Here is a 388,217-nt window from a genome sequence, read left to right as displayed (position 1 = left end):
CTTCAAATCCAGTTTTGAGTGAACAAGATTTACTCAAAGATAGATAACACCAAGTGTGGTGGCGATGGCGAGAAGGATACACCTGTAACCATGCCGAACACAGAAGTTAAGCTTCTTAGCGCCGATTGTAGTGAGGGGTTGCCCCTTGTGAGAGTAGGACGCCGCCACGCTTTGTTATCTTTGGAGGTTTAGCTCAGCTGGGAGAGCATCTGCCTTACAAGCAGAGGGTCAGCGGTTCGATCCCGTTAACCTCCATATGAGCCGTTAGCTCAGTTGGTAGAGCATCTGACTTTTAATCAGAGGGTCACAGGTTCGAGCCCTGTACGGCTCATATTTTTGCGGGTGTGGCGGAATTGGCAGACGCACTAGATTTAGGATCTAGCGCCTTACGGCGTGGGGGTTCAAGTCCCTTCACCCGCATCATATGATTTATTCTATTTTTTTACGCCGGCTTAGCTCAGTTGGTAGAGCATCTGATTTGTAATCAGAGGGTCGAGGGTTCAAGTCCTTTAGCCGGCATCGTAAATACGCGGAAATAGCTCAGTGGTAGAGCACCACCTTGCCAAGGTGGGGGTCGCGGGTTCGAACCCCGTTTTCCGCTTTGCCAATGTACTACGCGCCGGGGTGGCGGAACTGGCAGACGCACAGGACTTAAAATCCTGCGGTGAGTGATCACCGTACCGGTTCGATTCCGGTCCTCGGCATTACAAATATGCGCCCATAGCTCAATTGGATAGAGTGTTTGACTACGGATCAAAAGGTTAGGGGTTCGACTCCTCTTGGGCGCGTTAGTTTTACGGGAAGTAGCTCAGCTTGGTAGAGCACTTGGTTTGGGACCAAGGGGTCGCAGGTTCGAATCCTGTCTTCCCGATTAGTAAATAGTTTCAAGGGGCCTTAGCTCAGCTGGGAGAGCGCCTGCTTTGCACGCAGGAGGTCAGCGGTTCGATCCCGCTAGGCTCCATTTCATTTAAATAATGAATACTTTTTTTCGCGGTGTAGCTCAGCTGGCTAGAGCGTCCGGTTCATACCCGGGAGGTCGGGGGTTCGATCCCCTCCGCCGCGATTATTTAAGAGCCTGGACCTTTAGCTCAGTTGGTTAGAGCAGACGGCTCATAACCGTCCGGTCGTAGGTTCGAGTCCTACAAGGTCCATAGCGACGTTGTATTTCATATTGGAGGATTACCCAAGTCCGGCTGAAGGGAACGGTCTTGAAAACCGTCAGGCGGGTAAAACCGTGCAAGGGTTCGAATCCCTTATCCTCCTTTTTTATATTATCGCGGGATGGAGCAGTCTGGTAGCTCGTCGGGCTCATAACCCGAAGGTCGTAGGTTCAAATCCTGCTCCCGCAATTAAAAACTAAAAACATTGGTTCCGTGGTGTAGGGGTTAACATGCCTGCCTGTCACGCAGGAGATCGCGGGTTCGATTCCCGTCGGGACCGCCACGCGGGTGTAGTTTAGTGGTAAAACCACAGCCTTCCAAGCTGTTGTCGCGAGTTCGATTCTCGTCACCCGCTTTTAGTTTTTATGGGCCTATAGCTCAGCTGGTTAGAGCGCACGCCTGATAAGCGTGAGGTCGATGGTTCGAGTCCATTTAGGCCCATTTATTCAAAATCTTAATGGTTTTGGGGAAGTACTCAAGTGGCTGAAGAGGCGCCCCTGCTAAGGGTGTAGGTCGGGAAACCGGCGCGAGGGTTCAAATCCCTCCTTCTCCGTTTCATTTTTATCTGGCCCGTTGGTCAAGCGGTTAAGACACCGCCCTTTCACGGCGGTAACACGGGTTCGAATCCCGTACGGGTCATTAACTTTATATTGGAGGATTACCCAAGTCCGGCTGAAGGGAACGGTCTTGAAAACCGTCAGGCGGGTAAAACCGTGCAAGGGTTCGAATCCCTTATCCTCCTTTTTTATATTATCGCGGGATGGAGCAGTCTGGTAGCTCGTCGGGCTCATAACCCGAAGGTCGTAGGTTCAAATCCTGCTCCCGCAATTAAAAACTAAAAACATTGGTTCCGTGGTGTAGGGGTTAACATGCCTGCCTGTCACGCAGGAGATCGCGGGTTCGATTCCCGTCGGAACCGTTTGGCTCGGTAGCTCAGTTGGTAGAGCAATGGATTGAAGCTCCATGTGTCGGCAGTTCGATTCTGTCCCGCGCCATACTGCGGGTGTAGTTTAGTGGTAAAACCACAGCCTTCCAAGCTGTTGTCGCGAGTTCGATTCTCGTCACCCGCTTTAGTTTTTATGGGCCTATAGCTCAGCTGGTTAGAGCGCACGCCTGATAAGCGTGAGGTCGATGGTTCGAGTCCATTTAGGCCCATTATTTTCATATTTTTACCTGGCCCGTTGGTCAAGCGGTTAAGACACCGCCCTTTCACGGCGGTAACACGGGTTCGAATCCCGTACGGGTCATCGGAGATACTTCAAGTAAGTATCTTTTTTTTGCTCTTTGACAAGTAGTGTTGGCGAGTTCAAATTGATAGAATTTCATCGAGAATCAATCGAAGTAGAAATACGCTTCGATTGATTCTTTTTGTTTTGGATCGATCTGGGATAACCTAGCCTTAGATCAAGTAAATACGGTCACAAAAATGGCAGGAATGACGGTATCTATGAGTCATTGGTTTGTTGGCCTTAATATTATTGTGTGTTCCTTCCAATTTCCCGTAACTATAAGATGTTTGGAAGGAATTTATGATCCCATTTCTATATTTAGTCGCTTTCATTTTACATTTCATACAACCAACTGTTGGTTGATTATCTAACCCTAGATGAATCAATGAAGAAACAATCGAAAAAAGAACGAATGGAAATAAATGATTTTAAGAAAAGAATTGATATGCTTGCTATGAATCTGTCTTTGAAAGAAAATGATCGCTTTTATAGCGGACTAGAAATGATTTTTACACTGTATGAAAAAATGATCCAAAATGATCAAGATACCTTTTTCATTGATAAGGAACGAAAGGCACACATTATTGAATCATTAAAATACTCGAAACAGATTTTCGAGACCAAGAAACCCATGAAGATGCAAGAATTATTACTAAACTTGAGAAGTGATGACCCCACAGACTTTCTAATTTTTCCGGCTACTTTTTCTGTGTTTGAAGAGGAACTATCTTATCATCTATATAGCAAAAGAAATAATCGATTCTTCGATTGATTTTCTTCAGGAATAAACAATAGAAATTCAGAAAGAAATCAATCACCGCAACAGAATTGAAAAATTTAATTACTCTAATCGAATAAGTAAATAATGGATTCCCTTACCTTGGTATAATACCAGTAGGCAAGCTGCACACACACTGGGAACTGCTTCGGATGAAGTTGCTATTTGTTCCTCACGAGAAAATCAATTTTTTTCTATGCTTTCTCAAGTCAAACATCAGGCAAAAGTAACAAGTAAAGATCTAACCAGAAAGCCAGCAATAAATGAACTAAAAAGGCAATAGAAAAAGAGCCAATTAAATACGTTCAATAACTGATTTTACGAACTAAAACACACGAACTCCTTCTAGTGTATTTATTCTAAAAAAGTCGTTTCCTTATCATTTTTATAACTTTCTCTTTTTTCTAAAAAGTAACAAAAAAACGAGCGTAAAATCTGTTTATCTGCTATACTTGACTCGTTGCAAGTTCCCGAGAGGATCCGTACGAACGGAGATGCCTTGTAACCGAATTTAACTAGGGGGAATCATAATTATGGTAGAAAGACATTTATTTACATCAGAATCTGTTTCAGAAGGACATCCGGATAAGGTCGCTGATCAAATCAGTGATGCGATTTTAGATGCGATCCTAGAACAAGACCCAAATGCAAGAGTAGCTTGTGAGACGTCTGTAACGACGGGGCTAGTTTTAGTATTTGGCGAAATCTCTACAACAGCATATGTGGATATCCAAAAAGTGGTACGTGAGACAGTCAAAGAGATTGGTTATACTCGTGCAAAGTTCGGCTTTGATGGTGACACTGTAGCAGTATTGGCAGCAATTGACGAGCAGTCACCAGATATCGCTCAAGGGGTGGATGAAGCACTTGAGATCCGTGACGAAAAAGAAAGAGATTTATTAGATGAAATCGGCGCTGGTGACCAAGGATTGATGTTTGGTTTTGCAGTGGACGAAACACCAGAATTGATGCCATTACCAATTGCCTTAAGTCATCGCTTAGTACGACGTTTAGCTGAATTGCGTAAATCAAAAGAATTAACATATTTGCGCCCAGATGCAAAATCACAAGTCACTGTAGAATATAATGACCAAGGACAACCAGAAAGAGTTGATACGATCGTTATTTCGACACAACATGATGATGCAGTTGATAATGCAACAATCCGCCAAGATGTCATTGAAAAAGTGATCAAAGAAGTTATTCCAGCAGAACTACTGGACGAACAAACAAAATATTATATTAACCCTACTGGACGTTTTGTGATCGGCGGACCTCAAGGAGATGCTGGATTGACAGGACGAAAAATCATTGTTGATACGTATGGTGGATATGCCCGTCATGGCGGCGGTGCTTTCTCTGGGAAGGATGCAACGAAAGTTGACCGTTCAGCAAGTTATGCGGCACGTTACATTGCGAAAAATATCGTAGCAGCAGGACTTGCTCGTAAAGTAGAAGTCCAATTGGCTTATGCAATCGGTGTCGCTCAACCTGTTTCGATCTCAATCAATACCTTTGGAACGGCAGAAGTGCCAGAAGAAGCGTTGATTGCTGCGGTAAGAGAAAACTTTGACTTACGTCCTGCGGGAATCATCGAAATGCTTGATTTGCGTCGTCCAATCTATAAACAAACAGCTGCATATGGTCATTTTGGACGTACAGATGTTGACTTGCCATGGGAAAAAACAGATAAAGTAGATGTATTAAAAGCTAGTTTAGCTAAATAATTTATGTTTGAATTGAATGTGTTCGCTGCGTGTGACGCACATCAAATGTAGACCAGTAAGCCGGGATATTCGAAAGTAGCTTATGCTACTTTTAGAGTATTTTGGCTTTTTTAGCAGAGTCGAAGTTTATTAGGCAGATGGTGCCATTTAAATAACGGAAGTTACGATAAGGAGTGGGCTTGAGAATGGAAAGAAAAACAAACGTGAAAGTCGTAACGATCTGCGTGTTCATCGCTACATTTATGACGGCGATTGAGGGGACAATCGTTACGACTGCAATGCCAACGATCGTTGGATCACTGCACGGCATGGAAATGATGAACTGGGTGTTTTCGATTTATTTATTGACGAATGCCATGTTGACACCCATCTATGGAAAGCTTGCAGATAAAGTTGGAAGAAAACCAATTTTTATTTTTGGTACGCTATTATTTATTATCGGTTCACTTTTTTGTGGGCTTTCTCAATCTATGCTTGTCTTGATTATTTCGCGGGCAATTCAAGGGATGGGTGCAGGAGCAATGATGCCAGTCGCATTGACGATCATTGGCGATTTGTACACGATTGAAAAACGAGCAAAAGTGTTAGGGTTGAATAGTTCAGCTTGGGGAATCGCTAGTGTGTTTGGTCCATTAGCTGGTGGGTTTATTGTGGAAGCATTGAGTTGGCACTGGATATTCTTTATCAATGTGCCGATCGGGTTATTACTGATGTTACTGATTTGGCTCTATCTCAATGAACCAAAAACAACTCGTGAAGCGAAACCGATGGATCTTAAAGGTAGTTTTAGTTTGATGTTTACGTTGGTTTTACTGTTACTAGGTTTTCAATTACTAGGTGATCAAGGGCTGACACCATTTGTGTTGGCATTATTGATAGGGAGTGTTTTATTCTTTTTCTTATTCTTGTTCGTCGAAAAACGAGCAGAAGATCCTGTCATCATGCTTCACCTATTTAAAAACCCGCTTTTTGTCGTTGTGAATGCGGCAGCAGCTTTAGCAAGTGGCTTTTTAATGGGGATCGATGTCTATATCCCAATGTGGATGCAAGGAGTTTTAGGACTTAATGCGGCAATTGGTGGATTAGTTTTGGCACCACTTTCTCTTGTTTGGATGGTTGGTTCGTTCTTAGCAAGTAAGTGGATGACCCAGATGACCACCTATCGAGTGTTACGTATCGGGTTGTTCATTACCATTATCGGTGGTGCAGGACTTTGGTTGATGCCATTTCAAAGTAATTTTTTATGGTTCTTCCTGATTTCAACGATCATCGGTGTCGGCTTAGGGATTACAATGACAACATCGACTGTCAGCGCACAAAACAGTGTACCTTCAGAACAAATGGGTGTTGCCACTTCGTTTAATACGTTAGTTCGCACCATTGGGCAAACAGTGATGGTCGCAGTTTTTGGATTATTGATCAACCGGATCACGCAAGCCGAACTTGCTGCCAAACAATTGACAGACGATCCGGATATCATGAACAAATTAGTCAATCCACAAACAGCAAAAATGATTGATGCAGAAATATTAACACCATTACGAGAAATTTTGTATCATGGGTTACACCAAGTCTATCTGGTAGGCTTATTATTAGTCATCATTGCGCTAGGGCTAACATTTTTAATTCGTCAAAAAAATGCTACAATAAAAGAATACAAGTAAATTTACAGATTGTTATCAGAAAAATGATCTGAATAAAGTAAAGAAGGCGAAAAACATATGGCATTTATTCAAGCAAATGTTTATTCAAACGTATTAGAAATGGAAGTCAATCTAAATGTGATCTTACCTCAGACAACCAAAAAAGTGATTGGGACAAGTACGTCGGCAAATATGACGGATGTTCCAGTGCTTTACCTGTTACATGGTATGGGAGGTAATCATAGTGTTTGGCAACGACGGACTTCCATTGAAAGGTATGCGGCGGATTACGGGTTAGCCGTCATCATGCCATCAACGGATTTAGGTTGGTACACAGACACAACGTATGATATGAAGTACTGGACGTTTATCTCAGAAGAATTACCAGAAATCTGTCACGAATTATTCCCACAACTGACAACGAAACGAGAAAAAACGTATGCAGCCGGTCTTTCAATGGGTGGATATGGTGCGTTGAAATTAGGGTTAGCAAAGCCCGAACGTTTCTCAGCTATTATTTCTCTCTCAGGTGCGGTGTCGGTTGGTAATCGAATGGATGACTTATTGATGATCCGTCAAGCCAAGTTCTGGGAAGGGATTTTTGGTCCACTAGATAGCATTCAAGGTTCAGTAAATGATCCAGCTTACCTTGTTGAAACCTTAGCAAAAAGTGACAAAGAACCACCACGTATGTATCTTGCTTGTGGTGAATCCGATTTTCTCTATCAAGCCAACCAAGAAATGGCAGAAATTTTAAAAGAAAACAACATCGATGTGACATTTGAACATGGTCCTGGAGAACATGATTGGATTTTTTGGGATCAATGGATCCAACGAGCTCTCGCTTGGTTGTTCAATAAAAGGAGCTGACAACTTATGGAAGAAACAAAGTATTGCAAAGACTCGATGGTTATCCAAACACATCGGATCTTTCCCTTTGATTTGAATCCATTTGGGTATCTTTTTGGAGGGAAACTAATGACAATGATCGATGATGCAGCATCGATTTCGGTCACCCGTCATTGTCGCAGAGGAGCAGTCACTGCTTCTTTAGATAGTTTAAATTTTTTGAAGCCTCTGCATGAAAATCATTCCGTTTGCGTGGAATCTTATGTGTCAGGTGCCCATAAGAAATCAATGGAGGTTTTTGTGAAAATCATCGGTGAAAACTTAACGACAGGTGAACGCTATTTGGCTGCTACTTGCTTTACGACATTCGTTGCGGTTCCTTCACATATGAACCTTGAAAAAGAATTTACGGTGCCACATGTCATTCCTGAATCAGCAGAAGAACAATTAGTCTGCAAGGGATATGATGAAAGACGTACTACGAGACAGCAGGAGAGGACAGCCTATAAAGAATTTGCCGCTAATTTATCTTTAGATCTTCCTTGGACAAGAGAACGAGAATAAGTCTACTTATGAATGGTAGAAGAAATGTAGAAGTGATCGATCAAGATCACTTCTTTTTTATTGTGGCGAGCAAGATAAGTGCTAAACGGATTGGAAATAAGCATAATAAAGAAGAATTCTATAACGTACCTTTTATAGTGAGAGGAAGATAAACTCAAGAAGAAAGAAGGTGTATTTAAAAACAGATACTTTAAAGTTTCTTTCTATTATAAAAGTAGTTCCAGCGTTAAAAAATTACAGGTTGATTTCTTTTTTCAAACATGGTAAATTGTTAGTCGGTCTATTTTTACGAATTATAAAATAGGACGATTTATTATAAAAAAAGAGAGGTGTAAGTCACAAATATGAAGCTTATTTTAAAACATGCAAAAAACTATCGATTAGCTGTTTTTGTTTCTTTGCTTTCTGTCGCACTTATGGTGACAGCTACGCTTTGGCAACCTAAGTTGTTGCAACAAGTATTAGAAGCAATCATCACGGAAGACAGCGATGAAATGCGTACGATTGGCATTTCTTTGATTAGTTTAGCACTCCTAGGTTTAGCAGCTGGAGTCACGAACACGATATTTTCTGCTAAAGTCGCACAGGGTGTCAGTGCAGATATCCGGGAGGAAGCATTTCGCAAGATCCAGACCTTCTCATTTGGTAATATTGAACAGTTTTCTGCTGGAAATTTAGTGGTGCGCTTAACGAACGATATTACGCAGATCCAAAACTTAGTTATGATTTCTTTGCAATCTTTGTTCCGTATCCCGTTTCTGTTTATTGGTGCATTTATTCTTGCGATGGCAACAATGCCTCAGTTGTGGTGGATCATCGTTCTTTTGATCGTTACTGTATTCTTGATCACAGCGCTGTCCTTTACACGTATGGGCAAGCACTTTATGATCATCCAAAAACTGATCGATAAAGTTAATAGTATCGCAAAAGAAAATCTAATGGGGATTCGAGTAGTCAAATCGTTTGTCCAAGAAGAAAATCAGTTGAATGAATTTAGTAAAGTCAGTGAAGATTTAACGAAGCACAATATCATTGTTGGAACATTATTTTCAGTCATGATCCCTCATTTATGTTAGCTGCGAACTTAGCTGTGGTGGGAGCAATCTTCTTCGTCAGTGATCTTGCAAAAGATGATCCAACTCTGATTGGTGGTATTGCTTCATTTATGAACTATTTGATGCAGATCATGATGGCGATCATCATCGGCGGTATGATGATGATGATGACCTCAAGAGCCGCTGTTTCCTTGAAACGGATCAAAGAGATCTTAGATACTGAACCAGATTTAACTTATCTAGATGTACCTGAACAAGAATTGACTGGTTCTGTTCGTTTTGAAAACGTGTCTTTCCGTTATCCTGGTGATGATGCAGACACACTCAAAAATATCACTTTTTCGATCGAGCCTGGTGAAATGATTGGTATTGTTGGGGCAACCGGAGCAGGAAAGTCAACTTTAGCACAATTGATTCCACGCTTGTTCGATCCAACGGAAGGGAAAGTAGAAGTTGGTGGTGTTGATCTACAACAAGTGAATGAACACAGTTTAAGAAAAACCGTCTCGTTTGTGTTACAAAAAGCGATTCTTTTTTCAGGCACGATTGCCCAGAATCTACGTCAAGGGAACAAGAATGCAACAGAAAAGGATATGGAAAATGCTTCTTCTATCGCTCAAGCCAAAGAATTTATCGAGAAATTAGCTGATCGTTATGAAGCACCAGTCGAAGAACGTAGTAGTAACTTTTCTGGTGGACAAAAACAACGTTTATCTATCACACGTGGTGTGATCGGTCAGCCAAAAATCCTGATTCTAGATGACAGTACCAGTGCATTAGATGCTCGTTCAGAAAGACTGGTTCGCGAAGCCCTTGATCGTGAGTTAAAAGACACGACAACGATCGTTATCGCTCAAAAGATTGCTTCTGTTGTCAAAGCAGACCGCATCTTGGTACTAGATGAAGGGAAACTAGTGGGTGAAGGAACGCATGAAGAACTCGTTGCAAACAATCAGGTATATCAAGAGATTTTTGAAACTCAAAAAGGAACGGAGGAGTAGCCATGACTGATTTGATTAAAGCAAGTAAGTTTTTCTATCATTATTTAAAGCGGTACAAGGTTTCCTTCTTCTTTATCTTTATTACTGTGATTGCAGCAACTTACTTACAAGTAAAAGCACCTCAATATATCGGGGAAGCTTTCCAAGAATTAGCAAATTATATTACTGCTTTGATGCAAGGTGTCGATGATAAAAGCAATTTCCTTTCGATTATTTGGAAGCTTTTGATGTTTTATGTTTTAGCCAGTGCGGCAAATTTTATTTACAGTATTTTATTTACACAAGTGGTTGGAAAATCAACGAACCGGATGCGTATTGGATTATTCAATAAATTAGAAAAATTAACGATCCGCTTTTTTGATTCCCATCAAGATGGGGAGATTCTTAGTCGCTTCACTAGTGATTTGGATAATATCCAAAATAGTTTGAACCAGGCACTTCTTCAAGTGATCACGAATGCGGTTCTATTAGTTGGTATCTTGATCATGATGTTCCGCCAAAATGTCCAACTTGCTTGGGCGACGATTGCTTCTACACCGGTCGCGATTTTGATTGCTGTCCTAGTCATTCAAAAAGCCCGCAAATATGTCGACATCCAACAAGATGAAGTCGGTAAATTGAATGGTTATATGGATGAAAAGATCAGTGGTCAACGCGTGATCATCACGAATGGTCTGCAAGAAGAAACAATCGAAGGCTTCTTAGCTCATAATCAAACTGTTCGTGAAGCAACATTTAAAGGACAAGCATACTCAGGGTTGCTTTTCCCAATGATGCAAGGCATGTCTTTAGTTAATACCGCGATCGTGATTTTCTTTGGTGGATGGTTAGCGTTGAATGGTGATTTGGAACGTTCAGTAGCGCTAGGATTAGTAGTTACTTTCGTCCAATATTCTCAACAATATTATCAACCATTGATGCAAATTTCTTCTGGCTACAGTATGATCCAGTTAGCGATCACTGGAGCGCGAAGACTGAATGAAATGTTTGCTGAAAAAGATGAAGTGAAACCACAAAACGGCAAACCGTTTGCAGGGATCGAAAAGGGCTTATCGTTGACGAATGTTGATTTTGGCTATAGTCCAGAGAAATTAGTCTTAAATGATGTTTCTATTGATGTGAATAAAGGCGAGATGGTTGCTTTAGTAGGCCCAACTGGTTCAGGTAAGACAACGATCATGAACTTGTTGAATCGCTTCTATGATGTGAACGGTGGCTCTGTGAGCATTGACGGAACAGATATCCGCGAGTATGATTTAGACGAATTGCGTCGACATGTCGGCATTGTTCTACAAGAATCCGTTCTATTTTCTGGCACGATCCGAGACAATATTGTCTTTGGTAAACCAGATGCAACGGATGAAGAAGTAGTTAGCGCAGCGAAACAAGCAAATATCCATGACTTTATCCAGACGCTCGAACATGGCTATGATACCCACGTCTCTGAGGAAAATAATTTGTTCAGTACGGGGCAAAAGCAATTGATCAGTATCGCGCGAACAATCATCACGAATCCAGACCTATTGATTTTAGATGAAGCAACAAGTAACGTGGATACAGTAACTGAAGCAAGAATCCAAAAAGCAATGGATGAAGCGATCAAAGGTCGGACAAGTTTCGTGATCGCCCATCGCTTGAAGACGATCCTGAACGCTGATCGCATCGTTGTTTTACGTGATGGCAAAGTGATCGAAGAAGGAAACCATCATCAATTATTAGCAGAAGATGGTTTCTATGCAGAGTTGTATCATAATCAGTTTGTGTTTGAATAGGTGGTGGGAGAGAACGAATGTCTCACGCCCGTCATTGTGTAACGAATGTTCAAATGGAAGTCGAAAAGCACCAAATCAAGAAGCCCTTGGTTTGGTGTTTTTCATGTAATGCAGTCTGATTGGCGTTTTTGGATGAATCCAAACATGAACCTTGGAAAATTAGCAAGGCTAATATACTTATGTAACAAAAGTTATGGCAAATAGTTTTCAGTTATTGGAAAGTGAATCTGTGATTTCTTATTAAGCCAGGTTAATGATTTTAGGAACCATGACTATGTAAAATAAAAAGAACTTAATCAAGTATTCCTCTTGATAATCGTTTGATCAATAGAAGTGACGATGAATTTCTATTCTAAATACACAGACACACTGGAATATTAATTGTATTATAGTATAATGTATTCAACAAAGAACAGGTTCATATTAAGAGCAAAAACCACTAGCTGGCGGGCTAGTGGTTTTCTTTTACGTTTCAATAGGACCTAACAGGTAGGCTTACTGTCTTTTTTGGCAATTCTACAATCAAACCATTTGCAGATGTAATGAGCGGTTACTTCTGCCGTGATTACAAAGATAAAATCAAAGAATAGATTCATGAGTACATCTTACTTCCCTTGTCCGAAACAGACAGAAAAAATTTTATAGCGCATTTGAAATCTCCAATTTTAGATGAGGTGGCTATTCGTTTATTGAGGTGAGGTAGTTTTTTTATAAAAATAAATCAGAGAATATATAGTATGAAGTTTTTTTAAAAGAAAAAAGAAAAAATCCCGATATTCTAAAGTTGATATAATTAATTATAGCAGAATAACTATTAATACATCATTTAGTTGCATGCCCATGCATAATGAACTCATCCTAACTTCACTTGCATATAAATAGGAAGACTGCATGCCATACTTATATAAATATAAAAATGAGGAGGATAAAACTAAATCTAGTTTGAGCGTTAGTAGGAGTAGTTGGAATGTTCCATGCAGTAAAAATGAAAAATGTGTTAAAGAAAGAAGGGAACTTAAGATGTGGAGAGAAAAGCAATTTAGTAAAGTAATCGATTTGATTAGTGTTATAGCAATCACTCTGATATTGATATTTTTCATGCCAACTAAAATTGTAGAAGCGTAACCGCTAGTAGAAGCAGATGATTCTGCCGTTCTTGTAAAAGAAGAAGGAGGTAGTGGAGTAGAATTTGACTTATCAAAAAACATGGTACAGACTAAAGAGATACATTTGGCAAGTGGTACAACAGCGAAAATTGTTGCTGAACCAGTGTTTGATAACCATTTACGTTTAGGTAATGGAGTATGGAATATCTGTTATTATTCAGTAATCTTTAATTGCGGCTTTAATATTAGAGTAAGTAGTAATAGTATTAGTATTAGTAGTGCTTATGATCCTTGGTACTATCATGTGGGGGTTAGTGTGAAATCTAGTTCATTGAAAAGAGATAGCACAAAACAAGCAACTTATTATTTTGAGTTTGGAACTCCGATATGGGATTTTGGCGGATGGAGTGGCTGGTTAAGAGCATCAATTAATAGCTCAAATAATTTGGTCGTAACTGTTAAATAGGATGGGGGCTCTAGGAATAATAATAGCCATCATCAGTTTTATTTTGGCAGTAGGCGTAACAATATTGATCATTCGTATGCTAAAACAGTATTTCACCAAATCATAGCTCAAATGTGATCAAGTGAGGGTCATTAAGAAAATAGAATTCTAATTGGTCGTTAGGTTCTGCTAAAAAATGAAAAAACTCTTTATCTTCTCAGTTTTATCATACTAGAAGACAAGGAGTTTTTTATTAGTTGTGGCGTTTCTTTTTTTCGATACAATACAAGATCGGAGGATTATTTTTTTGATTGATAAATTGATAATTCAAAACATTGAATTGTTCTTGAGGCAACGCTTGGCAAAAGCTTTGGACCATATCTAGTTCTGCTTCGCCACCTTGATGGCCATAATAAACGACGATGATCATGCGACCTTGTGGAACTAAACGTTTCAAGATTTCTTCCATCGCTGTTTTTGTCGTTTCAGGTAGGGTGATGACGGATTTATCACTTTTTGGTAAATAGCCTAAGTTGAAAATACCGGCTTTGATCGGCTGTTGTTCAGCAATGACTTCACCAATGGTTTCATGCCCTTGTAAAAACAGGGTCGCCCGCTCCAATAAGCCATTCTCTGACAATTTCTGTTGTGTGGACGCCAATGCTTGCTGTTGAATATCAAAACTATATACTTGACCGGTTTTTCCGACTTTTTCTGCCAGAAATAAAGTGTCATGCCCATTGCCCATCGTGGCATCAATCACATGATCTCCTGGTTGGATGATTTCCTCCAATAGCGTATGACTATAATGAAGTGCCGTTTTCAACATCCGCTTTTGACTCCTTCTCGAATATTGTATTTTCCTTGATAGCTATTGCGACGAATCATTTCTTCATCGATCGCATTCAAGACTTCCCATTTTTTCAAACTCCACATCGGACCGACCAATGAATCCCAAGGCGCATCACCAGTTAAACGATGGATGATGATCTCTTGTGGGATCATTTCTAATTGGTCACAAATGACAGATACATAATCGGCTCGACTCATCAATTGCAGTCTGCCCTCGTGATAGTCACGTAACATCTTTGTTTTACGCATCAAGTGCATCAAATGTAGTTTGATTCCTTGGATATCAGAATCTAAGATCGTGCGACGAACATTTTCCCGCATCATTTCTAATGATTCTCCTGGCAATCCGTTGATCAGATGTGTACATACACGTATGTTGTGCTTCCGTAATTTAGCAACACCGTCTAGGTACGTTTGATAATCATGTGCCCGATTGATCAGGTCGGAGGTTTCTTCATAAGTCGTTTGTAAGCCCAATTCTACCCATAAGTATAAACGTTGATTCAATTCAGCTAAGTAATCCACGACTTCATCGGGTAAGCAATCTGGTCTGGTACCAATTGATAAACCCACGACACCTGGTAGGTTGATGACCTGTTCAAATCGTTCACGAATGACTTCGACTGGCGCATGGGTATTTGTGAAATTTTGAAAGTAAACGATGTATTGATTCACTTGTGGCCATTTTTTATGCATCATATCGATTTCTTTTTGAAACTGGATCGGTAGTGGCTCTTCTGGAGCAACGATCATATCACCAGATCCAGAAACACTACAAAAAGTACAACCACCGTGGGCAACTGTTCCGTCACGATTGGGACAATCAAAGCCACCATCGATCGGTACTTTAAAAATTTTTCCACCAAATTCATGACGTAACGCATAATTCCAAGAATGGTAACGTTTATTTCCTTCAGCATAAGGAAATTCCATTAAAATCCCTTCTTCCTATTTGATTGTGTAAATGGCAAGCGTTGTTGGACATACCAAGGATAAGTCAAGCATAACCAAAACAGGCTCAAGCTATATCCACCGAGGATATCACTAGGATAATGGACACCCAGATAGACACGACTAGCGCCAATACTCAGAATCAGTAAACCTAACAATACTTGGATCATCCATGCCCAATCTCTCGTCTTGATCAAAGATGGCATCAAAAAAATCAGTGTGCCATACAAGATCATACTCGTTGCAGCGTGTCCACTTGGAAAACTATACGTCGTTTCGACAACTAAATGTTGAAGACTTGGACGGTCACGCATCACTAGCAGCTTGATCAGTGGATTTAAGATCCCAGCAATTAGCACAAAATTGAGGGTAAACCAATAAAGTTCTTTTCTTTTTTTCTTGAACCATAACCAAAGAGCAACTAATCCAAATACTAAAATGACAGTTATTGCATTTCCAAATGTCGTGATCAACCGCTGAAATGGATTCCAATCAGGATAAGGAATACGAATCCAATGGGTCAGCGTTTGGTCAAAACTAGACAATAGATCCACACGAAATAAGACAAGTAGACTCAACGCTAGAAAAAGCAAGAAGCAACTTGCGGCTGAGATTTGGAAGATTCTTTTATTTTTCATTTAACTCCTCCTTCATGCCCAATCATTATAGCATTTATTATAAGAACGAAAAACAAGAGTTTTCTATTCCTGTTCACTTGGAGCAATGAATAAAAATATATTGTTATGCAAGTTGTAATGTAATAGCAACCCTCAAGTAATATACCCGACATATTTAATTAAAAAAATAGGTGGTCATATATAATTTAATAACTCGGAATCGTTTGATTAAAGGGTTAACAAAAGCGTCAAATCAAAAAATTACGAAAGATTACATAAAGATTACAAAACAACGTAATAGTCTTAAATAACTTTTAATAAATATTAAGAGAAGTTATAATTATTGATAAGGCTAGATAAAAGTAATTAAATATGGGGGATAGTATATGCAAAAGGAATTAGTAGGACGAAAAGAACGCAGACGTCTGGAACAAGCAAAGCGTTACCGTAAAGTAAAGCGAAGTGCGGCAATCGTCGGAACCGCAATGGTGGGCTGTTCAGCTGTAGCACCAGTATTACAATCAGTCGCTGTCAATGCGGATGAAACACCGATCCAAATGAACTCTCGGATCAATACCGCTGCATTTATCACAGAAATTGCCACATTTGCACAACCGATCGCAAACGCGAACGATTTGTATGCTTCAGTAATGATCGCTCAAGCAGTTGTCGAAAGTGGTTGGGGTGGCAGTACATTATCACGTGCACCTTATCATAACTTATTTGGGATCAAAGGAAGCTACCAAGGACAAACTGTTTATATGGACACGCTTGAATTCTTGAACAACCAATGGGTGACGAAAAAAGAACCTTTCCGTCAATATCCTTCTTTCGCAGAGTCTTTTAGTGACAATGCCTATGTACTTAGAAATACTTCATTTGGTAATGGCTACTACTATGCAGGTGCTTGGAAGAGTAATACTCGTTCTTATACGGATGCTACTGCCCATTTGACAGGACGCTATGCGACGGACCCAAGTTATGCGACAAAATTAAACAATCTTATCATGACGTATGGCTTGACTAAATATGACACACCAGCAACTGGAAATGCAGGCGGTGGTGCGACTACTGGCGGCAATACGATTAATACAGGTAACACAGGAAGTACAAATACAGGAAGCACGAATACAGGAAATACTGGTGGAAGTACGACTACTGGTTCAACGACGTACACAGTAAAATCTGGTGATTCTGTTTGGGGCATCTCAAATGCTCATGGCATCTCAATGGCACAATTGATTGAATGGAATAATATTAAAAATAATTTTGTTTATCCAGGACAAAAATTGACGATCAAAGGTGGTACAGCTGGCGGATCTTCAACAACAAATTCAGGAAACAATACAGCTTCTGCAGGTAGCAGTTCTGCTGGAACAACAACAAACAATTCGTCCGGTACGCGTTATACAGTCAAAGCAGGTGACTCTGTTTGGGGTATCTCGAATGCCCACGGCATCTCAATGGCACAATTGATCCAATGGAATAATATCAAGAATAATTTTGTTTATCCAGGACAAAGCTTGATCGTTTCTAATGGTGGGTCTGCTTCTGTAAATACACCATCGACACCAAGCACAACACCATCAACACCAAGTACAGGTGCTTCAGTTTCTGGTGCAAAATATACGGTCAAAGCAGGTGATTCTGTCTGGGGTGTGTCTCATGCCCACGGTATCTCAATGGCCCAGTTGATCCAATGGAACAACATCAAGAACAACTTTATTTACCCAGGACAACAGTTGGTTGTTTCAAATGGTGGCGCATCAAGCACTGCATCAACGAGTCCAGCACCTTCAACAACGACGAATAATCCAACGACTTCAAACACAGCAAGTCAAGGATCAGGCACCTACACGGTCAAAGCAGGTGAATCGGTGTGGAGCGTCGCAAATAAAAATGGGATCTCGATGAACCAATTGATTGAATGGAACAATATCAAAAATAACTTCATCTATCCAGGTCAAAAACTGATCGTAAAAGGTGGTAGTACAGCAGCACCAACATCTACACCGACAACAACGCCGGCAGCTGCGCCAAGCACACCGAATACGTCAGCAGCAACGAACACATCAACGTCTGGTGATACGATCTATACGGTCAAAGCAGGTGAATCTGTTTGGGGTGTAGCTGATAAACACGGCATCACGATGGATCAACTGATTGAATGGAACAATATCAAAAATAATTTCATTTATCCAGGCCAAAAAGTGGTCGTGAAAAAAGGAAATACAACAGCAGCACCTACGTCTAATGATGGCAAACGTTACACGGTCAAAGCAGGTGAATCCGTTTGGGGTGTAGCTGATAGCCATGGCATCTCAATGGCGCAATTGATCGAGTGGAACAACATCAAAAATAACTTTATCTACCCAGGGCAAAGTTTGATCGTTGCAAAATAATCGATCTGACTGAAATAATAGTTGATTGATTCAATAATATTTGTTACTATGAAGCTACTAAAAATTTAGTTGATCAACGTTTGAAAAGGAAGTAGTAAAAAGTCGAAAGTTTTAGAGAGCACATGGTTGGTGAAAATGTGTACGGACGCTTTTGAACTCGCCTTTGAGTTGCACCTGCTGAACAGTTCTCCCAGTAAGCAGAGGCGGTGACGACCGTTACAACGTTCAAGGCCTTGTTTAGTAAGGCAAAATTAGGTGGTACCACGTAGATTACGTCCTATAAAAAGAGCAATCTTTTTATAGGATTTTTTTGTTTTTCAAGGCCAGATGCTAAAAGAAAAACAGATCATTACATCAAAATAGGGGGTTCAAGATGAGCTATAATCACAAAGAAATTGAAAAAAAATGGCAAAAATATTGGGCAAAAAATAACACCTTCAATACGCATGATGAACCAGACAAACCAAAATTCTATGCGTTGGATATGTTTCCATATCCATCAGGACAAGGTCTACATGTTGGGCATCCAGAAGGCTATACTGCAACAGATATCTTAGCACGTTTCAAACGTAGTCAAGGTTTCAACGTGTTACATCCAATGGGGTGGGATGCATTTGGACTACCAGCAGAACAATACGCATTGGATACAGGGAATGACCCTGCAGAATTTACGCAAAAAAATATTGAAACCTTCCGTCGCCAAATCAATTCACTTGGTTTTAGTTACGATTGGAATCGTGAAGTCAACACAACAGACCCCGAGTACTACAAATGGACACAATGGATCTTTACTAAATTATATGAAAAAGGGTTAGCCTATGAAGCAGAAGTAGCAGTGAACTGGGTACCTGAACTAGGTACAGTGATCTCAAACGAAGAAGTGATCGACGGCAAAAGTGAACGTGGTGGCTATGATGTCATCCGCAAACCAATGCGTCAATGGATGCTGAAAATCACCGCTTATGCAGATCGTTTGATCGATGACCTCGAGCTTGTGGATTGGCCCGAAAGCATCAAAGAAATGCAACGTAACTGGATCGGTCGTTCAGTCGGAGCAAATATCACGTTTAAAGTGGCTGGCACAGACAAAGAATATACGGTCTTTACCACACGTCCAGATACGTTATTTGGGGCAACCTACTCTGTGCTAGCACCAGAGCTAGACTTAGTTCGTGAGATCACAACTCCAGAACAAAAAGAAGCAGTCGAAGCGTATATCGCAGAGACAGCGAAAAAATCAGATCTTAAACGAACAGATCTTGCTAAAGAAAAAACCGGCGTATTTACAGGGGCGTATGCGATCAACCCAGTAAATGGTAAGGAAATCCCTATCTGGATCGCTGATTATGTGTTAGCTTCTTATGGCACAGGTGCGATCATGGCAGTACCGGCACATGATGAACGTGATTACGAGTTTGCACAAGCGTTTGATCTAGAAATCTTACCAGTCATCGAAGGTGGCGATACTTCAACAGCTGCCTACACAGAAGATGGTGCGCATATCAATTCTGATTTCTTGAACGGATTGAATAAAAAAGAAGCCATCGATGCGATGAATCAATGGTTGGAAGAACATGGCGTTGGGAAAAAAGAAGTCAGCTATCGCTTGCGTGATTGGTTATTTTCTCGTCAACGTTATTGGGGAGAACCAATCCCAATCATCCATTGGGAAGACGGCACAGTGACAACAGTAGCAGAAGAAGAATTACCACTACGTTTACCAAAAACAAGCAATATCCAACCAAGTGGCACAGGGGAGTCACCATTAGCAAACATTGACGAGTGGGTCAATGTCGTTGATCCTAAAACAGGTAAAAAAGGCCGTCGTGAAACGAATACGATGCCACAATGGGCAGGAAGCTCATGGTATTACCTACGCTATATCGATCCACATAATAAAAAAGAATTAGCTAACTATGAAAAACTAGAACGATGGTTACCAGTAGATATTTATATCGGTGGGGCAGAACATGCGGTACTTCACCTATTGTATGCTCGCTTCTGGCATAAATTTCTTTACGATATTGGCGTGGTACCAACAAAAGAGCCTTTTGAAAAATTGTTCAATCAAGGAATGATCCTTGGAGAAAACAACGAAAAAATGTCTAAATCTCGTGGCAATGTCGTCAATCCTGACGATGTCGTAGAAGCATATGGTGCGGATACGTTACGTCTCTACGAAATGTTCATGGGCCCATTAGACGCATCGATTGCTTGGAGTGAAAATGGATTAGAAGGTAGCCGTAAATTCTTAGATCGTGTTTGGCGCTTGATCGTGGACGAAAACAATAAAATGCGTGATCGGATCACGACACTGAATGACGGTAAACTTGACAAAGTATATCACCAAACAGTTAAAAAAGTCACAGAAGATTACGAAAATCTACATTTCAATACAGCGATTTCTCAATTGATGGTCTTTGTCAATGAAGCATATAAAGTCGATGCCTTACCTTATGAATATATCGAAGGCTTCGTTCAATTGCTAGCACCAATCGCTCCTCATATTGGGGAAGAGCTATGGGCGATCTTAGGCAATGAACAAGATCTTTCTTATGCACCATGGCCAACTTATGATGAAGCTGCTTTGATTGAAGATGAAGTAGAAGTCGTCTTCCAAATCAATGGAAAAGTTCGTGCAAAAGCCAGTGTTGCACGTGACTTATCAAAAGAAGAACTAGAAAAAACAGCGATGGACGATGATAGTATCAAAGAACAATTAGAAGGAAAAACAATCAGAAAAGTGATCGTGGTTCCCAATAAATTAGTCAACATCGTCGCAAATTAATAAGTAAGCATTAATAAAAAAGTATAAAAATGAGATGCCACATTCGCATGAAAATCATTTAGATTTCATGAGAATGTGGTTTTTTATAAATTTCTTTTTGAGGGAAATATTATTGTCAGTGATGCTCGCTCATTTTTACTCTATCTAGTTAACTCCTTTTGTTCAAGAAATAGTAAGCAATCTAGTGAAAATAAGTAAAATATAAAGTCGGAAAACAATAGTTATCAATTAGAGTTAATGTGTGGAGTATTTTTTTACCTTGCTAATGGTAAAAAAAGATTTTATTAGTATTTGGAAATTATAGATAATATCTATAGGACATATATATTTTTTACTTTGTAGAGAGGAGTGGATGATCGATTTCATATACATGATCTTGCTTTTGTGAAGGGACCTGAGCTAACTACATATCTTTTATTTACAGGTGTACTTTGCAGAGAACTGACGATCAAGTAGATTGTTTTAGACGATTATTTATAACGCTCTTTTTATCCATAAAAGATCGATGACGAAATGTATTGTCAAAAAATAAGAGAGAGGAGAGAAGCTTTGAAAGCAAAAAAAATAAGAATTATCGCTGCGTCATTTCTATTGTTTCAACATGTGTTGCTGCCTTCAGTAGTAATGGCCATAGAAAATGAACCGACAACTAGTGCAGAGATTACACAAGAGCAACCAGAAAGCCACTTGTCTGAAGCGACCACCGAAGTGGTCGAAGAACAAGAACAAATGATTCACGAAGAGCAACCAGAAAGCTACTCGTCTGAAACGACCACTGAAGTGGTCGAAGAACAAGAACAAATGATTCACGAAGAACTACCAGAAGTACCGAACATTCCTGAATCACAAGAAGAAGTGGCAGAGGAGATATTGGAGACAGTAGAAACAGTAGCAACACAAGAAGTCCCACCACTTGATGAAAGTCTTTTATCTGCCTATTTGGGACGATTGAATTTATCTACAGAAAATGTCAGACAGTTAACTAATCACGGTAGAAGCTCATATCTAGAAAATATCTTACAAAATGCCATTAATCGAACAATCGATTTAAATACAGCTGCAGGTTCATCCACAACATTCGCAGTCACTGTACCGACACATTCTTTAGTTGAAAGAACGAATGGCAGTAATGGATGGATTTCGTCAATTGCGACAGACAGTCCTGCAGGAATGCCAGACGAATTTTACACGCAGATGTACTATGGCAATCATTCAACTCACCAAAATACTTATAATTTGGGCAATATAGTATCAAGTAATTCGGCTGTTGAGGTTTCTGCAACAGTGACAAAGAATTCTAACTATACCGCAAGCATCAATTTCACAGTTACACGAAAACAAACAGGAAATACAGCGATATCATTAGATATTCGTGGAAATGTCGTGCTAGGTTCAACGGTTGTCGCAACGCAGTATGAAAATATTGCTACACCTAGGAAAGTGAAGGAGCTCAATTATACAGGGGAAACAATTGGACGCTTGACCATCAATCCAGTTGCTTCAGCTGATGTTTATGAAAATGTGACAGTTCAGGCTACGAGAAATCAGAATCTCCCTGAAGCGATCATCAAAAGCTGGTTTCATACATTACCAAGTACAGGTAGTTGGGGTTATTCCACGATTAGTATTGGAAATGGCTGGTATCCTGGTTACAAGGATAAAATACCAGTGTATCTTCATGATAAAAATTCATCCGCAGACCCTCTGCAATTTTGGACAAACGTGACAGTTGTAGATACAGAAGCTCCTATTGGAACAGCAAAAACGGCGTGGACATCCATCCAAGCGAATCGACATCGTGATTTCACTCAAGAAGAGTTCCGATCTGCAATCAATACGCTTAGTGATAATTGGTCATATCCAGAAAATATAAAGGTGAGTTATAAACAGAACTTATCTGAGTTAAGACCTGGTACAGTTTTTGAAGATGGATTTACCATTACGGATGAATCATCAAATAATGGCTATGTTTCATCAATAAAAATCAATATTGTCGATACATTAGCCCCAACAGGAACGGTAAAAACAGAAACGATCGATCTTTCTGAAGTGACAACAGAGATTCCTTCACGAACAGAGCTCATGCAGTTTTTGAATGATGATCTTGATGATAACTGGACCTTACCAAAAAATATCATCATTCAACTCGTTGACGATAATGGCACAGTGATAAACCTACAAAATTTAAAACCATCAGATGCTATTCAGACAGGTTATATTCGTTTAGAAGATGAGCAAGGAAATCAATCAAATTTACAAGAAGTCAAATTTAAACTAGACAACGAAGGACCAACAGGAAATGTCGTTACGACACCTGTTGATTTTCAAGCACGAAGAAGTAATGAATTGACAAGGGAAGAGTTATTGCAGTTCTTTACTGAAGACCCACTAGATAATACGACGGCCACCGATCAAATCGATATTTCTTTACGAAATACGTTCGGAGATGTAGTGAGTGTCGTCAATGTGGCACCTTCGACGACCATCTATGACGCAAATGTTCGTTTGCAAGATATCCGAGGGAATCAAACGGAATATCCAGTCAACTATCGAGTGGTCGATACGCAAGCGCCGACAGGAAATGTCAAAGAAATTTGGACTGTGTTTGAAGCCAGTCGTCATCGAGATTTTACTCAAGAAGAATTGCGTTCCTTGATCACTAATTTAACGGATAATTGGACGGAATTAGAAAATATTCAGTTAGAAAATCAGCGACACTTGTTTAATTTATCTCCGAATTCACCGAGTGAATACCATCCGATGGACATCACAGCAACCGATGAAGCTGGGAATGAATATACCTTTAAAAATACCATGCCAAAGATAGTGGATACCACAGCTCCGGACGGAACATTAAAAGATCCGTTAGTGTTCACAAAAGGACAAACAGTACCAGATGCTCGTGAATTTCTAGATGGGGATCCAACTGATAATTGGTCATTGTTACCAGATATTCAAGTCGAAGTTGCGTATGAAAATAATGCCGCATTTGCAGATTTAGCGGTAGGCGATCATGGTGTAACAATTACCTTAACGGACCAAGTGGGCAATATTCGGACACTGAACAGTCAAGTCACGATTCTAGAAGATACGTCTGAGTACATTGATGTGACGATTCCTACAAATGTATCCTTTGCCCAAAATAAAGAAAGCAACGGTATCGTTTCTCCAACATACCAGATCCAAAACAATGCAGAACGAGCAGTTCAAGTTTCAGTGAGTTCTGTCGTTAGTCAATCAGATACAGAAAAACTAACAGAAATCGATCTGGGTGTGAAAAACAATCTGAATGACAAGCAAGTCATGTTGATTTCATCAGGTGAAAATCTGAATAACCGCAGAGAACTAGGGACGATTGAAGGCCATAGTACTTCTTTTTCGTTCTCATTATTTGGAACAGTTGGTGAAAACTTTGATTTTGAAAGCTTGACTGATCCATTGCATCCAATCTACAGTATGCGCTTGAACTTCTATGCGCCATAAGTTACTACTAAAGAAAAACTAGAATGAGATAAAGGAACTTCAAGCAAGTCTTTCGCAGGAGACAAGAGACAACGGTAACTTATTTAAAAATGTGGTAAAACTGACATTTGATGTTTAAATACGCTGAGTGAATAAAATGATAACCATTGTTAAGAAGTTGCACAATTGTGTGACTTCTTTTTATACGTAATTTTATAACTATTTTCCTAAGCGATACGGAAAAATCTATTTTGAAAAGAAAGCGATTTCATTTTATAGTAAAACTAAGAAATCCATTAAAAAATTAGAGGAGTGATCGTAATGAAAAAAGCATTGATTATTTGTGCCGCAGGGATGTCTTCTTCTATGATGGCATCAAAAACAACAGAATATTTTAAAGGAAAAGGGGAAGAAGTATTTGTTGATGCGGTTTCTGCAACCGAAGGGGACAACCAAATCAAGACAAGTGATTTCGATTTGTTCTTGATCAGTCCTCAAACCACAATGTACTTAGATAAATTTGTTAAACTAGGAAAAACAGTAGGGAAACCGGTCGTAAGTATACCATTCCAAGCGTATGTTCCTATCCCTACGGGTATCCAAAAATTAGCGGAGCTAATTGAGGAAAATATATAGACGAATAGGGGAAGATAATAATGAAACAAACAGAAAAAGAGTTATTGCGGCAATTGATTGATCATCAAGGAGAATACCTCACGAGCCAGTACCTCGCTTCTGAACTATTATTATCTGACCGTACGATTCGCAACTATTTAAAAAGATTGAATGAAGCGATCGAAAATAATGGCGGAAGACTTATCGCCAAGCAAGGGCAAGGGTATCAACTAGAGGTCGTTAACAAGCTTGCTTTTGCTCTGTTTTTAAAGCAACGAGAAGTAACTGTCGAATATGGTGATCAGGTGACTGAGTTTTATGGTTCAGAAGATCGAAAAAAGTATATTTTAAATAAACTACTTTTGGAAGATCGCGCAATCGTGATCGATGACTTGGCAGAAGAGTTATATATCAGTCGTTCGAGTTTAGTGAATGATATCCAAGAAATTAAAGAGAAGTTAGCCGAATATTCGTTGAAAATTGTGTCAAAACATAAACAGGGAATGTGGATCGAGGGTCAAGAACAGGACAAGCGACATGTGATCATGGATACTTTTTTTGGAAATAAGTATACTGATTCTTTAAAAGAGTACCTCGGTAACAGTCAATTCTTCAAGGAAATCAACTTTGAAGAATTAGTGATCGTCATCTTGGACGAGATTCGTGAATCGAAATTAAAGGTGTCCGATTTTGTGATCCAAAATTTAGCGTTACATTTAGCTTTGGCAATCAAGCGAATGCGTGCCGGGTTTGAGATACAAGTGCCTGAAATCACTGGAGAAGAAATCTATGAGACCGAATATCAAGCAGCCAAGAATATGACCAGACGGATCGAGTCTATAATGAATGTTCGTTTCCCAAAAGATGAAATTGCTTATTTAGCTTTACATTTAATGGCTAAATCGAATCAAAGTCATAAAAAGGAAGACCAGAAGTTAGTGACAGAACTAATGTCAGTTCTTAAAGAGCTAGCTCTGGTTCTTAGTCAGTCCATCGTCGAAGATTATCAATTCAGGAATGGTTTACTCAATCATTTAGAACCAATGTTGGTTCGTTTAAAGAGAGGAATTGCTTTGGAAAATCCTTTAACAAAAGAAATCAAAAAAGAAGATCCGAGAGCCTTTGAATTGACTAAATACTATTTTAGTCAGATGCCTTCTTTGAAAGATTATAAAATCAATGAGGATGAATGGGCTTATTTGGCCCTCCATTTAATGGCAGCGATTGAAAAAAATAAGGTCAATTGTAAACTACAGGCGTTGATCATTTGTGCAACTGGCTATGGAAGTGCACAATTGCTGAAAAATCGGGTGTTGAGTGAATTTGGGAAAAATATTGCAGTGAAACAAGTGAAAGGCTACTACGAAATCGATGAACAGGCGTTAGAAGATATCGATATGATCATCTCTTCTATTGATTTATCGACGATGTTTTTCAAAGTACCTGTTCTTCATGTCAGTGTTTTTTTAAATGATCAGGATGTTCAAAAAATCCGTAAGGTGATTGAAGAGCGTCATCCAAGCTGTTTTGCAAAATCACAAGAAACCTCATCTCTTATCAAAGAAAAAGTAAGCTTTTATGAAGAACAGATTTCCAGAAAATGGTTTAAAGTCTATCCTTCAGCGCCAACAAAAGTGCAGGTCATCAATGAGTTATTGGCGCTTTTACAAGAAGATGAAGCGGAGAATTATACGTCTGAAATGATTCACCAAATCGAACGTCGTGAGAAAATGGGGCAGATCATCTTTAGTGAACAAGTGGTTGTTCCCCATCCAGCAATCCCGATCGGAGTCACCGCTAAAATTGCAGTCGGTATCATTCCTGATGGGATGGAATGGGACGAACAAGAAGCAATCAATTTTGTCTTTCTGGTCTCTCCTTCTTGCATCGAAAATGAAGGGATCACTGTTGTAACCAAGGCAATCGTTAAATTTATTGATCGATTAGATTTACAGCAATTGATTACAGTTGAACCAACGTTTGAAAATTTTAATGAGCAATTTATAAAAATGATTTATTAAGGAGGAGTCTTGATGATGGAGAAAATCACTAGTGAAGAACTCCAAGTGACCGCTTTTGATATTATTTTTCACAGCGGCAATGCACGGACATTGATCCACGAGTCATTTGCTTTGTTACGAGCAGAAGACTTTACAGAGGCAGAAGAAAAACTAAATGAAGCAAATCAAGAAATTTTAGAAGCCCATAAATCACAAACTCATTTATTGAAGGAATACGCGAGTGGGCAAAAAATTGAAATGGAGATCATCATGGTCCATGCGCAAGATCATCTGATGACAACGATGACATTATTGGAAGTTGCAAAAGAAATGAGTTATCTCTATCAAAAATAAATAAGAACAGGGGGTGAAACAAATGAGTGAAGCTGAAAAAAAACCACGAGAATTAGAGAAAAAGGCATTTAGTTTGAAAGTCTTGTATTTTAATCGCTATTTGATCATTCGCTACTTAACGGCAGGGTTCTTTTTTACTAATCTTTATTGGCTGGTTTCCTTACTACTTGCGAGTAGCAAGCTGTTTTGGGTACCATCTGGGCTATTATTCTTTCTTTTACCAGTCGTCGCAGAACAAGTAGCACTCTATCGTACACATAAAAATAATGCAACGGTTACTCGAAATTATTTCTGGTTGCAAGCGTTAACCAATGTATTTCTCCTATTAGCAGTATTTTCACCAGGATATTCTCAGTTATTTCCTTTTATGGCGAATGGTTCAAATGGCCAAGCATTGATTCTGTGTGTGATTGCTTGTGGGCTACTAATCTGTCTGTTTTGTCAGCGACGCTTGAATAAAATCCATACAGATACGGATCGTCACTATCAACGAATCAAAGAGTATGAACGTGTAGTACAATTTGGAAAGGGGAGTAAATAGATGTTTGATTTTCTACAGAAATATTTGATGGGACCCATGGGGAAAGTAGCACAATTTAAGATCGTACGTGCAGTAATGGCTGCAGGGATGGCGTCGATTCCCTTTACAATCGTAGGCTCGATGTTTTTAGTTTTGAACATTCTACCATTACCATTTCCGTTTTTGGAAGGATTTTTCAATGCGACATTCTTCAAAGTCAGTGACTTGTACATGATCGTCAACACGATGACGATGGGGATATTATCTGTTTATTTTGCTATTGTATTTGCTTATGAATTAACGTCGATTGAAAGAGATGAACAAGGACTGAACGTCAATCCTTTAACAGGTGCACTGTTATCTGTTTTTGCATTCTTCATGTGTATTCCTGAGTTGATCATTTCAGATGGAAAAATCAGCTTGATTTCTAGCATGACCGATGCAGAAACCGTCATTAGTGGTGTACGCATGGGGGCATTTGTGGAACGGCTAGGCACGTCAGGTATTTTTACGGCAATCATCATGTCTTACATTGCGGTTGAATTGTATTGTATGTGTGTAAAACGTAACTGGGTCATCAAGATGCCAGATGTTGTACCACCTGGGGTTTCACGTTCCTTTACAGCATTAATCCCAACGTTTGTGATTGCCTTTGTGGTAATGCTTGTCAACGGCGTATTAGTTGCTTTAGGAACAGACATTTTCAAAATGATTGCCATCCCTTTTGGTTTTGTAACAGAATTGACGAATACGTGGATAGGGATCATGATTATTTATTTCTTGATCCATGCATTATGGATCGTTGGGATTCATGGAGCGAACATTATTACTTCATTCTTGACACCAATCGTCTTAGCGAACATGGCTGCAAATGCTCAAGGGGCAAATTATCCATTAGCAGGCGAATTTAATAACTCTTATGTGACAGTTGGTGGGTCAGGAGCGACACTAGGACTGATTATCTTTATTGCATTTATGGCAAAATCTGATCAGCTAAAAGTATTAGGAAAAGCTTCATTAGTACCAGGAATCTTTAATATCAATGAACCAATCATTTTCGGGATGCCGATCGTTTATAATCCTTACCTGGCAGTACCGTTTTTCTTAGCACCGATGGCATCCGCATCATTAGCATACTTTGCCATCAAACTAGAAATTGTTCGACCAATGTTAGCCCAAATGCCTTGGCCTTCACCGGTAGGGATCGGTGCTTTTGTTGGTAGTGGAGGAGACTGGAAAGCCGCTGTTTTGGCCATCTTATGTGCGATTGTCGGCTTTATCATCTGGTTACCATTTATCAAATTTTATGACAATAAATTATTGACCGAGGAGAAAGAAAAAGCCGCAGAATTAGCAAAAGAAGGGGTAGGGGCTTAATTTATCGTAAGCAAACTCAGTTGCCATTCGTTAGAAAAGGCAACTGAGTTTTTTGTTATGAAAAACGAGAGTATATATATTTTGAATAACGGAAAAAAATAGGGGTCCTTTGGAAAAAGAACTTGTATACTTAAGAATAGATAGCCACTTGTAGTAAATAATTAATAAGCCTTAAGTTGCTTGTTGAATTAGGAGTGAATGACAAATGACAGAAAAAAGAGTATTGCTGTATGGACTACAAAAGAAGCGAAGTGAATTTTTCGATGCAATTGTGAAAGGAGAGTTCAAATGGCTTATTGATGAAAAACCGCATAGTAGTAATTTCCGTATGTATAAAATCGATAGTTATAATGAGATGTTAAAATGGTTGATTATAGATTATCGCAAAAATTTGACTTCATTAGAAGCCTGGAAGCTCTTTTCTAAGACATGGCTGAACTACTTATCACCGGAAAACAAGAGATTGTTTTTATGGGAAGAATACTATCAAAGTATGGAACAGAATACTAAAAATCATTTGCTTACCATTTTTAAGGAAGCAATGAAATTTAAACTGAAAGTAGATGCGGGGGCAATAGGCTATAAAAATAAGGAGAATAAACTAGTTTATGTGAGTGGGATTATCAAAAGAGGATGTAAAAATGGTATCGATATGGCAAAAGATCATCCTCATGTGTACATTTATTTTGTCTTAGACGGCATTGATATGAAGGCTGTACTAAATAAAAGAAAAGCAAAAAAATATGATGGGAAATACACGAATAGGGAACTACGCTATATTTTTCGAAAGTGGGGAAAGCTAAAAGATAAAGTCATATTTATTGAGGATAACCAAGAAGTCGCAGCTCCTTGGATCAAAGGAAGCCATGTCAAGCTATGGCAAGCATACGACGAGCAAAGAAAACTTCGACTATTTGATAAGATAGTGAATGAAGAGAAACTCAAAACAGAAAGATTTTCGAGTGAAAAACAGACAAAAGAAAAGCTGAAATCATTTCGTTCTCTTTGTTCCTTACACAGCCAGCAAGCGAGAATAAGTAATCAAGGTGCAAAAAAAGTAAGTAGAGAACAAAGTCTATCTATTTAAGCAGAATGAAAGTAGGTAAAGGATTTTTTGATATCTAGTAAATCAATTAATCTTGAAAAAATCGTTAGTTTACCAAAACATTGATTTACATTTTTTATATGTTATGTGGAATGTCTAAAATAGAGTATAGTTCCGCTGTCATTTCTTATAATAATTGAACTATTTCCTATCAGATAATCTTCAGCGATTAAAAAAGTCGATTCTCGATTAATGAAGCTTAAAATTTTATTTCAAATAACAGAAAAAAGGACAAGAACGAAAATAATTATTCGCATACTAAAACAAGTAATCGACAAGATGAACGAAGAAATTGACGGAAAGTACAAGAATTGATTTGAGTATCATGATTGAAAATCGAGTGCCGAGTGATTCGTAAGAAATGATTCGATGATCAACTATTTAGCCCATGAGAAAAGTGTGCCGATATGTTACGTTTTTTGAAACGACAAAAAGGAAAATTTACCTAATGGTTTAGCTTGGATGATGAAAACTATCCAACCCATGACGCATACAGGAACTCTTATCATTATCATCCAACGATGGATAATAGATAGACAGCCGGCTGGAACCACTCACGAAATTCCACTTGATTGGTGTATGGAAATGGTGCCATGCTTGTTTTTTTAGATAAACTAAATGATTATTAGTTAAGTATCAGAGGCTGCCAATATGCCTTTAAAAACATCACTATACGCTCAAAGTAAAAGAAAATGTCGTATATCCAGACAGATATTGCGCTATTTTATGAGTACATAAAGCTATTTGATTAGCAGATGTAGCGTTGGATGAGAGTAATCGCCAGCATAGAAGAAACATAAGTATACTTATAAATAAAAAGACTATTTAGAGAACTTAATTTAGTCTTTGAAGGGCAACGAAATAACACAAAGTTAGTTAATGAGAAAAGTGGCAATAATTTGTAATAGGTCAAAATATCAACGGTTACAGAGTTGGGAGAAGTTATGAAGAAAAAGGATAAAGTACTTTGGATGAGAGCTGTTTTTTTCAAAAAAGTAACAAGGTTATATTGAATGTAAAGAAAAAACCGCATAAGAAAATATATTATATTTTTATCTATAAAAAAAGCCTCCCCACTACATACAGGTAACACTCGTGAGGGGAGGCTTTTTGGTTGGAGTTAGCTAAATCAGAAAGTTTTTTCCTTTGTAGAATCAATTATTGTTCAATCAAACGTTTTGCTATGTCATAGTCACCTTCATAAGGTTCATCTACGCCACCGACTTTTTGATAGGCATCCACGCCTTTACCAGCAATCACAACAGAGTCTTCTGGCTGGCTTTCTGCTAATGCTAGTTGGATCGCAGTCGGACGGTCCATTTCATAATGAACAGCAAGTGCTGTATTTGTGATCGCTGCATGGATTTCTTCTGCAATTTTTTGTGGATCTTCAAAAGCAGGATCATCTGCGGTCAAGAAAACGACATCGGCTGTTTCTGACAAGACTTCTCCAAAGTCTTGTCTGCGGGAAATCGCTTTGTTTCCTGGACTTCCTAGAACGACGATCACACGGCCATTAGGATGCTCACTCTTAGCAAATGCTAATAATGTTTTTAAACTTAAATAGTTATGGGCATAGTCAACATATATATGGGAGCCGTTCTTATGGGTCAACTGATCCATGCGTCCGGGAACCCTAGCTTCTCTTAGTCCTTGTTGGGCATCTGAAATCGAAGCACCCGCTAATGTCGCTGCAATGATTGCGCTAGCTGCATTTTCTTGATTAAAGCCACCAGCTAATTTGATCGTATATTCTGCTTCAACAGGTAATTCAGGGCCATTTGTGATCAATTCGAACGCTTGCGTTTGATTTTCTAAACTTTTCACTTGAACGTCTGTAGTATCTGCTCGTCCGTAAGTGATGGCAGGAATACCGTGGACTTGTCCTGTTTCCACTAATAAATCAAAGTAATCACTTTCACGATTTAAAATCACTTTTTTTGAATTTAAGATCAGTTGACGTTTGCAATAAAAGTAATCATCAAACGTAGGGTGTTCGATCGGACTGATATGATCTGGTGAGATATTTAAGAAAATCCCAACGTCTAAAGTAAGTCCATAAACACGTTGCGTTTTGTAGGCTTGAGAAGAAACTTCCATGACAAGATGTGTCATACCGTTTGCTACTGCTTCAGCCATCATGCGATACAAGTCGAGTGATTCCGGTGTTGTCAGATGAGATTTGAAAAAAGACTTGCCGTCTAATGTGGTATTCATAGTTGAAAAAAGGGCAGTTTTATAGTTAGTCGTATGGTCTAAAATGGCTTTGGTAAAGTATGCAGCGGTGGTTTTACCTTTAGTTCCAGTAAATCCGATGACTAGCATCTTGTTTTGTGGATAATCATAAAAAGCCATGGAAAGAATCGCCATTGCTTTGCGAATATCGGTCACGATTATGCCACATGCTTCATTCTCATAAGGTTCTTCAGCGACGTAGTAATTGAGTCCTTGAGTAATTGCGGCAATTAAATACTCTTCTTTAAAATTTAATCCTTTACAAAAAAATAATGTCTCAGCATCGACCTGACGTGAGTCATAACTTAATTTCTTGAATACTCTATTTTCTGGAGCATACAGATGCCACCCCTGTGGTGATACAAATTCTTTTAACAGATTTTCTTTTAACAATAAGTTGCGGATATCTTCTAAGGAGAAGCTCATTGAATCATCCCTCACTTTGTATTTATTTGGTTTATTATAGCATATTTTTTGTTACTTATTTTCATGAACAGGCGATTTAAGTAAAAATGAAAATTAGTTGAAAAGATCAAAAAAATAGGCCGGCCGAAAAATAGGAAAGTACCTAAAAATAGATGGAGATAATTCATTACAGAAATCCCAATATATTAAAAATAATAAAATAAATAGAAAGCAACTGAGAAATTAAGCGATGGGCGATCTTTTTCACATTTTAATTTCGTTCGTTGAATGAAGATGTTAAAACAGAAAATACTCCCTTGGTAAAAAAAATAAGCCAGTTTCCAAAGAATGAGGATAGAGAACAAGAGCATTCTGTAATCAAAATAAAACAGTTATTATGTAAAGACTTTAACTGATATAAAATAAAAAAAGTCGATAAAAAGATTGCTACTTTGTGGATTTACACTTAAAATATGAGTAATGTTTTGAAGAAAGTTGGAATCTGATCAATGACTAATCAACGAAAACCAGCAGTAGAAAGTTTGACAGTCCAAGAGAAAATGGCTAGAGGTTCTGCTTGGATGACTGCAAGTAATATGATCTCTCGATTACTTGGTGCAGTCTATATTATTCCTTGGTATGCTTGGATGGGCGAAAATGCAAAGGCTGCCAACGGTTTATTCAATATGGGGTACAATATTTATGCGTTATTCTTAATGATTTCAACTGCGGGGATTCCAGCTGCTATTGCGAAACAAACTGCACGTTATAATTCATTGAATGAATACGGGACCTCTCATCGGTTGTTTCTACGAGCAATGCAAATGATGGCTGTTTTAGGAGTGTTTTTTGCAGGATTTATGTACTTTGCTTCACCTTGGTTAGCTCGTGCCTCTGGTGGTGGGGAAGAATTGATTCCAATCATGCGCTCGTTAAGCGCGGCATTACTAGTGTTTCCTTGTATGAGTGTTATTCGAGGCTACTTCCAAGGAAATCAGGAAATGATGCCTTATGCACTTTCGCAAATCGTTGAGCAGATTGCACGCGTTTTTTATCTGTTGCTTTCTACATTCATCATCATGAAAGTCCTCTCTGGTGACTACGTGACTGCGGTCACCCAATCGACTTTTGCAGCATTTATTGGGATGATCGTCAGCTTGGCTGTCTTATTATATTTTTTGAAGAAACATCAAGCATATACAGCAGCTCGTGTGCAGTACAGTGAAAACCAAGTAACCATTGCCACAAAGGAATTATTGTTGGAAACGATCAAAGAAGCAATTCCTTTTATCATTGTAGGATCAGGGATCACGATTTTTAAATTAGTCGATCAATTTACATTTATTAAAATCATGTCGGATACCACTGAGTATTCCAATGCCCAATTATTGGATCTTTTTTCCATTTTCAGTGCGAATCCTGACAAGTTGACAATGGTCGTCATTGCTTTAGCGACGTCGATTGCTGCGACAGGCTTACCTTTGATCACAGAAGCGGTAACGATCAAGGATCGTCGTGGACTAGCAAAATTAACAAGCAGTAATTTACAGTTGTTTTCCTTCATTATGTTTCCAGCAACGTGTGGTGTGATGCTCTTGGCCTACCCTTTGAATACTTTATTTTATACACCAGATCAACTAGGAAGCCAAGTATTGATCCAAGCAAGTTTTGTCGGTCTTTTTCTAGGACTTTATATGCTTGTATCGAATATGCTTCAAGGGATGTTTGAAAATAAAGCGGCAATCCAATACTTACTGGTTGGGTTTCTCGTAAAATTAGTCTTGCAGTATCCAGCAATCCGAATTTTTGAAGTGTATGGACCATTGCTCGCAACGATGATTGGATTTATCGTTTCTTGTTCGTTGATACTAAAGAAAATCCATCAAGTGGCTCGCTTCAATCGGAAATTTGTATGGCGCCGCACCTTATTGATTTTTATTCTTACTCTGTTGATGCTCCTTGCAGCCGGGCTGACGAAAATGATTTTCGGGATGTTCTTGAGCCAAGACAGTAAGTTCCAATCACTAATATTAATTGTTTTAGTCGCCGGAGTGGGTGGTTTGGTTTATATGTATCTGGCACTGAAGCTTCGTCTTGCAGATAAGTTATTAGGTCGTCAAGGGATGATTCGCTTACGCCGACGTTTGCGCATCAAATAAGACAGGCATTGCTTGAAAAGGGGACAATCACATGCGTTTAGATAAATTTTTAGCTGACATCGGTCTTGGCAGCCGCAAAGAAGTCAAAGGGCTGATCAAAAAAGGCTTGATCACAGTCAATGGAAACTGTATTAAAAGTGATAAATATCAAGTGAAAGAAACCGAAGACACGGTGATGTATCTAAATGAATCCTTACATTATCAAAAAGATTTTTATTATATCTTGAATAAACCAGCTGGCGTAGTTTCAGCAACTCAAGATAATCACGATCAAACCGTCATTGATTTACTTTCTGATAAAGATTTTCGGGAAGATCTATTTCCAGTTGGTCGGTTAGACAAAGATACAGAAGGATTGTTGATCCTGACCAATGATGGACAGTTTTCACATCAATTACTCTCGCCTAAAAAACACGTAGAAAAAGAATACTTGGCAGAGGTCAAAGGTGTGATGACGAAAGCAGATGTGTCAGCATTTGCAGCTGGACTACTCATTGATGGAGAGGAACAGACATTGCCTGCAAAACTGTTCATTGACTCAGTCGATGAAGAAACAAACACTTCTCGTATCCGCTTGATCTTACATGAAGGGAAATTCCATCAAGTGAAACGGATGGTAAAAGCCGTTGGAAAAGAAGTCACTTATTTGAAACGGATACGTATGGGGAATTTTCTTCTGCCAGAAGATTTAACTTTAGGAGAGTATCGCCAAATGACACCAGATGAATTGGCACAAGTAAGAAGTAAATAGCGCCTGAAACCACAGCTTATAGGATTGGGGTATACTACTCAATCCTGTAAGTTTTTTGTTTGTTTATTGAAATCATGATAGATGGCTACCTAAAACAGCTAGTTTTTGTTTTTCTATCTCACACCTCAGATCAAAATGATTCTTTTACAATCTTCTCTATAATTTGTTTCATTTTCCCTATGATTTGTTCATTTATTATATCTTTTGAAAGCGCTATAATGACAGTCGAATGAGGTGAAAGGAGTTTTTATATGAGAAAAAGGAAGGGGTTAAAAGGTTTTTTTGGGAATTTATGGCGCTATAAGGCGCTTGTTTTGATGGCGATCCCTGGGATGATCTGGATGATTTTTTTCTTTTACATCCCGGTATTAGCGAATGTCGTTGCGTTTAAAAATTTCCATATTTCTGCGGATGGCTTTCTTGCCAGTTTAAGAGAGAGCCCATGGGTTGGATTAGAGAATTTCAAATTTTTATTTTCTTCTGATCAAGCCTTTCTGATTACCAAAAATACGATTTTATATAATGTGACATTTATTTTACTGAATCTTTTGATATCTGTCGTGTTTGCAATCATTATGAGTGAATTGCGAAATAAACGATTGGTAAAAGTATACCAGACCATGTCATTGCTTCCCTACTTCCTTTCTTGGGTCATCATTAGTTACTTTGTCTATGCGTTTTTAAGTCCAGATAAAGGGATCTTTAATCAATGGCTGGCAGCAAGTGGAAGAGAAACAATCAATTGGTATAATGATCCTAAATATTGGCCATTTATTTTAGTCTTTATTGGAACGTGGAAAGGGATCGGCTATAACAGTATCATCTATTTTGCCTCAGTTATGGGGATCGATCCGACGTATTACGAGGCAGCAATGGTGGATGGCGCAAGCAAATGGCAACAAATCAAACATGTGACGATTCCACAATTGATCCCTCTGATGACGATCTTGACGATATTAGCAGTTGGAAATATTTTCCGAGCGGACTTTGGTTTGTTCTATAATATTCCAAGAAACTCCGGAGCGCTTTATGAAGTGACACAAGTGTTAGATACTTATATCTATAATGGGCTGACATCCACTGGCGATTTTGGTATGACGGCCGCAGCTGGGCTGTATCAATCGGTCGTCGGCTTTGTTTTATTAATGATCACCAATACGATTGCTCGTCGTTTTGACAGCGAATCGGCATTGTTCTAAGGAGGAGAAAAATGAATAAAAAGAAAGTTCAACGAGTAGAGATTCGCTCGTTTAGTCAAACCACCAACTTTTTCTCCAATATTTTGATTGCACTTTTTGCTTTTTCTTGTGTGTTACCATTTATTTTTGTGATCGCGATCTCTTTTACAGATGAATCCATTTTGTCCACGCAAGGGTATAGTTTCTGGCCTAAAACATTTAGTACATTTGGGTATACTTTTTTGTTTGATCAGATGCAAGACAAAATTTTCCAAGCTCTTTTCGTTACTGTTCTTGTGACAGTATTAGGAACGTTGATCAATAGTACAGCAACTTCTTTATATGCTTATGCTATTTCTCGATCCAACTTTCCATTTCGTCGTTTCTTTACAGTCTTTTGTTTGATCACGATGTTGTTCTCACCAGGGATGGTTGCGAACTACTTAGTGATGACGAATTTATTACAACTGAAAGATACGATTTGGGCATTGATTTTACCGATGGCGGTCAGTCCGTTCAATATTATCGTGATGCGAACATTCTTTAAACGTTCGGTGTCTGATTCGATCATTGAATCTGCTAGGATAGATGGGGCGAGTGAACTTCGGATTTTTTTACAAATCGTCTTACCTTTAGCGATTCCAGGAATTGCGACAATCAGTTTATTTGCAGCTTTAGGTTATTGGAATGACTGGTTCAATGCATTACTATATATCCAAAACGATAATCTCGTTCCATTGCAATATTTATTGATGAAGATTCAAAGCAATATCCAATATCTTACTCAAAATGCTGGAGCAGGTAGTCAGTTAGCTGGCGGTCTTGCTTCTGTTCCTGGAGAGTCTGCTCGTATGGCAATCGTTGTTATCTCAACATTACCGATTGCGATCAGCTATCCATTTTTCCAAAAACATTTTGTTAAAGGGTTAACGATTGGTGGCGTCAAAGAATAAAACACTCAAATAGGAGGAAAAAGATATGAAGTTATGGAAAAAATTAGCTTTTACAGGATTCTCAGCACTAACAGCAATCAGTTTAGCAGCTTGTGGGGGCGGTTCAGATGACAAGGACGATGCAGCAGCCAGTGATACGACGACACTACAAATGTACCAGATTGGTGACAAACCAGATAACCTTGATCAGCTGATGGAAGTCGCGAATAAACGAATTGAAGAAAAAATTGGTGTAAAAGTCAATATCAATTATATTGGTTGGGGTGACTATGAGAAGAAGATGAATGTCATCATCTCATCTGGTGAAAATTACGATATTGCTTTTGCAAACAACTACGTATCAAATGCACAAAAAGGTGCATTTGCAGATTTGACTGAATTAGCACCTAAATATGGAAAAGAAGCATATGATTCTTTGGATGAAGCATATATCAAAGGAAATCTGGTCAACGGAAAATTATATGCGTTTCCAGTAAATGCCAATGTCTTTGCACAACAAGTGTTGACCTTCAATAAGCCATTATTAGATAAATACAATTTATCGATTGATGGTATTGAAACGTATGCGGATGCGGAAAAAGTTTTACAAGAATTCCATAAAAAAGAACCGAATACAGCAGCTTTTGCCATTGGTCAAGGGTTTAAAGTACAAGGTGATTTTGATTATCCATTAGGAAATACCTTACCATTTGCGGTTGATTTGAGTGGCGATAAAACAAAAATCATCAATCAATATGACAACGAAAATTACATCGAACTGTTACGGACGATGCATAGTTGGTATGATCAAGGATTGATCCCTAGTGACGCAGCGACAAGTAACAAAGACTATCCACTAGAAGGTAATACATGGTTGATGCGTGGAGAAACACAAGGACCATACGATTACGGCGATACGATTTTAACAAATGCTGCAAATCAAGAATTAGTGTCTAAACCGATCACGGTTCCGTTGAAATCAACAGGGCAAGCACAAATGGCAAATTTTGTTGTCTCTAATACGTCAAAAAACAAAGAGAAATCAGTAGAGTTCTTAGCGTTATTGAATAGCGATCCTGAATTACTTAACGGCTTGGTTTGGGGAATTGAAGGAGAAGCATGGGAAAAAGTTGGCGATGACAAAGTGAAATTATTAGACGGATATCAGCCAAAAACTCACATGTCTGCTTGGAATACCGGTAATAATAAAATTCTTTACACACAAGATACGATTACCGATGAAATGATTGCTAAAAGAGATCAATCGATTGCAGAAGCTGAAACTTCTCCAATCTTAGGCTTCAGTTTTAATACAGACAGCGTAAAAACTGAATTGAGTAATATCTCAAATGTCATGAATCAATACCTTGATGGATTGAACACTGGAACTGTCGATCCAGATGAAACCTTACCAAAACTAATGGATGCCTTAGATAAAGCTGGATACGACAAAGTACTGACAGAAATGCAAAAACAATATGATACATTCCGACAAGAGAACAATTAATCAATACTGAAGTTATGATGGAAGTATCTAGCTCCGAGAAATAAGGCGGAATCCACGGAAATTGCTCTTGCATTTTTGTGGATTCCGCCTTATTTACGAAGAAGCTACTTCTGGACTATCGGTTATCTAGCTGATAACCGAAGTATTGCTCCTCGAAGACCATTTATTTGGTTTTAAAGGTTCCAATATGCTCAATGTTACAGTATGTTTTTGTATAATAGGATATGATGAAGAATAAAGGGGGGAAGTCCTGTGTTAGGTAGAGCATTGGAAACAGTATTCATACGCGTATGGGTCATCATGAAATTGACATTGTATTTTTGGGGCTTAGCTGTATGTGGCGGAGTCGTTTTAGGAATCGGACCAGCTTGGAAAGCTGTCAATGAACAGTTTTATCTCCATGGTTTCGAATATAAAGACATCACGATCAGCGAAAGTTGGCAGATGTTCAAACAATCCTTCTTAAGAGGAAATCAATTATTTGGTCTTTTTTCGGCTTGTCTTTTTTTGCTTAGTTATAACTTGTATTTATCTGTACAGATCCAAGGGATTCTTTTCTTAGTGGTTGATTTTATTATACTGTTCAGCATGTTGTACGTTTATGCGACGTATCAATATAGCATGATCCTGGATAGTGGCTATCAAATGACCTTAAGAAATCTATTGAAGTTGAGTTTGATTTCCAGTTTCGCAAGTTTTTCAACTTTCTTAAAAATCATCCTTGGTAGTGGTTTGATTCTTTGGGTGACGTGGAATTATAAAGGGTTGATTTTATTTGGATTGATTGGGTTACTTACAGTTTGGAACGGAACGATCACCAAACAATGGCGGGAAAATCTGGACTTGCAGTTGGAAACATATGAATAGGTTAGATTTCATCTTTTCAAAAGGAACGTTGTTGAACCGCTTATTGCGTAAATATGCCATCATGATGATTGCTCTGACGATGATTGCAACGATCATCATCAGTGTGCATACATTCATCCAAAGACAAATTCAAGCACAACAAGTAGTAAATGAGGCAGTTCAAAGTACGTTGCGAACGCTTAGTGATAAAACAACGTTAAGTAAAGTGATCAAAGATCAATTTGTGGGGAATTCAGATAAAATCGAGAATACCACCACTTATTTAACTAAACCAATCGATCAATATTTAATGTATGCGTATGACCGACAACGACAATCTGCTGATTTTCTTTCATTCCCTAACGTAGTTCGTGATATGTATGTCAATTATGAAGAGGTAAGCAGTGTGTACCTTGTGTTCAACCAATTACCAGAATATTTTGAGTCCACTAGAGAGAACAAAGGCGGGATAGTCAAGCAGGGAACGCCACAATTAAAACAGGCTTTTTATATCAAAATGACGATTACACAAGGTGGCGCAGAAATTGGCAGTATGTTTGTAGGTTTTGATAAAGATGAACTTGATGCAGCGCTAACAAATTTAAATACGTTTGACGGATTATCTCTTTACATGATTTCCGGAACGAGTAATCGGTTGTATACATTTCATGATCGAGCACTGGGTAAAGAACGAATCTTTGAGCAGGAAAAGTTGATCAATCAGACCCTACAAGCGGATTCTACATTACCAGTGGAAAAATTAGGAAAATCGAATTTTATCCAATCTCAAGAGGTGTCCGATGATTATCGTATTTTAGCCACATTAGATAAGCGTACGGTTCGCCAAGTAACAGAAAAAAGTTTAGCACCGTTAATTATTGGGGTCATTTTATTGGATGGGTTATTGCTTTTATTTTTATACAAGACGTTCAAACGTTACTCTCAACAAATCGATCGTGTCATGGAAGCCATGGATGAAGTGGCTAGAGGGAATTTAGATACTCGTGTGGATACTAGTATCACTGAATACGAGCTAAAAGACCTATCAGTCGGAATCAATGAGATGCTAGGCAGTATCAATCAATATGTGGAAGATATCTACAAATTAGAAATCAAACAACAAGATGCACACATGCGCGCATTACAAGCGCAAATCAATCCGCATTTTCTATACAATACATTAGAATATATTCGAATGTATGCCATCAGTGAAGGTAGTGAAGAACTAGCAGATGTTGTCTATGCTTTCTCGGCATTATTACGTAATAACACCAATCAGGAAAAGACGATTCATTTAAAAGAAGAATTGGATTTTTGTGAGAAGTATGTGTACCTCTATCAAATGCGTTATCCTAGCCGAATCGCCTATCATTTCACGATCGAATCATCATTGGAAGAGATTGAAGTACCGAAATTTATCATCCAACCATTAGTAGAAAACTATTTTAAACATGGCGTTGATTTCACTCGTTTTGATAACGCATTGAGTGTAAAAGTATTTAAAGAAAATGAACTTGTTCATCTTTTGATTAGTGATAATGGCAAAGGAATCACAGAAGAGCGATTAGCTGAAATCAGCGCACAGTTGGCGCAAAGCAAAGTAGAACTCAGTGGATCGATCGGCTTACAAAATGTCAATGAACGGTTGCGTGCTAGTTTTGGCCCGAGTTATCAGATGATCCTAGCTAGAAATGCAACTGGTGGATTAACGATCCATATTACTTTTAAAATAAAAAGGGGAGCTGCTGATGACTTATAATGTACTACTAGTTGATGATGAATATATGATCTTAGCTGGCTTACAAAAAATCATCAATTGGCAAAATTTAGGATTTAACGTTGTTGCTACTGCAGAAAATGCTATGCAGGGACTATCGATTTTAGAGACGCAGCCAATTGATCTAGTTGTCACAGATGTAACGATGCCTGAGATGAATGGATTAGAATTTATTGAAGCTGCTCAAAAAGAACATCTTTTTGAATTTATGATCTTATCGGGCTATCAAGAATTTGATTATCTAAAAAGCGGGATGCAGTTAGGCGCCGTTAATTATTTGATGAAACCAGTCAATAAAGCAGAACTGATTACTAGTCTTGAAACCGTCAAGAAACGCTTGGATCATCGAAGACAACAAAAAAATCAACAAGAAGTGTACCAAGAAATTCTATTTAGCCAATGGTTGAATGATGAATTGGATGAACCTAGTGAAGAAGAACTTTTAGAAAAACTAGGCAAGCGTCAGCGACGTGTCTTACTTGCACAAGTACCTAGGCAGGCTGAAACGACAATCAGTCAGTGGCTGACAAAAAGAAAAGAACCTTTTTATTACCAACGGAATTATGGAGAACTTGTTTTATTTGTTTTGTTGCTTCAGAAGGAGGCAGTAGAACTGTTCAGCCATTTTGTTGAACAGTCGCTGATGTGTGAGAATTGGCTGATTAGTATTGGGGATGAATCTTGTGATCCGGAAACGATACCGCAAAGCTTCCAGCATGCTAAAGATAATTTACAACTACATCAATTCTATGGGGATCAAAATCAACGTATTTTTTATGCCGAACAAGCAGGAATCAAACAATCAATTGATTTTGTATCATTTAGTCGTGTGTTGAAAAGCGGTCAGCTAGCGCTTGCGCAACAAATGATCTCTGACTTTTTCGAGCAATTCCAACAGGCGGTCATGTCGCCTGAAGATATCCGTCATTTCAGTTTTTTATTATTTATGGATATCTATCGTGAGCTGATCCGTTTAGAAGATGATGAATACTTAACAGGCATCCAAAAAATTAATCAAGCAAAATCTGTCCAAGAGTTGCATCAACTCCTATTATCTTTATTGGAAAATCAGCATAATCAAAAATATAGTCAAAATGTCGAAAAAGTTCTTCAAATCTTACATGAGAAATACAAAGAACCTTTAACCTTGAAAGAAGTCGCAGAACATTTGCATCTGAACGTCATGTATCTAGGACAACTGTTTAAAAAAGAAACTAAAAAAAGCTTCTCTGCGTACTTGAATCACTTAAGAATGGAACAAGCAAAATGGTTGCTGATCCATAGTAATCAAAATATCAATGAGATCTCTAATGAAATCGGCTATAATAATACGACCTATTTTTCAAAATTATTCAAAAAAATCGTCGGACAGTCGCCTTCAGAATACCGAGAAAATCAAGGTCAAACAGAAGGAAGTTTCATCTGAATAAAAAACAGAGTTTTTGAGAATTAGCATCTCATGATCTCTGTTTTTATATGGTTTGATTAGTAAAAAATCATATAAAAAAACGAAAAAATATAAAATATGTGATGGGTTCTATGTTAAAATGGACAATGTAGATTGTTTAAGATGGTAGCTACTCAGGGATGATGCCTACGAGTATTTTCCTACTTCAACGAGGGGAGTAGCCTTTTGTCTGTTGCGGAAGCACAGGCATTGATGATCCAGTTTGGATCGTTGATGCTTGGGCTTGTTGGCATTATGCTGACAATAAGCAAAAAAGATAAAAAATAAACCCGTCATAAACTTTTAGCGAAGTTGACGGGTTTATTTTAGCTCAAAACATGCTACCGTCTTAAACGGCTACATTGAAGTGATGTTCACGCATCGCTTCTTTTCTTTAGTATAGCATCTCAACGAGTCATCTGTAAACAACGTGTCATGAGTGAAATCAATCATTCAATAAAGTCCTAATGAAGTCGCACATTCTCTAAAGTTAGTGCTGAAGAGGATGGCAAATGGACTTCACTACAGAGTAAGCGCTGAGATAGCACTTCCTTAACCACGGTTATTATTCTTGGCGACTTAAAGAATAAGGCAAGTTATCCTCTGAATAAGTTTTAGTATGAGGAACGATGCCTAAATGGTAGTTGATCGTGCCACCGTTTAGTAAATCTTTATGAGTAAAATATAGCTTCTCATAAGTGTAGCCATCTCGACTTACATGGTGAATAAACTGTTGTTGTGGCTGATTAGGCGTAGCATGGATAGTCAATTGATTGCCGTTTGAAAGTGTTAAGATCGCTTGATCAAACAGTGGGATACCAATGACATACTCACCGGTTCCAGGTGTAACTGGGTAAAAACCTAAACTGTTAAAGATATACCAAGCGGCCATACTGCCATTATCCTCGTCGCCAGGATAGCCAGTAGGTGATGCATCGAAAAGTTGCGTAAGTAACTGTTTGATCAAAGGTTGTGCCATTTCGGGTTTCCCAAGGTAATGGAAAAGATAAGGGTAGTGAAAACTTGGTTGATTAGAGATAGCTAATTGTCCAAATTCAGTTGCTGCCATCTCGCTCATTTCATGGATTTCAAACCCATAACCACCGACTTCAAACTTAGGCAGTTGATTACATAATTCAACTAATTTGTTCTCAAAAGCTTGTTTTCCACCATGCGCTTCGATCAGTCCTGCAAAGTCATGGAAAACAGCAAAACTACTTTGCCATGCGCTTCCTTCTGCATAATCTGTGCCCCAAGAAATAGAGGAGAAATCAGGACGGAATTGTCCTGAGCAGTCTTTTGAACGCATAAAACCAGTTGCTGTATCAAAAACATTAAGATAGTTCGTGGATTGTTGCTGATAGTGATGAGTTGTTTCAACATCAGCTAGTGTTTGAGCAACTTGGCTGATACAAAAATCACTGTAGGCGTAATCAAGTGTGTGATTGATCGATTCATGGTAATGGTTTGGCACGTAGCCATACTTCAAATAATCGATTGTCCCTTGGCGACCATAATTTTGTTGGTCACTTTGAACTGTCGCCCCTTTTTTCATGGCTTCTAAAAATTCCGGCATATTCTGACTGCCGATACCTTTGATAGCAGCATCAGCGATCACTGCATCAATCAATGTTCCAGGCATGAGACCTCGTTCATCTGGAGAAAGCCACTTAGGTAAGAAACCAGTTTCTCGATAACTGTTTAAGAAACCTTCCAACATCTCTTCATATTTTTCGACCGCAATCAATGAAAAGAGTGGATAAACCGTTTTGTACGTATCCCAAAAACCATTATTTGTATAAAGAATCCCATTTTTTACTGTACGACTAGTGGTATCATAATGGATTTTTTTTCCTTCTGGATCAATTTCGTAAAAAGTTTGTGGGAATAGGAATGTCCGATATAAATTGTGATAGAACGTTTGCGTTTGTTTTTGATCATGATGGTTGATTTTGATTCGATCAAAGTAGTTTTGCCATTGCTCCCGACTGTCTAAAAGATAGTCTTTTTCTTGTTTTTCTTGCTCTTGTTTCAAATTATGGTGAGCTTGTTCATTACTGATGAATGACGTCCCTAGCCGAATCTTCTGCTGCTTGATATGACCAAAATAAAGAGCTACAGTGTCTGCTTGTTCGCTAGAATACTGGAGTTCACTAGTTGTCAGAGGCTGTTCGAAGCCCAAAACAAAATAAAAAGTGAAATTCGGATCTTCTGCGCCCGCAAAATGAGTGACTTGGCCTTCTAGTGTGTAGGCATCTTTTGCAGTAAGACGGAAACGGCCAGGAAACGCTAGTAATAAACCGCTATCATTTTGTTGGTAAGTGATGGAAAGGATGCCGCCATACATACTAGGGATTAATGTCGATTGAATACCGTAACGTAATTGGTCAATGGAAAGGTGGGTGGGACAAAAAGTACATTCTTCGGGACGATACGAACTTTGGGCATGGAACACCGTGGGTTCTTGTAATACTCCACTGAACGGAGTCATCAAAAAGTGGCTGAAATCCCCCATCCAAGGACTAGGTTGATGAGTCAAACGATAGCCTTGGAAAATCCGGTCATCAGGGTGAAACCACCAACTACCTCTTTGTTCATTTGTCTGTGGGGCAAAATAGTTCATACCAAAAGGAACGCCTGTATAAGGCAGGCAATTCCCATTAGAAAAGTTGGCTTGATTCGCAGTGCCATGACGTGTATCAATTTGTTGAATGTTCATGTGTATACTCCTTTGTCGATAGTCGTTGGATCAAAGTAACAGGATGTTTGATGTCAGCCGGTTTTTCTTTTGCTTGTAACCACTGGATCATCGCTTTGCCCGCAAGTTCGCCTAATTGGAGAAAATCTTGGGCAATCGTTGTTAAAGGCGGATCAACCAAAGCAGCAGCTTGGATATCATCAAATCCAATGACAGAAAAATCATTGGGAATGGTGTAACCCAATTGTTTTAACGTAGTCATTGCTTGAATTGCAACTAAGTCATTCTCACAGACAAACGCTGTAACGCTATGTGTATGAATATAGTTAGCTAATTCATTAGTGGTCGCCATTGGATCATTTAATGCAGTATGGAACGATAACTTTGCTTTATTCAGTGCTTCAAGATAACCGAGATAGCGTTGTCTCACGGATTGTGGATGGGATAAATCACCAAAAAGATAAGCGATTTTTTTGTGATCTTGTTCAATCAGCTGATTGGTTGCTAAAGAACCACCTTGAAAGTTGTCCGATAAGACGGTTGGAAAAGGTAACTCATATATTTTTTTATCTAGCATGAGTACTGGAAATTCTTTTAAGGAAAGCTCAAAAAGCAAGTCAAGATGTTGGTCTGTTTCAAAAGCATAATAAATCAAGCCATCAAATTCTTGCATCAAATCATTGGCTGTCTTTGTTTCTAAAAAATCTAAAGTCGTCATCATGACCTCGAATTGATGTTCTTGCATGATTGGATTCAAGCCCTGAGTAAAGTCACCCACGGATAAATCAGACAAGTAAGGCAACAGAAATAAGATTCTTTTATGAGTAGAGAGACTACGTGAAAGAATACCTTTTTTGGGAGCTTTAACAAAACTTCCTTTTCCGCGTACACGATAAATCAATCCTAGTTGTTCTAATTCTGTCAATGCCCGTTTAGACGTGATCCGACTAACATTGTATTGTTGGGATAGTTCTTTTTCAGTGGGAACTTGACTGTCGACAGGTAAAGTTCCATCATGTATTGCTTTTTCTAGCGCTAAAAATATTGTTTTATATAATGGTTGCTCCATAATTACACCTCTTAATGATATATCATAAATAAATAATAGCATAATACTTGAAAAAGTAAATAGAAAAAAGTTTATTGAAAGCGTAGACATTTGTGGTGTGAGCAGGTATAATCCATAATGACATATCAAATAAAAGGGAGTTTATATAATATGGCTTATAAAGATATACCTAATTCAGTGAAGCGATTTATGGATGACATTATACAAAAATGTGGAGAAGAGCATGCAGATTGGGCTAAGAATTTTTCTTCGGCCTTTGCGAATACGTTGTTGACCACAGTCAAACGGCAAGAGGATGGTACAACTTTTCTACTCACAGGAGACATCCCTGCAATGTGGTTACGTGATTCCACCGCACAGGTTCGTCCTTATTTAGTGATTGCGAAAGAGGATGAAGATTTAGCCGACATGATCAGTGGGTTAGTCAAAAAGCAATTTTACTATATTACGATCGATCCATATGCAAATGCGTTCAATGAACAAGCAAATGGCGCAGGGCATCAAACCGATCACACTCAAATGAACGATTGGATCTGGGAAAGAAAATATGAAATCGATTCTTTATGCTACCCTGTTCAACTAGCTTATCTACTTTACAAAAATACTGGACGTACAGATCAATTTGACCACTCATTTATTGAGGGAATAAAAAAAATCTTAGAAGTTTTTCAAGTAGAACAAAACCATCGACAATCGCCTTACACCTTTACAAGAGATACCACAAGAAAAGAAGATACGTTAGTCAACGAGGGGCGTGGATCGGCGATTGCGCCCACGGGTATGACCTGGTCAGGATTTCGTCCGAGCGATGATGCCTGTCAATATGGCTATCTTGTCCCATCCAATATGTTTGCTGTAGTTATTCTAGGATATGTCGAAGAGATTTTCACCTCAATTCTTGAAGACCAAGAAATCGTTGTAAAAGCAAACGACTTAAAAACAGCCATCCAAGAGGGGATTGCCACCTATGGAAAAATCGAAAATCAACAAGGTGAAACGATTTATGCGTATGAAGTAGACGGCTTAGGGAATGCCTCATTAATGGACGATAGCAATGTGCCTAATTTGATTTCAGCACCTTATTTGGGGTATTGCTCCAGTACAGATGAACACTATATAAATACGCGAAACACTTTGTTAAGTAAAGAGAACCCTTACTTTTATGAAGGGAAGTATGCAAAAGGAATTGGTTCTTCGCATACGCCCGAGAATTATATTTGGCCAATCGCCCTAGCGATGGAAGGAATGACGACAGAAGACAAGCAAGAAAAAGAACGAATCCTTGATTTACTAGTAGCGACCGATGCAGGGACACACTTGATGCATGAAGGATTTGATGTGAACAATCCGCAAAATTACACAAGAGAATGGTTTTCTTGGGCAAACATGATGTTTTGTGAGTTAGTCATGGATTACTTTGATATCCGAGTGGAAAAATAAGGAGGAGAATAGATATGAAGAAAAAAGTGTATATCATTTCTCATAGCCATTGGGATCGTGAGTGGTACATGGCATATGAGCAACATCACATGCGATTAGTGGAGTTAATGGATGATTTGTTGGAGCTGTTTGAAATCGATCCAGACTTCAACAGCTTTCATTTAGATGGACAAACCATTATTTTAGATGACTATCTACAAGTACGTCCTGAAAAAAGAAAAGCAATCCAACAAGCCATCGATGCAGGAAAATTACGGATTGGACCATTTTATATTTTACAGGATGATTTTTTAATTAGCTCAGAGTCAAATGTTCGGAATATGTTGATCGGTATGGAAGAAAGTCGCAAATGGGGAACGCCGGTCATGCTAGGTTATTTCCCTGATACCTTTGGCAATATGGGACAAACGCCACAAATGATGAAGCAAGTAGGACTAGAAGCTGCTGCGTTTGGTCGTGGAGTGAAACCGATAGGCTTTGATAATCAAGTACTAGAAGCTGAGAACTATTCGTCACAATATTCTGAGATGTGGTGGAAAGGGCCTGATCAAACGGAAATCTTTGGGTTATTGTTTGCCAACTGGTACAGTAACGGGAATGAGATTCCAGCTGAGAAAGAAGCTGCGATTCGTTTTTGGGATCAAAAGTTAGCAGATGCCGAGCAATATGCGTCAACGAACCATTTATTGATGATGAATGGAGTGGATCATCAACCTGTACAAAAAGATATATCAACAGCAATTCGATTAGCCAATGAATTATATCCAGAATATGAATTTGTTCATTCCAACTTTACGGATTATATAGAAACGGTACAACAGGATCTTCCTCAGGATCTTGGCGCAGTTGCAGGAGAATTGACAAGTCAGGAAACTGATGGCTGGTATACGTTAGCCAATACAGCTTCTGCAAGAGTTTACCTCAAACAGTGGAACACAAAAGTACAGCGTCAACTTGAAAATGTCACAGAACCTTTAGCAACGATGGCGTATGAAGTGACAGGGAAGTATCCGCACGATCAATTAGATTATGCTTGGAAAACACTGATGCAAAACCATCCTCATGATAGCATTTGCGGATGCTCAGTTGACTCCGTTCATCGAGAAATGATTCCGCGTTTTGAAAAAGCCAATGAAGTGGGGAGATTTTTAGCACAAGAAGCGTTGGATCAACTGGCAACAGCTATTGATACCAGTGGATTTTCGAAGGAAAGTTATCCTTTTGTCGTTTTTAATACAGCTGGAATGCCCAAAACAGGGTCAGCCGTAATCACTTTAGAGTTGGAACGAAAACGATTTGCAGAAGGTATTCCAGAAGAGCTATATCAAGATTTGGCGGAACAACCTAAGAAATACTATCATGTTGAAACGTCCGACAAAAAACAGATTCCAACTTTGATTTCTGAAGAAGTTGTATCATTTGGCTATGATTTACCGAAAGATCGCTTTAGAGTGCCATATATGGCAAGATATGTCACGATTGAGCTACCAATTGATGAAATGCCTGCATTTTCATGGGAAACATTCGCTTTAGTTGAAGGAGTTGCGGATGAAAAGCAAGAGTCGATGATTACTCAAGCAGGATGCTGTATTGAAAATCAATTCGTGCATGTATCCATTGAGAAAAATGGGACATTGACCTTATTGGATAAAACGACCGGGCAAGAATTTGAAGAGTTATTGACATTTGAAGACGTCGGTGACATCGGTAACGAATATATCTTCAAGCAACCAGAGAATGAAAAAGCGATCCTTTCAAAAGACCAACCGACAAGTACTGTTGAGATCATCAAGGATACAACTAAAATCGCTCAAATCAAACTAACTCAAACCATTGACATCCCTATTTCTGCAGATGATCGGTTAGAAAAAGAGCAACAAATGGTACGAGAGTTCCGCTTTAGACAAGCCCAACGCTCAAAAGAAACAAAGCCACTGACAATCACAACACTGATTACGTTGCGTGCAGAGAGCAAAAAGATCGATTTTACAACAACCATCGACAATCAGATGAAAGATCATCGCTTACGTGTCTTATTCCCAACGAAGTTACATGTGGAACAACATGAAGCAGATAGTATTTTTGAAGTCGTAGCTCGTCCAAATCAAGTCTCTGCAACTTGGGAGAACCCGACCAATCCCCAGCATCAACATGCCTTCGTTCAATTAGGTGATGAAAGCCAAGGGATAACGATTGGAAATTTTGGTTTGAATGAATATGAAATCGTGGATGGAAAAACGATTGCGGTGACCTTACTGCGTTGCGTTGGTGAGATGGGCGACTGGGGTTATTTCCCAACACCGGAGGCACAATGTCTAGGTGTTCATCAATTCGATTACAGTTTAGAGGTCCATTCCGGGAAAGACAAATTCGCCACATACAAACATGCTTATGCCGCTCAAATTCCGTTTTCGACCAAGCAATTGCCAAATCAAGTAGGTAAATTCGCTCCGAAAAAACAATATTTATCAATCGAAGGGGAAACGTTTGCAATTACTGCTTTGAAACGAAGCAAACTTAATGATAAACTAGTAGCGAGAGGATTCAATATGTCTAGTCATTTAGAATCGTTGCATTTGACGAAAAATGGCAAAAAAGGCAAACGGTTGAATCTCCTTGAAGAAGAATGTCAAGAGACGATTGACGAAATGCTCCAGCCTTATGAGATTCGGACAGTCGGCTTTGAGGAGGAATAATTGAGATGTATGGCGGAATAGAAGCAGGCGGAACAAAATTTATTTGTGCGGTATCAGATAATGGAGAGATCATTGAAAAAATCAGTGTACCAACGACGATGCCGGAAGAAACCTTGGCACGTGTGTTTGACTTTTTTGATCGGTTTGAGTTAGAAGCAATTGGAATCGGTTCCTTCGGTCCAATCGGTATTGATCCAACGAATGATCGCTATGGCTATGTCTTAGCTACGCCTAAACAAGGATGGCGAGATTTTGATTTCTTAGGAAGCATCAAACAACGATACGACGTTCCTTTGGCATGGACAACCGACGTCAATGCTGCGGCATATGGTGAATTGTTGAAAGGGGCGGCGCAAGGGAAAAACAGTTGTATCTACTTGACTGTCGGCACAGGTATTGGTGGGGGAGTTGTGTTGAATAGCGATATTCTTTCTGGGAGTGCACATCCGGAAATGGGACACATCATGGTCAAGCGTCACCCAGAAGACGACTACGAAGGAACTTGTCCTTTCCATAAAGACTGTTTAGAAGGATTAGCTGCTGGACCATCGATCGAAGCACGTACAGGAATCAAAGGGCAAGATTTACCTGAGGATCATTCTGTCTGGGATATCCAAGCATATTACCTTGCACAAGCATTAGTCAATTATACATTGACATTAGCGCCAGAAAAAATCATTTTAGGTGGTGGTGTCATGAATCAAGCACACTTACTACAAAAAGTGAGAGAACAATTTATGACATTAATGGCTGGTTACATGGAAACACCGCCAGTAGATGAGTACATTGTTCAATGGGGCATGCCGAATGAAAGTGGGATCATTGGAAGCTTGCTTTTAGCGGAAAAAGCACATCGAGAAGGAATCAAATAAATTTAGTTTATTGTTAAAGTTCTGAAAAATAGAAAAACACATACTGTACTAATTCTTGATGTTGCATCGGCTAAGGCAACATCAAATAGTATGGTATGTGTTTTTCTATCCAGTGAGATCAAGGCTACATCGATTTTTTTCAAAGCTTAGTTGATTGGAAAAATGACTTGTGTCAATAACTCGTCTTCTGGTGTTTCAAGTGTGACGTAAGCACCTTGGTGTGGGGCGATAACTGCTTTTCCACTATACGTTTGGCTCATATAAACCTCATCACTTGCAGAAATTGCAGTATTGATAGGAATCCCTAACTCAATGTCCAAGATGGTAAAGTCATCATTACTATTCAGGTAAGTACAGTAGAGGGCATCAATCAGTTGGCCACCTTGTTCAGCAACAACTCCAGTATCTATTGTAGCGATCAAGTTCTTCATGGTAACAGCAGTCGCTTTGGTTGCTACAGCAATTTGTGACGAAAGGTTAGTTCTTTCAATATTCATATGAATAATCTCCTTGATGTTTTAGATACATATAATGTAAGAGCAACATATAGGCGCTTACTGTCGATTTATATTTTTTGATAGAAATAGGAAAAAAGCTGAGAATCGGGGACCGTATTAAGTTCCCAAATCTCAGTTTTTTGTTTATGACTATTTTCAAGTGTTTACCATAATCCCGGCAATGCTCTTGCAATGATTTTTTCTTGTGTAAATGGATGGGTCATATGGAGTTCCAACGCATGGAGCATCAAACGTTTCGCTGGCTTCGTTTGATAGAGCGGGTCACCAACAATGGGGTGGCCTTGATTTGCTAAATGTACACGGATTTGGTGGGTTCGTCCTGTATCCAAGACACAATAGATCTTTGTTTTATCTGCCGAAACTTCGGCAACTTGGACATGTGTGATGGCTGGTTGCCCATTTCTGGGATCAACCACTCGTTTGCGACGATCATGACGATCTCTGCCGATTTTGTCTGTGATTGTTACATCTTGAGAAAGTTTACCCCAAACAACGGCTTGATAACGGCGGTAGATTTTTTTCTGTTCCAACATTCTACCTAAAATAGGTAAAATAAAAGGATTTTTAGCAAATAGAACAGCCCCACTCGTTTCCTTGTCTAATCGATGAACGACATATGGACGTTGTTTTTTTTGATCTAAGTAAGCAGCCAGGTGATTCAATAACGTATTCGTTTCTGTCGGTTCATTCGGATGCGTTTTGATACCGACTGGTTTGTTGACGATGATCAAGTGTTCATCCTCGTACAACACGCTGACTTTTGCTGCTTCCCCCAATTGGATCTCTTGATAACTATAGTCGGTTTCTTCAAAGTGCAAAGTGATTTGATCTCCAGCTTTTGCTTCGTGATGGAATAAAACAGATTCGCGATTCAATAAGACGTTTTTACGTATACGTAAAAAGTGCCGAACTTTTCTTGGTACAAGCCACTCATTTTCTAATAATTCTCGAATCGTCATGGTTGGATGAGATTCAGGTAACGTGATTGTGATGTCCACATGCTCACACCTTTCATTGAAATTCAGATTCATTGTAACATTTTTAACAGATATTTAAGAAAAAAATGGAAAATTCTCGTCATTTCATATGCTAAACTATCCACATTGTGAATAAACAAAGCGTACACCTACATCTCAAGCAGGACGTCACGCATAATTAGTTATGTTAAAATGAGAAGAATTAGATCAATAGACAGGAGAAGAAGTGAATGGATTTTCAGAGCATGCTAAGAAGAATAAAAACTGCGCTCATCAGTTTTTGGCGATGGATTAAGCCTTACCTCGGACAATTCCATCGTTGGCGCAAGCGTATTTGGAAAAAATATCATATCAACAAGTTGATTTTACTGATCGGACTGATCTTCGTATTGATCACGAGTATTTATCTATTTGTATTAGCGAAACAAGCGAATGTTGAAACACTGAAATCTGGTTTGAGTCAGTCGACCGTGATTTATGATAAAAACAACGAAGAGGCGGGGACGTTGTATGCACAAAAAGGGTCTTATGTGGAGTTAGATGCGATTTCTCCACTGATCCAAGATGCTGTTATCTCGACCGAAGACCGGAATTTTTATCAACATCCTGGTTTTGATATCAAAGGGATTGCCAGAGCAGCAGTAAGGATGATCACATCTGGTGGTACAGGCGGGGGTGGCGGAAGTACCATTACCCAACAGTTAGCCAAAAATGCGTATCTTACACTAGATCAAACATTTGACCGAAAAGCGAAAGAACTTTTTCTAGCGATTGAAATCGAGAAGAAGTATAGCAAAGAAGAAATTTTAACGATGTATCTAAACAATGCCTATTTTGGTAATGGGGTTTGGGGTGTACAAGATGCATCAAGACGCTATTTTGGGGTGGATGCTAAAAATGTCACACTGTCTGAAGCTGCTACGTTAGCGGGGATGCTGAAGGGTCCTGGTATCTACAACCCAATCGATCATCCAGAAAATGCCAATAATCGGAAAAATACGGTATTAAGCGTGATGGCAGACAATGGTAAAATCAGTGAAGAACAAGCAACTGCTGAGTCTCAAACAGATATCACACACTATTTGAATGATACGTATACTGGTTCGGAGTCTGGTTATCGTTATCCTTATTATTTTGATGCAGTGATTGATGAAGCGGTTAGTGAATATGGTTTAGCTGAAGCTGATGTCATGAACAAAGGCTATAAAATCTATACGTCATTGAATCAGAATTATCAGCAACAACTAGAAGCGACTTATCAAAATGATGCGTTATTCCCTCCAAATGCGACAGATGGTGCCATGGTCCAATCAGGTTCGGTTGCACTAGATCCGAAAACAGGAGGGGTTGCAGCACTCGTTGGTCGACGTGGGGAACATGTCTTTAGAGGATTCAACTTTGCAACGCAGATGAAACGTTCACCTGGTTCATCAATCAAACCACTCAGTGTATTTGCACCTGCGTTAGAAGCTGGCTATACACCGTCAAGTATTCTTGAAGATAAACCACAATCTTATTATGATGCACACAACTTTGATGGGACCTATCAAGGGGAAGTACCGATGTATCAAGCAGTTGCTCAAAGCTTGAATTTACCTGCTGTGTGGTTACTTCATGAGATTGGTCTTCAAAAAGGCTTTGATAAGACAAAAGAATTTGGCTTGCCTTTAGCTGATTCAGACAAGTATTATGGGTTAGCGTTAGGTGGTTTGAAAAATGGGGTTTCTCCTATGACTATGGCGGGGGCTTATGGTTCATTTGCCAATAATGGGAAGATGTATACACCGCATTTGATCACCAAGATCGTTGACTCTACTGGAGCAGTCATCGTTGATAATACCAACAGTAAACCAAAGCAGGTCATTTCCGAAGAAACAGCGAACCAAATGACTAGCATGTTACTAGGTACGTTCTCTAATGGAACGGGTGTTGCAGCGAATCCATACGGCTATACGGTAGCTGGAAAAACAGGAACGACAGAAACGAATTTTGATGCAACAAAAGCGAATGACCAATGGATCGTTGGCTATACTCCAGATGTAGTCATATCTACTTGGTTGGGATTTGAAGAAACGAGTGAACTTCACTATTTAGAAGGTACAAGTGGCAATGTGGTGGGGAAAGTCTTCAAATCAGCAGCAGAAGGCATCTTGCCTTACACCGAGCAAACAAGATTTAATGTTGCGGATGCCTATGCTACCGGTGGTCAAGTCGTCCCAGCAGATCAAGTACCAGATAATTCCCAAAATAATGAAGAGAATCAGGGGAACTGGCAAGACAATTTAGATCGTTATGGCGAACAAGCAAAAGATGGCCTAAGGAATTTTGGCGATATGCTGAGAGAAGGCGTACAAGGCATCGGTGATGCAACACGAGATCTATGGCGTCGATTCCAAGGAGAGTAGGCACTTTGAAAACAAATCACCTCATGTTACAATAGAGTTTATTAAATAGAAGAAAAGAGGCCGTCGTATGTCAAATATTTATGATAGTGCAAATCAAATCGAACGTGAGATTCGTGAACTAAAAGAATTCAAAGAGCTAGAAGAAGCTTATGCAAAAGTAAAAGCGAATGAAGAAGCACATCAACTGTTCAAAGATTTCCAAGCGATGCAGATCGAATTACAAGAAAAACAAATGAGCGGACAAGAATTTAGCGATGAAGATGCTGCCAGAGCGCAAGAAATGGCAATGAAAATCCAAACAGAAGAAGTCATCAATGACTTGATGCAAAAAGAACAAGGGTTCAGCACGATCATCAACGATTTAAACCGTATCATCATGACACCAGTACGCGACTTGTACAGCGAATAGTCACCAACAAAATAACTCTCTGGCATGAAATCTCTAAAGGATTTCATGCCAGTTTTTTTATGAAAAATAATTTTTTCTTTCAGAAGAAAAAGTGATGGACAGGCAAGGATCATCCTTTGGTATCATTAAGTTGCAGAAAGACACGGATAAACAAACGAGAGGATGTGAACCTATGCGAAAAAAAATGACGATCGAAATTACCGCACCGATTAAAGGATTGAATGTTACGAAACCTTTTGACTTAGCCCTTTTCAATCAATTTATCCTACATAAACGAACAAAAGAGTTACTACAGACACTAAAAAAAATGAAATATCAGCTTGTCGAAGATTCATGGGCCTATGATAAAAATTTTCGTTGGGTATCCACAAAAACGCATTTCGAGCATTATCAAAACAGTTTGATCTGGGCAGAAAAACTGGATCGATTCATTTATCAGCGGTTAACAGAAAAACAAAAGAATCACACGCCTTTTGCTTTTCTTTCATTGATGATAACTCATCGCTATATTCACGAATATGCACGTTATACAGTGAAAGACCAACGAATGATCTTCCAAGAGATCCGCCAAAATCCCCAAGTAGAAAATAAAGATCTTTTTATGTTTGAAAAATTAAAAGAGGGCGTCAGCTTGGCAATTACGGCTAGAAGACCTTCATTAGCGGAAAAACAAAAGAATAACGAGCAAACACAAAGCCTTTGATCGTATCATTGAGTCCTAATTTAATAGACAAAGCAAAAACTTAAAGCATATTGCATGCTTTAAGTTTTTGCTTTGTCTGGGTACAATCGTAAATCCTTTGAATCAAGTTTTAGATATGAGGAGTATCAAGATAATTTACTAATGGAAGATCAGTTTCTTTTAGTAGTTCAACGACGAGTTGAGCGACTAAAGCAGCACCTTCTAGACTAAAATGGGTGTTGTCACAAAGACCTGAGTGATAATTTTCATAAGTATCAACTGGTAAATGCAAGTAGAATTTTTTTGTTTCTTCTTGCGTATACTGTTGAAGAGTTGCTTGTGAACGAGTGAAAACATCCAAAATAGGGTAGTTATTTTTTTAGAGGGGGGAGTGTAAAAGAAACCTTTGAGTCACTACGGAGCATGACGGGGTCGTTTAGTGTTAGCCTATTCCTCTCATTGGTTTGGCTATGTCTTGCTCTTTATTTATCGTTGAAGTTGAAGAGAAAAGCAAGTCCGATGGCGGTGCTCATTTATTGGTTTCAGAAGTCCTGCTGTTGTTCGGTACACAATTCATTGCTTACCCTTTTGTCTTTTTCTATCTATTAGCAGCGGGTTCAAGTACGTATCGCCAAAAAATAGAGCAAAGGTGGAGATCGGATGTTTCAAAGTAAAGTAGCTAATCTAATCATTCGAGAATTTAATCCGGACCCGAATATTTTGAAAGTGGGTAGCTCTTATTGTGTGATTGTTTCTTCTTTTGAGGGTTACCAGGTATTCGTGTATATGAATCAACAGATCTGATCAATTAGGAACATAAAACAGATAGTTTAACTGATCAAGTATGGTTAAAGGGTCATCCGATCAATGGAAGTATCTGAGCGCCACAAATCAGTTACTTAGCTGGGCGATTTTATCTTATCTTATTTATACAGATGTTAAAAGCGTAGCATGTCCTTTTAAAGACACCCACAATTACATGATGATCGCAGAGGATATCAATGGACCTTGGGAAAGTCCAATCTATCTAAATAGTAGGGGAGGTGATCCCTCTCTTTTTCTTGATCCACGTACAGGTAGGAAATGGCTTTTGAATGAAATCTGGGATTTTCGACTAACTACACCTAATAAATCAGCAGGGATCGTCATTCGAGAATATGATGCAAAACAAAAACAACTAGTCGGGCCGATTCACACGATCCTACAGGAACCGAACACGCAAAGACCGAAGCACCTCATCTTTACTATGTCAATGATTACTACTATTTGCTGACTGCTGAAGGTGGTACTGAAATTGATGTGCAGACACTATCGGGGGGGTTACAGGAAACTTTGTTGGTATTGGTGTGTATGATTTAAACGTAAGAGGTGGGAGCTATGCTGATTTTGATTATTTCAACTATTAGGAAATAGAAATGGAATGAAATAAATAAAAAAAGATTAGGTGTAGTGAAAGTTAAATTTTACCTTGACCAATCTTTTTTTTAATGATAGTATAGTCAACGTTGCTGAAACATGAAAACAATCATGAAATTTGTTTAAAAGTTTTATTGACAATCATAATTTTATATGATAATATAACGAAGTTGGTTATGAGAGATGAGTTTTTATATGTTGATTTCATTAAGAAATAAACAAAAAAACATGTTGACAAATAACAAACGATGAGTTATGATAAGTGAGTTGCTAAAACGACTTCGTGAAAAACGAGTCAAAAAAACTTTTAAAAAATAGTTGACAATCATCCGAGAGTTTACTAAGATATAAAAGTTGCTACGGCAATCACAAATGATGAATTGAGGCAGTTGTGTTTCATTTATCATGTAGACCTTTGAAAACTGAACAAAGTAAGACAAACCAAATGTGTAGGGCGTCTTGATTCAATTCAAGACAACAAACATTTTTAACAAGCAAGCAATATGCTAGCAAACAAATTGAGCTTAACAATCGCAAGATTGTTCTAACTTTTATTATGAGAGTTTGATCCTGGCTCAGGACGAACGCTGGCGGCGTGCCTAATACATGCAAGTCGAACGCTTCTTTTCCCACCGGAGCTTGCTCCACCGGGAAAAGAGGAGTGGCGAACGGGTGAGTAACACGTGGGTAACCTGCCCATCAGAAGGGGATAACACTTGGAAACAGGTGCTAATACCGTATAACAATCGAAACCGCATGGTTTCGTTTTGAAAGGCGCTTTACGGTGCCGCTGATGGATGGACCCGCGGTGCATTAGCTAGTTGGTGAGGTAACGGCTCACCAAGGCCACGATGCATAGCCGACCTGAGAGGGTGATCGGCCACATTGGGACTGAGACACGGCCCAAACTCCTACGGGAGGCAGCAGTAGGGAATCTTCGGCAATGGACGAAAGTCTGACCGAGCAACGCCGCGTGAGTGAAGAAGGTTTTCGGATCGTAAAACTCTGTTGTTAGAGAAGAACAAGGGTGAGAGTAACTGTTCACCCCTTGACGGTATCTAACCAGAAAGCCACGGCTAACTACGTGCCAGCAGCCGCGGTAATACGTAGGTGGCAAGCGTTGTCCGGATTTATTGGGCGTAAAGCGAGCGCAGGCGGTTTCTTAAGTCTGATGTGAAAGCCCCCGGCTCAACCGGGGAGGGTCATTGGAAACTGGGAGACTTGAGTGCAGAAGAGGAGAGTGGAATTCCATGTGTAGCGGTGAAATGCGTAGATATATGGAGGAACACCAGTGGCGAAGGCGGCTCTCTGGTCTGTAACTGACGCTGAGGCTCGAAAGCGTGGGGAGCAAACAGGATTAGATACCCTGGTAGTCCACGCCGTAAACGATGAGTGCTAAGTGTTGGAGGGTTTCCGCCCTTCAGTGCTGCAGCTAACGCATTAAGCACTCCGCCTGGGGAGTACGACCGCAAGGTTGAAACTCAAAGGAATTGACGGGGGCCCGCACAAGCGGTGGAGCATGTGGTTTAATTCGAAGCAACGCGAAGAACCTTACCAGGTCTTGACATCCTTTGACCACTCTAGAGATAGAGCTTCCCCTTCGGGGGCAAAGTGACAGGTGGTGCATGGTTGTCGTCAGCTCGTGTCGTGAGATGTTGGGTTAAGTCCCGCAACGAGCGCAACCCTTATTGTTAGTTGCCATCATTTAGTTGGGCACTCTAGCAAGACTGCCGGTGACAAACCGGAGGAAGGTGGGGATGACGTCAAATCATCATGCCCCTTATGACCTGGGCTACACACGTGCTACAATGGGAAGTACAACGAGTCGCGAAGTCGCGAGGCTAAGCTAATCTCTTAAAGCTTCTCTCAGTTCGGATTGTAGGCTGCAACTCGCCTACATGAAGCCGGAATCGCTAGTAATCGCGGATCAGCACGCCGCGGTGAATACGTTCCCGGGCCTTGTACACACCGCCCGTCACACCACGAGAGTTTGTAACACCCGAAGTCGGTGAGGTAACCTTTTTGGAGCCAGCCGCCTAAGGTGGGATAGATGATTGGGGTGAAGTCGTAACAAGGTAGCCGTATCGGAAGGTGCGGCTGGATCACCTCCTTTCTAAGGAATATTACGGAGACTACACACGTTTGTCGATACTTTGTTCAGTTTTGAGAGGTCTACTCTCAAAATTTTGTTCATTGAAAACTGGATATTGAAGTAAAAATGTAAGTAATACAAACCGAGAACACCGCGTTGAATGAGTTTTTTAATAAGTTCAATTGCTTATTTTTCTTGATTGGACTTCTATCGCTAGAAGAAAGATCAAAACCCAACCGTAAGGTTGATAAGGTTAAGTGAATAAGGGCGCACGGTGGATGCCTTGGCACTAGGAGCCGATGAAGGACGGGACTAACACCGATATGCTTTGGGGAGCTGTACGTAAGCTATGATCCAGAGATTTCCGAATGGGGGAACCCAGCATCTTTTATAGGATGTTACGTATACGTGAATACATAGCGTATATGAGGTAGACGCAGAGAACTGAAACATCTAAGTACCTGCAGGAAGAGAAAGAAAATTCGATTCCCTGAGTAGCGGCGAGCGAAACGGGAAAAGCCCAAACCAATGAGCTTGCTCATTGGGGTTGTAGGACTCCGATATGGTAGTTCTTTCAGATAGTCGAATGACTTGGAAAAGTCAGTCAGAGAGGGTGAAAGCCCCGTAGATGAAATTTGGAAGGCACCTAGGAGGATCCTGAGTACGGCGGAACACGAGGAATTCCGTCGGAATCCGGGAGGACCATCTCCCAAGGCTAAATACTCCCTAGTGACCGATAGTGAACCAGTACCGTGAGGGAAAGGTGAAAAGCACCCCGGAAGGGGAGTGAAATAGAACCTGAAACCGTGTGCCTACAACAAGTCAAAGCCCGTTAATGGGTGATGGCGTGCCTTTTGTAGAATGAACCGGCGAGTTACGATTGCATGCGAGGTTAAGTTGAAGAGACGGAGCCGCAGCGAAAGCGAGTCTGAATAGGGCGTTTGAGTATGTAGTCGTAGACCCGAAACCATGTGATCTACCCATGTCCAGGTTGAAGGTGCGGTAAAACGCACTGGAGGACCGAACCCACGTACGTTGAAAAGTGCGGGGATGAGGTGTGGGTAGCGGAGAAATTCCAAACGAACTTGGAGATAGCTGGTTCTCTCCGAAATAGCTTTAGGGCTAGCCTCGGAATTGAGAATGATGGAGGTAGAGCACTGTTTGGACTAGGGGCCCATCTCGGGTTACCGAATTCAGATAAACTCCGAATGCCATTCATTCATATCCGGGAGTCAGACTGTGAGTGATAAGATCCATAGTCGAAAGGGAAACAGCCCAGACCACCAGCTAAGGTCCCAAAATATATGTTAAGTGGAAAAGGATGTGGGGTTGCACAGACAACTAGGATGTTGGCTTAGAAGCAGCCACCATTTAAAGAGTGCGTAATAGCTCACTAGTCGAGTGACCCTGCGCCGAAAATGTACCGGGGCTAAACATATTACCGAAGCTGTGGAGTACACCTTTAGGTGTATTGGTAGGAGAGCGTTCTAAGGGCGTTGAAGGTAGATCGTGAGGACTGCTGGAGCGCTTAGAAGTGAGAATGCCGGTATGAGTAGCGAAAGACAGGTGAGAATCCTGTCCACCGAATGACTAAGGTTTCCTGGGGAAGGCTCGTCCGCCCAGGGTTAGTCGGGACCTAAGCCGAGGCCGACAGGCGTAGGCGATGGACAACAGGTTGATATTCCTGTACTCGTTGTTTTTGTTTGAGCAATGGAGGGACGCAGGAGGCTAAGGAATGCAGACGATTGGAAATGTCTGTCCAAGCAGTAAGTCTTGATAGGAGTCAAATGCTTCTAACTTTAAGGACAAGCTGTGATGGGGAGGGAAATAATAGTACCGAAGTTCCTGACGTCACACTGCCGAGAAAAGCTTCTAGTGAGAAAACAACGACCCGTACCGCAAACCGACACAGGTAGTCGAGGAGAGAATCCTAAGGTGAGCGAGAGAACTCTCGTTAAGGAACTCGGCAAAATGACCCCGTAACTTCGGGAGAAGGGGTGCTGATCGTCAGATCAGCCGCAGTGAATAGGCCCAAGCGACTGTTTATCAAAAACACAGGTCTCTGCAAAATCGTAAGATGAAGTATAGGGGCTGACGCCTGCCCGGTGCTGGAAGGTTAAGAGGAGTGCTTAGCGTAAGCGAAGGTACGAATTGAAGCCCCAGTAAACGGCGGCCGTAACTATAACGGTCCTAAGGTAGCGAAATTCCTTGTCGGGTAAGTTCCGACCCGCACGAAAGGCGTAACGATTTGGGCACTGTCTCAACGAGAGACTCGGTGAAATTTTAGTACCTGTGAAGATGCAGGTTACCCGCGACAGGACGGAAAGACCCCATGGAGCTTTACTGTAGTTTGATATTGAGTGTCTGTACCGCATGTACAGGATAGGTAGGAGCCGTAGAAGTCGGAACGCTAGTTTCGATGGAGGCGCTGGTGGGATACTACCCCTGCGTTATGGCCACTCTAACCCGCACCACTGATCGTGGTGGGAGACAGTGTCAGATGGGCAGTTTGACTGGGGCGGTCGCCTCCTAAAGAGTAACGGAGGCGCCCAAAGGTTCCCTCAGAATGGTTGGAAATCATTCGAAGAGTGTAAAGGCAGAAGGGAGCTTGACTGCGAGACCTACAAGTCGAGCAGGGACGAAAGTCGGGCTTAGTGATCCGGTGGTTCCGCATGGAAGGGCCATCGCTCAACGGATAAAAGCTACCCTGGGGATAACAGGCTTATCTCCCCCAAGAGTCCACATCGACGGGGAGGTTTGGCACCTCGATGTCGGCTCGTCGCATCCTGGGGCTGTAGTCGGTCCCAAGGGTTGGGCTGTTCGCCCATTAAAGCGGCACGCGAGCTGGGTTCAGAACGTCGTGAGACAGTTCGGTCCCTATCCGTCGCGGGCGTTGGAAATTTGAGAGGAGCTGTCCTTAGTACGAGAGGACCGGGATGGACTTACCGCTGGTGTACCAGTTGTTCTGCCAAGGGCATTGCTGGGTAGCTATGTAGGGAAGGGATAAACGCTGAAAGCATCTAAGTGTGAAGCCCACCTCAAGATGAGATTTCCCATTTCTTTAAGAAAGTAAGATCCCTGAGAGATGATCAGGTAGATAGGTCAGGAGTGGAAGTACAGTGATGTATGGAGCGGACTGATACTAATCGATCGAGGACTTAACCAAAATAAAATGAAAAACTCGGAGAGTTTCTTACTGATACTTCAAATCCAGTTTTGAGTGAACAAGATTTACTCAAAGATAGATAACACCAAGTGTGGTGGCGATGGCGAGAAGGATACACCTGTAACCATGCCGAACACAGAAGTTAAGCTTCTTAGCGCCGATTGTAGTGAGGGGTTGCCCCTTGTGAGAGTAGGACGCCGCCACGCAAATGAAAACAGTTGAACGAAAGTTCAGCTGTTTTTTTTGTCTGGATGCGAACAAATTTTCGGTTTTTTGCTGAAAAAAAGCAATGGAAATGTTATGATAAATCATATATAAACAAAAAAAGCCAACAGATATCGTTCTGTTTTAGTAAAGCGACACAGACAAACTCGTATTTTATTTATCTTATATATAGGGAGGCAGTAGCTTAATGGTCAAATTTATTCATGCGGCAGATTTGCATATGGATCGTTCATTTGAAGGATTAGTGGGAATCGATGGAAAAGTTCAAAAGAAATTATTACGGGCTAATTTGACCGTACTTGAAAATATTGTGGAACAGGCAATCAAACATCAGGTTGATTTTGTTTTACTGGTAGGGGATAGCTTCCACCAGAATCGTCCTTCGCTAAAGATCCAAAAACATTTTTCGGAACAAATCAAGCGCTTAGGAGAACACAATATCTCAGTTTTTTTAACATTTGGTAATCATGATTTTTATCAAAAAGAGAGATATTGGTTTGAATTTCCCGAGAATCTTTCTTTGTTTACTTCGGAAACTGTAGAGACACTGCAAATGACGACGGATGCTGGCGAAACGATTGCACTCAGTGGTTTTAGTTACATAAAACAATGGATCACTGAGGAAAAAGTGCCTGAATTTCCCCAACGTTTTGCTGTCGACTACCATATTGGACTCTATCATGGTGAAATTGGGTCAACTCATGGGAATTATGCACCATTTCAAGCAAATCAAATGGAAGCAAAAGGCTATGACTACTGGGCATTAGGCCATATCCATGTTCCAACTAAATTAAATGAAAAAGGAACCATTCTTTATCCTGGTGCACCACAAGGACATACAAAAAAAGAAGAGTCCGCGACTTCAATCGTTTTAGTTGAACTTCAAGGAGCATCTTGTCGAACAACACCTATAAAAGTTGCAGAAGTTTATTGGAAACGTCAGCAAATTTCTCTCAGAGAAGTGAAACAAACGACGGATGTATTGAAGAAAATTCAACAAGAATTAGTTGAACCCAATAAGATGACACTCGTTGAATTTGAGATCATTGATTATGAACACTTAGATCAGGAAGTATTGGATCGTATTTATTCTGGAGAATTATTAGATTATTTGAAGGAAGAAACAAACAGGGAATTTTCGAATTTAGTTATTTGGCGTATCTCTACTTTAGAAAGAGATAACAAGGTAAAAATTTCTTTGTCTGCTTCAACATTGATGTTTGAACAACTATTCGAAAATTACCAAACAAAAGAAGATTTTCAGCATATATTACAAGAAGCCTACACAAATCAAGAGGCAATCAAAGTGTTGGATCTGTTACCGGATTTTCAAGAATCTACGATAAAAAAGGCCCAAGAAATCATTCGGCAAGACTTTTTGTTTGAGGAGGGTACTGAATGAATATTTTAAAAATCGAAATAGCAGCTTTTGGAAAGTGGCGACAGGAAACCTTTGATTTTACCTCTGGGAATCAGTTGATTTACGGTGAAAATGAAGCGGGAAAGTCAACGATTTATCAATTTATTCAAGCAATCCTTTTTGGTTTTCCATCAAAAGGGAAGAAAAAGAAAGATTACACACCGAGAGACGGTTCTGCATACGGTGGAAAATTATGGCTGAATCATCCTGTACATGGAGAAATTTATGTTGAGAGATATAAACAACAAAATAGAGGCAAATCGAAGGTCACATGTAATGGCCAAAGTGGAAGTGATGAACTCTTAGAAAAACTACTTTCACCTTTGACGAAAGAGTTATTCCAGCAAGTTTTTACATTTCAACAAGAACAACTGAGTGAACTTGCTCATTTAACAGAAAAAGAATTACATGATGCGTTGATTTCATTAGGAATCACTGGAAGTTCTCATGTCTTTCAAAAAAGACAAGAATATTATCAATCAGCTGATAAGTTGTTTAAAAGAAAAGGTCAAAAATTAGTGATTAATCAGCGACTAAATGAATGGAAACAACTACAAGAAAAGATTCATCAAAAGCAAGAGCAAGAGGCGATCTATAGTGAATGGATCATGGAGGAACAACGACTAGCAGAACAACAACAGCTCTTATTGCATGATATCGAACAAATCAATCAAAAACTTACGCTGTATCATCAACAAGAATTGAATTTCTCTTTATATGAAGAGTGGCAATCACTGAAAAAAAATATGCTAGCTGAAGTACCGAATGAATCACTAATACAAGATTTAGAAGTATTTACCAAACGTTATCAACAAATGAACGAACGTCTGGAAGAACTTGAGGCTTCGTTAGAGCGACATAGTGGGATGGATCAGCACTCTGCACGTTATTATTTTTATTTAGAACAAGAACAAGAGTTGAAAGCACTACAGCAAAAGCAATTTTCAACGGAGCAATTAATGGATGAATGGCAAAGACTGCAAGTAGAGACAAGGGAAACAGTGTCTGAATTGAAAATCTTGGAACAACGTTGGCGCTGGGATCGATTGCAACGACCACAGGAATTTATTGATGATCCAGAGTGGCGTTCTTTGTATACGATGGCGCAACAATTGAATGATGAACACAGTCAGTTAGCGATTCGTTTTGATATTGTGAAGGAACAGCAACGAACACTAGAAGCAGAGATCAATGAATTAGAACTAGCTCACCCAACGCTGATCCAAACAAGACCGATCCAAGATGTTCCAGAAAAACAATCCTTTTTCAAATTTTACGTTAGTGCGTTAGTGTTAGCTGTGATTGGTTTAATCTTACCTATGCCTGGAAAAATATTGGGGCCATTGCTTGCTTTGGGAGTGGTTGGCTATACGTTTACTCGTAGAAAATCTAAGAACACAATAGACCAAAATTTGCCAGAAATCAAAGGAAAATGGCAAGAGAAACTAGGGCAACTGGATATTGTATTGGCACAATCAGAAGAGATTACTCAAACAATCAATGAGAATAAACGAAAGCAACAAAAATTGGAACAATCAGTAGCTGATTTTGCCTATCATCACTCATTAGGAATAATGAACACGCTTGAAACGATGAAAAATGAGGGCCAAGAAGTAACAGATTATCAAAAGCTTTATGCTGTTTTCCAAAAAAAGCAACAACGAGAACGAGAGATACAGGAACAACTCTTACAGATAGACGGGGAACTTGACCTAGCAAAAGAATGGCTACCGCTCCAACATAAATCTCTCTCGGAAAAAATGGCTCTATTAACCACGTTCATCCAAGAGATGGAACAAATGAAATATGCTAGAAGTTATCAACAGAATACTTTATTGAAACAAGAAATCAATGCATTGAAAAAGAAACAAAAAATGTGGTTAGAAGAATACAAGGAACAATTTGCTAGAGCAGAACTTTCTTACCCATCAGAAGTACCGATTTTTCTACAAAAGGCGAAGCAAACAAAGCAACAACAAGCGCGTTTTGAAGAATTGGCGAATATTCTTTCTCCAATTTTTAAAACTGTCATTACTTATAGTCAGTTGCAGACTCAGATTGCTCGTGAATCCGAACGATTGCAAGAACTAAAGAGGGAAGAAGGTAGGAAGAGTGAGCAACGTCAACGTTTGCAGTTGCAAATTGAGGGATTACAACAAGACGGGACATTAGATGAATTATATCAACAGGAAAGTCTACAAAAAGCACAACTACAAACTTTATTTGAAGAGTGGGGAGGCTTAGTGATTGCTGGGACATTTTTAGGTGATCTTTCGACAGAATTAAGTGAACGGCAATTACCACAGTTACTCAAATTAGCTGGAGACTATCTAAGTATCCTAACTGATCGACAGTACCAAGAAATACAATTGAAAAACGATACATTGACATTAACAAATGGTACAGATGAGTTTCCAATTTATGAACTATCGACAGGGACAAAGGATCAGATGATTATGGCGATGCGTTTTGCATATCTTGCTTTGGAAGCGAAACGGTCGATCTGTCCAGTGATCATTGATGATGGCTGGCTACACTACGACCATAAGAGAAAATACCGTTTAGCTAAACTACTAGCTGAATTTAGCAAAACCTATCAAGTAATCTGCTTGTCTTCTGATCAAGAAATGGTAAGCTATTATCATGAGCTAGAACAATCTGTGAGAAAGTTAGAAGGTGCGAATAGTGAAAAAAATACGTGAATTAGTCGTTGATGAACAATTCGAACAATTCGTTTTGATCAAAAATGCAGATGTAAGAATCGCTAAGAATGGTAAGAAATTTATCGCTTTTACATTTCAAGATACATCAGGAACAATTGATGGCAAATATTGGGATGCATCAGAGGACGAGATCAAAAAATTTACACCGGGAACAGTTGTTTTTTTAAATGGTAAACGCGAGGTCTATCAAGGAAATCCTCAAGTTAAAATTTTGCATATGCGTTTAACAAAAGTTGAGGAACCGAGTGATCCAAGTTTGTACATGGAAAGAGCACCATTGAGAAAAGAAGAAATGGAAGAAGAAATCAACCAACTGCTATTTGAGATCACAAATGCACATTGGAATCGCATCGTGCGTTATTTACTCAATAAATACCAAAAACAATTTTTTGAATATCCAGCAGCAAAACGAAATCATCACGCATTTGCTAGTGGATTGGCTTATCATACAGTGTCGATGTTACACTTAGGTAAAGCGATTGCTGATGAATACCCTGAATTGAATCGTCCGCTACTTTATGCGGGGATTATCTTACATGATTTAGGGAAAGTAATCGAGTTGTCCGGCTCAATGGCAACAGAATACACATTAGCAGGTAATTTAGTAGGGCATTTAGTTTTAATTGATGAAGAAATAACAAAAGCTTGTTTAGCGTTGAAAATCAGTGAGGAAGAAGAAGATGTGCTGATCTTACGCCATATGGTTCTATCACATCATGGATTGTTAGAATATGGTTCGCCTGTTCGTCCTCGAATCATGGAAGCTGAAGTATTACATCAAATTGACACGATCGATGCTTCAATGCAAATGATGACTACTGCGATTCGTCAAACAGAGCCAGGGAAATATACAGATCGAATATTTGGTTTAGATAATCGTAGTTTTTATGTACCAAAACAGAAATGATGGTAATTGTTGGGTAGGTATTGAAAGATACGTAATAATGTATTGATATCATCTCACTAGTTTTAAAGAGGTCAAGACGAAAGTATTTAGCCTCGATAAATAAGACAACATCCATGAAAGTTGTTTTTCAAACTTTTGTGGATGTTGTCTTATTTCCGAAGAGAACTATGTCCCTAAACATTTTTTTATGAAACCAAAGAATGTTTTACTTTCCGTTAGCAGAGATGGATAATGAGAAATTATCGTTTTCAAAAAAGTGGTTTAGGAAGAATTTTCTCTTCCTAAACCACTTTTTAAATACTTTTTCTAGTATTTATTTTTAATGTCTAGAAGCGTCTAGTGTTTATTCGTTTGTTGATTCAGTCGTGCTTTGCTCTGTTTCAGATGCTTCAGTAGAATCAGTTGATTTTGTTTCAGAACTCTTTGTTTCTGAGTCTTCAGTTGAAGATGTGCTTGTTGTAGCTGAAGTAAATGGTGTCAAGATGTTTTGGAATGCGTCATCTTTGATTTTTACATTCGCTTCTTTTAGTTCTTCACCGATTACTTTTGTTGTAAATTCGCTGTCATTTACTTTTGCTTGAGTCGCAATTTCTTCTAATTGATCTTTGAATTTATCCATGTCGTTTCCTTTATCTTGGTTTTTCACCATTTTAACGACATAGTATTCTGTTGCGTAAGTAGAAGGATTTGTTGCAGTGATCACATCTGAGATCTCACCGTCTTTAAGTTTGAAAGCAGCTTCTTTTACTTCAGATGGAACAGTTTGTGTTTCTGAGTCAAACTTGATATTACCACCATCGTCTTTAGTTGTATCTGTTGATTTTTCTTTTGCTAGTTCTTCGAAATCTTTACCGTCATCAGCTGATTTCTTAACTTCTTTTGCTTCGTCTTCACTAGCAACTTTGATGATTTGTGCTTCTACTTCTGGATGGAATGTTTCCCACGTTTTCTTCAAGTCTTCATCTGTCAATTTCACATGAGATTCGATCCCAGCTTTAAAGACAAGATTATTACGAAGGAATTCTTTATAGCTTTCTTCTGTAAATCCAGCAGATTCTAATTGTGTTTCGAAGCTGTCACCATAAGATTCTTTTGTTTTATTATATTCAGCATCTACTTCTTTATCTGAAACTTTATCATTGTATTTGCTATTGAATACATCATAGATCACCATTTGTTGAAGTAATTGTTGGTTAGCGGATTCAGATTTTGCTTTTTCATAAAAATCAGCGACGGTGATTGTGCCGCCTTTCATGGTTACGATATCCTTGTTTGTATCCCCGCCACCAGAACAAGCTGCTAGTGTTAGAATAGCTAACGCACTTGTCGCAGCTAAAATTATTTTTTTCTTTTTCATTTAAGTTTTGCACTCCTGTAATTTATTATTGGTTTTCACATATATTACTATACCATATCCATTAGCGAATAAAAACGTTCTGACTGATAGTTTCAAACAAAATTCAAATTTTTGTCACATTCCATACATCTAGGTACATGAAAAAGACATATAGTTATCAAAAGTGCTTAATTTTTGATCATTATTGCACGTCTGTCAAGCTTTCAGGAAAATGTGCCGAAAGTTTTTCTACTTGTTCTTGGATTTGTGTAACTCGTGGTTCTGCTTGAAATTTGAAATTTTCAAGGTCTTTTTCGATTGATTCTTGAAAAGATGGGATAACAGTTTCAGCTGTTCTTTTTGTTTCAGATAACGCTTGTTTAAAATTGTTTAAACTGTTATTTAATTCGTTGGTTAATTCAGTTGCTTCATCTAATTCTGCAATCAATTTCTCTCTGGTCTCATTTCCACTACGTGGTGCAAATAATAATCCTGCTGCTGCACCGGTAACAGCACCGAATACTAATCCTTTTAGAAAATTTTTAACCATGAATCGTCACCTGCTCTTTGATTTTTTCTTGGATAGCAGTCATTTCTTCCGTTGTATAATCTGCTTGATGGTTTCCAAAGTGAATGGAGAAGTCATCTTGTTTACTATAACGCGGAATTAAATGGATATGGGAATGAAATACGGTTTGATAGGCTAGTTCTCGATTATTATTGATTATATTTAAACCTTCCATTTCCGGGAATGCTTTTTCGATGGAACGAGCGATTTTTGGGATACGGGCAAAGACATCACTGGCTAATTCTTCGTTGTAATCAAAGATATCAGTTACGTGTTCTTTAGGAATGATCAATGTGTGTCCTTTAGTTGATTGAGAGATATCTAAGAACGCATAGATTTTCTCGTCTTCATAGATTTTATAGCTAGGGATCTCTTGATTGATGATTTTACAAAAAATACAATTGTCCATATAAAAACACCTTTCTTCTATTCAAGTTTCGTTACCTCAACTTTAACATAAGTTCATGAGAATGCACGTAAAAAATAATTGGACGTGATTTGCTTCGTGGTATAATGAAGACAATATAATAGCGGAGGAAGAAATATGAGTTTAAAAATCGAACATGTTACAGGTGGCTATGGTCATTTACCTGTTTTGAAAGATATCAGTTTTAACGTTCAGCCTGGAGAAATGGTTGGGTTGATTGGTTTGAATGGAGCAGGAAAAAGTACAACGATCAAACATATTATCGGATTGCTTGAACCAACGAAAGGCAAAATCGAGATCAATCAATTATCCCTTAAAAAGGATGTAGAAAATTATCGTAAACAAATTGGTTATATTCCAGAAACACCTTCATTGTATGAAGAACTTACTTTAAAAGAACACATTGAAGTAACGGCGATGGCTTATAACATTCCAATGGATATCGCGATGAAACGGGCAGAAAAGTTGTTACACACGTTTCGATTGTCCAATCGGTTAGAGTGGTTTCCAGCGAATTTTTCAAAAGGGATGAAACAAAAAGTCATGATTTTGTGTGCTTTTTTGATTGAACCATCTTTGTATATCATTGACGAACCTTTTCTAGGGCTAGATCCGTTGGCAATCAATGCCTTGTTGGAATTAATGGTCGAGATGAAAAATGAAGGATCGGGTATTTTGATGTCTACGCATATTTTAGCTACTGCTGAAAAATATTGTGACCGTTTTGTTGTTCTTCATGAAGGAGAAATCAGAGCAGATGGCACGTTAGAAGAGTTGCAAACTGCTTTTAGAATGCCGGATACATCCCTAGATGAAATCTACATCGCATTGACGAAGGAGCAAGGTTATGAATGATTTTTTTCAAAAAAGACTAGCAAAACATCATAAAAAAATGATGAAATATTTACGCTATGTATTCAACGACCATTTTGTATTAGTCTGTTTATTTCTGATTGGAGGTCTAGGCCTCTATTATTCTAACTGGCTAAAAACACTCGAGGCTCCTTTTTCGATGGGAGGTATTATCGTCTCATTGATTTGGATGGTTTGCTTGATTGTCGGGAAAATCGCGACTTTTGCGGAGCCGGCAGATTTAGTTTTTCTTTTACCGAAAGAAAAAGAAATGAAAGGCTATTTACAACGAGCTTTTCGTTATTCTTGTATTTTTCCTATGATTTTTCTAGGATTAGTGTGTGGATTTGCGATGCCGTTAGTTGTGGTTTCAACGCAACAACCATTTTCGCTGTTTTTTGTTTATCTACTTATACTATGGAGTTTGAAGTCTAGTCATTTACAAGTGAAGCGAGCAGATTTTTATCGTATGGAAGAAACACGTAAAAACCTGTTTAAATATGGTTGGTGGTTCTCGTCATTTGGTATCTTACTTCTTTCTTTTTATGGGAGTATTTGGTTGGGCTTGATTCTTTCATCTGTTCAAGCTGGAAGCTATTATTGGTTCTTATGGAGAAATCTATCTGTTCATTTAGAATGGGAAAAAATGATCCAATTAGAAAAACAACGGTTGCACCAAATCTATCAGTTCATTAATTTGTTTACAGATGTGCCAGAGATCACCGCAAAAGTCAGAAGGCGCCGTTATCTTGATCCGATGTTACAAGGAATCAAGAAAGAAACGAAAAATACGTATCTTTATTTATTTGTTCGTCGTTTTGCTAGAGGATCAGACTTTATTGGCTTGTACGTACGTTTGACAGTGATTGGCTCGATCATTATCGCCGGAATCAACGATTTATATTTTACTTTAGGTATTGGCTCATTATTTCTATATTTGATCGGCTTTCAGTTATTACCTTTATATAGTCAGTTTCGCTATATGATCTTGGTCCAATTGTATCCTATCCCAGAGAGTCAAAAAAGTGAAGCACTCCAACGTCTTTTAACATGGTTATTGACTTTTGTTGCTGTTTTATTTGGGGGAATCGCTGCTGTTGTTCTTGATGGAAATGAGAGATGGCTACCTATCTTGGTCTATCTTGTTGTCAACGGACTCTTGATCAAATGGTACGTGCCATCGCGGATCAAGAAGATTGCGGAGTAGCATTGAGAAATCAAGCAGAAAAATTTTATTATTTTACGAGAATAGATCACAAGAATTGTGGGGAAGTCCGAAATTACTTTATGTTTTTTCGAACTTTCCTATTCTTTTCCATGGTCGAAAAAGGATGTACTAAACCTTATGAATAGGAAGAAATCACTAGGGACTTTTTTTATTTTGATAAAAGTTGGTTTTTTAGAAGGCAAAACATAGAAAAAGAACGTATATGTGCTTGACGTTCAAGACTTGGGCGACTAGAATAATAGATACTGCAAACATATAGTAGAGGACGGGAGAATGCGCGATGGAGTTTCAGTTAGACCAAGAGTGGCGATTACGCCCCATCAAAGGTGACACAGGAAAAACATACATAGGCATGCGTGATAAAGACAAAGTTTTTATCAAGAGGAATACAACGCCAATGCTCGCTGCACTCTCTCGTGAAGGCATTACGCCTAAATTAGTGTGGACTAAGCGAACAGGAGATGGCGATACCTTGACCGCACAAGAATGGCTGGAAGGCCGCTTGTTGACGCCTAGTGAGATTGGTCAAAGAAATGATGTCATTGATGTACTCTATCATCTACATCATTCAACGTCTTTAAAAACCATGCTTTCTCGAATTGGTGGTAGGATATTGACACCCCATAAAATGCTGCAATATTATGAACAAGATTTGCCTGACAGCTTAAAAAACAACCAATTTTTACAACTCGTTTATCGCTATTTGTGCCAACAAATTCCTTCGGTGGAAAAGGAAAAACTAGCGGTCGTGCATGGCGATGTCAATCATCGGAATTGGTTAGTCTGTAAAAATTATTTATATTTAGTTGATTGGGATTCAATCATGTTCGCTGATCCAGCGGTAGATATTGCGACTATTTTAGGAAATTACGTACCATTGTCTAGTTGGAATCAGTGGTTGATCAGCTATGGTATCCGACCAACAGATGAAATTTTAGAAAAATTACATTGGTATGCGGTGATGAACCTATTACAAGAAATCACACGCTACTGCAAACGTGAAGATTATCGACGAATGAATGAAGAGATTTTACAACTCAAACGAATTTTTAGTGGTTAAGCTCGGATATTCAGTTGATTTTTTTATTTTTAGGGGTAATACCAATAGCGGTTTACAATAAATTCAGTGAAATACAAGGAACAATCTTTTGTAGGAACAGAGAGGAAGAAAAAGATGCGTGTTCGCAACCGACCAAATGCAGCAGAAATGCTAGCTGCTCATCCAGAGATCGTCATCAGTGAGCCAACAAAATGGCGTAGAAAATGGAAAGAATTATTTGGCAATGACCAACCAATCCATATTGAGATCGGCATGGGAAAAGGACAGTTTATTACTGGGATGGCCAAAGCTCATCCAGAAATCAATTATATCGGGATCGAAATGCAAGTAAGTGTCGTGTCTATTGCTTTAGATAAAGTATTGGAGGAACCGTTACCTAATTTAAGATTATTGCACGTGGACGGTTCCGCTTTGACTGAGTACTTTTCAGAGAATGAGATCGATCAGATTTATTTGAATTTTTCAGATCCATGGCCTAAAAAGAGACATGAAAAACGGCGCTTGACGTATCATACATTTTTAGCTGTCGATGAAGAGATCTTAAAACCAAATGGTGAAATTCATTTCAAAACAGATAATCAAGGATTATTTGAATATTCGTTGGCTAGTTTTTCACAATACGGCATGCGACTAAAAAAAGTCTGGCTTGATCTACATCAAAGTGACTTTGACGACAATATCATGACAGAATATGAAGAGAAGTTTTCTTCTCGAGGACAACGGATCTATCGTGTAGAAGCACAGTTTGTGGATAAAACCGAATAGAAAAAAGAAGAGAGTAGGAACTGTAAGTTCTTGTCTCTTCTTTTTTATTTTTTTAGTCTTGTTGACCACAGACGGGAATCAAGTCAAATTTTGAAAAAGAGAACAGCCCCATATCAGTGATTTTCAATTCAGGAATAACTGATAACGTTAAAAATGAAAGTGTCAAGAATGGATCGAATGCTTCACTTGCGCCTAAATGATGCGCTTGGTCAGTCAAGTTCAGTAATTGCTGATTAACTGTTTCATAAGGTTCGAGTGACATCAAACCGCCAATAGGTAATGGTAAACAAGCTAATTCAGTTTGTTGATCTACAACAATCATCCCGCCGCCTTTTTTGACTAATTGTTCAGCAGCGTAGCACATATCTTCATCATTGGTTCCTACAACGACGATATTATGTGAATCGTGAGCCACAGTAGTAGCTAAGGCTCCCTTTTTTAGTTGGAATCCTTTGACAATTCCTAGACCAATATTCCCTGTAGCATGATGTCGTTCGATGACAGCAATCTTTAGTTGATCATCTGCCACTGAAGGAGTGAAAGAACCATTATCGACTTGAACTTGCTCCAATAAATCGTTGGTCAACAAACTATTTGGAATGATCTCGATGACATGAGCGGTTGTTGAATCTAAAGCCAATTTCAATGAGTTTGGATCAAATGGTGCAACTGTCATTTTTGGTAATGCATCAATCGCTGGCTGAATTTTTAATTTTATAACTTCAGGGACCAACTGTCCATCTATCACAACCGTTTCTCCTTGATGGAACACGGTATTGATCGGCAACTTTTTTAAGTCATCAGTTAAGAAAAAGTCTGCCTGATAGCCTGGCGCAACTGCTCCTAAATGTTGTAAACCAAAACATTCTGCCGCATTCAATGAAGCCATTTGGATGGCTTGTAGTGGGTCCATGCCCGCCAAGATCGCTTCACGGACAATATGATCGATGGAACCTTCTGTTACAAGATCATTGATCAATTTGTCATCAGTCACGAATAAACAGCGACGTGAATTGTCTGGTGTGATAGCAGGTAAGAGTGCCTGTAGATCTTTTGCTACGGTTCCTTCTCGAACCATCAAATACATTCCTAGCGATAAACGCTCCTCCGCTTCTTGGGCGGTCGTTGCTTCGTGGTCTGTCCGAATGCCAGCAGTTAAATAAACGTTTAAGTCGTCCCCGTTGATTCCTGCGGCGTGGCCATCGATTTTTTTGTTCGTTTGATGCATCAGCTGTAATTTATCGACAATCGTTTGCTCATTTGAAGCGACTGCCTGATAGTTCATTACTTCAGCTAGACCAAGTACTTCAGGATACTCAAGAAAAGGAGCAAGTGCTTTTGCATCTAAGACAGCGCCACTTGTTTCAAATGGTGTGACAGGCACACAAGAAGGTAGCATGATGAATATATTCATTGGTGTCTCTCTTGCATCTGCCAGCATAAATTCAAGACCCAAATTTCCGGCGACATTACCGATTTCGTGAGGATCAGTTACTACTGTTGTCACACCATGTAATAGAGAGATTTTAGCAAACTCTTTAGGTGCTAACAGAGAACTTTCGATATGCACATGACCATCGATCAGACCAGGAACTAAATACTGTCCTTTTGCATCATAGATGGTCGTACCTTCGTATTTCCCAATACCTACGATCCTTCCATCGCAGACAGCGACATCACCCTCGATGATCGTTTTCGTAAAGACGTTGACAATTTTTGCATGTTTAATAACTAAGTCAGCGGGTTGTTTTTTTCCTGCAACTGCAATGTGTTTGTTTAAGTGCGAATCCACTCTGAAACCTCCCCAAATAAATTTTTACTAGTATAACATAAATTCGGATTTAACCTATGATTTTCATTAAATTTTGTAAAAATAAACGATTCATCTTAAAAAGACGTATATTTTCTTGGAGGGCGAAGAAATGAAGATAAAAGATTTAGCAAATGAGATCATTTATGGAGGAGCTAAAAATAAAGTGCAAGATATCTATATTTTGCCATATGTAGAAGATTTTAAGGTTTATTTTCGTACAGGTAAAAGACGAACATTCCAAAAATCGATCTCCCTTGAGATTGGACAACAATTGATCGCTAGTTTTAAGTACCTGGGACAAATGGATATCGGTGAAAGAAGAAAAACACAACTAGGCTCACTGACTTATTTAGTGGACCAACGAAAGATAAGACTAAGACTCTCGTCAGTAGGTGATTATTTACAAAGAGAGAGCTTGGTCATCCGGATACTCTATGCGTTGAGCGAAAAAAGTTTGCGCTGTTTTGTTCCCAAAGACTTGCAAATTATTGAGCGGAGTACGAACAACCGTGGATTATTTTTGTTTAGTGGACCGGTCGGTTCTGGTAAAACGTCATTGATGTATCATCTTGCTCGTAGGAATGAGGAACAAGTAATTACGATCGAGGACCCAGTAGAAATTGAAGAGCCATTGTTTTTACAGTTACAAGTCAATGAAAAAATCGATCAGACTTATGATCAGCTATTAAAACTAGCCTTACGTCATCGGCCTGATTTATTGATTGTCGGTGAAATCAGAGATAAAAAGACAGCAGATGCAGCGATTCGGGCAGCGTTGACGGGCCATCGTGTATTTGCTACAGTCCATGCACGAGATCTCAAGGGTACTGTGGCAAGGATGAAAGAACTAACGAGAAACGATGGATTTGACGAATGTTTGTCCGGCGTTATCTATCAAGAGTTGTTGCCTGATTTTAATGAACAACCGACGGCATTGTGGTCTTATTGTTTTTCTGACAATGAAATCGAAAGCAAAGAATGGAGAGCTAGCTATGAAGAGGCACAAAAAAATGTTTGGCAATCCTATCCATTTTAAAAAGATGGATCACAAACAACAAACTCTTTTTATCCAAACGATCGGTGAGTTACTCTTGAATGGCTTTAGTTTACAGCAAGCAATTGATTTATTGGAATTACTGCAACTGATACCACAAGTCCATGTCCATTTCGCTAAAAGAAATCTTCAAGCTGGCGAATCTTTTCATTTTGTCCTTCAGCAATTGGGATTTAAGCAAGAGCAACTCGTACAGGTGGAACTGGCCGAAGTCCATGGAAATTTAGTCGAAACTTTAAAGGGCATCGCTGAACAACTTCAATTGATTGAACAATTTCGAAAAGAATTAAAAAAGGTCATGAGCTATCCACTGGTATTGTTGGTCTTTTTAGTCGGCATTTTAGTTAGTCTACGTGAGTTCGTCTTGCCACAATTCCTTCAGAACGACATGGTCACCACGACACATTGGGGGATTCGATTGCTTCAATCAAGTCATTGGTTATTCTTAGGTACCGTTGGTAGTAGTATTTTTTGTGGTTCAGTGATTTTTTTTCGCTTGAAAAAGTGGGAAGTTGTCAAGAGAAGTGAGTGGATCAGTAAGCAATGGATGATAGGAAAGATCTATCGTTCCTATCAATCAGCTTATCTAGCACTAGAAATAGGCAAACTATTTTATGAAGGCCTCGACTTGAAACAAATTATTCGCTGTTTGAAAGAAACTAAAGAAGGAAGTTTGGTTCAGTCTTTAGCGTATCAATTAATGGAAGGACTCGAACTAGGTATTCCTTTAGCACAACAATTTGAGCAATACCATTTTTTGACGACCGAATTTAGTCAAATCGTACTACAAGGAGAAGCCAAAGGAAATTTAGGCAAAGAATTATTGTTTTACAGTGATTTGACACGTAAAGAATTTTTTCAAAAGATCCATCGTTGGTTGCATTGGGTCCAACCAGTCCTTTTCTTAGGGATTGCTGCATTGATTTTACTGATTTATGCGGCTATCTTGTTGCCGGTATATGGAAATATCGAGGAGGTTCTAATATGAAGAATAGAAAAAGAATGGCTCGTCTAAAAGGTTTTACACTGATTGAAATGTTGATCGTCTTACTCGTCATTAGTGCGTTAGTTTTACTATTTATCCCAAATATTTCTCGTTATCGTAATCATGTCAATAAGGAAGGTCGTGAAGCAGTTATGCAACTGATTGATGCCCAAAGTGAACTTTACGCATTACAAAATGAGGGAAAGATTCCAAGTATTGATGAGCTGTTACGAGAAGGATACATCAAACAGGAACATGCCGATGTGTATCGCAAGAACTAATAAATACCTCACCGAAGCTTACACTTTAGCAGAAACGATCATTGTCTTGATTGTCTCCCTTGCTTTCTTTATCTTTCCTGTCCTCTCATTCCATTCTTTAGAAAAAGAACAATCGATCCATCGTTTTTTTGGTCAGCTAGAAAAAAGGATCGATCTCGTACAACAAAGTGCTATTATCCATCAACAAGCTACTCGTTTTTATTATGATCCAAAGCGCCATAGTCTTTTATTTGAGGTGCCTCCTTACTCATCAATGGAGTGGCAAGTGTTGCCGATCCCTGAAGCTTTGACCATCCAACGTCATGCACCGATTACTTATGCTGCGAAGACAGGGAACGAAAGCTCGTTGAAGGCGTATGAATTTTATTGGACAGAGAAGAAACAAAGAATCATTTACCAATTCCAACTAGGAGGTGGTCGTTATATTAAAAGAATCCAATCTAGCTAGCTTTGTACTCCTGGAATCATTAACCGCGCTAATGATCACAGCCATGAGTATTTATATTATGAGTTCTGGTAATTTGTTCTTGGTCCAACAAGAACAAACCAAAGACCGAGAAATTCTTCTATTGAGGACATTGTATGAAGACGTGAGAAACTATCGTAGGTATGGAGAGTTGCCGACAAGACCAACAGAGTGGGAGCAGGGAACTACAGTAATCGATATGCAAAGCCAGAGAATAAGAAAAGTTTCAATCAGTGATGGAAATGAAGTGATCGCCATTGAACGGAAGAAATAAAGTATTTGCTTTTACAATGATTGAATGTCTGATTGCATTACTTATTCTAAATACGATTCTTTTATCATTTGGTCTCTTTATTCGACAAAGCGAAAAGTTGAATACATTTTTTCAAAAAGACGAACAAACAGAATGGTTGATTTTCTTAGCTCAATTCGAAAACGAACTTGCTTCAAGTAAACGTATTTCGATCATTGAGAATCGGTTATATTATGAAAACGAGAAAACGTTCGTCATAGAAGGTTATCAGCAAATGATCAGAAAACGTGGAACTGCTGGTGGCCATCAGCCTATGCTGACAGGTGTTAAGGGTGTCCAATTCAAAGAAGAAAATCAAGTGATTTTACTGCATGTTGAATTTATGAATGGAGACAACAATTATGGTATTTGGACAAAGAAAAAAACATAAGCGGGTAAAAGGAAATGTGTTGTTTTCGACCTTGGCTCTTTTTCTATTGAGTATATTCTTCATGCAAGGATTACTTGAAAGTTATCGTCTAAAAATAGACAGTTATTTACGCATCAAAAAATATTACCAAGCAAAGATCATCAAGCAAATGTTTATGATGGAATCCAATCAGTTGGAAGAGCAAGACAAAGGGGAGTATGATTACAATGTAGGCACGGTCCAGTATACAGTCAAACAGGACCTAGTGGAGCTAGTAATAACTGTTTCACCTTTCCGATTTGAATTTAAAGAGCGAGTCATTGATACAGATAATAATACAGATTAAGAGGTTCCAAAGCAATAACCGTTCTTTTCTGTAATACAGCTGTTTTGAAGGCGTTGAATGTTCGCTATTTCACAAAGAAAAAGGATGAAAACGATTGAAATTTCAGCGATTGTTCGTTAGAATTAAACAGGTAAAATAATTGTTATAATATATCTAGAAATGAGGCGCACGATGTTACCAGAAAAAATGGAACAAGGGTTTGAGCAAAACCTGGAAGCTATTCAGCTTTTACAAAACGCATTGGGAACTTCTTTTTTAGAAGCTTATGTTGAAAATGCCGAAAATTTAAGAGACAACTATCAAGTTCGTGTAGTAGATGGTGTACCAAATGTAAAGACAACCCAACAGATCTCAGAGCTTTATCAAAAACTGAGTGAATTATCATTTGAACCGGAAGAGTGGCGTCGTTTGTCGCAGTTGCTTTTGTTAAAGGGAAGTCAAACGGAGCACTTACAAGCAAACCATCAATTGACACCAGATAGCATTGGTTTCTTGTTTGTTTTCTTGATCGAACAACTCTTCCCTGATCATAAAGAAAAAATCGGTGTCTTGGATATTTCAGCAGGAATGGGCAATTTGCTATTAACAGTTCTTTTAAACCTAAACATTGCTGGATATCATACAGAAGGTTTTGGTGTGGATATCGATGATACACTACTGTCTGTCGCGGCTTCTACAAGTGAGTTGACGCAAGCGATTGTTCAATACTTTCACCAAGATGGATTACAAGACTTATTGATCGAACCAGTTGATGTCGCTATTAGTGACTTGCCAATCGGATTTTATCCGAATGATCAAAAAGCGCAAGACTTTTTGACACGCGCGACAGAAGGTCACAGTTATGCTCATCATCTTTTATTGGAACAGGCAATGAAATACGTCAAGCCAGATGGTTTCGGTTTGTTCTTGATGCCAAGCAATTTCTTGGAGACAGAGCAAAGCGAGTACATTAAAAAATGGTTTAAAGAAGAAGGCTATCTTCAAGGTATGATCCAATTGCCGGATGAGTTGTTCCGAAATAAGCAATCACAAAAAAGTATTTTGATTTTACAGAAAAAAGGCAAACAAGCAAAACAAACCAAAGAAGTACTGCTTGTTAAACTTGATTCACTAAAAGAACCAGAGAAGGTGACGAAGTTTTTTAACGAATTTAAAAACTGGAAATCAGCTTCCTTATAACTATTTACCAAAAAGGAGAGTAACATGTCAAAAACAATTGCAATCAATGCTGGAAGTTCAAGTTTAAAATGGCAGTTATACCAAATGCCAGAAGAAACTGTAGTCGCTAAAGGAATCGTTGAAAGAATTGGATTAAATGATTCAATTTTTACAATCAAGTATGGTGAAGGCCAAAAATTTGAACAAATCTTAGATATTGATGATCATGAAGTTGCTGTAAAAATGTTATTGGATCAATTGATCGAATTAAATATTTTAGGCGCATATGATGAAATCACAGGTGTCGGACATCGTGTCGTTCACGGTGGAGAAACTTATGATGACTCTGTAGTCATTGATGAAGAAGTAATGGCACGTATCCAAGAATTAGCAGAATTTGCGCCATTGCATAATCCTGCCAACTTAATGGGAATCAAAGCATTTAAGAAAATTTTGCCAGATATCCAAAGTGTAGCTGTCTTTGATACGTCTTTCCATGCGACTATGCCGAAACACAATTACTTGTACAGCTTACCAATCGCTTACTACGAAGATTTTAAAGTGAGAAAATATGGGTTCCACGGAACAAGTCACCGTTATGTTTCTGAACGTGCGGCAGACATGTTAGGTAAACCAATCGAAGACTTAAAAATCATTACTTGTCATTTAGGAAATGGTGCTTCAATTACTGCTGTTGACGGTGGTAAATCTGTTGATACATCAATGGGCTTCACGCCATTAGCAGGTGTAACGATGGGTACTCGTTCTGGTGATATCGATCCAGCGATCTTACCTTATCTAATGGAAAAATTATCAATCGATATCAATGAAATGGTTGATATCTTAAACAAAAAATCTGGTCTTTTAGGATTAACAAATCTATCTAGTGATATGCGTGACCTTGAAAACAATTACGATAAAGAAGAAATCCGTTTGGCTTATGATGTGTTTGTTGACCGTATCCGTAAATATATCGGTGGCTATGTAACAACAATGAACGGCGTTGACGCAATCGTATTTACTGCGGGTATCGGAGAAAACGATGGTCATGTGCGTAACGAAGTGATCAAAGGTATGACATGGTTTGGCTGTGAGATCGATCCAGAATTGAATAAATTACGTGGTGAAGAGTTAGACATCTCAACAAAAGACTCAAAAGTCAAAGTGTTAGTCATCCCAACAGATGAAGAATTAATGATTGCACGTGACGTAGAACGCTTGCGTTAAGTTGCTTCAAATAAAGAAGTAATGGATGTTTGTCTGCGTGATTTGGATGACGCTAAGAAATTAGCCGGTATAATATAAGGGTTCAAAAAAAGAGTTGGACATTGTCCAGCTCTTTTTGGTTTTTTGCCTGATTTAAATCAGAGGAATGAAGCTAGAAGCGACGCCTTCAAAAAAAGTATATCTTCTAATAATAGAAAATTAGAAGATACACTTTCATTCAAGTAGCTGGTCATCCTATGTCGTGCTTCCTTGAATCAATTTCACAGGTAACACATAGTTGGATTCAAGTGGTTTCTCTGGATCTTGGATCCGTTGGAGCATTAGGTCGACTAAGATGTCAGCAATATCTGTAATTGGTTGTGCGATGGTCGAGAGCTGTGGAAAATAATTTTGAATCAATTTTGTTCCATCATACCCGATGATTTTTATTTCTTCAGGAATTTTAATGTGCAATTCTTGACAGAGATTATAGGCTAAAATAGCAGTTAAATCGTCTGTACAAAATAAAGCATCAATTGTTTTCATTTCTAAAATCCGTTTGATCTCTAAATTTTTTAAAGCTGTTGATCGGGCAGTAGAATGAAAATGAAACACGTGCGGCTCTAATTGGAATTCTTCCATAAATGCCAAATAGCCATTCAATCGTTGATTGGTCGGTGAATTTGATTCTTGGGAGCCAGTTAAGATGGCAATGTTTCTGGCACCTTTTAAATAAAGGTTTTCGGTAGCTAAGTATCCACCACGTAAATTGTCACTACTGATAATTGGAATTCCTTCTGCTAAATAGCGGTCGAAGGAGACAATGGGTAGTTCAATATTTTCGTATTCTTGGATACCCAGATTATGCGCTCCAGCAAGGATACCATCTACTTTGTTTGCAGCTAACATATTGAGGTAGTTTCGTTCTTTTTCTTTATTGTTTGCACTATCGCATAATATTGAACGGTATCCTAAATCAAATAGCTTACTTTCTAATTGTTCGACTAATTCACCAAAGAAAGGGTTGGCAACTGTAGGAAAAATCAAGCCAATCAATTGGGTGTTTTTTCCTTGAAGAGAACGAGCCAATGAATTGGGGTGATAATTCAATTCTTTCATTGCTTGATTTACTTTATCGATTGTTTTTTGGCTCAATGAGCCGTAGTTATTGATGACACGTGATACAGTGGTTGGTGAGACTCCAGCTTTTTTGGCTACATCGGTTAATTTAACAACCATTTTACTTACCCTCTATTCATTCATTTTACGTAACTTCCAAAGCGTTCCTGAGAAGGCATGGTCACATTCAATCAAGAGTGTGGTCTGTTCGCTTGAAGGGAAAATTCGGGCAGTAGCCGTTTGTTTACCGTCATTGATAAAGATTTCGACTACAGAAATATCAACAAAGATTTGTAAAGACAAAGGCTCTTGTGAAATTGTAAATTCTCTTGTGACACCATAATCTTCTGCAAATACTTCTCCTGATAAGCTACGATCTATTTTCATTTTACCATGCCTGCGATCGAAAGAGAGGATCAATCCGTTATTTCCAAGGGGATCACTACATAAATAGATTTTTCCACTTTGATTTTCTTTAAACTCTAAGTTGATTTCGTAGCGATTTTGCTCGGTATTTATCTGTGAGACTGATTGATTCAAAGAACATGGCGGATTAATTCGTAATTGCCTCATTTCTTTTACAGGACGTTGATGGAGTGTCCCATTTTCGATCGTCAACTCTTTGACGATACTTAGACAATGGGCCCAGCCAAATGGATCAGTCGGATAACTGATTTCAGGTAACCCGATCCAACTAACTGCTAAGGCACGACCATCAGGAGTGTTGAATGCTTGAGTAGCATAAAGATCAAAGCCTTCATCAAGATTTTTAAGGTTTGAAGGTTGGGTAAGTTGATTCGTTTCGATGTCATAGGCTTCTCCGATGATGTAAGCATTCGGGTATATATTTTGATACTCCAAAATAGACTGTTCTAAGCCTTGTGGACAAAAGAGCAATAGCGCTTTTCCATCAATAAATACTAAGTTAGGACACTCGATCATGAATCCCATCGATTGTTGCGTAAATTTTAAAGGACCTGCGTAAGACCAAGTGTCTAGATCGGGACTACGGTAAACTAAAATTTCCCCTTGTTTATTTTGATTTTGTGCACCCAACAATAACAAATATTCGTCTTTATAAAAAATCACTTGAGGATCTCGAAATTCTTGTGTATAGCCGTAAGGTGGCTTAGAAATCAGTGGGGTGGTTAATTTTGATAGTTCGCCATTAGGTTGCATCCATGCACCCAACTGATACGAAGTACGTATCCAATTTTTATCACGGACATTGCCTGTATAGGCCAAAAATAATTTATCTTTAACCGGAAGTGCTGAACCGGAGTAGACGCCATGACTATCATATGACGTGCTGGGTACAAGTTTCAATCCTTCCTCTTGCCAATCGACTAAATTCTTAGAAGTCAAGTGGTACCAAGATTTTAACCCATGGACAGTGCCCATCGGATAAGCTTGGTAAAATAAGTGCCATTTGCCGTTGAAAAAAGAAAAACCATTTGGGTCGTTCAACAAACCAGAAGGTGGTTGAATGTGGTAATCCAAACGCCAAGGAGAATGAGCTACTTGTTCCTTTAACAGTGTTTGATACTTTTGAGGCCACGCCTGATAAGCTTGATAACGTAGTTGACGTGTCCATTTAAAATTATTATTCATAAGTACGACTCCTTGTAAACGTATTCTATTATAGAATAGCTCGAACTAACACTAATGTCAAACGTATATCATTATTTACGTTTTTTATCATTTTTTCTAGGTATTTATTTTAAAATATAAGCTTTATTTTTGATAAACGTTTGACAATTCTAGGGCGTCGTGGCATACTCAAGCTAGGATAACGGTTACAAATAATTGATTTTTAGATTATATAGGGGGGACAAAAAGTGGATTATAAAAAAGTGGCAAAAGAAATCAATGACGCACTAGGGGAAAATAATATCCAAGCTGCCGCACATTGTGCAACTCGTTTGCGTTTAGTATTAAAAGATCAAGCGAAAGTGAATCAAAAGGCACTAGATGCCATTGATGAAGTAAAAGGAACCTTTGAAGCAAACCATCAATTCCAAATCATTATAGGCGCAGGTGATGTGAATAACGTTTACGACGAACTTATACAGCTGACCGGTACAAAAGAAGCATCGACTGACGATTTGAAAGCGGTAGCACAATCAGGGAAGAAACAGAATCCTTTTATGTCCTTGATCAAAGTACTGTCTGATATATTCGTACCAATTGTTCCTGCTTTAGTCGCAGGCGGGTTGTTGATGGCAATCAATAATGTTTTGACCGCACAAGATTTATTCGGACCACAATCAGTGATTGAGATGTATCCTAATTTAAAAGATGTGACTAGCATTATTAATTTACTGGCTTCTGCCCCATTTGCATTTCTCCCGATCCTAGTAGGTTTTTCAGCAACGCGAAGATTTGGTGGCAATCCTTATCTAGGAGCAGCAATGGCAATGGCAATGGTGATGCCGGAGCTGGTCAATGGCTATAGCGTAGCAAATGCTGTGGCAGAAGGAACAATGCCTTATTGGAATATTTTTGGGTTAAACATTGCTCAAGCAGGTTACCAAGGATCGGTCTTACCAGTTTTAGCTGTTTCATGGATTTTGGCGAATTTAGAGAAATTTTTCCATAAACGTTTACTTAATGCATTTGATTATACATTTACACCGATGTTAGCAATTATCATTACAGGTTTTTTGACATTCGTTGTGGTTGGTCCAGTGATGCAAGCAGTCGGGGACAGCTTAACAGCAGGATTGAGTTGGTTGTATCAAACAACTGGAGCAATCGGTTTAGGGATTTTTGGTTTATTCTATTCACCAATCGTGATCACTGGTCTTCATCAAAGTTTTCCAGCAATTGAAACGTCTTTATTGGCTGATGTGGCTCGAACGGGAGGAACATTTATTTTCCCAGTTGCTTCAATGGCAAATGTTGGACAGGGTGCAGCAACACTTGCCATCATGTTATTGACTAAAAATACAAAGCAAAAAAGTTTAGCAACTTCTGCTAGTATCTCTGCTTTACTAGGAATTACAGAGCCAGCAATTTTCGGTGTCAATTTAAAATTAAAGTTTCCATTTATTTGTGGAATGATTGCTGCCGGGATCTCTTCCATGTTCATTGGCTTTTTCCATGTACTTGCTATTGCTTTAGGTCCTGCCAGCGTCATCGGCTTTATTTCAATTACGCCTAATCAGATTCCTTTTTTCATGATAGGTATCCTCATCAGTTTACTCGTTGGTTTCACTACAACATATCTTTATGGAAAAAAACACGCATACCTACTTGCTAGTGAGGAACCGGAAACAGCAGATGTACCTAGTGTTGCAAAAGAAGGGGAGGAACGTGTGATAGAAGAAGTAATCGTCGCTCCTGTTTCTGGTGAACTGATATCACTGCAAGTAGTAAATGACCCTGTGTTTTCTCAAGAAATGATGGGGAAAGGAATAGCAATCAGACCAACGGAAGGACTTTTATTTGCTCCAGCCGATGGTGAACTGACTGTTATTTATGAATCGAAACATGCCTATGGGTTGAAAACGGATGCTGGTGGAGAAATTTTGATCCATATCGGTATTGATACAGTTGAATTAAATGGCCAAGGGTTTTCGACAGAATTTCAGGTAGGAGATAAGGTAAAGAAAGGCCAGCTGTTGGGAAGATTTGATCAGCAAAAGCTCCAGCAAGCCGGTTATGATGATACGGTAATGATGATTATTACCAATTCTTTATTGTATGAATCAATTACTCCTGTTACAGAAGGCACAATAGATAGCAAAGAAAGATTGCTCATGCTACGTTCAAAGACAGAATCTAACTAATAAAAAGCATTGAGAAATAAAAATTTCTCAATGCTTTTTATGAATTAATTACTTATCTTCTTTTTTTGGTAATTGATTTTCTAAGTTTGTACGTACGACTAGAACATCACATGCTGCATTGCGAATAACGTATTCTGAAACAGAACCGATAAATAGACGTTCGACTGCGTTGAGTCCAGTTGCACCTAAAAGGATCAAGTCCACTTCATGGTCTTCAGGGATTTCTTTAGCAATGATATGCTTTGGAGAACCGTATTCTACTACAGTTGTCACTTGATGTAATCCAGCTTTTTTAGCTTTCATCTCATAATCGGCTAGTGTTTGCTTGGCCATTTCTGTTGCTTGTTCTGCCAACATGCCATCAAAGGATGAAACAGTTTGGAAAGATCGTGTGTCAATGACATGAGCTAATAAAAGCTCGCTGTTATTTCTTAAAGCAACGTTTACTGCTTTTTTAAACGCTAATTCGGCTTCTTCAGAACCGTCGACCGCAACCATGATTTTTCTATATTGTTGTAACATCAGCATTCACTCCTTCAAAAAAGATACTTGGTTTACAATTCTATTGTAAAGCAAATTCAAAGAAATGAGAATTATTTACTGTCAGGTTTCGTCATTTTTTTGGCAAAACCGATGCTGAAGACAGAGGCAACAGCAATTACGATGACTAAATAGAGTAATGCAAAAAACCGATGATTGATTGCTACGACAACGAGTCCTAGAAGTCCTAAAAACGCGTAGATCGAACCGAAAATACTTAGAAAATCTTGATTCTTTTTATTCTGTTCGATAAGAACGAAAAAAATCGCTTGTTTTTTAAATAAGTAATAACTGACAAATAATAGCAATAAGGCGGCAATCGCCATCAATAAACGAATCATTGTATCCACTCCTACTTTTTCTAAAACCAATCATACCATAAAAGAGGCAGCACCGATAAATCGGTACTGCCTCTTAATAGGTAAAGAAATGGTAATCTCCGTTAATGCCGTTGTTTGTCCTGTAGTATTGATCCCGCGAATTCAAGCAGGTGGGTCCCATGGTCGTCGCATCGAACTACCAAATGATAAGGCATGTTACCAGCTGTGACACAAGACAGGTCCCAAGATATCAATAAAAATGTTCGGTCAACACACAAAGAGGACAATTCGAACATCACAGATTTCCCACTTCTATAGTAGCATATGGATTTAAAAAGAGCAATGTGGGCGCTCAATAATTTTGAACGCTTTCAATGACGGTGGTTATTGTGTTTTATTCTGCCATTCTTTAATGCGCTGATATTGTTGTCCTAAGGCTTGTTCGTACTTCCCAGTATTTTTTGGTTGATAATACTGTGTATGTTTCAGTTTATCAGGTAGATATTGTTGATCGACCCAAGCATTTTCGTAGCTATGAGGATATTGATAGTCTACACCTCGATTCAATGACTTGGCACCTTGATAATGGCTATCTTTTAAGTGATCAGGAACTTCGCCTGCCTTTCCTGCTCTTATGTCTGCAATGGCTTTATCTAATGCGGTATAGGCAGAATTGGATTTTGGTGAAAGGCAAAGATCGACGACTGCATCAGCTAAAGGAATACGACCTTCTGGTAAACCTAAACGTTCAGCAGCAAGCACAGCGTTGACTGTTCGAGCCGCAGCAGCAGGGTTGCCTAAACCAATATCTTCATAGCCAATCACCATTAGGCGACGACAAATACTTGCTAAATCCCCAGCTTCGACTAAACGCGCCAAGTAATGTAATGCAGCATCCACGTCGCTCCCACGAATGGATTTTTGAAATGCGGAGATCACATCATAGTGAGCATCCCCATTTTTATCATGCGTCAATGCTTTTCGCTGGATACACTCTTCGATAATAGCGAGGGTGAGATGAATTGTACCGTCTTCTTGTTTTTTAGTGGAACGTACAGCAAGTTCCAAACCATTAAGTGCGCTTCTCAAATCACCGTTAGTAGCACGAGATAGATGAAGCAAGGCATTTTCATCTATTTTAATCGATGATTCTCCCAAGCCATTTTCTTTATCGGACAATGCACGATGAATGGCTAATTGGATATCTTCTTCGTCTAACGGTTTTACCTCAAAGATCTGTGTCCGACTACGAATTGCTGGATTAATAGTGATGTAAGGATTTTCCGTGGTTGCCCCAATCAAGATGATACGACCGTTTTCTAAATGCGGAAGTAAAAAATCTTGCTTTGTTTTATCTAATCGATGGACTTCATCAAGTAAAAGAATCACAGTACCGCTCATTCTAGCTTCTTCGGCGACAACTTGTAGATCTTTTTTAGAATCAGTCGCGGCATTCAACATCCGAAAGGCAAAATTAGTTGAGCCAGCAATGGCACTAGCGATACTTGTCTTTCCTGTGCCGGGAGGTCCATATAAAATCATGGAAGATAACATTTCTGCATCAACCATGCGGCGAATGATTTTACCTTCCCCAACTAAATGGCGTTGGCCAACGACTTCATCGATATTTTTCGGACGCATCCGATAGGCTAATGGTTGTTGCATCAGTCTGCCTCCTTTGGATTATTCGTTCGTTTATTATAACATATCTCATAGGATAAAGGGGCGCAAAAGGCGGAGGAATAGTCAGCATAGGGAGAGAAGCTCGAAATAGGTTTCTCTAGTTCAGCAATGGCAATCGCCAACTTTCTGACCCGCTTTTTTCATAGCTTCTTTGCCTAATATTGTGTATGATAAAGGTGGTGAAGCAAATGACAAATCAAAAACAATTAGATGAACTTTTATTAAATAAAACAACGGTAGAAGTGGCAAAAGATTTACTAGGAATGTATCTGGAATATGAAACATCCAAAGGGCGCTTAGGTGGCTATATCGTAGATGCAGAAGCTTATTTAGGTCCGGAAGATCTGGCTGCTCACAGCTATGGTATGCGGCGTACGCCTCGAGTGCGTGCCATGTATGAAGAACCAGGAACGATTTATCTCTACACGATGCACACCCACTTGATTTTAAATATCATCACGCAACCTGAAGGCGTGCCACAAGGAGTGATGATCCGTGCGATTGAGCCTGTTGAAGGGGTAGAGCAAATGAGCCTGAATCGCAAAGGGAAGGCAGGCCCTGATATTAGTAATGGTCCGGGGAAATTAGTGGCAGCCTTAGGTCTATCACCAACTTTATATGGAGAGTCGATTCGTGATAGCTCGTTGCGTTTAGTTTTTGAGAAAAAACGGCTACCAAAAAAAATATTGGCGTTGCCGAGAATCGGTATACCGAATAAAGGCGAATGGACGGAAAAACCATTGCGTTTTGTCGTTGCTGGAAATCCGTATCTTTCATTACAAAAAAAGAACCAAGTCGATGCAGACTGGGGTTGGAGGAAACAAAATGAAGAAAACAACAATATTAGACTATCTTGATGCGGCTATCGAAAAGAAAATCACAGACTATGATGTGGCGTTAGATTGGGATACAAAAAATCATACGATTGAGATCGTGGTACGCTTATTTGCAGAAAATCAGGCGCATTATGAACTAGATGATGCTCAAGGAGTTGTCTCGGAAGAAGATATCATTGAATTTGAAGATGGCGTCTTATTATTCAACCCAGAAAAATCAACATTTGATGAGCAAGATTATCTGGCAATGATCCCTTATGAAGGCAAGAAAGGTTTAACAACTTCCGTAGCTGATGCACTGATCGACTACCTGAATGATGTTTTAGCACAAGGTCAAAGCGACCTTTTAGATTTTTTAGATGCAGAAGACGAATCAGCTGTCTTTGAATTGAAATGGGACAACCACGTATTCGCACGTTTAGTCGAAGAAAAACAACTAAATGGTAAAGATGTCTATTTACCTTATCCTAGCTATTAAGGAGCAACGTATATGAAATGGAATGAAGTCAAAATCGAAACGGCGAGTGAAGCGGTTGAAGCAGTCGCAAATATTTTAATGGAAGCAGGAGCGAGTGGTGTCGCGATCGAAGATTCATTGGACGTCGAAAATTTTAAATCTGATCCTTACGGAGAAATCCTAACAAAAGAAGATTTTACAACAATTGAAGAGGGGGCCATCGTGATGGCTTATTTCCCTGAAACGATTTTTTTACCGGAAATTTTACCTTTTATCAAAGAACGCGTGACAAAATTACCCAAATTTGGATTAGCAATAGGTAAGAACATTGTGACGGTGAGTGAAGTCGAAGAAAGCAATTGGGCAACGGCTTGGAAAAAATATTATCATCCGGTTCGAATCACACGGCTACTAACGGTCGTACCAAGTTGGGAAAGTTATCAAACGAATGATCCATTAGAAAAAATCATTACATTAGATCCAGGGATGGCGTTTGGAACAGGGACACATCCAACGACTTCTTTGACATTACAAGCGCTGGAGTCGACCTTGCGAGGTGGAGAAACGCTTTTAGATGTCGGTACTGGTTCCGGAGTGTTGAGCATTGCGGCGAAGCATTTAGGAGCAAAAGAAGTCTATGCGTATGATCTCGATGAAGTGGCAGTGCGTTCAGCAAAAGAAAATATGGATCTAAATAAAGTAGCAAAAGATGTGCATGTGTCAGCCAATGACCTATTAAAAGGTATCGAGATTGAGAGCGATGTGATCGTAGCTAATATTTTGGCAGATATCATTTTGTTGATGATTCCTGATGCGTGGCGTTTACTAAAACAAACTGGGACGTTGATCGTTTCTGGAATTATTGAAGAGAAGAAAGAAATGGTTCTTACGGCGATGGAAGAACAAGGTTTTGTTGTTGACCAAGTGTTCCAACAAAAAGATTGGTATGCCATTATGCTAAAAAAACCTGAGGTGGATTAAATGCAACGATATTTTCTAGATGAATCCTATCGCCCACAAGAACATTATGTATTAGAAGGTGAAGCTTACCATCATATGGTAAGAGTCATGCGTATGGCAGTGAAAGATCAGGTCTATTTAGCATTTAACGACCAAATCGCAATCATTGCAGAAATCAATGAAATAAAGGAGAATGAAGTCTTCTTAGTCGAAGTGGCGAAAGAAAGTGTTCAAAAAGAATTACCCTGCAAGATCACGATTGCTAGCGGATATCCTAAAGGGGATAAGTTGGATTGGATCGTACAAAAAGGAACAGAGCTAGGCGCTCACGGGTTTGTGGGATTTCCTGCTGCGACTTCTGTCGTTAAATGGGATGCCAAAAAACGCAAAAAGCGGCAAGAACGGTTGGTCAAGATTGCACAGGAAGCTGCGGAACAGTCGCATCGCCAAGTCGTACCGCAAGTATCTTTAATGGAGACAGAAAAGGAATTTTATGAGACGCTCAGTTTGTATGATGTCCTTCTGATTGCATATGAAGAATCAGCAAAACAAGGGGAAGCCGCTAATTTGGCCAAAATACTTCAATCTGTTTTACCAGGCACTCGGATCCTTGCAGTGTTTGGCCCAGAAGGCGGATTATCACCACAAGAAGTCGCTCATTTTGAATCACAAGGTGGCATTCTTTGTGGTCTTGGTCCAAGAATCCTACGAACAGAAACTGCCCCCTTGTATTTGTTGAGTGCCGCAAGTTTTCAACTTGAATTACAAGCACTTAGCAAGTAATAGGCGAGTTAATCGTTAGGGATAACGATCTTCTACAAAGCAAATGAATGACTTTTTCTGTTTTCTTGATCCCTCAAAGCGAAGGGAGCATTTTTCCTTTTGTACGGAATTGAAAATCATTGACACAATCGGTATAATAAGAACAATTATTTAATCCTAAGCTATAAAAAATGCTTTCTTACGAAAAAAATATCTGTTTTGATTATGAATAGAAAGGGGGATGTTTCCCATGCCAAAAGAAGAAATATTAACAGGGCCTGACGTTATTAAGATGGTTAGCCAATACATGGGACCTGAACATGTCGCTTTTGTGCAAAAAGCATGTGATTACGCGACCACTGCACATGAGGGACAATTTCGTAAATCAGGAGAACCTTATATCATCCATCCGATCCAAGTTGCAGGGATTCTTGCAGATCTACGAATGGACCCCCATACGGTTGCCACTGGTTTTTTACATGATGTGGTAGAAGATACAGAAGTAACCTTAGAAGATTTAAGAGAAGCCTTCGGGAACGACGTGGCAATGTTGGTGGACGGAGTGACGAAGTTAGGGAAAATCAAATATAAATCCCACGAAGAACAACTAGCGGAAAATCACCGCAAAATGTTATTAGCTATGGCTCAAGATTTACGTGTAATCATGGTGAAGTTAGCCGATCGTTTACATAACATGCGTACGTTAAAGCATTTGCGGGAAGATAAACAACGACGCATTGCGCAAGAAACATTGGAAATCTACGCACCGCTTGCTCATCGTTTAGGGATCAGTCGAATCAAATGGGAATTAGAGGATACGGCATTACGTTATCTTAATCCAAAGCAATATTATCGAATCGTCCACCTGATGCAGACAAAAAGAGAAGAACGTGAAAACTACGTTAGTGGGGCTGTAGAGGATATTCGTTTAGCGACGGAAGAATTAGGTATTTTTGCGGAAATCTATGGTCGTCCGAAGCACATTTATTCCATTTACCGGAAGATGAAGGATCAAAAAAAGCAGTTCAATGAAATTTACGATCTACTTGCAATTAGGGTCATCGTGGATTCGATCAAAGATTGTTATGCAGTACTAGGAGCAATCCATACGAAATGGAAACCTATGCCAGGTAGATTCAAAGATTATATCGCGATGCCTAAAGCGAATATGTATCAATCGTTGCATACGACTGTTATCGGACCAGCTGGCAACCCTGTCGAGATCCAGATCCGTACCCAAGAAATGCACGAAATCGCTGAGTTTGGGGTAGCTGCTCATTGGGCGTATAAAGAAGGAAAAGGCGAAAAAGTTGAACCTGATGGGATGACCAAACAGTTAAGTTGGTTCCATGAGATCATCGAACTGCAAGATGAAAGTTACGATGCTTCTGAATTCATGGAGGGTGTGAAAGGCGATATCTTTAGTGATAAAGTCTATGTGTTCACTCCCAAAGGCGATGTGACTGAGCTTCCTAAAGGATCAGGACCGTTAGACTTTGCTTATAGCATCCATACAGATATCGGAAACAAAACAACCGGTGCCAAAATCAATGGGAAAATGGTCCAATTAGATTACAAATTGAAGAATGGTGATATCATTGAGATTCTGACTTCGCCAAATTCATTTGGGCCAAGTCGTGATTGGCTGAAATTAGTAGCCACAAGTAAAGCGAGAAATAAAATCAAACGTTTCTTCAAGGGTCAAGATCGAGACGAAAATGTGACGAAGGGCCATGAAGCTTTAGTGAAGTGTATTACGGATCTTGGCTTTTTACCAAAGGAGATTCTTTCAAAAAATAAATTACATGACGCATTAGAACGCTTGAATTTTCAAACAGAAGAAGATATGTATGCTGCGATTGGTTATGGCGAAGTAAGTCCATTGACGATGGCTAATCGCTTGACTGAAAAAGAGCGGAAAGAACAAAAAATCGAGCAACAAAAACAAGAAGCAGAAGAGTTGATGAATCAACCTAAAAAAGAGCCTGAAAAAGTGAAGGTTCGTCATGAAGGTGGCGTCGTCATCCAAGGTGTTGAAAACTTGTTGATCCGGATCAGCCGTTGTTGTAATCCTGTACCAGGTGATGACATCGTGGGCTATATCACCAAAGGACGTGGTATCTCGATCCATCGCAAAGACTGTCCAAATGTCCAACCAGACAAACCAAATGTGGAAGAACGGTTGATTGACGTTGAATGGGAAGACACTTCAAATACGAACAAAGAGTATGATGCTGATTTAGAGATCTATGGCTATAATCGTTCTGGCATGTTAAATGACGTCTTGCAGACAGTGAATGCGATGACTAAAAATCTGAACAGTGTCGAAGCACGAACGAATAAAGACAAAATGGCGACGATCCATTTGACAGTAGGAATACGTAACTTGTCACACTTGAAAAGTATTGTCGATAAAATCAAGACCGTACCGGATGTATATAGCGTCCGCCGGATGAATGGCTAGGAGGTAGTACCTTGCGCGCAGTGATCCAACGAGTGAGTCAAGCAGCTGTGTCGATCAACGAACGAGAAGTGGGTCGTATCGATCATGGCTTGTTGATTTTGCTAGGTGTTCATGATACAGATACGCAAACAGACGTAGATTATTTGATAAAAAAAATTGCCCAGATGCGTATCTTTGAAGATGAACAAGGAAAAATGAATTTAAGTATTGAAGATGTCAAAGGAACGCTGTTGAGTATTTCTCAGTTCACTCTTTTTGCAGACACAAAAAAAGGCAATCGACCAAGTTTTATCGCAGCAGCACGTCCGGAAACAGCGATTCCTTTATACGAAGCATTTAACGAAGGGCTAAGACAACGAGGTATCACAGTTGAAACAGGAGAATTTGGTGCAGATATGGCGGTTTCTCTTGTGAATGATGGCCCAGTGACGATCATTATTGATTCTCAAAATAAATGATAAATGAATAAAAAAAGATCAGTCTGATTTTGATGGAGTTTCTCAAAATCAGTCTTTTTTTGCCTTTATCCGAGAATCCGTTTTCATTTTCTATTCATCAGGAGTATTGATATACGATAAAATGGAACATAGGAGTTGCTTGCTAATGACTAATAAAAAGCAGACAACGATAGACGAGATACTTTCCCACCGCTATGATAATGGCTTTGATTACTGGACAACGCCAGATAAAAAATTGTTCAAAGGAGCCCCTTTCACTATTTTAGAATGCCATTATATCTTTTAGATGTAAGTAGAATATCCCTTTAGAAGCTATAATTTATTTTATGATGTCTATGTTTTGTCTTTTTACAAACATGGTAGAAAAGACGTGCGGTTTAAAGGGGCATTTCACGAGTTGACTACAAAGCTAGACGAAGGAATGAGGTGAGTGACAGAGTCACAGAACGTTATAATGAAATCTTATTAGTGATGAGGAAGGCTTTTATTCAAGGTTAGGCAACGCAAGAGAAATAAATGGTATCACTTGGTTTCAAACACTTCTTTTGTCAGTTTTATTGTACAAGGAGTATCCTAATAATATCTAAAGTTATTTATTAGGAGGCAAAAAACTATGCAAGAAATCCCAGTGGTCGATATCAAAATGACCGAAATCAAAAAATACTATAATGAGGGCTACAAAATGCTCGGGAAGTTAAGAGAAGAAGCTCAATCACCTGTTGTGAAAGCAAAGATATTCAATAAGGAAGCTGTGATCATCTATGGGGAAGAGGCAGCGAAACGTTTTTATGATCCAAGAAATTTCAAACGAGAAGGTGCGATGCCTAAAATGGTCCAAAAAACATTATTTGGAAAGGACGGTGTGCAGTCTTTAGATGGCGCGGAGCATCATCACCGTAAAGCAATTTTTATGGATTTGATGACACCAGAGCGAATGGAAGACTATCATCAAATATTGGATCGAGTATTGGCACATGAATTGGAACAACAACATGGTACCTTTGAGTTATTTGACCTGAGTAAAAAAGTACTTTTTACCACCATCTGTGAATGGTCAGGAATCAACTTAGCAGATTATTCAGAAGAAGAGATCAACCAACTGGCAGATTATCAGATCTCTATGATCAGTGGGACAGTCACTTCGCCAATCGATCATTTTAAAGGTGTAGAAAATCGGAAAAAATCAGAGAAATGGGCGCAAGAGTTGTTGGAAGAAGCACGAGCAAATCCAGTAGCCGGAAAAGAAAATGTCCCCCTGTATGCTTTTGCACATGCGACTGATCTTAAGGGCAATCGCTTACCATTGGATATTGCTGCGGTAGAGTTGTTGAATATCATTCGGCCGACCGTGGCATTGACCGTCTGGGCGGTTTTGATGGGGCATGCTCTTTTCAGCCGACCAGATATCTATCAACAACTAAAAAATGATTTTAAGGAACTACAGGATCCTTTTATTCAGGAGATGCGTCGGTATTATCCATTTTTCCCAATGTTACCCGCCTTTGCTTTGCAAGATGTAGAAGTAGATGGTTATCGCATTCTTAAAGATAGTTGGGTGATTTTAGATTTGTATGGAACAAATCATGATGAACGGACAGTAGATTCACCAGAGGCATTTTTGATCAAACGGTATATTGGTAAAGCGAAAAAAATCTCTTATGAAGAAGAATACGAAATGATTGCGCAAGGTGGCGGTGATTTCCGAAGAATGCACCGATGCGCAGGCGAATGGATCACGTTGCATAGTTTACGTGTCTTTTCCGATCAATTAGTGAATCGTTTTGCCTTTTCTGTGCCAGAACAAGATTGGACGATTCCATTCAATCAATTTCCGACTTATCCGAATAGTCGAGGATTGTTATATAAAGAGTAATATGGATTTTGAGCCTGGCTTGCTTAGTGAGGGAGAGACAAAAGTAACAGTCGCTTTTATCTCTTACGTAAGAATGGATTAGGTAGTGGGAAGAGAAGTAGCCTGTTAGGCAATAGAGTCCTTCTCTCCCGATCTCGTTCTATAAAAATATACAAGAAGTGTGATGGAATGAGTGAGATTACAATTCGTGTATCAGAGGAAGAAAAATCATTTATTTTGGCAATGGCTGATTTGAAAGGACTGACAATAACGGAATTAGCCAGAACGATGATAGTAGGTAGGCTAGAAAAAAATTGACTTGGCTATCTATAATGAAGTGATGAAGGATCATCAGAAAATTGATGAAAATCTTTTGCATGATGAAATGAAAAAAGAGCTAAGGTTATGCTGAAACATCTTGTACATAATAAAAAAAACAACCACCGCATTTTCTCGCGATGGTTGTTTTTGAGTATTATTTAAACTCTCGGAATAACTGATCGATTGTTTGGACATCTTCTAAGGATAAATGGATATCCAAGGCTTTGGCATTGTCTGCGACTTGTTCGGGTTTCTTTGCACCAGGAATGACAAATGAAATCCGCGGGTGTGCGATATACCAAGCTAAAACCAATTGAGCAGTGGTTGCTTGGTACTTTTCAGCAAGCGGTTTGAGTTGATCAACCGCTGTGATGATTCGTTCATAACGTTCACCTTGAAAGTTTGGTTTGTTTTTTCTAGGATCGTCTTCAGAAAAGTGTTTTGGACTTTCTAGATCATACTTGCCAGTCAATAAACCTGAAGCAAGTGGGAAATAAGGTACAAAACCAATCTCGTTAGCATCGAGGTAAGGAAATAATTCTTTTTCCGCTGTGCGATGGATCAAACTGAATTGATCCTGTACGATATCGATATAGCCTTCTTGGTTGGCTTCTTTCAATTGCTCTAAATTGAAATTAGACACACCGATAGCACGGATTTTCCCAGTTTCTTTCAGTTCGTGTAAAGCGGCAACTGCTTCATTTTTAGGTGTTGCTTCATCTGGAAAATGGATATAAAAAATATCGATATAATCTGTTTGCAGACGCTCTAACGCTTCATCGACTGATTTCTTCAAAAATTCAGGAGAGTTATCAAATTTTTCCGGTTGATCTGGAAGATGTGCTGCTTTGGTGGCAATAATCATACGGGAACGATCATAAGCCGGTTCTTGCAAGACTTCTCCAATCAATTGTTCCGAACGACCTTCACCATAAATATAAGCAGTATCAATAAGGTTCAAGCCATTATCTAAGGCAGCTCTGACGACTTTTTTTCCAGTTTCATCCGCTAATCCTGAAAAAAGATTGTGCCCTCCGACGGCATTTGCACCTAAGCCGATTGCTTCGGCATATACTTGAGAATGACCGATTTTTACTTCTGACATTGTTCTACCTCCTTTTTTATTTAGTCTAAATCAAAAAGAAAAAAAGCTGAATCAAAAAGACTTTGAAAAGAAATCAATAAGAATCTACTTGACTTTGCGCTGTGTTTTTAGTAGGTTATAATTAATATCTAAATATCGATGAAAGAGCGAGTAAGTAACTAAATGCTTTATAAGAGAGGATCGTCGTGGCTGAGAGCGATCTAAAACAAGTAGTTTCTGAAAGACACTCTGGAGATGGACGCGTGCAAAGCCGTCCCGTAAACGAGCGTTAATCGTGAGAGGAAAGAGCAATCTTTCAAATATAGGTGGTACCGTGTATGAAATAATCATTCACCCTTGTTCATGGCGAACAAGGGTGTTTTTTGTTGGCATTGATTACATAGTGTGAAGAAAAGGAGAGAAAAAGATGAGCTTCCAAAGACCTAAAGGAACAAATGATATTTTACCTGGAGAATCTGAAAAATGGCAATTTGTTGAAGAAACTGCGCGTTTATTATTCAAAGATTATCAATATAATGAGATCCGCACGCCGATTTTTGAGCATTATGAAGTGATTGCTCGTAGCGTAGGGGATACGACTGATATCGTTTCAAAAGAAATGTATGATTTTTACGACAAGGGCGAGCGTCATGTGACGCTTCGTCCAGAAGGAACTGCACCAATCGTCCGTTCATTTGTTGAGAATAAATTATTTGGACCAGAATATACAAAACCTTACAAAACATTTTATATGGGACCAATGTTTCGTTATGAGCGTCCTCAAAAAGGTCGTTTACGTCAATTCCATCAAATCGGTGTCGAAGCATTTGGCTCAGACAATCCTGCGACGGATGTTGAAAGCATGGTGATGGCCTTAGACTTCTTCAAACAATTAGGAATCAGTCAAATCCGTTTAGTGATCAACTCTTTAGGCGATCAAGAAACGCGACAAGCGTATCGTCAAGCGTTGATCGATTACCTTGTACCGTTCGAAGCAGAATTAAGCGAAGATTCACAACGTCGTTTACATGAAAATCCATTACGTGTATTGGATAGTAAAGACAAACGTGATCAAAAATTCGTAGCAGAAGCGCCTTCGATCTTAGATTATTTAAGTGAAACAGCAAAAGCACATTTTGAAACAGTGATTGCCATGTTGGATGCGTTAGATGTACCGTATGAAATCGACAGCAATATGGTTCGTGGGTTAGATTATTATACGCATACGATTTTTGAAGTGATGAGTGACGCACCTAAAATGGGCGCACAAGCAACGATTTGTGCGGGAGGCCGTTATGACAACTTGGTCGAAGAACTAGGAGGACCAGCGACACCAGGATTTGGTTTTGCGATGGGGATCGAACGTATTTTATTAACGATGGAGGCAGAAGAAGTAGCTGTCCCTGTAATGAATACATTAGATGCCTATGTGGTGGCACTAGGCGAAGAAACAAATATCGAAGCGTTGAAAATCGTTCAAGCGATCCGTGATTTTGGTTTTTCCGCAGATCGTGATTTTATGGGACGTAAAGCCAAAGCACAATTTAAGACAGCAGACAAAGCCGATGCGAAGTTGGTCTTAGTGATTGGTGCGGATGAACTAGCAAATCAAACGATCAACGTCAAATCAATGGCTAATCGTACAGAGAAAAGCTTTGCACTAGAAGATATTTATGACCACTTTGATAAAGTCTATGATGAAATGACATTATCTACTGAACAGGAGGAAAAATGATGGCACAACGAACAGTTTACTGTGGACTGGTTTCAGAAAAGCAGTTAGGACAAACAGTTACATTAAAAGGTTGGGTACAAAAAAGACGGGACTTAGGTGGCGTGATCTTTATCGATTTACGTGATCGTGAAGGGATCGTTCAACTTGTTTTTAATCCAGAAATCAATAAAGAAGCATGGGAAATCGCAGATAAATGCCGTAGTGAATACGTCATCGAAGTGACAGGTACAGTAAAAAATCGGGATGAATTGGCAATCAATCCTAAAATGGCAACGGGTGAATTTGAGATCATCGCGGATGAAATCATTATCTTGAATCAGGCCAAAACACCACCTTTCTTGATTGAGGATGAACAAACGATTAGTGATGAGATTCGTTTGAAGTATCGCTATCTTGATTTACGTCGTCCAAAAATGACGAAAAATATCAAATTGCGCAACGACACAACGAAAGCGATCCGTCATTACTTGGATGACCATGATTTCTTGGATATTGAAACACCTTATTTGGGCAAATCAACACCAGAAGGTGCGAGAGATTACTTAGTACCTTCTCGTATCCATGCGGGGCATTTCTATGCTTTACCACAGTCACCACAGTTGTTCAAACAATTATTGATGAATGCTGGATTTGATCGTTACTATCAAATCGTTCGTTGTTTCCGTGATGAAGATTTACGTGGCGACCGTCAACCGGAATTTACACAGGTCGATATCGAAACGACGTTCTTGTCTGCTGAAGAAATCCAAACCTATACAGAAGGATTGATTGCTAAAGTGATGAAAGAGGTACGTGGTATCGAAGTCACTTTGCCATTCCCACGTATGACGTATGATGAAGCGATGAGCCGTTATGGAAGTGACAAGCCAGATACACGTTTCGACATGGAATTGATCGATTTGAGCACGGTTGTGAAAGACGTTGAATTTAAAGTTTTCCAAATGGCGCTTGAAAATGGTGGAGTGGTCAAAGCGCTGAATGCGAAAAATGCAGCAAGCAAGTATTCACGTAAAGATTTAGATAATCTTGGACAATATGCCACTCAGTTTGGCGCAAAAGGACTAGCTTGGTTAAAAGTAGAAGAAGATGGCTTGAAAGGTCCGATTGCGAAATTTATGGGCGAGGCATCTGAAGAACTGATCCATGCAACAAACGCTGAAGTTGGGGATATTTTATTATTTGGTGCAGATAAAGAAGAAATCGTTGCAGCCACTCTTGGAGCAATTCGTTCTCGCTTAGGAAAAGAATTAGACTTGATCGACGAATCAAAATTCAATTTCTTATGGGTGACAGAATGGCCACAATTTGAATATTCAGCAGAAGAAGGCCGCTATGTCTCCGCGCACCATCCGTTTACAATGCCTAAAGCATCCGATGTCGAGTTATTGGCAACTGATCCGGCAAAAGTCTACGCAGAAGCGTATGACATCGTCTTGAACGGCTATGAATTAGGCGGGGGATCGTTACGTATCCATACAAGAGAATTACAAGAAAAAGTATTAAAAACACTAGGCTTTTCTGAAGAAGAAATGGAAGAGCAATTTGGTTTCCTATTAAGTGCATTAGACTATGGCTTCCCACCACATGGAGGAATTGCCTTGGGACTTGATCGCTTTGTGATGTTGCTTGCAGGTGAGGAAAACATTCGTGAAGTGATTGCTTTCCCTAAAAATGGTAAAGCAGCTGATGTCATGAGTGATGCACCAAGCACTGTTTCTGATCTTCAATTATTTGAATTGAACATCGACGTTACAGATGTTGAATAACAAATAAGAAAGAGAAGTTATTTTCATAGGAATGCCAAGGTTGTGAAAGAGTCACTAATAAGTCGCGATTGATTCGCGCTAGTGACACTGGAGCAACCTTTTTTCTCTTATATTGGAATTTCCAATCTATTTTTCAAAGAAGTCTCTTGATTATATTCTAAAAGATCATATAATAAGGGCATACCAGATAAAGCGAGGCTTTTTTCATGAAAAAAACTTTCGAAAATTGGGCGTATCATGATTATACGACCAAACTTTCGGTGTCGATCGTCTATGCACTGATTGCTTCAGTTGCATTGAACTTTTTTTATCAACCAGGAAACATCTATTCAAGTGGGATAACCGGTCTTGCACAAATCTTAACGACGCTTTCTAAATCAGTAATTGGTTTTGAAATCCCTGTTTCAACCACATTATATTTATTGAATATCCCGTTATTTTTTTTAGCTTGGTTTAAACTTGGAAAGAAATTTACGATTTTTACATTTATCACTGTGACATTAACTTCGCTTAGTATCCATCTTTTGCCACAAACGATTCTTTCCACCGATCCGATCATTTGTGCGATATTCGGTGGTGCCGTCAATGGGGTTGGTATTGGTTTAGCATTAAAAAATGGCTTATCTTCTGGCGGATTAGATATCGTGAGTATTACGATCCGTAAAAAAACAGGTCGATCCATCGGTTCTATTTCCATTTATTTCAATGCACTGATTGTTTTCGTAGCGGGCTTGCTCTTCGGTTGGCAGTATATGTTTTATAGTGCTTTGTCGATTTTTGTGAGTGGTAAAGTGACGGATGTCGTCTATACGAAACAAAAAAAGATGCAAGTCATGATCGTGACTAAACATCCTGAAGCAGTGATTGAAGCCATCCAAAAATGTATGCGTCGTGGGATCACGATCATCAATGAAGCAGAAGGTGCGTATAAGCATGATAAACAAACAGTCTTAATGACGATCGTTACTCGCTATGAGCTTCCTTTGTTACGTGAAGCAATGAAATCTTCTGACCCGCAAGCATTTGTCAGTATTGCGGAAAATGTTCAAATTCTCGGACGTTTTTATGAAGATGGGATTTAGATTTTAGTAAAATAGTTAGATAAAACACAGTGGATAACTGATCGGTTGTCGCTGTGTTTTTTTGATCTTCTTGGCGCTAGCATACCAGAAATGATTGCTGCGATTAAGGAACTGAAAATAATCATTTATGCTAACGATATTTCAACAGGTAAAAGGCGTCTTCCTTCATAAGATTTATGAAGTATGATCATATGAACCACTTATCTGAACTTGGATAGCCACCATGCAATTCAAATTGGATTAGTAGAATTGGCTAGTGATGATGTAGTCCTAACGACGATTGGTAATTACCTTGACTATGTACCCGATCAAGAGTGGTTAGAAAAAATTCCTCCTAACTTGATTGCTAGACATATGCAAGAAGATATCTTAAAACAAGTGACAATAATTGATGATACAAAAATGATAAATGAGTGCAATAACATAACCAAAGAACTATAAAAAGATAAGATATTGGACGAAACCGAAGTTTACGATTTTACAATTAGAAAATCAAAAAGACCTTTTAGAGGCGCTCAAGAAGTTCTGAACATCATAAAAAAGCAAACTTCCTTTATTGAAGTCTTTAAATGTTATGATCAACCATTTGACTACCTACAAGCTTTAAAAAACAAAGATATTTTAGAGCATGCTGACTTTGTAAAATACTTTGTTAAAATGCAAATTGACAGATTAAACAAAGAGCTGAATCCCGTTTCTGGGAGTGACGAGCAGAATATAATTTTCTCAGAAAAATAGAAGATTCACTCAAATAGAATCTACTTCTTATTGATGAACCTGAGTCTTCTTTTGATAATATGATTTTAAACAACAGAATAAATACTGTCCTACAAGATATTTCTAAACATATTCCTGTTTTTGTCTCTACACATAATAATAGAATCGGTGCATCTAACGACAGTTCCGTTAGCAATCTGTCTGTGCAATTGAATTGTCTGGAAGTCGGCAAACGAACCTACAAAACAAGGAGAGATAATTATGAAATACTTGAAAATTGATGATAATAAAGGTTGCTTTGCAAGAGAAGAAACTTGGATTCAAATTGATCAAATCACTAAAGAGGAGATCTTCGAATTAATGTCTCTAGCCGTTTTACCCAAAGACGGTACTACATTTGAAAGGGATGGATTTTCAGAGGAAATGCTACAACCTGGAGTTCATAAAATTGAAATGGCAACACTTATTTTGAAAAAAATTAAATATATGATATGAAAGAGAACGATCATCTGTCTGCTAAAGAACAGGTGATGTTTTTTCGTAATAAGTAGGAATGAGTGATTAAAGTGATCATAGAAAAGGAGTGACAGAGTACTTGCAACTAAGGAGCATAGATGTTTGGAGTATTTACAATGTTCCGATAAGAATCAAGTAAAGTAGAATAGCTTTTATTGATTCTTTTTTGGGAGGGCCAAATTTTTAAATGGCTATTCCAGATGTTTATCCATGCTAAGAGTAGAATTCATTCCATTATTTCTCGCCCATCAACGAAAAATAATGAAACCATATCCAAGCAACAATTAGCCAACTTGTTATATTTGAAATTTTGTTAAAGTTACTTAAAAATGTGTTCTTTTTTGATGAACTATGGGATTATAGTATAAAGTGGCAACTTTTATGAAGTTTTTACTTGCTATTTTTTGGTAATGCACGTATATTACGAATGAAAAAAGTTTATGAAAAGTTGGAAGAATGAATGGAAAAACAAAAAAGATTAAAAAGTAGCCGGTATATCACGGGCTTCGATGGAATTCGTTCATTAGCGGTCATCGGAGTTATTCTATACCACCTGTTGCCAACAAGTATGAAGGGTGGTTACCTAGGTGTTCCGATATTTTTTGTCGTTTCAGGTTATCTTATCACTGATCTCTTACGACAAGAGTGGGAACAAAATGGAAAAATCAATATTTGGCAATTTTATGTTCGGCGAATGAAACGACTGTATCCTGGGCTCGTTTTTTTGCTTATTACTGCATCAGCATATATTACGCTATTCCAGCGAGGATTGTTGAATAATCTTCGGGGCGTTGTACTTAGCAGTTTATTCTATGTCAATAACTGGTGGCAGATCAATAATGGATTATCCTATTTTGATCGTTTTGCAAATGAGTCGCCATTTACCCATATTTGGTCCTTAGCAGTAGAGGCGCAGAACTATCTGATCTGGCCGATCATCTTTGTATTACTCATGGTATTTGTCCGTAAGAAAAAAAATATTTTTTATGTCATTATGGGCACAGCCATTGCTTCGGCGATTTTGATGATGGTGTTGTACTCGCCAAATGGCGATCCTACTCGTGTGTATTATGGGACAGATACTCGCTTGTTCTCGATTTGGATGGGGAGTGCATTGGCTTTTGTTTGGCCAAGTACGCGATTGAAGAAAAATATCCCTAAACAAGCAAAGAAAGTATTGAATTTAGCGGGTTTTAGTTCGTTGCTCATCTTGATCCTCTTTTTCTTTTTCTTAGATGACCATTTGAGCTTTATCTATTATGGCGGGTTCTTTTTAGTCAGTCTTTTATGTATGGTTCTTGTGGCAGTCACAGCGCATCCCGGTGCGAGCTTGAATCGCTGGTTGACGAATCCGGTCTTTAGTTGGATCGGTAAACGAAGTTATGGAATCTATTTATACCAATTTCCGGTAATGATTTTTTACGAAGCGAAAGTATCAGGTATCGCTGATCATGTGTTGCTACACACGGTCATTGAAATCACATTGATTTTATTGATCAGTGAACTGTCGTACCGCTTTATCGAACGTCCATTGGCACGCTTTGATTATAGCCAAACATTTCGCATCGTCAAAGGCTGGTTCACCAAACCTATTTTCAGTTGGAAAAAGCCATGGGTAGTCCCTGGAACCTTAGTCGTAGCGATTGCCTTAGTCGGGTTCGTCACTGCACCTAAAAATGCTGTGACAGCGGACCAAGAGCAATTACAAAAGAATATTGCTGAAAGTAAAAAACTAGCTGAAAAAAGTCAGAATAATCAAGGCAATAATGTAGCACCTATTGACCAAGCGATTTTGGATAAATATGATTTGACCAAAGCGCAAGGGGAAAAAGCCCAACAACTAGAGCTAACTGCATTTGGTGATTCAGTCATGTTAGATGCTGCGGCAGATTTAAAAGAACTATATCCGCAAGTAGTCGTAGATGGTGATGTTGGTCGTCAACTCTATACAAGCGTTCCTTATATCGAAGAATTGAAAAATCGGGATCTATTGAAAGATACGGTATTAATTGGGTTAGGAACAAATGGCTCTTTTTCTGAGGCGCAATTTGATAGCTTGATGAACGCGATCGGGGATCGTAAAGTTTACTGGGTCAATGTTCGCGTACCAACGAAGCGCTGGCAAAATGAAGTCAACACCATGCTCACAGAAATGGAAAAGAAATATGACAACATGACAGTGATTGATTGGTACGGTTATAGTAACGATCACAGTGAATGGTTCTATGATGATCAAGTCCATCCAAATCCAGATGGTATGTTGAATTATATCCATCTAGTCAGTGAAGCACTATTAGGTGGAACAAAAGAATCAGAGACAAGCAAAACGAGTGAGACTGCTTCGACTAGTACGAGTGACACTCTATCTGATAGTACTCAAGTAAGTGAATAAAAACTGAGGTTGTGACAGCAATGTTTTGACCAGATCAGTAGGATAACTCTTACAAAAAAGAATGCCTCAACGAAAATCGTTCTCCGATCTTTCGTTGAGGCATTCTTTTTCTCTAAAATTTTTTTTACTCCGTTTGATCAGGTAAAGAAAGAGAAGGATGTGTCTTCAAATAGTTTTCTTTTTGCCGGCGTGTTTGTTTTTTGAACGCGGCTTCGGCTTTTGTGGCTTCACTTCTTGTAGAGTATCCTTCTGCATGGATCATTTTTACAGGACGTCTCTTTTGCAAACGAGTGTATTTAGCGCCTGTACCATTGTTATGTTCCTGTAAACGACGAGCCAAATCGGTGGTATATCCTCCATAGAACGTATTATCTTGGCAGTGCAATACATAAAAGTAATGGTTATTCTCCATAAAGCATCTCACGGAGTTCAGGGGTATACTCACCTTGCGTATCATAGGTGAATAAAGGTGGAGAAACTTTGAAACCATCGGCTTTTCCTTGCTTGATTCCTTCAATCAATAAAATATTTGCTTCTTTGCCTACTTTAGGATAAACAAACTGAACACGTTTCGGTGCAATCTGATAGGTTTGCATAAGGGTCAAAATCTCTAAGAAACGTTCTGGGCGATGTACAAGAGCTAAGCGACCATTTGTTTTTAATAACTTGCCGGAGATTTGGATCACTTCTTCCAACGTTGTATGGATCTCATGTCGGGCAATTGCTAGATGTTCATTTGGATTTTTTTTGTTTGTAGGTAAGCCTTTAAAGTAAGGGGGGTTGCAGACGACTAAGTCACAAGAGTTGTGTCTGACAACCGATAAGCTTTCTTTTAAGTCAATCGTATGCACGGTCATTTGTTGTTCTAAATGATTCAAGGAAATGCTCCGTCGAGCCATGTCAGCTAAGCGTGGCTGTAGTTCGATTGCATCGATCTTTGCCTGTGTTTGTTTGCTTAAAAATAGCCCGACAGCACCATTCCCCGAACAAAGGTCAACGATTTGACCATTTTTTGGCGCACGAGCAAAATGAGCAAGCAATACGGCATCTAAAGAAAAGGAAAAAACTTGGGAACTTTGGATAATCTTAATATCTTTTGCATATAATTGGTCAATACGTTCATGTTCGTGAAGCATCTAATTCCCTCCAAATGAAAAAACTAATCGTATGTAGTATACTATTTTTATTCAAAAGAACCAAGAGAACTTGTCAAATCGGTCTTTTTTAGGCATACTATAGGAACGAGAAGCAAAGAAAGGAAGAGAATATGTTCTATCGATTTATGCGCGGGCTCGTGAAAGTGATCTTAGCTGTTATCAATGGCAATGCCCGCTATGAGAATAAAGAAGTCTTACCCAAAGACGAGAATTACATACTTGTTGCACCGCACCGCACTTGGTGGGACCCGTTGTATCTCGCTGTTGCTGCATCCCCTAAATCGTTTAGCTTTATGGCGAAAGAAGAATTGTTCAAAAACCCTGTTTTGCGATTCATTTTAACCCGTTCGAATGCTTTTCCAGTCAAAAGGGATAATCCGGGACCAAGTGTGATCAAGACACCTGTCAAGATTCTAAAATCAACCGATCTAGGATTGATCATGTTTCCTAGTGGGACAAGACATGCGACTGAGTTGAAAGGCGGAATGGCATTGATTGCCAAAATGGCCAAAGTAAAAATCGTTCCAGCTGTGTACCAAGGCCCGCTCACGTTAGGTGATTTATTCAAACGAAAACGTGTGATTGTTCGCTTTGGTGAACCGATCGACTTGTCAGATATCAAAAAAACTGACAAGGAAGGAATGGCAGAAATCGAGCGACGTACACAAGCTGCATTTGATAAATTAGACAAGGAAGTAAATCCTGATTTTAAATATGAGATCATAAAAAAGAATGAAACAGAATAATTGTTCTTTATTCGATGAGTGATAAAAGAAACGGATTGTCTAAGACGCCGCTTCTTTATCGCTTTTTTTGTTATAAAACCCCCTTTTTGTAAGTGATTCTAGCTGTCATGTCCTTGATGGAAGTGTTATAATAGTAAGAAGGATATTTTTTTGAGGTGATGAGATGCGTTTTTTACATACAGCAGATTGGCATATAGGAAAAAAATTGCAGGGCTACGATTTACTTAAAGAGCAAGAACATGTACTATCTGAGATTTTAACGATTGCGAAAAAGGAAAAAGTGGATGCGATCGTCATTGCAGGTGATCTCTATGATCGAAGCATCCCAGCCGTAGAAGCCGTAGAGATATTCAATCGGCTGATGATCAACTGGAACCTGAACGAAAAATTCCCGATTTTCGCTATCTCTGGAAACCATGATAGTAGTGTTCGATTATCTGCTGGCACGGAATGGTTCAGCCAAACAAAATTTTTTTTACACACCCGATTTGCTGAAGCTTTCCAACCTATCGACTATCAAAATACTCAATTTTTCTTATTGCCTTATTTTGAACCAATCTCTGCTAGAAGTTATTTTGAAGATGATACGATCCGCACGGTCCAACAAGCAATGGAAAAAGTGGTTGACCAGATGCAACTCGCTTTTGATCCTGAAAAAAAACAGGTGCTAGTCAGTCACTTTTTTGTGACTGGTAGTAAGAAATCAGATTCAGAAACAAAAATCGAAGTGGGCGGACTAGATGCGATTCCAGGTAGTTTATTGGAGCCATTTGATTATGTCGCGTTAGGACATCTCCATAATCAAGCGGCCTTGCAGCAAGAAAATGCTAGATACAGTGGTTCGCCGCTTAAATTCTCGCTTTCAGAAATCAATCAGAAAAAAGGTGTTTGGATCGTTGATCTAACTGACACCTTGGTGTTGGATTTTCAAGAAATCACACCTTTGTATGATCTCGCTGAAGTAACTGCTAGTTTTAAAGAATTATTAGATCCAAGTTTTTACCATACGATCAACCGAGAAAATTATTTGCAGATTTATTTAAAAGATCGCGCAGTTATCCCTAACATGATGAATCAACTACGAGCAATCTATCCTCGAATACTTGGTGTCGAACGTGTCAATGGACGGCATCGTTCCACAAGCAAACGACAGACACTTGAAATCAAGCAACCAAAGAAACTCGCGGAAACATTCTTTACTGAAATGGTGGATGAACCGATGACAGAACAACAAATGAGCTGGTTAGAAGAAACGTTGCAAGAACTCACAGAAACGGAATGATCAAGTATGAAACCACAGACGTTACGATTGAAAAATTTTGGCCCATTTATCGATGAAACGATTGATTTCTCAAAATTGACCCAAGCGGCCTTGTTTTTGATTACAGGAAAAACAGGGTCTGGCAAAACAACGATTTTTGATGGTATGACCTATGCGCTTTTTGGAGAAACATCTGGAAGGTTGCGGTCTGGCAAAGAGATGCGGTCATTATTTGCGACACCAGAAGACGAAACGAGTGTCTTTTTTTCGTTTGAACATCAACAGTTGCGTTATGAAGTCGAACGTAAGCCTGAACAATTGTTAGCTAAACGCAAGGGTGAAGGCATGAGAAAACAGGCGGCAAAAGTCAGTTTAACGATCTTTGATGAAAAAGGAAAAGAAATTCGACAATTAACAAAACGTAGTGAAGTTGATCAAGAAATCAAAGAACTATTGAATTTAGATGCGAAACAATTTTCACAGATCGTTTTACTGCCACAAGGAGAATTTCGGAATTTCTTGATTTCCTCTAGTAGTGAAAAAGAAACAGTTTTACGTAACTTATTTGGTACACAATTCTTTCAACGATTCACCGAACAATTGAAAGAAAAAGCCAAGAACAAGCAAAAAGAACTGGATCATTTGGAGCAAGAATTAGTCTTATTGCAAAGGCAATTTAGTTCCTATGAGGAGAAGCAACCGGCTGGTCTACAATCTTTTGAGACAGTGATCAATGAGTGGCACGAGCATCAAAATCAAATTTCAACAAGACTCGCATCAGAGCAAGAAGTATTAGAGCAACTGAAAGAAGAACAAAAAATCAGCGAGACGGATTACTACCACGGGAAAAATCAAAAATCTGCTTATGAAGAAAAGCAACAATTATTAGCAGAACAACAAATGCTCAATGAGCAACAGCAAGTGATCGAGGAGCACCAAAGGTGGATTTCTCATTATGAAGTTGCTCAGCAATTGCGCACCCCGCTTGAACGTAGCAAAGAATACCAAGAATCACTTACCACACAGGAAAGTGAAAAACAGCAACTAATTATTGCTTTCAATAAGGTGGCAAGTGATTTACAGAAATGGCAAGAACAGGCGGACGTACGAGAAAATACCGAAAAAAAAATAGCAAAAATGAGTCAAATGCTCCAAGAAAAGCAACGATTGATCCCAGTGGCTGATACTTTCAGAAAAAAACAATCGGAATTTTCCGTAATAGAAAAAAAAGTCAGTGAATTACAGCAAAAAATCCAACAACTGGCAGATCAGCAATTGATCCTTCAAGAAAGACAACAAATGAGTCAAACCGTTTTAGCAACACAAGGGGAACTACAAGAAAAACAGTTGGTTTATGAACGTTTACGTTTAGAAGGGGAACGTTACTGTGAACAACAGCAACACCTTGATCACCTTGACAAAGAACTAGTAAAAAATCATCAGTACTTTGAACAAACAACAGAGCAATTGGTAGGAAAACAACGATTACTTGAACAACAAACACACGATTTCAATCAATGTAAAAGCGACTGGGCAAAGCAACAAATTACTTATTTACAAACCCTATTGATACCTGGTGAACCTTGTCCAGTGTGTGGTGCAACGGAGCATCCATTGACACCGGATAATCGTGAATCAGTGCAAGAAAACTTAGCTGTGCTTGAAGAAAAAATGGTCCAAGCAGAACAATCGATCGAAAAAACGCATCAAGAAATTGGTCGGAAAGAAGCAGAAATCGAAAAAATCAACCAACAGCTTGCTCGTTTAAGCCAGCAACAAATGGAAACGAGTCAACAGTTGGATCAACAAGCAATTTATTTGAACACAGAGTTAAAAGACACCTTCCAAATAGATGTGCAAGAAAATATTGTTCAAGGGTTGGCGGAAATAGAGAAAACCCTCAATGCTCGTTTAAAGGAAATCAAAAAAGCAGAAGAAGCACATGTAAGGGTCATGGAAGAACTAGCCAGCAACAAAGAACAAATTGAACAGATCAAAGCGCAACAAATGCTCCATAATGAAAAAATCCAACGACTCCAAGGTGAGATGGCAGGATTGAGTCAACAATTAGTAACAGAAGACATTGATACTTTAGTAAAAGAAGCTGATCAATTAGCCAAACAGTCGAGCAAGAGCAAGCAAGAATTGGAAGAGCAAATGGCCCAAGGTGAGAAACTCCAGCAAGAATCAGCTGTTTTGACGACTAAAATCGAAACGTTGACTGAACAAATCGAAAAGACAACTGCTCAATATGGGAAAGAACAATGTAAAATCTCTAGTTTCTTGGAGCAACACACTGATTTTTCTTCGCAAGAAGCAATAGCAGCGTTGTTAAAAGAAACAGTCACATACGAAAATAGAAAAACAACGATCAAGGAGTATCAAACGAAACAGTTGGTGCTTTCCACTCGCTTAGAACAATTGGAACATGTCACCTATGATGAAAAATCCCAAGATTTGACAGTGTTGAGTGAACGAATCGAAAAAATCAAACAACACATTGAAGAGCAGCAACAATTGATCTATCACTTACAACAAGAGTATAAAACCAATCAGAAAGTGGTCATGGAATTTACTACAAGTTATCAAAATAGTCAGGAACAACTAGATGAATTGATCCAGTTGCAACAATTATCACAGACGATGAATGGTGAAAATCCTAAAAAAACAAGCATTGAACGTTATGTCTTGCAAGTTTATTTACAAGAAGTCTTGCAAGTCGCTAATGAACATTTGATACGATTGACAAAAAGCCGCTATCAGTTTGAATTAGATGAAGAAGTCGGTAGTTACCGGGGAAAGACTGGTCTGGAGATCAACGTGTACGATGATGAAGCAGGAACGACCAGAGGATCGCATACTTTATCCGGAGGCGAAAGCTTTATTGCTGCATTATCATTAGCTTTAGCCTTGGCAGAAGTGATTCAAGCGCAAGCTGGTGGGATCACGATCGAAGCATTGTTTATTGATGAAGGGTTTGGTTCACTGGATGAAGAAGCCTTGGAAATGGCGATGGAAGCATTAGAAACAGTTGAAAGCGAAGGCAGGATGATCGGGATCATCAGCCATGTACGTGAGTTGAAAGAACGTGTCTTGCAACAAATACGAATTGATACAAAAGGTAGTGGACAGAGTGAAATACGCTACCATTTTGGTTAAGAAGGGAGATTGATAACAATGAAATGGAGTATTCCGGAAAAAGTCATTGCAAGAGGGCGTCAATATTTGCAAGAAGACCGTGTGTTATCGGTTGTCCCAGATCAAGAAGACAATGTGTGGCATGCAGAGGTTTTAGGTAGTGAGCTGTATTTAGTTGATTTAGATGGTACAGCAAAAGAAATCGACTACTGTCAATGCCCATACTGGGAAGAACATCATTATTGCAAGCACACTGTTGCAGTAGAACTTTATTTACGATCGAAACAACTTTCTCGTATCATGCAGAAAGATCAAAAAATGATTGAACCAACGAAAAAGTCCAGTGAAGGAGAACTGTTGACAAAAGGATTTGCCCGATTAAAAGGGAAGACTTCTACTAAATCCTTGCAACCCTTAGTGATCGATTATCATGTCGAACAGATCGAAACCAATCAATACCATCCAGAACTGTCTATTTTGGCGGTATATCTACGTGTGGGCTTTCTAGAAACACCTAAGAAGACATACATCGTAAAAAATATTTATGAATTTTTACAGGCGTATACAGAAGAAGAAAACTATACGGTCAATAAACAGTATCAATTCCGTTTAGAGCACCGAGTTTTCCAACAAGAAGATCAACAACTAATGGATCTATTCGCAGGTATTGCACAGACGCAAACATTATTAGGCGCAAACGGTGTCTTGGTAAAAGGGAAATTAGACAAGCGTTACTTACTTTTGCCAATCGATCAGTCGAAATCTTTGTTAGAGCGTATGAATCAATCGACACGTTTGAAACTACAGATCAATGATCAAACTTATCATGGCATCCAGTTTTCAGACGATACGAAACCGCTAAGTTTTCAAGTCAAGAAGAGAGAAATACAGTATCAATTGACTGCCGTAAGTGACTTTGATTTGTACTTGTCTCACTATCAGTGGGGGATCAGACAAGGTACTATCTATCATTTGACTAAACAGCAACAGACGATCTATTTGACTTGGAAACAACTGATGAAACGTTTTGAAGAGCCAGAAGTTGCCTTTCATAAAAAAGAATTGTCTTCTTTATTTAAAGAAATTTTACCGCTTTTAGATCAGATAGGAACCGTTGCTATTGATGATGAAGTGACAGCAGAAGTCGCAGATATTCCAGTAGAGTTTGTCTTTGTTTTTAAAAAAATGAAAGGGAAAATTCAAGCAAGGATCGATTTTGTATATGGAGATGTTGTGTTCTCCACAGATGAACGACATGAAACGCTTGCTGAGCAAACTACCGAAATATTGAGAGATACGGCGCAAGAACATCGGGTTCTTGATTTGTTTCGTATGTACCGTTACCGGAAAAATAAAACGGGCTACGAACGTCCATTACCTGAAGGTGAAGCATTGTATCAGTTTTTCCGGACAGAATTAGCTGTTTTTCGTCAATTTGGAGAAGTCCGTATAGGAAAAAAATTACGGGAATTATATCTAGATGCACAAAAACACCAACCACAGATTGAAGTAGAAGAAACAGGATCATGGCTAGATATCCGCTTTGATGTGACAGGAATCAACGAGCATGAAATCGACAATGTTTTGCAGAGTTTGTTAAGAAATGATTCATTTTATACCTTAGAAAGTGGACAGGTATTGTCTTTTGATTCAGAAGAATTCCAACAAACAAGCAAAATCCTACAACAATTCAGAGATACGATCCGTTCAGACGATGGCGTTATCCAAGTGCCAAAAAATCAAGGATTGATGATCAAAGAACAATTTACAGGAAGTAATGCTAGTTTTGGCGATTCTTTCCAACAAATGACTCAAGACTTGATCGATCCTACGAATTACGAAGCCGCTTTACCAAAGAATTTACAAGCAGAGCTTAGAGACTATCAGAAGCAAGGATTCCAATGGTTGAAAATGTTAGGTCATTATCAATTTGGTGGCATTTTAGCTGATGAAATGGGTCTAGGGAAAACGTTGCAGACTATTGCTTTTCTGCTTTCGGAGAAAGAAGAAAAAGGTTCATTGGACGCCTTGATTGTAGCACCGGCGAGTTTGATCTATAACTGGCAAGCCGAAGTGAAAAAGTTTGCGCCCTCATTGAGTGTCCAAGTGATCAATGGCAATAAGAAAGAGCGAGAAACTTTGTTAGTTGAAAAAGTAGATATTCGTGTTACTTCTTATGCGAGCTTACGTCAGGATCTTTCAGAATATCAATCATCGACAATTAATTATTTAGTCTTAGATGAAGCGCAAATGGTGAAAAATAGCAGCACAAAGACTGCTCAAGCTTTACGAGAGTTGCATATTCCGCAGCGGTTTGCTTTAAGTGGGACACCAATCGAAAATAGCCTTGAAGAACTATGGTCACTATTTGCTACGATCATGCCAGGGTTCTTTCCGAATCGGACACGTTTTAGAGAATTGACGACAGATGAAATCGCGCAAATGATCCGACCTTTTGTTTTAAGACGAGATAAGCAAACAGTTCTCAAAGATTTACCAGAAAAAACTGAAATGAACCTTTATTCTGCGTTGACGGAAGAACAAAAAACAGTGTATCTTGCCTATTTGAGACAAATGCGTGAAGAAGTATCAGCTATGGATTCAGAGTCGTTCAAAAAGAATCGGATCGGCATCTTGGCAGGACTGACACGTTTACGTCAAATTTGTTGTGATCCTCGCTTGTTTGTAGAAGACTATCAAGGTGGATCAGGTAAGTTAGAACAAGTAAAAGATTTATTACTAGCAGCAAAAGAAAATAACCGTCGTGTCTTGTTATTCTCCCAATTTACAGGTATGTTGACGATCCTTCAAGAGGAGTTAGCTGAATTAGGGTTAAGTACCTTTTATTTACGAGGAAGTACAAAGGCACAAGATCGTTTAACCATGGTCGATGCTTTCAACGCGGGTGAAAAAGATGTCTTTCTTATTTCACTTAAAGCAGGAGGGACTGGGTTAAATCTAACTGGCGCAGATACAGTCATCCTTTATGATTTATGGTGGAACCCAGCGATCGAAGAACAAGCTGCTGGAAGAGCCCATCGTATTGGACAAAAAAATGTTGTTGAAGTATGGCGAATGATTGCTGAAGGAACAATCGAAGAACGAATGGATTCCTTACAGCAAGAAAAACGAGAATTGTTCCAAAAAGTAATCCAAGGAAACGAAGAACAATTGACGAAACTAACAGAAGACGATATTCGTTTGATTCTAAGTATTGGTGAAAATGACGAATAAAACGTAAAGATCATTTATTGAGTAATTACTCTCTTATACAGGAAACAGTAAATAAGCCAAGGAAGATAGCCTCGCAAATCTGCGCAGTGATCTTCCTTGGCTTTGCTTGTTTATTTATTCGCAGATGCTTATTTGATCAGACAAGCTGAGCTTCTCCTACAGCAGTTTTTATAGCGGATAGCAGTTGATCGAACTCATTGATCTCTACATCACACACCGGATGCTCGTTGACGGAACGCTTGCGGTGATTAAACCATAACGTCTGCCAATTGGCACTCTTAGCACCTAACACATCGTTTTCGTAATTATCGCCAACGTATAGGGTTTCATTAGGTGACATATTGAAAGTTTTCTCGGCTAATTGGAAGATTTCCTTTTCTGGTTTTTGAAAGCCAGTTGCTTCAGAAACTAGCATACAATCAGCAGGAATCCAATTTGTTAATTGAAGTTGATTTAATTTTTTTGTTTGATGATCAGTTGGTCCATTGGTGATGATCCCTAATGGAATATTTTTTTCTTTAAGAAAATCAAGTGTTTTTTTTACTTCAGGATGAAGAGAGATATTTGCTAGTTCCTCTTCGTAGACTTCTTGGAAAACCAAGCATTTTTCATCAGAGATAGGTGAATAACCTAGATCGATTAAGGACTGACTAATGCGGTGTGCACGCATATAATCAAGTGTCCATTCTCCAGCCATGACTTTTGGGAAATTCTCGTCGCTGTGATGGCGGAAACGGATATATAATCCATGCATATCTTCTTTTGCTACTTGAGGTACCACGCTTTGAACTGAATTCTTAAATGGTTGTTGCTGATCATACATTGTATCGTCAACATCAAATACAACTGATTTAATCAAATTATTACACGCCTTTCAATATTCTATCTTTTCACAAATCCTCGCTTATTGTATCAAAAAAAAGGTGATAAAAACGTTGAGATTTAAAGGTTTTTATTACTATATTTCTGATTACTTGACAGAATAAGGTTTGTGTATTTTAGTTTTTTTAACTAAAAATAATTAATTTTATTATAAAGAAATCAACAAATCTATTTTCCACTTCGCCAAATGGATTATAATAGTAAAAAATAAATAAAACAAAAGACAACTTGTTTTTTTAATACAGAAAAAATAAAATTAGTAAAATATAAAATAACGTTAACTAGCAAGCTGGCTAGTAGGTTTTGACTTTTCCATTGAACGCATCCGTTACTTCAATTTTATAGTCGCGTTAAAATCAACATTTTTTTAGTTTTTTTTATTTTCTAAGTTTAAAAAATTTTTTGTTATTAAATAAATAAAAAACATTACACGTGAAAAAAACGCTATCATTCTTAAAGTTTTCAAAAAGACTAGTACAGATTTTTGTGCTGTGTTATGTGTTTTTTGTATTGTAAAAGTATTTGAAAACTCTAATTTTTTTACTTAGAATTAAGTAGAAACCTTGGTTTAACTGAATATCTGTCTTAGATAACTTTCATTTTTTTTTAAAATAATTTAAAAAAAAGCTAGCTATTTAAATGTTGATTGGGTATAATAGAAACAGATGGAAGATATTCAGGATCTTCTGTTACAAAAATGTGGCTATAATCACAAAAAGGAGTGATGCACGTTGTTAACACTATATACTTCCCCAAGTTGTACTTCCTGCAGAAAGGCTCGTGCGTGGTTGCAAGAGCATCAGATTCCATTTGTAGAGCGAAATATTTTTTCAGAACCTCTTAATAGCTCTGAATTAAAAGCAATTTTACAAATGACGGAAGACGGAACAGAAGAAATTATTTCTACCCGTTCAAAAGTTTTCCAAAAATTAAACATGGATCTTGATGAGTTACCATTACAAGAACTTTTAGAGCTTGTACAAAACAATCCTGGTTTGTTACGTAGACCAATTATGATCGATAACAAACGTCTACAAGTTGGCTTTAATGAAGATGAAATTCGTCGTTTCTTACCACGAGATGTTCGTCAATTAGAATTACGTCAAGCCCAGCTAATGGCTGGTTTATAGAAAACACAGAATGAAACTTAGGAGGATGTGATGTCTTTCTAAGTTTTTTTTATTAAAAATAAATTGTATTTTTTTAGGACTTAATGATTTTTTCTTTACATTTATTCTTATTTCGCTACAATTAATCTATATGGATAGTTGGGATAAAGTGAGGTGTAGCATATGGAAATGGAACATATCAATGAGAATACGATTCGTGTAATGATTGGTCATGATGACCTAGAAGAACGTGGGGTCTCATTTTTAGATTTATTAGGTAACCACAGAGAAATTGAAAACTTTTTTTATAGTATCTTAGAAGAAGTGGATATTGAAGAGGAGTTCCAAAGTAGCGAAGCTGTCACTTTCCAAGTTTTGCCAAAAGGGGATGGCCTAGAGCTGTTTATCAGTAAGAATATGCCAGACGAAGAGATCGGTCAAAACAATGAATCGACGTTGAATAGCGCAGATGTTAGTGAGTTTCTTCAAGATCAAATGCTTACAAATGAAGAGGAAAGCGACTTAACAGAATCAACTACTGCAAGTGAACAACGAGCAATCTTTGTATTCAATGACTTTGAGCAAGTGATCCAGCTTGCCAATGATGTTCAGTTAGAATCAGCTTGGACAGATCTATACCAATTAGAAGAACGTTATTATTTAGTTGTTCACTTTTGGATGGAAAATCTAAATCAAATCGATGTTGAAAATCAATATGCACGTATTTTAGAATTCGCTGAAAAAAGTACACGAACAGCTGAAGCATTGAATGAATACGGGCAGCAATTGATGGAACGTAATGCGCTGGAACGTATAAAATTTTATTTTGAATAAAGCATAGGATAAGCTAACATAGCGATAGTTGACATTGCTAGGTATGCTTTGTCGAGGGTCTCAACATTTGTTGAGACCTTTTTTGTTGGCGTATTTATCTAATGAAAGGAAGTGAGTCGATGCTACTCGCCAAAGACAAAGAAGGGTCTGTTTTTTTAGCAACTGATGCAACAAAAGAGTACGACTACTATTGTCCAAACTGTGGGAATCAGGTATTTTTAAAAAGAGGAATGAAGAGGATCCCCCATTTTTTCCATCATGATACTTTGGGCTGCCAAGTATTTAGTGAGGCGGAATCTGAAGAGCATCTTAATCTAAAAAGACAATGTTTCCGATGGTTGAAAAAAAGCTATCCAAGAGTAGAAATGGAAGGGTATCTATCACAACTGATGCAACGTCCGGATATCTTGGTTGGTCATCATGCGTTTGAGATCCAATGCTCTCCATTGTCTTATGAGCGAATGATCGAAAGAACGATCAATTACAAAGCAAATGGGTATGTTGTTTGGTGGCTATTAGGAATGAAATTTTTCAAAAGGAACGATCGCTTAAGATTAGAAAAAAAGTTTTGCTACTATGACGATTTACGACAGCTCCACTTTTGGCAAATCGACTGGTCTACGCAAAAGGTTTACTTATATAGTCAGATACTCACAGACTTATCGGGGGAAATCAGGTTTGAACAATCTTCTTGGTCCTTTTTCGAGAAAGAGCTATTAACAGTATTAGAAGTCGAAAGTGGCTCATTGCGAAAAATACCAAGTCCTTCTTCCGTGAAAGCAAAAGATTGGTTAGCAAAACAAATCATTCGAAAAAATAAAAAAGTATTGGGAGTACAAGAACAGTGCTATCTAAGAAAGAAGCATGTGCTTTATCTTGAATCGTGGTTCTATGAAGGAAGTGATTTCTTTTGCTTTTTTTCTGAACAAGTATTCTTTTATCGGTTGCTGTTTTCACAGATGAAATGCAAAGAGAATGATAAGAAAACAAGTTCTTTCGATAAGTGGTATCAGGAAATCAAGAAATATAAAAATGAGTGGTTATTTCCTTTGATTGATGAACAAAAAATTTATCGATTGTTTTATGAAGAGTGTAAACGTTTAGTACAAAAATAATAATCAGAGAAGAATTCCATATACAAAACATGAAAGAGTTATGATAAACTCAAAAGAGTAAGTAAAAAGTAACTATTATTTTTTATTCAGAAAAGCATAGTTGCAAAGATGAACAAAAGGAGTGGAACAGATGAGCGAAACAACGAAGTTACCAAATAGAGAAGATTTGCCTGACAAATTGACATGGGACCTAACACCAATCTTTTCAAGCGATCAAGAATTTGATAAAAAGTACGAAGAATTGACTGAAGAATTAAAAAATTCTGAGCATTATAAAGGAACATTAGGCAATGGAGCAACAGCATTTTTGGAGGCGCTTGAATTTGTCTTAACAATGTATCGTAAAGTTGAGCTTATTTATGTCTATTCCCATTTAAAAAATGATCAAGATACGACAAATACGACATATCAAGCATTGTATGCTCGTGCTGGAAGTTTACTTTCAAAAGTGAGTGAAGCAATTGCTTGGTATGAGCCAGAAGTATTGCAACTTTCTGATGAGCAAATTTGGCAATATTTTGAAGAAGAACCAAAATTAGAAGTTTATCGTCATTATGTCAAACAAATGGTTGATAACCGCGCACACATCTTGTCAGCAGATCAAGAAGCATTACTTGCTGGAGCCGGAGAAATCTTTGGTGCTTCAAGTGGTACCTTTGCAGTGTTGAATAATGCTGATTTAGAGTTCCCAACAATCACTGGTGAGAATGGTGAAAAGATCCAATTATCGCATGGTGTATATGGTCAATTATTAGAAAGTACAAATCGCGAAGTACGTGAAGCAGCGTTCAAAGGACTATACAGCGTATATGCACAATTTAGAAACACCTTTGCTTCCACACTTGGAACACATATCAAAGGACACAACTTCAAAGCCAAAGCACGTCGATACGCTTCTGCCAGAGAAGCTGCACTAAGCAATAACCATATTCCTGAAAGTGTTTATGATACTTTAGTTACTGTTGTGAACAAACATTTGCCGTTATTGCATCGATATATGGAACTACGTAAACGACTATTAAATTTAGATACGTTGCATATGTATGATCTGTATACGCCAGTATTAGGTGAAGCACCAATCAAATTTACGTATGAAGAAGCAGTAGAAAAAGCCATTGAATCACTTGCACCAATGGGAGAAGAATATCTAGCTGTCGTAAAAGAAGCATTTTCAAACCGTTGGATTGATGTAGTCGAGAATAAAGGGAAACGCAGTGGCGCTTATTCTTCTGGTAGTTATGATACCAACCCTTACATCCTGATGAACTGGCATGATACGTTGGATCAACTGTTCACCTTGGTCCATGAAATGGGACATAGTGTCCACAGCTATTTCACACGTTCGAATCAACCTTTCGTCTACGGCGACTATTCAATCTTTTTAGCCGAGATTGCGTCAACAACAAATGAAAATATTTTGACCGAACATTTATTAGCGACCGAAGAAGATCCTCGGGTTCGTGCTTATGTCTTGAATCATTATTTAGATGGTTTTAAAGGAACAATTTTCCGTCAAACACAATTTGCAGAGTTTGAACACTTCATGCATCAAGAAGATGCAAAAGGAACACCTTTGACGAGTGAGTACCTAAGTGAAAGCTATGGCGAATTAAATGCTAAGTATTATGGTCCGGCTGTTGAAAAAGATCCAGAAATCAAAGATGAATGGGCGCGTATCCCACATTTCTACTATAATTATTATGTCTATCAATACTCAACAGGATTTTCTGCTGCATCTGCTTTAGCGAAGAAAATCTGGGAGAAAGAACCAGGTGCATTAGATGCTTACCTAACGTATCTAAAAGCAGGAAACAGCGATTATCCAGTAGAAGTAATGAAGAAAGCTGGTGTGGACATGACCCAAGCAGCTTATATTGAAGATGCAATGGCCGTGTTTGAACAACGATTAAATGAATTAGAAGCATTAGTGGAAGAATTATAGAAATCATGTGTTGAGTGATCTATTGATTGGATCTTTCTAGGTCCGTTCTGATCCTGCCAAAAACCGGAAAAGTGTGTGAGTTTCTCACTCAACACTTTTCCGGTTCTTACTGTTAAAAATAACATGAGAATTCAAAAATTAAGGTTTGGATTTTCGGTTTATAGTATATTGACAGGGATAGTAAAGTTGATGCGGTGGCTAGCCTTAAGAAAAGAGGTGATACCTATGTTGATCTGTGGCTTTCTTCTAGAAAGGAATAAGCATGTCTGTGTTTGAGGCATGGATGTTTACATTATCGTTTGCAACATTGGTCTCGATCGTCAGCGACAAAGACAACAAAAAATAACCGCTCTTTAAACTTCGGAAGGTTTAACGGTTATTTTTTGTAACTGAATAAACTAGCCACTAGTCAAACAGTGCTATCTGAAGAGAGAGTTGTTGATGCAACGCTCTCTTTTCAAAGTTATGATACAATAGCGGGTATATAAACGCGAGTTCATTTTCTTCCGTCTTATTGGTAAAAAAATGGTTATAATTGTTTTTATTTGACTTGGAGTTGACTCAAGGGGATATACTAGAAGCAATTAATCTAAGGAGTGGAAGCTATGAAAGCAACAGTATTTTTAGAACCAGGGAAAATGATTATCAAAGAAATGCCTAAGCCAGAATTGAATCAAGAAAACGAAGCAATCATTCGTGTGGTACGTGCAAGTGTATGTGGTTCTGATTTATGGTGGTATCGTGGTATCTCTAAAAAAGAAGCAGGATCTGCTGCGGGACATGAAGCGATTGGTATTGTTGAAGAGGTAGCAGAAGATGTTACAAATGTTCAACCGGGTGATTTTGTTATTGTGCCTTTTACCCATGGTTGTGGGGAATGTGAGGCTTGTTTAGCTGGGTTTGATGGAGATTGTTTATCAGATACTTCAGGTTCAACAGGGTATCAGGCAGAGTATATTCGCTATCGCAATGCGAATTGGGGATTAGTAAAAATCCCTGGTAAACCAGAAGATTATTCTGATGATATGTTAAACTCTTTTGTTACGTTGGCGGATGTTATGGCAACGGGCTATCATGCAGCAGTGAGTGCTGAGGTGAAAGAAGGAGATACAGTTGTTGTGATCGGAGATGGAGCTGTAGGGTTATGCGGAGTCATTGGAGCAAAATTGTTAGGCGCATCAAAAATCATTGCGATGAGTCGACATGAAGACCGTCAACAGCTAGCTTTGACATTTGGAGCAACGGATATCATTGCGGCTCGTGGAGAAGAAGCAATCGCTGAGGTCATGAAATTAACAGGTGCCGGTGCGGATGCAGTGTTAGAATGCGTAGGAACACAACAAGCAGTTGAAACGGCTGTAAAAGTAGGTCGACCAGGTGCGGTTGTTGGACGTGTTGGCGTCCCTCACGTAGATGATTTGGATACGAACGCTTTGTTTTATCGTAATATTGGCTTACGTGGAGGGATTGCGGCTGTGACGACTCACGACCGAGCTTCACTATTAGAAGCAGTCTTATCAAATGAAATCGAACCAGGTAAAGTCTTTACGCAACAATTCGAGTTAGATCAAGTTCAAGCTGCTTATGAGGCAATGGATGAACGAAAAGCAATCAAATCACTGTTGGTCATCTCATAGTTCTTGAGTTTGAATAGATCAGAGGTCAAGAAGCAATGCTACCATCTAATTACTCAATGTAGTATCTTTTATTAACCTTGAAACCGTTCGTCAAACGGTTTCGCTCATGATAAAATAAATTTAATTAGAGAAAAGGAGCGATGGGCCATGTGGTTGTTTTATTTGGATCAAGTATTTTTAAACAATTAATTGAATCGTTTAAAAACAACTTGTAAATGACAGTTCACGGGAACTTTGCTTTTTTTCTATGCTTTTTTAGTATGGACAAAATTCCTGAAGAAGCAGTCTTTCGCAGGCTGCTTCTTTTTTGTGTTTCCGTTAGAAGGATGTTCATTTACACAAAAGGAGTGCAAATAATGGAAGCGTTAGTAATGCAATTAAAAGAGATCGAGATTACGTATGACGGAAAAGAAGTATTAACAATCAATGAGCAAGCGATTTATGAGAATGCGCAGATCGGTATCGTCGGAGATAATGGTAGCGGGAAATCGACGTTACTTAAATTATTAGCTGGAGAAATTCTACCAGAAAAAGGAAGAATAGATCGAAGGGTTGATTTTGAATATTTTGCACAGATCAATACCCTTGATCAGCATCCAGTCGAAGAAATCGATTTTGAGTTACTTAGCCGTTTCCGAGTCCCCAATCAAGTGGCTCACTTTAGTGGTGGTGAAGAAACGAAATATCGTTTGGCACAAGTATTATCTACGTACACACCAGGTTTGTTATTAGATGAACCAACCACCCATTTAGATCAACGAAGCGTGCAAATGTTGATTGAAGAACTTCGGTATTATTATGGAACCATAGTTTTTGTTAGCCATAATCGCTTATTTCTCAATGAATTAGCTGACAAGATATGGGAAGTATCGGAACATACGATAAATGAGTATCAAGGGAACTATGATGACTATCTAAAGCAAAAAGAGCAAGAAGTAATTGCTCAAGAAAGAGCGCATGATGACTATTTGAGAGAACGTAAAAAATTAGAAAATAGCATGATCAAAAAAGAGCAGCAAGCAAAAAAAATGGCGCAATCTTCCAATCAAAAAAGCAGAAGTAATAAAAATAGTCGGAAACCTGATCGTTTGTCAGGAACAAAACAAAAAGAAAGTGGTCAAAAAGGGATAATGAAAGCGGCGAAGTCAATGGAGAAACGTTTAGAAAAATTATCAGAAGTCGCAAGAGTACAAAAAAAGCATCCGATTGATTTCCCGCAGTCAGAAACAACTGTTTTACACAATAAGTTCCCAGTCGTAGGTGAATCAGTGACGATCCATTATAATGAAAAAGTCCTGCTTGGTGAAGTTAACTTTGCCTTCGCTCTAGGAAAAAATATCGCGATTATTGGATCGAATGGCAGTGGAAAATCTAGTTTATTACAACACATCTTACAGTAAAAAAATGGAGTGAAGCTTAGTCCCAAAGTTACTTTTGCTGTCTATGAGCAAATGGATTATCACTATGTTGAGGATATGACCGTCCTACAGTATTTGATGCGTCAGACCGAATATCCAGAAAGTTTGATCCGAAGTATACTTCACCATTTAAGCTTTTCACCGGAGATCATCCAACAATCAATTGGTTCGTTAAGTGGAGGTGAGGCTACACGGCTGTCACTAGCAACGTTGTTTGCTAAGCCTTCCAACGTATTACTTCTAGATGAACCGACTAATTTTATTGATCTGCGGACAATGGATGCGCTAGAGTATTTTTTGAAACAATATCATGGAACTGTTTTGTTTACCTCGCATGACCCTTATTTTGTTCAACAAGTGGCAGATCAAGTCTATGAAATAAAGGATCGAAAACTGATTCGACGAGATTGAATCAGCGTAAAACGAGCTTGCTATTGTTGCTAAGTGAGAGTCAAAGGGAGTGCCAAAAATAGGCAACTGAAATAAGCAGTGAAATCCGGAAATTGTTTTTCCTATTTTGGGATTTCGCTGTTTATTTTTGTAAGATTTATTTTTGGTGACTTCCTTTTTTATTTTAATTTTAATACACGGGTGCGTCGTCGACTCTGTTCGGTCCATCAAAATGGAAAAACACGAGTCAAATTGGGCCAAAGCGTGATAGCGTTTCCAACGGAAAGTCATTATAGTTGAAATGGGGGACGGGAATGATCAATTACCGCTTGAGTTATCTGTTTGAGGAAACGAACAGACAAAAATTGATAAAACTGACGAACTTGGAGGAAGAGACTCTAAAAATAGAATTAACAAAAATCAATCATTTTTGTGAAAAAAAGCTAGGGCAAAAAATAAATATCTTTGGAGAGGAGGTACTGATTCCAGAGGTGATTCGACGACGATGGTCTGAAGTCCTCTTTGAAGTATCAAAACAGGAACTATATTTTTCTGAAGAGGAAAGACAAGCCATGATCTATCTTCTTGCCTTTTCGATGGTTGATGATCTATCTGTTTATTATTTTCAAGAATTATTCAATGTAAGTAAGAATACAGTTTTAAAAGATGTCAGAAATTTAAGAATGAAACTCCAAGAAGAAGACATTCGCCTGTTTTATTCGAGAAAAAAAGGCTTCTACCTAGATGGCGCTGAACTTGATGTTCGCCGCGTAGCTTATTCAACTGTGGGAGTACTAACAGACACCAAGAACGGCCACTGGTTACTTTTTGAGGGGATCTATGGCATTTCTAGAACGAATTATGTTGTGGTGAGAGACCGCCTGCTTCGTATTTTAGAGGAATTTGATTTAATTATCGTTCCTAGTCGTTTTGAGGAAATGTTGTATTTTATTAGTTTTTTATTGTCACGGATCACAAAAAAAGCAGTTTTTCTAACTGAAAAAGACAAAGAGATGCTGACCTCTTTGAATGTCTATCAAGCAAGCAAAAAATTTTTAACAGATTTTGGTCAAATCAAAAATCAAGTAGAAGAAGAATGCTATTTGACTGTGCTTTTAAAGACTGTCTTACAAGGTGATATTGAGGATCATTCTGTAGAATTTTTATTGGAATGTGCAAGAGAGGTCATCCATGAGATGGAACGTTTATCCGCTGTCCGGTTTGTTGACTACCGGAAATTATTGATGAATTTCTTTTATCATCTTGTTCCCGCTTATTTTCGTATCCGCTATCGATTCACATTGAATAATGTGTTGATCGATGAAATCAAAACCCAATATAGAGAATTATTTGAATTGACTCGTTTAGCGCTTTATCCGCTCAAACAATTAGTTGGCGAGATTCCGGATACAGAATTTGGTTATTTTACGATTTTATTTGGTGGAGAGATCAGAAAGCAAAAGGAACGACACCATTACCAACGATTAAAGGCGATGATCGTCTGTCCTAGTGGCATCAGCTCTGGCTTGATCATGGAATCGGAATTACAAGAGCTATTTCCACAAATCGAATTTTTGCCGGCACGATCAACAGAAGAATATCAGATGCTTCGTTTTTCGGAAGACATTGATATGGTGTTTTCCAGTGTCCCACTAAAAACACCGGTGACCAGTTATGTTGTGAAACCCATCATGACTCCTTTAGAAAAAAATGAATTAGTTAAAAAGGTCCAACAAGCATTTTATGTTTCAGAAAGAGGTGTGCATTCGATCGAAGAAATTTTGGAAGTGATTTTTCCATATATTGATTTAAAAGAAGGAATGACAAAGAGGAAACTGCGACAGATCGTCGAGAGAAAAATAAACAAAGAATTGAATAGAAGGGAAGATCAACGGCCGATGTTATCAGAATTATTAACAAAAGAAACCATATACTTTACGGACAAACAACTGACATGGCAAGAAGCCATCACCGAGGCAGCTCAGCCTTTGTTAACGACTAATAAAATCGAAGAAAAGTATGTGGGGGCGATGATTGAAAAGGTCATTGAACATGGGCCTTTTATCCATATTGGAAAAGGAATTGCTTTGCCTCATGCACGACCAGAAGATGGAGTAAAAGAAATTGGGATGTCATTACTGAAGGTAACTGATCCAGTCTTATTGAGCGATGATGAAAAACATCCAATCCAATTATTTATCTGTTTAGCAGCAGTGGACAACGAGATGCACTTGAAAGCTTTAGCTAGCTTGACGAAAATTTTGTCGAATAAAGAACGTTTAGCGTCATTACTCGAAGCGAAAGATGTAGAAGAAATCATCCATGTGATCAAAGAAGGGGAAGATGAAAAATGAAATTTGCAGCAGTATGTGGTTCAGGATTAGGATCCAGTTTTATGGTGGAGATGAATATCAATTCCGTATTAAGTGATCTAGGGATAAGTGGAGTGGAAGTTGCTCATTACGATCTGGGAAGTGCAGCACCAGAATTAGCAGATGTCTTTTTTATCGGTAGAGATTTAGCAGATAGCGCACAACATTTAGGCGAAATCGTTGTGTTGGAGAGTATCATCGATCTAGATGAATTGAAAGAAAAAGTAGCTGAGACATGTAGAAAAAAAGGATTACTATAAAAAAATTTTTTGGAGGGAGGAAAAATAAATGAATAGTATTTTAGATCTATTGATCGATATTGCGAGTACACCAGCAATCTTAGTGGCATTGATTGCTGTATTGGGTAATATGTTGCAGAAAAAAGATGTGGCAACGACTGTTAAAGGCGGAATCAAGACCTTTGTAGGATTTCTGGTTGTGACAGCTGGTGCAGGAGTCATAGAAAGTTCGTTGGCGCCATTTGGAGAAATGTTTCAAGTCGCATTCAATATGCAAGGAGTTGTTCCTAATAATGAAGCGATCGTAGCGTTAGCTCTAACTACCTATGGAACATATACAGCACTTATTATGTTAGCGGGGATGGCATTCAATATTTTGATTGCGAGAATCACTCGGTACAAATACATTTATTTAACAGGACATGCAACGTTATACATGGCATGTATGATTGCAGTCATTTTAAGTGTAACAGGAATGAGTACGTTTAGTCTGGTTTTATTCGGTGGGTTAGCGCTAGGCATTTGTAATACAATTTTTCCAGCAATCGCACAACCGTTTACACGTCAAATCACAAAAAATGACTCTGTAGCTTTAGGTCATACAGGGAACTTTGGCTACGCATTGAGTGGCTTAATCGGTAAGTATGTTGGAAATAAAGAAGAATCAACAGAAGACATCAATTTTCCTAAAGGGTTATCTTTTTTACGGGACTCAACAGTAAGTATCACGATTACGATGGCAATCGTCTATGTGATCGTAGCGTTGTTTGCCGGAAGTGACTATATTACTACCACATTGAGCGATGGCACGAATTATATTATTTATGCTTTACAACAAGCGGGGTCATTTGCCGCAGGTGTTTTTGTGATCTTAGCCGGTGTACGTTTGATTTTAGCTGAAATCGTTCCTGCATTTAAAGGAATCTCTGAAAAATTAGTACCGAATTCGATTCCAGCGTTGGATTGTCCAATCGTGTTCCCTTATGCACCAAATGCTGTATTGATTGGCTTTTTAACAAGTTTTGTTGGTGGATTAGTTAGTTTAGTGATCATGGTCTTTGCTGGGACAACAGTGATTATTCCTGGCGTAGTTCCTCATTTCTTCTGTGGCGCGACAGCCGGTGTTTATGGAAATGCCACTGGGGGCGTACGTGGTGCGGTCATCGGTTCCTTTATCCATGGGATCATCATTAGCTTCATGCCGATCTTGTTGATGCCAGTAATGGGCGATCTTGGATTCCAAGGTTCAACTTTCTCAGATACAGATTATGGTGTTTCAGGGATCTTTTTAGGAAACTTAGCAAATATGGGCGGACAAATTGCAGTTATTTCTGGTGTGGTCGCTGTACTTGCTGTTTTGATCGGTTTGACACTTTTAAAGAAAAGTAAAAAATCAGATACAGTCGCAGAGTAAGGGGGGATTATTTTGACCATCAAGGAAGAGCAGCTAAAAGAACTGGAATTATTAGCAACTAAAATACGATTAGATACATTGATCAGTATCAAACATATGGGGCAAGGACATTTAGGTGGTTCATTTTCGATCGTTGAGTTGTTAGCCGTCTTATACGGTAAGCAGATGAAGATCGATCCTAAAAATCCCCAATGGGAAGAACGTGATCGGTTGGTCTTATCTAAAGGACACGCAGGAGCTGGGTTATACAGTGCTTTAGCAAATGTTGGTTATTTTGACAAAGAATGGTTACTGACGATCAATGAAGGTGGAACAAGACTGCCTTCTCATCCGGATTGCAAAAAAACACCTGGTGTTGATGCAACTACAGGTTCTTTAGGACAAGGGACTTCAATAGCTGCGGGGATCGCTACAGGTTTTAAGCACGCTAACAAAGACAACTATGTGTACTTGATTGTGGGAGATGGAGAGTTGAATGAAGGCCAATGTTGGGAAGCATTCCAATATATCGCTCATTTTAAATTAAACCATTGCATCGTGATCATCGATGATAATAAGAAGCAATTAGATGGAGAAACAAAGGACATCCTTGACCCGTTCGATTTACAGAAAAAAATGGAAGCATTCGGTTTCTATACTTTAAAAGTAAAGGGTTCCGATATACAAGCGATTGATGCTGCAATCAACGAATGTAAAGAAGTGACTGATCAAGCAGTTTGTCTGGTACTTGATAGCGTTAAGGGGCAAGGGGTTCCGTATTTTGAAACTTTAGCTGCCAATCATTCCGTGAAATTCAATACGGAACAAGTCAACCAAGCAGCAGATCAAGCAATCCGAACATTAGAAGAAAAAATCGAGAGGATGCGATAAGGGATGTTCCATTTAACTAAATTGACAGTAATCGAAAAAGAATTACGAATTTGTGTCGTAGAAACCATCAATGAATTGATGGAAAAAGATGAGAAAGTCATTGCGTTAGATGCTGATCTAGGTTCTGCAAGTGGTTGGACAGCGATTGGAAAGGAACATCCTGACCGCTTTATCAATATGGGAATTGCCGAAGCAAATATGGTTGGCGTTGCAGCAGGATTAAGTTTGACAGGGTACACGCCATTTATCCATACTTTTGGTCCATTTGCGACACGCCGGGTATTTGATCAACTGTTTATTTCAGGTGGCTACGGCGGGAATACCATCAATATTTATGGTTCAGATCCGGGATTTGCTGCAGGGCACAATGGGGGAACTCATACGACTTGGGAGGACGTGGCTTTAATGAAAGCCATCCCTTATTCCGTAGTATGTGATGCGGCAGATGACGTACAAATGGCATGGATCATCAAAGAATTTCATCAAATGTCAGGAATCCATTATGTACGAGGAAATCGTAAAGGCGTCACGCCTGTTTATGAGAAAGGTTCAACATTTGTATTAGGCAAAGGAAATGTTTTGCGTAAAGGGACGGATTATCTGCTGATTGCAGCAGGGCAACTCGTTTCTGAAACATTACAAGTCGCTGAACAATTGATGGAACAAGGAATCAGCTGTGAAGTGATCGATATGTTTACCATCAAACCGATTGATCGAGAGTTGATCCTCAGTGAAGCAATTGGCAAGAAAAAAATCGTAACCATTGAGAATCACTCGATTACTGGCGGCTTGGGTAGTTCAGTCGCTGAAGTTCTTGCAGAAGAAGGGATTGGCGTTCCTCTGAAACGAATCGGTGTCAATGAACGCTTTGGTCAAGTTGGCACACCAGATTTCTTGCAACAAGAATTTGGGTTGGATGTTGCTGGGATAAAAAAGCAAATGATGGAATAAGTCAGCGTGTTGACTACGATCATTTGATAGCGAAAAGGAGTAATGAAGGGGCAACCCTTTTTTACTCCTTTTTTGAGTTGATGATCCATTAGTAATACAATGGATTTGTATAAGGTGAATATTATTGTCTTATGTTATAAATGTGAGGAGATGAAGAATGTTGATCAACGAATAAGGAGATGATCTATGAATGTCTACAGCTTTTCTAATTAGAACGAAACATGTACATATATTCTTTAGGATTTATTATTTAGAGGTAAAGAGGATTTCTGGCTAGAGCATAAAAAAATTTTATTGACCGATTATGGAAACAAAAAGAGAAACTCGATCAATAAACACTAGGTGGAGGAACAGAAATTGTCGAAATCAACAAAAAATATCCTTATCGTAGGAGTAGGTGTTGCTATGTATTTATTTACTGCGTATGTTTATAAGTATGTGAGCGTGTTTGCAGAGCCATTGGATCAATTGTATCAATCGGATTCTGCCATTGTTCAAGGGTTTGCCAATTTGATGATCTTGCTATTATTTACTCCCGCACTAAGAGTCATTAGTCTTCTTATATGCTTGCTTTTGTTAGTTGTTGTCAATAAAAAAAGAAAGACGAATCATTCTGCTGTTTAAAGAAGTTAGTGTGGCAGTGTGTATCATTTATAACTTAATAGAAGTAATTAGAGAATTGTAGGTGTTTCAAATAGCCGACGATTCTCTTTTTTATATAGTTGGCACACAATATATTTTTATGTTTAATAATAAAAATAAAAAACATGAAAAAATTCATAGTAAATTTACTAAATAAAAAAAATGGCATACTGTGTTCAACAAATCGATTTGTATCAAAATAAAAAAAGGGGAACAAGAAAACGAAAGTGATCACAAAATTAATGGTAGGAGCATTTGTAGCAACGGCATTAGGAGTAGTCGGAGGAAGTCAAACAGTCTCGGCAGATTTGGATCAAAACATACCAGGTTCTAATGTCGCGGACGCCTTTAAAAATAAAGTGGTGAGAATTGAAAGTGCAATGGGTTTGGGAAGGCCGTTGGATTTGGGTCAATCTAATCTTGACCAAGTAATCATGTACAATAATATTGGCTCATGGAATCAAAAATGGCATATGTTTTATAATTTTGCTACTGAGAGGTACACTTTCTCAACTGATCCTCATCAGTTCAACGGATTTATCAAATCAGCATCCTTCTCTGTATCAGAAAGATCTTTTGATAGCAAAGGAAATCCAAGAATTGCAACGTCAAGGTCTCAATTCAAATGGGTGATTGTATAAAGTAGGTGTAGGTAATCTTTTAGGTGATGGACTTTTTGTATTACAAAATATTGAAACAGGTAAAATACTGGATATTGAAAATGGCACTCCTTCACAAGGTCAGAAATTAATTGCTACCGAAGGAGAGGGGCGTGGTACGTCAAGTCAAAGATCCGTATTCATGGGGTAGGAAATGTTTAACCATATACAATATATCTGATTTAAAAATAGTAAAAAAGACATAAAACAGTTTACCTTGTTTTGTGTCTTTTAATTTTGTGTGATACACACATCTATTATTTAATTTGAAAGCAAAGATAAATGGCTATTTCCGGAATGAAGTTGTGGATTCGTTGCGTGCAATGGATGGCTTTCAAACAGCTGATAGCTGTCTTCTTTGCCTTGACAGATCGCCATGATTTGGCGAACACTGTTCATGCCTTCAACTAATACTCCAAAATTTTGTTCACGATTATAATTATAAACAACAGCAGATGGATGTTTCTTTATTCCCATTTCACGGGCCATTTTTTGGTCTGAGAAAAATGCTTCTTTGACAAATTCAGATTGGCGATCTTCTTTGAACATGTCTAGATCTCCAATTTCTGAAAAAATCGATTCAGAAAGCTGTTGAGAATATGGAATTTTTTTACAACTGACTGCTTCTTGTAATCGGCTAAGAAATTGTCTTCCTTTTTTCTTTCCTTGAAAATGCGCAGCTTTGCAATCTAATGCGGCTGAATAAGTAATGGAAAATAGTTTGTTGCGCTCTTCAAGATTAGTTTGAGAAATCCCGTTAGTCTGCATGACATCCCCGATTGTCTGCAAGTTAACTAGTGGTAGAAAACGAAATTGTACTTTGTCTTTTGGCTTCTTTCCATATTCCTCATCAATAAACTGAACGAGCTGTTGCTCTAAATGAAAGCAGTTTTTCCCCAATGGATTAACAAAAAAATAGATTTCGATCATACGAATCTCCCCCAAATTAGATTCTATGCAAATCATGAATAATATTCACAACGTATAACTTACCAGAAAATCCCGAAAAAATGAACTCATGAGCCTTGTGAAAATGATAGAGTTCTAATTTTTGGCCTCAAACATTCGTTGGATTTTATTTTTTGAAGGATGATAAGGAATTCCTTGACGTTGAAGGAAGTGCTCAAATGCTACTTTTCCACTGGCAGCATCAGTGACTTCTAATTCTAATTCATAGTCGTGAAGTTGTTCCCCCCAACTTTCGTCAATGGCTAACAAACCTTCATCAATAGGAAATTCAACACGCTTAGTCGTCAGTTCTCCGATTTTAAACAATTGATTGGAATCGATCGATAGCTCATGAAGTTTTTTTAAAACACCGCCCGTTTGTGGTAGTGTCTGTTCCTCGATCATTTTAGTGGCTTCTTGGAGTGTGTAGGTGTCTGTTGTTTCCAATTTTCCTTCTGTAGCTGGCGTTTTTAATGTGTACTCCGCATAAGTATCTAATAAGCGGATACGTAACCCACAACCACGCTGTTTTAATTGGAAATCAGGCGTGTCATAATAAATATTGGTTTGGATATGGAAGGATTCCTTTGTAAGTTGATAGTGCGAAAGCAAACGCGTGTAATCTTCCTTAGCTAGCAATGTTTTAAATTCGATCTCTAACATTTCAGTCATTGGCTTCGCCCCTTTTCTTTTATTTTGCCTAATTTTTTGTTTTTGGTCAACTTCAAAGACAGAAGGTGCAAAAAAACTATGTTTATATGTTAGAATATCTATGAATGTTAACAAAGTAGAGGTATAGATTATGGAACGAGACTGGGAAGAGTTTTTAGCACCTTACGAACAAACAGTATCAGAATTAAAAGTAAAACTAAGAGGAATACGTAAACAATTTAGAGAACAAAATCGCCATGTCCCAATCGAGTTTGTGACGGGGCGGGTCAAACCGGTAGAAAGCATCGTTACCAAGTCTCAATTGCGTCATATCCCAATGGCGCGTTTAGAGGAAGAAATGTCAGACATTGCTGGGCTAAGAATCATGTGCCAATTTGTAGAAGATATCCATCAGGTGGTTGAGATCATCCGTAACCGAAAAGACATGAAAGTATTACAAGAGCGAGATTATATCACCAATAAAAAAGCGAGTGGATATCGCTCGTATCATTTAGTGATCGAATATCCAGTCCAATTGATCAGTGGCGAAAAGAAAATCTTAGCAGAAATTCAAATTCGAACGTTAGCGATGAACTTTTGGGCAACGATCGAACATTCGTTGAATTATAAATATCAAGGTGTATTTCCGGAAGAGATGAGTGAACGATTACAACGTGCAGCTGAAGCCGCGTATCAACTCGACGAAGAAATGTCGAATATCCGTGAAGAAATCCAAGAAGCACAACGGTTATTCTCACATGGCAGAGGCAAATCTGAAGATGCCTATTATCGCTCATTGATCAATCAAGAGAATAAACATAAGGAGGCAAAAGATGAAGGTAGCGATCGTTCATAACAAGGAACCAAAAACATTAGCAGTCACCGAACGATTGAAAAATCTTTTGGCTCAAGCAAATATCAAAATTGACGATCAGCAACCAGAGTTAGTGATTTCAGTTGGTGGGGATGGGACGCTATTAGCAGCGTTCCATCAATTTAGCCATGCTTTGAATGATGTGCGTTTTTTAGGCGTCCATACAGGACATCTAGGCTTTTATACGGACTGGCGGGACTATGAATTAGAAGAACTAGTCGATAGCCTGAAAACTAATCGTGAACAAAGTGTCAGCTACCCGTTGCTGGACGTTCGAATCAGCTATTTAGATGATAAGCCTGATCAACATTTTTTTGCTTTGAACGAGTCGACAATCAAGCGTTCTAACCGAACGATGGTAGCAGATGTGTATATCAAGAACGAACTATTTGAAAGCTTCCGTGGTGATGGTTTGGCATTATCTACGCCTACCGGATCGACTGCTTATAATAAGAGTGTTGGTGGGGCTGTGATCCATCCAAGTATCAATGCATTTCAATTAGCAGAGATTGCTTCATTGAATAACCGCGTTTTTCGTACGCTAGGTGCGCCGATGGTCATTGCTCAAGATGAATGGGTGGAAATTCGTTTAGAGAATACCGCAGATTATTTGGTGACGATTGATCAATTGGACGTTTCAAAAAATAATATACGAGCCATTTATTATCGGATTGCAGAAGAAAGAATCCACTTTGCTTCTTATCGACATATGCATTTTTGGCACCGTGTGAAAGATGCCTTTATTGGTGAGGTTTAGCAATGGAATTTACATGGATCTATGAAAAAGAGCAAGCGCAACAAGTAAAATATTTTTTAAAAGAAAAAGGGATCTCCAAAGGGCTACTAGCGAAAATCAAGTTTCAAGGCGGTACGATCATGGTCAATGATCAGGTTGAGAACGTCTTGTTTTCTTTGGCTCAAAATGATAAGGTAACCATTGTGATTCCAGCAGAAGGCGAGCATGAAACGGTTCTTTTAGACGAAACACCGATCGAGATCGTTTATGAAGATAAACATCTCTTAGTCGTCAATAAACCAGCTGGAGTATCCTCGATACCGGCACAATACCATCCTAACGGTACGATGGCGAATCGAGTGAAAGCTTATTATAAACAACAAGGCTATGAAAATCAGGTGATCCACGTAGTGACTAGACTAGATCGAGATACTTCAGGATTGATGCTTTTTGCAAAGCATGGTTTTGCTCATGCAAAATTGGACGTACAGCTTCGCGAAAAGAAGTTCGTCAAAAAATATCAAGCCTTGGTCAGTGGCGATGTGGCTACGTTGAAAGCGCATGGGCAGATCGATTTACCAATTGCTCGTGATATGACATCATTATTAAAACGCAAAGTTTCTTCTACGGGGAAAAGCGCGCAAACGGAATACTGGTTAGAAAACAGATCAGCAGAGATTGCACTCGTTGATATTCAATTGCATACGGGGCGTACGCATCAGATCAGAGTGCATTTTTCTGCGATCGGGTGTCCTCTTTTAGGCGATGACATGTATGGGGGAAGGATGGATCAAGACATAGCTAGACAGGCGTTGCATTGTTATGACTTACAGTTCTATCATCCGTTCACAGAAAAATTATTAGCATTCAAACAGCCTTTAGCAAAAGATATGGCAACAATAGTGAAACGATTTGAAGATTAAGGTGAGGTGAGATTGGTTTGGACGAAAATCAAGAATTAGAGGAAAGATTTGCCCAGTTAGCTCAAGCTCTAAGAGAAAACAATATTCAGGATTTTAGAAATAACTTCTTGGAGATGCATATCTACGAACAGGGGCAATTCTATCAATCCCTTAAGGAAGCAGATCGTCAACAGATTTATACCTATCTTTCGCCAAAGGAATTGGCGGATATGTTCGATGTCATTGAAGAAGATAACGAATATATGAAGGAATATTTAGCAGAAATGCGTCCTAGTTATGCTGCGGAAATGCTCTCAGAGATGTATACCGATAACGCGGTCGATTTGTTGAATACATTGGATAAGAAACAAGTGGCGAAATATCTTAGCTTGATGACAGCAGAAGATGCGAGTGAGATCAAAGACCTCTTGCATTATGAAGATGAAACGGCTGGGGCGATCATGACGACCGAATTTATTTCGATCGTTGCGAACCAAACCGTTCGTTCGGCGATGTATGTCTTGAAAAATGAAGCAGATGTGGCAGAAACAATCTATTACATTTATGTAGTCAATCAAGACAATCAACTCGTTGGAGTTATCTCGTTGCGTGATTTGATTGTCAATGATGATGATGCGATGATCTCTGATTTGATGAGTGAACGGGTATTATCTGTTCACGTAGGCGATGACCAAGAAGATGTGGCACAAACTTTCCGTGACTACGACTTTCTTGCGTTGCCTGTCACGGATTATGATGATCATTTATTAGGGATCGTGACTGTCGATGATATCATCGACGTTATCGATGATGAAGCAGCGAGTGACTATTCTGGATTGGCGGGGGTCAACGTCGAAGAAATCAATGAGAATCCAGTGAAATCAGCTTCTCGTCGCTTACCTTGGTTGATCACTTTATTATTTTTAGGTATGTCAACTGCCTCTTTGATCAGTCATTATGAAGAATTGGTCAGTGAAGCAAGTATTTTAGCTGTCTTTATTTCTTTGATCACAGGGACGGCTGGAAACGCCGGTACACAATCGTTAGCGGTCGCTGTACGTCGCCTGGCGATTTCAGATGAAAAAGATCAGGGCTTTGTTCGGTTGATCGTGGCGGAAGTGTTGACGGGTTTAGTGACCGGTGCTGTGACTGGCCTAACGATCTTCTTGATCGTAGGATTTTGGAAACAGAACTTTATTCTAGGTTTTGTTATCGGTATTGCGATGCTGTTTGCAATCACAGTGGCAAATCTTGCGGGAAGTTTGATCCCAATGTTGATGGATCGTTTAGGTTTTGATCCTGCCGTTGCAAGTGGGCCATTTATTACCACTTTGAGTGACTTGACCAGTGTATTGATCTATTTCAATATTGCTTCGTTGTTTATGGGGTATTTTATGTAAGGGATAGATGAAAAAAGGCGAAGCTTCTCTTGTCTGGGACAAGGAAGTTTCGCTTTTTTTACTCAGACAAAGGAACGATTTTTGTGCCGTGGACTTCGTGGACTTCTAAAGTATCAGCAACTACTTGTGCATTTTCTGAAGTGATACCACCACCAGGTAAAATGATGATTCGTCCGTCTGCATGAGCGATCAACTGTTTTAAGTGTACAAAATTATTTTCGATGTTTGTACCGGCAACACCGCCATGTGTCAAGATACGATGAACGCCATGTTCAACCAACCAATCGATGGCTTCGTATTGACGTTCTTGAGGAATTGCGTCAAACGCCATGTGGAAAGTGATCTGTAAGCCTTCTGCGGAGTCGATCAAGACTTCCAGTGCTTCTTCATCTAACCAACCAGAAGGAGTCAAGCAACCGATCACTACACCATCAGTTCCTAGTTTTTTTGCTTCAATCAAGTCAGTGTGCATGATTTTCAATTCGATATCATTATAAACAAAATCACCACCACGTGGTCGGATGATCGTCATGACAGGTACATTTTTTTCATTAGCGTAGCTCAATACTTCTTCAATGACACCAGTACTTGGTGTAGTGCCACCTACTGCTAGGTTGTCACATAATTCGATCCGATTTGCTCCATTTGCGATGGCTAACGGGATCGATGTATAATTCTCCGCACAAAATTCTTTGATCATATTTTTGCTCCTTTATTATGTCTACTTTTGTTGAAATTATACCATAGTTTTTACAGTTGCTAAAGCGCTCTTCAAACGGTAAGATGAAGGGGATAGCATGATAGACAATATCAGATGACGAATGTTTTTAAAGAAAGTTTTTTATCTTTATATGACTATCTCACTACGTATTTTAAAGGAATGAATAATCACTATGTTAAAGAAAATAGACCAGAGTCGACTATTTTTATCAGAGAATGCCCAAATGTTCCGTTGCCCGTTATGTCAAGAATCCTTTTTATCGACCACGAATGGGCTTATTTGCCAAAAGAATCATCGTTTTGATTTATCTAAAAAGGGAACGTTGTATTTTTTATCTCACGCAATCAAGACCGAATATGATCAAGGGATGTTTGCTCCAAGAAGACGAATGATCCAATCAGGTATGTATCAACCATTGATCGAACAGTTAGCTAAGCATCTACCAAGTGATGCGACCGTCCTAGATGTCGGTTGTGGAGAAGGGAGCTTTTTGGCGGCCATCGATCAATTACAACCATTAAAACAAGCAATTGGCTTTGATATCGCGAAAGAAGGTGTCTATGCAGCCACTGAACAGCCGATGCAAGCATTTTGGTGTGTCGCGGATTTAACGAATTTGCCTTTTGCGGATCAACAATTTTCGACGATATTGAATATTTTCTCGCCTTCTCACTATCAAGAGTTTCAGCGAGTACTTGCAGATGACGGCATGGTATTAAAAGTCGTTCCACAATCAGGCTATTTAAAAGAATTACGCCAAGCTTTTTATCCAGATCAGCCAGAAAAACACCACTATTCTAACGAACGTGTTGTTGACAAATTCATGGAATCAATGGTGTCAGTGGAACGTCAACGTGTGACGTATGAATTTACGATTCCTGAACAAAATCGCCGTGATCTCTTGGCAATGTCGCCACTGGAATGGCAAGTAGCAAAAGAAATAAAAGAGGCGCTGATGGAAGAACCCCTTAGAAAAATTACAATTGACGTAGAATTGTTAAAAGGAAATAAGAGAAAACGATTCCAATAAGAATATTATAGAGTTAAGGTTGCAAAAATCGTTTAATGGTGATATAGTAGCAACAAGTTGTTTTTTCATTGGTTTTTATCAGGTTCCTGTTCTGATAAAAGATAGTGAAAAGAGCTTCACTAACGTAACGACTCGCAGTGACTGACACCGAGTTGATACGTTTTTTTTTATGCAAAAATCAAGATTTAGTCTAAAATGGATTTCACATATACATGAGAGGATGAATAGTATGAACCACATCGTTTTATTTGAACCTTTGATTCCAGCAAACACAGGAAACATTGCACGAACATGTGCAGCGACCAACACACCGTTACACTTGATCGAACCTCTAGGATTTTCAACAGATGATAAACAGCTGAAACGAGCGGGGCTTGATTATTGGCATGATGTGGATATCACGTATCATGCAGATCTACCAGCATTTATGGCTTATTTAGGCGATAGAAAGTTACATTTGATTTCCAAATTTGCGAATAAAGTATACAGTGATGAAGACTTTGCAGATGGTGAAGAGCATTTCTTTTTGTTTGGGAAAGAAACAACTGGATTACCGGAATCCTTTATGCGCGAGCATGAAGAAAAATGCTTACGTATCCCTATGAATGATACACACGTCCGTTCATTGAATCTATCGAATACAGCGGCAATGATCGTGTATGAGGCATTGCGTCAACAAGGTTTCCCAAATTTAGAGTTAACACATCATTACGAAAATGATAAGCTAGACTAAAGGTTGTAAAGAGAGGTTTCGCTCCTAATAAGAAGATGAAGTTGAGAAAATAGTTTCTCTTGTTGCTCAACCTTCGTTTTGCTAGAGTAGGAGCTTCCTTTTGCATCCCCTTGATCGAGGGTGTGGCTGAAGTATATTTCGTGAACATCGCTGATCGAAAACAAGACTACATAAAGGATAGCACAGTTTTTTTACAATCGATTTTTAGCGATATTCAATTGGCGAAAGCCTCTATTTTTTAGAAACAAGCTTTTCTACAAGGTCCAACGGGAAAATCCTATATGATAGTCTATATACAAGTACGGAGTGAGGAGTCTAACATCTATGGAACTATACTTTACAAGACATGGTAAAACGGAATGGAATCTTGAAAGACGTTTTCAAGGAAGCCAGGGAGACTCACCGTTGTTACCTCAAAGTTATGAGGAAATCAAAGCATTCGGCCAAATGGTCAAGTCTGTTCCTTTTGAAGCTATTTATTGCAGTACGGCAAAACGTGCAAGAGATACAGCAAAAGGGATCAATCAAGAATTGGACCATCCGACAGAAATCATTTATACAGATAAATTAAGAGAATTAGGTTTAGGAAAACTAGAAGGACAGTCGATCGAAGAGATGTACAAAAAATTTCCAGAGAACTTACCTAATTTACGAAATCATTTAGATAAATATGATCCAACACCTTTTGAAGGAGAACCAATCACCGAAGCAATCACGCGGATCGAAGCAGTTGTTGCGGATGCAGTATGTCAACATCAAGGGCCTATTCTATTTGTAGGACATGGTGCCTCTTTAACTGCTGCGATCCAGTGGATGACTGGTAAAGAATTAAGTCAGTTACGAGAAATGGGCGGTTTATTCAATAGTAGCTTGACGATTTTAGAAACAGGAGAACCAAACAATCTGTTACCATATGACCTTAAAGTATGGAATCAGGTGGATTTTTTAGGTAATGGACAGCCAGAGCCTTTACTATAAATAAAGGAGGCGGCCTCGATGGAGCCAGAAGAAATGCCTTATTTTGTCGGCACAGTTGCCGCTATCTTTTTTCAAAATCCTAGTAATTTTTATAAAGTATTGCTCATCCAAGTCAGTGAAACAAGTGTTGATTATCGGGAAAAAGAAATTGTCGCAACCGGTAGTTTCGGCGATATCCAAGAGAACGAAGTGTATCGTTTTTATGGTGAGCTAGTTGATCATCCCAAATATGGCAGACAGTTGAAGGTAGAGCGTTACGAACAGGAAAAGCCGACGACAGCCAATGGGATCGTCAACTACCTATCAAGTGACAAGTTTCCCGGTATCGGAAAAAAAACCGCAGAGAAAATCGTGGAACTGCTTGGTGAAGACGCGATTGAAAAAATCATCGAAGATCCTGCGCAATTGCAACAGATTTCAGGTTTAACGAAGCCAAAAAGAGAAATGATTGCTGAAACGATCCGTTTGAATCATGGCATGGATCAAGTGATCATGGGGTTGAACCGTTACGGATTTGGGAGTCAATTAGCCTTTAGTATCTATCAAGCTTACAAAAATGAAGCGTTGGATATCATTCAAGAAAATCCTTACCAATTAGTCGAAGAGATTGAAGGAATCGGCTTTAAACGTGCAGATAATTTAGCTGAACAAATCGGCATTGCAGCTGACTCGCCACGACGTATCAGAGCAGCGATCTTGCACCAGATTTTCCAACAGGCGATCCAAACCGGTGATACCTATGTACCTGCTGAATCTTTATTGCAGCAGACGATCAAAATCTTGGAATCAAGTCGTCCAATCGAAATCGAACCGGATCAAGTAGCGACTGTCATTATTCAGTTAGTGGAAGAGGGAAAGATCCAACAAGAAGAAACGAATCTATATGAAAATAGTTTGTATTTTTCTGAATGGGGGATTGGCAATTCGATCCAACGCTTGTTGAGTCGAAAAAAGGAAATCAAGTACGAACCAAAAGAAATTAAAAAGAATATTCGGCGAATTGAGAAAATGTTTGGTATCCAGTATGGGGATTCACAAGAAGAAGCGATTTCTGAAGCGATTCGCTCACCACTATTTATCTTGACTGGTGGCCCAGGAACTGGAAAAACTACAGTGATCAATGGCATCGTTCATCTGTTTGCAGAGCTAAACGGCTTAGATCTTGATCCAACGAAATATACACAAGAGATTTTTCCAATCCTCTTAGCTGCACCTACAGGACGGGCAGCTAAACGGATGAATGAAACGACTGGCTTGCCAGCTAGTACGATACACCGGCTTTTAGGTTTGAATGGTCGTGAGAAAACCCCTTCAATCAGTACGAAAGAATTAGACGGTGGCTTATTGATCGTCGATGAAATGTCGATGGTTGATACGTGGTTGGCCAATACACTGTTCAAGGCGATCCCTACGAATATGCAAGTGATCTTAGTAGGGGATAAAGATCAGCTGCCATCAGTAGGTCCTGGGCAAGTCTTGCATGATCTATTAGAAATCGATCAAATCCCTAAAATCGAATTGAATCAGATCTATCGTCAAGGCGATGGTTCAAGTATCATTCCTTTGGCTCATGAGATCAAAGAAGGAAGATTGCCTGAAGATTTTACGAAAAATCAAAAGGATCGCTCTTTCTTTGCAAGTGATGCGTATCAAATCGAACCATTGATTTCTAAAATCGTGGAAAAGGCGAAAAACAAAGGATTTACTGCACAAGATATTCAGGTGTTGGCACCGATGTATCGCGGTGCCGCTGGTATCGATGCTTTGAATAAAATGATGCAAAATATTTTCAATCCAGGCGGTGGGAATCGGAAAGAAGTTCACTGGAATGATACAGTTTATCGAATCGGAGATAAAGTACTCCATTTGGTCAATACGCCAGAATTAAATGTGTTCAATGGTGACATGGGGGTAATCACGGGAATTGTTTTAGCAAAAGATTCGGAAGATAAGGTGGACGAACTCGTCATCCAATTTGATGCCAATGAAGTGAGTTACAAACGAAATGAATGGAATAAGATCACCCTGTCTTATTGTTGTTCGATCCATAAATCCCAAGGTAGCGAGTTTAAGATGGTGATTTTGCCAATGGTCCATCAATACCAACGAATGCTCCAACGGAATCTGTTGTATACAGCGGTTACTCGTAGTAAGGAATTGTTGATTTTGTTAGGGGAAGAGCAAGCATATTTGACATGTGCAAAAAACGAATCCGCAGTGCGATTGACGACACTGAAGAAGCGGATTGAAGACAATGAAATGACTCTTAATCTGCGTACGAAATTAGCCGCCTATGAAGATTCCTTGACAGGTGACGATCCATTTGAAGAAGGAACGTATTCGGCAGCCATTGAACAGGTGTCTGAGCCAACAAAACAAATAGAGGGCCGTAAAGAGGCGACCGACAAAGCGCAGGAGGTTTCGCTTTTTGCCATCGAAGAAGAAAAAAATGAAGTGAAAGAAGCTGAAACACCAAAATCACCTGATAATTACATTCTCACAACCGAAGCTGTGGAACAGCAATGGATTGATCCAATGATTGGTATGGAGAACATCCGACCATAAACAGCCAACATCAGTTGGAGGGGTGAAGTATCAGCAAAGAAAAGACACCCGAAACGCTAACGTTTCGGGTGTCTTTTCTTTGGAAAGGTAGCTGCTCCATCTGAAGGAGCTCCACAGATCAAGAGGTTGACTGTTCCTCCCTCATTACTATTTTTTCACACCACAATAACTGTGTTTTATTTGTTAGTTGTAAATCAAACGATTGTTTTTCTAAATCTTCCCCATCTTCTTGACCATATTGGGGAATAGTAGAAACAATTCTAAGTTTGCTTGTTGTATAGTGATGGAAATACTTCGAGTGCATTTGCTTCTTCTGTAATAATAAAAGAAGCAACCAAGCAATTTTAAATAGATTTACTCGTTCGACAACCACGAAGTCGATAGTTGGCTTGGTTACATCTGCAGTAGGAACAATCGATACTCCGCCACCGAAATAAGGATGATTGGTTGCCGTACATAGAAAGGCTTTTTTAAAATTCACACGTTTCCCACCAATATCTACAAGAATCGGAAAGCCTTTTTGTGAGAAAAGAACATATAATAAAGAAAAAATATAAGAAAGCGAGCCTAGATTATACTTATTCAATCGTTTTTTTGCATTGGAATGATTCGTAGTATGAACGATTGCTGCATCTAAACCAATCCCAAAATTATTGAGTGCCAGCCCTTCGCGATCGTTTACTTTTTCTTTATAATGCAATACATTTATTTTTTGTGGTTCTTTGGTTGCTAAAATCGTTTCTAAAGCTTTTTCTGGATCTCTGCTTAACCCAATTCCACGAGCAAAGTCGTTGCCTGAGCCGGCTGGTATGAAGCCGACAGGAAAAGATACACATAAATGATGAAACGTATTCAGGACTTGATGAAGCGTACCATCTCCTCCAATGACGATGAGAAGTGGGTACCATCCAATCGTATTAGCATCGATATCCTTTTCCCATTCAATGAGGGTATCTTCGGCTAAATGTTCCGCTATAAGAGCATCATGCCCTTTGTATTCACTATAGTGAACTGTATAGGAAAGTTTCTTTTGATCCAAAATTGGTAAAATCTTATCCGCTGTTTTCTTTCCGTTTCCGCTACCAGCAGCTTGGTTGATTAATAGGTGATAATGAAAATTCATTTTTTCCTCCTGGAATGCACCAAAGTATCGCATATTTGAGTTGAGAAAACAAGTCTTGTCGGGCTCCTTCCTGAGTTCTCATTAACATACGATAGCAAGGCGACATAGTCAAAAGGGGAGCAAGCAGTGTCAGATTTAATCAACAACTGTGAATACTTGTGGTTTTAGTCATGTAAATAGATCAACGATGCTTCACTAGATCGTCTCACCATAAGTAAGCAGTGGTTGAATAATAGAGTCAACCAGTGAAGGTTCAACAAAGCATCTCGTCATTATTGTCAAAAGAATGACAATCTTGGTTATTATAGCAGAGGTTTGGGGAAATGAAAAAGAAGTTAAGCTAGAAAATACAATAAAGAACAAACGAAAAAACGTAGGTAAAAGATAGAAACAAAGAATGGTCTAGGGAGTATTAGTCAACAACGACCCTCATTTTTTTGATAAGAAGAGTGCGATTCCTTTATCTATCAAGCCTCAATCTCTCAACGATGCTGTTCAATAAGGTCTTGTGCTAACTACTTGAGGTGTCTTGCTGGTTTTTATTTCTTTTATTTTTTATAACAATCTTTTCAGGTTAAGGTAAAAATGCTGAAATGGTGGGGTGGAGGGAAGGTTGTAATCTAGAATTGTTATGTTATAATACGCCTTGCGGTTCATCAACCATCCCGCATTAACAAAACTAGGAGAAATGAGGAATAGAATATGGAGAGAACAAAGAGTAGGCAACGACTGATGGTAGTCGTTATTAATGGACTGATCATGGCCTTATATCTAGCGTTAACGATTTTGGTAGCACCTGTGTCTTCGGGTCCAATCCAATTTCGTATTTCAGAAAGTTTGAATCATTTAGTTGTATTCAATCGAAAATTATTATGGGGTGTCTTAGGTGGCGTGATCGTTTATAATGCCATTTATGGTTTTGGTGTCATGGATGTGATTTTCGGTGGTGGTCAAACACTACTTGCATTAGGACTAACTGCACTTATCCAAAATAAAGTGAAAAATGTCAAAGTGCGCTTAGCATTAAATACAGCGTTCTTTACAATCAGTATGTTCATGATTGCGTATATGTTAGTACCAACTGGCGGTCAAGCGTTTTGGACAACGTATGGTACACTTGCGTTAAGTGAATTTATCGTCATGGCTGTTTCTGCGCCATTGATGTATTATCTAGACCAAGCAGTGAAATTCAACGATCGTGTATGATTGTTTGTAATAGAGTAAAAAAGCCAGAAATTCCAAAAGTCTTAAATGATTTTGGGATTTCTGGCTTTTTTGAAATATGATTTTTCGAAAAATAGTTAGTAAATATCAACCATTAAACAGGTTTTTATTTATCAGCATCTTGTAAATTTTCAATTTCGATCACTTTGTAATTTTTCTTTTCTAAGTGATTGACGATCGAATCACAGACACTTTTTTCTGTATGGGCGGGTAGAGTGATCAAGGTACGACGGATGTATTCATCTTTTTCGATGTCCAAAGTGATACAACTAGCAATGCTACTATATTTTGCGATAATCTTTGAAATCGCCGCTAAATCGCCTTGTTTACCTGTTGAAGCAATTGTCAAGACGTAGCTTCCTTGTTCTACACTCCAAGATTGAGACAACATACTCAATAACGTGCTGTGTGTCAAAATGCCATAGAAGTGGTTTTGATTGTCAAGTACAGCGATGTATGGAAGCTCCTTGATCGTAAAGAATACTTTAAAGAAAGAGGTATCCAAATAGATAAATTTCGTTGCGTTTTTCAATAGGTGAGTGACCGGTAAAGTCATATCGCCGCCGTTTGCTTTGTGGCGATAGATGTGCATTTTATAAATGTTCCCACGGAAAATATTTCCGGAAGTATCAAGGATTGGTACACAACGGTAACCGGATGTTTCTAAAATTTCTAGTGCTTCTTCTAAGTTGCTCGTCTCAGAGACAGTCGTCAAATCTTTTTTTTTGTAAACAAGTGTTTTTAATAGCATAGTCATACCTCCAGATTGTTCATTTTTAAAATCCTTTAAGTAATCATATCACAACTAAAATAAAAACAGTAGAGCGTACGACCACTAATTGACATAAAATAATTTACGTGATAATGTAGTATGGTATAAATTTGGTTTTCAGTGAGGAGGGGAAACGGATGGCAAAGAAAAAAGCGGCATTAGCATGTTCCGTTTGTGGTTCTCGAAACTATACGAAGTCGATTAGTGAAGGAAAAAGCGGCGAGCGTTTGGAAATCAACAAATTTTGTAAATATTGTAATCAATACACATTACATAAAGAGACAAAATAACAAGGAGGAGGCTTACGATGAAATTTCTTAAAAGTGTAAAAGATGAAATGAAACAAGTGACTTGGCCAAGTAAAAAACAATTACGTAAAGATACACTAGTCGTTATCGAGACATCGATCATCTTCGGACTAATGTTTTTCGTGATGGATACAGCGATCCAAAGTTTGTTTGCATGGATCTTGCAATAATTAATATTAATCAAATAAAAGGTGAGCTATCCATGGTTATTTATCGATTGGAAGCTCTATTTTTTTTGATAGTAACCGTGAAAATTCAACAAGTTTTTTGTGAATCATTGATCATTATTTTACTTTGCTAGTTGATAAGTAAGGAGGAACATATGGAAGTTCATGAATTATTAAAAAAAATGCGTATTGACAGAGGCATCTCTCAAAAAAAGCTAGCCGATGGAATTGTTTCGCGCGAATCGTTAGCCAGATATGAAAATGGCCAAAGTAATTTACCATTACTAGTGTTTTTAGAACTATTGGAACGACTCAATATGAATATTGATGAATTCATCTTTTATCTTGATGGTGACAGGGTCTCTAATAAAAATATGAGTTTAAAAAAAATGTTTCGTAATTTAGAACAACGTAACGGTGCAATTAGTTATCAATTAAAAAAACTAGCACAAGAATTAGAACACTCAGATGATTTAGTCGTCATGAGAAATTATCTTGTTGTTAAAACTTACAAGTGGTATGAGCAGATCAATGGGATAAAAAAATTAAATAAAAAAGATACGAGTTATCTCGAAAGATTATCCGATTATCTGGAAAAAATCGATGAGTGGGGAAGATTTGAAATGACTACCTTTGCCTCTCTCCTCTATTTATTTGAAACAAGTTACATCAAGCAGCGGTTGAAAGAAGTAGAAAAAAATGTAATGAAAAAAGGAGATTTTGAGGTTTTCCATTCTATATTATCAGGTATTTATAATAATGTGTTTTTACTGATGGTGGAAAGAGAAGAACTAAAATTAGCGAAGTATTATTTGGAAAAACTATTCGAGACTCGGCGCAGAATTATTTTTCAGCGAGAAACTGAAATATATCATCGATTTTATCAACTTTTACTTGCCCGTATTGAAGGAGAGGCTGTCAGTAAAAATTTAAAGGATTTTTTCAAAGGGTTAAAATTGATTGGTGCGACCAAGCTGAGGAATGAATTTTTAGCTGATTTACATAAATTTGAATCACAATACAAGATCGAACATACCCTTAACATAGAAGACTAAAAAAGATATTTCTTGGAAGTAAACAAAAAACCGAAAAGATAGCAAACTTTTCGGTTATTGTATGTTTATTTTGAATGTTTTTGAAAAACATCCTTTAATTCCTTGATTTCTTTTTCCAAAGATGAGACCTTTAAACTTAAAAAGAAAACAGTGATACAGCAAAGAATCAATGCGAAAGAATCTAACCAACCAAAAATCGATGCAATGAGTTGTCTTATTGTTTCCATGAGATTACCTATTATACATATAGTCATCAAATCCCATAGCAGCTGGAATCCCGAAAGCAGCGATGATTCCAGCCATGATCCAACCACCGTTGGGCTTATACTCTTTTTTTGTTAATATGCCTCTAGTATCTAATTGTCTGGCAGCATAATGGCCAGCATTGTATAATCCAGTAACGATTGTCATTGCAGCAGTAATGGTACCTAATATCACATTGATACCAACACGAGCTGTAGAGAGATAGTCAATATATTCTTGGATGATTTCTTCTTTTTCACTACTATTCAACTGCTTTGCTTCTTCAATTGTCAAACCTTTATTTGCTAAAAAAATTTTGAAATTCTCAAGAGTTGCATTAATTTTTTTGGGAGAAAACAAGTTTTCGTTTGTTGAAATTGATGATACTTCGGCAGCTTTTACAGATACGGTCGAAGGAATTAAAACATTTCCTATTGTCACCATTGCCATAAGGGAAACTATCGCTTTTTTCATATCCTATTCCTCGCTTTCTAATTTAGGGTTTCTTTACTTTAGCGATGTTTATCAATCAACGAAAATCATACTGCCAAGACAACTCAAGCCAACGAATAAATAGATACATCAGTCATCTCCTTTCATATAAATTATCTTTACAAATATGATTATAATTTTTAAGAATAAATAATCTGTTTTTTGGTCTATATTTTCACATATCTTTCTATTTAATAACGCGTAAAAATATGTATCCATTATTTCTCTTTATAAATTGAGGGTATATTAGAGAAAAAATATTTTTAATAACGAATAAAAAACAGATATTTTTTTAAAAAAAGAATAAATAACATCTTTGTTAAATAGTAATGTATAAAAAATAAGTCACTAGTAAAAACCAGCAAACGGTGCTATAATCAAAGAGAGGAAAAGCTTCGGGTAACTGAGGTTTTTTTATTTTACAAATGAAATGAGGAGCCTTCAATGGAATCTTTTGAAAAAAATTGGTATGTATTGCATACATACTCTGGATACGAAAACAAAGTAAAAGCAAATATCGAGTCACGTGCGCAAAGTATGAAAATGGCTGATTTTATTTTCCGTGTCGTTGTTCCTGAAGAAACAGAAACTGAAGTGAAAAATGGGAAAGAAAAAGAAATCGTTCATAAAACATTCCCTGGGTATGTCTTAGTAGAAATGATCATGTCAGATGCTTCATGGTATGTTGTCCGTAATACACCGGGCGTTACTGGATTTGTTGGTTCTCACGGTGCAGGAAGCAAGCCAGCACCTTTACTACCAGAAGAAGTAAATCATATCTTACGTTCGATCGGTATGAGTTTACGCCAAAACGAACTGGAAGTAGAAGTTGGTGAAGTCGTAAAAATCATCGAAGGTGCTTTTGCTGGTTTAGAAGGACAAGTGACAGAAGTCGATGAAGAAAAAGAAAAACTTAAAGTAAACATTGACATGTTCGGTCGTGAAACAAGTACAGAACTTGATTTTGATCAAGTAGATAAGATTGACTAAACAGTGATCAAGATAATGGAGGAGTTGGGATGACTAGTCATTCCAGCTCTTTTTTTGTCGTAAACGAAAGGAATGATCAAAATGTTACAACGAAATAAAATGAACTCTAACCGGCTATTAAGTGGCTTGGTGCTGCTTGTATTGCTGTTTTTAGCGGGATGTCAAACGCAAGAAAACAAATCCTCAAAAGAAACTACATCTACTGAAACTACAATGACAAGTCAAGTAGTTTCAGTAGAAAAGGGTACTGTGCCAACGTTGTTTGTTCATGGTTATAAAGGAACAGTCAATTCATTTAAAGGAATGATCACCCGTTTAGAGAAAGAGAACAAAGGGAAACAAGAATTGACTTTAACTGTTGATGTCAATGGAAATATACAATCGCAAGGTATATTATCTCAACAAGCAACGAATCCAATGATCCAAGTGCTTTTTGCCGATAATGAAAATAACGAGTGGAATCAAGCCGAATGGATACGTGCTTGCTTAGTTTATTTACAGACTACTTATCAAATCAATAAAGTAAATATTGTCGGGCATTCCATGGGTGGGGTCAGCGGACTCCGTTACCTAGTCACGTATGGCCAAGAAACGACTTTACCGCAAGTTGAAAAGTTTGTAGCGCTAGGCGCACCTTTCAATGATTTTGTGGATGATAGCGGTCAGAATTTAGCTGATTTACTCGAAAATGGGCCAACAGTGGTGTCTTCAAAGTATCAAGATTATCAAACCATGATAGGAAATCTCTCTACCGACACACAATTTTTATTGGTTGCAGGGCAGTTGAGTGAAGTAGAGCTAAGTGATGGAACTGTTCCGCTGAATAGTGCATTGGCAGTTTATGCCTTATTGAAACAGCATGGTAATCCTGTAATGGAAAAGGTCGAAGAAGGTGAAGGTGCTTCACATAGTATGCTTCATGAAAATGAAGAAGTGGATCGAGAAGTTAGTCAGTTTTTCTGGAATAGTTGAATCTAATAAAAAGAGTAATTAACGAACGTTTTTGGGCGAATGTTCGGTAATTGCTCTTTTTGGTTTTCCCAAAAAATGATTTTATCTTTCATTTGAGATGTATTCCTCAACACTTTTGATAATTAAATCGCATTAATTGCAAATAATCGATTGGCGGATAAATATAGATAACTAAAAAAATAAAATGAATACGAGTATTTTTTTTATAAAACGGATAAACGCAGGTTTTTTACGATGTTTTTCATATAACTCATGTTTTTTCTGAATATATGACAAAGTTTTCTTGAAAATGTTCGTATTTTTTCTTATAATGAGACAGAACACGAATGAGGGGGAGAATAATGAGGAAGAATGTTCCGTATTTGATCATTGCACCAGGAACGATCTTATTACTATTTTTTATGATTTTGCCATTGGTCAATATTATATGGCCAACTATTTTTACTGAAACAGGTGCTAGTCTAAGTGCTTACACCAGTTTTTTAACAGATGATTTCAATTTGAAGATTTTTCTTCGAACAATTCGCGTTTCTGTCATTGTGACATTGATTTCTGCCGTTTTAGGTATTCCAACTGCTTATTTTATTGCAGGTGTGGATAAAAAGTGGAAAAGTTTATTGATGGCAATGACGATGTTTCCATTATTGACCAATTCAGTCATCCGTAGTTTTGCCTGGATCAACATTTTAGGAAGGACAGGAGTAATCAATAATTTCTTGATTCGCATAGGACTGATCGAACAACCCATCGCCTTACTATATACGGAGTTTGCAATTATTATCGGGTCTGTCTATTTGTTCTTACCTACCATGGTCATGACACTTGTCGGCGTGATGGAAAATATTGAGAAAGAAACACTGGAAGCTGCCGAAACGTTAGGTGCGAGTCCGTTCAAAACGTTCTATAAAATTGTCATGCCACTTTGTATACCTGGAGTGATCGTTGGCAGTATTTTAGTATTTACAGGCACGTTGACGGCTTATACGACACCACAACTTTTAGGTGGGAACCAAAATATGATGATGGCGACTTTCTTATACCAGAAAGCATCGACTTTAGGTGATTGGACTTCAGCAAGTGTCATTGCATTGATCATGATCGTCACGACTCTGATCGTGAATAAAGGATTGAATATGATTGCTGCACGTTTAGATCGGAGGGAAATGAATCATGCGTAAGCAAAAAGGGATGACGATCATCGCAGTATTAGTTTTTGCGTTTTTGTTTTTACCATTAGTGATTATTGTTGTAACGTCTTTTGGACAATCATCGACGATACAATTTCCGATTGATGGATTCTCATTAGAGTGGTACACGAAAGCGCTAAGTTCTGAAACATTTATGAATAGCTTTAAATTGAGTTTAAGTATTGGTGTAGGGGCTACTCTGTTAGCTTTATTAGTGGGCGTGCCGACTTCTTACGCACTTTCTCGTTACCACATGAAGAGTAAACAGCTTTTTAAAAATTTCTTTTTGTCACCAACGATGATTCCGGGTATCGTTGTCGGCTATTCCTTGTTCCAATACATTGTGATCAAGTTTAACTTGCCGGTGATCCAAGCTTTATTGATTGGTCATTTTTTGATCAGCCTACCGTATATCATTCGCGTCGTAGGTTCAAGCATGGAGCAATTAGATTTTTCGATTGAAGAAGTTGCCTGGACGTTGGGTTGTACCAAAACCCGTGCTTTTATGCAAGTCATCTTACCAAATGTTTCTTCTGGTATATTTGCGGCGTTTATGTTGGCTTTTGTCAACTCATTCAATAATGTGCCAGTTTCAATGTTTTTATCTGGACCAGGAGTAACGATGTTGCCCACTTCATTGTTGAGCTACATTGAATATACGTATGACCCGACTGTGTCGGCGATTTCAGTAATGATCATGGTATTAACAGTTTTCTTGATGTTTATTATTGAGAAAACGTTAGGATTGGCTTCGATTGCTTAACTGTTGAGTGAAGAAATCGAACCGTACTTGAGAATGACTGGAAACTATGAGGGGGAGAACCGTGAGTTTTGTAAATTTGAACAATATCCGTGTGAGTTATGACGGAAAACAAAATATATTAGAAGATTTGTCTATTTCAATGGAAAAAGGAGAGCTAGTTTCTTTATTAGGACCCAGTGGTTGCGGTAAAACAACGACGCTACGTGTGATTGCTGGATTGATTTCGCCGAATGAGGGCTCTTTTGTTCTGGAAGATCAAGAATTAGTGAAAGTTCCTGTGCATAAACGTAATTTTGGTATGGTATTTCAGAGCTATGCGTTGTTTCCTCATTTAACGATTGCTGAGAATGTCGCTTTCGGTTTGAAATTGCGTAAAGAAAATAAAGCGGATATCACCAAAAAAGTAGCAGATATGTTAGCGATCTGTGGATTGGAACAATTGGGTAATCGTTACCCGAAACAACTGTCAGGGGGGCAACGTCAACGAGTGGCTTTGGCTCGAGCATTGGTTATTGAACCTAAGTTACTACTCCTAGACGAACCATTAAGTAATTTAGATGCGAAACTACGTGTCCAAATGCGGATCGAGATCAAACGTATCCAACAACAACTTGGTATCACAACAGTTTTTGTGACTCACGATCAAGAAGAATGCTTTTCGATCTCGGATAAAGTCGCGGTCATGAATAATGGTGTTATCGAGCAATATGATACACCGGAAACAATCTATCGACATCCTAAAACTCGTTTTGTTGCACATTTTATCGGTTTTGAAAATTTCTTTCCAGTTGAACAAATCGAAGGCATCCGCTATCAAGCTGCAGGGAATGTCATTGAGACACCTTATGAGCAACCGATAGCAGAGCGATTAGTAGCGACGATCCGTCCCGAAGATATCGAGATTGCCTCTGATGTGACACATAACGTTATAAAAGGTGAAGTAAAAGTCAGAACATTTTTAGGGAAAAGTTACCAGTATGAAGTGACAACGGCTTTAAGTAAGTTCTTAGTAAACGGTACGGATAAACAAATTTACCAAGCAGGGGATCAAATCAACCTGCATTTCCCAAAAGATAAAATCGTTCTTTTGGAAGATAAATAAGCAAAGAAAAGGGGAAAAATCAGTGAAAAAAGGCTTTCTAGTAAGTTCAGTAGTTTTAGCGAGTATGTTTGTATTGACAGCTTGCGGTGGAGGATCTGAATCTAATTCTTCCGAAGCGAAAGAGTCAAAAGATCTAGTTGTATCAACATTTGGTTTAAGCGAAGATATCGTGAAAAGCGATGTAATGGATCCTTTTGAAAAAGAATTCGATGCGAAGATCACAATGGATCTAGGGAACAGTGGCGATCGCTTCAACAAATTAATCAGTAATCCTAGAGGAATCGACGTTATTGAGTTAGCTCAAGCGAACTCAGCGGATGGCGCTTCTCAAGAATTATTTGAAAAACTAGATGAATCAAAAATCCCGAATTTAGCGGACTTAACTGAAGGAGCGAAGGAAGTCTTTGATAATGGTGCAGGTGTTCCAATTGCTGTAAACAGTGTAGGTATTGTTTACGACAGAGAAAAAGTTGGAAAAGAAATTACTAGCTGGTCAGATCTTTGGGATTCAGCGTTAGAAGGAAAAATCTCGATCCCGGAAATTACGACGACTGCCGGTCCTTTGATGATGTATATTGCAAGTGATCATGCGGGTGTAGCAATTGAAGATGACAATGGCGAGGCAGCATTTGAAGCCTTAGAAGAATTGAAACCAAATATCGTTAAGACCTATGCAAGATCTTCTGACCTAGCAAACATGTTCCAAGCAGGAGAAATCGAAGCAGCGATCGTGATGGATTTTGCTTATGATATCGTCAAAGGGGATTCTGACACGATCGAATACGTGGTCCCTGAGAGTGGCACATATGCGAACTACAATACGATCAATATTCCAAAAGAAGCAGCGAATAAAGAATTGGCTTACTCATTCATCAACTATAGAATTAGCGAAGAATCACAAAAAACAAAGGCACTTTCATTAAATGAAGCACCGACGAATGATAAAGTGGAGTTGAGTGAAGAAGAAGCTGGTAATATGACGTATGGGGCAATTGCTGACCGAGCAAAAAATATCGACTTTAATTTCGTTAATCGTCAAATGACTGACTGGATCGATCGTTGGAATCGTTTGATCAACCAATAAACATTTTCCTATAACGGGAAATCATTTAAAAAATAAACATTGGGGTGGTTGTGTCGGAAGTGCACAGCCCCTATTCGTGTCTAAGGATAATAAAAGTGAGGGAAAAATGTGAAGATTGACTTATTGATTAGAGATGCTCAAGTGTATAACACAGCCAAACAATGTTTTGAGAAGAAACATGTCACAGTCAGCGGTGAAAAATTTTATTACATCACAACAAAGGATTTGAGTCATTTGGAGATCCTTCAAGAAATTGATGGCCGAGGGAAATACATGATTCCTGGCTTGATTGACAGCCACATGCACATTGAGAGTTCAATGACCACGCCAAGTATTTTTTCAAAGGCCGTTTTACCATTTGGTGTGACTACAGTGATTGCGGATGCGCACGAGATGGCAAATGTTTTTGGGCTTAAAGGGTTGACTGAATTTATGGATGCAGAAACGGAGTTAGATATTTTCCATGCAATCCCATCGTCCGTTCCTTCCACTACACCTGAACTAGAAACTACCGGTGGCATCATCGGATTAGCTGAAACGGAAAAACTGTTAGACAATCCAAAAGTGCTTTGTTTAGGCGAAGCAATGAATTTTCACGGTATTGCCCATGAACCAACTTCGCTAATTCGCCAAATTATTGACCTATGTAAAGAAAAACGTCCGACGATGCCGTTAGAAGGACATTGTCCTAAAATTTACGAAGAAGAATTGGCATCATTTATGTATAGCGGGATTTCTTCTGATCATACACATCAGTTTCCGGAATCCTTAGCAGAAAAAATTGAGAACGGTATGTTCATCCAATTCCAAAATAAGTCGATCACACCGGAAAATATGGCGGTGATTACAGAAAATGAATATTATGACTATGCTTGTCTCATCACTGATGATGTGATGGCAGATGATTTACTCACTGGGCATTTAAATGAAAATTTGAAGAAGGCAGTAGAGGTGGGGTTACCGGTCGAACAAGCGATCTATATGACGACTTATACGCCTGCACGTAGAATGGGTTTGAATGATCGTGGATTGATTGGACCTGGACGAGTGGCTGATTTTATTTTGTTAGATGATTTATCCACATTCGCTATTTCTGCGGTCTTTAAATCAGGCAAAGAAGTCTACAGGCAAGGTGAGGCGATCACTTATCCAGAAAAAATCGAACAATTTCCTGATTCATACAGTCAAACGGTCCATTGTAAAAAGCTTTCTTTAGACGATCTAAGGTTGCCAGTCAAAACGGATTTGGCAAGTGTTCGTTGTAATGTTATTCGTAAACATGAGGTTGGTACGTTTACAGAACGGATCACGAAGGAAATTCCGGTGAAAGATGGGTACCTCGATTGGGAAAATTCAAATTGCGCCTTATTGCTCGTGATGGAACGTTATGGAAAGAATGGCAATGTGGCGTATGCTTTGATGGAAGAACCCATTTCAAAACCAGGAAGTATTGCGACGACTTGGGCGCATGATCATCATAACGTGATGGTGATGGGGAATAACTACCAAGACATTCTGCTGGCTCAGCAAAAATTGCTGAAATTACAAGGTGGCTATGTGGTAGTTAACGAGGGCAAATTAACAGCAACTTGCCCGCTACCGATTGGCGGGATCGTTTCACAAGCGCCAATTGAAGAGTTAGGCCAAGACTTAAAAAATGTGCGTAGAGAAATGCAAAATCTAGGCTACAAAAATATGAATGAGATCATGTCTTTTTCTACTTTATCATTACCAGTTTCACCTGCAATCAAAATGACAGATAAAGGAATGATGAATACGAAAACGCAGGAATTTTATCCGCTGGTTTTTCCAAGTGATGGTGTTTTATTATGAGTACATTGATAAAAAATGTCCACGTTCTAACAATGGATGATCAATTGACTGAATACAAAAACGGGTATGTACGGATTGAAGAAAATCGCATCATTGAGATAGGAGAATGGCAGGAAGGCATGGCTTCTGCGGAGGAAGTCATCGATGGAGCAGACGGCATCTTGTTGCCAGGTTTTGTGAATACACATACCCATGCTGGGATGATTCCTTTTCGATCTTTAGGAGATGATGTACCGGATCGGTTGCGCCGGTTCTTATTTCCATTAGAAGCGTTCATGACTCCAGAGTTAGTGGCAGCGAGTACAGCATATGCAATTAGTGAAATGTTGCTTAGTGGTGTGACAGGTTTTTGTGACATGTATTATTTCGAAGATCAAGTCGCGCAAGTATGTGATCAGTTTAAGATTCGTGCGATCCTTGGTGAAACGATCATTGATATGCCTGTGTGTGATAATGTAGAGCCTTCTGGCGGCTTGACTTATTGTGAGACATTCCTGCCAAAGTGGAAAGATCATCCATTGATTACACCTGCGTTGGCTCCTCATGCGCCAAATACCAATACCTATGAAGGGTTGAAGCGGACAGTTGAATTGAGTGAACGATTCGATGCGCCGATCACCTTGCATGTGGCAGAAATGGACTATGAAATGCAGGAATTAGCGAAGCAGTATCAACAAACCCCATTCGAGTTGTTGAAAGATTTAGGTTTTATGAACAGACCGTTGATCATGGCCCATTGTATCCATATGACGGAAGCAGATATTGCTTTAGTCGCTACAGAAGGAGAGCAAGTTGGAATAGCGCACTGTATCGGTGCCAACACAAAATCAGCGAAAGGTGTCGCGCCAGTTAAAGCTATGCTTTCTGCGGGTTTAACTGTCGGTTTAGGTACAGACGGTCCAAGTAGTGGCAACACTTTAGACCTTTTTGCACAAATGAAGCTATTTGCCAATTTTCATAAAACCTTTGAAAAAGATCGTGCGCTTTTCCCAGCGAAGGAAATTGTCCGTTTAGCCACTAGAGGTGGGGCGGAATTGTTAGATTTTAAAGAGACGGGGCAGCTTGTTGTAGGGAACAAGGCAGATTTTATTATCGTTGAGACGCAGTCTGTGAATATGTTTCCGATTTTTGATCCATATTCTGCCTTAGTTTATTCAGCGAATGCTTCCAATGTGGCCCATGTATGGGTGGATGGCAGACAACTCGTACGTGATCACCAGTTAGTCCATCATGATTTTAAACAAATCAAAGCTGATCTCTATGAACAAATGGGGCAATTTGTGTTTGAAGCAAGGCGGAGGATGTAAGAAAAAACCGAAGAACCATGGTAGCAAATTTGCTGCCTTGGTTCTTCGGCATATCTTTGGCGATAACGAATTTTTGTGCATTGTCTGATTCAGCTTTTGATATAAGAAGTAACTATGTTTGTTTTTCTAAGATTTCTTTCGTTAATCGTTTCGCGGTAGGTGTCACTGCAAGACCGCCTTCTGCGGTTTCTTTGAAAATCGAAGGCATTTGTCTGCCCACTTGGTACATGGCAGCGACTACTTCATCAGGTGGGATCACGCTTTCGATGCCAGCTAAAGCCATATCAGCTGAGATGAATGCTTGTGACGAACCTAAAGCATTTCTTTTAACGCAAGGGACTTCGACGAGACCAGCTACAGGATCGCAGATCAAACCCATCATATTTTTAAGCGTGATTGCCACAGCTTGGGCGGCTTGGTGAGCTGTGCCGTTTTTTGCACAAACCAAGGCAGCCGAAGCCATCGCACTCGCTGATCCGACTTCTGCTTGACAACCACCTTCAGCCCCGCTGATCGATGCGTTGTTTGCAATGACCAAGCCAAAAGCGCCAGCTGTAAATAAGAAGTCGAGTTGTTGTTCATGGGTTAATTGCAAACGATCACGTACGGCCATCAAGACACCAGGGACAACTCCTGCGCTGCCCGCAGTAGGTGTTGCGCAGATCAATCCCATTTTGGCATTGACTTCGTTCACAGCAATCGCATTACGTACCGCGGTTAAGATTGTTTCGCCACTAAGGAAATCAGCGTGAGAAAGATAGTTGTCCATCTTTTTGGCATCGCCGCCAGTAATTCCTGTGACAGAAGTTACGCCGGCTTTTCCTTCTGCGATAGATTGTTCCATCACGATTAGATTCTTTTCCATGATCTTGATGATCTGCTCACGAGAACGACCGCTCATCTCCATCTCAACTGCGATCATTAATTCGGCAACGCTAGGGTAGTCTTGTGCTTGTTGGACTAATTCTTCAATTGATAAAAACATACCTCGTCTGCTCCTTTACTCGAAATAATTGACACTGTCAATATTTGGTAACTGTTTTAGTTTTTTTACGGTATCTTCTACTTGAGGATCGTCCACTTCCATGATCATAATAGCATTTTCACCTTTTGACTCACGAGTCACTGTCATTGTACCGATATTGGTATTAGTTTCTGAAAGAATATTGGTGACTTTAGCAATCATGCCAGGAACGTCTTGGTGGACGATGATCAAGGTCGGTGTTCCCATGCTTAATGAGATCTTGAAGCCGTTCAATTCAGAAATCTGGATGTTGCCCCACCAATTGAGATGCCTGTAACCGAAAGCTTTCGACTGCCTTTTTTCAACAACATTTTGACGGAATTAGGATGGTCGGCTTTTTCACTTTTAGGTACGAATAATACTTCCATACCTGCTTCATGAGCCAACCTTAACGAATCTGCTAAACGAGAATCATCAGGTTCCATGCCTAATAATCCTCCAACTAAGGCAATATCAGTACCGTGTCCACGATAGGTTTTGGCAAAAGACTCATATAGGTAGATGTCAACAGAATCTGGTTGATCGCCAAAAATACTACGGACGATCTTTCCGATTCTTGCTGCTCCAGCGGTATGCGAACTGCTCGGTCCGATCATGACAGGACCAATAATATCAAATACACTTCTGTATTTTAGATCTTTCATTATTTCACCTCATTAGAATAGAAGAATTTATTTACTATATATATTATGTATTAGGTTCATACAGGCGTAAGTTTAGCATAAATAAGCGATCTATAAAGAGATTTCTTCACGTTTTAACCAGATATTTAGCTTTTTTTGGATAAAGGTGAAAATAATCAGAAAAAATTGTTGAAAAAAAAGAAAAATTTGCTATACTGTATCAGTGTGCATTCGTTATGTACATGATATGTCAATTGATTTTAAGATCAACTGACAATACGTGGGAGGAGAAATATGCATCTCCAATTAACCACATCACGGACTTAAGGAGGTATGTCTCGTGGCAAAGAAAGTAGAAAAAATCGTTAAATTGCAAATTCCTGCAGGTAAAGCAACTCCAGCTCCCCAGTAGGTCCTGCACTAGGTCAAGCGGGTATCAATATCATGGGATTCACAAAAGAATTCAATGCTCGTACAGCTGATCAAGCAGGTTTGATCATTCCAGTTGTGATTTCTGTATACGAAGACCGTTCATTCACATTCGTAACAAAAACACCACCAGCTGCAGTCTTATTGAAAAAAGCAGCGAAAATCGAAAAAGGTTCAGGCGAACCAAACAAAAATAAAGTTGCTAAAGTTTCTAGCGATCAAGTAAAAGAAATCGCTGAATTAAAAATGGAAGACCTAAACGCAGCAAACGTTGAAGCAGCAATGCGCATGGTTGAAGGAACTGCACGAAGCATGGGGATCACTGTAGAATAATCTGCACCCTAAGAAAGTAGCTTCTCAGTTGGCCCTGTATTGAAAGGTATAGGACACGTGGGAGGTACAACCGTTATAACCACAATCAAGGAGGAACCAAAATGGCTAAAAAGAGCAAAAAAATGCAAGAAGCATTGAAAAAAGTGGATTCAAGTAAAGTTTATTCTGTCGCTGAAGCAGTAGCATTAGCGAAAGAAACAAACATTGCAAAATTTGATGCAACAGTTGAAGTTGCATACCGTCTAAACGTAGACCCTAAAAAAGCAGACCAACAAATTCGTGGAGCTGTTGTATTACCAAACGGAACTGGTAAAACACAAACTGTTTTAGTATTTGCTAAAGGAGACAAAGCAAAAGAAGCTGAAGCAGCTGGTGCAGACTTCGTTGGTGACGACGACATGGTTCAAAAAATCCAAAACGGATGGTTTGACTTTGACGTAGTTGTTGCAACACCTGACATGATGGCTACTGTTGGACGTCTAGGACGTGTATTAGGACCTAAAGGCTTAATGCCAAACCCTAAAACTGGTACTGTAACAATGGACGTTACAAAAGCAATCAACGAAGTAAAAGCTGGTAAAGTAACTTACCGCGTTGACAAAGCTGGAAACATCCACGTACCAATCGGTAAAGTTTCTTTCGACAACGAAAAATTAGTTGAAAACTTTGCTGCGATCCATGATGTATTAGTGAAAGCTAAACCATCTGCAGCTAAAGGTCAATACATGAAAAACATTACTGTAACAACAACATTTGGACCTGGTATCCATGTAGACCAAGCTTCTTTCTAATCCAACGATTAGGACGTTGATTGATCCAACTGAAAAATAATTCTTGACTCAACTAGTTTAGCGTGCTAAGCTAGTTGAGGTTAATAATTAACTTGTACCGAAGACAGTAGGTGGCTTAGCCTTAATTTCCTACCGAGGACGTTTATTGAATATATTCAATAGTCCCTCTATGTCTACGGTGGCATAGAGTTTTTTGTTGTGAATCACTAAGAACGCAGTGATTAGATGATGAACAAACGATTCAGTCGTAAAAACTCTTCCATCAAAATTCAGGAGGTGAAACTCAAAAATGAGTGAAGCAATTATCGCAAAAAAAGCAGCAATCGTTGACGAAGTAAGTGCAAAATTTACTGAAGCAGCTTCTGTAGTCGTAGTTGACTACCGTGGATTAACTGTTGATGAAGTAACTCGCTTACGTAAACAACTTCGTGAAGCTAACGTTGAAATGAAAGTTATCAAAAACTCAATCCTTTCACGTGCAGCGAAAAAAGCCGGTCTAGAAGGCATGGACGAAGTTTTCACTGGCCCTACAGCCGTTGCATTCAGTAACGAAGATGTAGTAGCACCAGCGAAAATCATGGACGAATTTGCTAAAGATGCAAAAGCATTAGAAATCAAAGGCGGTATCATCGAAGGTAAAGTATCTACATTGGAAGAAATCACAGCATTGGCAAAATTGCCAAACCGCGAAGGACTTCTATCTATGTTGCTATCTGTACTACAAGCGCCAGTCCGCAACGTGGCTTACGCTGTCAAAGCAGTCGCAGACAAAGAAGATGGAGATGCAGCTTAATCGCCGCATAGCATAACAATAAATAAAAAAAGAACATTTAAAATGGAGGAAACAAAAATGGCATTGAACATTGAAAACATCGTTGCTGAGTTAAAAGAAGCAACTATCCTAGAACTTAACGACCTAGTTAAAGCTATTGAAGAAGAATTTGGCGTATCTGCTGCTGCTCCTGTAGCTGCAGTTGCTGCTGGTGGCGGTGCTGCTGCTGAAGAACAAACTGAATTCACTGTAGAATTAACTGCAGCTGGAGACCAAAAAGTTAAAGTTATCAAAGCAGTTCGTGAAGCAACTGGCTTAGGCTTGAAAGAAGCTAAAGCTGTAGTTGATGGCGCTCCTGCACCAGTTAAAGAAGGCGTTTCTAAAGAAGAAGCTGAAGAATTAAAAGCTAAACTTGAAGAAGTTGGCGCTTCTGTAACAGTTAAATAATTTTATTGATTTTCGATCGGCTAAAAACCTTATTTATTAAGGTTTTTAGCTTTTTTTGTTTATTGAAATACACTGTGTTTCTAGTTTAACTCGTGGTAATACAAGTAAAAATATAAACATCATTTAAACATGAGGAGTAGGAGAGAAGAAAGGTGTTTATCAAGTCAATTGCTAAAACTTATTCGTTATTAGATATAGTTGACGATAGATAACAGTAGCTAAAAGTAATTTAGGTACGTGTACAATCTTCTTGTAAGTCAACTATTATCCAGACGCATTCTGGTGTGTTTTTGTATAAAAAAAACGACTCAAAATGAGTCGTTTGAACAGATTATTGTAATAGATCATTAATTTCTTTAAATTCTTTATCAAGTTCTTTTTCATCATATTTTTCGTATTTATCAGCTTCATGAAGAATTTTTTTGATTTCATGAATCGCCTTACGTTCAACTAACCATTTTTTTAGATTGTGTTTTTTTTCTGGATTTTCAGATAACGTATCAAGTTCATTTAATTCTTTATCCAGTTTATTGACTGCAGCAACAATTTTGTCTAAAGCTTTTTCTTCTTTGTGTTCTAAATCTGACATTTATCTTCACGTCCTTTTTATTTGATAATTTAAGTATAGGACGTTGCCATTAATTTTTCAAAAATAAAACACTTATATATGTTTATTTGCATAAAGGACAAGAAGAACTCAACAATTGATAGTTCCTGCCCTCCATAGGATTATTTGATTGAAAAAGTGGTGGGTTTCTGAGCTATACTTTGGTGGAGTAACTAAAAATGATAGTAATTTTCATTAAAGCACAGAAACTATTAGTAATTTTTTTAATTATTAAAAGCTTGATATTAAAGTAGTTGAAGTGAATAGAAGCCATCAATAATTATAAAATTAAAATACAGGTAAAAGCTTATGCGCTATCCATCTTCGGATGGTATTTTTTATGGCAGATATAAATAAAACGAATAAAAATCCTTGTTTTTATAGATTATAATTATGTTGTGGTACATGATCGTCTATCCAACTTGTAGGACAAAAGGCTTGTCGTTGTAACCCCCAATTAATCTCGCCAGATCTTCTGTGTTTTCTGCCACTTTTTTCTAAGCTGCTTGAAAGAGTAGCCTTTACATAAATAATTTAACAAAGAAGGTATAGTTATGTATTATGTAGAAGTCCAAACGCGAGGAGTAAAAAATAAACAGTATGTTAAAACAGTACGCCATAATTATCCATTATTAGGATCATGGGAAGAAGCTGAACCATTTTCAAAAGAATGTGCATTGCAAATAAAGACAATATTAGAACAAGAATTAACTTGTGGAAAAGCAAATGTCACTATCATAGAAAAGTGAAAATGATTGAAACTTTAACCAGACAAAGCAATAGAAGGACAACACGTGCTTAATTTCATAAAGCTTATCAGTGAGAAAATGTGGATAGATAAACTTTAAAAATATATGTAAGAAGGGATAGGCATGACATATGAGGTTAAAGTCAGTAAAGAAATTCTGAATATATTTTCTGAGAATCAATCAAAAAGGTATCAAGAAATAATCTTATATAAATTGAAAGAGTATTTGATGCACAACTTTTATCGAATCAAACGTGTTGATGCACCTGTAAAACAATCAATTTATGAAATGAAAATCCGCTTAGGAAAAGAAAATTTTCGAATTGCATTTATAATAGAGGATAAGAGGGTACAAGTTTTTTATATTAGTCGAACGTTAAAGAAAGAATTATTTGATAAAGAAGTAAATAGAGTTGTTCATCGATTCAATAAAAATCACAGAGTTACTAAGTCTATGAAGAAAGTAGAGGCATAGTAAAATGAACATGATTTGTAAAAAGCAATTAAAGCAATTTTTGAAAAGAAAATTTAAATCGAAGGATTGTTTTAAGTTAAAAATTCTTACGTTCAAAAAAGATCGCTATTTACTTATCAGTTATGATCAAGAACGATATACAATAGTTGAAGATGGATTCGAAAAGAGTAAGTATGAGTTCGACTCTTCAGATGAAGCAATAAAAGCAGTGATGAAAATGGCAAATATTGAATTTAAACGTAGCTATAGACTTTATGTACAATAAATCCTCTGATAGTACAGTCTGATGAATCGAAAAAATCCTCTTACGATGTAGAAAGAAATAGGAAATATTAATTAATGAAAAATTAAAAAGCCAGATATTAAAGCAACCAAAGTAAACTAAAAGCAGTGAATTATTGCAAAGTAAAAGTAATTAAATCTTTTCTATTCATTCTTATGCACCGAAGTCTTCGATATGAGTGGTTTCAGTATTTTTTGAGCAAATTGTTTTGCCTTCAGCATGTTTAGCATAATAGTGATAGAAAGTCTGGTATTTTAAGTTTCACGTTTGTTCTGTTTCCTCATCTAATGATACACTAACAGTGAGTAAGTCTGAGGAGGAGAAGAAGTCGCTATGAAAAAGCAATATATACGTAATACATTGATTGGTTTAGGATTACTGCTGATTTTGTTTGTTGGCTATCAACTTTATTTAGAGTATCGACCAGATATCCACTTATTACTAGATCCACAGGCAAGCCGCAAAGAATGGATGCGAGAAATTCGTTCACACGGAGTATCTGCTGCGTTTATTTTGACGCTGTTGATCAGTTTGATGTGTGCGGTGCCAGGTATTCCTACTTCTGTAATCGGTGTGGTCGTCGGCCTAAGTTATGGTCCATTTCTAGGAACAGTTATCAATGTAACAGGCAATGCAATTGGAAATATCTTATCAATTGTTTTGATGCAACATTTATCCTTTATGGATCATAGTAAAAAAGAGAATCGTTGGGTCAAAGCAATACGTCGGATGAAGCATCCAAAAATAGGAGTCATGATTGGCTATATGGTACCGGTGATTCCGTCTTCTGTCGTGAACTTTGCCGCAACCTCCTTAAATCTTTCGGTTCGTGAGTTATTATTATCGATCCTTATCGGTGTAGTGCCATCTTCCCTTTTATATGCGTGTGGTGGAGAAGCATTGTTTCATGGGGAACATATAAAAGCACTTGTTTTGGTTGCTAGTGTGTTAGTTTTAACAGTATTGGTGTTTATTATCTATCATGATCGAAGAAAACATTTAGTTAAATAACCTTATTTATTTTATTTGAGCCTCCCTGTTTTCAATTATTCTAAGAAGTTGTAAACTAAGAAAGGAAATGGGGGAATCCGATGGAAATGAATAAGCAAACACCGCTTTCGAAATCATTGATTTTATTATTAGCGATCACCTGTGGGGTAGTCGTCGCAAATATGTATTATATCCAACCAATTGGCACAAAAGTAGCAGCAAATTTATCAGTCAATACGAGTGCTGTAGGTTTGTTGACGATGCTGACTCAATTAGGCTATGCATTAGGATTGTTATTTTTAGTTCCGTTAGGGGATGTCGTCGATCGACCTAAATTGATCATTCGCATGGCGGGATTATCTGCACTATCGTTATTAGCAGCCTTTTTTGCACCAAACTTTGCTTTATTTGCAGTTGCTTCTTTCTTGATTGGTCTACTATCGATCGTTCCGCAAATCATTATTCCCTACGGCGCCGTACTTGCAGGACCAGCAGCGCGAGGAAAAACCATGGGGATCTTATTGAGTGGTTTACTAATGGGAATCTTGCTCTCTCGAACTGTTTCGGGACTTCTTGCTAGTTGGTTTTCTTGGCGCAGTGTTTATTTATTTGCCCTTTGTCTGGTGGGGGCGCTCACTGTGCTACTCTATTTAAAATTACCAAGAACACAAGGAACGTTGGAAAAAGAATCTACAGTCTCTTATCTTGCTTCATTACAAAGTTTACCAAAACTCGTCAAAGAACAACGATTGTTACGTGAAGCTGCAATCAATGGCTTTTTTATGTTTGGAACTTTTTCGCTTTTTTGGTCAACGCTGATCTTTTATATCAGTAGCCCAGCTTATGGATGGGGTACTTTTGAAGCAGGAATCCTGGCGATCTTTGGTTTGTCGGGAGCAGTAGCTGCACCGATCGTTGGTCGCTTGGCCGATACTTATTCGGAAAGACGGATTGTTGGTATGGGTTTAGGGATGCAGACAATTAGTTTTCTCGCTTTGTTTGTTGCGGGTGACTATGTTGCTGTCCTATTAGTTGCAATCATTTTATTAGATGTTGGAAACCAGTTCGGGCAAGTAGCGAATCAAAGCAGAGTACAAGGTCTTGGCGAAGCAACAAGTAATCGCAACAACACGATTTTTATGTTTATGTACTTTATCGGTGGAGCAACAGGCTCTTTATTAGGCTCAGTGATGTGGCAGCATTATGGTTGGGTAGGTGTGACTGTTACGGGACTGATTTTCCAATTGTGCGCTTTTTTCTTTCAATATTATTTCTCTACTCGTAGAAATAATTTGGAACAATCGCTATAACCCCAAATGCTATTAAGACAGAAACTATGGCATTATAAAAACGATCAAAGTCATCAGAAATATATGACTTTGATCGTTTTTTTGATTCTGGAACTTTTAGTTACGTTTTGATGAAATCAATAATATTTTGATAATTATCGTATATTTGGTCTATACAGATATTGTCATTTTGAAATAAAGGTGCTATAATTGGGCTATACCAAAATAAAAGGGAGTAATCGTTATGGAAATCATTCGTGTGAAAAATGCTGAAGAAGGCGGAAAAAAAGCTTTTGAGATAATTAAAAATGGAATGGAAAATGGTGCGAAAGTTCTAGGTTTAGCAACAGGAAGTACGCCAATCACTTTATATAAAGAAATGACTTCAAGCGACATGGATTTCAGTAACATGACTTCTGTTAACTTGGATGAGTATGTTGGACTAGGTGGCTCAGATGATCAAAGCTACCGCCATTTTATGAATGTTGAATTATTCGACAAGAAACCATTTAAAGAAACATTCGTACCTGATGGAAAAGCAGCTGATTTAGAACAAGCTTGTCAATCCTACGACCAAATCATTGAAGAACATCCAATCGATATCCAAATTTTAGGGATCGGTCAAAACGGTCACATCGGTTTTAATGAACCTGGTGCTCCATTTGATGGAAAAACAAGTGTTGTTGATTTAACTGAATCAACAATCAATGCCAATAAACGATTCTTTGATAAAGTGGAAGACGTCCCAACGAAAGCAGTTTCTATGGGAATCGGCTCAATTCTAAACGGTAAAAAAATCGTCTTGATGGCTTATGGCGAAAGTAAAGCAGAAGCAATCAAAGGAATGATCAATGGACCGGTTACCACAGATATGCCAGCAAGTGCTTTGCAAAAGCATGATGACGTGATAGTCATTGTTGATGAAGCAGCAGCAAGCAAATTATAATAGAAAAGATTTCAGTCACTGGAGATCATCTGGTTTTTATCAGATGATCTGGCACAGTGGCTTTTTTAGGTCATAAAAAATAGTTATATTTTGTTTGTTTTTTTTAGTCATGCTATATTTGATAAGAGGGGGATATTCATGGAGGATATGGTTTTATCCATACCAGAAATTATTATACGATTGAGTATCGCATTGCTTTTTGGCGGAGCAATTGGTTTTGAGCGACAATATAAAAACCGTCCAGCAGGGATGCGTACACATATTTTGGTTTGTATGGGGGCTTGTATTATTGCCTTGATCCAAGTGGAAATTGCCAGTGGTGCGTTGAGAAATGCATTAGAGTATCCTGAATTAGTTGGGACCCTCCGTTCAGATGAAGCTCGTTTGATTGCACAAGTTGTCAGTGGCGTCGGTTTTTTAGGAGCAGGTACGATCATTGTTACGAAACAATCAGTGACTGGATTAACGACCGCAGCCTCACTTTGGGCAATCGCAGGATTGGGTATTGCAATCGGAATGGGTTTTTATGCCATTGCACTAACTAGTTTCGTCGGTATTGTGTTTGCATTGACTGTGGTGAAGCGCATCATCCATGTACCAACAACAAAAAAATTAGTGATCCAATTTATTCATCGAAAAGAAACCAAGGATTTCTTGAATGATTATTTTGAAAAAAGAAACATTACGATCGAGGATGTCAATTTTGATGTAAAATTTGTGGATGATTACCGTATTTATAAAAATGTTTATACGATCGATTTACCAAAAGGATTGACGTATGCAGAAGTGATCGAAGAATTATCCACGTATAAAAATATTACTAACTTACATCTGGTTAGTTTATCTACCTGAGTGACCATTTTTTTAAATAACAAGAAATAAAAGAAAAAATAGCGCTTTATCGATGAATAAATGATAAAATAAGAGTATCTGTAAGCATGAAATTTGGAGGATATCTATGTATTCAAGGTTCAAAGAGTCAAAATTATTGTTTTGGACAGTGGAATTAGTCTTAACGATTATTGGCGTTTTCTTTATTTTACGTATGCCAAATGTGTTTCACCCGATTTTGAGAATGGCATCTGCAATCATTATGCCATTGATCATTGCTGGATTTTTCTATTATATGTTTAATCCAGTTGTCTTGTTTTTAGAAAAACATCGAGTACCACGCGTGTTGGGCTATCTATTGACATTGATCGTTTTATTAGTGATCGTCTTTTTGACCATCATGAACATCTTGCCTCAATTGGTTGATCAAGCAGTGCAATTAACCAGCAGTATCCCTGCATATGCAGACGAAACAAGTCGTTGGTTGACTGAGATCATGCAAAGAGAAGAGTTTCGTTCATTGAATCTAGAAGAACAGTTTGTGTCTGCCAACTTGTCGTTGAGCAACTTATTCAATATCTTGTTGGTTAGTCTGACAGGGAGCGTTTCAAGAATTCTTTCTTTTATGATGCAATTCTTTATTTTATTGTTTACTGTCCCATTCATCTTATTATTCATGTTCAAAGATGGACATAAATTTATTGATGCGTTATCGCCTTTCTTTCCTCAAGCAATCCGAGGAGAATTACGACAAACGGTCAGAGAGTTGAATGAAACGTTATCTGCTTACATCAGTAGCACGATTGTGGATGCAGTGATCATTGGCGTGATGAGCTTTATTGCAATGACGATTTTCAAGCAGCCTTATAGTTTGTTGCTGGCAGTCGTTTGCGGAGTGACGAATATCATACCGTACGTGGGCCCTTTTATTGGTGCAGTACCAGCTATTATTGTCGGACTGTTTATTTCGCCATTTCAAGCACTATACATGGCATTATCCATTCTTGTTATCCAACAATTGGATGGCAATGTGATCAAGCCATTACTCTTCGGAAAAACAATGAACATTCATCCGCTAACGATCATTTTAGTATTGATCGGTGCAGGAAGTGTTGCTGGGATCATGGGAATGTTGATTTGTATCCCTGTGTATGCGGTGATCAAAACATTAGTATTGAATATTCGTAAGATTTATTTATTGCGGAAGTTTGAACAAGTTCCAGCAGAAGAACAACCCAAGAAAATTGAATTAGAACATGAATAACTGTCAACGAAAAGAGACGAGGATCATCAAATGATGATCCTCGTCTTTGTTTAGATATAATTATCAAACACTTTGCTCAAGTTTCGGTTCTGCAAGAAAATCTAAGGAGCGGATCTCGACACCTTCTGTTTCGAAGATCACCACTTCATTTGTCCCTTGGTTAAGGAAATCTTTTGGACAATAAAGTGAATAGATCGGTCCACGATTCCAATAGCGGCCAAGGTTGATCCCATTGACAAAAATCACTCCTTTACCATAGTTGGAACAATCGATATACGTATCTATCGGCTCGGCTACATCAAATGATACGTGATAAAACGAAGGATGAGCTGGATTTTTGCCAGCTTGATAGTCGATCAGCTGAAGTTGCTCGGCTGATAGTGACAAAGGATAATGTAAATAGCCTTGATGGAAATGGATATCTTGCATGATTCCGCCACGAATCCCTTTTGTTTGGGTCGGGTTATTCAATTTTGAGCCATAATTGACTCTTCCATGATTTTCTACTAGTACATCTAATTGGATTTCTTCATTTTCTGTCTTTCCTTGGATCATGAACTCTTCACCTATCGTTGTTTGTTCTTGCGTCAATTGATAGGTTTCGTCCACATAAACGGAAACTCGATCACTTGCTTCGATGATCCGAACTTTGTTTTCATGGTGATAGTTTCTCAGAGCTAAGGAATATAAGACATAGCCATATCCATTGCTGACTTGTTCCATCGTCATAGGATAAGCGGTAGGTACTGCTTTTGCTAGTGTTTCTTTTGTGTTTAGTAAAGAAACGCTAGTATCAATTGGGTAACTACCAAGAGACTCTAAATGTTTTGTACGTGGTTCTGCTTGCCATACATCGGGGCAAACTTCTTTGATTGCTTGTTGGACAGCATAATATTTTTCTGTAGGTTCACCAGCTTCAGTGAGTAACGCATCGTAGTCATAGCTTGTCAATTGTGGTAAATCGGTGTTTCCACGAGCGGAACAGCCATTATAAAAACCAAAATTGGTGCCTCCATGGAACATGTACAGATTCAAAGAACCAACTTCTAACATATCTTTGACTTCATTCGCTAGGTCTTGAGCATCTCGTTTGATGATCGGTTCGCCCCAGCGATTGAACCAACCATCCCAATATTCCATACACATCAAGGGCCATTTTTTCCCATGTTTCTCAAAAAAAGCTTGCAAGACCGCACTATTCTCTTTAGAATGACTACCAAAATTACCAGTGACGAATACATCATCTTCAATCAGGGTCCCAGCATCCAATACTTCATTCCAAGCACCATCGGAAGTAAATAGAGGAACAGTGATGCCGGCATTCTCTAGTAGTTGTTTCGTTTTACGTAGATACGCTTTTTCCATCCCATAAGAACCATATTCATTCTCGATTTGGATCATGATAACAGGGCCACCGTTTGAAATTTGTAAAGGGAGGATCTTGGGCAGTAAGACATCATAGTATTTTTTGACTTTTGTCATAAATCGTTCATCCGTCGAACGCAAACGAATACCTGGTTCTTTTAACAACCAAGCGGGTAGACCGCCAAACTCCCATTCTGCACAAATATATACAGAAGGGCGTAAAATGACCATCAAGCCAAGTTGTTGAGCAAGTGCAACAAAAGCAGTGAAATCATTCATTCCTTCGAAGTTGAATTGTCCTTCTTTGGGTTCATGGATATTCCAAGGAATATAGGTTTCGACAGTATTTGCGCCTAATGCTTTCAAGTTATATAAGCTATCTTCCCATTGCGATTGAGGAAGACGGAAATAGTGGATGGCGCCACTGATCAATTTAATTGGCTGCCCATCTAAAAGAAAGTCTTCTTTTATTTCAAAAGTTTGCATGTTGGTTTCTCCTTACCAATATTTTTTCCACGAGGGTTTTGCTAAACGCATCAGAGCTTCTAGATAGAAATAATCGCCCCAAAGATTAGGTTCATCGATTCCTTTACCTTCTGCATGGGCATATACGCCATGTAGTAATAGACCTTCATTATCAGGTTCGGACAAAGATGTGTAATGTTCGCTTAATTGGTAGAGCATTCCTTTCGCTAATTCTTCAGACTGAGGATACGCTTCCATATTTGCGGCTTCTAATAATCCACAGGCGGTGATCGCTAAGGCTGAACTATCTTTGTCAGAAGGATGTTCATCTGTGAAATCAAAATCCCAATAAGGAACAAGGTCTTCTGGTAAATGTGCCAAAAAGACATCCACGATTGCTTCATAATTTGTAGGTAAAGACGAAGTTTTTAAATAACTTTCATTTAAAGGAATCCCAAGAACAGCCCAACTTTGGCCACGTGCCCAAATCGACGCATCGCTATTTCCCTGATGTGTGGCACCGTGAGTTGGTGTACCGGTTGAAGGATCAAAATAATACGTATGGAAAGTTGTTGCGTTTTCTCTAACAACGGTACGTAACACTGTTTCGTAATGTTTCTTTGCTACTTCTCGATAATGATCATTACCTGAAATCTCAGAAGCTTGGAACAATAAAGGTAAGTTGATCAATGAATCGATGATCAAGCGATATTCTTTTGGATCGCCATACGCGCCCCAGGCTTGGATAAATTGTCCTTTTTCTTGAAAACGTGCAAGTAAGACATCTGCGGCTTGAAGCAATTCTTCTTTGCATAATAAGCTGTTGGTTAACCGATAGCCTGCACCAGCAGATAAACTATATAAGAAACCAATATCATGATGATCTAGCACGTGATGTGTGGTTAAACGCTCTTTGAAACTATGGATATTTTCCATGGCACGTACGAGAAATTTCTCTTTGCCAGTCCATTCATAAGCCAACCATAACATGCCAGTCCAAAAGCCATTCGTCCAGTCATCATTAGGTTTGATCCGATAGATCCCATTTGTTGCGCAAGCCGACGGGAAGTCTAGACCGTAGCGTGTCATATTATGTTCGATTTTTTGGCAACACCAATCAATTTGCTTCGCTAGCCAGGCGCTATCGACAGACTTACTTATGGAAATAAGGGAAACTTTTGTTTGTTGTAATCCCATCATACCACTCCTCTTAATTTGTTAACATATTAACTTTAAGCTAGTATAACCTAAATAATCAGAAAAAGCGAATGGCAAAATTAAAAAAACAGAAAAATCAAAAAATAAATAACCTTATTTTATTTTTTTGAAGTAGGTAACTCTGATCTTGGACAGAGGCATATAGTAAGAAGAGGCCGGGACAGAAGTGTTCAGCCTCGAGAAATAAGGCGCCATCCACAAAAGTTTGAAGAACAATTTTCGTGGATAGCGCCTTATTTCCGAAGAGGTTACTTCTGTTCCCGCCGTTTATTCGGTTTTAGGTGGTGGGAGAGAACGAATGTCCCAATTCCTTCTGGTTTTTCTTATTTTATTCAAGGGGTACGAAATTACGGCTATTACCGTTCTACTTATTCTGCTTCTACTTCGATTTTTGTTTTGAAATATTTCCAGTGCTTATAACTAATGATATATTCGGCTACGCTTCGATCGGCAAGAAAAGAATGCTTGACTTGTTTGACGACTGGTTCGCGAAAGCTTAACTTTAACAAGTTCAATAATTCTGGATCATCGGGAAAGACGATTTCATTCGTCTCAACAGATGAAAGAGAGAAGAGGTCGATCCCAAAATCTTTTCTCACTCTCTCGTAGATACTGGAGTATTGAGATAAGTCTTTACTAATAGGTTCCTTGACCAGGCGTTTTGGCAAATGAGTGATATGCACAAGGAAAGGGATATCCTCAAAATACCGCACTCGTTTGATGCGATAATAAGAACCATTTTTTGGTAGTCCAAGTTCTTCTAAAATATCAGGTTCTTGCTCTTCTTCTATTGAAACGACCTTGACCTTCTCTTTATCTAATGAATGTAATTCGATATCTGAGAATTTGACTGATTGAGAGACTTTTGATTTAGAAACAAAGGTTCCTTTACCTTGGACGCGATAGAGATAGCCAGCAGTTGTAAGTTCATTCAATGCTTTAACGGCTGTGATCGAGCTGACAGAATATTTTTTCTTGATATCTGCTTCTGAGTAAAACTTATCTCCAGGAACAAATAAATGATTTTTGATTTCAGCTAATAATTCTTGCTTAATTTGTTCATATTTGGGAATCACCACATGAGACCTCCTTTTTTTGCGGTATTCAATTAATTTTACCATAACATGTTAACTTGTTTGTGGCAATGGATTAATTTTGGAACTAAATTTTTCAAGAAAAAAATATAATATGTTAAGATGTTAGGTTTACGTTTGAGTTGATATGTGATATAGTGTACGTAATCAATAGCTAACATGTTAAGTAGCTTAGATGTTTATTTAAGGGGGAAGAGAGATGAGAAATATCTTATTGGTCAGTCATGGTAGCATGGCCGATGGAGTCAAAGCCAGTTTAGAAATGATCGTTGGCGCGCAAGAACATGTCCACACACTTTCTTTAAGATCAGATGGTGATAATTTACAATTTGAACACGAATTAACTGAGAAAATGAAAGCCCTTAACGGTTCGACCTTGATTATTGCAGATCTGCTAGGTGGGACACCATGTAACACAGCACTAAAAAATTACCTAGAAGATGAAGAAGTTACAATTATTGCTGGGATGTCTTTACCTTTAGTCATGGAAGCGACCCTTAATCCACAAGCAACGATCGAGGCGTTGATCGATTTAGCATGCGGGGGTATCGTAGATATCAAAAACAAGATGATCGCAACGGAAGCGGAAGAAACGCAAGCCGCAGAGGGAGATCTAGCACAATATAAGGAATTTAAAGGCAAAGCGAATATTGTCAATGTAAGGATTGATGAACGCTTGATTCATGGTCAAGTTGCAGGAATTTGGTCCACAAGTTTGAATACACAACGGATCATTGTGATCAATGATGAGGCAGCAATGGATTCTTTACAAAAATCTTCATTAAGAATGGCAGCGCCTACATCTATGCGGCTATCCGTTTTAACTGTTGCTGCGGCGGCAAAAAATGTTCAATCTGGAAAATACGGCAAACAACGTATTTTTTTACTTTTTAAAAATCCAACAGATGTCTTGCGGTATTTAGAAGCGGGCGGTGAGCTGGCTGCAATCAATGTAGGAAACATGAGTCATAAAGAAGGTGCGAGAGAAATCACGAAAAGCATCAAGGTCATGAAAGAAGAAGAAGCAGTGTTTGAAGCAATCGCAGCCAAAGACATAACGGTGACCGCTCAACTGGTACCAAATGATCCAGTCATCGATTTTATGGAAAAACTAAGAAAGTGATTTAGGAGGAAATAATCATGCAACATCTAGCCATGTATCAAATTATTCTTATTACAGTTTATGCTTTTATCGCAATCAATGATTCACTTATTTCAAATACGTTGACACAACCAGCCATTGCGGGAATGATCTCCGGGATGATCATGGGAGATTTAGAAACTGGCTTGATGGTAGGAGGAACCCTGCAATTGATGCGTTTAGGGATCGCAGCTTTTGGAGGTGCATCTGTACCCGACTTCTTTACTGGTGCTGTATTAGGAACGGCGTTTGCTGTCATTTCTGGTAAAGGGGCGGAATATGGGATCGGTCTAGCTGTACCAGTATCATTACTGATGCTACAGCTTGATGTCGTTGCTCGCTTCTGTAATGTCTTTTTGCTTCACCGTGTCGATCGTGCGATTGAAGATATGCGTATCAACAGTATCCCACGGTTAGTATTATCTGGTTCATTCCTATGGGGGCTTTCTCGAGCAATCCCGATCTTATTGATGTTACTAGTCGGTGATGCGGCAGTTTCAACAATCACAGAAAATACACCTGAATGGTTGATGAATGGATTGCGTACAGCAGGTGGTGTACTACCAGTTGTCGGTGTGGCTATCCTTTTACATTATTTACCAGCAAAACAGTATATTCCTTACTTACTTTTAGGGTTTTTCTTATCAGCATATCTACAAGTACCAATGCTTGGTATTTCAATCGTTGGTGTTATTGCTGCATTGTTAGTATTCAAACGAGATAACGAAAAAGAAGCAACTGCTCAAATAGTGACAACCACTGGAACACTTGAAGGAGGTTTTGATGGCGATGAGTAATCAAAAGTTAACGAAAAAAGAATTGAATGTCATCAGTTGGCGCTATATCCTGGGTAGCCAATTGAATTGGAACTACGAGCGTATGATGAGTACCGGTTATCTCTATGGTATTTTACCTGTACTGAAAAAATTCTATGGGGAAGACAAATCACAATTACAAGATATGATGAATACCCATAATCAATTTTTCAACACGAATGCGATTTTTGGGAACTTGATCATGGGGATCGATGTGGCAATTGAAGAAGAAGATGGTTACAAAGCAAAAGATACGATCGTCGCGTTGAAAACAGCGTTGATGGGTTCATTAGCAGGGGTAGGTGATTCATTATTCCATGTCATCTGGGGAACGATTTTTGGTTCAATTGCGGGTACATTGGCACAAAGCGGATCAGTCGTGGGCTGTGTGATCTGGATCATTGCCAATATCGCTTTACTTTTTGGACGAGCAGCATTATTACCACTTGGCTACAAGCAAGGAGTTAAATTAGTTACGACTCTGAAAAATAAACTAACTGCATTCACCAACGCAGCAACTGTTTTAGGGATCACAGTTATTGGTGCCTTGATTCCTTCTGTTATCAAAGCAACGGTTCCTTTCATTTATAAACAAAATGGGGTGGAGTTAGTTGTTCAAGACACATTAGATGCGATCTTACCTTCATTAGTACCGGTTTTATTAGTCTTATTGACATACTGGATGTTAGGGCAGAAGAAATTGAATTCAACTCGCGTGATCTGGATTATTTTGATTCTTTCAATTGCATTAAGTGCTGCTGGGATTTTAGCTTAACTGATTCATAAAAAATGAATGAAGTGATCGTAAGGTCGTGATCTGATCTGCAAGAAAGAATCGTTCGAAATAAGAATGCGCCTTTCTTGCAGATTTTTTTAGTTCAAAAAATATCTATAATCATAAAGGAGAACAAAATGAAGCGTTGGTCAACAAAATTAGTGGTGACATTAGGGTGTAGTTTATTCGTTGGTATTGGGTTAGGGTACAGTCAACAAGTCGGTGCAGAAGGAACACAGACAGACATACAAAAAAATATGATATCAGAAAACTATGAGTCAGATTTTTCGCAGCATTTAGGTACTTGGCAAGACATTGTTGGAAAAGCAGATAAATATACCAACGAGAATGGGTTACAGATCGCAAATCAGAAAGTCAATCAACAATTTGAGTCTGTGTCGTTATTATTAGATGCAGGTGTCCGCAGTTCAGGTGATCTAGAATACACGTTTCTATATGAGGGACAGACCAATTTTGGACTAGTTTTTCGAGGGAACGATCAGACGATATCGAACTGGCAATCGTTTGCCTATATGCGCGATGGTGAATGGCAATTGGGGCAGCCTGGGGGAAAGTGGTTGACAGCCATCAAAGGCCCTACACTGATTCCAGGACAAACCTATAAATTGTTACTAAGATATGAAGGAACATCGTTCCAAGCATATTTGAACGACCATTTGTTGTATGAAAATCAAGAAGTTTTTTATACTGATGGGACAACGATCAATGGGGACTGGTCAGGTTATTCAGGGATTCGGTTATTTGGGAATGAAAGTAAATTAACTATTTATTCCATGCGTAGTGGAGCGGTCAATAGTCTGCAAGTAGAAGAACCGACAGAAGAATTTCAAACAATGAAAGCAAGCTGGAAAGATCAACTTGTGTCAACAACGACCGATTTAGCCAATCCAGCGATTGCTAATTATGTAAGCGCTCTTTCTAACGAAGCAGAAAAACTTTACAAGACAATGAATCAAGATCCTGACCGCACGTATCTATGGCCATTAGAATCTGGAAATACCGCTTCGGCAGATTTAACCACGCAATTTACAAAGTTGCAAAAACTAGCGTTAGCATACGGAACGAATGGGACAATTTTTTATCAAGATGAAGTCGTCAGTCAAGCGATTCAAAGTGGATTAGATTTTATGATCACAAAAAAAGGCTATGATGGCACAAAGTATCATGGTAATTGGTGGGATTGGCAAATCGGAGTAGCTCAAAAATTTGTGGCGATTTTGATGGTACTGGATGAAAACGTGCCAGAGGAGAAACTTCAAGAGTATACGAGTGTGTTGAGTAAATATGTACCCGATCCATTTAAACAACTCTACACAAAACCACAAGGAACTTTTGTCGCGCTTGATTTTATACCAAATTTTTCAACGACTGGTGCGAATCGCACAGATTTAGCGCAAACTGTCTTAGGACTAGGTCTCTTACAAAATGACCCAGCAAAAGTCACACAAGCAGTTGAAAGTATTACTGATGTCTTCAAACTAGTGACACATGGCGATGGATTTTATCAAGATGGTTCATTTATCCAGCATGAAACGATTCCATATACAGGTTCTTATGGCAATGTACTAGTCAAAGGTGTAGGACAAATTTTATCGATTGTCAAAGAATCCCGCTATACTTTGACAGCAGAGCAGATCAAATCGTTTGTTGATAATGTCCAATCGGCATTTATCCCATTAGTATATCAAGGTGAAATGTTGCCTTTAGTCAATGGTCGCTCCATTTCTCGAGCACCAGCTGCAACAAAAAATGGTTACGGCTCGACAACCATGTACAATTTATTGATCGTGGCAAAATTTGCACCTGAAACACAGCAAAAAGCATTAAAAGAAGCAGTGAAATATTGGATGCTGTCTAATCCTGACTATTATTTGACAAATCCGAGAGATTTCAATGATCTGATGATGACAACCAACTTATTGGAAGATGCAACAATCGTAGGCAATCAGCTACCGTTCATCGGAACGAAGATGTATCATGCAATGGATCGGTTTGTCCAACGAACAGAGAATTACCATTTAGGATTAAGCATGTATTCGAAGCGAATCTCTTCATTTGAAGCAGGAAATCTGGAAAATCAACGAGGCTGGCATACCTCAGATGGAATGGTTTATCTTTACAATGATGACCAAGTCCAATTCGGTCCGAGTTATTGGCCAACCGTCGATCCTTATCGTTTACCTGGCACGACCATCGATACAGTACCTTTAGCAGATGAAATTTCAGCATTTACTACAGTGACTTCAAATGAAACATGGGTAGGCGGGACCGCTGCTGGAGATCAAGGTGTAGTAGGGATGGCTCTTAACAAAGCAGGAACAAAGAACAATGGCACGACCTTGCCGATGAATGTACAAGGGAAGAAGTCATGGTTTACATTGGATGGGCAAATCATTGCCTTAGGTGCCGGTATTACAGGAGATACAACTGCCTCAATCGAAACAATCGTCGATAATCGTTTATTAAATGATTCGTATAAGTATCAAGTACTTTCGGATGAAGGAATGATTGATCAGTCACAACAAACGAAGGAGACATCGTGGTTATTGCTTGAATCGGATCATCAACATGCGTCGATCGGTTATTATTTCCCACAGAAAGAAACAGTGGATGTAATCAGCGAGACACGTACAGGGTCTTATCAAGAAATTAACGAAGCATTCCCTAGTGATACGCAATATACTGGTGACTATCGAACCTTCTCGATCAATCATGGCCAACAACCTAAAGATGCGGATTATGCTTATGTGATGTTGCCAGGAACGACTCAATCGGAATTAGAAACGTATGTGGCAGAACAGCCAGTCGACATTATACAAAATACTAAAGAAATCCAAGCAGTAGAAGTAAAAACATCCGGTTATTTAGGTATCAATTTTTGGCAAGGACAAGGTGGAGAAATTGCTGGGATCAAAACGAATAAACCAGTTTCTTTATTGAAACAAATGAAGTCAGAACAAACGGTTTATACACTTGCTAATCCGACACAACAAACTGAACCAGTAACGCTTCGTTTATCAAGTGATTTTACTGACGTGGTGTCTATGAGTGAGGGGATTGTCTATGATAGTCAAACCAATACGTTTACCATTGATTTCGGTCAATTCGAAAGCAAAGAGATCGTTGTCAAATAGCTCTACCTTTCTAGGTCATAATCAAACACAGATCAATTGAAAAAAACAGAAACTTCCCAAACGTTTTCTTATTGGAGAAGTTTCTGTTTTTTTATAAATATGCTCTCTTATGCCCATTTGAGATCGCCGATAAAGTTGATATTCAGCCATAAAGAATAGTCAGAGAAACCTTCAGTTACTTTGTGGTTGAGTTTATCTCTTAGATGATCTTGCGCGCGGATACTATCTAATTCACTGTCGGGTAAAATCACGATATCTAGTTCAAGAATGACTTGATCCCCGACTTTTGCGATTCGTAAGACATAGGTTTCGATGGCGATATTTTGCAAGAGCTTATCAACTACAAACAATATTTTTTCGCGTAATTCATATTTTGGGGGTGCATAAGTAAGTTCTAATGTGGCATTTTTGATTTCAGTCACCGATAGATAAATATAGAAAATAGTGATTCCAATGGAAATCACAGGGTCGATCAGTTGGGCGATTGCAATGTAAGATGTTTTTGCGAGCAACCCAGAGGCAATGATGGAAACCACTACCCCTAAACTAAACAGAAACCCGAAACGCCATTGTTCCAACTCCACCTTATAAAAGGAATGATTGATTGGATTTTTTTTCAAATAAAGATAAAAAACAAAACAAAAGAGTGTCCCAAATAAAGAAAAGGGCAAGCCAATCGCTAAATCAACGTAGGTATCTGCAAAAAGCAAACTGAAAAAAGACTCAATCAGGCCATAGGAAGAAATCAATAGGATGACACTGTATTGGATAAAAACAACCAAGGGCATCAGTGATTCCTTTCCAAATGGAAAACGTTCAAAATCTTGTGTCTGGATAAACTTAGCAATATATAATGCGATCAGAGACATCAGCGCACCGACCATCGTATAGACACCATCAAGCAAGAGGACGTTGTAATTGATCATCAATCCCGTAAGTAGCGCTAAAAGACCATAAACGGTTCCTGCAATGATGGAGGCGGTTAATAATTTTTTTATTTTTTGTGTATTTTTCATATAACTAAAATCCTTTCTGGAATAAATGCTTTTTTGAGAATCATATTAATTGTAATAAAAGATGCGAATAAATACTTGCGGTTAGAGTCGTTCTAAGCCTTATACTTTAATCATCTTACTCAAAGGAGGAGCGTTGTACAAATAAAAAATCAAAACTAGAGGTGGAAATAGATTGAAAAAGAACGTATTGATTCTTGGTGCATCAGCACCAATTGCTAGATATAGCTATGAATTTTTAAAAAATGATCCTACTGTGAATGTAACTTTATTTTTGAGAAATCCGGATAAAGTCTTTGATAAGGAACGAAGTATCATTGGTGATGCGATGAATCTAGATGATTTGGTTCATGCAATGAAAGGCATTGATATCGTCTATTCTTGCTTAGGTCCTTACAATATGGTGCCTTTAGCTAAACATATGATCGAGGCGATGAACCAGAATAAGATCAAACGCGTATATTGGATGGCAACACTTGGGATCTACGGTGAAGTTGACTTTAATGACGAAGAAGCAATTGCAGAGTTGGGCGACTATCGCGATCCTGATACTTATTTAGGGGATCAGCGTATTGCAGCAGATTTGATTGAGAACAGTCATCTAGACTTTACCATTATCCGCCCTAATTGGTTAACCGATAAAGAGATCATTGAGGATATTCGTATCGAGAATAGAAACGGAAAAAGTTACATTGGTGAAATCAGCCGACAAACTGTAGGAAAATACTTAGCAACTTTGATCAACGAGCCAACTACTCATATGTATGACTCTATTGCATTAACAGCAAAGGGGAAAATACACGAGTAAATAATTGAGGTTTGATAGAAATTTTCAGCTTTGAAAATAAGGCAGGACCCCCAGAAAGTATTCTTAGATTTTCTGGGGATTCTGTCTTACTATTTTTTGTGATGATCGAAAGGAAAGTAGTTAAAACAAACGTAAGATTCACTTTTGTCTGTGACCATAAAAACAAATCAACAGCAAGAATCAACGAAACCTCTTCGAAAATAAGGCAACAGCTACAAAAATTGGAAGAGTAATTTTTGTAGCTATCACCTTATTTCATGAGGCTAAACACTTCGGTGCAATATCGGATCGCTGATTCTTTGAGGCGATTATCCAGCCTGAGTGGAAAGTATGTTGGCACAGTCCAATTGATTGAACATTTTATAGAGATTGTCAAAACTTGTTTCGATCATATTTGATACTGCTTGGTCGGTATTCGAACCGATATGCGGTGTAATGATTACTCGCGGATACATATCGATCAGCGCCTTAGCTGTTGCATCGATCAATAATGGATCTTCATCAAAATTTTTGTTGAAAATCAGCGCTTCATTAGGTAAGACATCTGTACCAAATCCAGCTAGTTTTTTGCTCGTCAACGCATCAAGGATTGCTTGATTATCCTGTAATTCCCCTCGAGCAGTGTTGATCAAAATCGCGTCATCCTTCATTTTTCCGATAAAAACTTTATTAATGAAACGTTCATTTTTACCGGGGATGTAAGGAATATGGATACTGACGATATCACTTTCTGCCAGTAAGTCATCAAGCGACTTAAATTCGATGAATGCTTTTGCTTCTTCGCTTGGATATAGATCATTACCAATCACCGTTGCACCTAATCCTTTGAAAAGTTTTGCTTCTGTTAGTCCGATGTTCCCCACGCCAATGATTCCAACTGTACAGTTTCGGACTTCTTTACTGAACATAAAGCGATCAATCGTAAAATTATAAGAAGCTGTTTTATTCGTTGTATGAGTTGTTCTACGTAAAAGCATCATTGCTAAAGTAACAGATAATTCAGCGATTGCATTTGGTGAATAAAATGGTACATACGCGACTTGCATTTCATGATCGTGAGCTGCCATTATATCAATATGATTTGTCCCAACTGTACGCGTGAGTAGGAACTTGATCCCGAATTGGGCAAAGCGTTCGATATTCATACGATTTGCTAAACAATTTCCTCGAACGATGACGGCATCCATTCCTTTTGCTTCTGTGTAATTTGTCTCATTTAATAAATCTTCTACTAGTTTCAAGTTGAATCCGTGGACATTCAACTGCTGAAAGAGCTCTCTTTCAGCAGGACGAACACCATAACATACAACATTTAAATTTTTCATAGTATAGTTTCCTTTCGTTAATTATATAATGTGCTTTAATTTCCAATCAAGTTTAAGACGATGATCCAGATAGGGATTAAGACGATCGAGAAGAGTGTAGAAAGTAAAGAGGCGTTAGAGGCAAGTACTGCTTCTTTTTCAAAGTTTATGGCATAAGCAACCGCAACTGTTGCAGCTGGAGTAGCCATCATAATGATCATTGTACTTAGACCAACTGAATTCACTGGTAAAATATTCATTGCGTTCAACAGTAAAATTGAAAGTAAAATCACAAGTGGGAAGACAATGACTTTAATGAATGAATAGTACCAAGCGGTATGACTGCTGAGGGTTTTTCCGAATGGAAGATCGCCTAATGTGATCCCGATTGCCAACCAAGCGAGTGGGGAGGCTAAACTAGAGAGGAACGTCAAAGGTTTAAATAGCCATGGCAACGTCTGATCGATTCTTAAAAAAGCAACAGATTCAGAACTAGACTGAGCAATTTGAGGTAAGCTATCTTGGAAGAGCCAAATAAATAATCCGATAAAAGTTGCCAATACGATTGGGTTCAAGATCATTTCTCTAATATTCTCGCGTGCCATTTTCAATCCACTCATTTTTAAATAAGCATAAGAGTATAAAAAGATACGATAACCAATGTTAAAAATCGATGCGTACAAAATCCCTTCTGCGCCAAAGACTGCACCGACAACAGGAATACCGAAAAATGTTGTTGACCCGAAAATAGAGAGTACACGCAATGTGTCTTCTTTATTTGGTGCATATCTAAAATAGAAGAATTTACTTAGAAAAATCAAGAAAACGTGGACCAAGATTCCGAGAATCAAAATGTTGATTCCTTGATTCAATACTTCATCATTCAAGTCCTGCATAAACGAATTAAAAGCTAATGCAGGAATTGCGACAGTTAAGACGACCTTAGACAAAGTCTTTCCGACATCTGATGAGAAAACCTCATGCTTTCTTAAAAAGTAACCTAATAATATAATAAACAGTGTGGAAGTGATCGCACTGATAATTTCTATGTTGATGACATTGCTTAATGTTTCTGATAGTGACATTTAAATTTTCCTCCTCAATCCTTGTGAATGTTTTAATTTGTTTATTTGAATCAGTTGTGCATGTTTACCAATCCTCCTCAATTACATCTTAGAGGTTAGAATCGTTCTAAGGTCAATATGCTTTATAAATAAAATCACAAAAGTATTTTTTCTTCTATATAAGTGATTTTTTACTTTTCTGATGTAAGCGGTTTTATCGAAATGATAAGAAAAAGATTGACCTTAGAGTTGTTCTACCCTTTAGTCTTAACATGTAAACAGGAAAACATATAAAGGAGAGAATAATATGAACAATCGCAAGAAAAAGTATTTTTGGCATCCAATGACGGATACTCGAGCAAGTGAAGAAGAAACAATCGTTATCGAACGTGGTGATGGGAATTTTATCTATGATGACACGGGAAGAAAATTACTCGATGGTGTCGGTGGATTATGGTGTATGAACGTTGGTCATAATCGCCCTGAAATGAATCGAGCAATTTCTGATCAAATGGAAAAATTATCTTACTATCAATTGTTTACGAATATTGCCCATCCCAAGGCATATGACTTGGCAGAAAAAATCATTCAAATGATGCAAGAAGAAGAGATGGCGAAAGTATTCTTTACTTCTGGAGGAAGTGATTCAGTAGATACTGCTTTAAAAATTACAAGACAATACTGGCAAGCAGTAGGTAAACCGACAAAGAAAGTATTTCTTTCATTGGAAAAAGCCTATCATGGGATGCATTATGGTGGAACGTCGATAGGTGGTAACCCGATCTATCGGGAATTTATCGGGCCTGGTCTACAAGATTGTGTGCGTGTTTCTTCCCCACATTTGAAGAAAAATAAATGGAATTGCCAAGATCCAGAAGAATTGACAAAACTCTGTATCGCTGAATTAGTTGAAACAATTGAGCAAGTGGGTGCAGATAATATTGCTGCATTTATTGCTGAACCGATCCAAGGTGCTGGTGGTATCATTGTTCCACCAACTTCTTACTGGCCAGCTTTACGTGAAGTCTGTGACAATCATGATATTTTATTGATTGCGGATGAAGTGGTGACAGGATTTGGCCGTTCAGGGCATCTTTTTGGTAGTCGTGGCTGGGGCATCAAACCAGATGCCATGGTTCTAGCCAAAGGATTATCTTCAGGATATGTTCCACTAGGGGCTACTGTTTTTAATAAACGCATCGTTGAAGGCATCGAATCAGCGACCAATGGAGCTAATGTCATTATCCATGGGCATACTTACGGTGGACACCCGCTCGGCTGTGTGGCAGCATTAGAAGCTTTACGGATTGTGGAAGAAGAAAATCTAGTTGAGAATGCCCGTGAAGTCGGTGCATATTTATTGGAACGCCTAAAAGGTCTTGAAGGAAAATATGACTGTATTAGTGATGTTCGTGGAAAAGGTTTGATGATCGCTATCGATTTTGAGAATACCGGGAAATATGATGTGGAACAAACATCAAAGAATGTACAAGCCGTTGCTGATTATGCTATCAATGCAGGCGTCTTGCTACGTGATGAATTACAAACGATTATCATTTCACCATCATTGACATTCTCAAAAGAAAATGCAGATCAACTATTTGATGCCATTCACATGGGATTTGAGGAATGGCAAAAGCAGCAATAATTTAAAGGAGGATCAATATGACAATCATTGGCGTACCAAAAGAAATAAAAAATTCAGAGAAACGTGTAGGCTTAACACCTGCAGGAGTCAAAGAGTTAGTAACAGCAGGTCATATCGTTTATGTGGAAGAACGTGCAGGGGAAGGATCAGGCTTTACAGATGAACAATATCGTGAAGCGGGCGCTCAAATCAAAGCGAATCCACAAACAATCTGGTCGGCAGAACTCGTCGTCAAGGTCAAAGAACCACTACCATCAGAATATCAATACTTTAGAAAAGATTTGATTTTATTTACGTACTTGCATCTAGCCGCAAATCTTGAATTGACCGAAGCATTGATCAAGTCTGGAACAACAGCGATTGCCTATGAAATGGTTACGAAAAGCGGAGCATTCCCATTACTCGCACCAATGAGTGAAGTCGCTGGCCGTTTAGGCGGTCTATTGGGTGCAGAGATTTTAGCGAAGCAAAGTGGAAAATTGATTTCAGGTGTAACAGGTGTTTTACCGGTTCAGGCAACTATTTTAGGTGGTGGGATCGCCGGAGTGAGTGCGGCGCATTACTTGCATGGATTAGGAGCAGATGTGACGATCTTAGATATCAATGTCGACCGCTTACGTGAATTGTCAGAGATGTTTAATGGGCAAGTAAAAACGCTCTATTCAAGCCCAGCGAATATTGAGAAAATGGCATTGACTAGTGATATTGTGATTGGTTCAGTCTTATTACCAGGTAAAAAAGCACCTCATCTTATCACAGAAGAATTGGTGAAGCAGATGAAAGAAGGAACGATCTTGGTGGATATTGCGATTGACCAAGGCGGCTGTTTTGAAACGAGCCAGCCAACCACCCATGAAGAACCGACTTTCGTTAAACATGGCGTAATCCATTACTCTGTAGCAAATATGCCAGGAATAGTGCCCCAAACGTCTACGCTTGCTTTGACGAATGTCACGATGAGATATATCAAAGGATTAGCCTCTCAATCATTGACTGACGTGATCCAAACCTATCCAGAACTGATACCGGGTATCAGCACACTTGACGGAAAATTGACCTGCCTTGAAGTAGGAGAAGTGTTTGAGCGAACAGTTGCTGATGTTCGTGAATTAATTTAAAGATTTTAAAGAAATGTGAGGGAAATGAAATGAATAAAAAGATTCGTATGGTACAAGTTGGCTGTGGAAAAATGTCGAAAGAGATTATCAAATATGCCATGGAAAAAGGGATTGAAATCGTTGGAGCGGTTGACAATCGACCCGAAGCAATCGGTCAGGATCTAGGGTTATATCTAGGATATGACCAAGCCTTAGGAGTGAAAATCTCTAATGATCCCCACGAAGTTTTTCAAAATTGTGATGCAGATGTCGCTTTAGTAACGATTGCTAGTTATATCAAAGACTTCATGCCAAGTTTAGAGATTCCTTTAACTTATGGAGTCAATGTTTTAACGATCAGCGAAGAAGCTTTGTATCCTTGGACGACTTCGGTTGCAGAAACTAACCGTCTAGATAAAATCGCAAAAGCCAACAACGTCACAATTTCAGGTACAGGAATGCAAGATATTTACTGGGTGTTGTTCCCAGCCTTGATGGCTGCTGGGATGAATGATGTACAAAAAATTAGCGGTGAAGTTAGTTATGATGTCGAACACTATGGCAAAGCGTTAGCTGAAGCCCATGGGGTCGGATATGATCAAGAGAAATTTGCAAAAGAAATTGCGAACGCGACCGATTTACCGTCGTATTCTTGGATGACGGCAGAAGCAATCTGTTCTAAAATGAATTGGTCGATCAAACGTATTACTCAAAAGAATGTTCCAATTGTTTTAGATAAAGCTATTTCGTCGAAAACAATGGAACGTACGATCAGAGCAGGCGAAGCAATCGGGATGTCTGCTGTGGCGACTGTTGAAACGATCCAAGGACCAATCGTTGAAGTTGGTTGTACTGGAAAAGTGTATCAAGCAGGCGAGGGCGATCTATGTACTTGGTCGATCGAAGGAACGCCAAGTATGCAATTTGAAGTAACAAAACCAGATACACCAAAACATACGTGTGCAACCTTGATCAACCGTATACCAACGGTGGTCAACTCTGCCGCAGGTTATGTCACGATCGATCAATTGGCACCTGTCCAATATATGACCTACCCAGCACATCTTTATTTAGATAATAAATAAGAAGAACTAAGTTTGTCAGTTGAAGAAAGAGAAACAAAAAAAGAGCGAGGATTGAACATCCAAGCTCTTTTTTTGTTTAGTCTAAACCAATCAAGTAATCTTCATCTTTCATCGCTTCTACATTACCTAATAGGTAGCCATTTCCGACTTGTGAGAAGAAATCATGGTTACTTGTTCCAGTAGAGATCCCGTTCATGACGATTGGATTGACATCGTTTGCTGTATCAGGGAATAGAGGATCCATTCCTAGATTCATCAATGCTTTATTTGCATTGTAGCGCAAGAATGTTTTGACTTCTTCCGTCCAACCGATTGGGTCATACAGTTCTTCCGTATAGCGTTCTTCATTTTCGTATAATTCATATAAAAGATTATACATCCAGTCTTTTAATGTTTCTTGTTCTTCCTCAGGTAATTCGTTATAGCCTAATTGGAATTTGTACCCGATATATGTGCCATGGACAGATTCATCACGAATGATCAACTTGATGATCTCTGCTACATTGGCTAATTTATTATTCCCTAAATAATAAAGTGGGGTGTAGAATCCTGAGTAAAATAAGAAGGTTTCTAAAAAGACACTCGCGATTTTTTTCTCTAACGGCGTACCATTTTTATAGATTTCATTAATACGCTCTGCTTTTTTCTGAAGATAAGGATTCGTATTCGTCCATTCAAAGATTTCTTCGATTTCTTTTTTTGTATTCAATGTACTAAAGATCGAAGAATAACTTTTCGCATGGACAGACTCCATAAATTGGATATTGTTCAATACTGCTTCTTCATGGGGCGTGCGGACATCTTTACGTAATTGATCCATGCCGCTTTCTGATTGGACGGTATCAAGTAAAGTCAGTCCACCGAATACGTGACCAACTGTATCTTTTTCTAATTGAGAAAGTGTACGCCAATCGTCTAAATCATTTGACAAAGGGATACGTGTATCTAACCAAAATTGCTCGGTTAGTTTCTCCCAAGTTGATTTATCAATGATATCTTCAATTTCATTCCAGTTTATCGCTGCATAATAAGTTTCTGACATGAGAATGCTCCTTTATTAAAATCCAGTAACGGTTCTATCACTAAGTGAAATTAGATCACACAGCTTTCACATTGGTTGCTGCCGATTTCTTCTGCATCGTCTGTAAACGTACGGACATAATAAATCGATTTGATTCCTTTGTGGAAAGCATAGTGTCTTAGAATATTTAGATCACGTGTGGATTGTTTTGTTGTTTCTTTCCATTCGTACAAACCTTCTGGGATTTCTGAACGCATAAACAACGTCATACTCATTCCTTGATCCACATGTTTTTGTGCTGTGGCATAAACATCGATCACTTTACGCATATCCATATCATAAGCAGAAGTGTAATATGGAATTGTTTCATTTGATAAATAAGGCGCTGGATAATAGATTTTCCCAATTTTCTTTTCTTGGCGTTCTTCGATCATACGAGTGATCGGATGGATACTTGCACTCGTATCATTGATATAAGAAATAGAACCATTAGGTGCTACAGCTAAACGATTTTGGTGATACAAACCATCTTTCATGATTGCTTGCTTCAAGTTTTCCCAGTCTTGGGCAGTCGGAATAAAGATACCATCAAACAAAGCAGCAACTCGTTCAGATTTTGGTTGGAATTCGCCAGTGACATATTTATCAAAATACGTGCCATCTGCATAAGCTGATTTTTCAAAGTTATGGAAGACTTGTTTTCTTTCACGTGCGATATTGTTACTTTCAACAAGTGTCCAGTAATTCAACAACATGAAATAGACATTCGTGAAATCAAGCGAATCTTCAGAACCATATTCCATTTGTTCTTTAGCAAAGTAAGTGTGAAGGCCCATCGCACCAAGCCCGATCGTATGATTCAACTTGTTCCCATTTTGGATTGGAGGAACGACATCAATATCTGAAGCATCAGTGATATAAGTCAAAGCACGAGTCATCGTGCGGACAGAACGACCAAAGTCAGGGCTATCCATCAAATTGACGATGTTTGTCGAACCTAAGTTACATGAGATGTCTGTCCCTAACTCTTCATATTCTTGCTTGCCATTGATGACAGAAGGTGTCTGCACTTGTAAAATCTCAGAACATAAGTTACTCATGATGATTTTACCATCTACAGGATTTTCACGATTTGCCGTATCAATATTGATGATATACGGATAACCAGACTCTTGTTGTAATTTAGAAATCTCGTTTTCTAAATCACGGGCTTTGATTTTTTGTTTACGGATATTTGGATTTGCGACTAAATTGTCATATTCCGCAGTGATATCTACGTAAGAAAATGGCACACCATATTCTTTTTCCACACTGTATGGGCTGAATAGATACATTTCTTGGTTTTTACGTGCTAATTCATAGAATTTATCTGGGACAATCACACCAAGTGATAAAGTCTTCACACGAATCTTTTCATCTGCATTTTCTTTTTTTGCTGAAAGGAACATCATGATGTCTGGGTGGAAGACGTTTAAATAAACGACACCCGCACCTTGACGTTGTCCTAATTGGTTCGAATAACTAAAGCTATCTTCAAACAATTTCATTACTGGAACAACACCGCTAGCTGCACCTTCGTAGCCTTTGATCGGCGCTCCGGCTTCACGTAGGTTAGAAAGAGTGATCCCAACACCGCCACCGATTCGTGAAAGTTGTAAGGCAGAGTTGATCGAACGACCGATCGAATTCATATCATCCGTTACTTGAGTCAAGAAACAAGAAACAAGTTCACCCCGACGTTTACGGCCAGCATTCAAAAATGAAGGGGTTGCTGGTTGATAACGTTGATGGATCATTTCATCAGCTAAAGCTAAGGCTAGTTCTTCGTCGCCATTCGCAAAATACAACGCATTGAATGCGACACGATCTTCATAAGATTCCAAGTAGGCAGAACCATCATTTGTTTTTAACGCATATTGAGAGTAGAACTTATAGGCTGCCATGAATGATTTAAATGTAAAGTTTTGTTCGAATAGGAATTGATAAAGTTTTTCAATAAATTCACTACTATATAATTGAATGAACTCTGCTTCTAAATATTGGTTGTCGATCAAATACTGGATTTTGTCGATCACTGTTGGAAACGTCATCGTATTTGGTTTGACATTTTCTTCAAAAAAAGCAGCTAAAGCTTCTTTATCTTTATTTAAAGGGATTTGCCCGTTGACTGGTCGATTGATTTCATTATTCAGCTTAAAGTAGCTGACATCTTTTAGATTTTTAAGACTCATACATACGCCCAACCTTCTTTTTGATTTTGATGATACGTGTTTGACCACAAGATATAGTGGTGTTCATTGCTGTAAAAAAGGATTTGGGGAGGTTACGGACAAGAGCCGTAAGTCCATCAAATCCATGGTGGCAGAGGACCAAGTTGATCCTCGATCTATTTGACAACTGTTTGAATGATTCTTAGCTAGCTAAGTGACGTAGTTGATCTGGTCTGAAGCCGATGACAGTTGCTGCGTCAGAAGTGATGACTGGAACACTTTGGAATCCTTGGTCTTTTAACCATGAGATTGCTTCAGGTTGCTCATCGATATTTACTTCTTCAAAGTCAATTTTATTTTCAGCTAAAAAGCGTTTCACCATTTTACATTGCATACAATTATTTTTAGAAAAGATTTTTACGTTCATTATTGTTTGCCTCCTTGCCCATGTGTTTTCTCTATAATCAATAGTATAAATCTATTAGTAAAAAAGTCAATCAACAAACACTACATCTTGTGTTGTGGAAATTGTGGAATACTATGTTTTGTGGTTTTTGAAAAACAGTGAAAACAAGCATCTCATGCAAATTCGCTTGTGTTAGTACAGAAATGCTTGTGGAAAACTCCAATAAAAAATATTTTTTTAACCTTTGCTGGCCAATAAATGAATGTTCGATTGAAAAATCACAAACGAAAAAAGTATGCAAAATGATGGAAAGAAGAAGAGAAATAAATGCAGATCAAAACCAGAAGAAAAAGGTATTTATACATTTTAGAGATAGAAATTTTTTCACAAAAAGAAAAATGATCATGAAGCGTTTAAGGAGCATCTAAAAGAGAAACTCGAATCAAAATAGCAAAAGTCAAAAGAGTACTCACTATGTATAGTAGTAAGAAGATAAATGTTGTAAAAATTTAACTAACAATATTTTTTTAATTTTTTAATAACGATGTTATGTTTAAAAATTGGTTAATTGTCATGTTATCTGTTTTTTAATTCCTAGATTTTTGTTTAAATAGAGCCAACAGGACGTCTTGTTGATGCTTTGAAAATTCAATAAAAGGAAGCGATCCAAGATGCGTACAATGATCAAATGGGTAGGTGTTATTTGTTTTACTTTACTAGTTTACGTTGGAGGAACAGCAGAGGCAATTTCGATTCCAATCAAACCTATGATTACTGAAAAAAATCAACATGTGTTAGGTAGTAGCAGCCAATTCTCAGAATCACTCACCCGAAGTTTGACAGACGATTCAGGAATCTCCGCTGCAGAACCAGGAAGACCAGCTAAAGATTTTATTGACATATCTTCCAATAATGACAAGATATCGAGTGAAGAATTTCAAACGATGAAAAACTACGGCATTAAAGGGGTAGTCGTAAAATTGACTGAAGGAGACTCGTATAAAAATCCGCTTGCTCCTGAACAGATTGCTTCAGCCGTTGCGGCAGGCCTAAAAGTAAGTGTCTACCATTATGCGTGGTTCAATGAAGAAGCTGACACAAAAGGGGAAGCTCAGTTTTTATTGGAGTATATGAAAGAGTTGAACCTGCCATCATCAACTGTTGTTGTCAACGATAGCGAAAATCCAAAGATGAACGTGGATAAAGTGACAGATAATGCATTGATTTTCCAAAAAGCGATCCAACAGGGAGGCTATCAAAACGTCGTCCACTATTCGAGTGCTTCTTGGTTCACCGAAAACAAATTGGATATGACACGTCTAGGAAAAGAAAATTGTTGGGTTGCACAGTGGCCGTACGATCCTTCTGATAAAAATCCTTTGCATACAGATACAGCAGCTTGGCAGTGGGCAAGTGATCTTTATTTCCCAGAATTTCCTACCCGTCATTTTGATGTAAGTAGTGACTATTTGAAAAAATTTACAAGCTAAATGAAATTTGTTTTTTAGCGCAAGAAACAAAAAGACAACCACGAAAATCAAAAAAATTTTCGTGGTTGTCGCTTTATTCTCGAAGTGAGTGATACGAACTGTTTAGTTTGGGAAATCAACTGATAATTACCGGATTTCTTGTATAGAAGAAAAAATAAAACCAGTTTACTTTTGCTTCTTTAAAGCGTCCATAGTAAGATGTTAGCTGACAAGTAGATGAAAGAGGAAGAATAAAATGAGTGAAAAAACCAAACTGGTTCGCCCACGTTATCAACAGATTGCTGTTGATTTGGCTGAACGAATCGTAGAAAATCGTTATCAAATCGGCGAGAAGATTCATGCAAGATCCACTTTAGCAAGCACGTATAACGCTTCTCCAGAAACGACTCGTAAAGCAATCAATGTTTTGGTCGATCTGGGGATCATGGAAGTCCGTCATGGCAGTGGTGCGTTTGTAGCATCTAAAGAAAAAGCAAAGGATTTCCTTTTACAATACCAAGATGTGCAATCGATCCAAGAAACAAAAGCAGAAATCATGGAAAGCGTGAAAAAACAACAAGAAGAATTGAACCATTTTTCACAACTATTGGATCAACTGGTGAGTCAAACGAAACGAATACATAAGATGAATCCACTTCTGCCTTTTGAACTTGCTTTGACAGAGGAAGCGGCTCACTTAAACCAATCCATCAGCGAATTGAATATTTGGCAAGCTACTGGTGCAACAGTGATTGCCATTTCCCACGATCAAGAACTGTTGGTCTCGCCTGGTCCATATGCGAAATTTTCAGCGGGGGATACTGTCCACTTTATTGGGAACGAGTATACGCTGCAACGGATGACAAACTTTTTTTATCCAGATGGGCAGTGAACGAGCGGATAAGAAGAATCTCATTTAATTCTAATTTTGGTCAATCCCTATACTGATAAGGGATTGACCATTTTTTTGTATCGTTTCACTAAGAATAGAGATGCTTGAATTTTGACAAAGTGACTACATGGTGTTATCGTAGTGTGGTCACTTTTTTCAGAAAGAAAAATGAATTTACATACAAAGGAGAATTTGTTTGGTAAAAGTAGAAGTCAAAAACTTAACGAAAATATTTGGTAAACGAACACAAACTGCTTTGGAAATGATGAAAAAGCACCAATCGAAAACAGAGATTTTACAAAAAACTGGCGCAACTGTCGGGGTATATGAAGCGAGTTTTGATGTACAAGAAGGTGAGATCTTCGTGATCATGGGTCTTTCTGGGAGTGGGAAATCAACCTTGATCCGTCTATTGAATCGTTTGATTGAACCTACATCTGGAAATATCTTGATTGATGGGGAAGACATCTCAACACTTAGCAAAGAAGAACTTCGTGAAGTTCGTCGTCACAAAATCAACATGGTTTTCCAAAACTTCGGTCTATTCCCGCATCGTACGATTTTAGAAAATACAGAATATGGTCTTGAAGTTCGCGGTGTTCCTAAAGAAGAACGTCAAGCTAAAGCAGAAAAAGCGTTAGAGAACTCAAGCTTGTTATCCTTTAAAGATCAATATCCTAGTCAATTATCTGGGGGGATGCAACAACGTGTAGGGTTAGCCCGAGCATTGGCAAATGATCCAGAGATCCTATTGATGGATGAGGCTTTCTCAGCACTTGATCCATTGATTCGTCGTGAAATGCAAGATGAATTATTGGAACTACAATCTAATGTGCAAAAAACGATCATCTTCATCACACATGATTTAAATGAAGCATTGCGTATCGGCGATCGCATTGCGTTGATGAAGGATGGCGAAATCATGCAAATCGGTACTGGAGAAGAGATATTGACAAATCCAGCCAATGATTACGTGAGAGAGTTCGTTGAAGAAGTGGACCGTTCGAAAGTCTTGACAGCTCAAAACATCATGGTGCCAGCATTAACAACAAATATCGAATCAGATGGTCCAAACGTTGCGTTGACACGTATGCGTAACGAAGAAGTCAGCATGTTGATGGCTGTTGATAAGAAACGAAACTTAAAAGGGATCATTACAGCAGATCAAGCATTAGAAGCAAGACGTCAAAAACGTCCTTTAATCGATTTCCTTGATGAAAATGTCACAGTGATTGGGAAAGATATGCTTGTTAGTGATATCTTCAATATTATTTATGATTCACCAACTCCATTAGCAGTGGTTGACAACGGAAAATTAAAAGGCGTTGTTATCCGAGGTAGCGTGATCGAAGCATTATCAGCAACTAGTGAGGTGAGCGAACATGAATAATTTATTGAACTATCAAGTACCCGTCGCTGACTGGGTCGAAACGATCACTGATTGGTTGACAACAACGTTCGCAGGACTGTTCTCATTCCTTCAAACGATTGGTCAAGCAGTGATGACAGCTATCACGAATCTTTTATTAGTGATACCAGCACCATTATTTATTCTTTTAATGGCAGTCGCAGCATTCTTTATTTCAAAAAAACGTCCGGGGTTGACATTATTCACGTTGATCGGCCTATGGTTCATTTATAATCAAGGATTATGGTCAGATTTGATGAATACTGTCACATTAGTGTTACTATCTAGTGTGATCTCGATCATTATTGGTGTACCTCTTGGTATTTTAATGGCAAAAAATGGTAAAGCACAAGGAATCATTAAACCGATTCTTGACTTTATGCAAACAATGCCAGGTTTTGTTTATTTGATCCCAGCAGTTGCCTTTTTCGGAATTGGTATGGTTCCAGGGGTATTTGCTTCAGTGATCTTTGCATTACCACCAACCGTTCGTTTTACGAACCTAGGTATCCGTCAAGTACCAACCGAGTTAGTGGAAGCTTCTGACTCATTTGGTAGTACGAGTTGGCAAAAGCTAGTGAAGCTTGAGTTACCATTAGCAAAAAGTACGATCATGGCAGGAATCAATCAGACGACTATGCTTTCCCTTTCTATGGTTGTTATCGCCTCAATGATCGGAGCGCCTGGTTTAGGTCGTGGCGTTCTTTCCGCTTTACAACGTGCACAAGTTGGGAATGGCTTTGTAAATGGGGTAGCATTAGTAATCCTAGCGATTATTATTGATCGTTTTACACAACATTTGAATCAACCGAATCACGAAAAAGCAGCAGGTACGGTTAAACAAAAAAATAAAAAGCATCAAGGATTGATCATTGGTGCAGTAGTCGTCGTTTTATTAGGTGCGATCGGTATTGGAAGTTTTAGTTCTTCAACAAAAGAAACAAACACCATCAATCTTTCTTATGTGGAATGGGATACAGAAGTTGCTTCAACGAATGTCGTAGCAGAAGTCTTAAAAGAGATGGGCTACGATGTCAATGTGACCCCTCTTGATAATTCGATCATGTGGGAATCTGTTGCAAAAGGAGAATCAGATGGGATGGTGGCTGCTTGGTTACCGAAGACGCATGGTTCTCAATATGAACAATACAAAGATCAAGTTGATGATCTAGGTGCAAACTTGAAAGGTGCCAAAGTCGGATTAGCTGTTCCAGCATATATGGAGGTTAATTCGATCGCTGATCTAACCGATGAAGCAGGCAAAAAAATCACCGGTATCGAACCTGGCGCAGGTGTGGTGAATGCTGCAGAAAATACGATTGCCCAATATCCAAATCTGGAGGGGTGGACAGTTGAGACCTCTTCTTCAGGTGCGATGACGGTTGCATTAGGACAAGCAATCAAAAATCAAGAACCAATCGTCTTTACTGGTTGGACGCCACACTGGATGTTTGCAAAGTATGACTTGAAATATCTAGAAGATCCAAAAAATGCGATGGGAGATGCAGAAGAAATACACACCATCGTCCGCCAAGGCTTAAAAGAAGATCAACCAGAAGCATATGCTGTGTTGGACAAATTCAACTGGACAGAAAAAGACATGGAAGAAGTCATGTTAGAAATCAACAATGGTAAAGATCCACAAGAAGCAGCAAGAGAATGGATCGATAAGAACCAAGAAAAAGTTGCAAGCTGGAAAAATTAAATACCATATAAAAAAGGTGTTACCGAAACAAATGAGATGTTTCGGTAACACTTTTTTTGTGAAAAATTCAATAGTATGCGAGATCAAAAGGCGTATGGTGATACATCAGCCAATGCAGTCCTAAAACGATACTGCTTTCTAAATCATCCAGATAGCTGAATACAGGAGCATTGGGCTGTTTCGGCAAATAACGATTTTGCGCTAAAGTTTCCTCTACGAGCGGCTTAATATCTGGGTCAATAGCTAAGACGAACTTGTCTGGAGCAATCAAAGCATTATACGTAATAATCAAAGAAGAAAGATTTTTAGCAAGTTCAACAGGTGTATCAGGACTCCCTTGATCTAAGAATAAAGGGAAATATTTTGCTTCACCAGCTAGCGAGTCATGTCCTTCGATCAAAGCTGATTTGGCAAGTAACGTGACACCTGGCATACTATTTTGTGGATAATAGATGCCTACGATCGTTTCAGATAATGGAAGTTGTTTCAAAAGACAATGACCGATCGTAAAAAGATGGGCATCATTTTGGATATAGTAAGGAAGATCAGTCACTTCTTCAATCAATTGATGGATAGGCCAACGATCCATTTTTTTATACCAACTAGAAGTGATTACGCCCTCTGAGATTTTACCAGGAATTGAAAATCCAATAGAGGAAATAGTTGATGCGCTCTTCAAATGATTGGAAAGCAACAGTTGGAAGGCAGAAGGAGAGATCTCATAAAAAGGTTGTGTATGCTTTGCTAATCGGTCCCCTTTTAAGTCAATCGTAAAAATATCTACATATAATTGCTTGTTTTCTTCTCGAAAAACAAAGAGCAGTGAATGTTTTCTATCATAATTGAATTCATATTGCGTTGCTGGACGACCAATCTCTCTTGGCTTGTTAGGATGTTCAAATAAAAAACCCTCAGACACCAACTCTTTCACCAAGGAATTGGTCGTCACCATACTGATCTTTGTTGCTTCTACGATTTCGGAAGAAAATAGTTTTTGATGTTGGAATAGTAAAGAGATCACTCGATTTAAATTTGTTTGACGTATTAGATTTTTATTGATTGTCATTATTGAGGTTTTCCTTTATTAAGTTATTTAATTAAGTATAGCGGACGCAAGTATAAATGTAAATATGTAGCTGTAATAGTCAAACCAACCTATTTCTCTCATTTAATACTTGACGTCCACCTATTAATTGAAAAACTTAATAAAGGAGATTAATTAAATAGAATTAGGAGGGTCTCAGATGATCAAATTGATATTAACGGACTTAGATGGAACATTTTTAAATAGTAAAGGAGCGTTTGATAAAGATTTATATACAGAAGTGAAAGCGCTTATGGATGAACAAAATATCTATTTTGCACCGTGTACGGGCAAACAGTGTGAACGTGTCGAAGAATTATTCGGTCCAGAGTTTTCAAAAGATTTATGGATTTTAGGAGATAGTGCTACTAGAATCAAGCACAAAGATGAATATATTTACGAATCTTTATTGCCAAATAAAGTCGGAACTGAAATCCTTCAAAAACTAGAGGAAATCTCTGATGAATATACGATCATCGCTTGCACACCGAGTGCAGCAGTCATCAAAAATACTGTACCTGAAGAAGAAGCTAAAGTGATTCGTCGCTCCTATGCTAAGGTTAAGACGGTTGAGAGTCTAAAGGAAATGGCAGAAGACTTTGTAAAAATCACCGTTTTTGATCCACAAAAAAAATGTTTTGAGCATGTCAAACAGTTAGAAGAATTTAAACAACAAGCCTATATTGTTGCTTCAGAAGCTGCTTGGATCGATATCTCCAATCATAATGTCCACAAAGGGACGACAGTCGCAGAACTGCAAAGAATCCTCAACGTCACACCAGAAGAAACCATGGCATTTGGTGATGGTCTAAATGATATGGAATTATTAGGACGTGCAGTTTATAGCTTTGCGATGAGTAATGCCTTTGAGCAAATCAAAGAAGTTGCGCAATTTGTGACAAAGTCGAACGATGAAGATGCTGTACTTCATACCATCAAAAAAATGATTGCTTTACAAGTATGAAAACCCAGTGAGTTGATTTCATAGAAGGAGCCTTCAACCATTTAATTGGCAGAAGACTCTTTTTTGTTTGTAACTATTTAACGAATACATGCAGTGTTACATCAACCGCTCTAGCTAATAAAATCATTGTGCCAAATTTTAGACTGTTTCAGTCATCTGATTGATTTAGACCTGTAAAGCTACTAGCGGTGATCCCAGTTTTTTATAATTGTTTCATACAACTCAAAAAGTGATGATAATCACTTTTTTGCAAGATTGCTTGTTGAACATCTTCACGATCCATCAACTCTAATAAAAGACTATAGATTTCTTCTGTATCTTCATATTCGTTTTTTTGAATCGCAAAGAGAAAGACAAATCTAACCAAGTCACCATTTCCCCAATCAACGCCATTAGGAATGATTGCCACTGATACAACCGAGCGTTTCGCCATCAATGTCATGGGATGGGGGATAGCTAACCACTCGTTGATATTCGTCTGATTGATTGCTTCTCGTTTCTTCACACTGTCATAAAAATCTTTTGGCACAAAATCTTTTTGGTACAATTGTTGTGCCATTTTCTTTAACAGGGTCTCTTTATCTGCATGATTTTCATGAAGAAAAAATGTTTCTTGAAACAATGAATAGATGCCGTTTTTTGCTTCGCTTAGCGTTTCAATGAACGATTCGATTTTGCTAATTTCCTTGTCTAGTTTGGCCATGTTGATATAAATTGAAGGAACAGAAAACTGCTCTAATGGAACTGTTGTAATTACAAAATCAATCGCAGAAAGATCACATTGTTGTAGCTCAACATAAGAAAAGCGATCAACGACTTCGATCGTTTCTTGATAGTGCTTGATGATTTTCGCTTCAATAATACGGCTCATGGCTCGACCGGTTCCACAAACAAGGATGACGCGATGTTTATGATGATTTCTGAGGGAACTCCTTTCCATAGCACCTGCGATGTGCAAAGCAATATAACCGATCTCATCAGAAGAAAAATAAAAACCATGTTTCATGCTTACCGTTTCTAAATGAGTCAAACATAAATCATAAGCCTGTGGAAAAGATTTTTTGATCGTTGCCAGTAATGGATTGCTGCGGCGTGCATCCATCAGATTCATATTGATAAAACCTTCTATATGAGAAGTCAGATCTTCTATTAGCATCTTATCTGTCTCTAATGCATAGTTTGACGTCTGTTTGATCGCAGTTAGTAATTCTTCGACGATGGCTTTAGCAGTTTCTGTGGAAGAATCGTTTGCATCGCCAGTTTCAACTAAACGTGGTGCATTCATCGCAAGATAGTAAATAAAGTATTGTTTTTCTCCTGCAGTCAATTCTATATCAAATGCCTGATCGATTTCTTCTAAGAAATGACCAACTACTTTCTGAGCGTCTTTTTTGAGCGCAGGCACGTGCAAGGGAAATTCGTTGATCGTATGGCCAGCTATAAAGCGGCTGATTGCTAAAGCAAAATGAGAAAGAATGTTTTTATGATAGTAGTCAGAGTCTAACAAGTCTAAGGATGACAGATGATTTAATGCCAATTCTTGTAAGTGGACTAGATTGATCGTATCAAACAACTCAAGTTCCATTTCTGTAAAACCGATCAAGTACTCTTGTAGATCTTTTTCAATCAACAGATCACTGATAGCCTGACGCTTGGCGAATTCGTTACCCAAGACTTCAAAGCCAATATTTGGACGATTTACTATTTTTAAGTGATAGGTGGCTAAATTGTCTCTAGCCGTTTTTAAGTATGAGTAAAAGGTGTTTTTGCTAATAAATAACCGATCAAGAAAATCATCCAAGGATAAAGGGTTTTCATTCTTGAATAATAGGAAAAGTAGGTAGGTTTGTCGTTCTTCACTAGTGGTTAAAAAGGACTCTGTGGTCGACATACTTTCTGTCCACCAGTCATGAAATTGCTCTTTTGAACCAATGGACAACAAATAGCCTTGCCCTCGAATCAACTTGATGGAGGCTCCCACGTTTGTTAATAAATCATTCAAATTTGCAATGTCTGTCCGAACCGTTCGTTCAGAAATCGAGAAGTTTTTCGTTAGTTCCTTCATTGGTAGCGGCACCGTTTGTCTAATTAATACTTCCAATAAATCATCTAATCGCTGATAAGCAAGTTTTGACAATTGTTTCACCTCCGTGCTCTTCCCCATCATACAATAGAAAGAATAAGAATGAAATGCTTCACTAGTACTGAAAATTTCCAGAAGAGTTGGCAGTCATCTTGGAAAACGCTTTACTAATGATTGCCACTTGAACTGGAAATTTGATGTGTTTACATCGTGTATTAGAAACCGTAAATTAAACGTGTACAGAAAATAAACCACACGAATTACTATGATGGTTTCAGAATAAAGGAAAGGAGCAGATGAGATGGATTTTCAGGAAAAAAATATTCTTTTGAATGTAGCTGTTAGATCAAAAGAAGAACTGTTTCACGTAATTGCGAATCATGCCTATGAATCCGGGATCGTTACCGATGCAGCAGACACATGTGCGGCATTCATTGAACGGGAAGCACAATATTCAACCGGCTTACAAGAAGGCTTTGCTATTCCTCATGCAAAAGCTGAACCGGTTTTGGAACCGACCGTTTTGTTTATTCGCTTAGAACAAGCTATCGAATGGGAAACCTTCGATGATTCTGCAGTCAAAAATGTGTTTGCTTTGATGGTTCCTAAAAAAGATGAAGGAACGGTGCATTTACAAATGTTGAGTCGCCTAGCAACAGCGTTGCTTGAAGAGATATTCATTCAGCAGATTCAACAATCAAAAGATAAAGCTTATTTAGCAGAATTGATCAAAAAGGAAATGATGGGAGAGAAAATCATATGAAAATAGTAGGGATTTCCGCCTGTCCAGCAGGATTGGCACATACACCGATGGCCGCAAAAGCTTTAGAAAAAGCTGGTGTGAAACTGGGCTATGAGGTCAAAATCGAACAGCAAGGTTCGTTAGGGCAAGTCAACGAGATCACTGCAGCAGAAGCAAAAGAAGCAGATTTCTTGCTTTTAGCGACTGATCAAAAAGTTGTTGGGATGGAACGGTTTGAAGGAAAACCGCAAATTCGGGTAAATATCAATACGTGTATCAAAGCACCGGAAGCGGTGCTAAAGAAATGTGTCGCAGCTGTGGAACAAAGAAACGCAAACTAAAAGAAAGAGGCAAGGATGATGAAAAGAGTTCTAGCAGATGTAAAAGGCCACTTGATGAGTGGAATTAGTTTTGTATTGCCGTTGATTATTGGCGCTTCACTAGTTGTTGCCATTCCGAAAATGATTGCTCTTGGTATGGGGATAACAAGCTTAGATCCTTATGCTGGCACTGAAGGCTTTAAACATGCGCTTTATTTGATTGAACAAGTAGGGTGGACAGGAATTGGTTTGATCAATACTGTCTTAGCTGGGTTTATAGCGTATTCTGTTGGAGATAAAGCTGCTTTAGGGGCTGGCTTTATCGGCGGTGCAGTCGCTTCCAGCACAAATGCTGGTTTTTTAGGGGCAGTTATTGCTGGGTTCTTAGCAGGATACTTAGTGAAGTGGGCTAAAGAACATATCAAATTACCGGAGTCATTTGCAGGAGTGATGCCGCTGGTCATTTTACCCTTGATCGCTACATTATCCGTAGCGATCGTCATGGGCGCATTACTCTCTGAGCCATTGGCGTGGATCAATACTAGCTTGGTTGATTGGATTCGAACCATGATTGAAAACGACGTCAACAAAATTTTGCTTGCAGTCATCATGGGGGCAATGATTGGCTCTGACTTAGGGGGGCCTGTAAATAAAGCTGCTTGGATGGCAGGAAATGTTTTATTAGCTGAAGGAGTGTATTTACCAGCAATTATTGTAAATGTTGCGATTTGTGCGGTGCCATTTGGATATGCCCTAGCCACTTTGTTCCACAAAAATCGATTCAATAAAGAGCTATTAGATGCTGGTCGTAATAACTTTATTATGGGCTTCATTGGAATCACAGAAGGAGCAATTCCTTTTACATTAGTCAATCCATTACGGCTCGTACCAATCAACATGTTGGGAGGAGCAATCGCTTCAGGTTTGGGGATCGCGTTAGGAATGTATGACAAAATGCCACCAGTTGGAGGGATCTACGGCTTCTTCACCGTTGGGAACGGTTGGGCGTATTTGATTGGACTATTTGCAGGAGCTGCTTTCATCGGTTTTGTCGCTCCTTTATTTGTGAATTTCAATAAGCAAGAAGAACAAAAAGAAGACATTACGCTCGATGATATCGAATTGAGCTTTGAAAATTGAGTAACAAAGCCGATTAGCTAAATAGTAGTGAAAGAAAAGGCACGAGCAGATGATTTTCTAAGAACGCTTTTAGCTTGTATGACAATGACAAAAACTTGGGTAAGAAAACAAGAGTATTTGAAGAGAAACGATTTTCAAAATTCGAAGTATTTTATGAAAGGAACAAATTATGCGTACCAGATGGTAAAAAATTAAGAAAAATTAATAGGCACGAACGACAACTATCGTTACGTGCCTTTTTTAATCACGGGAGAGGAATGATTGAATGAAAAAAACAGTACATGTCGTACCCCACAGTCATTGGGATCGCGAATGGTATTTTACTACAAGTCGCTCGAAAATCTATTTGATGCACGATTTAAGAAAAGTCATTGAACAACTAGAAAAGGATGATCTCTATGAGAGCTTCATTTTAGATGGACAGGCTTCGCTGTTAGATGATTATTTGAAGTGGCGCCCGCAGGACAAAGAAAGGATTCAACAACTTGTTCAACAAGGGAAGTTGATCATTGGTCCATGGTACACTCAAACCGATCAATTAGTGATCTCGGGAGAAAGCATTGTTCGGAATATGTTATACGGCATGAAAATTTGTGAAGAATTCGGGACATACATGAATGTTGGGTACGTCCCAGATTCTTTCGGCCAAGCAGCCAGTATGCCACAAATCTATCGTGAGTTTGACATCAATGATACGATGTTTTGGCGTGGTGTCAGTGATGACGACGTTAAACATACAGAGTACACATGGCGTGGAGAAGATGGTTCGGTGGTCAATGTCTACCAGATCCCAAGTGGGTACTACATTGGCGGTGCTATTCCTGAACGAGAAGCAGAATTAGCAGAGTTCTTACATCAAGAACCGTTTAAAACGACTTGGGGACGCAGTGCTACGGATCAAGTGTATTTTCCAAATGGTTTCGACCAAGCACCAGTCAGAGAAAATCTTCCAGAATTAGTTGATCGAATGAATCAACTTTATGAGGATGAGTATGAGCTACAGTTTTCAACGATTGAAAAATACATTGCCGCAGTCAAAGAACGCCATCCTGAGTTGGAAGAAATCGCCGGTGAACTGATCAATGGCAAATTGATGCGAATCCATAAAACGATTTTTTCTTCACGTCCTGATTTGAAGGCGATGAACACTCAGATCCAACATTACTTAGTCAATGTCATGGAGCCTATCTTGACGATGGCCATGCAATTAGGCTTTGAGTACCCCGTGGAAACAGTCATAGAGATTTGGAAGTTGATGTTTGAAAATGCGGCGCATGATTCGATTGGTTCTTGTGTTTCTGATACGACCAATGAAGATATCTATATGCGCTATAAGCAAGCGCGAGATATTTCCATGAATCTTGTCGAATTGACTTTACGACAGATTTCTATTGCAATCAATAACCCACAAGCACAAGAAATTACTTTCACGCTCTTCAATACCTATGATACAAGGCGCAATGGGGTCATTGAAGCAGAGGTTTATTTGCCACAAAAAGAGTTTGCGATTCTTGATCAAGCTGGTCAGGCGTTGCCTTATACGATTTTAGAGCTTACCGACCAAACGGAGTATGTTTTGAATCAAGGAAATATTTTGAATCCAGTCAAGGAAATCTATTTGCCGGAGAAAGTCTATAAAGCGAAAATTGCCTTAGAAACGACGGATGTGCCGAGTATGGGGTATACCCAGCTAACGGTTGATTTGAAAGGTGATACAAGCGCACCATTGCAGGATGTCAAAACCAATACGGTTGAAAATGAGTACTATCAGATCACTGTCAATAACAATGGTTCTTTGGATATTCTTGATAAAACCAATCAAGTGCTTTACCAAAACCAAGGAATCATTGAAGAAAATGGCGACGATGGTGATTCATTCAATTATTCACCACCTGTGAAAGATTTTGTGATTTCATCAATTGATGCGCAACCAACGATCACCATTCAGCAATCAGAGATTTATCAGAAAATCCATGTAGCTTACACGTTGAAGGTTCCGAAGGATTTAGCTGAACGTGCAGAAAAGAAAGTCTCATCTTTACTGCCGATCCAATTGACGATTGTGTTGAAAAAACAATCACAACAAATTGATTTCAAATTAACGGTTGAAAACCAACAAGTGGACAGCCATCGGGTATGTGTGCTATTTAATACTGGGATTTCCTCGAAATTTTCACTTGCTGACCAACAGTTTGGTACGTTGGAGCGCCCAGTTGTATTTGAAAAAGAAATGGCCCTTTGGGAAGCCAATAAAGAGCAATGGAATGAGCAACCGATCGCCATAGAAACTTGTCAATCCTTTGTTGGTTTATTCGATGCGTCCCATGGCGTAGCAGTCATGCCTCAAGGGGTACGTGAATATGAGATTGTGGGGGAAGCGTTTGATACGATTCGCTTAACGATTTTCCGGACCTATGGCTTTATGGGGAAAGAGAATCTACTGTATCGTCCAGGGCGTGCTTCAGGAGAATCAGTGATTGAGACACCAGCTGCACAGTGCCATAAAACAATGCATTTTGATTTCTCCATTGCTTACTTTGCTCAGGGATTTGATCAAGCAAATGTTGCACAATGTGCCAAACAAGCAGCAACACCGATCACTCTTTATCAATACGCAGAATTCCTGAATTCCCGATTGATTTTTACTTTGGGATCGGTTGAGCCAACTTTGCCGACAAACTTTAGTCTTTTTGAGATCAATGGTAATTTAACCTTGAGTGTATTGAAAAAGTCGGAAGAGCGTTCAGGCTACATTTTGCGTCTATACAATGGGCTTTTAGATGAAGTGGGGCATGCGACTATCACTTTCAACCATCCAGTGAACGTAGTAGAAATAGTCAATCTAAAAGAAGCTAAGAAAGAAGCACTTCTAGTGGAAAAGAATGCCGTCAATCTTGAAAAGATTGACCACGCAAAATTTGTGACATTGTATGTGGAATGATCGCTACTGAGAAAAAGTGACGCGAAGTAGTGAGTCTGCTTATGAGAGAGAAAAGCGAAAAAGGTTCGTAAGTCGTATGAAAGAACTTACGAACCTTTTTGTTTACTAATGCGAAACAAGCAAGAATCTGACTCTTTTTCAATAAGGACTAATAAGTTGTGCAAAATCAAATCTGGAAAGCGTAACTAGTTAACTTATGTCACGTCCTCATGACTTCAGCACAAAAATAACTGAAAAAAATGGATCGAACTCAAATAAGGGTAACTGGCGCTTGGATCAGAAAAAATAAGGAACCACTGATCCTCACCAATATGGTAAAAGATGGAGTTGAAGTAGAAAATGAAAAGAAAAAGTGTAAGGCTTTGAAATGACTTAAATAGTTACTAAAATCTACTGTACTTTGTTAATAACAAAATCACGAAGTGTAATTAATTTAGTTTAAAGTTAACTGGATAAGGAGTGTGTCTTTTTTGAATCAAAAGGTTCCTAATATTTTTGAAAGATATGGTGGCAATCTATCTTTGAAAGATACCCGAAAAGTGGGAATTCATTTTAAGAATTTAGACTGAAGTATTTTGATTACTGAAAAGATCATAGATTAACTACTTAGAGGCGAAATGTTGGGGGAAAATAGGTAAGTATGGAAGATAATGATAATCATGTAAGCATCTTAATGATCAAGCGGGGATAAGGAATCCCTTTTAAACCTTTTTCAAGGTAATCTAAAAAAGGTTTAAAACAAAAAAGGAACAGCATAAATGTTTTCGAAATGCTTTCGCACCAACATTTACCTGTTCCGTGGGTTTGGCACCCAATGGGCCGTGAGGGGCTCGAACCCGCGACCCGCTGATTAAGAGTCAGCTGCTCTACCAACTGAGCTAACGGCCCGTATGAAAAAGTACTTTATTATAGTAGCACTAAGCATTTTAAAATGCAAGGCACGTACAATAAAAAATCTACGAAAACTTTACTACTTCCTAGAAATTCATTCATAGTTTATTCATAAATGACCGTTATGATAAATGTATCCCAACCAATAAAGTTCTTGCAAAAGAACAACCCATAACACTTTTTCATTTTTTTACTCCTTTTCCCGTCATGAAAATGGCGGGTCTTTTTTTTATTCCAAGAAGAATCTAGAACAATCCTCGTTTAAACGCTTGATATTGATGTTTGATTTTGTTATTAATACATCTAGTTTGAGTAACTAGATTGAATGTTTTTGAAAACTTTGATAAGATGTTAATGAGAACACTAAAGGAGCTTTCATAATGGAAAAAATGCGCCAGCAATTAATTGATTGGGCTGTCAGTATCGAAACGTTTCATTTACCACATTGGGAAGAACTTCCAGACTTGGAGCTATACATGGATCAAGTCAAGACACTAGTAGATCGTCATTTATCACCAGTTATCCAAGGAGAAAAACATCCTTTGTTAACTTCTTCAATGGTTAATAATTATGTGAAACTAGGTTTAGTACCGGCGCCAATCAAAAAGCGATACAACAAACAACATGTGGCATTTCTGATTGCTATCACAACACTTAAACAAGTGTTGACAATTCCTGAAATCAAAGAAGGAATTTTGTTTCAAGGAAAAACAGTGGGCATCCGTGAAGCATACAATCTTTTTTGTGATGAACAAGAAAATGCGATACGAATGGTCAGTCAATTAGCCCAAGGAAAACAACATGAACAATTATTGAATCAAGAACTTCCATTAGAATATGTTGCTGTACGTTCAGCGACGATTTCTTTTGCAATGAAGCTACTAGCAGAAAAAACAATCAGTTTAGAAAGCGAATATTTACAAGAGGCAAAAAAGGAGACAGAAAATGAAGAATAAGATTGCGATTTTAGTAGACTCAGGAACAGATGTGCCACAAGAAATCATCGATATGTACAATATTTATGTGATCCCTTTGAAAATCATTTATAAAGATAGAGAATATACAGATAAAGTCGATATTACTCCTGAAGAGATTTATAAGCGTTTACCTGAGGAAATTCCGGGTACCTCGTTACCTGATGGAGAATCAATCACTAAAATTTTTGATCAAATCAAAAATGATGGCTATGATAAAGTTCTAGCAATCACTATTTCAAGTGGTTTGAGCGGAACGAATAATGTGGTTCGTCTTGTCGCACAAGAACAAGAAGGAATCCAAACACATGTATTAGATACTAAAAATATTGGTATTGGCGCTGGTTTTACAGCAATCCAAGCCGCAAAATGGATCGAAGAAGGCATGGAATGGGACACGCTGATCGATGAATTAGTTGCATTAGCTGAACGCACGAAAGTCTTTTTCAATGTAGCAACACTTGAATACCTGCAAAAAGGCGGACGTATCGGTCTAGTTGCCTCAATTTTAGGAAATGCCTTAAAATTGAATCCTATCATCTCTTGTAATGAAGAGGGCATCTATTATACAGTAGGTAAAGCACGAGGCAGAAAGAAAAGTCTAGACAAAACAATGTCCTATGTGAAAGAAGCTGTCGGGGATGCAAAAGTCTTCAACTTGGCAGTCGCACATGGTGCAGCGGAAGAAGAAGCAATTGAAATGAAGGCTCGCTTTGAACGTGAATTCCCTAATGCCCAAGAGATTTATTTTGGACAAATCTCACCGGCATTGGTGGTCCACACTGGCCCAGGTTTATTAGGGATTGGTGTGCAAATACTTGAAGCATAGTATGATCGAAGCTAAGTGATCATCAAAGAACAGTATTATTTTTTATCTAAAATAATTAGAAAAAAATAGTGGACACTAAAAGAATCGCAAATAGAATCCCGCTCTTTAGAAGTTAGATATTGGTCTGACTTCTCTAGGGCGGGATTTTTTATGGGGAAATTTAATTTTTAAATTTAATGGAACATGCTTCAAGAGTTTTTGGAGAAGAAAAAACACTATTCCGGCATTTTTGATTTTGTATAAAAAATTAGGTTGACCTTAGAATCGCTCTAACCAATATCATTAAAGTAGGCATAGAAATGCGGATCATATCGATTGATCACTATGCCAGTTTATTTTTAGGTAGAAAGAAGGAGTTTAAAAATGAATTATTTAGAATTAAGTGCCCACAGAGAAAATCCAGCAGTAACGATCATGTTAGGGATGCCAAATGACGAGAAAAGTGCTGAAAAATATAAACTAGTATTAAAAAATCTAGTAAAACAGATTATTTTAGAGTTAGAAGAAAGGGAAGCAACAGCGGCGAAAACAACGATTCGTAAAATCGATCAAGTGTTAAAAGACTTTCAACCTACGCATAAAAGAGGAAGCATTGTCTATTTTATTTCGCCAAGCGTCAATGAACAAATCGAAGTACCGTTTGTGTTGGAGAGTCAATTTGTTATTGATGCGTATTTCCATACAAAAGAAATCTTACGAAGTGAAAGTAAAATGAACCATTATTATGTGTTAACGATTGGGATGGATTGTTCACGTCTACTAGAATATGTAGATGATATGCTGATACAAGAAGTGAAAGACGCACATTTCCCAATCAGGAATAAAGGCTACTGGACAAAAGACCGCGTATTGAATTCAATGGGAAGTGTTCAAACGAATTACAAAAAAGAGTTCTTCAAATGGATTGATTCTGAGTTACAACCTTATTTGAATCGTCATCCACGCCCAATCATTTTAGCTGGAACAACAGAAAATATTGCGACATATAAACAGATTTCACATAAAGATGAACTGATTGTTGGAGAAATCTATGGGAACTTTACAGCTGATAGTGGCGAAAATGAGTTGGCGATAGGAGAGCAAGCAAATCAGGTGATTCAAGAATATATTCGTCATCAAAAAGAGACGATACTACACACTATAGTAGGGATGGAAAACCAAGGGCGTGTAGAGCGTGATGTAGCCAATATCTACAGACAAGTAATTAAAGGAAAAGGACAAAAATTGATTGTGGATCACGCCTACTATCAAGAGGCAGTGATTAGAGATCATCAAGTCAAATTAGTAGATATCTCACCGAGTGACGAAGGCTACGTCGAAGATATCGTAAATGAAATCATTTATGAAGTCATGCGTTATGGAGGAGAAGTTATCTTTGCTGAAACAGAAGTATTAGAAAATCAATCGCCGATCCTGCTGCAATTACGCTATTAAAAATCGATTCATACAAATGGTAAACTAGGAAGCTTAGAAGAATAAGGAGATGGCCCAAGCCCAACACTCGGATATATTCGGAGGTTGGGCTTTTTGATGAAAGATAAAGTCTAAAAAGTTTGGAATAGCTAAGAAAACACTCGTAATCTTAAAAGATAGTATAAGATTCTTTTCAAATCAGCCTTGAGGTGTAGGTTATCTTATAGACCTTATAGTACAATGTTTAAAACAGAAAACAGCTACATGGAGGTTATGTATGAAGAAAACAAAACTTATTGCCACTCTCTTGGTCTCAAGCCAAGTTTTACTAGCAACACCAATCGTATTAGCAGACGAGACGGCAACAACGCAAAGTATTGTCCCAATTTCAGGAACGGTTGACTCGACAGTTGCTACGGATTCTTCCGATTCAACAACGACAACCAGCTCTAGTGAACGATTACAGATCAATGCAGTAGCAATTGGTAATGCGTTAACGAAAGAACAAGAAACTTATACATTAGATAAATTAGGGATCAAAGGAGAAACACCGATCTATAAAACGTCCGGTACAGACTTGATGTCCTATATTCCTGACGGTGGTTTTACCAAAGACTGGGCAGTTTACAGTTCTGTACGTATGCAGACGCTCGCTGAAGGCGAAGGGATCACTGTTGATATCGCGACACCAGAAAATATCACACGAATCACAGCCGCTCAGTATCAAAATGCAGCGTTAACAGCTGGGATCACCGATGCAAAATTGACGGTCGCATCTGCAGTACCAATCGATGGTTCAGGTGCTTTAGCTGGTGTGTACAAAATCGTAGAAGAGTCAGGGGGCATCATTAATCAAGACCGTGTCAGCGTGGCTCAAAATGAGATGGCTGTTTTATCGTCTATCACAGAAGAAAACAAAGACAAAGATGGCTATTCCGATGAAGCATTAAATAAAGCACAGGAGCAAGCAAAAGAAGAATTAGCAGCTAAGACTGCTGATGGCAAAGCACTGACACAAGCGGATATTCAAACGACAGTAGAAAAAGCTCTGAAGGATAATGGACTAGAAGATGTAATGACAAGCGATCAAGTCACAGAAATAACTTCGTTGATGAGTGAAATGAAAGATAAAAATATTTTTGAAGACTTCGTGAAAGAATTAGACTTGACTGAGGCAAGCAAGCAAATTCAAGAAAAATCAAAAGGGCTTTGGGAAAATATCAAAGGATTCTTTAGTGGCATATGGGATTCGATCACTGGCATGTTTTCTGGAGACTCTCAATAATCGAAATAGTTTTTTATGTATGAAATATTTGATTTGAGCTACCCTATATGGATCTTTAGTCAATGGAGCAAGAATAAACCGCTATAACTTTTCCGAGTTAGCGGTTTATTTTTATAATCATCTAATTGCATACTTTGATAAGCGACAAGTGGGATTCGTGGAGGTTTGTAGGCATCTGAATCCGCCTGTTCAATCATGCAATTTTTATCAATAACGTCCTATTTTTTTAGAAAGATGAAACCTGATAAGAAATGCGGTATAATAGAGCAGAATGACAATACTAACTAAGAGGTGGCTCTTTATGAAAAAAATACTAGTTGTCGACGACGAAAAACCGATTTCGGATATCGTCAAATTTAACTTAGCAAAAGAAGGCTATGACGTCTATACAGCATATGATGGGGAAGAAGCTTTAGCAAAAGTAGCCGAAGTGGAACCTGATTTGATTTTACTAGATTTGATGTTGCCAAAAATGGATGGCTTAGAAGTGGCTCGTGAAGTACGAAAAACGTTTGATATGCCGATCATCATGGTGACAGCTAAGGATTCTGAAATCGATAAAGTGTTAGGCTTGGAACTGGGAGCAGATGATTATGTGACCAAACCGTTCTCTAATCGTGAATTAGTGGCACGTGTGAAAGCAAATCTTCGACGTGGCGCTTCTGCTACCAAAGAAGTGGAAGAAGTCACACCTTCTGAACTGATCATTGGGGACTTAACGATCCATCCCGATGCGTATATGGTGACGAAACGTGGCGAAACGATTGAATTGACTCACCGTGAGTTTGAACTGCTCTTTTATTTAGCAAAACACATTGGTCAAGTCATGACACGGGAACATTTGTTACAAACCGTCTGGGGCTATGATTATTTTGGTGATGTTCGTACAGTAGACGTGACCGTTCGTCGTTTGCGTGAAAAAATCGAGGATAATCCAAGTCATCCTAGCTATTTAGTTACACGCCGAGGCGTAGGGTATTACTTGCGTAATCAAGAACAGGAGTAATTGGATGAAAGGAAAAGTCCGTTTTTTTCGATCAGTAAACTTCAAAATAGCTATTACATTTATTTTGATTTTACTGATCTCAATTGAAATTATAGGTGCTTATTTTATTAGAGGATTGGAACGTTCAACGATCAATACCTTTATCAAAGATATGAACCAAACAGTCGAAACATTAGCGACAACGATCAGTCCAGAACTGAATGGGAAAGGCAATGAAAGTGCGACTATCGATGATGTCAATGGGAATATCAAACGTTTTATTGAGACCAGTGCTTCAAGTGATATCATTGAGATTCGTGTCGTGGATGAAAAAGGCATCATTCGAGCAACGACAGAGGTAAGCGAACAAGGTTCAGTCGGCAAAAAGAATGATTACGTCGATATGAATGATTTTACAACCAAACGATATGTCGCATTAGATGATGACGGAAAACGAGTAAATATCAATATTCAACCGATTTTGTCCCCGACCGGCGACGCCGTCATCGGGGCTCTTTACGTCAAAAGTGATATCGAACAAAAATATTCAGAAATCAATAATACAGCACTGATTTTCTTTACTGCTTCGTTAATTGCTGCATTCATCTCAATGGTTGTGTCTGTTCTGGTCGCACGTTCCATTACGCAACCGATCGGTGAAATGCGTGAGCAAGCGATCCGCATTGCGCGTGGTGATTATAGCCGTAAAGTAAAGGTCCATGGTCAAGATGAATTAGGTCAGTTGGCTGAAACGTTCAACCAATTAGCAGAACGGATCGAGGAAGCGCAAGATACGATGGAAGCTGAACGAAATCGGTTAGACAGCGTTTTGTCACATATGACAGATGGCGTTATTGCAACCGATCGTCGTGGGAAGATCATTACGATCAATGATATGGCTGTCTCATTATTAGACTTGAAAAAAGAAGAAGCAATCGGACAGTCAATCTTGACTCTTTTAGCAATTGAAGAAGAATACACGTTACGAAAACTGTTAGAAGATCCGAATGAAATGATTTTAGATCGATCAACTGGAGCGAGAGAAGCTGACCAGATGATTTTACGCGTCGATTTTTCGATGATCCGTCGAGAATCTGGCTTTATCAGTGGGTTGGTTGCAGTTTTACATGATGTAACGGAACAAGAGAAAACAGAACGGGAACGTCGTGAGTTCGTATCGAACGTTTCCCATGAGTTGCGTACGCCTTTAACAAGTATGCGTAGTTATATCGAAGCACTGAGTGAGGGTGCTTGGAAGGACGAAGAAGTCGCACCGAACTTTTTAAAAGTGACCTTAGATGAGACCGATCGTATGATCCGCATGATCAATGATCTACTGAATCTATCTCGCATGGATACGGGGAATACTCAATTACAATTAGAATATGTCAATTTTAATGAACTCGTTAATTTTGTGTTAGATCGTTTTGATATGATGGTTGGTAATCAAGAAAAAAATTATACGATCCGTCGAGAATTTACGCAACGAGATCTGTGGGTCGAGATCGACACAGATAAAATCATCCAAGTTATTGACAATATCATGAATAATGCGATCAAATATTCACCCGATGGGGGAACAATTACTTGCCGGTTGCTTGAAACACATAACAATGTGATTTTAAGTATTACAGACCAAGGGCTAGGTATTCCTAAAAAAGATTTGAATCGTGTATTTGAACGTTTTTATCGAGTGGATAAAGCAAGAGCTAGAGCGCAAGGTGGAACAGGATTAGGCTTAGCAATCTCTCGCGAAGTAGTGAAAGCACATCATGGCGCAATCTGGGCAGAAAGTAAGGAGGGAAAAGGTTCAACCTTCTATATTTCTTTACCTTATGAACCGTATGAGGAGGAATGGTGGGAATGAAGATTTCTGAAAAATTTATACGAATTGGTTTGATCTTGATGGTTGCATTAAGCCTGTACTTCTCTTATGCAATTTGGTTGAGTCCAGCAGGGAAAATTTCAATCAACTTAGAAGAGAGCAATTCACAAGTGATTGAATCACAAAGCTATCGTAAAGCATCAGAAATTTATTTGCCTTTACACCTCACATGGTTTCAAACAGATACAGTGAAAGAAACGAATAGTGAGAACCTGATCTCTCAAATACATGGGTTGATCGAAGGTGCTCGTTTTGGCAAGCTGACAGAAGTCGTGGAAGCAGACCAAGAGAAGTTCAATCAAAAGAAGTCTCTCAATGAAGGAATCGAATTCTCTTATAACGCACCTTATCTACTCAGTGGCTATGTGAAAGCATTTGGATTGAATATTGATCTAGGTTCAGTCCAAAATGAAGATGTCTATTTTACGAGTGTCCAATTTGATCTAAAAGACGAAAAAGTTAGTTTTATTGATTATGATCAGCGGACGATTTATGAAGCCAGTCTATCGATGGATTGGAAAGAAATAGAACATGATTTGAATTCTTCAGATGTCAACTGGACACCTGTATTCAGAACGCCAGAAAGTATTGAAACACAGCACAGTATCAAAGAACCAATGAAACTAAAAAAATACAGTTATATCTTATCTCAGCAACCATACACCGTCTTTCGGAATGCTTTTTTTTCCCAGCCAGACACTGTTAAAAACAATGATGAAAGTATGGAATTGATTTTTTATGATGGCAATGAAACAATGACGATCCATTCAGAAAATCAGATCGTCGATTTTAGAGGAGATTTACCGACGATTGATGAACCAAACAATATTTTTACGGACAGTTTTCCTTATGTCAGCAAACTAGGTGGCGCGTTAGGCAATGTTCGATATTTTGATCGTAATAAGAATACAATCGATTATCGTATTTTTGTAGAAGGATTTCCCGTATTTGGTTCAGACAGTAAAGGAAAAGTTGGAATCGAAATCGGTAATGAGCAAGTGAATAATCAAGTAAGTATCCAGACGAGTTTAAATACTATCCAAGTCCCGATTCCTTCAGATGAAGAAGTCGAGTTGCCTAGTACCGACGATGTATATCAGGAATTAGTAGATAATGGGGCAGAAGAATCGAAAATCGAGTTGATTATTGTTGGCTATACATGGCAAAACATCGAAGAAACAAATCGGGTGGTTGATCTATTGCCAGAGTGGTATGTGAAATATCAAGGAGAATGGTATTCTGCAAATGAATTATTGTCCAAACTACCTGAGAAGGAGGCGGAGTAAATATGGATTTCAAAAAAATTGAATGGATTTTCTTCGTCGCCTTTTTAGGATTGAATGTTTTTTTGTTTAGTAGTTACCATGAATCGATCAACCAAGAGCATACGGTAATACGCTCAGATCAGACAGAATCGATCAAAAAACGGTTAGCAAATGATGATATTACTTATACGGGTGATTTTTCTTCAGAAAGTAAGCAAGGATACTATTTAAGTGCGGAAGAAACGGAACTGAGTCAAACGTTGTTCAAGTATCGCCAAGATAATAATCGAGGTAGTTTATTAGAGAGTGGAGTTTCGATCAATGATAATATATTGACTAAAACATTATCGGACTCTGAATCTGAAAGCAAAGTACTTGATCCCAATCGCATAGCAAGTTCACTCAATGACTTTTTGGATAACGAAGAAGATGTTTTATTTGGTAATGAATATATCTATATGAAAAATTTCTCTGTATTAGAAGGTGATTCTCCTGAAATCACAGCGAGCCAAACGTATGAAGGATTGCCATTCTATGATGATACAGCTAAACTTATTTTCTCCCTCGAAAAAAAGGGGGATGAGTATCGCATTTTGAAGTATACTCAAACCCATTTAATGAATATTGAACAGTTGCGAGAAAAAACAGAATTGCATACGGAAGAAGAAGCTATTAATACATTGTATGTAAATAATAAAATCTCTCGAGGATCGAATATCCTTTGGCGTCAGCTGGCTTACTCTCGTATTTTGAAAGTACGAGAGAAAAATGTGTATGTACCGGTATGGTATGTCGCAATTGAAACGCCGGATAAGACCTATCAGATCGAAACAGTCAATGCATTTAGTAATACGATTATTACAAATAATTCGATCCCAAAGGTGGAAGATCATTAAAAAAGTAGGTATAATGAAAAAAGTTTACAAAGTAAGAAGGGAAGTAGTAGTAAAATGGCTGAAGGAAATACAGCTTTTAAAATCAGTATCCTTGCAAGTGGAAGTTCAGGAAACTCATTATATATCGAGAGTGACAAAAAGCGACTTCTGGTAGATGCGGGACTGAGTGGGAAAAAAATTACTTCCTTAATGGCACAAATCGGTCGGACGCCCGATCAATTAGACGGTATTCTTGTGACACATGAACATCGAGATCACATTCATGGGGTAGGTGTTTTGGCGCGTAAGTACCATTTAGATATCTATGCAAATGAAAAAACATGGGAAGCAATGACTCCGATGATCGGAAATGTCCCAATTGAACAAAAACATTTATTTCAGATGGGGAAAGTCCAAACATTTGGCGATTTAGATATCGAGAGTTTTGGTGTTTCTCATGATGCAGCTTCACCACAATTTTATCGTTTCCATAAAGAGAATCGTTCGTTTGTCATGCTGACGGATACAGGTTATTGTAGTGATCATATGCGAGGGATCATTGAAAATGCAGATGGGTACTTGATGGAAAGCAATCATGATCTAGAGATGTTGCGTATGGGGCCTTATCCTTGGAATTTGAAACAACGTATTTTAGGCGATCGTGGTCATTTATCGAATGAAGATGGTGCGTTAGTGATGACTGATGTAATTGGCGATCGTACAAAACGAATCTATTTAGGCCATTTAAGTAAAGAAAACAATATGAAAGAATTGGCCCATTTGACTATGGAAAATATTCTTAAGGAAAAAGATCTAGGTGTGGGATATGATTTCAATGTGTACGACACTGACCCGGATGCTGCAACAGAATTATTTTCAATTTGATCAATCAGTTGTGACGGAAGTGATCAGCTCATAGAAATAAGCGGTAAAGTCCGAAAATTTGAAGGAATTTTTGGGCTTTACCGCTTATTTCATAAGGAGTTACCTCCTGAATACTATTTATTTTATTATAGGGAGTGCCTGATGATGAAAGTCACAGGCTTTTTTTATTATATTACAGTAAACCTTGTTGCAATGCCAATTGTACAATGACAACTAGAGTGTTCATACCAATATGGGTGATCATTGGTGCCCAGATTCGCCCAGTGGATCGGTATAATAAACTAAAGAAAAATCCTAAAAAGAAGTAGACGAGTAAATGCCCATCATTGTGTGCTAATGCAAAGAGCAAGGAACTAACACTTGCACCTATCCAAAAGTTGGTATAGTGACCAACGATGCCAAGAATACTTCGACGAAATACAAATTCTTCCATGATTGGTCCGGCAATAGTTGTAGCAATAATAAAAGCAGGAGTATCTAAAATCAGTTGGATAATATTTTGCGTATTTTCAGATGGAGAGACTTCTCCAAAAAAGAAACTCTCGATCATAACCGCAATACTTTGTAAAATCAGAGCGATAAAGATACCAATGACGCCATATAAAATGATTTTTGAGCGAGAAGCAACTGGAACGTTTGCTTCGATTTCGAGCGGTTCTTTATGCTTGAGGTACAAGAACCACAGAATGATTGCACCTAAGATATACGTAACTGTTGTTGCATTGATCAAACCTGACGTTGAATTTACAAGTCCGACAGATGTCAGAAGTAAAGGCGAGACAAACACTAGTCCGTAACAAAAAATGCTAAAAAAGCTATATTTTTTTAATGACATATGAAACCTCCTTGAGCTAAGAGAAAAGCCAAGTATAACTTTCTTTCTTGCTCTAATAATATAGGAAAAGTAACCTTTCGTTGAACTTTAAGTGAAGAAACTTAGTAGCTTAATCAACTTCTGTGTTACTGAACATGATCCATTATTCATTATACCATATCAAGATGTTTCTCTCTGATCAGTTAGTATTGATCGGCATTTTTACGATCTAAATAAACGGTGTTCAAGAAGCAACACTTCAATAATAAGACAAAAAAATCCAAAATGAAAAAGCTATTTTTGATTTTTCTGTCTTATTACTCAGTGCTGAACGCTTCTTTCACAACCTAGATAAACTGTGTTCAAGAAGCTGACCTTCAACATTAAGCTAGAAAATCAAAAAATATGAGGAGCTATTTTCTGATTTTCCATCTTACTGCTCAGGTCAAAACGCTTCTTTCACAACCTTCTTTAAAAAATTTTTTTCTATGATTTAAAAAGCTTGCAAAAGAATAGGAGAATGAGTATTATTAAAAATGTAGGTTAGCACTCGATGTGATAGAGTGCTAATGGATTCAAAAAAAGAGTTATCGGAGGGATTTATCGTGTTAAAACCATTAGGTGATCGCGTCATCATTGAAGTCGCGCAAGAAGAAGAAAAAACTGTTGGAGGAATCGTTTTAGCTTCATCAGCGAAAGAGAAACCTCAAACTGGAACAGTTGTAGCAGTGGGTGAGGGACGTTTGCTAGAAAACGGCGAAAAAGTTCCTGCAGCTATTAAAGTAGGCGACCAAGTAATGTTTGAAAAATATGCCGGTACAGAAGTGAAATTTGAAGGAACAGAATATTTGATCGTCTCTGGAAAAGATATCATGGCGATTGTTGAGTAAGTACAAAACAAAAATAATTGATGAGGTGACGAAAAAATGGCAAAAGAATTGAAATTTGCAGAAGATGCACGTGCAGCAATGTTACGTGGTGTAGATAAATTAGCAGATACAGTAAAAGTGACATTAGGACCAAAAGGCCGTAATGTTGTTTTAGAAAAATCATATGGTTCTCCGTTGATCACAAATGACGGTGTGACGATTGCAAAAGAAATCGAATTAGAAGATCATTTTGAAAACATGGGTGCAAAATTAGTTTCAGAAGTTGCATCTAAAACAAATGATATTGCTGGAGACGGTACAACGACAGCGACTGTATTGACTCAAGCAATTGTCCGTGAAGGTTTGAAAAACGTCACAGCTGGTGCTAACCCACTAGGTATTCGTCGTGGGATCGAATTAGCCACTAAAACAGCAGTGGAAGAATTACACAACATCTCAACTGTTGTTGACTCAAAAGAGGCTATTGCACAAGTTGCGGCTGTTTCTTCTGGTTCAGAACAAGTGGGCCGTTTGATTGCGGATGCAATGGAAAAAGTCGGCAATGACGGTGTCATCACAATTGAAGAATCTAAAGGAATCGAAACAGAATTAGATGTCGTAGAAGGTATGCAATTTGACCGTGGTTACTTGTCACAATATATGGTAACAGACAACGACAAAATGGAAGCTGTTTTGGAAAATCCATACTTGTTGATCACTGACAAGAAAATTTCAAATATCCAAGATATCTTACCTTTATTAGAACAAATCTTACAACAATCACGTCCTTTATTGATCATTGCTGATGACGTGGATGGCGAAGCATTACCAACATTGGTATTGAATAAAATTCGTGGTACATTCAATGTTGTTGCTGTAAAAGCACCAGGTTTCGGCGACCGTCGTAAAGCAATGTTAGAAGATATTGCTGTCTTGACTGGTGGTACAGTGATTACAGATGACCTAGGATTAGAATTGAAAGATGCAACAATCGAAAACTTAGGAAATGCTTCAAAAGTAGTTGTGGATAAAGACAATACAACAATCGTTGAAGGTTCAGGCGATAAAACAGCTATTGATGCACGTGTTCAATTGATCAAAAACCAAATCGCTGAAACAACTTCAGACTTTGACCGTGAAAAATTACAAGAACGCTTAGCGAAACTTGCCGGCGGAGTAGCAGTCGTAAAAGTCGGAGCAGCAACTGAAACAGAATTAAAAGAATTGAAACTACGTATTGAAGATGCGTTGAACGCTACTCGTGCTGCTGTTGAAGAAGGCATGGTCTCTGGTGGTGGTACAGCATTAGTGAACGTGATCAATAAAGTAGCGATGATCGAAGCAGAAGGTGACGTAGCAACAGGTATCAAGATCGTTACTCGTGCATTAGAAGAACCAATTCGCCAAATTGCTGAAAATGCTGGTTATGAAGGATCAGTTATTGTTGATAAATTGAAAAATGTTGATTTAGGAACAGGATTCAATGCAGCAACTGGTGAATGGGTAAACATGGTGGAAGCCGGAATCGTTGACCCAACAAAAGTAACTCGTTCGGCATTACAAAATGCAGCATCTGTATCTGCATTACTATTAACAACTGAAGCAGTTGTGGCAGATAAACCAGAACCAGCAGCACCTGCTGCACCAGCTATGGATCCATCAATGATGGGCGGCATGATGTAATAACTCCAGAAGAACCTTGTTCAATCAAGGTTCTTCTTTTTTTGTCTTCTTAGAAAAAAAGCATAAATAGGGTAAAATCGAGTGTGTCGTAATGAGATTTTACATTCATATTGTAAATAAAAATGGGGCAAATCACTAAATTGACAAGCGAATCATCAAATTGTTGTATGATTCTTTCATCGATTTCATCTATGTTAGAAAATTTATTTCCTTTAACATTTCTTTTACTCTTTCGCTAGCGAAGTTCACAAAGGTATGCTATATTTGTGATATCATTATAATGTATGCGCATTCATAGTGATGGAAGATCGAATTGTAGGAGGATGAAAATGAATAAATTGATGGAATGGATGGAGAGATATATTTTGCCAGTTGCCACGAAGATTGGTTCAGAAAAGCATCTGGTTGCTTTACGTGATGCGTTTATTGGAACCATGCCGGCAACAATGGCTGGGGCAATAGCTGTGCTATTGAATGCGTTTATGCGTGATTTTCCTAACACGTATCTAGGTGAAGGGAATGCCATTACGACTTTCTTTACACCAGTAATTGGTGTCAATGGCTTGATTTGGAATGGGACGCTAGCGATTATGGCAGTCGTATTCGCATTGTCACTAGGGGCAAATTTGGCAAAGGCATATGAAGTGGATCCTGTATCAGGAAGTATTGTATCTTTAGTTGCATTTATTATTGGATTACCTGATGCTGCCACAGCTGTTCTGACGTTGCCAGAAAAATTGTCACAAGATGCGATGAACATGATCACTACAGCCGGTGGTGTGCTTGCTGATGGTGCTGATGGCGGACAGACCTTATCTATGGGCGCATGGGGTTATTTCAACTTTGGGAAATACATGGGCGGTTCTGGTCTTTTTACAGCGATGATCTTTGGTTTTATTTCTGTTATCATTTTTGCATTATTGATGCGTAAAAAAATTATTATCAGAATGCCAGAATCAGTACCACCAGCAGTTGCACGTGCTTTTGCCGCAATCATTCCTGCAGTTGTTTCTTTATATGTTGTGGGAACGATCAATTATATCTTCCGACAAACAGCAGGGGTACCATTGATTGACTGGATTTCTGAAGCAATTCAAAAACCTTTGATGAATTTATCGCAAGGATATGGTGCAGTATTTATTATCGTGTTACTTGTTCATGTGCTTTGGTTCTTTGGATTACATGGAACAAACATCATGTCGCCAGTATTACAGACACTTTATGGTACAGCGATGGTCGAAAATACCAATGCTTTTCAAAATAATGAACCAATCCCTTCAAATGGGTAGCAGGTTCCTTTGAAGCATTCGTATGGCCTGGTGGTGCCGGCGTAACGCTGGTATTGATCGTCATGATTTTATTTTTATCAAAACGTGCGGATTATAAAACAGTCGGCAAGCTAGGGATTGCTCCAGGTTTGTTCAATATCAATGAACCAGTGATGTTTGGTCTACCAGTCGTATTGAATCCATTGTTGATGATTCCATTCATCGTCGCACCACTTGTAACGGCAACCATCGCTTACTTTGCGACAATGGCTGGCCTTGTTCGCCCAGTGGTGGTAAATGTGATTTGGGTCATGCCGACGATTATCAGTGGCTTCTTAGCAACCGCAGGTGATTGGCGTGCCATTGTCTTGACGATCGTCAATCTCTTAGTTGCTGCTTTGATTTGGGCACCATTTATCTTGGCTGCAAACCGTTTAGATCCTAATCTAGGTGAACCAGAAGAATAAAAGAAGCAAACTCCTTGCTATGAGACGCGTTTCATACCGTATACTCAAAGCATAAATAAAGGAGGGCTTCTTATGAATACCTATATCAAAGCAACGCAAGGCACCAAGAATCAATGTTTTTACGCATTTGTTGAGTTTAAAGATTCCATGCTCGTGTTGTCTAGTTTTCAAGGCCTTAATCGATCGGTGATCAAAAAAATCAATTTAGCAGATATTTCTGGTTTGACCAAGGATGATTATTGGGGTGGTCAACGAATCAGTTTCTATGACCAAGGAACATTGTATCAATTTTTCGAATGTGGACCTGCTGTGGTAGACTATCTACAAGAAAATCTTTTTGTATAGGTGGCGAACAGTAGTCATGGCAAACATCCGAGATATAGCCAAACGAACAGGATACTCTGTTTCGACGGTCTCCCGTGTCATCAATCAACATCCTTATGTCGATGAAACGAAACGAGCAGAGATCTTGAAAGTGATCAAAGAATTGAATTATGTGCCGAATGCGAATGCCAGACAATTAAGTTCTGGAAAAACAAAAAATATTGGTGTCATTTTACCTTATACCAATCACCCATACTTTGATCAGTTACTCAGTGGAATTATTGAAGTTGCTTTTAGTGAAGGATACAAAGTGACGTTGTTACCAACGAACTATCAAATCAAACGGGAACAACAATATTTGGAAGAGTTTGCAGCGAAAGCTTTTGACGGATTGATCATTACCTCAAGAGCGAACCCCTTAGAGTTATTGCTTAAATATCAACGCTATGGCCCTATGGTCTTTTGTGAGAAAATCGAAGGTTTAGAGGTAACGAGTGTCTACATTGATCGCAAACAATCGATTACTGATGGTTTATTCTTTTTAAAAGATCAAGGAGTCAAACGTTTGGGTGTAACTTTAGGGAGAACTGGTCGATTGAGTTACAATTCGAAAATCACATTGACGTTGTGTAAAGAGATTTTTCCTGAATTTAATGAAGCTGATGTCTACTGGCAGTGTATTGATACCAAACATGGGAAATTGGCTGGGGAATTTTTTAAGGAACGAGGAATTGATGGTATTTTCACGAATTCAGATACGGTAGCAGCCGGCATTCTTCAAATTTATAGAGACGAAAAAATCCCAATCGTCGGTAGAGAAAATATGCTGATCAGTGAACTGTTAGATTTTTCGACGATCGACCATCACTTGAAACAATGTGGCGAGACCGCTTTTCGTTTGTTTTTGAATGACACAATCGAACAGGTAAAAATTCCGTATACGTTTATTCAACGTACGTAAAAGAAATCGGGCTAGAAGTGTATAGCTTCAAGAAATAAGACAGAATCCATGAAATTTGTTTCTCGAATTTTGAGGGATTCTGTCTTATTTTGAAGAGGTTACTTCTGCTACAGCCGTTTATTCGAATTTAAAGTGTATATAAAGATTGATTTTTTTGTCATAGACTTTTTTATGCATTTTCTTGAATGATTTCGTTCAATGCTTTAGCGGCACCTTTGCCACTACGAGAATCATAGTATTCAGTAAAACGTTCATCTGAGATATACAGCATACCTAATCCTTTGTGGGCTTCTGCTTGATACGTGGGCCAACTAAATAATAGCCATTTTTTATGTGCATCAAAAATTTCTTTTGCAAGTGCCTGATTTGATTGGTCAGACAGATAAGACGTTAAATTCGTTAGTAATTGTTGCTCAACATCTTGCATTTCTTGATATTTTTCTTGGGAAAGGTTTTGCCATTGTTCGTTCGCTTTATCAATCGTTTCTTTTCCGTATTTTTCACGGACCTCTGTGCCATAGTTTGCTTCATTTTCAGTTATTTTTTGTTTTTTAAATCCTTCAAATTTTTCTTGGTCAGTCATTTTTTTTCCTCCTTTGAATTGTGCTAATGTTTGTTGGACGGTTGCCAGGAGAATATCGATTTCTGCTCGTTTCTCTAGTAGTTTTCTCTGATGTTCGATGAGTGCATGTTGATGATCAAAGGTAGGATCATCTAATAATTCGCGAATTTGATTCAGTGGAAAATCTAAAGATCGATAAAATAAAATTTGTTGTAGACGATCGATTTCTTGAGAACCATAGATACGATAACCAGCTGAATTGATCCGTTTGGGTTTGAGTAAATCAATTTCATCATAAAAACGTAGTGTACGGCTACTTACACCTGAGAGCTGTGCCATTTTCTTAATTGTGTACTCCATTGTTTTTCCTCCTGACAAAACTAGCATACTCCTTGACGTAACGAGAAGGTCAAGTGAAAAATCATCTTTTTTATCTAATTGATTATATGTTATACTATTAATCGAAGAGAGGGAAATCAAATTGTTTTTCATCGTCTTTATGAAAGCGATTTATTTTGTTGAGTAAAAAAATTAAGAAAAGAGGAAAAGTATGAAACTGATTGAAACCCCGATTACGAGCAACTTGAATATCAAAACTTTTTATCCAAAAATCGTTGATTTCTTTTTTAGAAATTCTGCTATTCGATTTTATAAACTATTTTCTTTAGATCGTACACAGATTTTGTTGATCGATACTTATAATCAAGTCCAATTAGTGATGATCAATACAAAAAAGAAAATCACTAAACAGGAAATTGATTATGCAATCAAAAAAGTGTTGAAAACAGAACGATCAGCGGTCAATATCCATGTAGGTGTCAAGCAAGAATTAGAAGAAGCGGGTGTTCAGTTCAAACGCCCGAATAAGGATATCGTCATTGTAGAACAAACCCTTGCAACGATTGCATAACTCGATCAATACAGCAAGAAAGTTATGGATGATCCTAAATTGAACAAGCGTTAGGAAGTGAAGCGCCTAAATTCCAAGATAGTTTGATCTTTGGATTTAGGCGTTTTTTTATAACTTAGATAAACGGTGTTCAAAAAGCTGACCTTCAACATTAAGCTGAAAAATCAAAAAATATGAGGTGCTATTTTCTGATTTTCCATCTTACTGCTCAGGACAAAACGCTTCTTTTACAACCTAGATAAACGGTGTTCAAGAAGCAACACTTCAATAATAAGCTAAGAAAATCCAAAATAAGAAAGCCGTTTTTGATTTTCTTGTCTTATTACTCAATGCTGATCGCTTCTTTCACCACCTCTTATCTTATTTCTTTACTTTGTACAAAATAAAACAAGATTTCTTTTACTAGGGTATTTTTTTGTTATAATGGATAAGAAATGAAAATTGGCTAAGAGGAGCAATAAAAAAGATGACGACAACTTATTCAGATGACAGTTTGACGCTACATACGGATCTTTATCAGATCAACATGATGCAGACTTACTGGGAACTAGATAGAGCAGATAAACATGCAGTTTTTGAATGTTACTTCCGCGAGATGCCATTCAATCATGGTTATGCTGTTTTTGCAGGGTTAGAACGACTAGTGGATTATTTAGAAAATTTGACATTTACTGATACAGATATTGCGTATCTTCGCGAGATGGCTGTTTATCCGGAAGGCTTTTTGACATATTTACGTGAATTCAAATTCAAAGCGACTGTCCGTTCCGCTCGTGAAGGAGAACTTGTTTTTGCGAATGAGCCATTGATCCAAGTGGAAGGCCCATTAGCCCATTGTCAATTAGTAGAAACAGCCTTATTGAATATGGTGAACTTTCAAACGTTGATCGCGACGAAAGCGGCTCGTATCAAATCAGTGATCGGTGACGATCCATTATTGGAGTTTGGTACACGCCGTGCGCAAGAATTGGATGCTGCGGTTTGGGGTACTCGTGCTGCTTACATTGGTGGAGCAGATGCAACGAGTAATGTTCGTGCAGGGAAAATTTTCGGGATTCCAGCAAGCGGTACCCACGCTCATTCACTTGTTCAAAGTTATGGGAATGATTATGAAGCATTTATGGCGTATGCAAAGACACATAAAGATTGTGTTTTTCTAGTGGATACTTACGATACCTTGAAATCGGGTGTTCCTAGTGCGATCCGTGTGGCAAAAGAACTTGGCAACGAGATCAATTTCCAAGGCGTACGTATCGATAGTGGCGATATGGCATATATTTCGAAACGGGTCAGAGAACAATTAGATTCCGCTGGTTTTACAGAAGCGAAAATCTATGCTTCAAATGATTTAGATGAAGCGACGATTTTAAACTTAAAAATGCAAAAAGCAAAAATCGATGTTTGGGGCGTTGGGACAAAGTTGATCACCGCCTATGACCAACCGGCTTTAGGTGCAGTCTTCAAACTGGTATCCATCGAAAATGAACAAGGTGAAATGATCGATACGATCAAATTGTCTAGCAATGCAGAAAAAGTTACTACACCAGGTAAAAAACAAGTATGGCGTATCACTCGTAACTTTGATGGAAAATCAGAAGGCGATTATGTGACACTATGGAACGAAGATCCTCGACAAGAAGAAGAAATCTTCATGTTCCACCCGACCCATACCTTTATCAATAAAACCGTTCGTGATTTTACAGCTCGGCCAATTTTACAAGATATTTTTGTTGAAGGAACGAGAGTCTATGATTTACCGACATTAGAAGAAATCAAAGAGTATACTAGAGGAAACTTAGATTCTCTTTGGGAAGAATACAAACGTGATTTGAATCCACAAAAATATCCTGTGGATCTATCAACAGATTGCTGGAATCATAAGATGGCAATCATGGAACGCATGAAAAAAAACGTCACACAATTAACGAGTGAACTATAGGAGGAATGGAAGATGAATCATTTACAACAAGCAATCATCGAAGAATTAGGCGTGAAATCGGTCATCGATCCTCAAAATGAAATTCGTGTCAGTATCGATTTTATGAAAGAATATCTGAAGAAAAATCCCTTTCTAAAAACGTTAGTATTAGGGATCAGTGGAGGACAAGATTCCACTTTAGCTGGACGCTTAGCACAATTGGCAATGAAAGAAATGCGAGAAGAAACGAAAGATGACAGTTACCAATTTATCGCTGTGCGTTTGCCATATGGAGAACAGGCAGATGAAGAGGACGCCAAAGCTGCGTTGGACTTTATCCAACCAGATGTGCAATTACGTGTCAATATCAAACCAGCTGTTGATGCACAAACACAAGCATTGAGCGAAGCTGGTGTAGAAATCAGTGATTTCAATAAAGGGAACATCAAAGCACGTCAACGCATGATCACACAATATGCAGTTGCTGGACAACGTGCTGGAGCTGTGATCGGTACCGACCATGCGGCTGAAAACATTACTGGTTTTTTTACAAAATATGGTGATGGTGGAGCTGATATCTTGCCGTTGTTCCGTTTGAATAAACGCCAAGGCAAAGCACTATTGAAAGTCTTGAACGCACCAGAACATTTATACACAAAAATCCCAACAGCTGACCTAGAAGACGGTAAGCCAATGGTTGCGGATGAAGTCGCATTAGGCGTCACATATGATGAAATCGACGACTATTTGGAAGGAAAAGAAATTCCAGTGGATGCGCAACAAAAGATTGAACAGTGGTGGAATAAAACACAGCATAAACGTCATTTGCCAATTTCGATTTTTGATGATTTTTGGAAATAAATAAAGTGAAAAAACAATCAAATAAACCGTGAATCCTTTGTTGATCAAGGGATTCACGGTTTATTTTTGTTTGTATACATTTTTTGCTCTCCAGTGTATTTTTAAGGTGAAGATTTTTATTGCTTTGCTTCATTCTCATAGAAAAGAAGGTTTGAAAAACAAGTTGGCCACACTGGAAGAGTCAGTTTTGAAAGAAACAAAATAGGATCGTGTATACTTGATTGGCACTCTTTGACAGTCTGAAACAAATCGATGTTCCTTAAGAAAATCATTTGATAGCAACAATAGCATCTATTTCTACTTTGAATCTTGAATCAATCAATCCGGCTACTATTACTACTGTCATTGCCGGTTTATTTTCTCCATACAGTTTTATAAGTGTTGTCCTAAGGGATTCTAAAAAGGAAGTATCAGTTAAATAAACGTTCATTTTAACAATATTTTGGGTACTCGCTTCGTTATCCATAATGATGGAATTTATTTTTTCAACAACGATTTGTATTTGCTCATCGATACCATCGGGAATGTAAGCCTCTTTTTGAGGTTTCTGGCCGGAAATAAATAATAAAGGTGAATTTGTCATAACACTATTTGAATAGATAGCCATAAAATTACTCCTTTTCATTGATAATATTATTCAGTGTTGAACACTTTTCTCACAACCTTAACTATAATACACCTTCATCTTGATATCTTGGTCGTAGTTACCGAAGCCTTTGCCGAATAGGGTGCAGCCACCGACGTTTTTGGCGTCTTCTTTGACTTCGATCCGGAAGGTCCAGACGTCTTCGTTTCTTGGGATATCATTGATCGTGATTTCAGATAATGGTTCGCCGTTGATATTGGTCAAATGTTTAGTGATACGGATTGTTTTCAATAGTCCGTATTGGTTCAGATTATCTGGATACCAGTCTGGGGTATGTTTTCCGCGAATATCTGCGAAATCTCCAGGGCTTGTCCAGTTACCTAATTCTACACCGTTTAGGCTGAAAGTGATATCCGATGGCCAATTGTCGTTCGAAAAAGGAAACTCGGAAGACAGTTCAACGGACAATTCCAACATTTCTAAAGTATCTTCTTCGTTTAGGAAGTTTGGTGTTTGATATTCCACAAATCCACTTGTAAACCACAGAATCCGAGCATCCATTCGTCTTGGATCAGCAAAGTAACGTGGTTCATCGACTTTGCCGATAAAATCATGGATCGTTGCTAGACCGCATGTCGGCTCGATCGAATAGCGGGTATAATGACCGATAGGAATCGATGTTTCTTTCGTATCAAAGGCATTGAAGATTTTTTCTGGAAACGTGATGTTGATTTTATCGACACGTAAGCTGGAAATTTTTTTTTGACCTATTTTTTCTGATTTGATGATATTTGCTTCTTCAAGTTTTTTTACATGCATTGTTGTAATCGCACTACTGATACCGAGTGCTTGAGCAAGCTCTTTGATATTCATTTTGTTTTTTGAAAGTAACTGGATGATTTTTATCCTTGTTTTACTAGCTAAAGCTTCATAAACAGGTAATGATTCTTCATTGATTTGGAGTTGCATGATTTTTCACCTCTTATTTAGGTTTTTATTTAACTATATATTAACATAAATATTAATTTATAGGTTAATGCCATAAAAATAATATACATAATTAATGTTTATGTTAATTATAATGTAAAATTTTTTATATATTTAATAATATTATTATTGACAACGCTTTCAAAGAAAGATATGATTCATGTATAAATTAAAGGAGGGGACTTATGGAAGCTGTAATGTCAGTTAGTCGTGTGCAAAAGATAGGGGAAATCGATCGTCGTTTGTATGGCTCGTTTATTGAACATATGGGACGTGCAGTGTATGGAGGGATCTATCAACCGGATCATCCGACTGCAAATGATAAGGGATTTCGCCAAGACGTTATGGAGCTAGTCAAAGAATTATCGGTACCATTGATCCGTTACCCGGGTGGAAATTTTGTTTCTGGGTTCAATTGGGAAGATAGCGTGGGGCCTATAGCGGAGCGGCCGAAAAGATTAGACCTTGCTTGGCGATCTTTAGAAACAAATCAAGTGGGTGTACATGAATTTGCTGCGTGGTGTCAAGAAGCGGGCGCTGAGATCAATATGGCGGTCAATCTTGGAACACGTGGCTTAGATGCTGCAAGGAATTTAGTCGAATATTGCAATTATCCTAGTGGTACTTATTGGAGTGAGCAAAGAATAGCAAATGGACAAACCGAACCTTTTGCAATCAAGACGTGGTGTTTAGGCAATGAAATGGATGGTCCTTGGCAAATCGGTCATAAAACGGCAGAAGAGTACGGACGGCTGGCAGAAGAAACGGCGAAAGCAATGAAACTTGTCGATGATTCGATCGAAGTAGTTCTATGTGGAAGTTCGAATAGCCAAATGCTGACATTCGGCGAGTGGGAATTGACTGTATTGGATCAAGCCTATGAACAAATCGATTATCTTTCATTGCATCAGTATTATGGCAATCAAACAAATGATTTGAAAAATTATTTAGCTCGTTCAGTCGATATGGATCAGTTCATCGCTGGTGTTGTTGCGATGTGTGATGCAATCAAGGCGAAAAAACACAGCAAGAAACAAATCAATCTATCTTTTGATGAATGGAATATTTGGTATCATTCGACAGAACATGATCAGACAGTCAAGCCATGGCAAGTTGCCCCACCTTTATTAGAAGATCACTATAATTTTGAGGATGCTTTAGTATTGGGCTGTTTGTTGATCACTTTGTTAAAACATTCTGATCGAGTAAAAATTGCTTGTCTGGCGCAGCTAGTCAACGTGATTGCTCCGATCATGACAGAAGAAGACGGTGAAGCATGGCGTCAAACAATCTATTATCCATTTATGCAAGTCGCGACTTTAGGACAAGGTATTGCTTTACGACCTGAAATCACTGTCGATACGTATGCAACGAGTGAATTTGATACAGTCCCATATTTAGAAAGCATTGCGGTGCTCAATGAAGAAAAAAATGAGTTGGTGATTTTTGCAGTGAATCGTGGAGAAGAAGAGATGAGTTTAGATCTACAATTTTCTGACTTAAAGATTGAGGAAATCATCGAGTTTTCAGAGATGTCCGGCTATGAAATCAAAGCGGTCAATCGAGCAGGAAATGAGCAAATCAAACCTGTGTCTTCCAAAGCCTACGAACAGAAAGAAAATCAGTTGAATTGCAAATTGAAACCGTTATCTTGGAATGTGATCCGTACAAGCTTGACCCCGAACAAATAAGGAGGAGATAGAGATGCGAGGAAAAAAATTGATTATTGGTTCATTGTTGTTAGCTGCGACTGGAATATTAGGTGCTTGTGGCGGTGGTGCTTCTTCTCAAAGTAAAAATGACGGAGAAGTCACACTCTCTTTTTGGAATGGGTTTACAGCTTCTGACGGGGAAATCTTACAGGAGATCGTCAACGATTTTAATAAGAATAATGACAAAAACATCACGATTGAGATGGATGTGATGACATGGGCTAATTTGAATGAAAAATTACCAACGGCAATTTCTTCGAGAAAAGCGCCAGATTTTGTTGCACTGAACTATGCTGATTTTGCTCAATATGTGGAGAATGGGGCTGTGCAGCCTGTAGATGATTTCTGGGAATATGATGGTGTGGATAAAGGAGATTTCAAAGATACTGCGGTAGATCTAGGAATGGTGGATGATCAGCAATACTTTATTCCGATGCAAGTACAAGGGATGTATATGTATTGGAACAAAGAATTATTCAAACAAGCTGGCTTGGCTGAAACAACACCACCAACTACTTGGACAGAATTAACAGAGATGGCTCCGCAACTGACCGATAGTAGTAAAAATGTCTCAGGTTTTGTCTTCAATAAAGACGGTACTGCGCCACTTTATAACTGGATGAAGGCAAATGGAGGAAAACTTGTCAGCGATGACTATACAAAATCTGAGTTCGCTTCACCAGAAAATCTTGAAACACTAACAGCCATCCAAAAAATGATCCATGTCGATAAAGCAGGACCAGAATCGATCTCAGGAGCAGAGATGGATAACTTGATGAACGCTGGACAATTATCGATCATCATCAACGGACCGTGGTTGAATAACGGCTTGAAAGCAAACGAAATCGATTATGGTGTAACGACATTACCGCAAGCAAGTGCGAACGGTGAAAAAACAGCGATTTTAGATGGTGTTGGTTATGCAATCCCAGCAAGTACAGATAGTGACAAAAAAGAGGCAATCTATGAATTCCTAAAATACTGGAACACAAGTGAAATCGGTAAAAAATGGAGTATTGAAAATGGCTTTCCTGCCTATTTATCATCAGTTGCAGAAGATGAAGAAGTGAAGAATGATCCTATCGTATCGGAACTATCAAAACAAATGGAATATGCTGAACCTTATCTACCAGGATTCACGAAAATCGCAGCAATCAATAATGACATCATCAATCCATTGATCGAAAAATTGTTAGCTGGTGAAGATCCAGAGCAACTCATGAATGATGCAGATGATCAGATCAATGATCTACTGAAGGAATAATCGAGTAGCAGTTCACAATGAAATCAAAATAACAAAGGAAACAGAAGTAATCTCGTAGAAGAGAAGGCGAAGGTCTCATAAATTTAAAAACATCTTTATCGCTTTCGCTTTCCTTTTTCGAGAAAAACTTCTTTCCTTTCTTGGTCTGGTTTTTCATCGCTTGAACTGTTCATCAAGGAATCCATCGAATAAGAAAGAGGGGAAATAGACGAAATGAAAGCATTCACCAGATACTGGAACCGACCGGATCGAGCAGCTTATTTGTTTTTAGTGCCATCCTTTTTGATTCTACTGTTATTCACAGTGGTGCCACTAATTGGTACATTTGCGATCAGTTTTACTGATTTGAACATCTTTTTTACTTCAAGAGAGTTCGTAGGCATGGATAACTTTTTACGGATCTTTGGGGATGAACGTGCGGTCAACTCACTTTTCCATACGTTGTATTTTACCTTACTTGAAACACCAACACAGATTATCGTTGGTTTATTAGCTGCGGTGATCTTGTCAAAGAATACTCGTTTCAATCGCTTTTGTCGCTCAACTTTTTATATCCCTGTTATTTGTTCCTTAACATCCATTGCAATCATCTTTTCAATGTTGCTTGACCCAAACGTTGGGGCTATCCCTTACCTTTTCTCACAAGTAGGTTTGCCGATTCCACAATTTTTCCGTGATCCAACATTAGCAATGCCAACAGTTGCGCTGATGACGGTTTGGAAAAATTTCGGTGTCACGATGACGATCCTGATCACTGCTATCCAAGGAATCTCCCCTTCTCTTTACGAATCAGCGCAGATGGATGGAGCAACCAATCGTCAACAATTCTTTAATATCACGTTACCGCAGATCGTCCCATCTCTTGGTTTTTGTATCTTGACCAATCTGATTGGTTCCATGCAAGTATTTGACCAAGTATATGTGGCAACGAACGGCGGACCACAATTCAAAACGGAAACAGCTGTCCAATACATTTATAGTCGCGGCTTCACCGCTCCATATGAGTTAGGCTATGCTTCTGCATTATCTTCAGTATTGTTTGTTATCGTAGCTGTGCTGGCAATTTCGACTAATTTATATATGACAAGAAAAGAAAAACAAATGAAATAGGGGGAGTAATAATATGCTTTCGGAAAGTTATACAGCAGTTTCAACGAATCGTCGGAAAAAGTTTGATGGAAAGAAATGGTTACGTGTCGTAGGAATGTTACTCGTATTATTGATTATCGCTTTTCCTTTTCTATGGTTGATCATTTCCTCGTTCAAATATGAAAAAGACATTATTTCTTTTCCCCCGAGAATTTTTGCAGATGAATATACCTTTGAGAATTATATCAAGGTTTGGACGACTATTCCGTTGTTAGATTACATCAAAAACACAGTAATCTTTGCAGGTGGGACAGTGATCACTTCTGTTTTCTTTGATTCTCTTGCAGGATATGCTTTTGCTCGGATGCGCTTCAAAGGGAAATCAGTATTGTTTTACTTTGTTTTGTTAACGATGATGATCCCATTTCAAGTCTTCATGATCCCACTGTTCATCCAAGCAAACTTTTTAGGTATGTTAGATACGTATGCCGGATTGATCATTCCTCGGATGACTACTGCTTTTGGGATATTTATGATGCGGTCGTTTTTTGTGACTTTACCAGATTCATTGGAAGAAGCCGCACGTATTGACGGGTTAGGTGAGTTCAAGATTTTCTTGAAGATCATGTTGCCTTTGAGCAAACCAACACTTCTATCACTAGCAATCTTTACGTTGATGAACAGTTGGAATGATTTATTGTATCCACTGATTTTGACAACAAGTTCGAAAATGCGGACGTTACCTGCAGGATTAGCTTTATTCACTGGACAAAATATTTCATTTTATGGACCGGTGATGGCAGGAACAGTTATTTCGATGTTGCCATTGTTGATCATTTATATTTTTGCTCAAAAATACTTTGTACAAGGAACTGCAATGTCTGGCATGAAAGAGTGAGAAGATGAAATTAGTCGAAACAAAATGGTATGGTCAATTGATCCAGATTTCCGATCATATCTTATTAGGGATTTTATGGGTCGTCGTTTCTTTGCCTTTAGTCACAGTAGTACCAGCCACAACAGGTGTTTTTACTGCGCTGAATAAATGGAAGAATGGCGAATCAGGGCATGTTTGCTATTCCTTTTTGCAGGGCTTTAAGCGTAAGTTTTTCCTTCAATTAGTGATGAGTTGCGTGACCATCATCAGTTATTTTGCGATGAATCTTATTTTGCAAGAATCTGCTATTTGGTTAGTGATTTGTGGTTATGTAACAATGTTGGTTTTTACGATGTTTTTACTTTCTTGGTGTAGTTCTCTTGCTCAAAATGACGCTCTTTCCGGAAAGGAACTTTTTCAAGAAAGTACGTTGTGGGTGTTGACCAACTTTTTGAAGAATCTTGTATGTTGTGGCATATTATTAGTTTTTCTTGTGCTTGTGTTTATGTTTCCGCCGATTATTTTTGTATTAGCAGGTGGGTTTGGTGGTTGATCAATCATTTAGTGGGAAACATAGATAGGAAAGGAGTGTGGCAATGAAAAAAGTTGAATTAAAGGTACGTCAAGGATTTTCTAAAGGAGCTATCAGTCCACGACTCTTCGGTTCTTTTGTCGAACATATGGGAAGTGTCGTATATAACGGAATATTTGAACCAGGACATCCGACCGCGGATAGGAATGGCTTTCGACAGGACGTACTTTCTTATGTAAAAGAACTGTCTTTAGGGGTGATCCGTTATCCTGGAGGGAATTTTACTTCAGGATATGACTGGCAAGATACGATTGGTCCAGTCACCGAGCGTCCAAAAAAAATCGATCTTGCATGGCAAGGAATCGAACCAAATACATTCGGGCTACATGAATTTTTCAAATGGTTAGACATGGTCGAAGCAGAGCCAATCATGACGGTGAATCTAGGCACAAAAGGAATCGACGATGCGCGTAATCTAGTAGAGTATTGTAACTTTCCTCAAGGAACCTCTTGGAGTGAGTTACGGAAACAAAACGGACAAGAGCAACCTTTTAACGTGAAACTTTGGTGCTTAGGAAATGAGTTAGACGGTCCTTGGCAAATTGGCGCAAAAAGTGCCTATGAGTATGGCCGCTTAGCCAATGAATCTGCCAAAGCGATGAAATTAGTCGATGAATCGATCGAAACGATTTTAGTCGGTAGTTCGACGCCACGCTTAGCGTCTTATCCTGAATGGGACCGAATCGCTTTAGAAGAAGCATATGAAAACGTAGATTATATTGCTTTGCATAATTACATCGATAAATATGACGAAGAAGATTTGACTAAACCTCCAAAAAATGAGCGAGCAGATACCAAAACTTACTTAGCTAAAGCGGAACGGTTTGATCGACAAATCGAAGAAATCATTGCGACGTGTGACTATGTGAAAGGCTATCTACGCAGTGACAAGACGATGTACTTAGCTTTTGATGAATGGAATGTTCATAGCCAACCAGAACAAACCTATCAAAAATTCCAAGAGGGGTCACCAATCGATTGGTGCCAGTTCACTATGGAAGATACATTGTTGTTCGGCACATTGGGTCTTGCGATTTTACGGCATGCAGATCGTGTCAAAATTGCTTGTCAATCGCTTTTAGTCAATACCATCCCGCTTATCCTAACAGAGAAAAATGGGATCGCATGGGTAAATCCAACCTATTATGTGATGCAACATCTGGCAAAATATGCGAAAGGCACTGTATTAGACCAACAAACGTTTTGTCCCACTTATGACTGTGATACTGGAAAAGAAGTGCCGATCATTGATAGCGTAGTTGTCGAAAACGAGCAAGAAATCGTACTGTTTCTAGTGAATCGTACAGAAGAGAAAGTCTCTATTACGACAACGCATGATTTTGAGTTGGAGACTAAAGCAGTCCAACTAGTAGTAAAAAGTGATCATTTACTTGATAAAAATACGAAAGACGCACCGAATACGATCCAGCCGATAGAACAAGTAATCAATGTAAATGAAAAGAACACGATCCATATGGTGCTTGAAGCATATTCTTGGAATGTCATCAGACTAAAAAAATGTGAGGAACCTTTATGAAAAAAACAACTTATGCTAATCCAATCGTCCTTGAACGAGCCGATCCTTGGATCTACAAACATACGGACGGCTACTATTATTTTACGGGTTCTCTACCTGGTTATCAGTCCATCGAAGTAAGACGTGCGAAAACGATCGATGGATTGAAGCATGCGGAAACGTTACTGGTTTGGCATGCACCTAAAACTGGACCCATGAGTCAATTGATCTGGGCCCCAGAAATCCATTATATCCAAGGAAAGTGGTATATCTATTTTGCAGCCAGTGATCATGCAGAGATTCGTGATCGGGATCATCACCACCGAATGTTCGTTCTTGAAAACACGTCCATTGACCCAATGAATACTGATTGGGAAGAAAAAGGGCAAATCATCACTGCTACAGATACATTTAGTTTAGACGGCACGACTTTTACACATCAAGGAAAGTTGTATTATGTTTGGGCGCAATTAGACCCGCGTATTCCGGGAAACTCCAATCTCTATTTATCAGAAATGGCAAATCCTTGGACACTGACCGGGAAACAACTATTATTAGCCATCCCAGAATTTTCTTGGGAAAAGCAAGGATTTGCAGTCAATGAAGGACCAGCCGTACTGATTCGTAACGGGAAAATATTCATCACTTACTCAGGGAGTGCCACTGATGAAAATTATGCGATGGGTTTGCTGTGGGCTGAAGAGTCAGCGGATCTACTTGACGGTTATTCTTGGCATAAGAACCCTGAACCTGTCTTTGTCTCTTCGGAGAAAAATAAGCAGTTTGGACCGGGACATAACTCCTTTACTCTCTCAGAAGATGGCAAAGAAGATGTATTAGTTTACCATGCACGACCAGAAAAAAATGAAGGAATCGATCCACTGAATAATCCCAATCGTCATGCCAACGCACAAGTATTTTCGTGGGACACAAAAGGGTTCCCAGTTTTTGGTGAACCAGTTGCGTATTCGGCTAATATTTGAGCATCATTTCAATCACAGTGACATAAAGCCCTTCAAGAAATAAGCGGTAATAGCCACAATTTGTTGTTTAAAATTGTGGCTATTACCGCTTATTCTTTGTGAGCTGGAGAGACTAAGACACAGTTTCATTCCTTTTGTTTTCTATTTATTTTTTTATAAAATTGGTCGTTCAGACCACTTGTTTTTTGAACTTTACTTTCATTTATGAAGCGACTAGAATAAAATAGGCGTTAAAGTAATTTAGAAAAAGTGAAGGAGCGCTCTCTTGAACAAACATTTAGATAAGCTTTCAACCAAACAACAAAAAATTCTACGAATCACTACTCTGGGGATAGTAACAGTTTTAGTGATACTTATAAGTAATTTGTATTTACAATGGTGCCAGAATAATCTTTCAGTTGATTTAGCCTTGAAATTTGCTTTTTCATGGCACACAGAAAAATTTTTACTTGCTTGTTTCGTATTACTTACTGTCTTTTTATTTATGGTCGCTTTCGCGGGTTCTTACTTATTTGGTCTGCTTTTTTATCTCGTAAGTATCGGTATATTAGGTTTTGCGAATTACTTGAAAATGAGCTATCGTCAAGAACCAATCTATCCAGATGACTTAAAGATGATCACAGAGTTCAATTTACTCAAAGACATGACTGGAACACCGATTTTTATTGGGTTGATGCTAGTAGCGATCCTTGCCTTTGGTGGAGTGGTCTGGGCAATTGTCCGTAGTTTCAAAAAAGATCGAACATTCCAAATCTATCGTGTCTTGACTTTAGTCATGACCGTTGCAATGATGGGTTATTTCAGTAACTTCAATAATCCCAATAATTTGTTGCGTAAAGCTTATAATCAAACGGCTTTGTGGATTCCTTATAGTCAAAAAATGAATTATTATAATACAGGATTCATTGGTGGCTTTTTGTACAATCTAAAAGTTGAACCGATGGAACGACCAGAAGGTTATTCAAAAGAAAAAATCAATGAAATCACTGAAAAATATCAAGCAATCGCAGACGAAAAAAATCAAACGGCACATGATGAGCAGCCAAATATCATTTATGTGATGAGTGAAAGCTTTTCTGATCCAAGTCATCTAAATGGTGTCACGGTGACCGGTGATCCCTTAGCTGACTATCGTGAAGTGGCAAATCAAACCTATAGTGGCCGAATGCTTTCGCAAAATTATGGTGGTGGAACAGCAAATATTGAGTTTGAAGCCTTAACGGGTCTATCCATGGCGCTATTCAATGGTCAAATGACCACACCATATACGATGCTCGTTCCCAAGCTGGATCAATTACCATCGCTTGTTTCCACGCTCAATGCACAAAACTACCGAACAACGGCGATCCATCCTTATAATACATCGATGTATAAACGTGAAGATGTCTATCAGACGCTAGGGTTTGATTCGTTTATCAGCGAGGGAAATATGACTTACACTGATACCATTGATAATAATCCATATATTTCAGATGAGTCTGCCTATAAAGAAATTTTAGACTTATTAAAAGATGAGCAAACGCCTCAGTTTGTCCATTTGGTCACGATGCAGACCCATATGCCTTATGCAGGCAAGTATTCGCAATTAGATTTTTCAGCTACAACAGAAGATGATACTGGAACAGACACACTCAATAATTATTTGCAAGATATTGCTTATAGTAGTCAAGCATTGAAAGCATTCACTGAAGCGCTGAAAGATACTCCAAGAAGAACGCTAGTCGTTTTTTGGGGAGATCATTTACCGGGGATCTATTCGGACGAGATCAAAAATAAAAATGAGAAACAAGCCTTACATCAGACAGAGTTCCTCATGTTCGATACAGCAGGTGAGTTAGAGAAACGTGAAATCAACGATGCTGTCACTAGCCCTTTTTATTTTGCAGCGAATCTTTTAGAACAAACGAATCAAAAAACCACTGGTTTTTATCAATTACTGCTTGAAATGGAGTCGGCTATTCCCGCGTTCGAACGAGAACTGTATTTTCAAAATGGCCAATGGGGAAAAGAAGCTCAGTTGAATCAGGCGCAAGAGGAAGTATACGAGGCGTATCGCTTGATCCAATATGATCTGGTTTCAGGAGAACAATATAGTTTGGATGCAGGATTTTATGAAAAATAAACGATAAAAATAACATTTTATTGATGTAATGACTTGTTTTCTACTAGAATAAACAGGTAAAATAGAGAAAGAAAAAGAAGAAAGTAGGAAAACCTATGTTACCGAATCTCGGTTATTACGTGCAGACAGTCGATAAAATCGTGAAAGAAACAGAAGCAATCGGCGAAACGATGCACCCAAAATATGAAAAAATCAGAGAAGCAATCGATCAAAAGAAGACAGCTGAACTAACGCAAGCCGAGCTTGTTGAGACGGTTGAGTTATTTGACCAAGGTACTGAAAAATATCGTAATATGCTAAAGAAAATCAGTACGTTGCGTCCACCAGCCAAAGTAATGGGTATCCATAAGAACTTTGAAAAAGCCTACAAAAATTACGTAGCTGGTTGTGAAGAAATGACTCAAAGCGTCCAACCAGAAAAAGGCATCGATGCTGAACAATTTGATGCGTCAGAAGCAAAACAAGACCAAGCGACAGATGATATTTCCGCAGCGATCCAAAAAATGACTAACTTATTGATGAAATAATCAAAAAGCCGAGGCGACTGAAAATAGGGTTCCTATTCTCGATCATCTCGGCTTTTAATTTATTCTTGTTGCTTTTCTTCATAAAGGGAAGAAATCGTAGTGTACCATTCAAAAATATGAGAAATCAATACTTTCGCTGCGGCATAGACAGGTATCCCTAAAATCACACCGACCACACCAAATAATTTTCCGGATGTTAATAGGACAAGTAAAATCGTCACTGGATGGATCGACAACTGATTACCAAGTACAAGTGGCGAGATCAAACGGCCTTCGATGGTTTGTTCTAAGGCGAAAACGATCAATACTTTGACCAACATGATCGGTCCTGCAACGATGGCTAAAAATACCGCAGGGATCATCGCTAAAAATGAGCCTAAGTAAGGGATCAAGTTCAAGAAACCGGCAATGATCCCTAAAGTGACAGCATAATCTAACCCGATGATTGCAAATCCGATCATGAACATCACCGCAACTGCGAAAGCCACAGTCAACTGTCCACGAATATAAGAAGAGACTTGGCTGTTCATCTCACCTAAGACTTTTAACGTAGGCACTCTCATGCGATTGGGTAAGAACTTAACCAAATAAGGTGCTAATTGTTTTCCATCTTTCAACAGATAAAATAAAATAAACGGCATCGTCAATACGGCAACAACGATCGTAGCTACAGCGCCAACAAAACTCCCTAAGCTTTGAACGGTGCTTTTTGATAGATTCTGTAAAATATCGCCAGCAGAACTCATAAACTGATCGCCTGTATTTTCCAGTTGCTCTCTGAATTGACTGAATAGTGGATCACGAAAAATCTCGGTTAATTTATCATCGATGGTCTCGACGTATTGTGGGAAATTGCTGACAAAGCTGACGGTCTGTTCTTGGATTTTCGGGATGATCACTACACTTCCCCATACGATCAAAGCGACAACAAGTATAAATAAACCGATGATACTATAGAGCCTTGGGATATTTTTCTTTTCAAAATAATCGACGACAGGATTCATCAGGTAATATAAGATACCTGATAGAATGATCGGTAAACTAACGATCGCTAGAAACTGCCAAATGGGCTCAAAAAGATAAGAGACTTTCGTAAATAAGAAAACGATCAGTAAGACCAAAAGAACGACTAATAAAGCCGTGACTACTTGATTATTCAAAAACCAACGCCAAAACCATGAAACAGGTTTGATTTTTCTCTTTTTATCCTCTTCCATTAGTTCACCTGCTTATAATCGATGGTCGTGCCAACAGTGATTTCTGGTAGTTGATAGGGGGACAAATAGATTCCATTGACGATTCTGTCACCTGCTGGTGGTTGTTCAAAAACCAGGGTCACATGACCAACCGTTGTTAAGTTTTCATTGGCCAAAGGACCAACATGTTCGATGGTATATTCTTGATGATCAAAAGAAATTTGATCACCTTGATTAAGTGAAAAATTCTCTTTTGCACTAAACTCTTGAATAATCGTATAGTCGCGCAACGCAGATGTTGCCGACTGATCGAATAAAATCAGCATAGGTTCCTCTGAATTGATTGCTGACGTGCCAATTTCTGTTATCGTTGCTTGAGTCATCTCATTTCTCTCCTTTACTCCTAAAAAATCAATGATTCTATGGTTACAAAAACAGTATAACATATTCTCTTTGATTAACGACATGAATGGATGTATGATAGAATAAATTAGAATTCTTAATTTGAGGAGGATTAAAATGATAAAAAAAATCATTCTAGGAACATATACAAGACGAAAAAGTGAAGGGATTTATCAAATCGAATTAGATACAGATAAAGGCACTTTAGAGAATCTAACTTTAGTGACAAAAGAAAATAGCCCAACGTATGTGGCAAAAAGCGATGCAGGTAATCTTTACACAGTAACAAGTGTCGATGGGTTAGGTGGAGTTGGTGCATACGATCATTCATACAATTTTTTGAATGCGGTAACAGAAGCCGGCGCACCTTTGTGTTACGTGACAGTCGATGAGCAACGCCAACTGGTTTATGGCGCAAATTATCATAAAGGAGAAGTCAATGTTTATCGTATCACTGAAGACGGCAGTTTAGAGGCGACAGACGCAGTCTTTCATCAAGAACCGACTGGTCCACACAAAAACCAAGATCATGCTCATGTTCATTACACAGATTTAACACCTGACCAACGATTAGCAGTTTGTGATTTAGGAACTGATCGTGTGTACACATATGATGTCGATGAAAAGGGTAAATTAGCTGTAAAAGCTGTATTAGAAGTAGAGCCAGGAACCGGCCCACGTCATTTAGTTTTCCACCCTAATAATCAATTCGCCTATTTGTTTGGTGAGTTAGACAGTACAGTTCGTGTTCTTTCCTATGATGAAACAACAGGCGAATTCAAAGAAGTGCAAAAAATCAGCACATTACCTGAAGGATTCACCGAAGAAAATGGTGGTGCTGCCATCCGTATTTCAAATGATGGACGTTTTGTCTATGCATCAAATCGGGGACATAATTCGATTGCTGTATTCGCTGTGAATGAAGAAGGTTCACATTTAGAACACGTACAAACGATCTCAACTGAAGGAGATTTCCCAAGAGATTTCGCCTTAGATCCAGAAAATGATTACGTAGTATGTGCCAACCAGAATACGGATAATCTTACCTTGTATAAACGTGATGCTACAACTGGAGAATTGACATTGATCCAAAAAGACATCTATGCACCTGAGTGTGTCTGTGTTTACTTTGATTAAGGAGTAGTGACATGAATAAAGAAGAAGTGTTAGACCGTTTACGCGAAGAATTAGAGATTCCGTTTTTTCAAGGAAAAATCGAAGACAAAGAGTATAGTAAAGAAGAATACCAAAAGATCAAAAGTGATTTGATCCAGTATTTTGATGACTATGTTCGTAATGTTGAAAATTAAAGAAGGAAATATAGCCGAGAGTAAAATGATTTCTATCTTATCTTGAACTAACACGCTAGCATGCCAAAGCTGTTTAGTTCGATAAAAATGGGAGACGTATGAAAGAGTTGAAAATGATTTTTGGTGCGTTTCTTTTGTCACTACTTTTAAACTGGGGCTTATCCTATCTATTAAATCGTCCATTTAAATGGTGGATTACTTTAGGTATGTTCTTCGGATTCTCCATTGCCTATTTAGTTGGTTCAAGAAAGAGTTCAAAAAACAAATAGATGTTTTTTGAACTCTTTCTTTTAATAACATCTGATTTCAACCAAAGTTTAGTTTGCGTAAGACTATAGTAATATTCCTTGAAATTAAGAGAAGGAGCAACAGTAAATGAGTCATCTAAGATGGTTTTCTAGTGGAAACGATCGACGCAAAAGAGCAGAAACAATCATTAATGAATTGATAGCTGATTTAGCGTTAGACCGTGGAAATGAATCGCTTAGAGAGGTTTTACACGCTTATCTAGAAAAATTACAAAATGATGGAGCATCAGTGCCGTTCATTTTAAGCCGTATGAACTTAGATATATCTAATGCATTGAAAAAAGATGGTGCCTCTCTCAACGAGCATCAATCCGAAAAGCTACATGAACTGATGGCTATCTCTAGTATTAGATATGGTTATTAATTAATTTTAGCGTCACAGATCAGCCACTTTGCAACAAATAAAAAAGGATTTCATGAACATTTATTGTGAATGTTCATGAAATCCTTTTTATTTTCTCAACGTTTTAAGAGAAAGACTTACTTAATAGTGACTAGAAGTCTTTACCAAATGCCGTTGCTTTATCTAAGGCAGCCTGCATCAATTCTTCCGCACGATCAGGTGTATAGTCGATTCCCTCGATAAATAATTGGTCGACTTGTTCGATGCCGACAAAGTTCAAGATTGCTTTTACATATTGAGAAGCAAAATCTTGTCCATTGTAGATTCCGCCATTTGATTGGATGTGTAGTGCTTTTTTACCAGTAACTAAGCCAACAGGACCATTTTCAGTATACTTGAAAGTTTTACCAGCAACATTGACTGTATCAAACCAAGCTTTTAATTTTGTAGGAATGTTCAAATTCCATAAAGCATTGGCAATAACGATTTTATCTGCTGCTAGGAATTGCTCTGTCAATTCGTTGAAACGAGCAATTTTTTGTTGTTGGTTTTCAGATAGACTAGAGAAATCTGCACCTGCACGAAGCGCTTCCCATCCAGAAAGCAATTCTTCATCAATTTCTGGGATATCATCACGATAAAGGTCTAAAACAGTTACCTCGTCGTTTGGATGGTTTTCTTTGTAGCTAGTTAAAAAACTAGTTAATGCGTTAACTGAACGTGATTCTTGTGCAGTTAGTGGATGTCCTTTGATTACTAATACTGATGCCATAATCTCTCTCCTTTAGTCGTAATTGTTAACTTTACTGCTAACAATACCAGTTTACTTGAAACAGAAAAGGCTATCAAGTATTTTTACTGATAAAAAGTAAGTTATTTTCCAGTACGATCAAAGAGGACTAGTTAATTCACGACTTTCAAATAACTTCATGTTATCGATCACATAAGTTGCTTGCAATCCGTTTTCTATTAGGTAACTAGTGATTTCTTGTGCCGAATGGTTAGATGCTCCGACAATGTAGTAGTGTTTTTTTGTATCGAGATTATTTAATTGGGCTGGCAAACTGGTAATAGGGATGGATATCGAATGACTTAGATGTTTTTTTATATACTCATTCGTTTTTCGGACATCTAGAATCACAACATCCTTCTTTTGATAGACGAAATAGAGTTCGTGGACGGTTATTGATTTGATCATGGCGTTCATCCTTTTTATATAATGATCCTATTTTAGATGTATAGAATAGAAGAAACAAATCTTTTTACTCGATTTATTCTTTTTTTAATAATTATGAAAAAGAATGTAAATGACTTGCAAAACATTCAGATGGTGTTATAATGACAAGGTGTCATATGACAACGTGTCATTTTTATGTGGGGAGGAATAAACGATGCCGACACAGACTTTTTTTCATCTACCAGAAGAAAAACAGCAAAGGCTATTAGAAGCGGCCAGGGTCGAATTTTCAAGAGTACCATTGAATGAAGCTTCGATTGCACAAATCGTGAAACTTGCGGGGATCTCTAGAGGTAGTTTTTATCAATATTTTGAAGATAAAGAAGATCTTTATTTTTATTATTTTGAAACCGTTCGTAGTGATAGTACAAAAAATATGATTCAACTAATCAAAGAATCGAATGGAGACCTATTTATCGGTTTTGAACTTTACTTTGGAAAAATGATTCGAGATATTCTAGAAGGTGAAAATGCTGCGTTTTACAAACATCTTTTTATGCACATGGATTACCGTGCTTCAAGAAAAGTCGTGCCGCATCCACAAGGACATCGTTCATCACCACATAAAAATCATAAAAAAGCGTCCAAAGAGTTGATTGGTTTGATTGATCGTTCCCATCTTAGAGTAAAAGATGACCATGAAATGGAATTATTGTTTCAGTTAGTCATGAGTACACTGTTTACAACGATTGCGCATGCCTATAAATCATTTTCAACCTCTGAGGAGTATTCTGTTGAACAAGCCATTGCAGAATTCAATCTAAAACTGTCATGGATAAAAGATGGCGCTTATAAATAGAAAGAAGGGGAAAGAATGCTAAAAATTGTCAAGCGAATTTCATTGACCTCAGCGATTGCTGCAACGGTCTTTATGATTATTCAAGTGTTAGCAGATCTTTATTTGCCAACGTTAACATCTAATATTATTGACAAAGGCGTAGCAAAAGGTGACATCGACTATATTTGGCAGACGGGATTTGTCATGATCGGATTTTCTTTGATCAGTATTTTAGCCGCCATTGCCAATACGTTTTTTGCTACACGAGAATCTCAAAAGTTAGGAAAACAATTACGAACAGAAGTCTATCAAAAAGCCGAAAATTTGACGAAAGACAAATTCGACAAGTATGGAACAGCTTCATTGATCACTCGTACAACGAATGATGTGACGCAGATCCAATTGGTGATGCAAATGTTTTTACGGATGATGATCAATGCACCGATCACTCTTGTTGGGGCAAGTATCCTTGCTTATCAAAAGGACCATCAACTGACTAGGATTTTCTTAGTCGTGATTCCTGTCATGATCATTTTGATCGGTGGTATCATGTATTTTGCTGTTCCTCTATTCAAGAGCATGCAAAAGAAAACGGACCGCTTAAACCTTGTTTTTCGTGAAGGATTAACCGGTGTACGTGTCATCAGGGCATTTGACAAAACACGTTTTGAAGAAAATCGTTTTGATTTAGCGAATAAGGATTATACAAATACGGCAATCAAAGTCAACACGATTGTTGCATTGATGATGCCATTGATGACGTTGATCATGAGTGGGACGAACGTAGCGATCACATGGTTTGGTGGGCACTACATAGCGGATATGACATTAGAGGTCGGCAATCTGATTGCTTTCATGACTTATGCGATGCAAATTTTGATTAGTTTCATGATGCTATCAGCAATCTTTATCATGGTTCCTCGTGCCCAAGCTTCGGCTGATCGGATCAATGAAGTACTAGAAGAAGACGCGGGTATCGTTGATCCAGAACAACCAAAAACAGTTGCTTTAGCTGGAAAAGATGCAACTTTATCCTTCAAAAAGGTCGATTATCGTTACCACGGCGCAGAAAAACTAGCGTTGGAAAACATTGATTTTGAGGCGTCCTCTGGGGATGTCGTAGCGATCATTGGAGGAACAGGTTCAGGAAAAACGACATTAGTGAACTTGATCCCACGTTTGTATGATATTGAATCGGGTGAGATCGCGATCAACGGAACGAGCATCACTGATATGACGCAATATAACTTGCGTGAATTGATGGGATTTGTTCCCCAAAAAGCTGTCCTTTTTTCTGGAACGATTCGTGAGAATATGCAATATGGGAAAGAAGACGCAACAGATGAGATGATTTGGAAAGCATTAGAGATCGCCCAAGCAAAAGACTTTGTCTCTGAAATGGAAGATGGTTTAGATAGTCATGTCGAACAAGGTGGCGGAAATTTCTCTGGTGGACAAAGACAGCGATTAGCCATTGCGCGTGCCTTAGTAAAAGAAGCAGATATCTATGTCTTTGATGATTCATTCTCAGCACTCGACTTCAAAACAGATGCGAAACTCCGTCAAGCACTAAAAGAAAATATGACAGAAAGTATCACCGTTTTAGTGGCGCAACGAGTAAGTACCGTCATGGATGCAGATACGATTTTAGTATTAGATGAAGGAAAACTTGTTGGAAAAGGAACGCATAAAGAATTACTAGCAACAAATGAAACATACAAAGAAATCGTCAACTCACAATTGAGAGAGGAGGATTTAGCATGAGTAAAGGAAACAATCGACCTCCTCAAGGGCCAATGGGTGGTGGACCAGGACGTAACATTGGTGCGAAAGGAGAAAAACCAAAAAACTTTTGGGGCACTGTTCGCCGGTTATTCGGCTATATGTCTAAGCGTTTAGTAGCGATCATAGCTGTATTTGTCTTAGCGATTGCAGCGGTCGTCTTCCAAATCCAGACACCAAAAGTATTAGGGAAAGCAACCACAGAAATTTTTAACGGTGTGATGCTTGGCGCAAGACAAATGCAAGAAGGGCAACAAGTCACGAAATTCCCAATCGATTTTGACAAAATTGGTCAAATCATTGCGACAGTGATTGTCATGTACTTGATTTCTGCCGTGTTCAACTTCTTGCAACAGTTCATTATGACTCGCGTGTCGCAACGTACGGTATATGAGTTAAGACATGATTTAGAGACAAAAATGAATCGTGTGCCGATCTCTTATTACGATACACATACGAATGGGGATATCATGTCTCGAGCAATCAACGACATGGATAATATCGCCAGCACGTTACAACAAAACTTGACTCAATTTGTCACAAGTGCGGTCACACTGATCGGGGTCATCGTTATGATGCTATCCATCAGTTGGCAACTGACATTAGTCGCTTTATTGATGATTCCATTAAGCTTGATCATTGTCATGGTTATTGCACCGAAATCACAAGTTTTCTTTGCGGATCAACAAAAGAGTTTAGGATTATTGAACAACCAAGTCGAAGAAACCTATGCTGGACATACGATCGTCCAAACGTTCAACCATACAGCAAAAGACCAAGCTGTATTTGAAATTGAAAACCAAAACTTGTATTCTGCTGGTTGGAAAGCGCAATTCATTTCAGCAATCATCATGCCACTGATGAATTTTGTTAAAAATCTAGGGTACGTTTTTGTGGCTGTTCTTGGTGGGATCAAAGTAGCCAATGGGAATATGGCCTTAGGGGATGTGCAAGCATTCTTGCAATATACGACACAATTTTCTCAACCGATCACACAATTGGCAAGCTTGATGAATACGATCCAATCAACAGTAGCTTCGGCTGAACGTGTGTTTGAAGTCTTAGATGAAGAAGAGATGACAAATGAAAAATCTGGTTTACCAGTCGAAGAAAATACACCGTACAAAGTTCGTTTTGAAAATGTGCAGTTTGGTTATACCCCAGATCATTTATTGATGAAAGATTTCAATTTGGATGTGAAGCCAGGTGAAATGGTCGCTATTGTTGGTCCGACTGGGGCTGGTAAAACGACTTTGATCAATCTATTGGAACGTTTTTATGATGTTTCAGGCGGAAGCATTCGGTATGACGGTGTCGATACGAGAGATGTTTCTCGTGATGTATTACGTGCGCAATTCTCAATGGTACTACAAGATACATGGTTATTTACTGGAACGATCTATGACAATATCAAGTATGGAAATGATGATGCGACGGATGAACAAGTGATCGAAGCTGCAAAAGCTGCCCATGTCGATGAATTTGTCCGCAAATTACCTGACGGTTATGATACGATCTTAAATGAAGATGCAAGTAACATCTCACAAGGTCAACGTCAATTGATTACGATTGCCCGAGCATTCTTAGCAAATCCAGATGTCTTGATCTTGGATGAAGCAACCTCGAGTGTCGATACTCGTACGGAGATTTTGATTCAAAAAGCGATGAACCGTTTATTGAAAAATCGTACAAGTTTTGTAGTTGCGCATCGATTATCAACGATTCGTGATGCGGATAATATTATCGTGATGAACCAAGGATCGATCGTTGAAACAGGAAACCATGATACGCTCATGGAAAAAGATGGGTTCTATGCTGATCTGTATAATAGTCAGTTTACAGAAGAAGCTTCATAATAAGATAAAATAAGTTATAATAATCTTTATAGGATTATGGGAAAGCGGCGTTTAAAAAGGTAAAAAAGTTTTATCAAAGATTCGCCGCTTTTCTTACATATAGAATGATTTTCCCTTCCCATTCTGATAATTAGCTAAAAAATAAGACAATCTGAGAATTAATTCAACAAAAAATAAGATATTGCTTGAAAGAAAAGAGAAGCATCGTTAAAATAAAGCTTAACGTAGAGGGGAGCAAGAAATTATGAAAGTTTTTGATTTGGGGTCTACTACTTATTTGAAAAGTATTGCGATACGTGTAAAAGACCGTGATAAAATGATCGAGTTTTATAGAGACACGATTGGTTTCGATTTAAAGAGAGAAGAAAATGAATTAGCGATTTTCGGTACAGTAGAGAATGACAGCGAGATGTTATTATTAGAGGAAAGTCCACGAGCAAATGATCACTTTGGGGAAATCAAAAAGCTCAACCGCTTTTCTTTGATCATTCCAACATTAGAAGAGATGGCAGATGTGCTGTATCGCATTCGCCAAACGAATCAAACGATCGAAGAAGCACTGGAAAGTGATGGCAGAATCGGTATTTTATTGAAAGATCCTGAAGGCAATATGTTAGAGATCTATCATGAAGAAACTCATACTTCACAAGAACAAGCGGTGGAACAATTAGACCAAGAAGCACTATTAAGACAATCAAATGAACGCTTTAAGAAATTATCTGCTGGTACTTATTTCCAAAAAGTCCACCTAAATGTACTAGATATGGAAAAGGAACGAGAATTTTTATCAGAGCTTTTAGGTCTGACTGTGCATAAAGAGGAAGAGAAAGAATTTATCTTGAATAAAGGTGATTTTCATGTAGGATTGACTCAAGCTGAGAGTCCAGTGATTGCCTTACCGACTGATGAAATCTTAGGCTTAGACTTTTTGAAATTTGTTGTTGATCCAGAGAGTATGCAACGTCTGATTGCACATTTGAACACAGAAACGATCGATTTTTACATTGACAAAAAACAAAAAGTTTTGACTTTGTATGATGCAATTGGCATCGAATGGTGGTTCGTGGACGAAACAAAAGCAACTAATGTTATCCAATGAACAGTGGTTAGGATCAGTCGATTGCTCGACCGTTGGAAAAAGCAGGAAAAATTCAGCTGATGCTGAAAGTTTCCTGCTTTTTTATGTCAGCCACTAAATACTGGGATAAATGAGAAAAACAATTGATTCTTATGGAAGAAAGAATTATGCTTGGGGAGCAAACAAGCATATCCAGAGATAAATAAGGAGAAACTATGTACGCTAAAACGAAAGAATATATACTAAAAAAAATGAACGAGGGATATTATCCAGGGGTCGTCGCTGCTTTTATTAAAGGGGATCAGATTGGAAAAGTGATTGCAGGTGATGCGCAGATCATTCCTACAGTCAGACCAATGACTGAAGATTTGCTCTTTGATGCAGCCTCCCTAACAAAAGTGATTGCAACGACAAGTCTTGTCTTGCGATTGATCGAAGACGGGAAAGTTGAATTAGATGAACCTTTGCATACGTACTTGCCGACTTTTGAGAATCAAACGATCACGATTCGCCATTTATTGACACATACCTCAGACATCCAGACATTTATTCCTGATCGAGATCGTCTATCACAAACAGAATTGATTGCAGCTTATTTGAAACTTCAACCAGGCAATCAATTAGGCATCGAAGTTCACTATACAGATACAGGCACAATTCTTTTAGGATTGATGCTAGAGGAGATTTTCCAGGAGGAGGTGGTCGAGCTTTTTGAAGAACAAGTACTAGCACCGTTAGGAATGATAAATAGCTTATTCTTACCACGTCCTTCAGAACGGATCGTTCCTACTGAACAGCTTCCTTCTGGTGAGGTGATCCATGGCTTGACACATGATCCAAAAGCACGAGTGTTAGCAGAACATGCAGGTAATGCGGGTCTATTTATTGATCTTGCGGATTGTGAGAAGTTTGTCCGGATGTATCTTCAATACGGAAAGCTAGATTCTGGTCATTTTTTGGAAGAGACAACCATCCGTTCCTTATTGGCTGATCATACGCCAACTGGTAAAGGTGGTCGCTCACTCGGCTGGGCTTTAAAACAAGATAAAAAGGATGGCCACCCATTACTATTCCATACAGGCTATACAGGGACATTTCTATTGATCGACCCAATCGATCAAGAAGCATTCATCTTTCTATCTAATCGCCTGCATCCAAACGATCATCGTGAAGAATATCTAAAATGTCGGGATGAAATCATTGAAATTTATTTACAAGAGAAAGCGTTACACTGAAAATAATGCTATAATAGCAATTGAAAATTGAGAGGAGTTTGACGTATGCAAGAACCATTATTTTTAAAACCTGTTTTTCAAGAAAAAATCTGGGGAGGCAGTCGCTTACGTACTGTTTTTGGCTTTGATATCCCAAATGATAAAATTGGGGAAGATTGGGCGATCAGTGCCCATCCTCATGGCGTGAGTGTCGTTGAAAATGGCCCATTCAAAGGCTGGAAACTAGATGATCTATGGAAAGAACATAAAGAATTATTCGGTCATCCAACAGAACCAGTTTTTCCGCTATTGATCAAAATCTTAGATGCAGAAGATGATCTATCTGTTCAAGTTCATCCGGATGATGCTTATGGTATGGCACATGAAGGAGAGCTAGGAAAAACAGAGTGCTGGTACATCATTGATGCCGAACCAGGTGCAGAGATCATCTATGGTCATCATGCAAAAACACGTGAAGAATTAGCCGAAATGATCCAAGATAGTCGCTGGGATGACTTATTGAAAAAAGTTCCTGTCAAAAAAGGTGATTTTTTCTACGTACCAAGTGGAACGATCCATGCAATCGGTAAAGGGATCATGATTTTAGAAACACAACAAAGTTCAGACACAACTTATCGTGTTTATGATTATGATCGCAAAGACGATCAAGGAAATACTCGGGAATTACACATCCAACAATCGGTCGACGTAACAACAGTACCAGCAAAAGCTCCTGAGTTACAGATCAAAGAGATCCGTCAGGGGAACTCTTCGATCGTCACTTACGTAGAAACAGAATTTTTCAACGTCTACGAGTGGGACATCAAAGGAATCACCTCCTTTAAAAAACAAGCACCGTATACATTGATGACAGTTATTGATGGTGCGGGAGAATTGGTGACAGGCAACCAAACCTACCCATTAGAAAAAGGAACAAGTGCGATCTTACCAAGCGATATCACGGAGTGGAAAGTTCAAGGAGAACTTTCGATCATCGCTTCTGAGCCAGGAAAAAAATAATAAGATAAAACTGTCGTTGCTAGGTTCAGCGACAACAATAAAGCGTACCAACCGAAAATGGACTTGCTATTTTTGGTTGGCGCTTTTTTTAGAACAGTGATGAGCTATCACTGTTCTAGTGATGTAAGAATAAAGAAGGTACAAATTACAGTTAGTTTTATAGTTGAAAAGTTGCTTGTTGAAATCACTTACAAAATATGTTATATTCTTATCGTAGAGTTAAAACGTTTTAATAGAACGTTAAAATGATTTTCTTGTTAAAGGAGAGGGAAAAGATGAATACTGTTACAGTTATCGGAAGCATCAATTTAGATCGAACCATCCGTGTGACTTATATGCCAAAACCTGGAGAAACGATCCATACAAAAGAAACTTTTTCAGCTGGTGGAGGGAAGGGAGCCAACCAAGCGGTTGCTGCTAGACGTTCGGAGGCAAAAACTTACTTTATTGGTGGAGTGGGTAAAGATGAAGCAGGAAAAACGATGACAGAATTACTTGAACAAGAAGAAATCGATTTATCTGGTGTAGCGACATTAGAAAATCAAGCGACTGGACAAGCGTATATCATTGTTGATGACCAAGGTGAAAATAGTATCATGATCCATGCTGGTGCGAACAATGCGTTTACCGTAGCACAAGTACAAGAAAATAAAGCAATCATCCAAAAAAGTGATTTTATTATTGCTCAGTTTGAAAGCGCTATAGAACCAACGATCGAAGCATTTCAAATCGCTCGAGAAGCTGGCGTGAAAACGATCTTGAATCCGGCACCGGCGCTAGAAAATGTTCCTGATGAGTTATTAGCAGTAACGGATATGATCATTCCAAATGAAACAGAAACGGAGATCTTAACTGGTATTACTATTACCGATGAAAAAAGTCTAAAAGAGGCGGCACAAGTCTTTCATGGATTAGGTATTGAAGCGGTGATCATCACGATCGGAAATAAAGGCGCTTACTATGATATTGCTGACGGAGCTAATGGGATCGTACCAGCTTTTAAAGTGCATGCAGTGGATACAACGGCTGCTGGGGATACCTTTATTGGCGCGATGAGCAGTGTATTAGCCAAAGACTTCAGCAACCTAGAAGAAGCGATCCGTTATGGCAATAAAGCCTCTTCTGTGACTGTTCAACGTTTTGGTGCACAGCCTTCTATTCCGTATAAACATGAATTAATCTGATTGAGGAAAGGATGAACAAATAATGAAAAAAACGAAAGTAATTAATTCTGATATCTCACGAGTGATTGCACAAATGGGACATTTTGATAAATTGAGTATTGGAGATGCAGGAATGCCTGTACCTATGACCACTGAAAAAATCGATTTAGCAGTCACGCAAGGAGTTCCTAGCTTTATGGAAGTCTTACGCAATGTGTTGTCAGAATTAGAGGTACAACGTATTTATCTAGCAGAGGAAATCAAAAATGAGAATCCTGACATTCTTTTAGAAATCCAAAAAGAAATGCCGGAGACACCGATCACGTTTATTCCGCATAGTGAAATGAAAACTGAGTTAAACAATTGTCACGCATTTATTCGCACAGGTGAGATGACACCTTATGCGAATGTCTTGTTAGAAAGTGGCGTCGTATTCTAAAAAAGGAGATGTAATAAATGAATGCAACAGCATTATTGATCGGATTAGGACCATTACTAGGTTGGGGACTTTATCCAACGATTGCTTCGAAGATCGGTGGACGTCCTGTTAACCAGATTTTAGGATCAACAATAGGAACTTTGATATTCGCACTTATTTTTGCCCTGATCAATGGCATAGCACTACCATCTGGAATGGATCTTGTCTTTTCTATTCTTTCCGGTGTGGGCTGGGCGACTGCTCAAATCATTACTTTTCAATCTTTTACACTGATTGGCTCATCACGTGCAATGCCTATCACCACAGCTTTTCAATTACTTGGGGCTTCATTATGGGGTGTTTTTGCGCTAGGCAATTGGCCAGGAACGACAGCGAAGATTCTTGGTGGATTAGCATTGATCTTGATTATTTTAGGCGCATGGATGACTGTTTGGACTGAGAAAAAAACCGAAGAAAATAGCAGTTTACTGAAAAAAGCGGTTTTATTATTAGCAGTTGGAGAGATTGGGTATTGGGCATATTCAGCAGCACCTCAAGCAACAACCATCGACGGAATGCACGCTTTCTTGCCACAAGCAATGGGGATGGTCTTAGTGGCGATCATCTACACCGCTGTATTAAGTATGAGAGGGCATGAAAAATCAGCATTTACAGAAGTTGTTTCTTATAAACAAATTTTTTCTGGCTTCTTTTTTGCCTTTGCTGCATTGACCTATTTGATTTCTGCACAACCAAATATGAATGGTTTGGCAACAGGCTTCATCTTATCGCAAACTTCTGTTGTTCTAGCAACCTTGACTGGTATCTGGTTCTTAGGACAAAAGAAAACGAAAAAAGAAATGACTGTCACGATCATTGGCTTGATCCTTATCTTAGCAGCCGCAACGATGACTGTTTTGATATAAGATGTTTTGTTAGAAGTGTTATTTTAAAGAATTGGGAAGTAACTGCGGTTACTTTCCAATTTTTTTTGTGGAAAATAGATAACGGAAACTGTTAGAATAGAGCTATCTAAAAAAAGCATAAGCGCAGTCTGCTGAAGTAGAAAGGGCAGGTGATCAACGTGGGGGAGAATTTGAATGCGCTTCCTGCTAATGCAGTGGCGAAATTAACCTGGTTTTGTCAATTACTACATTATTTCAAACAAATGATCATGCCAAATCTAAGTATTTTTATTGCTTGGGGTTTTTTATCGATTGTATCAAATATCGTATCAGGTGATTTGCATCAAACGCTTGCATATGTCAGTGACTGGCTGATTTATCTGTTATTGCCTATTTTAATCAGTTACTCTGGAGCAAAGCTTTTTGATCAAAAAGCAGCTGTAGCAGGTGGGATTGCTGTCATCGGTATTATAATAGTTTCTGATCTTCCACAACTATTCGGAGCGATGATCATCGGTTTGATCACAGGAGGTATTTTTCATTGGGTGGATCTTTGGTTGGCGCCGAAAATCAAACCTGGCTATGAGATGTTGCTGAATAACTTGTTGATCGGTCTAATCGGTGGGGTGGTCTGTCTGTTAGGCATACTGGTCATCCAACCAATTGTTGAAAGTAGTTTGTCTTATGTTGGACGCTTTGTTTATTGGCTCATTGAACAACATTTGTTGCCAGTGGTCAGTTTAGTGTTGGAACCGTTAAAGGTCTTATTTTTGAATAATGTCATCAATCACGGTATTTTGACCCCTTTAGGAATGGAGATGGCCCAACACACAGGGCATTCGATCTTATTTTTAATGGAAGCCAATCCTGGGCCAGGAATAGGGATTTTAAGTGCGTTCTTGTTTGCTGCCGATCGAGAAAAAAGTGTCAAAGCAGGTGGAGCATTGATGATCCAAGCAGTCGGAGGAATCCATGAGATTTATTTTCCTTTTGTCTTGATGCAACCCGCGCTTTTTTTTGCCGTTATGATAGGAGGAGCAACAGGAACATTTGTGTTCCAACTGTTTGCTAGTGGGTTGAATGCTCCGGTTTCCCCAGGTTCATTGGTAATTATTTTAGGAAATACACCAACTTCACAATTAGCAGGTGTCATTTTAGGTATTATTCTCAGTGCGCTTGCTACGTTTATTTGTGCCATACTGTTATTGAAAAGAACGAAACCTGTGGAATCGATCCTCCCAGAAAGGAGCCAACTGATGAATCATGAAGCGGTCAACCAAATCATCTTTGCTTGCGATGCCGGGATGGGTTCTAGTGCAATGGGCGCAGCCATTTTGAAGAAAAAACTGCATGCGCAAGGGATAGTTATACCTATAAGCTATACCTCTATTTATAGTCTGAAGAATCATCAGAAACAATTGGTGATCGTACAAAGTGCCTTTCAATCTTTAGCACAAGAAAAAGCCAAAGAGAGTCAGATCATTGCTGTCGAACATTTTTTAGAAGTTGAGTCGTATCTACCATTGATCAAGCAGCAACTTCATGAAATAAATATTGAACCTCAGATCAAAAAGCAACAAGAAGTTGAACAACCTAGAATCAGCGTTGTGTTTTTATACCAAGGAAATCGACGAGGCTCACAAACGATGGGGATGACGATTTTAATGAAGCTAGCCAAGGAATATCAGGTCGATCTATCTGTAGAAAAAACAGCCGTTGAAGACCTAGTACCCGAAAAAGAAGTGGTATATCTTGCGAATGAAAGTATGGCAAAGGCGTATCAATTGGAACAACAAGTGGAGCATTTGTTGATCATTGATCATTTTGTCAGTACCAAAGCCTATCTATCATTAGTAAAGGAAGTGGACTAAGATGTATTTGTCACCAAGGGAAAAAGAATTATTGACAGAGCTCATCAATAGTCCAACACCTGTTTCTATACAAAAAATGGTCAATGTTTTACGTGTCAGCAAACGGACTGTATACCGTGAGTTGGAGCAATTAGAGCAATCGCTCAAGGAAGTAAATGCTTCGCTGAAAAAAATTGCCCGTGGATCATTTACGATTGAAGCAACACCTGAAACAATGACACAACTGCGCCAGCTACTGAACGAAAAAGAGATGGAACTATCGACAACCGAAAGGCAACATGCGATTTTATTAGAACTATTACTCACGAAAGAACCATTGTCTTTAAGTTATTTTTTAGAAAAGTATTTGATTAGTAACACAACTTTTTATGCTGATATCAAGCAACTTGAAACCAGTATGAAACAGCTACCATTATCTATCACTCGTAACCGTGGTTATGAAATCACTGGACCGGAAAAATACCGAAGATTGCTGATCGCAAATATCTTAGAGTTGGAGATCAATGCGTATGAAATCTTTCACTTGCTGGAATTTGATACGACAACGAATTCTTTTTTTCAATTTATCACAACAGACAGTTTATTACTTGCACGTCAAGTTGTACGAGAAGAATTGGTCCAGCAAAAGAAAGAATTAAGTGACCGAAAATTGGAACATTTAGTCCTGATACTGAGCATCACGATCGATCGTGTCAAAAAAAATCACGTGCTGACGAATGAAACTTACACTGGACTAGTGAATAAAGAGTTATTACGTATCGCCAAAGCTTTATTTTCTAAAATCGCTAAGGAAACGCAACAACTTTATCCAGTCAATGAAATCGTCTTTTTTGCTAGTCTATTAAATGATTTCTCGAATTCCTTTGATCAGGATTTTTTTGAAGAAACATTTGATACGCAACTCGCTTATCTTGTGAAACACTTGATCCAAGTGGTAAGTGAAGTGACCAATAATCCATTCTATCAAGATGAAACACTATACAAGATGTTGTTGACCCATTTATCAGGAGTATTTTCTCGAGCGGTACTTCAAGAAGAACAATTGACTAATCCAATCTTAGAAAAAATCATGGTTCAGTATCAAGAGATTGCTCAAGCCATCCGTCATGGAATCGAGCAAATTTTTCAAGAAAAGAAACTATCCGAAGAAGAAATTGCTTATATGATTCTCCACTTTGCGAACTCGTTAGAAAAAACACCAAAGGACAGCACGATCAAAATCGCTGGTTTTTCCCCTAGTGGGTTAGCTTCGACAAGTATGCTTGAGTTAAAACTAAAGAGGTACTTCCCATTTGTTCAACATATCCATTTTTATCGAATTGCTGATCTAAAGAAAATCAATTTAGAAGAAGAGTATGATCTTGTCATTTCCACTTCGATCTTAAGTGGCTATGAGGGGAAATATCTATTAGTTTCACCATTACTTCTTGAGGAAGAAATCAAACAATTAAAAGCAGAATTTGCTCGTTTGACAGCACATCGAACGGAACATATCCGGTTAGCTGATCAACCTTCTGTTATCGAAGATACTTATGAAGAAACGGTGTTGATGATGAGTAAAATCAATCGATTACTTCAGCACTTCTTCATTCAAGAATTAGACAATCCAGAAACAGTAGAAGCTACGTTGAAGGATATTTTCGACTATTTACCTACAGGGTTGGTCCAAGATACAGAAAAAGTCTATCAGCGTTTAATGAAAAGATATCACCAAGCACCGATCGGATTACCTCATACCAACATGGGGCTTTTCCATACGTCTAGTTCTGAGATCACGGAACCTTTCTTCTGTCTTTTTCAATTGAAGCAAGTATTGGAGATCGAAGGAATGGACAAGACGAAAGTCAATTTATCAAGAATGCTAGTAATGCTAGCCCCGTCTCCAATTGACGAAGCTACTGGAAAATTACTTGGGAAAATAAGTGGTGCATTGATCATGAATGATTTGAATACTGAGATTTTTCGATCAGGAAATGAGGCAATCATCTATCAGTTGTTATCTAAAATTTTGATCGATGAAATAAAAAAATAAGGGGGCTCTATTGATGCTTGAGATGTCATCTGAACATATTTGGTTGAACCAACAGTTTGGTAGCTGGGAAGAAGCCATTCAGCAGATTGGTGAACAACTGCTTGAAAAAGGAGTCATCCAAAAGGAATATATCGATGCGATGGTTGCTCGTCAAGAAGCAGCAAGTGTCTATATCGGCAACTTTGTGGCACTTCCTCATGGAAAAGCAAAAGATGAACAGATCGTTGAAGAAGGTATTTTTTTGTTCCAAGTACCTGATGGTGTTGACTTTGGTATCGATGATGAAAAGAAAATCGCAACGATTTTATTTGCAGTGATCATGCGAGAAAACCAACAATTAACAAGTTTACAAGAACTTGCCTTTTTTTGTTCCGATGTCGATCAAGTGATGGCATTGAGCGATGCCCAAACAGTAGAGGAAATCCAACAAATCTTAAAACAAGCTGAGGAGTTTTGACGTAAAATACGCAACGACCAATCAATTGATTGGTCGTTTTTTTCTATTTTTTTTGGGGAGAATTTCGACAAAATCGTAATTATATAGTGAAGGAGGTGCGACGAGAAGGGCACATGTTCCCAGTTGATTTATTCCACTAATGAAAGGAGTCAAAGAATGAAGAAATCCTCTGAATCACTATTTTTGATTCTACCAATCATTATTATAATCACTATTTTTTTTCAAATGAAAGTGAGACCAGTCTCGGCAGAAACATTGCCTGACCTACCCATGTATCAACAAATCACTGCATCTGATTCCAATCAAACTATACGTACAGCTGAACAATCAATCCCACAGGATAATAGCTGGACAAGTTTCAAAAAAAACTATCAATTAGTCCAAAGGACCAATGGGAAATTGATTACTATTGGCTCGACGAATTATATTGAAGCGGTGATCCATGAATATTCTCCAAGATTGGCTGATCCATTTGCAAATGAAAGTGTCGTTGTTGATCCAGCGATCCATATCCCTCATATCGATATCCATCTATCTAATGGTGGCAGAGAAATTGGTTGGTACGGCAAGCGAGTGAAGGGAGAGATTGCGCTTTGTCTGGAACAAGGAGTAGCGCTGAATATCGGAGAAAATAGCGGGTATACTTCAAGTATTCAAAACACAGAATTATTGAAGAAAATTTCTTTGATCAAATACTATGGGGTGATTGCGACAAACTATACGATGGAAAAAGAATTAATGACTCAACTCCTTGCTTGGGAGCAACAAGGAATCACCCCCACCAGTATTTCTGGTATTTTGACAATGAACGATTACCAAACGTTCAAACGAACAGTGATGGAACAAGTGGAACGGTTTTATACCCAACCGAGTTTTGATGGACAAATATTGGATATAAAAGCTGGCGAAAGGCAAACGTTGACCGACACAACAGGAGCATTTTCAAATTATAGCTCATCGCCTGTTCAACAAATCAATGGAGTAACCATTGAAAAGCAAGGAAATCAAGTAACAGTCACTGCATCGAAAGAGGCACCGGCGACAAGTGAGATCGCATTTGATTATCATATCCCCAGTAGTTATCAAGGAGCAATCATCGTGTACCAACATCCTTATACACAAAATATGGTAGTCGGTAGAGTGCCACAGCTGACAAGAACCTCCTTTCAGTTACGCGTGCAAAAATATGGACATGCTGGTATCCGCAAAGTCGATCAACAAACAAAACAACCATTAGTAGGCGCCGTTTTTCGTTTCACGACTGCGGATGGACAGATGAAAGAATTGACGACAGATTCTGATGGTGTTGCTATTTGGCATGATCTACTCGTTGATACGGTCGTTACGATTCAAGAAATCAAAGCGCCAGAAGGCTACGTTTTAAATCCAACGCCCCAGATTGTCACTGTCAAAGTGAATGAATTGACGAGTATCACGTTAGCTAATCAAGAACAGACAGCTAATTTGAAGGTCATCAAAGAAGATGCAGAAACAGGCAATCAGCCTCAAGGAGGTGCCCAATTGATCGGAGCTGTGTATCAATTAACGGACAAAGACGGAGAAACAGTTGCGGAATTGACGATGGAAGAGGTTAATGGAAGTGCATCAGCTGAGCTAAAAGGGTTAAAACTAGGAACCTATTATTTACAAGAGACCATTCCACCGAAAGGTTATCACTTAGATCCGACAATCTATCCTATACATTTGACTTACGCAGGGCAAAATGAAACGGTGGCTGTTCATAGCAAAACAGTCACTGATCGCGTCATCAAGGGTCATGTTGAAGGATATAAATTTGGTTCAAAACCTCTTATCCCCACTTCTATCTTCGAAATTTTACACGCATTAACAACCAATCAAACGAATCATAAACCACCACTCGAAGGAATCGAACTAACAGCCACTGCTCATACCACAGGAAAAGAATATGTCCAAGTCACTGAAAAAAACGGCTACTTTAAATTTATAGATTTACCCTATGATACGTATACGATCACTGAAACAAAAGGAACGGATGGCTATTTACTCATTGAACCATTTGAAGTGACGATCAGTGAAGAAGGTTATACACATTTCTTTTTATTAGAAGATGAAATCATCGAATCACGCGTACATCTCATCAAGATCGATCAAGAAACAGGACAACAAATTCCCTATGCTGGCGCACAATTTAAGATTTTTGATACTTGGGCGAATGATGGACAAGGGGCATTTGTAGTAATGACGCGTCCGAATGATACAGAAAAAACTGAGATTTTTGAAACGAATCAAAAAGGGGAGTTAGTGACAACTGGGAGCTTACCTTGGGGCGTGGATCGCTATGAGCTTCATGAGGTCAAAGCGCCAGAAGGCTATCTCCCGTTAGAAGAACCATTGATTTTCGGTGTAACAGCGGAAAATCATAGTGCATTGATTCGCTTAGAAGTCCCTAACCGTTTAGCAAGACAATCCATTGAGTTGATCAAACGAGATCGGTTGAATGAACAACCTTTGGCGCAAGTACCATTTGGCCTATATCAGGTAGAAAGAGCAGACAATGGCGAGGATATCCTTCAATTTATTGAAGAATATCTCACGGATGATGAGGGAAGAATCGAAGTAAGCGATTTGCCCTATGGGACCTATCAATTTATTGAAGGAAAATCATTAGAAGGGTATTTACCATTAGAAGAACCTTTAGATTTTTCAGTAACTGTTGAAAAAGACGGAGAATTGATCGTATTAGAAGCCTATAACGAACGCGAAAAATTAGCATTGACGAGTTTGTTCACATCCCTCGATGGAAGCAAGGAGCTTGACCCAACCAAAGACAACCAATTGAAAGACGTAGTCTGGATCAAAGGAGCAGCCATTGAAATCGGTCATACGTATACCGTAGTGACCCAGTACCGAAAAGGTGAGACCGGAGAACTCATCAACGAAGCAATTTCACCCTACACAGCAAAGAGTAAAGAAGATCAGTTTGAAGTTTTTCTTGAACTAAAAGCCAATACGCTAAAAGCCAATGATCAGTTGATTGCCACTCATATTTTGTACTACAAATCTGAACAAGAAAATGAGGTTGCACGTGAAGATGATCTGACGAATCAAGAGCAGACTGTTCATTTCAATATACCAAAAAACGGGGAAAAAGAAGAAGCGAAAAAGCAGGAAAATACTCGTAATTTACCTAAAACGAATAGTCGTACTTCTGTTTATCTAGTAGGGATAGGTAGCTTGTTTCTAGGAGTGGGTGGTGTTTTGATCTATCAACAAAAAAAGGGTGGTTTAAATGACTAAAAGGAAAAAATACATGAGATTTGGCTTGTTCATATTCAGTTGTTCAGTTGTTTTGTTCGTCAGTGGCTGTAAAACACAACAAACAGAAGTGCCACCAACAGCTGGCCCTGCTTCAAGCAGGATGAAACAGGTCAGAGTGGAGACAACAGAAGAGAGTCATCTGAAAAAAGAAGAGAACGCTTCTCAGTTGTTTAAGTTTGCTTCTCAATTTCGAAAACCATTAGCTCTCCCCGCTGAAGCAACGATCAAGGATGAAACCAATCAGCTGAGGATCGCTTATCTCGAAGCAACAACAGTACCTCAAAGTCTGGAAAATCCAGTATCAAGAAGCAATCTCACACATCGCCACGCAGAAGACGAACAAAAAGTTATACTATCGGAGGTTGTAGCAATTCCAAAGAGCGATGATCATTGGCAAAGTCCCTACGTGCATGCAAATGCTCCATTGCAGATCTTACCAAGAGGAACAGTGATTGATCCCTTTGCCTATTTTACTGTTGTTCAAGGAAGTGATCCCGTTCCAGTGATCCACTATACGCCCGTCAATCCTAATGAATCTGGCTACCAAGTGATGCAGATCACAGCAATTGATTCAAAAGGGAAAGTGAGTGTTGCGACAGTCACCTTTCTGTTTAATCACTCTCCGATCATTCAGCAAGTAAGACAAAGTCCCCACATCACGATTGGTTCAAGTATTGACTTATTAGCTGGCATTTCCGCTCATGATGAAGAAGATGGTGAATTGACGTCAGAGGTGCAAGTACAAACCACACTCCAAACAGAACAAGAAGGCAGTTATGAAGTGATTTATTCTGTGACTGATCAATTTGGAGCAAATACCAAGCTGATAAGTAATATTACGATCACCAATGAAGCACCGATAATCAGTGGGCCGAATCAGCTCGTTTTACCTGTTGATCAATCATTCTCTTTATTTGATTATTTCTCCGCAAATGATCAAGAAGATGGTGCGATCAACCTTACCTCAGACAATATCTTGGCATCCGATCTTGTCCCATATGTACCAGGAAACTACTTCGTAAGAATTGGGAATGTCGTTGATCGGTATGGCAAACGAGCGGCAGAGCGTACGATCCGTGTTCACTTAACAAATGAAGCGCCGACGATTACAAATACGCATATGACTCTTCCTGTATTTAGTGAACTGAATAAAGAAAGCTATTTAGCAAAACTAGTTCTTGCAGATCGTGAAGATCCGGTTGAGCAATTACATGTGGCAATCGATCTGCCTTTTTGGGAGAAAATCGACACTTCCCGATTAAATACCTATCGTTTTCCTCTTCAAGTCCAAGATACACATGGGGAGCTCACCAAAACCTTTGGGAGCATCCAAATAATCAATGAACCACCTGTATTTTCTGGAATAGAGGATAAGAAAATCATTGTAGGCGAAGAAAAGCCAGATTTATTAGCAGGAATCTCCGTGTCGGATCGTGAAGAGAGTATAGGAATAGAAGATGTTGAGATCGTAGAAGAAATCGCTTGGGATATATCTGGAACCTACCCTGTTTATTTGACGGTCAAAGATACATTTACAGAAACGACAGTATCTTTTCATGTCATTATTCAAGAAAATAATCCAGAAATATCAGAGAAATTGAGCGAATAAGGAGAAACGAAACTAAACAGCAGTGATTTTTTACACAAATATACGCAAAAGTAGTTTTATGCGCTGTGGTTTTTATGAGGGGAGAAATAACGATGGAGCACCAAAGCTTATGGCAGAAAGATTAGGGGTTTCTGTGCAAACGCTACAATGTTGGGCTAACGATGATATGTTAAAAGCACATCGGACACCAAAAAATCGAAGATAGTATACAGAAGACCAGTATTTAACTTACATCAAAGGCGATAAAACAAGTGGCAAAAAGAACATTGCTTACGCTCAAGTGTCTAGTGTCGGACAAAAAGATGACTTGAACAATCAAGTGTAGTTTTTGAGAAATTATGTAAATGGGAAAGGCATAAATTTAGATGATGTATTTGAGCATATTGGCAGTGAGTGGTCTTAATTACAAGCGCAAAAAATGGAGTATGTTGTTAGACGAAGTAATGGTGGGAAACATAGACACCATTTATATCACATCCAAAGATAGATTTGTACGGGGTAGGTATGATTGGTTTGTAAAAACATGGGCAAAGTTTCGTATGACGATTATTGTATGGTATAACCCAGATTATAGCCACAACAGGAATTAGTTGAAGATTTAATTTCAATCATTCACGTTTTTAGTTTCCGTATTTATGGAACTACGTAAGTATAAAGATGAGATTGAAGGTGATAAAGATGTTAGTGGCGTACAAAACAGAAATTCTTCCAACAGAAGAACAAAAAGAAATCATTAATCGAACCATTGGTGTTGCTTGTTTTGTAAAGAACTTTTATATTTACCACAACCAAGAAGTCTATAAATCAGGTGGGAAATTTATCTCAGGTATGGATTTTTCAAAGTGGTTGAATAACGACTACATTCCGAACCATCCAGACAAGCTGTGGATCAAAGCTGTTTATGCGAAGTCAACGAAACACGCGATTATGGAGACAGAAAAAGCCTTTAGAAAGTTTTTTCAAGGAAAAGCTAATTTTCCTAAATTTAAAAAGAAGAAGCACCAAGATGTATCGATGTATTTCGTAAAGAACGATAAAAAGACAATCATCCGTTGTGAGCGTCATCGGATAAAAGTTCCCTCTTTGAATTGGGTAAAACTGAAAGAAAAAGTCTATATTCCTAAACACGATGACAAACATAGCATAAAGAGTGGCACCATCAGCCAACAAGCAAACCGCTACTACCTGTCGGTCATCGTGGAACAGGACTGTACCGCTCAAGTACTGAACGATACTCCTACCGAAGGCGTGGGTATCGACTTAGGATTAAAAGATTTTGCGATTCTTTCCACGGGGAAAACCTATAAAAATATCAATAAATCAGGAAAAATTCGTAAAATCGAAAAACAATTAAAACGACAACAATGCAAGCTGTCGAGGAAATACGAAAGCGAAAAAAAGGGTGTCAACGAAAATCAAGGGGAGAGAGGAGAAGCTACTCGCAAAAATATTGGAAAACAAGTCTTGAAAGTACAAAAACTTCATAAACGGTTGACAGATATCCGGAGGGACAGAGCGAATAAAATTGTGTCAGAGTTAGTAAAAACCAAACCAGCTTATATCACAATCGAAGATTTGAATGTCAAGGGGATGATGAAAAACCGGCATCTTTCAAAAGCTGTGAGAGAGCAATCTTTCTATGCTTTTCGTAAAAAATTAGCAGATAAATGTAAAGTCTATCATATTGAGTTAAGACTAGTCGATCGATTCTATCCTAGCTCGAAACGATGTCATGAATGTGGGCATAAGAAAGTAGCTTTAAAGCTATCTGAGCGTACCTATCGCTGTGAGAACTGTGGATATGTAGCAGATAGAGAGTATAATGCGAGCATGAATTTGAAAGATGTGAAGGAATACAAAGTGATTGCATAAGGTCGGAACTTTGCATATGTACCGATGGCTTAGTCGGGAATTAACGACTGTGGAGAATGAGACAAACCGTAGTAGTGTGTAAGTGACGAGGCGGCATTCGATGAAACAGTAATTTCTAACTACGTGAGTAGTAAAGAAATCTCGATATAGATATATTTGTCTATATTTTGAGTAGCAGAAGCAAATGGATTATTTCAATCAAGCAATGTCTTTATTTTCCAATGGGATCATCACCGCAGGAAGCTTACTGACCGTTTGGGGCATTATCCAATTAGGCGTTGCAATCAAAGAGCATAATGGGCCAGGGATGCAACATGCCATTTTTCAAATCGTTGGGGGTGCAGTGATTTTAGCTGCTGGTGCGTGGATCACGAATATTTCAATGTGAGGAGCGAAAAAGAATGGACGGTGCGATCGAATTTTTACTACAAACGATTGCAGAACAATTAAGTTTATCGACGAATCATAAAAATAGTCTTTTACAAAACCTCGAACATTATCTGCCGGAAATCTATCGTTACAGTGTGACGATCATGGAAAGTGTCGTCAAACCTATTGCTTATTCACTATTAGGTTTTCTATTGTTGATCGAATTTCAACAACTCGCACATCGACTATACGGCAAGCAGTCAGAGTTTGGTGGACTGGATCTTTTCTTGCCATTGTTTATCAAAATCGGATTGACCGTACTGCTTTTACGCCACTTGATGGTTTTCCTCAATGCCATTATGGATGTAGGTATTTTTGTTAGTCAAGGAATCAATCAATTGGAGATTCGAGGTGTGACGGATCAGACAATGGATATCTTCAACGTGACGGAGCAGATCGATCAGCTAGGTTTTTTTGAAAAAATGGTGTTGTTGATGATTTTACTCGTTCCCTTGATTCTATCGATCATTGTTAGCGTCCTTGCTCAAGTGCTGATCTTTTTACGCTTTTTGGAAATGTATCTTTATTTGAGTATCTCACCTTTACCGATTGTCGCTTTAGTGAACACAGAAATTGGGCATGTCGGAAAGAATTTTTTAAAACTATTTGGTGCGGCATCTTTACAAGGTGTATTGCTCTTTATCGTGTTGAATATCTATCCACTACTAGTGAGTACTATTTTTTCATTTGATGAGACTCAGGGGATGATTGCAGTGATCAGCGCGATCGTCGGTAATTGCTTGGCGCTATCCATGTGTTTGTTTTACACCATGAAATGGTCGAAAGCAATCATCGTTGCTTCTTGAGTGGGAAAAGGAGTGTGAAAAATGGCGATTGAAGTCGTGATCAGAAAAGAAATCAAAGAGTATCAAGAGAAGATCTTTTTTGGCTTCTCTTTAAGACAGGTTATCGTTATCACATTGGCTTTAATCGTGATTTTACCGATCGGTCTACTTAATCATTTTATTTGGGGATATTCAATTGATGATCTAGGAATTGTATTGATGTTTTTTACTAGTCCAATTTTATCGGTGGGGTGGATCAAAAAAAATCAGTTACCTTTAGAAAAATATCTCCTTATCCGTTGGCGTCATCTTATCGCAACAAAGCACTATCCATATCAGAATGCTCGTTTGGAGGAAGATCATGAGGGGATTTCAACGAGGAAAATCAGTAAAACAGAGAAATATCGAAGTGAACAAGGGAATTAAAAAGTCTTCCTTAACCAAACTATTACACAAGCAAAAGAAAAAAAGAGGGGAAAAAGAACGAAAATCAGCACCAGCCAAACAGGCACAAAGGAAGATTCGTTATGAAAAAATGTATGAAAGTGGAATTTGTGAACTTGCTTCGGGATATTATTCAAAAAGTATCCAGTTTTCAGATGTCAATTACCAAATTGCACCTGTGGAAGACCAACAAGCTATTTTTCAAGGATATTGTACCTTACTAGATAGTTGTGATGAGCGAACGCATCTAACGATTACCTTGAAAAAAAAGCGAATGGAACAAAAAGAACTTGAAAAGCAATTGTTCTATAAAGAAATAGGGGAGAGACAGGACATTTACCGTCAAGAATTGAATGAAATGCTTCGGCGAACCATGACAGAAGGAGGAACGAATTTTAGCAAACAAAATCTATTGACCTTCAGCACATATGCCACTGATTATGACCAAGCCAAGCATTCCTTAATGCGTATCGAACAACAACTTAGTCATAGTCTTTCGGAAATCGAATCAAGTAGTCAAACACTTTCTGGCAAAGAACGGTTGCAACTGCTCCATGAGTTGATCAAACCTAATGAATGGTTCCAGTTCAATTATACAGATTTAGTTTATAGCCGTTTGTCGACAAAAGCAGTTGTTACTCCTGCAAGTTTCAGCTTTAAAGCAAAAGACTATATCGAAATTGGCTCAGAGTATGCCCAAGTCCTATATCTGAAAGATTACCCCACCAAACTTTCAGATAAATTGATCTTAGAATTAATGGATATTGGCGAAGAGTTGTGTTTATCGATCCACATTGAACCAGTGGATTCTGAAAAAGCAAATCAGTTGGTTCAAATTAAAAAAGCTTATATGGAAGGGGACAAAACGACTGCTGAAAGAAAAGCAACACAAAAAGGCTATGATCCTTATTCAAGTATTCCGTATGAATTGACCAATAGTATCAAGGAAGCCGAAGCTTTATTAGACGATCTAGTCAAAACCGGTCAAAAATTATATTTTGTTACCTTCCTCGTTTATTTCCGATCTCAGACCAAAGAAAAACTTGCTGATATTGCGGAACAAGTCCAACATGTTGGACGTAAAAATCGTTGTCATTTCAATGCATTAGACTATCTACAAGATGAAGGATTCAATTCGGTCTTACCTTTAGGCAAAAATTGGATCGAACAACAACGGACGTTGACGACAGAAAGTACAGCGATTTTTATTCCATTTTCAGCGCAAGATCTTAATCATATAGATGGCAAATATTATGGAAAAAATGAAATGACCAAAAATAGTGTAAGGATCGATCGTAAGCAACTAAACACGCCGAGTGGCATGATTTTAGGTAGCTCTGGTTCAGGCAAAGGTGTAGCCAAAAAATATGAAGAAATCACGACGTTACTTAAAAATCCCGAAGATGAAGTCATTTCGATTGATCCGGAAGACGAGGATACGTTCATTGGCAATGATTTTGAAGCTCAAATCATCAATATCGCTCCTAATACAAATACCTTCATTAACTTACTAGATATTTCAGAAGACTTAAAAGGAGAGGCAGATCCAGTAAAATTGAAATCTGACTTTTTGTTGACTGCTTGTGAAGCCTTGATCGGTGGTCCAACTGGTTTAAATTCAGCACAACGATCGATCATCGATCGTGTCACGCGATTGACGTATTTCAATTTTCAAAAAAATTCAGAAAAATCAGCGCCAACATTGGCGGAAGATTGGTTTCCGCTTTTAAAAGAGCAACCGGAAAAAGAGGCGCAGACATTGGCGTTAGACTTAGAGTTATACATCGATGGCTCACTTTCGATGTTTTCTAAACCAACTAATGTTTCTTTAAATAAGCGTTTTGTGATATACAATACGAAACAACTAGGGAACCAATTGAAAACTTTTGGGATGATGGTTGTTTTGGAACAAGTGTGGAATCGGGTCGTTCGCAATCGAGACAGAGGCATCACTACTTGGATCTATATTGATGAAATGCAACTCCTGTTAAATGATCCTTACTGTGAAAATTATTTTTTTGAACTATGGAGCCGAATCCGTAAATGGGGCGCGATTGCCACTGGTATTACCCAAAATGTCGAAACCTTATTATTATCAGATAAAGCACGCCGAATGTTAAGTAATACGGAATTTATCATTATGTTGAAACAAGCAAAAAGTGATTTAGATGAGCTGTCTTCTTTGTTCAATCTTTCGTATCAGCAACAAAGACAATTACTTAATCCAATCAAAGGAGCAGGATTGATACGGGCAGGCAACGCCATTGTCCCTTTTTCCAACACTGTTGATCCAACAACAAAACTTTATGAGTTGATCACCACTGATCCTGTCGAACGCCACAGATTACGACAGGATGTATCGCCATGAAAAAAAACGATGTAGGCATTGAAGAGACCGTGAAATCACAAAATAAACGAAGGAGTAACAGACATTTTCTGCGTAGAAAAACCAAAGATCCTCGCAGATTCATGCTTGAATATCAGATAAAAATAGTTGATTTTTCTTTACTTGGAAATAAAACTTCGATCAGTAGCAGAGTCAGCCTTTACCTACTTGTTGGTGTTAGCATTCTCATATTTTTTCTCTTTTTCAGTATGATCGGCTTCGTTTCGTCTGCCGCGATCAAAATCAATGAGCTTGAATTGACGAAGGCCTGGAAATATTTGACCGAGTTGGATGCGGAATTAACACTAGAATTAAACTCAACAAAGAGTTCGATTCTAGTAAATGAACGAGTAGTGGCTGCAAATGAAGTCATGATCAGGACTGACATTGAAGAGGTGCTGATTTATTTAGATATGGCTTATGGCGATGACCAATTAAGAAATCCAGATGTTCTCAAAGAAACGATCCAAAGATTGCATGAACAAATGTGGCAATTAGACAGTGACGGGAAACAAATCAAATTAACATCACAGCCATTGTCGCAAGTGATCACTTGGACGCCGGAGTGGAAAGAACGCAGACAGCTGTTAGCAGAAATTGGTCTTTATGCAAGTTTGACTGAATTAAGCAATCCATTGAAAGAAACAGACTCTTTACGCATAAAACAACGCTTTGGTTATTACGTAACAAATCAAGAAAAAAGCTTACTTGAAGGACTGCTCATCCAGACAGAACCGAAAGAAAGCATAGTCGCTGTGATCGCTGGAGAAATTACAAGAGACCGAGAGAACGTAACCATCACAATGGACGATCAAACCATTATTTATCATGATGTAGATTTAACAGCTACTGAAGGACAGATGGTATCGGTGGGTACAGAGATTGGGCGAGTAAAACAAGAGGAACTGCATCTGTCTTACCAGAAAAAAGGTGAAATCGTCAATCCAGCTTTTTATCTCCCCAATGTAGTCGACAACAATGAGACACAGCTTGATCCCATTGAAACGGACGTTACATTCAATGAACAGAAATTTCGAGAAGTGATTTTACTGCATTGTCACGCATTTAGCGATCATGCAGAAACGATTATCCAAGAAGCTAAAAAGAATACTATCTCCCCCATTGTTCTAGCAGCCATCATGATCCACGAAACTGCTTGGGGGACGAGCAAAGGGATTCGAGAAAAGAACAATCCAGGTGGCTTGATGCGAGAAAATGAGTTGCTTTCCTACGCCACACTTGAAGAAGGGATTACTGCCACCGCTCGAACACTAAACCAATTGATCGTGAACCAAAGACTGCTGACAGTCGAGCAACTTGGAAGTGTGTATTGTCCTGTAGGTGCAAGTAATGATCCCCTGGGATTGAACAAATACTGGGTACTGGCGGTCAAAGAATTATTTGTACAACTAGGTGGCAGTAAAGAGATGAGCTTACTCTGGCAATCGAATCACACAGTGGGTCAAGAGGTGTTGGCACAAGCCAGAACATTGTATCGTCAAAACGTTCAGTACTCACAAGGCTTTGAACGAGGCACCTTTCCTTATCATGATTGCTCTTCTTTTGTTCTGTGGGCGATGAGAAGTGTTGGCTTGCCTGTGCCACTAGGTAGCACTGAGACATTGTATTCTTTGGAAGGGACTTTCCTGATGCCGATCAGTCGAGAAGATGTCAGAGCCGGTGACTTGTTTGTATGGGGGAAGAAAGGACACTCTTTAGGTAGTTATGGCCATACAGGGCTATTTTTAGATGATGGTGGAAAAACGATTCTTCATTGCACACCTGCTACTGCACGAGGGTATGGTCAAGAAGGCGATATCGTCATCACTCCATTTGAAGGCTATGCAGGTGATTGCCAGCTGGCGCCTGTCTATTTCTATCGATTGTTGGGAGAAAGCAAATGAATGCAAAATCCCGCATCCTTTGTCTTATTCTAGCTTTCTTTCTGTTTAGTAGCATGATTTTTAGTGTTGGCAGGTCTATCAGCTCTCGTTCACAAGAAAAAAGACAAGCCTCTGAAAAGAAAGCCAGCCAAATTTCGGAAGCACAGGTCAGAGCGTTTTTACAAGCTTATTATACGTTCGAAACAGTCGGCGACAATTATCCCGCATATGTTGATTCTCTTTCTAACAAGATGAAAGAAAAAGTAAAAACAGAACAAGGTAAAAAAACGTATAGTCCGCAGCGTTTTGGCTTTAGTCGTTGGCTCAAAAGCGAGCATTATTTTAAACAAACGAACAAGAGAATGATTGAAGTCCTCTGTTTGGTTGATTTTACGACGTCTTTATTGAATGAAGAAGGCGGAGTTGTAAAAAAGGATATTCGCCATCGTGAAGGTGTCAAACTGACTTATTTCTATGACACTAAAAATCATCGCTATGTCTTGGATGATCTCGAACAACTGTCTTCTTTTATGGACATACAATGATTGAGTAAGGAAGACCTTACAGATGGACGCAACAAAAATGAATGAGGGGAGTGACAACGTATGGCGAAAGAAACTGTAATCATTGATCAGATCCATCACTTACAAGTAAAAGAGACTCAGTTGGATTTGTTTCAGGCTTTGGAAGATTTAGAAACTGAAAATCGACGAGTCTTGTTGTCAAACACGCAAGGACAATGTCGCATACGTATTTATGATCGTAAGGGAGAAATGATGATAGAAAAAGTGCTTCAATTTCCTTTGACAGAGGAGATTGAAGAGATCTTAAGTCAACACTGGGAGCAAGAAATAGCCAATACAAAAAAGAAGAGTCAGTTCCCTCATTCAAGCAATACGCTGAAAAAAAATCAGTTGTTACAAATCGATTGGAAAAAAATCATCAAGCGATTACTTCTTAGTGGAGTAATCGTTTTTGCTGTGGTTCAAGGCAACATGTGGATCGAACAAAGAACGAATAACGAGCAAGCGATAACCAAAGAAAATCAGAAAAGTTCATGGCAGTCATTAGTAGACCTAGGTGCATATGAAGAAGCAGCTGAAAAATATCCCGCTCGGTATCACCAATTGATCGATCACTTAGTAGAAGAGCAGGAATTTTCTTGGGTAGAGAAGTTGAATGAGCAAAAGCCAACAGGAAATGCCACCTTTGATTTGTCTTTTTATCAAAACGATTGGGAAACAGTAATTGTGACCCATGTGGAACAATTGACGGAAAAGCGCCAAGTCAAGTTAGCGATTGCTTATTTGAAGCTAGAACAAGTACAAGAAGCCGTTGTCTTGAATCGCCACTTAAAACATCCGGAGGTCACGTTAGCACTGGATCAGTTTTATTTTGAAAAAAGCCTTGATTGGTTGAAAGTAAAAGAAATGGAAAAAGCGAAAGACGCATTTGAACAGATCCAAACGGAAGAATTAAAAGTGGTGATGGCGGCTTACATAGAGCAAGGAACGATTATTTTAGATTTCATTACATTCTATGAGGCATCATCCAACACGTCTGAAGATCTAGCGCTTTGGGAAGAGCGACTGGCTCGTTTAGGAAAAACAACGGAATAAAAAAATTACTTTGCAAAAAAGAGTCTAAAAGATCACGATGATGTGCTTTTTCGTAGGTATCTACAGATAAACTGCTCCCTTAAATGAAGAAAATAATTGTTTCAGCGTCTCTAATCGGTACCAGAAGTCTTTCATCAAATCACTCATTTGGATCACTCCATGTTTTGGCACAAATGATTGTGACAAAATCCGACTATTTATCTAAATGGTAAGCGGATACAATTTGATTAAAGAAAGAGATAAAGGAGCGATTGAAGTGGAAGAGACGATACCAAAAAATAAAATTTCATTCAAAGCAAAAGTACAAAAGTTAGGAAGTACCTTATCTAGTATGGTGATGCCGAATATCGGTGCGTTGATTGCTTGGGGTGTTTTGACTGCATTATTTATTCCAGATGGCTATTTACCAAACGAAGCGTTTGCTACGATGGTCGGCCCAATGTTGACGTATTTAATTCCTTTATTGATCGGCTACACCGGAGGGAAAGTTATCGGTGGTGATCGTGGTTCAGTCGTCGGCGCAATTGCGACGATGGGTGTGATCGTTGGGACAGATATTCCGATGATGCTAGGTGCCATGATCATGGGTCCATTAGGTGGCTTTGCCATCAAGAAATTCGACCAAGTGTTTCAAAAACATATCAAATCAGGGTTTGAGATGTTGGTCAACAATTTTTCTGCAGGATTGATCGGTTTTGCGTTAGCATTGATCGGCTTTTCTGCAATTGGTCCAGTGGTGGATACACTGACGCAAGCGATGGCAACAGGCGTCGAAGCAATTTTAAATGCGAATTTGATTCCATTGACGAGTATTTTTATCGAACCAGCGAAAATCTTGTTTTTGAATAATGCGATCAACCATGGCATTTTGACTCCTTTAGGAACAGAACAAGTGGCTACAGCCGGTCAATCGATCCTATTCTTGTTGGAAGCCAATCCTGGACCAGGTCTAGGTGTATTGTTAGCTTTCACATTATTTGGCAAAGGTGCAGCAAAATCATCTGCACCGGGTGCAATGATCATCCATTTCTTAGGTGGAATCCATGAAATCTATTTCCCATACGTAATGATGAAACCGTTATTATTCTTATCAGTGATTTTTGGTGGAATGACGGGTAGTTTCGTTTTCCAATTGATGGATGCAGGCTTACGTGCGCCAGCTTCACCGGGTTCGATCATTGCCATTTTAGCAATGGCACCATTGAGTGCTTACTTACCAGTTATTTTAGGGATCGTCGCTGCAACAGCCGTTTCTTTCGGGATCTCTGCGGTCATTCTAAAAGCTGATGCGAAAGAAATAAGTGAAGATTTTGAAAAATCAGTGGAAGCGACTCGTCAAGCGAAACAACAAGCGAAAGGGACTGGAACAACTAGTCAAGGACAACCAGCTTTATCAGCGATCAAAAAAATCATTTTTGCCTGTGATGCTGGGATGGGGTCAAGTGCGATGGGTGCCTCCTTGTTAAGAAAAAAAGTCCAAGAGCATCACTTACCTCAACTCGTGACGAATCAAGCCATTAGTCAATTATCTGATGAAGCAGACGTATTGATCGTGACTCAAGTTGAGTTGCAGGAACGAGCAAAACAAAAAGCACCACATGCTCATTTTGTTGCAGTAGAAAACTTTTTAAATTCACCAAAGTATGATGAAATCATCCAAGCATTAGGAAGTAAGGAAGAAACACCGTCAAGCCAACCAGTCTCTACTACTCCAACAGATGATTTGGAATTATCTGAATTAAAAGATATCAAAGAGATTTTACTTGTTCATGATGACCGTGCAGGATCAGCGACAATGGGATTGTCCTTATTGAAAGATATTTTGAAGAAAAACCAATTGGAGATCCCTCTGAAAAAAATCAATATTGATGAGTTGACGGAGCAACCGAATACATTGATCGTTTCAAGAGAATCCTTGTCTGAGGAAGCACGTTCAGTGGCACCACATTCACTTCATTTTTCAGTGGCGACGATGGTCAGTCCACAAAAATTTGAAACGATTGCTCACTATTTGAAAAAAGTAGCATAAGGAGGAAGTAAGATGTCTGAATTAGCATTTGATATGATCGAGTTGAATAAGGCTTTTGCAACAAAGGAAGAGGCCATCCGATACTGTGGAAGAAAATTAGTGGAAGCCGGTTGTGTCGAAGAACCCTACATTGACGCAATGGTAGAACGTGATGCGATGTTATCCGTTTATATGGGGAATTTTATCGCGATCCCTCATGGAACAGATGAAGCCAAAGCATTCGTAAAAAAATCAGGAATCTGTGTGATCCAAGTGCCAGATGGCGTCAATTTCGGTACTGAACAAGAAGAGAAGATTGCGACAGTCTTGTTTGGTATCGCTGGTGTAGGAGAAGAACATTTGCAATTAGTGCAACAAATCGCTCTTTATTGTAGCGACATGGACAATGTTGTCCAGTTAGCAGATGCACTGAGTAAAGAAGAAGTCACACACAATCTAGCAATTGCCTAAGGAGAGAAGACGAATGAGAGCAGTACACTTTGGTGCAGGAAATATCGGCAGAGGATTTATTGGAGAAGTTTTAGCTGAGAATGGGTTTGACATCACTTTTGTTGATGTCAACGAACAGATCATCGATTCATTAAATGAAAAAAGACGTTATACGATCGAACTAGCTGACGAATCGAAAAAACAACTTATCGTTGAACGCGTTCGCGGATTGAACAACCAAAAACAGCCTGAACAAGTGATCAAAGAAATAGCACAAGCAGATCTTGTAACCACAGCGATCGGTCCCAATATCTTACCATTCATTGCTGAACTGATTGCAAAAGGGATCGAGCAAAGAGAACAAGAGGGCAATCAGCAACCGCTAGACATCATCGCTTGTGAAAATATGATTGGTGGTTCTGAGCATCTAAAAATGGAAGTCTATAAATATCTGTCAGATACTCGCTTTGTAGATCAATCAATCGGATTTCCGAATGCAGCAGTGGATCGCATCGTGCCGATGCAACAACATGAAGATCCTTTGTTTGTGCAAGTGGAACCTTTTAAAGAATGGGTCATTGATGATACGCAACGAAAAAATAAAAAGATTTCGTTAAATGGCGTACTATACGTCAAAGATTTGGAACCATATATTGAACGAAAACTATTTAGTGTGAATACAGGACATGCGACTGTAGCTTACACCGGTGCATTATTAGGATATGCAACGATCGATGAGGCAATGCAAGATTCGTTAGTCGTTGCCCAACTAAAATCAGTACTACAAGAAACAGGAAGTTTACTGGAAGCAAAATGGGGCTTTGATAATAAACAACATGAAGCCTATATTGAGAAAATCATCCAACGTTTCCAAAATAAATATATCTCAGATGCCATTACTCGGGTCGCTCGAACGCCTTTACGTAAGTTAGGCTATCAAGAACGCTTTACTCGTCCGGTTCGGGAATTACAAGAATACAATTTGACTTGTCCACATTTGACAGCTACGATGGGGATCATTTTCAACTACTATGATCCTGAAGATGAGCAAAGTCGTGAACTGCAAGAGATGAAAGTGCGAGAAAATATGGAACAGTTGATCCAAGAAGTCACAGGTATCCATGATCCGACAACGATCAGTAACATCAAGCAAAATGTGATGCGTTATGCGAAACAAGTGGCTTGATTCTTGATACGATCAATGGAATAAACAAGTGGATTGTAAAAAAACCTCTAAAAATATCTTAGATATTTTTAGAGGTTTTTCGCTGTTTACTTGATTGGAGCTGCGGCAACTGTTGGTAGATCAAGTTCTTTTCCATAACGTTGCTCTAATGCTAAGCGAACGAGACGCTCCGCTAAATGTTCGTTACGTGCTAAGATCGGGCCATGGAAATAGGAGCCGTAAACGTTGCGATAAATGACACCTTCTGATTGATCTTCCCCATTGTTTCCTTGACCTTTGACGATTTTTCCCAACGGGCGTTCGCCTTCGCCAAGAAATGTTCGACCATTATGATTTTCAAATCCATAATAGGTTTCGTTGAACTCTTCGTTGTGGATCACGATGTCACCAATGAAACGATTATTCTCTTGGCTTAAAGTGTAATGATCCAACGCACCGATTCCTTGGATTTTTTCACCGTTTGCGCCCATATAATAATGACCAAGTAGTTGGTAACCGCCACAAATCGCAAGTACGACACCATCATTTTCAATGTAATCAGTCAATGATTCTTTCTTTTCTTGAATATCTTTTGAAATGATCATTTGTTCAAAATCTTGACCACCTCCAAAGAAAACTAAGTCGTATTTATCTGCCTCAAAGGGCTCATGGATGCTGACGATCTCAGTATGAGAAGTGACCCCCATTTTTTTGGCGATATATTGGAGCATCAAGAGATTGCCATTGTCACCATAAGTATTCATCAGATTCCCATAGAGATGGGCAATGCGTAATTCGTAGTTAGCCACGATTCATGCCTCCTTTGATAAAGCCTTGACTCGCTAATTCTTTTCGTAATTGTAAGACAGCTGTATAGGTCGCTAAAATATAGACATGATCCGTCGGTAGTTGTTTGATTTTCTCAATGACATCAGTCAATTCTTTTGCTTGTGTCAATTTGTCTTCAGCGATACCCGCTACTTTCAAACGTAGTGCCATATCTGTGTGGCGATCGCCACCAGCAATCATAGCAGGGATCTCCATATCTGCAAAGCGTTCAAATTCTCCGTCCCAGATCCAACTCACATCGATTCCATCTGCGTAGTTCGCATTCAAGAGGGCAACTAGTGAAAATGGATACGGTGCATGTCCCATCATGTCGATGACTTGGTTGATCCCTACAGGATTTTTGACTAGAACTAATGTACAGGACTTGCCATCGATTTCGATGACTTCTTGACGACCAAATACTTTTTCGTCATACCCTAAGCCTTGTCTGATTTTTTCAGGAACAACACCATAATATTCAGCCACCGCAGTAGCTGCTAACGCATTATAGACATTGTACATGCCACCAACTTCGATGCCATATTCATGACCATCAATGACGAAATCAGCTGATTTGTTGTCCATTCGTTTCATTTCTGTCAAACGATAATCTAGTTCTGGACGTTTAAATTCACAATTTGGACAATAGTATTTACCTAAGTTTGCATAAGTGATCATTTTGTAGTGCAAGATGTGATGACATTTCGGACACAACACGCCATCTGTATTGTAGTGGGCCATCTGTTCATGGTCTTCTTCGTGATCAAATCCATAATATCTTCTAGGGTTGACCGTCTCAACTGAATTGAAGATCGGTGAATCGCCATTACTGATGATCGTAGCATCTGGCGATTTTGCGGCACCATCAACGATCATTTTATAAGTGGTATAGATTTCACCGTAACGGTCCATTTGATCACGGAAAATGTTTGTAAATAAAAATAGTTCAGGTTTGATGTATTCAGTCACTCTGCTTAGACTGGCTTCATCGATTTCTAATACCGCAAATTTCTTTTGGCCTTTTCCGGCTTTTGCTTGTAAAAAAGTCGAAACGATTCCTTGGACCATGTTTGCGCCCGTAGGATTCGTCAAGACTTCATCAAATTGTTGTCGTAAGATATTGACGGTCAAAGCGGTCGTCAATGTTTTTCCATTTGTTCCAGTTACGACGACGACTTGATAGTCTTTTGCTAATGTATCTAAAATATGAGGATCGATCGATAAAGCAAGTTTACCAGGTAAACTTGATCCTCCTTTAAAAAAGGTTTTTAGTCCCCATTGTGCGGTTTTACCAACTGCAATCGCAAATTGACTGCGTATTCCCATTATGTAACCTCCAAAACGTCATAATTACAAATAAATTCAACTAATCATACCATATGTTGAAAAAAAGGTTAAATTGCTTTGTCTTATTTTACAAAAGTTTATACTGTTCGCAAAACAAAAACGAAAGAAGCAAGAAAACGAAAAACGATCGCTTCCTTGCTTCTTACATATCGGTTTTTTATGGTAACGATAAACTTGCTTATCCGATAATGATTTTTTCTGTAGGATATTCATAACCTAAATCTCGTGTTTCTTTTGGCACAAATAACATTAATGTGTACAACATCCCGATACGTCCAATAAACATCAAAGCGCCAATCGTGATTTTCCCGACGGTGGACAGATCACCAGTGATGCCTAGCGATAACCCCGTTGTACCAAAAGCAGAAGTCACTTCCACGATGATCGAGATCAATGGTTGTTTCTCCGTGGCAGATAAAAAAAGAATACAGAAGAAGCACATCCCTAAGGAGAGCATAAAAACGACCACTGATTTTCGGACATCATCTTCATCGATTCGACGACCAAAAATATTAATGTTATCTTCACTTTTCAAAAACGAATAAAGATAAAGACCAATGATCGCCACAGTCGTGGTTCGGATACCCCCGCCGACAGAACTCGGACTACAACCAATGAACATCAATAGGGAAAAGACGATCAAGGTCGTGATTTGAAAATCCCCCAGATCATGGATCTGTAAACCCGCATTACGAGTTGTCATGGAATAAAACATTGAATTGATCCACTGGACACTAGGATTGAGATCTTTAAACAAGTGATTTTTTTCAAGTAAAAAAATCAAGATAGTCCCGCTTACAAATAAAATGATAAAAGCGAGGACGGCGAGTTTTGTAAACAAAGAGAACCGAAAAGGAATCTTGGCTTTCGTTTTTCGATACAAGCGCCATTCTCGAAACTCCATCAATACTGGAAAACCGATCCCGCCAATAAAAATCAGGAACATGATCATAAATAAAAAAGGATAGTCATGTTCAAATGGCTTGATCGACTCACCAGTAATATCAAATCCCGAATTTGTGACCGCGGAAATAGCTTGATAAAATCCATGGAAAACGGCTTCGTGCCAATGATCGAAATAGCCGCGAATATAGAAATAAACGGAGAACAAGGCACCGAATAGCAATTGGAACCAGAGCAATATGACAAAAGTGATCCGAATCAAACGAACGATACCAGATAAACGTGGTTGATTCATATCTGTCATGATTAATTGTCTCTGACGTAATGTGATCCGTCGTTTAGAAAAGATAATAAATGCCGTGGAGATCATCATGATCCCTAAACCACCCACTTGAAACAACCCTTCGAGTAAAATAATACCATTGTTATTAAAAATCGCGTGGATGTCAAATGTCGAAAGGCCAGTGACACTGATCGTACTGATAGCCATAAAAAGCATGTCAATAAATGAAGCATGACTACCCGGATTTCGGAAAAATGGGATGTAAAACAAGCCCAAAGAAATAATAGTCATTAAAATATAATAAAATACAATAATTTGAATAGAAGAAAAGTGACTAGAAGCATATCTTGTACTACGCCTTCGCCATTTCCGAAAAAAAAGATTCAATTGCACAAATTCGATCCTCCTTGTTAGATGTTTCTTCCAGTATACCGACAATAAAATAAATACACAAAGAAATAATAAAACTAAAATTTACTAGGATTTTAGTTATTGGAAAAGTGTCTTATAATAAAGATGACTTTGCGAGAGAACTTGGAGGGAGATCCATGATAAAATGAAGTGTATCAACCAGTCATAGACTGTCTGATTACGACTAAAACAACATTCGAGTAAATCTACACAAAAGTTTCATGAAAAAATAAGAAAAAAATAAGAAATTTATGGTAAAACTAAAGAATACGTGTGAGAAAAATCAACTTTTGCCAAACTGATCAAGACTTCAAGCGGCAACAAGGAAAAGGATGAGAGAATATGCGGAAAGTAGCACCTATATTAAAGCCAATCGCTGTATTGACGATTTCGACGATTGTTGCTACCACAACAGGCATTGTTAATAGTTCTAGCTATCGTGCACCAAGTCGTTCTACAGAGACGACGACGACTTCTACCAATGAAGGAACAGGGCAAACGAATGACACGGTAGAAACAACACCGACGACTGTAGAACAAGACACAACCAATTCTACATACAACCAAAACTCAATACCAGAAAGTTCCGTGGATGAAGGAAATACAGGATATACGACCGATTCGACTAGTCAAAATCAAGGGGACAACAGCGGTTCAAGTACGACGCCAAGTGCCACTACACCAAGCAGTACGACGCCTAATACAACGCCAAGTACTTCTACGCCAAGTGAAGGCAATCTAAATGAAAAAAATGCACCTACAGAGCAATCCGCTGAAACACAGATGTATAATCAACAGGCAGGTGATGAAGAATGACAGTTATATTAGATATCATCAATGGGATACACAAGTTTTTAGGATATTTAGATATCAGTCCTAAATATTTGAACCGAGGCTATACTATATTAAGTGTGATTCCGACCGTTTACCTTTTACGGATTGTTTATGGATTATGGCAAAATCAAAAGTATTTGCAGTTTTTTTTATACGGATTAGGCTTTTTAGTTCTTTTATATTTCACTATTCTAAATGTGTTTTATTACTTTTTTGATAAAAATTCAAAAGCCGATGTGACGCAAATGATCGTAAAATATTTACCTGATGAAGCATTCAATATTGAAGGAGAAACGGTTCGCGGGAACAACGGAAATATCGACAAAGTCAATACAGAAAAAGCCAATGTTCTATTCGATGAAGACTACCAATTGAAACTAGCAGAGAATATGCGTTATTTGATTGAAAAAGGGGAAATCAAGGTCAATGAACTTGGTCGAATGGACGGGTTCTTGATTGATCGAAATACACTTTATCCGTATTATTATGTGAAAAAAATCTCCGACAAAACTTATCAATTAAGTATCGGTCGTAATTATTCCAGCATGGAAAAAGTAGGGACGATCAAGGTCGACTCGCCAGAAGATCATATTGAACCCGTAGGCTTATTCCTTGCAGGCGGTGATTTTGTCAAAGATGGTCTTAGATACCATGAACCCTATCGTTTGAAGTTGATCATCAAGAAAAATCAACCAAAAGAACAAGAAGGTGAAGTGACATACAGTCGAAGCCAACGAAGAAAAAAATCAAAAGTGTAGGATAAATCTTTTCCATCAAGGATTTATTTAGCTCTAATATTAAAGATACATGAAGTTCAAAAAAACATTTCTAAAAAAAAGGATTATTCCCAACACGATCCGACACTTATTCTTTCTTTTAATCGATAAAAAATGTAAAATAAAGAATAGCTAACAAATAAATAAAAAATAACATAAAAATGTTTGGTTAATAGGAGGTATAAAGTGAAAAACTTTTTGAAAAATTGGGGAATCTTGATCGTTGTTTTAGCCGCCATCATTTTGGCAAGAGTCTATGTATTTACACCAGTCACCGTGAGTGGTCATTCCATGGACCCTTCGTTACATGATGGACAACGTTTGATCTCATCTAAAATCTCAGATTTTGACCGCTGGGATATCATTACAACAAAAGAACCTGGGGATGAAGAACGGATGATCGTCAAACGAATCATTGGGATGCCCGGTGATACTGTGAAAATGGAAGATGATCAACTATACATCAATGGGGAAAAGCAAGATGAACCTTACTTAGATGAGTATAAAAAAGAATTTTCAGAAGACAAACTACAAGAGGAATATTCTTATAACTCAGCCTTCCAATCGCAAGCTGAAAATGCTGAAACGTTCACCAGTGATTTTGAATTCACTGTTCCTGAAGGACAATACTTGGTACTGGGCGACAATCGTTTGATCTCAAAAGACAGCCGCATGTTTGGTTTAGTCGATGAAGACTTGATCCAAGGAAAAGTCGTTTTCCGCTATTGGCCGTTGAATAAGATCAATATCATTTAATCGATGATACGTAATGTGATAACGATATAACTCTAAAAAGTAAAGATATACCCTGAAAAAACCTCAACATTCATTTGGAATGTTCGAGGTTTTTTTGTTATATAAACTACATCAACAGGTGATCAATTTAATTTTTTTTATAAAATCACGTTATTTTCAAAGTTTGTTCATAAAGTAAGGTTAAAGTGAAAGACACATAGGTATAAATAACTATTAAAATATATAGGAGTGACAGCATGAAAAAATTTATCTCAATATTAGCTGTATCATCAGGACTGATTTTATTTTCTGCATGTACCACAAATCCATCAGACCAAGCCGCAGTGACTTATAAAGGTGGAACGATTTCCGAGCAGGAACTAGTCGACCAGCTGAAAAAAATAAATGGTGCCGAATCAGCCGTCCAAAATTTGATTATTTTCCAAATATTTGAAGAAAACTATGGAGATAAAGTTTCTGATGAAGATGTGGAAAAAGAATACAATGATAGCAAAGAAGCACTCGGTGATTCTTTCGATTCGCAATTGAAATTAGCGGGCTATACGACTAAATCCTACAAAGAAGAAATCAAAAAAAGATTAGCTTATAAGGCAGGGTTACGAGCGAATGTCGAATTGACGGACGAGGATCTTAAAACAGCATGGGAAAACTTCCATCCAGAAGTAGAGGCACAATTGATCAAAGTAAGCAGCGAAGATGAAGCCAAGGAAATCAAAAAGTCACTCGATGAAGGAGGCGACTTTGCTAAAATCGCCAAAGAAAAATCGACAGATGAAGCGACAAAAGAAAAGGGCGGAGAAATCACCTTTGACTCGCAATCAACAAGTGTGCCAACAGAAGTCAAACAAGCAGCCTTCAAACTTAAAAATGAGGAAGTTTCTGACGTCATCACAGCGACTAATTCCTCTACGAACGCCACGGAATATTATCTTGTGAAAATGGTCAAACAACAAGAAAAAGGCAATGATATGTCAAAATATAAAAAAGAACTAGAAAAAATAGCAACAGAGACAAAAATAGCAGATCCAACATTCATACAAGAAGCTGTGCGTAATGAGTTGAAAAAAGCAAATGTAAAAATCAAAGATGAAGATTTCAAAAACGTATTAAGTGGCTTGATGACGGAACCGTCGACAAGTGAAAGTTCGACCGATGCTTCAACCGACTCTTCAACAAACACTTCGACAGATAGTTCAAACTAGTTGATCATTGGAAGAACTAAACAAATACGAACTCAATTAAAATAATCAAAAACCCGAGAATAATTTTTTTATTTTCGGGTTTTGCGTATTTATGAAAGTTTTTTTATAGAAAATAGAAAATGCTTATTCTTTGCATGCTATGGCTAAAAACAAAGAAGCATCTTGTTTCATAAACAAGTTTTTTCCGTGATGGAATGTTTCAATTGAAAGTGGTTTAAATCCAGCAAATTCCAATTGTTCTCTTAGCTCCTCGTGGTCAAAACCATTATGGACTTTTGGATGCTGGATGTTTTCGTTCTTATCGAAGTCAACGATATAGAGTTTTCCACTTGGATGAAGGAGTTGCGAAAGTTGTTTTAAAATGACTCTCGTTTCTGGAATATGCAATAAGACTAAAGACAATAAGATGATGTCGGCTTTCTCTGCCGGCAAATTCCTTGTTGCATCCATTTCTACCGTTCGTACATTTGCTTGTTTTGCTTCTTTGATTTTTTTATCAGCCATCGCTAGCATTCCTGCGGCTGAATCTATGAGGATCACTTCTTTAAAACGTGAGGCAAAGGGTAATGTGACAAGACCAGTTCCCCCACCGTAATCGATCAATTTCTGGTCATGAGTCTGTGCAGAAAATTCTTTTTCAACAGCTGAACGAATCGTGGCAGCTAATTGGATTCGTTCGGGGGTATCATAATAGTTCGCCATTTGGTGGAATATTTCGGACATAAGCGCTCTCCTTTATTTTTCATTCGATTATACCAAAAGAAGTGCGGGTAGTTTATTAATTTATAACGAAAATACCAATATTTACACTAGGGAAATCTCGCTTCGAAAATTCTCACTGTAAAAATGATTGAAAATCAAGTATAATACCATAGGAACAAACTGGAAGGTGAATGAGGACATGGCACAACTATTTTTTAAGTACGGCGCAATGAACAGCGGCAAGACAATCGAGATCCTAAAAGTCGCACATAATTATGAAGAACAAAACAAACCGGTTGTTTTGATGACCAGCGGAATCGATACAAGAGATGGCGTTGGCGTAGTTTCAAGCAGAATCGGGCTGAAACGTGAAGCAATTCCCATTTTTGAAACGACCGATGTATTTGAAGTCATCCAGCAGATGGAACACCCACCATTCTGTGTATTGATCGATGAAGCGCAGTTCTTAACAAAAGAACATGTCTTAGCATTCACGAGAATCGTTGATGAACTCAATATTCCGGTGATGGCGTTCGGATTAAAAAATGATTTTAGAAATGAATTATTTGAAGGATCGAAATATTTATTGCTTTATGCAGACAAAATCGAAGAAATGAAAACGATCTGTTGGTTCTGCCATAAAAAAGCAATGATGAATTTACATTATATAGACGGAACACCGGTGTACGAAGGAGATCAAGTCCAGATTGGTGGCAATGAAGCCTATTATCCCGTATGTCGAAAACACTATTTTCATCCATTGATGATCACAGAAGGAGATTAAGCATGTACGACCAATTACAATCAATCGAAGACCGTTACGAAGAGCTTGGGGAACTACTGAGTGACCCAGAAGTGATTTCAGATACGAAACGTTTCATGCAACTTTCAAAAGAAGAAGCAAATACACGTGAAACGGTCGAAGTTTATCGTCGCTACAAGGAAGTTGTTCAAGGGATCAAAGATACAGAAGAATTACTCGGCGAAAAGTTAGACGACGAAATGGCAGAGATGGCTAAAGAAGAATTAGCTGATTTGAAACAAGAAAAAGAAGAACTAGAAGAAAAAATCAAGATTTTGTTACTTCCAAAAGATCCAAACGATGACAAAAACATTATCATGGAGATTCGCGGAGCCGCTGGTGGCGACGAAGCCGCACTATTTGCAGGGGATCTTTTCTCGATGTATCAACGATACGCAGAGAGCCAAGGCTGGAAAACAGAAGTCTTGGAAGCAAGTGTGACAGGGATCGGTGGCTATAAAGAAGTCATCATGATGATCTCAGGTGAAAATGTCTACTCGAAATTAAAATATGAAAGTGGCGCACATCGGGTCCAACGTGTCCCTTCAACAGAATCTCAAGGACGTATCCATACATCAACGGCAACCGTCGTTGTCATGCCTGAAGCAGAAGAAGTAGAGATCGATTTGGCTGACAAGGATATCCGCGTCGATATTTACCACGCTTCTGGAGCCGGTGGACAGCATGTTAATAAGACAGCATCTGCGGTACGTTTGACTCACTTGCCAACTGGAATCGTAGTGGCGATGCAAGATGAACGTTCACAATTGAAAAACCGTGAGAAAGCGATGAAAGTCTTACGTGCGCGCGTCTACGACAAGATCCAACAAGAAGCACAAAGCGAATATGATGCGAATCGTAAATCTGCGGTAGGGACTGGGGATCGTTCAGAGCGTATCCGTACTTATAACTTCCCTCAAAATCGCGTGACGGATCACCGTATTGGCTTGACGATCCAAAAACTGGATCAGATTCTAGCAGGAAAACTAGATGAGATTGTCGACGCATTGATCGTGTACGACCAAACATCTAAGTTGGAAGAGATGCAAAATGGATAAAACCTATCGAGAAGTCCTCACACGGGCTTCTTCTTTTTTAGAAGAACAAGGAGTAGAAGGATATAATATCCAATTTGTCTTTCTTGAACGCAAGCAGTGGACGAAACTGGATTGGCTCATGCGAATGAATGAACCAATCACAGCCGAGGATCAAGCCATGATCGATGCAGATATGCAACGACTAGTGCAACATTATCCACCCCACTATTTATTAGGTTTTGCTGAATTTTTTGATCACCGTTTGAAAGTCACGAAAGCAACCTTGATTCCTCGTCCAGAAACCGAAGAATTAGTCGCACTATGTTTGGCAAAAACAAGCAAAGAAACCTTAAATGTCGTGGATATCGGTACAGGAACTGGGGCAATCGCCATCAGTTTGAAAGCTACTAGAAAAAATTGGCGGGTCTCAGCAATTGATTTATCTTTAGAAGCACTAGCTGTCGCCAAGGAAAATGCAGAACATGAACAAACGACGATCAATTTTTATCATGGTGATACGTTGGAACCTGTCATGGATCAAACCTTTGATGTCATTATTTCTAATCCCCCTTATATCAGTCGAGCAGAATGGTCGGTGATGGATCAGAGTGTACGAACCTACGAACCGAAGATGGCATTGTTTGCTGAAGAAGATGGTTTAGCGATCTATCAGAAAATCGCAAAGGAAGCTTCACAAATATTAGCTAGCGATGGACAACTTTTTTTAGAGATTGGTTTCCAACAAGGAGCAGCTGTCAAAGCAATCATGGAGCAAGCCTTTCCCACAAAAAAAGTACGGATCAAAAAAGATATGGCAGGCAATGATCGGATGATTTTTGTTACCAATTAGTTTGTGGATGAAAAAATTTTTTTCTGTTTTTTTATAATAAAAAAACACTGATTTGATAAGGATGAAAACGAATATTTTAGTTATCAACATACTTATCCACTATTGACAAACTAGTTATCAACAATTTGTGTATAACTGTCTGGGAAAACGGAATAAAACAAGGATTTTAAAAAAAGAGGATGTGGATAGACTGTGGAAACAATGAAATATGATGAAACACAATTAAATGAAGCTGCGAAGGAATTAGCAGTAGGGAATCTAGTGTCTTTTCCAACGGAAACTGTCTATGGATTAGGAGCTAATGCCCTTTTACCGGAGGCTGTCAAACAAGTCTTTACAGTGAAAGGTCGACCACAAGACAACCCATTGATCGTCCATGTCGCCTCCTTCGAACAAGTAAAAGAGTATGTGGACAACTTTCACCCCCTAACAGAACAAATTGTGAAAAACTTTTGGCCAGGACCACTGACTTTGATTTTTTACATCAAAAAAGGCAGTTTACCGGGGATTGTCACTGGTGGTTTATCCACAGCTGCTTTTCGCATGCCAGATAACAAGAAAACATTAGAATTAATCCAATTAGCAGGTGTACCACTTGTAGGGCCAAGTGCCAACACTTCAGGTAAACCGAGTCCAACAACAGCAGACCATGTCTTTCATGATCTAAATGGGAAAATCACAGGGATCATTGATGATGGGGCGACGAGGATCGGTGTAGAATCAACGGTACTGGATTTGAGCGACCCATCTGCACCGCCGATGATCTTACGACCAGGAGCAATCACGAAAGAGCAACTAGAAGCTATCATTAAAAGTCCAGTGGCGACAGACCGCCATTTGGTCAAAGAATCTGAAACACCGAAATCTCCGGGGATGAAATACAAACATTACTCACCTGATACTCGAGTACTGATGGTTGAAAAAACGGATTGGCCAGAGGCGATTATCTGGACAAAAGAGCAAAAACTACGTACCGGTGTTTTAGCTGGACCAACAATAGCTGATCAGGTACGCAAGGATGTCGCAGCTGTGTATATGTATTACGATGATTCAGTAGAGGCAGCAACGAAAGGGTTGTTTGCGGGGTTACGTGGCTTAGATGATGATCGATTAGCTCTTGATCTGATTCTAGTACAAGTTGCACCTGAAGAAGGTCTAGGTATTGCTTATATGAATCGGTTGAAAAAAGCCGCAGGACAAAATTATTATAAAAAATGATCCAGAAGTGATTGCTGCAAAATCATTCTGTGATACAATCTAGGAAACAAACTAAAATAGCTATTTAAGAAATAATGTTCGTATTCTTAGCTAGTAATGTTTGGTCAACATCAAAAAAAGACAAATAAACTGAACAATCATTTGAAATTTAGAGAAGTTGACACATAAATAAATAAGGAGTTGTTGTTTGTGGTAGACTACAAAACGTTTGACCCTGATTTATGGGCAGCAATCGCAAAAGAAGAGGAAAGACAAGAAAACAATCTGGAGCTGATCGCTTCTGAAAACTTTGTCTCTGAAGCTGTGATGGCAGCACAAGGAAGTATTTTAACGAATAAGTACGCTGAAGGGTATCCAGGACATCGCTATTATGGTGGGTGTGAATTTGTGGATATCGTTGAAAATCTGGCGATCGATCGTGCCAAAGAATTATTTGGTGCCAATTTTGTCAATGTTCAACCACACTCTGGATCACAAGCCAATACAGCTGCATATCTTGCGTTAGTTGAACCGGGCGATACGATCTTAGGAATGGATCTTTCTGCTGGCGGACATTTGACACATGGCTCTCCAGTCAATTTTAGTGGAAAAACGTATCACTTTGTTGCTTATGGTGTAGATCCGACAACAGAAGTCATTGATTATAATGTCGTACGCATCTTAGCGAGAAAACATCAACCAAAATTGATCGTAGCAGGAGCAAGTGCTTATGGTCGAACGATCGATTTTGCAAAATTCAGAGAAATCGCGGACGAAGTTGGGGCAAAATTGATGGTCGATATGGCACACATTGCTGGTTTAGTTGCAGCGGGGGTTCATCCAAGCCCAATCCCTTATGCCGATATCACAACAACGACGACTCACAAAACATTACGAGGGCCTCGTGGTGGGATGATCTTAACAAACAATGAAGAATTGGCTAAAAAAATCAATAGCGCAGTTTTCCCAGGCATCCAAGGTGGCCCTTTGGAGCATGTGATTGCCGGAAAAGCTGCTGCATTTAAAGAAGCATTGACTCCTGAATTTAAGGAATATAGCGAACATGTCATTGCCAATGCAAAAGCCATGGCAAAAGTATTCAATCAATCGATTGGTACCCGAGTGATTTCAGGTGCCACAGATAATCATTTGATTTTGATCGATGTACGTGACTTAGAATTGAACGGAAAAGAAGCTGAAGCGATTTTGGACAGTGTTCATATCACCGTCAATAAAAACTCGATTCCCTTTGAAACACTAAGCCCCTTCAAAACAAGCGGTATCCGTATCGGGACACCAGCAATTACGACCCGTGGCTTCCGCGAAGAAGATGCGGCAAAAGTAGCTGAATTGATCGTCAAAGCTTTACAGGCAAAAGATGATGAAGCACAATTAGAAGAAGTGCGTGCAGGCGTCCGTGAATTAACAGAGCAATTTCCATTATATAAAAAATAAACAGTTTATAACTAAGAGTCATCAATAAAAAGGTAAGAGAATCGAAAAAGGTGAGACAATCAGGGATGTAGCTATTTGGTTGTCTCACCTTTTCTCTGATTGTTGAAGTGTTAGATGGCTCTCTGGAAATCTATACAGATAGTGTTGAGCTTCTTTCACAACCTAGATAAACGGTGTTCAAGAAGCAACACTTCGGTCATAAGGCAAAAAAATCAAAAATGAAACAGCCATTTTTAATTTTTCTGCCTTATGCCTTAGTGTTGATCGCTTCTTTCACAACCTCTTTCAATCTGATTTTTTGACTTTTGTCTGGTTGCTCTCTAGTATATGAGGTGTAATTTTATTTGTTGCATTCAACTTAGGGAGGAATCCGTATGACTGATCGAATTTCATTAGAAAAAGAAGCAATTGAGTTTAGTGATGCTAATGCACCGCACCCGCGTATCTATGAATTACCTCCGGAAGAAGGGCGTGATCTTCTAGAAGAAGTTCAAAGTTCTTCTGTGGAAAAATTACCTGTGGATATCGAGGATTTGAAAATGGACACCAATGATTGGGGACAAATCAATGTGCGTTTTATCCGTCCTGAAGGAAATGTAGAAAAATTACCTGTCATATTTTATATACATGGTGCTGGTTGGGTATTTGGAAGTGCCAAGACACATGACAAATTGATTCGAGAATTGGCTGTTCGTACAAATTCGATCGTGATTTTTCCTGAGTATAGTCGTTCGCCAGAAGCAAAATATCCTACTGCAATTGAACAAAACTACGCGATTTTGCAAAAACTTGCGGAGCTTTCTGAGTCGAAAGGCTTGGATCTTGAGAACTTGACAGTCGCTGGGGATTCCGTAGGTGGGAACATGGCAACGGTGATGACGATCCTTACAAAGCAACGTCAAGGATTACCAATCAAAAAACAATTACTATATTATCCTGTAACTAATGCAAATTTCGATACAGATTCTTATAACCAATTTGCAGAGAATTACTTCTTAACAAAAGAAGGGATGCAATGGTTCTGGGATCAGTATACGACAGATGAAAAGAAACGAGCAGAAATCACTGCCTCACCTCTACGTGCAAGTAAAGAAGAATTAACAGGTTTACCGCCTGCAATGATCTTGACAGGTGAAGCAGATGTGTTAAGAGATGAAGGAGAAGCATATGCTAGAGAACTTCGTGAAGCTGGCGTGGAAGTTACGCAAGTACGTTTCCAAGGGATCATCCATGATTTTGTCATGGTAAATACGATGGACCAAACCAATGCGACACGAGCAGCGATGAGTCTTTCGACAGAATGGCTAAAAAACTAGTTGTTTTTTGTCATCTTTTTCCATTAATAAATTAGAAAAATAACAAAAAACGTCTGATTTCCAGGCGTTTTTGTTATTTTTTGCTGATTTTAAAAAGAACATCGCTTTGTTTTTTTATTTCTTTGGTTTTCTTTAGGAAAATGACGGGTTAGACTAGTCAAGTCAGTGATTTTGTTTTACAATTAAAAAGAAACGAGAGAAAAAGGAGACAAAAAAATGGGCAAATTTCAAGTAATCGACCATCCATTGATCCAACACAAATTAACGATTATTCGCGACAAAAATTGTGGTACAAAAGTTTTCCGTGAGGTTGTTGATGAAATCGCTATGCTGATGGCATATGAAGTATCACGTGATATGCCACTTGAAGACATTGTCATCGAAACACCGATCACAGAAACAACACAAAAAACATTGTCTGGTAAAAAAGTAGCCATTATCCCAATCTTGCGCGCAGGTATTGGAATGGTTGACGGAATCTTAGAATTGATCCCAGCAGCTAAAGTCGGCCACATCGGATTATACAGAGATGAAGAAACGTTGGCACCGCACGAGTATTTCGTTAAATTACCGGAAGATATCGACGCACGTCAATTATTCGTCGTTGATCCAATGTTAGCGACAGGTGGCTCAGCGATCATGGCGATCGATGCTCTGAAAGCACGTGGCGCTTCAAACATTAAATTTGTTTGCCTTGTTGCAGCTCCAGAAGGTGTGAAAGCCTTACAAGAAGCACATCCAGATATTGATATCTATACTGCATCATTAGATGAAAAATTAAATGACAAAGGCTATATCGTTCCTGGTCTAGGTGATGCTGGCGACCGTTTGTTTGGCACAAAATAAGAAAATCAAATACAAAAAGATCTGGGTCGTACAAGAGCCCAGATTTTTTTGTACAATCGATTCAACCAAAATAAAAAACCACCCAATTGATGGATGGTAAAAAACTAAAGCTTACTCATATCTTTGTAATTGACAATGACAACGCCTTTACTTTGGGTCATCAAATCGGCATTCTCATTAGTTTCATCAATTGCAACAACAGCAGAGTTTTTCAATTGCTTGGAAATTGTTCCGGTTTGCGTTTTTCCGTGAATCATAAAGGTAACATGTGTATCAGTGGTAAATTTTTCTCCAAATTCTGACGGTTCGACCTTTGTTTCAAATTTTCCAAAAGTTGCCATTTTCATAAAACCTGCCTTTCATCTATAATTATAGCACATTTTTTGAAAAAAATCATGAAAGTAGAAAAATCTTCCATATTACCTCTTTACATTTCTTAACATAAAGACTATAATTTCTCTTGGAAACGCCAGCTTAGCTCAGTTGGTAGAGCAACGCACTCGTAACGCGTAGGTCACAGGTTCGATCCCTGCAGCTGGCATACGATAAAAGCAGTCATATCAAGGTTTTTACGCCTTTGATATGACTGCTTTTTGATTTTGGTGAAAAGAGAATGACTAAAAATGCCTACTTACAATAAATTTATTCCAATTGTTCACTTTGATTAATGAGACACGAAAATAAAACATTTTACTTGCTTTTTTCGAATTATTTAAAACGATCTTTAATCATAGGCCAAAAATTTTTTAATATTCTATTAGTTACCATTTCATAAGCATATAATCGTATTCTATTCATGCGATTCACACTAATTAAGTGGTTATGTTTAACCTACATTTTATTTTTATGTGTTTTTTTTAAGGTTGACACATGTAAGCTTTAAGAATATACTCTAAACGAATTGAATATTTCTTCGGGGCAGGGTGTAATTCCCGACCGACGGTGACGAGTTTACTCGAAGTCCGTGAACCACATTTTTGTGGTTGAGCTAGTGAAAATCTGGCACCGACAGTTAAAGTCTGGATGGGAGAAGAAAAATCGACTGAAGATCGGTTTTATTTGTATTAAAATCGATTATCTTTAGGTTTATTTAGTTATGCCCTGTGATTAAATTCGCAGGGCATTTTTTGTTGAAAGGGGGAATTGATATGCACCAGTCTTTCATGTTAGCTGCGATTGAAGAGGCAAGAAAAGGAAAGGGAAAGACCTTTACCAATCCATTAGTTGGAGCTGCGATTGTTAAAGAAGGAAAGCTACTCTCATTAGGTGCGCATTTACATTATGGCGAGGCTCACGCTGAAGTAAATGCTATTCAAAATTGTGGTTCCCCCGAAGAACTGTTTGATTCAACTTTATATGTTACTTTAGAACCTTGTAACCACCAAGGAAAACAGCCACCTTGTACGCAAGCCATTGTCCAGTCTGGTATCACAACGGTAGTCATAGGCCAACTTGATCCCAATCCTTTAGTAGCAGGAAAAGGCAGAAAATTTTTACAAAAGCATGGAATCAAAGTGATTGTAGGCGTAGAAGAAGAGAAATGTAGAGCATTGAATCCTTTTTATAACCACTTTTTTGAAATGGATCGTCCCTACATCACATTAAAACAAGCCGTTACACTAGATGGGAAAATCTCTATACAGAAAGATTCTAGGTACTCAATAACAGGCTCAGAGGCAATCTCAAGAGTTCGCAAAGAGCGAGGAGAATATCAAGGAATCGTGGTAGGGAGCGAAACCGTTCTAATTGATGATCCTCGTTTGTTACCTGATGTCGAAACTATCTTCCCACCAGTACGCATTGTTTTGGATCGTAGAGGACGGATCCTTAAAAGCCCTAAACTCGATCTTTTTCAAACGACCACAAGTCCGGTCTGGATATTTACGGAAAATCCTAAGCTAGAGGAACTATTTCCCCATGTAACTATTTTTTATACACCTAGGTTTTCTTTTGCATTCTTTATTGAGACCATGAGAAAGAAAGGTATTCAGTCGTTGTATATAGAAGGTGGAGCGAAAATCCATGATGTTTTTTTAGCAGAAAGTCTCTGGGATGAAGTCATCAGTTATATTGCACCCAAACTTTTTGGTGGAAAAAGTCCGATGTCTTTTCATAGTGAACGTTTAGTTTCTAAAGATCAACAATTAGAATTTTTAGAAATTGAACAGCTTGGAGAAGACATTCGAGTTAGGGGGAAACGAAAGCAATGTTCACAGGATTGATCATTGAACAAGGAACAGTCAAAGAAATTCGACGAAATCAACAAATGATCCAACTCACTTTTCAAACTTCCAATAGTGTCCTACGTGATTATAAAATTGGAGATAGTATGGCAGTCAATGGGGTATGTTTAACTGCTATTGAGACTTCAAGTACTTCTTTTAGAGCTGAAATAATGCCTGAAACCTTTAAACGGACCACTTTCTCCACCTTAAAAGTTGGAGATAGGGTAAATTTAGAACGAGCAGTTTCCATGAAGCAACGCTTTGAAGGCCATTTTGTTTCGGGACATATTGATACTGTTACAAGATTGATCAAAAAAATAGAGAATCAAAACACATTAGTTTTGACATTTGCTTACCCAACCAAATATGAAGGTGAAATCATTCCACAAGGATCAATTGCAATTAATGGAGTAAGTTTAACAGTTACGGATACTACAGCAGCAAGCTTTTCAGTTAGTCTGATTCCACATTCCAAATCTTTGACAAATCTGGGGAATTTAGGTGTAGGACATCTTGTGAATATAGAAACGGATATCATTGGAAAATATGTAAAGGCACAGAGAAAAAAATTTGAGAGGTACAAGGAGAAGGACTTACTATGAGTAATATTACTGAAGCAATCAAGACTTTGAAAAAGGGCGGTCTAATCATTGTAGCTGATGATGAAGATAGAGAAGCAGAAGGAGATTTAGTTGGTTTAGCCGAATACGTGACACCTGAGGCAGTTAATTTCATGATCAAATTTGGTCGAGGATTAATATGTGCGCCAATATCTAAGAAGATTGCGCAACACTTATCTTTAGAAGAAATGACAACTCATAATACTGATGCGTTTGGTACAGCTTTTACGATTAGTGTGGATCATAAACACACGAAGACTGGTATTTCAGCATTTGATCGAGCTACTTCCATTAAAGCATTGGCTGATCCTCGTTCGAAATCAAGTGATTTTCTTAGACCAGGACATATTTTTCCTTTAATTAGTGTAGATGGTGGAACGCTTATACGTCGAGGACACACCGAAGCTGCAATTGATTTGGCCAAATTAGCTAATAGTATAGAAGCCGCTTATATTTGTGAGATCCTGAAAGAGGACGGGACGATGGCAAGGATGAAAGATCTGACACGTTTATCTAAAGAATGGCAATTACTTGATCACTATTGATGAGTTGGTAAATTTTTTAGAAGAAAGCAGCCATATAACAGTAAATTTACCGACAGATTATGGTGATTTCAAATTGACTATTTATGAAGAGGGAGAAAAGCTGGAGCATTTATTGCTAACAAAAGGAGATATTCAAAATAGTCAGTCTCCTACATTAGTCCGTGTTCATTCAGAATGTTTAACTGGTGATGTCTTTGGTTCTCATCGTTGCGATTGTGGTGAACAGTTACATGAAGCAATGAGAATGATTGCAGAAGAGGGGACTGGAGCTATTCTTTATCTTCGTCAAGAAGGTCGTGGCATTGGATTGAGAAATAAGTTAAAAGCTTATCAATTGCAAGAACAAGGATTTGATACTTATGAAGCAAATATTGAATTGGGCTTTGCTCCGGATGAACGGGATTATCACTTTGCAACAGACATTTTAAAATCAATTGGTACAACTACTATTCGGTTACTTACAAACAATCCCGATAAAGTAACAGAGTTACAAAAAGCTGGAATTACGATTGTAGAAAGAGTACCAATTGAAACCTTCCCACAAAAGGAAAACCAAGCCTATTTAAAAACAAAAAAAGATAAGTTCAATCATTATTTATCATTATAAAAATAAAGGAGTGTAGACATGACGATTTATGAGGGGAATTATTCTACAAAGGATCTTCGAATAGGGATAGTAGTCGCGCGATTTAATGAATTTATCAATCAAAAATTGTTACAAGGAGCGTTGGACAATTTAAAAAGACATGGTGTTAAAGAAGAGCAAATTGATATTTATTGGGTACCGGGAGCTTTTGAAATTCCCTTTATTACCAAAAAACTCAGCGAAAAGGATAGTTATGATGGATTGATTACGTTGGGGACAGTTATCAGAGGTGCAACTACTCATTACGAATTGGTTTCCAATGAGGTAGCCAAAGGAGTCGCACATATTAACCTAGAGTCCAATATTCCAGTGATGTTCGGTGTATTAACCACAGAAACTATTGAGCAAGCAATTGAAAGAGCAGGTACGAAAGCAGGAAATAAAGGTAGTGAAGCTGCTCAAGGGTTAATTGAGATGATTTCTCTTTCACAACAAATTTAAGAATTATTATTTTTAAAAATATGATGATTTTACTGCGGGTATACTAACCTCCAGTTTACTGAATATATTAAAAGCAGTTCTTAATATCAAAAATATCTGTCAGGATAATTCTTGCCAGGTATTTTTGATAAGTAAAAAGGTTACGTAGGTAATAATGATTTCTGTCATAACATATATAAGATTTAAAAGTTCCGTAATGTTACAATATTTTACTCAACACATTTTTCATATTGCTAATATTTCATGATTTCCCTTGGAAGATATGTAATTTGGGTAACGTAATATCTCAGCATCGACGTCGAAAGTTTAAATGTAAGATTATTAAAATCATGATTTTTAAAAATATGTTTAAGTGATAGAAATTCCCACTTTTTCATGAAGCTAATGTGATAAAAAACCATTATAATAATATCAAATATTTTTAAATATGTAAAAAAATATTTGTTTTTTTATATGTATCTAAAATAAGTAAAAATTACCTTGAAAAAACGTTTGTTTTTTATATTAATGTTATATATTTTAGTTCATTTTTAAGAAAACGCTATCAAAAAAATTCTGACACTGTTACACTTTAACTAAATGAGTGAAAGGAAGTGGACAGCAATGGATTTAGTGATTGCAACAGATTATGAAACACTTAGTGAAGTAACAGCAGGGATCGTTTTAGAGAAGATGTTGAAGCATAGAAGAGTGAATTTATCTTTGACAACCGGAAATTCACCTAAGATGGCCTACGAGATTTTGGTTGATAAGCTTAGTAAATTACAGATGGATACATCGATGATCCATTATTATAATTTTGATGAAGTGGCGCTGAAGGATAAGCAGTATGGTTTGACTATGTCAGGACTAAAAAAAGCTCTTTATGATCCGATCGGAGTTGCTGCTGAGAATATTCACGAACTGACTATTGAGAATTATCATGAGGTTGACAAAAAAATTGCTCAAGCAGGTGGCTTGGATTTAGTTTTGATGGGACTTGGTGAGGATGGTCATTTCTGTGGGAATATGCCAGGGTACACCGATTTTAGCAAGGAAACCTATAGTATTCCAGTCATTCCTGGAGATCAGATGTACGAATCGTTGCAAGAACATCTGGGAGAAGAACCTGGGGATTACTTCGTGACATTTGGACCAAAGACGGTCATGGCAGCGAAACAGCTAGTATTGATCGTTAATGGCGAACATAAAGCAGAGATCATCAAACAAGTCATTAAAGGACCGGTAACGGAGGAAATTCCTGCATCCATTTTAATGACTCATCCCAATATCACAGTGATTTTAGATGAAGCAGCTGCAAAATTATTAAAATAAATAGTCATATCAATGGATTGTTTCAAAGAACAACACAGAATCCACGAAAATCATATTACCGATTTTTGTGGATTTTTTTGCATTTCTGAATTTATCCGTAGACTCGTTTTCCATCGTATTCTCCGGTAGAATAGATAAGAAAACAGACCATATCGTTCATTGGCGAAAAACTGCCAGAATAGGAGAAAGAGATGAATCAGTTTTATAAGAGAATCCAATATAAATTTTCTGAATTAAATCAAGTGGAAAAAAATATCTTAGATTATTGTTTGCATCAATCAAGAAAAGTTTCCTCCATGACAGCCGAAGAATTAGCGAGTGAAACATTTACCAGCCAATCGACTATTACTCGAATGGCAAAAAAGCTTGGCTTTAAAGGATTTCAAGAATTTAAGTTTGCCCTTAAAAGTTACCGGTCATTAGAAGAAACGAGTGGTTCTACTGATGTGTCGGATGAATTCAAACCATTGATCAATGAAATCCTTCGTCAGTTTACAGAGACGTTAGAAAAAATCGAGCCGAAACAAATCGATCGAGCAGTCAATATGATTAAAGAAGCACAACGTATTGAACTGTTTGCTGTAGGGCAAAGTATTCCGGTCGCTGTTTCCCTGAATCGAAAATTGCATTTTCTTGGTAAAAATGTGGGGCATTCAACCGATTGGGACGAATTGCTAGCAGTGAGTAAACAACTAGGAGAAGGAGATCTTGCTATTTTTATTAGTCATAGTGGGGAAACATTAGGAATGCTCGATTATGCTAAACGACTAAAGGAGCGAAATGTTCCTCTGCTGTCTTTTATTGGTCAACCGACAAGTTCTTTAGAAGAATTGTCGACGGTCGCATTTATTGCAGAAATGTTGACGATCTATCATCAGAATATTGATTTGAGTCCAAGAGTTTCAATGGATATCTTGTTAGATATTTTGATGATCCATTATGCGAAACAAGTCATTTCTCAGAATGGAGATTCTAATTTATGAATGCCCATTCTACATGGACAAGAAGTATTGCAACCGTCTTTGTTATCGCTTACATTTTAAGGGTAAGAAATAGAGTAAGGGGGAAAAGGGATGCAAAAAGGGAAGAAAGCAAGTTGGATGGAGATTTTTCAAGGGTTAGGCAAAACGTTCATGTTACCAGTCGCACTGTTAGCTTTCATGGGATTGTTCTTAGGGATTGGGAGTGCGTTCTCCGCTGAATCAGCAATTACTGCTTTTCCATTTTTAGGTGCTGCTTGGTTACAGGTGATGTTTCGCTTTATGTCGACGATTGGTGGCTTTGCTTTTAGCTATTTACCTGTGATGTTTGCCATGGCGATTCCTTTAGGCTTAGCACGTAAAGAAAAAGGCGTGGCTGCTTTTTCTGGGTTTGTTGGATATGTAGTGATGCAATTATCGATCAATTTTTATTTGCAAGAAACGAATCAATTGGCAGCAAGTGAACAATTACGTGAAGCTGGTCAAGAAATGGTTTTTGGTATCCAAACATTATCTATGGGTGTTCTGGGAGGGATCATTGTCGGGCTAATCGTTTATCAGCTCCATACGCGATTTTATCAATTCCAATTACCAGATAGTTTTGCCTTCTTTTCAGGGACACGTTTTGTACCCATCATTACTTCAGTAACTTTAGCAATTGTTGGCGTGTTGATTCCGATGGTTTGGCCACTTTTTGCCATGTTGATCACTGGGATCGGAAATTTGATCCAACGCTCTGGGGCATTTGGCCCGTTCTTATTCGGTTCTGGAGAACGACTCTTATTGCCATTTGGCTTACATCATATTTTAGTATCGATGATCCGGTTTACGGAAGCTGGAGGAAGTCAGGTCATCAATGGGCAAGAAGTCTTTGGCGCACTAAATATTTTTTATAATGAATTGCAACAAGGATTGGCGATTTCACCGAGCGCCACTGCTTTTCTTTCACAAGGAAAAATGCCGACATTCATGTTTGGCCTTCCCGCAGCGGCTTTAGCGATGTATCAAACCGCAAAGCCAGAGAATCGTGCAAAAATCAAAGGATTATTGATTTCAGGTGTGATTGCGACTTTTGTAACAGGGATCACAGAACCAATCGAATTTCTCTTCTTATTTGTCAGTCCTCTCTTATGGGGATTCCATGTGTTGATGACTGGTGCCGGATTTATGGTCATGAGTTTGTTGGGCGTAACAATCGGGAACACCGATGGCGGTATCTTAGATTTTATTATTTTCGGGGTCATGCAAGGGACTTATACTAAATGGTGGTTGGTTTTACTTGTGGGGGCTTGTTGGTTTGGTATCTATTACTTTACATTTAAAACGGTGATTTTACGCAAAAACTTAAAGACCCCTGGACGTGAAGAAATGACTGCTGAGACAGAATATACAGACGAAGAAGTAACATATAAAGGAAAAGGCACAGTTGATGCACGAGGAATCTTGGTTGCTTTAGGTGGTGCTGAAAATATCACTGCTTTAGATAATTGCATCACCCGTCTAAGGTTAGTGGTGAATGACGGATCGATCGTTGATGATGACCGACTGAAAAAGTTAGGTGCATTAGGCGTGGTTCATTTGGATGATACGAATGTACAAGTCATTATAGGAACAAAAGTGACGACTGTTAGAAATCAACTGGACGACATCTTGTCGTTCTGAAATCGGGAGAGTGTAGAAGATGTCTTTCAATGAACAAATCGATCGTAAAGGGACGTATTGTACGCAATGGGATTATATTGAAGACCGCTTCGGTAAAAATGATCTCTTGCCATTTACGATTTCTGATACAGATTTTAAAGTACCAACAGGCGTCGAAGCTGCGCTCCAAGAAAGGTTAAGACATCCCATTTTTGGCTATACTCGTTGGAATCACACAGATTTCAAATCAGCAGTCACTCACTGGTACAAAGAACGTTTTGGACACCAGATCGACGAGGACTGGTTGGTTTACAGTCCTTCCGTCATCTATAGCATCAAGCAACTGATTTGTTTATTAAGCGAATCGGGAGAAGGTGTGATTATCCAAACGCCTGCTTATGATGCCTTTTATAAACTGATTTCTGGGAATGGCCGCAAACTGGTAAGCAATGAATTGATTTATCAAGAAGGTGCCTATAAATTGGATTTTGAGGACTTGAGGCGCCAATTTGAGCAACCGGAGAATAAAATTTTGTTATTGTGTAGTCCCCACAATCCAACAGGTAGAGTGTGGACCAAAAAAGAATTAGTGAACATCATCGAGCTTGCCCAAAAAAACGAGGTGTTCATTATTTCGGATGAGATCCACATGGATATTCTCAGAAAGGGACAACACCATCAACCACTGACAGAATTGATTCAAAAAAATGTCGCAGTCGTCACCTCTGGAAGTAAAACCTTTAATTTTCCTGGGTTGATTTTTTCTTACGGATTGATCCCAGATCCATCTTTACGTCAACGATTTTTGCATCAGATGAAAGAAGCTGATGGACTCAGCTCAACGAGTATTTTTGGATTAGTTGCGACGATTTCAGCGTATGAAAAAGAAAGCAACTGGGTCAGTGAACTCAATCGGTACATTGATGATAATATTGCTTTTGTCACTGCGTACCTCAACCAACATCATCCAGAAATCCTCGTGACCAAAAGCGAAGCCACCTACTTGATGTGGCTCGATTGTGCCCGACTCCCATTCACTATGGAAGAACTTCAGCAACGAATGATCGAACGAGGCAAGGTTGCGATCATGTCAGGCGAAGTATATGGGAAAGCTAGTCACAATTTTTTGCGATTGAACGTGGGATGCCCACGTAAGAAATTGGAAGAAGGATTGCGGCGATTGACGGAGAGTTTGGGGTAAGAGAGAGAAAGTATTTATAAATAGATCACCTATCATTTTATTTAAAACAAGCGCCAAAGGACAACTACTTCTTGTATCTTGTCCTTTGGCGCTTATTATTTCAAGAACCTTTCTTATCAAATGATTTGATATAGATAGGAATCACCTATTTATTGTTAATTAGACTTAAAGTCTTCAGGAAGTTGATCGAACGTAACGGAAGAAACGTTTAAATAGTCTTTTTCAATCCCATTGTTCGTAAAAATCATCCCTAGTAATACGCCAGTTTTGTCATCAATATTTAGTTTAAAGTGATTAGCCTGATATCTGACTTGATTGGCGTCTGATAAGCTACCTTCTAAAACTACTGTATTTCGTCCAGCTATTTTTCCAGTATCTGTAAGTTCATAAATAGCTTCATCCTCTAATAAGTTAATTGCTAAATCGGAAGGTAATGCAACTATTTTTGCATTGCTATAATAATTTGCATCTGGTCTTGCCTTGTACAATTTTTCTCCATCCTCACCAATTTTTATACTATCGGCTAATGTCATAGAATGATTACTAGATGCTCCTTCTAATCTAACAAAGGAAGTATATGCCTAAGCTTTTATCGTTTGAATCAAAATTTTCCGTTTCAATATTGCCGTTGTCGTAAAAAAGAAAACTTCGATTATTTGTTGAATAAGTAGTATCGATTTTCGTGAGATGATTGTCAGGCAGATTAACAGCTGATAGATGAATTGATTCGATTAATTCTCCTGCTTTTTTAGTTGCTAAAAAATGAATCTCGATACTGTGATAATAATCAATAGCATTGATCATTCGATAGACTGCTTCTTGTTTTGTTGTGATTTCATCTTCTATTTGTACAGTTGGTATTTCAATTGTTGTTTGTTTTTCTTCTTCTGGAGAAGTCGTGATTACTCTACTCTCAGACTTAACTTGTACATCTGTTTGTTGATTAGCTAAGACAGCATAAGTAGAGCTTGCCAAGATTGTTGTCAACGTTAAACCAATAATAACTCCTCTTATTTGTTTTTCCATAGTTATCTCCTTTTACCATGTGATTTTGAATGCATCTGCATCCAGACCACCCTGAATATTCACATTATTAGGTTTCCCAACATTTGCAGCTAGGTTCCAATTAGTGGCACCCAAATCACCAATCCAATTCCATCCTACAGCAGCGTAGTATTGTTCAATAGTATTTCCTTCACCTATCCCTGGCGGTGAAGCAACATTATAAGCAGCTGTTGACTCGAATGCTGGATTAGCTAAATATGCGTAAAAATTCCCAACATTTGTTCTATTTGTAGGGTTAAAGCCATACGCATAAAATGCACCACTTTTGTCGTAACTAATCCTTGCGTCTCCAAAATAACCTGATGAGATCCACGTCCAATTCCCTGACATAATATGACTCAAACCCGGTTGCCCTGCAGCTGCATCGTTGTCCACTAATTGCTCACCATCAAAAACCTTGTACCCAGAAAAAATAGTACTGACAAAAAACAAAATAAAGAAAAGATTTTTTTCATGAGTGACTCCTTTACTTATTTATTTGTTCTCTTGAAGTATAAATCTAAGAAATAAAAAAACATATATTTTTTATTAATCATTATATTTGCATAATATTTAATGAATAATTTACTCTTCATCAACCTGTTTTTTTGTATAATTTAGCTCGGAAAATAAAATTTTATATTGTGTGAAAAAAATAAATATATTATATATAGCAAAAAAGATAAAAAAACATAAAATTAGGAGATTTAAGTGGATGATTTATTTAATAACTATAGAAATTTATTAATTTTATATTAAGAATAATGTGTATGTTTTTATACTATCTATTCTTAAATTAAATAATAATAAATTGAAATCTGTGAGATTCTAAATACGCTAAAAGCTTTTTTAATAGAATAGAGCATAAAGTTTAAAATAGATAATATTAGAAGGAGTATTCTACTTAAATAACGTAATAATCATTTTTAATTTTATATTAATACTTTCTAATTCATTTACATAAAAGTAGAATAAGTTAACAAAAATGAGCAGAAAATCTTTGAATGTTAAATAACTAATTATATATATTTATATTTATATAAATATATATAATTAAGAAGTCATAGTTTATTCGAATAATTTATTATATTGGTGAAGATATCTTCTAAAATCGAAAATATAAACACACTTGGTAATGAATTATAATTGAAGATCAAGGAGAGAATAAAAAATGAAGGAAGTATTGATGGGGTTTACAATGCTGTTTGGTTTGATAGTTAGTGGAATGCATACTGAGGTTGCAGATGCAGCAATTCGAGCAATTGATCCTGAAAGTATTGTTATTTCGAAAGAAGATAACCAAAAAGCAATACAACAACTTGAAGAACAGGGGATTGATGTAGATAATCTACCTTTTTCAAAAGACAAGTTGACGACACAAAAACCAAAACCTGGCACATATATCATCGAAGGAGAAGATAAAAATTCAACAGATAATTTAAGTACAGAAGAGTTGTTACCAAAGGCTAAACTATATAGTATTAATGCAACAGGGTTCTCAGTTCAAATTTATAATCCTAGTTCAGGTAGTACTTCGTCAGCTAGTGGGATAAGATGCAACGAATTAGCACCTTTATTTACAATAGAGGACAATGGCATTGCGGGTATCCATGCAATAATGTCTTATAATCAGTTTTATTTTCTAGGTGATTATGTGCAAGATTATGGAACTGGTGTATGGGATGGAGGATATTACTATAGATACTTCAACATTTCTGATACAAAGTGGCAATGGTATAGAAGGTTATGGCTGAGTGTTGCTGATAAGAATGATTTGCTAAACTAAAAATAGACTGTTTGGGAAGAAGCCTCTTTCTATTTTTTGAAATGAAGAGAGAGTGATCAAATAGAATGAAGAAACGAATAATATCCATCCTGCTATTTCTATTACTAATGGCTGGCTGTAGTAGCGAAACAAATACAAGACAATTTGAAATGAGTGACAGCGTTCCGGAAACAAAAGAAAGCACTCAATCACAGGAAATAGCTGATTCAGACGATTTAACATTCGAGGAATATAAAACAGCCTTTCCTGGTCCGGGAAAACTCGATGAAGCATATCAGAAATTAAAAATAAAAAGCGATATTTCCCACGACCAGTTACACGATCTCTTGATTAAGTATTCCTGGAAACTGGAGGGAGGGGGTATTTTGATCTTCAATGAATCAGGTGAAGTACAGCGAATCAATCTGTCTGGGCTGATAGAGTATGCTGGAATATATTCAGTTAATCAAGATAACTTCTATTTAGAACCAGATCCAGCAAGTGTGAACTATGCAAATGTGATCAAAGATCATAAGTACAGAATCGAAGCAGATAGATTGTTTTTATTCAGCGAGGAAGTGAAAGAACATCAAGTCATTATGTATCCTATGAAAAAAATAATTCCATAAACCAGTATTTTTTGTGCTCAATCTATTTATAAGTCATTAAATAAATAAGCGATTTAAAGCATCGGTATTCTGCCGATGCTTTTTTGTCACAATTTTCTTCATTTTACCGACATATTAAACGTATTTAAATACGCAAAAATTTTGAGAGGAGAATCAAAATGAAGTATGTTGTAAAATCTGGAGATTCGTTAAGTAGGATTGGTGAAAAATTTGGGGTATCAGTTAGTCAATTACAACAATGGAATGGAATCAAAAATCCTGACTTTATTTTAGTTGGGCAAGAGCTGATGATCATGAAAGAGTTGAATGATACACTTACGCGAAAGATTACTAGGAGCCAACTTGAAGCAATTGGATGGAGTAATTTTTCAGAGCAGATAATCAACGATTTAAATCAGTGCATCAACGTGTATCGTATCACTGAACTTAATCCTTTACAGCATTTTATTAGCCAGTGTAATCACGAGTCAGGTTGTGGGAAATGGCGCATAGAACTTGCTTCTGGAGAAGCTTATGAAGGGCGTAGTGACCTTGGAAATGTTTTTAGTGGGGATGGTAGAAAATTCAAAGGGGCAGGGTTTATCAACTAACTGGTCGTTATAATTATACACAGTTTTCTTTATCAATCGCAGATCCAGAAGTTGTCAATCAAGGAGTAACTTATGTGGCTGAAAGATATCCTTGGTCAAGTGCTGGCTATTGGTGGGAGGCCAATGGGATGAATAATTTCTGTTTATTATCACCTACTGTTGAACAAGTGACATTTAAAGTAAATGGTGGATACAATGGATTGGCTTCACGTAAATCCTATTACGAAAAATGTTGCGAAGTGATCAGTTAAGAGGGAGATAATGTTTAGTAAAATGGGGATTTTTATACATTTATTTGAAACAGAAGAAGAATTGATCCATATCTTCTTTTTGTTGATTTTATTAGATTTATTCACTGGTTGGCTAAAAGCGAAAGTACAAAGAACTTGGTATTCTAATCTGAGCTGGCAAGGCCTATGGAAGAAGCTTAGTCATTTTGTTTTATTGATTTTGACTGGCGTTGTCGATATCGTTTTAGCAAAAAATAATGTTCAACTTGAATTCACGTTAGTTCAAGTATTTACAACATTTTTAGTACTGACGGAAATCGGAAGTATTTTAGAGAATATGGCAGAAACAAATCTAACAAAATATTTTCGTCAGATCATCGAATCGATTGAACAGAAATTAAAAAAAGGCAGCTAATATCCAAAAAATAGAAAAATAAAGAATAGATTCTATGTCACAGATTTATTCAACTTATCGACATATCCTTTCAAAAGAATGAATGGAGTGGCTAATGATGAGTTTTTGGATAAGCATAACAGAAAGAGTGGATTTGTATGTAATAGAACAAAATGGAGAGTTACTGGAAGCAATACTCAGAGATTTTTTTCCATATTTAAAAAAAAGTGCTAAAAATGCCCAAATTTCAGCAGAGAAATTGGGCGTATACATACCTTTTGAAGATTTTTATAGTACCTATCTGTTAGCTACATGGAAAGCGATTGAAGATTATCGACTGGAAAGAAAGAAGAAAGAGTTGAAGTTTAAAAATTTGTTTCTCTATCGCTTAGCAATTGCTGAGAAAGATGTATGGCGTCTTTACAAAAAAAGTTCAAACAATAAGAATGACAAAAATGGGATTACTTATGATGCTGGGCGTTGGCAATCTTTAGATCCTGGATTTATAGAGAGTCAGTCATCGGTGGAATTTGATTCAACTATCGATTTAAAAGAGATGGTTTGTAATTATCAAAAGCAAGAACCACTTGATGGGTTCTTCTTTTCATTGCTAGTTGAAGGGCTTACTTGTTCTGAAGCAGCGAAAATCATGTTTTCAGAAAAGGACTACCATCCGTCAGTGCGTAAAAGAGTGGAGAGAATGAAGAAACGCTTAAAAAAATATTTGCTTCAAGAAAAATATTTCCTGAATACTGTCACAAATTCTAAAAAATCTCAACATATCTAAGTGATTCGAATCAAAATAATGTTGAGGAGTGAAAAGAATGGATAAGAAAGCAAAACAAACACGTGATCCTTGGGTGTTAGAGGTACAGCAATGGTTGAATGAGACATATGGAAATGTAGCAGGCTTTGGTTCAGTACCGGAAGATGGTTATACTGGATGGAATACGATTTATGGATTGATTCGAGCGGTACAACATGAACTAGGAATTACGACATTAGTTGATAACTTCGGTGCTACCACTTCTGCTTTATGGGATAAAGAAGTGACCCCCAATCTAATCAACACATATGAAAGTAATTTTGTAAAGTTGATTGATGGTGCATTTCGTTGTAAAGGAATGGGAACTGGAAAGTTTAATACCATTTACACAACGGACAATGACAATGCAATAAAGCAGTTAAAAATTGCCGCAGGATTTGAATCAGTCAATAGTACATTAGATTCCACATGGGCTAAAGCCTTGTTTGATATGAGCGCTTTTGTTTTAGTACCAAGTGGAGATGCGACGATTCGCTCGATGCAACAAGGATTGAATCGAGAGTACTGGCAATATACGGGGATTTTGCCTTGTGATGGCGTTTATCAGCGTCAAACCAATACAGCATTGATTTATGGTCTTCAAGCAGAAATTGGTATGGATACAAATACAGCAAATGGTAATTATGGTCCTGGGACTGAAGCGGGTACCCCAGTACTAAATCAAGGAGACATCGGTCCATTTGTTCGAATTTTGCAATACGGTCTTTATGTGAACGGTTATAACAAACAAGGTGATTTTTCAGGAAACTTTACGTCATATATTGCGGAGCAAATTCTTGCTTTCCGACAGTTTATGGTATTGCCACCGTATAATCAAACGTCGGATTTAACCGTGATGAAAGGTTTACTAACATCAAACGGGAACACGAATCGTTCAGCAGAGGCCTTTGACACCTCGACAATTTTGACTAAAGAAACAGCGGAAGGTTTGAAATCACAAGGTTTTTCGATTGTTGGACGCTACTTGACAGGTACGGTTGGAACAGGAGCCGACGAACGTGATAAAAGTTTATCCTTTGAAGAGATAGAAGCAATTACACAAGTTGGCTTAGCCATTTTTCCTATCTACCAAGATGGCGGTTGGTATGAATCTTATTTCACGCAAGATCAAGGCCTAAAAGATGGAAAACTGGCGATTGAAGCAGCATATAACTTAGGTTTTCCCTTAGGAACAACCATTTATTTTGCATGTGATGTGGATATTCAAGACGGAAATATCCCCGGAACCGTCTTACCTTATTTTGCGGGAGTATGGTCAATTCTTTCATCAGACCAGACATATAATGTTGGCGTTTATGGTACTAGAAATGTTTGCCAGAAAATCATTGATGCGAGTTATACAACTCAAGCTTTTGTATCTAATATGTCCTCAGGCTTTAGTGGTAATTTAGGATTTCCTATGCCTAAACAATGGGCATTTGATCAGTTTATTGAACTGACCACAGCGGGAGTAGGTATCGATAAAGTTGCTGTGTCAGGTAGAGATCGAGGTATTTCATCTTTTTCTGTATCTCCAGAAGCAATTGCGAAAAGAGAGTTATTGAAGCTGTATAAAAATTTCGGTGTAGCAGAAACAGCATTTGAATTTGAACAAGAAGTACGTATAGAGCCAGCACCAAATTACGTGGTCTATTTGAAACCTCATATGGAGTGGTCTATTTCAGGAGAAGAATATGGGATTTCTGTATTAGTGAAGGATAAAAAAGTGGATATGTCTCCTTATTACAATGAAATCACTGATTCGATCGTGGAATACAGTGAGTATCTTAAAGGAGACACAAAAAGTTTTGAAGATGTCATCAACGAACTTGGACCAAAAGTAGATAATGGAGCGATTGCAGTTGGATTAGCAACGAAAGAAGGGTTAATAGGTACACGTATCTTGATGACCTTTGAGAAAGAGTTGAAGCACGGAGACCATGAAATTACATCCAAATTTCAATTAGAGATTGAGATTTACTTACGTCCGCTTGTTGATTCCCCCTTGTCAGATCCAGTTTATCAGGACGTCGTAGAACAGTTGAAGAATGGGACGTTTGAGTGGGATACTAAGCTAATTGTTGGGGTATTGGTATCAACCACAGCCGTTGTACTGCTTTATGCGTACGGTTCAGCTATCATAGGTGCTATAGGAGCAATTATTGTTGGTATTACTGGTTTTATTTCAACCGTTGTTGCTGCACTAGCAGTAATTGGTATCACTTTAATGGGGATATATTCTCATTTTATTGGAGCATAACAATCAGGAAACAAGATAAATCAAAGTTGAAAAGCACTTTGGTTTATCTTGTTAAACTGTAGTCATTAAACCAATAAACAGTGACAAGGAACCAAAAATAAATATCAAGTAAACTGAGTAGATCATTTTGCTTTGCCAGGACAGGATTTTTTGTTTCTCTTCTAAATTAGTGAAAAAATAAGTAAAATGATTCTTTTTTTTAGTAATGATTAAATATCCTGCTAAAATTGTTTTTTTTAAATATCGCCATTTTTGTAAAGCTACAAGACAAAAAATTATACCTAGGATAATAAATAGTATGGAGAAAGGTATGTTATTCTCGGTTATAAAAAAAATTGACAAAATACAAGAAATTAATGAGAAAAGTATAAAACGATTACTTTTTCTAAGAATCGGAATATATTCATTTGCTTCAGCTGTACTGAAACTCAGAATATTACGTTTAATTACTGTCTTTTTGAACACTTCTATCTTAGTGTTTATGTAGCTTAAGAATACTAATGTAATTAACATAAGTAATAGAAAAAAATAACTGGTCATAACCAAGAAATTATGCATGCTGTTTCTCCTCTTTTATAAATATGTAAAGCTTCTTGAATAACTTTCTGCATAGTGCCTTACAGGGGAAATTTACTTAATCATTCTTACAAATCAAAAATTTTAGAACAAAGAATACAATTTACAATTATAATTGCTGAAAAAGCTCCTAGGTATGCGAGTACAAGCATGACTCTTTGCCTAGAAAGAATCTTTTGTTGCTCTTCTGGTTCTGTAAAAAAATAGATAGAATATAGTTTTTTCTGTAGGTTACTAGGTAACCTTGAGAGATTGTTCTTTTAAAGTATCGCCATTTGTCTAGAGATAAGTGTAAGCAGAGTACAGCAAATAAGGCGCCGCCTAAAGTTAAGTAATATTTGTTATTTATCAAAAATATGCCAGCTATGATACAAGAAGTTAAGCCAGTAAAAACAAATAGATTACTTCTTTTCGTAATCAAATAATACTCTTTTGTGTATTCAATATCTGGTAATAAATATTTATTCTCGAAGATTTGTTTACGATATTTTTCCATTTTCAAAACAAAAAAAGCCAATGAGAATAAAAATATATAGAGAAGAGAGAGAAAAAAGTAAGCAACTATTACTAAAAAATTATCCATGTAATAACTCCATTCTTACGGATTAGTCAAAAATCTAACATAAAAAATGCTATCAGCTATAATTAACAGATAGAAACATTATCATCTATAAGTATACGCAATGAATGGATAGATAAAACGCAATCAGTTAAAACAACTTTTTATAATGAGAGTTATTTTAACTGGCTATCATAAAGAAAAAGCTACCCTCTAATTTTAAAGGATAGCTTTATTCATTGATTATTTGTCTGTTTGTTCACCAATTTGGTGGGCTTTTTGTTTTTCAGTTTCCCGTACGATATAGACTGGGCGTTTTTTCGTTTCCAGGAAGATTTTCCCGATATATTTCCCAATGATGCCAAGACAAAGGAGTTGGATTCCGCCGATGAATAGGACGATTGAGACGAGTGAAGGCCAGCCGGATGTTGGATCACCAAATAATAACGCACGTAAAATAATAAATAAGATGGCGATTCCTGAACCGATACATGATAATGCGCCAACAAATGAGGCGATGTTCAATGGCGTGTCAGAAAAATTGACGATCCCATCGATTGAATAGTTGAATAATTTCCAAAATGACCAAGACGTTTCACCGGCAACGCGTTCACGATTTTCAAATGAGAGATACTCTGTTTTGAATCCTACCCAACTGAATAGTCCTTTTGAAAAGCGATTGTATTCCGCTAATTCTAAGACCGCATCCACCATTTGGCGAGTCATCATGCGATAATCTCTTGCACCGTCAACCATTTCAGTATCACTGATTTTATTGATCAATTGGTAAAATTTCTTCGCAAAGAAACTACGGATAGCTGGTTCACCTTCACGAGTAGAACGGCGTGTACCGATACAATCGATATCGGAGTTGATGACTTTATCAATCATCACTGGTAATAATTCAGGCGGATCTTGTAAATCGACGTCCATGACAGTGACAAGGTCTCCTGTAGAGGCTTGCAGGCCGGCATATAGTGCGGCTTCTTTTCCGAAATTTCGTGAAAAAGCGACAAAACGAACGGATTCATGTACATTCGCTAATTTTTTGATGGCAGCCAAGGTACCATCACTGGACCCATCATCGATAAAAAGATACTCGAACTCGTAATCGCCACGAAATTTTTCGACTTCATCAAAAAAAAGTGGGACAGTTTTTTCTTCATTAAAACAAGGGATGACAATTGATATTTTCATGTTTTCGTTCCTTTCAAGCATGTTTTTTTCATATAACCTATATATATAAAAGTATGCTTAAATAACAAAAATAAAAGATGTTATAAGCGCCTTATTCAGTGTACCATCTCTATGGCATTAAATAAACTTTTAGGTTGCTTTTTTTTCTTGAATCATAGATGATAAATAAAATAAGTGAGGAGGAAGGCGGACAAAAATGAAAATTGAAACACCAATCGGTCCTTTGTGGCTTGATGCCGATCAAAAAGGATTAACAGCTGTCTCTTTTGAACGGATTTTTGAAAATGAAGAAGCCAATGCTCAGATTTTATCCTTGGCAAAACAACAGCTGGAAGAGTATTTTTCAGGTGAAAGACACGTTTTCGATGTACCTTTATCTTTCCAAAGAGGAACAGCCTTTCAACAAAAGGTTTGGCGAGTGCTCACAAGAATCCCTTATGGACAAAGTCGCACATATAAACAAGTGGCACAGGCAATCGGGCAACCAAAGGCAGCTCGTGCGATTGGTCAAGCCAATCGTTTGAATCCTCTACCAATCGTTATTCCTTGTCACCGAGTGATTGGACAAAATGGACAATTGACTGGGTATATGGGGAAAGCTGAAAATGGGTTAGTGATCAAACGGCAACTATTAGTGCTTGAAAATATTTTAGCTCATTAGGCTGTACTACCAGATAACAGCATAAATAAGCACCAACACCTCGAAATAGAAATTCTTTCCGAGCTGTTGGTGCTTATTTTTACTTATAGTTTGATCAACCAAATAAAGAATAAAGCCATGATCGTTTGTAAAAGTCCCACAGTCAATCCATACGTCAAGAATCGCTTTCCTTCTTTCATGAACTTTGCAAAATCCAAACGTAAGCCAATTGCAGCTAATGCAGTGACCTCAAACCAACCACTAATAAAACTAGCGCTTTGATCAATCACATGGGGAATGGTGAAGAAGCTGTTGATTAAACACACGATCAAGAAGCCTAAAACGTACCAAGGAAGTGGCATTTTTCGTTTGTGGTTTTTTGGCGTATACGTAGACGAGACGGCCGGCTGTTTTTTTGTCATAAATTTTTCAAAGAGGAAGACCACGACCACAAGCATCATGATCCGCATGATTTTAAACAGCATCGCAAATTGCACGACAGAAGCATCTAATAGACTTGCTCCAGCAACAACTTGTCCAACGGATTGTAAAGTACCACCTATCAGCGCACTTTTTTCGATCAGTTGATCACCAAACAGTTAGAGACCTAAAAAGGGAAGTGTCAACATCATCACTGTTCCTAAAAGATTGACCAAGGTAATGACTTGGCCCTTTTCTTCTTCATCTGCATGGATCACTGGAGCAATCGAAGCAATGGCTGAAGAACCGCAAATGGCGTTGCCACCTGCCATCATCAAGGAAAATGTATCGCTGAACAATAGTTTTTTCCCGATAAAATAGGCACCAAGGATCGTGACAGTCATTTGAAGTAACACGAAAGTTACACCTTTGATACCAATCTGTGCAATCGTTTGGATCGTCACAGTTGCACCAAGCAAGAAAACGGAACATTCTAATAGTTTACTTTCGGCAAATTTGGTACCCACCGCCAGCTCAGGTTGCTTAAACAATGTGTTTCCTAAGACGATGCCAAGTAAAATCGCAATCGTTCCTGCACCGAGTTGTGGGACAAAGGGTCCCAGTAACCGACTAATGACTGCGACGGAAAAGGCGAGTAGTAGTCCGGGTAAAATTTTTCGGCCACCAAATTTTTTCAGCGTTTTTATATAAGTGAATAAAGCATTCATCTGATTCTTTCCTTTCATTTAAGAAAAAGTTTTTCTAAAATATAGTATCATTTATTTGTTTCTTCGTGAATACAAAAAAACTTCTGCCTTTTTACTAAATGAAAAAGACAGAAGGTGAAGTCTATTCTATCAATCCCTTTGAAAGGTGATGTTTATGTTGACTGTGTTCTTTAATCAAGTAGATGGCATAGTGTCCTAAGACGTAAGCAATCATGCCACAGGCAATCAAACACTCGATAACTTTCAATCCATCTAAGATCCCTGTAGCAAACCCTAATTGATGGAAATAAGCAGTGGCAGTAGAGATTGCTGTAGCAGAGATCACCAATGGGAAAGTAAAGGCTGCAAAGCTTGGATAAAAATCAAGCAATAACAGACGTGGTAACATGGCTAAAACGACAAAGTAAAGTACTTGCGAAACAAGGAACAACGTCATGACTAAGGCCAAATTTGGGTCTTCAAAGTTTTTTAAGTACCCTGTCAGGCATAAAGAACCAGGTGCTGCAAGAATCGCAATCAATGGTAAGGTTGGTTGCGCCATATTTTTGACAAAGAAAATTCGATGGATGATGATTGGTAGTAGTACGACATAACAAGCTAACGAAAGCCAGAAGAAGATCTTTCCAAGGATCGGAGAAAAGTTTCCAGCAGTTACTGTGATGACACCAAAACCAACATACACGATAAACCAGCTTGGAAAAATTGCTTCTATTGACAAGTCTGCTTTAACTACATGATGGTAATTAAAGTACAGAACCAAGATGATTTGGAAGATCACTGCGGCTAACCAAATCAATTTGACGATTGGCGTAATTGATTTGAAAGAAACAAAATACGTACAGATGACCATCAAAGACATCGTAAAGGTCGGCGAGACGGAAGCGACGATTGGATCATATAGATGTTGCTTCGTGTGTTCAAATAAAAGGATCAGTTTGCCGATGATCAACAGCATCAAAAGCATACCGATCGCGCCTACAAAATTCCCTACATGTGTCAAATGATAGTCTTTTAAAAGATTCCCTAAAGAAGTCAACCCAAGGATCAACCCACAAATCGGGATCGGAACAATCTTCAAGAAATGCTTCATACATTACTCTCCTTTTTCATTGATAATAAAGGACAGACTCGTTGCAACGATAAGTAGCCAACGATGAAAACTGCTTGTTACGAAGAATAGTAAAGTTTTTCAATGGGAAAAAACAAATCGCATGGATGCTTCTCCTTATCGTTGCAGTAAGCTGTCTGGAAGGCTGTGAGGTGTGTGTAACTGAAGGTCCACAACCTGTTCCTTACACTTTTCATTATAGAGTCTTTTTGATATATTTAAATCAAATAGTTATTATAGTTACTATAAAAAAAGATAATGGAAGTGGTTAGATGTTTAAATTATTAACAACCTTTCGTGTCGTTTATGAAACAAGAAATTTTTCGCGAACCGCTGAATTACTCTATTTGTCTCAACCTGCGGTGTCCAATCAAATCAAACAATTGGAGCGGGATCTTGGGGTGGAACTTTTCCAGCGTAATGGACGACAAGAGATGAAACCGACAAAACAAGCGGATTTGCTTTATGAACGAACATTGGTTTTATTGGAAGAATGGGAAACAACACAACAACAATTAGCGGATGAAAAAAATGAAGAAGAAGTGTGCCGGATCGTCGCTTCCCATACATTTGCTGTGTATTTATTGCCTCAATTGATGAAAGAGTTGATCGTGCGTTTTCCTAAAATCAAGTTTTCGATTGCTTTTGCGAATTCCCATGAGAGTTTGGAGCAAGTGGCAAAACATGAAGCTGATTTTGGTTTTATCGAAAAACCTTTAGAAACAACCGGCGTACAACGCTTTTCTTTACTTGAAGATGCGTTGGTTGTTGCAGGTGATCCTAAGAGTGAGCTATGGCTAGTCAGGGAATCTTCTTCAGGTGTGTTCCATTACACGCAACGTTATTTTGAAGAAAAGAATATCCAAGGGAAGAAAATGCTTGTAAAAAGTAATGAAGTCATTGTGGCGATGTTGATAGAAGGAATCGGACGATCCATATTATCCAAACGAGCAGTACCAAAAGGGATACACGTTGAACCTTTAGCTGAATCTCGTCAGTTCTATTTGATCCAACGGACCCATTTGACCTCTGAACGGTTATTAGAAGTAGGAAACGAGATCTTGGATTTCTACAAAAAGGAAAAGAAAAATTGAAAAATATCAGACGGAATCAATGGAACTTCTCCCTTGAATAAGCGTTTTTTTCGTTTTTATCTTAAGAAAGGATAAAGAGAAATGAATAAGATTAATTTTTCGCAAATCTCATTTGCTTTGGCTTTCATTTATAGAAGGAGACAGCTATAATATAGGGCAGTATGGTTTTTAGGAAAAGGGATGAAAAATGGAAAAAAAAATAAAAACTTCGAATGATAACCGCATTGATTACGGAGTCATTCTACCAGTATTTTTATTATGTTTGATTGGGATTTTATCCTTATACGTTGCATTGACACATGATCCAAACGGTCCTTCTGTGACAAGAGGTGTCGGGATGCAGATCATTTGGTACCTTGTGGGAGCAGTAGCGATTGCAATTGTCATGCGGATCAATTCAAAATGGATCTGGAAATTGACACCGTATCTCTATGGACTAGGATTGCTTGTCATGGGGTTGCTCTTACGATTTTACGACCAAAATCTGGCGGCAAGTACCGGTTCAAAAAACTGGTTCCGTTTTGGAAGTGTCACATTTCAACCAGCCGAGCTGATGAAGATCGCTTATATTTTGATGCTGGCGTTGATCGTAACGAAGCACAATACGCAAGTCAAAGTTCGCACAATCAAATCTGATTTTTGGCTGATTGCAAAGATGTTGATCATTTCGATTCCTGTGATTGCGTTAGTTATGGCGCAAAAAGACTTTGGGACGATGCTCGTCTTTCTGGCGATCTTTGGTGGCGTCTTTTTGATGTCAGGGATTTCTTGGAAAATCATTGGCCCGATCTTTGCTTTAGCATTTATTGTGGGGGCAGGAACGATTTTCCTTGTGACCACAGAATCAGGAAGAGAATTCCTATATACTGTTGGATTCAAATCTTACCAATTTGCCCGAATCGATTCTTGGCTGGATCCATTTCATGATACGTCGGGCTTTAGTTTCCAACCTGCCCAAGGGATTTTAGCAATCGGAACAGGTGGGATGTTCGGAAAAGGCTTTAACGTCAGCAACATTTACGTGCCAGTCCGAGAATCAGATATGATATTCACTGTCATCGGCGAGAATTTTGGATTTATTGGTGGCGCATTTGTCATTTTCTTGTATTTTGTATTGATTTATCGTATGATACGTGTCTGCTTCGATACGAACAATGAGTTTTATGCCTATATCGCAAGTGGATTGATCATGATGCTCTTATTCCATGTCTTTGAAAATATTGGCGCAAATATCGGTTTACTTCCATTAACGGGTATTCCATTGCCGTTTATCAGTCAAGGAGGTTCATCGATCTTAGGGAATATGATTGGGATCGGATTGATCTTATCTATGCGTTATCAAAACGAAGCACCGGTAAAAAATTCTAGGAGGTAACGCAAGTTGTTTACTTTTTATGAGTACCCAAAGTGTTCTACTTGTCGAAAAGCCAAGGCTTGGCTCGACAATCATCAAGTAACGTATCAAGCGGTCGACATGGTCAAAGATACGCCTACGTCAGAAACGATCGAATCATGGTTGAAGCATTCCGATGTGCCGCTTCGACGTGTCTTTAACACAAGCGGGATGAAGTACCGTGAACTTGGTCTAAAAGACCAAATCGATGAATTATCCCTCACAGAAGCAAGTCAGCTGTTATCTACGGACGGCATGTTGATCAAACGTCCATTGATCGTCAAAGACAATCAACTGGTCACAATCGGTTTTAATGAAAAAATATACGAAGGAGCATTTAATTAAAATGGCTGGGAAACACTTAAAGAAGAAAGATAACCTTTGGATTTTATTTAATGGAAAAGAATATTGTGTAGGTTTGACAAAAGAAGCGCAAGAAGATCTAGGTGAGATCACGTTTGCCAACTTACCAAAAATCGGTAAAGCGTATCAAGCAGGCGATGCACTAGTTGAAGTAGAAGCAGAAAAAGCAGTCACTGAATTTGCAAGTCCATTATCTGGAACAGTCTCATCTGTGAATGAAAAAATCAGTGAGAATATCGCTGTTTTGAACGATGAAGATGAAATGACTGCGTGGTTATTGAGTTTTAAAGATGTCGATGCAGCAGAATTCGACGCGCTTTAAGAAACACGATGTTCAAATAAACGTTTGACACCGATTCTTGTAACTGCTATAATCATAAACAATCATATTGAAAGCTTTGATAAGAAGAGTACATGTCACAGATGTTTCAAGAGAGCCCGGTTTGCTGTGAAAGGGTAACGGAAATGAGATGGAAGATGGTCTTAGAGCAGAGTGAGTGAGCGCAAGCAAACTGACTACGGGAGTGCCCGTTATAGCACAGCAGTATGCGACTAGCGTCAAGTACTGAACGAGGTTGTTATTGTGAAATAGCAGCGAATCAAGGTGGTCACACGGAAGTCTAAACTTTCGTCCTTTTGCTAAACGCAAAGGACGAAAGTTTTTTTGTTGTCTAAGAGAAAATAAGTAAAGAAAGATGTGAACGATATGTCATTGATCCAATTGACGAATGTCAAGAAAACATTTGGCGGGAAACATGGGACGATCCACGCTATCAACGACGTTTCACTACAAGTGGAACAAGGCGACATTTACGGCATCGTCGGTTATTCCGGTGCTGGTAAGAGTACGTTAGTTCGTTTGTTGAACGGCTTGGAATTACCTACAGATGGTCAAGTAATTGTCAACGACCAAGACATTACTAAATTAAAAAATAAAGAATTACGCGTTTTTCGTAAAAAAATCGGTATGATTTTTCAACATTTCAATCTATTGTGGTCACGTACCGTACTAGAAAATATCCAGTTCCCTTTGGAATTAGCCGGTGTACCGAAACAACAACGGAAAGAAAGAGCAGAAGAATTGCTCCGTTTAGTCGGTTTGGAAGGACGAGGACAAGCTTATCCGTCCCAATTATCCGGTGGACAAAAGCAAAGAGTCGGGATTGCTCGTGCGTTAGCCAATGAGCCAGAAATCCTCCTTTGCGATGAAGCGACAAGTGCATTGGACCCACAAACGACAGAAGAGGTCTTAGATTTATTATTAGCAATCAATAAAAAATTGAACTTGACGATTGTTTTGATCACTCATGAAATGAACGTTATTCGTAAAATCTGTAACAAAGTGGCAGTGATGGAGCGTGGGCAAGTCGTAGAAGAAGGCGATGCGTTGACCGTTTTCCGTCATCCGCAACAAGAAGTCACAAAACGCTTCGTCCAACAAGACATCGAACCAGAAGCTGAATCCACTGAATTATTGGCAGAGTTGATCAAAGAAAATCCAGATGGTCGCTTAGTGACGTTGACCTTCAACGAAACGAATGCCAATGAACCAGTGATTTCTCAAGCCATTCGTCGGTACAATGTCGATATCAATGTCGTATATGGGAAAATCAAGCAAACCAAAGAAGGCTCGTTTGGTTCGCTGACTACCTTGATGATCGGAGAGGAAAACGAATTGGACCAAGCAGAAAACTTCATCAAAGAGCAAGGCGTCGGAGTGGAGGTGATCCATCATGGATAAAAGCTTCACAGAAACCTACCTTGATTTCAGCCAAATCAACATGGAGACAATGCAACAAGCCATCATGGACACGTTATACATGACGTTGATCTCCATGGTCTTAGTAACCATCATCGGTTTGATCCTTGGTTTGATCCTTTACTCGATTGGTCGCAAAAACAAACCGTACGCGCGGATCATTTACGGTATCGTTTCGATCATTAGTAATATTTTCCGATCGACACCATTCATGATCTTGATGGTCTTGATCATTCCCTTTACCAAAGCAATCGTAGGAACGATGTTAGGCGCACAAGCAGCGATTCCAGCTCTCGTGTTGTCCGCTGCTCCTTTTTACGCTCGACTTGTAGAAATCGCGTTTCGCGAAGTCAGTCCTGGGGTCTTAGAAGCCGCAGATGCGATGGGCGCGAGCTATTGGGAAATCATTTGGAAAGTCTTGATCCCTGAAAGTGTCCCAGCCTTGATCTCAGGTTTGACTGTAACGACGATCTCGATGATCGGTTTTACTGCCATGGCAGGAGCAATCGGTGCCGGTGGTCTAGGTGGCTTGGCTTGGCAAGAAGGCTACCAACGTGGTAATTTAACAGTGACTTTTGTCGCTACCTTGATTATTTTAGTCATCGTATTTATTGTTCAAGGAATCGGGGATTTCTTAACGAAGAAAACAGATAAAAGATAGTAGGAAATAGGAGGATATAGGATATGAAAAAGAAAATTTTTGGATTTGCAGCAACGCTTTTACTGACAGTTGGATTAGCCGCATGTGGAAACGGCGGAAGCAGTAGTGACTCATCAAACGCATCAGACGATACAACCTTGAAAATCGGCGCATCACCAACACCACATGCGGAAATCTTAGAACATGTGAAGCCGCTTTTGAAAGACGAAGGCATTGATTTGGAAATCGTCAAATTTGACGACTATGTCTTGCCAAATCAAGCATTATCAGAAGGCGACATTGATGCGAACTATTTCCAACACATCCCTTACTTGAACAAAGAAATTGACGAAAAAGGCTATGATTTTGTCAATGCCGGTGCTGTCCACATCGAACCAATGGGCTTGTATTCAAAAAAAATCAAAGACATTTCTGAATTAGAAGATGGCGCAACGATCATTACTTCAAATTCAGAATCTGACTGGGGACGGATCATCACGATCTTGAAAGCCGCTGGTTTAGTGACAGTCAAAGACGGCGTTGATTTAGAAACAGCCACATTTGATGATATCGATGAAAATCCTAAAAACTTGAAATTCAATCATACGATCGATCCAGCATTATTGGCTTCTACCTACCAAAATGATGAAGGTGATCTAGTAGCTATCAACGCGAACTTTGCTTACGGCGCTGGATTGAATCCATTAGAAGAGGCGGTATTACTAGAAAAAGATAACTCACCATATGTCAACATCATTGCGACACGTAAAGGTGACGAAGACAGCGACAAGATCAAAAAATTGATCGAAGTCTTGCATCAAGAAGATGTTCGTCAATGGATCGAAGAACAATGGGAAGGCTCCGTGAAATCTGTTGATGCGGATGCAAAATAAAACCTGTAAAGTCTGGGAATGATTCCCAGACTTTTTTTGAGAAAAAACGAACAAAAACTATTTTATTTAGTTTATAAAGATTATCAATTGAAAATGATGTTTTATTTGCAATAAATCAAAATTATGACATTTTTAACTGGTCGGGGCGTTGCGCTTCATTCTCAATTAGTCTAAAATAAGTGAGAACGAATCAGAATATGGAGGGGAACTACATGTCTGTCTTAGAAATAAAAAACCTACATGTGTCGATTGAGGACAAGAAAATCCTTAAAGGCGTGAATTTAACAATGAAAACAGGGGAAATCCATGCCATCATGGGACCAAACGGAACAGGTAAATCGACCTTGTCTGCTGCAATTATGGGAAATCCGAATTACGAAGTAACTGAAGGAGAAATCCTTTTTGATGGGCAAAATGTGTTAGAGCTAGAAGTAGATGAACGTGCACGTTTAGGTCTGTTTTTAGCCATGCAATACCCAAGTGAGATTCCAGGGATCACAAATGCCGAATTTATGCGTGCAGCGATCAATGCGACACGTCCGGAAGATGACAAGATTTCTGTCATGTCATTCTTGAAAAAGTTAGATGAAAAGATGGCACTTTTGAACATGCCAGAAGAAATGGCTGAACGTTATTTGAACGAAGGCTTTTCTGGTGGAGAGAAAAAACGTAATGAGATCTTACAACTCTTGATGTTAGAACCAACGTTTGCGATTTTAGATGAAATCGATTCTGGTTTAGATATCGATGCACTGAAAGTCGTGGCAAAAGGCGTGAACGAAATGCGTGGCGACAGCTTTGGTGCCTTGATCATCACTCATTACCAACGCTTGTTAAACTACATCACACCTGACGTCGTCCACATCATGATGGAAGGTCGTGTCGTGATGACTGGCAGTGCAGATCTAGCAAAACGCCTAGAAGCCGAAGGATATGCTGGCATCAGTAAAGAATTAGGAATCGACTACAAAGAAGAAGAAGCGTAAGGAGGAGCACATCTATGAAAGACATTAAATGGCTCGATCATCTTGACGCTGTTACAGATTTTTCATTCAGTAAAGGTGAACCGGAATGGATGACGACGCTTCGTCAAGAGGCGCTGAAAAAAGCAGATGAACTACCATTGCCCCATATCGAACGTGTGAAATTCCACCGTTGGCCATTGTTTTCAATCAATGAGTTAACTGATCAGACACCTGAATCTGGAAATGTTGCGGCATTTGATGCGATGAAAGACAATCCATTAGTCGTGCAACAAGGTACCTTGACTGTCTTTGAGCAATTATCCGCAGACCTTGCAGAACAAGGAGTAATCTTTACAGATCTATTTACTGCAATGCAAGAATACCCTGAATTAGTCCAAGAATATTACATGACGAAAGCGGTTGAAATGGACGAAGACCAATTGACTGCGCTTCATGCGGCATTCATGAATAGTGGCTTGTTCTTATATGTACCAAAAAACGTAGTCATTAAAGAACCGATCGAATCCCTGTTTATCCAAGAAGGAGCATTTTCGCAACACTTCTTTAAACACGTCTTGATCGTCGCAGATGAACACAGTGAATTCTCTTACTTGGAACGATTCCAAACAACTGGAGAAGAATTACAAAAAGTCTCTGGGAATATCATTGTTGAAGTCATCGCCAAAGCCGGTGCTAAAGTCAAATATGCAGCAGTCGATCAATTAGGCGAAAATGTCACAGCATATATGAACCGTCGTGGACATATCTTACGGGATGCTTTTGTGGACTGGGCAATCGGAGTGATGAACGATGGGAATATCGTCGCTGATTTTGATTCAGATCTTGTCGGTGAAGGCGGACATGCGGAAGTCAAGATCGTGGCAATCAGTTCAGGAAAACAAACCCAAGGAATCGATACCCGGGTGACAAATAAAGCCCCGCATACAATCGGACATATCTTGCAACATGGCGTGATCCGCGAACGTGGTACGTTGACATTCAACGGTATCGGACACATCTTGAAAAAAGCTAAAGGTGCCGATGCCCAACAAGAAAGCCGTGTCTTGATGCTTTCAGATAAAGCCAGAGGCGATGCCAATCCGATCCTCTTGATCGATGAACACGAAGTTACAGCAGGACATGCCGCAAGTGTTGGACGTGTCGATCCGGAAGAAATGTATTATTTGATGAGTCGAGGCTTACGAAAAGAAGAAGCAGAACGTTTAGTCATTCGTGGCTTCTTAGGGTCTGTCTTAACTGCGATCCCAGTTGAAGCGGTGCGCAAAGAACTAGTGGCAGTTATTGAAGGGAAGTTAAATGTATGATTTCTCCAGAAAAAATCCGTCAAGATTTCCCGATCTTATTTCAGGAAGTCAATGACGAACCCCTGGTGTATTTAGACAATGCAGCGACTACGCAAAAACCCAAACAAGTGTTAGCGACTATGACGCATTATTATTCCGCAAACAATGCCAACGTCCATCGAGGCGTGCATACGTTAGCCGAGCGAGCAACCCATGATTACGAAGCTGCCAGAGAAAAAGTTCGTCGTTTTTTAAATGCCCAAGAGACCGCCGAGATCCTTTTCACTCGTGGAACGACCACAAGCTTGAATTGGGTAGCGCAAAGCTATGGCGATGCCTTTGTCAAAGCCGGTGATGAAATCGTGATCTCTTATATGGAGCATCATTCGAACATCATCCCTTGGCAACAGTTGGCAAAACGAACTGGCGCTACTTTGAAATACATCGAATTGACCGAAGAAGGCTTCCTTGATCTAGAACATGCTACTTCGATCATTACGGAAAAAACCAAGATCGTGTCGGTCGCCCATGCTTCTAATGTATTAGGTGTCATCAATCCGATCCAAGAGTTGGCAGCAATTGTTCATGAAAAAGGCGGTATTTTAGTGGTGGATGGTGCACAATCTGCCCCACACATCAAAATCGATGTCCAATCACTAGACTGTGATTTCTTTGCCTTTAGCGGACATAAGATGTGCGCAACGACCGGAACAGGTGTATTATATGGAAAACGGAAATGGTTGGAACAAATGGAACCCGTTGAATTCGGTGGAGAAATGATCGACTTTGTTGGCCTACAAGACAGCACATGGAAAGAACCTCCCTGGAAATTCGAAGCAGGCACACCAAACATTGCCGGTGTGATTGCACTCGGCGCTGCCATCGATTATCTTGAATCGATTGGTCTAGCAGGCATTCATCAATATGAAGAAGAACTTGTTGGTTATGTCATACCAAAACTCCAAGCAATCGAAGGCTTGACGATCTATGGACCAAAAGACCCAGCGCATCGTACAGGTGTGATTTCCTTTAATTTAGAGAATCTACATCCCCATGATGTAGCGACAGCCCTTGATATGGAAGGCGTCGCCGTTCGTGCCGGTCATCATTGTGCCCAACCATTATTGAAGTATCTAGGGGTTGCTGCGACAGCTCGTGCCAGCTTTTACATTTATAACACAAAAGCAGATGCCGATCGTTTCGTCCAAGCAATTCTCGCAACAAAGGAGTTTTTCCAACATGGCGCTATCTAAATTAGATAATCTTTACCGTCACGTGATCTTGGACCATTCATCCCATCCACATCATCGTGGCACGTTGACGGAATCAACGAATAAGATTGAAATGAACAACCCCACCTGTGGGGATGTCATTGAATTACAAGTCGAGATCAAAGACGGCAAAATCAATAATATCGCCTTTGACGGCAGTGGTTGCTCCATCAGCACAGCCAGTGCCTCAATGATGACCGATGCTGTCATTGGCAAAACAATTGCAGAAGCAGAGCAATTGACGGACGACTTTTTACTACTGGTCCAAGGAAAAGAAGTCGCAGAGCTTGAATCACTAGGGGACGCTGCCATGTTAAGTGGTGTCGCAAAATTCCCCGCGCGCATCAAATGCGCAACACTTGCCTGGAAAGCACTAGGCAAGGCAATGGAAGAAGACGGTACTGCAACCGTCCATCATGAGCACAAGGAAAAGGAGTGAGCAAATGGGCGTACCAGAATTAGAAGAATATAAATTTGGCTTCCACGACGACGTGGAACCCGTTTTTAGTACAGGAGAAGGCTTGACCGAAGAAGTCGTTCGGGAAATGTCACGAATCAAAGAAGAACCAGAATGGATGTTGGAGTTTCGTTTGAAATCTCTGGAAGCATTCAACAAAATGCCTATGCAAGACTGGGGACCAGACTTATCTGACATTGATTTCAATGCCATCAAATATTACCAAAAACCAAGTGACCGACCTGCTCGCGATTGGGATGACGTACCAGAAAAAATCAAAGAAACCTTTGAACGAATCGGTATTCCAGAAGCCGAACGTGCTTATTTAGCCGGCGCTTCTGCCCAATACGAATCAGAAGTCGTATACCACAATATGAAAGATGAATTCGAAAAACTCGGCATCGTCTTTACCGACACAGATTCTGCATTGAAAGAGTATCCTGAACTATTCAAAGAATACTTTGCAAAACTCGTGCCACCAACAGATAACAAACTAGCCGCACTAAACTCAGCCGTTTGGTCTGGGGGGACGTTTATCTATGTACCAAAAGGCGTCAAAGTCGATGTTCCATTACAAACCTACTTCCGAATCAACGCCGAAAACACCGGCCAATTCGAACGTACGTTGATCATCGTGGACGAAGGCGCCAGCATCCACTATGTCGAAGGCTGTACGGCACCGACTTATTCAAGTAACAGCCTACACGCAGCTATCGTGGAAATCTTTACCCGTAAAGACGGCTACTGCCGCTATACAACGATTCAAAACTGGTCAGACAACGTCTATAACCTCGTAACCAAACGAGCAAAAGCCTACGAAGGCGCAACTGTTGAATGGATTGACGGCAACTTAGGAGCCAAAACAACCATGAAATACCCAAGTGTCTACTTAGACGGACGAGGCGCACGAGGTACCATGCTATCCATCGCATTTGCCGGAGCCAACCAAATCCAAGACACAGGCGCAAAAATGATCCACAATGCACCAAACACTTCAAGCTCGATCGTCTCAAAATCAATTTCAAAAGACGGCGGTGAAGTAAACTATCGTGGCCAAGTCACCTTTGGAAAAGACAGTGCCGGCTCGATCTCTCATATCGAATGCGATACCATCATCATGGACGAATGGTCCAAATCTGATACCATCCCATTCAACGAGATCCACAACAGCCAAGTCTCGTTGGAACACGAAGCAAAAGTCTCCAAAATCTCAGAAGAACAACTCTACTACCTCATGAGCCGCGGCTTGACCGAATCCGAAGCCACAGAAATGATCGTCATGGGCTTCGTCGAACCATTCACAAAAGAACTACCGATGGAATATGCGGTAGAGTTGAATCGGTTGATAAGTTATGAGATGGAAGGCAGCGTTGGTTAAGGTTAAATTACCAATGATTTCAAGCTTTTCATGGGGTGAGTGATTGACATTTGCCACAAATTTGCCACAAAAATAATAAAAAAATTTAGGAGTGCTCTTTGAGTGCTCCTTTTTCGTTCATATAGTTTTGGTAGAGTTTTAAAGAATCATCTTCGATTTTTTCTGTAATGTGCATATAAATGTCAGCAGTCACACTTATAGTGCTGTGCCCAAGTCGAGTACTGACATACTTTATGTTTGCCCCAGATTCTAGTAAATGAACTGCATGGCTATGCCGCAAAGCATGAGGGGAAAGTACAGGGACATTCGCACGTTCACATGTTTTATAGAAAAATTCTCTAACAACTGAATGGCGCAAATAGTTGCCGTTTTCGTTAGAAAATACCATAGATTCATTTATTGGGCTATCGTACGATCGATACCTCAAAATACATTCATTCTTGTTTATTTTATGTTTCTTTAGCAGATGAACAAGACGATCATCAATTTTGATCGTACGAATACTTGTTTTTGATTTAGGTGGCGTAATTATTGAATTGTTATGATCATCGTAAGATAGTGATTTGTTTACTGTTAATTTATCTCCGTCAATATCTAACCACTCTAACGCTAAAGCTTCGCCTAATCGGAGACCAGTACTCGCTAACAGGTAGAATAAGACGTAATATTGAATGGAATGAGCGTATTTACCTAATTTATAAGAGGATAAGTATTCTAACATTTGAGCAAGCTCATTTTTAGAATAGAATTTCAATTTCTGTTCTTCTTTAGCGGTTGGGAGTTTTATTTTTTTAGCAACATTTTTTTCAAGATAGTTGAGTTCATATACTGCAGTCTCTAATGCATCGTGTAACACATTTAGATTTGATCGAATTGTGTTTCTTGTTTGTTGCTTTGTGGTATCTAGGTCATTTACCCACTTAACAATATCTGTACGGGTTATTTCCTTTAAACTCATCATTCCAAACGTAGGTAATATATGAAGTCTTATGGAACGTTCTAACCTAAGATAAGTTGATTGTTTGATATTTGGTTTTTTGTAAACTTCGAGCCAATCCTCCAAATAGTCGGCCATTAATGTGTTATTAGCTCCAATCTGAACACCGTTATTATATTGTCTTTCAAGTTCATTTGCCGCAGCTTGTGCATCTCTCTTTGTTCTAAACCCACTTTTCGAAACTTCTCTAAATTTTCCGTTATCTTTATATCGAATACGAAAACGCCACTTTCCGTTTTCTTGTTGCTTGATACTAGCCATGATAATCAACACCTTTCTTAGACATTCTAGGACTCTAACACGGCTAACTCTCTATCTTGAAAGCCTGTTGTTTTTTTACTAACGCAATATCTCCTTCGGATATTTCTATTTGAGACAAAACATCATTTGTTAGTATTAAATTTAAGTAGTTATCCATGTCAATATTAAATTTTGCTTCATTCTGTAGTAAAAAACCGTTTGGTATAGTCAAATTTTTTTCGGACATAATGAATCCCTTTTCAAGAATGTATGTTCGTTTTCCAGGCAAAAAAATAATAATTAAACTGCAACTTCGTTTCTTACCATTTCTAAAATAAGATTTCTGATAGTAGATTCGCAATTGTAATCTAGTTCATAGTAGTCCATAAATGAAAAAATGTTTATTTGATATGGATCGATATGACATTCAGATAAAAAATCGTAGAGTAAATTCTCAATCATAAATCGATCAGCTTCATATTCCATTTTAGTTCTGAAATAAAATATCTTGTAGAGCTCAATAAATTCTTTGTGATCTACAACATGCTTTATTTCATGATAAATTGTTTTTCTTCTGTCTTCTTGCGAGAGGCTGCAGTTAACGAAGATAATATGCTCTTCTTCGATATAGCAGCCATCTGATTCCATTTCAACATAAGCAATACCTACGCCACATTCATTAAGTACCGTTTCTAATAACTGCATACACTCACCTCACTTCGAACTTTGTCTACCTTCTATATAAGCGCGAATTGCCGCTCTATCTATCTCGGTTAGTGGTTTACCACCAAAAGTCATAGCGTTGTCGAGCATCTTGTCTAAATCGTCAGGCACACGTTCCTGTATCGGATTAGGGTTGTCTGTGCGTCCTAATAGGTAGTCAGTTGTTACGCCGAAGTAGTCAGCGATAACTTTTAGATTATTGCCACTAGGTACTTTTTTCTTCCAAGAGTACAAGTAATTTTTACTGAATCCAGTTCGTTCTTCTAAAGTATTTATAGAAATTCCTTGTTTATCAGCTAGTTTTTTTACTCTATCAAATACCGTCATCTCAAGATTCTCCTCAATAGAGAACACAGACTATTAAACTTTTGATTAAAATTAATTTGACAATTAATCTATAGTCTAATATACTGTATTCATAAGCTAGTTATTTAGCTAGAAACAAAACTAAATAGTACCAATAAAAATCGAAAAATTTCGAGGTCGGCAAACTTAGAAATACTGATTTATAGGCTTTTTTTCAGTCTTATTTAGCTATGGTTTTATTTTACACTATAGTTTAAAAATGTCAATAATTAGTTTAATTTCTAGCTATATTTCTAGCTTAAATATATGAGAAATGAGGTGACGTTATGGTCATTGAAGATTTTCATGAAATGGTCCTGATTCAAATGAAACGTCAAGATAAAACCTGGAAATACCTTGGCGAATTAATCGGAACTTCACCGACATACGCCAAGCAAATTGTAGAAGGTATTCAAAAAGGCCCTAAAGCCCAAGAATACAAACGTACAATCGCCAACGATTTACAGATTGCAATAGTAAAGGGGGCGTAATCTATGTTTCAGCAACAAAGACAGTCAGTGACGGTGGATATTCAGGTTGATGACGCGTACTGGAAAGAATATGCAGACGCATACCTTAGAGAACTGTTTGAGCATTATCTACGACCACAGTTTTTAACTATTGCTGACATGGAAAAAATTACTCGTAGAAAACGAGCGTGGATAATGGAATACATTGTCGATGACCCATATGTGCGGAAAAACAAGTTAGCTAAAAAAGATACAGATGGTAAATGGATTTTTGATGCCGAGAATATTCGACCGTTTTTAAAACGATTATTTGATAATTTACCAGATTATTAGAGAATGGAGGCAACATAATGAATCAACCACAAATTTTTTATTTCGAACAAAACGAAGTTCGAACAATCTTAGTAAATGACGAACCATATTTTGTAGGTAAAGACGTTGCAGAAGTCTTAGGATATAGAAACACTCAAAAAGCAATCCTAAATCATGTGGATGAAGAAGACAAGGGGATAACGAAATGGGACACCCTTGGAGGAAAACAAAACATGACAATCATCAACGAATCAGGGTTATACAGCTTAATACTTAAATCCAAGCTTCCAAACGCAAGAAAGTTCAAACGTTGGGTAACGAGTGAAGTTCTACCAACAATTAGAAAGAACGGCGCATACCTAACCGATCAAAAAGCGTATGAGATTACACACAATCCAAACTCACTAGCAGATCTGTTGTTACAAGCAGGTGAACAATTAAAACAAAAAGATTTGGTTATCCAAGAAATGCAACCTAAAGCATTATTCTCAGATGCAGTAAGAGGGAGCGTTAATTCATGTTTGATTAAAGAATTAGCCACGATTCTAAAACAAAACGGTATAAATATTGGACAAAATCGTTTGTTCATTTGGTTAAGAGAGAATGGTTATCTTTGTCGAGACGGACGACGTAAGAATCAACCAACGCAACGTTCTATGGATTTAGGAATTATGGACGTGAGGGAGCATGTACGCACGAATTCTCAAGGTGAGTTAGTGACAAAGTTCACGCCTCTTGTTACTGGTAAAGGACAGCAATACTTTATAAATAAATTTTTGAATGAGGATGTATAGGAGGTAAGTTGATGACTTATACAGTACAACAAGAACATCAAATTCTCAATCTTATTAGGCTACGTAGAAAAGAATTGCAAGATGATCGTGCAGCGCTTAGAAAAGCCGATGAGCTTTCAGATAGACAAGCAGAGCTGATTGCGACTGAGCTTGAAGATTTACGCAAGTTAGAAATTAAAAATAGGGAGATAAGACTATGAAAAAGACAGACACGCTTTTTATCGGAGTCATTTTAGGTTTACTCGTACTAGTAGCACACTACAGCGTAGTAGGAGGGAGTATTTTCGCAAGTTTAATGGTTTTGATGAACCTATTAGATTCCAAGGAAAGGAGAACATATGAAACGAAAAGAAGCTTTGAAAAAAGGAAAGGTGATTGCTGATAAATGGTGGTATGACAATAAGTCAACTATTTTAAGCAAACAGCTAATCAATAAACAAAAAGCATGGATACAAATAAAAAAGTGACTCCGCCGGCAAGCAATGAGTCACAAAGAAAACATGTCTAAGGAGATTTTAGCATATGAATAATGAACTTTCCACTTTAGATGAATATTTAAATAATCCTGACTGGGGTAAACCGACTATTAATGAAGTGGAGGATGAAGTAGATGAAGACTAGTGACGAAACAAATGAGATTTATAAAGGGCTATATCAATTGAAAGGTAAGCTACAACAACCTAAATTCGATGCCTCTGTAAACTATGGAACAAAAAACGGTGGGGAAATGAAATTTGAGTACGCAACACTTAAATCTATTGAATCAGCTATAAGAAATGCTGCTCAAGAGTCTGATAGTGGGATTGATTTTGGTCAAGATGTAGTTACAAGTGATAACCATGTTGCTGTAACAACATGCGTTTATCATTCAAGTGGTCAATACATTTTATATGGTCCTTTAGGGTTTCCATGTAATACAAAAAATCCCCAATCTTTGGGTAGTGTAATTACTTATGCAAAAAGGTATTCGCTGGCTAGTTCATTCGGAGTTGTCGCAGATGGGGATGATGACGCCAAAATTGGTGCTGATGAGAATGAAAAAATTCAGAATGACAATAATTTAGATTCTGAGTTTAAACAGACATTTGATGATTATGTTCATCGAATCGCTCAGTTAACTAACCAAGAAAAAGAATTCATAGTTGCTACAACACTTGAAAGAAGCGGTTTTAGTTGCTTTAAACAAATTGACAGAAACTCCTATTCGAAAATCATTGGATTTCTTAAACGCTACGCATTGAAAGCAGAGCAGAAGAAAAAAGAATCGGAAAATCACAATAAACCATCTTGGGAGGATTTATAAATGAGCAATGAACTATCAACAGAAGTCATCTTTGATGTTAATTATCAACCAAGTGTAATTGAAATTATCAATGAAGATCAACTAGCGAATTTAATCAATGCAACTGTTAAGCGTTTTGAAAATTTGATTTTTAAAGAAGAGGATATTGCAGATGCTAAGAAAGCAAGAAAGGAACTAAATCGAATTTTTGATTTGATCGATTCGAAAAGAAAAGAAGTGAAGAAGGAATTTAGTGAACCTCTTAATACATTTGAAAATCAAATCAAAATCTACAGTGATGAGATCAAACTAGCATCTAAAGGTATTGCTGACCAAATCAAAGAATTTGAAGCTAAAACAAAGGAAGAACGAAAAACAATTGTTTTGGCATTCATCAAAAAACAAGCAAGTAAGGCTGAGATTGAACCTAATGAAATCAGCCTCCAAAGTAATTGGCTGAATGCTTCAAGTTTTACAGCCAAAAACAATTTAACGAAAAAAATTGAAGAAGAAATAATTGCTGAATGCATGGCGATAAAACAGGAAAAAGAAAACTATGAACAGCAAAAATCGTTGGTTGAAAGCTATGTAAAAGCTTATGGTCTTGAGCCAATGGCTTGGATCTCTTTAATTGATGAAGGACTAACTGCAGCACAGATTTTCCCAAAGATAGATCAAGCTGTCAAAGAATTAAGAGAAACAGAAGAGAAAGAAATAGAAAAGACAGAAAAACAAATAAAACAAACAGTAACGCCAGAAATAACTGTGGAAACTCCACAAGAAACAAACACCGATGAACCGAAGTATTCCTTCACCTTAAACATTACAGGTACTGCTAAACAATTATCAGTCATTAAGAAAACAGTTGAGAACTTAGGCGTAGAGTACTCCGTTGAAATGGAATAATCAACGAATCAGACGAAAAAGAAGTGATTTAATTGTTAAAACCATTAATTGATACTTATTCTGCAGTTTTGCGACGATTTAAAGGCAATGAAATAGTGGCAACGATAAATGAAGAAGTAAATATCGAACGACTCAGGACAATGTATAGCGGGTACGAGGGTGATCGGATTATTGAAGTTCGCTTTATTGATCCGCGCAGATTCACGGTGCAACAACGCAAATTTATTTTTGATTTGTTGAGAGACATATCCATGCATTTTGGGGAACCGATAAAGTCTCATAAAGAGTATTTTTATGCCGAATTCGAAGGCGAAACAGGAAGAACTATAAGTTTAAAAGATACATCTAGCACAACAATTAGTGATGCCAACATTTTAATCAATATCATTCTAGATTATATTTTTGAGAATCACGTATCTTTCAAAAACGGCTATGACATTTTACCGGTAAATCAAGAATATTATTTCTACAAATGTATTATTAACAGAGTTTGTTGTATTTGTGGAAAAACAGGTGCTGAGATAGATCATTTTGACCAGGCATTAGGAAGACGTAAGCGTAAAAAAGTAGATCATACAGAATATACTTTTGCTGCATTATGCAACGGTCATCAGTCTATTCAAGAAATAGAAAGAGAACTGATGATTGATGGGGTTAACGGCTTAGATACGGATAAGGTACGAGAGATAGTAAAAAGAGGCGGCCACCATGCAGAAAAGCATCTAATCGGCATTGCTGCATTTAAACAAAAATATCATGTTAAAGGTATCAAATTGAACCAAGAAACAATCAAGAAACTGAATATAGGAGGATAGCAGTGGCTGAAATAAGTTGGATTAAGCTGAGTACAGGTTTACCAGATAATAAAAAAATTAAAAGAATTAGAAAAATGCCTGATGGGGATAAAGTGATTTTATTTTGGGTATTTTTACTAGCAAGAGCAGGAGAAGTGAATAGAAGAGGAGGATTGTTTCTGACAGAAACCTTACCTTACTCCGAAGAAGATTTGGCAGCTGATTTTGATTTTACCGTTGAATTTGTACGTTTTGCTTTACTTACTTTAGAGAAATATTCAATGGTTACACGATATGAAGAAATCTTCTTTATAAAAAATTGGGAAGAATATCAATCAATCGAAGGACTAGAAAAAATTAGAGAACAAAATAGATTGAGACAAGCCAAATTTAGAAAAAAACAAAAACAGCTTTCTTTGGATAACGTTACTGTCACGCAAAGTAACGGAACAGATATAGAAGTAGATAAAGAAAAAGATAAAGAAATAGAAAAAGAAGATGAAGAAGACATTGGAGTATACGAATTCATTCAAAAAAGCTGGGGAAAATCACCGACTGGACTTCTGCAAGGTGCGTTAGGTCCTATGATCAAGAATTGGGGTTCAGATATGATCTTATTTGCCTTTAAACTTGCCTTCGAAAACAGTGTTGAGATGCCTGGATTAAAAAAATACGTTGAAGCGATATTGAATTCATGGAGTAAGCAAGGCATCCAGACATTGGAATCAGCAGAAAAAGCCCAAGAAGCTTTTAAGAACAATAGAAAACAAACTTATTCACCAAAACGGCAAAACAATGTCCGTCGTGAAAAGCTGCCTGATTGGGTGAATCAACCAAAAGAAGAAAAAACAATTGATCCACAACAAAAAGCAGAAATTGATGCACGTTTTGAAGCTTATCTTTCTCAACGAAATCAGGAAGGCGAAGGAAATGAATCTTAAACAAATTACAGCGCAGATAGAACTCATGTACGAAGAAGCATTGAGGAAGAGCGCTGAGTATGAAGATAAGTGGCTCAACACGTTCCATGGGGGACGTGAGAGCGCACTTGCTAGTGTACTAAAGTTATTAAAGGAGCAAGCAAATGAATCTGACTAAACAAGAAAAACGTCTATACCGAAAAAAGATGATGCAGATAATGAGAGGTCGATCCGTTGAGGATCTAACAGCCGAAGAACTTAAGGAAGTTCAGTTGATACGAGGTTTCATTGATTCTGACACAATGGACGAATCACAACCTTTGCAAAAGATGAATTTTGAAACATTCACCTATGAAGAGTATAAGAGACTACGAAAAACTGGCTACACTGTCAAAGCCATTAAAGAAGCACTCGACGTTGGTGGTTCGGTTTGGGCCAAGTGGCGTGAACAGAATATTCCAGATGAAGAAAAAAATCAGTATATAAAAAGAAATCAAAAAAGGAAAAGAATCGCCGTATACCACGATGGAAAAATCTTAGTTCAGGGATTGTGTGAAGATATTAGTCGGGAGCTAGGATTGAAGCCCAGCACGATATATACGTATGCAAAAAGGGAAACGACAGATGGTAAGAAGCGAACATTTAAATACATGGAGGAAGAAAAATGATACCGGATACCGAAGTTTAGAGCGTGGGATAAAGAAACACAACTATTAATAAATGTTCTAGTTATCGATTGGCTTAATAAATTGGTGGATTTAGAAGGTGGACGAATTGACCGCCAATTTGATGAAGTTGAACTAATGCAATCCACAGGAATGAAAGATAAGAACGGTGTAGACGTTTATCAAGGCGATATGATCAAATGCACTAGTGGTTGTCCACATGAAGTCATTTGGCTAGAGGAGTATGGCGGGACGTTTGTCGGTGGTATGCCAGCATGGTATCTTTCAGGACTAAATAATGGCTATTCTTGGACGGGTGAAGAAGAGGTAATCGGGAATATTTGGGAGAATAGTGATCTATTAGGGTAGTAGACGTAAGAAACCAGCCTTAAAGACTGGTTTAGTTGTTACTTTTTAAAGCGATAGATTAGATATGCGATAAAAGTAACAACTGCGAGAAATAGGCCAATCAAATATCTAATAAAAACAGATAACGATTGATCAAGTCCATAGTTAAATATTTTAATTATAAAATAAAAAATCGGACATGCAAAAAGAAACATTGTGTAACATTGAGCATTACATTTTGCAAATCTACAAATAACTAGGACGAAAAGAATAACTATCACCCAAAAGATAACTTTTGCAGTTATAAACAAATGAGCCACCCCCTAAATCCCCCACAAATTAACGCTAACACGTTAGAGATTTAGAGACGAATAATAAGATTGAAACTCAGATATATTCAAGCAAGTGAACAAAAACACATTGGTTAGTTTTTATGAAGGAGGAACATCGATGAATTTAAAAATACTACAGAAGAAAAGTCTCGGTCGCGAGACTGAGATGATGTTGTTATCTGTCGAAGATGGTGAAGTCTATCAAGTGAGCATTTGTATTACTAAACTTGAAAAGCCATACTACGCAAATCAGCTATATCGAATATTCGCTACGCTAGATGAAGCACAAGAGTTTTACGAAGATTTATGCGAAATGAGGGAACAAGATGAATGCTCGGCAAAGAAAGAAAAAACGTAAACAGTGGATTGCCATGGTTGGCGCAGAAGCTGAACATCAACTGTATTGCGAATACTGTTACAAGAAACTTGATTTGAAAAGGAATAAATATGGCATTAAATATGGCACGTGCGATGCTTTATGTTATGGGCAAAATGTTGGTGTTTACTAGTTAGCTATCCGACGAGATAGCAGAAAGCGAGGAATGAATATGGATTGGGAAAAACGGCTTTATGACTCCATACGACTAAAAAACCGAACAGATACCACTAAAGAACTAAAAAAGTATTTTGATCGCGGCTTTCGATATGTCGTTCGTGATTTAGACGGGAAGCATCTTGTACTTTTTTCTTTGAAACCTAAAAAATACATGGATTTAGAAAGCTGGGGATATGTCAACGAGTTTGACCCTAAAGCAATTCCTTGCCAAACAATCAGAAACACAGACATTACAGAAATAAACTGGAAGAACCGAAGCGCAGTCTTGATTGAGGATTTTATTAAAAAAACTTTGGAACAGGAGGAAGCAGAATGAAAGAAAAGTTTAAATTTCAAAAACAGAAAAACAGAATCGCTATACTTGCGTGGCATCCTGCTGGGTATGATCATGACGAAGGATATTATGAGATTGCTCATATTAAATTATCAACAAGCAGTAAAAGTATTATGCGTGATTGGAATTTAGATGAATTGATGTCTATTTTAAGTTTGGAGGAAGCAGAATGAAACTCAAAGACGAATTTTACACTGATACTTATGGGATTGGTGGCTTGATGATGGATCTACCAATCAAAAATCCTATTAAGCAAGAGGAATCAGAATTTAAAGTCGGTGATATGGTTCGTTGCACAGCGGAAGAGTTCATTTATCCAATTAGAGGGTATGTAGAACGTGTGTACAATCATTCAGCAGTTATTCGTATTGAGAATACGATGGACTGTGACAAAGAACTAGCGAAGAGCAAAGCGAATATTGCAGTTGCTCGATTAGTCGAAATAGAACAACTGCAATAAGATTTTAAGCAAGTCTACTTTTTAAAATAACCATAAAATAGCATCACAATAAAATAAACGTATAAGCTTGCCGCATAATACTCGAATGATCCAAAAGGTAAAAGAAAAGAATTAAAACCAAAAATAATTGAGATAGATTCTATGATAAAAATAAATGCAGGTAAACAACATAACAAGAGAAACTTGTTTGTTCTAGAATGTTTTACAAAGTAATAAATGGAGAAGCTACTAAAACAAATGGGAATCCAGAAAAAAAGCATGAGATCTAAAATCATTAAAACACCAATCACAAAATCATCTCCTATACGGTCAATTTATAATAATAATACCATTCTCTATAAGAAAGATAAAAAATATGTACGAATTCTAATTGTAATAGAAAAAAGACAGCTGACCACTGGCTGTCCTTAGCAGAATATTGAAATAATGAGCCATCTGTTTTCCGCCAGATAGCTCAACATGTATATGGTTGTAATGAATAAAGTTCAAACATTACACGGAAATTATACCATGTGAAAATCTGATAGAGGAGGATAAAGGCATGAAAAAAATTAAAATAGGTTTGATTTTGACCATATTAGTAATTATTTTGGCAGGTTGTGTAATCGTAAGGATGTGAGAAAATGAAGGTTTTTATCAAGTTAGGATTGTTGATGTTATTCGTTCTTTTAGTACTAACGGCTTGTAAAATCGAGGTGAATAGTCCTCAGTCTGCTAGAGATGACAATTATGGTGTAGGTGAAAGCATTCAATCATCGGATACTTTAGAAAAACAGGAACAGGAAGGACTGAGTCAAGCAGGTACAGGAGATGCCGTATACTCTCAATTAACTTTAAAAAAAGGAATCGTGGTTTTATCAATTGATTTTTCAAAAGGTCAACGTTTTTCAATGAAAATTTTAGATAATGATGGCACTGTTGTTGCAACAGTATCTAAAAATCAAGCACCCTATAAGGGGCAAAGAACAATTCAAGTACCTAAAGATGGAGATAATTACATTGTAGAGATACAGTCAGATGGTTCCTGGGAAATAAAATTATTATCTACTGTAGAAAAGTAATAAAAAAAGCCATCTCATATGAGATAGCACCGCAAAACTATTTTACCATAAGGGGTGGCGTTTGTGAGGTTTAAATGGTTAAAAGATTACCAAGAGCTTGATGAGCAGATTCTTTACTTAAAATGGAATCTTAATAAAAGTAAGCTTGAATTGAGTCGGTGGATCTATGGAGATTTAGCAGACGTCCGCATTGAAAAAAATTCTAGATCATCCATGTTAGAAGAAAATATTCAAAAGATCGAAAATGAAATTGAAATACTCGAAGAACAACGAAAAGAAATGCTTGCTATTATTAACTCCTTTAAGGGAATTGATAATGAGATCATTCGTAAAAAGTATGTTGAGGGTTGTTCGCTAGAGTTAATAGCTGAAGAGATAGGTTACAGCGCATCTTATGTCAGACAAAGACACGCAGAAATTCGTAAAACTTTATCTTTTCTAGATGAATATGGATAGGCTACAATTAACTAGACAGAAAAATTAAGGTGTGTAGACTAGAAGAAAAAATACCAGGAGGAATTTTTATGTCTAAGAGAACACGAAGAACTTTTTCACAAGAATTCAAGCAACAAATCGTCAATCTTTACTTAGCTGGAAAGCCACGTGTAGAAATCATTCGAGAATATGAACTAACGGCTTCAGCATTTGACAAATGGGTAAAGCAATCTAAAACGAGTGGTTCATTCAAAGAAAAAGATAATCTTACGCCTGAACAAAAAGAATTGTTAGAACTACGTAAAAGAAACCAGCAATTAGAAATGGAAAATGATATTTTAAAGCAAGCAGCGCTGATATTCGGACGAAGAGACAAGTAATCGATGCGAATAAGCATCTTTACCCTATATCAGCGATGTGCAGAATATTAGGTCTATCACGTCAGTCCTATTATTATCAATCAAAACCAAAGAAAGACGAATCAGAACTTGAAGAAGCAGTCGCTGAAGAATTTATCCGCAGCCGAAAGGCCTACGGCTCAAGAAAAATAAAAAAAGCCTTATCAAAACGAGGCATTCAGATCAGCCGACGAAAAATTAGTAGAATCATGAAAAATAGAGGATTAAAATCGAGCTATACTGTTGCTTATTTTAAAGTACATCATTCTACTTGCAATGAAGCCAAAACGACAAACGTATTGAATCGTAAATTCTTAAGAGACAACCCATTAGAAGCGATCGTAACAGACTTGACTTATGTACGAGTCGGGAAAAAATGGAATTATGTCTGTTTCATTTTGGATCTGTTCAATCGAGAAATTCTCGGCTATTCTTGTGGAGAACATAAAGATGCCGTTCTAGTAAAAAAAGCATTTAGCCGTATCAAACAACCTCTGACAGAGGTTGAGATTTTTCATACTGATCGTGGAAAAGAGTTTGATAACCAAGCTATTGATGAATTATTAACAACTTTTGACATCAATCGATCATTGAGTCATAAAGGCTGTCCTTTTGATAATGCCGTAGCTGAATCAACTTATAAGTCGTTGAAAGTAGAATTTGTCTATCAATACACATTTGAAACCTTACAACAATTGGATTTGGAGTTATTTGACTATGTCAATTGGTGGAACCACCTTCGGTTGCACGGTACACTTGGCTACGAGACACCGGTTGGTTACCGTAACCAGAGATTGGCGCAGCGAATCCTTGATAATGAGCTCGGATGTGCTAACGCTAGCGAGGCAGTCTAACTTTAATTGTTAGCTCCTGCCGAAGATCGTCACATCCGAGGAGGCTCATTGTCAAGGACAATCGGAATAGCATACGGAAAGAAGTTCTGCACCTTATAAAATTTGTCAAAAAAACTGTTGCCATTCCAATATGAAATGAACAAGGTGAGTGGACAAAACAAAATTAATGAGATTGATTATTACAATAAGGGCAGGTACGAAACTGAACAAATTAGATTGTTCTAAAATTCCAATGTTCACTAAATGTTCGAACATTGTAGCTATGTAAGTATTGTATACAGCGTGATATTCTATTAGTGTCGAAAGATTTGAACAGGATCGACAAAAACAATTTGAAGGGAGGAAATCTCCCTCATCGTTGTAATTAAGCTTCGATAGACAGCAAAAAATAAAACTAAAGGATGTGGGGTTCAGCTCCTACAAACAATAGTTCATATGTTGCTGTCTATTATTATTGACAGGAACATAAGTTCGTTATATATTAATATCATAATCCTTATGATTATATCTGCTAGAAAAGAAGTTTTAGAAAACGATTGTTTTCTAAACTTCTTTTTGATTTAATTAAAGTAGCAGATATAAGTTGATAAGGAGAGTTCTTATGGATAAAACAACTGAATTAAAACCAATTGAACATGATGAATATATTTCTTTGAGAGTATCAGGGAATCAAATGACAAAAAGTGAAGGTTATAACTTAGAATATGTTTTAACATCGCTTAACTCTACCGAAAGTATGATAAAGAAGTCATATTTACATATAAAAGGCGGAACGAGATTTACAAAAGAAGATAAACAATATCTTAATTTAAAAATCATGGAATTTAAAGAAGGATCTTTAATTTATGATTTAATGGCTGTCTATAGCGATATAATAATTCCAACAATTCCAGTGATTGCTGGAAACAAAGAATTAATATGGACCTCAATTAAGGCGTCGTACGAGTTTTTAAAAACAAAAATATCTGCAGCTAAGGAGGGTAAGGAGTTGGTAGTTAATCAAACAACTGATACTGGTGGAGCAAATGTTTCTATACACAATGTCACTGATAGTACTGTTGAAGTTAATATTTATCCTGGAATTGATAAATTAGCTAATAATTTAGCAGCAGATTTCTATAACTTAGCGAAAAAAGTAGATGGAGAACAATTAGAAGCAATAGAATTTACTAATACAGTTAATAATGAACAAATATATCTAACAACTGAAGATAGAGAACTATTTTCAAAAAGTACCTATACAGAAGATAGTATAGTTAAAGTATCTGGAAAGGTTTATGGTAGTGATTATTTAAGTAAAACTGGTAAAATTGAAATTATAGAGACTTCTGATCCAAATCTAGTTTGTGGTGAAACTTATCCTTTTAAAGGAGAAAATAAATTAGGTACGGAAAGCACATGGAAACAGATGTATCTAGAAAAGCAGACTTATTTTTGTAAAAAAAGAATAGAAATCAATACTACTAAAGATCCAATTATAAATGTTTTAGAACTAATAATTGTGGACATAGATAACCAAATGGAGAATGTAGAATTGGTATAAAAAGATCACTCATTGAGTGGTCTTTTTTATTTTGTTCAGAGGAGGTTACATAATGAGAAACTACTGGTACGTTTCACTATCTAATAGATATCCACGGCCAATTGAAGATGATTCATTAAGAATCGTCCAATCAGTTCAGATCAAAAAGAAGTATTCCATCATTGAGATGACTAGAGAAGCGACACCGAAAGAAATCGACAAATATAATCTTCGGTACTGTGGATATGGATACTTTAATCAAACGCATATTGAAGAAAATATTAATAAGAATTTGAGGGATACAAATGCAAATTGAAATAATGAAGCTATCGGATTTAAAAGCTGCGGATTATAATCCAAGAGTTAAGTTAGAACCTGGTATGGACGAATACGAGAAGTTAAAACAGTCCATTTTAAAATTCGGCTTTGTTGATCCACCTATTTTTAACAAACAAACAGGAAATCTCGTTGGCGGTCATCAACGTGTTGCTGTAGCTAAAGATTTGGGCCTATGCGAAGAGATAGAGGTATCTGTCGTTGATTTACCACTTGATAAGGAAAAAGCTCTTAATGTGGCTCTCAATAAGATTGCTGGTCGTTGGGATGATGAAAAGCTTTCTATTTTGCTGAAAGAATTAGAAAATGAAACCATTGTTTTAACAGGTTTTGAATCTGAAGAAGTAGAAGAGCTACTTACTGCGTTTGATTATAAAGAAGATACTGAAAAGCCTGTAATAGAAGATGGATTCGAAGTGAATGAATTTATAGAAAATCATTCTGATTGCAAAACGAACTATGGACAACTATGGAAATTAGGTAAACATTACCTATTATGTGGCGATGCTACGAAAGCGAGCGACGTCGAAAGATTGCTACAAGGTAAAAAGGCGAATTTAGTTGTCACTGACCCACCATATAATGTAGCGGTGAAATCTGATAATAAAGAATTAAACGAATCTGGACGAGATAAAATTATGAATGACGATATGAGTGATGAAGATTTTGATCAATTTTTAATGTTTGTATTCCAAAACTATGCTAATGCCATGGAAGACAACTCGGCAATTTATGTCTTTCATGGATCTTCTTATCAGCGAGAATTTGAAAATAGCATGAATGCCGCAGGAATTATAGTTCGGTCGCAGTGTATTTGGGTTAAAAATAATGCAACATTTGGTTGGAGTCAGTATCGTTGGCAACATGAACCAGTTTTTTATGCACATAAGGAAAGATATGCACCTACGTGGTACGGAGATAGGAAACAGACAACGGTTTGGCAAGACGACTTACTAGAAGATTTACCAGCAACCATTTGGAGAGTTCCCAAAGATGATGTGAATGCATATTATCACCCGACGCAAAAGCCACTATCACTTATTGCTATACCAGTAAAAAATAGTTCTAAAAGGCAGGATATCGTTTTAGATTTGTTTGGTGGCTCAGGTAGTACATTAATGACCTGTGACCAGTTAGAACGTATTTGTTATACTCTCAAATTAGATCCTCTATTTTGTGATGTAATTATTGAAAGATGGGAACGAGCAACAGGCAACGAAGCAATTTTAGTTTCAGAATAAAAAAGAAGCCGAGTGCGCTAACACTCGACTACTTCAACAAGGACCGTAAGCCCCCGAAGACACAGAAACCACACGCGCGTGCTTTCTAGACAGTTCTGTGTCTTTTAGCATTCTAACAAATGCGGGGTGCTTACACAATGGAAAACGAAAACTTTGATTTAGATTATGAGATTGAAAAGGCAATGGTGAAAGCAGAGTCCATTCAAGAATATAAAAAGATCATTCGTGTCGCTTTGGGGAAATGGTTGAAAAATCTCCAATCAGGACAAATCAAGTTAGATAAAGTTTCCGATTTAAAGATATTGATCGAAGCCGATTTGATGTTGAAAGATATTGATAATGGTTAACAAATAAAATACACTTCCTGATATACTTAAATAAAATATATTGGGAGTTGATTTTTATGAGCGATGGTGTACTAGGTTTAATTGGTGTGGTTATTTCAGTATTTGGCACTTATTGTATAGCAGTATACAATAAACATAATACTAAAAAACAAAATAAAGAAAACGAAGAGACTCAACGTATGGTCCTTACAAGTCAAAAAGACTTTGAGGTTCAAATGTTAGCTAGAGAACAAGAGTTTCAAGAAAAACTAACACAAAAACAAATAGATGCTAATTTGAAAGCAAAAGCAAGAATAGAGTGGATTACACAAGTCCGTGTCCAATCTGCTGATTTTATTACAAATTGTTTACTGTATCTAGAGTATTCACCTAAAAGAATTGTCGGAAAGCCGACAAATGTTAGAGTGGAAAATATAGAAAGTAATACTGTAACTATAACTGCAGATGTCGAACCTGATGAGGAAGTTTTATCTCGTTTTGATGATGTGGTAGATGCTAAAGAAAAAGAAAAAATCAGGGTTCAATTGAACAATGCTGCAAATCTTTTAATGATTTATTTTGGTCCAGATAAAGATGGAGAGAATGAAAAGATTGTGGAATTTATAAATGAAATTTTAAAGAAGGTAAATAGTGGGAATTTTTACAAAGATGATACCAGAAGTAGTGACCTTATTATTGAATTTCGAGATGAGATAAGAAAATATCTAAAGCAAGAATGGAATGTTGCTAAAGAAGGGAAATAGAAAAACAAAACTCAACCTAATCAGATTGTGAGGTGGTGTATATTGAATGGCAAGAAAGCGTGATCCAAGACGTGATGAAGCTTTCGGATTGTTTAAAAAGTCTAATGGAACAATAACTAACCGAGAAATTTCTGAAAAGTTATCTGTCCCAGAAAAAACTATTTCAGCATGGAAATCACGTGACAAATGGAATGAAGTACTGCAAAAAGATGAATGTAGTACTGCAAATAAAGGTGGCGCACCTATCGGTAACCAGAATGCCATAGGGAATAAAGGGAATAGCGGAGCATCGCCACCCAAGAGAAACAAGAACGCTTTGAAAACAGGCGAATATGAAACAATATTCTTTGATACTTTAAGCGATGACGAGAAGGACATCTATTCAAGTTTGGATGATGATCCTTCTTTTGTTTTATCTGAAGAAATACGGCTACTTAAGATTCGGCAGCTACGAATGATGAAAAGAATCAAAAAAGCCGAAGAAGGGCTAAATGAGGAAGAAGTTGAGCGGCTGCAACAGCTAAGAAAAATAAAAACTCCTATAGAAAAAGATGGTAAAAAGCTAGAAATCAAACGTGAAGCAATGCAAGATATCCAAGTAAGTAGAAAAGTATACCGTAAAATTGATGATATTCTTTCAATTGAAGATTCACTAACTCGGATTAGTAACCAGTTGACAAAATCGATTAAACAACTAAATGAATTATCCCTATTAGGAGGAAAAGTTGTATTAATGGAAGAGCAAAAACGGAAAATAGCCTTTGAAGCGGATATTCTCGAACATAAAGTCTCTAAACTTATTCTTAAACAAGGTGAGCAAAATAAAGTACAGGGACTTATTGATATCGGCCAATCGCTTATTGGTCCAATAAAGAAAGAGGAGGAGAGTGATACAGATGAGCCAGTTGAAACTATCGACTAAGCAACAAGAGAATATTTTCCAATCGCTCAAGGGAATTCGGATGGAATTGAACGAGGGAACGATTCGTTCAGGCAAAACCATGTCAGATGCGCAGAAAATGGCGTTGATCTATGCAGGACATCCCGACACCAATCATCTTGTACTTGCTTATAACCAAGAACAAGCTTACAGAATGTTTATGGATTGTGAAGGGTTCGGACTGGAACATATCTTTGCCAGCTGTGCTGAAATTCGACACGATGAGCATGGAGATCATTTATGGATCAATCTACCAGAGGGAGAAAAGCGGATCTATTATAAAGGCGGCGGAAAAGTAAATGCTGTCGGCGCTATCACTGGTATGTCATTTGGAACTGTCACTTTTTTGGAATTCAATCTGCTTAACAAAGCGGTCATAGAGGAGGCTTTTCGTCGGACTAAAGCTTCTAGTTTTCGTTATCATCTCGCTGAACAGAATCCGCCAGCACCAAATCATCCGAACCTAGAAACTCTTAAACCTTTTATAGAAACTGGGTCTTTTAAGTTTCGTCATTGGCGACCACAAGATAATCCTATTTTAACGAAACAAGCTTTGAAAGAATGGGAAGCGGAATGTAAAGTCTCCGAGTATCTTTACAAACGAGATTGGCTAGGTGATCGTGTGATGCCTGAAGGTGTGATCTATTCAATGTTTAACGAAGATACTCATCTGTCGAAGGAAATCATTGGTAAACCTGTAGAAGCATTCTTTAGTGCAGACGGCGGACAAAGTGATGCAACTACCTGTTCCTTAAATCTCGTTACATGGAAAGACGGAAAGTATTATCTCTATCGAATGGCCAACTTCTATCATAGCGGTACTGATACAGGGGTAACAAAAGCAATGAGCGAGTATGCCAAGGAAATTAAGCAGTTTAAAGAATGGTGTTATAAAGAGTGGTCTTGGCTACCAAAGCATTCAAAGTTCTTTGTTGATCCAGCCTGTAAGTCATTGAGTGAGGAATTACGTGTCTTAGGTATTGTCACAACAAAAGCAGATAACAACTCAAAAGATAAAGTAACCAGCAATGGCACTAAAATTGAAGTAGGGATTGAACGAACGCAAAGCGCCTTTTCAAAAGGACGCTTTTTTCTTTACGATCATGATGGCAAGTATGGTCACTATCATTTCATCAAAGAATTAGGAATGTACGTTCGGAATGATTCTGGCTACCCAGTGGATAAAAACAACCATGCATTAGACGAATGTCGTTATGCGATTAATTACTTTACGAAACGCTATGTTCTTTAGTAGGAGGTGATCAGGTGTCATTTTGGCAAGCAATAAAAAGAGTTTTTGGAAAGGGGGCGGTTGCGATAGGAGCGAAAAAAGAGCTACAAAGTATTTTAGATCATCCAAAGATTCAAATGAGTCGTGAAGAATATGATCGTATTCAAAACAGCTTGCTTTATTACCAAGGGTACACGCATTGTAATTCTGATCAGAGAGCAAAGGCGAATATCAATATGGCCCGCAAGGTTGCTTCTGAGTATGCGAAGGTAATGTTCAATGAACAGGCAGAAATCACGATCGGAAAAGACGATAAATCAAAAAAATATGATGAAGCCAGCACTTGGATAGAGTCTGTGTTTCAACATAATGACTTCAAGCGTAATCTCAGTAAGTATCTTGAGCCAGCAATGGCTCTTGGTGGCTTAGTTGTGCGACCTTATTTCAATGATCAATCAGGACAAGTGGAATTTTCATGGGCGCTCCCGGATGCCTTCTTTCCATTGGAAAGCAGTACAAATAAGATCAGTCAGTGTGCAATGGCATTTAAAACGATCAAAACCCAAGGGAACAAAACGTTCTATTATACCTTGTTAGAATTCCATGAGTGGATCGATGGTGAGTATTGGGTCTCTATGGAACTATACGAAAGTGAAAAATCTAATGTGTTGGGGATGCAAGTATCTTTAAACACATTAAAGCAGTACGAAGAGTTTGAGGCGGCTGTTCATGGTGAAGAAATTGAACGTCCAATCTTCTCTTATTTTAAGACAGCAGGTTTTAACAATATCAACCCATACTCACCACTTGGTGTTGGTGTGTACGATAACTGTAAACGAACACTTGATCGATTAAATAAAGCACTTGATGCGTTCGATCATGAAATTGACGTGGGAAAGAGAAGAGCGGCCTTTCCTGAATCTATGCTAAGTGGAATTCCTGACAAGGGAACAGGCGAAACGAAATTAACCTTTGATAAAGATGATGACTTCTATGTCATTGTTCCTGGTACGAACCCTGATGAATTTAAAATTACTGATTTAACTCATGATATTCGAACAGAACAATACATCGGAGCAATTAATCATCGCTTGCGACTTCTAGAAATGGAAGTGGGGCTGTCGACTGGTACGTTCGTTTTCGATGGTGCCGGGGTACGTACGACGAATAAGACGGCAACTGAGGTAATCAGCGAGAACTCGCAAACGTATCAGTCAAGGAACCAACAAACAACCGAATTAGAGGAATTCATTCGGGATGTTGTGCTAGCGCTGTGTGAGCTAGGTCGAGCCACAGAAGTTGATGGGAAACCACTATTTAGTGGTGAATCTCCAAATCGTGAAGAGATAGGTGTGAACTTTGATGATGGCATATTCTTAGATAAAAAGTCAGAATCTGATTATTATCGTGAACTGAAAAATGATGGGCTGATTCCCGGATGGTTAACTTTAGCCAAAATAATGAAGTTGCCTGAAAGTAAGGCAAAAGATCTTTACCGACAAGCGCAATTAGATGTAGTTGATGAGACTACTGGTAAAATACGAGATTCTGGATACGAAGACTTCGAGGAGTGATTGAATGGCCATTACACCTAACCAGTTAGATATTGAGGCTTCTTACGTCCAAGACGCCTACTTGGCGATGGAAGACGAAATTATGAAGCTACTTATCAGTCAGTTAAACAAGCCAACGAGAACACCGCTCACAGAAGATAATGCGTTTCGATGGAAGCTTGAAAAGATGCAGCAATTAAATTTGTTGAATCAACAATCTTTGCAGCAAGTGGTCAATGAAACAAGTCAGTATTCTTATGATCAGTTACGTAAAATCATCGTGGATATGGGATTTGAGGTCGTTTCAGATCTCGACAAGAATTTGGTTAAGCAAACCGGAAAAGAATCTCCACCACGAACGGAGATCGACAATGTGATGGAGTCATATTTCAATCAGCAATGGCGAGAGCTCGACAACCACGTCAATCAAACGCTGATCGACACTAATTATCCGAATAATCCACTGGCTAAGATGTATCAACAAGTTTTAAACGATACTGTGGCCAAAATCATCGGAGGCACAAAAACGCCACAACAGGCACTTAGAGAGTCGATCTATGCGATGGTGGAAAAAGGGGTGATGACGACCTTTGTCGACAAGGCAGGGCGTGAATGGAGCCTTGAGCGCTACGTTCGGATGGTTTTAAAAGCATCCACTCACCGTGTTTATCAAGATCTGCGACTTAAGCGAGGCTTAGAGCATGGCATCGTCACTGCTTTAATGAGTAGCCATGTGGCTGCACGACCACAATGTGCCCATATTCAAGGTGGATGGGTATTGCTTGTCCGCACTGAAGATGCGCCGGAAGAATTACGGCACATTCCATCGATCTATGATCATGGATACGGTGAGCCTGACGGAACCCAAGGTATTAATTGTCGACATCGATTGTACATCCAAATCTATGATCCGGATCTTGATATTCACATGAAGCAGTATGATCCAAAGCAAGCGATTGACAATGCAGACTTGGTTGCCAAGCAACGACGCATGGAAGTCGCTATTCGTCGTGCCAAGCGGCAGTTGAACGGAGCAACGACAATGGACAACAAAGAAGATGTTCTGCACTTCAAACAACTGGTCAGACGACGTCAAGCAGCACTGCGTACTTTTATCAATGAGCATGGTCAATTGTTACGTCGGGATTATTCGAGAGAGCAAGTGTATTCATAGAAGGAGAAAGTATGGTGGAGGATTAAAGCAAATTGAGCTTATCTGAAATCTTACTAACATTTTATGAAATTGGTCTTGCTTTGAAGTTTGAGGATTTTGGTTTGTTTAGTCTAGCTTGCTAGGCTTTTATTTTGTCCTGAATATGACATTAAACTGTTCATCTACCGAGTGAGCGGTATAACTCACACTCTAAACTGGTACCAACCAGAATAAAAAGGAACGGAGAATGAATCATGGAATGGATCAAAGAAATTTTATCAAAACACGTCGGAGAGGATGGGAAGTTTGATCTAGACGGAGCGACAAAAGAAATAAAATCAGAATTTCCGAAAAATGCTGTGCCTAAAGCTGATTTTAACGATAAGTCTCAAAAGCTAAAAACTGCAAACGAAGATTTAACCGCCGCAAATGCGCTTGTTGAGCAGTTGAAAGCATCAAACAGTGGAAATGAAGATCTGCAAAAACAAATTGATGACTATAAAAATCAGTTAGAAACCGTAACCGCTGAAAGACTAGCAGATCGTAAGAACGCTGCGATCGAATTAGCTTTAACACAAGCTGGAGCTAAGAACATTACAGCTGTGAAAGCTTTGTTGAAGGCAGATGAATTGGAAATGACTGACGAAGGGGTCAAGGGATTAGATGATAAAGTAGCCTCACTAAAAAAAGATGAAGGCTATTTGTTTCAATCAAGCGATCCTGCACCACAGCCAAAGAAAAAGCAGTTTGTGGCTGCTGGTAATACAGGTGGTGGTGAGCCACCTAAAGAAAAAAGCTGGAAAGATAATCTAGCAGAGAATATTGCAAGAACAAAAAATAATTAGGAGAGTGGTTTAAATGCCAGTAATTTTAGACAGTAAGGATTTAGCGAAAATCGACAAGGAATTTGCAGCTGAGTCGCAAGTATGGGAAGTATTGACACAAGGGGCAAAAGATATTACAGAAGCTGATTTTGTGGGGACTCATGAAGTTCGTGTAAATGAAATGCAAGGATTTACTGCTGCCGATTATAAGCGAAATAAAGAAAATGAACGAAACAATATCTCAGTTGAGAAGTCAACTTTAAAATTGGAAAAGGAACGTTGGATGGGCTACGACATGGATCGCTTAGATCAATCGGAAAATGCAGCCTATCAAGTAGGTGCTGTCATTGAAGAGCACACTCGATTGGTTACGATTCCTGAGAAAGATCAAACCGCTGTTGCTCGTTTGCTTGAAGCTGGATTTGATACTTCTGATAAGATTTACAAAGGAAAAACGGTCAAACAAACAATCACTAAATCTAATATTTTAGATAGCTTCGACGATGCTGAAGCGTACATGACTGACACAGAAGTCATTGGTCAGTTTGTGGCATTTATGTCTAGTGATGCCTACAAAGCATTGAAGAATGCAGATGGCGTTTCTAAAACTTTTACCACCAACACTGTTCAATTTAATGGTATCGATCGTCGTGTCGAGATGCTTGATGGCACGAACATCATCATCCAAAAGGTTGCTAAAAATCGGTTGCAGGTCGATGAAGACAAGCATATTAATTTCATTATGACACCTATCACCGTTGCTAAGCCAATCGAGAAGTACAATACGATTGATTTGGTCCCTGCTGACCAGGATCGTGGCGGTTACCGTGACACCATCAAAGGGTTGGATTATTACGATTGCTTGGTACTTAAGAAAGCACGTCCAGCAATCTATATCTCTTATGATGACCCAAAAGCATGACCCCGGAAGAACCGGGGAAGTCTGGAGTAGAAGGTAAATCAATTGTCATCGATGACATGAAAGTTGATGAGCTTAGAGCTGAGTTAGATCGTCTTGGCTTTGAGTATCCATCTACTGCCAAGAAACCAGAATTAATTGAGTTGTTAAAAGAGAGTGAATAACCACTCTCTTTTTTCATGGAGGTGAAAAACCATGGAACGAATAAGACGTAAGCCGTTGAACGAAATCTTTGACGATCAGGATAGCATCGAGCCATGTGGCTACCTGTCTCTTAAAGAGTACAAGCGACTCGTGGATCGTGACACGGAACTGACCGAAAAGGAGTTCAAGAAGCTTCTGAGAAAAGCCAGTGCATTGTTGGACATCCAAACGAGACGTTTCTATCAACACAATGATCTTGAATTAGATATTCCGATGCGGCGCGATGCATTTAAGTTGGCTGTTGCTTATCAGATTGAGTACATGCATGAGGCTGAGGCCACTACAACGTTCGGCATGCAAGAGCCTGACAGCTGGTCCATTGGTCGGATGAGTGTTTCTAAAAGCAAAGGTGGTTCGTCATTGACAAACGAAGTATCCCTGCTTTCTGGGGACGCTATGCTGCAGTTATCTGGCACAGGTCTGTTATATCGTGGGGTGAGTCGATGAGAATGCCGCCAAAACGTTTTTTCCCTCATGCGATGATCTATCGCAAGAAAAACGGAATGGGTCCACGAAGTGAGCCGATTTTTGAGGATGATTTAGCCATTGAGCATGTCCGCTTTGACGACACAGTCAAATTTGAGCCAAGGGATATTGATGGGAAAGTACAAACGCCAAATGCATTGATTTCTATGGCGAAAAAATACACTGGACCATTACCGGAGTTTTCAGTTGCAGATCAAATTGAAATCTTTGGCGAACAATACACAATCACAAAAATCGTTCCGTTGCTTGCTGATTCTCCTGAACCATTCGCTTATGAATTGGAGGTAGTTTAATGGGAGCATCTGTAAGAATTGATTTAAGTCGAGCAAAAATAAAATTAAGTCATTCATCTATACAAAATGGACGGCACGAAATGGCAAATAAAGCTCATTTAGATATGAATGAAAGATTTGTTCCTATGAGGAGCCAACACTTGAGAGATATGTCTTTTGTTGAAAGTAATGGAGAAAAGATTACTTGGAATGCTCGATATGCTTTGGCTCATTATCACGGAGGGTTTACAAATAAGTTTGGAACACAGGTAATATTTTCTAATTATACTACACCGGGAACTGGTCCATATTGGGATAAAGAAGCAAAATCTATATTTATGTCTAGTTGGTTAGAAGCATTCAAGAGGGGAGCGAATTGGTAATGGATTTTATTGATCAGTTGCTAGAAGTATCGAACCAAGTACCAGTACCAGTCCGTATTCACTCTTTAGATAAAGACGAGTCGATGCGTCTAACCGCATTACCTGGAGGTAAAACGGTCGAAACTTTTATGGATGGATCAAAACAAAAAGAACTAAATTATGAATTTGTCTATAAAACAAAATGTGAAAATGCAGATCGGATAATGATTGAACTAGGTGAGTTACTAGAAGAACAAGAAGATATTCCATCTAGTAACAATAGTTATCAATTTGTTGGAATAACAATTGTAGATGAACCTTTTTTTACAGGTTATGACGACAAAAAATTTCTGTATTATCGATTAGCAATCAAAGCAACATTATATTTTGATAAATAGGAGGAATATTATGAAACGAAAAAAAATTGCGCTAATTGGATTTGAAATTCAAAAATTGAAAGATGGAAAAATTACTGAAGATGGTTGGGTTCGTTTAAAAAAAATTAAGAGTGTCTCTGATGCCTCACAAGAAGAAGTTGACGATGGAGACGGTTTCTTTGATGGGTCGGGAGAACCAGAGCAAACGATCACCTCTCATCGACTAGGCTATAGTTTTACGGGTGAATACTTTGAGGGTGATGAAGCATCTGAATTAATTGATGAAATGATTGGTTTATTTGGAGATGATCGGAAAATTGGTTTTCGAGTAACAGATGATCGAGATAATCCCAAAAAGAAAAGGGAAGGAATTGCAACTTTATCAAGTCCTCAAACGAAAACTGGAGGGGCTACTGAATTTGGTAATATTGAATTTACTGTTCTATATGATACTACACCTAAATGGGAACTTTATTCAAAGCAGACAGCCCAGAGCCAGAAGAACTGAAAGCTACTGGGCTAACTATGCCAGAATTAAAACAAACACTTGATAGTAAAAATATTGAATACCCGTCAAATGCTAAAAAAGACGAACTAACTAAAATATTGGGGGAGGCTTTATAGCCTTCTCTTTTTTATATGGAGGTAATTATGAAACAAACACTTGATATCGATATTGAACTCTCTGGCTTTCCAGTAGGATTTACAAATCCAATTACTGGTGAGCGTGTTGAAATCTGGTTTGATAGCTCATTGGAAAATTTAAAACGAATTATTGTAGAAGAAAACTATGAGGAATTCGAAATATACGAACAAAAACTTAAAGAAGATTCTATCCACGAAACTAATGTTGAAACAGTCATAGAACATGCTAAAGGGACTCTTGAATATCAATATGATTTTTTCTTTGGTAAAGGAACATTTAAAAAATTATATGAGTGTGTACCAGATTTTGATGCACTTGAACGTGCTTATGAACCAACTATCAAAGCTATCGTTAAAAAAGTCGAACAACAAGAAAAGAAAAGACAAAAGGATAGAGAGCTTGCCGCAAAAAAGTTAACCAAAGAGTTTCAGAAAAAGAAAAAGCAAAAAGTAGCAAATAAAAAGTAGGTGGTGACATGAGGTTAAATGACCCAGAAGTCACTTCCTTTTTTTATAAAGAACGTGAGTATTTGATTAATTTGTCATTTGACATTGTATTAGATGCTTTTGATGTGTTAAACGAGGCAATATTCACTGATTATGAGAAAGCTTGTCTATGTCTAGACTTATTAATTGGAGAAGGTTGCTATCAATCTGAGGATGCACTTAGTCTATGGGTATTTATTTACGACCAATTTATTCATAAGGAAGTTCCACCGTTCATTAAATATAGTTTTTACGGAGAGCCACTTTCTGTGGAAGAGCACGAACAATTAATAGATATATCTGCGGATGCAGAGACTATTTACGCTTCTTTTATCCAAGCATATAACATCGATTTAATTGATAAACAGGGAATACTAACTTGGTCCAAATTTAGAGCTCTTTTACATAATCTGCCTTCAGACACTCCACTTAAACGAATTATGCAGATTCGAGCTTGGAAACCAGGAAATAATGATTCAGAAGAATATAAGCGAGATATGACAGATTTACAAAGATACTATGCCTTAAATACGGATAGAGAGGAGGAAGATAATGACTAAAGATGGCAAAATAAGTATTCTGATTGATGTGGACGCCAAGCAGGTTCCTAATGTAATAAGTTCAATTGAAAAAAACTTTGGACAGTTAGGAAAAAATGCTGATGATATTACAAAAAAAATTGGTAATAATATGGGTGCCAATACTGAGACAGGAGCGAAAGTTGCTAATCAAGCAGTGGATTCAGTTGAACAGTCGATGACTGATTTAGGAAGATCGACTGATACGGCTACTGTCAAAGCTGGGAAATCATTAAGCGAAAACTTCGAAGTGGGATCTAAGGCCGCTAATAACGCAACAGATAGCGTGGCTAAAGGAGTGACGGATCTAACCGCCACGACGAGCACTGAACTAGCTAAGTCAGGACGTATCATGGGTGAATCCTTTGATTCTGGTGCCAAAAATGCCAATCAGGCCAATGACAGTGTCGTTAAATCAGTCACAAGCTTGGTTTCTTCTGTGGAATCTTCTGCACCTAAAATTGGTAAAGAGCTTGGTGGCTCCTTTCAATCTGGTGCCAAGGAGGCGACTAGCGCTTTAGATGGTATCGGGAAATCAAGCAGTAACATGTTAGCCAGTATTGAAGCGACGTCACCTAAGGCAGGTAGAAGCATCGGTAATTCGTTTGAAGCAGGTTCCAAGCAAGCAGCTAGCGCTCTTGGATCTATAGAAAAGTCCTCTGCGCAGATGGTTCCTCCTGTTGAATTATCAGCAACTAAGGCAGGAAAGAGCATTGCGACTAGTTTAGAAGCTGGTTCCAAAGACGGAGCAAAGACTGTCAGTGATGCGGTTGATGCGATGAAAAAGGATCTTACGTCATTGGGTGATGAAGCAGAAAAGTCTGGTGCTAAAATGAGTACCTCCTTTTCTCAACCAGAGCCAAAAGCCAATTTGTTAACAGGCTCTGTGGGCAAACTAAGTGCAGCGATGTTGATCACAAAAGGAGCAACTACAGCACTATCGATGGCTAAAGGTTCATTAGATGGTGCATTTGGTCGTATTGATACTTTGAATAACTTTGAAAATACGATGACTCGATTAACTGGCAGTTCAGAAGAAGCGGCTGCAGGGATGGAAGGCGTTCGAGATGTCGTTGTTGGTACAAACTACATGCTGGATAGTGCGGCACAGACAGTTCAACGTTTAGTGATGCAAAATGGTTCATTAGAACAATCGACGAAAAGTTATCAAATCTGGGGTGATGCAGTTGCCATGTATGGTGATGGCGCTGCAGAAACAATGGATAATGTGATGGATGCAATGATCCAGATGCGAGCAACCGGAACGGTTAACATGGCACAAATGGATCGTATGGTTCGCCGTGGAGTAGATCCTTGGAAAATCTATGAAGATGCGACTGGTATGAGTATGCAAAGTATTCGTGATGCGTTGCGTGATGGCGAAATTAGTGCCAATGAGTTTTTTGATACGGTTGAACAGGCGATGCGTGATGGTGGGAATGAATTCACATCGGTTTCTGGGATGGCTCAACAAGCTGGGGATACTTGGGCAGGATCGTTTGCCAATATGGCTACTGCAACAAGCCGAGGAACAGCAAATATTATCGCATCTATGGACGAGGCATTCTCAGAAACACGTTTTGGCTCGATGAAAGAAAACATCCAAGGATTTGGTAAAACATTTGAAGGTGCGCTAAATGGGATTGCTGGTGTAATCCCTCCTGTTGTTTCGGCTGTTGATACGATGACCGGTGGGGTTATTGCTGTGAAGGACGCAGCTGTGACAGCTTCACCCGTGATTATCGGATTAGGAACTGCATTTGGTGGACTACTTATTGTACAGAAAGCAGCAGTTGCTACAGCATCTTATGTTCAGATGTTGAAATACCTGACCGGTGCAACTTCTGGTGCGACGATGGCTAAAAAAGTTGATGCAGTTGCTACAAAACTAGGAATCAGTCTCAACTTACAGAACGCCACCACCACTAAAGCGGTTGTTGCAGCAAACATTTCCAATGCAGCTTCACTAAAAGGTGCAGCAGCCGCCCAAAAAACCTATGCGATTGCTGCTGGTGCTTCTGCAGCAGCGAAGAAGGCACTGGCAGCAGCTAGCATTCTATTGAATCCAGTAGTCGCGGGTACAGCAGCTGTTTTAGGAGCAGCTGGTGTAGCTGCAGCCATAATGGGAAAAAATTTTTTAGATACACGTAAAAAGACCAAAGAATTAGCTAGTGAATTAGATGGATTAAAAGACGATCTAGATAATGTCGGAAAGTCAACCCAGTCCAGTGCAAAAGAATTTGAGTCACAAGCAAAAGTGATCGAGTCGAATGCAGAAAGAAACAAGGATCTAGCAGCCGAATTACAAAGGCTTTCTGCAATTGAAGATAAATCGACTGCAGATAAAAAATTGATGGCTGATGCAGTTGATGAACTGAATAATTCAGTGACTGGTCTAAATCTCTCTTAAGATGAAGAAACAGGCCTCCTTAATGCAACCACAGAAGAAATAAACAAACGGATTGAAGCTTCTAAAGGAATGGAAGAAGTCAATCGGCTAACCGAACGACAAAAGACGTTGAATCAAGAAGCTGCAGACATTGAATCCTCATTAACTGAAGTAGCCAAAGAACGTATGAGATTGGAGCAAGAAGCCTCAGAATCTGGCGTGGATGGAAAGAAAAAAGTCAAAGAATCACTGGAAGGACTGTCCCAGAAGGAAGATGAACTTCAAGGTTTACTTGTTGAAAATCAATCCGAACGAAATCAATTGTACGCGGAGGAGCAAGAGAAAAGACGAGCAGTCGCAGAGACCGTCTCAGAAGCTAATTCTCAGATGATTACTTCATGGAATGTTCTATCTGATGCACAACAAGCTGCCTTGGAATCAATGAATAGCATGTACAAAAAGCTGGTAGAAGAATCAGGGAATGCTTTTAAGCAGATTGAACAACAAGAAGCAATCAGCTTGGATCAAATGAAGGAAAATCTACAAAAAAATGCTGAAGCTATGAGAACTTGGTCGACCAATGTTGCCATTTTGGCGAAGGCCGGTGTAGATGATGGCATTATTATGCAACTTGAAAAACTAGGCCCGGCGGGTGCGCTTCAAACACAGCAAATGGTTGATGAGATGGGGCTGAATCTTGGTTCATTAGCGGAGTTAGGTGGAGAACATACAAAAAGCCTGCTGGAACAAATGGGTCTTCATATGGAGGACCTACCAAAAATGTCAGCTGAACAATCGGCGTGGTTTGTTGAAAATTTAGATCTTGAATTAGGTAAATTACCAGAAACAGCACAACAGCACATTAGTGATTTAAATGGGACTGCGGATGCGACGATGAAGCAAGCGATGGCGAGTATGGGGAATATCGTTGGTGAAGAAACGGAAACTGTTGCTGAAAAATTTGGATTAATTCCAGAAAAAAGTGAGGCATCTTTACGGAGAGGAACAGAGGGGCGAGACTTTGCCCAGTGGGGACGTCAACCTGTCGAAGAAATTGGGGATGGGATGGTAGAAGCAACCCCCAAAGTAGAGGAAGCAGCAAAGGAAGTTGCTCAAACGCCAGAGAGAGTGATGGGCCCTCAATTAGAACAAACTGACTATACCTCAATGGGTGCAGCACCACCAACAAAATTGGGGCAAGGAATTTTAGATAATATTACTTCAGTAGAAGAAGCTTCTAAAGAAGTAGCACAAACTCCAGAAACAATGTTTCAGGAAACCATACAAGCAAATCGTTATATTCCGACTGGTCAAGAAACAGGTAAAGGATTAAGTGAAGGAATTAATCAATCTAATGCCGATGTTGAGTTAGCAGCCAAAGCTATAGGAATGATACCAGAAAATACTATTCAAGCTGAGATGACTACAGAAAAAACTAAGGAAAGTGGAACAGAGGTAGGTCGAGGTGTAGCACAAGGGATTGATAGCAGTCAAGAAGCTGTGCAACAAAGTGCTAAAGCTGTCGCAGACACTCCAAATAATGAACTATCTAGCCATATGAACCAAGGTAACTATGCTGAGTACGGACAAGCAGTGGGAGAAGGTCTTGCAACGGGAATCGCAGCCACTAGTCCAGTGGTTGTTGCGGAAGTAAATAAGTTGGTTGACCAAATGGTAAAACAAACCGACATGGGTATCAAAAATATGACAGTAAGTTTTAATCAAGTTGTTCCTAATGTAGCTAACGCGTTGAGTGCGCTTCCTATGGTAGCTTCCAATAGTATGAATTCTATGAATATGAGTTTCCAAAGTGGATCGCAAGTACAATTAGCTACTGTGAAAGCTTTGAATAGCAACTTGATACGGACCTTTACTAATACGCCAAGTGAATTTCAATCGATCGGTCGAGATATTATGAGTCGATTGAATTCTGGAATGATGGCAGAGTCGAGCAGGGTTGTCGCAACTTCCAGAAATATATCAAATAGGATTGTACAATCCTTCAATCAGTTGCCAAATCAGATGCAAACGGCAGGTCGCAACGCAATTAGTTCATTAAATAGTGGAATGAATTCATCTGCAAATCAGCCTGTTTCAACTGCATCAAGAACTAGCTCGGCGGTTGTATCTGCTTTTTCAGGATTACCTAACCAGCTAAATGGAGTGGGTCGAGATGCTATGGCTGGATTGACTGCTGGATTAAATGCCGGTACAGCATCTGTATTGGCAACCGCAAATAGAATTGCCAATCAGGTTGCTAATACAATGAAACAAGCATTAGATATTAACAGTCCATCTAGAGTGATGGCATCAGAAGTTGGTCGATGGATACCAGAAGGTGTAGCTGTGGGAATTGATAAGTATGCAGATGTAGCATATCAATCGATAGATAATTTATCAAACGGAATACTGAGGATCACTACCCCAGAAATAGCTTTAGGCGCTTCAAGTATGGGTATGGAAGCTAGAGGTACACAAATTATTAATCAATCATACAGTACGCAATCCCCATACACCTCCAAAATTGCACAAGCTTTAACAGATTTGGCAAATAAAGAACAGATAGTAATGATTGAAGACACTAATGGACTGACAAAAATAATCGGTAAGACGATGGCGAGAGGAGGATTTTAGTGCAACATCTATCAATTGAAAACAGTCATGGTGATACCTGGCTCATAGATAATACGCACTCTTTAAGGGCTTCTAATGTAAATGGTTTAGGAATAGGTTTTGAAACTGATTATTTGAGCGAAAATGGGCATTCTAGAATTGAAAAGCACGTATTGAAACAACATCAGTTTGAAGCTTATTTTCATTTTGGACGTCGTAAAAATGAAAATGCCTATCAAGTATATTATTCTTTTGTAGAATTTTTATCCTTTAGTCCACTTTATTTAATTTATACTACTGACGCAGGCCAAAAAAGAGCACTGATTACAGTTTCTATGTTATCGAAATCTTCTATACAACAAGGCGGATTTTTAAAAGAATCAATTATAATTGACCGATTATCGCCTTGGTATACAGTGAAGTATGCAAAAATTCATCAAAAAAATATAAATGTTAATGCCCATGGAAAAGTCTATAATTATGTCCGGCCGTATGTCTATACTCAAAATGCACATGAGAAAAAAGGGAACTATCGAATTAATAATCGTTCCCTCTATTTATCTGCTGAAAAAAATCATCTGACTCCGCTAAGAATAAAAATAACTGGTTATTGTGTAAACCCTCGTTGGGAAATATTCCAAGGTTCAAAATTAATTAGCTCAGATGGTTATTTTCTAACTTTACAAGAAGAACAGCAGTTGGTTGTTTCTAGTTTATTTCAAGAAAGGACTGCTATATTAATAGATCAGAATGGATTACATTCTTCGGTCTATCAACAACAAGATATAACTAAAAACGGGTTTGTTCATGCGCCTGTCGGAGAATCAATAATAGTATTTCATATCGGTACTGCAGAAGTAGAAATAACGATTTATGAGGAGGCTGATCTGTTTTAATGATTATATCTGTTCATTTATTTCGTTGGGATCTAACTCCCTATCCTAGAGAATATATATGTGGAGAGTTCGACTTTGGTATTGATGAAGTTAATCGTGAACTGACCAGTGAGTTCACCTTAACAGAAGATATAAAAATTGAAAAAGGTGATTGGCTAAGAGCAAAGTATATACCTAGTGGAAAATACGCTTATTTTGGGATAGTCGACTCTCAAGATAATAAAACAATCCGTTGTCGTGGGTTGATGGGCCTTGGAGATAGTTATTTCCCTACTTATAGAACAAGTGGGAATAGCTTTGAATCTCATGCTAAATCAATCATCACTAACTACCTTTTAAATGACCGTACAAAGAATTTAAATGGAACATTAAGTATTGATGTTGAAAGTGATACAGCTCATAGTTATCAAGCAATTGAATTAAATTCTCGAAGGATTAATAGCTATTTGATTAATGGATTTAGGAAATACAACGTAAAGTGGTATGTTAAAGCAATCTCAGGAGGCAGAATACAGACTGGTATAAAAAGAATAGAAAAAAGTATTCAAATAATGGATAATTCTTCAGAATTTAGTGACTGGGATTATTGGGTAAAAAAGCCAGGAGTTGGTAATGAGAATGCATTGTTAATTGTTGATAAAGCAACTAACAGTATGGACCATCCAATTATCTTAGCTACCTACTATTTAGAAAATGATAATAATGTCACTAACAATCCAAACAGCAATAAAATTATTAGACCTACTGTTAATACGGTATATATATATGATCAGGATTTAGAAGATAAACCCACATATTTAGAAGTTGCAAATAGTGAACTAAAAGGAAATGCTTATTCACATGAAATCAATTGTAAAGTTATGTTTCAAGCAAAAAATATTGATGTTGAAGAAATTGAAACTGGATTATTAGCGAATGTAAGAATAAAAAATACAATTTATCAATCAGTTCTAACTGCTTGGCGAGTAAATAGTACTGAGAACAAGATGCAATTAACATTTGGTAATATTCGAAGTCGATTAAGTGAATATTTTGATGAATAAAAGAAAGGTAGTGGAGTAATGGAGCCTATTGAACTTAAATTAGGCGGTAACGGACGAAAGCTCTCAAAGTCCATTATTGGTCGAGTTGGGGATAATCGATTTATAAATTATCCCTTTAAATTATTAGATCCAGACGGATCAACAATAAATCTCAATGGATGTACAATAGTTTTTTATGGAACAAATGCAAATGGCACATTCACAACTGGTGTGCCCACAATTTTAGATCCTACTGAAGGTGAAATCAGCTATAAATTTAGTCGTGAAAATTTTAGTGTCCAAGGTGAGTTCAAGGAAGCGTTCTTTCGTGTGACGAGAGAAAACGGAGAATGTTATGCAACACAGAGCTTTCGAATAAAAGTTGAAAATGATGCCGATATCAGTCAAGGTCAAGCAACGCTTTATGTGTCTTTGCTAGATGAAAAACTAAAGGATTTTGATAATCGTTTCCGATTATTTATTGAAGAAAAGGAACAAGAGTATAAGGGTATTGAGAACGTAGTTAAAGAGTTAAACGAACAAGTTCTAAATTTAAATGAAAAAGTTAACGAGACAAGCAAACAAATCAACGAGCTAGGTAATCTAAAACGGATGTACTCAAACAGTATTGATTTTGGTAATTACGACTATTCAGGGAATGCCAATTTGTTACCAAAGATTACAGCTGCTCATTTTACATCGGGAAATGGAGCTACGGTTGAAGATGGAGCAGATGGCGAGATCATTTTCACATTGGACGGATCTGCGCAACTAACTAAGTTCAATACAAGCATGCGTTTACCCGCTCTTCAAAATGGAAAGAGATACACCATCAGCGCTGAGATTATGTTACATGAAGGTTTAGAGGGAGATGCCTCTAACATTCGATTAACTACTAATTATTTGACTGGAGGACAGGTTATGTTGGCTACAGATAGACCAATACTTATCTCTACTAATAGCTGGCAGACAATCAAAGGTACGCAAATAGTAACTTATGCGACTACACTGCCTCAACAATGGTATGTAGTCTTACAAGATGTTACAGCATCAAGTCGAATTAAGGGTAAAATCTCTCTTCGAAACATAAAGATAGAAGAAGGATCGGTTGCTACGCCTTATCAACCCAATCTACTTGTTGAACCGTATCACATTTCCAAGGTTCCATTGAACGAAAATCTAGCAAATAAAGAACAAGCTTTCCCGATAAGTAGTCGACAATATTTAGTATATTCTGCTGAAATGATTGAACCATTTATTGCTAATCAAACGTATACATTAACTTTGAAAGGAACCAAGCTAGGTACACAATCATTTAGAGTATATACAACTGGTCCCAATAGTACCTCTAATATTGGGGATATGGAAATAGTAGAAGGAGTTGCGGATACTTGGCGACTGACATTCACTCCTTCAGAAGCAAACTTGAATGGAAGTGTTTCTCCTAGCACATTACAAATTTACCAATTCCCTCAAGCAACAATGGGGCAAGTAACGATTGAATCATTAAAAATAGAAAAAGGTGATATAGCCACTCCGAATATTTTGGAATATAAATATTTTGGCGAAGGTTTGAAAGATAGTAGTAACCCAAATGATTATAGCTGGGATATCACCGAAGAGTACTTGGATTCTAAAATCTTACAAACAGTTAGTCTAAATGAGCCACAGCAGGTCCCAGGATTTAAAAACTTTTTAAGCGGTTTACAGTCTAATGGTGTAAATATAGGTGTTGAGTACGCGAAAGCAGTAGCGACTGATAAATATAAAAATCATGGTGCGGTGTATTTAGGTGGCTGTGTGTGGCTTGCGTGGGAGACATTAGAATTTTCGAATTCAATTGGTTGGGCAAGAGGAAGTACAATTCGCGTTGGAAATGATGGTCATCCGGGCTTCACTTATCCTGATGTTCCGAATATTTTTGGCGGATACATTTGGATTGGTGGCTCCTGTTTACCAGACTACACAGACGGCGGATTTGGTTCTTATCATATTACTGTATCAAACAATTTTGATGATGCTCGTAAACCGATTGTCCGTTTTATTGATTCGCCAACAACATTAGTGAAGAGACTAGCAGTTCGAGGTCATGCATTAGTTTTTGCACCTGCACCCACAAACAATAGTAAGGTTGAGGAGGTATGAAATGAAAAAAATTTGGCAGTATGGACGTACTGGTGGAAAAGAGCTAGAAGTCTCAGATGATTTCCCAATTCAGGTCCCTTTTACTGATGTTCCACCGATAGAGGAAATTGAAATAGCCAACCAGTTTTTTGTTCCAACAGAAAATCGCTGGCAAGAGTTAGAGAATAGTGTGCTTAGTGAGCAGGTTGATAATCTTCAAGTACTTTATAAACATTTAGAAAAAAATGTAAAAAGACAAGAAGAGCAACTAACAGAAACTCAGTTAGCTTTAACAGAAGTATATGAATTGATTCTAGGAGGAGGATAACTTGATAAAAATATATATTGAATTAATCAACAAGGGGTTAAAAAAAATTGAAGATGTACCTAAAAAAATCCAGAAAGAAGTCAAAGCGATCTTATCTCAACAGGCTGAGATGTAGGATTGTCTTTTTTATTTTAAAAAAGGAGTATAAGACAATGGTCATTGTATATGCAACGTTAATCATAAAAGAAAAGAAAAAAATTGAAGATGTTCCAAAGATCATACGTGAACAAGTAAAAGAAGTTTTGGTTGAGATGGGATTACCTGAACTGACATTTAAAGAGGTGGACTGATGGCTGGAAATGTAGATGGATATCAATTTGACAATATAAAAATCAGTGCTGAAAATGATGCGAAAATGTACCATGCTTTAGCAAGAAAAAGAAGTTATGTGATTTCTGGTTATGAACAAGGATTAGAATTATCTTCCAGTGGTTTGGATGTAAGAGTTGCCAGTGGTAGTGCGATTATACAAGGTAGAATGGTATATGTGAAAGAAGCACAAAGTATTACTCTTCCAGCAAATTCAAGTGGGTATGTTTGTTTAACGATTGATTTAAATGAATCGGTAATTCCAACTGATGATTTTCCAGCAGATAGTGAGAATTACTCTTGGACAAATAATCAGGTTCGTTTAGAGGCAGTTAACCATTTAATTAATGGAAATACTTTAGCAGGGGATAGGGTAGTTACATTCCCGTTGTGTAGTTATACAACTTCAGGAACTACTGCCATTATTACAAAGAACACAACAAATTATAATGATTCGCTCATTGAAAGTCTTCCCCTTTGGACAGGAATATTGACTATGAATACGAGTCACATCATAAGACTTTCTAAAAAATTCGAGGATCTTAATTCAGGACTATTACTGATCTGGGCACCTTACGCTAACGGTTCAGCATGGAATTATGATTTTACGACACAATTTTTACCTAAACGAGCAGGTTTACATGTGAGTCAAGTATTAAATTCTAGTAGTAACTGGATCAATAAGAGAATTCAAGTGGATTATTCTTCTAATTCAATTTGGGGACATGGTGGGAATGTGAGTTCTGAGGGATTAAAGGCTGTTTTACGAGAAATTCGAGAAGTTTGATATAAAGGAGGTTACTTATGGAGGGAATTACTATCGGGGAGTGGATCGCAATCATAACACTCGGTGGATCGTTGATGGTGGGCGTGGCGAAATTTTATGCGATGTTCACGAAACTTGATCACACGTTAGGAAAATTAGAAAAGACGATCATCCGTGTAGAAAAAAGCCAGGCTGAGTATGGCAATCGGCTTTCAATTATTGAAGAACAAATCAGATCTATTTTTAAGCAAATTGGAAAGGGGAGAAAATAACATGACAGAAATCTTAGCTGCTTCAAGTATTATTACACCACTAGTCGTTGGTGTCACAGGATTAATTAAAACACAAATGAAGGATTACAAACTCTTACCCGTGATCAATGTGATTGCGGGTATTTTGTTGGGTGTGCTTTATGCAGTGACCTTAGCACCACAAGAGTTAGCAATCTACGCATGGGCTGGGGCTGTATCAGGATTAGCCGCTGGCGGATTATTTGATTTAGGAAACAGCATGGTTAAACCAGACGTTGATCCACCGGATTATGGTGATGGCCAAGAAGGTACAGAAAACTTAATTTATAAAGAACAGGATCAGTCGAAAGGCTGATCTTTTTCTATTAAATATTTAGGAGGTAAATACGATGAGAAACAAAGAAAAATTTTTAGAAGACTACAACAAAGTAGTCAAACCGGAGTTTCAAAATGACGAGAACACGATCGAGGATGCCGCACACACTCTTAACAATATCGAAGGAACGACCGTGACCGTGGCAGCTGAATTTACAGAAACTGGCAAAATGGAAGCATTTGATTTTGAGCAGAAGCAACGACCCAAAACAGATGATCCGGATCAACAGATGCTGGACTGGTATTACGTGGGAAGAGGTGAAGTAAAATGACGATCAGATCAAACGGTGCCGGACACGGAGGAAGAAAAAATGGCTCCAACTGGATGGATCCAGGTGCAGTAGGAAACGGGCGACGTGAAGCAGATGTTGTACGAACAATCACCCAAAAGATGCAAGCAATTGCAAGTGTGCGCGATTCTACAGATAACGTTGGCGCAACTGTTAACCAAAACTTGCAGAACCAAGTCACGGTTATGAATGCGGCGGGATCAGGGGTAGCAATCACGAGTCACTTGAATGCCTTTAATGGTCAGGCAACTGGTGTTGAGGTTTTTTATTGGGCTGGTAACGAACAGATGCGTATTTTAGCGGCAGCTGTATCAAAAGTGATTGCGGATACGTTGGGAATTCCGAATCGTGGAGCAAAGCCTACCACAACGTTCTTCGTACACCGTAACACTAATCCGGGCGTCAATGTATTATTGATCGAATGGTGCTTTATCGATAATGCAAATGACATGCGACGATTAGACCAGAATATGGATCAAGCAATTCGTGCGGTGATGAGTGTTCTTGGCTATAATACAAGCGGAAGCGGTAGTATTCAAGCGACACCACAGACACATGATCAAATTATTTTAGCAAGCCCACCAAAAACTGTTGGTAATTATGTAGGTAAGCTAGAAGTGTTTAATGAGCTATCTCTTGGTATTTTTCGAATTGGTGCTTGGTTAGCTCCAATCAACGGTGCAGCGTATTTAAATCAGGGATACGTCTTCTGGATGGATGCCGACAATCCGGATGTCGAAATTGGACGTTGTCGCTCAGCCGGTATTATTAGAGATGATGTGAATTCAGCCTATGGATTACCTAGTGGTCTACGATTTGGTTTGGATGGCACGCTAGATATCCGTAAATTCGCAGGGAAAAGAGTTTTTCCGATGTTACGACGAACAAACGATACGAATGGAAATTCGATCAATGGACAAACAGTCGACATTCGATTCCCTGAGTATGTTTTAACGATTCCTAAACGATGAAAAATTGCTCCTCGACGAGGGGAGCTTTACATAGGATTTTATATAACAGTTTTGTTACAAATTCAACGGCATGTAAATCATAAAATATCGTTTTAATGTCATAAACGTTTAGATTGAACTTACGTTCCCTATATGTTAAAGTTATTAAGTAATCCTCAAAGATTATATCTGATATGAAGCCCGAAAAGCTGTTGTTTTTAGGGCTTTCTTTTGGTTTAATTAGTTTAGCAGATATGAAAAGAGGAATATACATATGGAAACTTTTTTTACTACAATGCATCATATTGATTTAACAAGCGCTAGTGTAACTTTCAAGAAAATTCAGGCTGAAGATGCACAAAAATATATATCCGATTTAACTGATGAAGTATTACTTAATCCTAATAAGAAGCATTTTTCTATCAGAAGAGATGGAACAGAAGTTGTTAGAGTTGTTCGGTCATCTTTCATAAAAAAAATACTTCCTGATGATGAAAGAGATACAGTAGCCAAAAGATTGTTAGATATAGAAACTAAAACCCAAGAAAAAATTAGTAAATTAGGTAAAAAAATAAAAAAGGGTAGTCTAATTCAATCCTTATTTTGTGACAGTGAATTTACGTATTTTGTTATTGCTAAAATCGATTCAAACCGTTTCTTAGATGAGGATGATTTAGTTTCAAGAGAAGGACTGATTTTTGAAAATAAATCCTTGAAAACTTGTGTGTTTAAATTTAATGAACAAAATGAAATTGAGGAAGTCATAGTTTCTGACAACAATAAGAAAATATCAGATTATTGGTACAATCTATTCCTTGAACTGGAACCAATGACTACAGACGAGGAAAACACGAAAACATCATTTACTGTATTATCTAATAGCTTAAAATCGTCTTTAGAAAAAAAATATCCAGCTGACTATACCCTATGTAGAAACAATCTTTTATCTTTTTATAGAACTCAACCAACTTTTAGATTACAAGATGTAGTTGAGTACTTATTTAATGATTATACTCCAGAATCCGAAGATTTAGATATTGATAAGGTGAAGGGGAATTTCGCTCGTAGCTATTATCGTTGCTTTAAAGATACTGAGTTTAGTATTAAATCCAAAGCAATAAATAAAAAAAAATGGCAAGAAACAAAGGCTGTTAATCAATTTGTAGACATCACATTGAATGGCTCTTCAGATCAAATAAAAAACAACATCTCTGCAGAAGAAGTTGATGGCGAAAAATTCATCAAAATAAAATCGACCGAAGAGAGGACCTTTGAATGTTTTCGTTGGTAAATAGGTGATAAAAGATAGGAAGGTTGCTTCGTATGGGAAAATTTAAGGAAATGTTATCTGTCAAAAAAGAAAATCTAAATGAAGTGATATTTGAACCTTTTCGTGTTAACAACAAAAACTTTGAAGAAATAATATATAATTTGGAAGATTTATATCAATCAATTAATAAATCCAGGGATACTATTACTATTACTTTTTCAGATGAATCCGCCGAAGAAAAGGAATATGTAGTATTTGAAAATGAATTTTCTGAAATTCGTAAAAATTTAGAAAAAAATACTAAGGAGTTTTTGGAGAGAGCAGAACTAATTGAAGAAGATTTCTTTTTATGTGACATTTATATTTCTAAAAATAAAAAAAAATCTCAAGGATTTATAACTATATCTATATATGATTTAGAAATTTTTTCACTTTTTCTAACTTATAATGATGATTATTCTCGAAAACTTAATGTAAATGAGATTCTGGGAAAATTAAAAAGATATTTTTGTGACACTGAAGCTATATATCTGTTTGATCTTTTTAACGATGATATACAACTCAGAACTGATCATTTTATTTTTAGTTCTAAGTTAGGAGAATTAAAAAAAGAAAACTTAATAATTGAGAAAAAAAATATTGCCAATTTGACAGAGTATACCAATATTTCTCCGTTACCTTTTTTTTCCCCTAGTGACTTTTTTGTTAAGGAGTCCCAAGAAAATATAGGTTTAACTGAGGTTTTTGACAGATTATGCCTGCTATTATCTTTAAGTTCATTGGCAAATATTTCTGTCTTAGAAGGTGACACTCTAAATATTAAATTTTATGGTCAAAAAACAGTTGTTGAAGAGATTAATTTTTCTACTTTAGAAACTAATAAAGATATTGTAAATAGTTTTTATGAAATATATTGCTGGGTTTTTTATAATAAAGATTCACATGAGAAAATCAGCCTTACTAGAAATATCATAACGCTTTTTTATGATGGAAATTCTGTTTTTAATAATATTCAAAATATCTTACCATCAATTAAATCTAATTATGAAATATATCTAAAAGAAAATGTAGATAGATATGTCCAAATATTGAATAATGTAGTTTCACTAATTCAAAATTTAGATACAGAAATTCAAGATAAAGCAACGGCTTTTTCTGATGATTTCAAAAAAAACTTCACCAGTTTTTTTACATTTATAATATCCACTATATTATTTAATACGTTATCTACTGGAAAAATAGAAAATATATTTACTCCTGAGATAACGATTATAACATTTGCAATGTTAATAATATCTATTATTTACTTAATAATAAGCAATGTTGAAATAAACAATCAAATAGGTCAATTAAACAAACAATATGAAAAAAATAAAAAATATTATAGCTCTATATTAAATGAAAAAGACATTGAGCGTATTTTTGCCAATGACATGGAGTCAAGCAAAGCAATCATGGTAAAAAAACGAAAAAATATACTCTTTCTTTGGATTTCTTCTATAATAATAATATTTATCACGTTAGTGATCATTGGAGATTTTTCTTTATTAATAGAATTTTATAATAAGCTTTTAAGTAGCTTAGCAAAAATTAATTTAACATAATATAACATATTATGTTAATCTAAATTAAAATGATAGTAAAGTTTAATTATCCACATTCAGAAGATTCTTTATCCTAAGACTGCCCGCTCTTATATGAGCGGGTGTTATTTTGTCTAAGTGAATCTGATTTGATTAAAATAATCTAAAATGAATAAGCAACAACTTATACTAAATCGATATCTCTAGGATTGATAAATAATCATTTTTTATTACATCTACATGAAATCCCGTTTGCTTCTCAATAGTATTGGGATGTAATAAGATTGAAGAATGTGCAATTGTTTGTAAATTTAAATTAAGGAATAATCTGTTACATTGACAATAACAAAAATTATTCGATACAATTTGGCTATAACTATTTACCAGACAATATTTTTGAGGACTCTTTTGATAATAATTTGTACCCTTAGCTCAGTTAGGCAGAGCATATGGCGAGTTAATAACCGTCCGGTCGTAGGTTCGAGTCCTACAGGGTACATATAAAAAACCTCGCTCATTTATCGTGAGCGAGGTTTTATGTTCTATAATATAAATTTTATTATTGGACGATTTATTGAATACCGTACTCTATAAATCCTCTTTGTATTTCTCCAGAGGATTTCATATCATTTGGTGTGCTTTGTAAAGCTTCTTCTTCGCTCATGCCTTCATATTGCATTTTATAGGCAACTGGAGACATCCCATATTTATTGATGAATTCTGTCAAAGTTGATGGTTCTGCAGATTGAGCTGCTTGTGTTGCAGTAGTCTGTTGTTCAGCTTCAGCTTGAGTAATGATGTTACCAGCATCGTCTAAAGCTAATCCATTTTCGTACAATGCCATTCCAAAAGCTTCCCATTCTTTATTGCTCCAATTCGCTCTTTCAGCAGGCGTAGAATTTAGCGTACGTTGTTTCATTTCTTCATAACTTTCTTCTTGCACGACAGCAGTCGTTGTATTTTGGACAGTAGTTTGAACTGATTCAGTAGAAGTTGTTTCTTCAATGCTTGTTGTCTCAGTAGTTTGTGTATTTTCAGAGGTTGTTGAACTTAAAGTAGAAGATGTTTGCGTTGTTGACGTCGTTTGTTGCGTAGAAGATGTTTCAGAGCTGTCGTCTGTCTTATTTGTTGAACAACTCGACAACATCAGTAGAAATAACCCAGATAAAACTAACCAACTAAACTTTTTCATTTTTATTCCTCATTCCATAATAATTTCCGTTACAAAATTATCATATCAAATGAATTGGTAGCAAGGAAGAACAATATCAAACAAATAGAAACTCATCCATCAATCGTGGGAGAGGTCTTTTTTACGTTCTTCAATTAATTGTAGCAACTTGTCTATATTTCCAATCAAAACCTAACCTTTGATAATATAACTAGGTTTTCTCTGATAAAAAAAGCACATGACTTGAACAATAAATAAAATCATAGTACCCTTAAGTTATCCTCAGTACTAAGAATTCGTTTTTTAATACCCGCCCATTCTCTGGAGTGGGTCTTTTTTTATGGGAAAATCTGAAAAAACATAAAAACAAAACGCTTGCAATAAATTTAGGTTAGCCTTAAACTATCCGTAGGCACCATTATAAAAGAGAGTATCAATAACTAAAAACTTTTGGGGAAGTCTATAGCGTGCATATCGATACTCTCTTTAATAATTATATCATACGTATTTTAGACAACGAAGGAATTATACAATCTTAACCACACGGTTTTTTTATTGCCTACTCTTCGGAGTAGGTCTTTTTTTCTATAATATAGTTAGTTTTACAGAATATATAATGTCAATTTGACTATACGTATTTTTGTATTAGCTTTTTCACTCACATTTGTCAATGAAATTTAATCAATCATTTAAAGAAAAAATACTAGGTAAATGATAGGAAGTGAAAAAATTAGATTTAATAGGAGTAAAAATATTGAATCTGATTTTAAATTATTTTGTTTAATATTTATTAAGAGCATAATGACTGGAATCGTGATTGTAAGAACAATTAGGGCTAAATATATTTGATTGGCTGAAAAAAATAAAAGGTTAGAAGCAGATACGGATAAGATATGATAAAAATTATAGACATATATTGGTATCGATGGTTCTAATATTCCTACATCAAAAACTAGAAAATCAGCTAGATTAAAAAAAGAAAACAGAGTACCTAATCCACCGATAAAAAATAAGATGATCGGTGTAGACGAAGTATTTAATCGATTAGCGTTCAATACAATAACCTCCTCATTTTTCTTTGTAAAAGTTTAGAGCGAATAAATCATTTTGGTTAGAAAAAACCAAATTTAGGAAAATTGTTTAAAACTAAAAAAAGCTCATAAAAAGTTCATGTTTTGTAAAAATGTTAATTTTTTTTTACTCTACAGCGTACTAAATTGAAATAATCTTAATCATTTAAACGTATCTATGGATGATTAAAAAATGTTGTGACAATACTGTAAGCGCTTCTTATTGATGACTTAAGCAAATAGACATCGTTTAATTTATTCTTTTTAATACACTCTAAGTGTACCAAAAAAATGAAAGGAGTGGTCAATATGAAGAAGTTTTTATTAGCATGTCTAGGAATTTTAACGACAGTTAGTTTTGCAGCGTGTGGTCCTAAAGTGTCAGAAAAACCAAAGAGCCATTCGCCAAAGCAATCACAACAGATCCCTAGAAAAAAACAAAGTAGTGACATAAATGGTGCTAAGAAGAAAGAAGGCTCAACTCAACGGGGAAAAGAACAGGAGAATAAACAGTCAGGTGATAGTAAAGAAAAGAAGAGCCAAAAAGTAAAACCAAAAAATGAAAGCAATTCTCAAAATAGAAAAAAACAAATAATATGAACAAAGAATCAAATCATAATAATCTAGCTAATGTAAGCTAGATTAGCCTGGGATGATTTAGTAACCCAGCATTGCAGATTAACAAAGAACATCGATAACTGAGTATTTTTGTTATCGATGTTCTTTTAGCGAGCTTAATGACTTGAACTTGCTGTTATTGTTACATAATTAGAAATTAAGTAAAGATAATCCTTTTTTGTAATATTGAGCCATTTCTTCTTCTGGAACCATATTACCACCTGTTCCCCAAATTATATGTGTGCCAGACTTTATCCAAGGTTCTTTCGATGCAAATGCTCGATTTATATTCACAAATGATGCAATCCCAGCAGTGGATGAAGGTTCCACATAGATGTTTTCACTATCCGCAAGCAATGTTAAATATTGATATAATCTTTCATCTTGAACAGTCGAAGCAGCATATAAAATTGGTTCTATGATCTTGCCGACTAAACGCGAGGGACGACCAACGGCTAATCCATCAGCAGCTGTCTTACCATCGATTGCAACATCTTGCACTGAAATTTTATCGTGTAATCCTGTGTACAGACCAAGTAACATGGACGGAGCGTGAGTAGGCTCTACAAAAAATATTTTCACAGCATCACCAAAAATGCAGGACAATCCAAAAGCAATTCCACCTGGACTACCACCTACACCACAAGGAAGATGGACATATAGAGGATGATCTTCAGATACTTCAATATTTTTTTCTTTTAATTGAGTTTGTAGTCTCAGTGCAGCTACAGAGTATCCTAGAAATAAATCTTTTGAAGCTTCATCATCGATGAAATAACTGTGGGAATTGTTTACTGTTTCTGCTCGCCCTAAAGCTACAGCTTTGCTAAAATCACCTTCGTACTCTTTGACAACAACACCCATTTCTCTCAACAAACGCTTTTTCCAGCTTTTTGCTTCATTAGACATGTGGACAGTCGTCTGAAACCCTAACTTTGCTCCCATGATTCCGACACTAAGACCTAAATTCCCTGTAGAACCCACAGCGATTGAATAATTAGAAAAAATATTTTTGAATTCATCATTTGCTAGAATAGCATAATTACTATCAATTGTTAGTTTTCCAGAATCCAGCGCAACTTTTTCAGCAAACGTCAAAACTTCATAGATTCCACCTCTGGCTTTAATTGAACCAGATACAGGGAGATTATTGTCACATTTAAAATATAGTTTACTGTTTGTTTCGAAATGTTCTTTTTCTTTTATTTTATCCAACATGTTAGGAATCTCAACTAATTCTGACTCGATGATACCACCAGTAGCTTTAGTCTCAGGAAAAACTTTAGCAATGTATGGAGCAAACCTTTGTAGCCTTTTAGAAGCGTCTATCACATCATTTATGGTAAAACATGAAGTTTTTCTTTCTCCAAAATTTGGATTTATCCAGCAAACTTCTTGATATGATTGCAATGCAATTAATAAACGATCTGTTTTATTAGTCATTTTGGAACCCTCTTTCTATTTCTTAATTTGTGCTAACAATGGAAGAATTACTGATTCATCCCCCATGCAACGAAGAAATAAAAGAGTGTAGGGAGAGAAAAAAGTAAATTTATTCCTAAAATCCAAATGGAAATCAATTTATTATTATTAGTGAAGATATTGAAAAATAATCCAATAATTGAAAAAATGATAAATAACGAGAGAGATGATAAATAAAGATTGTCGGAAGAAATGTGAAGGATAGATGAAGTAGCAGAAGCAAATTTTTCAAAAAATCTAAACAGAGGGATGTTCGGATCTGCAACACCCATATGAAAGATATAGATACAAGTGATGTGCAATACCGATATAGCTGTGCCAAGAGCACCGATTACTAATAAAGAGATTGCTTTTAAAGGATTAGCAGATTTGAGTATTGGCATATAAATACCTCCTAATTTTGATACATTTAATTATCTATAAAAAATTTTTTTCTAACCATTTTTTTGTCCGATTTATTCATTACATTTTCGTAAGGAATTAAAAGATAAAGAGGTATGTATGATTGGAAAGCTTCATTTGAGAGTCACTAGAATTGTTATAGCTTAAGACAATTTACTTATTTCGAAGGTCTTAATTTTCAATGAGATAGCTACTTTTCAGATTGATTGTCTTTTAAAAAATAGATACAACCACTGAAAACCAAAACAGTTGAATAATAATTAAAATGATAGTAATCTTATTGTATCACCTAACAACATTGCTTTTTCACAACCCGCTCTTTGGAGCGGATTACATAAACGAACATATTATTTGAATCTAAATTTAAAAAGATAGTAAAATGTAAGTATCCACATTCAGAACATTCTTTATCCTAAGGTAGCCCGCTCTTTTCGAGCGGGTGTTTTTGTTGGACTAAAACAGCCACCAATGTTTCTTGACTACGGCAAAGGCATGTAGTCATAGTGACTTAAAATGAAATCAATAACATTATTTTTGCCACAAATTTGCCACAAAAAAATATAAAAGCAAGTAAACTCAGGGGAACGTATTTTCTGTTTTGGCATAAAAAATACTGTTAAATAGGGACTTTTATTAAATTGAAATCAATTGACACTACCTATATATATTTAGTTATGAGATGGAAGGGTCTGTTGGATAATAACTATTTCATTGCTCGAAACGTTGATATTAAAGCGTTTCGAGCATTTTTTTATTTGCATTTTAATAGTTGGCTACGTTTTTGGCTACGTTTGGAATTATTCGCCCATAAATTTTGCAAATCGGTCACCTGTTTTCTTAATAGATTGTGGTGTGACATGAGCATAGATATTCATGGTAGTTTTAATATCTTTGTGACCTAATCGTTCTTGTACTTCTTTTATCGAAGCACCACTTTCAAACAATAAGCTACAGTGGGTATGCCTAAATCCATGTGGAGTAATTTGAGGCTCCATCGGTGTCTTTTTGTAAATCCAGTCTAACCAATCGTTTACTACTTGGGGGTAGTACAGCTTGTTTGTGTTTGTAGTGAAAAGAAACTGCTTTGGTGAATTCGTGTTATAGCCATATAAGATCATTATTTTCATTTGTTCTTGTTGCCAAATACGCAGTTGTTTAAGTGTAAAATCATCAAGCTGAATCGTTCTTGATGAATTTTTAGTTTTAGGTACTTGTAGAACTACTTGATTAAACTCGTCTTGAGCGATAGTTTTACCAATTGTTATTGTTTTATTGAAATAGTCTATGTCTTCCCATTGAAGCGCCAATGCCTCGCTTTTACGCATTCCTGTATAAGCTAATAAACGGAAAAAAGTGTACAGTTTAACTGAATTATTTTCTTTAGTATTCTTTAAAAATAGTTGTAATTGATCTTTCGTATAAAACTTCAAGGGTTGTTCTTCTTCAATTTTTCTTGGAAGCAATGTTTTAGACATAGGATTATCTTTACAGACTTCCATTGCTACTCCAAATTTAAATATTTGAGCAGTTGTTTTTCTCAAGAAACCATATTGTTTTAATGTTTTGTGCCATTCATTAACCTGTTTTTGACAATAACTAACACTTATTTTATCCAATCGTAATTCCCCAAAAGCAGGTAATATATGGTTCTTGCAAAAACGTTGAGCCACGGCAACGGAAGATGGTTTTACTCTCGTTCTGTAGTTATCAATCCATAATTCATATAACTCTTGAAAAGTTGTAACATTGATTTTAAACTCTTGTTTTTCTTTAAAGTCTACAAGTAGTCTATTAAGTGCTATTTGTGCCTCAGCTTTTGATTTGAATCTTCTACGCTTTGTACGTATATCTTTTCCAGTCTTGGGATCTTTTCCTAAATAAGCTTCAAATCCCCAATATTTTTCGCCATTTTGTAATTTATAACTAAAAAATGTGGCCATTTGATTCTCTCCTTACTTCATGATTGCAGGTAGAGAAGTTATTTGAAGAATCAATTGCTTTTAAATTTATCGTGATTATTAGTTAGAAATTTTGCGACTATACTATTTTTCTCATATGGGAAATTGTATTTTTTGCTAAGATCAGAAATAAATTTTTCTGTTTCAAATTGGTTTTTAGTAATTTTATAAAAGAAATCCTCGACAGATGAATACTGTGAAATATCTTGATAGGCTAAGTCCATTTCGTTTAATAGCTGTTTTGAAGAATCAATCAGTATTTCTTTTTCACCGTATTTGAAATCCCCATTTCTTATCTTATCTTGAAGTCTACTGTTGGCTCTTTTGAAAAATAGCTCTTTAGAGATAGAGTGTTTTTGACTAGCATACTCTTCGATAAGAGGATTGATATCATTAGCAAGTATCTCATTTAGATAAATTTCAAAATCTTTTGAGTAATATTTTGAAAATATATTTTTTATTATAGGATTCAATAACTCATAGTCTTTATCTAGCGAAAACGTATCACTATATCTTTCTTGAATATCATTAAAGACTTTGTGAGGTATCTCTGGGAAGTCCTTAATATATAGCTCATGCCCTGAATCTATAAGGTATGAAGCTATGTATTCTTCCAAAGTTCCCCATTTAATCCAGTCTGCACTAGTGTTTCCAATATTTGCAATTGTTAAAAGCCTATTTTTATTGGGTAAAGACACACCTCTAAGCCAATTATTAACGGAACTTATTGGTGTGTCTCCAATTAAATCACCGAATCGTTCTAATGTCAGACCTTTGGATTCGATAATTTTTCTAATACGTTCACTAGTTAACGATAGATTAGGTTTCATAACTAAGCCTCCTTTTTCTGATTTATTGTAACATATATTGCTATCATTTACTAAAATTTATTAAAAATGTTGACAATGGAATTTCTATAAGATATTATAAAATAGTAATTTTTAGTAATTATTTTTTTGTTGCTCATTACTAAAAATTACTATTTAGGTAGAGAAGTTATAGAACAATCAAAAAGGAGAGGTTTTTGTGGAAGCAATAAAATTAATGATCTCAGAAGAGCAGGAGGAAATGTTTCTGAAGCAGTTTTATCAAATTGCTACAAAGGCAATTGAAAAGGCTCAAGAAAATGCGGGTATGACAAGGGAATACCTCAATCAAAAAGAAATGGCAGAATACTTAAATGTGAGCGAAAACTTTTTAAAAAATGCTGTGAGAAACGAAGGTTTACCCGTTGTGGAATTGGGTGCAAGAAAGTTTTATTCGAAAAAGGCAGTTAATGAGTTTATGTTTGCTCGAATGAAGAGAGGTGGAAGTTTTGAAAGAAGATGAATAACAAATCTAGTTTGGAAAGGAATAGCAGTTTGTATAAAAAAAGAGTGCTCCCGATAGTTTGCAGACGAAGGGAAACACTCGATAATGAATAAAGTTCTAAGAAAACTTTATTTGACTATATTTTAACATTCAAATAGGAAGAAGTGTGATTTTTATGGCAGAAAAAAGAATGCTGGCTAAATCATTCTTAAATAATGCAAGTTTTATGAAGATGTCAGATTCAGCAAAATTATTATACGTATATCTGAACACAAACGCAGACGATGACGGAATTGTCGAAGCGTATCCATACATGAAAATGCTCGGAACACCCGATGATGATGTAAAGATACTTTTCACAAAAGGTTTTGTATTTTTTTTAAATGAAGATTTGTTAACATTTCTCCCCCATTGGTTACAAAACCAAAATATACGAATAGATAGGTATAAACCATCTATTTACCGCTTCAAGTTATTGAACTTAAAACCAGAATTTTTCTCAAAATTAAAGCCAGTAAAACTTGATGTGATTTTGAAATCTGGCCAAGTAGAACCGCTAAGAGGCGATTTAATGGAAAAATGGTATCCAGCTGGTATACCAAGCGATGTCAAATCGGATACACAGTTAAGTCAAGGTCAGAATAGTCAAGATCAAACTAATCAAGATAAGGATAGTATAGAAGAGATTAATCAAGATCAGAATTCCTTTTTTGAAAATATTATAAATCAGAAAGGAATTGAAATAATCACTACACTAGGTGATAGATATACAGAAGTTCAAAGAGAAAAGTATCTTAAGTTGATTGCTAGTATGAAAGATTCAATTGAAAGAGAATATAAAATAGAAATTCGAGGTCAAGATTATTTTGATATAACAAACAAAATGCTAACAAGACTTTTTAATTCTATAAACGAAAAACTGAATCTCGGTGAAAAAATTGATGAAATGAAGTTCATCAACACCACAGCTAGAAACCATTGGGAGGACATAGCTAAGCAAGAAAAAGCTAGTAGACAGGATATGCTAGAGGCACTGAAAAAAATAGGTTAGAAAGGATTAATAATATGATTGAAAAACGGTTAATATATCAAATTTATTGTCTTGATCATAACGCAGATACTCTTGAGTTAATCGAGAGTATCTGTTTCAATACTATAGTCCTCGATTTAAAGGCTAAAAACGATTGTTACGTCACTCACATCATAATTGACAGAAAAACGGCTCATAAGCTCTCTGAGAGCCTAAGAAAATGGGCTGAAGGAGAAAACTATGAAAGCAATTAAAGAAAAAATCGTTAGTAGAAAGATAAACTGGTTAGCACTCAGTGTGCTTGTTTTAATGATTAGCGTTGTTTTTACAAGGAATGTTGTTGAAGCTAGCATTTTCAATTGGTTTGATGACACAAAAAGTCAAACAGAGTTTTTGAATAATTCTCTTTATAGACCTTACCTGAAAAAATACAATGGAGATTTCCTTAGTCAGTTCGGGATTTGGCTTGGATGGGCTGTGGTAAAAGGCATGTTTACTGTGACTGATTCGATTCAAAATATGATTCCAGATGTGCTGGATTTGTTCAATTTCATTGAAAGTACAGGGCTAAATAACGTTTATCAATCAGTCATGAATACAATTGTCGTTGGATTAATGATCCTTTCATTGATGTTTGTTGGCTACAAGATGATTACTGGAAAAGGAACAATAGATTTAAAATCTGTTGGAACGAATATAGTGATGTCTGTAGCATTAATTCTTTTAATGCCAACGATGATTTCTAGCGGTATTCAATTTTCCAAAATATTTTACAATGATGCTACTACGATTACAAATTCAGATGACGGAGTCGCTTGGTCATTGATAAAACAAGGAGTAACAGATTTGGCATATATTAATAAAACAGATCAGTACTCAAGCATTGATAAAACGGAGGATCGAAATAAGTTAACACGAAAAAATTTTCAACAGACGGATCTCACACAAGTGTTAACGGATAAAGTGATTGATAAATTGGAAAAAGAAAATCCAGCTGCGGATAATCTTCGCTATGAATTAGTTGAAAATTCTAATAATGAATTTGTTGCTACAAAGTTCTCTGATAACTTCTTATCAACATTTTCTGATAGTTTGAAATCAGGCTATTATCGCTATCAAGCAAATCTTTGGGGGATTTCGATTGGATTGACAGCGTTAGCAATCGCCTATGTGTTCAGCGCGTTTGTGATCATTACAGCAATATTAGAACTTGCATTTAAACGTGTGTTAGGTGTTCTTGTTTTTGCGACAGATATTGAAACAGGACAACGTTCAAAAGTTGTTTTATCCGATATTTTACAATGTTACTTAACAGTTGGATTTCAAGGGTTTGGACTATCTATGTTTGCTATGTTTATCAATTTTTTAAATGCTGGACAAGGTATCTCCACAAATATTTTTATAAAAACAATTGCTTATATCTGTGCTGTGTTTGTGCTGATAAAAGGCAGTGGAACAGTCATGAGATACTTTGGTGTTGATATTGGACTCAAAGAAGGCTATGGGCAACTTGCTTCTGCTTTTGGTATGGGCGCAATGCTGTTTAGAAAAGGATCAACTGGATTTAATCGTGCTAAAGGAAGCGGAAATGGAAATGGATCAGACAGCGGAGAAGGAGAAGATCGAAAACCAGAAAAGAATTTCGGCGAAACTCTATCAAAAAAAGCTGGCAAAACTGGAAGAGCTTTGGGATATGCCCATGAACGTGGATTATCAGGTTTAGCTTCAGATGGAGCTACAATGGCTAGTAAAAGAGCAATAAAACCATTTAAGAGTATGCGTGATATGGCTAATGATACCAAGAATAAGTTCAAAGAAGGTTTAGATGATGGTACAGTGTCCGCTATTAATAAAAATAGCAAACCTATGTTAGCTAAAAATAAAGAAGATGAAACTGGAAAATATGCTGATTCCATGCCAACACGTCTTTCGGATAGAAAAGATGGTGCTAAGGTTGAAAATGCCGATAGAATTATGTCTAGTTCTGAACGTATGCGTGAAGCAATGAAAAATAATGCTGAATCGAATAATAATCCTGTAAGTGCAATTCAGCAAAAAGTTCAACAAGATATTGAAGAACGTAAAAATGCTATGCACGGTCAAGCTAAGTCTGCTGAAGAATTAATTAATCAGAAGCGACAAGAAGCTAAATACACGCCTGAAGCAATGAATCGTGAGGAAATGTTAAGGAAACGTGTAGAAGGGCGTACAGGAGCTAATACGGACGAAAAAGAAGCGTTGACCAAAGAAAGAATCCAAGAAGCTAAAAACTCAAATACCGGATTAGAAAAATTGGTCAAAGAAAATCTACAAAATTCTACAAGTAGTCAAGGTGGCCGATCAGTAGATGTCCGAGAAAATATTCAAGGTTCATTGAATGGTCATGTCGGACGGAATGTTGATGTAAGAGAGAATTTACAAAGTTCTTCAAATGGTCAAGGTACTAAGACAATTGATGTTCGAGAAAATCTGCAAAGTAGCAGTGCAAGTCAACCAAAAACAGTAGATGTTCGAGAAAATGTACAAAATTCTACAAGTAGTCAAGGGTTTAAATCAGTGGATGTTCGAGAGAATGTGCAAGGTAGCAGTGCAAGTCAACCAAAAACAGTAGATGTCCGAGAAAATGTACAAAGTTCTACAAGTAGTCAAGGATTCAAAACAGTAGATGTTCGGGAGAACGTTCAAAAAGATAGTGGAGAAATGAAAGAAAAAACACAAAAAATCAATATCGTTGAAGACAGAAAGTCAGCGAAAAAATTTGATTCAAATCATGAAACAGTGATTATTGATAGTGAAATCCGTGAAAATGATAAGGGATCAAAACCAAGACGAAGATTCACTTATGAAGACAACGAGTTATTCAGAGATACACTTAATGATCCTAATCCGCTTTTCGATAAACTATTAAAAAAATAAAAGGGAAAATTGTCATGCAATTAATTCTAAAGATTAGTACGCATGATTTCTTAGAACTTGACGAATTATGTGAATCAGTAAAGAACGCAACAAATGAAAAAATCACGGTCACTAATTATATTGAACTGATGATTCAAGAAGAATTAAAGATGAAACATGAGATAAAAAACAACTTGAAATATTGTTATCTAGAAAAAAGTGAAGAGATAATCCATGAATTAAATGGTTTTTAAAAATTGTATTTGACAGGAATTTACGACAAGGAATTAGTGGGGATTAAGCGATTATTCTCTTCCACTTTAGAGAAATAATGGGTTAAAAAGCCAGAATACGTAGAGCAATATTGACAACCTATAAAGGAGCTATTGTTGAAAATTGAAGTAACAAAAAGATAAAGAGAGGTTTACATCTATCAGATTAAAAGTGATAGTACACCCATGAAACCTGCAAAAGAGTTGAACCTAATGTATATCGGTTCAACTCTTTTTATTTGCAAATTAAAAAAATATCACCGAAGTGACGAATGAAACTATGACCAAATTAAGCAAGAAAATATATCTTGCAAATAAAACAAAGTAGTATAAAAAGATATTGATAAAGCCAATCAAAACTTTGAATTTCAAACGTTAGATAATCAAACAGATACAAAAAATGAAATCAGTTCTACGCGTACGATTATTAAAAATAATAAATTTTCACTAGAAGAAAATGGAAATAAAATCAAATAATTAGGAAGAAAAAACAAAGCAATTAGAAAAGCCTGCAAGCAAATTTGAGTAATCGAGATCCAATTTTTTTAAGGAAGTTTAACAAAAATATGTAATTCTATTGTCACTATTAAAGAGAAAGTTGGAGCGGAATATAATGAAAAGAGAAAAGCAATTAAACGCAAAAAATGTAGAACTTAAAAAATATAAAGAGGAACAACCGTTAAAATTAGGAATGATGTAGTGTAAACATTATAATTGCTATGATATAAATTGGATAGGCTACAATTAACTAGACAGAAAAATTAAGGTGTGTAGACTAGAAGAAAAAATACCAGGAGGAATTTTTATGTCTAAGAGAACACGAAGAACTTTTTCACAAGAATTCAAGCAACAAATCGTCAATCTTTACTTAGCTGGAAAGCCACGTGTAGAAATCATTCGAGAATATGAACTAACGGCTTCAGCATTTGACAAATGGGTAAAGCAATCTAAAACGAGTGGTTCATTCAAAGAAAAAGATAATCTTACGCCTGAACAAAAAGAATTGTTAGAACTACGTAAAAGAAACCAGCAATTAGAAATGGAAAATGATATTTTAAAGCAAGCAGCGCTGATATTCGGACGAAGAGACAAGTAATCGATGCGAATAAGCATCTTTACCCTATATCAGCGATGTGCAGAATATTAGGTCTATCACGTCAGTCCTATTATTATCAATCAAAACCAAAGAAAGACGAATCAGAACTTGAAGAAGCAGTCGCTGAAGAATTTATCCGCAGCCGAAAGGCCTACGGCTCAAGAAAAATAAAAAAAGCCTTATCAAAACGAGGCATTCAGATCAGCCGACGAAAAATTAGTAGAATCATGAAAAATAGAGGATTAAAATCGAGCTATACTGTTGCTTATTTTAAAGTACATCATTCTACTTGCAATGAAGCCAAAACGACAAACGTATTGAATCGTAAATTCTTAAGAGACAACCCATTAGAAGCGATCGTAACAGACTTGACTTATGTACGAGTCGGGAAAAAATGGAATTATGTCTGTTTCATTTTGGATCTGTTCAATCGAGAAATTCTCGGCTATTCTTGTGGAGAACATAAAGATGCCGTTCTAGTAAAAAAAGCATTTAGCCGTATCAAACAACCTCTGACAGAGGTTGAGATTTTTCATACTGATCGTGGAAAAGAGTTTGATAACCAAGCTATTGATGAATTATTAACAACTTTTGACATCAATCGATCATTGAGTCATAAAGGCTGTCCTTTTGATAATGCCGTAGCTGAATCAACTTATAAGTCGTTGAAAGTAGAATTTGTCTATCAATACACATTTGAAACCTTACAACAATTGGATTTGGAGTTATTTGACTATGTCAATTGGTGGAACCACCTTCGGTTGCACGGTACACTTGGCTACGAGACACCGGTTGGTTACCGTAACCAGAGATTGGCGCAGCGAATCCTTGATAATGAGCTCGGATGTGCTAACGCTAGCGAGGCAGTCTAACTTTAATTGTTAGCTCCTGCCGAAGATCGTCACATCCGAGGAGGCTCATTGTCAAGGACAATCGGAATAGCATACGGAAAGAAGTTCTGCACCTTATAAAATTTGTCAAAAAAACTGTTGCCATTCCACCGTTCTATTTCTAATTTCTGTATGGCTTTATTATATGTATGATTTAACTCCTCATCGGCTTGCCTTAACTGGCGTTGAAAAATATGCTGTTTTGTTTCATTGTTTTTATGTACCCACTTTGTGGAGGTATGCCCCTGTTGTACTCCTTCATAGTTTAACTCAGCTAATTGACGAAAACCTCTTTGAAGTACATCTTGTAACTGAAGCAGTTTTTCTTCCAATACACGTTTTTCATTCGATAACTTTTCTTGATGTTGTTCCACTTTGACAATTTCTTGTTGATTCTTTAGCATTTCATCATTCATTTTCTTACCTCCATTCCATCTCATACATTTGATTTGAATCTACCTAGAAGTAATGATTTTTACCGTTTTAGAGAACGTTTCGCTACTTCCAAGATATAAATCGTATCACTATCGACCTTTGCAAAGAAAGCGCATTCTACGTAAAGCTTACCAAATATACAAATCGAAAAACGAAAAATCTCATAAAATATAGTTTTGATATCATAATCGTGCAACTCTTTGTAATTGTTCTTTTGAATAGAAAAAAATGCAAAAGAAAAAGGCTTACGCCCTTTACCAAAAAACTATGCGGAGTGTCTCTCTCTACGCCATGCGATTGCAATGTTGTTCAGTCACACATTCTACAATACCGTACCAGACGGAGCGACCGCTGGCATATTGTAGCTTTACGAGATGTGGTCAGGCATGACAGCCTACAAATTCCACAGGGGCATTCGGTATATTTTGATTATGATTAGTATCAACATATACCGCCTTCTGCTACTCTCACGCGTTTCTTGTCTTATAGATTATTTCTAATCACTTCACGGCGAAGGACTTCTTTGGATGGTTCCATCAGTGTGAAATGCCAATCTCTTAGCAAATCTCTTCACGGAGAGGCTAAGTCTTATCAACTTAGCTTTCTATTGTCGTCCCGACAAGTTCGCTACCTTACATTTGGTCACACTTTGCACACGTTCTTTGCGTTCCAATGCTTTTACACTGGCTTTCTTCTTGTCACCAAGAATACTCACTTGATACGTAACAGTATCCCATTACGACATCAACAACGACTGATTCCCAAACGTTCCTTGACGAGTTGCTTAAACTCTCATACACAAGGTTCTGCATCAGTTTTTTGATAAAAAGAATAAACCTTTTAATATTTCCAGGATAACTATTATCTCATATATTTAACTGACCTTAACGATATCATTCTTTCTCAACTTTATCATGAGTTAAAAAAATTTTCGTTCCTTAAATTTAAAAAAAGAAAAAAAATGGGACAATCATCCGATATTTTCTGATGATTGTCCCACACTCTTTTACTTGATTG

The 388,217-nt window shown here is 38.1% G+C and carries 347 protein-coding genes, 28 tRNA genes, 4 rRNA genes, 1 other RNA gene, 12 pseudogenes, 2 riboswitches and 4 other annotated features; of the genes and pseudogenes, 319 read left to right on the top strand and 73 right to left on the bottom strand.

The genetic code is table 11. The features are described 5' to 3' along the window. Window positions 1-54: 54 nt before the first annotated feature. The 34 genes and pseudogenes from rrf (CYK55_RS12380) to CYK55_RS12210 all read left to right on the top strand — a co-directional run. Window positions 55-170: ribosomal RNA gene (gene rrf / locus CYK55_RS12380) — 5S ribosomal RNA — on the top strand. 12 nt (window positions 171-182) lie between these two features. Further along, a tRNA-Val gene (locus CYK55_RS12375) sits at window positions 183-255 on the top strand. Between the two features lie 3 nt (window positions 256-258). Next, a tRNA-Lys gene (locus tag CYK55_RS12370) sits at window positions 259-331 on the top strand. Window positions 332-338: 7 nt separating this feature from the next. Then, window positions 339-420 (top strand) — tRNA-Leu (locus tag CYK55_RS12365). Window positions 421-446: 26 nt separating this feature from the next. Then, window positions 447-519: transfer RNA gene (locus CYK55_RS12360), tRNA-Thr, on the top strand. A gap of 10 nt (window positions 520-529) precedes the next feature. Continuing rightward, a tRNA-Gly gene (locus tag CYK55_RS12355) sits at window positions 530-601 on the top strand. A 17-nt stretch (window positions 602-618) separates the two neighbouring features. Next, window positions 619-704, top strand: a tRNA-Leu gene (locus tag CYK55_RS12350). 10 nt (window positions 705-714) lie between these two features. After that, window positions 715-788, top strand: a tRNA-Arg gene (locus CYK55_RS12345). A 9-nt stretch (window positions 789-797) separates the two neighbouring features. Further along, window positions 798-871 (top strand) — tRNA-Pro (locus tag CYK55_RS12340). Between the two features lie 17 nt (window positions 872-888). Further along, a tRNA-Ala gene (locus CYK55_RS12335) sits at window positions 889-961 on the top strand. 28 nt (window positions 962-989) lie between these two features. Then, a tRNA-Met gene (locus CYK55_RS12330) sits at window positions 990-1,063 on the top strand. 14 nt (window positions 1,064-1,077) lie between these two features. Then, a tRNA-Ile gene (locus CYK55_RS12325) sits at window positions 1,078-1,151 on the top strand. A gap of 22 nt (window positions 1,152-1,173) precedes the next feature. Further along, a tRNA-Ser gene (locus tag CYK55_RS12320) sits at window positions 1,174-1,263 on the top strand. 12 nt (window positions 1,264-1,275) lie between these two features. Then, window positions 1,276-1,349 (top strand) — tRNA-Met (locus CYK55_RS12315). 18 nt (window positions 1,350-1,367) lie between these two features. Continuing rightward, window positions 1,368-1,443: transfer RNA gene (locus tag CYK55_RS12310), tRNA-Asp, on the top strand. 1 nt (window position 1,444) lies between these two features. After that, window positions 1,445-1,515: transfer RNA gene (locus tag CYK55_RS12305), tRNA-Gly, on the top strand. A gap of 12 nt (window positions 1,516-1,527) precedes the next feature. After that, a tRNA-Ile gene (locus CYK55_RS12300) sits at window positions 1,528-1,601 on the top strand. 24 nt (window positions 1,602-1,625) lie between these two features. Next, window positions 1,626-1,713, top strand: a tRNA-Ser gene (locus tag CYK55_RS12295). 14 nt (window positions 1,714-1,727) lie between these two features. Then, window positions 1,728-1,799 (top strand) — tRNA-Glu (locus CYK55_RS12290). Window positions 1,800-1,812: 13 nt separating this feature from the next. Next, a tRNA-Ser gene (locus tag CYK55_RS12285) sits at window positions 1,813-1,902 on the top strand. A 12-nt stretch (window positions 1,903-1,914) separates the two neighbouring features. After that, window positions 1,915-1,988 (top strand) — tRNA-Met (locus tag CYK55_RS12280). An 18-nt stretch (window positions 1,989-2,006) separates the two neighbouring features. Next, window positions 2,007-2,079, top strand: a tRNA-Asp gene (locus CYK55_RS12275). A gap of 3 nt (window positions 2,080-2,082) precedes the next feature. Continuing rightward, window positions 2,083-2,155 (top strand) — tRNA-Phe (locus CYK55_RS12270). A gap of 4 nt (window positions 2,156-2,159) precedes the next feature. Further along, a tRNA-Gly gene (locus tag CYK55_RS12265) sits at window positions 2,160-2,230 on the top strand. Between the two features lie 11 nt (window positions 2,231-2,241). Further along, window positions 2,242-2,315 (top strand) — tRNA-Ile (locus CYK55_RS12260). 20 nt (window positions 2,316-2,335) lie between these two features. Next, window positions 2,336-2,407, top strand: a tRNA-Glu gene (locus tag CYK55_RS12255). A 367-nt stretch (window positions 2,408-2,774) separates the two neighbouring features. Then, complete coding sequence (locus CYK55_RS12245; RefSeq protein ID WP_126134372.1) at window positions 2,775-3,161, top strand: hypothetical protein; 387 nt, start codon at window positions 2,775-2,777, stop codon at window positions 3,159-3,161. Between the two features lie 461 nt (window positions 3,162-3,622). Next, a riboswitch (SMK box riboswitch) is annotated at window positions 3,623-3,703 on the top strand. Beyond that, window positions 3,701-4,894, top strand: a complete 1,194-nt coding sequence (gene metK / locus CYK55_RS12240; RefSeq protein WP_034689797.1) for a methionine adenosyltransferase — start codon at window positions 3,701-3,703, stop codon at window positions 4,892-4,894. Its footprint overlaps the riboswitch before it by 3 nt. Before the next feature lie 185 nt (window positions 4,895-5,079). Beyond that, window positions 5,080-6,558 carry an MDR family MFS transporter gene (locus CYK55_RS12235; protein ID WP_034689793.1) on the top strand — a complete coding sequence of 493 codons (1,479 nt, stop codon included), beginning with the start codon at window positions 5,080-5,082 and terminating at the stop codon, window positions 6,556-6,558. A 57-nt stretch (window positions 6,559-6,615) separates the two neighbouring features. Then, a complete protein-coding gene (locus CYK55_RS12230) occupies window positions 6,616-7,407 on the top strand; it encodes an alpha/beta hydrolase (protein ID WP_034689792.1) in 792 nt (263 codons plus the stop codon). A gap of 6 nt (window positions 7,408-7,413) precedes the next feature. Next, window positions 7,414-7,950 carry an acyl-CoA thioesterase gene (locus tag CYK55_RS12225; RefSeq protein ID WP_034689791.1) on the top strand — a complete coding sequence of 179 codons (537 nt, stop codon included), beginning with the start codon at window positions 7,414-7,416 and terminating at the stop codon, window positions 7,948-7,950. A 344-nt stretch (window positions 7,951-8,294) separates the two neighbouring features. Then, window positions 8,295-10,006 (top strand): annotated as a pseudogene (locus CYK55_RS12220) (ABC transporter ATP-binding protein). A 2-nt stretch (window positions 10,007-10,008) separates the two neighbouring features. Continuing rightward, window positions 10,009-11,778 (top strand): ABC transporter ATP-binding protein, encoded by a 1,770-nt coding sequence (locus tag CYK55_RS12215; RefSeq protein WP_023520486.1) that lies wholly within the window; start codon window positions 10,009-10,011, stop codon window positions 11,776-11,778. Between the two features lie 1,203 nt (window positions 11,779-12,981). Beyond that, window positions 12,982-13,350: pseudogene (locus CYK55_RS12210) on the top strand (DUF5626 family protein); the annotation flags it as partial. 232 nt (window positions 13,351-13,582) lie between these two features. On the opposite strand, the gene CYK55_RS12205 reads toward CYK55_RS12210, so the two are convergent. The 3 genes from CYK55_RS12205 to CYK55_RS12195 are packed head-to-tail and all read right to left on the bottom strand — an operon-like array spanning window position 13,583 to window position 15,770. Further along, window positions 13,583-14,158 (bottom strand): tRNA (mnm(5)s(2)U34)-methyltransferase, encoded by a 576-nt coding sequence (locus CYK55_RS12205; protein ID WP_034689785.1) that lies wholly within the window; start codon window positions 14,156-14,158, stop codon window positions 13,583-13,585. Then, window positions 14,152-15,114: a TIGR01212 family radical SAM protein gene (locus CYK55_RS12200; protein WP_034689782.1), complete on the bottom strand. Its 963-nt coding sequence runs from the start codon at window positions 15,112-15,114 to the stop codon at window positions 14,152-14,154. The genes CYK55_RS12205 and CYK55_RS12200 overlap by 7 nt, the downstream gene beginning before the upstream one ends. Beyond that, on the bottom strand, window positions 15,114-15,770 hold the full coding sequence (locus CYK55_RS12195; protein WP_034689781.1) for a phosphatase PAP2 family protein: 657 nt from the start codon (window positions 15,768-15,770) through the stop codon (window positions 15,114-15,116). The genes CYK55_RS12200 and CYK55_RS12195 overlap by 1 nt, the downstream gene beginning before the upstream one ends. A gap of 365 nt (window positions 15,771-16,135) precedes the next feature. On the opposite strand from CYK55_RS12195, the gene CYK55_RS12190 reads away from it, so the two are divergent. The 9 genes from CYK55_RS12190 (at window position 16,136) to CYK55_RS12150 (ending at window position 30,354) form a co-directional block, all read left to right on the top strand. Continuing rightward, window positions 16,136-18,151, top strand: a complete 2,016-nt coding sequence (locus tag CYK55_RS12190; RefSeq protein ID WP_126134370.1) for a LysM peptidoglycan-binding domain-containing protein — start codon at window positions 16,136-16,138, stop codon at window positions 18,149-18,151. Window positions 18,152-18,221: 70 nt separating this feature from the next. Next, window positions 18,222-18,434 (top strand) — a binding site (T-box leader). A 90-nt stretch (window positions 18,435-18,524) separates the two neighbouring features. Further along, window positions 18,525-20,939, top strand: coding sequence for a leucine--tRNA ligase (gene leuS / locus CYK55_RS12185; protein WP_034689778.1), 2,415 nt, complete (start codon window positions 18,525-18,527; stop codon window positions 20,937-20,939). 549 nt (window positions 20,940-21,488) lie between these two features. Then, complete coding sequence (locus tag CYK55_RS12180) at window positions 21,489-24,422, top strand: hypothetical protein (protein WP_126134369.1); 2,934 nt, start codon at window positions 21,489-21,491, stop codon at window positions 24,420-24,422. A 300-nt stretch (window positions 24,423-24,722) separates the two neighbouring features. Continuing rightward, window positions 24,723-25,037 carry a PTS cellobiose transporter subunit IIB gene (locus CYK55_RS12175; RefSeq protein ID WP_010734143.1) on the top strand — a complete coding sequence of 105 codons (315 nt, stop codon included), beginning with the start codon at window positions 24,723-24,725 and terminating at the stop codon, window positions 25,035-25,037. A gap of 20 nt (window positions 25,038-25,057) precedes the next feature. After that, window positions 25,058-27,037, top strand: a complete 1,980-nt coding sequence (locus tag CYK55_RS12170; protein WP_034689775.1) for a BglG family transcription antiterminator — start codon at window positions 25,058-25,060, stop codon at window positions 27,035-27,037. Between the two features lie 12 nt (window positions 27,038-27,049). Then, on the top strand, window positions 27,050-27,370 hold the full coding sequence (locus CYK55_RS12165; RefSeq protein WP_034689774.1) for a PTS cellobiose transporter subunit IIA: 321 nt from the start codon (window positions 27,050-27,052) through the stop codon (window positions 27,368-27,370). Between the two features lie 22 nt (window positions 27,371-27,392). Beyond that, window positions 27,393-27,911 (top strand): hypothetical protein, encoded by a 519-nt coding sequence (locus CYK55_RS12160; RefSeq protein ID WP_034689772.1) that lies wholly within the window; start codon window positions 27,393-27,395, stop codon window positions 27,909-27,911. Beyond that, window positions 27,912-29,267: a PTS cellobiose transporter subunit IIC gene (gene celB / locus CYK55_RS12155; protein WP_126134368.1), complete on the top strand. Its 1,356-nt coding sequence runs from the start codon at window positions 27,912-27,914 to the stop codon at window positions 29,265-29,267. Between the two features lie 205 nt (window positions 29,268-29,472). Then, window positions 29,473-30,354: a hypothetical protein gene (locus CYK55_RS12150; protein ID WP_034689768.1), complete on the top strand. Its 882-nt coding sequence runs from the start codon at window positions 29,473-29,475 to the stop codon at window positions 30,352-30,354. A gap of 1,176 nt (window positions 30,355-31,530) precedes the next feature. Here the strand turns inward: CYK55_RS12150 and CYK55_RS12145 are convergent. Beyond that, a complete protein-coding gene (locus CYK55_RS12145; protein ID WP_034689766.1) occupies window positions 31,531-33,033 on the bottom strand; it encodes a UDP-N-acetylmuramoyl-L-alanyl-D-glutamate--L-lysine ligase in 1,503 nt (500 codons plus the stop codon). 488 nt (window positions 33,034-33,521) lie between these two features. Between CYK55_RS12145 and CYK55_RS12140 the strand changes: the two genes are divergently transcribed. From CYK55_RS12140 to CYK55_RS13905, 9 genes are all read left to right on the top strand, one after another. Continuing rightward, window positions 33,522-35,171 carry a putative polysaccharide biosynthesis protein gene (locus tag CYK55_RS12140; protein ID WP_034689764.1) on the top strand — a complete coding sequence of 550 codons (1,650 nt, stop codon included), beginning with the start codon at window positions 33,522-33,524 and terminating at the stop codon, window positions 35,169-35,171. Between the two features lie 31 nt (window positions 35,172-35,202). Then, window positions 35,203-35,922 (top strand): pseudouridine synthase, encoded by a 720-nt coding sequence (locus CYK55_RS12135; RefSeq protein ID WP_034689762.1) that lies wholly within the window; start codon window positions 35,203-35,205, stop codon window positions 35,920-35,922. Between the two features lie 251 nt (window positions 35,923-36,173). Then, window positions 36,174-37,121: an ABC transporter permease gene (locus CYK55_RS12130; RefSeq protein ID WP_034689760.1), complete on the top strand. Its 948-nt coding sequence runs from the start codon at window positions 36,174-36,176 to the stop codon at window positions 37,119-37,121. Between the two features lie 11 nt (window positions 37,122-37,132). Next, window positions 37,133-38,053: a carbohydrate ABC transporter permease gene (locus tag CYK55_RS12125; protein WP_034689758.1), complete on the top strand. Its 921-nt coding sequence runs from the start codon at window positions 37,133-37,135 to the stop codon at window positions 38,051-38,053. A gap of 25 nt (window positions 38,054-38,078) precedes the next feature. After that, complete coding sequence (locus CYK55_RS12120; protein WP_034689757.1) at window positions 38,079-39,539, top strand: ABC transporter substrate-binding protein; 1,461 nt, start codon at window positions 38,079-38,081, stop codon at window positions 39,537-39,539. 252 nt (window positions 39,540-39,791) lie between these two features. Then, entirely contained in the window at window positions 39,792-40,406 is a 615-nt protein-coding gene (locus CYK55_RS12115; RefSeq protein WP_034689755.1) for a YesL family protein, read from the top strand. After that, on the top strand, window positions 40,399-42,144 hold the full coding sequence (locus tag CYK55_RS12110) for a sensor histidine kinase (protein WP_034689753.1): 1,746 nt from the start codon (window positions 40,399-40,401) through the stop codon (window positions 42,142-42,144). The genes CYK55_RS12115 and CYK55_RS12110 overlap by 8 nt, the downstream gene beginning before the upstream one ends. Further along, complete coding sequence (locus tag CYK55_RS12105) at window positions 42,134-43,588, top strand: response regulator transcription factor (protein WP_034689752.1); 1,455 nt, start codon at window positions 42,134-42,136, stop codon at window positions 43,586-43,588. Before CYK55_RS12110 ends, CYK55_RS12105 begins: the two co-directional genes overlap by 11 nt. Before the next feature lie 207 nt (window positions 43,589-43,795). After that, entirely contained in the window at window positions 43,796-43,897 is a 102-nt protein-coding gene (locus CYK55_RS13905; RefSeq protein WP_126134367.1) for a putative holin-like toxin, read from the top strand. A 277-nt stretch (window positions 43,898-44,174) separates the two neighbouring features. On the opposite strand, the gene CYK55_RS12095 is transcribed toward CYK55_RS13905, so the two are convergent. Then, a complete protein-coding gene (locus CYK55_RS12095; protein ID WP_126134366.1) occupies window positions 44,175-46,328 on the bottom strand; it encodes a GH92 family glycosyl hydrolase in 2,154 nt (717 codons plus the stop codon). Then, window positions 46,309-47,376 carry a GntR family transcriptional regulator gene (locus tag CYK55_RS12090; RefSeq protein WP_126134365.1) on the bottom strand — a complete coding sequence of 356 codons (1,068 nt, stop codon included), beginning with the start codon at window positions 47,374-47,376 and terminating at the stop codon, window positions 46,309-46,311. Before CYK55_RS12090 ends, CYK55_RS12095 begins: the two co-directional genes overlap by 20 nt. A gap of 150 nt (window positions 47,377-47,526) precedes the next feature. On the opposite strand from CYK55_RS12090, the gene CYK55_RS12085 reads away from it, so the two are divergent. From CYK55_RS12085 to CYK55_RS12075, 3 genes are read left to right on the top strand one after another with little or no spacing between them, the layout of a single operon-like run. Then, window positions 47,527-48,816, top strand: coding sequence for a glycoside hydrolase family 125 protein (locus CYK55_RS12085; protein WP_034689748.1), 1,290 nt, complete (start codon window positions 47,527-47,529; stop codon window positions 48,814-48,816). 14 nt (window positions 48,817-48,830) lie between these two features. Then, on the top strand, window positions 48,831-51,512 hold the full coding sequence (locus CYK55_RS12080) for an alpha-mannosidase (protein WP_126134364.1): 2,682 nt from the start codon (window positions 48,831-48,833) through the stop codon (window positions 51,510-51,512). A 5-nt stretch (window positions 51,513-51,517) separates the two neighbouring features. Continuing rightward, complete coding sequence (locus tag CYK55_RS12075) at window positions 51,518-52,384, top strand: ROK family protein (protein WP_034689744.1); 867 nt, start codon at window positions 51,518-51,520, stop codon at window positions 52,382-52,384. Between the two features lie 146 nt (window positions 52,385-52,530). Here CYK55_RS12075 and CYK55_RS12070 read toward each other — a convergent pair whose 3' ends face one another. Then, entirely contained in the window at window positions 52,531-52,881 is a 351-nt protein-coding gene (locus CYK55_RS12070) for a hypothetical protein (protein ID WP_034689741.1), read from the bottom strand. A gap of 164 nt (window positions 52,882-53,045) precedes the next feature. Beyond that, on the bottom strand, window positions 53,046-53,900 hold the full coding sequence (locus CYK55_RS12065; RefSeq protein ID WP_034689739.1) for an RluA family pseudouridine synthase: 855 nt from the start codon (window positions 53,898-53,900) through the stop codon (window positions 53,046-53,048). 209 nt (window positions 53,901-54,109) lie between these two features. Here CYK55_RS12065 and CYK55_RS12060 point away from each other — a divergent pair, with 209 nt between their 5' ends. The 3 genes from CYK55_RS12060 to CYK55_RS12050 all read left to right on the top strand — a co-directional run bounded on the left by CYK55_RS12060 (window position 54,110) and on the right by CYK55_RS12050 (window position 57,396). Continuing rightward, the gene (locus tag CYK55_RS12060) at window positions 54,110-56,284 is read left to right on the top strand and encodes a PBP1A family penicillin-binding protein (protein ID WP_126134363.1); all 2,175 of its coding nucleotides are present in this window, start codon (window positions 54,110-54,112) and stop codon (window positions 56,282-56,284) included. Window positions 56,285-56,351: 67 nt separating this feature from the next. Further along, a complete protein-coding gene (locus tag CYK55_RS12055) occupies window positions 56,352-56,693 on the top strand; it encodes a YlbF family regulator (protein WP_010734167.1) in 342 nt (113 codons plus the stop codon). Window positions 56,694-56,865: 172 nt separating this feature from the next. Further along, window positions 56,866-57,396, top strand: a complete 531-nt coding sequence (locus tag CYK55_RS12050) for a hypothetical protein (RefSeq protein WP_126134362.1) — start codon at window positions 56,866-56,868, stop codon at window positions 57,394-57,396. A 109-nt stretch (window positions 57,397-57,505) separates the two neighbouring features. Here CYK55_RS12050 and CYK55_RS12045 read toward each other — a convergent pair whose 3' ends face one another. Beyond that, window positions 57,506-57,736, bottom strand: a complete 231-nt coding sequence (locus tag CYK55_RS12045; protein ID WP_235186420.1) for a hypothetical protein — start codon at window positions 57,734-57,736, stop codon at window positions 57,506-57,508. 299 nt (window positions 57,737-58,035) lie between these two features. Between CYK55_RS12045 and CYK55_RS12035 the strand changes: the two are divergent. From CYK55_RS12035 to CYK55_RS12005, 8 genes and pseudogenes are all read left to right on the top strand, one after another. Further along, window positions 58,036-58,665, top strand: a pseudogene (locus CYK55_RS12035) (family 43 glycosylhydrolase); the annotation flags it as partial. A gap of 20 nt (window positions 58,666-58,685) precedes the next feature. Then, window positions 58,686-58,781 carry a hypothetical protein gene (locus tag CYK55_RS14095; protein ID WP_161633751.1) on the top strand — a complete coding sequence of 32 codons (96 nt, stop codon included), beginning with the start codon at window positions 58,686-58,688 and terminating at the stop codon, window positions 58,779-58,781. A 562-nt stretch (window positions 58,782-59,343) separates the two neighbouring features. Then, window positions 59,344-60,904: ribosomal RNA gene (locus tag CYK55_RS12030) — 16S ribosomal RNA — on the top strand. A 230-nt stretch (window positions 60,905-61,134) separates the two neighbouring features. Then, window positions 61,135-64,049: ribosomal RNA gene (locus CYK55_RS12025) — 23S ribosomal RNA — on the top strand. 90 nt (window positions 64,050-64,139) lie between these two features. Next, window positions 64,140-64,255 (top strand): 5S ribosomal RNA (gene rrf, locus CYK55_RS12020). Together the 16S, 23S and 5S rRNA genes form the textbook arrangement of a ribosomal RNA operon. A gap of 206 nt (window positions 64,256-64,461) precedes the next feature. Next, the gene (locus CYK55_RS12015) at window positions 64,462-65,676 is read left to right on the top strand and encodes a metallophosphoesterase family protein (RefSeq protein ID WP_126134361.1); all 1,215 of its coding nucleotides are present in this window, start codon (window positions 64,462-64,464) and stop codon (window positions 65,674-65,676) included. Further along, window positions 65,673-68,396: an ATP-binding protein gene (locus CYK55_RS12010; RefSeq protein WP_126134360.1), complete on the top strand. Its 2,724-nt coding sequence runs from the start codon at window positions 65,673-65,675 to the stop codon at window positions 68,394-68,396. Before CYK55_RS12015 ends, CYK55_RS12010 begins: the two co-directional genes overlap by 4 nt. Further along, window positions 68,380-69,324 carry a 3'-5' exoribonuclease YhaM family protein gene (locus CYK55_RS12005; RefSeq protein ID WP_034690621.1) on the top strand — a complete coding sequence of 315 codons (945 nt, stop codon included), beginning with the start codon at window positions 68,380-68,382 and terminating at the stop codon, window positions 69,322-69,324. Before CYK55_RS12010 ends, CYK55_RS12005 begins: the two co-directional genes overlap by 17 nt. A 343-nt stretch (window positions 69,325-69,667) precedes the next feature. Here CYK55_RS12005 and CYK55_RS12000 read toward each other — a convergent pair whose 3' ends face one another. From CYK55_RS12000 to CYK55_RS11990, 3 genes are all read right to left on the bottom strand, one after another. After that, on the bottom strand, window positions 69,668-70,681 hold the full coding sequence (locus CYK55_RS12000) for a peptidylprolyl isomerase (RefSeq protein ID WP_126134359.1): 1,014 nt from the start codon (window positions 70,679-70,681) through the stop codon (window positions 69,668-69,670). Window positions 70,682-70,862: 181 nt separating this feature from the next. Further along, a complete protein-coding gene (locus CYK55_RS11995) occupies window positions 70,863-71,210 on the bottom strand; it encodes a YtxH domain-containing protein (protein ID WP_034690625.1) in 348 nt (115 codons plus the stop codon). Continuing rightward, window positions 71,203-71,637 (bottom strand): HIT family protein, encoded by a 435-nt coding sequence (locus CYK55_RS11990; protein ID WP_010734190.1) that lies wholly within the window; start codon window positions 71,635-71,637, stop codon window positions 71,203-71,205. The genes CYK55_RS11995 and CYK55_RS11990 overlap by 8 nt, the downstream gene beginning before the upstream one ends. Before the next feature lie 135 nt (window positions 71,638-71,772). On the opposite strand from CYK55_RS11990, the gene CYK55_RS11985 reads away from it, so the two are divergent. From CYK55_RS11985 to trmB, 4 genes are all read left to right on the top strand, one after another. After that, complete coding sequence (locus tag CYK55_RS11985; protein ID WP_034690628.1) at window positions 71,773-72,510, top strand: ABC transporter ATP-binding protein; 738 nt, start codon at window positions 71,773-71,775, stop codon at window positions 72,508-72,510. Continuing rightward, the gene (locus tag CYK55_RS11980) at window positions 72,503-73,714 is read left to right on the top strand and encodes an ABC transporter permease (protein ID WP_034690631.1); all 1,212 of its coding nucleotides are present in this window, start codon (window positions 72,503-72,505) and stop codon (window positions 73,712-73,714) included. The genes CYK55_RS11985 and CYK55_RS11980 overlap by 8 nt, the downstream gene beginning before the upstream one ends. Window positions 73,715-74,015: 301 nt before the next feature. Beyond that, on the top strand, window positions 74,016-74,795 hold the full coding sequence (locus tag CYK55_RS11975) for a phosphotransferase family protein (RefSeq protein WP_034690634.1): 780 nt from the start codon (window positions 74,016-74,018) through the stop codon (window positions 74,793-74,795). 114 nt (window positions 74,796-74,909) lie between these two features. After that, the gene (gene trmB / locus CYK55_RS11970; protein ID WP_034690637.1) at window positions 74,910-75,560 is read left to right on the top strand and encodes a tRNA (guanosine(46)-N7)-methyltransferase TrmB; all 651 of its coding nucleotides are present in this window, start codon (window positions 74,910-74,912) and stop codon (window positions 75,558-75,560) included. Window positions 75,561-75,612: 52 nt separating this feature from the next. Here trmB and ade read toward each other — a convergent pair whose 3' ends face one another. Next, complete coding sequence (ade, locus tag CYK55_RS11965; RefSeq protein ID WP_034690638.1) at window positions 75,613-77,352, bottom strand: adenine deaminase; 1,740 nt, start codon at window positions 77,350-77,352, stop codon at window positions 75,613-75,615. Between the two features lie 130 nt (window positions 77,353-77,482). Between ade and comGA the strand changes: the two genes are divergently transcribed. From comGA to CYK55_RS11920, 9 genes are all read left to right on the top strand, one after another. Next, the gene (comGA, locus tag CYK55_RS11960) at window positions 77,483-78,409 is read left to right on the top strand and encodes a competence type IV pilus ATPase ComGA (RefSeq protein ID WP_034690640.1); all 927 of its coding nucleotides are present in this window, start codon (window positions 77,483-77,485) and stop codon (window positions 78,407-78,409) included. Next, window positions 78,366-79,415, top strand: coding sequence for a competence type IV pilus assembly protein ComGB (gene comGB / locus CYK55_RS11955; RefSeq protein WP_034690641.1), 1,050 nt, complete (start codon window positions 78,366-78,368; stop codon window positions 79,413-79,415). The genes comGA and comGB overlap by 44 nt, the downstream gene beginning before the upstream one ends. Continuing rightward, the gene (comGC, locus tag CYK55_RS11950; protein ID WP_034690642.1) at window positions 79,412-79,693 is read left to right on the top strand and encodes a competence type IV pilus major pilin ComGC; all 282 of its coding nucleotides are present in this window, start codon (window positions 79,412-79,414) and stop codon (window positions 79,691-79,693) included. Before comGB ends, comGC begins: the two co-directional genes overlap by 4 nt. After that, the gene (gene comGD, locus CYK55_RS11945) at window positions 79,674-80,141 is read left to right on the top strand and encodes a competence type IV pilus minor pilin ComGD (protein ID WP_051536349.1); all 468 of its coding nucleotides are present in this window, start codon (window positions 79,674-79,676) and stop codon (window positions 80,139-80,141) included. Before comGC ends, comGD begins: the two co-directional genes overlap by 20 nt. 58 nt (window positions 80,142-80,199) lie before the next feature. Then, window positions 80,200-80,433, top strand: coding sequence for a hypothetical protein (locus tag CYK55_RS11940; RefSeq protein WP_034690645.1), 234 nt, complete (start codon window positions 80,200-80,202; stop codon window positions 80,431-80,433). Beyond that, on the top strand, window positions 80,417-80,842 hold the full coding sequence (comGF, locus tag CYK55_RS11935; protein WP_268745035.1) for a competence type IV pilus minor pilin ComGF: 426 nt from the start codon (window positions 80,417-80,419) through the stop codon (window positions 80,840-80,842). The genes CYK55_RS11940 and comGF overlap by 17 nt, the downstream gene beginning before the upstream one ends. Beyond that, entirely contained in the window at window positions 80,814-81,167 is a 354-nt protein-coding gene (gene comGG / locus CYK55_RS11930) for a competence type IV pilus minor pilin ComGG (RefSeq protein WP_034690647.1), read from the top strand. The genes comGF and comGG overlap by 29 nt, the downstream gene beginning before the upstream one ends. 171 nt (window positions 81,168-81,338) lie before the next feature. Continuing rightward, window positions 81,339-82,346, top strand: a complete 1,008-nt coding sequence (locus tag CYK55_RS11925; protein ID WP_034690649.1) for a class I SAM-dependent methyltransferase — start codon at window positions 81,339-81,341, stop codon at window positions 82,344-82,346. A 24-nt stretch (window positions 82,347-82,370) separates the two neighbouring features. Then, on the top strand, window positions 82,371-83,552 hold the full coding sequence (locus CYK55_RS11920; protein ID WP_034690651.1) for an acetate/propionate family kinase: 1,182 nt from the start codon (window positions 82,371-82,373) through the stop codon (window positions 83,550-83,552). 234 nt (window positions 83,553-83,786) lie between these two features. On the opposite strand, the gene CYK55_RS11915 is transcribed toward CYK55_RS11920, so the two are convergent. Next, window positions 83,787-84,770: a LacI family DNA-binding transcriptional regulator gene (locus tag CYK55_RS11915; protein ID WP_034690654.1), complete on the bottom strand. Its 984-nt coding sequence runs from the start codon at window positions 84,768-84,770 to the stop codon at window positions 83,787-83,789. Between the two features lie 12 nt (window positions 84,771-84,782). Then, window positions 84,783-86,261 carry a sucrose-6-phosphate hydrolase gene (locus CYK55_RS11910; protein ID WP_126134358.1) on the bottom strand — a complete coding sequence of 493 codons (1,479 nt, stop codon included), beginning with the start codon at window positions 86,259-86,261 and terminating at the stop codon, window positions 84,783-84,785. Window positions 86,262-86,488: 227 nt separating this feature from the next. On the opposite strand from CYK55_RS11910, the gene CYK55_RS11905 reads away from it, so the two are divergent. Then, entirely contained in the window at window positions 86,489-88,441 is a 1,953-nt protein-coding gene (locus CYK55_RS11905; RefSeq protein WP_034690658.1) for a sucrose-specific PTS transporter subunit IIBC, read from the top strand. 48 nt (window positions 88,442-88,489) lie between these two features. On the opposite strand, the gene CYK55_RS11900 is transcribed toward CYK55_RS11905, so the two are convergent. The 4 genes from CYK55_RS11900 to CYK55_RS11885 all read right to left on the bottom strand — a co-directional run bounded on the left by CYK55_RS11900 (window position 88,490) and on the right by CYK55_RS11885 (window position 90,966). Beyond that, window positions 88,490-88,963 (bottom strand): universal stress protein, encoded by a 474-nt coding sequence (locus CYK55_RS11900; protein WP_010734215.1) that lies wholly within the window; start codon window positions 88,961-88,963, stop codon window positions 88,490-88,492. A 71-nt stretch (window positions 88,964-89,034) separates the two neighbouring features. Further along, window positions 89,035-89,322 (bottom strand): hypothetical protein, encoded by a 288-nt coding sequence (locus CYK55_RS11895; protein ID WP_034687203.1) that lies wholly within the window; start codon window positions 89,320-89,322, stop codon window positions 89,035-89,037. A 91-nt stretch (window positions 89,323-89,413) separates the two neighbouring features. After that, window positions 89,414-89,608: non-coding RNA, 6S RNA (gene ssrS, locus CYK55_RS11890), on the bottom strand. A 77-nt stretch (window positions 89,609-89,685) separates the two neighbouring features. Further along, window positions 89,686-90,966, bottom strand: coding sequence for a replication-associated recombination protein A (locus CYK55_RS11885; protein WP_034687200.1), 1,281 nt, complete (start codon window positions 90,964-90,966; stop codon window positions 89,686-89,688). 206 nt (window positions 90,967-91,172) lie between these two features. On the opposite strand from CYK55_RS11885, the gene CYK55_RS11880 reads away from it, so the two are divergent. The 8 genes from CYK55_RS11880 to CYK55_RS13900 all read left to right on the top strand — a co-directional run bounded on the left by CYK55_RS11880 (window position 91,173) and on the right by CYK55_RS13900 (window position 99,091). Further along, on the top strand, window positions 91,173-91,841 hold the full coding sequence (locus CYK55_RS11880) for a DNA-3-methyladenine glycosylase (RefSeq protein ID WP_034687199.1): 669 nt from the start codon (window positions 91,173-91,175) through the stop codon (window positions 91,839-91,841). After that, window positions 91,810-92,298 (top strand): DUF3013 family protein, encoded by a 489-nt coding sequence (locus tag CYK55_RS11875; protein ID WP_034687196.1) that lies wholly within the window; start codon window positions 91,810-91,812, stop codon window positions 92,296-92,298. Before CYK55_RS11880 ends, CYK55_RS11875 begins: the two co-directional genes overlap by 32 nt. Before the next feature lie 12 nt (window positions 92,299-92,310). Further along, window positions 92,311-93,258 carry a 50S ribosomal protein L11 methyltransferase gene (gene prmA, locus CYK55_RS11870; protein WP_034687194.1) on the top strand — a complete coding sequence of 316 codons (948 nt, stop codon included), beginning with the start codon at window positions 92,311-92,313 and terminating at the stop codon, window positions 93,256-93,258. After that, window positions 93,259-94,020, top strand: coding sequence for a 16S rRNA (uracil(1498)-N(3))-methyltransferase (locus tag CYK55_RS11865; protein WP_034687192.1), 762 nt, complete (start codon window positions 93,259-93,261; stop codon window positions 94,018-94,020). It begins immediately after the preceding gene. 229 nt (window positions 94,021-94,249) lie between these two features. Then, window positions 94,250-96,463, top strand: a complete 2,214-nt coding sequence (locus CYK55_RS11860) for a RelA/SpoT family protein (RefSeq protein WP_034687190.1) — start codon at window positions 94,250-94,252, stop codon at window positions 96,461-96,463. Between the two features lie 11 nt (window positions 96,464-96,474). Further along, a complete protein-coding gene (dtd, locus tag CYK55_RS11855) occupies window positions 96,475-96,921 on the top strand; it encodes a D-aminoacyl-tRNA deacylase (RefSeq protein ID WP_034687188.1) in 447 nt (148 codons plus the stop codon). A gap of 613 nt (window positions 96,922-97,534) precedes the next feature. Further along, the gene (locus CYK55_RS11840; protein ID WP_034687185.1) at window positions 97,535-98,794 is read left to right on the top strand and encodes a cytochrome P450; all 1,260 of its coding nucleotides are present in this window, start codon (window positions 97,535-97,537) and stop codon (window positions 98,792-98,794) included. A 168-nt stretch (window positions 98,795-98,962) separates the two neighbouring features. Then, the gene (locus CYK55_RS13900) at window positions 98,963-99,091 is read left to right on the top strand and encodes a DUF6290 family protein (protein ID WP_235186268.1); all 129 of its coding nucleotides are present in this window, start codon (window positions 98,963-98,965) and stop codon (window positions 99,089-99,091) included. Window positions 99,092-99,248: 157 nt separating this feature from the next. On the opposite strand, the gene CYK55_RS11830 is transcribed toward CYK55_RS13900, so the two are convergent. Further along, window positions 99,249-100,199 carry an aldo/keto reductase gene (locus tag CYK55_RS11830; RefSeq protein WP_034687182.1) on the bottom strand — a complete coding sequence of 317 codons (951 nt, stop codon included), beginning with the start codon at window positions 100,197-100,199 and terminating at the stop codon, window positions 99,249-99,251. 129 nt (window positions 100,200-100,328) lie between these two features. Next, window positions 100,329-100,540 (top strand) — a binding site (T-box leader). Between the two features lie 65 nt (window positions 100,541-100,605). Here CYK55_RS11830 and hisS point away from each other — a divergent pair. The 7 genes from hisS to CYK55_RS11795 all read left to right on the top strand — a co-directional run bounded on the left by hisS (window position 100,606) and on the right by CYK55_RS11795 (window position 108,386). Continuing rightward, a complete protein-coding gene (gene hisS / locus CYK55_RS11820) occupies window positions 100,606-101,913 on the top strand; it encodes a histidine--tRNA ligase (RefSeq protein WP_034687180.1) in 1,308 nt (435 codons plus the stop codon). After that, window positions 101,913-103,679, top strand: coding sequence for an aspartate--tRNA ligase (gene aspS / locus CYK55_RS11815; RefSeq protein ID WP_034687178.1), 1,767 nt, complete (start codon window positions 101,913-101,915; stop codon window positions 103,677-103,679). The genes hisS and aspS overlap by 1 nt, the downstream gene beginning before the upstream one ends. 206 nt (window positions 103,680-103,885) lie before the next feature. Next, on the top strand, window positions 103,886-104,761 hold the full coding sequence (locus tag CYK55_RS11810) for a YitT family protein (RefSeq protein ID WP_010734230.1): 876 nt from the start codon (window positions 103,886-103,888) through the stop codon (window positions 104,759-104,761). 210 nt (window positions 104,762-104,971) lie between these two features. Continuing rightward, window positions 104,972-105,202 carry a hypothetical protein gene (locus tag CYK55_RS13895; RefSeq protein WP_034687176.1) on the top strand — a complete coding sequence of 77 codons (231 nt, stop codon included), beginning with the start codon at window positions 104,972-104,974 and terminating at the stop codon, window positions 105,200-105,202. Between the two features lie 12 nt (window positions 105,203-105,214). Beyond that, window positions 105,215-105,499: a hypothetical protein gene (locus CYK55_RS13890; RefSeq protein WP_034687173.1), complete on the top strand. Its 285-nt coding sequence runs from the start codon at window positions 105,215-105,217 to the stop codon at window positions 105,497-105,499. 240 nt (window positions 105,500-105,739) lie between these two features. Further along, complete coding sequence (locus CYK55_RS11800) at window positions 105,740-105,973, top strand: hypothetical protein (RefSeq protein WP_235186267.1); 234 nt, start codon at window positions 105,740-105,742, stop codon at window positions 105,971-105,973. Between the two features lie 481 nt (window positions 105,974-106,454). After that, window positions 106,455-108,386: an acyltransferase family protein gene (locus CYK55_RS11795; protein WP_034687170.1), complete on the top strand. Its 1,932-nt coding sequence runs from the start codon at window positions 106,455-106,457 to the stop codon at window positions 108,384-108,386. Between the two features lie 124 nt (window positions 108,387-108,510). Here CYK55_RS11795 and CYK55_RS11790 read toward each other — a convergent pair whose 3' ends face one another. Together CYK55_RS11790 and CYK55_RS11785 are read right to left on the bottom strand one after the other, a co-directional pair. Continuing rightward, window positions 108,511-108,798: a GIY-YIG nuclease family protein gene (locus CYK55_RS11790; protein ID WP_034687168.1), complete on the bottom strand. Its 288-nt coding sequence runs from the start codon at window positions 108,796-108,798 to the stop codon at window positions 108,511-108,513. Further along, complete coding sequence (locus CYK55_RS11785) at window positions 108,788-109,522, bottom strand: tRNA1(Val) (adenine(37)-N6)-methyltransferase (protein WP_034687166.1); 735 nt, start codon at window positions 109,520-109,522, stop codon at window positions 108,788-108,790. Before CYK55_RS11785 ends, CYK55_RS11790 begins: the two co-directional genes overlap by 11 nt. 131 nt (window positions 109,523-109,653) lie before the next feature. Between CYK55_RS11785 and CYK55_RS11780 the strand changes: the two genes are divergently transcribed. From CYK55_RS11780 to CYK55_RS11765, 4 genes are all read left to right on the top strand, one after another. Further along, the gene (locus CYK55_RS11780) at window positions 109,654-110,289 is read left to right on the top strand and encodes a lysophospholipid acyltransferase family protein (RefSeq protein WP_010734236.1); all 636 of its coding nucleotides are present in this window, start codon (window positions 109,654-109,656) and stop codon (window positions 110,287-110,289) included. A 163-nt stretch (window positions 110,290-110,452) separates the two neighbouring features. Beyond that, a complete protein-coding gene (locus CYK55_RS11775) occupies window positions 110,453-111,571 on the top strand; it encodes an exonuclease SbcCD subunit D (RefSeq protein ID WP_034687164.1) in 1,119 nt (372 codons plus the stop codon). 6 nt (window positions 111,572-111,577) lie between these two features. Further along, window positions 111,578-114,709, top strand: a complete 3,132-nt coding sequence (locus tag CYK55_RS11770; protein ID WP_034687162.1) for an AAA family ATPase — start codon at window positions 111,578-111,580, stop codon at window positions 114,707-114,709. 18 nt (window positions 114,710-114,727) lie between these two features. After that, on the top strand, window positions 114,728-117,922 hold the full coding sequence (locus tag CYK55_RS11765; RefSeq protein WP_034687160.1) for a DEAD/DEAH box helicase: 3,195 nt from the start codon (window positions 114,728-114,730) through the stop codon (window positions 117,920-117,922). Between the two features lie 136 nt (window positions 117,923-118,058). Here CYK55_RS11765 and CYK55_RS11760 read toward each other — a convergent pair whose 3' ends face one another. Further along, window positions 118,059-118,781 carry an HAD family hydrolase gene (locus tag CYK55_RS11760; protein ID WP_034687158.1) on the bottom strand — a complete coding sequence of 241 codons (723 nt, stop codon included), beginning with the start codon at window positions 118,779-118,781 and terminating at the stop codon, window positions 118,059-118,061. Between the two features lie 754 nt (window positions 118,782-119,535). Between CYK55_RS11760 and spxA the strand changes: the two genes are divergently transcribed. The 14 genes from spxA (at window position 119,536) to CYK55_RS11695 (ending at window position 134,378) form a co-directional block, all read left to right on the top strand. Beyond that, on the top strand, window positions 119,536-119,934 hold the full coding sequence (gene spxA, locus CYK55_RS11755) for a transcriptional regulator SpxA (protein WP_019723016.1): 399 nt from the start codon (window positions 119,536-119,538) through the stop codon (window positions 119,932-119,934). A gap of 162 nt (window positions 119,935-120,096) precedes the next feature. Next, window positions 120,097-120,747: an adaptor protein MecA gene (locus CYK55_RS11750; protein WP_126134357.1), complete on the top strand. Its 651-nt coding sequence runs from the start codon at window positions 120,097-120,099 to the stop codon at window positions 120,745-120,747. 119 nt (window positions 120,748-120,866) lie between these two features. Continuing rightward, window positions 120,867-121,862 carry a competence protein CoiA gene (locus CYK55_RS11745; protein ID WP_126134356.1) on the top strand — a complete coding sequence of 332 codons (996 nt, stop codon included), beginning with the start codon at window positions 120,867-120,869 and terminating at the stop codon, window positions 121,860-121,862. 130 nt (window positions 121,863-121,992) lie between these two features. Continuing rightward, a complete protein-coding gene (pepF, locus tag CYK55_RS11740) occupies window positions 121,993-123,804 on the top strand; it encodes an oligoendopeptidase F (RefSeq protein ID WP_034687152.1) in 1,812 nt (603 codons plus the stop codon). A 605-nt stretch (window positions 123,805-124,409) separates the two neighbouring features. Continuing rightward, window positions 124,410-125,441 carry a zinc-binding dehydrogenase gene (locus CYK55_RS11735; RefSeq protein ID WP_034687149.1) on the top strand — a complete coding sequence of 344 codons (1,032 nt, stop codon included), beginning with the start codon at window positions 124,410-124,412 and terminating at the stop codon, window positions 125,439-125,441. A 356-nt stretch (window positions 125,442-125,797) separates the two neighbouring features. Beyond that, complete coding sequence (locus CYK55_RS11730; RefSeq protein ID WP_241234778.1) at window positions 125,798-126,841, top strand: ATP-binding cassette domain-containing protein; 1,044 nt, start codon at window positions 125,798-125,800, stop codon at window positions 126,839-126,841. Between the two features lie 51 nt (window positions 126,842-126,892). Continuing rightward, a complete protein-coding gene (locus tag CYK55_RS13885; protein ID WP_241234777.1) occupies window positions 126,893-127,270 on the top strand; it encodes an ATP-binding cassette domain-containing protein in 378 nt (125 codons plus the stop codon). A gap of 293 nt (window positions 127,271-127,563) precedes the next feature. Then, entirely contained in the window at window positions 127,564-129,603 is a 2,040-nt protein-coding gene (locus tag CYK55_RS11725; RefSeq protein WP_126134355.1) for a BglG family transcription antiterminator, read from the top strand. Beyond that, window positions 129,600-129,881, top strand: a complete 282-nt coding sequence (locus tag CYK55_RS11720) for a PTS sugar transporter subunit IIB (RefSeq protein WP_034687147.1) — start codon at window positions 129,600-129,602, stop codon at window positions 129,879-129,881. The genes CYK55_RS11725 and CYK55_RS11720 overlap by 4 nt, the downstream gene beginning before the upstream one ends. A gap of 28 nt (window positions 129,882-129,909) precedes the next feature. After that, window positions 129,910-131,274, top strand: coding sequence for a PTS ascorbate transporter subunit IIC (locus CYK55_RS11715; RefSeq protein ID WP_034687145.1), 1,365 nt, complete (start codon window positions 129,910-129,912; stop codon window positions 131,272-131,274). A gap of 12 nt (window positions 131,275-131,286) precedes the next feature. After that, complete coding sequence (locus CYK55_RS11710) at window positions 131,287-132,144, top strand: transketolase (protein ID WP_034687143.1); 858 nt, start codon at window positions 131,287-131,289, stop codon at window positions 132,142-132,144. Between the two features lie 3 nt (window positions 132,145-132,147). Further along, the gene (locus tag CYK55_RS11705; RefSeq protein ID WP_034687140.1) at window positions 132,148-133,095 is read left to right on the top strand and encodes a transketolase family protein; all 948 of its coding nucleotides are present in this window, start codon (window positions 132,148-132,150) and stop codon (window positions 133,093-133,095) included. Window positions 133,096-133,452: 357 nt separating this feature from the next. After that, complete coding sequence (locus CYK55_RS11700; RefSeq protein ID WP_034687136.1) at window positions 133,453-133,719, top strand: hypothetical protein; 267 nt, start codon at window positions 133,453-133,455, stop codon at window positions 133,717-133,719. Between the two features lie 245 nt (window positions 133,720-133,964). Beyond that, window positions 133,965-134,378 carry a hypothetical protein gene (locus CYK55_RS11695; protein ID WP_235186260.1) on the top strand — a complete coding sequence of 138 codons (414 nt, stop codon included), beginning with the start codon at window positions 133,965-133,967 and terminating at the stop codon, window positions 134,376-134,378. Between the two features lie 279 nt (window positions 134,379-134,657). On the opposite strand, the gene CYK55_RS11690 is transcribed toward CYK55_RS11695, so the two are convergent. Beyond that, entirely contained in the window at window positions 134,658-135,326 is a 669-nt protein-coding gene (locus CYK55_RS11690; protein ID WP_034687135.1) for a DsbA family protein, read from the bottom strand. Window positions 135,327-135,440: 114 nt separating this feature from the next. Beyond that, complete coding sequence (locus CYK55_RS11685; RefSeq protein ID WP_034687134.1) at window positions 135,441-136,016, bottom strand: CYTH domain-containing protein; 576 nt, start codon at window positions 136,014-136,016, stop codon at window positions 135,441-135,443. A gap of 130 nt (window positions 136,017-136,146) precedes the next feature. On the opposite strand from CYK55_RS11685, the gene CYK55_RS11680 reads away from it, so the two are divergent. Genes CYK55_RS11680 through mgtE form a run of 4 tightly spaced genes read left to right on the top strand, consistent with a single transcriptional unit; the run spans window position 136,147 to window position 139,907 of the window. Beyond that, window positions 136,147-136,851 (top strand): GTP pyrophosphokinase, encoded by a 705-nt coding sequence (locus tag CYK55_RS11680; RefSeq protein ID WP_034687131.1) that lies wholly within the window; start codon window positions 136,147-136,149, stop codon window positions 136,849-136,851. Then, a complete protein-coding gene (locus tag CYK55_RS11675; RefSeq protein WP_010734258.1) occupies window positions 136,829-137,626 on the top strand; it encodes an NAD kinase in 798 nt (265 codons plus the stop codon). The genes CYK55_RS11680 and CYK55_RS11675 overlap by 23 nt, the downstream gene beginning before the upstream one ends. A 2-nt stretch (window positions 137,627-137,628) precedes the next feature. Beyond that, on the top strand, window positions 137,629-138,528 hold the full coding sequence (locus tag CYK55_RS11670) for an RluA family pseudouridine synthase (RefSeq protein WP_034687129.1): 900 nt from the start codon (window positions 137,629-137,631) through the stop codon (window positions 138,526-138,528). 17 nt (window positions 138,529-138,545) lie between these two features. After that, window positions 138,546-139,907 (top strand): magnesium transporter, encoded by a 1,362-nt coding sequence (mgtE, locus tag CYK55_RS11665; protein ID WP_034687127.1) that lies wholly within the window; start codon window positions 138,546-138,548, stop codon window positions 139,905-139,907. A 58-nt stretch (window positions 139,908-139,965) separates the two neighbouring features. Here mgtE and CYK55_RS11660 read toward each other — a convergent pair whose 3' ends face one another. After that, the gene (locus CYK55_RS11660; protein WP_034687125.1) at window positions 139,966-140,607 is read right to left on the bottom strand and encodes a copper homeostasis protein CutC; all 642 of its coding nucleotides are present in this window, start codon (window positions 140,605-140,607) and stop codon (window positions 139,966-139,968) included. A 193-nt stretch (window positions 140,608-140,800) separates the two neighbouring features. Between CYK55_RS11660 and CYK55_RS11655 the strand changes: the two genes are divergently transcribed. The 4 genes from CYK55_RS11655 (at window position 140,801) to recD2 (ending at window position 145,934) form a co-directional block, all read left to right on the top strand. After that, window positions 140,801-141,658, top strand: coding sequence for a methyltransferase domain-containing protein (locus tag CYK55_RS11655; RefSeq protein WP_034687123.1), 858 nt, complete (start codon window positions 140,801-140,803; stop codon window positions 141,656-141,658). A 229-nt stretch (window positions 141,659-141,887) separates the two neighbouring features. Further along, complete coding sequence (gene trmL, locus CYK55_RS11650; RefSeq protein ID WP_034687121.1) at window positions 141,888-142,391, top strand: tRNA (uridine(34)/cytosine(34)/5-carboxymethylaminomethyluridine(34)-2'-O)-methyltransferase TrmL; 504 nt, start codon at window positions 141,888-141,890, stop codon at window positions 142,389-142,391. A gap of 324 nt (window positions 142,392-142,715) precedes the next feature. Beyond that, complete coding sequence (locus tag CYK55_RS11645) at window positions 142,716-143,369, top strand: histidine phosphatase family protein (protein ID WP_034687119.1); 654 nt, start codon at window positions 142,716-142,718, stop codon at window positions 143,367-143,369. Between the two features lie 18 nt (window positions 143,370-143,387). Beyond that, complete coding sequence (gene recD2 / locus CYK55_RS11640; protein ID WP_034687117.1) at window positions 143,388-145,934, top strand: SF1B family DNA helicase RecD2; 2,547 nt, start codon at window positions 143,388-143,390, stop codon at window positions 145,932-145,934. 118 nt (window positions 145,935-146,052) lie between these two features. Here the strand turns inward: recD2 and CYK55_RS11635 are convergent, their stop codons facing one another. Next, window positions 146,053-147,057: a diacylglycerol/lipid kinase family protein gene (locus CYK55_RS11635; protein WP_126134354.1), complete on the bottom strand. Its 1,005-nt coding sequence runs from the start codon at window positions 147,055-147,057 to the stop codon at window positions 146,053-146,055. Between the two features lie 702 nt (window positions 147,058-147,759). Between CYK55_RS11635 and CYK55_RS11630 the strand changes: the two genes are divergently transcribed. Beyond that, window positions 147,760-148,263 (top strand): QueT transporter family protein, encoded by a 504-nt coding sequence (locus CYK55_RS11630; protein WP_019722317.1) that lies wholly within the window; start codon window positions 147,760-147,762, stop codon window positions 148,261-148,263. Window positions 148,264-148,387: 124 nt separating this feature from the next. Here the strand turns inward: CYK55_RS11630 and cbpA are convergent, their stop codons facing one another. Continuing rightward, window positions 148,388-149,032 carry a cyclic di-AMP binding protein CbpA gene (gene cbpA / locus CYK55_RS11625; protein WP_034687113.1) on the bottom strand — a complete coding sequence of 215 codons (645 nt, stop codon included), beginning with the start codon at window positions 149,030-149,032 and terminating at the stop codon, window positions 148,388-148,390. Between the two features lie 158 nt (window positions 149,033-149,190). Between cbpA and rpmG the strand changes: the two genes are divergently transcribed. The 3 genes from rpmG to CYK55_RS11610 all read left to right on the top strand — a co-directional run bounded on the left by rpmG (window position 149,191) and on the right by CYK55_RS11610 (window position 150,583). Beyond that, entirely contained in the window at window positions 149,191-149,343 is a 153-nt protein-coding gene (gene rpmG / locus CYK55_RS11620) for a 50S ribosomal protein L33 (RefSeq protein WP_005878997.1), read from the top strand. A gap of 17 nt (window positions 149,344-149,360) precedes the next feature. After that, window positions 149,361-149,531: a preprotein translocase subunit SecE gene (secE, locus tag CYK55_RS11615; RefSeq protein ID WP_034687112.1), complete on the top strand. Its 171-nt coding sequence runs from the start codon at window positions 149,361-149,363 to the stop codon at window positions 149,529-149,531. Between the two features lie 152 nt (window positions 149,532-149,683). After that, window positions 149,684-150,583: a helix-turn-helix domain-containing protein gene (locus tag CYK55_RS11610; RefSeq protein WP_034687111.1), complete on the top strand. Its 900-nt coding sequence runs from the start codon at window positions 149,684-149,686 to the stop codon at window positions 150,581-150,583. Between the two features lie 65 nt (window positions 150,584-150,648). Here the strand turns inward: CYK55_RS11610 and CYK55_RS13545 are convergent, their stop codons facing one another. Both CYK55_RS13545 and CYK55_RS11605 read right to left on the bottom strand, forming a co-directional pair. Beyond that, window positions 150,649-150,810, bottom strand: a complete 162-nt coding sequence (locus tag CYK55_RS13545; RefSeq protein ID WP_164546251.1) for a hypothetical protein — start codon at window positions 150,808-150,810, stop codon at window positions 150,649-150,651. Window positions 150,811-150,814: 4 nt separating this feature from the next. Continuing rightward, window positions 150,815-151,300, bottom strand: a complete 486-nt coding sequence (locus CYK55_RS11605) for a hypothetical protein (RefSeq protein ID WP_034687109.1) — start codon at window positions 151,298-151,300, stop codon at window positions 150,815-150,817. Between the two features lie 462 nt (window positions 151,301-151,762). Between CYK55_RS11605 and nusG the strand changes: the two genes are divergently transcribed. The 8 genes from nusG (at window position 151,763) to CYK55_RS11565 (ending at window position 160,556) form a co-directional block, all read left to right on the top strand. Next, a complete protein-coding gene (gene nusG / locus CYK55_RS11600; RefSeq protein WP_034687107.1) occupies window positions 151,763-152,308 on the top strand; it encodes a transcription termination/antitermination protein NusG in 546 nt (181 codons plus the stop codon). Window positions 152,309-152,389: 81 nt separating this feature from the next. Further along, window positions 152,390-153,280: an alpha/beta fold hydrolase gene (locus CYK55_RS11595; protein ID WP_034687104.1), complete on the top strand. Its 891-nt coding sequence runs from the start codon at window positions 152,390-152,392 to the stop codon at window positions 153,278-153,280. A 341-nt stretch (window positions 153,281-153,621) separates the two neighbouring features. After that, window positions 153,622-154,458, top strand: a complete 837-nt coding sequence (locus CYK55_RS11590; protein ID WP_126134353.1) for an ABC transporter permease — start codon at window positions 153,622-153,624, stop codon at window positions 154,456-154,458. After that, window positions 154,451-155,230, top strand: a complete 780-nt coding sequence (locus CYK55_RS11585; RefSeq protein ID WP_034687101.1) for an ABC transporter permease — start codon at window positions 154,451-154,453, stop codon at window positions 155,228-155,230. The genes CYK55_RS11590 and CYK55_RS11585 overlap by 8 nt, the downstream gene beginning before the upstream one ends. A gap of 61 nt (window positions 155,231-155,291) precedes the next feature. Continuing rightward, window positions 155,292-156,332: an ABC transporter ATP-binding protein gene (locus CYK55_RS11580; RefSeq protein ID WP_034687099.1), complete on the top strand. Its 1,041-nt coding sequence runs from the start codon at window positions 155,292-155,294 to the stop codon at window positions 156,330-156,332. A gap of 22 nt (window positions 156,333-156,354) precedes the next feature. After that, window positions 156,355-157,416 (top strand): ABC transporter substrate-binding protein, encoded by a 1,062-nt coding sequence (locus tag CYK55_RS11575; RefSeq protein WP_034687097.1) that lies wholly within the window; start codon window positions 156,355-156,357, stop codon window positions 157,414-157,416. Window positions 157,417-157,524: 108 nt separating this feature from the next. After that, window positions 157,525-159,249: an adenine deaminase C-terminal domain-containing protein gene (locus CYK55_RS11570; RefSeq protein WP_034687095.1), complete on the top strand. Its 1,725-nt coding sequence runs from the start codon at window positions 157,525-157,527 to the stop codon at window positions 159,247-159,249. Continuing rightward, entirely contained in the window at window positions 159,246-160,556 is a 1,311-nt protein-coding gene (locus CYK55_RS11565; RefSeq protein ID WP_034687093.1) for an amidohydrolase, read from the top strand. Before CYK55_RS11570 ends, CYK55_RS11565 begins: the two co-directional genes overlap by 4 nt. Window positions 160,557-160,668: 112 nt before the next feature. Here the strand turns inward: CYK55_RS11565 and sdaAA are convergent, their stop codons facing one another. Next, complete coding sequence (gene sdaAA / locus CYK55_RS11560; protein ID WP_034687091.1) at window positions 160,669-161,541, bottom strand: L-serine ammonia-lyase, iron-sulfur-dependent, subunit alpha; 873 nt, start codon at window positions 161,539-161,541, stop codon at window positions 160,669-160,671. 15 nt (window positions 161,542-161,556) lie between these two features. After that, window positions 161,557-162,224, bottom strand: a pseudogene (gene sdaAB, locus CYK55_RS11555) (L-serine ammonia-lyase, iron-sulfur-dependent subunit beta). Window positions 162,225-162,543: 319 nt separating this feature from the next. On the opposite strand from sdaAB, the pseudogene rplK reads away from it, so the two are divergent. From rplK to rplL, 4 genes and pseudogenes are all read left to right on the top strand, one after another. Further along, window positions 162,544-162,965, top strand: a pseudogene (gene rplK, locus CYK55_RS11550) (50S ribosomal protein L11). 101 nt (window positions 162,966-163,066) lie between these two features. Then, window positions 163,067-163,756: a 50S ribosomal protein L1 gene (gene rplA / locus CYK55_RS11545; RefSeq protein ID WP_010734283.1), complete on the top strand. Its 690-nt coding sequence runs from the start codon at window positions 163,067-163,069 to the stop codon at window positions 163,754-163,756. Between the two features lie 79 nt (window positions 163,757-163,835). Beyond that, window positions 163,836-163,961 (top strand) — a sequence feature (ribosomal protein L10 leader region). A gap of 84 nt (window positions 163,962-164,045) precedes the next feature. Continuing rightward, window positions 164,046-164,549: a 50S ribosomal protein L10 gene (gene rplJ, locus CYK55_RS11540; RefSeq protein ID WP_034687089.1), complete on the top strand. Its 504-nt coding sequence runs from the start codon at window positions 164,046-164,048 to the stop codon at window positions 164,547-164,549. Between the two features lie 57 nt (window positions 164,550-164,606). Continuing rightward, a complete protein-coding gene (gene rplL, locus CYK55_RS11535) occupies window positions 164,607-164,975 on the top strand; it encodes a 50S ribosomal protein L7/L12 (protein WP_010734285.1) in 369 nt (122 codons plus the stop codon). Between the two features lie 331 nt (window positions 164,976-165,306). On the opposite strand, the gene CYK55_RS11530 is transcribed toward rplL, so the two are convergent. Beyond that, a complete protein-coding gene (locus CYK55_RS11530; protein ID WP_126134352.1) occupies window positions 165,307-165,564 on the bottom strand; it encodes a hypothetical protein in 258 nt (85 codons plus the stop codon). 572 nt (window positions 165,565-166,136) lie between these two features. On the opposite strand from CYK55_RS11530, the gene CYK55_RS11525 reads away from it, so the two are divergent. From CYK55_RS11525 to CYK55_RS11490, 7 genes are all read left to right on the top strand, one after another. Beyond that, window positions 166,137-166,331 (top strand): hypothetical protein, encoded by a 195-nt coding sequence (locus CYK55_RS11525; RefSeq protein WP_034687084.1) that lies wholly within the window; start codon window positions 166,137-166,139, stop codon window positions 166,329-166,331. 123 nt (window positions 166,332-166,454) lie between these two features. Then, window positions 166,455-166,805, top strand: a complete 351-nt coding sequence (locus tag CYK55_RS11520) for a hypothetical protein (RefSeq protein WP_034687083.1) — start codon at window positions 166,455-166,457, stop codon at window positions 166,803-166,805. Between the two features lie 616 nt (window positions 166,806-167,421). Next, window positions 167,422-168,099 carry a TVP38/TMEM64 family protein gene (locus tag CYK55_RS11510; RefSeq protein ID WP_034687077.1) on the top strand — a complete coding sequence of 226 codons (678 nt, stop codon included), beginning with the start codon at window positions 167,422-167,424 and terminating at the stop codon, window positions 168,097-168,099. Between the two features lie 80 nt (window positions 168,100-168,179). Beyond that, entirely contained in the window at window positions 168,180-169,388 is a 1,209-nt protein-coding gene (locus CYK55_RS11505; protein ID WP_034687075.1) for an MFS transporter, read from the top strand. A gap of 223 nt (window positions 169,389-169,611) precedes the next feature. Further along, window positions 169,612-170,313, top strand: coding sequence for a glucosamine-6-phosphate deaminase (gene nagB / locus CYK55_RS11500; RefSeq protein WP_034687073.1), 702 nt, complete (start codon window positions 169,612-169,614; stop codon window positions 170,311-170,313). Between the two features lie 138 nt (window positions 170,314-170,451). Continuing rightward, a complete protein-coding gene (locus CYK55_RS11495) occupies window positions 170,452-171,165 on the top strand; it encodes an MgtC/SapB family protein (RefSeq protein ID WP_010734293.1) in 714 nt (237 codons plus the stop codon). A gap of 106 nt (window positions 171,166-171,271) precedes the next feature. Then, window positions 171,272-172,408, top strand: a complete 1,137-nt coding sequence (locus tag CYK55_RS11490; RefSeq protein WP_034687070.1) for an AI-2E family transporter — start codon at window positions 171,272-171,274, stop codon at window positions 172,406-172,408. 63 nt (window positions 172,409-172,471) lie between these two features. On the opposite strand, the gene CYK55_RS11485 is transcribed toward CYK55_RS11490, so the two are convergent. The 3 genes from CYK55_RS11485 to CYK55_RS11470 form a co-directional block, all read right to left on the bottom strand. Then, entirely contained in the window at window positions 172,472-174,259 is a 1,788-nt protein-coding gene (locus tag CYK55_RS11485) for a glycoside hydrolase family 35 protein (RefSeq protein WP_126134351.1), read from the bottom strand. Between the two features lie 12 nt (window positions 174,260-174,271). Continuing rightward, complete coding sequence (locus CYK55_RS11480; protein WP_034687065.1) at window positions 174,272-175,435, bottom strand: glycoside hydrolase family 88 protein; 1,164 nt, start codon at window positions 175,433-175,435, stop codon at window positions 174,272-174,274. A gap of 389 nt (window positions 175,436-175,824) precedes the next feature. Beyond that, window positions 175,825-176,532 carry a GntR family transcriptional regulator gene (locus CYK55_RS11470; protein ID WP_010734297.1) on the bottom strand — a complete coding sequence of 236 codons (708 nt, stop codon included), beginning with the start codon at window positions 176,530-176,532 and terminating at the stop codon, window positions 175,825-175,827. A 217-nt stretch (window positions 176,533-176,749) separates the two neighbouring features. Here CYK55_RS11470 and CYK55_RS11465 point away from each other — a divergent pair, with 217 nt between their 5' ends. The 4 genes from CYK55_RS11465 (at window position 176,750) to CYK55_RS11450 (ending at window position 182,436) form a co-directional block, all read left to right on the top strand. Beyond that, entirely contained in the window at window positions 176,750-177,673 is a 924-nt protein-coding gene (locus tag CYK55_RS11465) for a PTS mannose/fructose/sorbose transporter subunit IIAB (protein ID WP_080693131.1), read from the top strand. 17 nt (window positions 177,674-177,690) lie between these two features. After that, on the top strand, window positions 177,691-178,488 hold the full coding sequence (locus tag CYK55_RS11460) for a PTS mannose/fructose/sorbose/N-acetylgalactosamine transporter subunit IIC (RefSeq protein WP_034687063.1): 798 nt from the start codon (window positions 177,691-177,693) through the stop codon (window positions 178,486-178,488). After that, window positions 178,481-179,281: a PTS system mannose/fructose/sorbose family transporter subunit IID gene (locus CYK55_RS11455; protein ID WP_200868941.1), complete on the top strand. Its 801-nt coding sequence runs from the start codon at window positions 178,481-178,483 to the stop codon at window positions 179,279-179,281. The genes CYK55_RS11460 and CYK55_RS11455 overlap by 8 nt, the downstream gene beginning before the upstream one ends. Before the next feature lie 137 nt (window positions 179,282-179,418). Further along, window positions 179,419-182,436 (top strand): polysaccharide lyase 8 family protein, encoded by a 3,018-nt coding sequence (locus CYK55_RS11450; RefSeq protein WP_034687060.1) that lies wholly within the window; start codon window positions 179,419-179,421, stop codon window positions 182,434-182,436. A 107-nt stretch (window positions 182,437-182,543) separates the two neighbouring features. Here the strand turns inward: CYK55_RS11450 and CYK55_RS11445 are convergent, their stop codons facing one another. Further along, a complete protein-coding gene (locus CYK55_RS11445; protein ID WP_034687057.1) occupies window positions 182,544-183,452 on the bottom strand; it encodes a cation transporter in 909 nt (302 codons plus the stop codon). Between the two features lie 172 nt (window positions 183,453-183,624). Here CYK55_RS11445 and CYK55_RS11440 point away from each other — a divergent pair, with 172 nt between their 5' ends. After that, on the top strand, window positions 183,625-184,257 hold the full coding sequence (locus tag CYK55_RS11440) for an NAD(P)H-binding protein (protein WP_126134349.1): 633 nt from the start codon (window positions 183,625-183,627) through the stop codon (window positions 184,255-184,257). Window positions 184,258-184,565: 308 nt separating this feature from the next. Here the strand turns inward: CYK55_RS11440 and CYK55_RS11435 are convergent, their stop codons facing one another. Together CYK55_RS11435 and CYK55_RS11430 are read right to left on the bottom strand one after the other, a co-directional pair. Next, window positions 184,566-185,582 carry an NAD(P)-dependent oxidoreductase gene (locus CYK55_RS11435; protein WP_034687051.1) on the bottom strand — a complete coding sequence of 339 codons (1,017 nt, stop codon included), beginning with the start codon at window positions 185,580-185,582 and terminating at the stop codon, window positions 184,566-184,568. A 35-nt stretch (window positions 185,583-185,617) separates the two neighbouring features. Continuing rightward, window positions 185,618-186,646, bottom strand: a complete 1,029-nt coding sequence (locus CYK55_RS11430; protein ID WP_034687049.1) for an AEC family transporter — start codon at window positions 186,644-186,646, stop codon at window positions 185,618-185,620. 286 nt (window positions 186,647-186,932) lie between these two features. Here CYK55_RS11430 and CYK55_RS11425 point away from each other — a divergent pair, with 286 nt between their 5' ends. Genes CYK55_RS11425 through CYK55_RS11415 form a run of 3 tightly spaced genes read left to right on the top strand, consistent with a single transcriptional unit; the run spans window position 186,933 to window position 190,455 of the window. Continuing rightward, a complete protein-coding gene (locus CYK55_RS11425; RefSeq protein WP_034687046.1) occupies window positions 186,933-188,273 on the top strand; it encodes an aminotransferase class III-fold pyridoxal phosphate-dependent enzyme in 1,341 nt (446 codons plus the stop codon). Window positions 188,274-188,290: 17 nt separating this feature from the next. Next, the gene (gene ald / locus CYK55_RS11420) at window positions 188,291-189,391 is read left to right on the top strand and encodes an alanine dehydrogenase (protein ID WP_034687044.1); all 1,101 of its coding nucleotides are present in this window, start codon (window positions 188,291-188,293) and stop codon (window positions 189,389-189,391) included. A 29-nt stretch (window positions 189,392-189,420) separates the two neighbouring features. Beyond that, window positions 189,421-190,455, top strand: a complete 1,035-nt coding sequence (locus CYK55_RS11415) for a dihydrodipicolinate reductase (protein ID WP_126134348.1) — start codon at window positions 189,421-189,423, stop codon at window positions 190,453-190,455. A 76-nt stretch (window positions 190,456-190,531) separates the two neighbouring features. Here the strand turns inward: CYK55_RS11415 and nrdF are convergent, their stop codons facing one another. From nrdF to nrdH, 3 genes are all read right to left on the bottom strand, one after another. Next, window positions 190,532-191,497 carry a class 1b ribonucleoside-diphosphate reductase subunit beta gene (gene nrdF, locus CYK55_RS11410; RefSeq protein ID WP_010734316.1) on the bottom strand — a complete coding sequence of 322 codons (966 nt, stop codon included), beginning with the start codon at window positions 191,495-191,497 and terminating at the stop codon, window positions 190,532-190,534. A gap of 50 nt (window positions 191,498-191,547) precedes the next feature. Next, window positions 191,548-193,707, bottom strand: a complete 2,160-nt coding sequence (gene nrdE / locus CYK55_RS11405) for a class 1b ribonucleoside-diphosphate reductase subunit alpha (RefSeq protein WP_034687039.1) — start codon at window positions 193,705-193,707, stop codon at window positions 191,548-191,550. 181 nt (window positions 193,708-193,888) lie between these two features. Next, window positions 193,889-194,113, bottom strand: coding sequence for a glutaredoxin-like protein NrdH (gene nrdH / locus CYK55_RS11400; protein ID WP_010734318.1), 225 nt, complete (start codon window positions 194,111-194,113; stop codon window positions 193,889-193,891). Window positions 194,114-194,763: 650 nt separating this feature from the next. Between nrdH and CYK55_RS11390 the strand changes: the two genes are divergently transcribed. The 4 genes from CYK55_RS11390 to CYK55_RS11375 all read left to right on the top strand — a co-directional run bounded on the left by CYK55_RS11390 (window position 194,764) and on the right by CYK55_RS11375 (window position 199,566). Continuing rightward, window positions 194,764-195,582 (top strand): GH25 family lysozyme, encoded by an 819-nt coding sequence (locus tag CYK55_RS11390; protein ID WP_126134347.1) that lies wholly within the window; start codon window positions 194,764-194,766, stop codon window positions 195,580-195,582. A gap of 235 nt (window positions 195,583-195,817) precedes the next feature. Further along, window positions 195,818-196,453: a GntR family transcriptional regulator gene (locus tag CYK55_RS11385; protein ID WP_010734320.1), complete on the top strand. Its 636-nt coding sequence runs from the start codon at window positions 195,818-195,820 to the stop codon at window positions 196,451-196,453. Between the two features lie 196 nt (window positions 196,454-196,649). After that, entirely contained in the window at window positions 196,650-197,843 is a 1,194-nt protein-coding gene (locus CYK55_RS11380; protein ID WP_034687032.1) for a quaternary amine ABC transporter ATP-binding protein, read from the top strand. Continuing rightward, entirely contained in the window at window positions 197,836-199,566 is a 1,731-nt protein-coding gene (locus CYK55_RS11375; protein ID WP_126134345.1) for an ABC transporter permease/substrate binding protein, read from the top strand. Before CYK55_RS11380 ends, CYK55_RS11375 begins: the two co-directional genes overlap by 8 nt. 67 nt (window positions 199,567-199,633) lie before the next feature. Here CYK55_RS11375 and CYK55_RS11370 read toward each other — a convergent pair whose 3' ends face one another. After that, complete coding sequence (locus tag CYK55_RS11370; protein WP_034687029.1) at window positions 199,634-200,632, bottom strand: ROK family protein; 999 nt, start codon at window positions 200,630-200,632, stop codon at window positions 199,634-199,636. Between the two features lie 178 nt (window positions 200,633-200,810). On the opposite strand from CYK55_RS11370, the gene CYK55_RS11365 reads away from it, so the two are divergent. Then, window positions 200,811-201,614, top strand: a complete 804-nt coding sequence (locus CYK55_RS11365) for an HAD-IIB family hydrolase (protein ID WP_034687232.1) — start codon at window positions 200,811-200,813, stop codon at window positions 201,612-201,614. 202 nt (window positions 201,615-201,816) lie between these two features. On the opposite strand, the gene CYK55_RS11360 is transcribed toward CYK55_RS11365, so the two are convergent. After that, window positions 201,817-203,751, bottom strand: coding sequence for a BglG family transcription antiterminator (locus CYK55_RS11360; RefSeq protein ID WP_034687028.1), 1,935 nt, complete (start codon window positions 203,749-203,751; stop codon window positions 201,817-201,819). 247 nt (window positions 203,752-203,998) lie between these two features. On the opposite strand from CYK55_RS11360, the gene CYK55_RS11355 reads away from it, so the two are divergent. From CYK55_RS11355 to mngB, 4 genes are all read left to right on the top strand, one after another. Beyond that, window positions 203,999-204,460, top strand: a complete 462-nt coding sequence (locus tag CYK55_RS11355; RefSeq protein ID WP_034687026.1) for a PTS sugar transporter subunit IIA — start codon at window positions 203,999-204,001, stop codon at window positions 204,458-204,460. Then, a complete protein-coding gene (locus CYK55_RS11350; protein ID WP_005225262.1) occupies window positions 204,457-204,780 on the top strand; it encodes a PTS fructose transporter subunit IIB in 324 nt (107 codons plus the stop codon). The genes CYK55_RS11355 and CYK55_RS11350 overlap by 4 nt, the downstream gene beginning before the upstream one ends. Window positions 204,781-204,798: 18 nt before the next feature. Then, complete coding sequence (locus CYK55_RS11345; protein ID WP_034687022.1) at window positions 204,799-205,899, top strand: PTS fructose transporter subunit IIC; 1,101 nt, start codon at window positions 204,799-204,801, stop codon at window positions 205,897-205,899. Between the two features lie 265 nt (window positions 205,900-206,164). Continuing rightward, the gene (gene mngB, locus CYK55_RS11340; protein WP_126134344.1) at window positions 206,165-208,840 is read left to right on the top strand and encodes a mannosylglycerate hydrolase; all 2,676 of its coding nucleotides are present in this window, start codon (window positions 206,165-206,167) and stop codon (window positions 208,838-208,840) included. A gap of 815 nt (window positions 208,841-209,655) precedes the next feature. Here mngB and CYK55_RS11335 read toward each other — a convergent pair. Continuing rightward, window positions 209,656-209,728 (bottom strand) — tRNA-Lys (locus tag CYK55_RS11335). A gap of 383 nt (window positions 209,729-210,111) precedes the next feature. Here CYK55_RS11335 and CYK55_RS11330 point away from each other — a divergent pair. The 9 genes from CYK55_RS11330 (at window position 210,112) to CYK55_RS11290 (ending at window position 220,127) form a co-directional block, all read left to right on the top strand. Further along, the gene (locus tag CYK55_RS11330) at window positions 210,112-210,687 is read left to right on the top strand and encodes a DUF1836 domain-containing protein (protein ID WP_034687018.1); all 576 of its coding nucleotides are present in this window, start codon (window positions 210,112-210,114) and stop codon (window positions 210,685-210,687) included. Next, window positions 210,677-211,534 (top strand): DegV family protein, encoded by an 858-nt coding sequence (locus tag CYK55_RS11325; RefSeq protein ID WP_034687015.1) that lies wholly within the window; start codon window positions 210,677-210,679, stop codon window positions 211,532-211,534. Before CYK55_RS11330 ends, CYK55_RS11325 begins: the two co-directional genes overlap by 11 nt. Before the next feature lie 363 nt (window positions 211,535-211,897). After that, window positions 211,898-212,968: a hypothetical protein gene (locus CYK55_RS11320; RefSeq protein WP_126134343.1), complete on the top strand. Its 1,071-nt coding sequence runs from the start codon at window positions 211,898-211,900 to the stop codon at window positions 212,966-212,968. A gap of 256 nt (window positions 212,969-213,224) precedes the next feature. After that, window positions 213,225-214,232, top strand: coding sequence for a DUF1002 domain-containing protein (locus tag CYK55_RS11315; RefSeq protein ID WP_034687012.1), 1,008 nt, complete (start codon window positions 213,225-213,227; stop codon window positions 214,230-214,232). A gap of 301 nt (window positions 214,233-214,533) precedes the next feature. Next, window positions 214,534-215,238, top strand: coding sequence for a response regulator YycF (gene yycF, locus CYK55_RS11310; RefSeq protein WP_019723593.1), 705 nt, complete (start codon window positions 214,534-214,536; stop codon window positions 215,236-215,238). Between the two features lie 4 nt (window positions 215,239-215,242). Further along, window positions 215,243-217,084 (top strand): cell wall metabolism sensor histidine kinase WalK, encoded by a 1,842-nt coding sequence (walK, locus tag CYK55_RS11305; RefSeq protein WP_034687009.1) that lies wholly within the window; start codon window positions 215,243-215,245, stop codon window positions 217,082-217,084. Next, window positions 217,081-218,388, top strand: coding sequence for a YycH family regulatory protein (locus CYK55_RS11300; RefSeq protein ID WP_034687007.1), 1,308 nt, complete (start codon window positions 217,081-217,083; stop codon window positions 218,386-218,388). Before walK ends, CYK55_RS11300 begins: the two co-directional genes overlap by 4 nt. A gap of 2 nt (window positions 218,389-218,390) precedes the next feature. Then, the gene (locus CYK55_RS11295) at window positions 218,391-219,263 is read left to right on the top strand and encodes a two-component system regulatory protein YycI (protein WP_034687005.1); all 873 of its coding nucleotides are present in this window, start codon (window positions 218,391-218,393) and stop codon (window positions 219,261-219,263) included. A gap of 54 nt (window positions 219,264-219,317) precedes the next feature. Next, complete coding sequence (locus CYK55_RS11290) at window positions 219,318-220,127, top strand: MBL fold metallo-hydrolase (protein WP_034687003.1); 810 nt, start codon at window positions 219,318-219,320, stop codon at window positions 220,125-220,127. Window positions 220,128-220,299: 172 nt separating this feature from the next. Here the strand turns inward: CYK55_RS11290 and CYK55_RS11285 are convergent, their stop codons facing one another. Beyond that, the gene (locus CYK55_RS11285) at window positions 220,300-220,962 is read right to left on the bottom strand and encodes a CPBP family intramembrane glutamic endopeptidase (protein ID WP_034687001.1); all 663 of its coding nucleotides are present in this window, start codon (window positions 220,960-220,962) and stop codon (window positions 220,300-220,302) included. 584 nt (window positions 220,963-221,546) lie between these two features. Between CYK55_RS11285 and groES the strand changes: the two genes are divergently transcribed. The 5 genes and pseudogenes from groES (at window position 221,547) to CYK55_RS11260 (ending at window position 226,513) form a co-directional block, all read left to right on the top strand. Further along, window positions 221,547-221,831 carry a co-chaperone GroES gene (groES, locus tag CYK55_RS11280; protein ID WP_019723198.1) on the top strand — a complete coding sequence of 95 codons (285 nt, stop codon included), beginning with the start codon at window positions 221,547-221,549 and terminating at the stop codon, window positions 221,829-221,831. Window positions 221,832-221,867: 36 nt separating this feature from the next. Continuing rightward, window positions 221,868-223,493 (top strand): chaperonin GroEL, encoded by a 1,626-nt coding sequence (gene groL, locus CYK55_RS11275; RefSeq protein ID WP_010736685.1) that lies wholly within the window; start codon window positions 221,868-221,870, stop codon window positions 223,491-223,493. A 329-nt stretch (window positions 223,494-223,822) separates the two neighbouring features. Beyond that, window positions 223,823-225,228: pseudogene (locus tag CYK55_RS11270) on the top strand (PTS sugar transporter subunit IIC). 72 nt (window positions 225,229-225,300) lie between these two features. Continuing rightward, complete coding sequence (locus CYK55_RS11265; protein WP_034686996.1) at window positions 225,301-225,573, top strand: hypothetical protein; 273 nt, start codon at window positions 225,301-225,303, stop codon at window positions 225,571-225,573. 16 nt (window positions 225,574-225,589) lie between these two features. Continuing rightward, window positions 225,590-226,513 (top strand): LacI family DNA-binding transcriptional regulator, encoded by a 924-nt coding sequence (locus CYK55_RS11260; RefSeq protein WP_034686994.1) that lies wholly within the window; start codon window positions 225,590-225,592, stop codon window positions 226,511-226,513. A 169-nt stretch (window positions 226,514-226,682) separates the two neighbouring features. Here CYK55_RS11260 and CYK55_RS11255 read toward each other — a convergent pair whose 3' ends face one another. After that, on the bottom strand, window positions 226,683-227,435 hold the full coding sequence (locus CYK55_RS11255; RefSeq protein ID WP_034686992.1) for a MerR family transcriptional regulator: 753 nt from the start codon (window positions 227,433-227,435) through the stop codon (window positions 226,683-226,685). A 190-nt stretch (window positions 227,436-227,625) separates the two neighbouring features. On the opposite strand from CYK55_RS11255, the gene CYK55_RS11250 reads away from it, so the two are divergent. The 3 genes from CYK55_RS11250 to nadE all read left to right on the top strand — a co-directional run bounded on the left by CYK55_RS11250 (window position 227,626) and on the right by nadE (window position 230,764). Continuing rightward, on the top strand, window positions 227,626-227,985 hold the full coding sequence (locus tag CYK55_RS11250; protein ID WP_034686990.1) for a DUF1827 family protein: 360 nt from the start codon (window positions 227,626-227,628) through the stop codon (window positions 227,983-227,985). 466 nt (window positions 227,986-228,451) lie between these two features. Then, on the top strand, window positions 228,452-229,924 hold the full coding sequence (locus CYK55_RS11245) for a nicotinate phosphoribosyltransferase (protein WP_034686988.1): 1,473 nt from the start codon (window positions 228,452-228,454) through the stop codon (window positions 229,922-229,924). Between the two features lie 12 nt (window positions 229,925-229,936). Further along, window positions 229,937-230,764 (top strand): ammonia-dependent NAD(+) synthetase, encoded by an 828-nt coding sequence (gene nadE, locus CYK55_RS11240; RefSeq protein WP_126134342.1) that lies wholly within the window; start codon window positions 229,937-229,939, stop codon window positions 230,762-230,764. Between the two features lie 268 nt (window positions 230,765-231,032). On the opposite strand, the gene CYK55_RS11235 is transcribed toward nadE, so the two are convergent. Further along, complete coding sequence (locus tag CYK55_RS11235; RefSeq protein ID WP_126134341.1) at window positions 231,033-231,371, bottom strand: RidA family protein; 339 nt, start codon at window positions 231,369-231,371, stop codon at window positions 231,033-231,035. Window positions 231,372-231,428: 57 nt separating this feature from the next. After that, a complete protein-coding gene (locus tag CYK55_RS11230) occupies window positions 231,429-232,319 on the bottom strand; it encodes an ArsR/SmtB family transcription factor (RefSeq protein ID WP_019723205.1) in 891 nt (296 codons plus the stop codon). Between the two features lie 203 nt (window positions 232,320-232,522). Between CYK55_RS11230 and CYK55_RS11225 the strand changes: the two genes are divergently transcribed. The 9 genes from CYK55_RS11225 (at window position 232,523) to CYK55_RS11185 (ending at window position 243,019) form a co-directional block, all read left to right on the top strand. Continuing rightward, window positions 232,523-234,028 carry an alpha-N-arabinofuranosidase gene (locus tag CYK55_RS11225; protein WP_126134340.1) on the top strand — a complete coding sequence of 502 codons (1,506 nt, stop codon included), beginning with the start codon at window positions 232,523-232,525 and terminating at the stop codon, window positions 234,026-234,028. A 13-nt stretch (window positions 234,029-234,041) separates the two neighbouring features. Then, a complete protein-coding gene (locus CYK55_RS11220) occupies window positions 234,042-235,313 on the top strand; it encodes an ABC transporter substrate-binding protein (RefSeq protein WP_126134339.1) in 1,272 nt (423 codons plus the stop codon). A 213-nt stretch (window positions 235,314-235,526) separates the two neighbouring features. Then, entirely contained in the window at window positions 235,527-236,423 is an 897-nt protein-coding gene (locus tag CYK55_RS11215) for a carbohydrate ABC transporter permease (RefSeq protein ID WP_034686976.1), read from the top strand. Window positions 236,424-236,436: 13 nt separating this feature from the next. Next, window positions 236,437-237,300: a carbohydrate ABC transporter permease gene (locus CYK55_RS11210; protein ID WP_010736672.1), complete on the top strand. Its 864-nt coding sequence runs from the start codon at window positions 236,437-236,439 to the stop codon at window positions 237,298-237,300. 4 nt (window positions 237,301-237,304) lie between these two features. Then, window positions 237,305-237,832 carry a DUF624 domain-containing protein gene (locus tag CYK55_RS11205; RefSeq protein WP_164546250.1) on the top strand — a complete coding sequence of 176 codons (528 nt, stop codon included), beginning with the start codon at window positions 237,305-237,307 and terminating at the stop codon, window positions 237,830-237,832. Window positions 237,833-237,875: 43 nt separating this feature from the next. Continuing rightward, window positions 237,876-239,408 (top strand): alpha-N-arabinofuranosidase, encoded by a 1,533-nt coding sequence (locus CYK55_RS11200; RefSeq protein ID WP_034686972.1) that lies wholly within the window; start codon window positions 237,876-237,878, stop codon window positions 239,406-239,408. Then, window positions 239,405-240,370, top strand: a complete 966-nt coding sequence (locus CYK55_RS11195) for a glycoside hydrolase family 43 protein (RefSeq protein ID WP_126134338.1) — start codon at window positions 239,405-239,407, stop codon at window positions 240,368-240,370. Before CYK55_RS11200 ends, CYK55_RS11195 begins: the two co-directional genes overlap by 4 nt. A gap of 265 nt (window positions 240,371-240,635) precedes the next feature. Then, the gene (locus CYK55_RS11190) at window positions 240,636-242,492 is read left to right on the top strand and encodes an LTA synthase family protein (protein WP_126134337.1); all 1,857 of its coding nucleotides are present in this window, start codon (window positions 240,636-240,638) and stop codon (window positions 242,490-242,492) included. A 95-nt stretch (window positions 242,493-242,587) separates the two neighbouring features. Then, window positions 242,588-243,019 (top strand): hypothetical protein, encoded by a 432-nt coding sequence (locus CYK55_RS11185; protein ID WP_034686965.1) that lies wholly within the window; start codon window positions 242,588-242,590, stop codon window positions 243,017-243,019. Between the two features lie 59 nt (window positions 243,020-243,078). Here the strand turns inward: CYK55_RS11185 and CYK55_RS11180 are convergent, their stop codons facing one another. Beyond that, window positions 243,079-244,236 (bottom strand): AI-2E family transporter, encoded by a 1,158-nt coding sequence (locus tag CYK55_RS11180; protein ID WP_126134336.1) that lies wholly within the window; start codon window positions 244,234-244,236, stop codon window positions 243,079-243,081. Then, complete coding sequence (locus CYK55_RS11175; RefSeq protein WP_034686961.1) at window positions 244,236-244,598, bottom strand: PTS glucitol/sorbitol transporter subunit IIA; 363 nt, start codon at window positions 244,596-244,598, stop codon at window positions 244,236-244,238. Before CYK55_RS11175 ends, CYK55_RS11180 begins: the two co-directional genes overlap by 1 nt. Before the next feature lie 136 nt (window positions 244,599-244,734). Between CYK55_RS11175 and CYK55_RS11170 the strand changes: the two genes are divergently transcribed. The 3 genes from CYK55_RS11170 to CYK55_RS11165 all read left to right on the top strand — a co-directional run bounded on the left by CYK55_RS11170 (window position 244,735) and on the right by CYK55_RS11165 (window position 246,599). Next, window positions 244,735-245,754 carry a lactonase family protein gene (locus CYK55_RS11170; protein ID WP_034686959.1) on the top strand — a complete coding sequence of 340 codons (1,020 nt, stop codon included), beginning with the start codon at window positions 244,735-244,737 and terminating at the stop codon, window positions 245,752-245,754. A gap of 11 nt (window positions 245,755-245,765) precedes the next feature. Then, window positions 245,766-245,927 carry a hypothetical protein gene (locus tag CYK55_RS13540; RefSeq protein WP_164546249.1) on the top strand — a complete coding sequence of 54 codons (162 nt, stop codon included), beginning with the start codon at window positions 245,766-245,768 and terminating at the stop codon, window positions 245,925-245,927. Window positions 245,928-246,302: 375 nt separating this feature from the next. Continuing rightward, window positions 246,303-246,599 (top strand): bacteriocin immunity protein, encoded by a 297-nt coding sequence (locus CYK55_RS11165; protein WP_126134335.1) that lies wholly within the window; start codon window positions 246,303-246,305, stop codon window positions 246,597-246,599. A 130-nt stretch (window positions 246,600-246,729) separates the two neighbouring features. Here the strand turns inward: CYK55_RS11165 and CYK55_RS11160 are convergent, their stop codons facing one another. Together CYK55_RS11160 and CYK55_RS11155 are read right to left on the bottom strand one after the other, a co-directional pair. After that, window positions 246,730-247,350, bottom strand: coding sequence for an NAD(P)H-dependent oxidoreductase (locus CYK55_RS11160; RefSeq protein ID WP_034686954.1), 621 nt, complete (start codon window positions 247,348-247,350; stop codon window positions 246,730-246,732). 117 nt (window positions 247,351-247,467) lie between these two features. Next, window positions 247,468-247,776 carry a rhodanese-like domain-containing protein gene (locus CYK55_RS11155; protein WP_034686951.1) on the bottom strand — a complete coding sequence of 103 codons (309 nt, stop codon included), beginning with the start codon at window positions 247,774-247,776 and terminating at the stop codon, window positions 247,468-247,470. A 193-nt stretch (window positions 247,777-247,969) separates the two neighbouring features. On the opposite strand from CYK55_RS11155, the gene CYK55_RS11150 reads away from it, so the two are divergent. The 26 genes and pseudogenes from CYK55_RS11150 (at window position 247,970) to CYK55_RS11025 (ending at window position 280,360) form a co-directional block, all read left to right on the top strand. After that, window positions 247,970-248,614: a TetR/AcrR family transcriptional regulator gene (locus tag CYK55_RS11150; RefSeq protein ID WP_126134334.1), complete on the top strand. Its 645-nt coding sequence runs from the start codon at window positions 247,970-247,972 to the stop codon at window positions 248,612-248,614. A 15-nt stretch (window positions 248,615-248,629) separates the two neighbouring features. Continuing rightward, window positions 248,630-250,357, top strand: a complete 1,728-nt coding sequence (locus tag CYK55_RS11145; RefSeq protein WP_034686944.1) for an ABC transporter ATP-binding protein — start codon at window positions 248,630-248,632, stop codon at window positions 250,355-250,357. Beyond that, window positions 250,354-252,231 (top strand): ABC transporter ATP-binding protein, encoded by a 1,878-nt coding sequence (locus CYK55_RS11140; protein WP_034686942.1) that lies wholly within the window; start codon window positions 250,354-250,356, stop codon window positions 252,229-252,231. The genes CYK55_RS11145 and CYK55_RS11140 overlap by 4 nt, the downstream gene beginning before the upstream one ends. A gap of 244 nt (window positions 252,232-252,475) precedes the next feature. Then, window positions 252,476-253,330: a VOC family protein gene (locus tag CYK55_RS11135; protein ID WP_023520295.1), complete on the top strand. Its 855-nt coding sequence runs from the start codon at window positions 252,476-252,478 to the stop codon at window positions 253,328-253,330. A gap of 194 nt (window positions 253,331-253,524) precedes the next feature. Then, a complete protein-coding gene (locus CYK55_RS11130) occupies window positions 253,525-254,544 on the top strand; it encodes a serine hydrolase domain-containing protein (protein WP_126134333.1) in 1,020 nt (339 codons plus the stop codon). A 45-nt stretch (window positions 254,545-254,589) separates the two neighbouring features. Next, entirely contained in the window at window positions 254,590-255,543 is a 954-nt protein-coding gene (manA, locus tag CYK55_RS11125) for a mannose-6-phosphate isomerase, class I (RefSeq protein WP_034686938.1), read from the top strand. Between the two features lie 275 nt (window positions 255,544-255,818). Continuing rightward, window positions 255,819-256,727, top strand: a complete 909-nt coding sequence (gene rbsK, locus CYK55_RS11120; protein WP_126134332.1) for a ribokinase — start codon at window positions 255,819-255,821, stop codon at window positions 256,725-256,727. A gap of 22 nt (window positions 256,728-256,749) precedes the next feature. Further along, entirely contained in the window at window positions 256,750-257,145 is a 396-nt protein-coding gene (gene rbsD / locus CYK55_RS11115) for a D-ribose pyranase (protein WP_034686932.1), read from the top strand. Between the two features lie 17 nt (window positions 257,146-257,162). Beyond that, a complete protein-coding gene (gene rbsU, locus CYK55_RS11110; RefSeq protein WP_034686930.1) occupies window positions 257,163-258,050 on the top strand; it encodes a ribose/proton symporter RbsU in 888 nt (295 codons plus the stop codon). A gap of 158 nt (window positions 258,051-258,208) precedes the next feature. Further along, window positions 258,209-259,900 (top strand): PTS transporter subunit EIIC, encoded by a 1,692-nt coding sequence (locus CYK55_RS11105; protein ID WP_126134331.1) that lies wholly within the window; start codon window positions 258,209-258,211, stop codon window positions 259,898-259,900. 1 nt (window position 259,901) lies between these two features. Beyond that, on the top strand, window positions 259,902-261,932 hold the full coding sequence (locus tag CYK55_RS11100; RefSeq protein WP_034686926.1) for a BglG family transcription antiterminator: 2,031 nt from the start codon (window positions 259,902-259,904) through the stop codon (window positions 261,930-261,932). A 13-nt stretch (window positions 261,933-261,945) separates the two neighbouring features. Continuing rightward, window positions 261,946-262,389: a PTS sugar transporter subunit IIA gene (locus CYK55_RS11095; RefSeq protein WP_034686925.1), complete on the top strand. Its 444-nt coding sequence runs from the start codon at window positions 261,946-261,948 to the stop codon at window positions 262,387-262,389. Window positions 262,390-262,545: 156 nt separating this feature from the next. Next, window positions 262,546-265,668: a SpaA isopeptide-forming pilin-related protein gene (locus CYK55_RS11090; protein WP_126134330.1), complete on the top strand. Its 3,123-nt coding sequence runs from the start codon at window positions 262,546-262,548 to the stop codon at window positions 265,666-265,668. After that, window positions 265,661-267,298 (top strand): immunoglobulin-like domain-containing protein, encoded by a 1,638-nt coding sequence (locus CYK55_RS11085; RefSeq protein WP_235186250.1) that lies wholly within the window; start codon window positions 265,661-265,663, stop codon window positions 267,296-267,298. The genes CYK55_RS11090 and CYK55_RS11085 overlap by 8 nt, the downstream gene beginning before the upstream one ends. A 58-nt stretch (window positions 267,299-267,356) precedes the next feature. Further along, window positions 267,357-268,035 (top strand): annotated as a pseudogene (locus CYK55_RS11080) (IS607 family transposase). After that, on the top strand, window positions 267,977-269,170 hold the full coding sequence (locus tag CYK55_RS11075) for an RNA-guided endonuclease InsQ/TnpB family protein (RefSeq protein ID WP_034686921.1): 1,194 nt from the start codon (window positions 267,977-267,979) through the stop codon (window positions 269,168-269,170). The pseudogene CYK55_RS11080 and the gene CYK55_RS11075 overlap by 59 nt, the downstream one beginning before the upstream one ends. A gap of 184 nt (window positions 269,171-269,354) precedes the next feature. Continuing rightward, window positions 269,355-269,558 (top strand): hypothetical protein, encoded by a 204-nt coding sequence (locus tag CYK55_RS11070; RefSeq protein WP_034686920.1) that lies wholly within the window; start codon window positions 269,355-269,357, stop codon window positions 269,556-269,558. 13 nt (window positions 269,559-269,571) lie between these two features. Further along, on the top strand, window positions 269,572-270,405 hold the full coding sequence (locus CYK55_RS11065) for a hypothetical protein (RefSeq protein WP_034686919.1): 834 nt from the start codon (window positions 269,572-269,574) through the stop codon (window positions 270,403-270,405). A gap of 21 nt (window positions 270,406-270,426) precedes the next feature. Next, window positions 270,427-270,810, top strand: a complete 384-nt coding sequence (locus CYK55_RS11060) for a PrgI family protein (protein ID WP_126134329.1) — start codon at window positions 270,427-270,429, stop codon at window positions 270,808-270,810. Continuing rightward, a complete protein-coding gene (locus CYK55_RS11055) occupies window positions 270,794-273,196 on the top strand; it encodes a VirB4-like conjugal transfer ATPase, CD1110 family (RefSeq protein ID WP_369075740.1) in 2,403 nt (800 codons plus the stop codon). The genes CYK55_RS11060 and CYK55_RS11055 overlap by 17 nt, the downstream gene beginning before the upstream one ends. Next, a complete protein-coding gene (locus CYK55_RS11050; protein ID WP_126134327.1) occupies window positions 273,193-275,118 on the top strand; it encodes a peptidoglycan amidohydrolase family protein in 1,926 nt (641 codons plus the stop codon). The genes CYK55_RS11055 and CYK55_RS11050 overlap by 4 nt, the downstream gene beginning before the upstream one ends. Next, complete coding sequence (locus tag CYK55_RS11045) at window positions 275,115-275,642, top strand: hypothetical protein (protein ID WP_034686913.1); 528 nt, start codon at window positions 275,115-275,117, stop codon at window positions 275,640-275,642. Before CYK55_RS11050 ends, CYK55_RS11045 begins: the two co-directional genes overlap by 4 nt. 60 nt (window positions 275,643-275,702) lie before the next feature. After that, the gene (locus tag CYK55_RS11040) at window positions 275,703-276,716 is read left to right on the top strand and encodes a hypothetical protein (protein WP_034686911.1); all 1,014 of its coding nucleotides are present in this window, start codon (window positions 275,703-275,705) and stop codon (window positions 276,714-276,716) included. A 256-nt stretch (window positions 276,717-276,972) separates the two neighbouring features. After that, on the top strand, window positions 276,973-278,745 hold the full coding sequence (locus CYK55_RS11035) for a PTS mannitol transporter subunit IICBA (protein WP_126134326.1): 1,773 nt from the start codon (window positions 276,973-276,975) through the stop codon (window positions 278,743-278,745). A gap of 12 nt (window positions 278,746-278,757) precedes the next feature. After that, complete coding sequence (locus CYK55_RS11030) at window positions 278,758-279,195, top strand: PTS sugar transporter subunit IIA (RefSeq protein WP_019723779.1); 438 nt, start codon at window positions 278,758-278,760, stop codon at window positions 279,193-279,195. 13 nt (window positions 279,196-279,208) lie between these two features. Further along, window positions 279,209-280,360, top strand: coding sequence for a mannitol-1-phosphate 5-dehydrogenase (locus tag CYK55_RS11025; RefSeq protein ID WP_034686908.1), 1,152 nt, complete (start codon window positions 279,209-279,211; stop codon window positions 280,358-280,360). Between the two features lie 86 nt (window positions 280,361-280,446). Here CYK55_RS11025 and CYK55_RS11020 read toward each other — a convergent pair whose 3' ends face one another. The 3 genes from CYK55_RS11020 to CYK55_RS11010 form a co-directional block, all read right to left on the bottom strand. Next, on the bottom strand, window positions 280,447-281,148 hold the full coding sequence (locus tag CYK55_RS11020) for a type 1 glutamine amidotransferase (protein WP_034686907.1): 702 nt from the start codon (window positions 281,146-281,148) through the stop codon (window positions 280,447-280,449). Next, entirely contained in the window at window positions 281,141-282,493 is a 1,353-nt protein-coding gene (locus CYK55_RS11015; protein ID WP_126134325.1) for a Mur ligase family protein, read from the bottom strand. Before CYK55_RS11015 ends, CYK55_RS11020 begins: the two co-directional genes overlap by 8 nt. 199 nt (window positions 282,494-282,692) lie before the next feature. After that, window positions 282,693-284,093 (bottom strand): TrkH family potassium uptake protein, encoded by a 1,401-nt coding sequence (locus CYK55_RS11010; protein WP_126134324.1) that lies wholly within the window; start codon window positions 284,091-284,093, stop codon window positions 282,693-282,695. Between the two features lie 360 nt (window positions 284,094-284,453). Between CYK55_RS11010 and CYK55_RS11005 the strand changes: the two genes are divergently transcribed. From CYK55_RS11005 to CYK55_RS10990, 4 genes are all read left to right on the top strand, one after another. After that, the gene (locus CYK55_RS11005) at window positions 284,454-284,927 is read left to right on the top strand and encodes a hypothetical protein (protein WP_034686904.1); all 474 of its coding nucleotides are present in this window, start codon (window positions 284,454-284,456) and stop codon (window positions 284,925-284,927) included. After that, window positions 284,924-285,703, top strand: coding sequence for a DUF6681 family protein (locus CYK55_RS11000; protein ID WP_034686903.1), 780 nt, complete (start codon window positions 284,924-284,926; stop codon window positions 285,701-285,703). The genes CYK55_RS11005 and CYK55_RS11000 overlap by 4 nt, the downstream gene beginning before the upstream one ends. A gap of 204 nt (window positions 285,704-285,907) precedes the next feature. Continuing rightward, on the top strand, window positions 285,908-286,477 hold the full coding sequence (gene lepB / locus CYK55_RS10995) for a signal peptidase I (protein WP_010736630.1): 570 nt from the start codon (window positions 285,908-285,910) through the stop codon (window positions 286,475-286,477). Between the two features lie 236 nt (window positions 286,478-286,713). Next, complete coding sequence (locus CYK55_RS10990) at window positions 286,714-287,679, top strand: peptidylprolyl isomerase (RefSeq protein ID WP_126134323.1); 966 nt, start codon at window positions 286,714-286,716, stop codon at window positions 287,677-287,679. 123 nt (window positions 287,680-287,802) lie between these two features. On the opposite strand, the gene CYK55_RS10985 is transcribed toward CYK55_RS10990, so the two are convergent. Then, the gene (locus CYK55_RS10985) at window positions 287,803-288,402 is read right to left on the bottom strand and encodes a class I SAM-dependent methyltransferase (protein WP_034686899.1); all 600 of its coding nucleotides are present in this window, start codon (window positions 288,400-288,402) and stop codon (window positions 287,803-287,805) included. Window positions 288,403-288,580: 178 nt separating this feature from the next. On the opposite strand from CYK55_RS10985, the gene CYK55_RS10980 reads away from it, so the two are divergent. The 7 genes from CYK55_RS10980 (at window position 288,581) to upp (ending at window position 295,884) form a co-directional block, all read left to right on the top strand. After that, complete coding sequence (locus tag CYK55_RS10980) at window positions 288,581-289,165, top strand: thymidine kinase (RefSeq protein ID WP_010736627.1); 585 nt, start codon at window positions 288,581-288,583, stop codon at window positions 289,163-289,165. Between the two features lie 2 nt (window positions 289,166-289,167). Continuing rightward, window positions 289,168-290,241 carry a peptide chain release factor 1 gene (prfA, locus tag CYK55_RS10975; protein ID WP_034686898.1) on the top strand — a complete coding sequence of 358 codons (1,074 nt, stop codon included), beginning with the start codon at window positions 289,168-289,170 and terminating at the stop codon, window positions 290,239-290,241. Then, a complete protein-coding gene (gene prmC / locus CYK55_RS10970) occupies window positions 290,234-291,070 on the top strand; it encodes a peptide chain release factor N(5)-glutamine methyltransferase (protein ID WP_034686897.1) in 837 nt (278 codons plus the stop codon). Before prfA ends, prmC begins: the two co-directional genes overlap by 8 nt. 192 nt (window positions 291,071-291,262) lie before the next feature. Next, window positions 291,263-292,288, top strand: coding sequence for an L-threonylcarbamoyladenylate synthase (locus CYK55_RS10965; protein WP_126134322.1), 1,026 nt, complete (start codon window positions 291,263-291,265; stop codon window positions 292,286-292,288). A 189-nt stretch (window positions 292,289-292,477) separates the two neighbouring features. Continuing rightward, window positions 292,478-293,722 carry a serine hydroxymethyltransferase gene (glyA, locus tag CYK55_RS10960; protein WP_126134321.1) on the top strand — a complete coding sequence of 415 codons (1,245 nt, stop codon included), beginning with the start codon at window positions 292,478-292,480 and terminating at the stop codon, window positions 293,720-293,722. A gap of 374 nt (window positions 293,723-294,096) precedes the next feature. Continuing rightward, window positions 294,097-295,038 (top strand): alpha/beta hydrolase, encoded by a 942-nt coding sequence (locus tag CYK55_RS10955; protein WP_034686891.1) that lies wholly within the window; start codon window positions 294,097-294,099, stop codon window positions 295,036-295,038. 216 nt (window positions 295,039-295,254) lie between these two features. After that, window positions 295,255-295,884, top strand: a complete 630-nt coding sequence (upp, locus tag CYK55_RS10950) for a uracil phosphoribosyltransferase (RefSeq protein WP_010736621.1) — start codon at window positions 295,255-295,257, stop codon at window positions 295,882-295,884. Window positions 295,885-295,988: 104 nt separating this feature from the next. Here the strand turns inward: upp and CYK55_RS10945 are convergent, their stop codons facing one another. Continuing rightward, window positions 295,989-296,231: a hypothetical protein gene (locus CYK55_RS10945; RefSeq protein ID WP_034686887.1), complete on the bottom strand. Its 243-nt coding sequence runs from the start codon at window positions 296,229-296,231 to the stop codon at window positions 295,989-295,991. Between the two features lie 121 nt (window positions 296,232-296,352). On the opposite strand from CYK55_RS10945, the gene CYK55_RS10940 reads away from it, so the two are divergent. From CYK55_RS10940 to CYK55_RS10900, 9 genes and pseudogenes are all read left to right on the top strand, one after another. Continuing rightward, window positions 296,353-296,425, top strand: a tRNA-Thr gene (locus CYK55_RS10940). Between the two features lie 364 nt (window positions 296,426-296,789). Then, window positions 296,790-296,923, top strand: a riboswitch (FMN riboswitch). Window positions 296,924-297,032: 109 nt separating this feature from the next. Further along, a complete protein-coding gene (gene ribD, locus CYK55_RS10935; protein ID WP_034686885.1) occupies window positions 297,033-298,106 on the top strand; it encodes a bifunctional diaminohydroxyphosphoribosylaminopyrimidine deaminase/5-amino-6-(5-phosphoribosylamino)uracil reductase RibD in 1,074 nt (357 codons plus the stop codon). Continuing rightward, window positions 298,091-298,711 (top strand): riboflavin synthase, encoded by a 621-nt coding sequence (ribE, locus tag CYK55_RS10930; RefSeq protein ID WP_034686884.1) that lies wholly within the window; start codon window positions 298,091-298,093, stop codon window positions 298,709-298,711. Before ribD ends, ribE begins: the two co-directional genes overlap by 16 nt. Then, window positions 298,708-299,881, top strand: a pseudogene (ribA, locus tag CYK55_RS10925) (GTP cyclohydrolase II). The gene ribE and the pseudogene ribA overlap by 4 nt, the downstream one beginning before the upstream one ends. An 18-nt stretch (window positions 299,882-299,899) precedes the next feature. After that, window positions 299,900-300,361 (top strand): 6,7-dimethyl-8-ribityllumazine synthase, encoded by a 462-nt coding sequence (ribH, locus tag CYK55_RS10920; protein ID WP_034686878.1) that lies wholly within the window; start codon window positions 299,900-299,902, stop codon window positions 300,359-300,361. 603 nt (window positions 300,362-300,964) lie between these two features. Continuing rightward, window positions 300,965-301,675, top strand: a complete 711-nt coding sequence (locus tag CYK55_RS10915; protein WP_034686875.1) for a glucosamine-6-phosphate deaminase — start codon at window positions 300,965-300,967, stop codon at window positions 301,673-301,675. A gap of 191 nt (window positions 301,676-301,866) precedes the next feature. Next, window positions 301,867-302,658: a MurR/RpiR family transcriptional regulator gene (locus CYK55_RS10910; protein WP_010734608.1), complete on the top strand. Its 792-nt coding sequence runs from the start codon at window positions 301,867-301,869 to the stop codon at window positions 302,656-302,658. 90 nt (window positions 302,659-302,748) lie between these two features. After that, a complete protein-coding gene (gene malX / locus CYK55_RS10905; RefSeq protein WP_126134320.1) occupies window positions 302,749-304,317 on the top strand; it encodes a maltose/glucose-specific PTS transporter subunit IIBC in 1,569 nt (522 codons plus the stop codon). Between the two features lie 19 nt (window positions 304,318-304,336). Next, a complete protein-coding gene (locus CYK55_RS10900; protein WP_126134319.1) occupies window positions 304,337-305,497 on the top strand; it encodes a MalY/PatB family protein in 1,161 nt (386 codons plus the stop codon). 155 nt (window positions 305,498-305,652) lie between these two features. Here CYK55_RS10900 and CYK55_RS10895 read toward each other — a convergent pair whose 3' ends face one another. Genes CYK55_RS10895 through CYK55_RS10885 form a run of 3 tightly spaced genes read right to left on the bottom strand, consistent with a single transcriptional unit; the run spans window position 305,653 to window position 306,892 of the window. After that, entirely contained in the window at window positions 305,653-306,030 is a 378-nt protein-coding gene (locus CYK55_RS10895; RefSeq protein WP_126134318.1) for a hypothetical protein, read from the bottom strand. 28 nt (window positions 306,031-306,058) lie between these two features. Beyond that, window positions 306,059-306,523 carry a hypothetical protein gene (locus tag CYK55_RS10890; RefSeq protein ID WP_126134317.1) on the bottom strand — a complete coding sequence of 155 codons (465 nt, stop codon included), beginning with the start codon at window positions 306,521-306,523 and terminating at the stop codon, window positions 306,059-306,061. A 12-nt stretch (window positions 306,524-306,535) separates the two neighbouring features. Further along, window positions 306,536-306,892 carry a hypothetical protein gene (locus tag CYK55_RS10885; protein ID WP_126134316.1) on the bottom strand — a complete coding sequence of 119 codons (357 nt, stop codon included), beginning with the start codon at window positions 306,890-306,892 and terminating at the stop codon, window positions 306,536-306,538. 820 nt (window positions 306,893-307,712) lie between these two features. Between CYK55_RS10885 and CYK55_RS10880 the strand changes: the two genes are divergently transcribed. From CYK55_RS10880 to CYK55_RS10855, 7 genes are all read left to right on the top strand, one after another. Next, a complete protein-coding gene (locus CYK55_RS10880) occupies window positions 307,713-308,327 on the top strand; it encodes a hypothetical protein (protein ID WP_023520262.1) in 615 nt (204 codons plus the stop codon). Window positions 308,328-308,392: 65 nt separating this feature from the next. Beyond that, window positions 308,393-308,935 (top strand): hypothetical protein, encoded by a 543-nt coding sequence (locus CYK55_RS10875; RefSeq protein WP_034686858.1) that lies wholly within the window; start codon window positions 308,393-308,395, stop codon window positions 308,933-308,935. A gap of 158 nt (window positions 308,936-309,093) precedes the next feature. Further along, window positions 309,094-309,525 carry a LysM peptidoglycan-binding domain-containing protein gene (locus CYK55_RS13880; RefSeq protein ID WP_241234776.1) on the top strand — a complete coding sequence of 144 codons (432 nt, stop codon included), beginning with the start codon at window positions 309,094-309,096 and terminating at the stop codon, window positions 309,523-309,525. A 74-nt stretch (window positions 309,526-309,599) separates the two neighbouring features. Next, a complete protein-coding gene (locus CYK55_RS13875) occupies window positions 309,600-309,776 on the top strand; it encodes a hypothetical protein (RefSeq protein ID WP_241234775.1) in 177 nt (58 codons plus the stop codon). 10 nt (window positions 309,777-309,786) lie between these two features. Continuing rightward, window positions 309,787-310,170 carry a phage holin family protein gene (locus CYK55_RS10865; protein WP_010734620.1) on the top strand — a complete coding sequence of 128 codons (384 nt, stop codon included), beginning with the start codon at window positions 309,787-309,789 and terminating at the stop codon, window positions 310,168-310,170. 97 nt (window positions 310,171-310,267) lie between these two features. After that, window positions 310,268-310,936: a BacL2 family protein gene (bacL2, locus tag CYK55_RS10860; RefSeq protein WP_126134315.1), complete on the top strand. Its 669-nt coding sequence runs from the start codon at window positions 310,268-310,270 to the stop codon at window positions 310,934-310,936. Window positions 310,937-310,973: 37 nt separating this feature from the next. Next, window positions 310,974-313,214 carry a glycoside hydrolase domain-containing protein gene (locus CYK55_RS10855; RefSeq protein WP_126134314.1) on the top strand — a complete coding sequence of 747 codons (2,241 nt, stop codon included), beginning with the start codon at window positions 310,974-310,976 and terminating at the stop codon, window positions 313,212-313,214. A 1,378-nt stretch (window positions 313,215-314,592) separates the two neighbouring features. Here the strand turns inward: CYK55_RS10855 and CYK55_RS10850 are convergent. Beyond that, on the bottom strand, window positions 314,593-315,546 hold the full coding sequence (locus tag CYK55_RS10850; protein ID WP_034686848.1) for a glycosyltransferase family 2 protein: 954 nt from the start codon (window positions 315,544-315,546) through the stop codon (window positions 314,593-314,595). A 196-nt stretch (window positions 315,547-315,742) separates the two neighbouring features. Here CYK55_RS10850 and CYK55_RS10845 point away from each other — a divergent pair, with 196 nt between their 5' ends. Beyond that, window positions 315,743-316,207 (top strand): methylated-DNA--[protein]-cysteine S-methyltransferase, encoded by a 465-nt coding sequence (locus CYK55_RS10845; protein WP_126134313.1) that lies wholly within the window; start codon window positions 315,743-315,745, stop codon window positions 316,205-316,207. Between the two features lie 83 nt (window positions 316,208-316,290). Here the strand turns inward: CYK55_RS10845 and CYK55_RS10840 are convergent. Continuing rightward, window positions 316,291-317,334 (bottom strand): annotated as a pseudogene (locus CYK55_RS10840) (YeiH family protein). A gap of 121 nt (window positions 317,335-317,455) precedes the next feature. Then, entirely contained in the window at window positions 317,456-318,424 is a 969-nt protein-coding gene (locus CYK55_RS10835; protein ID WP_126134312.1) for a TDT family transporter, read from the bottom strand. 290 nt (window positions 318,425-318,714) lie between these two features. Between CYK55_RS10835 and CYK55_RS10830 the strand changes: the two genes are divergently transcribed. The 12 genes from CYK55_RS10830 (at window position 318,715) to sufB (ending at window position 329,959) form a co-directional block, all read left to right on the top strand. Continuing rightward, entirely contained in the window at window positions 318,715-319,536 is an 822-nt protein-coding gene (locus tag CYK55_RS10830) for a LysR family transcriptional regulator (RefSeq protein ID WP_034686840.1), read from the top strand. 187 nt (window positions 319,537-319,723) lie between these two features. Continuing rightward, window positions 319,724-320,911: an FtsW/RodA/SpoVE family cell cycle protein gene (locus CYK55_RS10825; RefSeq protein WP_010734630.1), complete on the top strand. Its 1,188-nt coding sequence runs from the start codon at window positions 319,724-319,726 to the stop codon at window positions 320,909-320,911. A 6-nt stretch (window positions 320,912-320,917) separates the two neighbouring features. Next, entirely contained in the window at window positions 320,918-321,274 is a 357-nt protein-coding gene (locus CYK55_RS10820; RefSeq protein WP_126134311.1) for an arsenate reductase family protein, read from the top strand. A gap of 1 nt (window position 321,275) precedes the next feature. Further along, window positions 321,276-321,614, top strand: a complete 339-nt coding sequence (locus CYK55_RS10815) for a glycine cleavage system protein H (protein ID WP_010734632.1) — start codon at window positions 321,276-321,278, stop codon at window positions 321,612-321,614. A 67-nt stretch (window positions 321,615-321,681) separates the two neighbouring features. Next, window positions 321,682-321,931 (top strand) — a binding site (T-box leader). Window positions 321,932-321,998: 67 nt separating this feature from the next. Beyond that, window positions 321,999-323,033 carry a methionine ABC transporter ATP-binding protein gene (locus CYK55_RS10810; protein WP_034686838.1) on the top strand — a complete coding sequence of 345 codons (1,035 nt, stop codon included), beginning with the start codon at window positions 321,999-322,001 and terminating at the stop codon, window positions 323,031-323,033. After that, window positions 323,026-323,712, top strand: coding sequence for a methionine ABC transporter permease (locus tag CYK55_RS10805; protein WP_010734634.1), 687 nt, complete (start codon window positions 323,026-323,028; stop codon window positions 323,710-323,712). Before CYK55_RS10810 ends, CYK55_RS10805 begins: the two co-directional genes overlap by 8 nt. 23 nt (window positions 323,713-323,735) lie before the next feature. Continuing rightward, window positions 323,736-324,584, top strand: coding sequence for a MetQ/NlpA family ABC transporter substrate-binding protein (locus CYK55_RS10800; protein WP_126134310.1), 849 nt, complete (start codon window positions 323,736-323,738; stop codon window positions 324,582-324,584). Window positions 324,585-324,796: 212 nt separating this feature from the next. Then, a complete protein-coding gene (gene sufC / locus CYK55_RS10795; RefSeq protein WP_010734636.1) occupies window positions 324,797-325,570 on the top strand; it encodes a Fe-S cluster assembly ATPase SufC in 774 nt (257 codons plus the stop codon). A 14-nt stretch (window positions 325,571-325,584) separates the two neighbouring features. Next, a complete protein-coding gene (gene sufD, locus CYK55_RS10790) occupies window positions 325,585-326,874 on the top strand; it encodes a Fe-S cluster assembly protein SufD (protein ID WP_019724375.1) in 1,290 nt (429 codons plus the stop codon). After that, complete coding sequence (locus CYK55_RS10785; protein ID WP_126134309.1) at window positions 326,871-328,106, top strand: cysteine desulfurase; 1,236 nt, start codon at window positions 326,871-326,873, stop codon at window positions 328,104-328,106. The genes sufD and CYK55_RS10785 overlap by 4 nt, the downstream gene beginning before the upstream one ends. Then, the gene (gene sufU, locus CYK55_RS10780; protein WP_010734639.1) at window positions 328,093-328,563 is read left to right on the top strand and encodes a Fe-S cluster assembly sulfur transfer protein SufU; all 471 of its coding nucleotides are present in this window, start codon (window positions 328,093-328,095) and stop codon (window positions 328,561-328,563) included. The genes CYK55_RS10785 and sufU overlap by 14 nt, the downstream gene beginning before the upstream one ends. 4 nt (window positions 328,564-328,567) lie before the next feature. Next, complete coding sequence (gene sufB / locus CYK55_RS10775; RefSeq protein ID WP_034686829.1) at window positions 328,568-329,959, top strand: Fe-S cluster assembly protein SufB; 1,392 nt, start codon at window positions 328,568-328,570, stop codon at window positions 329,957-329,959. Between the two features lie 85 nt (window positions 329,960-330,044). On the opposite strand, the gene CYK55_RS10770 is transcribed toward sufB, so the two are convergent. The 3 genes from CYK55_RS10770 to CYK55_RS10760 all read right to left on the bottom strand — a co-directional run bounded on the left by CYK55_RS10770 (window position 330,045) and on the right by CYK55_RS10760 (window position 332,246). Then, complete coding sequence (locus CYK55_RS10770) at window positions 330,045-331,217, bottom strand: site-specific integrase (protein WP_126134308.1); 1,173 nt, start codon at window positions 331,215-331,217, stop codon at window positions 330,045-330,047. Between the two features lie 279 nt (window positions 331,218-331,496). Then, window positions 331,497-331,901 carry an ImmA/IrrE family metallo-endopeptidase gene (locus tag CYK55_RS10765; protein WP_096081731.1) on the bottom strand — a complete coding sequence of 135 codons (405 nt, stop codon included), beginning with the start codon at window positions 331,899-331,901 and terminating at the stop codon, window positions 331,497-331,499. 9 nt (window positions 331,902-331,910) lie between these two features. Then, on the bottom strand, window positions 331,911-332,246 hold the full coding sequence (locus CYK55_RS10760) for a helix-turn-helix domain-containing protein (protein ID WP_126134307.1): 336 nt from the start codon (window positions 332,244-332,246) through the stop codon (window positions 331,911-331,913). A 305-nt stretch (window positions 332,247-332,551) separates the two neighbouring features. Between CYK55_RS10760 and CYK55_RS10755 the strand changes: the two genes are divergently transcribed. The 56 genes and pseudogenes from CYK55_RS10755 (at window position 332,552) to CYK55_RS10495 (ending at window position 373,069) form a co-directional block, all read left to right on the top strand. Then, complete coding sequence (locus tag CYK55_RS10755; protein WP_126134306.1) at window positions 332,552-332,755, top strand: hypothetical protein; 204 nt, start codon at window positions 332,552-332,554, stop codon at window positions 332,753-332,755. Between the two features lie 3 nt (window positions 332,756-332,758). After that, complete coding sequence (locus tag CYK55_RS10750; protein WP_126134305.1) at window positions 332,759-333,067, top strand: DUF771 domain-containing protein; 309 nt, start codon at window positions 332,759-332,761, stop codon at window positions 333,065-333,067. Window positions 333,068-333,084: 17 nt separating this feature from the next. Then, entirely contained in the window at window positions 333,085-333,840 is a 756-nt protein-coding gene (locus CYK55_RS10745) for a phage antirepressor KilAC domain-containing protein (RefSeq protein ID WP_126134304.1), read from the top strand. An 11-nt stretch (window positions 333,841-333,851) separates the two neighbouring features. Then, window positions 333,852-334,040 carry a hypothetical protein gene (locus CYK55_RS10740; RefSeq protein WP_126134303.1) on the top strand — a complete coding sequence of 63 codons (189 nt, stop codon included), beginning with the start codon at window positions 333,852-333,854 and terminating at the stop codon, window positions 334,038-334,040. Between the two features lie 138 nt (window positions 334,041-334,178). Further along, window positions 334,179-334,307 carry a hypothetical protein gene (locus CYK55_RS13965; protein WP_277600558.1) on the top strand — a complete coding sequence of 43 codons (129 nt, stop codon included), beginning with the start codon at window positions 334,179-334,181 and terminating at the stop codon, window positions 334,305-334,307. Between the two features lie 143 nt (window positions 334,308-334,450). Next, window positions 334,451-335,143: an ERF family protein gene (locus tag CYK55_RS10730; protein WP_126134302.1), complete on the top strand. Its 693-nt coding sequence runs from the start codon at window positions 334,451-334,453 to the stop codon at window positions 335,141-335,143. Beyond that, window positions 335,144-336,028, top strand: a complete 885-nt coding sequence (locus tag CYK55_RS10725) for a DUF1351 domain-containing protein (RefSeq protein WP_096081725.1) — start codon at window positions 335,144-335,146, stop codon at window positions 336,026-336,028. A 140-nt stretch (window positions 336,029-336,168) separates the two neighbouring features. Continuing rightward, window positions 336,169-336,639, top strand: a pseudogene (locus tag CYK55_RS14090) (putative HNHc nuclease); the annotation flags it as partial. A 93-nt stretch (window positions 336,640-336,732) separates the two neighbouring features. Further along, window positions 336,733-336,843 (top strand): annotated as a pseudogene (locus CYK55_RS14085) (putative HNHc nuclease); the annotation flags it as partial. Window positions 336,844-336,845: 2 nt separating this feature from the next. Beyond that, window positions 336,846-337,763 carry a phage replisome organizer N-terminal domain-containing protein gene (locus CYK55_RS10715; protein WP_126134300.1) on the top strand — a complete coding sequence of 306 codons (918 nt, stop codon included), beginning with the start codon at window positions 336,846-336,848 and terminating at the stop codon, window positions 337,761-337,763. Continuing rightward, window positions 337,753-337,920 (top strand): hypothetical protein, encoded by a 168-nt coding sequence (locus CYK55_RS13535; RefSeq protein ID WP_164546248.1) that lies wholly within the window; start codon window positions 337,753-337,755, stop codon window positions 337,918-337,920. The genes CYK55_RS10715 and CYK55_RS13535 overlap by 11 nt, the downstream gene beginning before the upstream one ends. After that, window positions 337,907-338,410 (top strand): hypothetical protein, encoded by a 504-nt coding sequence (locus CYK55_RS13605; RefSeq protein ID WP_194928328.1) that lies wholly within the window; start codon window positions 337,907-337,909, stop codon window positions 338,408-338,410. The genes CYK55_RS13535 and CYK55_RS13605 overlap by 14 nt, the downstream gene beginning before the upstream one ends. Before the next feature lie 6 nt (window positions 338,411-338,416). After that, a complete protein-coding gene (locus CYK55_RS10705) occupies window positions 338,417-338,776 on the top strand; it encodes a YopX family protein (protein WP_126134299.1) in 360 nt (119 codons plus the stop codon). A gap of 429 nt (window positions 338,777-339,205) precedes the next feature. Further along, window positions 339,206-339,445 carry a hypothetical protein gene (locus CYK55_RS10700; RefSeq protein WP_228760913.1) on the top strand — a complete coding sequence of 80 codons (240 nt, stop codon included), beginning with the start codon at window positions 339,206-339,208 and terminating at the stop codon, window positions 339,443-339,445. A gap of 190 nt (window positions 339,446-339,635) precedes the next feature. Beyond that, window positions 339,636-339,959: a hypothetical protein gene (locus CYK55_RS10690; RefSeq protein ID WP_126134297.1), complete on the top strand. Its 324-nt coding sequence runs from the start codon at window positions 339,636-339,638 to the stop codon at window positions 339,957-339,959. Continuing rightward, on the top strand, window positions 339,956-340,150 hold the full coding sequence (locus tag CYK55_RS10685) for a hypothetical protein (RefSeq protein WP_126134296.1): 195 nt from the start codon (window positions 339,956-339,958) through the stop codon (window positions 340,148-340,150). The genes CYK55_RS10690 and CYK55_RS10685 overlap by 4 nt, the downstream gene beginning before the upstream one ends. Continuing rightward, complete coding sequence (locus CYK55_RS10680; RefSeq protein ID WP_126134295.1) at window positions 340,147-340,437, top strand: hypothetical protein; 291 nt, start codon at window positions 340,147-340,149, stop codon at window positions 340,435-340,437. Before CYK55_RS10685 ends, CYK55_RS10680 begins: the two co-directional genes overlap by 4 nt. 623 nt (window positions 340,438-341,060) lie before the next feature. Next, a complete protein-coding gene (locus CYK55_RS10675; RefSeq protein ID WP_126134294.1) occupies window positions 341,061-341,498 on the top strand; it encodes a hypothetical protein in 438 nt (145 codons plus the stop codon). Between the two features lie 63 nt (window positions 341,499-341,561). Then, window positions 341,562-341,948: pseudogene (locus CYK55_RS10670) on the top strand (hypothetical protein); the annotation flags it as partial. Between the two features lie 74 nt (window positions 341,949-342,022). Then, window positions 342,023-343,185, top strand: a protein-coding gene (locus CYK55_RS10665; protein ID WP_109114490.1) for an IS3 family transposase whose coding sequence is annotated in 2 segments (ribosomal slippage) — window positions 342,023-342,299 and window positions 342,299-343,185 — 1,164 coding nt in all. Because the reading frame shifts where the segments join, the coding sequence is not laid out codon by codon here. Window positions 343,186-343,786: 601 nt separating this feature from the next. Then, window positions 343,787-344,728, top strand: coding sequence for a hypothetical protein (locus tag CYK55_RS10660; RefSeq protein ID WP_126134293.1), 942 nt, complete (start codon window positions 343,787-343,789; stop codon window positions 344,726-344,728). Between the two features lie 52 nt (window positions 344,729-344,780). After that, on the top strand, window positions 344,781-345,023 hold the full coding sequence (locus CYK55_RS10655; RefSeq protein WP_126134292.1) for a hypothetical protein: 243 nt from the start codon (window positions 344,781-344,783) through the stop codon (window positions 345,021-345,023). Further along, entirely contained in the window at window positions 345,013-346,284 is a 1,272-nt protein-coding gene (locus CYK55_RS10650) for a site-specific DNA-methyltransferase (RefSeq protein ID WP_126134291.1), read from the top strand. Before CYK55_RS10655 ends, CYK55_RS10650 begins: the two co-directional genes overlap by 11 nt. A 137-nt stretch (window positions 346,285-346,421) precedes the next feature. Then, window positions 346,422-346,631 (top strand): hypothetical protein, encoded by a 210-nt coding sequence (locus CYK55_RS10645; RefSeq protein WP_096081716.1) that lies wholly within the window; start codon window positions 346,422-346,424, stop codon window positions 346,629-346,631. Window positions 346,632-346,687: 56 nt separating this feature from the next. Further along, window positions 346,688-347,374, top strand: coding sequence for a hypothetical protein (locus CYK55_RS10640; protein WP_126134290.1), 687 nt, complete (start codon window positions 346,688-346,690; stop codon window positions 347,372-347,374). A gap of 46 nt (window positions 347,375-347,420) precedes the next feature. Then, a complete protein-coding gene (terS, locus tag CYK55_RS10635; RefSeq protein ID WP_096081714.1) occupies window positions 347,421-348,296 on the top strand; it encodes a phage terminase small subunit in 876 nt (291 codons plus the stop codon). Continuing rightward, window positions 348,271-349,566, top strand: coding sequence for a PBSX family phage terminase large subunit (locus CYK55_RS10630; protein WP_096081713.1), 1,296 nt, complete (start codon window positions 348,271-348,273; stop codon window positions 349,564-349,566). The genes terS and CYK55_RS10630 overlap by 26 nt, the downstream gene beginning before the upstream one ends. 14 nt (window positions 349,567-349,580) lie before the next feature. Beyond that, window positions 349,581-351,119 (top strand): phage portal protein, encoded by a 1,539-nt coding sequence (locus CYK55_RS10625; RefSeq protein WP_126134289.1) that lies wholly within the window; start codon window positions 349,581-349,583, stop codon window positions 351,117-351,119. A gap of 4 nt (window positions 351,120-351,123) precedes the next feature. Further along, entirely contained in the window at window positions 351,124-352,272 is a 1,149-nt protein-coding gene (locus CYK55_RS10620; RefSeq protein WP_126134288.1) for a phage minor capsid protein, read from the top strand. Window positions 352,273-352,505: 233 nt separating this feature from the next. After that, window positions 352,506-353,096, top strand: a complete 591-nt coding sequence (locus CYK55_RS10615; RefSeq protein ID WP_010733985.1) for a phage scaffolding protein — start codon at window positions 352,506-352,508, stop codon at window positions 353,094-353,096. A 13-nt stretch (window positions 353,097-353,109) separates the two neighbouring features. Next, window positions 353,110-353,997 (top strand): hypothetical protein, encoded by an 888-nt coding sequence (locus CYK55_RS10610; RefSeq protein WP_010733986.1) that lies wholly within the window; start codon window positions 353,110-353,112, stop codon window positions 353,995-353,997. Then, entirely contained in the window at window positions 353,994-354,158 is a 165-nt protein-coding gene (locus CYK55_RS10605; protein ID WP_010733987.1) for a HeH/LEM domain-containing protein, read from the top strand. Before CYK55_RS10610 ends, CYK55_RS10605 begins: the two co-directional genes overlap by 4 nt. Window positions 354,159-354,189: 31 nt before the next feature. Then, the gene (locus CYK55_RS10600; RefSeq protein WP_126134287.1) at window positions 354,190-354,645 is read left to right on the top strand and encodes a hypothetical protein; all 456 of its coding nucleotides are present in this window, start codon (window positions 354,190-354,192) and stop codon (window positions 354,643-354,645) included. A 2-nt stretch (window positions 354,646-354,647) separates the two neighbouring features. Next, window positions 354,648-354,977 (top strand): putative minor capsid protein, encoded by a 330-nt coding sequence (locus CYK55_RS10595; protein WP_241234773.1) that lies wholly within the window; start codon window positions 354,648-354,650, stop codon window positions 354,975-354,977. Further along, complete coding sequence (locus CYK55_RS10590; RefSeq protein WP_010733990.1) at window positions 354,977-355,339, top strand: minor capsid protein; 363 nt, start codon at window positions 354,977-354,979, stop codon at window positions 355,337-355,339. The genes CYK55_RS10595 and CYK55_RS10590 overlap by 1 nt, the downstream gene beginning before the upstream one ends. Continuing rightward, window positions 355,339-355,716 carry a minor capsid protein gene (locus CYK55_RS10585; RefSeq protein WP_010733991.1) on the top strand — a complete coding sequence of 126 codons (378 nt, stop codon included), beginning with the start codon at window positions 355,339-355,341 and terminating at the stop codon, window positions 355,714-355,716. Before CYK55_RS10590 ends, CYK55_RS10585 begins: the two co-directional genes overlap by 1 nt. A gap of 10 nt (window positions 355,717-355,726) precedes the next feature. Further along, window positions 355,727-356,203: a phage tail tube protein gene (locus CYK55_RS10580; RefSeq protein WP_126134285.1), complete on the top strand. Its 477-nt coding sequence runs from the start codon at window positions 355,727-355,729 to the stop codon at window positions 356,201-356,203. After that, window positions 356,158-356,319 (top strand): HeH/LEM domain-containing protein, encoded by a 162-nt coding sequence (locus CYK55_RS14080; RefSeq protein ID WP_023520204.1) that lies wholly within the window; start codon window positions 356,158-356,160, stop codon window positions 356,317-356,319. Before CYK55_RS10580 ends, CYK55_RS14080 begins: the two co-directional genes overlap by 46 nt. A 27-nt stretch (window positions 356,320-356,346) precedes the next feature. After that, a complete protein-coding gene (locus CYK55_RS10570) occupies window positions 356,347-356,808 on the top strand; it encodes a hypothetical protein (RefSeq protein WP_126134284.1) in 462 nt (153 codons plus the stop codon). Window positions 356,809-356,816: 8 nt separating this feature from the next. After that, a complete protein-coding gene (locus tag CYK55_RS10565) occupies window positions 356,817-357,386 on the top strand; it encodes a Gp15 family bacteriophage protein (RefSeq protein WP_100495130.1) in 570 nt (189 codons plus the stop codon). After that, the gene (locus tag CYK55_RS10560; protein WP_126134283.1) at window positions 357,379-359,814 is read left to right on the top strand and encodes a tape measure protein; all 2,436 of its coding nucleotides are present in this window, start codon (window positions 357,379-357,381) and stop codon (window positions 359,812-359,814) included. Before CYK55_RS10565 ends, CYK55_RS10560 begins: the two co-directional genes overlap by 8 nt. Window positions 359,815-359,883: 69 nt before the next feature. Beyond that, entirely contained in the window at window positions 359,884-362,427 is a 2,544-nt protein-coding gene (locus tag CYK55_RS10555; protein ID WP_126134282.1) for a hypothetical protein, read from the top strand. Beyond that, window positions 362,427-363,302 (top strand): phage distal tail protein domain-containing protein, encoded by an 876-nt coding sequence (locus CYK55_RS10550; protein ID WP_126134281.1) that lies wholly within the window; start codon window positions 362,427-362,429, stop codon window positions 363,300-363,302. The genes CYK55_RS10555 and CYK55_RS10550 overlap by 1 nt, the downstream gene beginning before the upstream one ends. Next, a complete protein-coding gene (locus CYK55_RS10545; RefSeq protein WP_010733997.1) occupies window positions 363,302-364,345 on the top strand; it encodes a hypothetical protein in 1,044 nt (347 codons plus the stop codon). The genes CYK55_RS10550 and CYK55_RS10545 overlap by 1 nt, the downstream gene beginning before the upstream one ends. A gap of 18 nt (window positions 364,346-364,363) precedes the next feature. After that, the gene (locus tag CYK55_RS10540) at window positions 364,364-366,469 is read left to right on the top strand and encodes a BppU family phage baseplate upper protein (protein ID WP_126134280.1); all 2,106 of its coding nucleotides are present in this window, start codon (window positions 364,364-364,366) and stop codon (window positions 366,467-366,469) included. A gap of 1 nt (window position 366,470) precedes the next feature. Then, on the top strand, window positions 366,471-366,776 hold the full coding sequence (locus tag CYK55_RS10535) for a hypothetical protein (RefSeq protein WP_010733999.1): 306 nt from the start codon (window positions 366,471-366,473) through the stop codon (window positions 366,774-366,776). Between the two features lies 1 nt (window position 366,777). After that, the gene (locus CYK55_RS13960) at window positions 366,778-366,891 is read left to right on the top strand and encodes a CD1375 family protein (RefSeq protein WP_264082979.1); all 114 of its coding nucleotides are present in this window, start codon (window positions 366,778-366,780) and stop codon (window positions 366,889-366,891) included. A gap of 37 nt (window positions 366,892-366,928) precedes the next feature. Next, a complete protein-coding gene (locus tag CYK55_RS13525) occupies window positions 366,929-367,066 on the top strand; it encodes a CD1375 family protein (RefSeq protein WP_010734000.1) in 138 nt (45 codons plus the stop codon). Beyond that, window positions 367,066-367,872, top strand: coding sequence for a hypothetical protein (locus CYK55_RS10530; protein WP_010734001.1), 807 nt, complete (start codon window positions 367,066-367,068; stop codon window positions 367,870-367,872). Before CYK55_RS13525 ends, CYK55_RS10530 begins: the two co-directional genes overlap by 1 nt. A 17-nt stretch (window positions 367,873-367,889) precedes the next feature. Further along, window positions 367,890-368,123: a hypothetical protein gene (locus CYK55_RS10525; protein ID WP_126134279.1), complete on the top strand. Its 234-nt coding sequence runs from the start codon at window positions 367,890-367,892 to the stop codon at window positions 368,121-368,123. Between the two features lies 1 nt (window position 368,124). Then, entirely contained in the window at window positions 368,125-368,457 is a 333-nt protein-coding gene (locus tag CYK55_RS10520) for a holin (RefSeq protein WP_126134278.1), read from the top strand. A gap of 34 nt (window positions 368,458-368,491) precedes the next feature. Then, on the top strand, window positions 368,492-368,749 hold the full coding sequence (locus CYK55_RS10515; RefSeq protein WP_096081701.1) for a hypothetical protein: 258 nt from the start codon (window positions 368,492-368,494) through the stop codon (window positions 368,747-368,749). Beyond that, window positions 368,746-369,738, top strand: a complete 993-nt coding sequence (locus tag CYK55_RS10510; RefSeq protein ID WP_126134277.1) for an N-acetylmuramoyl-L-alanine amidase — start codon at window positions 368,746-368,748, stop codon at window positions 369,736-369,738. Before CYK55_RS10515 ends, CYK55_RS10510 begins: the two co-directional genes overlap by 4 nt. Window positions 369,739-369,991: 253 nt before the next feature. After that, window positions 369,992-371,008, top strand: coding sequence for a hypothetical protein (locus CYK55_RS10505; RefSeq protein ID WP_100495160.1), 1,017 nt, complete (start codon window positions 369,992-369,994; stop codon window positions 371,006-371,008). 32 nt (window positions 371,009-371,040) lie between these two features. Next, entirely contained in the window at window positions 371,041-372,591 is a 1,551-nt protein-coding gene (locus CYK55_RS10500; RefSeq protein WP_126134276.1) for a hypothetical protein, read from the top strand. 400 nt (window positions 372,592-372,991) lie between these two features. Beyond that, window positions 372,992-373,069 (top strand) — tRNA-Ile (locus CYK55_RS10495). Between the two features lie 72 nt (window positions 373,070-373,141). Here CYK55_RS10495 and CYK55_RS10490 read toward each other — a convergent pair. Next, on the bottom strand, window positions 373,142-373,762 hold the full coding sequence (locus CYK55_RS10490; protein WP_096081697.1) for a hypothetical protein: 621 nt from the start codon (window positions 373,760-373,762) through the stop codon (window positions 373,142-373,144). A 1,358-nt stretch (window positions 373,763-375,120) separates the two neighbouring features. Between CYK55_RS10490 and CYK55_RS10485 the strand changes: the two genes are divergently transcribed. After that, entirely contained in the window at window positions 375,121-375,411 is a 291-nt protein-coding gene (locus CYK55_RS10485; RefSeq protein WP_062804787.1) for a hypothetical protein, read from the top strand. 168 nt (window positions 375,412-375,579) lie between these two features. Here CYK55_RS10485 and CYK55_RS10480 read toward each other — a convergent pair whose 3' ends face one another. From CYK55_RS10480 to CYK55_RS10465, 4 genes are all read right to left on the bottom strand, one after another. After that, window positions 375,580-376,872: a D-serine ammonia-lyase gene (locus tag CYK55_RS10480; protein ID WP_126134275.1), complete on the bottom strand. Its 1,293-nt coding sequence runs from the start codon at window positions 376,870-376,872 to the stop codon at window positions 375,580-375,582. A 47-nt stretch (window positions 376,873-376,919) separates the two neighbouring features. Then, window positions 376,920-377,294, bottom strand: a complete 375-nt coding sequence (locus CYK55_RS10475; RefSeq protein WP_062804789.1) for a hypothetical protein — start codon at window positions 377,292-377,294, stop codon at window positions 376,920-376,922. 816 nt (window positions 377,295-378,110) lie between these two features. After that, window positions 378,111-379,253, bottom strand: coding sequence for a tyrosine-type recombinase/integrase (locus CYK55_RS10470; protein ID WP_002301896.1), 1,143 nt, complete (start codon window positions 379,251-379,253; stop codon window positions 378,111-378,113). Window positions 379,254-379,303: 50 nt separating this feature from the next. Next, window positions 379,304-380,101, bottom strand: a complete 798-nt coding sequence (locus tag CYK55_RS10465) for a helix-turn-helix domain-containing protein (RefSeq protein WP_126134274.1) — start codon at window positions 380,099-380,101, stop codon at window positions 379,304-379,306. 196 nt (window positions 380,102-380,297) lie between these two features. Here CYK55_RS10465 and CYK55_RS10460 point away from each other — a divergent pair, with 196 nt between their 5' ends. The 6 genes from CYK55_RS10460 (at window position 380,298) to CYK55_RS10435 (ending at window position 386,747) form a co-directional block, all read left to right on the top strand. Further along, window positions 380,298-380,600 carry a helix-turn-helix domain-containing protein gene (locus CYK55_RS10460; protein WP_002299877.1) on the top strand — a complete coding sequence of 101 codons (303 nt, stop codon included), beginning with the start codon at window positions 380,298-380,300 and terminating at the stop codon, window positions 380,598-380,600. Between the two features lie 157 nt (window positions 380,601-380,757). Then, a complete protein-coding gene (locus CYK55_RS10455; RefSeq protein ID WP_002317977.1) occupies window positions 380,758-381,633 on the top strand; it encodes a hypothetical protein in 876 nt (291 codons plus the stop codon). 14 nt (window positions 381,634-381,647) lie between these two features. Then, a complete protein-coding gene (locus CYK55_RS13870; RefSeq protein WP_002317976.1) occupies window positions 381,648-381,866 on the top strand; it encodes a hypothetical protein in 219 nt (72 codons plus the stop codon). Further along, complete coding sequence (locus CYK55_RS10445) at window positions 381,853-384,528, top strand: pLS20_p028 family conjugation system transmembrane protein (protein WP_126134273.1); 2,676 nt, start codon at window positions 381,853-381,855, stop codon at window positions 384,526-384,528. Before CYK55_RS13870 ends, CYK55_RS10445 begins: the two co-directional genes overlap by 14 nt. Before the next feature lie 14 nt (window positions 384,529-384,542). Next, window positions 384,543-384,761: a hypothetical protein gene (locus tag CYK55_RS10440; RefSeq protein WP_002302287.1), complete on the top strand. Its 219-nt coding sequence runs from the start codon at window positions 384,543-384,545 to the stop codon at window positions 384,759-384,761. Window positions 384,762-385,584: 823 nt separating this feature from the next. Beyond that, a protein-coding gene (locus tag CYK55_RS10435; protein WP_109114490.1) for an IS3 family transposase occupies window positions 385,585-386,747 on the top strand; the annotation gives its coding sequence in 2 pieces (ribosomal slippage) (window positions 385,585-385,861 and window positions 385,861-386,747; 1,164 coding nt in all). A gap of 29 nt (window positions 386,748-386,776) precedes the next feature. On the opposite strand, the gene CYK55_RS10430 is transcribed toward CYK55_RS10435, so the two are convergent. Then, complete coding sequence (locus CYK55_RS10430; RefSeq protein ID WP_241234772.1) at window positions 386,777-387,181, bottom strand: hypothetical protein; 405 nt, start codon at window positions 387,179-387,181, stop codon at window positions 386,777-386,779. Window positions 387,182-388,217 lie beyond the last annotated feature (1,036 nt).

Source organism: Enterococcus mundtii (genome assembly GCF_003957375.1).
Lineage (GTDB): Bacteria > Bacillota > Bacilli > Lactobacillales > Enterococcaceae > Enterococcus_B > Enterococcus_B spodopteracolus.
The sequence above is the reverse complement of the archived record's forward strand: the minus strand, read 5'-3'. Positions and strand labels throughout refer to the sequence as shown.

What these genes read in the sequence shown, in the direction of transcription:
- CYK55_RS12245 (WP_126134372.1), top strand. Translation starts at nt 2,775, where the DNA reads ATGAAGAAACAATCGAAAAAAGAACGAATGGAAATAAATGATTTTAAG.
- metK (WP_034689797.1), top strand. Translation starts at nt 3,701, where the DNA reads ATGGTAGAAAGACATTTATTTACATCAGAATCTGTTTCAGAAGGACAT.
- CYK55_RS12235 (WP_034689793.1), top strand. Translation starts at nt 5,080, where the DNA reads ATGGAAAGAAAAACAAACGTGAAAGTCGTAACGATCTGCGTGTTCATC.
- CYK55_RS12230 (WP_034689792.1), top strand. Translation starts at nt 6,616, where the DNA reads ATGGCATTTATTCAAGCAAATGTTTATTCAAACGTATTAGAAATGGAA.
- CYK55_RS12225 (WP_034689791.1), top strand. Translation starts at nt 7,414, where the DNA reads ATGGAAGAAACAAAGTATTGCAAAGACTCGATGGTTATCCAAACACAT.
- CYK55_RS12215 (WP_023520486.1), top strand. Translation starts at nt 10,009, where the DNA reads ATGACTGATTTGATTAAAGCAAGTAAGTTTTTCTATCATTATTTAAAG.
- CYK55_RS12205 (WP_034689785.1), bottom strand. Translation starts at nt 14,158, where the DNA reads ATGTTGAAAACGGCACTTCATTATAGTCATACGCTATTGGAGGAAATC.
- CYK55_RS12200 (WP_034689782.1), bottom strand. Translation starts at nt 15,114, where the DNA reads ATGGAATTTCCTTATGCTGAAGGAAATAAACGTTACCATTCTTGGAAT.
- CYK55_RS12195 (WP_034689781.1), bottom strand. Translation starts at nt 15,770, where the DNA reads ATGAAAAATAAAAGAATCTTCCAAATCTCAGCCGCAAGTTGCTTCTTG.
- CYK55_RS12190 (WP_126134370.1), top strand. Translation starts at nt 16,136, where the DNA reads ATGCAAAAGGAATTAGTAGGACGAAAAGAACGCAGACGTCTGGAACAA.
- leuS (WP_034689778.1), top strand. Translation starts at nt 18,525, where the DNA reads ATGAGCTATAATCACAAAGAAATTGAAAAAAAATGGCAAAAATATTGG.
- CYK55_RS12175 (WP_010734143.1), top strand. Translation starts at nt 24,723, where the DNA reads ATGAAAAAAGCATTGATTATTTGTGCCGCAGGGATGTCTTCTTCTATG.
- CYK55_RS12170 (WP_034689775.1), top strand. Translation starts at nt 25,058, where the DNA reads ATGAAACAAACAGAAAAAGAGTTATTGCGGCAATTGATTGATCATCAA.
- CYK55_RS12165 (WP_034689774.1), top strand. Translation starts at nt 27,050, where the DNA reads ATGATGGAGAAAATCACTAGTGAAGAACTCCAAGTGACCGCTTTTGAT.
- CYK55_RS12160 (WP_034689772.1), top strand. Translation starts at nt 27,393, where the DNA reads ATGAGTGAAGCTGAAAAAAAACCACGAGAATTAGAGAAAAAGGCATTT.
- celB (WP_126134368.1), top strand. Translation starts at nt 27,912, where the DNA reads ATGTTTGATTTTCTACAGAAATATTTGATGGGACCCATGGGGAAAGTA.
- CYK55_RS12150 (WP_034689768.1), top strand. Translation starts at nt 29,473, where the DNA reads ATGACAGAAAAAAGAGTATTGCTGTATGGACTACAAAAGAAGCGAAGT.
- CYK55_RS12145 (WP_034689766.1), bottom strand. Translation starts at nt 33,033, where the DNA reads ATGAGCTTCTCCTTAGAAGATATCCGCAACTTATTGTTAAAAGAAAAT.
- CYK55_RS12140 (WP_034689764.1), top strand. Translation starts at nt 33,522, where the DNA reads ATGACTAATCAACGAAAACCAGCAGTAGAAAGTTTGACAGTCCAAGAG.
- CYK55_RS12135 (WP_034689762.1), top strand. Translation starts at nt 35,203, where the DNA reads ATGCGTTTAGATAAATTTTTAGCTGACATCGGTCTTGGCAGCCGCAAA.
- CYK55_RS12130 (WP_034689760.1), top strand. Translation starts at nt 36,174, where the DNA reads ATGAGAAAAAGGAAGGGGTTAAAAGGTTTTTTTGGGAATTTATGGCGC.
- CYK55_RS12125 (WP_034689758.1), top strand. Translation starts at nt 37,133, where the DNA reads ATGAATAAAAAGAAAGTTCAACGAGTAGAGATTCGCTCGTTTAGTCAA.
- CYK55_RS12120 (WP_034689757.1), top strand. Translation starts at nt 38,079, where the DNA reads ATGAAGTTATGGAAAAAATTAGCTTTTACAGGATTCTCAGCACTAACA.
- CYK55_RS12110 (WP_034689753.1), top strand. Translation starts at nt 40,399, where the DNA reads ATGAATAGGTTAGATTTCATCTTTTCAAAAGGAACGTTGTTGAACCGC.
- CYK55_RS12105 (WP_034689752.1), top strand. Translation starts at nt 42,134, where the DNA reads ATGACTTATAATGTACTACTAGTTGATGATGAATATATGATCTTAGCT.
- CYK55_RS12095 (WP_126134366.1), bottom strand. Translation starts at nt 46,328, where the DNA reads ATGAACATTCAACAAATTGATACACGTCATGGCACTGCGAATCAAGCC.
- CYK55_RS12090 (WP_126134365.1), bottom strand. Translation starts at nt 47,376, where the DNA reads ATGGAGCAACCATTATATAAAACAATATTTTTAGCGCTAGAAAAAGCA.
- CYK55_RS12085 (WP_034689748.1), top strand. Translation starts at nt 47,527, where the DNA reads ATGGCTTATAAAGATATACCTAATTCAGTGAAGCGATTTATGGATGAC.
- CYK55_RS12080 (WP_126134364.1), top strand. Translation starts at nt 48,831, where the DNA reads ATGAAGAAAAAAGTGTATATCATTTCTCATAGCCATTGGGATCGTGAG.
- CYK55_RS12075 (WP_034689744.1), top strand. Translation starts at nt 51,518, where the DNA reads ATGTATGGCGGAATAGAAGCAGGCGGAACAAAATTTATTTGTGCGGTA.
- CYK55_RS12070 (WP_034689741.1), bottom strand. Translation starts at nt 52,881, where the DNA reads ATGAATATTGAAAGAACTAACCTTTCGTCACAAATTGCTGTAGCAACC.
- CYK55_RS12060 (WP_126134363.1), top strand. Translation starts at nt 54,110, where the DNA reads ATGGATTTTCAGAGCATGCTAAGAAGAATAAAAACTGCGCTCATCAGT.
- CYK55_RS12055 (WP_010734167.1), top strand. Translation starts at nt 56,352, where the DNA reads ATGTCAAATATTTATGATAGTGCAAATCAAATCGAACGTGAGATTCGT.
- CYK55_RS12050 (WP_126134362.1), top strand. Translation starts at nt 56,866, where the DNA reads ATGCGAAAAAAAATGACGATCGAAATTACCGCACCGATTAAAGGATTG.
- CYK55_RS12015 (WP_126134361.1), top strand. Translation starts at nt 64,462, where the DNA reads ATGGTCAAATTTATTCATGCGGCAGATTTGCATATGGATCGTTCATTT.
- CYK55_RS12010 (WP_126134360.1), top strand. Translation starts at nt 65,673, where the DNA reads ATGAATATTTTAAAAATCGAAATAGCAGCTTTTGGAAAGTGGCGACAG.
- CYK55_RS12000 (WP_126134359.1), bottom strand. Translation starts at nt 70,681, where the DNA reads ATGAAAAAGAAAAAAATAATTTTAGCTGCGACAAGTGCGTTAGCTATT.
- CYK55_RS11995 (WP_034690625.1), bottom strand. Translation starts at nt 71,210, where the DNA reads ATGGTTAAAAATTTTCTAAAAGGATTAGTATTCGGTGCTGTTACCGGT.
- CYK55_RS11990 (WP_010734190.1), bottom strand. Translation starts at nt 71,637, where the DNA reads ATGGACAATTGTATTTTTTGTAAAATCATCAATCAAGAGATCCCTAGC.
- CYK55_RS11985 (WP_034690628.1), top strand. Translation starts at nt 71,773, where the DNA reads ATGAGTTTAAAAATCGAACATGTTACAGGTGGCTATGGTCATTTACCT.
- CYK55_RS11980 (WP_034690631.1), top strand. Translation starts at nt 72,503, where the DNA reads ATGAATGATTTTTTTCAAAAAAGACTAGCAAAACATCATAAAAAAATG.
- CYK55_RS11975 (WP_034690634.1), top strand. Translation starts at nt 74,016, where the DNA reads ATGGAGTTTCAGTTAGACCAAGAGTGGCGATTACGCCCCATCAAAGGT.
- trmB (WP_034690637.1), top strand. Translation starts at nt 74,910, where the DNA reads ATGCGTGTTCGCAACCGACCAAATGCAGCAGAAATGCTAGCTGCTCAT.
- comGA (WP_034690640.1), top strand. Translation starts at nt 77,483, where the DNA reads ATGAAGATAAAAGATTTAGCAAATGAGATCATTTATGGAGGAGCTAAA.
- comGB (WP_034690641.1), top strand. Translation starts at nt 78,366, where the DNA reads ATGAAGAGGCACAAAAAAATGTTTGGCAATCCTATCCATTTTAAAAAG.
- comGC (WP_034690642.1), top strand. Translation starts at nt 79,412, where the DNA reads ATGAAGAATAGAAAAAGAATGGCTCGTCTAAAAGGTTTTACACTGATT.
- comGD (WP_051536349.1), top strand. Translation starts at nt 79,674, where the DNA reads ATGTGTATCGCAAGAACTAATAAATACCTCACCGAAGCTTACACTTTA.
- CYK55_RS11940 (WP_034690645.1), top strand. Translation starts at nt 80,200, where the DNA reads ATGAGTTCTGGTAATTTGTTCTTGGTCCAACAAGAACAAACCAAAGAC.
- comGG (WP_034690647.1), top strand. Translation starts at nt 80,814, where the DNA reads ATGGTATTTGGACAAAGAAAAAAACATAAGCGGGTAAAAGGAAATGTG.
- CYK55_RS11925 (WP_034690649.1), top strand. Translation starts at nt 81,339, where the DNA reads ATGTTACCAGAAAAAATGGAACAAGGGTTTGAGCAAAACCTGGAAGCT.
- CYK55_RS11920 (WP_034690651.1), top strand. Translation starts at nt 82,371, where the DNA reads ATGTCAAAAACAATTGCAATCAATGCTGGAAGTTCAAGTTTAAAATGG.
- CYK55_RS11915 (WP_034690654.1), bottom strand. Translation starts at nt 84,770, where the DNA reads ATGGTTGTTAAATTAACCGATGTAGCCAAAAAAGCTGGAGTCTCACCA.
- CYK55_RS11910 (WP_126134358.1), bottom strand. Translation starts at nt 86,261, where the DNA reads ATGAATAATAATTTTAAATGGACACGTCAACTACGTTATCAAGCTTAT.
- CYK55_RS11900 (WP_010734215.1), bottom strand. Translation starts at nt 88,963, where the DNA reads ATGTTACAACAATATAGAAAAATCATGGTTGCGGTCGACGGTTCTGAA.
- CYK55_RS11895 (WP_034687203.1), bottom strand. Translation starts at nt 89,322, where the DNA reads ATGATTCGTTTATTGATGGCGATTGCCGCCTTATTGCTATTATTTGTC.
- CYK55_RS11885 (WP_034687200.1), bottom strand. Translation starts at nt 90,966, where the DNA reads ATGCAACAACCATTAGCCTATCGGATGCGTCCGAAAAATATCGATGAA.
- CYK55_RS11880 (WP_034687199.1), top strand. Translation starts at nt 91,173, where the DNA reads ATGACAAATCAAAAACAATTAGATGAACTTTTATTAAATAAAACAACG.
- CYK55_RS11875 (WP_034687196.1), top strand. Translation starts at nt 91,810, where the DNA reads ATGAAGAAAACAACAATATTAGACTATCTTGATGCGGCTATCGAAAAG.
- prmA (WP_034687194.1), top strand. Translation starts at nt 92,311, where the DNA reads ATGAAATGGAATGAAGTCAAAATCGAAACGGCGAGTGAAGCGGTTGAA.
- CYK55_RS11865 (WP_034687192.1), top strand. Translation starts at nt 93,259, where the DNA reads ATGCAACGATATTTTCTAGATGAATCCTATCGCCCACAAGAACATTAT.
- CYK55_RS11860 (WP_034687190.1), top strand. Translation starts at nt 94,250, where the DNA reads ATGCCAAAAGAAGAAATATTAACAGGGCCTGACGTTATTAAGATGGTT.
- CYK55_RS11840 (WP_034687185.1), top strand. Translation starts at nt 97,535, where the DNA reads ATGCAAGAAATCCCAGTGGTCGATATCAAAATGACCGAAATCAAAAAA.
- CYK55_RS13900 (WP_235186268.1), top strand. Translation starts at nt 98,963, where the DNA reads ATGAGTGAGATTACAATTCGTGTATCAGAGGAAGAAAAATCATTTATT.
- CYK55_RS11830 (WP_034687182.1), bottom strand. Translation starts at nt 100,199, where the DNA reads ATGTCAGAAGTAAAAATCGGTCATTCTCAAGTATATGCCGAAGCAATC.
- hisS (WP_034687180.1), top strand. Translation starts at nt 100,606, where the DNA reads ATGAGCTTCCAAAGACCTAAAGGAACAAATGATATTTTACCTGGAGAA.
- aspS (WP_034687178.1), top strand. Translation starts at nt 101,913, where the DNA reads ATGGCACAACGAACAGTTTACTGTGGACTGGTTTCAGAAAAGCAGTTA.
- CYK55_RS11810 (WP_010734230.1), top strand. Translation starts at nt 103,886, where the DNA reads ATGAAAAAAACTTTCGAAAATTGGGCGTATCATGATTATACGACCAAA.
- CYK55_RS11800 (WP_235186267.1), top strand. Translation starts at nt 105,740, where the DNA reads ATGAAATACTTGAAAATTGATGATAATAAAGGTTGCTTTGCAAGAGAA.
- CYK55_RS11795 (WP_034687170.1), top strand. Translation starts at nt 106,455, where the DNA reads ATGGAAAAACAAAAAAGATTAAAAAGTAGCCGGTATATCACGGGCTTC.
- CYK55_RS11790 (WP_034687168.1), bottom strand. Translation starts at nt 108,798, where the DNA reads ATGGAGAATAACCATTACTTTTATGTATTGCACTGCCAAGATAATACG.
- CYK55_RS11785 (WP_034687166.1), bottom strand. Translation starts at nt 109,522, where the DNA reads ATGCTTCACGAACATGAACGTATTGACCAATTATATGCAAAAGATATT.
- CYK55_RS11780 (WP_010734236.1), top strand. Translation starts at nt 109,654, where the DNA reads ATGTTCTATCGATTTATGCGCGGGCTCGTGAAAGTGATCTTAGCTGTT.
- CYK55_RS11775 (WP_034687164.1), top strand. Translation starts at nt 110,453, where the DNA reads ATGCGTTTTTTACATACAGCAGATTGGCATATAGGAAAAAAATTGCAG.
- CYK55_RS11770 (WP_034687162.1), top strand. Translation starts at nt 111,578, where the DNA reads ATGAAACCACAGACGTTACGATTGAAAAATTTTGGCCCATTTATCGAT.
- CYK55_RS11765 (WP_034687160.1), top strand. Translation starts at nt 114,728, where the DNA reads ATGAAATGGAGTATTCCGGAAAAAGTCATTGCAAGAGGGCGTCAATAT.
- CYK55_RS11750 (WP_126134357.1), top strand. Translation starts at nt 120,097, where the DNA reads ATGGAAATGGAACATATCAATGAGAATACGATTCGTGTAATGATTGGT.
- CYK55_RS11745 (WP_126134356.1), top strand. Translation starts at nt 120,867, where the DNA reads ATGCTACTCGCCAAAGACAAAGAAGGGTCTGTTTTTTTAGCAACTGAT.
- pepF (WP_034687152.1), top strand. Translation starts at nt 121,993, where the DNA reads ATGAGCGAAACAACGAAGTTACCAAATAGAGAAGATTTGCCTGACAAA.
- CYK55_RS11735 (WP_034687149.1), top strand. Translation starts at nt 124,410, where the DNA reads ATGAAAGCAACAGTATTTTTAGAACCAGGGAAAATGATTATCAAAGAA.
- CYK55_RS11730 (WP_241234778.1), top strand. Translation starts at nt 125,798, where the DNA reads ATGGAAGCGTTAGTAATGCAATTAAAAGAGATCGAGATTACGTATGAC.
- CYK55_RS13885 (WP_241234777.1), top strand. Translation starts at nt 126,893, where the DNA reads ATGGATTATCACTATGTTGAGGATATGACCGTCCTACAGTATTTGATG.
- CYK55_RS11725 (WP_126134355.1), top strand. Translation starts at nt 127,564, where the DNA reads ATGATCAATTACCGCTTGAGTTATCTGTTTGAGGAAACGAACAGACAA.
- CYK55_RS11720 (WP_034687147.1), top strand. Translation starts at nt 129,600, where the DNA reads ATGAAATTTGCAGCAGTATGTGGTTCAGGATTAGGATCCAGTTTTATG.
- CYK55_RS11715 (WP_034687145.1), top strand. Translation starts at nt 129,910, where the DNA reads ATGAATAGTATTTTAGATCTATTGATCGATATTGCGAGTACACCAGCA.
- CYK55_RS11705 (WP_034687140.1), top strand. Translation starts at nt 132,148, where the DNA reads ATGTTCCATTTAACTAAATTGACAGTAATCGAAAAAGAATTACGAATT.
- CYK55_RS11690 (WP_034687135.1), bottom strand. Translation starts at nt 135,326, where the DNA reads ATGATCGAAATCTATTTTTTTGTTAATCCATTGGGGAAAAACTGCTTT.
- CYK55_RS11685 (WP_034687134.1), bottom strand. Translation starts at nt 136,016, where the DNA reads ATGACTGAAATGTTAGAGATCGAATTTAAAACATTGCTAGCTAAGGAA.
- CYK55_RS11680 (WP_034687131.1), top strand. Translation starts at nt 136,147, where the DNA reads ATGGAACGAGACTGGGAAGAGTTTTTAGCACCTTACGAACAAACAGTA.
- CYK55_RS11675 (WP_010734258.1), top strand. Translation starts at nt 136,829, where the DNA reads ATGAAGGTAGCGATCGTTCATAACAAGGAACCAAAAACATTAGCAGTC.
- CYK55_RS11670 (WP_034687129.1), top strand. Translation starts at nt 137,629, where the DNA reads ATGGAATTTACATGGATCTATGAAAAAGAGCAAGCGCAACAAGTAAAA.
- CYK55_RS11660 (WP_034687125.1), bottom strand. Translation starts at nt 140,607, where the DNA reads ATGATCAAAGAATTTTGTGCGGAGAATTATACATCGATCCCGTTAGCC.
- CYK55_RS11655 (WP_034687123.1), top strand. Translation starts at nt 140,801, where the DNA reads ATGTTAAAGAAAATAGACCAGAGTCGACTATTTTTATCAGAGAATGCC.
- trmL (WP_034687121.1), top strand. Translation starts at nt 141,888, where the DNA reads ATGAACCACATCGTTTTATTTGAACCTTTGATTCCAGCAAACACAGGA.
- CYK55_RS11645 (WP_034687119.1), top strand. Translation starts at nt 142,716, where the DNA reads ATGGAACTATACTTTACAAGACATGGTAAAACGGAATGGAATCTTGAA.
- recD2 (WP_034687117.1), top strand. Translation starts at nt 143,388, where the DNA reads ATGGAGCCAGAAGAAATGCCTTATTTTGTCGGCACAGTTGCCGCTATC.
- CYK55_RS11635 (WP_126134354.1), bottom strand. Translation starts at nt 147,057, where the DNA reads ATGAATTTTCATTATCACCTATTAATCAACCAAGCTGCTGGTAGCGGA.
- CYK55_RS11630 (WP_019722317.1), top strand. Translation starts at nt 147,760, where the DNA reads ATGGAGAGAACAAAGAGTAGGCAACGACTGATGGTAGTCGTTATTAAT.
- cbpA (WP_034687113.1), bottom strand. Translation starts at nt 149,032, where the DNA reads ATGCTATTAAAAACACTTGTTTACAAAAAAAAAGATTTGACGACTGTC.
- rpmG (WP_005878997.1), top strand. Translation starts at nt 149,191, where the DNA reads ATGGCAAAGAAAAAAGCGGCATTAGCATGTTCCGTTTGTGGTTCTCGA.
- secE (WP_034687112.1), top strand. Translation starts at nt 149,361, where the DNA reads ATGAAATTTCTTAAAAGTGTAAAAGATGAAATGAAACAAGTGACTTGG.
- CYK55_RS11610 (WP_034687111.1), top strand. Translation starts at nt 149,684, where the DNA reads ATGGAAGTTCATGAATTATTAAAAAAAATGCGTATTGACAGAGGCATC.
- CYK55_RS13545 (WP_164546251.1), bottom strand. Translation starts at nt 150,810, where the DNA reads ATGGAAACAATAAGACAACTCATTGCATCGATTTTTGGTTGGTTAGAT.
- CYK55_RS11605 (WP_034687109.1), bottom strand. Translation starts at nt 151,300, where the DNA reads ATGAAAAAAGCGATAGTTTCCCTTATGGCAATGGTGACAATAGGAAAT.
- nusG (WP_034687107.1), top strand. Translation starts at nt 151,763, where the DNA reads ATGGAATCTTTTGAAAAAAATTGGTATGTATTGCATACATACTCTGGA.
- CYK55_RS11595 (WP_034687104.1), top strand. Translation starts at nt 152,390, where the DNA reads ATGTTACAACGAAATAAAATGAACTCTAACCGGCTATTAAGTGGCTTG.
- CYK55_RS11590 (WP_126134353.1), top strand. Translation starts at nt 153,622, where the DNA reads ATGAGGAAGAATGTTCCGTATTTGATCATTGCACCAGGAACGATCTTA.
- CYK55_RS11585 (WP_034687101.1), top strand. Translation starts at nt 154,451, where the DNA reads ATGCGTAAGCAAAAAGGGATGACGATCATCGCAGTATTAGTTTTTGCG.
- CYK55_RS11565 (WP_034687093.1), top strand. Translation starts at nt 159,246, where the DNA reads ATGAGTACATTGATAAAAAATGTCCACGTTCTAACAATGGATGATCAA.
- sdaAA (WP_034687091.1), bottom strand. Translation starts at nt 161,541, where the DNA reads ATGTTTTTATCAATTGAAGAATTAGTCCAACAAGCACAAGACTACCCT.
- rplA (WP_010734283.1), top strand. Translation starts at nt 163,067, where the DNA reads ATGGCTAAAAAGAGCAAAAAAATGCAAGAAGCATTGAAAAAAGTGGAT.
- rplJ (WP_034687089.1), top strand. Translation starts at nt 164,046, where the DNA reads ATGAGTGAAGCAATTATCGCAAAAAAAGCAGCAATCGTTGACGAAGTA.
- rplL (WP_010734285.1), top strand. Translation starts at nt 164,607, where the DNA reads ATGGCATTGAACATTGAAAACATCGTTGCTGAGTTAAAAGAAGCAACT.
- CYK55_RS11530 (WP_126134352.1), bottom strand. Translation starts at nt 165,564, where the DNA reads ATGTCAGATTTAGAACACAAAGAAGAAAAAGCTTTAGACAAAATTGTT.
- CYK55_RS11525 (WP_034687084.1), top strand. Translation starts at nt 166,137, where the DNA reads ATGTATTATGTAGAAGTCCAAACGCGAGGAGTAAAAAATAAACAGTAT.
- CYK55_RS11520 (WP_034687083.1), top strand. Translation starts at nt 166,455, where the DNA reads ATGACATATGAGGTTAAAGTCAGTAAAGAAATTCTGAATATATTTTCT.
- CYK55_RS11510 (WP_034687077.1), top strand. Translation starts at nt 167,422, where the DNA reads ATGAAAAAGCAATATATACGTAATACATTGATTGGTTTAGGATTACTG.
- CYK55_RS11505 (WP_034687075.1), top strand. Translation starts at nt 168,180, where the DNA reads ATGGAAATGAATAAGCAAACACCGCTTTCGAAATCATTGATTTTATTA.
- nagB (WP_034687073.1), top strand. Translation starts at nt 169,612, where the DNA reads ATGGAAATCATTCGTGTGAAAAATGCTGAAGAAGGCGGAAAAAAAGCT.
- CYK55_RS11495 (WP_010734293.1), top strand. Translation starts at nt 170,452, where the DNA reads ATGGAGGATATGGTTTTATCCATACCAGAAATTATTATACGATTGAGT.
- CYK55_RS11490 (WP_034687070.1), top strand. Translation starts at nt 171,272, where the DNA reads ATGTATTCAAGGTTCAAAGAGTCAAAATTATTGTTTTGGACAGTGGAA.
- CYK55_RS11485 (WP_126134351.1), bottom strand. Translation starts at nt 174,259, where the DNA reads ATGCAAACTTTTGAAATAAAAGAAGACTTTCTTTTAGATGGGCAGCCA.
- CYK55_RS11480 (WP_034687065.1), bottom strand. Translation starts at nt 175,435, where the DNA reads ATGGGATTACAACAAACAAAAGTTTCCCTTATTTCCATAAGTAAGTCT.
- CYK55_RS11465 (WP_080693131.1), top strand. Translation starts at nt 176,750, where the DNA reads ATGAGAAATATCTTATTGGTCAGTCATGGTAGCATGGCCGATGGAGTC.
- CYK55_RS11460 (WP_034687063.1), top strand. Translation starts at nt 177,691, where the DNA reads ATGCAACATCTAGCCATGTATCAAATTATTCTTATTACAGTTTATGCT.
- CYK55_RS11455 (WP_200868941.1), top strand. Translation starts at nt 178,481, where the DNA reads ATGAGTAATCAAAAGTTAACGAAAAAAGAATTGAATGTCATCAGTTGG.
- CYK55_RS11450 (WP_034687060.1), top strand. Translation starts at nt 179,419, where the DNA reads ATGAAGCGTTGGTCAACAAAATTAGTGGTGACATTAGGGTGTAGTTTA.
- CYK55_RS11445 (WP_034687057.1), bottom strand. Translation starts at nt 183,452, where the DNA reads ATGAAAAATACACAAAAAATAAAAAAATTATTAACCGCCTCCATCATT.
- CYK55_RS11435 (WP_034687051.1), bottom strand. Translation starts at nt 185,582, where the DNA reads ATGAAAAATTTAAATGTTGTATGTTATGGTGTTCGTCCTGCTGAAAGA.
- CYK55_RS11430 (WP_034687049.1), bottom strand. Translation starts at nt 186,646, where the DNA reads ATGTCACTATCAGAAACATTAAGCAATGTCATCAACATAGAAATTATC.
- CYK55_RS11425 (WP_034687046.1), top strand. Translation starts at nt 186,933, where the DNA reads ATGAACAATCGCAAGAAAAAGTATTTTTGGCATCCAATGACGGATACT.
- ald (WP_034687044.1), top strand. Translation starts at nt 188,291, where the DNA reads ATGACAATCATTGGCGTACCAAAAGAAATAAAAAATTCAGAGAAACGT.
- CYK55_RS11415 (WP_126134348.1), top strand. Translation starts at nt 189,421, where the DNA reads ATGAATAAAAAGATTCGTATGGTACAAGTTGGCTGTGGAAAAATGTCG.
- nrdF (WP_010734316.1), bottom strand. Translation starts at nt 191,497, where the DNA reads ATGTCAGAAACTTATTATGCAGCGATAAACTGGAATGAAATTGAAGAT.
- nrdE (WP_034687039.1), bottom strand. Translation starts at nt 193,707, where the DNA reads ATGAGTCTTAAAAATCTAAAAGATGTCAGCTACTTTAAGCTGAATAAT.
- nrdH (WP_010734318.1), bottom strand. Translation starts at nt 194,113, where the DNA reads ATGAACGTAAAAATCTTTTCTAAAAATAATTGTATGCAATGTAAAATG.
- CYK55_RS11390 (WP_126134347.1), top strand. Translation starts at nt 194,764, where the DNA reads ATGCGTACAATGATCAAATGGGTAGGTGTTATTTGTTTTACTTTACTA.
- CYK55_RS11385 (WP_010734320.1), top strand. Translation starts at nt 195,818, where the DNA reads ATGAGTGAAAAAACCAAACTGGTTCGCCCACGTTATCAACAGATTGCT.
- CYK55_RS11375 (WP_126134345.1), top strand. Translation starts at nt 197,836, where the DNA reads ATGAATAATTTATTGAACTATCAAGTACCCGTCGCTGACTGGGTCGAA.
- CYK55_RS11370 (WP_034687029.1), bottom strand. Translation starts at nt 200,632, where the DNA reads ATGACAATCAATAAAAATCTAATACGTCAAACAAATTTAAATCGAGTG.
- CYK55_RS11365 (WP_034687232.1), top strand. Translation starts at nt 200,811, where the DNA reads ATGATCAAATTGATATTAACGGACTTAGATGGAACATTTTTAAATAGT.
- CYK55_RS11355 (WP_034687026.1), top strand. Translation starts at nt 203,999, where the DNA reads ATGGATTTTCAGGAAAAAAATATTCTTTTGAATGTAGCTGTTAGATCA.
- CYK55_RS11350 (WP_005225262.1), top strand. Translation starts at nt 204,457, where the DNA reads ATGAAAATAGTAGGGATTTCCGCCTGTCCAGCAGGATTGGCACATACA.
- CYK55_RS11345 (WP_034687022.1), top strand. Translation starts at nt 204,799, where the DNA reads ATGAAAAGAGTTCTAGCAGATGTAAAAGGCCACTTGATGAGTGGAATT.
- mngB (WP_126134344.1), top strand. Translation starts at nt 206,165, where the DNA reads ATGAAAAAAACAGTACATGTCGTACCCCACAGTCATTGGGATCGCGAA.
- CYK55_RS11330 (WP_034687018.1), top strand. Translation starts at nt 210,112, where the DNA reads ATGGAAAAAATGCGCCAGCAATTAATTGATTGGGCTGTCAGTATCGAA.
- CYK55_RS11325 (WP_034687015.1), top strand. Translation starts at nt 210,677, where the DNA reads ATGAAGAATAAGATTGCGATTTTAGTAGACTCAGGAACAGATGTGCCA.
- CYK55_RS11320 (WP_126134343.1), top strand. Translation starts at nt 211,898, where the DNA reads ATGAATTATTTAGAATTAAGTGCCCACAGAGAAAATCCAGCAGTAACG.
- CYK55_RS11315 (WP_034687012.1), top strand. Translation starts at nt 213,225, where the DNA reads ATGAAGAAAACAAAACTTATTGCCACTCTCTTGGTCTCAAGCCAAGTT.
- yycF (WP_019723593.1), top strand. Translation starts at nt 214,534, where the DNA reads ATGAAAAAAATACTAGTTGTCGACGACGAAAAACCGATTTCGGATATC.
- walK (WP_034687009.1), top strand. Translation starts at nt 215,243, where the DNA reads ATGAAAGGAAAAGTCCGTTTTTTTCGATCAGTAAACTTCAAAATAGCT.
- CYK55_RS11300 (WP_034687007.1), top strand. Translation starts at nt 217,081, where the DNA reads ATGAAGATTTCTGAAAAATTTATACGAATTGGTTTGATCTTGATGGTT.
- CYK55_RS11295 (WP_034687005.1), top strand. Translation starts at nt 218,391, where the DNA reads ATGGATTTCAAAAAAATTGAATGGATTTTCTTCGTCGCCTTTTTAGGA.
- CYK55_RS11290 (WP_034687003.1), top strand. Translation starts at nt 219,318, where the DNA reads ATGGCTGAAGGAAATACAGCTTTTAAAATCAGTATCCTTGCAAGTGGA.
- CYK55_RS11285 (WP_034687001.1), bottom strand. Translation starts at nt 220,962, where the DNA reads ATGTCATTAAAAAAATATAGCTTTTTTAGCATTTTTTGTTACGGACTA.
- groL (WP_010736685.1), top strand. Translation starts at nt 221,868, where the DNA reads ATGGCAAAAGAATTGAAATTTGCAGAAGATGCACGTGCAGCAATGTTA.
- CYK55_RS11265 (WP_034686996.1), top strand. Translation starts at nt 225,301, where the DNA reads ATGAATACCTATATCAAAGCAACGCAAGGCACCAAGAATCAATGTTTT.
- CYK55_RS11260 (WP_034686994.1), top strand. Translation starts at nt 225,590, where the DNA reads ATGGCAAACATCCGAGATATAGCCAAACGAACAGGATACTCTGTTTCG.
- CYK55_RS11255 (WP_034686992.1), bottom strand. Translation starts at nt 227,435, where the DNA reads ATGGAGTACACAATTAAGAAAATGGCACAGCTCTCAGGTGTAAGTAGC.
- CYK55_RS11250 (WP_034686990.1), top strand. Translation starts at nt 227,626, where the DNA reads ATGAAACTGATTGAAACCCCGATTACGAGCAACTTGAATATCAAAACT.
- CYK55_RS11245 (WP_034686988.1), top strand. Translation starts at nt 228,452, where the DNA reads ATGACGACAACTTATTCAGATGACAGTTTGACGCTACATACGGATCTT.
- nadE (WP_126134342.1), top strand. Translation starts at nt 229,937, where the DNA reads ATGAATCATTTACAACAAGCAATCATCGAAGAATTAGGCGTGAAATCG.
- CYK55_RS11235 (WP_126134341.1), bottom strand. Translation starts at nt 231,371, where the DNA reads ATGGCTATCTATTCAAATAGTGTTATGACAAATTCACCTTTATTATTT.
- CYK55_RS11230 (WP_019723205.1), bottom strand. Translation starts at nt 232,319, where the DNA reads ATGCAACTCCAAATCAATGAAGAATCATTACCTGTTTATGAAGCTTTA.
- CYK55_RS11225 (WP_126134340.1), top strand. Translation starts at nt 232,523, where the DNA reads ATGGAAGCTGTAATGTCAGTTAGTCGTGTGCAAAAGATAGGGGAAATC.
- CYK55_RS11220 (WP_126134339.1), top strand. Translation starts at nt 234,042, where the DNA reads ATGCGAGGAAAAAAATTGATTATTGGTTCATTGTTGTTAGCTGCGACT.
- CYK55_RS11215 (WP_034686976.1), top strand. Translation starts at nt 235,527, where the DNA reads ATGAAAGCATTCACCAGATACTGGAACCGACCGGATCGAGCAGCTTAT.
- CYK55_RS11210 (WP_010736672.1), top strand. Translation starts at nt 236,437, where the DNA reads ATGCTTTCGGAAAGTTATACAGCAGTTTCAACGAATCGTCGGAAAAAG.
- CYK55_RS11205 (WP_164546250.1), top strand. Translation starts at nt 237,305, where the DNA reads ATGAAATTAGTCGAAACAAAATGGTATGGTCAATTGATCCAGATTTCC.
- CYK55_RS11200 (WP_034686972.1), top strand. Translation starts at nt 237,876, where the DNA reads ATGAAAAAAGTTGAATTAAAGGTACGTCAAGGATTTTCTAAAGGAGCT.
- CYK55_RS11195 (WP_126134338.1), top strand. Translation starts at nt 239,405, where the DNA reads ATGAAAAAAACAACTTATGCTAATCCAATCGTCCTTGAACGAGCCGAT.
- CYK55_RS11185 (WP_034686965.1), top strand. Translation starts at nt 242,588, where the DNA reads ATGTTACCGAATCTCGGTTATTACGTGCAGACAGTCGATAAAATCGTG.
- CYK55_RS11180 (WP_126134336.1), bottom strand. Translation starts at nt 244,236, where the DNA reads ATGGAAGAGGATAAAAAGAGAAAAATCAAACCTGTTTCATGGTTTTGG.
- CYK55_RS11175 (WP_034686961.1), bottom strand. Translation starts at nt 244,598, where the DNA reads ATGACTCAAGCAACGATAACAGAAATTGGCACGTCAGCAATCAATTCA.
- CYK55_RS11170 (WP_034686959.1), top strand. Translation starts at nt 244,735, where the DNA reads ATGATAAAAAAAATCATTCTAGGAACATATACAAGACGAAAAAGTGAA.
- CYK55_RS13540 (WP_164546249.1), top strand. Translation starts at nt 245,766, where the DNA reads ATGAATAAAGAAGAAGTGTTAGACCGTTTACGCGAAGAATTAGAGATT.
- CYK55_RS11165 (WP_126134335.1), top strand. Translation starts at nt 246,303, where the DNA reads ATGAGTCATCTAAGATGGTTTTCTAGTGGAAACGATCGACGCAAAAGA.
- CYK55_RS11160 (WP_034686954.1), bottom strand. Translation starts at nt 247,350, where the DNA reads ATGGCATCAGTATTAGTAATCAAAGGACATCCACTAACTGCACAAGAA.
- CYK55_RS11155 (WP_034686951.1), bottom strand. Translation starts at nt 247,776, where the DNA reads ATGATCAAATCAATAACCGTCCACGAACTCTATTTCGTCTATCAAAAG.
- CYK55_RS11150 (WP_126134334.1), top strand. Translation starts at nt 247,970, where the DNA reads ATGCCGACACAGACTTTTTTTCATCTACCAGAAGAAAAACAGCAAAGG.
- CYK55_RS11145 (WP_034686944.1), top strand. Translation starts at nt 248,630, where the DNA reads ATGCTAAAAATTGTCAAGCGAATTTCATTGACCTCAGCGATTGCTGCA.
- CYK55_RS11140 (WP_034686942.1), top strand. Translation starts at nt 250,354, where the DNA reads ATGAGTAAAGGAAACAATCGACCTCCTCAAGGGCCAATGGGTGGTGGA.
- CYK55_RS11135 (WP_023520295.1), top strand. Translation starts at nt 252,476, where the DNA reads ATGAAAGTTTTTGATTTGGGGTCTACTACTTATTTGAAAAGTATTGCG.
- CYK55_RS11130 (WP_126134333.1), top strand. Translation starts at nt 253,525, where the DNA reads ATGTACGCTAAAACGAAAGAATATATACTAAAAAAAATGAACGAGGGA.
- manA (WP_034686938.1), top strand. Translation starts at nt 254,590, where the DNA reads ATGCAAGAACCATTATTTTTAAAACCTGTTTTTCAAGAAAAAATCTGG.
- rbsK (WP_126134332.1), top strand. Translation starts at nt 255,819, where the DNA reads ATGAATACTGTTACAGTTATCGGAAGCATCAATTTAGATCGAACCATC.
- rbsD (WP_034686932.1), top strand. Translation starts at nt 256,750, where the DNA reads ATGAAAAAAACGAAAGTAATTAATTCTGATATCTCACGAGTGATTGCA.
- rbsU (WP_034686930.1), top strand. Translation starts at nt 257,163, where the DNA reads ATGAATGCAACAGCATTATTGATCGGATTAGGACCATTACTAGGTTGG.
- CYK55_RS11100 (WP_034686926.1), top strand. Translation starts at nt 259,902, where the DNA reads ATGTATTTGTCACCAAGGGAAAAAGAATTATTGACAGAGCTCATCAAT.
- CYK55_RS11095 (WP_034686925.1), top strand. Translation starts at nt 261,946, where the DNA reads ATGCTTGAGATGTCATCTGAACATATTTGGTTGAACCAACAGTTTGGT.
- CYK55_RS11090 (WP_126134330.1), top strand. Translation starts at nt 262,546, where the DNA reads ATGAAGAAATCCTCTGAATCACTATTTTTGATTCTACCAATCATTATT.
- CYK55_RS11085 (WP_235186250.1), top strand. Translation starts at nt 265,661, where the DNA reads ATGACTAAAAGGAAAAAATACATGAGATTTGGCTTGTTCATATTCAGT.
- CYK55_RS11075 (WP_034686921.1), top strand. Translation starts at nt 267,977, where the DNA reads ATGTTAGTGGCGTACAAAACAGAAATTCTTCCAACAGAAGAACAAAAA.
- CYK55_RS11070 (WP_034686920.1), top strand. Translation starts at nt 269,355, where the DNA reads ATGGATTATTTCAATCAAGCAATGTCTTTATTTTCCAATGGGATCATC.
- CYK55_RS11065 (WP_034686919.1), top strand. Translation starts at nt 269,572, where the DNA reads ATGGACGGTGCGATCGAATTTTTACTACAAACGATTGCAGAACAATTA.
- CYK55_RS11060 (WP_126134329.1), top strand. Translation starts at nt 270,427, where the DNA reads ATGGCGATTGAAGTCGTGATCAGAAAAGAAATCAAAGAGTATCAAGAG.
- CYK55_RS11050 (WP_126134327.1), top strand. Translation starts at nt 273,193, where the DNA reads ATGAAAAAAAACGATGTAGGCATTGAAGAGACCGTGAAATCACAAAAT.
- CYK55_RS11045 (WP_034686913.1), top strand. Translation starts at nt 275,115, where the DNA reads ATGAATGCAAAATCCCGCATCCTTTGTCTTATTCTAGCTTTCTTTCTG.
- CYK55_RS11040 (WP_034686911.1), top strand. Translation starts at nt 275,703, where the DNA reads ATGGCGAAAGAAACTGTAATCATTGATCAGATCCATCACTTACAAGTA.
- CYK55_RS11030 (WP_019723779.1), top strand. Translation starts at nt 278,758, where the DNA reads ATGTCTGAATTAGCATTTGATATGATCGAGTTGAATAAGGCTTTTGCA.
- CYK55_RS11025 (WP_034686908.1), top strand. Translation starts at nt 279,209, where the DNA reads ATGAGAGCAGTACACTTTGGTGCAGGAAATATCGGCAGAGGATTTATT.
- CYK55_RS11015 (WP_126134325.1), bottom strand. Translation starts at nt 282,493, where the DNA reads ATGGGAATACGCAGTCAATTTGCGATTGCAGTTGGTAAAACCGCACAA.
- CYK55_RS11005 (WP_034686904.1), top strand. Translation starts at nt 284,454, where the DNA reads ATGCGGAAAGTAGCACCTATATTAAAGCCAATCGCTGTATTGACGATT.
- CYK55_RS11000 (WP_034686903.1), top strand. Translation starts at nt 284,924, where the DNA reads ATGACAGTTATATTAGATATCATCAATGGGATACACAAGTTTTTAGGA.
- CYK55_RS10990 (WP_126134323.1), top strand. Translation starts at nt 286,714, where the DNA reads ATGAAAAAATTTATCTCAATATTAGCTGTATCATCAGGACTGATTTTA.
- CYK55_RS10985 (WP_034686899.1), bottom strand. Translation starts at nt 288,402, where the DNA reads ATGTCCGAAATATTCCACCAAATGGCGAACTATTATGATACCCCCGAA.
- CYK55_RS10980 (WP_010736627.1), top strand. Translation starts at nt 288,581, where the DNA reads ATGGCACAACTATTTTTTAAGTACGGCGCAATGAACAGCGGCAAGACA.
- prfA (WP_034686898.1), top strand. Translation starts at nt 289,168, where the DNA reads ATGTACGACCAATTACAATCAATCGAAGACCGTTACGAAGAGCTTGGG.
- prmC (WP_034686897.1), top strand. Translation starts at nt 290,234, where the DNA reads ATGGATAAAACCTATCGAGAAGTCCTCACACGGGCTTCTTCTTTTTTA.
- CYK55_RS10955 (WP_034686891.1), top strand. Translation starts at nt 294,097, where the DNA reads ATGACTGATCGAATTTCATTAGAAAAAGAAGCAATTGAGTTTAGTGAT.
- upp (WP_010736621.1), top strand. Translation starts at nt 295,255, where the DNA reads ATGGGCAAATTTCAAGTAATCGACCATCCATTGATCCAACACAAATTA.
- CYK55_RS10945 (WP_034686887.1), bottom strand. Translation starts at nt 296,231, where the DNA reads ATGAAAATGGCAACTTTTGGAAAATTTGAAACAAAGGTCGAACCGTCA.
- ribD (WP_034686885.1), top strand. Translation starts at nt 297,033, where the DNA reads ATGCACCAGTCTTTCATGTTAGCTGCGATTGAAGAGGCAAGAAAAGGA.
- ribE (WP_034686884.1), top strand. Translation starts at nt 298,091, where the DNA reads ATGTTCACAGGATTGATCATTGAACAAGGAACAGTCAAAGAAATTCGA.
- ribH (WP_034686878.1), top strand. Translation starts at nt 299,900, where the DNA reads ATGACGATTTATGAGGGGAATTATTCTACAAAGGATCTTCGAATAGGG.
- CYK55_RS10915 (WP_034686875.1), top strand. Translation starts at nt 300,965, where the DNA reads ATGGATTTAGTGATTGCAACAGATTATGAAACACTTAGTGAAGTAACA.
- CYK55_RS10910 (WP_010734608.1), top strand. Translation starts at nt 301,867, where the DNA reads ATGAATCAGTTTTATAAGAGAATCCAATATAAATTTTCTGAATTAAAT.
- malX (WP_126134320.1), top strand. Translation starts at nt 302,749, where the DNA reads ATGCAAAAAGGGAAGAAAGCAAGTTGGATGGAGATTTTTCAAGGGTTA.
- CYK55_RS10900 (WP_126134319.1), top strand. Translation starts at nt 304,337, where the DNA reads ATGTCTTTCAATGAACAAATCGATCGTAAAGGGACGTATTGTACGCAA.
- CYK55_RS10895 (WP_126134318.1), bottom strand. Translation starts at nt 306,030, where the DNA reads ATGACATTAGCCGATAGTATAAAAATTGGTGAGGATGGAGAAAAATTG.
- CYK55_RS10890 (WP_126134317.1), bottom strand. Translation starts at nt 306,523, where the DNA reads ATGGAAAAACAAATAAGAGGAGTTATTATTGGTTTAACGTTGACAACA.
- CYK55_RS10885 (WP_126134316.1), bottom strand. Translation starts at nt 306,892, where the DNA reads ATGTCAGGGAATTGGACGTGGATCTCATCAGGTTATTTTGGAGACGCA.
- CYK55_RS10880 (WP_023520262.1), top strand. Translation starts at nt 307,713, where the DNA reads ATGAAGGAAGTATTGATGGGGTTTACAATGCTGTTTGGTTTGATAGTT.
- CYK55_RS10875 (WP_034686858.1), top strand. Translation starts at nt 308,393, where the DNA reads ATGAAGAAACGAATAATATCCATCCTGCTATTTCTATTACTAATGGCT.
- CYK55_RS13880 (WP_241234776.1), top strand. Translation starts at nt 309,094, where the DNA reads ATGAAGTATGTTGTAAAATCTGGAGATTCGTTAAGTAGGATTGGTGAA.
- CYK55_RS10865 (WP_010734620.1), top strand. Translation starts at nt 309,787, where the DNA reads ATGTTTAGTAAAATGGGGATTTTTATACATTTATTTGAAACAGAAGAA.
- bacL2 (WP_126134315.1), top strand. Translation starts at nt 310,268, where the DNA reads ATGAGTTTTTGGATAAGCATAACAGAAAGAGTGGATTTGTATGTAATA.
- CYK55_RS10855 (WP_126134314.1), top strand. Translation starts at nt 310,974, where the DNA reads ATGGATAAGAAAGCAAAACAAACACGTGATCCTTGGGTGTTAGAGGTA.
- CYK55_RS10850 (WP_034686848.1), bottom strand. Translation starts at nt 315,546, where the DNA reads ATGAAAATATCAATTGTCATCCCTTGTTTTAATGAAGAAAAAACTGTC.
- CYK55_RS10845 (WP_126134313.1), top strand. Translation starts at nt 315,743, where the DNA reads ATGAAAATTGAAACACCAATCGGTCCTTTGTGGCTTGATGCCGATCAA.
- CYK55_RS10835 (WP_126134312.1), bottom strand. Translation starts at nt 318,424, where the DNA reads ATGAAGCATTTCTTGAAGATTGTTCCGATCCCGATTTGTGGGTTGATC.
- CYK55_RS10830 (WP_034686840.1), top strand. Translation starts at nt 318,715, where the DNA reads ATGTTTAAATTATTAACAACCTTTCGTGTCGTTTATGAAACAAGAAAT.
- CYK55_RS10825 (WP_010734630.1), top strand. Translation starts at nt 319,724, where the DNA reads ATGGAAAAAAAAATAAAAACTTCGAATGATAACCGCATTGATTACGGA.
- CYK55_RS10815 (WP_010734632.1), top strand. Translation starts at nt 321,276, where the DNA reads ATGGCTGGGAAACACTTAAAGAAGAAAGATAACCTTTGGATTTTATTT.
- CYK55_RS10810 (WP_034686838.1), top strand. Translation starts at nt 321,999, where the DNA reads ATGTCATTGATCCAATTGACGAATGTCAAGAAAACATTTGGCGGGAAA.
- CYK55_RS10805 (WP_010734634.1), top strand. Translation starts at nt 323,026, where the DNA reads ATGGATAAAAGCTTCACAGAAACCTACCTTGATTTCAGCCAAATCAAC.
- CYK55_RS10800 (WP_126134310.1), top strand. Translation starts at nt 323,736, where the DNA reads ATGAAAAAGAAAATTTTTGGATTTGCAGCAACGCTTTTACTGACAGTT.
- sufC (WP_010734636.1), top strand. Translation starts at nt 324,797, where the DNA reads ATGTCTGTCTTAGAAATAAAAAACCTACATGTGTCGATTGAGGACAAG.
- sufD (WP_019724375.1), top strand. Translation starts at nt 325,585, where the DNA reads ATGAAAGACATTAAATGGCTCGATCATCTTGACGCTGTTACAGATTTT.
- CYK55_RS10785 (WP_126134309.1), top strand. Translation starts at nt 326,871, where the DNA reads ATGATTTCTCCAGAAAAAATCCGTCAAGATTTCCCGATCTTATTTCAG.
- sufU (WP_010734639.1), top strand. Translation starts at nt 328,093, where the DNA reads ATGGCGCTATCTAAATTAGATAATCTTTACCGTCACGTGATCTTGGAC.
- sufB (WP_034686829.1), top strand. Translation starts at nt 328,568, where the DNA reads ATGGGCGTACCAGAATTAGAAGAATATAAATTTGGCTTCCACGACGAC.
- CYK55_RS10770 (WP_126134308.1), bottom strand. Translation starts at nt 331,217, where the DNA reads ATGGCTAGTATCAAGCAACAAGAAAACGGAAAGTGGCGTTTTCGTATT.
- CYK55_RS10765 (WP_096081731.1), bottom strand. Translation starts at nt 331,901, where the DNA reads ATGCAGTTATTAGAAACGGTACTTAATGAATGTGGCGTAGGTATTGCT.
- CYK55_RS10760 (WP_126134307.1), bottom strand. Translation starts at nt 332,246, where the DNA reads ATGACGGTATTTGATAGAGTAAAAAAACTAGCTGATAAACAAGGAATT.
- CYK55_RS10755 (WP_126134306.1), top strand. Translation starts at nt 332,552, where the DNA reads ATGGTCATTGAAGATTTTCATGAAATGGTCCTGATTCAAATGAAACGT.
- CYK55_RS10750 (WP_126134305.1), top strand. Translation starts at nt 332,759, where the DNA reads ATGTTTCAGCAACAAAGACAGTCAGTGACGGTGGATATTCAGGTTGAT.
- CYK55_RS10745 (WP_126134304.1), top strand. Translation starts at nt 333,085, where the DNA reads ATGAATCAACCACAAATTTTTTATTTCGAACAAAACGAAGTTCGAACA.
- CYK55_RS10740 (WP_126134303.1), top strand. Translation starts at nt 333,852, where the DNA reads ATGACTTATACAGTACAACAAGAACATCAAATTCTCAATCTTATTAGG.
- CYK55_RS13965 (WP_277600558.1), top strand. Translation starts at nt 334,179, where the DNA reads ATGAAACGAAAAGAAGCTTTGAAAAAAGGAAAGGTGATTGCTGATAAA.
- CYK55_RS10730 (WP_126134302.1), top strand. Translation starts at nt 334,451, where the DNA reads ATGAAGACTAGTGACGAAACAAATGAGATTTATAAAGGGCTATATCAA.
- CYK55_RS10725 (WP_096081725.1), top strand. Translation starts at nt 335,144, where the DNA reads ATGAGCAATGAACTATCAACAGAAGTCATCTTTGATGTTAATTATCAA.
- CYK55_RS13535 (WP_164546248.1), top strand. Translation starts at nt 337,753, where the DNA reads ATGAATCTTAAACAAATTACAGCGCAGATAGAACTCATGTACGAAGAA.
- CYK55_RS13605 (WP_194928328.1), top strand. Translation starts at nt 337,907, where the DNA reads ATGAATCTGACTAAACAAGAAAAACGTCTATACCGAAAAAAGATGATG.
- CYK55_RS10700 (WP_228760913.1), top strand. Translation starts at nt 339,206, where the DNA reads ATGAATTTAAAAATACTACAGAAGAAAAGTCTCGGTCGCGAGACTGAG.
- CYK55_RS10690 (WP_126134297.1), top strand. Translation starts at nt 339,636, where the DNA reads ATGGATTGGGAAAAACGGCTTTATGACTCCATACGACTAAAAAACCGA.
- CYK55_RS10685 (WP_126134296.1), top strand. Translation starts at nt 339,956, where the DNA reads ATGAAAGAAAAGTTTAAATTTCAAAAACAGAAAAACAGAATCGCTATA.
- CYK55_RS10680 (WP_126134295.1), top strand. Translation starts at nt 340,147, where the DNA reads ATGAAACTCAAAGACGAATTTTACACTGATACTTATGGGATTGGTGGC.
- CYK55_RS10675 (WP_126134294.1), top strand. Translation starts at nt 341,061, where the DNA reads ATGAAGGTTTTTATCAAGTTAGGATTGTTGATGTTATTCGTTCTTTTA.
- CYK55_RS10660 (WP_126134293.1), top strand. Translation starts at nt 343,787, where the DNA reads ATGGATAAAACAACTGAATTAAAACCAATTGAACATGATGAATATATT.
- CYK55_RS10655 (WP_126134292.1), top strand. Translation starts at nt 344,781, where the DNA reads ATGAGAAACTACTGGTACGTTTCACTATCTAATAGATATCCACGGCCA.
- CYK55_RS10650 (WP_126134291.1), top strand. Translation starts at nt 345,013, where the DNA reads ATGCAAATTGAAATAATGAAGCTATCGGATTTAAAAGCTGCGGATTAT.
- CYK55_RS10645 (WP_096081716.1), top strand. Translation starts at nt 346,422, where the DNA reads ATGGAAAACGAAAACTTTGATTTAGATTATGAGATTGAAAAGGCAATG.
- CYK55_RS10640 (WP_126134290.1), top strand. Translation starts at nt 346,688, where the DNA reads ATGAGCGATGGTGTACTAGGTTTAATTGGTGTGGTTATTTCAGTATTT.
- terS (WP_096081714.1), top strand. Translation starts at nt 347,421, where the DNA reads ATGGCAAGAAAGCGTGATCCAAGACGTGATGAAGCTTTCGGATTGTTT.
- CYK55_RS10630 (WP_096081713.1), top strand. Translation starts at nt 348,271, where the DNA reads ATGAGCCAGTTGAAACTATCGACTAAGCAACAAGAGAATATTTTCCAA.
- CYK55_RS10620 (WP_126134288.1), top strand. Translation starts at nt 351,124, where the DNA reads ATGGCCATTACACCTAACCAGTTAGATATTGAGGCTTCTTACGTCCAA.
- CYK55_RS10615 (WP_010733985.1), top strand. Translation starts at nt 352,506, where the DNA reads ATGGAATGGATCAAAGAAATTTTATCAAAACACGTCGGAGAGGATGGG.
- CYK55_RS10610 (WP_010733986.1), top strand. Translation starts at nt 353,110, where the DNA reads ATGCCAGTAATTTTAGACAGTAAGGATTTAGCGAAAATCGACAAGGAA.
- CYK55_RS10605 (WP_010733987.1), top strand. Translation starts at nt 353,994, where the DNA reads ATGACCCCGGAAGAACCGGGGAAGTCTGGAGTAGAAGGTAAATCAATT.
- CYK55_RS10600 (WP_126134287.1), top strand. Translation starts at nt 354,190, where the DNA reads ATGGAACGAATAAGACGTAAGCCGTTGAACGAAATCTTTGACGATCAG.
- CYK55_RS10595 (WP_241234773.1), top strand. Translation starts at nt 354,648, where the DNA reads ATGCCGCCAAAACGTTTTTTCCCTCATGCGATGATCTATCGCAAGAAA.
- CYK55_RS10590 (WP_010733990.1), top strand. Translation starts at nt 354,977, where the DNA reads ATGGGAGCATCTGTAAGAATTGATTTAAGTCGAGCAAAAATAAAATTA.
- CYK55_RS10585 (WP_010733991.1), top strand. Translation starts at nt 355,339, where the DNA reads ATGGATTTTATTGATCAGTTGCTAGAAGTATCGAACCAAGTACCAGTA.
- CYK55_RS10580 (WP_126134285.1), top strand. Translation starts at nt 355,727, where the DNA reads ATGAAACGAAAAAAAATTGCGCTAATTGGATTTGAAATTCAAAAATTG.
- CYK55_RS14080 (WP_023520204.1), top strand. Translation starts at nt 356,158, where the DNA reads ATGGGAACTTTATTCAAAGCAGACAGCCCAGAGCCAGAAGAACTGAAA.
- CYK55_RS10570 (WP_126134284.1), top strand. Translation starts at nt 356,347, where the DNA reads ATGAAACAAACACTTGATATCGATATTGAACTCTCTGGCTTTCCAGTA.
- CYK55_RS10565 (WP_100495130.1), top strand. Translation starts at nt 356,817, where the DNA reads ATGAGGTTAAATGACCCAGAAGTCACTTCCTTTTTTTATAAAGAACGT.
- CYK55_RS10560 (WP_126134283.1), top strand. Translation starts at nt 357,379, where the DNA reads ATGACTAAAGATGGCAAAATAAGTATTCTGATTGATGTGGACGCCAAG.
- CYK55_RS10555 (WP_126134282.1), top strand. Translation starts at nt 359,884, where the DNA reads ATGGAAGAAGTCAATCGGCTAACCGAACGACAAAAGACGTTGAATCAA.
- CYK55_RS10545 (WP_010733997.1), top strand. Translation starts at nt 363,302, where the DNA reads ATGATTATATCTGTTCATTTATTTCGTTGGGATCTAACTCCCTATCCT.
- CYK55_RS10540 (WP_126134280.1), top strand. Translation starts at nt 364,364, where the DNA reads ATGGAGCCTATTGAACTTAAATTAGGCGGTAACGGACGAAAGCTCTCA.
- CYK55_RS10535 (WP_010733999.1), top strand. Translation starts at nt 366,471, where the DNA reads ATGAAAAAAATTTGGCAGTATGGACGTACTGGTGGAAAAGAGCTAGAA.
- CYK55_RS13525 (WP_010734000.1), top strand. Translation starts at nt 366,929, where the DNA reads ATGGTCATTGTATATGCAACGTTAATCATAAAAGAAAAGAAAAAAATT.
- CYK55_RS10530 (WP_010734001.1), top strand. Translation starts at nt 367,066, where the DNA reads ATGGCTGGAAATGTAGATGGATATCAATTTGACAATATAAAAATCAGT.
- CYK55_RS10525 (WP_126134279.1), top strand. Translation starts at nt 367,890, where the DNA reads ATGGAGGGAATTACTATCGGGGAGTGGATCGCAATCATAACACTCGGT.
- CYK55_RS10520 (WP_126134278.1), top strand. Translation starts at nt 368,125, where the DNA reads ATGACAGAAATCTTAGCTGCTTCAAGTATTATTACACCACTAGTCGTT.
- CYK55_RS10515 (WP_096081701.1), top strand. Translation starts at nt 368,492, where the DNA reads ATGAGAAACAAAGAAAAATTTTTAGAAGACTACAACAAAGTAGTCAAA.
- CYK55_RS10510 (WP_126134277.1), top strand. Translation starts at nt 368,746, where the DNA reads ATGACGATCAGATCAAACGGTGCCGGACACGGAGGAAGAAAAAATGGC.
- CYK55_RS10505 (WP_100495160.1), top strand. Translation starts at nt 369,992, where the DNA reads ATGGAAACTTTTTTTACTACAATGCATCATATTGATTTAACAAGCGCT.
- CYK55_RS10500 (WP_126134276.1), top strand. Translation starts at nt 371,041, where the DNA reads ATGGGAAAATTTAAGGAAATGTTATCTGTCAAAAAAGAAAATCTAAAT.
- CYK55_RS10490 (WP_096081697.1), bottom strand. Translation starts at nt 373,762, where the DNA reads ATGAAAAAGTTTAGTTGGTTAGTTTTATCTGGGTTATTTCTACTGATG.
- CYK55_RS10485 (WP_062804787.1), top strand. Translation starts at nt 375,121, where the DNA reads ATGAAGAAGTTTTTATTAGCATGTCTAGGAATTTTAACGACAGTTAGT.
- CYK55_RS10480 (WP_126134275.1), bottom strand. Translation starts at nt 376,872, where the DNA reads ATGACTAATAAAACAGATCGTTTATTAATTGCATTGCAATCATATCAA.
- CYK55_RS10475 (WP_062804789.1), bottom strand. Translation starts at nt 377,294, where the DNA reads ATGCCAATACTCAAATCTGCTAATCCTTTAAAAGCAATCTCTTTATTA.
- CYK55_RS10470 (WP_002301896.1), bottom strand. Translation starts at nt 379,253, where the DNA reads ATGGCCACATTTTTTAGTTATAAATTACAAAATGGCGAAAAATATTGG.
- CYK55_RS10465 (WP_126134274.1), bottom strand. Translation starts at nt 380,101, where the DNA reads ATGAAACCTAATCTATCGTTAACTAGTGAACGTATTAGAAAAATTATC.
- CYK55_RS10455 (WP_002317977.1), top strand. Translation starts at nt 380,758, where the DNA reads ATGGCAGAAAAAAGAATGCTGGCTAAATCATTCTTAAATAATGCAAGT.
- CYK55_RS13870 (WP_002317976.1), top strand. Translation starts at nt 381,648, where the DNA reads ATGATTGAAAAACGGTTAATATATCAAATTTATTGTCTTGATCATAAC.
- CYK55_RS10445 (WP_126134273.1), top strand. Translation starts at nt 381,853, where the DNA reads ATGAAAGCAATTAAAGAAAAAATCGTTAGTAGAAAGATAAACTGGTTA.
- CYK55_RS10440 (WP_002302287.1), top strand. Translation starts at nt 384,543, where the DNA reads ATGCAATTAATTCTAAAGATTAGTACGCATGATTTCTTAGAACTTGAC.
- CYK55_RS10430 (WP_241234772.1), bottom strand. Translation starts at nt 387,181, where the DNA reads ATGAATGATGAAATGCTAAAGAATCAACAAGAAATTGTCAAAGTGGAA.